The sequence below is a fragment of the Streptomyces sp. NBC_00016 genome (genome assembly GCF_045040885.1).
Classification (GTDB): Bacteria; Actinomycetota; Actinomycetes; order Streptomycetales; family Streptomycetaceae; genus Streptomyces; species Streptomyces coriariae.
The window spans coordinates 5888172-6349544 of the sequence record NZ_CP108304.1; the positions used below are offsets into that span (position 1 = coordinate 5888172).

At 71.1% G+C, this 461373-nt stretch carries 390 protein-coding genes, 7 tRNA genes, 3 rRNA genes, 1 other RNA gene, 2 pseudogenes and 1 riboswitch (1 of these 404 cut by a window edge); of the genes and pseudogenes, 219 read left to right on the forward strand and 184 right to left on the reverse strand.

The annotated features are described in order from the left end of the window. Positions 1 to 56: 56 nt before the first annotated feature. From OG933_RS26155 to OG933_RS26165, 3 genes are all read right to left on the reverse strand, one after another. Positions 57 to 1433 carry a coenzyme F420-0:L-glutamate ligase gene (locus OG933_RS26155; protein WP_362523870.1) on the reverse strand — a complete coding sequence of 459 codons (1377 nt, stop codon included), beginning with the start codon at positions 1431 to 1433 and terminating at the stop codon, positions 57 to 59. After that, positions 1430 to 2389: a 2-phospho-L-lactate transferase gene (gene cofD / locus OG933_RS26160; protein ID WP_362523872.1), complete on the reverse strand. Its 960-nt coding sequence runs from the start codon at positions 2387 to 2389 to the stop codon at positions 1430 to 1432. The genes OG933_RS26155 and cofD overlap by 4 nt, the downstream gene beginning before the upstream one ends. A gap of 120 nt (positions 2390 to 2509) precedes the next feature. Then, on the reverse strand, positions 2510 to 3055 hold the full coding sequence (locus OG933_RS26165; protein ID WP_362523874.1) for a cysteine dioxygenase family protein: 546 nt from the start codon (positions 3053 to 3055) through the stop codon (positions 2510 to 2512). Between the two features lie 734 nt (positions 3056 to 3789). Between OG933_RS26165 and OG933_RS26170 the strand changes: the two genes are divergently transcribed. From OG933_RS26170 to OG933_RS26180, 3 genes are all read left to right on the forward strand, one after another. Continuing rightward, positions 3790 to 4059 carry a WhiB family transcriptional regulator gene (locus tag OG933_RS26170; RefSeq protein ID WP_020128551.1) on the forward strand — a complete coding sequence of 90 codons (270 nt, stop codon included), beginning with the start codon at positions 3790 to 3792 and terminating at the stop codon, positions 4057 to 4059. Positions 4060 to 4267: 208 nt separating this feature from the next. Then, positions 4268 to 7981 carry a glycosyltransferase gene (locus OG933_RS26175; RefSeq protein ID WP_405629141.1) on the forward strand — a complete coding sequence of 1238 codons (3714 nt, stop codon included), beginning with the start codon at positions 4268 to 4270 and terminating at the stop codon, positions 7979 to 7981. Then, complete coding sequence (locus OG933_RS26180; protein WP_405629142.1) at positions 7978 to 9501, forward strand: DUF5719 family protein; 1524 nt, start codon at positions 7978 to 7980, stop codon at positions 9499 to 9501. Before OG933_RS26175 ends, OG933_RS26180 begins: the two co-directional genes overlap by 4 nt. A gap of 64 nt (positions 9502 to 9565) precedes the next feature. On the opposite strand, the gene OG933_RS26185 is transcribed toward OG933_RS26180, so the two are convergent. Further along, positions 9566 to 9946: a metallopeptidase family protein gene (locus tag OG933_RS26185; RefSeq protein ID WP_171397645.1), complete on the reverse strand. Its 381-nt coding sequence runs from the start codon at positions 9944 to 9946 to the stop codon at positions 9566 to 9568. Positions 9947 to 10309: 363 nt separating this feature from the next. On the opposite strand from OG933_RS26185, the gene OG933_RS26190 reads away from it, so the two are divergent. From OG933_RS26190 to OG933_RS26230, 9 genes and pseudogenes are all read left to right on the forward strand, one after another. Further along, positions 10310 to 10729, forward strand: a complete 420-nt coding sequence (locus tag OG933_RS26190; RefSeq protein ID WP_020128555.1) for a DUF3499 domain-containing protein — start codon at positions 10310 to 10312, stop codon at positions 10727 to 10729. Positions 10730 to 10975: 246 nt separating this feature from the next. Then, positions 10976 to 11983, forward strand: a pseudogene (locus OG933_RS26195) (L-lactate permease); the annotation flags it as partial. Positions 11984 to 12114: 131 nt separating this feature from the next. Then, positions 12115 to 13479 (forward strand): phosphomannomutase/phosphoglucomutase, encoded by a 1365-nt coding sequence (locus OG933_RS26200; RefSeq protein WP_405629144.1) that lies wholly within the window; start codon positions 12115 to 12117, stop codon positions 13477 to 13479. A 293-nt stretch (positions 13480 to 13772) separates the two neighbouring features. Then, positions 13773 to 13943 carry a Trm112 family protein gene (locus tag OG933_RS26205; RefSeq protein ID WP_079073636.1) on the forward strand — a complete coding sequence of 57 codons (171 nt, stop codon included), beginning with the start codon at positions 13773 to 13775 and terminating at the stop codon, positions 13941 to 13943. A gap of 173 nt (positions 13944 to 14116) precedes the next feature. After that, positions 14117 to 15250 carry an SIS domain-containing protein gene (locus tag OG933_RS26210; protein WP_362523882.1) on the forward strand — a complete coding sequence of 378 codons (1134 nt, stop codon included), beginning with the start codon at positions 14117 to 14119 and terminating at the stop codon, positions 15248 to 15250. Between the two features lie 159 nt (positions 15251 to 15409). Further along, positions 15410 to 16561, forward strand: coding sequence for a mannose-6-phosphate isomerase, class I (gene manA / locus OG933_RS26215; RefSeq protein ID WP_405629146.1), 1152 nt, complete (start codon positions 15410 to 15412; stop codon positions 16559 to 16561). 135 nt (positions 16562 to 16696) lie between these two features. Beyond that, positions 16697 to 17677: a cation diffusion facilitator family transporter gene (locus OG933_RS26220; RefSeq protein ID WP_405629147.1), complete on the forward strand. Its 981-nt coding sequence runs from the start codon at positions 16697 to 16699 to the stop codon at positions 17675 to 17677. A 349-nt stretch (positions 17678 to 18026) separates the two neighbouring features. Continuing rightward, positions 18027 to 19484 carry an adenosylhomocysteinase gene (ahcY, locus tag OG933_RS26225; RefSeq protein ID WP_405629149.1) on the forward strand — a complete coding sequence of 486 codons (1458 nt, stop codon included), beginning with the start codon at positions 18027 to 18029 and terminating at the stop codon, positions 19482 to 19484. Positions 19485 to 19677: 193 nt separating this feature from the next. After that, positions 19678 to 20292, forward strand: a complete 615-nt coding sequence (locus OG933_RS26230) for a hypothetical protein (protein WP_362523890.1) — start codon at positions 19678 to 19680, stop codon at positions 20290 to 20292. Between the two features lie 17 nt (positions 20293 to 20309). Here the strand turns inward: OG933_RS26230 and OG933_RS26235 are convergent, their stop codons facing one another. Beyond that, positions 20310 to 21374 carry an RDD family protein gene (locus tag OG933_RS26235; RefSeq protein ID WP_405629150.1) on the reverse strand — a complete coding sequence of 355 codons (1065 nt, stop codon included), beginning with the start codon at positions 21372 to 21374 and terminating at the stop codon, positions 20310 to 20312. Positions 21375 to 21504: 130 nt separating this feature from the next. Between OG933_RS26235 and OG933_RS26240 the strand changes: the two genes are divergently transcribed. The 4 genes from OG933_RS26240 (at position 21505) to rrf (ending at position 28266) form a co-directional block, all read left to right on the forward strand. Then, a complete protein-coding gene (locus tag OG933_RS26240; protein WP_362523892.1) occupies positions 21505 to 22512 on the forward strand; it encodes a stage II sporulation protein M in 1008 nt (335 codons plus the stop codon). A 575-nt stretch (positions 22513 to 23087) separates the two neighbouring features. Then, a 16S ribosomal RNA gene (locus OG933_RS26245) occupies positions 23088 to 24613 on the forward strand. A gap of 324 nt (positions 24614 to 24937) precedes the next feature. Further along, positions 24938 to 28059, forward strand: a 23S ribosomal RNA gene (locus OG933_RS26250). A 90-nt stretch (positions 28060 to 28149) separates the two neighbouring features. After that, a 5S ribosomal RNA gene (gene rrf / locus OG933_RS26255) occupies positions 28150 to 28266 on the forward strand. Together the 16S, 23S and 5S rRNA genes form the textbook arrangement of a ribosomal RNA operon. A 101-nt stretch (positions 28267 to 28367) precedes the next feature. Here rrf and OG933_RS26260 read toward each other — a convergent pair. The 5 genes from OG933_RS26260 to OG933_RS26280 are packed head-to-tail and all read right to left on the reverse strand — an operon-like array spanning position 28368 to position 34074. Beyond that, entirely contained in the window at positions 28368 to 29678 is a 1311-nt protein-coding gene (locus OG933_RS26260) for a DUF58 domain-containing protein (RefSeq protein ID WP_362522664.1), read from the reverse strand. Then, positions 29678 to 30667 carry a MoxR family ATPase gene (locus tag OG933_RS26265; protein ID WP_020133026.1) on the reverse strand — a complete coding sequence of 330 codons (990 nt, stop codon included), beginning with the start codon at positions 30665 to 30667 and terminating at the stop codon, positions 29678 to 29680. The genes OG933_RS26260 and OG933_RS26265 overlap by 1 nt, the downstream gene beginning before the upstream one ends. Further along, positions 30667 to 31863, reverse strand: a complete 1197-nt coding sequence (locus OG933_RS26270) for a DUF4350 domain-containing protein (protein WP_405629151.1) — start codon at positions 31861 to 31863, stop codon at positions 30667 to 30669. Before OG933_RS26270 ends, OG933_RS26265 begins: the two co-directional genes overlap by 1 nt. Then, on the reverse strand, positions 31860 to 32675 hold the full coding sequence (locus OG933_RS26275; RefSeq protein ID WP_405629152.1) for a DUF4129 domain-containing protein: 816 nt from the start codon (positions 32673 to 32675) through the stop codon (positions 31860 to 31862). Before OG933_RS26275 ends, OG933_RS26270 begins: the two co-directional genes overlap by 4 nt. Before the next feature lie 4 nt (positions 32676 to 32679). Then, complete coding sequence (locus OG933_RS26280; RefSeq protein WP_405629153.1) at positions 32680 to 34074, reverse strand: glycerophosphoryl diester phosphodiesterase membrane domain-containing protein; 1395 nt, start codon at positions 34072 to 34074, stop codon at positions 32680 to 32682. A 140-nt stretch (positions 34075 to 34214) separates the two neighbouring features. Here OG933_RS26280 and mtnA point away from each other — a divergent pair, with 140 nt between their 5' ends. Beyond that, complete coding sequence (gene mtnA / locus OG933_RS26285; protein ID WP_020133030.1) at positions 34215 to 35366, forward strand: S-methyl-5-thioribose-1-phosphate isomerase; 1152 nt, start codon at positions 34215 to 34217, stop codon at positions 35364 to 35366. Between the two features lie 94 nt (positions 35367 to 35460). On the opposite strand, the gene OG933_RS26290 is transcribed toward mtnA, so the two are convergent. Beyond that, positions 35461 to 36327 (reverse strand): GNAT family N-acetyltransferase, encoded by an 867-nt coding sequence (locus OG933_RS26290; protein WP_405629154.1) that lies wholly within the window; start codon positions 36325 to 36327, stop codon positions 35461 to 35463. Between the two features lie 610 nt (positions 36328 to 36937). Continuing rightward, a complete protein-coding gene (locus OG933_RS26295) occupies positions 36938 to 37597 on the reverse strand; it encodes an MSMEG_1061 family FMN-dependent PPOX-type flavoprotein (protein WP_405629155.1) in 660 nt (219 codons plus the stop codon). A 236-nt stretch (positions 37598 to 37833) separates the two neighbouring features. On the opposite strand from OG933_RS26295, the gene OG933_RS26300 reads away from it, so the two are divergent. Further along, on the forward strand, positions 37834 to 38040 hold the full coding sequence (locus OG933_RS26300; RefSeq protein WP_362270948.1) for a hypothetical protein: 207 nt from the start codon (positions 37834 to 37836) through the stop codon (positions 38038 to 38040). A gap of 35 nt (positions 38041 to 38075) precedes the next feature. On the opposite strand, the gene OG933_RS26305 is transcribed toward OG933_RS26300, so the two are convergent. The 3 genes from OG933_RS26305 to OG933_RS26315 all read right to left on the reverse strand — a co-directional run bounded on the left by OG933_RS26305 (position 38076) and on the right by OG933_RS26315 (position 39346). Then, on the reverse strand, positions 38076 to 38282 hold the full coding sequence (locus OG933_RS26305) for a hypothetical protein (RefSeq protein ID WP_362522658.1): 207 nt from the start codon (positions 38280 to 38282) through the stop codon (positions 38076 to 38078). A 62-nt stretch (positions 38283 to 38344) separates the two neighbouring features. Then, complete coding sequence (locus OG933_RS26310) at positions 38345 to 38578, reverse strand: hypothetical protein (RefSeq protein ID WP_142264615.1); 234 nt, start codon at positions 38576 to 38578, stop codon at positions 38345 to 38347. Between the two features lie 60 nt (positions 38579 to 38638). Beyond that, positions 38639 to 39346, reverse strand: coding sequence for a hypothetical protein (locus tag OG933_RS26315; protein ID WP_405629156.1), 708 nt, complete (start codon positions 39344 to 39346; stop codon positions 38639 to 38641). Between the two features lie 168 nt (positions 39347 to 39514). Here OG933_RS26315 and OG933_RS26320 point away from each other — a divergent pair, with 168 nt between their 5' ends. Next, a complete protein-coding gene (locus tag OG933_RS26320) occupies positions 39515 to 40075 on the forward strand; it encodes a potassium channel family protein (RefSeq protein ID WP_362522655.1) in 561 nt (186 codons plus the stop codon). A gap of 19 nt (positions 40076 to 40094) precedes the next feature. On the opposite strand, the gene OG933_RS26325 is transcribed toward OG933_RS26320, so the two are convergent. Next, complete coding sequence (locus tag OG933_RS26325; RefSeq protein ID WP_405629157.1) at positions 40095 to 40226, reverse strand: hypothetical protein; 132 nt, start codon at positions 40224 to 40226, stop codon at positions 40095 to 40097. A 409-nt stretch (positions 40227 to 40635) separates the two neighbouring features. On the opposite strand from OG933_RS26325, the gene mtrA reads away from it, so the two are divergent. The 6 genes from mtrA (at position 40636) to OG933_RS26355 (ending at position 48627) form a co-directional block, all read left to right on the forward strand. Next, on the forward strand, positions 40636 to 41325 hold the full coding sequence (gene mtrA, locus OG933_RS26330; protein WP_187281934.1) for a two-component system response regulator MtrA: 690 nt from the start codon (positions 40636 to 40638) through the stop codon (positions 41323 to 41325). Between the two features lies 1 nt (position 41326). Then, entirely contained in the window at positions 41327 to 43561 is a 2235-nt protein-coding gene (mtrB, locus tag OG933_RS26335) for an MtrAB system histidine kinase MtrB (protein WP_362522653.1), read from the forward strand. Next, a complete protein-coding gene (locus OG933_RS26340; RefSeq protein ID WP_405629159.1) occupies positions 43551 to 45395 on the forward strand; it encodes an LpqB family beta-propeller domain-containing protein in 1845 nt (614 codons plus the stop codon). Before mtrB ends, OG933_RS26340 begins: the two co-directional genes overlap by 11 nt. 337 nt (positions 45396 to 45732) lie before the next feature. Further along, positions 45733 to 46668: a ComF family protein gene (locus OG933_RS26345; protein WP_405629160.1), complete on the forward strand. Its 936-nt coding sequence runs from the start codon at positions 45733 to 45735 to the stop codon at positions 46666 to 46668. 313 nt (positions 46669 to 46981) lie between these two features. Continuing rightward, positions 46982 to 47674, forward strand: a complete 693-nt coding sequence (gene hpf / locus OG933_RS26350) for a ribosome hibernation-promoting factor, HPF/YfiA family (protein WP_054240279.1) — start codon at positions 46982 to 46984, stop codon at positions 47672 to 47674. Between the two features lie 206 nt (positions 47675 to 47880). Continuing rightward, positions 47881 to 48627 carry a response regulator transcription factor gene (locus tag OG933_RS26355; protein ID WP_020133042.1) on the forward strand — a complete coding sequence of 249 codons (747 nt, stop codon included), beginning with the start codon at positions 47881 to 47883 and terminating at the stop codon, positions 48625 to 48627. A gap of 119 nt (positions 48628 to 48746) precedes the next feature. On the opposite strand, the gene OG933_RS26360 is transcribed toward OG933_RS26355, so the two are convergent. Continuing rightward, positions 48747 to 49946: a DNA glycosylase AlkZ-like family protein gene (locus OG933_RS26360; RefSeq protein ID WP_362522650.1), complete on the reverse strand. Its 1200-nt coding sequence runs from the start codon at positions 49944 to 49946 to the stop codon at positions 48747 to 48749. 172 nt (positions 49947 to 50118) lie between these two features. Continuing rightward, on the reverse strand, positions 50119 to 50739 hold the full coding sequence (locus tag OG933_RS26365) for a GNAT family N-acetyltransferase (RefSeq protein WP_405629162.1): 621 nt from the start codon (positions 50737 to 50739) through the stop codon (positions 50119 to 50121). Between the two features lie 281 nt (positions 50740 to 51020). On the opposite strand from OG933_RS26365, the gene secA reads away from it, so the two are divergent. Beyond that, positions 51021 to 53867 carry a preprotein translocase subunit SecA gene (gene secA, locus OG933_RS26370; protein ID WP_362522648.1) on the forward strand — a complete coding sequence of 949 codons (2847 nt, stop codon included), beginning with the start codon at positions 51021 to 51023 and terminating at the stop codon, positions 53865 to 53867. Positions 53868 to 54045: 178 nt separating this feature from the next. On the opposite strand, the gene OG933_RS26375 is transcribed toward secA, so the two are convergent. Then, entirely contained in the window at positions 54046 to 54729 is a 684-nt protein-coding gene (locus tag OG933_RS26375; protein ID WP_405629165.1) for an Rv3235 family protein, read from the reverse strand. A 335-nt stretch (positions 54730 to 55064) separates the two neighbouring features. On the opposite strand from OG933_RS26375, the gene OG933_RS26380 reads away from it, so the two are divergent. After that, a complete protein-coding gene (locus OG933_RS26380; protein WP_405629166.1) occupies positions 55065 to 55580 on the forward strand; it encodes a DUF6912 family protein in 516 nt (171 codons plus the stop codon). Positions 55581 to 55830: 250 nt separating this feature from the next. Beyond that, entirely contained in the window at positions 55831 to 56502 is a 672-nt protein-coding gene (locus tag OG933_RS26385) for an HAD family hydrolase (protein WP_267022805.1), read from the forward strand. A gap of 110 nt (positions 56503 to 56612) precedes the next feature. Here OG933_RS26385 and OG933_RS26390 read toward each other — a convergent pair whose 3' ends face one another. After that, a complete protein-coding gene (locus OG933_RS26390; protein WP_267022806.1) occupies positions 56613 to 57179 on the reverse strand; it encodes a DJ-1/PfpI family protein in 567 nt (188 codons plus the stop codon). A 1029-nt stretch (positions 57180 to 58208) separates the two neighbouring features. Here OG933_RS26390 and OG933_RS26395 point away from each other — a divergent pair. Further along, the gene (locus OG933_RS26395) at positions 58209 to 63158 is read left to right on the forward strand and encodes an NAD-glutamate dehydrogenase (protein ID WP_362522645.1); all 4950 of its coding nucleotides are present in this window, start codon (positions 58209 to 58211) and stop codon (positions 63156 to 63158) included. 132 nt (positions 63159 to 63290) lie between these two features. Here the strand turns inward: OG933_RS26395 and OG933_RS26400 are convergent, their stop codons facing one another. Further along, positions 63291 to 64154 carry an ABC transporter ATP-binding protein gene (locus tag OG933_RS26400; protein ID WP_362522644.1) on the reverse strand — a complete coding sequence of 288 codons (864 nt, stop codon included), beginning with the start codon at positions 64152 to 64154 and terminating at the stop codon, positions 63291 to 63293. Further along, entirely contained in the window at positions 64147 to 65064 is a 918-nt protein-coding gene (locus OG933_RS26405; protein WP_020132368.1) for an ABC transporter permease, read from the reverse strand. Before OG933_RS26405 ends, OG933_RS26400 begins: the two co-directional genes overlap by 8 nt. 171 nt (positions 65065 to 65235) lie before the next feature. Here OG933_RS26405 and OG933_RS26410 point away from each other — a divergent pair, with 171 nt between their 5' ends. Together OG933_RS26410 and OG933_RS26415 are read left to right on the forward strand one after the other, a co-directional pair. After that, on the forward strand, positions 65236 to 65883 hold the full coding sequence (locus OG933_RS26410) for a TetR/AcrR family transcriptional regulator (protein WP_362270920.1): 648 nt from the start codon (positions 65236 to 65238) through the stop codon (positions 65881 to 65883). A 34-nt stretch (positions 65884 to 65917) separates the two neighbouring features. After that, complete coding sequence (locus OG933_RS26415; RefSeq protein WP_267022808.1) at positions 65918 to 66562, forward strand: response regulator transcription factor; 645 nt, start codon at positions 65918 to 65920, stop codon at positions 66560 to 66562. 110 nt (positions 66563 to 66672) lie between these two features. Here OG933_RS26415 and OG933_RS26420 read toward each other — a convergent pair whose 3' ends face one another. Next, the gene (locus tag OG933_RS26420) at positions 66673 to 67170 is read right to left on the reverse strand and encodes a MarR family winged helix-turn-helix transcriptional regulator (RefSeq protein ID WP_020132371.1); all 498 of its coding nucleotides are present in this window, start codon (positions 67168 to 67170) and stop codon (positions 66673 to 66675) included. 142 nt (positions 67171 to 67312) lie between these two features. Between OG933_RS26420 and OG933_RS26425 the strand changes: the two genes are divergently transcribed. Further along, on the forward strand, positions 67313 to 67726 hold the full coding sequence (locus OG933_RS26425) for an organic hydroperoxide resistance protein (RefSeq protein WP_020132372.1): 414 nt from the start codon (positions 67313 to 67315) through the stop codon (positions 67724 to 67726). Positions 67727 to 67748: 22 nt separating this feature from the next. On the opposite strand, the gene OG933_RS26430 is transcribed toward OG933_RS26425, so the two are convergent. The 9 genes from OG933_RS26430 to OG933_RS26470 form a co-directional block, all read right to left on the reverse strand. Further along, positions 67749 to 69308: a hypothetical protein gene (locus OG933_RS26430; protein ID WP_362522643.1), complete on the reverse strand. Its 1560-nt coding sequence runs from the start codon at positions 69306 to 69308 to the stop codon at positions 67749 to 67751. 222 nt (positions 69309 to 69530) lie between these two features. After that, a complete protein-coding gene (locus tag OG933_RS26435; protein WP_405633516.1) occupies positions 69531 to 70808 on the reverse strand; it encodes a hypothetical protein in 1278 nt (425 codons plus the stop codon). Positions 70809 to 70816: 8 nt separating this feature from the next. Continuing rightward, positions 70817 to 73039 (reverse strand): CDP-glycerol glycerophosphotransferase family protein, encoded by a 2223-nt coding sequence (locus tag OG933_RS26440; RefSeq protein ID WP_405629170.1) that lies wholly within the window; start codon positions 73037 to 73039, stop codon positions 70817 to 70819. Between the two features lie 8 nt (positions 73040 to 73047). Continuing rightward, positions 73048 to 75252, reverse strand: coding sequence for a CDP-glycerol glycerophosphotransferase family protein (locus tag OG933_RS26445; protein ID WP_405629171.1), 2205 nt, complete (start codon positions 75250 to 75252; stop codon positions 73048 to 73050). A 196-nt stretch (positions 75253 to 75448) separates the two neighbouring features. Continuing rightward, a complete protein-coding gene (locus OG933_RS26450) occupies positions 75449 to 77725 on the reverse strand; it encodes a CDP-glycerol glycerophosphotransferase family protein (protein ID WP_405629172.1) in 2277 nt (758 codons plus the stop codon). Between the two features lie 186 nt (positions 77726 to 77911). Then, on the reverse strand, positions 77912 to 78739 hold the full coding sequence (locus OG933_RS26455; protein WP_405633517.1) for a carbohydrate ABC transporter permease: 828 nt from the start codon (positions 78737 to 78739) through the stop codon (positions 77912 to 77914). Positions 78740 to 78804: 65 nt separating this feature from the next. Then, complete coding sequence (locus OG933_RS26460; protein ID WP_362522639.1) at positions 78805 to 80148, reverse strand: sugar ABC transporter permease; 1344 nt, start codon at positions 80146 to 80148, stop codon at positions 78805 to 78807. Between the two features lie 7 nt (positions 80149 to 80155). Then, positions 80156 to 81538, reverse strand: a complete 1383-nt coding sequence (locus OG933_RS26465) for an ABC transporter substrate-binding protein (protein WP_362522638.1) — start codon at positions 81536 to 81538, stop codon at positions 80156 to 80158. 287 nt (positions 81539 to 81825) lie between these two features. Continuing rightward, a complete protein-coding gene (locus tag OG933_RS26470; protein ID WP_405633518.1) occupies positions 81826 to 85515 on the reverse strand; it encodes an FHA domain-containing protein in 3690 nt (1229 codons plus the stop codon). A gap of 336 nt (positions 85516 to 85851) precedes the next feature. On the opposite strand from OG933_RS26470, the gene OG933_RS26475 reads away from it, so the two are divergent. The 4 genes from OG933_RS26475 (at position 85852) to OG933_RS26490 (ending at position 91407) form a co-directional block, all read left to right on the forward strand. Continuing rightward, positions 85852 to 87582, forward strand: a complete 1731-nt coding sequence (locus OG933_RS26475; protein ID WP_405629173.1) for a serine/threonine-protein kinase — start codon at positions 85852 to 85854, stop codon at positions 87580 to 87582. A gap of 144 nt (positions 87583 to 87726) precedes the next feature. Beyond that, on the forward strand, positions 87727 to 88980 hold the full coding sequence (locus OG933_RS26480) for a serine/threonine-protein kinase (protein WP_142264590.1): 1254 nt from the start codon (positions 87727 to 87729) through the stop codon (positions 88978 to 88980). Positions 88981 to 89181: 201 nt separating this feature from the next. Continuing rightward, positions 89182 to 90288: a peptide chain release factor 2 gene (gene prfB, locus OG933_RS26485; protein ID WP_054240261.1), complete on the forward strand. Its 1107-nt coding sequence runs from the start codon at positions 89182 to 89184 to the stop codon at positions 90286 to 90288. A 270-nt stretch (positions 90289 to 90558) separates the two neighbouring features. Then, entirely contained in the window at positions 90559 to 91407 is an 849-nt protein-coding gene (locus tag OG933_RS26490; RefSeq protein ID WP_362522635.1) for a hypothetical protein, read from the forward strand. Between the two features lie 87 nt (positions 91408 to 91494). Here OG933_RS26490 and OG933_RS26495 read toward each other — a convergent pair whose 3' ends face one another. After that, positions 91495 to 91689: a hypothetical protein gene (locus OG933_RS26495; RefSeq protein ID WP_327183361.1), complete on the reverse strand. Its 195-nt coding sequence runs from the start codon at positions 91687 to 91689 to the stop codon at positions 91495 to 91497. Between the two features lie 236 nt (positions 91690 to 91925). On the opposite strand from OG933_RS26495, the gene ftsE reads away from it, so the two are divergent. The 6 genes from ftsE to OG933_RS26525 all read left to right on the forward strand — a co-directional run bounded on the left by ftsE (position 91926) and on the right by OG933_RS26525 (position 96412). Continuing rightward, positions 91926 to 92615 carry a cell division ATP-binding protein FtsE gene (gene ftsE / locus OG933_RS26500; protein ID WP_020132390.1) on the forward strand — a complete coding sequence of 230 codons (690 nt, stop codon included), beginning with the start codon at positions 91926 to 91928 and terminating at the stop codon, positions 92613 to 92615. Positions 92616 to 92675: 60 nt separating this feature from the next. Further along, on the forward strand, positions 92676 to 93593 hold the full coding sequence (gene ftsX, locus OG933_RS26505) for a permease-like cell division protein FtsX (protein WP_020132391.1): 918 nt from the start codon (positions 92676 to 92678) through the stop codon (positions 93591 to 93593). Positions 93594 to 93660: 67 nt separating this feature from the next. Then, positions 93661 to 94839 carry a S41 family peptidase gene (locus OG933_RS26510; RefSeq protein WP_405629175.1) on the forward strand — a complete coding sequence of 393 codons (1179 nt, stop codon included), beginning with the start codon at positions 93661 to 93663 and terminating at the stop codon, positions 94837 to 94839. A 60-nt stretch (positions 94840 to 94899) separates the two neighbouring features. Next, positions 94900 to 95448 (forward strand): SsrA-binding protein SmpB, encoded by a 549-nt coding sequence (gene smpB, locus OG933_RS26515; protein ID WP_327183359.1) that lies wholly within the window; start codon positions 94900 to 94902, stop codon positions 95446 to 95448. A 133-nt stretch (positions 95449 to 95581) separates the two neighbouring features. After that, positions 95582 to 95968, forward strand: a transfer-messenger RNA (tmRNA) gene (gene ssrA / locus OG933_RS26520). Between the two features lie 81 nt (positions 95969 to 96049). Next, on the forward strand, positions 96050 to 96412 hold the full coding sequence (locus OG933_RS26525; RefSeq protein ID WP_362522632.1) for a hypothetical protein: 363 nt from the start codon (positions 96050 to 96052) through the stop codon (positions 96410 to 96412). On the opposite strand, the gene OG933_RS26530 is transcribed toward OG933_RS26525, so the two are convergent. Genes OG933_RS26530 through OG933_RS26550 form a run of 5 tightly spaced genes read right to left on the reverse strand, consistent with a single transcriptional unit; the run spans position 96399 to position 102818 of the window. Continuing rightward, entirely contained in the window at positions 96399 to 97415 is a 1017-nt protein-coding gene (locus tag OG933_RS26530; RefSeq protein ID WP_405629177.1) for a LacI family DNA-binding transcriptional regulator, read from the reverse strand. The genes OG933_RS26525 and OG933_RS26530 overlap by 14 nt on opposite strands. Further along, positions 97415 to 99685 (reverse strand): alpha-xylosidase, encoded by a 2271-nt coding sequence (gene yicI, locus OG933_RS26535; RefSeq protein WP_405629178.1) that lies wholly within the window; start codon positions 99683 to 99685, stop codon positions 97415 to 97417. Before yicI ends, OG933_RS26530 begins: the two co-directional genes overlap by 1 nt. 30 nt (positions 99686 to 99715) lie before the next feature. After that, positions 99716 to 100546, reverse strand: coding sequence for a carbohydrate ABC transporter permease (locus OG933_RS26540; protein ID WP_267022825.1), 831 nt, complete (start codon positions 100544 to 100546; stop codon positions 99716 to 99718). After that, positions 100543 to 101508, reverse strand: coding sequence for a carbohydrate ABC transporter permease (locus tag OG933_RS26545; RefSeq protein ID WP_405629180.1), 966 nt, complete (start codon positions 101506 to 101508; stop codon positions 100543 to 100545). The genes OG933_RS26540 and OG933_RS26545 overlap by 4 nt, the downstream gene beginning before the upstream one ends. Next, positions 101505 to 102818 (reverse strand): ABC transporter substrate-binding protein, encoded by a 1314-nt coding sequence (locus OG933_RS26550; protein ID WP_405629182.1) that lies wholly within the window; start codon positions 102816 to 102818, stop codon positions 101505 to 101507. The genes OG933_RS26545 and OG933_RS26550 overlap by 4 nt, the downstream gene beginning before the upstream one ends. Positions 102819 to 103519: 701 nt before the next feature. Between OG933_RS26550 and OG933_RS26555 the strand changes: the two genes are divergently transcribed. The 12 genes from OG933_RS26555 to OG933_RS26610 all read left to right on the forward strand — a co-directional run bounded on the left by OG933_RS26555 (position 103520) and on the right by OG933_RS26610 (position 120722). Next, a complete protein-coding gene (locus OG933_RS26555; RefSeq protein ID WP_405629183.1) occupies positions 103520 to 104341 on the forward strand; it encodes a hypothetical protein in 822 nt (273 codons plus the stop codon). A gap of 914 nt (positions 104342 to 105255) precedes the next feature. After that, positions 105256 to 107382, forward strand: a complete 2127-nt coding sequence (locus OG933_RS26560; RefSeq protein ID WP_405629184.1) for a bifunctional polysaccharide deacetylase/glycosyltransferase family 2 protein — start codon at positions 105256 to 105258, stop codon at positions 107380 to 107382. 185 nt (positions 107383 to 107567) lie between these two features. Beyond that, complete coding sequence (locus OG933_RS26565) at positions 107568 to 108731, forward strand: acyltransferase family protein (protein ID WP_405633520.1); 1164 nt, start codon at positions 107568 to 107570, stop codon at positions 108729 to 108731. Between the two features lie 479 nt (positions 108732 to 109210). Continuing rightward, positions 109211 to 110482: a metallophosphoesterase gene (locus OG933_RS26570; protein ID WP_405629185.1), complete on the forward strand. Its 1272-nt coding sequence runs from the start codon at positions 109211 to 109213 to the stop codon at positions 110480 to 110482. Between the two features lie 297 nt (positions 110483 to 110779). Further along, positions 110780 to 112174, forward strand: a complete 1395-nt coding sequence (locus OG933_RS26575) for a nitrate/nitrite transporter (RefSeq protein ID WP_327183349.1) — start codon at positions 110780 to 110782, stop codon at positions 112172 to 112174. A 99-nt stretch (positions 112175 to 112273) separates the two neighbouring features. Further along, positions 112274 to 113449: a uroporphyrinogen-III synthase gene (locus OG933_RS26580; protein WP_362522624.1), complete on the forward strand. Its 1176-nt coding sequence runs from the start codon at positions 112274 to 112276 to the stop codon at positions 113447 to 113449. Between the two features lie 193 nt (positions 113450 to 113642). Further along, entirely contained in the window at positions 113643 to 114218 is a 576-nt protein-coding gene (locus OG933_RS26585; RefSeq protein WP_362522623.1) for an ABATE domain-containing protein, read from the forward strand. Between the two features lie 335 nt (positions 114219 to 114553). Next, complete coding sequence (locus OG933_RS26590) at positions 114554 to 115075, forward strand: sigma-70 family RNA polymerase sigma factor (RefSeq protein ID WP_010039908.1); 522 nt, start codon at positions 114554 to 114556, stop codon at positions 115073 to 115075. A 50-nt stretch (positions 115076 to 115125) separates the two neighbouring features. Further along, a complete protein-coding gene (locus tag OG933_RS26595) occupies positions 115126 to 115908 on the forward strand; it encodes a zf-HC2 domain-containing protein (RefSeq protein ID WP_314223239.1) in 783 nt (260 codons plus the stop codon). Between the two features lie 64 nt (positions 115909 to 115972). Beyond that, positions 115973 to 118351 carry a HelD family protein gene (locus tag OG933_RS26600; protein ID WP_405629186.1) on the forward strand — a complete coding sequence of 793 codons (2379 nt, stop codon included), beginning with the start codon at positions 115973 to 115975 and terminating at the stop codon, positions 118349 to 118351. A gap of 352 nt (positions 118352 to 118703) precedes the next feature. Next, the gene (locus tag OG933_RS26605; RefSeq protein WP_362522621.1) at positions 118704 to 120122 is read left to right on the forward strand and encodes an NAD-dependent malic enzyme; all 1419 of its coding nucleotides are present in this window, start codon (positions 118704 to 118706) and stop codon (positions 120120 to 120122) included. A 318-nt stretch (positions 120123 to 120440) separates the two neighbouring features. After that, complete coding sequence (locus tag OG933_RS26610; protein WP_004000874.1) at positions 120441 to 120722, forward strand: HU family DNA-binding protein; 282 nt, start codon at positions 120441 to 120443, stop codon at positions 120720 to 120722. A gap of 228 nt (positions 120723 to 120950) precedes the next feature. Here the strand turns inward: OG933_RS26610 and murA are convergent, their stop codons facing one another. Continuing rightward, the gene (murA, locus tag OG933_RS26615) at positions 120951 to 122297 is read right to left on the reverse strand and encodes a UDP-N-acetylglucosamine 1-carboxyvinyltransferase (protein ID WP_362522620.1); all 1347 of its coding nucleotides are present in this window, start codon (positions 122295 to 122297) and stop codon (positions 120951 to 120953) included. A gap of 278 nt (positions 122298 to 122575) precedes the next feature. Between murA and OG933_RS26620 the strand changes: the two genes are divergently transcribed. The 11 genes from OG933_RS26620 to OG933_RS26670 all read left to right on the forward strand — a co-directional run bounded on the left by OG933_RS26620 (position 122576) and on the right by OG933_RS26670 (position 135269). After that, the gene (locus OG933_RS26620) at positions 122576 to 123148 is read left to right on the forward strand and encodes a YqgE/AlgH family protein (protein ID WP_057600444.1); all 573 of its coding nucleotides are present in this window, start codon (positions 122576 to 122578) and stop codon (positions 123146 to 123148) included. A gap of 42 nt (positions 123149 to 123190) precedes the next feature. Continuing rightward, the gene (locus OG933_RS26625; RefSeq protein ID WP_362270873.1) at positions 123191 to 123490 is read left to right on the forward strand and encodes a DUF3039 domain-containing protein; all 300 of its coding nucleotides are present in this window, start codon (positions 123191 to 123193) and stop codon (positions 123488 to 123490) included. Positions 123491 to 123747: 257 nt separating this feature from the next. Further along, positions 123748 to 125043 carry an extracellular solute-binding protein gene (locus OG933_RS26630; protein ID WP_405629187.1) on the forward strand — a complete coding sequence of 432 codons (1296 nt, stop codon included), beginning with the start codon at positions 123748 to 123750 and terminating at the stop codon, positions 125041 to 125043. A 28-nt stretch (positions 125044 to 125071) separates the two neighbouring features. After that, positions 125072 to 125995 (forward strand): carbohydrate ABC transporter permease, encoded by a 924-nt coding sequence (locus tag OG933_RS26635; RefSeq protein WP_405633521.1) that lies wholly within the window; start codon positions 125072 to 125074, stop codon positions 125993 to 125995. 11 nt (positions 125996 to 126006) lie between these two features. Further along, a complete protein-coding gene (locus OG933_RS26640) occupies positions 126007 to 126852 on the forward strand; it encodes a carbohydrate ABC transporter permease (RefSeq protein ID WP_405629188.1) in 846 nt (281 codons plus the stop codon). A gap of 1 nt (position 126853) precedes the next feature. Further along, entirely contained in the window at positions 126854 to 128494 is a 1641-nt protein-coding gene (locus OG933_RS26645) for a beta-N-acetylhexosaminidase (protein ID WP_405629189.1), read from the forward strand. Between the two features lie 237 nt (positions 128495 to 128731). Next, on the forward strand, positions 128732 to 129625 hold the full coding sequence (locus OG933_RS26650) for a xanthine dehydrogenase family protein subunit M (RefSeq protein ID WP_020132417.1): 894 nt from the start codon (positions 128732 to 128734) through the stop codon (positions 129623 to 129625). Beyond that, entirely contained in the window at positions 129622 to 131436 is a 1815-nt protein-coding gene (locus OG933_RS26655) for a 2Fe-2S iron-sulfur cluster-binding protein (protein ID WP_405629190.1), read from the forward strand. The genes OG933_RS26650 and OG933_RS26655 overlap by 4 nt, the downstream gene beginning before the upstream one ends. After that, positions 131433 to 133742, forward strand: a complete 2310-nt coding sequence (locus tag OG933_RS26660) for a molybdopterin cofactor-binding domain-containing protein (protein ID WP_362522614.1) — start codon at positions 131433 to 131435, stop codon at positions 133740 to 133742. Before OG933_RS26655 ends, OG933_RS26660 begins: the two co-directional genes overlap by 4 nt. Continuing rightward, complete coding sequence (locus OG933_RS26665) at positions 133739 to 133867, forward strand: hypothetical protein (RefSeq protein ID WP_267022841.1); 129 nt, start codon at positions 133739 to 133741, stop codon at positions 133865 to 133867. Before OG933_RS26660 ends, OG933_RS26665 begins: the two co-directional genes overlap by 4 nt. A gap of 181 nt (positions 133868 to 134048) precedes the next feature. Continuing rightward, positions 134049 to 135269 carry an SUKH-4 family immunity protein gene (locus tag OG933_RS26670; RefSeq protein ID WP_405629191.1) on the forward strand — a complete coding sequence of 407 codons (1221 nt, stop codon included), beginning with the start codon at positions 134049 to 134051 and terminating at the stop codon, positions 135267 to 135269. 33 nt (positions 135270 to 135302) lie between these two features. Here OG933_RS26670 and OG933_RS26675 read toward each other — a convergent pair whose 3' ends face one another. Beyond that, on the reverse strand, positions 135303 to 137684 hold the full coding sequence (locus tag OG933_RS26675; RefSeq protein ID WP_405633523.1) for a lamin tail domain-containing protein: 2382 nt from the start codon (positions 137682 to 137684) through the stop codon (positions 135303 to 135305). Positions 137685 to 138444: 760 nt separating this feature from the next. Here OG933_RS26675 and OG933_RS26680 point away from each other — a divergent pair. From OG933_RS26680 to OG933_RS26700, 5 genes are all read left to right on the forward strand, one after another. Then, complete coding sequence (locus OG933_RS26680) at positions 138445 to 138855, forward strand: hypothetical protein (protein ID WP_362522611.1); 411 nt, start codon at positions 138445 to 138447, stop codon at positions 138853 to 138855. A 539-nt stretch (positions 138856 to 139394) separates the two neighbouring features. Continuing rightward, the gene (locus OG933_RS26685; RefSeq protein WP_405633525.1) at positions 139395 to 139742 is read left to right on the forward strand and encodes a hypothetical protein; all 348 of its coding nucleotides are present in this window, start codon (positions 139395 to 139397) and stop codon (positions 139740 to 139742) included. Positions 139743 to 139751: 9 nt separating this feature from the next. Further along, positions 139752 to 141164 carry a caspase domain-containing protein gene (locus OG933_RS26690; RefSeq protein ID WP_405629193.1) on the forward strand — a complete coding sequence of 471 codons (1413 nt, stop codon included), beginning with the start codon at positions 139752 to 139754 and terminating at the stop codon, positions 141162 to 141164. 192 nt (positions 141165 to 141356) lie between these two features. After that, a complete protein-coding gene (locus tag OG933_RS26695) occupies positions 141357 to 141815 on the forward strand; it encodes a GntR family transcriptional regulator (RefSeq protein ID WP_405629195.1) in 459 nt (152 codons plus the stop codon). A 1-nt stretch (position 141816) separates the two neighbouring features. Then, complete coding sequence (locus OG933_RS26700) at positions 141817 to 142383, forward strand: HD domain-containing protein (RefSeq protein ID WP_405629196.1); 567 nt, start codon at positions 141817 to 141819, stop codon at positions 142381 to 142383. On the opposite strand, the gene OG933_RS26705 is transcribed toward OG933_RS26700, so the two are convergent. Both OG933_RS26705 and OG933_RS26710 read right to left on the reverse strand, forming a co-directional pair. Then, positions 142371 to 142844: an NUDIX domain-containing protein gene (locus OG933_RS26705; protein ID WP_405629198.1), complete on the reverse strand. Its 474-nt coding sequence runs from the start codon at positions 142842 to 142844 to the stop codon at positions 142371 to 142373. The two genes, OG933_RS26700 and OG933_RS26705, sit on opposite strands and share 13 nt — an antisense overlap. Before the next feature lie 2 nt (positions 142845 to 142846). Then, positions 142847 to 143614, reverse strand: a complete 768-nt coding sequence (locus tag OG933_RS26710; RefSeq protein WP_267019658.1) for an XRE family transcriptional regulator — start codon at positions 143612 to 143614, stop codon at positions 142847 to 142849. A 521-nt stretch (positions 143615 to 144135) separates the two neighbouring features. On the opposite strand from OG933_RS26710, the gene OG933_RS26715 reads away from it, so the two are divergent. The 15 genes from OG933_RS26715 (at position 144136) to OG933_RS26785 (ending at position 156304) form a co-directional block, all read left to right on the forward strand. Beyond that, positions 144136 to 144318, forward strand: a complete 183-nt coding sequence (locus OG933_RS26715) for a hypothetical protein (protein ID WP_405629199.1) — start codon at positions 144136 to 144138, stop codon at positions 144316 to 144318. Positions 144319 to 144399: 81 nt separating this feature from the next. Next, on the forward strand, positions 144400 to 144780 hold the full coding sequence (locus OG933_RS26720; RefSeq protein WP_267019660.1) for an RNase adapter RapZ: 381 nt from the start codon (positions 144400 to 144402) through the stop codon (positions 144778 to 144780). A 106-nt stretch (positions 144781 to 144886) separates the two neighbouring features. Continuing rightward, positions 144887 to 145177 (forward strand): hypothetical protein, encoded by a 291-nt coding sequence (locus OG933_RS26725; protein ID WP_405633527.1) that lies wholly within the window; start codon positions 144887 to 144889, stop codon positions 145175 to 145177. Continuing rightward, positions 145174 to 146292, forward strand: a complete 1119-nt coding sequence (locus OG933_RS26730; RefSeq protein WP_405629201.1) for a conjugal transfer protein — start codon at positions 145174 to 145176, stop codon at positions 146290 to 146292. The genes OG933_RS26725 and OG933_RS26730 overlap by 4 nt, the downstream gene beginning before the upstream one ends. Then, positions 146289 to 146906 (forward strand): GGDEF domain-containing protein, encoded by a 618-nt coding sequence (locus OG933_RS26735; protein ID WP_405629203.1) that lies wholly within the window; start codon positions 146289 to 146291, stop codon positions 146904 to 146906. The genes OG933_RS26730 and OG933_RS26735 overlap by 4 nt, the downstream gene beginning before the upstream one ends. Beyond that, on the forward strand, positions 146903 to 147241 hold the full coding sequence (locus OG933_RS26740) for an RRQRL motif-containing zinc-binding protein (RefSeq protein ID WP_405629205.1): 339 nt from the start codon (positions 146903 to 146905) through the stop codon (positions 147239 to 147241). Before OG933_RS26735 ends, OG933_RS26740 begins: the two co-directional genes overlap by 4 nt. Before the next feature lie 258 nt (positions 147242 to 147499). Then, complete coding sequence (locus OG933_RS26745; protein ID WP_405629206.1) at positions 147500 to 149728, forward strand: cell division protein FtsK; 2229 nt, start codon at positions 147500 to 147502, stop codon at positions 149726 to 149728. 139 nt (positions 149729 to 149867) lie between these two features. Next, on the forward strand, positions 149868 to 150143 hold the full coding sequence (locus tag OG933_RS26750) for a hypothetical protein (protein ID WP_405629207.1): 276 nt from the start codon (positions 149868 to 149870) through the stop codon (positions 150141 to 150143). Beyond that, positions 150140 to 150334 carry a hypothetical protein gene (locus OG933_RS26755; protein ID WP_200726460.1) on the forward strand — a complete coding sequence of 65 codons (195 nt, stop codon included), beginning with the start codon at positions 150140 to 150142 and terminating at the stop codon, positions 150332 to 150334. The genes OG933_RS26750 and OG933_RS26755 overlap by 4 nt, the downstream gene beginning before the upstream one ends. 15 nt (positions 150335 to 150349) lie before the next feature. Continuing rightward, entirely contained in the window at positions 150350 to 150814 is a 465-nt protein-coding gene (locus tag OG933_RS26760; RefSeq protein ID WP_405629209.1) for a hypothetical protein, read from the forward strand. A 123-nt stretch (positions 150815 to 150937) separates the two neighbouring features. Further along, positions 150938 to 151666, forward strand: coding sequence for a DNA methylase (locus OG933_RS26765; protein ID WP_405633528.1), 729 nt, complete (start codon positions 150938 to 150940; stop codon positions 151664 to 151666). Beyond that, a complete protein-coding gene (locus tag OG933_RS26770; protein WP_405629210.1) occupies positions 151663 to 152541 on the forward strand; it encodes a DNA primase in 879 nt (292 codons plus the stop codon). Before OG933_RS26765 ends, OG933_RS26770 begins: the two co-directional genes overlap by 4 nt. A gap of 328 nt (positions 152542 to 152869) precedes the next feature. Further along, positions 152870 to 154417: a YfjI family protein gene (locus OG933_RS26775; RefSeq protein ID WP_405633530.1), complete on the forward strand. Its 1548-nt coding sequence runs from the start codon at positions 152870 to 152872 to the stop codon at positions 154415 to 154417. 339 nt (positions 154418 to 154756) lie between these two features. Next, positions 154757 to 154984: an excisionase family DNA-binding protein gene (locus tag OG933_RS26780; protein ID WP_205070345.1), complete on the forward strand. Its 228-nt coding sequence runs from the start codon at positions 154757 to 154759 to the stop codon at positions 154982 to 154984. An 84-nt stretch (positions 154985 to 155068) separates the two neighbouring features. Beyond that, positions 155069 to 156304 (forward strand): tyrosine-type recombinase/integrase, encoded by a 1236-nt coding sequence (locus OG933_RS26785; RefSeq protein WP_405629212.1) that lies wholly within the window; start codon positions 155069 to 155071, stop codon positions 156302 to 156304. A 709-nt stretch (positions 156305 to 157013) separates the two neighbouring features. On the opposite strand, the gene OG933_RS26790 is transcribed toward OG933_RS26785, so the two are convergent. Further along, positions 157014 to 157085 (reverse strand) — tRNA-Cys (locus OG933_RS26790). 219 nt (positions 157086 to 157304) lie between these two features. Here OG933_RS26790 and OG933_RS26795 point away from each other — a divergent pair. From OG933_RS26795 to OG933_RS26820, 6 genes are all read left to right on the forward strand, one after another. Then, positions 157305 to 158810, forward strand: coding sequence for an MFS transporter (locus tag OG933_RS26795; RefSeq protein ID WP_362522610.1), 1506 nt, complete (start codon positions 157305 to 157307; stop codon positions 158808 to 158810). A 42-nt stretch (positions 158811 to 158852) separates the two neighbouring features. Continuing rightward, positions 158853 to 159050, forward strand: a complete 198-nt coding sequence (locus OG933_RS26800; RefSeq protein ID WP_142264566.1) for a hypothetical protein — start codon at positions 158853 to 158855, stop codon at positions 159048 to 159050. Beyond that, entirely contained in the window at positions 159050 to 159418 is a 369-nt protein-coding gene (locus OG933_RS26805) for a type II toxin-antitoxin system death-on-curing family toxin (protein ID WP_405629213.1), read from the forward strand. Before OG933_RS26800 ends, OG933_RS26805 begins: the two co-directional genes overlap by 1 nt. Positions 159419 to 159553: 135 nt before the next feature. Further along, entirely contained in the window at positions 159554 to 161356 is a 1803-nt protein-coding gene (locus tag OG933_RS26810) for a DEAD/DEAH box helicase (RefSeq protein ID WP_054240231.1), read from the forward strand. 327 nt (positions 161357 to 161683) lie between these two features. Then, positions 161684 to 162334 carry an IclR family transcriptional regulator gene (locus OG933_RS26815; protein WP_020132430.1) on the forward strand — a complete coding sequence of 217 codons (651 nt, stop codon included), beginning with the start codon at positions 161684 to 161686 and terminating at the stop codon, positions 162332 to 162334. Positions 162335 to 162496: 162 nt separating this feature from the next. Further along, a complete protein-coding gene (locus OG933_RS26820) occupies positions 162497 to 163288 on the forward strand; it encodes a PDZ domain-containing protein (protein WP_405629215.1) in 792 nt (263 codons plus the stop codon). A 128-nt stretch (positions 163289 to 163416) separates the two neighbouring features. Here OG933_RS26820 and OG933_RS26825 read toward each other — a convergent pair whose 3' ends face one another. Genes OG933_RS26825 through OG933_RS26845 form a run of 5 tightly spaced genes read right to left on the reverse strand, consistent with a single transcriptional unit; the run spans position 163417 to position 167659 of the window. After that, a complete protein-coding gene (locus tag OG933_RS26825; protein ID WP_405629216.1) occupies positions 163417 to 164385 on the reverse strand; it encodes a glycine betaine ABC transporter substrate-binding protein in 969 nt (322 codons plus the stop codon). Continuing rightward, complete coding sequence (locus OG933_RS26830) at positions 164382 to 165230, reverse strand: ABC transporter permease (RefSeq protein WP_362522606.1); 849 nt, start codon at positions 165228 to 165230, stop codon at positions 164382 to 164384. Before OG933_RS26830 ends, OG933_RS26825 begins: the two co-directional genes overlap by 4 nt. Next, entirely contained in the window at positions 165227 to 166477 is a 1251-nt protein-coding gene (locus tag OG933_RS26835) for a betaine/proline/choline family ABC transporter ATP-binding protein (RefSeq protein ID WP_362522605.1), read from the reverse strand. Before OG933_RS26835 ends, OG933_RS26830 begins: the two co-directional genes overlap by 4 nt. After that, on the reverse strand, positions 166470 to 167117 hold the full coding sequence (locus tag OG933_RS26840) for an ABC transporter permease (protein ID WP_020132437.1): 648 nt from the start codon (positions 167115 to 167117) through the stop codon (positions 166470 to 166472). The genes OG933_RS26835 and OG933_RS26840 overlap by 8 nt, the downstream gene beginning before the upstream one ends. 59 nt (positions 167118 to 167176) lie before the next feature. After that, the gene (locus tag OG933_RS26845) at positions 167177 to 167659 is read right to left on the reverse strand and encodes an Lrp/AsnC family transcriptional regulator (RefSeq protein ID WP_142264559.1); all 483 of its coding nucleotides are present in this window, start codon (positions 167657 to 167659) and stop codon (positions 167177 to 167179) included. 126 nt (positions 167660 to 167785) lie between these two features. Between OG933_RS26845 and hppD the strand changes: the two genes are divergently transcribed. Further along, positions 167786 to 168931, forward strand: a complete 1146-nt coding sequence (gene hppD / locus OG933_RS26850) for a 4-hydroxyphenylpyruvate dioxygenase (protein WP_054240222.1) — start codon at positions 167786 to 167788, stop codon at positions 168929 to 168931. Between the two features lie 68 nt (positions 168932 to 168999). Here the strand turns inward: hppD and OG933_RS26855 are convergent, their stop codons facing one another. Further along, the gene (locus OG933_RS26855) at positions 169000 to 170472 is read right to left on the reverse strand and encodes a tetratricopeptide repeat protein (protein WP_405629218.1); all 1473 of its coding nucleotides are present in this window, start codon (positions 170470 to 170472) and stop codon (positions 169000 to 169002) included. A gap of 98 nt (positions 170473 to 170570) precedes the next feature. Here OG933_RS26855 and OG933_RS26860 point away from each other — a divergent pair, with 98 nt between their 5' ends. Next, positions 170571 to 171941, forward strand: coding sequence for an FAD-binding oxidoreductase (locus OG933_RS26860; protein ID WP_405629220.1), 1371 nt, complete (start codon positions 170571 to 170573; stop codon positions 171939 to 171941). A 97-nt stretch (positions 171942 to 172038) separates the two neighbouring features. On the opposite strand, the gene OG933_RS26865 is transcribed toward OG933_RS26860, so the two are convergent. Beyond that, positions 172039 to 172515, reverse strand: coding sequence for an SsgA family sporulation/cell division regulator (locus OG933_RS26865; RefSeq protein ID WP_362522602.1), 477 nt, complete (start codon positions 172513 to 172515; stop codon positions 172039 to 172041). Between the two features lie 272 nt (positions 172516 to 172787). Between OG933_RS26865 and OG933_RS26870 the strand changes: the two genes are divergently transcribed. Together OG933_RS26870 and OG933_RS26875 are read left to right on the forward strand one after the other, a co-directional pair. Then, entirely contained in the window at positions 172788 to 174572 is a 1785-nt protein-coding gene (locus tag OG933_RS26870) for an RDD family protein (RefSeq protein WP_405629222.1), read from the forward strand. Positions 174573 to 174772: 200 nt separating this feature from the next. Then, positions 174773 to 175471 (forward strand): RDD family protein, encoded by a 699-nt coding sequence (locus tag OG933_RS26875; protein WP_405629224.1) that lies wholly within the window; start codon positions 174773 to 174775, stop codon positions 175469 to 175471. Positions 175472 to 175538: 67 nt separating this feature from the next. Here the strand turns inward: OG933_RS26875 and OG933_RS26880 are convergent, their stop codons facing one another. After that, positions 175539 to 175898, reverse strand: coding sequence for a hypothetical protein (locus tag OG933_RS26880; protein ID WP_020132196.1), 360 nt, complete (start codon positions 175896 to 175898; stop codon positions 175539 to 175541). Positions 175899 to 176266: 368 nt separating this feature from the next. On the opposite strand from OG933_RS26880, the gene OG933_RS26885 reads away from it, so the two are divergent. After that, positions 176267 to 178615, forward strand: coding sequence for an immune inhibitor A domain-containing protein (locus OG933_RS26885; RefSeq protein WP_362522598.1), 2349 nt, complete (start codon positions 176267 to 176269; stop codon positions 178613 to 178615). A 182-nt stretch (positions 178616 to 178797) separates the two neighbouring features. After that, positions 178798 to 179157 (forward strand): hypothetical protein, encoded by a 360-nt coding sequence (locus tag OG933_RS26890; protein WP_405629226.1) that lies wholly within the window; start codon positions 178798 to 178800, stop codon positions 179155 to 179157. 31 nt (positions 179158 to 179188) lie between these two features. On the opposite strand, the gene OG933_RS26895 is transcribed toward OG933_RS26890, so the two are convergent. From OG933_RS26895 to clpS, 4 genes are all read right to left on the reverse strand, one after another. After that, positions 179189 to 179611, reverse strand: coding sequence for a Mov34/MPN/PAD-1 family protein (locus OG933_RS26895; RefSeq protein WP_020132199.1), 423 nt, complete (start codon positions 179609 to 179611; stop codon positions 179189 to 179191). A gap of 144 nt (positions 179612 to 179755) precedes the next feature. Next, positions 179756 to 181189, reverse strand: a complete 1434-nt coding sequence (locus OG933_RS26900; protein ID WP_405629228.1) for an amino acid permease — start codon at positions 181187 to 181189, stop codon at positions 179756 to 179758. Positions 181190 to 181509: 320 nt separating this feature from the next. Further along, positions 181510 to 182118, reverse strand: coding sequence for a DUF2017 domain-containing protein (locus OG933_RS26905; protein WP_020132201.1), 609 nt, complete (start codon positions 182116 to 182118; stop codon positions 181510 to 181512). Between the two features lie 11 nt (positions 182119 to 182129). Continuing rightward, positions 182130 to 182447: an ATP-dependent Clp protease adapter ClpS gene (gene clpS, locus OG933_RS26910; RefSeq protein ID WP_362270825.1), complete on the reverse strand. Its 318-nt coding sequence runs from the start codon at positions 182445 to 182447 to the stop codon at positions 182130 to 182132. Positions 182448 to 182504: 57 nt separating this feature from the next. Here clpS and OG933_RS26915 point away from each other — a divergent pair, with 57 nt between their 5' ends. The 6 genes from OG933_RS26915 to OG933_RS26940 all read left to right on the forward strand — a co-directional run bounded on the left by OG933_RS26915 (position 182505) and on the right by OG933_RS26940 (position 187226). Next, positions 182505 to 183851 (forward strand): nicotinate phosphoribosyltransferase, encoded by a 1347-nt coding sequence (locus tag OG933_RS26915; protein ID WP_362522596.1) that lies wholly within the window; start codon positions 182505 to 182507, stop codon positions 183849 to 183851. 97 nt (positions 183852 to 183948) lie between these two features. Then, complete coding sequence (locus OG933_RS26920) at positions 183949 to 184533, forward strand: nicotinamidase (RefSeq protein ID WP_362522595.1); 585 nt, start codon at positions 183949 to 183951, stop codon at positions 184531 to 184533. A gap of 80 nt (positions 184534 to 184613) precedes the next feature. Next, complete coding sequence (locus OG933_RS26925) at positions 184614 to 185666, forward strand: LacI family DNA-binding transcriptional regulator (RefSeq protein WP_405629230.1); 1053 nt, start codon at positions 184614 to 184616, stop codon at positions 185664 to 185666. A gap of 92 nt (positions 185667 to 185758) precedes the next feature. Beyond that, positions 185759 to 185854 (forward strand): putative leader peptide, encoded by a 96-nt coding sequence (locus OG933_RS26930; RefSeq protein WP_020132206.1) that lies wholly within the window; start codon positions 185759 to 185761, stop codon positions 185852 to 185854. Positions 185855 to 185980: 126 nt separating this feature from the next. Further along, on the forward strand, positions 185981 to 186259 hold the full coding sequence (locus OG933_RS26935) for a MoaD/ThiS family protein (protein ID WP_362270817.1): 279 nt from the start codon (positions 185981 to 185983) through the stop codon (positions 186257 to 186259). A 16-nt stretch (positions 186260 to 186275) separates the two neighbouring features. Further along, entirely contained in the window at positions 186276 to 187226 is a 951-nt protein-coding gene (locus tag OG933_RS26940) for a PLP-dependent cysteine synthase family protein (RefSeq protein WP_020132208.1), read from the forward strand. A 4-nt stretch (positions 187227 to 187230) separates the two neighbouring features. On the opposite strand, the gene OG933_RS26945 is transcribed toward OG933_RS26940, so the two are convergent. After that, a complete protein-coding gene (locus OG933_RS26945; protein WP_362522592.1) occupies positions 187231 to 187713 on the reverse strand; it encodes a type II toxin-antitoxin system PemK/MazF family toxin in 483 nt (160 codons plus the stop codon). A 260-nt stretch (positions 187714 to 187973) separates the two neighbouring features. Here OG933_RS26945 and OG933_RS26950 point away from each other — a divergent pair, with 260 nt between their 5' ends. Next, positions 187974 to 188726 carry an MBL fold metallo-hydrolase gene (locus tag OG933_RS26950; protein ID WP_020132210.1) on the forward strand — a complete coding sequence of 251 codons (753 nt, stop codon included), beginning with the start codon at positions 187974 to 187976 and terminating at the stop codon, positions 188724 to 188726. Positions 188727 to 188806: 80 nt separating this feature from the next. Here OG933_RS26950 and OG933_RS26955 read toward each other — a convergent pair whose 3' ends face one another. Continuing rightward, complete coding sequence (locus tag OG933_RS26955; RefSeq protein ID WP_362522591.1) at positions 188807 to 190057, reverse strand: PTS transporter subunit EIIC; 1251 nt, start codon at positions 190055 to 190057, stop codon at positions 188807 to 188809. Between the two features lie 171 nt (positions 190058 to 190228). Then, positions 190229 to 191527: a PTS transporter subunit EIIC gene (locus OG933_RS26960; RefSeq protein WP_020132212.1), complete on the reverse strand. Its 1299-nt coding sequence runs from the start codon at positions 191525 to 191527 to the stop codon at positions 190229 to 190231. Between the two features lie 185 nt (positions 191528 to 191712). Between OG933_RS26960 and OG933_RS26965 the strand changes: the two genes are divergently transcribed. From OG933_RS26965 to rdgB, 4 genes are all read left to right on the forward strand, one after another. Then, positions 191713 to 191946: a glucose PTS transporter subunit EIIB gene (locus OG933_RS26965; RefSeq protein WP_020132213.1), complete on the forward strand. Its 234-nt coding sequence runs from the start codon at positions 191713 to 191715 to the stop codon at positions 191944 to 191946. A 95-nt stretch (positions 191947 to 192041) separates the two neighbouring features. Further along, complete coding sequence (rph, locus tag OG933_RS26970; RefSeq protein ID WP_020132214.1) at positions 192042 to 192779, forward strand: ribonuclease PH; 738 nt, start codon at positions 192042 to 192044, stop codon at positions 192777 to 192779. Positions 192780 to 192890: 111 nt separating this feature from the next. Continuing rightward, positions 192891 to 193307, forward strand: coding sequence for a hypothetical protein (locus OG933_RS26975; protein ID WP_362522590.1), 417 nt, complete (start codon positions 192891 to 192893; stop codon positions 193305 to 193307). 33 nt (positions 193308 to 193340) lie between these two features. After that, the gene (gene rdgB / locus OG933_RS26980) at positions 193341 to 193943 is read left to right on the forward strand and encodes an RdgB/HAM1 family non-canonical purine NTP pyrophosphatase (protein WP_405629233.1); all 603 of its coding nucleotides are present in this window, start codon (positions 193341 to 193343) and stop codon (positions 193941 to 193943) included. Between the two features lie 65 nt (positions 193944 to 194008). Here rdgB and OG933_RS26985 read toward each other — a convergent pair. Together OG933_RS26985 and bcp are read right to left on the reverse strand one after the other, a co-directional pair. Then, positions 194009 to 194091 (reverse strand) — tRNA-Leu (locus OG933_RS26985). A gap of 209 nt (positions 194092 to 194300) precedes the next feature. Beyond that, entirely contained in the window at positions 194301 to 194768 is a 468-nt protein-coding gene (gene bcp, locus OG933_RS26990; RefSeq protein WP_054240203.1) for a thioredoxin-dependent thiol peroxidase, read from the reverse strand. A gap of 94 nt (positions 194769 to 194862) precedes the next feature. Between bcp and OG933_RS26995 the strand changes: the two genes are divergently transcribed. From OG933_RS26995 to OG933_RS27005, 3 genes are all read left to right on the forward strand, one after another. After that, positions 194863 to 195192, forward strand: coding sequence for a DUF3618 domain-containing protein (locus tag OG933_RS26995; RefSeq protein WP_054240202.1), 330 nt, complete (start codon positions 194863 to 194865; stop codon positions 195190 to 195192). Positions 195193 to 195290: 98 nt separating this feature from the next. Then, the gene (locus OG933_RS27000) at positions 195291 to 195593 is read left to right on the forward strand and encodes a co-chaperone GroES (protein WP_372481747.1); all 303 of its coding nucleotides are present in this window, start codon (positions 195291 to 195293) and stop codon (positions 195591 to 195593) included. 63 nt (positions 195594 to 195656) lie between these two features. Further along, positions 195657 to 195732, forward strand: a riboswitch (guanidine-III (ykkC-III) riboswitch). Positions 195733 to 195776: 44 nt separating this feature from the next. Continuing rightward, complete coding sequence (locus OG933_RS27005) at positions 195777 to 196097, forward strand: multidrug efflux SMR transporter (protein ID WP_020132220.1); 321 nt, start codon at positions 195777 to 195779, stop codon at positions 196095 to 196097. A gap of 6 nt (positions 196098 to 196103) precedes the next feature. Here the strand turns inward: OG933_RS27005 and OG933_RS27010 are convergent, their stop codons facing one another. Next, positions 196104 to 198530, reverse strand: a complete 2427-nt coding sequence (locus OG933_RS27010; RefSeq protein WP_405629235.1) for a transglycosylase domain-containing protein — start codon at positions 198528 to 198530, stop codon at positions 196104 to 196106. 244 nt (positions 198531 to 198774) lie between these two features. On the opposite strand from OG933_RS27010, the gene OG933_RS27015 reads away from it, so the two are divergent. From OG933_RS27015 to OG933_RS27030, 4 genes are read left to right on the forward strand one after another with little or no spacing between them, the layout of a single operon-like run. After that, positions 198775 to 199575: an ABC-2 family transporter protein gene (locus OG933_RS27015; protein ID WP_362522587.1), complete on the forward strand. Its 801-nt coding sequence runs from the start codon at positions 198775 to 198777 to the stop codon at positions 199573 to 199575. Positions 199576 to 199624: 49 nt separating this feature from the next. Then, positions 199625 to 200389, forward strand: coding sequence for an ABC transporter permease (locus OG933_RS27020; protein ID WP_362522671.1), 765 nt, complete (start codon positions 199625 to 199627; stop codon positions 200387 to 200389). Between the two features lie 8 nt (positions 200390 to 200397). Next, positions 200398 to 201420, forward strand: a complete 1023-nt coding sequence (locus OG933_RS27025; RefSeq protein ID WP_362522586.1) for an ABC transporter ATP-binding protein — start codon at positions 200398 to 200400, stop codon at positions 201418 to 201420. Between the two features lie 9 nt (positions 201421 to 201429). Further along, positions 201430 to 202254 carry a DUF1707 domain-containing protein gene (locus OG933_RS27030; RefSeq protein ID WP_362522585.1) on the forward strand — a complete coding sequence of 275 codons (825 nt, stop codon included), beginning with the start codon at positions 201430 to 201432 and terminating at the stop codon, positions 202252 to 202254. A 51-nt stretch (positions 202255 to 202305) separates the two neighbouring features. Here the strand turns inward: OG933_RS27030 and OG933_RS27035 are convergent, their stop codons facing one another. Further along, a complete protein-coding gene (locus OG933_RS27035; protein ID WP_405629238.1) occupies positions 202306 to 203667 on the reverse strand; it encodes an SGNH/GDSL hydrolase family protein in 1362 nt (453 codons plus the stop codon). A gap of 214 nt (positions 203668 to 203881) precedes the next feature. Here OG933_RS27035 and OG933_RS27040 point away from each other — a divergent pair, with 214 nt between their 5' ends. Together OG933_RS27040 and OG933_RS27045 are read left to right on the forward strand one after the other, a co-directional pair. After that, complete coding sequence (locus tag OG933_RS27040) at positions 203882 to 205204, forward strand: DUF445 domain-containing protein (protein WP_383473593.1); 1323 nt, start codon at positions 203882 to 203884, stop codon at positions 205202 to 205204. Between the two features lie 63 nt (positions 205205 to 205267). Then, complete coding sequence (locus tag OG933_RS27045; protein ID WP_405629240.1) at positions 205268 to 206827, forward strand: MFS transporter; 1560 nt, start codon at positions 205268 to 205270, stop codon at positions 206825 to 206827. Positions 206828 to 206946: 119 nt separating this feature from the next. Here OG933_RS27045 and OG933_RS27050 read toward each other — a convergent pair whose 3' ends face one another. Both OG933_RS27050 and OG933_RS27055 read right to left on the reverse strand, forming a co-directional pair. Then, complete coding sequence (locus OG933_RS27050; protein WP_405629241.1) at positions 206947 to 208557, reverse strand: alginate lyase family protein; 1611 nt, start codon at positions 208555 to 208557, stop codon at positions 206947 to 206949. 85 nt (positions 208558 to 208642) lie between these two features. Next, entirely contained in the window at positions 208643 to 209092 is a 450-nt protein-coding gene (locus OG933_RS27055) for a hypothetical protein (RefSeq protein WP_362522580.1), read from the reverse strand. 245 nt (positions 209093 to 209337) lie between these two features. Here OG933_RS27055 and OG933_RS27060 point away from each other — a divergent pair, with 245 nt between their 5' ends. Continuing rightward, positions 209338 to 210312, forward strand: a complete 975-nt coding sequence (locus tag OG933_RS27060; protein WP_405629243.1) for a GlxA family transcriptional regulator — start codon at positions 209338 to 209340, stop codon at positions 210310 to 210312. 106 nt (positions 210313 to 210418) lie between these two features. Continuing rightward, positions 210419 to 211219, forward strand: coding sequence for a hypothetical protein (locus OG933_RS27065; protein WP_362522578.1), 801 nt, complete (start codon positions 210419 to 210421; stop codon positions 211217 to 211219). 129 nt (positions 211220 to 211348) lie between these two features. Here OG933_RS27065 and OG933_RS27070 read toward each other — a convergent pair whose 3' ends face one another. From OG933_RS27070 to OG933_RS27085, 4 genes are all read right to left on the reverse strand, one after another. Next, the gene (locus tag OG933_RS27070) at positions 211349 to 211651 is read right to left on the reverse strand and encodes a hypothetical protein (protein ID WP_405629245.1); all 303 of its coding nucleotides are present in this window, start codon (positions 211649 to 211651) and stop codon (positions 211349 to 211351) included. A gap of 181 nt (positions 211652 to 211832) precedes the next feature. Next, on the reverse strand, positions 211833 to 212942 hold the full coding sequence (locus OG933_RS27075) for a CU044_5270 family protein (RefSeq protein ID WP_405629246.1): 1110 nt from the start codon (positions 212940 to 212942) through the stop codon (positions 211833 to 211835). Then, positions 212939 to 213658, reverse strand: coding sequence for an RNA polymerase sigma factor (locus OG933_RS27080; RefSeq protein ID WP_405633532.1), 720 nt, complete (start codon positions 213656 to 213658; stop codon positions 212939 to 212941). The genes OG933_RS27075 and OG933_RS27080 overlap by 4 nt, the downstream gene beginning before the upstream one ends. A gap of 217 nt (positions 213659 to 213875) precedes the next feature. Beyond that, a complete protein-coding gene (locus OG933_RS27085; protein WP_362522575.1) occupies positions 213876 to 214598 on the reverse strand; it encodes an SDR family NAD(P)-dependent oxidoreductase in 723 nt (240 codons plus the stop codon). Positions 214599 to 214700: 102 nt separating this feature from the next. Between OG933_RS27085 and OG933_RS27090 the strand changes: the two genes are divergently transcribed. Both OG933_RS27090 and OG933_RS27095 read left to right on the forward strand, forming a co-directional pair. Next, complete coding sequence (locus OG933_RS27090) at positions 214701 to 215561, forward strand: helix-turn-helix transcriptional regulator (protein WP_405629248.1); 861 nt, start codon at positions 214701 to 214703, stop codon at positions 215559 to 215561. Positions 215562 to 215572: 11 nt separating this feature from the next. After that, positions 215573 to 215977, forward strand: coding sequence for a nuclear transport factor 2 family protein (locus OG933_RS27095; RefSeq protein ID WP_405629249.1), 405 nt, complete (start codon positions 215573 to 215575; stop codon positions 215975 to 215977). A gap of 106 nt (positions 215978 to 216083) precedes the next feature. On the opposite strand, the gene OG933_RS27100 is transcribed toward OG933_RS27095, so the two are convergent. From OG933_RS27100 to OG933_RS27110, 3 genes are read right to left on the reverse strand one after another with little or no spacing between them, the layout of a single operon-like run. Beyond that, positions 216084 to 216566, reverse strand: a complete 483-nt coding sequence (locus OG933_RS27100) for a hypothetical protein (RefSeq protein WP_405629250.1) — start codon at positions 216564 to 216566, stop codon at positions 216084 to 216086. A gap of 54 nt (positions 216567 to 216620) precedes the next feature. Then, positions 216621 to 216830: a DUF397 domain-containing protein gene (locus OG933_RS27105; RefSeq protein ID WP_405633533.1), complete on the reverse strand. Its 210-nt coding sequence runs from the start codon at positions 216828 to 216830 to the stop codon at positions 216621 to 216623. A 2-nt stretch (positions 216831 to 216832) separates the two neighbouring features. Then, positions 216833 to 217681 carry a helix-turn-helix domain-containing protein gene (locus tag OG933_RS27110; protein WP_405629252.1) on the reverse strand — a complete coding sequence of 283 codons (849 nt, stop codon included), beginning with the start codon at positions 217679 to 217681 and terminating at the stop codon, positions 216833 to 216835. 215 nt (positions 217682 to 217896) lie between these two features. Between OG933_RS27110 and OG933_RS27115 the strand changes: the two genes are divergently transcribed. Next, the gene (locus OG933_RS27115; RefSeq protein ID WP_405629253.1) at positions 217897 to 218541 is read left to right on the forward strand and encodes an ATP-binding protein; all 645 of its coding nucleotides are present in this window, start codon (positions 217897 to 217899) and stop codon (positions 218539 to 218541) included. Between the two features lie 212 nt (positions 218542 to 218753). Here OG933_RS27115 and OG933_RS27120 read toward each other — a convergent pair whose 3' ends face one another. From OG933_RS27120 to OG933_RS27140, 5 genes are all read right to left on the reverse strand, one after another. Next, on the reverse strand, positions 218754 to 220610 hold the full coding sequence (locus tag OG933_RS27120; RefSeq protein WP_362522562.1) for a DUF1998 domain-containing protein: 1857 nt from the start codon (positions 220608 to 220610) through the stop codon (positions 218754 to 218756). Then, on the reverse strand, positions 220607 to 223870 hold the full coding sequence (locus OG933_RS27125; protein ID WP_362522561.1) for a helicase-related protein: 3264 nt from the start codon (positions 223868 to 223870) through the stop codon (positions 220607 to 220609). The genes OG933_RS27120 and OG933_RS27125 overlap by 4 nt, the downstream gene beginning before the upstream one ends. Continuing rightward, positions 223867 to 225771, reverse strand: coding sequence for a UvrD-helicase domain-containing protein (locus tag OG933_RS27130; protein ID WP_405629255.1), 1905 nt, complete (start codon positions 225769 to 225771; stop codon positions 223867 to 223869). The genes OG933_RS27125 and OG933_RS27130 overlap by 4 nt, the downstream gene beginning before the upstream one ends. Further along, positions 225768 to 230522, reverse strand: a complete 4755-nt coding sequence (locus tag OG933_RS27135; protein ID WP_405629257.1) for a DEAD/DEAH box helicase — start codon at positions 230520 to 230522, stop codon at positions 225768 to 225770. The genes OG933_RS27130 and OG933_RS27135 overlap by 4 nt, the downstream gene beginning before the upstream one ends. A 194-nt stretch (positions 230523 to 230716) precedes the next feature. Continuing rightward, complete coding sequence (locus OG933_RS27140) at positions 230717 to 230884, reverse strand: hypothetical protein (RefSeq protein WP_362270768.1); 168 nt, start codon at positions 230882 to 230884, stop codon at positions 230717 to 230719. A 406-nt stretch (positions 230885 to 231290) separates the two neighbouring features. Here OG933_RS27140 and OG933_RS27145 point away from each other — a divergent pair, with 406 nt between their 5' ends. The 3 genes from OG933_RS27145 to OG933_RS27155 are packed head-to-tail and all read left to right on the forward strand — an operon-like array spanning position 231291 to position 235315. Further along, positions 231291 to 233426, forward strand: coding sequence for a helix-turn-helix transcriptional regulator (locus tag OG933_RS27145; protein WP_362522559.1), 2136 nt, complete (start codon positions 231291 to 231293; stop codon positions 233424 to 233426). Positions 233427 to 233429: 3 nt separating this feature from the next. Then, positions 233430 to 234425, forward strand: coding sequence for a hypothetical protein (locus tag OG933_RS27150; protein WP_362522558.1), 996 nt, complete (start codon positions 233430 to 233432; stop codon positions 234423 to 234425). Further along, on the forward strand, positions 234422 to 235315 hold the full coding sequence (locus tag OG933_RS27155; RefSeq protein ID WP_362522557.1) for a DUF6339 family protein: 894 nt from the start codon (positions 234422 to 234424) through the stop codon (positions 235313 to 235315). Before OG933_RS27150 ends, OG933_RS27155 begins: the two co-directional genes overlap by 4 nt. A 10-nt stretch (positions 235316 to 235325) precedes the next feature. Here OG933_RS27155 and OG933_RS27160 read toward each other — a convergent pair whose 3' ends face one another. The 5 genes from OG933_RS27160 to OG933_RS27180 all read right to left on the reverse strand — a co-directional run bounded on the left by OG933_RS27160 (position 235326) and on the right by OG933_RS27180 (position 241320). Next, complete coding sequence (locus OG933_RS27160; RefSeq protein WP_362522556.1) at positions 235326 to 236864, reverse strand: DNA cytosine methyltransferase; 1539 nt, start codon at positions 236862 to 236864, stop codon at positions 235326 to 235328. Positions 236865 to 236919: 55 nt separating this feature from the next. Beyond that, positions 236920 to 237876, reverse strand: coding sequence for a DNA cytosine methyltransferase (locus tag OG933_RS27165; protein WP_362522555.1), 957 nt, complete (start codon positions 237874 to 237876; stop codon positions 236920 to 236922). 13 nt (positions 237877 to 237889) lie between these two features. Next, a complete protein-coding gene (locus OG933_RS27170; protein ID WP_362522668.1) occupies positions 237890 to 238348 on the reverse strand; it encodes a very short patch repair endonuclease in 459 nt (152 codons plus the stop codon). Positions 238349 to 238521: 173 nt separating this feature from the next. Continuing rightward, entirely contained in the window at positions 238522 to 239550 is a 1029-nt protein-coding gene (locus tag OG933_RS27175; RefSeq protein ID WP_362522554.1) for an SEC-C domain-containing protein, read from the reverse strand. 294 nt (positions 239551 to 239844) lie between these two features. Further along, positions 239845 to 241320, reverse strand: a complete 1476-nt coding sequence (locus OG933_RS27180; RefSeq protein ID WP_362522553.1) for a beta-1,6-galactanase — start codon at positions 241318 to 241320, stop codon at positions 239845 to 239847. Positions 241321 to 241596: 276 nt separating this feature from the next. Here OG933_RS27180 and OG933_RS27185 point away from each other — a divergent pair, with 276 nt between their 5' ends. Continuing rightward, positions 241597 to 242436, forward strand: a complete 840-nt coding sequence (locus OG933_RS27185; RefSeq protein ID WP_405629260.1) for a class E sortase — start codon at positions 241597 to 241599, stop codon at positions 242434 to 242436. 93 nt (positions 242437 to 242529) lie between these two features. On the opposite strand, the pseudogene OG933_RS27190 reads toward OG933_RS27185, so the two are convergent. The 4 genes and pseudogenes from OG933_RS27190 to OG933_RS27205 all read right to left on the reverse strand — a co-directional run. Continuing rightward, positions 242530 to 243369, reverse strand: a pseudogene (locus OG933_RS27190) (DUF817 domain-containing protein); the annotation flags it as partial. Positions 243370 to 243454: 85 nt separating this feature from the next. After that, positions 243455 to 243838, reverse strand: a complete 384-nt coding sequence (locus tag OG933_RS27195) for a GntR family transcriptional regulator (RefSeq protein ID WP_362522551.1) — start codon at positions 243836 to 243838, stop codon at positions 243455 to 243457. Further along, entirely contained in the window at positions 243831 to 244586 is a 756-nt protein-coding gene (locus OG933_RS27200; RefSeq protein ID WP_142264503.1) for a hypothetical protein, read from the reverse strand. Before OG933_RS27200 ends, OG933_RS27195 begins: the two co-directional genes overlap by 8 nt. 204 nt (positions 244587 to 244790) lie before the next feature. Next, positions 244791 to 246308, reverse strand: a complete 1518-nt coding sequence (locus tag OG933_RS27205; RefSeq protein WP_405629262.1) for an MFS transporter — start codon at positions 246306 to 246308, stop codon at positions 244791 to 244793. Between the two features lie 68 nt (positions 246309 to 246376). Here OG933_RS27205 and OG933_RS27210 point away from each other — a divergent pair, with 68 nt between their 5' ends. From OG933_RS27210 to OG933_RS27225, 4 genes are all read left to right on the forward strand, one after another. Further along, positions 246377 to 246904: a helix-turn-helix domain-containing protein gene (locus tag OG933_RS27210; RefSeq protein ID WP_020132261.1), complete on the forward strand. Its 528-nt coding sequence runs from the start codon at positions 246377 to 246379 to the stop codon at positions 246902 to 246904. A gap of 134 nt (positions 246905 to 247038) precedes the next feature. Beyond that, positions 247039 to 247350, forward strand: coding sequence for a DUF6412 domain-containing protein (locus tag OG933_RS27215; RefSeq protein ID WP_020132262.1), 312 nt, complete (start codon positions 247039 to 247041; stop codon positions 247348 to 247350). Positions 247351 to 247445: 95 nt separating this feature from the next. Continuing rightward, positions 247446 to 248147 carry a YidC/Oxa1 family membrane protein insertase gene (locus OG933_RS27220; RefSeq protein ID WP_405629264.1) on the forward strand — a complete coding sequence of 234 codons (702 nt, stop codon included), beginning with the start codon at positions 247446 to 247448 and terminating at the stop codon, positions 248145 to 248147. A 133-nt stretch (positions 248148 to 248280) separates the two neighbouring features. Further along, positions 248281 to 249138 carry a fumarylacetoacetate hydrolase family protein gene (locus OG933_RS27225; RefSeq protein WP_362522547.1) on the forward strand — a complete coding sequence of 286 codons (858 nt, stop codon included), beginning with the start codon at positions 248281 to 248283 and terminating at the stop codon, positions 249136 to 249138. A gap of 145 nt (positions 249139 to 249283) precedes the next feature. Here the strand turns inward: OG933_RS27225 and OG933_RS27230 are convergent, their stop codons facing one another. Together OG933_RS27230 and OG933_RS27235 are read right to left on the reverse strand one after the other, a co-directional pair. Further along, positions 249284 to 249778 (reverse strand): heme-degrading domain-containing protein, encoded by a 495-nt coding sequence (locus tag OG933_RS27230; RefSeq protein WP_394640996.1) that lies wholly within the window; start codon positions 249776 to 249778, stop codon positions 249284 to 249286. Between the two features lie 14 nt (positions 249779 to 249792). Further along, a complete protein-coding gene (locus tag OG933_RS27235) occupies positions 249793 to 250938 on the reverse strand; it encodes a Gfo/Idh/MocA family oxidoreductase (protein ID WP_362522546.1) in 1146 nt (381 codons plus the stop codon). Between the two features lie 56 nt (positions 250939 to 250994). On the opposite strand from OG933_RS27235, the gene OG933_RS27240 reads away from it, so the two are divergent. From OG933_RS27240 to OG933_RS27265, 6 genes are all read left to right on the forward strand, one after another. Then, a complete protein-coding gene (locus tag OG933_RS27240) occupies positions 250995 to 252257 on the forward strand; it encodes an ROK family protein (protein WP_405629266.1) in 1263 nt (420 codons plus the stop codon). Between the two features lie 101 nt (positions 252258 to 252358). Next, positions 252359 to 253285, forward strand: a complete 927-nt coding sequence (locus tag OG933_RS27245) for a hypothetical protein (RefSeq protein WP_405633535.1) — start codon at positions 252359 to 252361, stop codon at positions 253283 to 253285. Between the two features lie 166 nt (positions 253286 to 253451). Beyond that, positions 253452 to 254231 carry an HAD-IIA family hydrolase gene (locus OG933_RS27250; protein ID WP_054240181.1) on the forward strand — a complete coding sequence of 260 codons (780 nt, stop codon included), beginning with the start codon at positions 253452 to 253454 and terminating at the stop codon, positions 254229 to 254231. 119 nt (positions 254232 to 254350) lie between these two features. Further along, on the forward strand, positions 254351 to 254977 hold the full coding sequence (locus tag OG933_RS27255; protein WP_405629267.1) for a hypothetical protein: 627 nt from the start codon (positions 254351 to 254353) through the stop codon (positions 254975 to 254977). A gap of 2 nt (positions 254978 to 254979) precedes the next feature. After that, the gene (locus OG933_RS27260; protein ID WP_362522544.1) at positions 254980 to 255639 is read left to right on the forward strand and encodes a class F sortase; all 660 of its coding nucleotides are present in this window, start codon (positions 254980 to 254982) and stop codon (positions 255637 to 255639) included. A gap of 265 nt (positions 255640 to 255904) precedes the next feature. Beyond that, on the forward strand, positions 255905 to 256675 hold the full coding sequence (locus OG933_RS27265; RefSeq protein ID WP_405629268.1) for an aminoglycoside phosphotransferase family protein: 771 nt from the start codon (positions 255905 to 255907) through the stop codon (positions 256673 to 256675). A gap of 79 nt (positions 256676 to 256754) precedes the next feature. On the opposite strand, the gene OG933_RS27270 is transcribed toward OG933_RS27265, so the two are convergent. Continuing rightward, positions 256755 to 256828, reverse strand: a tRNA-Lys gene (locus OG933_RS27270). A 194-nt stretch (positions 256829 to 257022) separates the two neighbouring features. Here OG933_RS27270 and OG933_RS27275 point away from each other — a divergent pair. The 5 genes from OG933_RS27275 to OG933_RS27295 all read left to right on the forward strand — a co-directional run bounded on the left by OG933_RS27275 (position 257023) and on the right by OG933_RS27295 (position 262795). Beyond that, complete coding sequence (locus OG933_RS27275; protein ID WP_362522542.1) at positions 257023 to 258444, forward strand: peptidoglycan-binding protein; 1422 nt, start codon at positions 257023 to 257025, stop codon at positions 258442 to 258444. A 149-nt stretch (positions 258445 to 258593) separates the two neighbouring features. Further along, positions 258594 to 259703, forward strand: a complete 1110-nt coding sequence (locus OG933_RS27280) for an SPFH domain-containing protein (RefSeq protein WP_405629269.1) — start codon at positions 258594 to 258596, stop codon at positions 259701 to 259703. A gap of 158 nt (positions 259704 to 259861) precedes the next feature. Continuing rightward, the gene (locus tag OG933_RS27285; protein ID WP_362522540.1) at positions 259862 to 260467 is read left to right on the forward strand and encodes a lytic polysaccharide monooxygenase; all 606 of its coding nucleotides are present in this window, start codon (positions 259862 to 259864) and stop codon (positions 260465 to 260467) included. An 89-nt stretch (positions 260468 to 260556) separates the two neighbouring features. Beyond that, on the forward strand, positions 260557 to 261018 hold the full coding sequence (locus OG933_RS27290) for a DUF3592 domain-containing protein (RefSeq protein WP_405629270.1): 462 nt from the start codon (positions 260557 to 260559) through the stop codon (positions 261016 to 261018). Positions 261019 to 261058: 40 nt separating this feature from the next. Next, complete coding sequence (locus OG933_RS27295) at positions 261059 to 262795, forward strand: AMP-binding protein (protein ID WP_405629272.1); 1737 nt, start codon at positions 261059 to 261061, stop codon at positions 262793 to 262795. Here OG933_RS27295 and OG933_RS27300 read toward each other — a convergent pair. The 6 genes from OG933_RS27300 to ehuB form a co-directional block, all read right to left on the reverse strand. Further along, positions 262761 to 262834: transfer RNA gene (locus OG933_RS27300), tRNA-Lys, on the reverse strand. The genes OG933_RS27295 and OG933_RS27300 overlap by 35 nt on opposite strands. A 113-nt stretch (positions 262835 to 262947) precedes the next feature. Beyond that, a complete protein-coding gene (locus tag OG933_RS27305; RefSeq protein WP_362522537.1) occupies positions 262948 to 263706 on the reverse strand; it encodes an IclR family transcriptional regulator C-terminal domain-containing protein in 759 nt (252 codons plus the stop codon). Positions 263707 to 263955: 249 nt separating this feature from the next. Continuing rightward, complete coding sequence (gene ehuA / locus OG933_RS27310; protein WP_200839698.1) at positions 263956 to 264780, reverse strand: ectoine/hydroxyectoine ABC transporter ATP-binding protein EhuA; 825 nt, start codon at positions 264778 to 264780, stop codon at positions 263956 to 263958. Further along, a complete protein-coding gene (gene ehuD / locus OG933_RS27315; RefSeq protein WP_020132278.1) occupies positions 264770 to 265417 on the reverse strand; it encodes an ectoine/hydroxyectoine ABC transporter permease subunit EhuD in 648 nt (215 codons plus the stop codon). The genes ehuA and ehuD overlap by 11 nt, the downstream gene beginning before the upstream one ends. After that, entirely contained in the window at positions 265414 to 266154 is a 741-nt protein-coding gene (ehuC, locus tag OG933_RS27320) for an ectoine/hydroxyectoine ABC transporter permease subunit EhuC (protein WP_405629274.1), read from the reverse strand. Before ehuC ends, ehuD begins: the two co-directional genes overlap by 4 nt. Beyond that, a complete protein-coding gene (gene ehuB, locus OG933_RS27325) occupies positions 266154 to 267077 on the reverse strand; it encodes an ectoine/hydroxyectoine ABC transporter substrate-binding protein EhuB (RefSeq protein WP_362522535.1) in 924 nt (307 codons plus the stop codon). Before ehuB ends, ehuC begins: the two co-directional genes overlap by 1 nt. 97 nt (positions 267078 to 267174) lie before the next feature. On the opposite strand from ehuB, the gene OG933_RS27330 reads away from it, so the two are divergent. Further along, positions 267175 to 267696: a DUF3830 family protein gene (locus OG933_RS27330; protein ID WP_054240171.1), complete on the forward strand. Its 522-nt coding sequence runs from the start codon at positions 267175 to 267177 to the stop codon at positions 267694 to 267696. Positions 267697 to 267725: 29 nt separating this feature from the next. Here OG933_RS27330 and OG933_RS27335 read toward each other — a convergent pair whose 3' ends face one another. Both OG933_RS27335 and OG933_RS27340 read right to left on the reverse strand, forming a co-directional pair. Further along, the gene (locus OG933_RS27335; RefSeq protein ID WP_405629275.1) at positions 267726 to 269099 is read right to left on the reverse strand and encodes an amidase; all 1374 of its coding nucleotides are present in this window, start codon (positions 269097 to 269099) and stop codon (positions 267726 to 267728) included. A gap of 23 nt (positions 269100 to 269122) precedes the next feature. Beyond that, positions 269123 to 270085: a D-2-hydroxyacid dehydrogenase gene (locus OG933_RS27340; protein WP_362522533.1), complete on the reverse strand. Its 963-nt coding sequence runs from the start codon at positions 270083 to 270085 to the stop codon at positions 269123 to 269125. 137 nt (positions 270086 to 270222) lie between these two features. On the opposite strand from OG933_RS27340, the gene OG933_RS27345 reads away from it, so the two are divergent. The 3 genes from OG933_RS27345 to OG933_RS27355 all read left to right on the forward strand — a co-directional run bounded on the left by OG933_RS27345 (position 270223) and on the right by OG933_RS27355 (position 273036). After that, entirely contained in the window at positions 270223 to 271071 is an 849-nt protein-coding gene (locus OG933_RS27345) for a decarboxylase (protein ID WP_362522532.1), read from the forward strand. After that, positions 271068 to 271799: an aspartate/glutamate racemase family protein gene (locus OG933_RS27350; protein WP_327183254.1), complete on the forward strand. Its 732-nt coding sequence runs from the start codon at positions 271068 to 271070 to the stop codon at positions 271797 to 271799. Before OG933_RS27345 ends, OG933_RS27350 begins: the two co-directional genes overlap by 4 nt. A 118-nt stretch (positions 271800 to 271917) precedes the next feature. Then, a complete protein-coding gene (locus OG933_RS27355; protein ID WP_362522530.1) occupies positions 271918 to 273036 on the forward strand; it encodes an LLM class flavin-dependent oxidoreductase in 1119 nt (372 codons plus the stop codon). On the opposite strand, the gene OG933_RS27360 is transcribed toward OG933_RS27355, so the two are convergent. Then, positions 273015 to 274850, reverse strand: a complete 1836-nt coding sequence (locus OG933_RS27360) for a putative bifunctional diguanylate cyclase/phosphodiesterase (RefSeq protein WP_405629277.1) — start codon at positions 274848 to 274850, stop codon at positions 273015 to 273017. The two genes, OG933_RS27355 and OG933_RS27360, sit on opposite strands and share 22 nt — an antisense overlap. 337 nt (positions 274851 to 275187) lie before the next feature. On the opposite strand from OG933_RS27360, the gene OG933_RS27365 reads away from it, so the two are divergent. Then, on the forward strand, positions 275188 to 276456 hold the full coding sequence (locus tag OG933_RS27365; protein ID WP_405629278.1) for a M6 family metalloprotease domain-containing protein: 1269 nt from the start codon (positions 275188 to 275190) through the stop codon (positions 276454 to 276456). A 186-nt stretch (positions 276457 to 276642) separates the two neighbouring features. Here OG933_RS27365 and OG933_RS27370 read toward each other — a convergent pair. The 7 genes from OG933_RS27370 to OG933_RS27400 form a co-directional block, all read right to left on the reverse strand. Continuing rightward, a tRNA-Lys gene (locus tag OG933_RS27370) sits at positions 276643 to 276716 on the reverse strand. Next, positions 276707 to 277294 carry a bifunctional DNA primase/polymerase gene (locus OG933_RS27375; RefSeq protein ID WP_405629280.1) on the reverse strand — a complete coding sequence of 196 codons (588 nt, stop codon included), beginning with the start codon at positions 277292 to 277294 and terminating at the stop codon, positions 276707 to 276709. Before OG933_RS27375 ends, OG933_RS27370 begins: the two co-directional genes overlap by 10 nt. Positions 277295 to 277433: 139 nt before the next feature. Then, positions 277434 to 277802: a hypothetical protein gene (locus OG933_RS27380; protein WP_020132289.1), complete on the reverse strand. Its 369-nt coding sequence runs from the start codon at positions 277800 to 277802 to the stop codon at positions 277434 to 277436. A 178-nt stretch (positions 277803 to 277980) separates the two neighbouring features. Then, complete coding sequence (locus OG933_RS27385) at positions 277981 to 279321, reverse strand: AAA family ATPase (protein ID WP_362270701.1); 1341 nt, start codon at positions 279319 to 279321, stop codon at positions 277981 to 277983. Further along, a complete protein-coding gene (locus tag OG933_RS27390; RefSeq protein WP_405629282.1) occupies positions 279318 to 280916 on the reverse strand; it encodes a hypothetical protein in 1599 nt (532 codons plus the stop codon). Before OG933_RS27390 ends, OG933_RS27385 begins: the two co-directional genes overlap by 4 nt. Beyond that, a complete protein-coding gene (locus OG933_RS27395) occupies positions 280907 to 282028 on the reverse strand; it encodes a hypothetical protein (RefSeq protein WP_362522526.1) in 1122 nt (373 codons plus the stop codon). The genes OG933_RS27390 and OG933_RS27395 overlap by 10 nt, the downstream gene beginning before the upstream one ends. Continuing rightward, positions 281979 to 282932: a phosphatase PAP2 family protein gene (locus OG933_RS27400; protein ID WP_020132293.1), complete on the reverse strand. Its 954-nt coding sequence runs from the start codon at positions 282930 to 282932 to the stop codon at positions 281979 to 281981. The genes OG933_RS27395 and OG933_RS27400 overlap by 50 nt, the downstream gene beginning before the upstream one ends. 223 nt (positions 282933 to 283155) lie before the next feature. On the opposite strand from OG933_RS27400, the gene OG933_RS27405 reads away from it, so the two are divergent. Next, the gene (locus tag OG933_RS27405) at positions 283156 to 283749 is read left to right on the forward strand and encodes a histidine phosphatase family protein (protein ID WP_362270694.1); all 594 of its coding nucleotides are present in this window, start codon (positions 283156 to 283158) and stop codon (positions 283747 to 283749) included. A gap of 74 nt (positions 283750 to 283823) precedes the next feature. Here OG933_RS27405 and OG933_RS27410 read toward each other — a convergent pair whose 3' ends face one another. Then, positions 283824 to 285281, reverse strand: a complete 1458-nt coding sequence (locus OG933_RS27410) for a hypothetical protein (protein ID WP_362522524.1) — start codon at positions 285279 to 285281, stop codon at positions 283824 to 283826. A 256-nt stretch (positions 285282 to 285537) separates the two neighbouring features. On the opposite strand from OG933_RS27410, the gene OG933_RS27415 reads away from it, so the two are divergent. Both OG933_RS27415 and OG933_RS27420 read left to right on the forward strand, forming a co-directional pair. After that, a complete protein-coding gene (locus OG933_RS27415) occupies positions 285538 to 285927 on the forward strand; it encodes a hypothetical protein (protein ID WP_267019751.1) in 390 nt (129 codons plus the stop codon). A gap of 325 nt (positions 285928 to 286252) precedes the next feature. Beyond that, positions 286253 to 287119: a fused MFS/spermidine synthase gene (locus OG933_RS27420; RefSeq protein ID WP_362522523.1), complete on the forward strand. Its 867-nt coding sequence runs from the start codon at positions 286253 to 286255 to the stop codon at positions 287117 to 287119. Positions 287120 to 287158: 39 nt separating this feature from the next. Here OG933_RS27420 and OG933_RS27425 read toward each other — a convergent pair whose 3' ends face one another. Then, on the reverse strand, positions 287159 to 287692 hold the full coding sequence (locus tag OG933_RS27425; protein ID WP_405629284.1) for a hypothetical protein: 534 nt from the start codon (positions 287690 to 287692) through the stop codon (positions 287159 to 287161). 154 nt (positions 287693 to 287846) lie between these two features. Here OG933_RS27425 and OG933_RS27430 point away from each other — a divergent pair, with 154 nt between their 5' ends. From OG933_RS27430 to OG933_RS27460, 7 genes are all read left to right on the forward strand, one after another. Further along, positions 287847 to 288566, forward strand: a complete 720-nt coding sequence (locus OG933_RS27430) for a response regulator transcription factor (RefSeq protein WP_200839695.1) — start codon at positions 287847 to 287849, stop codon at positions 288564 to 288566. Beyond that, positions 288563 to 289939 carry a HAMP domain-containing sensor histidine kinase gene (locus OG933_RS27435; protein WP_362522521.1) on the forward strand — a complete coding sequence of 459 codons (1377 nt, stop codon included), beginning with the start codon at positions 288563 to 288565 and terminating at the stop codon, positions 289937 to 289939. The genes OG933_RS27430 and OG933_RS27435 overlap by 4 nt, the downstream gene beginning before the upstream one ends. A gap of 163 nt (positions 289940 to 290102) precedes the next feature. Beyond that, on the forward strand, positions 290103 to 291569 hold the full coding sequence (locus tag OG933_RS27440; protein WP_405629285.1) for a cellulose binding domain-containing protein: 1467 nt from the start codon (positions 290103 to 290105) through the stop codon (positions 291567 to 291569). Positions 291570 to 291818: 249 nt separating this feature from the next. Further along, positions 291819 to 293135 carry an ABC transporter substrate-binding protein gene (locus OG933_RS27445; RefSeq protein WP_362522519.1) on the forward strand — a complete coding sequence of 439 codons (1317 nt, stop codon included), beginning with the start codon at positions 291819 to 291821 and terminating at the stop codon, positions 293133 to 293135. A gap of 33 nt (positions 293136 to 293168) precedes the next feature. Further along, a complete protein-coding gene (locus tag OG933_RS27450; RefSeq protein ID WP_362270678.1) occupies positions 293169 to 294149 on the forward strand; it encodes a sugar ABC transporter permease in 981 nt (326 codons plus the stop codon). Next, positions 294146 to 295030, forward strand: coding sequence for a carbohydrate ABC transporter permease (locus OG933_RS27455; RefSeq protein WP_362522518.1), 885 nt, complete (start codon positions 294146 to 294148; stop codon positions 295028 to 295030). The genes OG933_RS27450 and OG933_RS27455 overlap by 4 nt, the downstream gene beginning before the upstream one ends. A gap of 91 nt (positions 295031 to 295121) precedes the next feature. Then, positions 295122 to 296438 (forward strand): glycoside hydrolase family 36 protein, encoded by a 1317-nt coding sequence (locus OG933_RS27460; protein ID WP_362522665.1) that lies wholly within the window; start codon positions 295122 to 295124, stop codon positions 296436 to 296438. 160 nt (positions 296439 to 296598) lie between these two features. Here the strand turns inward: OG933_RS27460 and OG933_RS27465 are convergent, their stop codons facing one another. The 6 genes from OG933_RS27465 to OG933_RS27490 form a co-directional block, all read right to left on the reverse strand. Then, positions 296599 to 296958 (reverse strand): CU044_2847 family protein, encoded by a 360-nt coding sequence (locus OG933_RS27465; protein ID WP_405629288.1) that lies wholly within the window; start codon positions 296956 to 296958, stop codon positions 296599 to 296601. Positions 296959 to 296990: 32 nt separating this feature from the next. Continuing rightward, entirely contained in the window at positions 296991 to 300677 is a 3687-nt protein-coding gene (locus OG933_RS27470) for a trypsin-like peptidase domain-containing protein (protein WP_405629290.1), read from the reverse strand. A 176-nt stretch (positions 300678 to 300853) separates the two neighbouring features. Then, positions 300854 to 302284 carry a GH1 family beta-glucosidase gene (locus OG933_RS27475; RefSeq protein WP_362536597.1) on the reverse strand — a complete coding sequence of 477 codons (1431 nt, stop codon included), beginning with the start codon at positions 302282 to 302284 and terminating at the stop codon, positions 300854 to 300856. A gap of 153 nt (positions 302285 to 302437) precedes the next feature. Further along, positions 302438 to 303325, reverse strand: coding sequence for a carbohydrate ABC transporter permease (locus tag OG933_RS27480; RefSeq protein WP_142267851.1), 888 nt, complete (start codon positions 303323 to 303325; stop codon positions 302438 to 302440). A gap of 41 nt (positions 303326 to 303366) precedes the next feature. Further along, positions 303367 to 304377, reverse strand: a complete 1011-nt coding sequence (locus OG933_RS27485; RefSeq protein ID WP_362536606.1) for a sugar ABC transporter permease — start codon at positions 304375 to 304377, stop codon at positions 303367 to 303369. Between the two features lie 5 nt (positions 304378 to 304382). Further along, positions 304383 to 305711, reverse strand: coding sequence for an ABC transporter substrate-binding protein (locus OG933_RS27490; RefSeq protein ID WP_362536599.1), 1329 nt, complete (start codon positions 305709 to 305711; stop codon positions 304383 to 304385). A gap of 452 nt (positions 305712 to 306163) precedes the next feature. Between OG933_RS27490 and OG933_RS27495 the strand changes: the two genes are divergently transcribed. Beyond that, positions 306164 to 307219, forward strand: coding sequence for a LacI family DNA-binding transcriptional regulator (locus OG933_RS27495; protein ID WP_142264466.1), 1056 nt, complete (start codon positions 306164 to 306166; stop codon positions 307217 to 307219). Between the two features lie 12 nt (positions 307220 to 307231). Here the strand turns inward: OG933_RS27495 and OG933_RS27500 are convergent, their stop codons facing one another. The 5 genes from OG933_RS27500 to OG933_RS27520 all read right to left on the reverse strand — a co-directional run bounded on the left by OG933_RS27500 (position 307232) and on the right by OG933_RS27520 (position 310648). Continuing rightward, positions 307232 to 307744, reverse strand: a complete 513-nt coding sequence (locus OG933_RS27500) for a GNAT family N-acetyltransferase (RefSeq protein ID WP_405629293.1) — start codon at positions 307742 to 307744, stop codon at positions 307232 to 307234. 66 nt (positions 307745 to 307810) lie between these two features. After that, positions 307811 to 307883 (reverse strand) — tRNA-His (locus tag OG933_RS27505). 107 nt (positions 307884 to 307990) lie between these two features. Then, positions 307991 to 308593, reverse strand: coding sequence for an oligoribonuclease (gene orn / locus OG933_RS27510; RefSeq protein ID WP_142264464.1), 603 nt, complete (start codon positions 308591 to 308593; stop codon positions 307991 to 307993). A gap of 115 nt (positions 308594 to 308708) precedes the next feature. Continuing rightward, positions 308709 to 309941: a helix-turn-helix domain-containing protein gene (locus OG933_RS27515; protein WP_054240143.1), complete on the reverse strand. Its 1233-nt coding sequence runs from the start codon at positions 309939 to 309941 to the stop codon at positions 308709 to 308711. 377 nt (positions 309942 to 310318) lie between these two features. After that, positions 310319 to 310648, reverse strand: coding sequence for a hypothetical protein (locus OG933_RS27520; RefSeq protein ID WP_362525563.1), 330 nt, complete (start codon positions 310646 to 310648; stop codon positions 310319 to 310321). Positions 310649 to 311008: 360 nt separating this feature from the next. Between OG933_RS27520 and OG933_RS27525 the strand changes: the two genes are divergently transcribed. Together OG933_RS27525 and OG933_RS27530 are read left to right on the forward strand one after the other, a co-directional pair. Continuing rightward, positions 311009 to 311536, forward strand: coding sequence for a universal stress protein (locus OG933_RS27525; protein ID WP_057600310.1), 528 nt, complete (start codon positions 311009 to 311011; stop codon positions 311534 to 311536). A gap of 148 nt (positions 311537 to 311684) precedes the next feature. Then, positions 311685 to 312251, forward strand: coding sequence for a GPR1/FUN34/YaaH family transporter (locus OG933_RS27530; protein WP_020131790.1), 567 nt, complete (start codon positions 311685 to 311687; stop codon positions 312249 to 312251). A gap of 100 nt (positions 312252 to 312351) precedes the next feature. Here OG933_RS27530 and glmS read toward each other — a convergent pair whose 3' ends face one another. Together glmS and OG933_RS27540 are read right to left on the reverse strand one after the other, a co-directional pair. Then, positions 312352 to 314169 (reverse strand): glutamine--fructose-6-phosphate transaminase (isomerizing), encoded by a 1818-nt coding sequence (gene glmS / locus OG933_RS27535; RefSeq protein ID WP_171397451.1) that lies wholly within the window; start codon positions 314167 to 314169, stop codon positions 312352 to 312354. Between the two features lie 24 nt (positions 314170 to 314193). Continuing rightward, positions 314194 to 314451, reverse strand: coding sequence for a hypothetical protein (locus OG933_RS27540; RefSeq protein WP_020131788.1), 258 nt, complete (start codon positions 314449 to 314451; stop codon positions 314194 to 314196). 186 nt (positions 314452 to 314637) lie between these two features. On the opposite strand from OG933_RS27540, the gene OG933_RS27545 reads away from it, so the two are divergent. Continuing rightward, entirely contained in the window at positions 314638 to 316209 is a 1572-nt protein-coding gene (locus OG933_RS27545) for a purple acid phosphatase family protein (RefSeq protein WP_405629298.1), read from the forward strand. Positions 316210 to 316236: 27 nt separating this feature from the next. Here OG933_RS27545 and OG933_RS27550 read toward each other — a convergent pair whose 3' ends face one another. The 11 genes from OG933_RS27550 to OG933_RS27600 all read right to left on the reverse strand — a co-directional run bounded on the left by OG933_RS27550 (position 316237) and on the right by OG933_RS27600 (position 330562). After that, entirely contained in the window at positions 316237 to 317106 is an 870-nt protein-coding gene (locus OG933_RS27550) for a DUF4429 domain-containing protein (protein WP_020131786.1), read from the reverse strand. Between the two features lie 71 nt (positions 317107 to 317177). Beyond that, positions 317178 to 318947 carry an IucA/IucC family protein gene (locus tag OG933_RS27555; protein ID WP_405629300.1) on the reverse strand — a complete coding sequence of 590 codons (1770 nt, stop codon included), beginning with the start codon at positions 318945 to 318947 and terminating at the stop codon, positions 317178 to 317180. Beyond that, complete coding sequence (locus OG933_RS27560; RefSeq protein ID WP_405629302.1) at positions 318944 to 319498, reverse strand: GNAT family N-acetyltransferase; 555 nt, start codon at positions 319496 to 319498, stop codon at positions 318944 to 318946. The genes OG933_RS27555 and OG933_RS27560 overlap by 4 nt, the downstream gene beginning before the upstream one ends. Continuing rightward, positions 319495 to 320769: a SidA/IucD/PvdA family monooxygenase gene (locus tag OG933_RS27565; RefSeq protein WP_362525553.1), complete on the reverse strand. Its 1275-nt coding sequence runs from the start codon at positions 320767 to 320769 to the stop codon at positions 319495 to 319497. Before OG933_RS27565 ends, OG933_RS27560 begins: the two co-directional genes overlap by 4 nt. Then, positions 320753 to 322195, reverse strand: coding sequence for a lysine decarboxylase DesA (gene desA, locus OG933_RS27570; protein ID WP_362525550.1), 1443 nt, complete (start codon positions 322193 to 322195; stop codon positions 320753 to 320755). The genes OG933_RS27565 and desA overlap by 17 nt, the downstream gene beginning before the upstream one ends. A 177-nt stretch (positions 322196 to 322372) precedes the next feature. Then, positions 322373 to 323194 carry a siderophore-interacting protein gene (locus tag OG933_RS27575; RefSeq protein ID WP_362525547.1) on the reverse strand — a complete coding sequence of 274 codons (822 nt, stop codon included), beginning with the start codon at positions 323192 to 323194 and terminating at the stop codon, positions 322373 to 322375. Positions 323195 to 323303: 109 nt separating this feature from the next. Beyond that, positions 323304 to 324353 carry an ABC transporter substrate-binding protein gene (locus tag OG933_RS27580; RefSeq protein ID WP_405629306.1) on the reverse strand — a complete coding sequence of 350 codons (1050 nt, stop codon included), beginning with the start codon at positions 324351 to 324353 and terminating at the stop codon, positions 323304 to 323306. A gap of 418 nt (positions 324354 to 324771) precedes the next feature. Continuing rightward, positions 324772 to 325932, reverse strand: coding sequence for an acyl-CoA dehydrogenase family protein (locus OG933_RS27585; protein WP_362525542.1), 1161 nt, complete (start codon positions 325930 to 325932; stop codon positions 324772 to 324774). 6 nt (positions 325933 to 325938) lie between these two features. Beyond that, entirely contained in the window at positions 325939 to 326877 is a 939-nt protein-coding gene (locus OG933_RS27590; protein WP_362525586.1) for a hydroxymethylglutaryl-CoA lyase, read from the reverse strand. 8 nt (positions 326878 to 326885) lie between these two features. After that, positions 326886 to 328931, reverse strand: a complete 2046-nt coding sequence (locus tag OG933_RS27595; protein ID WP_405633538.1) for an acetyl/propionyl/methylcrotonyl-CoA carboxylase subunit alpha — start codon at positions 328929 to 328931, stop codon at positions 326886 to 326888. 14 nt (positions 328932 to 328945) lie between these two features. Beyond that, on the reverse strand, positions 328946 to 330562 hold the full coding sequence (locus tag OG933_RS27600) for a carboxyl transferase domain-containing protein (RefSeq protein ID WP_020131776.1): 1617 nt from the start codon (positions 330560 to 330562) through the stop codon (positions 328946 to 328948). A gap of 96 nt (positions 330563 to 330658) precedes the next feature. Between OG933_RS27600 and OG933_RS27605 the strand changes: the two genes are divergently transcribed. The 3 genes from OG933_RS27605 (at position 330659) to OG933_RS27615 (ending at position 333485) form a co-directional block, all read left to right on the forward strand. Continuing rightward, a complete protein-coding gene (locus OG933_RS27605; protein WP_054240128.1) occupies positions 330659 to 331252 on the forward strand; it encodes a TetR/AcrR family transcriptional regulator in 594 nt (197 codons plus the stop codon). A 166-nt stretch (positions 331253 to 331418) separates the two neighbouring features. After that, complete coding sequence (locus tag OG933_RS27610) at positions 331419 to 332576, forward strand: acyl-CoA dehydrogenase family protein (RefSeq protein ID WP_171397439.1); 1158 nt, start codon at positions 331419 to 331421, stop codon at positions 332574 to 332576. 36 nt (positions 332577 to 332612) lie between these two features. After that, the gene (locus OG933_RS27615; protein WP_362525538.1) at positions 332613 to 333485 is read left to right on the forward strand and encodes an acyl-CoA thioesterase II; all 873 of its coding nucleotides are present in this window, start codon (positions 332613 to 332615) and stop codon (positions 333483 to 333485) included. A 62-nt stretch (positions 333486 to 333547) separates the two neighbouring features. Here the strand turns inward: OG933_RS27615 and OG933_RS27620 are convergent, their stop codons facing one another. Beyond that, a complete protein-coding gene (locus tag OG933_RS27620) occupies positions 333548 to 334339 on the reverse strand; it encodes a phosphatase (RefSeq protein ID WP_405629311.1) in 792 nt (263 codons plus the stop codon). A gap of 66 nt (positions 334340 to 334405) precedes the next feature. Next, positions 334406 to 335884 carry a helix-turn-helix domain-containing protein gene (locus tag OG933_RS27625; protein WP_405629313.1) on the reverse strand — a complete coding sequence of 493 codons (1479 nt, stop codon included), beginning with the start codon at positions 335882 to 335884 and terminating at the stop codon, positions 334406 to 334408. 120 nt (positions 335885 to 336004) lie between these two features. Here OG933_RS27625 and OG933_RS27630 point away from each other — a divergent pair, with 120 nt between their 5' ends. From OG933_RS27630 to OG933_RS27645, 4 genes are all read left to right on the forward strand, one after another. Beyond that, positions 336005 to 337468: a sodium:solute symporter gene (locus OG933_RS27630; protein WP_405629315.1), complete on the forward strand. Its 1464-nt coding sequence runs from the start codon at positions 336005 to 336007 to the stop codon at positions 337466 to 337468. A gap of 66 nt (positions 337469 to 337534) precedes the next feature. Then, complete coding sequence (gene speB, locus OG933_RS27635) at positions 337535 to 338503, forward strand: agmatinase (protein WP_054240122.1); 969 nt, start codon at positions 337535 to 337537, stop codon at positions 338501 to 338503. Then, a complete protein-coding gene (locus OG933_RS27640; RefSeq protein ID WP_405629317.1) occupies positions 338500 to 340194 on the forward strand; it encodes a thiamine pyrophosphate-binding protein in 1695 nt (564 codons plus the stop codon). Before speB ends, OG933_RS27640 begins: the two co-directional genes overlap by 4 nt. A gap of 25 nt (positions 340195 to 340219) precedes the next feature. After that, positions 340220 to 340879, forward strand: coding sequence for a hypothetical protein (locus OG933_RS27645; RefSeq protein WP_405629319.1), 660 nt, complete (start codon positions 340220 to 340222; stop codon positions 340877 to 340879). Positions 340880 to 340882: 3 nt separating this feature from the next. Here the strand turns inward: OG933_RS27645 and OG933_RS27650 are convergent, their stop codons facing one another. From OG933_RS27650 to OG933_RS27660, 3 genes are all read right to left on the reverse strand, one after another. Further along, on the reverse strand, positions 340883 to 341236 hold the full coding sequence (locus OG933_RS27650; protein ID WP_405629321.1) for a peptidase inhibitor family I36 protein: 354 nt from the start codon (positions 341234 to 341236) through the stop codon (positions 340883 to 340885). Positions 341237 to 341471: 235 nt separating this feature from the next. Then, positions 341472 to 342275, reverse strand: a complete 804-nt coding sequence (locus OG933_RS27655; RefSeq protein WP_028807161.1) for an endonuclease I family protein — start codon at positions 342273 to 342275, stop codon at positions 341472 to 341474. A 210-nt stretch (positions 342276 to 342485) separates the two neighbouring features. Then, complete coding sequence (locus OG933_RS27660) at positions 342486 to 344825, reverse strand: glycosyltransferase family 39 protein (protein WP_405629323.1); 2340 nt, start codon at positions 344823 to 344825, stop codon at positions 342486 to 342488. Between the two features lie 193 nt (positions 344826 to 345018). Between OG933_RS27660 and OG933_RS27665 the strand changes: the two genes are divergently transcribed. The 6 genes from OG933_RS27665 (at position 345019) to OG933_RS27690 (ending at position 353147) form a co-directional block, all read left to right on the forward strand. Beyond that, positions 345019 to 345870 (forward strand): serine hydrolase, encoded by an 852-nt coding sequence (locus tag OG933_RS27665; RefSeq protein ID WP_405629324.1) that lies wholly within the window; start codon positions 345019 to 345021, stop codon positions 345868 to 345870. A 57-nt stretch (positions 345871 to 345927) separates the two neighbouring features. After that, positions 345928 to 346986: an esterase-like activity of phytase family protein gene (locus OG933_RS27670; protein ID WP_405629326.1), complete on the forward strand. Its 1059-nt coding sequence runs from the start codon at positions 345928 to 345930 to the stop codon at positions 346984 to 346986. A gap of 130 nt (positions 346987 to 347116) precedes the next feature. Further along, entirely contained in the window at positions 347117 to 350881 is a 3765-nt protein-coding gene (locus tag OG933_RS27675; RefSeq protein WP_405629327.1) for an ABC transporter ATP-binding protein, read from the forward strand. A gap of 114 nt (positions 350882 to 350995) precedes the next feature. Continuing rightward, a complete protein-coding gene (locus OG933_RS27680; protein WP_362525509.1) occupies positions 350996 to 351121 on the forward strand; it encodes a hypothetical protein in 126 nt (41 codons plus the stop codon). A gap of 138 nt (positions 351122 to 351259) precedes the next feature. Further along, complete coding sequence (locus tag OG933_RS27685) at positions 351260 to 351607, forward strand: hypothetical protein (RefSeq protein ID WP_362525582.1); 348 nt, start codon at positions 351260 to 351262, stop codon at positions 351605 to 351607. A 109-nt stretch (positions 351608 to 351716) separates the two neighbouring features. Then, on the forward strand, positions 351717 to 353147 hold the full coding sequence (locus OG933_RS27690) for a S28 family serine protease (protein WP_405629328.1): 1431 nt from the start codon (positions 351717 to 351719) through the stop codon (positions 353145 to 353147). 294 nt (positions 353148 to 353441) lie between these two features. On the opposite strand, the gene OG933_RS27695 is transcribed toward OG933_RS27690, so the two are convergent. Together OG933_RS27695 and OG933_RS27700 are read right to left on the reverse strand one after the other, a co-directional pair. Beyond that, positions 353442 to 355226 (reverse strand): glycoside hydrolase family 3 protein, encoded by a 1785-nt coding sequence (locus OG933_RS27695; RefSeq protein ID WP_405629330.1) that lies wholly within the window; start codon positions 355224 to 355226, stop codon positions 353442 to 353444. A 454-nt stretch (positions 355227 to 355680) separates the two neighbouring features. Then, positions 355681 to 356589: a LysR family transcriptional regulator gene (locus tag OG933_RS27700; RefSeq protein ID WP_362525500.1), complete on the reverse strand. Its 909-nt coding sequence runs from the start codon at positions 356587 to 356589 to the stop codon at positions 355681 to 355683. Between the two features lie 87 nt (positions 356590 to 356676). Between OG933_RS27700 and OG933_RS27705 the strand changes: the two genes are divergently transcribed. From OG933_RS27705 to OG933_RS27720, 4 genes are read left to right on the forward strand one after another with little or no spacing between them, the layout of a single operon-like run. After that, positions 356677 to 357801 (forward strand): EamA family transporter, encoded by a 1125-nt coding sequence (locus OG933_RS27705; protein WP_405629331.1) that lies wholly within the window; start codon positions 356677 to 356679, stop codon positions 357799 to 357801. A 5-nt stretch (positions 357802 to 357806) separates the two neighbouring features. Continuing rightward, the gene (gene aroA / locus OG933_RS27710) at positions 357807 to 359078 is read left to right on the forward strand and encodes a 3-phosphoshikimate 1-carboxyvinyltransferase (RefSeq protein WP_405629333.1); all 1272 of its coding nucleotides are present in this window, start codon (positions 357807 to 357809) and stop codon (positions 359076 to 359078) included. Next, the gene (locus OG933_RS27715; protein ID WP_362525494.1) at positions 359075 to 359707 is read left to right on the forward strand and encodes a GNAT family protein; all 633 of its coding nucleotides are present in this window, start codon (positions 359075 to 359077) and stop codon (positions 359705 to 359707) included. Before aroA ends, OG933_RS27715 begins: the two co-directional genes overlap by 4 nt. Continuing rightward, on the forward strand, positions 359704 to 360060 hold the full coding sequence (locus OG933_RS27720) for a hypothetical protein (protein WP_405629334.1): 357 nt from the start codon (positions 359704 to 359706) through the stop codon (positions 360058 to 360060). The genes OG933_RS27715 and OG933_RS27720 overlap by 4 nt, the downstream gene beginning before the upstream one ends. A gap of 99 nt (positions 360061 to 360159) precedes the next feature. Here OG933_RS27720 and OG933_RS27725 read toward each other — a convergent pair whose 3' ends face one another. Beyond that, positions 360160 to 361155: a LysR family transcriptional regulator gene (locus OG933_RS27725; RefSeq protein WP_405629335.1), complete on the reverse strand. Its 996-nt coding sequence runs from the start codon at positions 361153 to 361155 to the stop codon at positions 360160 to 360162. Positions 361156 to 361206: 51 nt separating this feature from the next. Between OG933_RS27725 and OG933_RS27730 the strand changes: the two genes are divergently transcribed. After that, positions 361207 to 361806 carry an alpha/beta hydrolase gene (locus OG933_RS27730; protein ID WP_362525488.1) on the forward strand — a complete coding sequence of 200 codons (600 nt, stop codon included), beginning with the start codon at positions 361207 to 361209 and terminating at the stop codon, positions 361804 to 361806. On the opposite strand, the gene OG933_RS27735 is transcribed toward OG933_RS27730, so the two are convergent. The 4 genes from OG933_RS27735 to OG933_RS27750 all read right to left on the reverse strand — a co-directional run bounded on the left by OG933_RS27735 (position 361793) and on the right by OG933_RS27750 (position 365739). Next, a complete protein-coding gene (locus OG933_RS27735; RefSeq protein ID WP_405629337.1) occupies positions 361793 to 363130 on the reverse strand; it encodes an MFS transporter in 1338 nt (445 codons plus the stop codon). The genes OG933_RS27730 and OG933_RS27735 overlap by 14 nt on opposite strands. A gap of 338 nt (positions 363131 to 363468) precedes the next feature. Next, the gene (locus OG933_RS27740; protein WP_362525483.1) at positions 363469 to 364257 is read right to left on the reverse strand and encodes a sugar phosphate isomerase/epimerase family protein; all 789 of its coding nucleotides are present in this window, start codon (positions 364255 to 364257) and stop codon (positions 363469 to 363471) included. A gap of 55 nt (positions 364258 to 364312) precedes the next feature. Then, complete coding sequence (locus OG933_RS27745) at positions 364313 to 364696, reverse strand: hypothetical protein (protein ID WP_405629339.1); 384 nt, start codon at positions 364694 to 364696, stop codon at positions 364313 to 364315. After that, positions 364693 to 365739 carry a LacI family DNA-binding transcriptional regulator gene (locus tag OG933_RS27750; RefSeq protein WP_054240106.1) on the reverse strand — a complete coding sequence of 349 codons (1047 nt, stop codon included), beginning with the start codon at positions 365737 to 365739 and terminating at the stop codon, positions 364693 to 364695. The genes OG933_RS27745 and OG933_RS27750 overlap by 4 nt, the downstream gene beginning before the upstream one ends. 276 nt (positions 365740 to 366015) lie before the next feature. Here OG933_RS27750 and OG933_RS27755 point away from each other — a divergent pair, with 276 nt between their 5' ends. The 3 genes from OG933_RS27755 to OG933_RS27765 are packed head-to-tail and all read left to right on the forward strand — an operon-like array spanning position 366016 to position 369154. Further along, positions 366016 to 367167 carry a Gfo/Idh/MocA family oxidoreductase gene (locus tag OG933_RS27755; protein ID WP_362525477.1) on the forward strand — a complete coding sequence of 384 codons (1152 nt, stop codon included), beginning with the start codon at positions 366016 to 366018 and terminating at the stop codon, positions 367165 to 367167. Next, positions 367164 to 368318 (forward strand): dihydrodipicolinate synthase family protein, encoded by a 1155-nt coding sequence (locus OG933_RS27760; protein WP_405629340.1) that lies wholly within the window; start codon positions 367164 to 367166, stop codon positions 368316 to 368318. Before OG933_RS27755 ends, OG933_RS27760 begins: the two co-directional genes overlap by 4 nt. 35 nt (positions 368319 to 368353) lie before the next feature. Then, positions 368354 to 369154 carry a sugar phosphate isomerase/epimerase family protein gene (locus OG933_RS27765; RefSeq protein ID WP_405633540.1) on the forward strand — a complete coding sequence of 267 codons (801 nt, stop codon included), beginning with the start codon at positions 368354 to 368356 and terminating at the stop codon, positions 369152 to 369154. 31 nt (positions 369155 to 369185) lie between these two features. On the opposite strand, the gene OG933_RS27770 is transcribed toward OG933_RS27765, so the two are convergent. Continuing rightward, the gene (locus tag OG933_RS27770) at positions 369186 to 369452 is read right to left on the reverse strand and encodes a hypothetical protein (protein ID WP_405629342.1); all 267 of its coding nucleotides are present in this window, start codon (positions 369450 to 369452) and stop codon (positions 369186 to 369188) included. Beyond that, the gene (locus OG933_RS27775; protein ID WP_405629343.1) at positions 369449 to 369727 is read right to left on the reverse strand and encodes a hypothetical protein; all 279 of its coding nucleotides are present in this window, start codon (positions 369725 to 369727) and stop codon (positions 369449 to 369451) included. The genes OG933_RS27770 and OG933_RS27775 overlap by 4 nt, the downstream gene beginning before the upstream one ends. A gap of 161 nt (positions 369728 to 369888) precedes the next feature. Here OG933_RS27775 and OG933_RS27780 point away from each other — a divergent pair, with 161 nt between their 5' ends. Next, a complete protein-coding gene (locus OG933_RS27780) occupies positions 369889 to 370170 on the forward strand; it encodes a GntR family transcriptional regulator (RefSeq protein WP_362525468.1) in 282 nt (93 codons plus the stop codon). Between the two features lie 92 nt (positions 370171 to 370262). On the opposite strand, the gene OG933_RS27785 is transcribed toward OG933_RS27780, so the two are convergent. The 6 genes from OG933_RS27785 to OG933_RS27810 all read right to left on the reverse strand — a co-directional run bounded on the left by OG933_RS27785 (position 370263) and on the right by OG933_RS27810 (position 377820). Then, positions 370263 to 371471 carry an esterase/lipase family protein gene (locus tag OG933_RS27785; protein WP_405629345.1) on the reverse strand — a complete coding sequence of 403 codons (1209 nt, stop codon included), beginning with the start codon at positions 371469 to 371471 and terminating at the stop codon, positions 370263 to 370265. 407 nt (positions 371472 to 371878) lie between these two features. After that, complete coding sequence (gene rbsD, locus OG933_RS27790) at positions 371879 to 372268, reverse strand: D-ribose pyranase (RefSeq protein WP_362525463.1); 390 nt, start codon at positions 372266 to 372268, stop codon at positions 371879 to 371881. After that, positions 372265 to 373167 (reverse strand): ribokinase, encoded by a 903-nt coding sequence (locus OG933_RS27795; RefSeq protein WP_405629347.1) that lies wholly within the window; start codon positions 373165 to 373167, stop codon positions 372265 to 372267. The genes rbsD and OG933_RS27795 overlap by 4 nt, the downstream gene beginning before the upstream one ends. 84 nt (positions 373168 to 373251) lie before the next feature. After that, positions 373252 to 375204 (reverse strand): substrate-binding domain-containing protein, encoded by a 1953-nt coding sequence (locus OG933_RS27800; protein WP_362525459.1) that lies wholly within the window; start codon positions 375202 to 375204, stop codon positions 373252 to 373254. Further along, positions 375194 to 376753, reverse strand: coding sequence for a sugar ABC transporter ATP-binding protein (locus tag OG933_RS27805; protein WP_405629349.1), 1560 nt, complete (start codon positions 376751 to 376753; stop codon positions 375194 to 375196). Before OG933_RS27805 ends, OG933_RS27800 begins: the two co-directional genes overlap by 11 nt. Next, positions 376750 to 377820, reverse strand: coding sequence for a LacI family DNA-binding transcriptional regulator (locus OG933_RS27810; protein WP_405629351.1), 1071 nt, complete (start codon positions 377818 to 377820; stop codon positions 376750 to 376752). The genes OG933_RS27805 and OG933_RS27810 overlap by 4 nt, the downstream gene beginning before the upstream one ends. Positions 377821 to 378029: 209 nt before the next feature. Here OG933_RS27810 and OG933_RS27815 point away from each other — a divergent pair, with 209 nt between their 5' ends. Beyond that, entirely contained in the window at positions 378030 to 380285 is a 2256-nt protein-coding gene (locus tag OG933_RS27815; RefSeq protein ID WP_405629353.1) for an ATP-dependent RecD-like DNA helicase, read from the forward strand. A gap of 241 nt (positions 380286 to 380526) precedes the next feature. Continuing rightward, positions 380527 to 381825: a citrate synthase gene (locus tag OG933_RS27820; protein ID WP_020131734.1), complete on the forward strand. Its 1299-nt coding sequence runs from the start codon at positions 380527 to 380529 to the stop codon at positions 381823 to 381825. 735 nt (positions 381826 to 382560) lie between these two features. On the opposite strand, the gene OG933_RS27825 is transcribed toward OG933_RS27820, so the two are convergent. From OG933_RS27825 to OG933_RS27835, 3 genes are all read right to left on the reverse strand, one after another. Next, entirely contained in the window at positions 382561 to 384804 is a 2244-nt protein-coding gene (locus tag OG933_RS27825) for a heavy metal translocating P-type ATPase (RefSeq protein ID WP_405629355.1), read from the reverse strand. Between the two features lie 111 nt (positions 384805 to 384915). Continuing rightward, positions 384916 to 385155 (reverse strand): heavy-metal-associated domain-containing protein, encoded by a 240-nt coding sequence (locus tag OG933_RS27830; protein ID WP_054240094.1) that lies wholly within the window; start codon positions 385153 to 385155, stop codon positions 384916 to 384918. Between the two features lie 153 nt (positions 385156 to 385308). Next, a complete protein-coding gene (locus OG933_RS27835; RefSeq protein ID WP_405629357.1) occupies positions 385309 to 385980 on the reverse strand; it encodes a TetR family transcriptional regulator in 672 nt (223 codons plus the stop codon). 141 nt (positions 385981 to 386121) lie between these two features. Here OG933_RS27835 and OG933_RS27840 point away from each other — a divergent pair, with 141 nt between their 5' ends. Beyond that, positions 386122 to 388380: an MMPL family transporter gene (locus tag OG933_RS27840; protein ID WP_405629358.1), complete on the forward strand. Its 2259-nt coding sequence runs from the start codon at positions 386122 to 386124 to the stop codon at positions 388378 to 388380. Between the two features lie 98 nt (positions 388381 to 388478). Then, complete coding sequence (locus tag OG933_RS27845; RefSeq protein WP_362525442.1) at positions 388479 to 389522, forward strand: zinc-dependent alcohol dehydrogenase family protein; 1044 nt, start codon at positions 388479 to 388481, stop codon at positions 389520 to 389522. On the opposite strand, the gene OG933_RS27850 is transcribed toward OG933_RS27845, so the two are convergent. The 4 genes from OG933_RS27850 to OG933_RS27865 all read right to left on the reverse strand — a co-directional run bounded on the left by OG933_RS27850 (position 389503) and on the right by OG933_RS27865 (position 392790). Next, positions 389503 to 390066: a GNAT family protein gene (locus tag OG933_RS27850; protein WP_362525440.1), complete on the reverse strand. Its 564-nt coding sequence runs from the start codon at positions 390064 to 390066 to the stop codon at positions 389503 to 389505. The genes OG933_RS27845 and OG933_RS27850 overlap by 20 nt on opposite strands. 58 nt (positions 390067 to 390124) lie before the next feature. Then, positions 390125 to 390325 carry an AlpA family transcriptional regulator gene (locus OG933_RS27855; RefSeq protein ID WP_020131726.1) on the reverse strand — a complete coding sequence of 67 codons (201 nt, stop codon included), beginning with the start codon at positions 390323 to 390325 and terminating at the stop codon, positions 390125 to 390127. A 435-nt stretch (positions 390326 to 390760) separates the two neighbouring features. Next, positions 390761 to 391594 carry a helix-turn-helix domain-containing protein gene (locus OG933_RS27860; RefSeq protein WP_362525577.1) on the reverse strand — a complete coding sequence of 278 codons (834 nt, stop codon included), beginning with the start codon at positions 391592 to 391594 and terminating at the stop codon, positions 390761 to 390763. A gap of 269 nt (positions 391595 to 391863) precedes the next feature. After that, complete coding sequence (locus OG933_RS27865; protein ID WP_405629361.1) at positions 391864 to 392790, reverse strand: sugar phosphate isomerase/epimerase family protein; 927 nt, start codon at positions 392788 to 392790, stop codon at positions 391864 to 391866. 188 nt (positions 392791 to 392978) lie between these two features. Here OG933_RS27865 and iolC point away from each other — a divergent pair, with 188 nt between their 5' ends. From iolC to mmsA, 5 genes are read left to right on the forward strand one after another with little or no spacing between them, the layout of a single operon-like run. Then, entirely contained in the window at positions 392979 to 393929 is a 951-nt protein-coding gene (gene iolC / locus OG933_RS27870; protein WP_405629362.1) for a 5-dehydro-2-deoxygluconokinase, read from the forward strand. Continuing rightward, on the forward strand, positions 393926 to 394810 hold the full coding sequence (locus tag OG933_RS27875; RefSeq protein WP_054240088.1) for a hypothetical protein: 885 nt from the start codon (positions 393926 to 393928) through the stop codon (positions 394808 to 394810). The genes iolC and OG933_RS27875 overlap by 4 nt, the downstream gene beginning before the upstream one ends. A gap of 7 nt (positions 394811 to 394817) precedes the next feature. Further along, positions 394818 to 395654, forward strand: coding sequence for a 5-deoxy-glucuronate isomerase (iolB, locus tag OG933_RS27880; protein WP_405629364.1), 837 nt, complete (start codon positions 394818 to 394820; stop codon positions 395652 to 395654). Continuing rightward, positions 395651 to 397543 carry a 3D-(3,5/4)-trihydroxycyclohexane-1,2-dione acylhydrolase (decyclizing) gene (gene iolD / locus OG933_RS27885; protein WP_362525431.1) on the forward strand — a complete coding sequence of 631 codons (1893 nt, stop codon included), beginning with the start codon at positions 395651 to 395653 and terminating at the stop codon, positions 397541 to 397543. The genes iolB and iolD overlap by 4 nt, the downstream gene beginning before the upstream one ends. 14 nt (positions 397544 to 397557) lie before the next feature. After that, entirely contained in the window at positions 397558 to 399060 is a 1503-nt protein-coding gene (mmsA, locus tag OG933_RS27890) for a CoA-acylating methylmalonate-semialdehyde dehydrogenase (RefSeq protein ID WP_057600240.1), read from the forward strand. Positions 399061 to 399109: 49 nt separating this feature from the next. Here the strand turns inward: mmsA and OG933_RS27895 are convergent, their stop codons facing one another. After that, positions 399110 to 399565, reverse strand: coding sequence for a hypothetical protein (locus OG933_RS27895; protein WP_405629366.1), 456 nt, complete (start codon positions 399563 to 399565; stop codon positions 399110 to 399112). 322 nt (positions 399566 to 399887) lie between these two features. Here OG933_RS27895 and OG933_RS27900 point away from each other — a divergent pair, with 322 nt between their 5' ends. From OG933_RS27900 to OG933_RS27920, 5 genes are all read left to right on the forward strand, one after another. Beyond that, a complete protein-coding gene (locus OG933_RS27900) occupies positions 399888 to 401294 on the forward strand; it encodes an APC family permease (protein ID WP_405629367.1) in 1407 nt (468 codons plus the stop codon). A gap of 108 nt (positions 401295 to 401402) precedes the next feature. Further along, a complete protein-coding gene (locus tag OG933_RS27905) occupies positions 401403 to 404048 on the forward strand; it encodes a CocE/NonD family hydrolase (RefSeq protein ID WP_362525424.1) in 2646 nt (881 codons plus the stop codon). Continuing rightward, positions 404045 to 404899 carry an ABC transporter permease gene (locus tag OG933_RS27910; protein ID WP_362525422.1) on the forward strand — a complete coding sequence of 285 codons (855 nt, stop codon included), beginning with the start codon at positions 404045 to 404047 and terminating at the stop codon, positions 404897 to 404899. The genes OG933_RS27905 and OG933_RS27910 overlap by 4 nt, the downstream gene beginning before the upstream one ends. Before the next feature lie 140 nt (positions 404900 to 405039). Continuing rightward, the gene (locus OG933_RS27915) at positions 405040 to 406590 is read left to right on the forward strand and encodes a von Willebrand factor type A domain-containing protein (RefSeq protein WP_405629369.1); all 1551 of its coding nucleotides are present in this window, start codon (positions 405040 to 405042) and stop codon (positions 406588 to 406590) included. A gap of 69 nt (positions 406591 to 406659) precedes the next feature. Then, positions 406660 to 408693 (forward strand): AMP-dependent synthetase/ligase, encoded by a 2034-nt coding sequence (locus tag OG933_RS27920; protein ID WP_405633542.1) that lies wholly within the window; start codon positions 406660 to 406662, stop codon positions 408691 to 408693. An 87-nt stretch (positions 408694 to 408780) separates the two neighbouring features. On the opposite strand, the gene OG933_RS27925 is transcribed toward OG933_RS27920, so the two are convergent. From OG933_RS27925 to OG933_RS27935, 3 genes are all read right to left on the reverse strand, one after another. Beyond that, the gene (locus OG933_RS27925; protein WP_327183171.1) at positions 408781 to 409188 is read right to left on the reverse strand and encodes a rodlin; all 408 of its coding nucleotides are present in this window, start codon (positions 409186 to 409188) and stop codon (positions 408781 to 408783) included. Positions 409189 to 409316: 128 nt separating this feature from the next. Beyond that, the gene (locus OG933_RS27930; RefSeq protein WP_362525571.1) at positions 409317 to 410360 is read right to left on the reverse strand and encodes an LCP family protein; all 1044 of its coding nucleotides are present in this window, start codon (positions 410358 to 410360) and stop codon (positions 409317 to 409319) included. 111 nt (positions 410361 to 410471) lie between these two features. After that, the gene (locus OG933_RS27935; RefSeq protein WP_362525418.1) at positions 410472 to 410882 is read right to left on the reverse strand and encodes a rodlin; all 411 of its coding nucleotides are present in this window, start codon (positions 410880 to 410882) and stop codon (positions 410472 to 410474) included. 229 nt (positions 410883 to 411111) lie between these two features. Here OG933_RS27935 and OG933_RS27940 point away from each other — a divergent pair, with 229 nt between their 5' ends. The 3 genes from OG933_RS27940 to OG933_RS27950 all read left to right on the forward strand — a co-directional run bounded on the left by OG933_RS27940 (position 411112) and on the right by OG933_RS27950 (position 413409). Further along, positions 411112 to 411522: a rodlin gene (locus tag OG933_RS27940; protein ID WP_362525415.1), complete on the forward strand. Its 411-nt coding sequence runs from the start codon at positions 411112 to 411114 to the stop codon at positions 411520 to 411522. Between the two features lie 305 nt (positions 411523 to 411827). Beyond that, positions 411828 to 412055, forward strand: coding sequence for a chaplin (locus OG933_RS27945; RefSeq protein ID WP_062648335.1), 228 nt, complete (start codon positions 411828 to 411830; stop codon positions 412053 to 412055). Between the two features lie 106 nt (positions 412056 to 412161). Then, positions 412162 to 413409 (forward strand): chaplin family protein, encoded by a 1248-nt coding sequence (locus OG933_RS27950; RefSeq protein WP_405629372.1) that lies wholly within the window; start codon positions 412162 to 412164, stop codon positions 413407 to 413409. A 52-nt stretch (positions 413410 to 413461) separates the two neighbouring features. On the opposite strand, the gene OG933_RS27955 is transcribed toward OG933_RS27950, so the two are convergent. Further along, positions 413462 to 414706 (reverse strand): FAD-dependent oxidoreductase, encoded by a 1245-nt coding sequence (locus OG933_RS27955; protein ID WP_405629373.1) that lies wholly within the window; start codon positions 414704 to 414706, stop codon positions 413462 to 413464. Continuing rightward, positions 414706 to 416049, reverse strand: a complete 1344-nt coding sequence (locus OG933_RS27960) for an ATP-grasp domain-containing protein (RefSeq protein ID WP_362525409.1) — start codon at positions 416047 to 416049, stop codon at positions 414706 to 414708. Before OG933_RS27960 ends, OG933_RS27955 begins: the two co-directional genes overlap by 1 nt. Before the next feature lie 162 nt (positions 416050 to 416211). On the opposite strand from OG933_RS27960, the gene OG933_RS27965 reads away from it, so the two are divergent. Then, a complete protein-coding gene (locus OG933_RS27965) occupies positions 416212 to 417645 on the forward strand; it encodes a glycosyl hydrolase (RefSeq protein WP_405629375.1) in 1434 nt (477 codons plus the stop codon). Positions 417646 to 417673: 28 nt separating this feature from the next. Here OG933_RS27965 and OG933_RS27970 read toward each other — a convergent pair whose 3' ends face one another. The 9 genes from OG933_RS27970 to OG933_RS28010 are packed head-to-tail and all read right to left on the reverse strand — an operon-like array spanning position 417674 to position 428120. Further along, positions 417674 to 418789 carry a GNAT family N-acetyltransferase gene (locus tag OG933_RS27970; protein WP_362525405.1) on the reverse strand — a complete coding sequence of 372 codons (1116 nt, stop codon included), beginning with the start codon at positions 418787 to 418789 and terminating at the stop codon, positions 417674 to 417676. After that, positions 418786 to 419436 (reverse strand): lipopolysaccharide biosynthesis protein, encoded by a 651-nt coding sequence (locus OG933_RS27975; RefSeq protein WP_362525403.1) that lies wholly within the window; start codon positions 419434 to 419436, stop codon positions 418786 to 418788. The genes OG933_RS27970 and OG933_RS27975 overlap by 4 nt, the downstream gene beginning before the upstream one ends. After that, complete coding sequence (locus tag OG933_RS27980) at positions 419433 to 420596, reverse strand: glycosyltransferase (RefSeq protein ID WP_362525401.1); 1164 nt, start codon at positions 420594 to 420596, stop codon at positions 419433 to 419435. The genes OG933_RS27975 and OG933_RS27980 overlap by 4 nt, the downstream gene beginning before the upstream one ends. Beyond that, entirely contained in the window at positions 420593 to 421333 is a 741-nt protein-coding gene (locus tag OG933_RS27985) for a polysaccharide deacetylase family protein (protein WP_362264304.1), read from the reverse strand. The genes OG933_RS27980 and OG933_RS27985 overlap by 4 nt, the downstream gene beginning before the upstream one ends. Further along, positions 421320 to 423056, reverse strand: coding sequence for a murein biosynthesis integral membrane protein MurJ (gene murJ / locus OG933_RS27990; protein WP_405629378.1), 1737 nt, complete (start codon positions 423054 to 423056; stop codon positions 421320 to 421322). Before murJ ends, OG933_RS27985 begins: the two co-directional genes overlap by 14 nt. Then, a complete protein-coding gene (locus tag OG933_RS27995; protein WP_362525397.1) occupies positions 423053 to 424363 on the reverse strand; it encodes an O-antigen ligase family protein in 1311 nt (436 codons plus the stop codon). The genes murJ and OG933_RS27995 overlap by 4 nt, the downstream gene beginning before the upstream one ends. 7 nt (positions 424364 to 424370) lie before the next feature. Beyond that, on the reverse strand, positions 424371 to 425786 hold the full coding sequence (locus tag OG933_RS28000) for an exopolysaccharide biosynthesis polyprenyl glycosylphosphotransferase (RefSeq protein ID WP_362525395.1): 1416 nt from the start codon (positions 425784 to 425786) through the stop codon (positions 424371 to 424373). Next, complete coding sequence (locus tag OG933_RS28005; protein WP_405629380.1) at positions 425783 to 426958, reverse strand: glycosyltransferase; 1176 nt, start codon at positions 426956 to 426958, stop codon at positions 425783 to 425785. Before OG933_RS28005 ends, OG933_RS28000 begins: the two co-directional genes overlap by 4 nt. A 49-nt stretch (positions 426959 to 427007) precedes the next feature. Next, positions 427008 to 428120 (reverse strand): DUF3344 domain-containing protein, encoded by a 1113-nt coding sequence (locus OG933_RS28010; protein WP_362525389.1) that lies wholly within the window; start codon positions 428118 to 428120, stop codon positions 427008 to 427010. A gap of 237 nt (positions 428121 to 428357) precedes the next feature. Here OG933_RS28010 and chpG point away from each other — a divergent pair, with 237 nt between their 5' ends. From chpG to OG933_RS28050, 8 genes are all read left to right on the forward strand, one after another. Continuing rightward, positions 428358 to 428597: a chaplin ChpG gene (chpG, locus tag OG933_RS28015; protein ID WP_020132935.1), complete on the forward strand. Its 240-nt coding sequence runs from the start codon at positions 428358 to 428360 to the stop codon at positions 428595 to 428597. Between the two features lie 286 nt (positions 428598 to 428883). Then, positions 428884 to 429786 (forward strand): hypothetical protein, encoded by a 903-nt coding sequence (locus OG933_RS28020; RefSeq protein ID WP_405629381.1) that lies wholly within the window; start codon positions 428884 to 428886, stop codon positions 429784 to 429786. Positions 429787 to 429961: 175 nt separating this feature from the next. Beyond that, positions 429962 to 430249, forward strand: a complete 288-nt coding sequence (locus tag OG933_RS28025; RefSeq protein ID WP_020132936.1) for a hypothetical protein — start codon at positions 429962 to 429964, stop codon at positions 430247 to 430249. Positions 430250 to 430418: 169 nt separating this feature from the next. After that, positions 430419 to 430919 carry a DUF5949 family protein gene (locus OG933_RS28030; RefSeq protein WP_405629383.1) on the forward strand — a complete coding sequence of 167 codons (501 nt, stop codon included), beginning with the start codon at positions 430419 to 430421 and terminating at the stop codon, positions 430917 to 430919. Beyond that, a complete protein-coding gene (locus OG933_RS28035) occupies positions 430919 to 431515 on the forward strand; it encodes a vitamin K epoxide reductase family protein (protein WP_362525380.1) in 597 nt (198 codons plus the stop codon). Before OG933_RS28030 ends, OG933_RS28035 begins: the two co-directional genes overlap by 1 nt. Positions 431516 to 431669: 154 nt before the next feature. Then, positions 431670 to 432191, forward strand: coding sequence for a hypothetical protein (locus OG933_RS28040; RefSeq protein WP_362525378.1), 522 nt, complete (start codon positions 431670 to 431672; stop codon positions 432189 to 432191). Positions 432192 to 432463: 272 nt separating this feature from the next. Continuing rightward, the gene (locus OG933_RS28045) at positions 432464 to 432946 is read left to right on the forward strand and encodes a tyrosinase family oxidase copper chaperone (protein ID WP_405629385.1); all 483 of its coding nucleotides are present in this window, start codon (positions 432464 to 432466) and stop codon (positions 432944 to 432946) included. Continuing rightward, positions 432930 to 433796 (forward strand): tyrosinase family protein, encoded by an 867-nt coding sequence (locus OG933_RS28050; protein WP_405629387.1) that lies wholly within the window; start codon positions 432930 to 432932, stop codon positions 433794 to 433796. Before OG933_RS28045 ends, OG933_RS28050 begins: the two co-directional genes overlap by 17 nt. A 138-nt stretch (positions 433797 to 433934) precedes the next feature. Here OG933_RS28050 and OG933_RS28055 read toward each other — a convergent pair whose 3' ends face one another. The 4 genes from OG933_RS28055 to OG933_RS28070 all read right to left on the reverse strand — a co-directional run bounded on the left by OG933_RS28055 (position 433935) and on the right by OG933_RS28070 (position 437669). After that, complete coding sequence (locus OG933_RS28055; protein WP_054240058.1) at positions 433935 to 434258, reverse strand: chaplin; 324 nt, start codon at positions 434256 to 434258, stop codon at positions 433935 to 433937. A gap of 140 nt (positions 434259 to 434398) precedes the next feature. After that, positions 434399 to 434677 (reverse strand): phosphopantetheine-binding protein, encoded by a 279-nt coding sequence (locus tag OG933_RS28060; protein ID WP_362525369.1) that lies wholly within the window; start codon positions 434675 to 434677, stop codon positions 434399 to 434401. Next, positions 434674 to 435801: an HAD-IIIC family phosphatase gene (locus tag OG933_RS28065; RefSeq protein WP_405629389.1), complete on the reverse strand. Its 1128-nt coding sequence runs from the start codon at positions 435799 to 435801 to the stop codon at positions 434674 to 434676. Before OG933_RS28065 ends, OG933_RS28060 begins: the two co-directional genes overlap by 4 nt. Continuing rightward, positions 435798 to 437669, reverse strand: a complete 1872-nt coding sequence (locus OG933_RS28070; protein WP_405629391.1) for a GNAT family N-acetyltransferase — start codon at positions 437667 to 437669, stop codon at positions 435798 to 435800. Before OG933_RS28070 ends, OG933_RS28065 begins: the two co-directional genes overlap by 4 nt. A 493-nt stretch (positions 437670 to 438162) precedes the next feature. Here OG933_RS28070 and OG933_RS28075 point away from each other — a divergent pair, with 493 nt between their 5' ends. Then, positions 438163 to 438543 carry an S-adenosylmethionine decarboxylase family protein gene (locus OG933_RS28075; protein ID WP_020132946.1) on the forward strand — a complete coding sequence of 127 codons (381 nt, stop codon included), beginning with the start codon at positions 438163 to 438165 and terminating at the stop codon, positions 438541 to 438543. 133 nt (positions 438544 to 438676) lie between these two features. On the opposite strand, the gene OG933_RS28080 is transcribed toward OG933_RS28075, so the two are convergent. Then, entirely contained in the window at positions 438677 to 439393 is a 717-nt protein-coding gene (locus OG933_RS28080; protein WP_405629392.1) for an alpha/beta fold hydrolase, read from the reverse strand. A 77-nt stretch (positions 439394 to 439470) separates the two neighbouring features. Here OG933_RS28080 and OG933_RS28085 point away from each other — a divergent pair, with 77 nt between their 5' ends. Together OG933_RS28085 and OG933_RS28090 are read left to right on the forward strand one after the other, a co-directional pair. Beyond that, entirely contained in the window at positions 439471 to 440295 is an 825-nt protein-coding gene (locus OG933_RS28085) for a 4'-phosphopantetheinyl transferase family protein (RefSeq protein WP_405629394.1), read from the forward strand. Positions 440296 to 440588: 293 nt separating this feature from the next. Beyond that, complete coding sequence (locus tag OG933_RS28090; RefSeq protein WP_405629396.1) at positions 440589 to 440867, forward strand: hypothetical protein; 279 nt, start codon at positions 440589 to 440591, stop codon at positions 440865 to 440867. A gap of 254 nt (positions 440868 to 441121) precedes the next feature. Here OG933_RS28090 and OG933_RS28095 read toward each other — a convergent pair. Continuing rightward, positions 441122 to 441194, reverse strand: a tRNA-Arg gene (locus tag OG933_RS28095). Between the two features lie 321 nt (positions 441195 to 441515). Between OG933_RS28095 and OG933_RS28100 the strand changes: the two genes are divergently transcribed. The 7 genes from OG933_RS28100 to OG933_RS28130 all read left to right on the forward strand — a co-directional run bounded on the left by OG933_RS28100 (position 441516) and on the right by OG933_RS28130 (position 450997). Continuing rightward, entirely contained in the window at positions 441516 to 443123 is a 1608-nt protein-coding gene (locus OG933_RS28100; protein WP_405629398.1) for a dynamin family protein, read from the forward strand. 3 nt (positions 443124 to 443126) lie between these two features. Then, positions 443127 to 445331 carry a YfjP family GTPase gene (locus tag OG933_RS28105; protein ID WP_405629399.1) on the forward strand — a complete coding sequence of 735 codons (2205 nt, stop codon included), beginning with the start codon at positions 443127 to 443129 and terminating at the stop codon, positions 445329 to 445331. Between the two features lie 339 nt (positions 445332 to 445670). Further along, positions 445671 to 446159, forward strand: a complete 489-nt coding sequence (locus tag OG933_RS28110; protein WP_405629401.1) for a single-stranded DNA-binding protein — start codon at positions 445671 to 445673, stop codon at positions 446157 to 446159. A gap of 345 nt (positions 446160 to 446504) precedes the next feature. Then, complete coding sequence (locus OG933_RS28115; protein WP_405629403.1) at positions 446505 to 447923, forward strand: TQXA domain-containing protein; 1419 nt, start codon at positions 446505 to 446507, stop codon at positions 447921 to 447923. A gap of 315 nt (positions 447924 to 448238) precedes the next feature. Then, positions 448239 to 449903 carry an energy-dependent translational throttle protein EttA gene (ettA, locus tag OG933_RS28120; protein ID WP_020127897.1) on the forward strand — a complete coding sequence of 555 codons (1665 nt, stop codon included), beginning with the start codon at positions 448239 to 448241 and terminating at the stop codon, positions 449901 to 449903. 6 nt (positions 449904 to 449909) lie between these two features. Further along, positions 449910 to 450320: a thioesterase family protein gene (locus tag OG933_RS28125; protein ID WP_362264346.1), complete on the forward strand. Its 411-nt coding sequence runs from the start codon at positions 449910 to 449912 to the stop codon at positions 450318 to 450320. Further along, a complete protein-coding gene (locus OG933_RS28130) occupies positions 450317 to 450997 on the forward strand; it encodes a hypothetical protein (protein ID WP_362525341.1) in 681 nt (226 codons plus the stop codon). Before OG933_RS28125 ends, OG933_RS28130 begins: the two co-directional genes overlap by 4 nt. Positions 450998 to 451104: 107 nt before the next feature. Here OG933_RS28130 and OG933_RS28135 read toward each other — a convergent pair whose 3' ends face one another. Beyond that, positions 451105 to 451518 carry a globin gene (locus OG933_RS28135; RefSeq protein ID WP_057600162.1) on the reverse strand — a complete coding sequence of 138 codons (414 nt, stop codon included), beginning with the start codon at positions 451516 to 451518 and terminating at the stop codon, positions 451105 to 451107. 100 nt (positions 451519 to 451618) lie between these two features. On the opposite strand from OG933_RS28135, the gene OG933_RS28140 reads away from it, so the two are divergent. After that, positions 451619 to 452647, forward strand: coding sequence for a methyltransferase domain-containing protein (locus tag OG933_RS28140; protein ID WP_362525337.1), 1029 nt, complete (start codon positions 451619 to 451621; stop codon positions 452645 to 452647). On the opposite strand, the gene OG933_RS28145 is transcribed toward OG933_RS28140, so the two are convergent. The 5 genes from OG933_RS28145 to OG933_RS28165 all read right to left on the reverse strand — a co-directional run. Beyond that, positions 452644 to 454386 (reverse strand): FHA domain-containing protein, encoded by a 1743-nt coding sequence (locus tag OG933_RS28145; RefSeq protein WP_405629405.1) that lies wholly within the window; start codon positions 454384 to 454386, stop codon positions 452644 to 452646. The two genes, OG933_RS28140 and OG933_RS28145, sit on opposite strands and share 4 nt — an antisense overlap. Positions 454387 to 454434: 48 nt before the next feature. Continuing rightward, positions 454435 to 455781: a VWA domain-containing protein gene (locus tag OG933_RS28150; RefSeq protein ID WP_362525332.1), complete on the reverse strand. Its 1347-nt coding sequence runs from the start codon at positions 455779 to 455781 to the stop codon at positions 454435 to 454437. Positions 455782 to 455931: 150 nt separating this feature from the next. Next, the gene (locus OG933_RS28155; RefSeq protein ID WP_362525329.1) at positions 455932 to 457431 is read right to left on the reverse strand and encodes a protein phosphatase 2C domain-containing protein; all 1500 of its coding nucleotides are present in this window, start codon (positions 457429 to 457431) and stop codon (positions 455932 to 455934) included. A gap of 3 nt (positions 457432 to 457434) precedes the next feature. Further along, positions 457435 to 460173, reverse strand: a complete 2739-nt coding sequence (locus tag OG933_RS28160; protein WP_405629407.1) for a tetratricopeptide repeat protein — start codon at positions 460171 to 460173, stop codon at positions 457435 to 457437. Between the two features lie 2 nt (positions 460174 to 460175). Then, on the reverse strand, positions 460176 to 461373 hold the 3' portion of the coding sequence (locus OG933_RS28165; protein ID WP_405629409.1) for a hypothetical protein. It continues 137 nt past the right edge of the window; only the last 1198 of its 1335 coding nucleotides appear in the window; its start codon lies beyond the right edge, outside the window; its stop codon occupies positions 460176 to 460178.

The following is a 461373-nucleotide window of genomic DNA, read 5'->3' on the forward strand; positions in this document are numbered from 1 at the left end:
GCGGATCACCGCCCGGCGCGGATCACCGCGCACCCCACCCCACCGAGCGGCACGCCTCACCGCACCTCGACAAAGTCCCCGACCTCGCGCTCGCCACGGGCCCGGGGCTCCTCCGCCGCGTGACCGACCGCCACCGCCCCCATCGGGTCCCAGTTCTCCGGCAGCTCCAGCACCTCCCGCACCACGTCCCGGCAGAACATCGTCGACGACACCCACGCGGACCCCAGCCGCTCCCCGGCCAGCGCGACCAGGAAGTTCTGTACGCCCGCCCCGGTGGCGACCACGAACATCTCCCGCTCGGCCGCGTCCCGCCGCGCGTCGCCGTAGGTGTGCGACCCGTCCATCACCAGACACGGCACCACCAGATAGGGCGCGTTGCGCAGGACGTCGCCCCGCCGCACCCGCTTGGCGACGGACTCCTCGGACTTCCCGTCCCGCCGCAGATCCGCGATCCACGCGTCCCGCATGGCGTCCAGCAGCCGAACCCTCGACTCCGCCGACTCCAGCAGCACGAACCGCCACGGCGTCGTGTGATGCGGCGCCGGCGCCGTGACAGCCGCCGCCACCGCCCGCCGTACCGCCCCGGGATCGACCGGTTCGTCGGTGAAGGACCGCACCGTCCGCCGCTGGGTGACCGCCAGCCGCACCGCCTCGGACGTCCCGAGCCGGAACATGTCGTCGCGGGCACCGCGCACCATGACCCGCGCCCCGGTGAGCCCACCCCCGTCCGCCCCGTCCGCCCCGGCGCCTCCGTCGGCTCGGGCGTTCTCGGTGTTCTCGGTGTTCTCGGCCACGACGACGTGACCCAGCCCCCGCACCACGGCCACGGGCAGCCCGGCGGCCTTCCCCTTCACGAGATCCCCGGCGCCGGCCAGCTCGTCCGCCGTGGCGACGACCGTCGCGCTCAGCGGATTGCCGTACGCGTCCGTGCCCCCGCGCAGGTCGTCCAGCACCCGCACCCCGGCGGCGCCGATCGCCACATCCGTCAGCCCGGCGCGCCAGGGCCGTCCGAAGGTGTCGGTGACGACGACCCCGACGTCCACACCGAGCGCGTCCCGCAGCCCCGCCCGGATCGCCCGCGCCGACGCGTCCGGGTCCTCGGGCAGCAACAGCACAGTCCCCGCAGGGGTGTTGGAGGCGTCGACACCGGCGGCGGCCATGATCAGCCCCTGCCGGTTCTCGACGATCCGCAGCGCCCCGCGCCGGGCCACGACCCGTACGGTCTCGGCGTCGATCGCGGCCTCCCGGTCGTCCGCCCGGACGATCCGCCCCTCCGCCTTGGAGACGATCTTCGAGGTGACGAGCAGGACGTCACCGTCGGCCAGGCCGGGCTCGGCGGCCGCGATCAGCTTCGCGAGGTCGTCCCCGGGCCGCACCTCGGGCAGCCCGTCCACGGCCCAGACCCGGTAACCGGTGTCGAAGGAACCGCTCATGCCCCGCGCACCTCCTCGGCCAGCGTCAGCGCCTCCCGGGCCATCCGCGCGGTCGCGTCGAGGTCGCTCATCATCAGCGGGACGGCCCGGCAGCGGATGCCGGCCGCCTCCACCCGCTCCACGGAGCCCGCGTCCACGGTGTCGACGAGCCAGCCGTCCAGGAGACCCGAGCCGTAGTGCTCGGCCACCGCCGCGGCCGTCGACTCCACGCCGACCGCCGCGAGCACCTTGTCGGCCATGCCGCGCACGGGCGCGTCCCCGACGATGGGGGACAGGCCCACCACCGGTACCCCGGCCTCGGCGATCGCCTCGCGGATGCCCGGCACGGCGAGGATCGTGCCGACCGAGACGATCGGGTTGGACGGCGGGAAGAGGATCACGTCCGCCGCCGCGATGGCCTCCAGCACCCCCGGCGCCGGCTTCGCCTGCTCGGCGCCGACCGGCACGACCGCCTCCGCCGGCACCGACGCCCGCAGCCGCACCCAGTACTCCTGGAAGTGCACGGCCTTGCGCTCGCCGTCCGCCTCGACCGCGACATGGGTCTCCACCCGGTCGTCGGTCATCGGGATGAGCCGGACGCCCGGCTGCCACCGGTCGCAGAGCGCCTCGGTCACGGCGCTGAGCGGGTACCCGGCGCCGATCATCTGCGTCCGCACGATGTGTGTGGCGAAGTCCCGGTCGCCCAGCCCGAACCACCCGGGCCCGGCGCCGTACGCGGCGAGCTCCTCCTTCAGGTGGAAGGTCTCGTCGGCCCGCCCCCAGCCCTGCTCCTCGTTGATGCCGCCGCCGAGCGTGTACATCACCGTGTCGAGGTCGGGACAGACCTTCAGCCCGAAGAGGTGGATGTCGTCGCCGGTGTTGCCGATGACCGTGATGTCCGCGTCCGGCACGGCCTGCTTCAGACCGCGCAGGAACCGGGCACCGCCGATGCCGCCTGCCAGAACCACAATGCGCATGAGGGCAAGTCTCGCAGGCGGCCACGACAGCCCGTCGGCCGGTTGTGGACAACCACCCGCCTGTGGATATCCCGTCCACCCGTACGTGCCGACGGCGGACGGCGTCCGCTCACGAGCGGATCACGAGCTGACGGCGTCCACCTGTTCGTACGGGTCGAGCGCCGCGCAGGCGATGGGGGACCTCCCGGCCGGGTGCAGCCGGGACCGGGGATGCATGGGCATGTCCGTCAGCCCCGGGAAGTACACGTGCAGGCTCACCGCGGGCTCCAGCGCGTCGTTGACGACCTCGTGCGCGTACCCCGGCGCGAACACCCGCTGCACGCCCGCCCCCAGTACCCGCTTGCCGCGCTCAGTGCGCTCGGTCAGCTCGCCGTCCAGGACGGTGAGCACACCGGAGGAGCCGCCGTGGTCGTGCAGCCCGCTGCCCTGGCCGGGCACCCAGGACAGCAGCCACACCTCGTAGCCGGGGCCGGTGCGCAGCCGGTGGTACCAGCGGGTCGTCGCGTCGTACCGGACCAGGTGCTCCCACTGGGCACGGTCCGCGGCGATCGATCGGGCCAGGCCGACGAACTCGGCGACGGTGGCCGGGTGCTCGCGCGGTGCCTGGAGGAGGTGCGGGACTTCGAGGATGTCGCCCGCGATCTGGAGGTCGCTGTCGCTGTTCATGGGATGCGGTGGTTCCTCGGCGGAAGAGGCGGAAGAGTGGGGGGCCTGCTGGGTGTCGCGTACCGTCCGCCCGGATCACGGGTGGAGCAGGAGCGCCCTGGTGTGGGCCGACGGGAAACAGCAGCCGAGTCGCGGTGGACTCAGGAGGAGCAGCCGGAGCGCGTTGGGCTCAACAGCTGGAACGACGACAACAGCTACAGCGAGCGCGGGCAGCACCGTGGGACCCGGCGGAGCCGGTCGAGGTGAGTGCCAAGTTCGCGAGCATGCCCATAAGGACAGCGGTTCACACCTTCACTGTCAACTCGACGCCCGGTATGTGGGACAGGGTTCACCTCATCCGGTCCATCTGCGAGGTGAAAGGTTTGTGCACACGTCCTTCGGGACACATGGCGCACAAGCCGGGCGCGCAAGCCTCGTGGCGATCCCGTGATCCGACTGTGATCTGGTTCGCTTCCGCGCGCGTGCCGCAACGGGATCGCACCTTTGGGCGTCCTTCCCCGTACAAGCGCTGTGCGGGGCCGGTGGCCCTCCGGGGCTACATCTGCTTGTCAAGGTTTATGGCGATTTGAACACTTACCGCATGGCCTTGGTTCCGCAGAGTGAATAAGGGGCCCAATAGCAGATCTCGGCTTGACTCGCCCGGAGCAGCACACTTGTAATTTCACTCGTGTCGTTCAGCCGATATCGGTAACGGCCAGGTCACGGGGACGCGAAAGACAGAGCGAGGGGCGCACATGACCGAGCTGGTGCAGCAACTGCTGGTCGACGTCGACGACGCGGACGAGGAACTCGGCTGGCAGGAGCGCGCGCTGTGCGCCCAGACCGATCCCGAGTCCTTCTTCCCCGAGAAGGGCGGCTCCACCCGCGAGGCGAAGAAGGTCTGCCTCGCCTGCGAGGTCCGCTCCGAATGCCTTGAGTACGCCCTCGCCAACGACGAGCGCTTCGGCATCTGGGGCGGCCTGTCCGAGCGGGAGCGCCGCCGGCTGAAGAAGGCGGCGGTCTGAGAATCGCCCGGTTCGACAGCACAAGGGCGTCACGACATCGCGGTACGCAGAGAAAAAGGGTCCGAACGGCCCGTCGCACGTGGGTTGTCCACAGGCGGCGGGCCGTCGTCCTGCCCAGCCGCTAGTGTGGGCGCTCGTCCGAGACACCCGGCCGCACCACACGGCGCAGGCGTCCACCGCAGTCCACCGAACCGGGGCCCGTACCTCGATGTCCGTGCACAGCCACACGGCAGCCCATCAAGACCGCGCTGCCACACCTGAGTTCCCGCGTCATGTAGTGACCGCGGTGATCGTCGCCCATGACGGTGCCCGCTGGCTGCCCGACGCGCTCGCCGGGCTGCTCGGCCAGGAGCGCCCCGTCCAGTCCGTCATGGCCGCCGACACCGGCAGCTCGGACGACTCCGCGCGCCTGGTCACCGAGGCCCTCGGCGACGACCGCGTCCTGCACCTAGCCCGGCGCACCGGGTTCGGCCAGGCAGTGGAGGAGGCCAACCGGACGGCCCCGGTCCTCACCCCCGAGGAACTGCCGTACCTGAAGCGCCCCAGCGGCTGGGACCCCGTCACGCGCACCTGGCGCGACGACACCTACGACCTGCCGGAGCTCCCGCACGGAGAGCCCGTCCAGTGGCTGTGGCTGCTGCACGACGACTGCGCCCCGGAACCGGACGCCCTGGCCGAACTGCTGCGCGTGGTCGACAACGAGCTCGAACTGGGCCGGGACGACGTCGCGGTCGTCGGCCCCAAGCTCCGCGGCTGGTACGACCGCCGCCAGCTCCTCGAGGTCGGCGTCACCATCGCCCACTCCGGCCGCCGCTGGACCGGCCTGGACCGCCGCGAACAGGACCAGGGCCAGCACGACCACGTCCGGTCCGTGCTGTCCGTGTCCACCGCCGGCATGCTGATCCGCCGCGACGTCTTCGAGCAGCTCGGCGGCTTCGACCGCCGCCTGCCCCTGATGCGCGACGACGTCGACCTGTGCTGGCGCGCGCAGGCCGCCGGCCACCGCGTCCTCATCGCCCCCGAGGCCGTCGTACGGCACGCCGAGGCCGCCTCCCGCGAGCGCCGCACCGTCGACTGCGCGGGCCGCACCAGCGCCTCCCCGCACAAGGTCGACAAGGCCGGCGCCGTCTACACCCTCCTCGTCAACAGCCGCACCGCCCTGCTGCCCTGGATCCTGGTGCGCCTGGTCGTCGGCACCCTGCTGCGGACCGTCGCCTACCTCGTCGGCAAGGTCCCCGGACAGGCCGTCGACGAGATCCGCGGCCTGCTGGGCACCCTGCTTCGACCCGAGCGGATCATCGCCGGGCGGCGCAGGCGCGGAAAGCCGGCGGTCGACAAGGATGAGCTGCGCCCCCTGTTCCCGCCACCCGGCGCGACAGTGCGGGCCACCGTCGAACAGGTCGCCGGCGACTTCTTCGGCTCCTCCGACCCCGACGCCGTGTCCGGCGCAGGCCGGCACGGCGGCGCCGTCGAGTCCGGACCCGGCGGCGACGACGCCGACTTCCTGGAGGTCGAGCAGTTCGCCCGCCTCAAGCGCATCGCGCGCAAGCCCGGCCCGGTGCTCTTCCTGATCCTGCTGCTCGTCTCGCTGGTCGCCTGCCGCAACCTCCTCGGCGGTGGCGCGCTCGCGGGCGGCGCCCTGCTGCCCGCCCCGGCCGACGCCTCCGAGCTGTGGTCGCGCTACCTCGACGCCTGGCATCCGATCGGCGCGGGCGGCACCCCGTCCGCCCCGCCCTATCTCGCGATCGTCGCGACGCTGGCCACCCTGCTGTTCGGCTCGACCGGACTCGCCCTCACCGTGCTGCTCGTCTGCTCGGTGCCGCTGGCCGGCCTCGCCGCCTACTTCGCCTCCCGGCCGCTCGTCGAGTCACGCCTCCTGCGCGCCTGGGCGGCCGTCGTCTACGCCTTCCTGCCCGCCGCCACCGGCGCCCTCGCCGGCGGCCGGGTCGGCACCGCGGTCCTGGCCGTCCTGCTGCCGCTCATCGCCCGCGCGGGCGTCGCCGCGAGCGGCCTGACGCACGCGTCCGGTGCCCGCGGCAGCTGGCGCGCCACCTGGGCGTACGCGCTGCTGCTGACGATCACCACCGCGTTCACGCCGATCGTCTGGCCCCTCGCGCTCGTCCTCGGCATCGCGGTCCTCGCCGTCCGCCGCCGCGAGATCACCGCCTACGGCCTGCGCTTCCTGGCCCAGCTGGGCACCCCCCTGCTGATCCTCGCGCCCTGGTCGCTGTCCCTGCTGCCGTTCGGCTTCTTCACCCAGGCCGGCGTCGACTACGGCGCGTCGACCGCCACCGCGCTCGACCTGCTCGGCGCCAGCCCCGGCGGCCCCGGCACCGTCGACGGCCTGATGCTCATCGGCATCGTGCTGGCCGCGCTGGCCGCGCTGCTGCGCTCCGAGCGCCACTTCGGCGTCTGGGCGGCCTGGGCGGTCGCCCTCGTGGGCCTCGTCTTCGCGATCCTGTCCAACAGCTCCACCTGGGCCGGGCCCGCCACCCTCGTCTACGGCATCGCCCTCCTCGCCGCCGCCGTCATCGGCGCCGACGGGGCACGCACGCGTGTCGCCGAGCAGAGCTTCGGCTGGCGCCAGCCGGTGGCCGCCCTCATCGCCTTCGCCTCGGCCGCCGGCCCGCTGCTGGTCGCCGCCGGCTGGATGATCGGCGGCGCCGACGGCCCCCTGGAGCGCCGCGACCCCGTACAGGTGCCCGCGTTCGTCGCCGAGGAGGCCGGCAACCGCGACCAGGCCCGCACCCTCGTCCTCGACAGCGACTCCGCCGCCCACGTCGCCTACATGCTGGTCCGCGGCTCCGGCGCCCGCCTCGGCGACGCCGAACTCGCCGCGGCCGACGGCGAGAACAAGCAGCTCGACAAGGTCGTCGCCAATCTCGTCGCCGGCTCCGGCGCCGACCAGGCCGACCAGCTCGGCAAGTTCGCCGTGGGCTACGTCCTCGTCCACAAGGGCGCGCCCCGCGACGTCACCCGCGTCCTGGACGCCACACCCGGCCTGAAGCGGCTCAGCCAGCAGAACGGCAGCGCCCTGTGGCGGATCGACCAGGAGGTCTCCCGCGCGGCCGTCGTCGCCGACTCCGGCAAGGGCACCGCGACCCCGGTCGCCGCCGGCCCCGTCGACATCCACACCACCGTCCCCGACGGCTCCGGCAGCCGCGTCCTGCGCCTGGCCGACACCGCCGCCGAAGGCTGGACGGCCACCCTCGACGGCAAGCCCCTCACTCCCACCACCGTCGACGGCTGGGCCCAGGGCTTCGAACTCCCGGCCACCGGCGGGAAGCTGGACGTCACCTACGACGACCCCTTCACCCACACCGCCTGGCTGTGGGCGCAGGGCTTCCTCGCTCTCGTCCTCGTCGTCCTCGCCCTTCCCGGCCGCCGCCGCGACGTCGACGACGACCTTCCCGAGGAGGAGCCGATCCCGGCCCAGGCGGTCGACGGCGAGGGCCGCCGCGCCCGCCGCCTGCGCGCCCAGGCCGAGGCCGAGGCCGAAGAGCCCGGCCACCAAGAGGAGTTCCCGTCGCCTCCGCAGGGGGAGACCCCGGTCGCGGTCCCCCCGCAGCAGTCGTACGACATGGGAGTCCCCGCGGACGGCCAGGGCGGGGACTGGGGCGGGGACCCGGCGAGCTACGCGAACGCCGAGTACGGCGGTTACGCGGGCGAGCAGTACCAGGGCACCCAGCAGTACCCGGCGGGCGGCTACGACCAGCAGGCCTACGACCCCTACCAGGCCGGCCAGTACGACCCGTACGCCTACGACGGCCAGGCCCAGCAGACGCCGTACGACCAGACCTACCCGCAGCAGCAGGGCTACGACCCGTCGGCCTACGACCAGGGCGGCTACGACCCCGCCTACGACCCGGACCGGCACCCCCACGGCAACGGCAGCGAGCGCCCCGACGGGAGCCAGCAGTGAACCGCACCACCCTGTCCCTGATCGCCGGCACGGCCGCGCTCGCCGCGGTCACCGGGTTCGCCACGCTCAACCAGCCGGACGCGGCCACCGCCGACACCGCGCAGGCGGCCGCCGAACTGCCCGTGGAGCGCACGAGCCTGCTCTGCCCCTCGCCCAGCACGTCCGACCTCGCCGACACGTCGTACACGTCCTTCACGCCCGTCACCATGGGCACGGACGGCGACGGCACGGCCGAACTCGTGGCAGCCACCGCGGAGTCGGCGGCCGCGACGACCGACAAGGCGACCGACAAGGCGAGCGACAAGGCGAGCGACAAGAAGAAGGCGACGAAGCCCGTCGTCACGCCCAAGGCACCCGGCACCCCGGCCGTCGGCGAGACCTCCGGCGGCGAGACGCCCGCGCTGCTCGGCACCGCCGAGGGGAAGTTCGCGCCCGGCTGGACCGTCCAACAGACCACCGAGGTCACCGCAGGCAGCGGCCGCGGCCTCCAGGGCGTCACCTGCACCGCGCCGGACACGGAGTTCTGGTTCCCGGGCGTCAGTACCGTCGCCGACCGCACGGACTACGTCCACCTCACCAATCCGGACGACTCCGCCGCCGTCGCCGACATCGAGCTCTACGGCAAGGACGGCGCCCTCCAGACCACGGTGGGGGAGGGCATCACGATCCCGGCGCACTCCAGCGAGCCGATCCTGCTGTCCACGCTCACCGGCGAGAAGCAGGAGGACCTCACCGTCCACGTCAACGTCCGCAGCGGCCGCGTGGGGGCCGCCGTCCAGGCCCTGGACGAGAAGCTCGGCGGGGACTGGCTGGCCGCCTCCACCGACCCGGCGGGCACCCAGGTCGTCCCGGGCATCCCCAAGGACGCCACGGCCGTCCGCCTCATCGCCTACGCGCCGGGTGACGCGGACGCCGACCTGAAAGTCCAACTCGCCTCCCCCTCGGGCCTGATCACCCCCGCCGGACACGAGACGCTGCACGTCAAGGCGGGCATGACGGCCTCGGTCGACCTGGGTGACGTCACGCGCGGGGAAGCGGGCTCGCTGGTCCTGACCCCGACGGACCAGTCGGTGCCCGTCGTCGCGGCCGTACGGGTCCTGCGCGGCAAGGGCGACCGGCAGGAGTCGGCGTTCATCACCGCCACCGCCCCGGTCGGCACGCGCGCGTCCGCCGCCGGCAACAGCGCCAAGGGCTCCACCCTCTCCCTGACCGCCCCCAAGGGCACCGCCAAGGTCAAGGTCACCGCGTCCGCGGGCAGCGGCGGCGGCACGGCCGCGTCCCGGACCTACACGGTCAAGGCCGGCACCACGCAGGAGGTCGAACTTCCCGTACCGGCCGGCCTGAAGGGCACCTACGCGCTGACCGTGGAACCCCTCACGGACACCCCGGTCTACGCCTCCCGCACCCTGACGGCCACCACGGAGGGCGTCCCGGGCTTCACGATCCAGACCCTGCCGGACGACCGCGGCACGGTGGCCGTCCCGGAGGCCGACGAGGACGTCGCGGTGCTGCAGCAGTAACCCGAAAGGGCTGTCGGGGTACCCCGGAAGAGGGGCGGGGGAGACGGGCCCGGGGCGACGGGGTTCAGTCCTCGCCGTAGCGCGGATCCACCGTCTCCGGAGTCAGCCCCAGCAGCTCCGCGACCTGCTCGACGACCACCTCGTGCACCAACGCGGCCCGCTCGTCGCGCCCCTTGGTGCGGATCTCGACCGGCCGCCGGTACACGACGACCCGCGCCCGCCCTCCCTCACGCGCGGGGATCGTCCCGCCCAGCGGTACCGCCTCGTCGTTCCACGGCTCCGGGGCCGCGTCCAGACGCGGCACCTCCAGCACCATGAAGTCGATGTCGGCGAGCTGCGGCCACCGCCGCTCCAGCCGTTCCACGGAGTCCTGCACAAGATCCGCGAACACATCGGCACGGCTGGCGGCCAACGGAACCTGGGGCGGCGCGATCGGCCCCCGCATGCCCCGGCCGTGGCGGTCGCGACGACGGGGTCCGGGGCCTGCGGCGGGGGGCGGTACGGGGCTGTCCATCACTACTGAAGCGTAGTCCCCGCCGCGACCCGGTGCCCGGCCCCACACGGCAGCCCGGCCGCCACCGGCCACCGTGCCCCGCATGTCGCGGGATGACCATTCCAGCCAAGGTTGGGCTCGATTCCGCATCTCTCCGAGACCGGCGAACTCATCGCAATTGATGCCGTTTGTGTCGAGTGGTGACCACGAGCCGAAGCCTTCGTGTGTTCAGGGACTGGTGTTCGCGCAGGTCAGCGGGGTATGACTGGAGAGGCGCGTGGGGCGTTTCACAACACGACACGGTGGAGTGACCTGGTGGAGAGTCGTCGCGGCCCGCTCAAGAGTGCGGTACCGTCCAACGTCGTGAGCCCTGTACGTCGCTGTTCGCGAACTGCCTGCGGCCGACCCGCCGTCGCGACGCTGACGTACGTCTACGCCGACTCGACCGCGGTCCTCGGCCCGCTCGCGACCTACGCCGAACCCCACTGCTACGACCTGTGCGCCGAGCATTCCGAGCGCCTCACCGCCCCGCGCGGCTGGGAGGTCGTCCGACTCCTCGACGGTTCGGCTCCCGCGCGCCCCAGTGGTGACGACCTGGAAGCGCTTGCCAACGCCGTCCGTGAGGCGGCCCGCCCGCAGGGACGCGCGGCCGGGGCCGGCGGCGGCCGCGCGATCGACCCGATGGAGGTCGCACGCCGCGGCCACCTGCGGGTGTTGCGCTCGCCGGACAACTGAGCCGGTTTCCTCCCCTCGTCCGCACGGACCGCCGCACACCCATTGACGCGCCGTTGTCGCGGACCCGACCATTCCGTTCAGCCGAAGAACGAGAAACCGCTTTCCGCATGACGGAACCGCGCCCGGAAACGTGACCGGCAGGACGGCCGGACGCGCCCGCCCTCGCGACCGCCGGTGTGACCGGAAGCGCGGGACCGCGAGAGCGACCGGAGAAGCGACCGGAAACGTGATCGGGGTCGGGGGACGGTGTACCGGACGACCGTCCACACGCGGCACTTCGACGTCCTGCGCCGCTCCTTCGGGCGCCTCTCCGACGACCCGCGCATCCAGGCCCTCGTCGTCGCCCAGTTCGCCGCCGCCAACTACGCCTCCGCGCAACTCGCCTACATCGGCGCCGCCTTGGCGGGCGCCGCGGCCCTGGCCGCCGTACCGCACACGCGCGTGCCCGCCCCCGAAGCGGTACGCGCGTCGGTACTGACGGGCACCCGCAGCGAGGAGTTGGACGAACGGGACCCGCGCGCCGAGGTCGTGCGCGCCTGCACCCCCTGCGCACTGATCGTCGTGATCTTCTCCGTGGCCCGGATCCCGGCGGTCAAGGACCGGCTCGCGCAGACCACCCGGGCCTACGACTGGCCCTTCCTCAACGTGGTGGACCCGGACGGGAATCCGGTCGGCGGCAACCTCTTCACCTGGCCGGTCGTCGCGACGGGCGGCACCCTCGTCCTGCTGGCCGGGATCGGCACCGCGGCCGTACTCGGCGTCCACGCGCGCGTGGCGCTCAGGGAATGGGCCGCGACGGTGCACGAGTTGAGGTACGCGATCCTCACGGTGACCTCCGTCCTGGCCCTCGCCTACGTCATGAACCTCTCCGGACAGGCCGCCACGATCGGCCACTTCGTGGCGGCGGCCGGCGCGGGCCTCGTCTTCCTCTCTCCGGTGCCGGGCTGGTTCGGCGTCGCCGTCTCCGGCTCGGACACCTCCGCCAACGCGCTCTTCGGCGCCCTCCAGGTCACTGCGGCCCGCGAGTCCGGTCTGTCCCCGGAGCTGCCGGCCGCCGCCAACAGCTCCGGCGGCGTCCTCGGCAAGATGATCTCGCCGCAGAACCTCACCATCGCCTGCGCCGCCGTCGGCCTCGCGGGCCGGGAGGGCGACCTGCTGCGCAAGGTGCTCCCGTGGAGCCTCGGACTGCTCCTGGTGATGTGCCTGATCGTGGTCGGGCAGAGCTCACCCGTGCTGGACTGGATGCTGCCGTAGCGGCCCCACCTCGGACGACGGCGGAGCATGGCGGCACGGTTACGTCTGTGGGTCCACTCGGCGGCCCCACCGCGGGCGGCGAACCGGCCCGGGTAGTTTGTGGTGACCTACAGACTCCAGGAAGGCTGGCCGTGGCTGCTGATCTGTCACAGATCGTGAAGGCGTACGACGTGCGCGGGGTGGTCCCGGACCAGTGGGACGATTCGCTGGCCGAGCTGTTCGGTGCGGCCTTCGCCCGGGTGACCGGCGCCGAGGCGATCGTCGTCGGCCACGACATGCGCCCCTCCTCGCCCGCCCTGACCGGCGCCTTCGCGCGCGGGGCGGCGGCCCTCGGCGTACACGTCACCGAGATCGGCCTCTGCTCGACGGACCAGCTGTACTACGCCTCGGGCGCACTCGACCTGCCCGGCGCCATGTTCACGGCCTCGCACAACCCGGCCCAGTACAACGGCATCAAGCTGTGCCGCGCGGGCGCCGCCCCGATCGGCCAGGACACGGGCCTGACGGAGATCCGCGAAACGGTGGAACGGTGGACGGACTCGGGCGCCCCCGCGCCGGCCCCGACCCCGGGAACCATCACCACCGCCGACACGTTGAAGGACTACGCGGCGCACCTGCGCGCACTCGTCGACCTGACCTCCGTCCGCCCCTTGAAGGTCGTGGTCGACGCGGGCAACGGCATGGGCGGCCACACCGTCCCCACGGTCTTCGACGGCCTGCCCCTGACGCTCGTCCCCATGTACTTCGAACTGGACGGCACCTTCCCGAACCACGAGGCCAACCCGCTGGACCCGGCGAATCTCGTGGACCTCCAAAAGCGCGTCCGCGAGGAGTCCGCCGACCTCGGCCTCGCCTTCGACGGCGACGCCGACCGCTGCTTCGTCGTCGACGAGCGGGGCGAGCCGGTTTCGCCGTCCGCGATCACGGCCCTGGTGGCCGCCCGCGAGCTGGCCCGCAACGGCGGCCAGGGCATGATCATCCACAACCTGATCACCTCGTGGAGCGTCCCGGAGGTGGTGAAGGAGAACGGCGGCACCCCCGTCCGCACCCGCGTCGGCCACTCCTTCATCAAGGCGGAGATGGCCCGCTCCGGCGCGATCTTCGGCGGCGAGCACTCCGCGCACTACTACTTCAAGGACTTCTGGAACGCCGACACGGGCATGCTGGCCGGCCTGCACGTCCTCGCGGCCCTCGGCGGCCAGGACGGCCCGCTCTCCTCCCTGGTCGCGGAGTACGACCGCTACACCGGCTCCGGCGAGATCAACTCCACGGTCGCCGACCAGGCCGACCGCATCGCCGCGATCAAGGCGGCCTACGGCGACCGCGAGGACGTCACCCTGGACGAACTCGACGGCTTGACCGTCACCTCCACCGACTGGTGGTTCAACGTCCGCCCCTCCAACACGGAGCCGCTCCTCCGCCTCAACGCGGAAGCGCGCGACGAAGCGACGATGGCCAAGATCCGCGACGAGGCACTGACCATCATCCGAGCCTGAAGGCCTCGCGGGCCTCGCGGGCGCCGCAGAGGTTCGAGGGGGCGGCACTCGGCAGGGGTGGCAAAGGGCAAAGGCGGGCGAAGTATCCAGAGGGTCGAAGGGGCGAAGCCCCTGGGGGGTGGGAACGGGCAAGGGCGTCGGGGGCGAACCCTCGACGCCCCCGACGCGCCGACCACCAGCCCCGTCCCACGCGCGCCCCCTCCCACCCCACCCCGTCCCGCCCAACCCCCACGCCCCCACCCCACCAGCGGTACCCTGACCAGGCACATCCGCACACCCCGAAGGGACACCCCATGCCGCTCGAAGCCGGCCTCCTGGAGATCCTCGCCTGCCCCGCCTGTCACTCCCCCCTGGAGGAGCAGGACACGGAGCTGATCTGCACGGGCCAGGACTGCGGCCTGGCATACCCCGTCCGGGACGGCATCCCCGTCCTCCTCGTCGACGAGGCCCGCCGCCCCGCGTAACGGCGCGCCGCGCGACCGCACCCCGCGCCGCCCCCGGCCCGCTGCCGTCCTCGGCCCGAGCACCCCGGCGCCCGGCCGCGCACGGTGCCGAGCACCACGCCTCCCGGGCGACGCCCCGCCATAACCCCGGCCCCGCAAACCGACGACGCCCCAGGCGATCGGAGACTGCCGACATGCTCGACGACTCGCTGCTCGACACGCCGGAGGCCCTGGCCGAGGCCGATCACCGGGCCCTCCTGCGCGGCGCGGCCGAAGCCGGCGCCCGCGTCCGCACCGCCGCCCGGTACGCGGCCGAGGCCGGCGTCCACGACCTCCAACCGGACGGCCGCCCCCGCGCGATCCTCATCGCGGGCCCCGGCGCGGCGGCCACCTGCGTCGCCGACCTCCTCGGTACGCTCGCCGGCGCCGCCTGCCCCGTCATCCGCCTGACACCCACCGGCGTCGCCCCCGCCGCAGGCGCCCTGCGCTGGGAACTCCCCGGCTGGGCGGGCTCCGTGGACCTTCTCCTCATCGCCACCCCCGACGGCAGCGAGCCCGGCCTCTCCCTCCTCGCCGAACAGGCCTACCGCCGCGGCTGCACGGTCGCCGCCGTGGCCCCCGCCGACTCCCCGCTCACCGAAGCGGCCGGCGCCGCCCACGGACTGTTCGTGCCGCTCGCGACCGCACCGTACGAACAGGACGAGGGAGTACCGGACGCGGCCTCCGCCCCCGGAATCCTCTGGGCCCTCCTGACCCCCCTCCTCGCCCTCCTCGACCGCGTCGCCCTGCTCTCCGCCACGCCCGAGGAGCTCGAACGGGTCGCCGACCGGCTCGACCAGGTCGCCGAACGCTGCGGCCCCGCCGTCGCGACCTACAGCAACCCGGCGAAGACCCTGGCCGGAGAACTCGCCGACTCCCTCCCGGTGATCTGGACCGAAGGCGCCTCGGCCGGCCCCGCGGGCCGCCGCTTCGCCGCCGCCCTCGCCGAACTCGCCGGCCGTCCCGCCCTGGTGGCCGAACTCCCCCAGGCCCTCGCCGAACACAACGCGATCCTCGCCGGCCCCCTCGCCGCCAGCGCCGACCCGGACGACTTCTTCCGCGACCGCGTCGAGGAAGCGCCCGCACTGCACGCGCGCGTGGTGCTGCTGCGCGACCGTCCGATCGGCGGCCTCACCGCCGCCTCGGCCGCCCGTGAACTGGCCCTCAGCCACGACACGCCGATCAGCGAACTCGAGCCCGAAGCAGGCGACGAACTCGTCACCCTCGCCGAACTGATCGCCACCACGGATTTCGCCGCCGTCTACCTGGCCCTCGCCTCAGGAGCCTGACCCGACCCCGACCGTCACCCAAGAAACACCGGACACAGACGGCGGACAGCAGCAGACGGCGGACGACAGACGGCTGACGACAGACAACAGACGGCTGACGACGCGCGACAAACGGCAGAAGACCGACAGACCGGCAGACCGGCAGGCAGAGAGAACCGCATGGACCGCCTCGACAACACCATCCGCCCCTACGCCTGGGGTTCCCCCACCGCGATCCCGCACCTGCTCGGCACCGAGCCGACCGGCGAACCGCAGGCCGAGATGTGGATGGGCGCCCACCCGGGCGCACCCTCACGCACCGACCGAGGCACCCTCGTCGAGATCATCGAGGCTGATCCGCAACAGGAACTCGGCGCGGCGACGGTCACCAAGTTCGGCCCCCGCCTCCCCTTCCTCCTCAAGATCCTCGCCGCCGGCGCCCCCCTCTCCCTCCAGGTCCACCCCGACCTGGAACAGGCCAAAGAGGGATACGAGGACGAGGAGCGCCGCGGCATCCCCGTCGACGCACCGCACCGCAACTACAAGGACGCCAACCACAAGCCCGAACTCATCTGCGCCCTCACCGAGTTCGACGGCCTGTGCGGCTTCCGCGCCCCCTCGCAGGCGGCCGACCTCCTGGACGGCCTCGGCGTCGACTCCCTCAAGCCGTACGTCGACCTCCTGCACGCCCAGCCCGAGGAAGCCGCCCTGCGCGAGGTCCTCACCGCGATCCTCACCGCCGACCGCGAGGAGATGGCCCACACCGTCGCCCAGGCAGCGGCCGCCTGCGACCGCCTCGGCGGCGACTACGCCCCCTACGCCGGCATCGCCCACCACTACCCCGGCGACCCCGGCGTCATCGCCGCGATGCTGCTGAACCACGTCCGACTCCAGCCGGGCGAGGCCCTGTTCCTCGGCGCCGGCATCCCGCACGCCTACCTCGACGGCCTCGGCGTCGAGATCATGGCCAACTCCGACAACGTCCTGCGCTGCGGCCTCACCCCCAAGCACGTCGACGTCCCCGAACTCCTGCGCATCGTCCGCTTCGAGTCCGCGGACCCCGGCGTCCTGCGCCCCGAAGCCGCCCCGGACGGCGAAGAGGTCTACGACACCCCCATCGACGAGTTCCGCCTGTCGCGCCACGTCCTCTCGCCGGGGGGCACCGCCCACGACCTCACCCTCCCCACCCCGCAGATCCTGCTCTGCACCGCGGGCACCGTCCGAGCGGGCGACCACGCGCTGACGCCCGGCACGTCTGTCTTCGTCCCCGCGGGGCACAAGGCCGAAGTGGCCGGGGCGGGTACGGTCTTCCGGGCCACGGTCGTCGTATGACTCCCGTCGTGACGACCTGACGCACCGCTGCCGAACAGGGCTGCAAGAATGGCCCCCCGGCAAAGGACGGGCAAAGCCGAAGTCGGCCCCGCCCTGTACGGCGTACGCACGTAGGCGAAGGGACAACGCGAAAACATGAGCGCGTCAGGCGGCACCAAGGCGATCGTGGCGGCACTGGGGGCCAACCTCGCGATCGCGGCATCGAAGTTCGTGGCGTTCGCGTTCAGCGGCTCGTCGTCGATGCTCGCCGAAGGCGTGCACTCGCTCGCCGACTCCGGCAACCAGGCCCTGCTCCTCGTGGGAGGCAAGAAGGCCCAGCGCGAGGCCACCCCGCAACACCCCTTCGGCTACGGCCGCGAGCGCTACATCTACGCCTTCCTCGTCTCCATCGTCCTCTTCTCGGTCGGCGGCATGTTCGCCATCTACGAGGGCTACGAGAAGATCAAGCACCCGCACCAGATCGAGCACTGGTACTGGCCCGTCGGAGTCCTCGTCTTCGCGATCATCGCCGAGGGCTTCTCCTTCCGCACGGCCATCAGGGAGTCCAACCCCCTGCGGGGCGAACACTCCTGGACGGAGTTCGTCCGCCGCGCCAAGGCCCCCGAACTCCCGGTCGTCCTCCTGGAGGACCTCGGCGCCCTCGTCGGCCTGATCCTCGCGCTCGGCGGCGTCGGCCTCGCGCTGCTCACCGACGACGGCGTCTGGGACGGCATCGGCACGCTCTGCATCGGCGTCCTCCTCGTCCTCATCGCGCTCGTTCTGGCCGCCGAGACCAAGTCCCTCCTGCTCGGCGAGGCCGCGACCGCCGAAGACGTCCGGAAGATCGAGGCGGCGGTCGTCGACGGCGAATCCGTCACCCACGTCATCCACATGCGCACCCTCCACCTCGGCCCCGAGGAACTCCTGGTCGCCGCCAAGATCGCCGTCCAGCACGACGACACGGCCTCCCAGGTCGCCACCGCCATCAACGCCGCCGAGGCCCGCATCCGCACCGCGGTCCCCATCGCCCGCGTCATCTACCTCGAGCCCGACATCTACAGCGAGGCCGAGGCCGCCAAGGGCTCCGACCGCGAGGCGACCCCGGGCGGCCCCGCCCAGCACCCCACCGAGCACTGACCCGCACCACCCCGGCAGGGCCCGCCCCACACCAGGCGGGCCCTGTCGCCGTTCCACCCCTCATCTCCTTCGGCCCACTCCATTTCCGATCGTGATCGGCTCGATCTGATCGGAGATGGACTGGGGCCGCCCCGCCACTCCGGTGTAGCTTGGAACGGAAGCCAGACGTCGCTGCTGATGGCGGTCGGGCGGTCCCACTGCGGACCGTCCGAGGGAGAGAGGGCCTCCGACGGACTGCGCTGCGCGCACGCGGGCATGCCCGTGCCCTTCATCGGGCACCCCTGTGTCCGCCGCCGCGCAGACCAGCCGTACCCACTCTCTCGACCAAAACCCCGAGGAGCAGCTCACCATGACGACTGTCGACAACCGACAGGACTTCAAGGTCGCCGATCTCTCCCTGGCCGCCTTCGGCCGCAAGGAGATCACCCTGGCCGAGCACGAGATGCCCGGCCTGATGGCGATCCGTAAGGAATTCGCCGCCACCCAGCCGCTGGCCGGCGCCCGGATCATGGGCTCGCTGCACATGACCGTGCAGACCGCCGTCCTGATCGAGACCCTGGTCGCCCTGGGCGCCGAGGTCCGCTGGGTGTCCTGCAACATCTTCTCCACCCAGGACCACGCGGCCGCCGCGGTCGCGGTGGGCCCGAACGGCACGCCCGACGACCCGCGGGGTGTTCCGGTCTTCGCCTGGAAGGGCGAGACGCTGGAGGAGTACTGGTGGTGCACGGAGCAGGCCCTGACCTGGCCGAACAGCCCCACCGGCGGCCCGAACATGATCCTCGACGACGGCGGTGACGCCACGCTCCTGGTCCACAAGGGCGTGGAGTACGAGAAGGCCGGCAAGGTCCCCCCGGCCGACACGGCCGACAACGACGAGCACCGGGTCGTCCTCGAGCTCCTGAACCGCACCATCACCGAGGGCTCCCGGAAGTGGACGCAGCTCGCGTCGGAGATCCGTGGTGTCACCGAGGAGACCACGACGGGTGTCCACCGCCTGTACGAGATGCACCGGGACGGCAGCCTGCTGTTCCCGGCGATCAACGTCAACGACGCGGTCACCAAGTCGAAGTTCGACAACAAGTACGGCTGCCGGCACTCCCTGATCGACGGCATCAACCGCGCCACCGATGTCCTGATCGGCGGCAAGACCGCGGTCGTCTTCGGTTACGGCGACGTCGGCAAGGGCTGCGCGGAGTCGCTGCGCGGGCAGGGTGCCCGGGTCATTGTGACCGAGATCGACCCGATCTGCGCGCTCCAGGCGGCGATGGACGGCTACCAGGTGACCACGCTCGACGAGGTCGTCGAGACGGCCGACATCTTCGTCACCACCACCGGCAACAAGGACATCATCATGGCCGCCGACATGGCCCGGATGAAGCACCAGGCGATCGTCGGGAACATCGGTCACTTCGACAACGAGATCGACATGGCCGGCCTGGCGAAGATCGAGGGCATCGTCAAGGACGAGGTCAAGCCGCAGGTCCACACCTGGAAGTTCCCCGACGGCAAGGTCCTCATCGTGCTGTCGGAGGGCCGCCTGCTGAACCTGGGCAACGCCACCGGTCACCCGTCGTTCGTGATGTCCAACTCCTTCGCGGACCAGACCCTGGCCCAGATCGAGCTGTTCACCAAGCCCGACGAGTACCCGGTCGACGTCTACGTGCTGCCCAAGCACCTCGACGAGAAGGTCGCCCGCCTCCACCTGGACGCACTCGGCGTCAAGCTGACCACCCTGCGTCCCGAGCAGGCCTCGTACATCGGTGTCGAGGTCGAGGGTCCCTACAAGTCGGACCACTACCGCTACTGAGTCCGCAACTCACCCGCTGAAAGCGCGTCCGTGCACTGACGCGCTTCTCAGCACCAGGTAGGTCCTCCGAGGCAGGCCCCCGCACCCCCGTGCCGGGGGCCTGCCCCTTCGGCCCACGGCCGGACCGGCCGTCAGCCTGCCTGGCCGACCCGTCGAGACGGACCCGACCGGCCCGTCACACCCCAGGACCCCGATGCCCCGCGGCCGATATTCGCTCCACGATCCGCACGATCACACCCCCCTCGCGCACGAGCACTTCCAATGCGCCCCCGGCCCCTCCGGCTGGCGCTACGTCTCTCAGCTGACCACCCCCACCGGCGAACACACCGGCTCCGTCGACCTCACCCTCGACGCTCTCGGCCGCCCCCTCCGCCTCGAACTCCACGCGAGCAGCTGGCAGGTCCGCGGCGCAGCCCTCGACGGCGTCACCTGGGTCCGTACCGACCCCACGGGCACTCAGGCCACGGAAGGCAATGTCCCCGCCCACGCCTTCACCGGCACATCCCCCGCATTCCTCATCGCCACCAGCCGGCTCCTACGCCTCACCCCCTCTTCCTCGGCAACCCGAGTACGCCTCGTGGCCTTCACCGATCCGGTCCTCGCCCCGCGCACCGTGGACCAGTCCTGGTCCTTGCTGGGAAGAGAAACACACGCCACTGACAACGGCCCACTGACCGTGGACGAATACCAGGTCACAGCCCTGGACACCGGCGAACAGCACGCGGTGCACATCGCCGGGGACGTCGTCCTCGCAGCCCCCGGCATCGAACTGGAAGACCTCGAAACACCCCCGTCGACCTTCGACTGAAGCCACCCCGGCCGGCGCTAGGCCGGCGGCGCGAACCCAGTGGCCGAGCCCTGCGACGGTTCGTCGGGCGACTTCTCCACAGGCGGCCCCCCGGGCCGTCCCTCATCCGCCGACGGAACCCCAGGAGCCCCGGCAGACGGCTGCCCCGCAGCAGGCCCGTACGCCACAGGCGGCCCGTACGGCGGCGCGTAAGGCACCGGCGGTGTCGGCGCGTACGGCGTGGACGGCCCGTATGGAGCGGGCGGTCCATACGGCGTGGGCGGTCCGTAGGCCCCCGGCGCACCGCCCGCACCTCCGGCCCCACCCTGACCCGCGGGCCATCCCGCCATCGGACCGCTCCCGAAGGCCCGCCGTGCCTCCCGGACCTGCCGCTCCTGCACCACCGCCGCCAGATAGGCGGCCGCCGGCACCCCTTGCGGTACCGGCGTCCCCGTACGCGCGGCGAGATCTCCGGCCAGCCGCTCCGCCATGGCCCAGCCGACCTGCGGATCCAGCTGGTTCATCCGCCCCAGGTACTGGCGGACCGCCAGCCACAACCCGTCCGGCACCGACGAAAGATCGACCGCCTGGAAACGACCCGCCAGCCAAGGCGGAGGCGGCGCCACGAAACCGGACCGCGCCACCGGCACCCGCTCCCGCACCACCAGCGTCCCGGCGAAGACATCCCCGAGCCGCCGCCCCCGCGCCGACACGAGCGAGGCGATACAGGCCACCACCCCGATCGTCAGCAGAATCTCCACGACACCGAGCGCGCCCCGCACCAACGCGTGCCGGAACCGGATCGGCCCACCGTCGTCCCGCACCACCCGCAGCCCACACGCCATCTTCCCGAGCGACCGCCCGTGGCTGAGCGTCTCCACCGCGATCGGCCCGCCCACCAGCAACAGCAGAAACGTCGCGATCGACAGCGCGATCTGAGCCGCCTCGTCCAGGGAGGCGGTCGCCGCCACCAGAGCGATGCTCACGACGACGTAGACCACGAAGGCCACGGTCAGGTCCAACAAGGTGGCCAACGCTCGGCTGGGCAGCCTGGCAGGCCGCAGCTCCAACGCCACGGCCTCACCCGTCACCAGCTCACTCACGCCCGTCGTCCCTTCCCTGGCCCGCCCCGAGAACGGCCAGTCTGCCAAGCTGAGGGCACATCGCGCCGCAGTACGACAAGCTGACATCCATCACCGGCCGCCGACGAACAGCCGAGGAGCAGGCACACCGATGGACCTCGACGTCTTCGTCTCCGCCCACCGAGCCGAATGGGACCGTCTCGACGCCCTCCTGCGCCGCCAGCGCAGTCTCACCGGCGCCGAGACCGACGAACTCGTCATCCTCTATCAGCGCACCGCCACCCACCTGTCCCTGATCCAGTCCAGCGCGCCCGACCCACAGCTCACCGGCCGGCTCACCCAACTCGTGGCACGCGCGCGTAGCGCGGTGACAGGAACCCGTCGCGCCTCTTGGCGCGACGTGACGCGCTTCCTCACGCAGGGCTTTCCCGCCGCGGTCTACAGGTCACGCCACTGGTGGGTGCCCACGGCGCTCCTGTCCACCGCCGTCGCCGTCCTCCTGGGCTGGTGGATCGGCACCCACCCCGAAGTCCAGTCCTCCATAGCGGCCCCCGACGAACTGCGCGAGCTCACCCGTCCCGGCGGCCTGTACGAGACGTACTACTCGAGCCACCAGGCCGCGGCGTTCGCCGCCCAGGTCTGGACGAACAACGCCCAGGCCGCCGCGATGTGCCTGGTCCTGGGCGTCTTCCTGGGGCTGCCGGTCCTGTGGATCCTCTTCCAGAACATGCTCAACCTCGGCATCGGGGCCGGCCTCATGTCCTCGGCGGGCCGGCTCGACACCTTCCTCGGCCTCGTCCTCCCGCATGGTCTGCTCGAGCTGACCGCGGTCTTCGTCGCGGCCGGCACCGGCCTCCGCCTGGGCTGGACGGTCATCGACCCGGGCCCACGCACCCGGCGCACCGCCCTCGCAGAAGAGGGCCGAGCCGCGGTCGGCATGGCGATCGGCCTCGCCCTGGTCCTCTTCGTCTCCGGCGCCATCGAAGGCTTCGTCACCCCATCGGGCCTACCGACATGGGCCCGCATCACCATCGGCATCACAGCCGAGCTGGCCTTCCTCGCATACGTCTACGTCCTGGGCGGCAGAGCCGCCCGGGCCGGGCAGACGGGCGACCTCGAGGCCGCCGAGCGCAGCGCCGAGGTGCCGACCGCCGCCTGATGTGCGGAGGGCCCCGCGGGCCTGCTAGTCTCCTCTTCGCCCTACAAAAGCCGTTGACACGGAGCGCGTGGGGAGGTAGATTCGAACAGTTGCCTGGAACTGGACAGAGTCCGGTCGGCAGCGGTTAGTATCTGTCAGCCTCGCGAATCGCTAGATTCCACCGAGGCACCCCCGATAAGTCGGAAAATGAATGGCCGGTCAGACCGGCCAAGAACTTCTGATAAAGTCGGAACCGCCGGAAAGGAAACCGCGAAACAAAAGCGGGAACCTGGAAAGCACCGAGGAAATCGGGTCGAGAAAAGATCTGATAGAGTCGGAAACGCAAGACCGAAGGGAAGCGCCCGGAGGAAAGCCTGAGAGAGTCTCTCGGGTGAGTACAAAGGAAGCGTCCGTTCCTTGAGAACTCAACAGCGTGCCAAAAATCAACGCCAGATATGTTGATACCCCGTCCCCGGCAGTGATAGCCGAGGATGAGGTTCCTTTGAAACAAAACACAGCGAGGACGCTGTGAACGGCCGGGCTTATTCCGCCTGGCTGTTCCGCTCTCGTGGTGTCGTCCCGATTACGGGAAAACATTCACGGAGAGTTTGATCCTGGCTCAGGACGAACGCTGGCGGCGTGCTTAACACATGCAAGTCGAACGATGAACCACTTCGGTGGGAATTAGTGGCGAACGGGTGAGTAACACGTGGGCAATCTGCCCTTCACTCTGGGACAAGCCCTGGAAACGGGGTCTAATACCGGATAATACTTCCACTCGCATGGGTGGGGGTTAAAAGCTCCGGCGGTGAAGGATGAGCCCGCGGCCTATCAGCTTGTTGGTGAGGTAATGGCTCACCAAGGCGACGACGGGTAGCCGGCCTGAGAGGGCGACCGGCCACACTGGGACTGAGACACGGCCCAGACTCCTACGGGAGGCAGCAGTGGGGAATATTGCACAATGGGCGAAAGCCTGATGCAGCGACGCCGCGTGAGGGATGACGGCCTTCGGGTTGTAAACCTCTTTCAGCAGGGAAGAAGCGAAAGTGACGGTACCTGCAGAAGAAGCGCCGGCTAACTACGTGCCAGCAGCCGCGGTAATACGTAGGGCGCAAGCGTTGTCCGGAATTATTGGGCGTAAAGAGCTCGTAGGCGGTCTGTCACGTCGGATGTGAAAGCCCGGGGCTTAACCCCGGGTCTGCATTCGATACGGGCAGACTAGAGTGTGGTAGGGGAGATCGGAATTCCTGGTGTAGCGGTGAAATGCGCAGATATCAGGAGGAACACCGGTGGCGAAGGCGGATCTCTGGGCCATTACTGACGCTGAGGAGCGAAAGCGTGGGGAGCGAACAGGATTAGATACCCTGGTAGTCCACGCCGTAAACGGTGGGAACTAGGTGTTGGCGACATTCCACGTCGTCGGTGCCGCAGCTAACGCATTAAGTTCCCCGCCTGGGGAGTACGGCCGCAAGGCTAAAACTCAAAGGAATTGACGGGGGCCCGCACAAGCAGCGGAGCATGTGGCTTAATTCGACGCAACGCGAAGAACCTTACCAAGGCTTGACATACACCGGAAACGTCTGGAGACAGGCGCCCCCTTGTGGTCGGTGTACAGGTGGTGCATGGCTGTCGTCAGCTCGTGTCGTGAGATGTTGGGTTAAGTCCCGCAACGAGCGCAACCCTTGTTCTGTGTTGCCAGCATGCCCTTCGGGGTGATGGGGACTCACAGGAGACTGCCGGGGTCAACTCGGAGGAAGGTGGGGACGACGTCAAGTCATCATGCCCCTTATGTCTTGGGCTGCACACGTGCTACAATGGCCGGTACAAAGAGCTGCGAAACCGTGAGGTGGAGCGAATCTCAAAAAGCCGGTCTCAGTTCGGATTGGGGTCTGCAACTCGACCCCATGAAGTCGGAGTTGCTAGTAATCGCAGATCAGCATTGCTGCGGTGAATACGTTCCCGGGCCTTGTACACACCGCCCGTCACGTCACGAAAGTCGGTAACACCCGAAGCCGGTGGCCCAACCCCTTGTGGGAGGGAGCTGTCGAAGGTGGGACTGGCGATTGGGACGAAGTCGTAACAAGGTAGCCGTACCGGAAGGTGCGGCTGGATCACCTCCTTTCTAAGGAGCACTTCTAAGCCTGTCCCTTCGGGGGCCGGTTCAGAGGCCAGTACATCGGCGTACGTCCGATGCTGGTTGCTCATGGGTGGAACGTTGATTATTCGGTCCGGTTCACGGGCCGGAGGCTGCAAGTACTGTCCGTAAGGGCGTGGAAAGCATGATCTCCGGACGCGACCGGGTCGGGCACGCTGTTGGGTATCTGAGGGTGCGAGCGTTTGCTCGTCCTTCTGATGCCGGCCCCAGTGCACTCGGATCCGTTAAGGGTTCGGGGTGATGGGTGGCTGGTCGTTGTTTGAGAACTGCACAGTGGACGCGAGCATCTGTGGCCAAGTTTTTAAGGGCGCACGGTGGATGCCTTGGCACCAGGAACCGATGAAGGACGTGGGAGGCCACGATAGTCCCCGGGGAGTCGTCAACCAGGCTTTGATCCGGGGGTTTCCGAATGGGGAAACCCGGCAGTCGTCATGGGCTGTCACCCGCTGCTGAACACATAGGCAGTGTGGAGGGAACGCGGGGAAGTGAAACATCTCAGTACCCGCAGGAAGAGAAAACAACCGTGATTCCGGGAGTAGTGGCGAGCGAAACCGGATGAGGCCAAACCGTATACGTGTGAGACCCGGCAGGGGTTGCGTGTACGGGGTTGTGGGATCTCTCTTTCACAGTCTGCCGGCTGTGAGACGAGTCAGAAACCGTTGATGTAGGCGAAGGACATGCGAAAGGTCCGGCGTAGAGGGTAAGACCCCCGTAGTCGAAACGTCAACGGCTCGTTTGAGAGACACCCAAGTAGCACGGGGCCCGAGAAATCCCGTGTGAATCTGGCGGGACCACCCGCTAAGCCTAAATATTCCCTGGTGACCGATAGCGGATAGTACCGTGAGGGAATGGTGAAAAGTACCGCGGGAGCGGAGTGAAATAGTACCTGAAACCGTGTGCCTACAAGCCGTGGGAGCGTCGCGCATTGAGTTTACTCAATGCGTCGTGACTGCGTGCCTTTTGAAGAATGAGCCTGCGAGTTTGCGGTGTGTTGCGAGGTTAACCCGAGTGGGGAAGCCGTAGCGAAAGCGAGTCCGAATAGGGCGTTTCAGTAGCACGCTCAAGACCCGAAGCGGAGTGATCTAGCCATGGGCAGGTTGAAGCGGAGGTAAGACTTCGTGGAGGACCGAACCCACCAGGGTTGAAAACCTGGGGGATGACCTGTGGTTAGGGGTGAAAGGCCAATCAAACTCCGTGATAGCTGGTTCTCCCCGAAATGCATTTAGGTGCAGCGTCGTGTGTTTCTTGCCGGAGGTAGAGCACTGGATAGGCGATGGGCCCTACCGGGTTACTGACCTTAGCCAAACTCCGAATGCCGGTAAGTGAGAGCGCGGCAGTGAGACTGTGGGGGATAAGCTCCATGGTCGAGAGGGAAACAGCCCAGAGCATCGACTAAGGCCCCTAAGCGTACGCTAAGTGGGAAAGGATGTGGAGTCGCACAGACAACCAGGAGGTTGGCTTAGAAGCAGCCACCCTTGAAAGAGTGCGTAATAGCTCACTGGTCTAGTGATTCCGCGCCGACAATGTAGCGGGGCTCAAGCGTACCGCCGAAGTCGTGTCATTCATACAATAGGGCCAACGCCTGTATGGATGGGTAGGGGAGCGTCGTGTGCCGGGTGAAGCAGCCGCGGAAGCGAGTTGTGGACGGTTCACGAGTGAGAATGCAGGCATGAGTAGCGATACACACGTGAGAAACGTGTGCGCCGATTGACTAAGGGTTCCTGGGTCAAGCTGATCTGCCCAGGGTAAGTCGGGACCTAAGGCGAGGCCGACAGGCGTAGTCGATGGATAACCGGTTGATATTCCGGTACCCGCTGTGAAGCGTCAAACATTGAACCAGGCGATGCTAAGTCCGTGAAGCCGTTCCGGACCCTTCGGGGAAAGGAAAGTGGTGGAGCCGACGAACCAGACTTGCAGTAGGTGAGTGATGGGGTGACGCAGGAAGGTAGTCCATCCCGGGCGGTGGTTGTCCCGGGGTAAGGGTGTAGGACGAACGGTAGGCAAATCCGCCGTTCACATAGTCTGAGACCTGATGCCGAGCCGATTGTGGCGAAGTGGATGATCCTATGCTGTCGAGAAAAGCCTCTAGCGAGTTTCATGGCGGCCCGTACCCTAAACCGACTCAGGTGGTCAGGTAGAGAATACCGAGGCGTTCGGGTGAACTATGGTTAAGGAACTCGGCAAAATGCCCCCGTAACTTCGGGAGAAGGGGGCCACGTCTGGTGAGAGCACTTGCTGCTCGAGCTGGGGGTGGCCGCAGAGACCAGCGAGAAGCGACTGTTTACTAAAAACACAGGTCCGTGCGAAGCCGTAAGGCGATGTATACGGACTGACGCCTGCCCGGTGCTGGAACGTTAAGGGGACCGGTTAGTCACTCTTCGGGGTGGCGAAGCTGAGAACTTAAGCGCCAGTAAACGGCGGTGGTAACTATAACCATCCTAAGGTAGCGAAATTCCTTGTCGGGTAAGTTCCGACCTGCACGAATGGCGTAACGACTTCTCGACTGTCTCAACCATAGGCCCGGTGAAATTGCACTACGAGTAAAGATGCTCGTTTCGCGCAGCAGGACGGAAAGACCCCGGGACCTTTACTACAGTTTGATATTGGTGTTCGGTTCGGCTTGTGTAGGATAGGTGGGAGACTTTGAAACGTGGACGCCAGTTCACGGTGAGTCGCCGTTGAAATACCACTCTGGTCGTGCTGGATGTCTAACCTGGGTCCGTGATCCGGATCAGGGACAGTGTCTGATGGGTAGTTTAACTGGGGCGGTTGCCTCCTAAAGAGTAACGGAGGCGCCCAAAGGTTCCCTCAGCCTGGTTGGCAATCAGGTGTTGAGTGTAAGTGCACAAGGGAGCTTGACTGTGAGACCGACGGGTCGAGCAGGGACGAAAGTCGGGACTAGTGATCCGGCGGTGGCTTGTGGAAGCGCCGTCGCTCAACGGATAAAAGGTACCCCGGGGATAACAGGCTGATCTTCCCCAAGAGTCCATATCGACGGGATGGTTTGGCACCTCGATGTCGGCTCGTCGCATCCTGGGGCTGGAGTCGGTCCCAAGGGTTGGGCTGTTCGCCCATTAAAGCGGTACGCGAGCTGGGTTTAGAACGTCGTGAGACAGTTCGGTCCCTATCCGCTGCGCGCGCAGGAATATTGAGAAGGGCTGTCCCTAGTACGAGAGGACCGGGACGGACGAACCTCTGGTGTGCCAGTTGTTCTGCCAAGGGCATGGCTGGTTGGCTACGTTCGGGAGGGATAACCGCTGAAAGCATCTAAGCGGGAAGCCTGCTTCGAGATGAGTATTCCCACCCCCTTGAGGGGTTAAGGCTCCCAGTAGACGACTGGGTTGATAGGCCGGATGTGGAAGCCCAGTAATGGGTGAAGCTGACTGGTACTAATAGGCCGAGGGCTTGTCCTCAGTTGCTCGCGTCCACTGTGTTGGTTCTGAAACCACGAACGGCCCCATGCCATGGTCACGGCATGGTGCGGCTGGACAGTTTCATAGTGTTTCGGTGGTCATAGCGTGAGGGAAACGCCCGGTTACATTCCGAACCCGGAAGCTAAGCCTTACAGCGCCGATGGTACTGCAGGGGGGACCCTGTGGGAGAGTAGGACACCGCCGAACAAATATTACGGGAAACCCCCGCACCTCACGGTGCGGGGGTTTTCTGCGTTTGGGGCATGATGTGTTTTGGCGGGCTCTCTTCCAAGAGAGCCCTTTTGTTTTTATAGGCGGCCCGCTGCCTTGAGTGCCAGGTAGGCGTCCGCGAGTGCGGGGGCCAGTTGGTCCGGCGTTGCGTCGACGACGGTGACGCCGTGCCGGCGGAGTTGGTCGGCTGTGCGATGACGTTCTGTCTGGGCCTGGGCTGCCGCCGCTGCCTCGTACACCGCCTCGGCGTTGCCGCGGGAAGCGGCCATTTGGGCGATGTGGGGGTCGGCGACCGATGCCACCAGGACCGTATGGCGCTGGGTGAGCTGTGGGAGGACGGGGAGGAGGCCCTCCTCGACCGGGGCGGCGTCCAGCGTGGTCATGAGGACGATGAGGGAGCGTCGGGGCGCCGTACGGAGGGCTGTGGCGGTGAGGCCACGGGCGTTCGTCTCGACGAGTTCGGGTTCGAGGGTGGCCATGGCGTTGACCAGGGACGGGAGGACGTCGCGCGCTGTTCGGCCCTGGACCAGGGCGCGTACTCGGCGGTCGTAGGCGAGGAGGTCGACTCGGTCGCCGGCGCGGGACGCGAGCGCGGCGAGAAGCAGTGCCGCGTCCATGGAGGAGTCGAGGCGGGGAGCATCGCCGACCCGGCCTGCAGAGGTGCGGCCGGTGTCCAGGACGAGGAGGATGTGGCGGTCGCGCTCGGGGCGCCAGGTGCGGACCGCGACCGAGGAGTGACGGGCTGTGGCGCGCCAGTCGATGGAGCGGGTGTCGTCGCCGGGAACGTATTCGCGCAGGCTGTCGAATTCCGTGCCTTCCCCGCGGGTGAGGACGCTGGTGCGGCCGTCCAGTTCGCGTAGGCGGGCCAGTTTCGACGGGAGGTGCTTGCGGCTGGTGAATGCAGGCAGGACGCGTACGGTCCAGGGGACCTTGTGGGTTCCTTGGCGGGAGAAGAGGCCGAGGGGGCCGTAGGAGCGGATCGTGATGCGGTCGGTCTGATGGTCGCCGCGGCGGGTGGGGTGCAGGCGGGTGGTGATGCGGCGGCGTTCGCCGGGCGGGACCGTCAGGTGGTGGCGGGATGCCTCCGTCTCGGTTCCTGGTTGCCAGCTGCTGGGGGGCCAGGCGTCGCGGAGGTGGGCGCGCAGGGGGCGGCGGGACGGGTTGGTGACGGTGAGGGTGATGTCCGCCGGGTCGCCGAGGCGGGCGGAGGTGTCGCCGGAGCGGGTCAGGCCCAGTCGGCGTACCGGGGCGGCCAGGGCGAAGTCGCAGGCGCAGGCCAGGGCCAGGGGGGCGTTGACGGCGAGGATGCCCGCCCAGCCGGCGTCCCAGATGCCGACGGGGAGGGAACCGAGAGCCGCGAGGAGTGCGGTGCGTCCGGTGAGCGCCATCAGCGGGGTACGGGGACGTGGGTGAGGATCGCGTTGATGACGGAGTCGGCCGTCACGCCTTCCATCTCGGCTTCCGGGCGGAGCTGCACGCGGTGGCGGAGGGTGGGGAGGGCGAGGGCTTTGACGTCGTCGGGGATGACGTAGTCGCGGCCGGTGAGCCAGGCCCATGCGCGTGCGGTGGCGAGGAGGGCGGTCGCGCCCCGGGGGGAGACGCCCAGGGTGAGGGACGGGGATTCCCGGGTGGCGCGGCAGATGTCGACCACGTAGGCCGTGATCTCGGGGGAGATCGTCGTCTTGGCGACGGCGGCGCGGGCCGCTTCGAGGTCGGCCGGTCCTGCGACGGGGCGTACGCCGGCGGCGTGCAGGTCGCGCGGGTTGAAGCCGTCGGCGTGGCGGGTGAGGACGTCGATCTCCTCCTGGCGGGAGGGGAGCGGGATCGTCAGTTTGAGGAGGAAGCGGTCCAGTTGGGCTTCGGGCAGGGGGTAGGTGCCCTCGTACTCGACGGGGTTCTGGGTCGCCGCTACCAGGAACGGGTCGGGGAGCAGGCGTGGGGTGCCGTCGACCGTGACCTGGCGTTCCTCCATGGCCTCGAGGAGGGAGGACTGGGTTTTCGGCGGGGTGCGGTTGATCTCGTCTGCGAGGAGGAGGTTGGTGAAGACCGGGCCGGGCTGGAAGGAGAACTCGGCGGTGCGGGTGTCGTAGACGAGGGAGCCGGTGATGTCGCTGGGCATGAGGTCGGGGGTGAACTGGACGCGCTTGGTGTCGAGTTCGAGTGCGGAGGCGAGGGCGCGGACGAGCAGGGTCTTGGCCACTCCGGGGACTCCTTCGAGGAGAACGTGTCCGCGGCAGAGGAGGGCGACGACAAGGCCTGTCACGGCGGGGTCCTGGCCGACCACGGCCTTGGAGATCTCGGCCCGCAGGGCCTCCAGGGAGGCGCGGGCGCGGCCCGGGTCCCCGGTGTTCCCGGCGTTGTCAGTGGTCGGGTCCATCATGGACGGCGTACCTCTCTTTCGAGGGCGTCGAGTTGGTCGGCGAGCGCGATCAGGGCCGCGTCGTCGCCCGGCGGTGGGCCGAAGAGGAGCGAGTGCAGGGACTGTCCGTCGCCGTGGAGGTGGGCGGACAGGGCGGGGACGAGTGCCTCGGGCGCGTGCGCCTGGGTGACGGCGACGCCCAGGAGGGGGGCGAGGCGGGTGCGGGTGGTGGAGCGAAGAGCGGCGGCCGCACGGTCGCGGGCGTTGGCTTTGCGGTAGAGGCGGGCGCGGCCTTCGACGGTTTCGGAGGCGCGGATCGCCACGGGGAGTTTCTCGGGCACGAGGGGGCCGAGTCGGCGTGCCCGCCAGAGGGCGGCGAGGGCTGCCGCGACGAACAGCTGGAGTGTGCCCCAGAGCCAGCCGCCGGGGAGCAGGTCGAAGAAGCTTTTTTCCTCGTCCTGGTCGATGGCTGAGGTGTCGGAGAGCGAGGGGAGGTACCAGACCAGATGGCCGCGGGAGCCGAGGAGTTGGAGGGCGAGCGAGGCGTTGCCCTCTTCGTCGAGGCGGTTGTTGTAGAGGATGTCGGGTGCGCCGAGGACCACGGTGTCGCCGTCGCCGGAGGTGTCCGGGATGCGCAGCAGGGTGGCCAGGCGTTCGCTGGGGTAGCACTTGTCGGCGTCGAGATGGCGGGTGGTGTAGCGGATGCCGCCGGTCTGCGCGGTGCCGGCGCGGCGGGCGGCGGGCAGCGCGCAGTCGGGGGAGAGCGCGGAGCCGCGGCTGTTGGCGGGGTCCGCGGTCACGCCGGGAGCGAGGGTTCCCACGGACCAGCCGCTGGGGGCGACGAGGACGGTGCGGCCGCCCGAGCCGGCGATCGCCGAGTGCAGGTCTTGCTGTTGACGTTCCGCCAGGAGGTCCGGGGCGGTGACGAGGAGCGTGGTGTCGGGGCGCGCCGCGGCGCGGGCCTCGGCCAGGGTGGTGACGACGCGGGTGGACACGCCGCGGTCGGCGAGGAGTTCGGCTGTCGCGCGGCTGCCGTAGGGGTCGGCGGAGCGTGGGTCGAGGGCGCCGTGGCGGGCGTCGGACTGCAGCGCGGCGAGCGTGACGGCCCCGGCCAGGAGCAGCACGAGCGCGAGCGTGACGCCTCGCGCGCGGGTCCACAGCCGCAGGGCGGTGGGCGAGGCCGAGGTGGACGGGAGCGTGGCCTCGGTCGTCATTCGGCGACTCCCCGGCGGGCGGTGTGGGCCGCGGTGTCGGTGCTGCTCGCCGTCAGCTGGGGCTTGGTGCGTTCCAGGTCGAGGTCGAGTTCGGCCATGCGCCCGTACGACTGCTGGGTGGCGCGGCGGCCGCCGTATGTCACGTCGTCGAAGTCGCGGGCGGCGGCGCGGAGTCGGTCCGTGTGGGCGGGCAGGGTGCGGCCGGCGTCGGCGGCGGCCTCGTCGGCCGTGCGGCCGGGGCGGGTGTCGAGGAGGGCGCGTTCCTCGAGGGAGCGGACGATGGCGCGCATGCGTTCCTGGACGGCCTGGTTCCAGTGGCCCTGGGCGGCGTGTGCCTCGGCGGCCGCGCGGTGTTCGGCGGCGCTGCGGGGACGGTCGTCGAAGAGGGCGGCGGTGGATGTGGGCCGGCGGCGCGGGGAGCCCAGGCGCCACCACAGGGCACCCACGACGGCCGCCATGGCCAGGATGACGACCAGCAGGCCGAGTGTCCCGCCGGGAGTGGCGGTCGAGGCGGTGTCGAACAGGTCGCCGATCCAGTCCCAGAGGGTGTCCAGGGCGCGTTGGAACAGGCTGGGGTCGTTCTGGTGGTACAGGTCCTTGGACAGTTCACGGCGGGCCGCCTCCCGCGCGGGGTCGCGCGGGACGGTGAGCGGCGGCTGGTCGTCCGAGCGGGCGGACAGGGACAGCACGGCTGCGTCCCCCGCCCGCAGCAGGGCTGCCACGGCCCTGTCGGCGACGCCGGGCAGCGGTGCCGCTACGGGCAGGGTGCCCGGGAGCGGTACCGCTGTGAGAACTCCCCCCGCCAGGCTCACCGCATCAACTCCCCGGGGTCGTGCCGGGGACGGAGGTGCCGTAGTCCTGGAGGCCCGCGGCGCGGGCCAGGTCGAGGTCGAGGGCCTCGCGGCGGATGCGCTGGTCGACGTAGAGGAGCACGGTGACGCCCGCCGAGATCGGGAAGGTGATCATGGAGCCGATGACCGAACCGATGCCGCTGATGATCAGGTAGGTCCAGCCGTAGTCGCTGCTCGCGTCGACCATGCCGCTGATGCCCCCGTCGCTCACGGCGGCACCGAGGAGGGCGAACGGGACGACGACGATCGTCGCGACGACGTTCGCGATGATCAGGGCGAGCACCTGGATGCCGAAGACCCGCCACCAGGAGCCGCGGGTGAGTTTCGCGGAACGGCCGAGCGCCTTCTTGATGCTCTGCTTCTCCAGCATCAGCGCGGGCGAGGCGAGGGAGAGGCGGATCAGCAGCCACAGCACCAGGACGATCGAACCGAGGATGCCGAAGGCCTTGAGGGCGGCCCCCGCGTCGGAGCTTCCGGCGGCGCTCACGAGGATGCCCGGCAGCAGGCATACGAGGACGATGGCGGCGGCGATGAGCATCAGCAGGAAGATCAGGCCGAACAGCTTGAGCACCTGGGAGCGGGCGTCGCGCCAGGCCTCGCCGAGGGTGACCGGTTTGCCGAGCACCGCCCGGCTGGTGACGGCGGTGAGCAGGGCGGTCGCCGTGATGGTGCCGATGAGGGTGATGACGAGGACGGGGCCGGAGGCGCGCATGGCGTCGCCCATGGCGTTGAGCTGCTCGTCGGCGGTGGCGCTCGGGTCGCCGAGCGCGTTCGTGTCCGTGGCGGAGTCCAGGATGAGGCCCTGCAACAGGACGACGAAGACCTGGGTGACGACGGCGACGGTCAGCGAGATGCCCAGGACCGTGCGCCAGTAGGTGCGCATCGTGGCGACGGCGCCGTCGAGGATCTCGCCCACGGCGAGCGGGCGCAGCGGGATCACGCCGGGCTTCGCCGCGGGCGGGGGGCCGCCCCAGCCGGCGCCCCAGCCGCCGGGAGCGCCGTAACCGCCGTAGCCGCCCTGTCCGGGGCCCGCGGGGCCGCCGGGGTATGCGCCGCCGGGTCCGGCGGGCGGGTAGGCGCCCCAGCCGGGTCCCGGCGGCGGAGGCGGTGGGGGCGGCGGGGTCTGGCCCGCGTCGCGGCCCGGGTTCGGGGCGCCTGCGGGCGCGGACCACTGGCCGGGGCCGGGCGGCGGCTGTTCCTTGGACCACTTCGTGCCGGGGCCCTGCGGGTTCGCGTCCGGCTGGTCCGCGGGCTGGGCACCGGCGGGGCGGTCCGTGGGCTCGGCGGGGTGGGACGCGCCGGGCTCCTGTCCGTCGGACGGGGCGGATCCGGGCGAGGCCCAGCCCGGAGAGTCTTTCATCGTCGCTCCTTCACGGTGCCCGTCCGCGGTCGCGGCGGCAGGTTGGGAGCCATCGTGCCATGGGGTGCTCATCGGTTGACCGGCCGCGGTATGGGCTGCACACCTTCAATTGTCCGCCGGATCGGGGGCAGACTGACCGCATGGCTGATCAGTACGCGCATTCCGGCGAGGACAAGCGGCCGGCCGAGATACCTGCGATCCGTTGGGAGGAGCTGCCGGAAGGTCCCGTGCTGGTCCTTCTCGACCAGACGAGACTGCCGGCAGAGGAAGTCGAACTGGTGTGTACGGACGCGTCCGCGCTGGTCGAGGCGATCCGGTCGCTGGCCGTGCGCGGGGCGCCGTTGCTCGGGATCGCCGGGGCGTACGGTGTCGCGCTCGCCGCCGCGCGCGGGTTCGACGTGGACGAGGCCGCGAACGCGCTCGCGGGCGCCCGCCCCACCGCGGTGAACCTGTCGGTCGGTGTGCGCCGGGCCCGGGCCGCGTACCGGACGGAACTCGCCGACGGCGGCGATCCGGCGCAGGGCGCGCAGGCCGCGCTGGCGGCCGCGCGGCAGCTCCACCGGGAGGACGCCGAGGCCAGCGTCCGGATGGCCGGGCACGGGCTGACGCTCCTCGACGAGCTGCTGCCGGGCGGCGGGCATCGTGTCCTCACGCACTGCAACACCGGCGCGCTGGTGTCGGGCGGGGAGGGGACGGCGTTCGCGGTGGCGCTCGCGGCGCACCGGGTGGGCCGGCTTCGCCGGTTGTGGGTGGACGAGACGCGTCCGCTGCTCCAGGGGGCCCGCCTCACGGCGTACGAAGCGGCCCGCAACGGCATGGCGTACACCTTGCTGACGGACAACGCGGCGGGCTCGCTGTTCGCGGCGGGGGAGGTGGACGCGGTGCTGATCGGGGCTGATCGCATCGCGGCCGACGGGTCGGTGGCGAACAAGGTGGGGAGCTACCCGCTCGCGGTGCTGGCGCGGTACCACCATGTGCCGTTCATCGTGGTGGCGCCGGTGACGACGGTGGACCTGGAGACGCCGGACGGGGCGTCCATCGAGGTGGAGCAGCGCCCCGGGTTCGAGGTGACGGAGGCCATGGCGGCCCAGGCGCCGGTGACGGGAGCGGGTGGCGGGATTCCGGTGGCGCCGCTGGGGACCCAGGCGTACAACCCCGCGTTCGACGTGACGCCGCCCGAGCTGGTGACGGCGATCGTCACGGAGGAGGGCGTGGCCTCGCCGGTGACGGCCGACGCGCTTGCGGAGCTGTGTGGCAGGGCGCGCCGGGGAGAGGCGGGGGCGGCTCTCTGATCGCCCGTCGATCACCCGTCGATCACCCTTCGGTCGGTCGTCGGTCACCTGTCGGTCGGCCGTCGGCCCGCCGACAGGTGAGCCGGGCCCGGGTCTATGAGCGGGCGGGCTGGTCGGCGATCAGGAGGGTGGTGCCCGCCGCGCGGAAGCCGAGGCGGGCGTAGATGCGGGCGACGGTCTCCTCCGCGTAGGCGAGGAAGATCGTCTCGACGCCGTGGGTGCGGGCGTGGGCGACCAGGCCCGCTGTCACGGCGGCGGCCAGTCCCTGGCGGCGGGCGGAGGGAAGGGTGCCGACGCCGCCGATCTCCGTGGCGGCGGTTGCCGGGTGGTAGTGGCCGGTGGCCAGGGGGGTGCCGTCCGGGGCGAGGGCGGCGACGAGGGTCTTGTGCCCGGCGCGGATCGTGACGCTCACCGCGGCCACCGTGCCGTCCACGGTGAGCGCCTCGGCCAGCCTCGACAGCTCCGCCCGGTCCGACGGGCCCGCCGTGAGGCCGGGCTGCGCCGTGGGGGGCTCCTTGGCGAAGGCCAGGCGCGGGAGGGCGAGGGCCGCGGGCAGGACGGGGTCGTCCGCGGTCAGCGCGCGCAGTGTCACGCCGTCCGGCAGGGGCTGCGGAGGCAGCGGGTGCTGGGGCGGCAGCACCATCAGCGGCCGTCGCAGCACCAGGAGGCCGGCGGCCTCGATCCGGGCCCGCAGCGCGGGTGCCGACTCGGCCAGCCATTCGAACGCCTCCGGCACACCGAGCTCACGCTGCCGGGCGCGCACCCGGGCGATGTCGGCGGCGCCCACGGGGGCCGCGCCGGTGGGCTGGGCGTGGCTCGGGCCGCCGTAGTACGGGGCGCCGGGCTCCTTCCGTACGAACAGGCGCAGGGGGCCGAAGTCCTCGGCGTCGGCGAACAGCAGGGGCACGGTGGCGTAGTACCGCTCGATGCGGTCACGCAGCGGGTCGCTCATGCGGCGCATCCCACCACCGGACGGGGTCGCGCCGCACGCAGATTTCCCGCGAGGACCGCTGTCGGCGCGGGCAGCGGCACTGGCAGCGGCGCCGGAGGGCGGGGGTGGGTAGTGACCGGCCCGTACGACCATCGTCACTGGCCGGTGACCCTGCCACCTGCCCCCTGCCCCCTGCCACCTGCCCCCTGCCACCTGCCCCCTGCCCCCTGCTCACCTGACTGTCCTTCACCGTCGTGAGAACGGGATGCTCCCGGCCTTCAACGGAGTCGACGAGCTTGGTCTCGCTACGGGGCAGGTTGATGTCTTCGGCGATGGCAGCCGTGAGAGCCGCTGAGAGGGCCCGCAGTGCCCGCTCGGCGGCATGGCCCCTTCGTTCTGTGCGAGCGCCTGTTCGGCGCCGCTCAGTTCCTTGACGCCCAGCCTGACCATGACCTTGGAGCCCAGACGCGGGCGTAGGTGGTGCCGCACGGCCGTCTCGTGGGCCCGGTAGCTCTTCGGCGCGGCATCCCGGTCGTACGTGTACAGCGACGCGCTCCACCTTGATGCCCTGGAGAGCTTGGGGCGTGCCGGGGGCCGGGGGTTCGGGCAGCTGGTGGTTCAGCGATCGCAGGGCGGTCCGTTACTCGTACCGGTACTTCAGCGAGTCCGCCTCCGCCTGCTCGATGTCGGCGATCGTCAGCTCCGGCAACCGCAGTTGGGCCAGCGTCACCTCGGCCGAGGCCGGCTGCGCGTCCGCCGACAGCCACTCCTCCGGCTTCCAGGCCCCGCTGCGCAGCAGCGACTTGGGGCAGTGCGGGTAGACCTCCTCGATCCCCACCACCAATGCACTGGCCGACGGTTTGCCCACGGCGGTCAGCTGCGACAGCAGCTCTGGGCGGGTGGAGACGCAGGCCCGGCCGTTCACTCTGAGCGTCGTGGTGCGCCCCGGAATGACGAACAGCAGCCCGGCCCGTCCGGTGGCGATGACGTTCTGCAGGGTGTCCAGACGCTTGTTGCCGGTCGCGTCCGGTATCGCCACCGTCCGTTCGTCCAGGACGGCGACGAACCCGGCGGGGCCGCCGCGCGGGGAGACGTCGCAGTTGCCCTCGGCATCCGCGCTGGCGACCAGGACCAGCGATGAGCAGCCGATCAACCGCCGGGTCTGCTCGGTGAGTTCGGTCATCTGTTTCCGCACGGCCGCGTCGCCGGGGAGTTCGTAGACCCGGCGCAACGCCTCCTGGTCGGGCACGGCGTCGAGGCGAAGCGAGTCGAAGGCACTGCCGGCAAGGTGGGTCGTCATGCCTCCGACCCTAGTGGGACCGACCTGCGATCGATCTTGGTCGGTGAGTGTGGGCGCCGAGGGCGGGATGCCGTACGCGTGCGCCTGCAGGCGCACCTTTTGCGGGGCGGAGTGGATCCGCCCTGTCGCCGTGCCTCAACCGTGCCCGGCAGGCCGGGGAGTCATGGGGAACCGTGATGTGTCAGCAGGGTCGGTTCGCCCAGTAGGACTCCACAACCGCACGGTAGCGTGACGCCATGGATGCCCCTCGGATCAAGGTGTACGGCTCAGCCACCGAAATCACCATTGCGGCCAACGCGGCCGGACTGCGGGACCTCGCGGAGCGGCTCACCGGTCTCGCTGATCCCGAGCTCCGAGACGGCTATCACGAACATCTCGACGGTGGCATCGATCTTGAGGACGGGTCGGTCAGCCTGATCCTGGAGCGGGACGACAAGGTGTAGAGCCGCGGTGGCCCGTTGAAGGCCGGCGCGATGCGTCAGCTGTTCGGCTCAGGGCGCCAGTGCTCAGGCCCGGCGCCACGCCAGTCGATCCAGGGCGCATCCCGCACCTCGGTCGGGTCGATCTCCAGCCCGGCGCGCCGGAGGAACTCCGCGACGTCGACGACGCTGTGCGCCACCCCGAGCATCTCGCCGTCCACGCGAACGCGACGGCCACCCGTGGGGGAGGGCGGATGCACGGTCACGCGGCTCGGTCCGGAAGCGTCCCCAGGGTCGTCCGGGAGGTGCGGGCCCGCGTTCCTGTATGTCATCCGGTCAGCCGCCGGCGTACATCGGCTGCCGAGTCGCCCAGGTGCCGCAGTTCCCGCCACGCTGAGGGGCTGGGACGCCGTTGCTGCCAATAAGGGTGGTAGAGCACCTGAGCAGACAGTCGACGCAGGCGCCGCCGCAGCTCGGTGCGACCGGGCCTGGCAGCGAGCTGCCGGTAGGTGGCGCTCCACTCCTGCTGTGCTTGGACGAGATCGTCGGGGAACGGTCGCATGACGAAATTCAATCATGTGTTCGATTTTCTGCGCCAGCCGACACCGCCGACGGCCGGGGTTCAGGCGGGCCGCTCGTCCTGGGACGGTTCCGGAGCGATGAGGGCGGCGGGGGCGAGTACCCAGAGCAGGGCTCGGCCGGTCAGTGGTGTGGTGGCGATCAAGGTCAGGTAGATCTCGGCGAGCGAACCGTCACCGGTGAAGACGTCGAGGTCTTCGGACAGCCGCGACAGCAGGTAGATGACGGCGTCCACGATGAGCCACGAGGCCAGGTTCGCGCCGATCCACCAGGCCCAGCGGCTGGTCACCTTGCGCAGGACGAGTGACTGGGACAGCCCGAGCAGGGGGCCGAGTGCCAGGCTCTGACTGGCGGCGAGGAGGTAGGCCGTCGACATGTCGTTGTCGGTGTCCTGGGCGCTGATCACCGCAGGCATGATGACCAGGAGCCAGGCCAGCAGGGCCGGGCCGATGTTGGCGGTGATCCACACCTTGCGGGGGATGGGCACCCGCTGTCGGACGACCAGCCATTGCAGAGCTCCCAGGACACCTCCGAACAGCGCGGCCCCCAGGGTGGCGACCAAGAGCGCGATCACGACGTGGTGGCTGGAGACTTCCAGGTGGAGGGCGTCGTCACCCAGCAGTGCCAGCAGGAAACCAGCGGTCAGGACGATGACGAAGGCGATCGTGTTGTACGCGATCCACTGCCAGTACAGGCGGGAGTCCCAGCCGCTCGGTGACGTCGTCGCACGGCGGGAGCCAGAAGCGGCCATCGCGTACTCCTCCGGTTTCGGCTGCCCTCCGGTGTGACGGCCCGCCATCCCGGTGACCACACGGTGCGCCGGGGTGCGCCTGCCGTCCGGTGTCCGGGGCGGCGGGAAGGCTGGCCCAGGAGCCGACGCGGCAGCGCGGGCCGCGGGATCGGGTGCATCGGGGGAAGCGTGGACGGAACACCGCGTAGGAGCCGCCGGGAGTCGAGGCGCGCCGTCGTACGTTCGCTGCTCAGCGCCGCCTTCCTCGTCGCTGTCTACTACCTGTTGCCGCTCGATTCGGCCTTCACCGCCGGTACGGTCCTCGGCCTTGTCGGCGGCATCGTCGCCGTGGCACTGCTCCTGTCCTGGCAGATCCGGAAGATCTCCCTGTCCCAGCGGCCCGAACTGCGGGCCGTGGAAGCCCTGGGGACGACGCTTCCGCTCTATCTGCTCTTGTTCGCGACGACGTACTTCCTGATGGATCACAGCGCGCCGGACAGCTTCAGCGAGCCGCTGTCGAGATCCGACGCGCTGTACTTCACCGTGACCGTGTTCAGCACGGTTGGTTTCGGCGACATCAGCCCGCGCAGCGAACCGGCCCGGCTGCTGGCCACGGGACAGATGACGATGAACCTGCTGCTGGTCGGCCTCGCGGTCCGGCTCCTGGTGTCGGCTGTCGAGCAGGGCAGAAGCCGCCAGGACGCCCCGGAAGCCGAGGGCCGGAGCGGCGGAACGCCGGGCGCACCATGACCGCTGTGGGCTGTTCCCTTCAGCTCCCGGCCTCGCTCCCGGCCTCGCTCCCGGCCTCGATCCCGGCCTCGCTCCCGGCCTCGCTCCCGGCCTCGGCCACCGCGATGGCGATGCCGAGCGCTGCGGTGAGGTTGCCCGCTGCCGTCATCACACGGGGACCGAGGTGTCGGATGCTGTGGACATGCTGAATGGCCTCCCTGTGGCGCCGACGACGCCGAGAGGGTGTGCGCGGCGGAGGCGGACGGAAACGGGCATCCGCGGGCGCCACGTCCTAGTTCAACCGTAGGAGCGTTACGGGCGGCGCGCGCGTGGGGGCTCCCTGCCCGGCTCACTCCGGCCACTCGGAGCCGTCGCCGTCGTCACGTGACGGCTGCGAGACGATTCCTCTGAGTCACGACGTCCGTGCGACGAGTCGCCGCGAGTCGCCTGTCCGGACCGCCTGACATCAGTGCTGACATCGACGTCGGAGGACCGGGGCAGACAGTGACCGCCCCGTACGACTATCGTCACTGGCCGGTGAGCCTTCTCACCTGCGCCGCCTTCACTGTTATGAGAATGGGATGATGTCGTTTATGAAGGGACGAGTCCTTGTCGTCGACGACGACACCGCACTGGCCGAGATGCTCGGCATTGTGCTGCGTGGTGAAGGTTTTGAGCCGTCTTTCGTGGCCGACGGTGACAAGGCGCTGGCCGCTTTCCGTGAGGCGAAGCCCGACCTGGTGCTGCTGGACCTGATGCTGCCCGGCCGGGACGGCATCGAGGTGTGCCGCCTGATCAGGGCGGAGTCCGGGGTGCCGATCGTGATGCTCACGGCGAAGAGCGACACCGTCGACGTCGTCGTCGGACTGGAGTCCGGCGCCGACGACTACATCGTGAAGCCGTTCAAGCCGAAGGAGCTGGTCGCCCGGATCCGGGCCCGGCTGCGGAGGTCCGAAGAGCCGGCGCCGGAACAGCTCGCCATCGGCGACCTCGTCATCGACGTGGCCGGTCACTCCGTGAAGCGGGAAGGCCAGTCGATCGCGCTGACGCCGCTGGAGTTCGACCTGCTGGTCGCGCTGGCACGCAAACCCTGGCAGGTGTTCACCCGCGAGGTCCTCCTCGAGCAGGTGTGGGGCTACCGGCACGCCGCCGACACCCGCCTGGTGAACGTGCACGTACAGCGGCTGCGCTCCAAGGTCGAGAAGGACCCCGAGCGGCCGGAGATCGTGGTGACCGTCCGTGGTGTCGGATACAAGGCAGGACCGAGCTGACATGTCCGGAGACAGTGCCGCTTCGGCCCCCGGTCGCTCCGGGGCCCGTCCGGAGCGGCCTGTCGGCCGTAGGACGCCGGGTTCACGCTTCGCACGCCTCCTCGAAGGGGGCCTGTTGCAGGGCGGGGTGCAGGGCAGCCCCGTCCTGAGGCTGCTGCTGCGCTGGGTGCGCAGGCCGCTGCTGCCCGTCATGCGGCTGTGGCGGCGCAACATCCAGCTCAAGGTCGTCGTCACGACACTGCTGATGTCGCTGGGCGTCGTCCTGCTGCTGGGCTTCGTCGTCATCGGCCAGGTGCGCAACGGGCTCCTGGACGCCAAGGTGAAGGCGTCCCAGAGCCAGGCCACCGGCGGATTCGCCGTGGCCAAGCAGAAGGCCGACGAGGCCGCCAGCGCGGCCGCCGCCGACGGGACGCCGGCCGACGGCGGCGCCTCGCAGAACGTCATCGAATGGATGAGCGAGCTCGTGCTGTCGCTGTCCAGTGGCGGCCAGGGCGCCTTCGACGTGGTCACCCTGCCCCCCGGCGACGTCAGCGGCGTCGCCCGCGGGCCGCGCGCCTCCGGCTTCGTCGACCCCGACAAGAGCGTCCCGGAGAAACTGCGCGAGCAGGTCTACAGCAGCACCGGTGCGGCCCAGAGCTACTCCCGGATCATCTACCTCAACGACAAGGAATCCCAGCCGGCCCTGGTCATCGGCAAGCAGGTCAACGACCCCAACGGCGATCCGTACGAGCTGTACTACCTCTTCCCGCTCACCCAGGAGGAGAAGTCGCTGAGCCTGGTCAAGGGGACGCTGGCGACCGCCGGGCTGTTCGTCGTCGTCCTCCTCGGGGCCATCGCCTGGCTCGTGGTGCGGCAGGTCGTCACGCCGGTGCGGATGGCCGCCGGGATCGCCGAGCGGCTCTCCGCCGGACGGCTCCAGGAACGGATGAAGGTCACCGGCGAGGACGACATCGCACGCCTCGGTGAGGCCTTCAACAAGATGGCCCAGAACCTCCAGCTGAAGATCCAGCAACTGGAGGACCTGTCGCGGATGCAGCGACGGTTCGTGTCCGACGTCTCGCACGAACTGCGGACGCCGCTGACGACCGTACGCATGGCCGCCGACGTCATCCACGACGCCCGGGTCGACTTCGACCCCATCACCGCGCGGTCCGCCGAACTGCTCGCCGACCAGCTCGACCGGTTCGAGACACTCCTCGCGGACCTGCTGGAGATCAGCCGCTTCGACGCCGGCGCCGCCGCCCTCGAAGCCGAGCCGATCGACCTCAGGGAGGTCGTCCGGCGGGTCGTCAGCGGGGCCGCGCCGCTCGCCGAACGCAAGGGGACGACCGTACGCGTCATCGGCGACCAGCAGCCCGTCGTCGCCGAGGCCGACGCCCGGCGGGTGGAGCGAGTGCTGCGCAACCTGGTGGTCAACGCCGTGGAACACGGCGAGGGCAAGGACGTCATCGTCAAGCTGGCCGCCGCGGGCGGGGCCGTCGCGATCGCCGTGCGCGACTACGGAGTCGGCCTCAAGCCCGGCGAGGCCACCCGTGTCTTCAGCCGGTTCTGGCGCGCCGACCCGGCACGCGCGCGTACCACCGGCGGTACCGGTCTGGGGCTGTCCATCGCCCTGGAGGACGCACGACTGCACGGCGGCTGGCTGCAGGCCTGGGGAGAGCCCGGCGGCGGCTCGCAGTTCCGGCTGACGCTGCCCAGGACCGCCGACGAACCGCTGCGGGGCTCGCCGATACCGCTCGAACCCAAGGACTCCCGCCGCAACCGGGGAGCCCTCGACGACGCCGGTCTGCCGCGCGGCGGCGGCCAGAAGAGCGCGACGGTGCCGGTACAGCCCGCCGGCGAACAGCTGTCGGCCGCACGGAGCCCGCTCACGCCCCGGATGGCCACCTCGGCCCCCACGGCCGACCCGACGGCGCTGCCCGGCAACGGCGCGCGCGTGGTGCCCCGCCCCGCCCCGGGCAGCGGCGGAGGCGGCGGCGGACGCGGGGAGGACGAGCCGCGGGCTGTGGGAGCAGCCGGGGCAGCCGGCACAGGTGGGGCCGCTGGGGAAGCCGGCGCAGGACGCGGCGAGAACCCGGAGCGGACGGAAGCGGCCGGTAGCGGGGGCGTGGCCGGCACCGGTGACGCGGCCGACACGGGTGACACGCGTGAAACGGCACTGAGGGGGACTTCGGACCGGCACAGAGCCGGAGCGGAGGGCTCGAACGAGCAAGGGGAGGCATTTCGTGGGCGCTGAGTGGCGCGAGGGGGGAACCCGGCGCACGCCGGGGCGCGCGGTGGCGTACGCCGCCTGTGGCGTCGTCCTGCTGGCCGGGTGCGCCTCGATGCCCGACAGCGGGGATCTGCGCGGCGTCGAATCCACACCGCGCCAGGACACCCAGGTACGGGTGTTCGCGATGCCGCCCCGGGACGACGCACAGCCACTGGAGATCGTCCAGGGCTTCCTCGAAGCGCTCACCAGCGACGACCCCGGCTACGCGACGGCGCGGCAGTACCTGACCGAGAAAGCCGCCCAGAAATGGGAGCCGGAACGGTCCACGACGGTCCTCACGGACGGGCCGGCGACCGATGCCGGGCCCACCGGGACCCGGGACGACGGTGACGACTACTCGTACACCCTCACCGGCACCCGGGTCGCCACCGTCGACGCACAGCAGTCGTACGCGCCCGCCTCGGGCGACTACGGCCAGGTGGTCCACCTCAGCCGCGACAAGAAGAACGGGCAGTGGCGCATCGACGCCCTCCCCCAGGGCGTCGTCATGGGCAAGTCGGACTTCCAGCGCAACTACGTGTCCGTCAACAAGTACTACTTCGCCTCCAACACCACGGCCGACGGCTCCGACGGTTCCCGACAGCCCATGGCCGTCGCCGACCCCGTCTACGTCCGTGAACGCGTCGATCCGGTGACACAGATGGTGCGCTCCGTGCTCACGGGCCCCACCAGCTGGCTCCGGCCCGTCGTCAGATCCAGCTTCCCCACCGGGACCGCGCTGCCCAAGGGCGTCACCGCACTGACCCCCGACGACCAGAACAAGCTCACCGTCCCGCTGAACGACAAGGCCGCCCACATCGGACAGGGCAAGTGCGACGAGATGGCGGCCCAGCTGCTGTTCTCCCTCCGCAGCCTGGCCCCCGCCGTCGACGAGATCGCGCTGCGCGCGGGCGGCACCCAACTGTGCTCCCTCACCGAGGAACGGGCCGCGGCCGTCGCCGCCCGCGGCTCCGAGACCAACCCCGGCTACCTGTACTTCATCGACGGCCAGCACCGCCTCGAACGGATGACGAGCGGCAGCGGCAACACCAAGGCCGACCCCGTGCCCGGAGCGCTCGGCGACGGCGCCAAGGCACTGCGCTCGGTGGCCGTGTCCCGCGACGAACACAGCGCCGCGGGAGTCGCCCTCGACGGCAAGGCGCTCTACGTCACCTCCACCGTCTCCGGCAGCTCCATCGGCGACCCCGTACTCCAGAGCAAGGGCAAGACGGAGACCGACCGGCTCACCACTCCCAGCTGGGACACCCAGGGCGACCTGTGGGTCGCCGACCGCGACCCCGCCGCGCCTCGGCTGCTCCTGCTGGAGAAGGGCGCCGGCCAGCCGCTGGAGGTGCTCACTCCGGGACTGGACGGCCGTATCAACGCCGTACGGGTGGCCGCCGACGGGGTACGGATCGCGCTCATCGTCGACAAGGGCGGCAAGCAGTCCCTGTTCATCGGCCGGATCGAACGAGGCCCGGGCAACGGCGAGCAGGCGTCCGTGTCGCTCCAGGAACTGCGCTCCGCGACACCGGAGTTGGAACAGGTCACGGCCATGTCGTGGGCCGGGGACAGCCGGCTCGTGGTCGTCGGGCGCGAGGCCGGCGGCGTGCAGCAGGTGCAGTACATGCAGTGCGACGGCTCGGTGCCCGAGGCGGGAACGCTTCCCGGCCTCACGGAGGTCACGAGCATCGCCGCCTCCGAGGACAGCGAGATCCCGCTCTTCGCGACCTCCAAGGAAGGGCTGCTGTGGCTGCCCGGCGGAAGCGGATGGCGGACGCTGAAGGAGACCGCCTCGGCTGCGTTCTACCCCGGGTGATCTTTGCCCCGCCCGGAGCGCGGAGCCCGGAGCGGGGGGAGCGGAGCATGGGGATCGGGGTTTGCGGCGGGGGTGCGGGGCGGCTCGGGCGGCTTGAGGCGGCTCGGGGTGTGTAACCCCGGGGGCCGGAGTGGGCCGGGGGTTCGGGGGGAACTTCTCGGATCCCTTCTCCCATTGGGGCCCGGGGTTTCTTGAGTGCTCTTTTCGGCTGCTCTCTTTTGGTGTTCCGATCGTTTCAGGTGCCTTCGGCCACCTTCCCAAGAGTTTTCCACAGGGGACCCCGGGCGGTTTTCCACAGGGGTGGCGGGCAGCTTCCGGCGTCGGCACAGTAGTGCACGTGGAAGGCGTTCGCAGGTGGTGGCAGGAACTCGCCGGCCTGGTGCTGCCCGCCGAGTGCGGGGGCTGCGGAAGTGCGCGTACGGTGCTCTGCCCGCCGTGTCGTGCGGCGCTGGGCGGGGCCGAGCCGTTCCGGGTCCGTCCGGTGCCGGAACCGCCAGGGCTGCCCGCCGTGCACGCGGCGGCCCGGTACGCGGACGAGGTACGGGCGACGCTGCTGGCCCACAAGGAACGCGGCGCGCTGGCACTGGCGCGACCGCTGGGCGCGGCGTTGGCGGGGGCTGTGCGGGCGGGGGTGGGGGAGGTGGGGTGGGGGGAGGGGGAGGGCCCCCAACCCCCCGGAGATCTGCTGCTCGTCCCCGTCCCCTCCACCCGGGCCGCGGTGCGGGCGCGTGGGCATGATCCGGCTCGGCGGATCGCGTTGGCGGCGGCCGGTGAGTTGCGGCGGGCGGGGGTGCCGGCGCGGGTGGCCGCGGTGCTGCGGCAGCGGCGGGCGGTGGCCGACCAGTCGGGGCTCGGCTCCCGGCAGCGGCTGGACAACCTGGTGGGCGCGCTGACGGTGGTGCCAGGAGGCGCGCGGGTGCTGTGCGGTGGGCCGGTGGTTCTCGTGGACGACGTGGTGACGACGGGCGCCTCGCTGGCGGAGGCCGCGCGGGCGGTGCGGGCGGTGCGGGTGGCTGCGGCGGCGCAGTGGGCGGGACAGGGGCAGAGTGGGCGGTGTGAGGAGGAGGCGAAGGGTGCGTTGTGTGGTGAAGGGGCGACGGCCGGGTACGTGGGTAGGACTCGGGAAGACAGTAGGAAGCTGGCAGGAGCGGAGGTGGCAGGCGTGGACGGGGTGTCGGTGAGAGCTCTGGACGACGCGGGCGGAGCCGGTGACGTGCTCTGCGCGGCCGTGGTCGCCGCGTCGCCTGACTCTTTCGAAATAAACCGGAACTGAGTGAGAACTTGCGTCGTTGCAGGTAATGAGAGGGCCAATTCGCCTGAACGGAGGTACGCCGCAGTAGAGGGTGACGACATCCGTCCGGGCGAGATATGTTCGGTTGTGAGGGAAAGCCGCAGGCCACACCTCTCATATCTGAATGCCGTGCTGCGGTTTTCGAAATCTTCCGCAGCACCTGGGGTGTAGATCTCGCCCATGGGGGAGGAGGAGGTGGAAGTCACCGAGTCCGAGGTTCCGGTGCTCACCGGAGCCTGGTGCAAAAGGGAGACGCTCCGCACCGAAGCGGAGTGATCCGGGAACGGAGTTCTGCGTGGACATCGTCGTCAAGGGCCGCAAGACCGAGGTGCCCGAGCGGTTCCGCAAGCACGTGGCCGACAAGCTGAATCTGGAGAAGATCCAGAAGCTCGACGGCAAGGTGATCAGCCTCGACGTGGAGGTGTCCAAGGAGCCCAACCCCCGACAGGCCGACCGGTGCGACCGAGTGGAGATCACACTCCGGTCCCGCGGCCCTGTGATCCGGGCGGAGGCGGCCGCCAGCGACCCGTACGCGGCGCTCGACCTGGCGGCGGAGAAGCTGGATGCCCAACTGCGCAAGCAGCACGACAAGCGTTACACGCGCCGCGGCGCCCGCAGGATCTCCGCGGCGGAGGTTTCCGACTACGTCCCCGGTGTGGCGACGCTCAACGGCAACGGCCGTCCCGTCCCCGCCGACGAGTCGGACAGCGTGCCGACCAAGCGGATCGGCTCGCTGGAGGTGCAGGGCGACGGCCCCCTCGTGGTGCGCGAGAAGACCCACGTCGCCGCTCCGATGACTCTCGACCAGGCCCTCTACGAGATGGAACTGGTCGGACACGACTTCTATCTGTTCGTCGACTCCGAGACCAAGCAGCCCAGCGTCGTCTACCGGCGTCACGCCTACGACTACGGCGTGATCTACCTCGACACCGACCCGATGGTTGCCCAGGCGCACTCGCCCGAGGCGGGCGGCGCGTTGGGCGGCTGACGCTGCCCGGTGACAGCTGAGCGGTGTGCCCCTGGAGCGCTGTGTGCGCCCCCAGGGGCACCCGTGTGCGACCCCTTCGGGCACCACTCTGTCACCGCGTTGTCGTCCGGGCATGGAATCATGGCCAGGGCGGCTCAACCGGTGGGCCGCTGCCTTGGGTTGGCGACGGCACAGGACCACGGCCACAGCCTTCAGGGGGAGGAACGATGGCGGACAGCTTCGGACCGATGCGGGACGACGATGCCGACGACGGCGTCGTCGGCATGGGCCCGGACGGGGGCACCTCACGCAAGGAGCCGATCAGAGTCCTTGTCGTGGACGACCACGCCCTGTTCCGCCGCGGACTGGAGATCGTGCTCGCGGCCGAGGAGGACATCCAGGTCGTCGGCGAGGCGGGTGACGGCGCCGAGGCCGTGGACAAGGCGGCCGACCTGCTGCCGGACATCGTGCTGATGGACGTACGGATGCCCAAGCGCGGCGGTATCGAGGCCTGCACCTCCATCAAGGAGGTGGCTCCGAGCGCGAAGATCATCATGCTGACGATCAGCGACGAGGAGGCCGACCTCTACGAGGCGATCAAGGCGGGCGCGACCGGCTATCTCCTCAAGGAGATCTCCACGGACGAGGTCGCCACCGCGATTCGCGCGGTCGCCGACGGGCAGTCACAGATCAGTCCCTCCATGGCGTCGAAGCTGCTCACCGAGTTCAAGTCGATGATCCAGCGGACCGACGAGCGTCGCCTCGTTCCCGCCCCCCGGCTGACGGACCGGGAGCTGGAGGTGCTCAAACTGGTCGCCACGGGAATGAACAACCGTGACATCGCCAAGGAGTTGTTCATCTCCGAGAACACCGTGAAGAACCATGTGCGCAACATCCTGGAGAAGCTTCAGCTGCACTCCAGGATGGAAGCGGTCGTCTACGCGATGCGGGAGAAGATTCTCGAGATCCGGTGAGCCGGATCGTCGGATCGCCGGACCGTCGGATGGCGGTGGGCCATTGAGCCGGGCCTGGGCCTGGGCCCGGCTCGGTTCGGTGCTGACGCAGCCCGGCTCGGACGCGGCGCGGGTCCGGGTCAGGCCAGTGCGCGGGTGAGTTCTCGGGCGAGGGGCTCGCGCAGGTCAGGGGCGTCCACACGCTCGACGCGTACGTCCGTGCAGTCCACCCAGGTCGCCGCCTCGAGCAGGGCCTGGGCCACCGCCGGGACCGCCTTCGGGCCGTCCAGAGTGACCTGCCTGGCGATCAGGGTGCGGCCCTCGCGCGCCGGGTCCACGCGGCCGACGAGCCGGCCGCCGGCCAGGACCGGCATCGCGAAGTAGCCGTGGATCCGCTTCGGCTTGGGGACGTAGGCCTCCAGCCGGTGGGTGAAGCCGAAGATCCGCTCGGTGCGCGCCCGCTCCCAGATCAGGGAGTCGAAGGGGGACAGGAGCGTGGTGCGGTGGCGGCCGCGCGGGGCCGTTTCCAGAGCCGCCGGGTCGGCCCAGGCGGGCTTGCCCCAGCCTTCGACCGTGACCGGTACCAGGCCCGAGTCGGCGATCACGGTGTCGACCTGCTCGCCCTTGAGACGGTGGTAGTCGGCGATGTCCGCGCGCGTGCCCACGCCGAGGGACTGGCCGGCCAGGCGGACGAGGCGGCGCAGGCACTCGGTGTCGTCCAGCTCGTCGTGCAGCAGGTCGGCGGGGACGGCGCGTTCGGCGAGGTCGTACACGCGCTTCCAGCCGCGGCGCTCGACGCAGACCACCTCGCCGTACATCAGCGCGCGTTCCACCGCGACCTTGGTGCCGGACCAGTCCCACCACTCGCTGGTCTTCTTCGCGCCGCCCAACTCGGTGGCGGTGAGGGGGCCTTCGGTGCGGAGCTGCTTGATGACCTGGTCGTACGTGCCGTCCGGGAGAGCGTGGTTCCAGTGCGGGCGGGCCCGGTAGGCGCGGCGGCGGAAGGCGAAGTGGGGCCATTCCTCGATGGGGAGGATGCAGGCGGCGTGGGACCAGTACTCGAAGGCGTGCGGTCGTGCCGCGGGCGTGCCCGCGGACTCGGGCTTCCAGTACGCGTCCTCGACCGTCTTGCGGCCTACCGCTCCCAGGCGGGCGTAGGGGATCAGCTCGTGGGAGCGGGCCAGGACCGAGATGGTGTCGAGCTGGACCGCGCCGAGGTGACGGAGGACGCCGCGGACTCCGGCCCTGCGGTCGGGTGTACCGAGGAAGCCCTGCGCGCGTAGGGCGATGCGGCGGGCTTCGTCTGCCGAGAGGGTGGTGTCGGGGCGCGGGGTCGTCATGGCTCGCACGATAGGGGGTGGGACTGACAGCGCGGGGTGAGCTGGGGGTTTGAGGGTTCGGGGTGGGAGCGAGGGCGGCTTCGCCGTGGGTTTCGCCCCCGCCGCCCCTACCCTTCCCGTCCCTGGGGGCTGCGCCCCCGGACCCCCGCTTTCGGCCTGGACGGCCTCGTCCTCAAACGCCGGACGGGCTGGTGGTGTCCCCGGACGCCCCGGGCGGGCCGGAGGGTGCCGGAACGTACGGTGCTGTCGAGGGCAGTCCCAGGTCCGACGGGAGCAGGGAGGCCAGCCAGCAGTCGCGGCGTACGCCCTTGTTGGCGATGGCCGAGCGGAGGGTGCCTTCCAGGGTGAAGCCGGCGTTCTCGGCGACCGTGCGGGAGGCGGTGTTGCCGATTTCGGCCCGCCATTCGAGGCGGTCGACGGGCAGGGTGGTGAAGGCCCAGCGGGCCGCGGTGAGGGTGGCCTCGGTGGTGTAGCCGTGGCCGCGGTGTTCCTTGGCCGCCCAGAAGCCGACCTCGGCCGTGCCGGGGGAGCGCATGGTGAGGCTGAGGACGCCGGTGAGGTCCCCGTCGGGGAGGAAGACGCCGAAGGTGAACATGGAGCCGCTCGCCCAGCCCTCCGGGGCGAGCAGTTCGGTGAAGCTTCGGGCGTGCTCGGGGAGGTAGGGGGAGGGGATCGTGGTCCAGCGCTGGATGTCGGGGTCCTGGGCGGCGGTGTACACGGCGTCGGTGTCCTGCGGGTCGAGGGGGCGCAGGACGAGGCGGGGGGTGGTGAGGGTGACGGGCTCGGGCTCCATCGGCCGATTCTGCGCGGGGTGTCCCGGCGGGCGCCATCTTTTTGCGGTGTGTGAGCGCGTGATCACAATTCGCGCAATTCGTCCGGCGGACGCGGCACCATCGGCGGGGCCCGGCCGTTGTCCCCTTTGAAGAAGATTTTGGAGCAGGTGCGCAGCAGTGTGTGGTCCTCGTCGCGGCAGGCCTCCCGGGGTGGCGGGGTCCTCGCATACGATGGCCGTTGCTCAGCAAGTCCACTGGAAACCGACCGTCCCAGGCCCGACCGGCAAGGAGACCAACCCCCGTGTCCGTCCTCTCGAAGATCATGCGTGCAGGCGAAGGCAAGATCCTGCGCAAGCTGCACCGCATCGCGGACCAGGTCAACTCCATCGAAGAGGACTTCGTCGACCTCTCCGACGCCGAGCTGCGGGCCCTCACCGATGAGTACAAGCAGCGGTACGCCGACGGTGAGAGCTTGGACGACCTGCTGCCCGAGGCGTTCGCCACTGTGCGCGAGGCCGCCAAGCGTGTCCTCGGTCAGCGTCACTACGACGTGCAGATCATGGGTGGTGCCGCCCTGCACCTCGGTTATGTGGCCGAGATGAAGACCGGTGAGGGCAAGACGCTCGTCGGCACGCTGCCCGCGTATCTGAACGCGCTGTCCGGCAAGGGCGTCCACCTGATCACGGTCAACGACTACCTGGCCGAGCGCGACTCCGAGATGATGGGTCGTGTCCACAAGTTCCTGGGCCTGGAAGTCGGCTGCATCCTCGCCAACATGACGCCGGCGCAGCGCCGTGAGATGTACGCGTGCGACATCACGTACGGCACGAACAACGAGTTCGGCTTCGACTACCTGCGCGACAACATGGCGTGGGCGCAGGACGAGCTGGTCCAGCGCGGCCACAACTTCGCCATTGTCGACGAGGTCGACTCCATCCTGGTCGACGAGGCGCGCACGCCGCTGATCATCTCGGGTCCGGCGGACCAGGCCACCAAGTGGTACGGCGACTTCGCGAAGCTGGTGACGCGCCTGAAGAGGGGCGAGGCCGGCAACCCGCTCAAGGGCATCGAGGAGACCGGCGACTACGAGGTCGACGAGAAGAAGCGCACGGTCGCCATTCACGAGGCCGGTGTCAGCAAGGTCGAGGACTGGCTGGGCATCGACAACCTCTACGAGTCGGTGAACACCCCTCTGGTGGGCTACCTGAACAACGCCATCAAGGCGAAGGAGCTCTTCAAGAAGGACAAGGACTACGTCGTCATGGACGGCGAAGTCATGATCGTCGACGAGCACACGGGCCGTATCCTCGCCGGCCGCCGGTACAACGAGGGCATGCACCAGGCGATCGAGGCGAAGGAAGGGGTGGACATCAAGGACGAGAACCAGACGCTCGCCACGATCACCCTTCAGAACTTCTTCCGCCTGTACAAGCGCCACGACCACAACGAGAAGGAACAGCCCGGTCTCTGCGGCATGACCGGTACGGCGATGACCGAGGCCGCCGAGTTCCACCAGATCTACAAGCTCGGCGTGGTCCCGATCCCGACGAACCGGCCGATGGTCCGTAAGGACCAGTCCGACCTGATCTACCGCACCGAGGTCGCGAAGTTCGAGGCGGTCGTCGACGACATCGCCGAGAAGCACGAGAAGGGCCAGCCGATCCTCGTCGGTACGACGTCGGTCGAGAAGTCCGAGTACCTGTCGCAGCAGCTCTCCAAGCGGGGTGTCCAGCACGAGGTGCTGAACGCCAAGCACCACGAGCGTGAGGCGTCGATCGTCGCCCAGGCCGGCCGCAAGGGTGCCGTGACGGTCGCCACCAACATGGCCGGCCGTGGTACCGACATCAAGCTCGGCGGCAACCCCGACGACCTCGCGGAGGCGGAGCTGCGTCAGCGTGGCCTCGACCCCGAGGAGCACATCGAGGAGTGGGCGGCCGCGCTGCCCGCCGCCCTGGAGAAGGCCGAGCAGGCGGTCAAGGCCGAGTTCAACGAGGTCAAGGAGCTGGGCGGCCTCTACGTGCTGGGTACCGAGCGGCACGAGTCGCGTCGTATCGACAACCAGCTGCGCGGTCGTTCCGGCCGTCAGGGCGACCCGGGCGAGTCCCGTTTCTACCTGTCGCTGGGTGACGACCTGATGCGGCTGTTCAAGGCGCAGATGGTCGAGCGCGTGATGTCGATGGCGAACGTGCCGGACGACGTGCCGATCGAGAACAAGATGGTCACGCGCGCGATCGCGTCCGCGCAGTCGCAGGTGGAGCAGCAGAACTTCGAGACGCGTAAGAACGTCCTGAAGTACGACGAGGTGCTCAACCGTCAGCGTGAGGTCATCTACGGTGAGCGGCGCCGGGTTCTGGAGGGCGAGGACCTCCAGGAGCAGATCCACCACTTCATGGACGACACGATCGACGCGTACGTCGGCGCGGAGACCGCCGAGGGCTTCCCGGAGGACTGGGACCTGGACCGGCTGTGGGGCGCCTTCAAGCAGCTCTATCCGGTGAAGGTCACCGTCGAGGAGCTGGAGGAGGCGGCCGGTGACCGGGCCGGTCTGACCGCCGAGTTCATCTCCGAGTCCATCAAGGACGACATCCGCGAGCAGTACGAGTCGCGGGAGTCGCAGCTCGGTTCCGAGATCATGCGTGAGCTGGAGCGGCGGGTCGTGCTGTCGGTCCTGGACCGCAAGTGGCGCGAGCACCTCTACGAGATGGACTACCTCCAGGAGGGCATCGGTCTGCGCGCGATGGCGCAGAAGGACCCGCTGGTCGAGTACCAGCGCGAGGGCTTCGACATGTTCTCCGCGATGATGGACGGCATCAAGGAGGAGTCCGTCGGCTACCTGTTCAACCTGGAGGTCCAGGTCGAGCAGCAGGTCGAGGAGGTCCCGGTGGCGGATGCCGCGCCGGTCGACATGGAGAAGCAGGACGTGGTGCCGGCGCAGGCGGGTTCGCGTCCGGAGATCCGGGCGAAGGGTCTGGACGCTCCGCAGCGTCGTCAGCTGCACTTCTCGGCTCCGACGGTGGACGGCGAGGGCGGCACGATCGAGGGCGACTTCGACAGTGACGAGGACGAGCCGGTGCGTTCGGAGGCCGATGGCCTCACGCGCGCGGAGCGTCGCAAGCAGGCGAAGGCCGGGCGGCGCCGGAAGAAGTAGGGCGCGTCTGCCTGCGGCGGGGCGCGCCGGCTGCCGGACCGGGACGTGTGATGCGTGACGGTGTGGCGTGACGTGTGTGCCGTATGACGTGACGACGCTGTGGGCTTCGTAGCGGCTTGAGGGCCGGGTCACCTTCGGGTGAGCCCGGCCCTTTGCTGTTGGGCGGTTCCGGGGTGGCTCAGTCGTCCTGGGGACGGGGCCTGCGGGTGCCGTCGAGTTCCACCGCGGTGCAGCGCCAGCGGTGGTCGGTGCCGAGTTCCAGGCGGAAGGCCATGGCCCGTAGGCGGTCGCCGGTACCGATGCGGGCGAAGGCCTCGATGGCGCCGGGGCGGGGGACGTAGTAGCCGATGTCGCGGACGACGGGGCGGGCGCCCCGGGTGGTGCGCAGGGGGCCGCGTTCGGCGAGGTGGGCCAGGTCGTCGTAGGCGTGGCCGAGGGTGTGCCGGAGCATGAAGTGCACGGGGCGCCGGCCGGTCAGGACCGCGAGGAGGCGGTCGGCGAAGAGGTCTGTGGGGCGAGGCTGGGAGACGGGGCGCCGGGGGGTCTGGGTCTGGGTCTGGGCGGGGGCGGTCGGGGAGCCGGTGGGGGCCTCGGTGGCCTTGGTGGGGGCGCCGGAACCGGGTCGGGGGGTCGGGTGGTGGTGGGTGAGCGACTGGGGGGTTGCGGGGCGGCCGTCGGTGGGGCGGGTGCGGGTGGGGGAGGTGGTGCCGGGGGGACCGGGTGGGCGGCCGCCGCCGGGTGCCGTACGGGGGGCGCCGCCGCTCGGGGTGCGGGGTGGGGCGCCCGCGGGGCGGCGGGTGTCGCGTCGGCCGGGAGGGCGGGCGCCGGGGTGGTGCTGCGTCCTCGTCATGACCTTGTTCATGGGTGTCCCCGTTCGGTGGGCTCGGCTCTACCGGTCGGTAACCTGCCGTTGTGGATCTTGTACGGGGTCGCGGTGCGTGACGGCAAGGAAGCGGAGAGTCCTCGGTGGAGAGGCGGGAGGTTCACCTATCAGGGGTGGTGGGGGGTGGCGGAAGCCCGGTGCTGCGGGGGCGGGCCGGGTGAGTGGCGTGGCTCGGGGTTGACGGTCGCGGGGGCGCGGGCAGGGGCCCGAAAGGGGACGGCCGCACGTATCCTGAAGGCCCTCGGGGAGACGCGGAACCGTCTTTGCCCTGGGGCACCGAGTCCGAGCCTGCGACCACGAAAGAGCGGCCAGCCATGCGCGTCTACGTCCCCCTGACCCTCCCCGGTCTCGCCGAGGCGCACAAGACGGGTGAGCTGGGGTCCGGGCCGCTCGTCGCGTACGCCGTCACGCCCGCGTTGCGCGAGTGGTACGTCTCCGACGACATCGAGGAGCTGGAGTACGCGGCGCTCAGCAGGGCCGCGCTCGCCTCGCTGCGGTTGCTCGCGGCGGATCCGGGCGCCCCGCGGCGCCGGGTCGTGGTCGCCGTCGACGTACCCGACCGCGCGGCCGCCGCGGACCCCGACCGGGGGCTCGATCCGGCGGCGCTGGGCGAGGTCCGGGTGACGGGTGCCGTGCCGCTGGCCAAGGTGGCCGCGGTGCACGTCGACGCCAGTGAGGCCGAGGCGGACGTGACCGCCGCGGCGGAGGCGGTCGTGGCGGCGGACGGCGGGGACGACGACGCGCAGTTCGTCGTCGACGGGGCCGAGGACCATGAGCTGTTGTGGTTCGCCAGGCAGGAGATCCCGACTCTGGTGGGGTCGGGCGACTGAGTTCGGGCGACTGGGTTCGGGCGGTCGGCTGCCGGGTTGCCGATCTGCGGGCGGGTCGATCTGCAGGCGGGCGGACCTTGGGGCATGCCGAGCTGTGGGCGTGCGGACCCAAGGGCGTGCCGCTGTGCCGCTGTGCAGGTGTGCCGGCCTGTCGAGCTGCCCCTGGCCGTGGGCGTGCCTGGTCCGGTGGGGTGGGGCGCCGCTTCGGTCGGTCACTTGATTGTCGGTGGTGGCGGGTACGTTTGCAGGTATGGGGAAGCAGGAAGCGGCGCACATCGTCTGGGACTGGAACGGGACGCTGTTCCACGACAACGACGCGATCATCGGGGCGACGAACGCGGCATTCGTCGAGCTGGGGCTGGAGCCGATCACGCTGGAGCGGTACCGGGCGCTGTACTGCGTTCCGGTGCCGAAGTTCTACGAGCGGCTGATGGGCAGGCTGCCCACCGATGCCGAGTGGGAGGTCATGGACGACGTCTTCCACCGGTACTACGCCGAGCACCGGGTGCGGTGCGGGCTCACCGAGGGTGCGGTGGAGCTGCTCGCGGGGTGGCGGTCGGCGGGGCACAGCCAGTCCCTGCTGAGCATGTACGTGCACGATGAACTCGTGCCGCTGGTCCGGGGGTTCGGGATCGAGCCGCACTTCGTACGGGTCGACGGGCGGACCGGGCCCTCCGGCGGCAGCAAGGCCGAGCACATGGTGCGGCACCTGGAGGCGCTGACCGGCGTGCAGGCGGCGCGCACGGTGGTGATCGGGGATGCCGCCGATGACGCGGTGGCCGCGTTGCATGTGGGCGCGCGGGCCGTCCTGTACACCGGCGGGTCGCACAGCCGGGCCAGCCTTGAGGTGGTGGGAGTGCCCGTGGTGGACACGCTGGGGGAGGCGGTGGAGGTCGCGGGGCGGTTGGCTGCGGCTGCGTAGGGGTTTGCGGGACGCCGGTGCGTCGAGCGTCGGATCGGTCGGATCGGGTGCGGCGTCGTGTGGCGTCCGGGGGTGTCCGGGGGCGCCGCACCCGTGCGGGTCGGGTCAGGTCACGTCACTGGTGCCTTCGTGCGTAGCACCTTCAGGAACTCGCGCATCCAGGCCGAGTGGTCCGGCCAGGCGCGGGCGGAGACCAGGGCGCCGTCGACCACGGCCTCGGCGTCCTGGAAGGTGGCGCCTGCCGACTGCATGTCGAGCTCCAGGGCCGGGTACGCCGTGACGCGTCGGCCGCGGAGGGCGTCGGCGGCCGCGGTGAGCAGGGGGCCGTGGCAGATCTGGGCGACGGGTTTGTCGGCGTCGAAGAACGACTTGAGGATCTTGCGGAGTTCGGGGTCGTTGCGGAGGTACTCGGGGGCCCGGCCGCCGGGGATGACGACGGCGGCGTACTGACCGGGGTCGACCTCGGAGAAGGCGAGGTCGGCGGGCCAGGTGTAGCCGGGCTTCTCGGTGTAGGTGTCGAAGCCGGGTTCGAAGTCGTGGACGACGAACTGGAGCTTTTTGCGGGCGGGGGCGGCGATGTGGACCTCGTAGCCTTCCTCGCGGAGGCGCTGGTAGGGGTAGAGGACTTCCAGGGATTCCGCTGCGTCGCCTGTGACGATGAGGATTTTCGCGGACATGGTGGGCGGCTCCTCTCGGGCGGGCGTTGCTCTGGGCAACGTGCCTCTTGGGGGTGGGCTTGCCAAGAGGGGGCGCTTTCAGCGTCCCGCGCGGTGGGGTCGGCGTCGACTTTTCTCGCCCCCGCCGCCCCTACCCGTCCCACCCCAGGGGCTCCGCCCCTTCCACCCCATCAGGGGCTCCGCCCCTGCGCCCCGGCGGGGACTGTGTCCCCTGCACCCCATCAGGGGCTCTGCCCCTGCGCCCCGGTGGGGACTGTGTCCCCTGCACCCCATCAGGGGATCGGCCCCTGCGCCCCGGTGGGGACTGTGTCCCCTGCACCCCATCAGGGGCTCTGCCCCTGCGCCCCGGTGGGGACTGTGTCCCCTGCACCCCATCAGGGGATCGGCCCCTGCGCCCCGGCGGGGCCTGCCTCCCCTGCACCCCACCGGGGCGGAGCCTCTGCATCCCACAAGGGGCTCCGCCCCCTACCCCCCAGGGCTCCGCCCTGTAACCCCACCGGGGCTCCGCCCCCTCGCCTCCCACCAGGCCTTCGCCCTCGCCTCCCGTCGGGGCTTCGGTCGTCCCCCTTCCCACGTCATCCCCCGTTTTGCCTCTGTGCAGATCGGCAAAGTTCTGGGTCGGGTTTTGTACACATACGGCTCATGACGGGAGGCCCGGGAGGGGCGATAGCCTTGGTGGCGTGATCAGCGCGATAGCTTGCGGGGGCACTGTTGCCTCCGCCCTGCGCCCGGTGTGTGCGGACCATCTCCGCAGCCGGGCGGCGGACGCTGGTCGGCGCGGGCGGGACGGGGCCGACAGGGCCCCCAGGACGCCGTGCACCCCCCGGATGCACCTGGCGCGGAGAGCAGCGTCACACCCGGGAGTGGTGTCGAGAATGGCCGATAACCCCCCGCTCATCTCACCTTGCGGCATAGCGTCGGAACAGACCGGAGACCCCGGGCCGTGGCGTCGAGCCGCAGGGGAAGAGACCGTACTTCACGTACTTCCTTCTACGTCACGCAACGGCGCGCGACAGGAGCCAGAGGACAATGCAGACCAAGCTGGACGAAGCCAAGGCCGAGCTGCTCGAGAGGGCGGCGCGGGTCGCTGAGAACAGCCCGGTCGGGGGGCATCTACCGACTGGGACGACGGGCGAGGGTGGCGGTACTCCGGGGACCCCGGACCACGCCTCCCTCCTCGCGTTCCTCCAGCGCTACTACCTGCACACCGCCCCGGAGGACCTCAACGGCCGAGACCCGGTCGACGTCTTCGGAGCCGCGCTCTCGCACTACCGGCTGGCCGAGAACCGGCCGCAGGGGACGGCCAACGTACGGGTCCACACGCCGACCGTCGAGGAGAACGGGTGGACGTGCAGCCACTCGGTCGTCGAGGTCGTGACCGACGACATGCCGTTCCTCGTCGACTCGGTCACCAACGAGCTGACCCGGCAGGGGCGGGGGATCCACCTCGTCATCCACCCGCAGGTCGTCGTGCGGCGCGATGTGGCCGGCAAGCTCATCGAGGTGCTCAGCACCCCGCCCGCCGCGGGGGAGCTGCCGCACGACGGGCATGTCGAGTCGTGGATCCACGTCGAGATCGACCGTGAGACCGACCGGGCCGACCTGAAGCAGATCACCGCCGACCTGGTGCGCGTCCTGTCCGACGTGCGGGAGGCCGTCGAGGACTGGGAGAAGATGCGGGACACCGCGCTGCGGGTCGCCGATCACCTCCGGGAGGAGCCCGTCCCCGGTGATCTGGCGCGGCCCGAGGTCGACGAGGCCCGTGAGCTGCTGCGCTGGCTGGCCGCCGACCACTTCACGTTCCTCGGCTACCGGGAGTACCAGCTGCGCGGGGACGACTCCCTCACCGCGGTTCCCGGGACCGGGCTCGGCATTCTGCGCTCCGACCCGCATCACGCCGACGCCGACAGCCACCCCGTCAGCCCCTCCTTCGAGCGGCTGCCCGCCGACGCCCGCGCCAAGGCGCGTGAGCACAAGCTGCTGGTGCTGACCAAGGCGAACAGCCGGGCCACCGTGCACCGGCCCTCCTACCTCGACTACGTCGGTGTGAAGAAGTTCGACAAGGACGGGAACGTCGTCGGGGAGCGGCGCTTCCTCGGGCTGTTCTCCTCCGCCGCCTACACCGAGTCCGTGGTGCGGGTGCCGGTCGTGCGGCGCAAGGTCGAGGCCGTGCTGAAGGGCGCCGGGTTCTCGCCCAACAGCCACGACGGGCGCGACCTGCTCCAGATCATGGAGACCTACCCGCGCGACGAGCTCTTCCAGACGCCGGTGGACGAACTCCGGTCCATCGTCACGTCCGTGCTGTATCTCCAGGAGCGGCGTCGGCTGCGGCTGTACCTGCGGCAGGACGAGTACGGGCGCTACTACTCGGCGATCGTCTACCTGCCTCGCGACCGGTACACCACGGGCGTGCGGCTGCGGATCATCGACATCCTCAAGGAGGAGCTGGGCGGGACGAACGTCGACTTCACCGCCTGGAACACCGAGTCGATCCTGTCCCGGCTGCACTTCGTCGTGCGGGTCCCGCAGGGCACCGAGCTGCCGGAGCTGTCCGACGCCGACAAGGAGCGCATCGAGGCGCGGCTGGTCGAGGCGGCGCGTTCCTGGGCGGACGCGTTCCAGGAGGCGCTCACGGCCGAGCTCGGCGAGGAGCGCGCCGCGGAGCTGCTGCGGCGCTACAACAACGCCTTCGCCGAGGGGTACAAGGCCGACCACAGCCCGCGTTCCGCCGTTGCCGACCTGTGCCATCTGGAGCGGCTCACCGAGGAGCGGAACTTCTCGCTCAGCCTGTACGAGCCGGTGGGTGCCGCGCCCGGCGAGCGTCGCTTCAAGATCTACCGCAAGGGTGACGCGATCTCCCTGTCGGCGGTGCTGCCGGTCCTGAACCGGCTGGGTGTCGAGGTCATCGACGAGCGGCCGTACGAACTGCGCTGCTCGGACCGCACCAACGCCTGGATCTACGACTTCGGTCTGCGGATCCCCAAGTCGCTGGCGGGTCCCGGGGGCGACCTCGGTGACGACGGGCGTGAGCGGTTCCAGGAGGCGTTCTCGGCGACCTGGACCGGCAAGGCGGAGAACGACGGGTTCAACGCGCTGGTGCTGGGCGCCGGGCTGCACTGGCGGCAGGCGATGGTGCTGCGCGCGTACGCCAAGTACCTGCGCCAGGCCGGGTCCACGTTCAGCCAGGACTACATGGAGGACACCCTCCGGACCAATGTCCACACCACCCGGCTGCTCGTTTCGCTGTTCGAGGCGCGGATGTCGCCGGACCGGCAGCGTGCCGGGCACGAGATCGTCGACGCGCTGCTCGAGGAGCTGGACGCCGCCCTCGACGAGGTGGCCTCGCTCGACGAGGACCGGATCCTGCGGTCCTTCCTCACGGTCATCAAGGCGACCCTGCGGACGAACTTCTTCCAGGAGCGCGCGGGCGGCGAGCCGCACGACTACGTGTCCATGAAGTTCGACCCGCAGGCCATCCCGGACCTGCCGGCGCCCCGGCCCGCGTTCGAGATCTGGGTGTACTCGCCGCAGGTGGAGGGCGTGCACCTGCGGTTCGGGAAGGTCGCGCGCGGTGGTCTGCGCTGGTCCGACCGGCGTGAGGACTTCCGTACCGAGGTGCTCGGCCTGGTGAAGGCACAGATGGTGAAGAACACCGTCATCGTGCCGGTCGGCGCCAAGGGCGGCTTCGTCGCCAAGCAGCTGCCCGACCCGGGCGTGGACCGTGACGCGTGGCTGGCCGAGGGCATCGCCAGCTACAAGACGTTCATCTCGGCGCTGCTCGACATCACCGACAACCTGGTCGGCGGGGAGGTCGTGCCGCCGGCCGACGTCGTGCGGCACGACGAGGACGACACCTACCTGGTGGTCGCCGCCGACAAGGGCACGGCGACGTTCTCCGACATCGCCAACCAGGTCGCGGAGTCGTACAACTTCTGGCTCGGCGACGCCTTCGCCTCCGGCGGCTCGGCCGGTTACGACCACAAGGGCATGGGCATCACCGCCCGCGGTGCCTGGGAGTCCGTGAAGCGGCACTTCCGGGAGCTGGGCGTGGACACCCAGGCCGAGGACTTCACGGTCGTCGGCGTCGGTGACATGTCCGGTGACGTGTTCGGCAACGGCATGCTGCTCAGCGAGCACATCCGGCTGATCGCCGCCTTCGACCACCGGCACATCTTCATCGACCCGAAGCCGGACGCGGCGACCTCCTACGCCGAGCGCCGCCGGCTGTTCGAGCTGCCCCGCTCCAGCTGGGCCGACTACAACGGCGACCTGATCTCCGCCGGCGGCGGTGTCTTCCCGCGGACGGCGAAGGCGATTCCGGTCAACGCCCACATCCGCGAGGCGCTGGGCATCGAGGCGGCCGTCACCAAGCTGACCCCGGCCGACCTGATGAAGGCGATCCTGCGGGCGCAGGTGGACCTGCTGTGGAACGGCGGCATCGGCACGTACGTGAAGTCCGGTGCGGAGTCGAACGCCGACGTCGGCGACAAGGCCAACGACCCGATCCGGGTGGACGGCGCCGACCTGCGCGTCAGGGTCGTCGGCGAGGGCGGCAACCTGGGCCTGACCCAGCTCGGCCGGATCGAGTTCGCGCTGCACGGCGGCAAGATCAACACGGATGCCATCGACAACAGCGCGGGCGTCGACACCTCCGACCACGAGGTGAACATCAAGATCCTGCTCAACGGTCTGGTCGGCGAGGGCGACATGACCGTCAAGCAGCGCAACAAGGTGCTCGCGGAGATGACCGACGAGGTCGGCGCTCTCGTCCTGCGCAACAACTACGCGCAGAACACGGCGATCGCCAACGCCCTCGCCCAGTCCAAGGACATGCTCCACGCCCAGCAGCGCTTCATGCGCCACCTGGTCAGGGAGAAGCACCTGGACCGGGCCCTGGAGTTCCTGCCCACCGACCGGCAGATCCGTGAGCGCCTCGGCGCCGGCCAGGGTCTGACCAGCCCGGAGACGGCCGTCCTGATGGCCTACACGAAGATCACGGTGTCGGACGAGCTGCTGCACACCTCGCTGCCCGACGACCCGTACCTGCGCGGCCTGCTGCACGCGTACTTCCCGACGGCGTTGCGCGAGCGGTTCCCCGAGGGCATCGACAGCCACCCGCTGCGCCGCGAGATCACCACGACCGTCCTGGTCAACGACACGGTCAACACCGGCGGTACGACGTATCTGCACCGGCTGCGGGAGGAGACCGGCGCTTCGCTGGAGGAGATCGTGCGGGCCCAGACCGCGGCCCGGGCGATCTTCCGCTCGGCGCCGGTGTGGGACGCGGTGGAGGAACTCGACAACCGGGTCGAGGCCGACGTCCAGACCCGTATCCGTCTGCACTCGCGGCGGCTCGTCGAGCGCGGTACGCGCTGGCTGCTGAACAACCGGCCGCAGCCGCTCCAGCTCGCCGAGACCGTCGAGTTCTTCGCCGAGCGCGTCGAGCAGGTGTGGTCGCAGCTGACGAAGCTGCTGCGGGGCGCGGACCTGGAGTGGTGGCAGCGGATCCACGACGAGCTGGCCGACGCCGGTGTCCCGGACGAGCTGGCCACCCGGGTGGCCGGGTTCTCCTCGGCCTTCCCGGCGCTGGACATCGTCTCGGTGGCCGACCGTATGGGGCGGGACCCGCTGGACGTCGCCGAGGTCTACTACGACCTCGCCGACCGTCTGCACATCGCCCAGCTCATGGACCGCATCATCGAGCTGCCGCGTGCCGACCGCTGGCAGTCCATGGCCCGCGCGTCCATCCGCGAGGACCTGTACGCGGCCCACGCGGCGCTGACGGCGGACGTGCTGGCCGTCGGCAACGGCACCTCGACGCCCGAGCAGCGTTTCAAGGCGTGGGACGAGAAGAACGCGGCGATCCTCGGTCGGGCGCGCACCACTCTGGAGGAGATCCAGAGCTCGGAGACGTTCGACCTGGCCAACCTGTCGGTGGCCATGCGCACGATGCGGACGCTGCTGCGGACGCACTCGTAGGAAACCGGGAAAACCCCGGAAACACGGGAAGCAGGGGAAGCAGGGGGTGCCCCCGAGCCGTCGTGGCTCGGGGGCACCCCCCGTTGCGTCCGGTGGGTCCGGTGCGGTGGGTCCGGTGCGTCCGCCGTTCCGTCAGGCGGGCTTCGGCTTCGGCTTGGGCTTCTTCTTGTCCCCGGTGAACGCCTCGTACGCTTCGAGGACCTCCTCGGTCGGGCCGTCCATGCGCAGTTCGCCGCGCTCCAGCCACAGCACCCGGTCGCAGGTCTCGCGGATCGCGGCATTGCTGTGGCTGACCAGGAAGACGGTTCCGGCGTGCGCGCGCATCTCCTGGATGCGCTCCGCCGAGCGCGCCTGGAACCGGGCGTCACCGGTCGACAGTGCCTCGTCGATGAGGAGTACGTCGTGGTCCTTGGCGGCGGCGATGGAGAAGCGCAGCCGGGAGCCCATGCCGGAGGAGTAGGTGCGCATCGGCAGCGAGATGAAGTCGCCCTTCTCGTTGATGCCGGAGAAGTCGACGATCTCCTGGTAGCGCTCCTTGATCTGCTCGCGCGTCATCCCCATGGCGAGCCCGCCCAGGTAGACGTTGCGTTCGCCGGTCAGGTCGCCCATCAGGGCCGCGTTGACGCCGAGGAGGGAGGGCTGGCCGTCGGTGTAGATCTTGCCGTTCTCCACCGGCTGGAGGCCGGCGATCCCCTTGAGCAGGGTCGACTTGCCGGAGCCGTTGGTGCCGATGAGGCCGATCGCCTCGCCCTTGTACGCGACGAAGGTGACGTTCTTGACGGCGTGCACCGTGCGCATGCCGGCGGCCTTCTGGGCCTGCCGGGGGCGCATGATGCGGTTGAGGGCCGCCGTCGCGCTGCCGCGGCCGCTGCCGGTGCCGTTGATCCGGTAGACGATGTCGACGCCGTCCGCGATGACGGTGGGGGCCCGCTCGTCGACGGGCTCGGTGAGCGCGGTGGGTGCGGTGGGCGCGGTGCGCGTTGCGTTCTCAGCCACGGCCGTACGTCTCCTCAGCCTTCCAGAAGTAGATGAAGCCGCCGACGCCGGCGAGCAGCGCCCAGCCGGTCGCGACCAGCCACACGTGGGGCGGCAGCTGGCTCGCGTGGAAGCTGTCGATCAGCGCGAAGCGCATCAGGTCGATGTAGACGGCGGCGGGGTTGGCCCGCAGCAGGTCGGCGACCCAGGTCGGCATGCCCTGGTGCTTCTCGAGCAGGTTGTCGATGCTCCACATCACGCCCGAGATGTACATCCAGGTGCGCAGGATGAACGGCATCAGCTGGGAGATGTCCGGGGTGTTCGCGCCGAGCCGGGCCAGGATCATCGAGACGCCGGCGTTGAAGACGAACTGGAGTGTCAGGGCCGGAAGGACGAGGACCCAGGACAGCGCCGGCGGCACGCCCACGGCGAACAGGATGATCAGCAGGGCGGCCATCGAGAACAGCAGCTGCTGGAGTTGCTGGAGGCAGAACGAGATCGGCAGGGCGGCCCGGGGGAAGTGCAGGGCCCGCACCAGTCCGATGCTGCCGCCGATGGCCCGGGTGCCCGCCATGATCGAGCTCTGCGTGAACGTCCAGACGAACACGCCCGTGACCAGGAACGGGATGAAGTCCGCCACGCCCTTCTTGGTCTCCAGCAGGACACCGAAGATGAAGTAGTAGACCGCCGCGTTCAGCAGCGGGGTCATCACCTGCCAGACCTGGCCCAGCTTCGCCTGGCTGTACTGGGCGGTGAGCTTGGCGGTGGCGAACGCGGTGATGAAGTGGCGGCGCGCCCAGAGCTGGCGGATGTACTCGGGCAGGGACGGGCGGGCGCCGCTGACCGTGAGGCCGTGACGGGCGGCCAGAGCCGCGAGGTCGCCGTGGGGGGCGGCCTGTGTCTGGGGCGGTGTGTGGAGGACCTGACTCACATCCGCTGCTTTCGCTCGGGGGAAGGGTGCGGGCGGCGGCGTTTCCGTGGCCGCTCGACGTTTCCTTACGCTTTTCTTTACGTTTTCTTACGTCGGGACGGGACCGTATCGTCGCAACGTGAGAGTAGGCCGATTCGTCGTCGGAACGCAACCGTCTCGTCGTAACGCCCTATGCTGGTCCGTATGACGACGAACGCGACGAACGCCGATGGACCCCAGGTGCGCCCGCGCCGCCGGGCCCCCGCGGGCGCGGCCGTGCTCCGCGAGGATGTGACGGAGGCCATCAGGGCCGCCGTGTTCGAGGAGCTCGCGACCGTCGGCTACGCGCGGATGTCCATCGAGGGGATCGCCCGGCGGGCCGGGGTGGGCAAGACCGCGGTGTACCGGCGCTGGCGCTCCAAGCTGCACCTGGTCCTCGACATCGTCTCGGTGATCGCCGTGCAGGGACTGCCGGCCCCGGAGACGGGCAGCCTGGAGGGCGACCTGCGCATGCTCTACGAGGTGAGCTCCCGGGCCCTGCGGCATCCGGTGGCCTCGCAGATCATCCCCGACCTCCAGGCCGAGGCGGCCCGCAACCCGGAGATCGCCGAGGCCCTGCAGAAGGCGCTGAAGCAGGGGCAGGAGGAGGTCGCCCTGAAGATCGTGGCGGCGGCGGAGCAGCGCGGCGAGGTCCGCGCGGGGCTGAACGAGGAGCTGGCGCTCGATCTGATCTCGGGTCCGCTTTACTGGCGTTCGGTGGTGATCCGCAGCCCGAAGCTGCCCAAGGGCTACCTGGGTGCGCTGGCTCGTGCGACCACCGAGGCGATCAAGGCGCTGTAAGGGGCGCGGACGCCGTGACGGGAGCCGAGGTGGCATGAGAATCGTGATGGCCGAGGACAACGCCCTGCTCAGGGAGGGCCTGGTCCTGCTGCTGACATCGGCCGGGCACGAGGTCGTGGCCGTCGTCGGCTCCGGCCCCGAGGTCCTGCCGGCGCTCCTGCGGCACCGGCCGGACGTGGCGGTGCTCGACGTGCGGATGCCGCCGGGCTTCCGCGACGAGGGGCTGCGGGCCGCGCTGGAGGCCCGCGAGAGGATTCCCGGCCTGCCGGTGCTGGTGCTCTCCCAGTACGTCGAGGAGTCCTATGCCGCCGAACTGCTGGGCGGGGGCGCGAGCGGGGTCGGCTATCTGCTGAAGGACCGCGTGGGCCGGGTGGACGAGTTCCTCGACGCCCTGGAGCGGGTCGCCTCCGGCGGTACGGCTCTCGACCCCGAGGTCGTCACGGAGCTGATGTCCCGCCGCCGCGACTCACCACTGGACTCGCTCACCCCGCGCGAGCGCGAGGTGCTGAAGCTCATGGCCGAGGGCCGCGACAACACCACCATCGCCGACACCCTCGTCATCACCGAACGGTCCGTCAGCAAACACATCGGCAACGTGTTCCTGAAGCTGAGCCTCCCCCCGAGCGACAGCGGCCACCGACGGGTGCTGGCGGTGCTGGCGTATCTGAACAACGCCTGACCCGGGTCGACGGGGAAACTCGGGGGACTCGGGGGACTCGGGGGATTCGGGAAACTCGGGGGATTCGCGAGCGGTCCGTCACCGGCATCGCGTCGTGGGGGCCCGGCCCGTCATCCGCGCTCCGGTTCCTCCTCCAGGGCCGCCGCGTCGAGGGCCGAGGTGAGCTGGTCGAGGTGCTCGCGCAGGTCCCGGATCTCGTCCAGGTCGAACCCGGTCGCCGAAACGATCCGGCGCGGCACCCGCAGGGCCCGCTCGCGCAGGGCCGTGCCCTCCTCGGTGAGCCGGATCTCCACCGAGCGCTCGTCGCGCGCGCTGCGCTCCCTGCGCACCAGGCCGGCCGATTCCAGCCGCTTGAGCAGCGGGGAGAGTGTGCCGGAGTCGAGGCGGAGGTGTTCGCCGAGCTTCTTGACGGGCAGTTCGCCGTGCTCCCACAGGACCAGCAGTACGAGGTACTGCGGGTAGGTCAGCCCGAGTTCCTTGAGGATCACGCGGTACACGCCGTTGAAGGCGCGCGAGGCGGCGTGCAGGGAGAAGCAGATCTGGCTGTCCAGACGGAGCCAGTTCTCCTCGGCGTTCTCCTGCGCTGCGGGTGTGGGCGTCGCGGTCATGCCTCCAGGGTAGCTCCAGCGAGCCATTTAGTTGTGCACAACTTAATTGTGTGCTCTACTTATCTCCGTGAGGCGGTCCGGACGCGAACAGCGCGAGGGCCGGCCACCCCCCGACACGACTTCCGAGAGGGATGGTTCATCCATGGACGCGCTCTACACCGCAGTCGCCACCGCCACCCACGGCCGCGACGGTCGCGCCGTCTCCTCCGACGGCAGGATCGACCTCCAGCTGGCCCCGCCGGTGGAGCTGGGCGGCAACGGTCAGGGCACCAACCCCGAGCAGCTCTTCGCCGCCGGTTACGCGGCCTGCTTCGGCAGCGCCCTCGGTCTCGTCGGACGCCAGGCGAAGGTCGACGTCACCGACGCCGCCGTGACCGCCGAGGTCGGCATAGGCAAGCAGGGCGAGGGCTTCGGCCTCAAGGTGACGCTGCGCGTCGAGCTGCCCGAGGGCCTGGACGAGGCGACCGGCCGCAAGCTGGTCGAGACCGCCCACCAGGTCTGCCCCTACTCCAACGCCACCCGCGGCAACATCGAGGTCGACCTCGTCATCGAGTAGTCCCCGGCCGCTTCCGGGCGGTTCAGCGGGTCCCGACCCGCGCCAGTACCTCCCCCGTCCGCCGGCTCCACGCCACCACCACGGCCTCCTCGGGCACCGGGTGCCAGCGCGTCAGCAGCAGCCAGCGGATGCGGTAGCGGTGGGCGATCCCCACCCGCTCGGCGCGGGTCGACCCGAGGGAGAGGTAGGTGCGGACGTCGTCGAGGCGCCGTAGCCGCTCCCGTTCGTCCAGGGCCGCGTCCGGCCAGGCCGGCGCGGCCAGGTTCGGCCCGTACCCGGCGATCGTGTGGACCGCGTAGTACCCGTCGGTGACCACCACCTCGCCGGGCCCGATGTGCCGCGCGGCCCAGTCGTACGCGGGCCAGCGCGGCGGCGGTTCGAAGCCGACCGGGTCCAGCGCGCGCGGCACGACCGCCCCCGCCTGCACCGTGAGGAAACCGAGGCAGGCCGCGCCCGTCGCGACCGCGCCCAGCACCCGCCGCCCCGCCCGCCAGGGCCGGGGCGCCGCCAGTTCCACGGCCAGGGCGAACTGGAGCGGCACCAGGGTGAGCCCGAGGATCCGCCCACAGGTGTAGTGGCCGCTGACGAAGCCGTACGCCACCACCAGGCACTCCAGGGCGAACATCAGCACCAGCGGGTCGCGCACCGAGCGGCGGCCCCGCGCCCACAGCGCCGGCACCCCCAGCAGCGCCAGCCAGAAGTGGCCCAGCGGATCGTCGTACAGCCGCCGGTGCATCGCGTCCACACTGTCGTTCCCGGCCAGCTCGAACACGTCGAAGTACGGCCAGAGAGCGGCCACCAGCAGCGCCGCGGCCCCCGCCACCGCCCACCGGGCGGCCACCGCGGCCCGCCACCCCCGCTGCCACCCCACGACGAAGGCCGCGCCCCCGGTCACCGCCGCGATCGCCGTGATCGGATGCACCAGCAGGATCACCCCGTACAGCGCGCCGAGGGTCACATATCCCGTGTAGCCGCGCAGCCCGCTCGGACCCACGTAGCGCACCCGGCGCGCGTCACGCGCGCGCGTGCCCGCCAGGGCCCACGCCCAGAAGGTGAGCCCGATGGCGAAGGTGGACGGGTAGCCGAGGTTGCCGGTCATCGACATCAGGCCCAGGTAGCCGCTCCACCAGGCCCGCTCGGTGCCCCACAGCAGCGTCATCGCCGCCAGTGCGAGCACCGGGGCCCACGGTCTCGGCGTCAGCACACGCGTGAAGCGGCCGATGCCGGTCAGCAGCACCAGCAGGTTCACCGGGCCGGCGACCCGCAGCACCGCCCAGCCCGTCAGCCCGCTCACCCGGGCGAACGCGCCCTCCGCCACCGCGTACGGCGAGTAGTAGGGGCTGCCCGCGCCCGGCAGGTCGCCCATCGGGTGCCGCGGGTTCAGCAGACGGTCCTTCAGGCGTTCGACCACCGCCGCGTGCTGGCCGGCGTCGCAGCACTGCGGCACCCGCCAGTACGCCAGCGACATCAGCAGCCAGAACAGGAAGCCGACGGTCTGGTACGGGGTCGGCCGCCAACCCCGCCCGCCGCGCAGCGCCGTCGCACCGAGCGTGGGCCGCCGGGTCTGGACCCCGGTGCTCAACGGACGGCACCGGACCGGAACGCACCGGATCGGGCCGCACCACATCCGGCCGCACCACATCCGGCCGCACCACATCCGGCCGCATCGCATCGGGCCGCGCCGGGGAGGGAGTCGAACAGGGAACCGGGCAGGGAGCGCGACAGCGCACCGTACCGGGGTCCGAGCTGGGCAAAGAGGGGCATTGGCCGTATCTTCCCGCCCGGTCAACAGCCTTGCCGAAAGTCACCTCAAGGAGTGAGTCCGATCGGCGCCTTCTTGGGCCGGCAGGGCCACCCGCCCCCGCAGCACGGGCTCGAGCAGCAGCGGCACCCCCAGCACCGGCAGCAGCCACGCGAGCACGATCAACCGGTCGCCCCAGATGCCGATGTCCGGGTGTCCGGCCTGGGTGAGGACCCCGGTGCAGGCGGCGCCGAGCACGAAGACGCCGAACGCCCGCCGCCGCCCCCGCGCCACCCCCCACGCCCCGGCCGCCAGCGCGGCCACGAACAGCGGCTCCCACAGCTGCCGGCGCAGCCACTCCACCCAGAAGTTCCCCTGGAGACGCAGGAACTCGGGCCAGACCTGCGTGCGGTCCGGCCGGTCGAAGTGGTGGGTCAGCAGATCCTGGAGGCTCTCCGACTCGGACGGATAGTGCAGCAGCCTCGCCAGTACCAGCGTCCCCAGCACCCCGAAACCACCCGCCACGGCCACCACGACCACCCCCCGCCCCGGCGGCCGCCCGCGCCGTCGGCGCCGTACGGCGATCAGCGCGCCCGCGCCCGCCAGACACAGCCCGAGGAACAGCGCCTGTGAGTGCTTGACGGTGAACAGGGCGGCCAGCGAACCGCCGACCAGCCACGCCCCCGCCCGCACCTCGTCGTCCAGTGCCAGCGCGCACCCCCACACCGCCGCCAGCGTCAGCGCCAGCATCAGGCCCTCGGTCATCGGGCGCATGGCGGTCGTCCCGCACGGCAGCACGTAGTACAGGGCCTGCCCGGTCAGACAGACAGAGGTCGGCGCGCGCCGGGTGCGCAGGATCAGGAACACCAGCACCCCGCCCGCCGCCGTCACCGCGACACCCGCCAGCCACACGCCCCAGGTCACGCCGAACAGGGTGATGAACGGCAGCAGGAACACCGGGTAGCCGGGCCGCGCCTCGAAGATCCGCATGAAGCGCTCCGGCATGAACGGCACGGTGTGCCCGCCGGTCTGTCCTGCCTCGAGCCGCGCGTCGACGGCGCGCCACTCCCGCTCGCGGCACTCGGCGGTGACCCGGCGGCCCGGGTCGGGATCGTCGAAGCGGAGCACGTCCACGCTCTGCCGGCGGGCCGCGATCGAGGCCTCGCCCGCGCAGGCGTAGGCGATGGTCACGGCCGCCGCCTCGCGCTTGCCCTCACCGCGCAGACTCAGTGCGTACGACAGGTAGTTCTTGCTGTCCGGGGTGTCCCGGCCGGTCACGTTCGCGAGCTGGAGCAGCGCGAACACGGCGACCAGGACCAGCACCCAGGTGCGCGGCCGCAGGGGAGGTGTCACGTCGACGCGAGCAGATCGCGGGCGCCGGCCGGTCCGGGAACCTTCGGGACGGCGGCGAGACCCTCGGGGAGCTCCTCGCCCAGCAGCAGCCGCCGGACGACCCGCTCGGCGGCCCGCCCGTCGTCGTAGGCGCAGAACCGCTCCCGGAAGCCCGCCCGCAGCCGCGCCGACGCCTCGTCGCGCCAGCTGCCGGAGGTCAGCAGCCAGGCCAGCTCCCGGTAGGTGCGCGAGACCTGGCCGGGCGCGTCGGCGGTGACGTCGAAGTAGGCGCCCCGGCTCGCCGTGTACGCGGCCCAGTCGTCGGCGTGGACGACGATCGGCCGGTCCAGGTTGGCGTAGTCGAACATCAGGGCCGAGTAGTCGGTGACCAGGACGTCGGAGGCGAGCATGACGTCCTCGACACGCGGCTCGTCCGTCGCGTCCACCAGCACCCCGCGCCGGTGCAGGTCGGCCAGGCCCGCCCCGCGCGCCGGACCGGTCGCCAGCGACGGGTGCAGCCGTACGACGAGGGTGTGCCCTTCGCCCAGGTCGGCGGCGAGCCGGGCCAGGTCGAGCCGGTCGACGTGCCCGCCCCGCACGTACTCGCGGCGGGTCGGCGCGTACAGCACGACCGTGTGACCGGCCGGGATCCCGAGCCGCGCGCGGACCGCGAGACCCGCCTGCGCACCGGCGTTCACCAGCACGTCGTTGCGCGGGCTCCCGGTCCGCACCGAGGTGAAGTGGCACGGGTAGGCCCGCTCCCACACCAGCTCGGAGTGCTGGTTGGCGACCAGGCTGTAGTCCCAGCGGTCGGCGCGGCGCAGCATCTGCGGCACGTCCACGCCGTACCGGGCGCCGGGCCGCTGGAGCAGGTCGGCCGCCATGTACTTCAACGGGGTGCCCTGGTGGGTGTGGATGTGGACGCTGCCCGGCCGTTTGGCCAGGGTGCCGGGCCAGTTGACGTTGTTGACGAAGAAGCCGGCCCGCGCGACGACCCGGCGGTAGGCGGGGGAGTCGAGCAGCACGTGCTCCACGCCCGCCGGGAGCCGCTCGGCCGTCTCCTCGTCGCGCACCACCCACACCCCGCGCAGCTGCGGTGCGATCTCCCGCGCCTTCTCGTAGACGGCTCCGGGATCGCCGAGCACGCCCCGGTGCGAGAACGCGGAGTACAGGACGAGGCGCGGGTCCACCGCGCGATGCCCGCGCAGGGCGCTCGGACCCCGGCGCAGCCGCCCGGCCGCGGCCCGGCCCGCCTGCCCGCCGCGCCGGGCGAACTCCCGGCCCGTCTGCCCGGCCCTCCGCTTGATCCGGTAGGCCGTGTATCCGCCCTCCAGGACCCGGAGTTCGGCGGGCACCGGCTCACCGGCGGGCCGGTGGCGGGCGAACAGCTCGGCCGTACGGCGGAAGAACTCGCCCTTGTCCGACGGCGGCAGCCGGTCCGGCTTGGCGAGGATGTCGAGACAGTGCTCGCCCATCTTGCGGTGCAGATACGGCCGCCAACTCGCCAGTGCGGGGCGGGAGTCGACGAAGGAGAAGACCCGCTCGTACTGGTCGTGGACGTCGAAGTGCTTACGGCTGGTGGTGGACAGGATGTTGCCCTGCCGCCGCTGGCGGTAGTTCAGGCAGATCCGGTCCAGCGTGGCGATCCGCTCCGCGCTGAGCATGACCGGGAACGTCCAGGGGGTGTCCTCGTAGTAGCCGGGCGGGAAGGAGAAGCCGTTCCTCTCGACGAACTCCCGCCGGTAGACCTTGTTCCACACGACCATCAACAGGTCGAGGATCTCCGGGTGTTCGACGGCCGTGAAGGTGCCGTCGCCCGTCTCCGCGAGGATGTGGGCCAGGGCGTTCCTGCGGGTGCCGCCCCACCAGTAGGTGCGCGCGTAGTCGAAGACCAGCACGTCCGGGTCGCCGGCCTCGTCGAGCCGGTCGGCCATCGCGCGCAGCGCGCCCGGGGTGAGGGTGTCGTCGCTGTCGAGGAAGAACAGGTAGTCGCCGCCCGCGAGCGGCATGCCGGCGTTGCGGGCGCGGCCGAGGCCGGCGTTCTCCGGCAGGTGCAGGACCCGGACACGGTCGTCGCGGGCCGCGTACTCGTCGAGGATCGCGCCGCAGCCGTCGGGCGAGCGGTCGTCGACGGCGATCACCTCGATGTCCCGGTACGACTGCTCCAGGACCGAGTCGAGACACTCGCGCAGGAAGCCCTGCACCTTGAAACAGGGGACGATGATGCTGAAGCGGGGCACTGCGGAGGTCAGCTCCTTACGAGGGTGGAGGCGGCGGGGGCCGGGACGCGCTCGGCGAGCGGCCGCACGGGCTCGATCGCCTCCGGCGGCTCGTCGAGCAGCACCCGGCGCACCACGCGCTCGGCGGCCCGGCCGTCGTCGAACTGGCAGAAACGGGACCGGAACGCGGCCCGGCGGGCGGCGGACCCGGAGTCCGCGTACGAGCCGTCGCGGAACACCCGGGCCAGCTCCTCGGGCGTGCCGGCGACCGGCCCCGGCGGGGCTTCCATCAGGTCGAAGTAGACGCCCCGGGTCTCCCGGTAGACGTCCCAGTCGTCGGCGTACACGACGATCGGACGGTCCAGGTTGGCGTAGTCGAACATGATCGACGAGTAGTCGGTGACCAGCGCGTCGGCGGCCAGACAGACCTCCTCGGAGGAGCGGTGACCGGTGACGTCGATGACCCGGCCGGTGCCGCGCCGGCCGCCCCCGTCGTAGAAGTAGTGCGCCCGCAGCAGCACGACCACGTCCTCGCCGGCCGCCTCGCAGAAGGCCTCCAGGTCCAGGCCCGGCTCGAAACCGGTGTGGTAGTCGCGGTGGGTGGGCGCGTACAGGACGGCCGTGCTGCCCTCCGGCACCCCCAGCTCCCGCCGGACCCGGGCCACGTCGGCCGCGGTCGCCGTGTAGAAGACGTCGTTGCGCGGATAGCCGTACTCCAGCTGCTCGTAGGAGCCCGGGAAGGCGCGCTCCCACATCTGGGTGGAGTGGGTGTTGGAGGAGAGGTTGTAGTCCCAGCGGTCCACGCGGCCCAGCAGCTTGGTGAAGGAGCCGGTCGCGGCGGCGACGACCGGGTACGTGGACTGGTCGACGCCCATCTTCTTGAGCGGGGTGCCGTGCTGGGTCTGCACATGCACACTGCCCTCGCGCTTGACCACGCCCTCCGCGAAGTTGGCGTTGTTGACCAGGTACTTGGCGCGGGCCAGGACCTCCCAGTAGCGGCGGCTGCCGATGACGGCGTGGTCGACGCCGTCCGGCATCGCGTGCGCCTGGTCGGCCTCGACGAGGAACACCGAGCGGATGTGCGGGGCGAGTTCGGCGGCCTTGGCGTGGATCGCGGCCGGGCTGCACGCGTAGCCGCGCCCCCAGTACGCGCAGTACACCGCCAGGTTCGGGTCGATACGGCGGCGCAGCCGGCGCCGGTAGAGCAGGCGGGTGCGCAGGCCCTGGGGACGCGGGAGGCGCTCGACGGCGCCCGCGGCCTTCCGGTTGGCGCCGCGCAGCGCGCGGAACGCGGTGTAGGCCCCCGCCGCCAGCAGCCGGTGCTGCACCCCCAGGCTGCCGCCCGGCCCGCGGAAACCGGCCGGGCGGTGGCGCCGGTACAGCCGGCCCGCGCGGCGGAAGAAGGCCCGGCGGCGGCGCCCGGTCAGCCGGGCCGGGTGCGCGGCCGTCTTCAGGACGGCCGCGAAGAGCTGCGCGAAGAGGGCATCCGACCGGTCCCCGGACAGCCCGAGTTCGGCCGCCCGGGTCAGCACCGCCTCGATCCGGTCCAGGAGCTCCGGATGGTGTGCGCCCGGCAGGTTCAGCCGGTTGCCCTGCCGCCGCAGCAGATGCCGTACGACGACCGAGCGCAGCACCGCGATCCGCTCGGCGTGCACGGTGACCAGGCCGCCGAAGCCGACATCCGTGAAGTGCCCGTCGGGGAAGGTGAGCCGGTGCTCGGCGACGAAGGAGCGCCGGTAGAGCGTGCCCCACGCGGGCAGCTGCACGCCGGTGACGTGCGGGGCCTCGGCGGGGGAGAAGGCGCCCTTGGGTGTCCCCGCCAGCAGCGGGGCGGCCGGGTTGGCCGGCTCGCCGTCCCACCACGGGGTGCGCTCGTGCTCGGTGTACAGCACGTCGACGTCGCCGGTCTCGGTCAGCCGGGCGTCCAGCGTCGCCAGGGCGCCCGGGGCGAGGACGTCGTCACCGTCGAGGAACAGCAGATACGCGCCGGTCGCCGCCCGCATCCCGGTGTTGCGCGCCCCGCTCAGCCCGGCGGACGGTGGCGAGTGCACCGGGGCCACCCGGGAGTCCCGCCGCGCGTATCCGGCGGCGAGGGCCGCGGCCGGGGTGCCGGGCGCGTCGCTGACCGGGATCAGCTCGAAGTCGCCGAAGGACTGGGCCAGGACGGAGTCCAGCGCCAGGGACAACCGGCCCGCGACCCCATGGGACGGGACGATGATGCTGAAGCGGGGCATGCTGCTCTTTCTCTGTCGTTGCGGCGGACGGTCCACAGCGGAGGGTCCGGGGCGGTCGGTCTGCGCGGTCGGGCTACGGCGGGGTTCTTCGGGCGGTACGGGCGGGCCGCCCGGCCGGCCGCCGGCTGGACGGCCGGATCGGGGTGGGCCGTGACGAGCCGGAGGGCATGGCAACTTTCCTGAGGGCGAACGGGGTTCAGCGTCGGTCGGTGACGGGGAGGACCGGGCCGGCGGGCGGCGGCACATGGGCGAGCGCCGGGCGCCCCGCGGGCATCGTCGCCGAGGCGGCGGCCGACGGCACCGGACGGCGCTCGGCGAGCGGCACGACCGGGGGCAGCCGCGTCTCGCCCAGCACCACCCGCCGTACGACGCGCTCGGCGGCGCGGCCGTCGTCGTACGGGCAGAACCGCTCACGGAACGCGGCCCGCAGCTGGGTGGAACGGGAGCCGCGCCAGTGACCGGTCGCGAAGATGTCGATCAGTTCGTCCTCGCTGCGGGCGACCGCGCCCGGCGGGCAGCCGCGCAGGTCGAAGTAGGTGCCGCGGGCCGCCTCGTAGGCCTCCCAGTCGTCGGCGTGGATCACGATCGGGCGGTCCAGGCCGGCGTAGTCGAACATGAGGGACGAGTAGTCGGTGACCAGGGCGTCCGAGGCCAGGCAGAGGGACTCCACGCTCGGGTGGTCGGTGACGTCGATGACGCCCGGCACCGGCCGGCCGGCCGGCGCCTCCTGCCAGTAGTGGGCGCGGGCCAGGATCACGAAGCGGGGCCCCAGTCTGCGCAGGACCCGCTCCAGGTCGAGGTGGGAGCGCTGGACGCGGCGGTAGTCGCGGTGGGTGGGCGCGTAGAGGACGGCGACCGTGTCGCGCGGGATGCCGAGGGACTCGCGCAGCCGGGCCACGTCCGCCGAGGTCGCCCGCTGGAAGACGTCGTTGCGGGGATAGCCGTACTCGAGGGTCTCGTAGCGCCCGGGGTAGACGCGCTCCCAGGTGAGGGTGGTGTGGCGGTTGGCCGACACGACGTAGTCCCACTTGTCGACGCCCCTCAGCAGCTCGGCGAAGTCCATGTCGCGGGCGGCCGCCGGGCGCTCCTGGAGGTCGAGGCCCATGTGCTTGAGGGGCGTGCCGTGCTGGGTCTGCACGAAGACCTGACCGGGGCGCTTGACCAGCCGGCGGTCGAAGTTGACGTTGTTCACCAGGTACTTGGAGCGGGCCAGCGCCGTCCAGTAGGCGGCCGTCCCGGGACGCACCTGGCGGGGGCCCGGCGGGACGGCCGACCGATGCTCGGGGCGGGCGATCCACGCCGTGCGCACCTGCGGCGCGAAGGTACGGAACGCGGCCTCCAGCGCGCCCGGGTTGCAGCTGTGCCCGCGGCCCCAGTACGCGGCGAACACGGCCCGGTCGGCGCGCAGCGGCAGCTTCAACTGGATGCGGTAGTGGGCCTGGAGGACGCCCGCCCGCAGCGCGCGGGCGAGTTTCGAGACGGCCTTGTGGGTGCGCCGGCGCACGGTCATGGACGCCTGGAGCACCCGGTAGGTGCGGTGCACGCCGAAGTGGACCAGCGTGTGGCGCAGCCGGGAGCGCAGCGGGACCGGGATGCCCGGGGTGCGGTAACGGCGGTAGTGGGCGCGGGCCCTGCGCAGGAACTCGGCGCGTGAACCGCGCGGGAGCCGGTCGCGCTTGGTGAAGACCGTCGAGAGGTGGTCGACCATGCGGCGGAACAACACCGGTCGCCAGTGCGCGAGTTCGGGCCGCTGCTCGACGAACGCGAAGACCCGGTCGTACTGCTCGAAGACGTCGAAGTGGCCCCGGCTGGTGGTGGACAGGATGTTGCCCCGGCGGCGCTGGCGGTAGTGCACGCAGACCCGGTCGAGCGTCGCGATCGACTCCGCGGCCATCAGCGCCGGGTACGTCCACGGGGTGTCCTCGTAGTAGCCGGACGGGAACGTCAGGCCCACGCCCTCGACGAACTCCCGCCGGTAGGCCTTGTTCCAGGCCACCATCAGCACCCTGAGCAGCCCCGGGCGGTCCTCGAGCCGGAAGGGCGCGGTGCCCTCCTCGCAGAGGTGCGCCGCGAACTGGTTGCGTACGGTCTCGCCCGACCAGTACGTGCTCGCGTAGTCGTAGACCAGGACGTCCGGCTCGTCCGTCTCCCTCACCCGGTCGGCGATCGCGCGCAGCGCGTCCGGGGTGAGCGTGTCGTCGGAGTCCAGGAACAGCAGGTAGTCGCCGGTCGCGCGCTCCAGCCCGGCGTTGCGGGCCTGCCCCAGGCCGACGTTCTCCGGCAGGTGCACGGCGCGCACGCGCGTGTCTCGGGCCGCGAACTCGTCGATGATCTCGCCGCAGGCGTCCGGCGAACGGTCGTCGACGACGATCAGTTCGAGATCGGCGAACGACTGGGACAGCACCGATTCGAGGCACTCGTGCAGGTACGCCTGAACCTTGTACGCGGGGACGATGACACTGAACCTGGGCACGGCACATCCATGGGTCGGCGCGGACGGAAGACAGGGCCTTGCCCGGGAACGGCCGATGGAGTGAATTGGTTACGGTTCGTACGGCATACGGGGGATTGCGGGTGAACGGAAAGGGGCGGGCCGATGACCCGGCCCGCCCCTGCCCCACCGGCCACTTGACCGGCTACTGACCGACTGCGCGCTCGGCTATTTGACCGCGCCCGCCATCACGCCGGACACGAACTGCCGCTGGAACGCGAAGAACACGGCCAGCGGGATCACCATCGAGATGAACGCGCCGGGCGCGAGCACGTCGATGTTGTTGCCGAACTGCCGTACCTGTGTCTGGAGCGCGACCGTGATCGGCTGGCTGTCGGCGTTGGTGAACACCAGCGCGACCAGCATGTCGTTCCACACCCACAGGAACTGGAAGATGCCCAGGGACGCGATCGCGGGGGCACCCAGCGGCATCACGACGCGGGCGAACAGCCGCAGTTCACCGGCTCCGTCGAGACGGGCCGCCTCCAGCAGCTCGCGGGGGATCTCCGCGAAGAAGTTCCGCAGCAGGAACACCGAGAAGGGCAGTCCGAACCCGACGTGGAACAGGATCACACCCAGGATGTTCCCGAACAGGCCGACCTTGCCGAAGAGTTCGGCGATCGGGATGAGCGCCACCTGCACGGGCACGACCAGCAGCCCCACGACGCCCAGGAACCACCAGTCCCGGCCCGGGAACTCCATCCACGCGAACGCGTAGCCCGCGAGCGCGCCGATGACGACGACCAGGACCGTCGCCGGCACCGTGATCAGCACGGTGTTGACCAGGGAGCCGGTGATGTCGCCGTTCTCCAGCAGCTTCTGGTAGCTGTCGAAGGTGAGTTGGGAGGGTTCGCCGAACACCTTCCACCAGCCGTCGGCGCTCATGTCCTCGGGGGAGCGGAGCGAGGAGATGAGCAGCCCGATGGTCGGCACCAGCCAGAACAGGCCGACGACGATCAGGAAGGCGCGCACCAGCCCGCCGTTGAGCTTCTTCATGACCCACTCGAGCCGCTTCTTCGTCCCCTTCGTCCCCGTCGTCTCCTTCGTCCCCGTCGGCGCCGTCACCGCCGCACCTCCCGCCTGAGCCGACGCACGTTGAACCACATCACCGGGATCACCAGCAGCAGCAGGAACACCGCGATGGCGCTGGCGATGCCGGGCTGGTCCTCGGAGAAGCCCTTGCGGTACAGCTCCAGGGCGAGCACGTTCGCGTCGTCCTGCGAGGAACCGGGGGCGATGATGAAGACCAGGTCGAAGACCTTCAGCACGTTGATCATCAGGGTGACGGCGACGACCGCGAGGACCGGCGCCAGCAGCGGGACGGTGACTCTGCGGAACACCTGCCACTCGTTGGCGCCGTCCACCCGGGCCGCTTCGAGCAGCTCTCGCGGAATCCCCGCCAGGCCGGCCGCGATCAGCACCATCGCGAAGCCCGCCCACATCCAGATGTACGAGCCGATGATGGCCGGCGTGACCAGCGACGGGCCGAGCCAGTCCAGACCGTTGTACGCCTCCTTGAAGTTGCTCGCGGGCAGCCGTAGTTGGGCGCCGTCGGCCTGGGCGGGAAGCGTGAAGGTGCCGTCGCCGGCCGCTTTCGTCGAGGCCACCACCCTGCCGTCCTTCACCGCCTCGATCTTCATTCCGGCGTAGCCCAGTTCGGACGGGTCGGGCGCGCCGAGGGTGCCGACGCCCTTGCCGCGGGTGAAGTCCTGCCAGGCGGTCCCGGTGATCTCCCCTTGTTCGGGCCGCGCCTTCACGGCCTTCTCCGCGCCGCCGGGCATCTGGTCGGGGGCCACACCGACCAGCGGAAGGGCGACCGGGACGCCGGTGCGGACCGGGGTCTTGGTGATGAAGCCGCCGTCCTGCGGTCGCAGCGGCGAGTCGCGGCCCGGGTGGGCCTTCGGGAACGCCGACGACTCGGCGAACGTGTCGTGGACGCCCACCCACACCGCGTTGGCGACGCCCTTGTCCGGGTCCTGGTCGTAGACCAGCCGGAAGATGATGCCGGCGGCGAGCATCGAGATCGCCATCGGCATGAAGACGACCAGCTTGAACGCGGTGCCCCAGCGCACCCGTTCGGTCAGCACCGCGAAGATGAGACCGAGCGCGGTCGCGACGGTGGGCGCGAACACCACCCAGATCACGTTGTTCTTGAGGGCGGTACGGATGCCCTCGTCCGTGAAGAGGGCCTTGTAGTTGTCGACGCCGGCGAAGCCGTCGCCGGACTGGTCGTAGAAACTGCGCACGACCGAGTACCCGATCGGGTAGACCACGAGCGCGCCGAGCAGCACCAGGGCGGGCAGCAGGAACAGCGCGGCCACGGTCCTTCGGGTGCCGGTCACACTCTTGCGCGAGCGAGGAGGGGCGGGGGCCCCGGGAGCCCCCGCCGCCGCGGGCGTCGCCATCTCCGCGTCAGTTCCCGTACGCCGCTGCCGCGTCCGACTCCAGTTTCGCCTGGATGCCGGCCACGTCCGTCGGGTTCTTCAGGAAGTCCTGGAGGTCCTTCCACTCGCCCTTGCCGGGGGTGCCGCCGAAGGCCTGCGGGGCCTGGTCGGACATGTCGAAGCGGAAGTCGTCGCCGGCCGCGATCAGCGCCTTGGCGATCGTCTGCTGGACCTCGTTCGGGTACACGGAGACATCGACGTTCTTGTTCGGCGAGAGATAGCCGCCGAGCTTCGCCTGGATCTCCGCCGCGTCCGGCGAGGCCAGGAAGGTCGCCAGCGCCTGCGCGCCCTTGGAGTCCTTCAGGATGACGGCCGCGTCACCGCCGGAGACCACCGGCGCGGTGTCGCCGACCTTCGGGAACGGGAACACCTTGGCGTCCGTGCCGACCTTCGACTTGGTGTCGGCGATGTTGACCTGGACGAAGTCACCCTCGTAGACCATGGCCGCCTTCGGCTGCTCGCCGCCGGTGAAGGTCTGGGTCACCGAGGCGGGGAACTCGGTCTGGAGCGCGCCGCTCGCGCCGCCCGCCACCCAGTCCTTCTTGCCCCAGACCTGGGCCAGGGTGGTCAGGGCCTCCTTCACGGAGGGGTCCGTCCACTTGATCTTGTGCTGGGCGAGCTGGTCGTACTTCTCCGGGCCCGCCTGGGAGAGGTAGACGTTCTCGAACCAGTCGGTGAGGGTCCAGCCGTCGGCACCGCCGATCGAGAAGGGGGTGACGCCGGAGTCGTACACCGTCTGCGCGGTGGTCAGCAGGTCCTTCCACGTCGCGGGGTCGGAGGCGCCCGCGTTCTCGAAGACCTTGGCGTTGTACCAGATCAGCGACTTGTTGGCGGCCTTGTAGTAGACGCCGTACTGCTTGTCGCCCACCTTGCCGATGTCCTGCCAGCCCTGCGAGTAGTTCTTCGCGAGCTCCGCCTGGGCCTCGGCGCCCAGCGGTTTGGCCCAGCCCTTGTCGGCGGCCTGTTTGATGGCGCCGGGCTGCGGCAGCATCGCGACGTCCGGCGGTGAGCCGCCCGCGATCTTCGAGCCGAGGAAGTTGATGATCGGGTCCTGGGCGGGCACGAAGGTGATCTTCGCGCCGGTGCGTTTCTCGAACTCGGCGAGGACCTTCTTGAAGTTCGCCTGTTCGGTGCCGGTCCATACGGCGGCCACTTCGAGCGTGGTGCCGTCGAGCTTGGGGAGGGTGAGGGTGCCGCCGGATTCCTTGCCTCCGGTGCTGCTTTCGCTTCCGCCGCTCTTGTCGTCGTCGCTGCCGCACGCCGTGAGCGAGAGCGCGAGCGCCCCCGCCAGGAGCGTGGCGGCCGCCTTCACGGTCCTGCGTGTCCGGATGGTGTTGCTCGTGCTGCGCATCACTGCCCCGTTCTTCGTCCTCGTCGACTCGTGAACGTTCGAGCGCTGTCCCGTGAGCACTGGTCTACGCCGGGTGCCTGGGCTCGGCAAGGGCGCCTGTGCTGTCGAGCGGGGGATCGTGACCGCGTCGTGATCGCAAGGTGCGCGATTTTCGATGCGGGGGCGGTGCGTGGCCCGGCGCGGGCGTGAACGGAACGGGTGGCCGGGAGCCACCGCCCCGGTCACCCGTTCCGGTCACCTGTTTCCTGACCCGCCCGGGCCGGCTTCTCCCCGGAGGGGGCCTCGCCTCACGCGCCCCCGGCGGGTGCGCCTCCGGACGGGCTGAGCTGCCGCGCGGCTCGCTCCAGGGCGCTGGCCAGCAGGGCCAGGTCCGTCGGGCCGTTGCCCAGTTCCCGTACCGGGCGACGGGCCGGGGGGTCGCCCATGCGCTGCCACTCCAGGGGGACCACCGTGGGGCGCAGCGTCGCCGTACGGGGGATGCGGCCCGTGACGCGGCCGCCCTGGAAGGGGGTGAGGCGGCCGTCCGCGCCCTTGAGCCGGCCGCGGCCCGGCGCCGGTTCGTCCGTGCCGGAACCCGGCGGGTCCAGAGTGATCCGAACGGTGGACAGCCGGGCCGGTTCCGACTCCGCCGTACGGCCCCCGGGGCCTGCCGCGGCCACCAGGTGCACGCCGAGCCGCTCGCCCTCGCGGGCCACCGCCTCCAGCGCGCGCATGACCGAGCCGGCGGCGGGCCGGCCCGGGGATCCGAGGGCGGGGGAGACGAGAGCGTCCAGGTCGTCGACGACCACCACCAGACGGGGCAGCGGGGGAGTCGCCTCGGCCCGCTGCCGGGCGGCCGCTCCCGGGCGCAGCCGCAGCGTGGTGCTGGGCGGGGCCTCGATGTCGGCGGCGCCGCCGGTGGAGCCGCCGCCGAGCCCGGCTCCCTGGGACGCGGCGTTCGGGGTGCGCTGCGGGACGATACGGCCGGACACCGCGCGCTGCGTGTGCCACTCCACGAAGCCGGAACGGCCCAGCAGTTCGGACCGCCGCTTCAGCTCGGCGCTCAGTGACTGTGCGAACTCCCGCATGCGGACCGGGTCGTTGGCGGTGAGGTGGGTGGTGACATGCGGTACGTCCGTACAGATCCGCAGGCCGTCGCCATGACCGCCGCCGCCCTTGCCGACCGTGTCGCGGCCGTCCAGCAGGATGATGCCCAGCCGGTCCGGCCGCTCGGCGGCGGCCAGCGAGGCCACGACCGCCCGCAGCAGCTCCGTACGCCCGCTGCCGGTCGGGCCCTCGATCAGCAGGTGCGGGCCCTCGGCGACCAGGTCCACGCCGACCGGTCCGCGCGGCCCCGCGCCGAGCACGGCCCACGCCCGTCCGCCGAGCGCCTCGGCGTCGTCGGCCGCGTCCGCCCAGCGGGCCATCAGCGAGGCGGGCGTGGCCCGGGCGAGGCCCAGCTTGTCCAGGAGCCGGGCCGACTGGGGCAGCGGAGCCGACACCCGGGTGGGCCGCTCGCCGCCGCCCGCGCCGTCCGGGCGCAGCGGCGCGAGGGCCCGCGCGAAGCGTTCGGCCCAGGCGAGGGAGACCGCGTCCACCGCGCCGACCGTGCCGGGTCCCACCGGGCCCGGCCGCTCCGTCTCCGCCCCGGCCGGCGCGACCCGCAGCAGCCGCAGCGCCGTCGCCACGTCCCCGCTGAGCAGCGCGACGGCTCCGCACGCGCGGAAGGTGGGCGCCGTCGCGCAGGCCGCTTCGTAGGTCTCGGTCACCGGAGAGGAAGGGGAGGCGGCGGGCGTCTCGGCCAGACAGACGACGTGTATCCCGGCGCGCGGTCCGGTCACCGCCAGCCGGGCCACCGCCTCGCGCAGGTCCGCGCCGCCGGGATCGCCGTCCACGACGACCACGGTGTACGGGCCGGGGAAGTCGCCGTCGTCGGTCTCGTCCGGCACGGCCCAGGAGGGGCGGCGGCCGGCGCCGCGGGGCGCGGGTACCTGGACCGCTCCCGTACCGCTCGCACCGCTCGGGCCGCCCGCACTGTCGGCCAGGTGGTCCTCCAGACGGCGCAGCAGCTCGTCGGCGCGGGCCGTGGCCTGGTCGCGGTCGTAGGCGAGCAGAAGACGGCAGTCCTGTCCGTGTCCCGGGCGCAGCTGCGGCAGCCAGCCCAGCCAGGACCACTCGGCGACGCGCTCCTCCTCGGAACGCGCGCGGTCCGTACTGATCAGGACGATTTCCAGGGCGTCGGGGGAGTGCAGCGCGGCAAGCTGCGCCAGCACCGCGCGCGCCAGCCCGGACAGCCGCGGGCGCGGCCCGGCCAGACCGAGCGCGCCGACCTCGCGCAGCCCCGTCGTCACCGGTACGGCGGGCAGCAGGCCCGAGCCGTCGGGCGCCGGCCGGTCGGCGGTGCCGAGCCGCACGGTGAGCGCCTCGGGGTGCCCCGGGCCGCGTTCCCACAGCCGGGGGCCGGGGCCCAGCGCCGTCAGCAGCAGCGCGGCCGGGTCCGGCCAGGTCTCGGGCGCGGGGGACACGACGGCCGACGGGTACGACTGCGCCGCGGCCTCTTCCTCCTCGTAGGTCCCGGGGGTGTCCGTGTCCTGCGTGTCGCCGCGACCTCCGGCCAGCCGGCGCGCCCACGCGGAGAGACCGCCGCGTTTGCGCACGCCCGGGGGCACGTCGGTGCCGCGCAGCGGGGTGCCCTTGCGGCGGGAGGCCGCGCGCGGATCGGTTTCGGGGGCGTCGTCGTAGGGGGACGCGGCCGGGGAAACGGACGAAGGGTGGGAGGGAGGGCGGGACGAAGGGCCGGACGGGGCGGCGGGGTCCGGAGCGGAGGCGGCGGGGCGGTGCGGGGTGCCCGCGTCCTCCGGCGCGCCGTGCGGTCCCCGGACGTCGTCGTACGGCCCCGTGAACGAGCCGAGGCCCGAGCGGCCGGCGTGGGTGGCCGAGGAACCTTCACCCGCTCCGGACACACCACCGGGAGCAGCCGCTCCGGGCGGGTTCCGGCGGGCGGGGTCCCCCGCGCGGGCCTCGCCGCCGCGCCGGCTCTCGATGCGCGGCGCCGTGCCCTGGCCGGGCACCGCCGGAGGCGCCGCGTGGGCTTCCGCGGCGCCGCGCGTCCGCCCGCCCCGGCCCTCCGGCGAGCCGTTCCAGTCCACCGTGCCGTAGGCGTGGCCGGTCGGGCCGGAGGGGCCTTCCCGGTCGCCCGCGCCGCCGCCCGCCGCACGCGTGTGTGCCGCGCCCGCGGCCGGACCGGGGCTCCCGCCGGACGGGCCCTCGCCCGCCGCCGGGTCCGTGCCCGCGCAGGGCACCCGGACATGGCCCTCGCCGTCCGGAGTGGTCGCCGCCCGGGGACCCGGGCCGCCGGGCGGGGCCAGGCGCAGAGCCGACTCGCCGACGCGCAGCAGGGCGCCGGGGGCGAGGCGGACGGGACGGTCCTGCACCCGGGCGCCGTCCAGGGTGGTGCCGTTGGTGGAGCCGAGGTCGGCGACCGTGACGCGGCCCTCGGGGGAGAGCGTCACCGTGCAGTGCAGGCGCGAGACGTCCGGGTCGTCGAGGGGTACGTCGGCGTCGGCGGAGCGGCCCACGCGGACCTGGCCGCCGTGCAGCAGATGGACCCCGCCCGCGTCGGGCCCGGCCACCACGTGCAGTCGGGCCGGGGCTTCGTCGACCTCGGGATGCGGTTCGGGGTCGGCCGGGGCGCCCAGGGACAGCACGGCGCCGTCGATCAGCGGCGGCTCGCCGAGCGTGCAGCGCTGGGTGTCGAGCCGCTCCACGCCCGCGTAGAGCACGACCGCCGCCGCGGAGGAGGCCGACGGGGCGCCCTCCCCGGAGACCGCCGCGGCCAGCGCGGACGCCACCGCGGCCAGAGCCGTGCCGGCGGGCGCCGTGACCAGCACGTCGCAGCTCGCGGTGCGGGCCCGCGCCTGGACTCCCCCCGCGCGAGCCGAGCCGGGCGCGGGGAAGGGCGGGGCCGTCGGGTCTACGACGGTCAGCCGGATCTGCATCGCCGTCAGCGGTCCCTTCTGCACGGGCGCGGACTTCCCCCCACCCCACACGAGCACAGCGGCCAGTACTGAAGGCATCCTCGCACCTGTCACTGACAACGCGCCCCACACCCGGGGACAAGTGATCTTGATTGGTCGGCTCTGCCCGCAAAAGTGCCTGACAACTGCGTCGCCGACGATCAGTTGAGATCGGTCACGTCCGCCCCCGGCAACCAGGAAGGCCGGGCCGAGCGTCTTTCCTTCGGACGAAGACGACAGCCCGGTGTCCGCACTGCGGCACTACAGTGGGTCGGAACACGGACAGGACAGGCAAGCAAGCAGCAGGGAGCGCGTGACGTGCGGCCAGTCGGCAGCAAGTACCTGCTCGAGGAGCCGCTCGGACGCGGCGCCACGGGCACCGTCTGGCGAGCGCGCCAGCGCGAGACCGCGGGCGCCGAGGCGGCCGTGGCCGGCCAGCCCGGGGAGACCGTCGCGATCAAGGTCCTCAAGGAGGAGCTCGCGAACGACCCCGACGTCGTGATGCGCTTCCTGCGCGAGCGTTCGGTGCTGCTGCGCCTGACCCACCCGAACATCGTCCGGGTCCGCGACCTGGTGGTCGAGGGCGATCTGCTGGCGCTGGTCATGGACCTCGTCGACGGCCCCGACCTGCACCGCTACCTGCGCGAGAACGGCCCCTTCACGCCCGTCGCCGCCGCTCTGCTCACCGCCCAGGTCGCCGACGCGCTCGCCGCCAGCCACGCCGACGGCGTCGTGCACCGCGACCTGAAGCCGGCCAACGTCCTGCTGATGCAGAACGGCGGGCAGATGCACCCGCTGCTCACCGACTTCGGCATCGCGCGCCTCGCCGACTCCCCGGGCCTGACCCGGACCAGCGAGTTCGTCGGCACGCCCGCGTACGTCGCGCCGGAGTCCGCCGAGGGCCGTCCGCAGACCTCGGCCGTGGACATCTACGGCGCCGGCATCCTGCTGTACGAGCTGGTCACCGGGCGGCCGCCGTTCTCCGGCGGCTCCGCCCTCGAGGTCCTGCACCAGCACCTGAACGCCGAGCCGCGCCGCCCGTCCACGGTCCCCGACCCGCTCTGGACGGTCATCGAGCGCTGTCTGCGCAAGAACCCCGACGACCGGCCGAGCGCCGAGAACCTCGCGCGCGGGCTGCGCATCGTCGCCGAGGGCATCGGGGTGCACGCGAACTCGATGCAGATCGCCGCCGCCGACGGCGTCGGCCACCTCCTCGCGCCCGATCCGACGCCCGCGACCGTGCCGGGCGGCGCCTACGACCCGAACGCCGCGACCAGCGTCCTGCCGCACACCGGCGGTCCCGCCGGCGCCGCCGACCCCACCGCCGTGCTGCCGCACACCGGCGGCCCCTCGGGCGCCGCCGATCCGACGGCCGTCCTGCCGCCGGTGCCGCCGCACCAGCAGGGCCAGCAGGGTCAGCAGGGTCAGCAGGGCCAGGAGCCGCATCCCTGGCAGTCCCAGATGCGAGCCGCCCGCGACCGCAACGAGCCGACGCAGGTCCAGCAGTACCTCGACCCCGGCGAGGACCCGCTGCGCCGCCGCCCCCAGCGGCAGGTCTCCCGCCAGCAGCAGCCGCAGCAGCCGTATCCGCAGCAGAACCAGCAGCAACAACGGCCTCAGCAGCAACAGCGACCTCAGCAGCGCCAGCAGCAGCCCCCCGGCTACGGCTACCAGGGGCAGCCGCAGCAGCAGTACGCGCCGCCGCAGCACCAGCAGCCGCAACACCAGCCCCAGCGGTACGCGCCGGCGCCCCAGCAGCAGCCGAGGCAGCGGCCGGAGCCGGAACCCCGGCAGCCGAGGGAGCCGCGGCAGCGCGGTGCCAACCCGATGAAGATCCCCGGGCTGGGCTGCCTGAAGGGCTGTCTGTTCACGATCGTCATCCTGTTCGTGGCCGGATGGCTGATCTGGGAGCTGAGCCCGCTCCAGGGCTGGATCGGCACCGGCAAGAACTACTGGCAGCTGATCAGCGGCTGGTTCAACGACGTCACCGGCTGGATCGGCGACCTGGCCGACTCGGGCGGCAGCGGCACGGGCGGCACGGGCAACTGAGGCACCGGCGAGCGCCACGGTCTCCGGTTCTGACCGTGAGCTTGTGTACTTGTCGACATCCGGCGGGTGATTTCCGTCTCCGCGGTGAAGGTTGGCTCCTCGGACGCGTACTTTGATGGGCAACACGCGTCTGTAGGAGCAGCCTTGGCACGGAAGATCGGCAGCCGGTACACCGCCCACCAGATCCTGGGACGGGGCAGCGCCGGCACGGTGTGGCTGGGCGACGGACCGGACGGGCCCGTCGCCGTCAAGCTGCTGCGCGAGGACCTCGCCTCCGACGAGGAGCTCGTGGGCCGCTTCGTGCAGGAGCGCACGGCCCTGCTCGGCCTGGAGCACCCGCACGTGGTCTCCGTACGGGACCTGGTGGTCGACGGCAACGACCTCGCCCTGGTCATGGACCTCGTCCGCGGCACGGACCTGCGCACCCGCCTCGAACGGGACCGACGGCTCGCGCCCGAGGCCGCCGTGGCGATCGTCGCGGACATCGCCGAGGGACTGGCCGCCGCGCACGCGGCCGGGATCGTCCACCGGGACGTGAAGCCCGAGAACATTTTGCTCGACATGCAGGGTCCGCTCGGCCCCGGTGGCTCGCACCGCGCGCTGCTGACCGACTTTGGCGTCGCGAAACTGATCGACACCCCCAAACGGACCCGCGCCACGAAGATCATCGGCACGCCGGACTATCTGGCGCCGGAGATCGTGGAGGGCCTGCCGCCGCGCGCCTCGGTGGACATCTACGCCCTGGCGACCGTGCTGTACGAGCTCCTCGCGGGCTTCACCCCGTTCGGCGGCGGCCACCCCGGCGCGGTGCTGCGCCGGCACGTCACGGAGTCCGTCGCCCCGCTCCCCGGCATCACGGACGAGCTGTGGCAGCTTCTCGTGCAGTGCCTGGCGAAGGCGCCGGCCTCCCGGCTGCGGGCGTCCGAACTGGCGGCGCGGCTGCGGGAGCAGCTGCCGACGCTGGCCGGGATGCCGCCGCTGGACGTCGACGAGCCGGACCCGGAGCAGGAGGAGGGGGAGGGCGAGCCGGCCGAGACCGCGCCCTCCGCGTCCTCGCCCGCGGCGCCCTCCGGGCGGGTGCGGCGCGGGTCGGTCCCGCTGGTGCCCGGCGCGAAGCCGGACTCCAACCGGGACACCCATACGTCGATGCGGGTGCCCGCGCCGGACGAGCTGGCGGGCGGGGCGCACGGCACGGCACGGGTGCCGAGGGCGGCGGGCGCGCCGCGGCCCGGCTCGGCACGGAACCGTTCCGCCACCCGGCGGCGGCGGATCACGCTGGGCGTGGCGGCGGTGGCGCTGGCCGCGGCGGCGGGCATCGGCACGTGGGCGGCCACCTCCGGTGACGACGCGGGGGCGACTCCGCAGGACACGAAGAACTCGGCGCCGGCGTCTCCCTGACCCTGGGGGGGCTGCCGCCCCCAGACCCCCGCTTCGGCCCTGAAGGGGCCTCGTCCTCAATCGCCGGACGGGCTGGGAAGCCCTGACCGGGGCTCGGCAGTCGGCGCCGGACGGGCTGGGATGTGCCGGCCGGGGCGGGGCGGTCTGGCTCGGCGGTCGAGGCCGGGCGGGCTCGGATGCCGGGTCCGTTAGGCTGGAGCCGTGGCAGTCGTCGATGTATCCGAAGAGCTCAAGTCCCTCTCCTCGACCATGGAGTCGATCGAGGCCGTTCTGGACCTCGACAAGCTGAGGGCAGATATCGCCGTGCTCGAGGAGCAGGCGGCCGCGCCGTCCCTGTGGGACAACCCGGACGAGGCGCAGAAGATCACCAGCAAGCTGTCCCACCTCCAGGCCGAGGTCAGGAAGGCGGACGCGCTGCGCAGCCGGATCGACGATCTCTCCGTGCTGTTCGAGATGGCCCAGGAGGAGGACGACCCGGACACCCTCGCCGAGGCCGAGTCCGAGCTCACCTCCGTTAAGAAGGCGCTGGACGAGATGGAGGTCCGTACGCTGCTCAGCGGCGAGTACGACTCCCGCGAGGCGCTCGTGAACATCCGTGCCGAGGCCGGTGGCGTCGACGCCGCCGACTTCGCGGAGAAGCTCCAGCGGATGTACCTGCGGTGGGCGGAGCAGCACGGCTACAAGACCGAGATCTACGAGACGTCGTACGCCGAAGAGGCCGGCATCAAGTCGACCACCTTCGCCGTGCAGATCCCGTACGCCTACGGCACCCTCTCCGTGGAGCAGGGCACGCACCGGCTCGTGCGGATCTCCCCCTTCGACAACCAGGGGCGTCGGCAGACCTCCTTCGCGGGTGTCGAGATCCTTCCCGTGGTGGAGACCACCGACCACATCGAGATCGACGAGTCCGAGCTGCGGGTGGACGTCTACCGGTCCTCCGGCCCCGGCGGCCAGGGCGTGAACACCACCGACTCCGCGGTGCGGCTCACCCACCTCCCCACCGGCATCGTCGTCTCCTGCCAGAACGAGCGGTCGCAGATCCAGAACAAGGCGTCCGCGATGAACGTCCTCCAGGCCAAGCTGCTCGACCGGCGCCGGCAGGAGGAGCAGGCCAAGATGGACGCGCTCAAGGGCGACGGCGGCAACTCCTGGGGCAACCAGATGCGTTCGTACGTCCTGCACCCGTACCAGATGGTCAAGGACCTGCGTACCGAGTTCGAGGTCGGTAACCCCGAGGCCGTGTTCAACGGTGAGATCGACGGGTTCCTGGAAGCCGGAATTCGCTGGCGCAAGCAGCAAGAGAAGTAACTTTGTCGACAAGGCAACCGCCCCTGAATCAGGGGCGGTTGCTTTTTACATCACATTCACAGCACCAACGACACGCAAAGCGCCCCGACTTGGACATTGCGTACGCAACGACCTTGACGATGCTTTGAAAAGTGGGGAAGGTGCAGTGTGGCATGCGTATCTCTGGGGCGCATGTGAACCGGGGGCTTCAGCTACAGCTCAGCTACCTCCGTCGATCACGGCCCCGGGCGCGGCCTCATCGACGATTCAGCTACTGGGGGTAGCAGCTATATGACCAAGAAGACGCGGATCCGGTTCGCGCGGATAGCCGCCGGCGCCGTGATCGCCGCGGGCGCCTCGCTGACGGTGGCCGGCGTCGCCTCGGCCGACGACGACGCTCTTGTCGACACGAGCACGATCGTCCCCATGGACGGCGAGGACGACTGCACCATCATCGTCACCCCGGAGTGCGAGACCGGCGGCACGAGCTCCACGGGCGGCGACTCCTCGACCGGTGGTGACTCTTCGACCGGCGGCGACTCCTCCACGGGCGGCGACTCCAGCACCGGCGGGACGGTCTCCATCGGCGGGACGGTCTCCATCGGCGGAACGTCCAGCACCGGCGGCGACTCCTCGACGGGTGGCTCCAGCACGACCGGTGGCAGCACCACCACGGGCGGTTCCACCACGACCGGTGGCAGCACCACCACCGGCGGTTCCACCACGACCGGTGGCAGCTCGACCACCGGCGGTTCCACCACGACCGGTGGCAGCTCGACCACGGGTGGCTCCACCACCGGCGGCAGCTCGACCACCGGCGGTTCGAGCACCACCGGCGGCGACGACTCCACCGGCGGCTCCGGCACCACCGGCGGTTCGAGCTCCACCGGCGGTGGCTCCACCGCCGGCGGCACCGACACCGACGGCACCTCCACCCAGGAGGAGGGCAGCTCCGCGCTGACCGACACCTCGGACTCCGCCGCCGACACCAGCGCGCAGGGTGGTGGCAAGGAGCTCGCCGAGACCGGTGCCGGTCAGACCAGCTTCCTGATCATCGGTGCCGCCACGATGATCGCGGGCGGCATCGGCTTCCGGGTGCTGCCGCGCCTCGCGGCCGGCCGTGGCGGAGCCGCTGCCTGACGTCAGGTGGTCGCGTCCGTACGTGACGTACACGCGAAGGGGCCCGGAGCGATCAGCTCCGGGCCCCTTTCCGTGCGTGTCCGGGGGTCACGCGCTCTGGTGGGCCAGCAGCGCCAGCGCTGCCACCAGCACCGCGAGCAGCGCGATCAGCGCCATCGGGTTCAGCCCCGCGAAGAAGTTGTCCTGTTGCTGCAGCCGCTCGCGGTTCGCGCGGCACACCGGGCACCGGCCCTCGCTCACGGGCGCGGCGCAGTTAGCGCACACCAGCCGGTCGTACGTCATGCGCTCGCCCTCCTTGCACCGGTTCCACGTACACAACGCTTCGGGGAACGGGAACGTTCCCCCTCCACTGTGCCAGGTTCCTCCGGGGGCCGCGCGGCCCACCCGGAGAGCGGGGGGCGTACAAAGTCCCGTACAAAAACGCACAAGCCCCACTCAACCCCTCGCGACGCCTGCGCCGCCCTCCCCGGTTCGCGTATGGTCACGCTCATCTACCCCCGGCGACCCGTGGTGCACCCGTGATCCGATTCGACAACGTCTCCAAGGTCTACCCCAAGCAGACCCGCCCCGCACTCAGGGATGTCTCCCTCGAGGTGGAGAAGGGCGAGTTCGTGTTCCTCGTGGGATCCTCCGGCTCCGGCAAGTCCACCTTCCTGCGGCTGGTCCTCCGCGAGGAGCGGACCAGCCACGGTCAGGTGCACGTCCTGGGCAAGGATCTCGCGCGCCTCTCCAACTGGAAGGTGCCGCAGATGCGCCGCCAGCTGGGGACGGTCTTCCAGGACTTCCGGCTGCTGCCGAACAAGACGGTGGCGGAGAACGTCGCCTTCGCGCAGGAGGTCATCGGGAAGTCGAAGGGCGAGATCCGCAAGTCCGTGCCGCAGGTGCTCGACCTCGTCGGGCTCGGCGGCAAGGAGGACCGGATGCCCGGTGAGCTGTCCGGCGGTGAACAGCAGCGCGTCGCCATCGCGCGCGCCTTCGTGAACCGGCCCAAGCTGCTGATCGCGGACGAGCCCACCGGCAACCTCGACCCGCAGACCTCCGTCGGCATCATGAAGCTGCTCGACCGGATCAACCGGACGGGCACGACCGTGCTGATGGCCACGCACGACCAGAACATCGTGGACCAGATGCGCAAGCGCGTCATCGAGCTGGAGCAGGGCCGTCTCGTCCGCGACCAGGCGCGCGGCGTCTACGGCTACCAGCACTGACCGCCCCCGCCATCGCCCCCGTTCTCGCGGACGTCCCCGGAAAGGCCTGAACAACTCGCCATGCGCGCCCAGTTCGTACTGTCGGAGATCGGTGTCGGTCTCCGCCGCAACCTGACGATGACCTTCGCCGTCGTCGTCTCCGTCGCCCTGTCCCTGGCGCTCTTCGGCGGGTCGCTCCTGATGAGCGACCAGGTCAGCACGATGAAGGGCTACTGGTACGACAAGGTCAACGTCTCGGTGTTCCTCTGCAACAAGAGCGACGCCGAGTCCGACCCGAACTGCGCCAAGGGCGCGGTCACCGCGGACCAGAAGAAGCAGATCAAGTCCGACCTCGACAAGATGGGGGTCGTCGAGAAGGTGACGTACGAGTCGCAGGACGACGCGTACAAGCACTACAAGGAGCAGTTCGGCGACTCCCCGCTGGCCAGCTCCCTCACGCCGGACCAGATGCAGGAGTCGTACCGCATCAAGCTGAAGGACCCGGAGAAGTACCAGGTCATCGCGACCGCCTTCGACGGGCGCGACGGCGTGCAGTCCGTGCAGGACCAGAAGGGCATCCTGGACAACCTCTTCGGGCTGCTCAACGGCATGAACTGGGCGGCGCGGGCGGTCATGGCGCTGATGCTCGTCGTGGCGCTGATGCTGATCGTCAACACCGTGCGCGTCTCGGCCTTCAGCCGGCGGCGTGAGACGGGGATCATGCGGCTCGTCGGCGCCTCCGGCTTCTACATCCAGGCGCCGTTCATCGCCGAGGCCGCGGTCGCCGGGCTGATCGGCGGCACGGTCGCCTGCGGATTCCTGGTGATCGCCCGGTACTTCATCATCGACAACGGCCTGGCCCTGTCCGAGAAGCTGAACCTGATCAACTTCATCGGCTGGGACGCCGTGCTGACGAAGCTCCCGCTCATCCTCGCCACGAGCCTGCTGATGCCCGCGTTGGCCGCGTTCTTCGCGCTGCGCAAGTACCTGAAGGTGTGACGCACGCCCCGCGGGCCGTACGGTCAACCGACCGTACGGCCCTTCGCGTTCCCCTAGACTCACCGCCATGTCAGGCCGTGACCTGTTCTGTCAGCCCCGCCGTTTCGGCCGCGGGGCCGCCCTGACATTGGTGTTCGCGAGCGTGCTCGTCGCCGGTGCCGCCACCGGATCCCTGCCGGGCGACCCCGCGCAGGGCGGGCGGGGCGCCTCGGGCGCCGCCCCCTCCCCGGCCCCCGCCGGCCACTCCGAGGACGTGACGCGGGCCGCCGAGGAGGCCGCCGCGGACGGCAAGTCCCCGATGGAGGCCGCCGAGCGCGCCGTCAGCCGCAGCGGGGACCGCTGGGCGGCCGTCTACTCCGAGGGCGAGTACGAGGAGTTCGAGGCGTCCCTCGACGGCCGGTACACCGGCGTCGGCCTGGAGGCGCGAGGCGACGGGGACGGCCGGATCGAGGTGACCAAGGTGCGGTCGGGATCGCCCGCGGCCGCCGCCGGGATCCGCGCGGGCGACCGGCTGCGCAGCGTGGACGGACGCTCCGTCGAAGGCCTCCCGGTCACCGACGTCGTCTCCTTACTCCGCGGTGACGCCACGCGCGCGACCGCCGGCAGCTCCGTCCGTCTCGGCCTGGAGCGCGGCACGCGCGCGTGGACCGAGAGCCTGCGCCGGGCGCTCCTGTCCACGGACTCCGTCACCGTCCACCGGCTTTCCGACGACACCACCGTCATCACCGTCGCCGCGTTCACCAAGGGCGTCGGTGACAGCGTGCGCAGCGCCGTCCGCCGGGCCCCGGCAGGGGCCGGGATCGTCCTCGATCTGCGCGGCAACTCCGGCGGCCTGGTCACCGAGGCCGTCTCCGCCGCCTCCGCCTTCCTCGACGGCGGCCTGGTCGCCACCTACGACGTCGACGGTGACCAGCGCGCCCTGCACGCCGAGGGCGGCGGCGACACCACCAGCCCCCTGGTCGCACTCGTCGACGGCGGCACGATGAGCGCCGCCGAGCTGCTCACCGGCGCCCTCCAGGACCGTGGCCGCGCGGTCGTCGTGGGCTCCCGTACCTTCGGCAAGGGCTCGGTCCAGATGCCGAGCCGGCTGCCCGACGGCTCCGTCGCCGAGCTGACCGTCGGCCACTACCGCACTCCCTCCGGTCACGGTGTCGACGGCCGGGGCATCACTCCCGACCTGGAGGCGGACGACGGGGCGCTGGAGCGGGCCGAGACCGTGCTGAGCGGCCTCGGGGACGCGCCCTGAGCGACCGCCGCGTAATCGGCTTTCCCTCAGTGGGCCTCCGGGTGCGAAACTGGCTGCACTATGAGCAAGGGAATGTACGTACCGAAGGAGTCCCAGCCGAAGCAGGGTGGGGCGGCCGCGTCCGGCAAGGTCAAGGACGGCAAGCGCAAGATCGTCGCGCAGAACAAGAAGGCCCGGCACGACTACGCGATCATCGATGTCTACGAGGCCGGTCTCGTCCTCACCGGCACCGAGGTGAAGTCGCTGCGCGAGGGGCGCGCCTCGCTGACCGACGCCTTCGTCCAGATCGAGGGGAACGAGGCGTGGCTGCACGCCGCGCACATCCCCGAGTACTTCCAGGGCAGCTGGACCAACCACTCCGCGCGCCGCAAGCGCAAGCTGCTCCTGCACCGCGAGGAGATCGACAAGCTGGCGGTGAAGTCCGAGGAGACGGGCCACACGATCGTGGCCCTCGCCGTCTACTTCAAGGACGGCCGGGCGAAGGCCGAGATCGCGCTGGCGCGCGGCAAGAAGGAGTACGACAAGCGGCAGACCCTGCGCGAGCAGCAGGACCGCCGGGAGACGGACCGGGTGATCGCGGCGGAGAAGCGCAGGCAGCGGCACGCGTAACCGCCGTCCGCGGGGTCGCCGGGAATACAGTGGCACCGTAGTGCGTTGGTCACGTACGATGGCACCTGTGCCTCACAGCAGGCGCGAACCCTCTCCGGAGGGGCCCTCTCCGGAGGGATTGAAAAATCAACATGGGGATGATCGGTTTCGACAGCGACTGTTGAAGCAGGGGAAGCGTGTCGAGGAAGCGGCAATGATCTCGTAAACCATATGTCGCAAAAAATAATCGCCAATACCAAGAGCGATTCCCAGTCCTACGCCCTCGCTGCCTAATAAGCAGTGATGTAGGACCCTAAAGGGTGTCAGCCCGGGAGTGTTCCCGGCCCGGATCCTGGCATAATCTAGGGAACTAAACCATCTGGCCCGGTCACGGGGTCGGATGGGAAATCAAACAGTGACTGGGCCCGTCGGCGACTTGTTCGCGTGATCACCGGGGCCGAGAAAATCACAGCGAACTGCACACGGAGAAGCCCTGATTCTGCACCGTTGGACGCGGGTTCGATTCCCGCCATCTCCACTCATCCCATGTGAACAAGAACCCCGTCGCTCCCGAGCGGCGGGGTTCTTGTCGTCGCACGTCGGACGAAGAGAGGGAGGCCCGGTGGACGAGCCGCCGCACATCACGCTCCTGGGCGAGTACCACGCGCACCCGCTCCGCAGAGGCTCCTACGACGACTTCGCCCCGGACGACCCCGCGGCCGCCCTCGGCCTGTCCGCCGCCCTGGTCGCCGACCTGTCCGCCTGGGCGACCGGCATCGACGCCGCCATGAACACCTGGCTGGCCGACCGTGACGACTTCCGCTGGGACGCCACGTTCCTGCGCCTGCACGAGGAGGGCGAGACGCTGGCCGAACGCCTCGCCCGGGAACTCGCCCCCGGTCGGACCGTGGGCTACGAAGGCGTCCAGGGCGTGTCCTGCGCGCTCCTGGGGACCCGCCTCGGCAACCCGGTCAGCGTGGACTGACCGTCCGCGGCGCCGTACTCGCCCGCAGGGTCAGCGCGGGCGGCAGCAGGGTCGCCCCGGGTACGGCCTCGCCGTCGAGCTTGCGCATCAGCAGCTCCACCGCACGCACACCCACCTCCGCCGACGGCAGCGCGACGGAGGTGACCGGCACCCGGAGCCCCGCGGCCAGCTCGTCCGGGCAGATCGCCGTGACCGACAGGTCGCCCGGCACCCGCAGCCCCAGCTGCTCGAACGCGTCGACGAGCGGCTCCAGGACCGCCTCGTTGTGGACCACCACCCCCGTCAGCGCGGGCTGCTCGCGCAGCAGCTGCTCCGCCACCCGGCGGGCCGCGGCCGGAGTCGCCTCACAGGGGTGGACGGTGGAGGCGAGCCCCGCCCGGTCGGCGGCCGCGGTGAACCCCTGGACCACGCGCTGCGCGAAGGCCGTCCCGCGCACGTACACCTCCGGCGGCGACCCGACCAGAGCGACCACCCGGTGCCCGAGCTGCGCCAGATGTTCCACGCACCGCTCGCCCGCCGCCCGGAAGTCGAGGTCGATGCAGGTCAGCCCGTCGGCCTCGAGCGGGAAACCGATCATCACGGACGGCCGGTCCAAGGAGCGCAGCAACGGCAGCCGGGGATCGTGGAGTTGGACGTCCATCAGGATCAGCGCGTCGACCAGGGCCGTGTCCGCGACCCTGCGCAGCCCCTCCTCGCCCTCCTCCTGGGTCAGCAGCAGCACGTCGTGGTCGTGCTGCCGGGCCGCCGTCACCACGGACACCGCGAACTGCATGACGACCGGGACATGGATGCCGGCCCGCAGCGGCACCACGAGCGCCAGCACGTTGGAGCGGCTGCTGGCCAGCGCCCGGGCGCCGGCGTGCGGGCGGTAGCCCAGCGTGCGGGCGGCCTCCTCGACCCGCCGCCGGGTCTCCTCGGAGATCGGGCGCTTGCCGCTCAGCGCGTACGACACCGTGCTGGGGGAGACCCCGGCGTGCCGCGCCACATCGGTGATCTTCACCATCAGGCCCGCTCCCGGTCGTCCGCGGTCTCCAGGGTCAGGAAGCCGGTGCCCGCCGCCGCGCGCGCGACCCGGTCCCCGGCCGCCAGCGCCCACGGCGCCGAGGGGTCGCTCGCGGACGCCCGCAGGGTGTCCCCCTCCCGTACGACGGTGAAGGTCACGTCCCCGACCCGTACCGTCACCTGGGCGCCGCGCTCCAGGCCGTAGGTGCGCAGGGTGACCCCGTCGGCGTGCGGGTAGTCCGGCCGGTCGGCGTGGGCGCCCACCGGGAGGACCGCGCCCGGCCGCACCAGCAGCGGCAGGCCGAGGAACCCGTGGCGTTCGCTCACCCAGCGCGGCCCGGTCACCGTCCGCCCGGTGAGGTAGTGGGTCCAGGTGCCCTCGGGGACGTAGTACGTCACATGCCCCGCGTCGCTGAACACCGGCGCGACCAGCAGGTCCGGGCCGAGCATGTACTGCCGTTCCAGGTGCGCGCAGCCGGGATCCGCCGGGAACTCCAGCACCATCGCCCGCATCATCGGCGTGCCCTCCTCGTGGGCGACGCGGGCGGCCTCGTACAGGTAGGGCATGAGCCGCAGCTTCAGCCGGGTGAAGTGCCGGGCCACGTCCACCGACTCCTCGTCGAACAGCCAGGGCACCCGGTACGAGGAACTGCCGTGCAGTCTGCTGTGCGAGGACAGCAGGCCGAAGGCCAGCCAGCGCTTGAACAGCGCCGGTGTCGGTGTGCCCTCGAAGCCGCCGATGTCGTGGCTCCAGAAGCCGAATCCGGACAGGCCCAGGGACAGCCCGCCGCGCAGCGACTCCGCCATCGACTCGTACGTCGCCTCGCAGTCACCGCCCCAGTGCACCGGGAACTGCTGGCTGCCGGTCGTCGCCGACCGCGCGAAGACGACCGCCTCCCCCTCGCCCCGGTGCTTGCGCAGCACGTCGAAGACGGTGCGGTTGTAGAGGTACGTGTAGTAGTTGTGCATCCGCTCCGGGTCCGAGCCGTCGGACCAGGTCACGTCGACCGGGACGCGCTCGCCGAAGTCGGTCTTGAAGCAGTCGACGCCCTGCGCGAGCAGCGCCTCCAGTTTGGCCGCGTACCAGTCGCGGGCGGCGGGGCTGGTGAAGTCCACGAGGGCCATGCCGGGCTGCCACAGGTCCCACTGCCAGACACTCCCGTCCGGCCGCCTCAGCAGATGGCCGAGCGCCCTGCCCTCGGCGAAGAGCGGCGACCGCTGGGCGATGTACGGGTTGATCCACACGCTGACGTGCAGGCCCTTCGCCTTCAGCCGGGCCAGCATGCCCTCCGGGTCGGGGAACACCCGTGGGTCCCAGGTGAAGTCGCACCAGTTGAACTCCCGCATCCAGAAGCAGTCGAAGTGGAAGACGGAGAGGGGGAGTTCGCGCTCGCGCATGCCCTCGATGAAGGAGGTCACCGTCTCCTCGTCGTAGGAGGTGGTGAACGACGTCGACAGCCACAGGCCGAACGACCAGGCGGGCGGGAGGGCGGGGCGGCCGGTGAGGGCGGTGTACTTGCGGAGGATGTCCTTCGGGGTGGGGCCGTGGATGACGTAGTACGTCAACTCCTGTGTCTCGGCGCTGAACTGGACCCGGGACACGGCCTCCGAGCCGACCTCGAAGGACACCTTGCCCGGGTGGTCGACGAAGACCCCGTAGCCCGCGTCCGTGAGGTAGAACGGCACGTTCTTGTAGGCCTGTTCGGTCGCCGTGCCGCCGTCGGCGTTCCAGATGTCGACGACCTGGCCGTTCTTGACCAGCGGGCCGAAGCGTTCGCCGAGGCCGTAGACGGAGGTCCCCACTCCCAGGTTGAGCTGCTCGCGCAGGTAGTGGCCGCCGGTGGCCGCGTCCCGCATGATGCCCATGCCCTTGGGGCCGCTGGAGGTGAGGGTGCGGCCATGGGCGAGGAACTCCACGTGCCAGGGGCCGGAACGGGCGACCTTCACGGAGAGCGCGCCGGAGGTCAGGGTCGCGTACGCGTCGTCGTAGGAGAGCAGGGGGGCGGGCTCCGCCTCGGTGAGGTCGAAGGCCGGCTCGCGGGGCCGCTCGCCCGTGAAGTGGGTGAGGGTGAGGCCGACGACGTCGGGCATCGGGGTGTGGGCGGTGATCGTCATGACCGGTCCCGTCATCAGGTCGCCGCGGCTGCGGATGGGCCGGGTCGGCGCGTGGATCTCCAGGACGCCGTCCGACTCGACGACGTCGAGGACCTCGGCCGGGTGGGCGGCCGTGACGCCCTCGCGCAGCAGCCAGTAACCGTCGGTGAACTTCATGGGTGGGGGGTCCTTACTGCTCGGTCCTCACTACTTCACGGCACCCACGGCGATACCGCGGGTGAGGGTCCGCTGGAAGACGAGGAAGAAGACGAGGGCCGGGAGTACACCGAGGAGGGCGGCCGCGTTGGTCATCGTGGCGTCCATCAGGCGCTGCCCCTGCAGGACACCGAGGGCCACCGACACGGTCTGGTTGTCGTTGGAGATCAGCATGACCAGCGGGAGCAGGAACTCGTTCCAGGTCCAGACGAAGAAGAAGACCAGCAGCACACCGAGGGTGGGCCGGCTGACGGGGACGACGATCCGCCACAGCACCTGCCACTTGTCGGCGCCGTCGATCCGGGCCGCCTCGATGATCTCGCGCGGGAACCGGCTCAGCACGGCGGAGAGCAGGTAGGTGCCGAAGGCCGCCTGGATCACCGTGAAGACGATGATCACGCTCAGCCGGGTGTCGTACAGGCCGGCCTGCTTGCTCAGGTAGTACACCGGGTAGACCAGCGCCTCCTGCGGAAGCATGTTGGCCAGCACGAAGAAGGCCAGGACCCAGGTGCGTCCCCTGATCCGCCCGATGCCGATCGCGTACGCGTTCAGCACCGACAGGACCACCGCCGCCACCGCCACCGAGCCGCTGATCAGGACCGAGTTCAGCAGCTTGCGGCTGTAGTCGACGCGCTCCCAGAAGTCCTTCAGACCGTCCAGGTACAGGCCGTCGGGCAGGCTCAACGGCCCGTTCCGCGCGTACTCCGCCGGGGACTTGACCGCGTTCAGGGCGACGACCAGAAACGGGACGATCATGAAGAGGGCGGCCAGGCAGAGGGCCAGGAGGACCGGGTAGCGGCGCAGGGCTCGTACGGCCTTCATGTCCGGAGTCCTTCCTCCGCGTCCTGCGCCCGGGTCTGCAGCCGCAGGCCGACCAGGGAGAGGGCGAGGATGATCACGGTGAGCACGGTGGAGATCGCGGCGCCGTAGCCGACCTGCGTCTTCTCGAAGAACGTGGCGAAGGAGAAGTAGGAGGGGACGTTCGTCGCGCCGCCGGGGCCGCCCTTCGTCAGGACGTACACCGCGCCGAACACCTTCAGCGCGGCGATCGTGCACCAGGTCAGGACGACGTAGATCTCCGGGCGGATCTGCGGCAGCGTGATGTGCGCGAAGCGGCGCCACCAGCCGGCGCCGTCCAGCTCGGCCGCCTCGTACAGCTGCGGGTCGACGCGTTCCAGTCCCGCCATGAAGACGACCAGCGGGAAGCCGAGCTGCACCCACACCATCACGCCCATGACGCTGTAGAGCGCGAGGTCGGGGTCGCCGAGCCAGTCCTGCCGCCAGGAGCCGAGACCGACGGCCTGGAGCAGCTCGTTGAGCGAGCCGTCGTCGGGCGCGAGGATCCAGCTCCAGACGATGCCGGCGACCGCGATCGGCAGCACCTGCGGGAGGTAGAAGCAGGCCCGCAGGACGGCCGCCGTCCGGCTGCCGAAGTGCTTGCCGACGTAGTCGAACAGGGCGGCGGCCAGGACCAGTCCGACGGCCGTGGGGAGCGCCGCCATCGCGACGACCATGAAGAGGCTGTGCCGGAAGCTCTCCCAGAACTCCGCGTCGTCCAGCAGCTCGCGGTAGTTGGCGAGCCCGGCCCACTCGGGGCTGCCCACGCCCTGCCAGTCGGTGAGGCTCACCCCGGTGTTCATCAGGAACGGCACGATGACGACGGCGAGGAAGGCGAGGGCGCCCGGGAGCAGGAACAGCGCGTAGGAATCGCGGGCCCGGCGCGGGTGAAGGGACCTGTCCTGCTTGCCGGTCACCCGCCCGCCGCGCTCGACGGTCACCGTCATGTCTTCGGTACGCCCTTGTCGTACGCCTCCTGCAACGCGTCCAGATAGCCGTCGGGCTTCTCGCTGCCGGTGATCAGCTTCTGGGTCTCGGAGACGAGGACGTCGTAGAAGCCGGGGACCGGCCAATCAGGGTAGAAGGCCAGGCCGTCGCGGCCGGACAGGGTGTTGAAGTTGGCGATGAGCTCCTTGGACTTCGGGTCGGTGATGGCGGCGGTGTCCGCCGCGACCGGGACGCCGCCCTTGTTGCCGAGCAGGTTCTGGATCTTCTTCGACATGGTGATGTCGATGAAGTCGTAGGCGAGCTCCTTGTTGTGGGCGCTCTTGGGGACGACCCACAGGTTGCCGCCGGAGCCCGGGGTGAGGTTCGAGCCGGGCCACAGGGTGGTGCCCCAGTCGAACGTCGCCTCGTCCTGGAAGCGGCCGTACCACCAGCTGCCGGAGAACAGGACCGGTGCCTTGCCCTGCAGGAAGGAGAGGCCCGCGTCCTCGGCCTTGGCGCTGGTGGAGCTCTTGCCGATGTAGCCCTTCTTCACCCAGTCGGCGAAGGTGTCGGCCGCGTACGTCCAGGCGGCGTCGTGGAAGTCGGTCTTCCCCTGGTACAGCTCGTAGGAGTCGACCCAGGAGCGGTCCGCCCTGGACAGGGCCAGCTGGTAGACGTACTGCTGGGCCGGGTACTCGGCGCCGGAGTTGGCGAGCGGGGTGATCTTGTGCTCGGCGAAGGTGTCCATCGCCGCGACCAGGTCGTCGAGCGTCTTCGGCTCGGCGAGCCGGTACTTCGCGAACAGGTCCTTGTTGAAGTAGACCATCGTGTACTCGGCGTAGTTGGGCACGCCGTACCACTTGCCGGAGCCCATCACGCCGTTCGTGTCGTACCGGCTGGTGGTGCGCACGCCCGGGCTGAGCAGCTTGTCCCAGCCGCGCTTCGTCACCTCGGCGGACAGGTCGGTGAGGAGCCCCTGCTTGGAGAGCAGGCCCGCCGTCGCGTTGCCCTTGTTGTACTCCATGAGGTCGGGCGCGTCGGAGGAGTTGAGGACCATCGGGGCGGTCTTCTGGATCTGGTCGAAGCTCTTCTCCTCGAACTCCACCTTCACGCCCGGGTGCTGGGCCTCGAACTCCTTGATCGCCGCTGTCCAGGCCGCGCCCATCGCGCTGTTCGGGGCCTCGTAGTGCCACAGCCGCAGGGTCTTGGCGTCGGAGGAGCCGCCGCCGTCCGAGCCGCCGCAGGAGGCCAGGAGCAGAGATCCGGCGAGGACCGCTGCCGTGCTCGCCGTTCCCCGTCGTGCCATCACACGCCTTCGTGCCGTCAACATCCTGTGCCTCCAGGGGAGTCGGATGGATCTGAGGGCGTCACGGTGCGTCCATCGAATCGATTCGATGGGTGACGTCGAAGCGCTTCGACGGGGGAAGTTATGTGGCTGCTGTGGTCACGTCAATGGGGCGCGTGGGGGAAACGGGCAATCCGGTGTTGGCGCCAGTGAACTTTCCGGCCATGCCTGGGATGGCTCTCCGCCGCCCTCTCGGCGCCGATCGTTTATATGTGTATGTCGCTTGTGTGATGAAACGGGCCGACCGCCTCGATCTGTGATGCGCATCGATGGATCACTTTCGTGATCGCGGTGATCGAGTGCGACCGCCGAGGCTTGACCAGGAGTGATTTTCAGCCATGGACAAGGGCGTGAATTCTGTCCATGTATGACACATCGCGAACACAGGGCCCAAGCCTGCGCTAGATTCGTAGACCTGAGCGCAATGGGATAAATGGGGCGCGAGAGCTGGGTGGGGGCCCGGTTCATCGGCGTGCGCTCAGGGTCGTCGGCGCACCCGGAACAGTTCCGTGGGGGGAAGTACGCACATGAAGAATTGGCGAGAAGACGCCCAACCGGAGTGGCCGGCGGTGGCATCGCCGACCCGGGATGTGCCGGTCGTGGGGCCGGGATCCCAGAGTCTGGCAGGGGTCGGGGGGCAGCCGCTGACGTCCATGGCGGGGGAAAGCGCCAGATACCGGTCGCTGATGGATGTACCGCGAGAAAGCGGTCTCCTGTCGGCCTCGAACATCTCGAACGGACTTTCCGAAAACGAACGGTCGAGCGACCTCCGGGACCCCTGGGGAGAGGAGCCCGGCGGCGCGGACGCGGAGACGAGCGACCCGGCCGAGGTGACCGTCCAGCTCGACCCCCTGAAGAAGGGGCGACCCGACGGTTCCGATGCCGCCTCCGACGTCCCGGTGTTCGTCGACGAGTCGGGCCGGCGCAGCCGTACGTTCCGCCGCATCGGCATCGTGGTGGGTACCGCCTGCGGGGCGTACGCCGTCGTCATCGTGGCCGCGCTGCTCTCGGGCAACGCGGGCGCGCCCTGGCTGCCGGTCCCCGTGCCGGGCCAGGCCGACGAGAAGCCGGCGGCCGGCAACGTGGACGGCACGTCGGCGCCCGACAGGTCCGCGAGCCCGCGCCACGGGGTTCCCGGCGGCACGGTTCCGGGCGGCTCGGGTGCCACCGCGACCGCGTCCGGCACGATGCCGGGCAAGCCGGGCGCGAGTACGGCGCCGGGTGCGTCGGGCAGCGCGGCTCCGTCGGGCAAGGCGTCCACGGCGGCGCGGCCCTCGGCGAGCGGGGCCGCCCGCCCCAGCACCGGCGCGACGGCCACGGGCTCCTCGGCGCCCGGCCCGAGCAGCCCGGTGGTCGCACCGCCGCCGCCGTCCACGCCACCGCCGGCGTCCTCGCCCGCCGCCTCTCCTTCCGCGTCCTCCGAGCCGTCCCCGGCCGGCGGGGCCTCCACCACGGTCGCCGACGGCCCGCCGGAACCGGTCCCGGCGGCATCGACCCCGGCAGCCTGAACGGGACCCGTGCGAGCCGTCGGCCGACCGGCCTCACGGACTCCCCCGGCCTCGGCGCACGGTGAACCCGCCGCCGGGCCCGGCTCCGGAGCGGCGGCCGACGAACACCACACCGCCGAACACCACACCGCCGACCCCCGCAGCGGCTGCGCCCGGGGCACCTGGGCAGGGGCTGGAGCCCTGGTGTCCGGGCCGGGACCGGGGCTCCGGTCACGCGGGCGGGGGGCGGCCGTCGTCGTTCCACCACGGCTCCACCACCGCGCCGGGACTCGGGCTCCCGCCTCCGGGACCGGCCCCGGGATCCGGACTCCGGTCCGCCCCTGGCCCGGATCGTCGGGCCCGCATCGCCGGGCCCCGCGCAACCGGCCCGGAAACAACCCGACCTGACGGTCCCGGAGCAACGGCCCCGGAGTAACGGCCCCGACGTGACAGTCCCGAACTGACAGCACCCGACCCGACGGCCCCGAACTGACAGCACCCGACCTGACGGTCCCGAACCGATAGCCCCGACCCGACAACCCGACCCGACGGCCCCGACGTGACGGGGCCCGGTACATGAAGTCCGCATTTGTCAGCGATGTCTTGACGCTCGCTCCTCGCCGCTTCAGCTCGCGGCGCGTACCTCGCCCGACCTCGTCCCCGGAGAACCACCTCTCATGGCACCACGTACCAGCCGCCGCTCGACCCGACGGTCAGCTGTCGGGCAGCCCGCGCACTCGTCCGGCGGCCACGCCGCGTCCGCTTCACCGTCGACGGGGGACGCGCCGGGAGGTGATTCGGCCGGCGGGCCGCGCGGCGGTGGGCGGCGGTCCGCCGGCCGGCGGTCCGGCCCGAGGCAGGGCCGGGGTCGTGCTCCGGGGCACGCGGCGGGCGGCTCCGCGCACGCCGCGCCGTCACCCGAACGCCGGCGTCTGGTGTCGCTCCGGCTGCGTCATCTGCTGCCGCTCGTCGTGCTCGTCGCGATGATGGCGATGCTGATGCTGCGCGGCTATGTGCACAGCGAGATCCTCGCCGACTACCGCATCCGCCCCGAGGCCGCCGCCGACAAGGTGCCGCAGAAGGTGCTCGACGGCGGCCCGGTCGTCGACACCCGGAACGGGCAGCAGACCAGCCTGGGCGTGCCGGACCACCGGATCGTGCTCACCTTCGACGACGGGCCCGACCCGAAGTGGACCCCCGAGGTCCTCGACGTCCTGAAGAAGCACCACGTGCACGCCGTCTTCTTCATCACCGGCACCATGGCCTCCCGCTACCCGGACCTGGTCCGGCGGATGGTGGACGAGGGCCACGAGATCGGGCTGCACACCTTCAACCACCCCGACCTCTCCTACCAGTCGAAGAAGCGCATCGACTGGGAGCTCACCCAGAACCAGCTGGCCCTGGCAGGCGCCGCGGGGATCCGGACCTCGCTCTTCCGGCCGCCCTACTCCTCCAGCACGGACGCCCTCGACAACGCCTCCTGGCCGGTCACGCAGTTCGTCGGCACCCGTGGCTACCTCACCGTCTTCACCACCGCCGACAGCGAGGACTGGCGCAGGCCCGGGGTCCGGGAGATCATCCGCAACTCCACCCCGCAGGGCGGCAAGGGCGCGATCGTCCTGATGCACGACTCCGGCGGCGACCGCCACCAGACGGTCCGGGCCCTCGACACCTACCTTCCCGAACTCCAGGGCAAGGGCTACACGTTCGAGAACCTCACCGAGGCCCTGGAGGCCCCGAGCGCGCACACCCCGGTCACCGGGCTCGACCTGTGGAAGGGCAAGGCCTGGGTCTTCCTGGTCGAGGCCTCGGACGACATCACCGCCGTCCTGGTCGTCGGCCTCGCCGTCATCGGCGTCCTGGTCTTCGCCCGCTTCGGGCTGATGCTCCTGCTCTCCGCGATCCACACCCGCCGTACCCGCCGCAAAGGCTTCGTCTGGGGGCCCGACGCGCCCGTCACCGAACCGGCCTCGGTGCTCGTCCCGGCCTACAACGAGGCCAAGTGCATCGAGAGCACGGTGCGTTCGCTGATGAAGAGCGAGCACCCGATCGAGATCGTCGTCATCGACGACGGCTCCAGCGACGGCACCGCCCGGATCGTCGAGGACCTGCACCTGCCCGGTGTCCGCGTCGTCCGGCAGCTCAACGCGGGCAAGCCCGCCGCCCTCAACCGGGGTATCGCCAACGCCCGGCACGACCTCATCGTGATGATGGACGGCGACACCGTCTTCGAGCCCTCCACGGTCCGTGAACTCGTCCAGCCCTTCGGCGACCCGAAGGTCGGCGCGGTCGCCGGCAACGCCAAGGTCGGCAACAAGGACACCCTGATCGGTGCCTGGCAGCACATCGAGTACGTGATGGGCTTCAACCTCGACCGCCGGATGTACGACGTCCTGCGCTGCATGCCCACCATTCCGGGGGCCGTGGGTGCGTTCCGGCGCAGCGCGCTCGACCGGGTCGGCGGCATGAGCGACGACACCCTCGCCGAGGACACCGACATCACCATGGCCATCCACCGGGACGGCTGGCACGTCGTCTACGCGGAGAAGGCGCGCGCCTGGACCGAGGCGCCCGAGTCCGTCCAGCAACTGTGGTCGCAGCGGTACCGCTGGTGCTACGGCACCATGCAGGCGATCTGGAAGCACCGCCGCGCCCTCGTCGAGAGCGGACCGTCGGGCCGCTTCGGCCGCGTCGGCCTCCCGCTCGTCTCCCTCTTCATGGTGGTCGCCCCGCTCCTCGCCCCGCTCATCGACCTCTTCCTCGTCTACGGCCTGCTCTTCGGCCCGACCGGCAAGACGATCGCGGCCTGGTTCGGCGTCCTCGCCGTCCAGGCGGGCTGCGCGGCGTACGCCTTCGTCCTGGACCGCGAGCGCCTCACCCCCCTCATCTCCCTCCCGCTCCAGCAACTCCTCTACCGCCAGCTGATGTACATCGTCCTGCTCCAGTCCTGGATCACCGCCCTCACCGGCGGCCGGCTGCGCTGGCAGAAACTCCGTCGCAAGGGCCAGGTGGCGGCCCCGCCCGGCGTGGCGGCGGCGACCGCGGACGGAGGAGCGGCCTGATGAGCACCCACCCGACGGACACCACGGCCGAGTTGCCCGAACTGCCCCACGCGTCGGCCCGGACCACCGTGTCGGAGCAGCAGGGCTCCGAGCAGCAGGGCTCAGAGCAGCAGGGTTCAGAACAGCAAGGTTCAGAACAGCAAGGTTCAGAACAGCAGGGCTCAGAGCAGCAGGGCGCCGAGAGGATGGGCGCCGAGAAGAAGGGTGCCGGGAAGAAGGGCGGTGGCCGGGACCGCTACTTCGACCTGCTCCGGGCCATCGCCCTCTTCCGGGTCGTCTTCTACCACCTGATGGGCTGGGCCTGGCTGCCCGTCGTCTTCCCCTCCATGGGCGTGATGTTCGCGCTCGCCGGCAACCTCATGGCCCGCTCGCTGGCCGCCCGTCCCGCGCTGGGAGTCGTACGAGGCCGGCTGCGCAGGCTGCTGCCCCCGCTGTGGCTGCTGGGCGCGGTCGGTGTGACGGGCATGCTGGTGGCGGGCTGGGGCCCGGACGAGGAGGGGCACCCCGGCTGGTGGTGGCTCCACCTCGCCTATTGGATCCTGCCGCTGAGCGACCCGCCGTACGGCGAGGCTCTGCCCGGTGTGCACGGGCTGATCAGCGACGGATGGGCCGGCGACCTGGGCGTACCCCTCTGGTACATCCGCGCCTACCTCTGGTTCGTGCTGCTCTCCCCGTTCCTGCTGCGTGCCCTGCGCCGGCTGCCCTGGCCGACGATCCTCGCGCCCGTCGCGCTGTCCGCCGCCCTGGAGTTCGGCGCGCTGTCGGTGCCGGGCTGGCGGCTGGAGGCCCAGCTCAGCGACTTCGGCACGTTCGGCGCGTGCTGGCTGCTGGGCATGGCGCACCAGGAGGGCGTGCTGCGTCGCCTGCCGCGTTACGTGGTGCCGTCCCTGGCGCCCGCAGTGGCGGGAATCGGCCTCTGGTACACCCTGACCCACGACCTCAGGGAGGGCCACGACCTGGACGACATGCCCTTCGCCCAGTCCCTGTGGTCCTTCGCCGCGGTGCTGCTGCTCCTGCACCTCAGCCCGTCCTGGTCCGAGTGGCCCGCCGGGCTGCGCCGCTGGGACCGGCTGATCACCCTGCTCAACTCCCGTGCCGTGACGATCTACCTGTGGCACAACGTCTGCATCGGGGTCGTGGAGGCCCTGTGGGACCGGCTGTGGGGTATCTCCTGGCTGGAGACGAACGCCTCCTGGGTCCTGGAGAGCCCGTGGCCGCAGCTGCCGGCCATCTGGCTGCTCACCGCGGCCTGTGTGATCTGCTTCGGCTGGGTGGAGGATCTGGCGGCCCGCCGCAGGCCACGCCTGTGGCCGGACGGCCGGGTCGGCGCCGGAACACACCGGTCCTGAACACACCGGTCCTGAACACCGGTTCTGAACACACCGGTCCTGAACGGCACCTTCGGCCCCCGAACCGGACCCCGTGTGCGCCTCCGTACGGCGCCGTACGCCGCCGTACGCCGTTCGCCCGGTTCGGGGTGCGGCCCTCCGAAGCCCTGGTGAGTATGGCCCGGTATGCCCGTCGATCGGACGGGTCGGAGCCCAGGGTTTCGGGATGGAGGAACGTGAGCAGGATGCGCCGGACCATCGTTGTGGCCATGACGGGAGTGCTGACCGCGGCGCTCTCGGTAGGGACGGCCCTCGCGGGGACCGCGTCCGACGGCGGAGGGCCGAAGCCGCCGGGGGCGAGCCCTCCGCCAGGGACCCCGCCCTACGGCGAAGGCCCGAAGCCGCCGGGGCCGACCGCTCCGCCACCAGGGACCGGTAACCCCAACGGTGAGGCATGGGCATGGACCCAGCTGACCAGCCGGGGTGCCCAGGTCCGCTATGTGACCACCGACACCTCCGGCACGTGCCCCTCCGTGCGGTACACCCTGGGCATCGTGCGGACCGCTTACCGGATGCGGCTGCTGAGCCGTCCCGCGCCGCCGCAGTTCCCCACCACGGTGTGCGAGGTGGTCGTGCCCCTCGGGGCCTACAACGCGGTGCTCGTGCAGACGACGATCGCCGCGGCCGTGCTGCACCCCGGGCTTGAGCTTCCCCTGCCGAACTGGACCGCGAACACCCGTCCCGGCACCATCGCCGTCATCGGCGACTCGGGGTGCCGCGTCACGACGGCGGGTCCCGATCAGGCCTGCGCCAACCACCAGACCGGCTGGCCGTTCCCGCAGATCGCGAACAGCGCGGCCAAGGTGACCCAACCGGACCTCGTGATCCATGTCGGCGACTACCTCTACCGTGACGACCCGGCTCAGGCCGACGACAAGGCGGCGAATCCGGGCTGCACGACCTCGGCGGACAGATTCACCTGGGCCTGTGTGGTCGCCGACTTCTTCAGGCCGGCGGAGAAACTGCTGGCCATGGCGCCGGTCGTGCTGACCCGGGGCAACCACGAGGACTGCCGCACCCCACCCGCGACGGGCGGCGCGGGGGCCGCGTGGTTCCGCTACCTCGCCGACGAACTCAGAGCCAACGGATCGTGCTCCTTCTACCCCGATCCGGTGGAGATCAGGGCAGGTGTCCTGCACCTCCTCAACGTGGACTCCTCGTTCGCCGACCCGGCCGACAGCGGAAGCCTCGCGCAGCAGGCGACCTACACCCGGCAGTTCGAATCCGTGAACCAGCTCGCGGCGCAGCAGACCGGCCACGACTACTTCGTCGTCACCCACAAGCCGGTGTGGATGGTGAGATCGGTCGGCCCACCGCTGGAGACGTTCACCCCGGTCCTCGAAAGGGCCGTCGCCGGGACGACCCTGGGGCGGCTGGCGGACAACATCCGCATGGTGGTCTCCGGCCATGCGCACCTCTACCAGATGATCGATTTCAACACCACGCGGCCACCGCAGGTGACGGTGGGCTTCTCCGGGGGAGCCCCCCTGGAGCAGGGGCCGAACGACGCCGGCGTGATCGGAAAGTCGGTCGGGACGCCGCTGCAGCCCGTGAATCACTCCGTCACCCAGGGAGGGGTCTTCGGGTACGCGGCCCTGAACCGTAACGCCGGGACCTGGGACCTCACCGCTCACGACCCGGCCGGTGCGGTCCGCGGTCAGACCTGCACGTTGAGCGGGAGCACCGCCAACAAGGAGTTCGTCTGCCACTGAAGGGCCCCGCGGGCCTCGACGGATGCGCCCCCACCCCCGGTCCGGCCGGGGGTGGGGGCGCTTCGGGTATGCGTGCGCGGCCGCCCCGCACGCCGCCTCACGCAACAGCGCCCCCGTCCCGGCCCGTACGCTCAGGCTCAGGCCACAACCTCTCACCGGCCCTCCGCGCAAGGTGAGAGCAACGTTCCTTTCCGGTCACCCACAGCCACAGCGTGGAAACGCGCCCTCCCTACCTTCGGGACTCATCACCGCTCATCCCCCCGAACCACCCCAGCCCCGGAGCACCGTGGAGGCGTCATGACAGCCCCGAGTACAGCCCCCGCATCCCCGCCCCCCACGAAGAAGGGGAGCCACTGGATCGAGGAGTGGGACCCGGAGAACGAGGCCTTCTGGAACGAGAAGGGCGAGAAGATCGCCCGCCGCAACCTCCTCTTCTCCGTCCTCTCGGAGCACATCGGGTTCTCGATCTGGACGATGTGGTCCGTGCTCGTGCTCTTCATGGGCCCGGAGTACGGCCTCACCCCGGCCGACAAGTTCCTGCTGACGTCGATGGTGACGCTGGTCGGGGCGGTCGTGCGGGTGCCCTACACCTTCGCCGTCGCGGTCTTCGGCGGCCGGAACTGGACGATCATCTCGGCCGGGCTGCTGCTGATCCCCACGATCGCCGCGTTCACCGTGATGGACCCGGGGACCTCGTTCAACACGTTCCTGCTGGTCGGTCTGCTCGCGGGCATCGGCGGCGGCAACTTCGCCTCCTCCATGACCAACATCAACGCCTTCTTCCCGCTCCGTAAGAAGGGGTGGGCGCTCGGGCTCAACGCGGGCGGCGGCAACATCGGCGTGCCGGTGATCCAGCTGATCGCCCTCGCCGTCATCGGCGCCAGCGGCGGGCCGCGCGTGCTGCTGGGGATCTACATCCCGCTCATCGTCATCGCCGCCACCCTCGCCGCGCTGTACATGGACAACCTGGCCTCGGTGAAGAACGACACGGGCGCGGCGATCGACTCCGCGAAGGACGTGCACACCTGGATCATGTCCTTCCTCTACGTCGGCACCTTCGGGTCGTTCATCGGCTACAGCTTCGCCTTCGGGCAGGTCCTGACGAACCAGTTCGGCCGGACGCCCCTGCAGGCGGCCTACCTCACCTTCATCGGCCCGCTGCTCGGCTCCCTCATCCGTCCCGTCGGCGGCTGGCTCGCCGACCGCTACGGCGGTGCCCGCATCACCCTGTACAACTACGTCGGCATGGCCGCCGCCACCGCCGTCCTGGTCTTCGCCAGCATGCAGAAGTCGCTGCCGCTCTTCGTCTCCGTCTTCGTGGTGCTGTTCGTGCTCAGCGGCCTCGGCAACGGGTCGACGTACAAGATGATCCCCGGCATCTTCCAGGCGAAGGCGGTGGCCAAGGGGCTGGAGGGCGAGGAGGCGGCCGCCTACGGCCGGCGTCTCTCCGGTGCGTCCATGGGACTGATCGGCGCGGTCGGCGCGCTCGGCGGTGTCGCGATCAACCTGGCCTTCCGGCAGTCCTTCCTGTCCTACGGTTCCGGGACCGGCGCTTTCGTCGCCTTCCTCGCCTTCTACGCGGCGTGCTTCGGGGTCACCTGGGCCGTATACCTTCGCCGCCCGTCCGGCAGGATCACGGCAGGAAGCACCGCTTCCGAGGCGAAGCAGCAGCTCAGCTACGCCGAGGTGTGACGTAACACCGGCGACACGTGGCCGAACCGAGCCTGTCACGCACCGTTGACAGGCTCGTCGGCATGTAGGTGCAAACGGGACCCGAGCGGGACGAGAGTTATGTACGAGCAACAGCAGCGATCCGATGCCGGCCCTCAGGGCGCCGTCGAGCACGGTCCCCTCGCGGGCTTCACCGTGGGCGTGACGGCCGCGCGCCGGGCCGAGGAGCTCAGCGCGCTGCTCCAGCGGCGTGGGGCGGCGGTGCTGCACGCGCCCGCCCTGCGGATCGTGCCGCTCGCCGACGACGGTGAGCTGCTCGCCGCCACGAAGGAGCTCATCGACCAGGTGCCGGACGTCGTGGTCGCCACCACGGCCATCGGCTTCCGCGGCTGGATCGAGGCCGCCGACGGCTGGGGGCTCGGCGAGCAGCTGCTCGACAAGCTGGGCGGCGTCGAGCTGCTGGCCCGCGGCCCCAAGGTCAAGGGTGCCGTGCGGGCCGCCGGGCTGACGGAGGACTGGTCGCCGTCCAGCGAGTCCATGGCCGAGGTGCTCGACCGGCTCCTGGAGGAGGGCGTCGACGGGCGCCGGGTCGCCGTCCAGCTGCACGGTGAGCCGCTGCCCGGGTTCGTGGAGTCGCTGAGGGTCGCGGGCGCCGAGGTCGTGGGGGTGCCCGTCTACCGGTGGATGCCGCCGGAGGACGTCTCGCCGCTCGACCGGCTCCTCGACGCGGCCGTCTCCCGCGGACTGGACGCGATCACCTTCACCTCCGCGCCCGCCGCCGCGTCCCTGCTGTCGCGCGCGGAGGAACGCGGCCTGCTGCCCGAGTTGCTCGCCGCCCTCGCCCACGATGTGCTGCCGGCCTGCGTCGGTCCGGTCACCGCGCTGCCGCTCCAGGGGCACGGCGTGGACACCGTCCAGCCGGAGCGGTTCCGGCTCGGGCCGCTCGTGCAGCTGCTGTGCCAGGAGCTGCCGTCGCGGGCCAGGGCGCTGCCGATCGCCGGGTACCGGGTGGAGATCCGGGGCCACGCGGTGCTGGTGGACGGGAGTCTGAAGCCGGTGCCACCGGCGGGGATGTCCTTGCTGAGGGCGCTGTCCCGGCGGCCGGGGTGGGTCGTGCCGCGCTCCGACCTGCTGCGGGCGTTGCCCGGCGCCGGGCGGGACGAGCATGCCGTCGAGACGGCGATGGCCCGGCTGCGGACGGCCCTCGGGGCGCCGAAGTTGATCCAGACGGTGGTGAAGCGGGGGTACCGGCTGGCGCTGGACCCGGCCGCGGACGCGAAGTACGCCGACGAGTAGGCGGGCTGTATCGGCACCGGAGCCGTTCCGGCCAGGAGCCGCGTCACCGGGGGCCGTCGCCCCCGGGCCTCCGCTTCGGCCCCGGAAGGGCCTGGTCCTCAATCGCCGGGCGGGCTGGTGATTGGCACCCGGCGCTGGCACTGTGAAGGGACGGATTCCCGAGCAGTGCCCCTCGGTTGGCGGTGACACGCGCATGGACGAGCTCCGGTTCGACGCCGGGCGGATCTGTCTCGACCTGCTCGCGACCGCGCATCCCCTCGAACGGCTCGACGCCGTCGTGCCGTTGTGTGCGTGGATCCGCGGCTGCGGACTCGTCCCGCCGGACACTCCGCTCACCCATGCCGACGCCTCCTGGCCGCCCGCCTTCCGCGAACTGCGTCGCAACACCGGACAGTTGGTGCACGGGTGGCTCAACCGGCACGAAGTCGGGTCGTACGACCTCGCCCTGGCCCGCGTCAACGACGCCGCCCGGGCCGTTCCCCCGGCCCCGCGTGCCGTGCGCGGCGAAGACGGTGGGCTCGTGCGCGAGTTGGCCGGACCGCCGGCGTGTGTCGCGCTGCTGGCCGCCGTGGCCCGGGACGCGGTGGAGCTGCTCACCGATCCCGTCGCCCGGGCGGGGCTGCGGCAGTGCGCGGGGGACAACTGCCCGATCGTCTATGTCGACATGTCCCGGGGGCGCCGGCGCCGGTGGTGTTCCAGTGAGGTCTGCGGGAACCGGGAGCGGGTGGCGCGGCACCGTCGGCGGGCGGCGCTCGCCTCACGGACGTAACTCCCGTGCCGGGTATGCGGCTTTCGTAGAGGCACCGCCGACCGACTGTCGAAGTGATTTCGATTACACGCCGTTTACCTGAGCCGCGCGCCGGGCAGTCAGCGCGATCTTGTCGATGTGGCGAAAACGTAAAGAAAAAGCGGTGGGAATGTGCCGCCATGTCCCCGCTCGTCATGACACCCCGAAGAAAAGTGTCTCCTCGGTTTGAACGCTCAACACCCCGCTTGCGTACCCGTCGTCGAGCGACCGACTGGGGGAACCCCCGGACACCGGAGGTGGGCGTGCGCAAGGATGCGGCCGTGGCCAATGAACGTGGATCGAGGGCCCGACATCGCATGTCCCAGCCCTCGGAACCTGACGAGGAGCTGATGCGTGCTCTGTATCGGGAGCATGCCGGACCCCTGCTTGCGTATGTCCTGCGCCTGGTTGCCGGAGACCGGCAGCGCGCCGAGGACGTCGTGCAGGAGACGCTCATCCGTGCCTGGAAGAACGCCGGTCAGCTCAATCGTGCGACCGGATCTGTACGCCCCTGGCTGGTGACGGTCGCACGCCGCATCGTCATCGACGGCCACCGCAGCCGGCAGGCCCGGCCGCAGGAGGTCGACCCGTCGCCGCTGGAGGTCATTCCTGCGGAGGACGAGATCGACAAGGCGCTGTGGCTGATGACGCTGTCCGACGCGCTCGACGACCTGACCCCGGCCCACCGGGAGGTGCTCGTCGAGACGTACTTCAAGGGGCGTACCGTCAACGAGGCGGCCGAGACGCTGGGGATACCCAGCGGCACCGTGCGCTCACGGGTCTTCTATGCCCTGCGGTCGATGAAGCTGGCTCTGGAGGAGCGGGGGGTGACGGCGTGATGAGCGTTTACGGGGGATTCGGAGCAGGTGGTTCGGGTATGTCTGGACCCATGCAGGGATCTACGGGATCTCCGAGCCCGAGCGAACACGAGACCGTCGGCGCCTACGCCCTCGGGATTCTCGACGACGCCGAAGCAACCGCTTTCGAGATGCATCTCGCCGGCTGCGAGTGGTGCGCCCAGCAGCTCGACGAGCTCGCCGGCATGGAACCCATGCTGGCCGCCCTCGCGGACCTGCCGGGCACCGGCACCCCCGCGATCGGCGAGTCCCTGTCCGCCCGTCCCAGCCCGCGGCTCGCGGAACGGCTGGTCGACGAGGTGTCGGAGCGCCGCGCGGTCAAGCGCCGCCGCTCGTTCTTCCTGGTGGCGGCCGCGGCCGCGCTGATCATCGGCGGCCCGCTCACCGTGCTGGCGGCGACCGGCGGCGACAGCGGCACCAAGGGCACCGAGGCGAGCTCCACCAAGTCGGCCAACGCGGCCAAGGACACCTTCGCGACGCTCAGCGACCGGGTCTCCGCGACCGACTCCGCCTCCAAGGTCTCCGCGACCGTCGCCATGGGCGAGAAGGCCTGGGGCACCGAGATCGGTGTCGAGCTCAAGAACGTCACGGGCCCGGAGAAGTGCTCGCTCATCGCCGTCGGCAAGAACGGCGAGCGCGAGACGGTCTCCTCCTGGTCGGTCCCGGAGTGGGGCTACGGCATCGCGAACGCCAAGACCGAGCAGGCCAAGAACCCGCTCTACGTCGTGGGCGGCGCCGCCTTCAAGACCAACGAGATCGACCACTTCGAGGTCATGACCTTCGACGGCAAGAAGCTCGTCCAGATCGACGCGTAACTTCCTAGACGGGGTCCCCTTCGCGTACGGTTGACGGCTGCCCAGCACGTCAGAAGGGGGCCCGGTGGCCGTTCAGGCACAGCAGGAAACCGCGGTCGGATCGGTTCGGCACACCGCGCCGGATTCGGTGCGGGACCGAGAGATCGGCATCGAACAGGAACACCTAGACCGGGTGTACCGGCGCCTCGAGGAGAAGATCCACGAGGCGGAGTTCCTGATGCACGACGCGGCCAAGCGAGGGCAGGTCGGCACGCCCGGCGCCCTCGCCGAGCGGGACGCCCAGGTGTTCCGCGCCGGCGTCCACCTCAACCGGCTCAACAACGAGTTCGAGGACTTCCTGTTCGGGCGGATCGACCTGCTCGCCGGGAAGGACGGCAAGAAGGGCCCCGACGGCGCCTACACCGCCGTCGAGCCCGCCGAGGGGGCCGTCCGCCCCGACAACACCGCCGACATCGCCGAAACGCTCCACATCGGCCGTATCGGAGTCCTCGACTCCGAATACGCCCCGCTGGTCATCGACTGGCGGGCACCGGCCGCGGCGCCGTTCTACCGGTCGACCCCGGTCGACCCGGGGCGCGTCGTACGGCGCCGGGTGATCCGCTCGAAGGGGCGTCGCGTCCTCGGCGTCGAGGACGACCTGATGCGTCCCGAGCTGAAGGCGGTCCTGGACGGCGGCGAACTGCCCGTCATCGGCGACGGCGCCCTCATGGCCGCCCTCGGACAGGCCCGCAGCCACACCATGCGCGACATCGTCGCCTCCATCCAGGCCGAGCAGGACCTGGTGATCCGCGCCCCCGCCGCCTCCGTGACCTACGTCGAGGGCGGGCCGGGCACCGGCAAGACCGCCGTCGCGCTGCACCGGGCCGCCTATCTGCTCTACCAGGACCGGCGCCGGTACGCGGGCGGCATCCTGATCGTCTCGCCCACGCCGCTGCTGGTGGCGTACACCGAGGGCGTGCTGCCCTCGCTCGGCGAGGAGGGCCAGGTCGCCATCCGCGCCATCGGCTCCCTGGTCGACGGCGCCGAGGCCACCCTGTACGACTCCCCGGCGGTGGCCCGCGCCAAGGGGTCGTACCGGATGCTCAAGGTGCTGCGGAAGGCGGCGCGCGGCGCGCTGGAGAGCGGCGGCCGGGCCGCTGCCCAGATGGCCTTCGGCGACCCCGACGAGGAGGCCGGCGAGACCCCCGCGCCCACCGGGACACCGACCCGGCTGCGGGTCGTCGCCTTCGGCCGCCGTCTGGAGCTGGAGGCCGCCGACCTGGACCGCGTCCGGCAGAGCGCCCTCAGCGGCACCGCCCCGGTGAACCTCCTGCGCCCCCGCGCCCGCAAACTGCTCCTGGACGCCCTGTGGGAGCGCTCCGGCGCGGCCGGCCGGCACAGCGACCCCGAGCTCGCCGCCGAGCTGCGCTCCTCCTTCGACGAGGACGTGACCACCGAGGACGCGTTCATCGCCTTCCTGGACGCCTGGTGGCCCGAGCTGACCCCGCAGGCCGTCCTCGCGGCCATGGCCGACGAACGCCGGCTCGGCCGCTGGGCCCGGCGCATCCTCAACCCCGGCGAGGTCCGCAAGGTCGCCCGCGCCCTCAAGCGGGACGGCCGCTCGGTGCACGACATCGCCATGCTCGACGAGCTCGAGGCGATCCTCGGCGCGCCGTTCCGCCCGAAGAAGCGGCGCGAGTACGACCCGCTGGACCAGCTCAGCGGCCTGGAGGAGCTGATGCCGGTGCGCGAGGAGACGCAGCGCGAGCGCGCCGAGCGGCTCGCCCAGGAGCGCACCGAGTACGCGCACGTGATCGTGGACGAGGCACAGGACCTCACCCCGATGCAGTGGCGCATGGTCGGCCGCCGCGGCCGGCACGCCACCTGGACGGTCGTCGGCGACCCGGCCCAGTCCTCCTGGTCCGACCCCGACGAGGCCGCCGAGGCCCGCGACGAGGCCCTCGGCACCCGCCCGCGCCGCCGCTTCCAGCTGACCGTGAACTACCGCAACCCGGCCGAGATCGCCGAGCTGGCCGCGAAGGTGCTGGCCCTGGCCATGCCCGGCGCCGAATCCCCGTCGGCGGTCAGGTCGACGGGGATCGTGCCGCGCTTCGAGGCCGTCACCGACACCCTGGGTGCCACCGTCCGCGCGGAGGCCGGGCGGCTTCTGGAGCGGGTCGACGGCACCGTCGGCGTCGTCGTCGCCATGAACCGCCGCGAGGAGGCGAGACGCTGGCTCGCCGGGCTGGGCGACCGGGTGGTGGCCCTCGGCAGCCTCGAGGCCAAGGGCCTGGAGTACGACGCCACGGTCGTCGTCTCACCGGCGGAGATCGCGGACGAGAGCCCGGCCGGCCTGCGGGTGCTGTACGTGGCCCTCACCCGGGCGACGCAGCAGCTCACGGTCGTCTCCGGGGACCGCGACGAGCCGGACGCGAACGGCGTCCCGGACCTTCTGAGGGACTGAACAGCTGACCGTTTCCTGTGAACCCCCCGGACGGGAATGGTCTTCGGCCATCCGTTTGTTAGCCTGGTCGTGACACCGGCTCGATCCAAGCCCCCGGGCCCAACCTTCGTCGCTACGAGCGACCACTTGCCGCGAGGCGAGCATGGCGGGCCGGTGTCGTGAACGCGAGAGAGGCCCACATCACCTGTGATGTGGGCCTCTCTCTTTGCCCCCTCGCGGCCCCCTCCCGGAGCCTCCAGCGACTTGATTGAGAACAAAACGATCGCAATCCGGGGCGGCTTTCATGTACTCGTCGGTAGGTGCGACGATCGGACGGCAAACCCGCGACCCAGCAGTGCAGAGGAAGTCGGCCATGGCAACGGCGCCCAGCGTCTCCTACTCGATCACGGTCCGTCTGGAGGTGCCCGCGAGCGGAACGGCGGTCTCCCAGATCACCACGGCCGTGGAGTCCCACGGAGGCTCGGTCACCGGCCTCGACGTCACCGCGTCCGGCCACGAGAAGCTCCGCATCGACGTCACCATCGCCGCCACCTCCACCGCCCACGCCGACGAGATCGTCGTGCAGCTGCGCGGCATCGAGGGCGTCACCCTCGGCAAGGTCTCCGACCGTACGTTCCTGATGCACCTCGGCGGCAAGATCGAGATGCAGTCGAAGCACCCCATCCGCAACCGTGACGACCTCTCGATGATCTACACGCCCGGCGTGGCCCGCGTCTGCATGGCGATCGCCGAGAACCCCGAGGACGCCCGCCGCCTCACCATCAAGCGCAACTCCGTTGCGGTCGTGACGGACGGCTCCGCCGTGCTGGGCCTCGGCAACATCGGCCCGAAGGCCGCGCTGCCGGTCATGGAGGGCAAGGCGGCCCTCTTCAAGCGGTTCGCCGGCATCGACGCCTGGCCGCTGTGCCTGGACACCCAGGACACCGACGCGATCGTCGAGATCGTCAAGGCCATCGCCCCCGGCTTCGCGGGCATCAACCTCGAGGACATCTCCGCCCCCCGCTGCTTCGAGATCGAGGCCCGACTGCGCGAGGCCCTCGACATCCCCGTCTTCCACGACGACCAGCACGGCACCGCGATCGTCGTCCTCGCCTCCCTCACGAACGCCCTGCGTGTCGTGAACAAGGGCATCGGCGACGTGCGGGTCGTCATGTCCGGCGCCGGCGCGGCCGGTACCGCCATCCTCAAGCTGCTGCTCGCGGCCGGCGTGAAGAACGCGGTCGTCGCCGACATCCACGGCGTCGTCCACGCGGACCGCGCGGACCTGGTCGACGCGGCCCCGGACTCGGCGCTGCGCTGGATCGCCGACAACACCAACCCCGAGGGCCTCACGGGCACCCTGAAGGAGGCCGTGCGCGGCGCGGACGTCTTCATCGGCGTCTCCGCCCCGAACGTCCTCGACGGCGACGACGTGGCCGCCATGGCCGACGACGCGATCGTGTTCGCGCTCGCGAATCCGGACCCCGAGGTCGACCCGGCGATCGCCCGCCAGACGGCCGCCGTCGTGGCCACCGGCCGCTCCGACTTCCCCAACCAGATCAACAACGTGCTGGTCTTCCCGGGCGTCTTCCGCGGCCTGCTGGACGCGCAGTCCCGCACCGTCAACACCGACATGATGCTCGCGGCCGCGAAGGCCCTCGCGGAAGTCGTGAGCGACGACGAGCTCAACCCGAACTACATCATCCCGAGCGTCTTCAACGACAAGGTCGCCGGCGCGGTCGCGGGTGCGGTGCGGGAGGCCGCGAAGGCTGCGGGAGTGTCAGCCTCGTAGGTCGGGGCATCCGAGTGGGCGGGGGCCGTCAAGATCCCCGTGGCGGTGGCTGTGAGGATCGCCACGGTGGCCCCCGCAACGGCGCGTCGCGGAACCTCGCGCCGCGGACGGCCCTCTAGGGTTGCGCCCGACCCAACCGCCCTTCGTGTGACTCCCAAGGGTTGTCTCACGGCTCCGAGCGGGTGCCGGATTGGCTTTCGCGCCGCTGGTAGGGGCAGGATGCGTCTCTGGGCGCGTGCACAACGACTTCGCTGTGCCCAACATGCGGCTCCGCCGCGTGGCACGCCGCAACGGCAAGAAGAACACGGGAGTAACAACATGAACCGCAGTGAGCTGGTGGCCGCGCTGGCCGACCGCGCCGAGGTGACCCGCAAGGACGCCGACGCAGTGCTGGCCGCGTTCGCCGAGGTCGTCGGCGACATCGTCTCCAAGGGCGACGAGAAGGTCACGATCCCCGGCTTCCTGACCTTCGAGCGCACCCACCGTGCCGCTCGCACCGCCCGCAACCCGCAGACCGGCGACCCGATCCAGATCCCGGCCGGCTACAGCGTCAAGGTCTCCGCGGGCTCGAAGCTCAAGGAAGCGGCAAAGGGCAAGTGACCTTGCCGTCTACGCCTCACCGGACGGTGTACGGCGCGTAGGCAACGTGATGGGGCGGCACCCGGTTTTCCGGGTGCCGCCCCATCGTTGTGCGCTCACACGTGGCCTCAGGCGCCGTCCGGGCCGGTTTCTGCCGGCCCGGACGGATGCGTACCGGCCCAGCGGGGCCGACCCCCGGACCCCCGGCCGGGAGAGAGGTCGTCCCGGGCCGGGGTGAGGCGGTGGGGGTCAGCCGAGTGCTTTGCCCGGCAGCTCGACCTTCGCACCCAGCTCCACGAGCTTCTCCATGAAGTTCTCGTAGCCGCGGTTGATGAGGTCGATGCCGTGGACCCGGGAGGTGCCCTGGGCCGCGAGGGCGGCGATCAGGTACGAGAAGCCGCCGCGGAGGTCGGGGATGACCAGGTCGGCGCCCTGGAGCTTGGTGGGGCCCGACACGACCGCCGAGTGCAGGAAGTTGCGCTGCCCGAAGCGGCAGTCGGAGCCGCCGAGGCACTCGCGGTACAGCTGGATGTGGGCGCCCATCTGGTTGAGCGCGGAGGTGAAGCCCAGGCGGGACTCGTAGACCGTCTCGTGGACGATCGAGAGGCCCGTGGCCTGCGTCAGGGCGACGACCAGCGGCTGCTGCCAGTCCGTCTGGAAACCGGGGTGGACGTCCGTCTCCAGCGCGATGGACTTCAGCTGGCCGCCGGGGTGCCAGAAGCGGATGCCCTCGTCGTCGATCTCGAAGGCGCCGCCCACCTTGCGGTAGGTGTTCAGGAACGTCATCATCGAGCGCTGCTGGGCGCCGCGGACGTAGATGTTGCCTTCGGTCGCCAGCGCCGCGGAAGCCCAGGAGGCGGCCTCCAGGCGGTCCGACAGGGCGGCGTGGTTGTAGCCGCCGAGCTGGTCGACACCGGTGATGCGGATCGTGCGGTCGGTGTCCATCGCGATGATGGCACCCATCTTCTGGAGCACGCAGATGAGATCCTCGATCTCCGGCTCCACCGCCGCGTTCGCGAGCTCGGTGACACCCTCCGCCAGGACGGCGGTCAGCAGCACCTGCTCGGTCGCGCCGACCGACGGGTACGGCAGCACGATCTTCGTGCCGCGCAGCCGCTGCGGGGCCTCCAGGTACTGGCCGTCCTCCCGCTTCTCGATCTTCGCGCCGAACTGCCGCAGCACGTCGAAGTGGAAGTCGATGGGCCGGCCGCCGATGTCGCAGCCGCCCAGGCCCGGGATGAACGCGTGGCCGAGGCGGTGCAGGAGCGGGCCGCAGAACAGGATCGGAATCCGGCTCGAACCCGCGTGGGCGTCGATGTCGGCGACGTTGGCGCTCTCCACGTAGGTCGGGTCGAGCACCAGCTCGCCCGGCTCCTCGCCCGGCCGGACCGTCACACCGTGCAGCTGGAGCAGGCCGCGGACGACCCGCACGTCACGGATGTCCGGAACGTTGCGCAGCCGACTCGGCTCACTGCCCAGCAGGGCGGCGACCATGGCCTTGGGTACGAGGTTCTTCGCACCGCGGACACGGATCTCGCCCTCGAGCGGGGTGCCGCCGTGGACAAGCAGTACGTCGTCAGAGCCGTTGACGGTCATGTATCTCGCGTTCCATGGATGGTGGATTGGGGCAAGGGCCGTTGGTGTCGGGGGCAGGGCCAGATGAGACAGAGTAATCGCCGTCGACCCCTGTCCCGTAAGCCCAGGGACCACCCAGGTACGTCATAGCTGTGTCACAACACGAACCGTTTCCCACCGGGCACATGGGGTCACCATCGCCCGCCGCGCGGGCCCGTGCGCCCGGACCGCGCCCGTGCGCGTCCCGTGTGCCCGCATTGCCTCCCCACTTCACGGGAAGATGCGGGATCATGTCTGGCATGACCGAGGTGTCCTCGCTCACGGGGCGGCTGCTCGTGGCAACGCCCGCCCTGGCGGACCCGAACTTCGACCGTGCGGTGGTGCTCCTTCTCGACCACGACGAGGAGGGCTCCCTCGGTGTCGTCCTCAACCGGCCCACACCGGTGGGCGTGAGCGACATCCTGGAGGGCTGGGCGGATCTCACCGGTGAACCCGGCGTCGTCTTCCAGGGCGGCCCGGTGTCCCTCGACTCGGCCCTCGGGATCGCCGTCATCCCCGGTGGCGCGGCCGTCGACGGCACCCCGCTCGGCTGGCGCCGGGTGCACGGCGCGATCGGCCTCGTCGACCTGGAGGCCCCGCCGGAGCTCCTGGCCTCGGCCCTCGGCTCCCTGCGGATCTTCGCCGGATACGCCGGCTGGGGCCCGGGCCAGCTGGAGGACGAGCTGGGCGAGGGTGCCTGGTACGTCGTGGAGTCCGAACCCGGCGACGTCTCCTCGCCGTCCCCCGAGAGACTCTGGCGCGAGGTGCTGCGCCGCCAGCGCAGCGAACTCGCGATGGTGGCGACGTATCCGGACGACGCTTCGCTCAACTGATGGGTGTGAGCTTCGGTACCCGGCTTCAGTACCCTTGGCGCCATGAGCACTCTTGAGCCTGAGACCCAGCCCCAGCGAGGCACTGGGACGGGGACCCTCGTAGAGCCGACGCCGCAGGTGTCGCACGGCGACGGGGACCACGAGCGCTACGCCCACTATGTCCAGAAGGACAAGATCATGGCGAGCGCCCTCGACGGGACGCCCGTCGTGGCGCTGTGCGGCAAGGTCTGGGTGCCCGGCCGCGACCCGAAGAAGTACCCCGTCTGCCCCATGTGCAAGGAGATCTTCGAGTCGATGGCCGGCGACGGTGACGACAAGGGCAAGGGCGGCGACAAGAAGTAGCCGCAGGGACTTGACGAGGCCCCCGGGGCGCGATGTGACGCGCCCCGGGGGCCTTCGTCGCGTCTGCCGGTCGGCGGGTGGTGCTTTTTGTCATCCTGTGTCGCCTTGTGCTGCCTATGTCGTTGCACGGGGTGCGTTCGGTGGTCACAGAGTGGTTGAGACCTCTTGTCGGCGTGTTCATGTAGTCCCTAGCCTCCGATGTGTTGTGCAGAGCGAAACAGTCATTGCATATGTTGCAACGCTCGGAGGATCGCGCCATGAAGCTCCCCACCCGACTGGCCGCACTCGCGGCCGCCGCCCTGGTCGTCGCCGCCTGCGCCCCCCAGACATCTGACAACTCCTCTTCCGACACGGACGGCAAGACGGGCACCCTGCGTGTCTGGCTGTTCCAGGAGGTCGGCAACAAGCCCAAGGAGCAGGTCGTCGACTCGGTCGTCGCCGCCTTCGAGAAGGCCCACGAGGGCGCGAAGGTCGACGTCGAGTACATCCCGATCGACACCCGTGCCCAGCGCGTCAAGGCCGCCTTCAACGACCCGAAGTCCGCTCCTGACGTCATGGAGTACGGCAACACCGACACGGCCGGCTACGTCCAGGACGGCGGACTCCTGGACGTCACCGAGGACTTCGGCGACTGGAGCGAGGCCAAGGCGACCGACCCCACCGCCAAGCAGTCCGTCACCGTCGACGGCAAGCTCTACGGCGCCCCCTTCTACGTCGGCGTGCGCGCCCTGTACTACCGCACGGACGTCTTCGAGGAACTCGGTCTGCGGGTCCCGAAGACCATGGCCGAGCTGGCGACCACCGCCCGGAAGATCCGCGCCGCGAAGCCCGAGCTGTACGGCCTGGTGGTCGGCGGCGCCTACACCTACGGCGCGATGCCCTTCGTGTGGGCCAACGGCGGTGAACTCGCCACCGGCAAGAGCGGCTCGTACGCCTCCGGCATCGACAGCGCGGCCGCCCGGAAGGGCATTACCGCGTACACGTCCCTGTTCTCCGACGACAACTGTCCCGCAGCCAAGTGCGCGGGCATGGGCGGCAACGACACCATCACCGCGTTCGCCGCGGGCAAGGCGGGCATGGCGATCGGCGGCGACTTCAGCCACACGGCCGTGGAGGCCGGCAAGGTGAAGGGCGAGTACGCCGTCGTACCGCTGCCGGGTGTGACGTCCGGCTCGATCGCCCCGGCCTTCGCGGGCGGCAACAACATCGGTGTGCTGAAGAGCACCTCGCACCGCACCCTCGCGGTCCAGCTGATGGAGGCCCTCGCCTCGAAGAGGACCCAGGCATCGCTGTTCGACGCGATGGGCTTCCTGCCCACGTTCACGGACGTCCGGGACCAGGCCGCCGCGAAGGAACCCTTCGTGAAGCCCTTCGTGCAGACCCTGGCCGCCGGGACCAAGTTCGTGCCGGCGTCGCCCGCGTGGTCGCAGATCGACTCCTCCCTGGTCCTGCCGACGATGTTCCAGGAGGTCGTCAGCGGCAAGAAGGACGTGGCCGCGGCCTCGGCGGAGGCGGCGAAGAAGATGGACGCAGCGTTCGGCAGCGTGGGCTGAACCGGTGACCGTGCCCGACACGGCGGTCGTGGAGAAGCGCACCACGCCCTCCACGCCGCCGGTACGAAGGAGGCGGAGCCGGGCCGGCCGGACCCCCTGGCTCTACCTCGCGCCCGCTCTCGTCGTCCTTGCCGCGCTGCTCGCCTACCCCGTCTACCAGCTCGGCCTGATCTCGCTCTTCCGCTACACCCAGGCCCAGGTCAGCGGTGGGGAGCCCACCGCCTTCCGGGGCTTCGGCAACTACGCGGACGTCTTCTCCGACGACCAGTTCTGGCAGGTGCTCTCGTCGACGGTCGTCTTCGCGGCGGCCTGCGTGGTCTCCACCCTCGCCGTCGGCTGCGCGCTCGCCGTGCTCCTCACGCGCGTGCGTGCCGTGCCGCGGCTCGCGCTGATGCTGGCCGCGATGGGCGCTTGGGCGACCCCCGCGGTCACCGGCTCCACGGTCTGGCTGTTCCTGTTCGACCCCGACTTCGGCCCGGTGAACCGGCTGCTGGGCCTCGGCGACCACTCGTGGACGTACGGCCGTCTCAGCGCCTTCTTCCTCGTCCTGCTCGAAGTGGTCTGGTGCTCCTTCCCGTTCGTGATGGTCACCGTCTACGCCGGGATCCGCTCCGTGCCGTCCGAGGTCCTGGAGGCGGCCGCCCTGGACGGTGCCTCGCAGTGGCGGATCTGGCGGTCCGTGCTGGCCCCGATGCTGCGGCCGATCCTCGTGGTCGTGACCATCCAGTCGGTCATCTGGGACTTCAAGGTCTTCACCCAGATCTACGTGATGACGAACGGGGGCGGCATCGCCGGGCAGAACCTCGTCCTGAACGTCTACGCCTACCAGCAGGCCTTCGCGTCCTCGCAGTACGGCCTCGGCTCGGCGATCGGCGTCGTGATGCTGCTGATCCTGCTCGCCGTCACGCTGGTGTACCTGCGGTTGCTGCGCCGACAGGGGGAGGAGCTGTGAAAGGAGGAAGCGTGCGTGCTGTGCGGGGCCTGGTGGCCCGTCCGTGGCGGTTCGCGGCCGAGGCCTGCGCGCTGCTGGTCGCGGTGGTCGTCGCCTTCCCGCTCTACTGGATGGTGCTGGGCGCCTTCAAACCGGCCGGGGAGATCCGTTCGAGCGAGCCACGGCCGTGGACGCTCGAACCCTCGCTGGATTCCTTCCGGCGCGTCTTCGGGCAGCAGGAATTCGGCCGCTACTTCCTCAACAGCCTTGTCGTGGCGGGCACGGTGGTGATCGCCTCCGGGGTGATCGCGTTTCTCGCCGCGACCGCCGTGACCCGATTCCGGTTCCGCTTCCGCACCACCCTGCTGATCATGTTCCTGGTGGCCCAGATGGTGCCCGTGGAGGCGCTGACGATCCCGTTGTTCTTCCTCATGCGGGACTTCGGCCAGTTGAACACCCTGGGGTCCCTGATCCTGCCTCACATCGCCTTCTCACTGCCCTTCGCGATCTGGATGCTGAGAGGATTCGTGAAAGCGGTTCCGGAGGCACTGGAGGAGGCCGCGTACCTCGACGGGGCGAGCCGCACGCGCTTTCTGTGGCAGATCCTTTTCCCGCTCGTCCTGCCGGGTCTGGTGGCCACGAGCGTGTTTTCCTTCATCTCCGCCTGGAACGACTTCCTGTTCGCCAAGTCCTTCATCATCAGCGACACCTCGCAGTCGACCCTGCCGATGGCCCTGCTGGTCTTCTACAAGCCGGACGACCCCGACTGGGGCGGTGTGATGGCGGGTTCCACGGTCATGACGATTCCGGTTCTGGTGTTCTTCGTACTCGTACAGCGACGGCTGGTCTCCGGACTGGGCGGAGCGGTAAAGGACTGATGTGTCTTCTGCAATCGACCTCGTCGACCTCGTCCCCGTGCCGCGTGCCGTCGACGGCCCCAAGCGCTGCGGTGTCGTCATCGACGAGCACACCACCGTGTGGGCCGCGCCCGGCACGGAGGGCACCGAACGCTGGCTGCGCGCCACCCTCGGCGCGGCCTTCGGTGTGCCCCTGCGGCCCGGTCCGCGGGACGTCCGCGACTCCGTGCGGCTGTGTCTGGACGACACGATGGAGCCGGAGGCGTACAAGCTGAGCGTCCTCGCCACGTGGGGCATCGAGATCCGCGGCGGAAGCCCGGCGGGCGTCTTCTGGGGCGCGCAGACGCTGCGACAGCTGCTCGGCCGGCACGCCTTCCGGCGCGCCCCGGTGCGGCCGGGGATCAGCTACGGCGTCCCGCACCAGATCATCGAGGACGCGCCCCGCTTCCGCTGGCGCGGCCTGATGCTCGACGTCGCCCGGCACTTCATGCCCAAGGACGGGGTTCTGCGCTACCTGGACCTGATGGCGGCGCACAAACTCAACGTCTTCCACTTCCATCTGACGGACGACCAGGGCTGGCGGATCGAGATCGAGAGGTATCCCCGGCTGACCGAGGTCGGTTCCTGGCGGGCGCGCACGAAATTCGGCCACCGGGCCTCGCCGCTGTGGGACGAGAAGCCGCACGGTGGCTTCTACACGCAGGACGACATCCGCGAGATCGTCGCCTACGCCGCCGAGCGGCATATCACCGTGGTCCCCGAAATCGACCTCCCCGGCCACTCGCAGGCGGCGATCGCCGCGTATCCGGAACTCGGCAACACCGACGTCCCCGACACGACCGCCCTCCCCGTGTGGGACACCTGGGGGATCAGTCCCCACGTACTCGCCCCCACCGACAACACCCTGCGCTTCTACGAGGGGGTCTTCGAGGAACTGCTGGAGCTGTTCCCCTCGGAGTTCATTCACGTCGGGGGTGACGAATGCCTCAAGGACGAGTGGAAGCGGTCGCCGGCCGCGCAGGCCCGTATCGGGGAACTCGGCCTCGCCGACGAGGACCAGCTCCAGTCCTGGTTCATCCGGCACTTCGACAAGTGGCTCTCCGCGCGCGGGCGTCGGCTGATCGGCTGGGACGAGATTCTGGAAGGCGGGCTCGCGGACGGGGCGGCCGTGTCGTCCTGGCGTGGTTACGCGGGCGGGATCGCCGCCGCGCGGGCCGGGCACGACGTCGTGATGTGTCCCGAGCAGCAGGTGTACCTGGACCACCGGCAGGACGGCGGGGCGGACGAGCCCGTGCCCATCGGGTTCGTGCGCACCCTGGAGGACGTCTACCGGTTCGAACCCGTTCCCGCGGAACTGACACCGAAGGAGGCGGGGCATGTGCTCGGCACGCAGGCCAACCTGTGGACCGAGGTGATGGAGGACTCCGCGCGCGTGGACTATCAGGCCTTCCCCCGGCTCGCCGCCTTCGCCGAGGTCGCCTGGAGCGCCCTGCCCGCCCCGAAGGAGCGGGACTTCGCCGACTTCGAGCGACGGATGCAGGCGCACTACGAGCGGCTCGACGCGCTGGGCGTCGGCTACCGCCCGCCGGCCGGCCCCCGGCCGTGGCAGCGGCGGCCGGGTGTCCTGGGGCGCCCGATCGACGGCCCGCCCCCGAACCGGTGATACCGCCCGTCCCGGATAAACCCCGGCACGGCCCCCGAAGGGTGGCAATTCACGCGCACCGGTGATGCCGTACGAAAACGGACCATCTACCCGGTGAGGTGGGCGAATGCCTCCTAGCGGACCCCCGCGTTCGGGTGTTGCGAAGATGTGCCAGAGTTGCCACGTCCGCCCTGTCAGCACGTACCGTACGGCAGCACAGGTGGGACCAGGTGGGGCAGCGGGAAGGGGCAGCCGGTTTTGACCACGCACGCACCGCAGGCGGGGCAGGCCGTCACGCTGCCCACGACGCTGGACGAGGCCGTGGCGGCGCTTGCCGCCATGCCCGCAGCCGTGCCCGTGGCCGGCGGCACCGACCTGATGGCCGCCGTCAACTCGGGGCAGCTCAGGCCCACCGGACTGGTAGGCCTCGGCCGCATCAGCGAGATCCGCGGCTGGCAGTACCAGGACGGCCACGCGCTGCTCGGCGCCGGACTCACCCACGCGCGCATGGGCCGCCCCGACTTCGCCGCCCTGATCCCGGCGCTCGCCGCGGCCGCGCGCGCCGCGGGCCCACCGCAGATCCGCAACGCGGGCACCCTCGGCGGCAACATCGCCTCGGCCGCTCCCACGGGCGACGCGCTGCCCGTGCTGGCCGCGCTGGAGGCGACCCTGATCATCGCGGGCCCGGGCGGAGCCCGCCGTGAGATGCCCGTGTCGCACCTGCTGGCCGGCATGGAGATGCTGCGCGGCGGCGAGCTCATCGGGTACGTGCGCGTGCCGCTGCTGCACGCGCCGCAGATCTTCCTGAAGGCGACCGGCCGCACCGGACCGGGCCGCGCGGTGGCCTCCGTGGCGCTGGTCCTCGACCCCGCCCGGCGTGGCGTCAGGTGCGCCGTCGGGGCCATAGCGCCGATGCCGCTGCGGCCGCTGGAGGCCGAGCAGTGGGTCGCCCGGCTCATCGACTGGGACAACAGCCGCACCATCGTCCCCGAGGCGCTGACCGCCTTCGGGGAGTACGTCGCCGCCGCCTGCATCCCCGACCCGGTGCCGGGCGTGGACGGCTCCGTACCGGAACTTCCGCCCGCCGTACTGCACCTGCGGCGCACCGTCGCCGCGCTGGCCCGACGAGCACTGGGGAGGGCGCTGTCGTGAGCGACGACCAGCACGGACCCGGACACGGACACGGACAGGAAGAGGGGCAGGGCCAGGGCGCGCCGCAGGGCGGCGGCCGCTGGGACCCGCTGCCCCAGGGGGACTACGACGACGGCGCGACCGCCTTCGTGAAGCTCCCCGAGGGCGGCATCGACGCCTTCCTGGCCGCCCGCGGCGACAGCCCGCTGGCCGCGCCGGGCCACGGGTACGTGCCGCCGCAGATAGCGGTGGCGCCCCCCACGGACGGCACCGGAACCTGGGCGGCCCCGGCGGGCGGCTCCGACTGGCCGCCTCCGCAGGACACCCCGCAGACGGTGGGCGACGACCGGTTCACGTACCACCCCGGCGCGACCGGCCAGTGGGCCTTCGAGGACACCTCCGGGTCGTCGGGCGCACCGCGGTCCGCGCCCGGCCACGACGTGACGGGCCAGTGGTCGATCCCCGTCGCGGGCGGCGACCTGCCCGACGAGTCGGGCGAGTTCACCTCCTCGTCGCTGGTCGAGCAGTGGGGCGGCTCGCCCCCGGCCACCCTGCCCGGCGGCGCGTCCGCGCCGTGGGCGACGGAACCGGCCGGCCCGACGGACCACGGCGTGCCGGACCAGGCGTGGGGGCAGCACCCCGACGAGGCCGGCACGGCCGCGCGGCCGGCGACGGACCTGACGGACCTGACGGACCCGTCTGCGTTCCGGCACGCGCCGGAGCACGGCCCGGTGGCCGTGGACCCCGAGCGGCACCACCCCGCCGCCGAGCACACCGGGCAGCACACGCACCCGACCGGGACGTTCGCCCCGGAAATCTCCGCCGAGGCGTACACGGTGGCCCCGAACAGGCCCCTGGAGGACGCCGGGCGAGACGCTCAGCGGGCCGCTGAGGCCGAGCGGACCGCCGAACCGGCCGGGGACGCCGGGCGCGCTCACGAGGCCGCGCACGAGCCCGCTGAGGCCGCGCACGGCCCCGCGGAGCCGCCCGCCGAACCCGGCGCCCCGCACGGAGCCGCACGCGGCCCGGCCGAGGCACCCGAGGACGGGTCCACCGCCGCGGACACCGCGCACGATCCCGAGGCGGACGCGGCCCCCGGCACCGCCGCCCCGCGGTCCACCGAGGACGCCGAGCCGGCCGGCTCCGACGGGCCCGCGGACGAGACGGACGACGCTCCGGCGCCGTTCCACGAGGAGCACCCCCTCGCCGGCTACGTGCTGCGCGTCAACGGCTCCGACCGCCCCGTCACCGACGCCTGGATCGGCGAGTCGCTGCTCTACGTCCTGCGCGAGCGGCTCGGCCTCGCGGGCGCCAAGGACGGCTGCTCGCAGGGCGAGTGCGGGGCCTGCAACGTCCAGGTCGACGGACGGCTCGTCGCCTCCTGCCTGGTCCCGGCCGTCACCACCGCCGGCAGCGAGATCCGCACCGTCGAGGGCCTGGCCGTCGACGGACAGCCCTCGGACGTGCAGCGGGCGCTCGCCAAGTGCGGTGCCGTGCAGTGCGGCTTCTGCGTGCCCGGCATGGCGATGACCGTGCACGACCTCCTGGAGGGCAACCCGGCCCCCACCGAACTGGAGGCCCGCCAGGCCCTGTGCGGCAACCTGTGCCGCTGCTCCGGCTACCGGGGCGTCCTGCGGGCCGTCCAGGACGTCGTCGCCGAACGCGAGGCGGTCGCCGCCGCCGACGCCGAGACGGACGGCGACGAGGCACGTATTCCGCACCAGGCGGGACCGGGCGCCGGAGGCGTCCACCCGTCGGCGTTCGAGAACCCTGCACAGCCCCACCCGCATGACCCGGCATACGGACAGGGCCAGGACGGAGGCCAGGCGTGAGCAACGAGACAGTCACCGCGACGACGCCCGTGGATCCCGCCCCGGCCTCCGAGCCGATCCCGCACGGCCTCGGCGCGTCCTTGCAGCCCGCCGACGCGCGCGCCAAGACGGAGGGCACCTTCCCGTACGCGGCCGACCTGTGGGCCGAGGGTCTGCTGTGGGCGGCCGTGCTGCGCTCGCCGCACCCGCACGCGCGCATCGTGTCCATCGACACGTCACACGCGCGTGAGATGCCCGGCGTCCGGGCCGTCGTCACCCACGAGGACGTCCCCGGCCGCGCCCTGCACGGCCGGGGCAAGGCCGACCGCCCGGTGTTCGCCTCCGACGTCGTACGCCACCACGGCGAGCCCATCGCGGCCGTCGCCGCCGACCACCCGGACACCGCGCGGATGGCCGCCGCGGCCGTCATCGTCGAGTACGAGGTGCTCGATCCGGTGATCGACCCCGAGCAGGCCTTCGAGGCGGAGGCGCTGCACCCCGACGGCAACCTGATCCGGCACATCCCGCTGCACCACGGCGACCCGTCCGCGGCCGGCGAGATCGTCGTCGAGGGCCAGTACCGCATCGGCCGCGCCGACCCCGCCCCGATCGGCGCCGAGGCCGGCCTCGCCGTGCCCCGTCCCGACGGCGGCGTGGAGCTCTACCTCGCTTCCACCGACCCGCACACCGACCGGGACACCGCCGCCGCCTGCTACGGCCTCGAACCCGAGCGCGTGAAGATCGTCGTCACCGGGGTGCCCGGCGCCACCGCCGACCGCGAGGACCAGGGCTTCCAGCTCCCGCTCGGGCTGCTCGCGCTGAAGACCGGCTGCCCGGTGAAACTCACGGCCACGCGCGAGGAGTCCTTCCTCGGCCACGCCCACAGACATCCGACGCTGCTGCGCTACCGCCACCACGCCGACGCCGACGGCCGGCTGGTGAAGGTCGAGGCGCAGATCCTGCTGGACGCGGGCGCGTACGCCGACACCTCCGCCGAGGCCCTGGCCGCCGCCGTCTCCTTCGCCTGCGGCCCCTACGTCGTCCCGAACGCCTTCATCGAGGGCTGGGCGGTCCGCACGAACAACCCGCCGTCGGGCCATGTGCGCGGCGAGGGCGCGATGCAGGTCTGCGCCGCCTACGAGGCGCAGATGGACAAGCTGGCGAAGAAGCTCGGCGTCGACCCGGCGGAGCTGCGGCTGCGCAACGCCATGGCGACCGGGGACGTCCTGCCGACCGGCCAGACGGTGACCTGCCCGGCCCCCGTGGCCGAACTCCTCCAGGCCGTCCAGGAATTCCCCCTCCCGGCACTCCCGAAGGACACGCCCGAGGAGGACTGGCTGCTGCCCGGCGGCCCCGAGGGCGCGGGCGAACCGGGCGCGGTGCGCCGCGGTGTCGGCTACGGCCTCGGCATGGTGCACATGCTGGGCGCGGAGGGTGCCGACGAGGTCTCCACGGCGACCGTGAAGGTCCAGGACGGTGTCGCGACGGTCCTGTGCGCGGCGGTGGAGACGGGCCAGGGCTTCACGACGCTGGCCCGCCAGATCGTCCAGGAGACGCTCGGCGTCGACGAGGTGCACGTGGCCCCCGTCGACACCGACCAGCCGCCCGCGGGCCCCGGCTGCCGGGGCCGCCACACGTGGGTCTCGGGCGGTGCGGTGGAGCGCGCGGCGAAGATGGTCCGCACGCAGTTGCTCCAGCCACTGGCGCACAAGTTCGGGATGTCCACGGAACTGCTCCAGATCACGGACGGCAAGATCACCTCGTACGACGGCGTCCTGTCGACGACCGTCTCGGAGGAGATGCACGGCAAGGAGCTGTGGGCGACGGCACAGTGCCGCCCGCATCCGACCGAGCCGCTGGACGCGGCCGGCCAGGGCGACGCCTTCGTCGGCCTCGCGTTCTGCGCGATCCGCGCGGTCGTGGACGTCGACATCGAGCTCGGCTCGGTCCGGGTCGTCGAACTGGCGGTGGCCCAGGACGTCGGCCGGATCCTCAACCCGGCGCAGCTCACCGCGCGCATCGAGGCCGGTGTGACGCAGGGCGTCGGCATCGCGCTCACCGAGAACCTCCGCACGCCGAGGGGCCTGATCCGCCACCCCGACCTCACCGGCTATGCGCTGCCCACGGCCCTGGACGCCCCGGACATCCGGATCGTCAAGCTGGTCGAGGAACGCGATGTGGTCGCCCCGTTCGGGGCGAAGGCCGCCAGCGCGGTCCCGGTGGTCACCTCGCCCGCCGCCATCGCCTCCGCCGTACGGGCCGCGACGGGCCGCCCGGTGAACCGGCTGCCGATAAGGCCCCAGGCGGCGGTCGTGACGGACCGGTGAGCGAGCCGGAGCCGGGTTCCCGGCAGTACGAACCCCCGCCGAGCGTGGGCAAACTGCTGGGCTGGATCGCGCTGTTCGTGGTGGCGGCGGTGGTCGTGGTGCTGGGCGGCGTGTACCTCACCTGAGGGGCGATCGGGTCGGGAAGGGAACTCGCGGGGCTCCGCCGACGTCTGTCAGTGCGGGACCGGTGTGCTGGGTGCTTGTCAGGGTGCAGGGCGCTGTCGCTGGTCAGAGCCGTTGTCAGTGGTGCCGCATAGGCTGCGGAGCAGTGGGACGGCGCACGCAACTTTCCGCACGGGGGACCCGATGGGCACGACCAGGACCACCACCGCCACGACGACGATCATCTTCACCGAGGCCGAGCTGTACCCGTACGTCACGCACGCGCCGACGCGCCGCTGGCTCACCGGCCCCGGTCTGCCCGCGACTCCGGGCGACGCCGGCCTGCTGACCTTCGAGGCGCTGCGCACGGACGGCCTGCGCACGGTCGGGGACTCCACGGGCGACCCCGACGGCCGCCTGGCGGCGGAGCTGCGCGACCGGCTGGTGATAGGCGGACTCCTGGGCGCCGACGGCCGGGAGACGGAGTCCGTCCTGCTCGACGGGATGACGGGCGAGATCTCCACGACGTACTTCCTGCACGACCGCCCCGACCTGATGGACCTCCGCCCGCTCGCGCCCTCCCTGGAGAAGCTGGTGCGCTTCGCGACGGCGGTGGACGAACTGGCGGCCCTGCGCGGCCAGTTCGCCTGCTACGCGAGCCGGCTCGGGCCGAAGGCGGTGGCGCAGGCGTCACGGCAGCTGCTGGCCGTCTTCGAGGAGGGCGCGAAGGACACGGGCGGCGCGTCCGGCCCCTTCTGGAAGCTGGCCGCGGTGATCCGCCCGCTGGCCCTGGTGGCGGGCCCGGGCACGGCGTCCGGCCTGGCCCTGGATCTGCCGGTCCGGCTCCTGGACGAGGAGTTCGGCTCCGGCGAGGTCGTCCGCTTCGAGGACGTCGACTGCCCGAGGGCGCTGACGCACGCCCCGACCCGCCGCTTCCTGCGCGAGGTGGGCCTGCCGGAACAGGTCGTCTGGTTCTCGCTGGAGACGGACATGCCGCTGCAGACCCTCGCCGAGTACTACGCGGACGACCGCGGCGGTGTCCTCACCGAGGAACTGCTGCCCGCGAACGCGGACCGGCTGATCCGCCTGGGCCATCTCCTCGAGGACACCAGCCTGGTCGTCGACGGCGCCACGGGCGCGGTGCTGAGCTGGAGCGAGACGGACCTCGGCCTGCGCCCGCTCAACGCCGACATCTCGACGCTGGCGTTCACCCTCTGGCTGATACGCCGTGAGCGGGCCCTGGACGCGGTGCACCGGCTGACCGAGGCCTACGACCAGCTCGCCGAGACGATGTCCCGCACCCTGGCCGCGGTCGACCCCGTCGCCTGCGACCCGACCCCGGTGCCGGCCGTCCCCACGGACGACGGCCGGCGGTACTGGCCGGGCGTCTTCGAGGACGAGGCGGGCGGGGGCCTGTACGCGTAGCCCCGCGCCCGCACCGGCCTTCCGGCTACGCGGTCAGCCCCTGCGGCACCGGCTGACGTCGATCCGTACGACCTGCGGGTCGTGATCGCTGGCCTGGTCGGCGAACTCGGCGTTGATGTGCACCACGTCGTAGTCGTAGTGCGTGACGGCCGGGCTCGTGAGGATGTGGTCCAGGGTCTGCGAGTTGCCGTCGTAGACGTAGGTGTACCGCTCGGCGGCCGGCAGGGTGGTGATCAGCGGCTTGAGCACCTTGCCGTCGGTGAGCGTGGTGACGGTCTGGGAGAACTCGTAGTCGTTGAGGTCGCCGAGCACCACGGTCTTGGCGTTCCGGTCCGCCGCGAGCAGGGACTTGACGAAGGTGTTCACCTCGGCCGCCTGCGCCTGGCGCTGGGTCTCGGAGCTGCGCGACGGCGGCTGGTAGCGGCCGTGCAGCGGCTGGTCGCCGCCCTTGGAGGTGAAGTGATTGGCGATCACGAAGACCGTCTCACCGTGGAAGACGAACTCGCCGACCAGCGGCTTGCGGCTGTTGTCCCAGGCGTCGGAGGCCGGGTCGATGCGCCCGGGGGAGGCGGTGAGCTTCGCGCCCTTCCTGGTCTTCACCACGCTGGTGGCCGTGACGGCGTCACCGCCGGCCCGGTCGGTGAAGGAGACCCGCTTGGGGTTGAAGAGGAAGACCTGACGGATGTTGCCGCCGGGCTCGCCGCCGTCCTGGTTGTCGGTGGGGGCGATGTAACGCCACTGGTAGCGGGGGCCGCCGGCGGCGCGGATGGCGTCGGTGAACCGCTTCAGGGTGGCCTCGGAGGTGACGGTGCCGTCGTTGGTGGCGCCGTTGTCGTCCTGGATCTCCTCCAGGGCGACGACATCGGGGGAGTTGAGGTTGACCGCGACACCGTGCGCGAGCCGGTCGATCTTCTCCTGGGCATCCAGCGCGTCCAGGTTCTCCACGTTGTACGTGGCGACCGCGAGCTCGTCGCCCTTCTGCCGCCGGGTCACCTCCGGCTTCAGCCCGTTGTCGACCAGGGTGCCGAGCTGCGTGGCCTGGACGTTGTAGCCGCCGTAGGTCGAGTAGTCGAGCGGTCCGGTGGTGGTGCCGGACAGTTCGTCGCCGACGTCGGCGGAGGGGAAGGAGGCGGTGGTGTCGAGCGACATGACCTCCAGCCGGCCGGTGTTCGGCTGGTCGTAGGAGGAGTAGAGCGTCCCGCCGCGGGTCGTGGCGTTCTCGTCCGGCTTGACGGTCACCCACAGCTCGCCGTACGCGTCGCTCGCGCCGACGACACGGGCGTCGGAGAACGCGACCCGCATCCCCTCCGCCGACTCGTAGAAGTCCTGGGCGTACACGGCCGGTTCGAGGGCCGACGACTCGATGCTGCCGCCACCGGCGGTGGGGATGTACGCGGCGGGGACGCTGGTGGCGTCCACGGTGACGGCGGCGGGCAGCGCGTTGCCGCTGGACAGCACGGTCGCGGTCGGAGCGGTGAGCTCGGTGACCGACTGGCTGGTGCTGCTCGGGTAGTACTCGCTGACCTTGCCGCTGACCAGCACGGAGTCGCCGACGCCGACGGTGGGTGTGGCGGACCCGGTGTACACGAACACGCCCTCGCTGGTGCGGGAGTCGGCGTCCGCGGCCGGATCCTGGATCCAGTACCCCTTGGACCCGGTGGTCCGCACCCCGGTGACGATGCCCGGCACCCGGGTGACGGTCTGCCCGGCGAGCGGGGAGAGCCGGGTGGTGCCCTGGATGTCGTGGACGCGGACGGTGCCGGGCGTGGTCGGATCGCCGCCGCCGTCCCCGCCGCCGTCCCCCGAACCGGGCGTCTGTCCGGCGGAGTTGACGGGTGAGGGGGTTCCGGCCGAAAGATCGGCGGCGTTGTCGTCGGTGTCGCCCAGGGCGGCGCCCCGCGCGACGGCGGCGGTGTTCGAGGCCCCGGTGGCCGGCCCGCTGCCCTCCCGTACGAGGGCGCTGCCGTAGCCGACCAGGTCGACGATCCGGCCGTCGGCGGCGCAGTCGGCGGCGGTCTTGCACGTCAGGGCGGTGGTGCCGGAGACGAGCGCGATGGTGCCGCTGGTGGCGCTCATGGCGACCGACCCGGTGGCGTCGGCGGTGGGCAGCGCGGTGCTCCCCCCGGTCCCGGCGGCCTCGGCGACGAGGAAGCGCCCGCCGGGGGCGACGGACCCGTTCAGCGCGGTCACCTGCCACAGCGAGGACGCCGACGGCGCACCCGGCAGGTACTGCACGCTGTACCCGGCCAGGTCATAGGCCGCCGACCCCGCGTTGCCCAGCTCGACGAAGTCCCGGGTCAGGGTGGCCCCCGAGTTGCCGCCACCGCCGTACACCTCGGAGATCACCGCGGTGGCGGACGGCGTCGCGTAGGCGGCGGGCAGCGAGGTGATGGCGAACGCGCTCGCCACACCCACGGATATGAGCGCGTAGGCGGCACGGCGGGGTCTGTTTCCTACGGGTCTGGACACGCTGGAGGTCTCCTCGTACGTCGTGTACGGCCGATGGCGGTGTGGGGGAGTCGGCTCAAGTTACGCGCGTAGAGAGGGGCTTGTTAAGGGGTCGTAGGTTAAATCGGGGGAACGGAAAGGTGAGTGTTGCCGGGGCGACGGGTGCGCCGGCGGATCGACGAGGCCGACCCATGCCGATGGATCCGGTGGTCCTATGGGAAGCGTTCCCTTCCGGTCGAACCGCCGTGGGAGTCCCCGCCGCTGGACATGGCCGACCGGGGAAACGGGCCCCTGACCAGGGCCGAAGAGAGTTGCCGGACAGCGCTCTCGGAGGCGCTCGCTGGTCTGCTGGACCGGCTTGATCTGCTGGCACCGAGCTCCGAGGCGGGGTGCCCTGCGGCACGACCTGCGAGAGCTCCGGACCGCGCTGGGGCGAACTCCGCTCGACATGCGGCACGTTCACGCGCTGATCAGGCGGGTGCAGGCCCAACTGGACCTGGCGGAAGCACCGGAGGAAGCACGGTTGGACGAGAGCTGAGGCGCACGGCCGAGAGCTGAGACGCACGGCCCAGAGGGCCGGGTCGCGGCCGTCGGTGACCCGCCCGGCGGCCGTCGACGGTCCGGAAGGGTACGGTGCGGCCGGCCACCCGCTCCCGTAGCACACACCCGAGGGGGCGAATAGGCTGGTCGTAGGGGGTCGGCATGGTTCGATCCGAGGGAGCCTTCCATGACGAAGAACAGAAAGGGCGCCTGGCGCGCGACGGGCATCGTCACCGCACTCGCCACGGCCGCCGCGATCGCCTCCGTCGCACCGGTTCAGGCCCAGTCCACCGCTCAACTGTCCGCGTGGGTCAGCGACGGCTGGGGCGGCGGCACCATCACCAGCCAGCCCGCCGGCATCAACTGCCACCAGACGGCGTGGGATCCGTACGAGGCCGACCCCGAACCGCAGCCCTACCCGACCGGCACCTGTACCGCGAGCTTCGAGGTCGGCACGACGGTCACCTTCACCGCCACCCCCGACTCGGGTTCCTACATCAACGACGGCCCCACACCGAACCCCGTCACCATCCGGACCGGCTACAACTTCACCTGGGTGATGTTCTGCCCGGACGGCGGCCTCTGCTCCGCAGGCTGACGACAGGCCGACGACAGGCCGACGACCGAGAGGGCGGCACCCCGAAGGAGTGCCGCCCTCTCGTTCTGCCTGGTCAGGCCAGTCAGAGGCCGTGGCGGGAATTGAACCCACGTACCTCGCTTTGCAGGTTTGTCGGTGCTGGTCAGGGCTTGATGCGGAGGGGTTCACCGGCGTTCATTCCCGTGTGGGCACTGCCCCACCAGGGCGGAGTGAACGGCCTCGAACGGTCGCGTACGGCGGTGAACGAGACGGAAAATGAGACGGGTGGGGCTCATGGCGGCGCGCTGCCCTGAGCCCCGTAGGTCAAGAGGCGGGAGTCGACAGGCACTTGGCCGTCTCTTGTCCGACTGTGAGTGCCCCCGGACGCCTCGCCCGAACTATCTTGCATGGCTACACATGCGGACAAATTTACATGGAAGGCATCTATGCATCTTAAATGCATAGATAAGACTTACCGTGTCATTGGGTGATCGTGTGGAGAAGTAGCTACCAATCGAGGTGGCGGGCCATAGCATTGCGGCATGGATGCGGCACGCAGCATGTACCTCAGGGCGGAATCGAGCAGCGGCGAGGAAAGCGAACCGCTCGCTTCTTTCTACAAGTGGCTCCTTCGAGATAGCGATGTTTCCGCAGCGACAGTAAGTCTGGTGCAGGGTGAGGCGCATCCGGGTGCCATGTCGGGTGGGCTAGAAACAGTACTTGCTGTGACTGAGCAAGTCGGCACCCTCGCCAGCCTGGTGCTTGCGTACCTAACCTGGCGCAGCAGTGGGCAAGGTGGTGATACATCTCTTCGCATCACGATTGAGAGAGACGGGGAAACGATGCAGATACAGAACCTTACGGACAGTCAACTCCGAGACGTCATAGAGCGATTTGGTCAGAGGTAGGCTAGTCGCGTGAGTAGCCTTCCAGATCCGGAGGGGTCTAGGGTCGTTTTGGTCGGATCGGCTGAATATCGCCATTTTGAAGATCTTCCAGCGGTTAGGAATAACCTCTCCGGGATAGCTGGGGCCCTAACTGATCCGAATATTTGCGGAATATCATCTAGTGTCCTGCGGGTGATTGAGCAGCCGAAGAGTCCGGCAGAAGTTCTCGATTTCACTTATGATGCGGCAGAAGGCTGCACGGACACGCTCATATTTTACTTTGCAGGTCACGGGTTAACGTCTCCACATAGTGACGATCTCCTGTTAGCAGTTCCTGATACTCACCCTCGCAGACCTCATTCCGCGATCCGATTCGATGACGTGCGCATGGCTATTCTCTCTGCCCGGAAGGCGCCGAGGAAGCTAATCATCCTGGATTGCTGCTTCAGTGGCAGGGCGATGGTTGGTTCAATGAATCATTCCGTCGATCTCGCCACACGTTCAGAGGTTGAAGGTAGCTACATTCTCACAGCAGCTGCGGAAACCAAGACGGCCTTGGCGCCACCCGGAGATCACTACACGGCATTCACCGGTGAATTTTTGTCCCTGCTTGATGAAGGTTGCGAGGATGCTCTGAGTAATCTGGATATGGGCACTTTGTACACCCATCTTTACGACCGATTGGCCGCTAAAGCGCGACCTCGTCCTCAGCAGCGAAATAGGAACGCTGGAGCAAGCATCGTACTTGCCAGGAACAGGTACATCCGGGCTAGCTCTGGCAACTCAACTGTCGACCTGGCTCGACTGGCGGACTATATAGAGGAGCAGAAGAAAGCAGGGATGGACCCGTTGAAGGTGCGGGCTGAGGTGCTGGCCGACCATCTTTCCTATCAAGCGCGAATGCGTAAAGGATTCTCCCTTGCCCACTCCTTCCCGGAATTCAGGGAAGAAGTGTGTGAGGCGCTGGTAGCGATGGGCGATCAGTCCGACTTCTCGCTCAGCGACAAGGCGGAGCTTCTGGGTATCCTGGCTCGCTTGAACTGGAAGTCAGATTTGATGAAAAGGGAGCTCCTTGAACTTGCTAAAGCGTCACATCCGTATGGAATGTTGAGCGATAGAGCAAAGGCTTGTAATCAACTTGCTGCGCTGCGGGAAAGGGATCTGGCTATTGAGGGGCACATGAGCATACTGATGGATTCGGAGATATCGCTTTCAGGGCGTTCGCTTCAAGCGCGTCACATGGCCCGGACCTTTCCGGAACAAAAGAACGTGGCGCTGCGGGTTATGTGGGCGGCGAGTCGGGATCAAAGCATCGACGCACTGAGGCGCATTTCGATCCTGCGCGACATTTGCGACTTGGATCCGAAATGCATTGATAAAGCGACACGCTTGATTGCAGAGATTAAAAACGGCTCGATCTCGAATGTGCAGAGAAAGAGGTAAGGGGATCTTTCTTTCTGGTTCCTGATACGCGCATGCCTGCACTTCGCGGACCGAGACGTGCAGAGTGCGGACGAGCCGGGGACCGAGAGAGCCCCGTCATGACTGGGTTGGCCGACCAGGGAGCGGCTGGTCGCATCTGGCATGGGAAGCTAGGGAGGGCATCGCAACAGTCGTTGGCGAAGAGGAGGCTACGTGCCGCAGGCCAGTCCGCGAGATACGTACTTGCAGGTCGCTGAAGCGGTGAAAGCCCAAATCGAGGCGGACCCCGAGATGACGGTGCTTCCGTCTGCCCCAGAACTCATGCGCGAACACAAGATCTCGCGTGGGGTCGCGCTCCGTGCCTTCGGCGCTCTCCAGAAAGACGGCGTTGCCGAACCCGTGCCAGGGGGGCGGTTCCGAGTCGTACGGGCCGGTGAGCCAGTCGACCGCCGGCCGTTGGAACAGCGGTTCGCGGACATCATTACGGATGAATACCTGGAAGCCGGGGCAGCGTTTCCGAGTGCGTCTGTCTTGGCCGAGCGGTTCGGAGTCTCACGTCCCACCGTGACCAAAGCTCTCGACAAGCTTGAGGCCGCTGGCGTACTGGCGAGCGAAGGGCAGGGCAGGGTGCGGACGGTCCGCACCGTGCCGAATCGAGAGGAGCGTTCGTAGCTTGTCGGAACTTACGGAATGGGCCTATCCCCTGGCTGAGTCCCTGCTGGCCGAGCCGCTGCCGCGTCGCTGGAAGCATTGCCTCGGAGTGGCCGAGCGGGCGCGCACCATCGCGCTCATCCTCGGGGAAGATGCCGAGTTGCTTGAAGCTGCGGCCGTGCTGCACGACATCGGCTACGCACCCGACCTCGCCAAGACCGGTTTCCACCCGCTCGACGGGGCCCGCTACCTTCGCGACATCGTGCACGCCGACGAGCGGGTTGTGAACCTGGTGGCTCACCATTCCTGTTCGTGGATGGAAGCAGAAGCCCGGGGGCTGCGCGAGGAACTTGAAGCCGAGTTTCCGCGCGAGCGCGCGCACCTCAATGACGCGCTGTGCTACTGCGACATGAACACGACCCCGGACGGGGTGCCCACCAATCCAGTGGACCGGATCAACGAGATTGCTGGCCGGTACGGGCCGGACAGCCTGATCGGGACGTTCATCCGCCGAGCTGAACCGGAGATCCTCGCGAGCACTTCACGCGTGCTCGAACGCGTCGCTGCCGAGAAGCGTCAGCCGACGTAAGGGGCCATGCGTGTCCGGTCCATCGCGTGCTCGATCCGGAGCCGCATGGTGGGGTGGACGTCTAGCTTCGACAGGTCCGATGGGGCGACCCATCGGACTTGAGTCGTCTCATTGCTCGTGCGCACCTCGCCCCCGACCGGACGCGCGCGGAAACAGATGCTGAACTGCTGCCGGACCTCGCCGTCGTCGTACTGCATCACGTGGCCGGGGTCGGTATAGATCCCGGCCATGTCGACGACTTCGGCCCTGATTCCGGTCTCCTCCCAGACCTCGCGGACCACGGTGTCACTGATGGACTCGCCGACGTCGTGGCCACCGCCGGGCAGTGCCCACCGGCCGTTGTCGGACCGCTGGATCATCAGCACCTGTCCCGCATCGTTCTGCACGAACGCAACGACGGACGGCACCACCGAGTTGGCCGGCGGGGCATCGGGGTCATGCAGGTAGTCAATGCGTCCCATGGTCAGGCTCCTGTGATGCTTGCGATGTCTTGATCTGTGATCGGCCGGGCATTGTCCCAGGTGTGTTCGAGGCTATTCGCGTACGTGTCGAACAGCCCGCCGCCGGGCAGACGGCGTAGATGCAGGACCGGGGCCATGTACGCGCCGATGCCATAGACGTGGGGGTTCACGAGCATCTCGTCATCGGACCGGTAGATGGAGTTGTAGAGCGTGGAATCATGCAGCCGGACCCCGATGTCGGGATGACTCTTCATGAGCGGGCGGTAGTGCAGTAGGGCGTTCCGAATCTTGCCGCCCATGATCCGATGTCCCTCGTCTAGGCCGCGCTGCTCGACTGCCGCACAGTCGGGGTCCCCGAGCAGGATGCGCACCCGGGCGCCTGCCTCAACCTTCGCCTTGGCGAGGTCGTGAAAAACCGGGTCCTCAGACAGGAAGAGCCCGGAGTAGACGAGCACGTCCACGTTCCGTTGGGCCCGCCCATAGATCTCTCGCCAGAGGCCGGACGGCACCGTGTGCCGATGCGGGTAGATCGTGACGATCTCAGCTTTCGTCAGGTCCGCCGCGCTCTCAACGGCCCGGTCGTCGTCCCACAGCGTTGTGACGTCTACCTTGAGCGCTGCGGCCGTCGCGTACTGGTGTCGCCGATACGGAACCTTCCCCTTCGTGATCCAGCGTTCGACGGTCTTCGGGTTGACGTCGATCTCTTCGGCCAGTGCCTGAACCGTCATGCCGCTGGCTAACAAAGCAGACCGCAAGCGCTCGTTGGACATCTGTACCCCCGGTGGGACGTCTAGGGACCTCTTGAAGGTACTCAGACGTCCTTGAGGTGTCCACGCGCGAGGTAACCAAGTCCCGTGACCTGGGGCGATTCTGATGGTGCGCCAAGAAGTCCAGGCGCAAAGCCCAGAGGTTCCGTCGCTGCACTTGACGGGACCCCATGCAGTACCTGTAAAACAGGTACTGCAACCACGTCCGGAGGAAAGCCCGAGGGGGCGAGTACGAAGGCAGCGTTCGTTCTTTGAGAACTCAACAGAGTGCTGACCCAGCCACCTGAACACGGGTGGTCGATGGGTGCGGGTCACCACCCCGACCGCCTATGTCGGGCCGGGTGACCTGCCCTGATCCGCGCTTCGGGGCGGCGACGGCATGTGTGATCCGGCTTCCGAAGAACCTTCAGCGGCTTAGCCGCTACATCCCCGGCCCGGCCGATCTCGGGTCTACGCCTCGAATGCGGGCCGGGGCACTCCCGCTGACCAGCGGGCGGCCACTCACACCCCAAGAGGAGAACCTCATGCGATTCCGTAACAGCGCCTCCGCCGCCGCCTCCGCCGACCGGAACAAGGACCGCACCAGCGGCGACCTGAAGCGTGAGTACGACCTGATCACCCGCGAGCGCGCCGGGGGCCACAACACGCTCAGCGCGATCAACGCGCAGAACGACATTGCTCGCGAGCTGGAGCGCCGGGGCCGCTGACCTGGAAGCCCCGATGGTCCCAGGCCGGGTTCGACTCCTGGCCGGGGCACGCATCGTCCGTCCTCTTCGCCTGGAGTCTGCATGAGCACCATCGAGATCGTCTCGTTCGGCTACCTGCACGACGCCCCGCCCGCCGCTCACCTCACGATCGATCTGCGGCACCACTTCCGTGACCCGCATGTCTCGCCGGCGCTGCGGTACATGACCGCGGACGACGAGCCGGTACGGACTGCGGTGCTGGGCACGCCCGGCATCACTGACCTGGTGGAGGCCACCGCCGTCGCGGTCGACGCGTTCGCGTCCGGCCCGAGCGCCGGGTCAGTGACCGTCGCCGACGGGTGCGCGGGCGGCCGACACCGGGCCCCGACGTTCGCCGACGCGCTCGCCGAGCGGCTGACGGCCGTCGGCTACCAGGTAAGCGTCCGTCACCGCGACCTGGACAAGGACGTCGTCCAGCGCTAGACGCCCCCCTCACTCATCACCCCATCGCGGGGCGGTCGCACTCCCGGACAGGACAGCCGACCGCCCCGCGCCATCCCGACGCATCAAGGAGAGACCCACCATGCGTATGCGCAACTTCGTCGCCGGCCAGGAAGCGCACGGCGACACCGAGTTCGCTGAACTGGCGCTCGGTATCGACATCGACCTGTTCCGGGGCCCGCTGGAGCCCGAGACGGACGATGAGCGTGCCGCCCGTGAGGACGCGGCCCGTGACATCCTCGCCGACCTGCGAGAGGAGGCGGCCAGCGGTGACGAGATCGCCGGTTGGGACGCCCTGTACGCCGACGCGCTGACCCACACGGTGCCGTTCCTGCGGGCCGCTCGCGGTCACCGCACCGAGGCGGGGGAGGCGGCATGAACGCGGACCGCAAGTCTCTGACCAGGGTTCAGATCGGCGTACTCACGGCCGCGTTTGTGCCCATGCTCGCCACGGGCGTGGTCGGGGGTATCGGCACCTACAGCAACATCGGCCACGCCTACGGCACGGGGACCGCGCTCGGTGCCCTCGGCGCCGGTGAGGGTGCCACGGCCGTGCTCGCCCTGGTCCTGCTGGGACTGACCATGCTGGGCCAGTCCTCACCCCGCGTCGTGCGGGCCGGGCTGTGGGCGTTGCCGGCCGCCGCCGCTGTCATGGGCGCCATGGCCGCGCCGGACCCGGGCCGCACGGTCGTCTACGCGCTGACCCCGATGGGCATGTCCGTGTCGGCTGAGGGCATGGCGTTCCTCGCCCGCCGGATTGTCGTGCACACCGACGGCCGCGACGCGGAGAACGAGCGGCGCACCGCCGACATCGTCCAGGCCCTCGCCTACCACCGCGCCCGCGCCGTCCACCACCCGAGCGATTGGGTCAAGAGGTGGTCGGAGCGCAAGTCGTGGCGCCTCGCCCGCAAAGTCGGGGTCGGGGACACGGCGTTGGGATCGAGGCTGCTCGACGTTCAGCGCGACCGGATCACCGGCGGCGCCGATGCTGCCCTCGCCTCGATGTTCGGCTCTGCGGTCCTCGATTCCTCCCCGGTCACAAATGCGGAGGAACTTACCGGAAGTAGTCGAGAAGGGTCTACCTCTGATCTGCCTGTATCGACCCCGCCGACGGTCGTCCTGACGCGGCTTGCGGTCCCCGACCCGGCGCCGGTTGACCTCGGCAAGTCGGGCACCGGCATGAAGCCGATGCCCGCCGTTGTCCCGGCGGTGAAGCTGGTCCCGATCGCCCCGGCCCCCGCCCGTTCGGTCCCGGCCGCGTCGACCGCCCCACGTCGTGCGACGGGCCGTGTCCCGGTCGCCGCCAAGTCGACCCGCACCCGACGCACTCCTGAACAGCTCATGGCGGAAGCGCGCAAGGCCGTGGCCGGTCTCCCGGACGCGGAGGTGACCGGGGAGGGCATCCGCCGGGCCCTGCGTACCTCGCCGGCGAACGCCCGCATGCTGCGTGACGCCCTGCTCGCCGAACGCGCCACCACGGCGGTGACGCCGTGAACACCCTCGCCGCGCTCTTACCGGCCCTGCCACCCGCCCTTGGATGGGCGATACACGCCCGGTGGCTGCACGGACGGCTGACCACGGCCCGCCGTGACCCGCTGACCGGACTGTGGACGCGGGATGCGTTCACTCGGCGGGCCCGCCGCCTGCTGCGCGACCCGCGCGCCGTGGTTGTGCTCGCGGACGTCGACCACTTCAAGCAGATCAACGACACCCACGGCCACGCCGCCGGTGACGTCCTGCTCGCCACAATCGCCACCCGCCTCACCCACGGCACCACGCCAGGCGGTGTCGTGGGACGGCTCGGTGGGGACGAATTCGCCGCCGTCGTCGTCGACCGCGACGGCACCATGGCCGACGGGCTGCACACTCTCTCCCGCGTCCTGGCCCGACCGCTCGACACCAACCCCGACGTGCACACCACGGTGTCCCTCGGATGGGTACGGGCCGTCGACCACCCGGGCGAGGCCCTGTCCGCGCTCCTGCGCCGCGCAGATGAGGCCATGTACGCGGCCAAGCGGTCCGGCCGGTCCGGTCCCCGCAGGGCCCGTCTGGGGCGCCTGCTGGGGTCGGTCGCCGGACGCCGTCCCGGACGACGCGGCGCCGCATGAGCACCCTGCCGGTCTACCGATGGCACCTCGCCCCGGACGGATACGCCACCCGCCGCCAACTCCGAGCGCGCAACCTGCGCCCCGGTGGTCAAGGCGTAGCAGCGCAGCTCGAACGGCCACGCCGCCGACGCGGTCCGCTGGTCGCCTACCTGTACCGGGTCGAGCTGGCCAAGCCGGTTCGGCCCATGACGCCCGCGAGGTGGGCGGCCCTGGAAAAGGCCAATGCCGCCCGCCGCGTGTGCCCCAAGTGCCGCCGCGACGCCGGATATGTAGTCCCGCCGTCCCTCGGCATGTGCGTGCCCTGCGCCTACCCCGAGGGACAGCGCGCCGCGTGATCTACAGGCTGTCGAGGAAGTTCAGGACGGCTTCCAGGATTCGCTTTTTGCGGCGGTGTGCCTTGCTGCAAAAGCGTCGCCTTCGCCACCGACTCTGTGGCTGCGGCACTGGCTGGCCGCACCACTTGCACGGCCGCGTCCTGGACTCGGATATGCCCATGCCACCCCCCGTAGCACCACGATCCGGCGGGGTCCGTCCGCCCACCTCCTACAGCGACGGACGGACCCTGCCTTTCCTCCCCTTGGAAGGGACGTTCAGTGAAGCACCCCGACGACGAGAACGAACTCTTCAACCGGCTCGAAGCCGACATGGCGGCCGACTCGCACGGCGAGGTGGTCGACCTGGACAAGGCCCGATCCGCCCGCGCAGAGTCGACAGACCCGGCCTCCCGACCCGGTGCCGACCGGTCGGCCGACTCCCGCCCGGGTGAGTCGGGTTCGGAGTCGGCCGACCCGACCGCGCGCGTGTCGGTCGACTCGCCGACGTTGAAGGCGGCCGGTCCGGGCTACCTCGGTCGGCTCGCCGCCGCGCAGCGCCGTCCGGTCGTCCCGGCGTGGCTGCGCTCCCTGGCGGAACTCAAGACAGCATCGGCATGGGTGGCCCGCCACTACGCCCACACGGCCGGGTACCACGCACTTCGCACCCCGGTCTACGCCGCGCGGCTCGCCTTTCAGGCCCCGACCGGCGCCGCCCGGTTCGTCGGAGGAACGATGCGGTGGGCAGCCGACCGCGAGGGCGAACCCGTCCGCCTCGCCGCCGTCCGCCGCGAGGACGCAGCCGAGTACCTCAAGCTGTCGCGGCAGCGTGACGGACGCGTGCGGCTGCGCACCCTGGTCACCGTGCTGGGGATGTTCATCGGACTTGGTACGGCGCTGGCCCTGTACGTGCTCGCCCCGGACTGGCTTCAGGCCGTGTCCGTGACCGCGCTCGTGATGGCGCTCGGGGCGGTCGGCCGCAAGGCGGACGCGCCGATCGTCCACCGGGCGGTGGAGCTGCCCAAGGCCACGAAACTCACCAGTGACATCGTGCTGCGGGCGCTCGGTGCGCTGGGCATTACGGCGATCAACCAGGCTCAGGCCAAGGGGCGGGACGGGTTCGAGTTCACGGCCCCGATCACCCGCGACGGCCCCGGTTGGCGGGCGCAGGGCAACCTGCCCTTCGGCGTGACGGTCGCGGACGTGATGGACCGTCGCGACCGGCTCGCCTCCGGTCTGCGCCGCCCGCTGGGCTGCGTGTGGCCGGAAGCGGCGTCGGAGGAGCACCCCGGGCACCTGGTGCTGTGGGTGGGCGACCAGGACATGAACAAGGCCAAGAAGCCGGCATGGCCGCTGGCCAAGGCCGGGACGGTCGACCTGTTCAAGCCGGTCGCGTTCGGCACCGACCAGCGCGGACGCTGGGTCGACATCACCCTGATGTTCATCGCCGGCATCATCGGCGCGATCCCGCGCATGGGCAAGACGTTCCTGCTGCGTCTGCTGCTGCTCATCGCCGCCCTGGACCCGCGGGCGGAACTACACACCTACGACATGAAGGGCACCGGCGACCTCGACCCGGTCGGCGACGCCGTCTCGCACCGGCACGCGGCCGGCGACGACGACGAGGCCATCGGCTACGCCCTCGCCGACTTCCGCGCCCTGCGCGAGGAACTGCGGCGCCGGGTCAAGGTCATCCGCTCCCTGCCCCGGGACATCTGCCCGGAGAACAAGGTGACCAGCGCACTCGCCGACAAGCGGTCTCTCGGTCTGCACCCGATCGTCGTGGGGGTGGATGAGTGCCAGGTGCTGTTCGAGCACCCCGAGCACGGCAAGGAGTTCGAGGAGATCGCCACCGACCTGGTCAAGCGCGGCCCCGCCACCGGAATCGTGCTGCTGCTGGCCACGCAGCGCCCGGACGCCAAGTCGCTGCCCACCGGCATCTCCGCCAACGCGGTGGCCCGCTGGTGCCTGAAGGTCATGGGCCAGACCGAGAACGACATGGTGCTGGGCACGTCCGCCTACAAGCGCGGCGTGCGGGCCACCATGTTCGCCTGGGGAGACAAGGGCATCCACTACTTCGTGGGCGAGGGTGCCGACGCCCGGATCGTCTCCTCCGTCTACGTCGACGGCCCCGGCGCCGACCTCATCGCGGCCCGCGCCCGCAAGGTCCGCGAGAAGTCGGGCCTGCTCACCGGCTACGCGGCCGGCGAGAGCGCGGAGGCGGTGACCGGGCCGTCCTACGACCTGCTCGCCGACATCCTCGCCGTCGTCCCCGCAGCGCAGGCCAAGGAGTGGTCCGAAACCGTGGTGGCCAGGCTCGCCGAACTGCGCCCGGACGTCTACGACGGATGGGAGCCCGACGCGCTCGCCGCCGCGCTCAAGCCGCACGGCATCGCCACCATCCAGGTCGGCCGCCGGGTGGACGGAAAGGTCGTCAACCGGCGCGGCATCGACCGCTCCCACATCACGACCGCGATTGCGGAGCGTGACGGAAAGCGGGACGCGGGCTGACCTTCGGGGTCGCTAACGATAGCGGCACGCCCCGCTAACGTTAGCGGCCCCGCTAGCACTGCAAACCTGCGTTGATCAGGCCGCTAGCGGATAGCGGCCCACCTGCGGAAACCCCCGAATCCCGCCCGGAGGGCCCCTCATGACCTCCATCCTCCTTGCTATCGCCTGCCTGCTCACCGTCACGCTCGGTTACGGCGGGCTGTGTGCGGCCTCGCCGTTCGGCGACTGCCGCAAGTGCCGTGGCATGGGCCACGCCCTCAAGACCGACCGCAAGGGACGGCTCAAGCGCGGCAAGGACTGCCGTCGCTGCAAGGCCACCGGCAAGCGCATACGCGTCGGCCGCTGGCTCTACAACCGCTGGGCGCGCATCTACCGCGCCGGCACCGACACCCCTCGCCCGGAAGGCTTCCGATGATCCTCAACATCTCCGCCGTCCTGCTCTTCGGCGCCGCCTCCGCATTCGCCGTCAAGACCAAGTCCGCCGGCGGCGGCGCCGCCCTGGTCCTGTTCCTGTTCGGGTTCTTCGCCGCCGGGACCGGCGCGTACGAGCCCATCCACAACGTCGTGCAGGCGTCCGCCGAAGCCCTCGCCGCACTCGGCAACTGAGAGGAGACAACGACCATGAACGAACCCACCCGCAACCCGGCCGCACGCGACACGGCGGCCGTGGAAGTCCACTACCCCACCCCGCTCGCGCCCGTTCACGCGGCGCCGCTCCTGCCGGTGCAGCCCGGGGCGATCCCGGCCGTGGCGAGCGTCGTCCTGCCGGACGGCCGCGTCGTCACCGGCTACGCCGTCAGCCCCACGCAGCCCGACCCGGTCGCCATCCGGCCGGTCGTGTCCCGCACGGCGGTGAACGTCGCTCTCGGAGGCGTCGGGTTCCTCGCCGTGTGCGGCGGACTGCTGCTGCTGACCACGTTCATCACCGCACTCACCGCGCTGATCACTCAGCTCATCGTCCTGGCGGCTGTGATCTTCGGCGGGTGGATCGCCGTGCAGATCTTCAGCACCCGCCCCACGGGCGGCGGCAACACCTTCCACATCCGCAAGGCGACGTTCAAGCGCAACCACTTCAACGGTCAGTAGCTATGCCCGTGGGCGGCAGCACTCCCGGACAAGGACAGCCCGCCGCCCACGGTCTCCGATCCCGACGTTGCAGAACAGGAGACCTACAGCATGACCGAACCACGTGCTTTCGGCGAGGGCCCCATGGTCCTGGCTACCCGATCGGGGCGAGTGCTGCCCCGGCCGCGTCTGTTGGATCTGTTCTCGTGCGCCGGCGGCGCCGGCAAGGGGTACGAGGACGCCGGGTTCGAGGTGGACGGATGCGATGTCGCCCACCGCCCGAACTACCCCTTCCCGTACCACCACGGCGACGCCCTCGCCTATCTCGCCGCCCTGATCGCGTCGGGCGAGATTCGCCGGTACGTGTTCGTCCATGCCTCGCCGCCGTGTCAGGGCAAGTGTGCTCTGACCGTGGGGACCAACCGGTCTCAAGGGTGGGGCGGCACGCACGAAGACCTCGTGGCCCCCACTCGTGATCTGCTCGAACAGACCGGCCTGCCGTACGTCATCGAGCAGCCCAACGGCCGCGCGGAGATCCGCAAAGACCTCACCCTGTGCGGTGAGATGTTCGGTCTCGGGGTGATCCGGCACCGCAACTTCGAGTTGGGCGGCTGGACCGCCGAGCAGCCGGCGCACGTCCCCCACCGTGGCCGGGTGCGCGGGTGGCGGCACGGCGAGTACTTCGACGGCCCGTACGTCGCCGCGTACGGCAATGGCGGCGGCAAGCCCACCGTTCCCGAACTCCAGACCGCCATGGGCATCACGTGGACCGACGTGCGCGAGGAACTCACCGAGGCCATCCCGCCCGCCTACACCGAGCACATCGGCCGCGCTTACCTCGCGGCGACCGAGACGCTGGGGGTGGCGGCATGAGCGTGACGCCCGAACCCCTGCACGTCGCCCTCGCCCTCGCGGCGGCCGGTGTCCCGGCGCTGCCGTTGCGGCAGGGCAAGGCGCCGTTCGGCAACTGCCGCATCTGCAAGGACAGTGCCTGCGGTGACCGGCCCAACATGAAAGCCGCGGGCCCTTGCCGATGCCCTGCGCCCTGCCACGGATGGGCCGCCGCCACCACCGACCCGCACGTCCTCACCTCGCCCGCATGGGCCCCGGCATGGCGCCACGCCGTGGCGGTCGCCTATCACCCCGGCGGGGCCGGGGTGACTGTGGTCGACCTGGACCACGCGGCGGCGGTCGCATGGGCCCGCGAGACCCTGCCAGCCACCCGCACCGTGCCGACGACACGGGGCGAGCACTGGATCTACCAGGGGGCCATGCGCTCGTCCAACGCGGTCCGGCCGGGCGTAGACGTCAAATCTCTTATGCAGTACGCCCGTTGGCTGGGGCCCGGGACCGGCCGCATGGTCGACCTGCCGGCGGCCGTGCGCGCCCTCGCGGTGAAGGAAGACACCACCCCCGCGCGCAGCGAGGTGGTCTATTCTCTCCCGGCACGCGCCACCTGGGACCGGACGGTCGCCACCGGGTGCCGCCACACCGAGCGCTACGTACGCACCGGCCTGGAACGCGGCCTCGCCCTCGTACGGGCCCGTATCGAATCCGGCGCCGGATCGCAGGCGTTCGGCGTCGCCCGGTTCCTCGCGGCCCAGCACGCTCGGTGCCCGGGTCCGTGCGGACTGACTGTGATCGGGGAGGAGATCGTGGCCGCCGCAGTCTCGGTCGGTGTCCCCGAGGCCTACGCCCGTCGCGCCGTCGCCAACGGCCTTGAGGCGGCCCCGGAGCGTGCCGCATGAACAATGCATCCCATAACCCCAAAAACAGTCGTCAGGGCGCCGTGCAGGGCCCGCTACGGCCGTCCGTGGGCGAACCGAAGGATGCCGCCCGTCAGGGCGTCCGAATCGCTGTTCGCTCTAACCCGGGCACAGTCACCGTCACCGGCATCCAACCGGGCCTTGAGATCCGGTGCGAGGGCGTGACGGTCGCGGACTGGCTCTGCGCATGTGGGCACCACGAACGCGCCCGGGGCCGTGCCGCCGTCATCGCCCTGCAAGCCCGCGTCATCGTCGGCATCTGCCCCCACACCACCACCGAAGGGAGGGCAGCCGCATGAACACACAGCCTGTGGACAACGCCGAACTATGGGCCGGACTGCCCACCCTGGAAGAACGGCCCGGCGAGGACGACACGGCGCCGGACGTGTGGGAGGACCCCATCCCTCTCACCGGCCGCCGCGAGCGTCCGCCGTTCCCCGCCCACGTCTTCCCCACCTGGCTGGGGGAGTTCGTGGCGGCCGTCGCGGAGGAGACACAGACCCCGGTCGACCTCGCCGGATCGATAGCCCTCGCCGTGCTCGCCACGGCCGCCGGCGGCCGCTCAGTCGTCCACGTACGCGGCAACTGGCGTGAACCCACCAACCTCTACACCGTGGTCGCGCTCCCGCCCGCCAACCGCAAGTCCGCCGTGTTCGCCCTGCTCACCAACCCCCTGTACGAGGCGGAGAAACAACTCAAAGCCGCGATGAAGCCCGTCATCGTCGAGGCGGAGGTGACCGCGAGGCTGGCCAAGGAAGCGGCCGACCGGGCCGCCGCCAAGGCAGCATCCGCCGACACGGAGAAGCGGGAACAGATGGTGGCCACGGCCGTCGGCCTCGCGCAAACCGCCGACACGCTCACCGTCCCCGCCGAACCGGTCCTGCTCGCCGACGACTCCACACCCGAGACCGTCACCTCACTCATGGCCGAACAGGGCGGCCGGCTGTCCGTGATGAGCGCTGAGGGCGGCATCTTCGACATCATCGCTGGACGCTACTCCGGGGCCCCCAATATGGAGGTCTTCCTGAAAGGGCATGCCGGGGACCGGCTGAGGGTCAACCGGCAGACCCGCCGCGAGTACATCGACGCCCCCGCCCTGTCCATCGGCCTCGCCGTCCAGCCCGACGTGCTGCGCGACATCGGCAAGGTGAAGGGGTTCGACGGACGCGGACTGCTGGCCCGCTTCCTGTACTCCCTGCCCCCGTCCACGGTCGGTGAGCGGAAGATCCTCACCGACCCCATCCCCGGACAGACCGCCGCCACCTACACCCAGCGCGTCGTCGACCTCACACTGTCTCTCGCAGGATGGACCGACCCCGCCCTCATACAGCTCAGCCCAGAAGCAGACACAGCCCTGATCGCCTATCAGAAGCGCATTGAGCCACAGCTCAAGGGGCGCGGTGGCAAGCTGGGCCACATCTCCAACTGGGCCGGAAAACTCGCCGGGGCGACCGCCCGCATGGCCGCGCTGCTGCACCTTGCCGAGCACGGCGGCAACGGCTACGCCCACCCGGTCACCGAACACACCATGGCCGCCGCGATCGAGCTGGGGGAGTACTACACCGCCCATGCCCTCGCCGTGTTCGACGTCATGGGTGCGGACCCGGTCCTGTCTCGGGCCCGCAGCGTGCTGGAGGCACTGAGGGACAACCGGTGGGAGGACGTCAGCCGACGGGACGTCTTCACCGCCCTGTCCCGCAGCGAGGTCCCGACCGTCGCCGACCTCGAACCCGCCCTCGCGCTGCTGGAAGACCACGGATACCTGCGGTCCTACCAACCCGAGCGCACCGGCAAGCGCGGACGTCCCCCGGCGCCCCGCCTCGCCGCCCACCCCAGCCTGAGGGACAGCGGCCGGTGACCACCGGCCGCGCCCCCAACCCCTCCCGCACAAACCGCAAAATCCGCAGAAAAGCCCGGACCCCTCGCTGACCTGCGGCGGGACCCTCGCCCGGCATCGGCGAGGGGCCTGCCGCACAATCCCGCGATATTCCGCAAAAAACCGAGCACCACCCCCGCGCTGGGACCGGCGACCGGCCGCCCCTGATTTTTGCGGAATATCGCGGGTTTCTGCGGAGCACTGCCCATCACCACCCGCACACCGCATCACCGCAGGTCAGAAACCATCCCCCGCTTTTCTGCGGATTTTGCGGTTTGTGCGGCGGCACTTGCCCATGAACTCAGCCCCACGGAGTGAGCCTTGGACGAACACGCCACCCTCCCCGCCCCCGCCGACGACGACGCGACCCTCGTACTCCTCAAGGTTGAAGAGGCTGCCCGCCGACTCCGCATCGGCCGGACGACATGCTTCGCGCTCATCCGCACCGGAGAGCTGGAGTCCGTCATGGTCGGCGGTCTCCGCAGGGTCCCGGTCGATGCGCCGGCCGCGTACGTGACCCGTCTCCGCACCGCCCACCGCGCCGCTTGACGACGCCCGGGGCGGCGGCACTCCCGGACAGGACAACCCGCCGCCCCGGTCCCCATCCCGACACCGAGAAGCAGGAGTCTGCCTGTGGCAGAAGAACAGAAGCGCACCCGACAGCCCAACGGCCGCAGCTCTATCTATTTGGGCAAAGACGGCAAGTGGCACGGCCGCGTCACGGTCGGCATCCGAGATGACGGCACGCCGGACCGCCGCCACGTCGAACGCAAGACCCGGGCCGAAGTGACGGACGCCGTACGTGAGCTGGAGAAGCAGCGCGATGCCAAGACCGTGCGGAAGCCGGGCAAGGTTTGGACCGTCAAGACGTGGCTGACGCACTGGATCGAGAACGTTGCGCCCCTCGCCGTCAACGACAACACCATGGTCGGGTACCGCGTCGCCGTGCGGAAGCACCTAATCCCGGGCTTGGGGGCTCACCGTCTCGACAGGCTCAAGCCCGAGCACATCGAGGTGTTCTACGCGAACATGCAGGCCAACGGCAGCAAGCCGGGCACCGCCCACCAGGTGCATCGCACTTTCCGAACCGCCCTCAATGAGGCCGTACGGCGAGGGCACCTCGGCAAGAACCCCGTTCAGTTGGCCAAGGCCCCGAAGACGGGGGAGTACGAGGTGGAGCCCTACAGCGTCCGCGAGGTACAGCGGTTGCTCAAGGCCGCTGACCAGCATCGCAACTCCGCACGGTGGGCCGTCGCCCTCGCCCTCGGACTGCGTCAAGGCGAGGTGTTGGGGCTGAAGTGGGAGGACGTGGACCTTGAGGGTGGGTTCCTCGTTGTCCGCCGTAGTCGCCACCGGCCGCAGTACGCCCACGGGTGCGCGGAGCCCTGCGGACGCAAGGCCGCCGGGTACTGCCCGGAGAGGCGCCGAACCAACCCGGAGTTGTCCACCACCAAGTCCCGTGCCGGCCGTCGTGCCGTCGGTCTCCCCGAACAGCTTGTTGACCTATTTCGGGTCCACCTTGAGGTCCAAGAAGAGGAACGAAAGGCAGCCGGGAAGCGCTGGGAAATGAACGGCTTGGTCTTCCCGGATGAGCACGGTCGCAGTCCGTCACACCGTCGGGACTGGGCTGAGTGGAAGGCTCTGTTGCGAGAGGCGGAGGTTCGGGATGGACGTCTGCACGACGCACGCCACACGGCTGCCACGGTCCTGCTCATCCTCGGTGTGCCCGAGCGTGCAGTCATGGGACTCATGGGGTGGTCGACCACCGCAATGGCAGCTCGATATCAGCACATGGTTGATGCGGTACGAGCTGACGTTGCGAGGCAGGTCGACGGGCTTATCTGGCAGTCAGAAGCCGACCGGCTGTAAGGGACAAGCTGGCTGACCTGTAAAACCGCAGGTGAGCTAGTCGGAATCCAAATAATAGATTCACCCAAACGGCCTAAGGGTCTTACCTCTTTGGAGGGACCCTCAGGGGCGGCTGTGCGTGCACGCACATCTATTCGTCCAGCTGAGAGGCGCAATACGCCCCACGGCGCTCCCGCATGTGCACGCACGCACATTGGGGACTCGTAATCGGGTTGGTTAAATCCTCGCAGCTGAGCGGGGGGCTATGAAAACGCCCAGGCGTCGCAAACCAACGGGTGCACACCCCCCGCTCAGCAATCCCCTGCACTGCAATGCGAGGAGGACGTATCCGTTGTCACACATCAGGCAGCCAATCGCAAACCTTGTGCCACGCGTTCGAGCCGTCTGGGGCCGCATGCTGCACGGCTGCTGGAGACTCAAGGCTGTAGGGGCGCGTCTGGACCGAGCTCTGCACCGACGCAGGCGGTTGCTCTCGGAGGAGGTGCTGAAGGGCGCCGCCCGTCAGCTGGGCTCAGTCTGCGTCGCCATCGTTTGGTGGTGGTGGACACACAGGTAGAACGTGTTGAAGCACACGCGCGACTGAGCGACCGTCTGCCAGCTGGTTACCAGGGCGTGTGCAGAGCAACTGAGACGGAAACTGAGACGGACGGCCAGAAGGACGGCACCCCTGGAGGGTGCCGCCCTTCTGTTTTCCCTGGTCACAAACCAGAGGCCGTGGCGGGAATTGAACCCACGTACCTCGCTTTGCAGGCGAGTCCCTAAGCCACTCGGGCACACGGCCAGGTCGGGAGTGGGGTGTTCGCCCCGTTCCGAACTTGGTAGGTCGACCGTACGGGTGGGGTGAGGAGGGGCTCAAGGGGGACGCGGGGGCTGCAATGGGACTGCCACACGCCGTTCATGAAACGGGAGTGCGGGGCGGTGGTCGTAGGACCATCGTCCCGGGCGCGGACCCGTCTTCCGACAGGGGTCAATGTCGGTTGTGGACCTTACGCTGGCCCTCATGGCTGCCCTCGAACCCCGCGACACCGGTGTCGCCGACGATGACCCGCCGTCCCGTCCCACCGCAGCTGCCGCCGTGGAGCGTGCCGCAGAGAGCGGCGATCCCGGCGGGACCGTTCTCGGGCGTTCCTACCGGGCCCTCACCATCGGGATCGTCTCCGTCGTGCTGCTCATCGCCTTCGAGGCGACCGCCGTGGGGACCGCGATGCCGGTGGCGGCGCGGGAGCTCGACGGGGTGGCGCTGTACGCGTTCGCGTTCTCCGGGTACTTCACCACCAGCCTGTTCGGGATGGTGTTCGCCGGGCAGTGGTCGGACCGGCGGGGGCCGCTCGGGGCGCTGGGCGGTGGCATCGCGGCCTTCGCGGCCGGGCTGCTCCTCTCCGGGAGCGCCGGGGGCATGTGGGTGTTCATCCTCGGGCGGGCCGTGCAGGGGCTCGGCGGAGGGCTGGTGATCGTCGCCCTGTACGTCGTCGTCGGACGGGCCTACCCGGAGCGGCTGCGGCCCGCGATCATGGCCGCGTTCGCCGCCTGCTGGGTCGTGCCGTCCGTGGTCGGGCCACTGGCCGCCGGTGCGGTGACCGAGCAGCTGGGGTGGCGGTGGGTCTTCCTCGGGATACCCGCCCTCGTGGTGCTTCCGCTGGCGCTCGCGCTGCCCCAGATACGGCGGCGGGCGGGCGGCCCCGTGGAGGGCATGGCCGCGGGCGCCTTCGACCGGCGGCGGATCCGGCTCGCCCTCGGGATCTCCCTCGGCGCCGGACTGCTCCAGTACGCCGCCCAGGACCTGCGGCCGGTCTCCCTCCTCCCCGGCGCCGCGGGCATCGCGCTGCTCGTGCCCGCCGTGCTCGGGCTGCTCCCGCGCGGCACCTGGCGGGCGGCCCGCGGGCTGCCGTCCGTCGTGCTGCTGCGCGGGGTGGCCGCGGGGTCCTTCATCGCCGCCGAGTCCTTCGTGCCGCTGATGCTCGTGACGGAGCGGGGCCTGAGCCCGACCCTCGCCGGGTTCTCGCTCGCGGCCGGCGGGGCGACCTGGGCGCTGGGGTCGTGGGTGCAGTCGCGGCCGTGGGCGGAGCCGTACCGGGAGCGGCTGATGGCGCTCGGGATGGTGCTGGCGGCTGCCGCCATCGCCACCGCGCCCAGTGTCCTGGTCCACTCCGTGCCCGTCTGGACCGTGGCCGTCGCCTGGGGCTTCGGGTGTCTGGGGATGGGGCTGGTGATCGCCGCCTCGAGCGTGCTGCTGCTGAAGCTGTCCGCCCCCGAGGAGGCCGGGGCCAACTCCGCCGCCCTCCAGATCTCGGACGGGCTGTCCAACGTGCTGCTGCTGTCCGCGGGAGGTGCCGCCTTCGCGGCGCTCGGCGGCGGGAGCGTGGCGCATACGGCGTCGGCCACGGCCACGGGCGCGGCGTCCGCCGGTTCGCACCCGGCCGCCTTCGCCGCCGTCTTCCTGCCGATGGCGGCCGTCGCGCTGTTCGGGGCCTGGGTGACGACGCGGCTGCGGGCGGAATCGCGATAGAACCAAGTGGTACCGGCCGGTACCGGCCGGTACCGTCGAGGCATGGCCGGACTGAACCTGCGCTTCACGGACGAGGAACTCGACGCCCTGCGTGAGCGCGCCCAGGCGGAGGGACGCAGCATGCAGGCCTTCGCGCACGACGCGGTGCTCAAGGCCGTGCACGAGCACGCGCGGCTCTTCGAGGAGGCCGCCGAGCACGTGCTGCGGGCCAGCGCCGAGTTGAACCGGAGGCTCGCCTGATGCATTACCTCACGCTGCCCGAACTGCTGAACCTCACCCGGCGGCTCGAGGCGGACGAGGTGCGCGACTACGGACTGCTGGACTCCGCCCTGGCCCGCCCCCGGTCGAGTGTGTTCGGGCAGGACGCCTACCCGGACGTGTGGCGGAAGGCCGCGGCGCTGATGGAGTCCCTGGCCCGCAACCACGCTCTCGTCGACGGCAACAAGCGCATCGCCTGGTACGCGACCTGGGTCTATCTGCACCTGGCCGGTCATCCGCTGGACGTGGACTTCGATGTGGACGAGGCCGAGCGGTTCGTGCTGGACGTGTGTCAGGGCGCCCTCGAGGTGCCCGGGATCGCGGCCCGGTTGCCGCGCTTCGCGCGCTGAGCCGCCGCCGCCCGTCCGCTGTGACCTGAGTCCCACCCGCGCACGACCCGGCCTTGTTCGCTCGTTGACGGCGCCGGGCCGCCGGTAGGGTGGCCCGGTTGTCATACACAGCCGAGAGCCCCGAACCCGGAGACCGTGACTACCACCGCCGCTTCCTCCACCTCCCACTCCCACCACCTGTCACCGGCCTTCCCGGGCCGAGCCCCCTGGGGCACCGCGAGCAAGCTGCGGGCCTGGCAGCAGGGGGCGATGGAGAAGTACCTCCAGGAGCAGCCGCGCGACTTCCTCGCCGTCGCCACACCCGGCGCCGGCAAGACGACCTTCGCGCTCACCCTCGCCTCCTGGCTGCTGCACCACCATGTCGTGCAGCAGGTGACCGTGGTCGCGCCGACCGAGCATCTGAAGAAGCAGTGGGCGGAGGCGGCCGCGCGGATAGGGATCCGGCTGGACCCCGAGTACAGCGCGGGCCCGCTCAGCAAGGACTACCACGGCGTCGCCGTGACGTACGCGGGCGTCGGCGTCCGTCCGATGCTGCACCGCAACCGGAGCGAACAGCGCAAGACCCTCGTCATCCTCGACGAGATCCACCACGCCGGTGACTCCAAGTCCTGGGGCGAGGCCTGTCTCGAGGCCTTCGAGCCCGCGACCCGTCGCCTCGCGCTCACCGGTACGCCGTTCCGCTCCGACACCAATCCCATCCCCTTCGTCACCTATGAAGAGGGCAACGACGGGATTCGGCGGTCGGCCGCCGACTACACCTACGGGTACGGCTCGGCGCTCGCCGACCAGGTCGTCCGGCCCGTCATCTTCCTCTCCTACAGCGGAAACATGCGCTGGCGGACCAAGGCGGGGGACGAGATCGCGGCGCGGCTCGGCGAGCCGATGACCAAGGACGCGATCAGTCAGGCCTGGCGTACGGCGCTGGACCCGCGCGGCGAGTGGATGCCGAGCGTGCTGCGCGCCGCCGACCAGCGGCTCACCGAGGTCAGGAAGGCCATCCCGGACGCCGGTGCGCTCGTCATCGCCTCCGACCAGGAGTCGGCGCGCGCCTACGCCAAACTGATCCGGGAGATCACCGGGACGAAGGCGACGCTCGTCCTGTCCGACGACACCGGCGCGTCCAGCCGCATCGACGACTTCAGCGGCAGCAACGACCGCTGGATGGTCGCGGTGCGGATGGTGTCGGAAGGTGTCGACGTGCCCCGGCTCGCGGTCGGGGTGTACGCGACGACCATCTCCACGCCCCTCTTCTTCGCCCAGGCCGTCGGGCGCTTCGTGCGGTCCCGGCGGCGCGGCGAGACCGCCTCCGTCTTCCTCCCGACCGTGCCCGATCTGCTCACCTTCGCCAACGAGATGGAGGTCGAGCGCGACCACGCCCTCGACAAGCCCAAGAAGGAGGGCGAGGAGGATCCGTACGCCGAGTCCGAGCAGGAGATGGACGAGGCGAACAAGGAGCAGGACGAGGACACCGGCGAGCAGGAGCAGTTCGCCTTCGAGGCGCTGGAGTCCGAGGCCGTCTTCGACCGGGTGATGTACAACGGCGCCGAGTTCGGCATGCAGGCCCACCCGGGAAGCGAGGAGGAGCAGGACTACCTCGGCATCCCGGGGCTGCTGGAGCCCGACCAGGTGCAGATGCTGCTCCAGAAGCGCCAGGCCAAGCAGATCGCGCACAGCAAGAAGCGGCCGGACTCCGAGGCCGATCTGCTGGAACTGCCGGCCGAGCGGCGGCCGGTCGTCTCGCACAAGGAGCTGATGGAGCTGCGCAAGCAGCTCAACACGATGGTCGGGGCGTACGTCCACCAGAGCGGCAAGCCGCACGGTGTGATCCACACCGAGCTGCGGCGGGTCTGCGGCGGGCCGCCGAGCGCGGAGGCGACGGCGGGGCAGCTGCGGCAGCGCATCGCCAAGGTGCAGGAGTGGGCGACCCGGATGAAGTGAGGCCTCGTCCGGGCCCCCGGTCCCTGACGGGGGCGCGAGCCACGACGTCACGCTCCGTACGTATCGGGATAAATGCAAGTAGTCCATACCGGCCACTGACCGGATTCTGGACGGAGCCTTCCGCTCAGCGAACCTGCTTCGCTACTGTCCCGCTACGCACACGCCCCGTGGCAGCGCCGCCGCGGAGCGCAGCCGTGAAGCGACTGGGCCCGGACACGCCGGGCCCATCTGTCGATCGGCGGCCTCTGACGCGCGTCACTGACGGGACTCGGTGACGCATCCGCCGCGACGGAGGTTGCCGACCTCACCACTTAAGGAGTGGGCGTCGTGACCGCGGAGACCTCCCAGACGCTCGATCGAGGACTGAAGGTCCTCAAACTGCTGGCCGATACCGACCACGGGCTGACCGTCACCGAACTTTCCAACAAACTGGGCGTCAACCGGACCGTTGTGTACCGGTTGCTCGCCACACTGGAGCAGCACGCACTCGTACGGCGTGACCTGGGCGGGCGAGCCAGGGTCGGCCTCGGGGTGCTGAGGCTCGGCCGCCAGGTGCATCCGCTGGTACGGGAGGCCGCGCTGCCCGCGCTGCGGTCGCTGGCCGAGGACATAGGCGCGACCGCGCATCTGACCCTGGTGGACGGGACGGAGGCGCTTGCCGTCGCCGTCGTCGAGCCGACCTGGACGGACTACCACGTGGCGTACCGGGCCGGGTTCCGGCATCCGCTGGACCGAGGCGCCGCCGGCCGGGCGATCCTCTTCGCGCGGCAGAACCCGGCGCGGCCGGCCGACGAACCCGGCTACACGCTGACGCACGGGGAGCTGGAGGCCGGCGCGAGCGGGGCCGCGGCTCCGCTGCTGGGCGTGACCGGCGTCGAGGGCAGTGTGGGCGTGGTGATGCTGGCCGACGCGGTGCCCGAGCGGGTGGGGCCCCGGGTCGTGGACGCTGCGCGGGAGGTGGCGGAGGCACTGCGCTGACGCACCACGCCTGCGCACCACGCCTGCGCACCGTGCCGCCGGTGTGGGCGAGGCGTCGGGAGGTGCGCGGGGAGGGCGGGGAGCAGCCGGAGCAGGGGCTCGCGGCCGGCCGGACGACATCCAGCCGCGAGCCGGAACTCGTCGTCACGTTAGATTGACCTCGTGCTCTCACGCCTCTCACGCCCCAAGGCCCTCACCGTCTGCGCACTGCCGCTCGTGGCGCTGCTCGCGACGGCCGCGTTCGCGCCGCTGCCGTTCTCGGTGGCGCAGCCGGGCATGACGGCGAACGTCCTCGGCGAGAACAAGGGCACCCCGGTCATCACGATCACCGGCGCGCCCGTCCGGGACACGAGCGGGCAGCTGCGGATGACGACGATCGAGGCGACCAACCCCGACACGGAGGTCAGCCTCTCCGACGTCGTCGACGGCTGGTTCCGCACCGACCAGGCGATCATGCCGCGCGACTCCGTCTACCCCAGCGGGGAGAGCACCAAGGAGATCGAGCAGCACAACACCGAGCAGATGCGGCAGTCCCAGGACGCCGCGACCGAGGCCGCGCTGAAGTACCTCGACCGCAGCGACGACGGCATCAAGGTCACCCTGAAGCTGTCCGACGTGGGCGGCCCCAGCGCCGGGCTGCTGTTCTCGCTCGGCATCGTCGACAAACTCGACGGCGACGGCAGCGGCGGCGACCTGACCGGCGGCCGCACGATCGCCGGCACCGGAACCATCGAGGCCGACGGTACGGTCGGCGCGGTCGGCGGCGTGGCACTGAAGACGCAGGCCGCCCGGCGGGACGGGGCGACGGTGTTCCTGGTGCCGAAGGCCGAGTGCGCCGACGCCAAGTCCGAGCTGCCGAAGGGGCTTCGGCTGATCCCGGTCACCACCTTGAAGGGCACGGTGAGCGCACTGACCGCCCTGGAGAAGGGCAAGGGCTCGGTCCCGAGCTGTTAGCGGTCCGCTACCAGGCGACGGCCGGGTTGTTCGCCCCGGGCGCCGCGGCGGACCTCTTTGCAACGGCTCCTTTGGAAGTCGACCGGCGGAGTTCGCCCCGACTTCACGAACCCCGACTTCACGAACCCCTACTTCACGAACCCCTCCTTCTTCATCCAGTCCAGGGCCACCTGGTGGGGATCCTCCCCGTCGACGTCCACCTTGGCGTTCAGGTCCTGGGCCACCGTGTTGTCCAGCTTCTTCGTCACCGGGTCGATGACCTTCGCGATCGCCGGCCACTTCTTCAGCGCCTCGGAGTTGATCACGGGGGCCGCGTTGTAGTTGGGGAAGAACTTCTTGTCGTCGGCCATCACCACCAGGTTCATGGACTTGATGCGCCCGTCGGTGGTGAACACCTCCCCGTAGGTGCAGGTCCCCTTCTGGACCTGGGTGTAGATGATCCCGGTGTCCATCTGCGTGATCCGCGACGCGGAGACGGCCATGCCGTACGCCTTCTCCATGCCGGGCAGCCCGTCCGCGCGGTTGGCGAACTCGCTCTCCACGCAGAGCGTCACGGCCTTCGGGTCGGACTTCGACAGCGCGGCCACCTGCGACAGCGTCCTGGTGCGGTACTTCTTGAAGTTGGCCTGGTTCATGGCCAGCGCGTACGTGTTGTTCAGCCTCGACGGAGGCAGCCAGGTCACGCCGTTCTTCAGGTCGGCGTCGTGCACGGCCTGCCACTGCTGCTGCGGGTCGGTGATGGGCTCGCTGTTGCCCTGGTAGGTGATCCAGGCGGTGCCCGTGTACTCGTACATGGCGTCGGCGTCGCCGTTCCTGACCGCCTCGCGCGAGCCGATGGAGCCCTGGATGCCGGTGCGGTCCAGGACGTCCGCGCCGGCCGCCTGGAAGGCGATGCCCATCATCGCGCCGAGGATGAGGTTCTCGGTGAACGACTTGGACGTCACGGTGAGATCGGCGCCCTTGAGCGGCTCGCCCTGGCCGATCGACCCGGGCGAGACGTCGTCGACCATGGGGGAGCCGCTGGTGAGCCCGCACCCGGCCGGCCCACAGGTCAGTGCCACCAGCACCCCGGCGATCACCGGGCGGGAGCGCTTCACGAGTCCACCTCCAACCCCCGCGGCCGCAGCAGCACTTCGGCCAGTGAGGCCAGCCAGTCGACGAGCAGTGCCAGCGAGACGGTGAGGATCGAGCCCAGCACCAGCACCGGCATGCGCTGGTTGGTGATGCCGGTGGTGATCAGCACGCCCAGGCCGCCGCCCCCGCCGAAGGTCGCCAGGGTCGCCGTGCCGACGTTGAGGACGAGGGCCGTCCGCACGCCGGCCAGGATCAGCGGGACGGCCAGCGGCAGCTCGACCTTGCGGAGCACGCCCAGCGCGGACATCCCGATGCCGCGGGCCGCCTCCAGCAGCGTCGGGTCGTTCGACTTCAGGCCCGCGATGGTGTTCGCGAGCACCGGCAGGATCGCGTAGGCGATGATGCCGATCAGGGCGGCTTTCGTGCCCGTACCCAGCCAGATCACCAGCAGGGCGAGCAGACCGATGGCGGGCGTCGCCTGCCCCATGTTGGCGACGGCCATCGCGAACGGTGTCGCTCTGCGCAGCGAACCCCGGGTCAGCAGGATGCCGAGCGGGATCGCGATGATCAGCACGAAGAAGGTGGAGATCACCGTGAGCTGCACCTGCTGCCACAGCGCCTTCGACACCTGCCCGTTCGACAGCGCGTTCTCCGAGATCGGGTCCAGGTCCGCCTGCTGGAACCACAGCCAGGTCGCGAGCAGCAGGGCGACGAGGAAGGCGGGCAGGAAGGTCAGTTTCTGCCAGGTGAGGCGACGGCGGGGCGGCGCCGGTGGGGTCCTGGTCTCCTGCAGCCCGTCCTCGGCCTCGTCCTGCGGCCCGGGAGTCCCGTCCGGGCCGGCGTTCTCGTGCAGGTCGGGGGTGCTCACGCTTTCGCCTCCCCGCCCGGGCCCTCCTGTTCCGCGTGCGTCTGCGCGGCCCGGGCCTCCTCCAGCTCGTGTTGGGCCTCCAGCGCCTCCAGCCGGTCGGCCTCCAGCAGCTCGTGCACGGAGTTCAGCAGCGTCTCCATGTCGACGACCCCGGTGTACTCGCCCCGCCGCCCGGTGACCGCGACCCGCCCGGTGTTGTCGGTCAGCACCGCCTCCAGCGCGTCCCGCAGGGTGGCGTCCTTCGTCACCGTGTCGCTGACCAGGGTTCCGGCCCGTGCCAGCGAGCCCCTGGCCCGCATCAGGTCCCCGCGGCGCAGCCACTTGTAGGGGCGTCTGCGCTGGTCGAGGAGCAGGATCTCGTTCGTACCGCTGGAGCGGAGCTTGTTGAAGATGGTCTGGAGCGGGTCGTCGACGGTCACCGTCGGGTAGTCGGTGATCTCCACGTCCCGTACCCGGCTCAGGTTGAGCCGCTTCAGCGCCGCCCCCGCCCCCACGAACCCGGACACGAAGTCGTCCGCCGGGTTGGTGAGGATCGCCTCCGGGGTGTCGAACTGGGCGATGTGCGAGCGTTCGCGCAGCACCGCGATCCGGTCGCCCAGCTTGATCGCCTCGTCGAAGTCGTGGGTGACGAACACGATCGTCTTGTGCAGCTCGTGCTGGAGCCGGATCAGCTCGTCCTGGAGGTGGTCGCGGGTGATCGGGTCGACCGCGCCGAACGGCTCGTCCATCAGCAGGACGGGCGGATCCGCCGCCAACGCCCGCGCCACACCGACCCGTTGCTGCTGCCCGCCGGACAGCTGGCGCGGATAGCGGCCGTGGAACTCGCCGGGGTCGAGCCCGACCAGGTCGAGCATCTCCTCCACCCGGTCCCGGATCCGGCCCTTCGGCCAGCCGATCATCTTCGGCACGAGCGCGATGTTCTGCGCGACCGTCATGTGCGGGAAGAGCCCGGACGACTGGATCGCGTACCCGACCTTGCGGCGCAGCTTCACCGGGTCGATGTCGGTGACGTCCTCGCCATTGATCCGGATCCGGCCGCCGCTCGGCTCGATCAGCCGGTTGATCATCTTCAGTGTGGTCGACTTCCCGCAGCCCGACGGGCCGACGAAGATGACGGTCTCGCCCGCCTTGATCTCCATGGTGACGTTGTCGACCGCGGGGTTGGGGTTGCCCGGATAGCGCTTGGTGAGGTTCACCAGCTCGATCGTCGCCCCGTGGGCGCCGCCCTCGGACTCGGTCTCAGACACGGATCCCCCTGGGAATCGTCAGCCGTCCGATGAGGACGTACGCGGCGTCGAACAGCAGGGCCAGGACGATGATGCCGAGCGTGCCCGCCAGGACCTGGTTGAGCGCGTTCTTGCTGCCGAGCGAGGCGATGCCGCGGAAGATCTCGTTGCCCAGGCCGGGCCCGGAGGCGTACGCGGCGATGGCCGCGATGCCCATCAGCATCTGTGTCGAGACCCGGATCCCGGTCAGGATCGGCGGCCAGGCCAGCGGCAGCTCGACCCGCAGCAGCCGCATCGCCGAGGACATCCCGATGCCCTTGGCCGCGTCCACGAGCGTGGGATCGACGCCGCGCAGCCCCACGATCGCGTTGCGTACCACCGGCAGCAGTCCGTACAGGGTCAGCGCGATCACCGTCGGCGGTACGCCGAGCCCCACGAGCGGGATCAGCAGACCGATCATCGCGAGCGACGGGACGGTCAGGATCGCCGAGGTGCCGAGGGTGGCGAGGTTGCCCGCCCAGCCGCTGCGGTAGGTGACGACCCCGATCACGACGCCGATCGCGGTCGCCATGAGCATGCACTGGAAGACGAGGCTGGCCTGCTGGTAGGCGTCGGTGAGCAACTGCTGGTGACGGTTGCCCAGGTACTCCCAGAAGCTCACACGCCCTCACCGCCCCATGTCGACCGGACCCGGACCAGCTCCGGGTCAGGTCCGCTGGGTCAGGGCCTGTCCCGGTCGTCCTCGGCCGCCTGCTCCACCAGCGGGATGATCCGCAGCGGAACGGGGTTCTCCATCACGATCGCGGTGGAGGCCCGGACAATGCCATCAAAACCGACGACCAGGTCGATCACCCGCTGGAGATCGGCGTTGGAACGGGCCACCAGCCGGCACAGCATGTCCCCGCTGCCGGTCGTGGTGTGCAGCTCCAGCACCTCCGGCACGGTCCCCAAGTGGGCCCGTACGTCGGCTCCTTGCCCCTGCCGGATCTGAAGCGTGGCGAACGCCGTGACCGGATAGCCGAGCGCCGCCGGATCGACCTCGGGGCCGAATCCCCGGATGACTCCATTCGACTGAAGCCGGTCGAGCCGTGCCTGCACCGTCCCCCGGGCCACTCCCAGCCGCCGGGACATCTCCAACACCCCCAGGCGCGGTTCCCGGGCCAGCAGCACGATGATCCGGCCGTCCAGTCGGTCGATCGCCATACCCGCCCGCCTCCGAGATGGTCACCCTGTACAGAAAGCCGGTCGAAACCGCCGTACTGCTGAACACATTGCCCAGCGATGAAGCGAACTATTGCGCACCTTGCTGCCCGGCGCGAGGCTTCGGCTATGACGCAGACCACACACCACACTCCCGACACCGCCCGGCAGGCCGACCCCTTCCCGGTCAAGGGAATGGACGCGGTCGTCTTCGCCGTGGGCAACGCCAAACAGGCGGCGCACTACTACTCCACCGCCTTCGGCATGAAGCTGGTCGCCTACTCCGGACCGGAGACCGGCAGCCGCGAGACCGCCTCGTACGTGCTCACCAACGGCTCGGCGCGCTTCGTCCTGACCTCCGTCATCAAGGCCGCCACCAGCCACGGCCACTTCCTCGAGCGGCACGTGGCCGAGCACGGCGACGGCGTCGTCGACCTGGCCATCGAGGTCCCCGACGCGCGGGCCGCGTACGCCTACGCGATCGAGCACGGCGCCCGCTCGGTCGCCGAGCCGTACGAACTGAAGGACGAGCACGGCACCGTCGTCCTCGCCGCGATAGCCACCTACGGCGAGACCCGCCACACCCTCGTCGACCGCTCCGGCTACGACGGCCCCTACCTCCCCGGCTTCGCCGCCGCCGAGCCGATCGTCGAACCGCCCGCCCACCGCACCTTCCAGGCGATCGACCACTGCGTCGGCAACGTCGAACTCGGCCGGATGAACGAGTGGGTCGGCTTCTACAACAAGGTCATGGGCTTCACGAACATGAAGGAGTTCGTGGGCGACGACATCGCCACCGAGTACAGCGCCCTGATGTCCAAGGTCGTCGCGGACGGCACGCTCAAGGTCAAGTTCCCGATCAACGAGCCCGCCATCGCCAAGAAGAAGTCCCAGATCGACGAGTACCTGGAGTTCTACGGCGGCGCCGGCGTCCAGCACATCGCGCTCAACACCAACGACATCGTGCAGACGGTACGGACGATGCGGGCGGCCGGGGTCCGGTTCCTCGACACCCCCGACTCCTACTACGACACCCTCGGCGAGTGGGTCGGCGACACCCGCGTCCCCGTCGAGACCCTGCGCGAGCTGAAGATCCTCGCCGACCGCGACGAGGACGGCTATCTGCTCCAGATCTTCACCAAGCCGGTCCAGGACAAGCCGACCGTCTTCTTCGAGATCATCGAACGGCACGGCTCGATGGGCTTCGGCAAGGGCAACTTCAAGGCCCTGTTCGAGGCGATCGAGCGCGAGCAGGAGAAGCGCGGCAACCTGTAACGCTCTGACTGCGCGTGACGGCGCTGATCACCCGCGACGCGTCGATCGGGAGGGCGGCGGTGCGAGCCCTACTCGGGCAGCTCGGCCGGGGCCGGTTCGCCGCCCAGCCGGGCCACCGCCGCCCGGGCCACCGGGCCGAGCAGCGGCGAGAAGTACGGGTTGATCCGCAAGGCCTCCTGGAGGTGCCGCCGGGCCGGCCCCGGCATCTCCAGCTCCCGCTCGATCATGCCCCGGTGGTACATGTACGGCGCGCTGTGCACGGCGCCCCCGTGCACCCGGTCGGTGGCGATCATGGCGAACTTCAGCGCCTCCTTGTCGTCCCCGGCCCGGTGCAGCGCCCAGCCCAGCGCGTCCGCGACGGCGATCCCCGGCTGCAGGCGCCACTCGGCCCGCAGCCGCCGTACCGCCGAGGCCGGATCCCCGTGGTCGGCCTCGAACCGGCCGAGCACCAGCTGCCCGTCCACCCCGCCCGTCGCGTCCTGCCGCACCCGGGCCCGCAGCAGGTCGTACTGCACGCGCGCCGCCTGCGTGAGCCCCAGCGACTCGTACAGCTCGCCCAGTTCCAGCGCGTAACCCGGCGACGGCTGCTTGGCGAGCGCCACATGGTAGGCGTTCAACGCCTCCGAGGTCCGCCCCAGGGCCGCCAGCGCCCGCCCCTGCCCGGCCTGCGCGGCCCGCTGGTCGGGGTCGATCCTGACCGCCTCCTGGAAGTGCCGCAGGGCGTCCGCCCGCTCACCGCGCTCCCAGGCCAGCTGCCCCGCCCGCTCCAGCCAGGCCGCCTGCTCGGCGGGGGAGGAGGCACCGGCCGCCGCGTCGGCCAGCGCGGCCTGCGCGTCCTCACGCCAGCCCCGGTCCCAGTAGACGCCCGCCGCCCGGGCCCGCACGGCAGGACCGGAGTGCAGCGCCGTCAGGGAGTCGAGGGCCTTGCGGGCCTTCTTGTGGTCGCCGAGCCCGGTGTACGCGTCGATCAGCTGCGGATACGTCGTCCAGCGCTTCGGCGCCAGCCTGCGCGCGGCCTCGCCGAAGGACAGGGCCGCCCGGAAGTCACGGCGCGCGTTCGACAGCGCCGCCAGACCGTCGAGGGCCTCGGCGTTGGCCTTCGGGCGCACCTTCAGCGAGGTCCGCAGCGCCTGCTCGGCCTTCGGGTACAGGGCGGCGGCGTCGGCGGTGCGCCGGCCCTGCTCGAGGTAGGCCGTGCCGAGCACCGCCCAGGACCGCGCGTCCCGTGGATGCGCCCGCACCCGGCTCTCGCGCTCGTCGATCAGCACCGCCAGATCCGGCAACGCGGCCGGCACCCCCGCACGGACCGCCGTGCCCGCCTGCGCCCCCGGAGCCGCCGCGGGCGCCCGACGCACCGCGGGCTGCCCACCGGGCAGGCACAGCAGCACCCCGCCGCCCAGCGCGAGACACCCCACGAGCGAGCCGACGAGCAGCCGCCGGCGCAACCGGGAAACCGTGCCGGTGGCCGCGGGAGCCGCGTCGCCCGCGGCGGCCTCTTCGGGGGCGGTGCGCTCTTCGGCGGCGCGCTCTGCGTTCTCCATGGCGCTCACTGTGCGTCAGTACGACGACCGTATGACGTCAGCCGAAGGGTCGGGCGGACGGGGTTCACACCGATGGCCCCGGGTGCGAACCTGTGATCATGAGCCGTCACCTCGTCGACCGTCTGCTCGTCGGCCTGCCCCCCGAGGCCGTCCTCACCGACCCGGACATCACGGGCGCCTACGCCAACGACATGGCCAGTTTCTGCCCGGCCGGCCTCCCCGCCGCGGTGGTGCTGCCGCGCACCGTCGAAGAGGTCCAGCACGTCATGCGCACGGCGACCGAGCTGCGCGTCCCGGTCGTCCCGCAGGGCGCCCGCACCGGACTGTCCGGGGCCGCCAACGCCTCCGAGGGCTGCGTCGTCCTCTCCCTGACGAAGATGGACCGGATCATCGAGATCAACCCGGTCGACCGGATCGCCGTCGTCGAACCGGGCGTCGTCAACGCCGCGCTCTCCCGCGCGGTCAACGAACACGGCCTCTACTACCCGCCCGACCCCTCCAGCTGGGAGATGTGCACGATCGGCGGCAACATCGGCACCGCGTCGGGCGGGCTGTGCTGCGTCAAGTACGGGGTGACGGCCGAGTACGTCCTCGGCCTGGACGTCGTGCTCGCCGACGGCCGGCTGATGACCACCGGCCGCCGCACGGCGAAGGGCGTCGCCGGATACGACCTCACCCGCCTGTTCGTGGGCTCGGAGGGCTCGCTGGGCATCGTCGTCCGGGCAATCCTCGCCCTCAGGCCGCAGCCGCCGCGGCAACTGGTGCTGGCGGCCGAGTTCGCGTCCGGGGCCGCCGCCTGCGACGCGGTGTGCCGGATCATGGCCGGCGGACACGTCCCGTCCCTCCTCGAACTCATGGACCGTACGACGGTCAGAGCCGTCAACGAGCTGGCCCACATGGGGCTCCCGGAGACCACCGAGGCCCTGCTGCTGGCCGCCTTCGACACCCCCGACCCGGCCGCCGACCTCGCCGCCGTCGGCGCGCTGTGCGAGGCGGCAGGCTCCACCCAGGTGGTCCCCGCCGACGACTTCGCCGAGTCCGAACTCCTGCTCCAGGCACGGCGGTCGTCGCTCGTCGCCCTGGAGGCCGTCAAGGGCACGACGATGATCGACGACGTGTGCGTGCCCCGGTCCAGGCTCGGCGAGATGCTCGAGGGCGTCGAGCGCATCGCGGAGAAGCACCGGCTGACCATCGGGGTCGTCGCCCACGCGGGCGACGGCAACACCCACCCCACGGTCTGCTTCGACGCGGCGGACCCCGACGAGTGCCGGCGCGCCCGCGACTCCTTCGACGAGATCATGGGCCTCGGCCTGGAACTCGGCGGCACCATCACCGGCGAGCACGGCGTGGGCGTGCTGAAGAAGGAGTGGCTGGCACGCGAGATCGGCCCGGTGGGCGTGGAGATGCAGCGGGCGGTCAAGGCGGCCTTCGACCCGCTGGGCATCCTCAACCCCGGCAAACTGTTCTGACACCGCCGAGACTGCGACCGCGACCGCGACTGCGACTGCGACTGCGACTGCGACCGCGACCGGGACCGGGACTGTGACCGGGACCCGGGGCCGCGCCTCACTCCCCGTCCACGGACTCGTCCGACGGCCACGGGTCGCACAGCCACAGGTCGTCCGCGGGAGTCGGGGCGAGCAGCTCGGCCAGACCGTCGTCGATGCCGAGCTGCTCACCCTCGGCCCCCGGCGGCACCACCCGCAGCGTCCGCTCCAGCCAGGCCGACACCTGCGCCGCGGGCGCCTCGAGAAGCGCGTCCCCGTCGGGCGAACTCAGCGCCATCAGCACGACGCTGCGCCCCTCCACCTTCGTCGGCCACACCCGCACGTCCCCGTGCCCGCACGGCCGGAACACGCCCTCCACGAGCAGTTCACGGGCGAACGTCCAGTCGACCGGGTGCTCGGAGTTGATGTGGAAGGCGACGTGGACGGCGAACGGGTCGTCGCTGCGGTAGGCCAGCCGGGCCGGGACCGGGATGCTGCGCTCCGGCGACAGGATCAGCTTGAGCTCCAGTTCGCGTTCCACCACGGTGTGACGCATGTCGGTTCCCCTCTCGAGACGGACCTCGCGCGGACCCGCGGTGGGCCCGTACGAGTGGAGAGCGGCCCGGCCCGGAACCATTACGCGGGTTCGGAGAACTTTTTTCGGCGGGTTCCGGCCCCGGGCTTCGGCGGGCGTTCCGAACGTGTGAAGAGAGTGCACGGGGTTGCCCGGAAAGGGGCGGGTCCGACAGGACTGGCAGTGGGGCTTGCGTCGGTCTGATAGATGTGGAGCCCCCCATCCCACCCCCGAGCAGATACGGGACGACGGACATGAGCGCCCCAACCCCGGCACCCGGCGACGACAGGCCCCGCGAGGGGTACTACCCGGACCCGTCCATCCCTGGATACGTCCGGTACTGGAACGGTGCCTCCTGGGTACCGGGCACCAGTCGGCCGGCGCCCTCCGACGGCCGCCCGCTCACGCCCCCGTCCGGCTCGCCGCCGGCCTCCGTGGAGGAGACCGGCCCGCACTTCTTCGACGAGGACCCGGCACCCGCGGACCCGTACGGAGGCCGTCCCGAGCCCGCCTCCGCGTGGGGCGCCGACCGCGCCCACCAGTCCGGCTTCGGCGGCGACCAGGACCGCCGGGTCTCCTGGGGCGCCCCGCAGGGCGCCGACCCGAGGGTGCCCTCGCCCGCCCCGGCGCAGCCCGAGGGCCTGTCCACGAGCACGGACGGCACGTCGACGATCCCACCCGCGGAACCGGAGGAGGGTGCCGGCGCCGGGGACGTGGTCTCCGGGGGCACGTTCGTCTTCCGCCGGCCGACGGCGGGCGGCGGCGCCGCCCCCGCGTCCGGTACCTCCGGCCCCCCGGGGCTCGTCCCCGACGAGGGCACGGTCACCTTCCGCGCGCCGGCCCCGCGCACGGGCCACCAGGACGGCGCGTCCGGCGCGCAGCCGGCGGGCACGCCCGGCCCGGCGGGCAACGCGCCCGCGTTCCCCGCCGCCGCCCAGGGCCCCGGCCCCGCGTCGGCCCCCGGGATCCCTGGAGCCCCCGCGACCCCTGGGTCCGGCGCCCCCGCCCCAGCCTCCCCGGCTGCTTCCGCCGCCTTCGGCGCGCAGGGTCCGGTCGGGGCGCCGGCCGGTCCCGGCGCCGTCCCCGCCCAGCCCGGTTTCGGAGCGGGCAAGGCGGCCGCCGAGCGTGCGGCGGCGGATCAGCCCCCGGGCGTCCCGGCCCCGCAAGGCCCGGCCCGCGTCGCGGCCGCCGCACCGGTGCCCGCCCCCGCTCCTGCCCCAGCCCCAGCCGCTGCCCCCGCGCCCGTTCCGGCTCCGGCTCCGCAGGGCCCCGCGGGGTTCCCGGCCGCGCAGCCCGGCGCCCAGGCGCCCGCGTCCGCCCCCGTCCCCGTCCCCGTCCCCGGCACCCAGCAGGGCGCTCCGAGCGTGCCCCAGCAAGCCGGCGGCCCTCAGGCGCAGCCCCCGCAGGGCGCCGTGCCGATGGCCGCCGGTCCCGGCGGCGGGCAGTCCTCGTGGGCGCAGCAGGTGCACCAGCTCGCGGGAGCCGAGGACGGGCCCGTCGCGCCCTGGAAGCCGCCCGTCGACGACATCTTCCAGGCGGCCGCCCGGCGGGCGTCCGAGGCCCGTCCCGCGGGCCTCGGCAAGCGGCTGGCCGCCCGGCTCGTGGACACGCTCGTCGTCGCGGCCGTCACCGCGGCCGCCGCCGTGCCGCTGGGAGTGAAGGCCCTCGACCATGTGACCGCGAAGGTCGACGCCGCCAAGCTCACCGGAGAGACCGTCACCGTCTGGCTGCTCGACGGCACGACGTCGGTGTACCTCGGGATCGTCCTCGCCGTGCTGCTGGTCTTCGGGATCGTGTACGAAGCCGTGCCGACCGCGAAGTGGGGCCGCACGCTGGGCAAGAAGCTGTTCGGTCTGCAGGTGCGGGACATCGAGGGCGGCGAACCCCCGTCCTTCCGGGCGGCGTTGAGCCGCTGGCTCGTCTACAGCGTGCCCGGTCTGCTCGTGGTCGGTGTGGTGGGCGTCGTATGGGGCCTGTTCGACAGGCCGTGGCGCCAGTGCTGGCACGACAAGGCGGCGCACACGTTCGTCGCCGGCTGACCCCCACCCTGTACCCCGCAGCCCCGCAGCCCCGCAGCCCCGCAGCCCCGTAGGCCCGCACCCGCGTGCCTCCGCAGCCCGGCACTCCGCCCCCCCCCCGGGTACGCCCGCACCCGCGTGCCTCCGCAGCCCGGCACTCCGTCCCCCGGACGGCCGCTCGCCGGATGCGGAGTCCGCGGGTTCGCGGTCGACTCGGGGGCATGACCACCGAACCGCCCCCCGGCTCCGGCGGCGGCGAGCCGCCGGAGGACGACCCGTTCAGGAAGCGGCCCCCGCAGCAGGAGCCCCCGCAGCCTCCGTACGGTCAGCCCCCCTCCGGTGCGGGGCAGGGCTCGCCGTACGACGCGCCGCACGATCCGTACGGCAGTGGGCCGGGTCAGCCCCCGCCCTACGGTGGCGGTCCGCAGGGCGGCGACCCCTACGGCGGCTACCCGGCCGACCCGCTCTCCGGGATGCCCCCGCTCGCCGACAGCGGCAAGCGCACGCTGGCCCGGATCATCGACATGATCCTCGTCTTCATCGTGGTGTCCCTGCTGGCCTGGGCCTTCGGGGTCGCGCAGTACACGGTGGACGCGGACGACATCGAGTTCGGCAAGACCTTCGGGCGGGAACTCCTCGCCGCGATCCTGTACGTCGCGTACGACACGATCCTGACCGCCAAGTCGGGCCAGACGCTGGGCAAGAAGTGGCTCGGCATGCGGGTGGCCAACCTCGACAACGGCTCCACGCCCTCCGCGCAGACCTCGCTGATCCGCGCCCTGGTGCTGTGGGTGCCGTTCGCGTTCTGCTGCGCCTGTGTGTGGACGGCGATCTGCGGCGGCTGGAGCTACTTCGACAAGCCCTACAAGCAGGGTCTGCACGACAAGGCGGCCAAGACGGTGGTGGTCAGCACGCGGTGAGCCGGCCGCGCGCAGGACGGAGGGCCCGCACCACGAGGTGCGGGCCCTCCGTCCTGCGCGCTGTGTGTCAGGGGGCCGTGGGCTCCCGGACGGGCTCGGATGCGGAGGCGACCGAAGCCCGGACCGACGCGTGCACGGGGGCGCGCGCGGGAACGGTGACGGGCTCGGGCCGGCTCGCGGGCACGCTCGCCGTGGAGCGGGCCGCGGGTCGGATCACGGAACGGGTCGTGGAGCGGGCCACGGGGGCCCTGGACGGCTTCGGCACCGGCACCGTCATGGCGACGAGCACGCCGAGCGCGACCGCGGCGACGACGACGACCGCGATGCCGGGGCCCGAACTCGTCTGTGACAGCAGCAGCATGGCGAGCGTCGAGCAGATGACGGTGCAGGAACCGTACGTGAGCTGTGCGACAGTCGGACGAGGCATGGCAATCGGTGTCCTCGGAAGCGGGGGCGGTCTCGACTCTATTCGGCTGCATGCCCGAGCGGAACGAACGGTAAGCGTGACCTAACCCACGGTGCCGGTGCACAGGGGGCGCACGGAGTCATGGCGTCCATCAAGTGGACTGTCCTGCGCGCCTGTCGAGGCCTCCGCCACGTTACAGTCGCATGTCCGCAATGCGAACACACGCTCCCAATAATGCAGTTGACTTGTTCAAGTCAAGGTCTGTCTTTTCTCGTAAACCAGTAGTCAAATGGCGTCACTTGACTACACGCGTATAACAGCGCGCGGACCTTCCTTGACAGGGATCCCCCCTTTCCGCGCGTCCGGACGCGTGCGTGGGAGGACATCAAGTGACCAGTAGATCCTGGACGTTCAGGACGGCCGCCACGGTCGTCGCCCTTGCGGCGGCCTCGGCGACGTTCTCGACGTTCGCCGTGGCACAGGCCGCCGACAACACCTCGGCGAAGGCCCCGGCGGTGGACCGGCAGGACCCGCAGCCGGCCAAGGCCAAGGAGCACGACTTCGACGGCCCGCTCAGCAAGACCCAGGAGGCGCAGCGCGAGGAGGCCATCGAGCAGGTCATATCCGGCGAGGCATCGGTCAAGAACCGGGACGGCTCGAAGGTCGTCCAGCTCAAGAGCCGCAAGGGCGACAGCAAGTACGTCGAGCTCGGCCGCGAGAAGACCGACAAGATCTTCACGATCCTCGTCGAGTTCGGCGACCAGGTCGACAGCCGCTACGGCGGCACGGCCGGCCCGCTGCACAACCAGATAGCCGCGCCGGACCGCAGCAAGGACAACTCCACCGCCTGGCAGGCGGACTACAACCAGAAGCACTTCCAGGAGCTGTACTTCGGCACCGGCAAGAACACCGAGTCGCTGAAGAAGTACTACGAGAAGCAGTCCTCGGGCCGCTACTCGGTCGACGGCGAGGTGACCGACTGGGTCAAGGTCCCCTACAACGAGGCCCGGTACGGCTCCAACAACGCCTCCACCGGCGCCTGGTACGCGGTCCAGGACGGCGTCAACGCCTGGGTGGCCGAGCGTGAGGCGGCCGGCGCCACCGCCGCCGAGATCAAGGCGGAGCTGGCCGAGTTCGACCAGTGGGACCGCTACGACTACGACGGCGACGGCGACTTCAACGAGTCGGACGGCTACATCGACCACTTCCAGATCGTGCACGCCGGTGAGGACGAGTCCGCGGGCGGCGGCGCCCAGGGCGAGGACGCCATCTGGGCACACCGCTGGTACGCCTTCGGCACCGACGCCGGCTCCACCGGCCCGGACACCAACAAGCTCGGCGGCGCCCAGGTCGGCGACACCGGCATCTGGGTCGGCGACTACACCATCCAGCCGGAGAACGGCGGACTCGGCGTCTACGCGCACGAGTACGGCCACGACCTCGGCCTGCCGGACGAGTACGACACCTCCGGCGGCGGCGAGAACTCCACCGGCTTCTGGACGCTGATGTCGTCCGGTTCCTGGCTCGGCACCGGCAAGGAGGCCATCGGCAACCTTCCCGGCGACATGAACGCCTGGGACAAGCTCCAGCTGGGCTGGCTGGACTACGACGTGGCCAAGGCGGGCGTGAAGTCCACCCACACCCTCGGCGTCGCGGAGTACAACACCAAGAACGCCCAGGCCCTCGTGGTCCAGTTGCCGGAGAAGGAGGTCACCACCGAGGTGGTCGCCCCGGCCGAGGGCGCCACGCAGTGGTGGAGCGGCAGCGGCGACGACCTGCGCAACACCCTGACCCGCGCGGTCGACCTGACCGGCAGGACGTCGGCCTCGCTGTCCCTGGACGGCTGGTGGGACATCGAGCAGGACTACGACTACCTGTACACCGAGGTCTCCACCGACGGCGCCAACTGGACGCCGGTCGACGGCACCCTGGCCGACGGCAGCGCCGTCCCGCGCGACGGCAGCGGCAAGCCCGCCCTCACCGGCACGGTCGACGCCTACCAGAAGCTGACCTTCCCGCTGAACGCCTACGCGGGCCAGAAGATCAGCCTCCGCTTCCGGTACGCCACCGACGGCGGCGTGGCCCAGAAGGGCTTCGCGGCCGACGAGATCAAGGTGACGGCGGACGGCGCCACGCTGTTCTCCGACAACGCCGAGACCGCGGACGCGGCGTGGACGGCGACCGGCTTCTCCCGGATCGGCGCGTCCATCACGGACGACTACGCCCAGTACTACATCGCCGAGAACCGCCAGTACGTGTCGTACGACAAGACCCTCAAGGTCGGCCCGTACAACTTCGGCTTCTCGACGACCCGGCCCGACTGGGTGGAGCACTACGCCTACCAGAACGGTCTGCTGATCTGGAAGTGGGACACCTCGCAGGCGGACGACAACACCAGCCAGCACCCGGGTGAGGGCCTGATCCTTCCGGTCGACTCGCACCCGACCGCGCTGAAGTGGGCCGACGGCTCCGTGATGAACGCCCGTCTGCAGAGCTTCGACTCGCCCTTCAGCCAGTACCGGACGGACGCGATCACGCTGCACAGGGCGGACGTCGCGGTCAAGATCAAGTCGCGTCCGGGTGTCCCGGTCTTCGACGACGGCAAGTCCACGTACTACGACGCGACGACCCCGCTCGCGGGCGTCAAGGTCACTGACACCAACACCTCGATCAAGATCGTCAACGAGCCGCTCAGCGGTTCCACGATCAAGGTGAAGGTCGGTCCGTCGACCAAGTAGTCGATGTTTTAGCAGGTCAGAAGCGTATCGGCGGCAACCCCTCTGGCGGGTTGCCGCCGATCGTGTTTAGGTGCCTCCTGTGCCCTTCTTATTGACACCTGCATCGACACCGACATCGACAGCGACCTCGGCGCCGGCCCCGGCGACGACCTCGATACCGACGCGCACGGGGGTGTGACCGCATGGCCGCAGGAGGCTTCTGCAAGCTGCCCGACGGCATGGTGGTGGTGGCGTTGAACCTGCCCAGCCCCACCGCCCGAGAGGGCCTGCCGGGCCCCTCCACGGACGTCCGCGTGCTGGTCCACGCCCAGAACCGGGCCCGAGCCCTGACCAGGCTCCGCAACCTGGGCCTGCGGGCCGTCTACCTGCGCGGCAACGCGGAGCCGCCCACCCCGGACGAGGTCACGGCGGTGCTCCACCACCCGGACGGCCTGATCTGGCGCACGGCCCCCGGCAACGGTGTCCCGATCGGCGTCGTGGCCGTCCCGGAGCTGTGGCGCCCCATCCGCTCGCTGCTGCGGGGCACGGCGGCGGCTGCCTAGGCGCGGGCGCCACCGGAACGCGGTGCGCGCCTCAGTACGCCTCGACGACCCGTACGTCCTCCTCCGTGACCACCGCGTCCACGATGCGGAACGAGCGGAACTGGAACTCGCCCCCGCCGTCCGTGTCCGCCGTCGACACCAGCACGTAGTGCGCGCCCGGCTCGTTCGCGTACGAGATGTCCGTGCGGGACGGGTACGCCTCCGTGGCGGTGTGGGAGTGGTAGATGATCACCGGATCCTCGTCGCGGTCGTCCAGCTCGCGGTAGAGCTTGAACAGGTCGCCCGAGTCGAACTCGTAGAACGTGGGCGACATGGCCGCGTTCAGCATCGGGATGAAACGTTCCGGGCGGTCCGTGCCCGCCGGACCCGCGACCACGCCGCACGCCTCGTCGGGGTGGTCCTTGCGCGCGTGGGCGACGATCTGGTCGTGCAGGGCCTGGGTGATGGTCAGCATGGTCGCCAGGATAAGCAAAGGGGCCGTTCCGTACCGAGGAGTGGTACGGAACGGCCCACATCGCGGACGTCCTGAGCGGCTGCCGCAGGGGGCGCCACGAGTGCTCCCTGCGGCCGGACGTCCCGGGGATGGTCGACGGGTCGGTCAGCCGACCTTCTCGAACTCCGGCTCGCGCCGTTCGGTGATCGCCGGGTTGCGGCCCTTCAGGACCGCCCAGCCGATACCGAGCGCGACCGCCCAGCCCGCCATCACGTAGAGGCAGACCCGGGAGTCGGCGTCGTACGCGATCAGGCCGGTGACGAAGAGCAGGAAGGCGATGGCCACCCAGCTGAACGCCGAGCCGCCCGGGGCCGGGAAGGACGAGGCGGGCAGCCGGCCCGCGACGACCGCGCGGCGGTAGAGGACGTGGCTGATCAGGATCATCAGCCAGGTCCAGATGCCGGCCGCGGTGGCCACCGAGGTGACGTAGCCGAAGGCCTTCTCGGGGACGACGTAGTTCAGGATCACGCCGATGCCCATGAACAGCACCGAGACCGTGATGCCGAAGGCGGGGGTCTTCGTCGACGACAGCTTGCGGAAGACCGCGGGGGCCTCGCCGCTGTCGGCCAGGTTCCGCAGCATCCGGCCCGTGGAGTACATGCCCGAGTTGCAGGAGGACAGGGCCGCCGTCAGCACGACGAAGTTCACGATGCCGGCGCCCGCCGGGATGCCGATCTTCGCGAACGCCTCGACGAACGGGCTCACGCCCGGCGCGAACTCCGTCCACTTCACGACGCAGAGGATGACCGTGAGCGCGCCGACGTAGAACAGCGCGATACGCCACGGCAGGGTGTTGATCGCCTTCGGCAGGGTCTTCTCCGGGTCCTGCGACTCGCCCGCCGTGACACCGACCAGCTCGACCGCGAGGTAGGCGAACATGACGCCCTGGAGGGTCATCAGGGACGAGCCGACGCCCTTGGGGAAGAAGCCGTCGAAGGCCCACAGGTTGGAGACCGCGGCCGTGTCGCCGGCGCTGCTGAAGCCGAAGGTGAGGACGCCCAGGCCGATGACGATCATGCCGATCAGCGCGGTGACCTTCACCATCGAGAACCAGAACTCCAGCTCACCGAAGAGCTTCACGGAGATCAGGTTGACCCCGAACAGGATCACCAGGAAGACCAGTGCGGTCACCCACTGGGGGACGGCCGGGAACCAGTAGTTGACGTAGATCGCGGCGGCCGTCAGCTCGGCCATGCCGGTCACGACCCACATCAGCCAGTACGTCCAGCCGGTGAAGTAGCCGAAGAACGGGCCGAGGAACTCGCGCGAGTACTCCGCGAAGGAACCCGAGACCGGGCGGTAGAGCAGCAGCTCGCCCAGCGCCCGCATGATGAAGAAGATGATCCCGCCCGCGAGGGCGTACATCAGGATGAGGCTGGGACCGGCCTTGGCGATGTTCGCCCCGGCCCCCAGGAAGAGCCCGACGCCGATGGCGCCGCCGATCGCGATCATCTGGACCTGGCGGCTGCCGAGTCCGCGCTCGTACCCCTCTTCGGGAGTGTCAGTGACAGCGGTGTCAGTGACCTTCTCAGAGGTCATGTGTGGTGCGCCTTTCTCCATGCCGAACCGGGCCTCTCGTCGGCCTCGGATCGGGTTTCGATCCCCCCGGATTGATGGAGCGATGCCTGGCCGGCGATCAACCGGCTCGGTGGCGCACCCGGCCGAACATGCGGGTGGTGTTCGCCGGGCGGTCGTGAAGATTTATCACGCCCGCAATATTGATCGCCCGGGTGGGCTGTGGCGCACGACACAAGAAGAAGCGGATGAACGAGACACAAAGAGGACACTCCCGGCCGTCGCGTTGACGCGATCGTTATCCGGATTTGAGCGTCCTCTGAGCGAACAAAAAAGCGAAGGAATCAGGGCAGAAGAGTCGTCACGAGGGTCTCCTGGAGCCCGCCCAGCCACAGGTACGCCATCACCATCGGCTTGCGCGGGTCCTCGTCCGGCAGCCGGTAGAGGAGATCGGTGTCGTCCTCGTCGGTGATCTCCAGGCGGGAGCCGATCGCGAGGCGCAGGTCGTTCAGCGCGCGGAGCCACTGCTGGGACTCCTGCGGCGTCAGCTTCAGCACCGCCCCGCCCGCGCCGGCCGCCTCGGAGGCCAGCTCGTCCAGCGAGCGGACCACCGTGAGGGCGTTCTCGCGCTTGCCGGCCCGCAGGTCGTTCTCGGTGTAGCGGCGGAACTCGGCGGAGTGCGCCTTCTGCTCGCCCGCCCGCTCGGGCCCCGGGGTGCCCTCCGGGTCGGTGTAGGCGTCCGGGAAGAGGCGGCGCAGCACCGGGTCGGCGGGAGGCTCGCTCGGCCCGTCGGCGAAGAGCTCGGCGAGCGGGTCGTCGGGGGCGTCCTCGGCCGGGCCGGGGCCGATGAGCTCCAGGAGCTGCACGGCCAGCGACCGGATGATGGAGATCTCGACGTCGTCGAGTGCGACGGCCGCGCCGCCGCCGGGGAGCGGTTCGAAGTGTCCAGGCATAGGAGGGGAGGCTACTTCCGGTCCTGCTGGAGGGTGGCCCACAGGCCGTATCCGTGCATCGCCTGCACGTCGCGTTCCATCTCCTCGCGCGAACCGCTGGAGACGACGGCGCGGCCCTTGTGGTGGACGTCCATCATGAGCTTGGTGGCCTTGTCCTTGCTGTACCCGAAGTACGACTGGAAGACGTACGTCACGTAGCTCATGAGGTTGACCGGGTCGTTGTGCACGATCGTGACCCAGGGGACGTCCGGCTCGGGTACGGCGAAGACCTCCTCCGCCGACTCGGTGCGTTCGATCTCAAGGGGAGCGGGTGACGTCACGTCGTCCATGCTGCCACGCGGCAGGGAAATCGTCACACCGACGAAAAGGGAGTAGCATCCATTGCCATGAACACAGCGGACCTTGGGCTGCCGGTGGATGTTCCGTCGACGGCGCTCTTCACGGACCAGTACGAACTGACGATGCTCCAGGCAGCCCTGAAAGCGGGCACGGCCGAACGACGCAGCGTGTTCGAGGTCTTCACCCGGCGGCTGCCGGAGGGCCGGCGCTACGGCGTCGTCGCGGGCACCGGGCGGGTCCTGGACGCCGTCGAGAACCTCCGGTTCGACGCGGACGTCCTCGGCTTCCTGCGCGAGCGGAACATCGTCGACGACGAGACCCTGGAATGGCTCGCCGGATACCGCTTCTCGGGTGACATCTGGGGCTACCCGGAGGGCGAGGTCTACTTCCCGGGCTCGCCGATCATGCGCGTCGAGGGCTCCTTCGCCGAGTGCGTGCTCCTCGAGACCGTGATCCTCTCCATCCTCAACCACGACTCCGCGATCGCGGCCGCCGCCTCCCGGATGTCCTCCGCCGCGGGCGAGCGCCCCCTGATCGAGATGGGTGCCCGCCGCACCCACGAACTGGCCGCGGTCGCCGCCTCCCGCGCCGCCTACATCGGCGGCTTCGCCAGCACCTCCGACCTGGCCGCCGGCTTCCGCTACGGCATCCCCACCGTGGGCACCAGCGCCCACGCCTTCACCCTCCTGCACGACACCGAGCGGGACGCCTTCCAGGCCCAGGTCGACTCGCTCGGCCGGGGCACCACCCTGCTCGTGGACACGTACGACGTCGCCGAGGCCGTCCGGACGGCCGTCGACGTCGCCGGACCCGAGCTCGGCGCGGTCCGCATCGACTCCGGCGACCTGCTCCTCGTGGCCCACCGGGTGCGCCAGCAGCTCGACGAGCTCGGCGCGACGAACACCCGGATCGTGGTCACCTCCGACCTCGACGAGTACGCCATCGCCTCACTGGCCGCGTCCCCCGTCGACGCGTACGGCGTCGGCACCCAGCTGGTGACCGGATCCGGGCATCCGACCTGCTCGATGGTCTACAAGCTGGTCGCCCGCGCCGGATCCGCCGACCCGCAGGCACCGCTGGTGCCGGTGGCGAAGAAGTCCTCCGGCGGCAAGACCTCCATCGGCGGCCGCAAGTGGGCGGCGCGCCGGCCCGACGCGCACGGGGTGGCCGAGGCCGAGGCCGTCGGCACCGGCGACGTCCCCGCCGCACTGGCCGACCACCAGCTGCTCGTCGAGCTGGTCAAGGGCGGCGAGGTCGTCGGTCGCGAGCCCCTGGACACCGTCCGCGACCGCCACATCGCGGCCCGCGCCGGCCTGCCCCTCTCCGCGACCCAGCTGTCGCGCGGGGAACCCGTCATTCCCACGGAGTATGTACAGGGCCTGTCGGGTAACTAGGGCGTGTACCCGGCGCACACCGGGCGACGCCCCCTCCCGCGGGGCCGACAAAGTCTCTAGGCTCAATTACTTCACCCTCAGTCGAAGGACACCGACCATGCGCCGCGCCTTGATCGTCGTAGACGTGCAGAACGACTTCTGCGAGGGAGGCAGCCTCGCGGTGACCGGCGGCGCCGACGTGGCCGCCGCCATCACCGAGCTGATCGGGCAGGCACCCGCCGGTTACCGGCATGTGGTGGCCACCCGCGACCACCACATCGCGCCCGGCGGCCACTTCGCCGACAACCCCGACTACGTGCACTCCTGGCCCGCGCACTGCGTGGCGGGCACGGAGGGCGTCGGCTTCCACCCCAACTTCGCGCCCGCCGTCGCCTCCGGCGCCATCGACGCCGTCTTCGACAAGGGCGCCTACGCGGCCGCGTACAGCGGCTTCGAGGGCGCCGACGAGAACGGCGCCACGCTGGGCGACTGGCTGCGGGACCGCCAGATCGACGAGGTGGACGTCGTCGGCATCGCCACCGACCACTGCGTACGCGCCACCGCCCTGGACGCGGCCCGCGAGGGCTTCCGCACCCAGGTCCTGCTGGACCTCACCGCCGGCGTGGCCAAGGAGAGCACCGACCGGGCCCTGGAGGAACTGCGCGCGGCCGGCGTGGAACTGACGGGCAAGCCGGTCGTCTAGGGCAGGCCCTGGTCCCGGCGCCGCCCCCGCCCGACGGTTACCGTTTCCGCAAGGTGCACGCACAACTCACCCCAACGGAGATGGTGTTGACGCAACGCTCGCACGTACGGCGGCCCACGCTCGAAGACGTCGCCCGGCAGTCGGGAGTCTCGAAGTCGACCGTGTCCCGGGTGATCAACGGGGAGGCCCGGGTCCGGGCGGAGGTCGTCGACCGGGTCCGCCGGGTGATCTCCGAGCTGGGATACGTCCCCAACCAGGCGGCCCGGCAACTCGTCACCCACCGCACGAACGCCGTCGCCGTGGTCGCCGCCCAGCCCGAGAACCGGCTCTTCATCGACCCCTTCTTCGACCTCCTGCTGCGCGGCATCCGCCGCGAACTCGCACTCCACGGCGCCCAGGCCGTCCTGCTGTTCCTGGAGGAACCCGACGACTACGCGCGCGTGGCCGACTACCTCGGCGGCGGCCATGTCGACGGCGCGATCCTGTTCTCCCTGCGCCCCGGCGACCGGCTGGCCGAGATCATCGACCGGCTCGGCCTCCCGGCCGTGTTCGGCGGCCGCCCGCTGCTGCGCGACGGCGACCCCGTGCGGCCCGGCCAGGCCCACGTCGACGGCGACAACCGCGGCGGCGCCCGGCTGGCCGTCCAGCACCTGGTCGCCCTCGGCCGGCGGCGGATCGCGACCGTCACCGGGCCCTACGACCAGGAGAACTCCGCCGCGGACCGGCTGGCCGGGTACCGGGACGTGCTGCGCGACGCCGGCGCGCCGCCCCTGGTCGAGCGGGCCGACTACACCCGGCAGGGCGGCGCCGACGCCATGGCCGCGCTGCTGGACCGCCACCCCGGCCTCGACGCCGTGTTCGTCGCCTCCGACCTCATGGCGTCCGGCGCCCTGCAGACCCTGCGGGAGCGCGGGCGCAGGGTCCCCGAGGACGTGGCCGTCGTCGGCTTCGACGACCTCACCTCCATCGCCGAGACGACCGACCCGCCCCTCACCACCGTCCACCAGGACATCGAGGAGATGGGCCGGCTGATGGCCCGGCTGCTGATGGCCCGGGAACACACCCCGGACGGGTCGCCGGACGGGCCGTCCGTGATCGTCCCCACCCGCCTGGTGCGCCGTGCGTCGGCCTAGCGGCACGGTGACATCTCACTCCCCGGCCCCATACCGTCCGCGATGTGGGATCACATTCCAGGAGCCGGACCGGGAATCGATACGATGAGCCCATGGTTCTGAACGACGTGAGCGAGAAGACGCCGGGCGCACTGCTCGTGGCGCGGCTGCACGTCGACCTGTGCAGGCTCGCCAGCGCCATCTGTTGACGCACCACCCGCCGCCGTACGGCCGTGAGCCGACGGGGGCATGCCCGCGCGAGCGCAGCCGAGCGTGGGGGAGCCACACACGCACGAACCCGCGCCGCCCACACCTTCCGACAGGAGCCCTGAACCATGGCCATCGAGGTCCGCATCCCCACCATCCTCCGCCAGTACACCGACGGTCAGAAGGCGGTGGAGGGCACCGGTGACACCCTCGCCGACCTGTTCACCGACCTCGAGACCCGGCACACGGGCATCCGGGCCCGCATCGTGGACGACGGAAAGCTGCGCCGCTTCGTCAACGTGTACCTGAACGACGAGGACGTCCGCTTCGTCGACGGCATCGACACCAAGCTGACCGACGGCGACACCGTGACCATCCTGCCGGCCGTGGCCGGCGGCATGGCCTGATCGGCCGCCGGACCCCATGCGTTACGACTCCCCGCTGGCCGCGGTGGGCAACACCCCTCTGGTGCGCCTGCCGCGGCTCTCGCCGTCCGCCGACGTCCGCATCTGGGCGAAGCTCGAGGACCGCAACCCCACCGGCTCGGTCAAGGACCGCCCCGCCCTGCACATGGTCGAGCAGGCCGAGAAGGACGGCCGCCTCACCCCCGGCTGCACCATCCTGGAACCGACGAGCGGCAACACCGGCATCTCCCTCGCCATGGCGGCCAAGCTCAAGGGCTACCGCATGGTCTGCGTCATGCCCGAGAACACCTCGCAGGAACGCCGGGACCTGCTCGGCATGTGGGGCGCCGAGATCATCTCCTCCCCGGCCGCGGGCGGCTCCAACACCGCGGTCCGGGTCGCCAAGGAGCTCTCCGCCGAGCACCCCGACTGGGTGATGCTCTACCAGTACGGCAACCCCGACAACGCGGGCGCGCACTACGCCACCACCGGCCCCGAGATCCTCGCCGACCTCCCGTCCATCACCCACTTCGTCGCCGGCCTCGGCACGACGGGGACGCTGATGGGCGTCGGCCGGTTCCTCCGCGAGAACAAGCCGGACGTGAAGATCGTCGCCGCCGAGCCGCGCTACGACGACCTGGTCTACGGCCTGCGCAACCTCGACGAGGGCTTCGTACCCGAGCTGTACGACGCCTCCGTCCTCACCACCCGCTTCTCGGTCGGCTCGGCGGACGCCGTGACCCGCACCCGCGAACTCCTCCAGCAGGAGGGCATCTTCGCGGGCGTCTCCACGGGCGCGGCCCTGCACGCGGCGATCGGCGTCGGAAGGAAGGCGCTGAAGGCGGGGGAGAGCGCCGACATCGCGTTCGTCGTCGCGGACGGCGGCTGGAAGTACCTGTCCACGGGCGTCTACACCGCGGCCACCACGGAGGAAGCGATCGAGACCCTCCAGGGCCAGCTCTGGGCGTAGGGTTTCAGGTAGCCAGGTGACGGACCTGGTCCCACAGGACCGGGTCCACCACACCCACCCTGCGCCGGAAGTCGCTCACCCGGATCTGGCGCAGCTCGTCCGTCTCCAGGAAACTCGGCCGCCCCTGCGCGTCCCCCACGGCACCCGGCGGCAGCGGGATCACCCCGGCCCGCTCGTCGTGGTACTTGCTGGTGATCTTCGCGACGGTGGCGCGGTCACCGCGCACCATGAGCACCAGACACGGCCGGTCCTTCACCCCGGGGCCGTCCTCGAACGGCACGTCCGCCCACCAGATCTCCGCCGGCTGGGGACGGCCGGCGAAGCCGTGGCCCCGGGTCGACCGGCCCGAAGGCCGCCCCGTCGTCCGGCCCGGCGGCCGGGTCCCGCGCCGCTTCGGCCTGCGGCCCCGCCCCCAGCCGTCCACGAGCGTCGCGACCAGCGCGAGCAGTATCACCGCCGCGAGCGCGAGCCACCAGGACGTGTCCATACGACGACGTTACCGGCGTGCGAGCGCCGCCGCGCGCCCCGTCACCACTTCCCGTGCCCCCGGTCCAGCCGAACCGGTGACACCACAGGTGAGTTCGCCCACAACGGCCCCTGGCGGAGGAGCGACCCGGGGTTTTGCGCCTTACGCTCGACGCACCGCACGACCCCCGTCGCCCCATTTAACGATCATTCGTTCCACGATCCGTCCCCCGGACCTCACCCGGTACTTCTCGGTTTCCCGCCAGCGGAGGTTTCGCCTTCATGAAGCTCACCGTCGTCGGCTGCTCGGGGTCGTTCCCGTCCGCGGAATCGGCCTGCTCGAGCTACCTCCTCGAGGCCGACGGCTTTCGGCTGCTTCTCGACATGGGCAACGGCGCCCTGGGCGAGTTGCAGCGCCACTGCGGTCTCTACGACCTCGACGCGATCTTCCTGAGCCATCTGCACGCCGACCACTGCATCGACATGTGCGCCTACTTCGTCGCGCGCTACTACCGGCACGACGGCGGCCGCTGCGACCCCATCCCGGTCTACGGCCCGGAGGGCACGGAGCACCGCCTGACCACGGCCTACGCCGACACGCCGTCGGCCTCCTCCATGAGCGAGGTCTTCGACTTCCACACGGTCAAGCCGTCCACCTTCGACATCGGCCCGTTCACCGTGCACACCGAACGCGTGGCCCACCCGGTGGAGGCCTACGGCATCCGCGTCGAACACGGTGGCAGGTCGCTGACCTACTCCGGCGACACCGGCGTCAGCCCCGCGCTGGAGGACCTCGCCCGCGACACCGACCTCTTCCTGTGCGAGGCCGCCTTCACGCACGGCAAGGAGAACATCCCCGACCTGCACCTCAACGGCCGCGAAGCCGGCGAGACGGCGAGCAGGGCGGGCGCGAGGAAGCTCGTACTGACCCACATCCCGCCGTGGACCGACCCCCGGGTCAACCTGGCGGACGCCCGCGCGGTGTTCGACGGCCCGGTGGAACTGGCCGCGCCACGGCTGACGTACGAGATCTAGAGCCGACGCACGCAGAAGGCCCCCGGAGCGGTTCAGGGCTCCGGGGGCCTTCGCATGTCCTGCGCGGGCGCGCTGCGTACCTACGCCTTGGTGAGGTCCTCGAGCTCCTCCTCGGGCTCACGGCCCGGGGTGGGGAGGTTGAACTTCGTGATGGCGAAGCGGAAGACGACGTAGTAGACCGCGCCGAACACCAGGCCGATCGGGATGATCAGCCAGGGCTTGGTGGCCAGGTTCCAGTTCAGCGCGTAGTCGATGAAGCCCGCGGAGAAGGTGAAGCCGGCGTGGACGCCCAGGGCCCAGGTGATCGCCATGGACAGGGCCGTCAGCACCGCGTGGATCGCGTACAGCAGCGGCGCGATGAACATGAACGAGAACTCGATGGGCTCGGTGACACCGGTCACGAAGGAGGTCAGCGCGAGCGAGATCATCATGCCCAGCACGGCCTTGCGGCGCTCGGGGCGGGCGGTGTGCGCGATGGCCAGGGCGGCGGCCGGCAGACCGAACATCATGATCGGGAAGAAGCCGGACATGAACTGGCCGGCGGTCGGGTCACCGGCGAAGAAGCGGGTGAGGTCGCCGTGCACGACGGCACCGGTGGCGTCCTTGAAGTCGCCGATCTGGAACCAGGCGACGGAGTTCACGAACTGGTGCATGCCGACCGGGATCAGCGCGCGGTTGATCAGACCGAACAGGCCCGCGCCGAACGCGCCCAGACCCGTCATCCACTCGCCGAAGTCCGATATGACCTCACCGATCGGCTCCCAGACCAGGCCGAAGAAGACACCTACGAGCGTGCCGACGAACGCCATGATGATCGGCACCAGACGGCGGCCGTTGAAGAAGCCGAGCCAGTCCACCAGCTTCGTGCGGTGGAACCGCTGCCAGACCACCGCGCCGAGCAGACCCATCACGATGCCGCCGAGGACACCGGGGTTGTTGTAGGTCGCGGCTATGTCCGCACCCGCCTGGACCTTGGCCTCGGAGACCGGGAACGCCTTCAGGACGTTGGCGTAGACCAGGAAGCCGACCAGCGCGGCCAGCGCGGTGGAGCCGTCCGACTTCTTGGCGAAGCCGATCGCGACACCGATACAGAAGAGCATCGGGAGGTTGTCGAAGATGGCACCGCCGGCCGTGGCGAAGACCGCCGTGACCTTGTCGGGCAGGTGCAGCTTCTCCTGGACGTCCGACTGTCCGAGCCGCAGCAGCAGGCCCGCCGCCGGCAGCACGGCGATCGGGAGCTGAAGGCTGCGGCCGACCTTCTGCAGCCCCTGCAGAAGGCCGGATCCCCATCTCTTCTGTGGGGCCGCCGTGGGCGCGGTGGCGGTGCTCATAGACTTCCTCCATCGGGTGGTGGTCTACACCACTCAGTGGTGTAGACCATGTTGTAGCACGATGAAGGTGGCATAAGGAACCCACGATTCTCGTAATCGTGGTATTACGCTCGGCTACGTCCGACGGCCCTCCGGCCGAGCCCCGGGCCGCGCCCCCGAACCGGCCCCCGGCTACGCCTTCGTGACGTCCTCCCGCTCCTCCTCCGGCTCCCGCCCGGGAGTCTTCAGATCGAACTTCGTGATCGCGAAACGGAAGATCGCGTAGTAGACGACCGCGAAGCACAGCCCGATCGGGATGATCGCCCAGGGCCGCGTCGCCAGATTCCAGTTGATGACGTAGTCGATGAGCCCGGCGGAGAAACTGAAACCGTCGTGCACACCCAGCCCCCACGTCACCGCCATCGACGCCCCCGTCAGCACCGCGTGCACCGCGTACAGCAACGGCGCGACGAACAGGAACGAGTACTCGATCGGCTCGGTGATGCCGGTCACGAACGACGTCAGCGCCACGGACAGCATCAGACCGCCGACCTCCTTGCGGCGGGACGGCCTCGCGCAGTGCGTGATCGCCAGCGCCGCCGCGGGCAGCGCGAACATCATGATCGGGAAGAAGCCCGACGTGAACTGCCCCGCATCCGGGTCGCCCTGAAGGAACATGTTGATGTCGCCGTGCACCACCGTGCCGTCCGGCTTCGTGAAACTGCCGAACTGGAACCAGATGGGCACGTTCAGGAACTGGTGCAGACCGATCACCAGCAACGCCCGGTTCGCGACACCGAAGATGCCCGCGCCCCATGCGTCCAGCCCGTCCAGCCAGTCGCTGAAACTCTCCAGGGCGTCACCGATCGGCGGCCAGACCCACAGACACAGCGCGGCGAACGCGATCGCCACGAACGCCATGATGATCGGCACCAGACGGCGGCCGTTGAAGAAGCCCAGCCAGTCCACCAGCTTCGTGCGGTGGTAGCGCTGCCAGAAGTAGGCCGTCAGCAGCCCCATGACGATCCCGCCGAAGACCCCCGGATTCTGGTACGCGAAGGCCCCCACCGTGTTGTCGGTCGCCTGGCACCCGATGTTCGGGATCACCTTCGAACCCGGCCCGCAGTCCTCCGGGAACTGCCGCAGCACGTTGTAGTAGACGAGGAAGCCCGCCACCGCCGCCAACGCCGTCGAACCGTCCGCCTTCTTCGCCATGCCGATGGCCACGCCGACGCAGAACAGCAGCGGCAGCCCGAGGGAGCTGTCGAGCAGTGCCGCGCCCGCCCCCGCCATCACCTTCGCCACGTCCGTCCAGCCGAGCCCGTCGTCCCCGAACATGTCAGGCTGGCCGAACCTGTTGAGGATGCCCGCGGCCGGCAGCACCGCGATCGGCAGCTGAAGACTGCGCCCCATCTTCTGCAGGCCCTGGAACGCGGTGTGCCAGCGTCGGCGGGCCGGGCTGATCTCGGTCTCGGCGCTCTCGGCACTCATCGTTTGGCGACCGCCTGTCAGGTGGTGTAGACCAGCTACGGACGATTGGGTTGCTGGGACGTCATCGCTGACGTCATCCTTCGGCACACCCGGCACAATCGCTCGCGAAGTTGGGCCAACTGTGGGTTACTGCGACAAAGCGGTTCACATCGCGGTTCGCATCAGGGAATTCAGGGAGACGGAACATGGCCACCAAGGCTGAGAAGATCGTCGCCGGACTCGGCGGCCTCGACAACATCGAAGAGATCGAAGGCTGCATCACCCGGCTGCGCACCGAGGTCAACGACGCCTCACTCGTCGACGAAGCCGCCCTGAAGGCCGCCGGCGCCCACGGCGTCGTCAAGATGGGCACCGCGATCCAGGTCGTCATCGGCACCGACGCCGACCCGATCGCCGCGGAGATCGAAGACATGATGTGAGCCTTCGCGCTCACACCTGAGGGCTCACCGCCGAAGGGGCTCCTCCCACCACCGTGGGAGGAGCCCCTTCCGCAGGTACGGCTAGGCTCAGCGCCATGTCTCGAATCGACGGCCGCACCCCCGAACAGCTCCGCCCCGTCACCATCGAACGTGGCTGGAGCAAGCACGCCGAGGGCTCCGTCCTCGTCTCCTTCGGCGACACGAAGGTCTTCTGCACCGCCTCCGTCACCGAAGGCGTCCCCCGCTGGCGCAAGGGCAGCGGCGAGGGCTGGGTCACCGCGGAGTACTCCATGCTCCCCCGGGCCACCAACACCCGCGGCGACCGCGAGTCCGTCCGCGGCAAGATCGGCGGCCGCACCCACGAGATCTCCCGCCTCATCGGCCGCTCACTGCGCGCGGTGATCGACTACAAGGCGCTCGGCGAGAACACCATCGTCCTCGACTGCGACGTCCTGCAGGCCGACGGCGGCACCCGCACGGCGGCCATCACCGGCGCGTACGTCGCGCTGGCGGACGCCATCACCTGGGCCCAGGGCAAGAAGCTCATCAAGGCCGGCCGCCAGCCCCTCACCGGCACGGTGAGCGCGGTCTCGGTCGGCATCGTCGCAGGAGTCCCGCTCCTCGACCTCCGCTACGAGGAGGACGTCCGCGCCGAGACCGACATGAACGTCGTCTGCACCGGCGACGGCCGCTTCGTCGAGGTCCAGGGCACCGCCGAGGCCGAGCCGTTCGCCCGCGAGGAACTCAACTCCCTGCTGGACCTGGCCGTTCTGGGCTGCACGGAACTGACTGTCCTGCAGCGCGCGGCACTTGATACGGTCCTCGAAAAGTAAAGGGAACACCAAGAGGAGCGGCGGGCGCGAGCAACCGGCACGCCCGCCGACGCGTCTTGGCCAGTACACCAACGGGGGCCTCCTGGGCCTGGCAAGGGGAGGAACACACTGATGTCCACGGCCGCGAGCCGACGCCCGAAGCGGCGTCGCCGATCCGTCATAGCCGCCACCACGGCGGCCGTCGCCCTCACCGTGGGACTGACGGCGACCGGCTGCGACGCAGTCAACAAGGCCCTGGACTGCGTCCAGACCGCCGACTCCATCGCCGACAGCGTCACCGACCTCCAGCAGGCCGTGGAGAACGCCGCGAACGACCCCACACAGACGGAGGAGTCGCTGACCTCCATCGAGAACAACCTCGACAAGATCGGCGACAAGACGGACAACACCGACGTCAACAAGGCGGTCGACGACCTCCAGACGGCCGTCGCCAATGTCCGCACCGCCGTCGAGAACGGCGACAACACTCCCGACCTCAGCCCCGTCACCGACGCCGCGGGCGAACTGACGAAGGTCTGCACCCCGTAGGAGACGCCGGGCGGAACTGGGGATACTGGGCGCATGACCCGCCTGATCCTCGCCACCCGCAACGCCGGAAAGATCACCGAACTGAGGTCGATCCTCGCCGACGCAGGCCTGCCCCACGACCTCGTCGGCGCGGACGCCTACCCCGACATCCCCGACGTCAGGGAAACCGGCGTCACCTTCGCCGAGAACGCGCTCCTGAAGGCCCACGCCCTCGCGCGGGCGACGGGGTTCCCGGCCGTCGCCGACGACTCGGGCCTCTGTGTCGACGTCCTGAACGGCGCCCCGGGCATCTTCTCCGCCCGCTGGGCCGGCAAGCACGGCGACGACCGGGCCAACCTGGACCTGCTCCTGGCCCAGCTCTCGGACATCGCCGAGGAACACCGGGGTGCCCACTTCGCCTGCGCGGCGGCCCTGGCCCTCCCGGACGGCACGGAACGCGTCGTCGAGGGCCGCCTCACCGGCACCCTCCGCCACACCCCGACCGGCACCAACGGCTTCGGCTACGACCCGATCCTCCAGCCGGACAGCGAGACGCGCACCTGCGCGGAACTGACGCCGGCGGAAAAGAACGCGATCAGCCACCGCGGCAAGGCGTTCCGGGGGCTGGTGCCGGTGGTGCGGGAGTTGCTGGGCTGAGGGCTACCCACCAGCAAGGTCCGGATTGCGGAAGTCGCGCGCCGGACCTTGCCGGTGAAGGTAAGTGCGGCCTGAGGGATTCGAACCCTCACGGGATTTCTCCCATCGCGCCCTAAACGCGAGGCGTCTGCCGTTCCGCCAAGGCCGCCGGCCGCCCGTCGTCGAGCGACGGGTGCCTGCAAGTGTACGGGGATCCGCAGCTGTCCGGCGAGCGGCGCTCCCTCTTTCGGTCGGCACCACGTCTCTGTCGGCGCATGGCAGTTGGGGCCCAGGCAGCGGCAGGACAGTCGCGCACGGAACGTGAAGCGGCCCGTGCCGGGGGTTCCGACGCGGGCCGCTTGCCGGCGGTGAGGGGGCTCAGATGCCCAGGTCCTTGATGATCTTGGCTACGTGGCCGGTGGCCCGGACGTTGTACAGGGCTCGCTCGACCTTGCCGGTCTCGTCGACCACGATGGTGGAGCGGATGACGCCCATGTACGTCTTGCCGTAGTTCTTCTTCTCGCCGTACGCCGCGTAGGCCTCGGTGACGGTCTTCTCGGGGTCGGCCAGCAGGGTGACCTTCAGGGACTCCTTGTCGCGGAACTTGCCCAGCTTCTCGGGGCTGTCGGGGGAGATGCCGATGACGTCGTACCCGGCGCCGGTCAGCAGTTCCAGGTTGTCCGTGAAGTCGCAGGCCTGCTTCGTGCAGCCGGGGGTAAGCGCGGCCGGGTAGAAGTAGACGATGACCTTGCGGCCCTTGTGGTCCGACAGGGACACCTGGTTGCCGTCGGCGTCGGGGAGGGTGAAGGCGGGGGCCACGTCCCCGGGCTGGAGTCGCTCGCTCATCGGGCCAGCGTAACCGGGGGTCCTGACAGTGCGACGGCGGGCAGAGCTGACAGACTGTCCAGAACAAGACACAGCTGACTTCGGAGGCCTTACCGTGGCGGAGACGTCGGACACCAGAACCCCGGCGCAGATCGAGGCGGACATCAGGGCCCGCCGCGAGGTGCTGGCGGAGACGCTGGACGAGATCGGGGTGCGGGTGCATCCGAAGACCATCGTCGGGGACGCCAAGGCCAAGGTCGTCGCCAACGTCGATCACACGCTCGGGAAGGCCTACGTCCAGGTCAACCGTGCCGTGAGCGAGGTACGGGCGCAGTTCGTGAACGAGGAGGGCGCGCCCCGGCTGGAGCGGGTCGTGCCGGTGGCGCTCGTGGTCGTCGGCGTGGTGGGGCTGCTCGCGTTCGGCGGACGGCGCCGCAAGGGCTGATCCCCTGCGCTCCTCGCGCATCCGCGCGGGGTAGGTTCAGTGGTGTGAGCGCCAAGAGAGACGACCTGAGTACCACGCACGACAAGCTGCCCATCCGGATGCTGCACGACCGTGTGCTCGTGAAGCAGGAGACCGGTGAGGGCGAGCGGCGTTCGGGTGGCGGCATTCTGATTCCCGCCACCGCGGCCGTCGGTCGTCGGCTGGCGTGGGCCCAGGTCGTCGCCGTGGGGCAGAACGTGCGGACCGTGGAGCCGGGGGACCGGGTGCTGTACGACCCCGAGGACCGCGCGGAGGTCGAGGTGCGGGGCGTCGCGTACGTGCTGATGCGGGAGCGCGACCTGCATGCCGTGGCGGCCGACCGGTTCGAGGGCTCGGAGGACTCGACCGGCCTGTACCTCTGACCGGCCGGTACCTCTGATGTAGTCGGCAAAAAGGGCTGGTGACCATGGTCACCAGCCCTTTTGTCGTTTCTTTGCTACGTTTGGAAGGAGCCCGACGAGACGCGCCGTACCGGGATGCCGCAGGAAAAGACGACGCATCGCTGTGTCAGTGCGTGAACGCTCGCGTCTCGGAGGTGTCTGCCCATGGCCTGGGTTCTGCTCGTCGTCGCCGGTCTGCTGGAAGTCGGCTGGTCGATCGGGATGAAGTACACGGACGGGTTCACGCGGCTCGTCCCGAGTCTGTTCACCGGCGCCGGCATCGTGGCCAGCATGCTGCTGCTGTCGTACGCCGCCCGTTCCCTCCCCATCGGTACCGCCTATGGCGTGTGGGTCGGGATCGGGGCGGCGGGGGCCGCGGTGGTCGGCATGGTGGTGCTGGGGGAGCCGGCGACCGCTGCCCGGATCTTCTTCGTGTGTCTGCTGCTGGTCGCCGTGGTGGGGCTGAAGGCGACCAGCGGTCACTGAGGGACGTCAGTCCCAGCCGGTGGCTGTCAGCTGGGGGCCGGTCGTCGTGCCCACCGTGTTGCCGGTGTCACCGGTCGTGCCGTCGGAGGTACCGGTGGACGTGTTGCCTCCGGTGGTGCCGGAGCTGGTGCCCGAGGTCGTTCCGCTGGTCGTCGTGCCGCCGTCGGTGGTGCCGGTCGATGTGCTGCCGGTGGTCGTGCCGCCCTCGGTGGTGCTCCCGGAGGTGGTGCTTCCGGTGGTGCCGCCGGTGGTCGTGCCGCCGTTCGTCTGGCCCTGGGTCTGGCCCTGCGTCTGGCCCTTGGTGGCGTCGGCGTCCGGCGAGCTGCCGTCGGACTCCTCGTCGCTGGGCTCGTCCTCGGAGGGCGGGGCCGAGGGGTAGGCGGACTGCTCGCCGCCCTCCTGGATCTGGAGGTTGAAGTCCGTGGCCGGTTCACCCTTCAGGGCGTTCTTGGTGAACTGGGCCCAGATCTCGGTGGGCGCGCCGCCGCCGTTGATGCGGGGCAGACCCATCGCGCCCTTGAGGGACTTGTGGGCGGCGGTCTGCGGGTCCTGGCCCATGACCGCGACCACCGTGGCGAGGTCGGGGGTGTAGCCGGCGAACCAGGCCGCGGTGTCCTCCTCGGCGGTGCCGGTCTTGCCCGCGGCGGGCCGGTCGGCGGCGAGGGCCGCGGTCGCGGTGCCGTTCTGGACGACGCTGCGCAGGACCGAGGTGGTGGTGTCGGCGGCCTCGCGGCTGACGACCTGGGAGGACTTCTGCTCGGGCAGGTCCACCACGTCGGAGCCGTCCTTGGTGACCTTCTCGATCAGGGTGTACGTGCCGTGCTTGCCGTGGTTGGCGAGGGTGGCGTAGGCCTCCGCCATGTCCAGGACGCTGGCGTTGGCCGTGCCGAGGGCGATGGAGGGGTAGGGCTGGAGGTCGGGGGTGTCGGTGGGCAGGCCGAGCGCGATCGCGGTCTGCTTGACCTTCGCGGGGCCGACGTCGACGGCCATCTGCGCGTACACCGAGTTCACCGACTTGTCGGTGGCGGTGCGCACGTCGATGTTGCCGTAGTTGACGTAGTCCTCGTTCTCGGGGGCGTAGGTGCCGCCGGACCAGCCCTGGATGGGGCGCTTGTTGGTGCCGTCGTAGATCGTGTTGGGGGTGATCTGGCGGCCGTCCTGGGTCTCGGAGTCGTTCTCGACGGCCGAGGTGAAGACGAACGGCTTGAAGGTGGAGCCGACCTGGAAGTCCTGGCGGGTGGCGTTGTTGGTGTACTGCTTGACGTAGTCGATGCCGCCGTACAGGGCGAGGACCTTGCCGGTCTTGGGTTCGACGGCGGCGCCGCCCGCGCGGACGTAGGTGTCGACCTTGCGGTTCTTCTTGTCGAGCTTCTTCATCAGCTTGTCGTTGACCGCGTCGACGAAGGCGTTCTGCTTCTTCTTGTCGATGGTGGTGGTGATGCGGTAGCCGCCGGCGTCGAGTTCGTCCTGGGTGACGATCTTGTTCTCGCGCAGGTAGTCCTTGATCGCGTTGACGAGGTAGCCGCGCTGTCCGGACATGCCGGTGTCGGCGCCCGAGGTCTCCTTGACCGCGGGGAACTTCATGCCGGTGCGCGCGGACTGACTGAGCCAGCCCTTGGTGACCATGCCGTCGAGGACGTAGTTCCAGCGGGCCTCGGCGGCGGCCTTGTTCTCGGGGTGGGCGATGATGTCGTACTCGCTGGGCGCGTTGACCAGGGCGGCGAGGTAGGCGCCCTGGGCGGGGGTGAGCTTGGCGGCCTCGACGCCGAAGTAGGCCTTGGCGGCGGCCTGCATGCCGTAGGCGTTGCGGCCGAAGTAGCTGGTGTTGAGGTAGCCCTCTAGGATCTCGTCCTTGGAGGTCTCGCGGTCCAGCTTGATGGAGATGAAGAACTCCTTCACCTTGCGGGTGACGGTCTGTTCCTGCGCGAGGTAGTAGTTCTTCACGTACTGCTGGGTGATCGTGGAGCCGGACTGCTTGCCCTTGCCGGTGGCGGTGTTCCAGCCGGCCCGGAGCATCGCCTTGGGGTCGATGGCGGACTCGGTGTAGAAGTCGCGGTCCTCGGCGGCGAGGACGGCGTGCTGGGCGTCCTTGGAGATCTGGGCGAGGTCGACGTTCTCGCGGTTGACGGTGCCGTCGCGGGCGATCTCGGTGCCGTCGGCGTAGAGATAGACGTTGGACTGCTTGGTGGCGAGCGCGTTGGCCGGCGGGATCTTGACCATGGAGTAGCCGAGGAAGAAGAGTCCGGCGAGCACGAGGACGCCGAGGACGAACGTGCCGAGCACCATCCGCCAGGTGGGCAGGAGCCGGCGCAGTCCGGTCCGCTTGGGTCGCTTCATCTTCTTGCCTTCCTCGCCACTTCCTCCGTCACCCGCCTCGGGGGCTCCGGGTGCCGAGCCCTCGGTGGGCTGCTGCGGCTGTGGCTCGTCACTCATGTGTTGCTGGACTCCTGTTTCGCGTCGTACGTTCCCGTACGCCTCTTAAGCCTCGTAACGCCTTCCGCGTCCCCTGTTGAAGACTCTCGCACCAAGCGTTCCGTTCCCGACAATCGGCGCGCGTTCGGTCACACGTCGTGCCCGGAAAACGCGTGGCACGCGGCGGGAGCGGCGCACTAGGCTCCTGCGCTTCGGTGTCGAAGAGGACACCAAGGGTGACAAGCGGGCGAGGAGGACGGTTGCCTTGGGATCGGCGCGGTTGTACGCGACCGTCGCGGCGGGGGGTTTCAGAAGGTACGCGACCTATCGGGTGGCCACGGCCGCGGGGGTGTTCACCAATACCGTTTTCGGCCTGATCCTCGTCTACACATATCTGGCGTTGTGGGACGAGCGGCCGCACCTGGGGGGCTATGACCAGGCGCAGGCGGTCACCTATGTGTGGCTGGGGCAGGCGCTGTTCGCGACGCTCGCGATCCAGGGCGGCGGTTTCGAGACCGAGTTGATGGAGCGGATCCGTACGGGTGAGGTCGCCATCGACCTGTACCGGCCGGCCGATCTCCAGGCGTGGTGGCTGGCGGGTGATCTGGGGCGGGCGTTGTTCCAGCTGCTGGGCCGCGGGGTGCTGCCTTTCGTCTTCGGGGCGTTGTTCTTTCCGACGGCGTTGCCCCACGATCCGGTGATCTGGTCGGCCTTCGCGATGACGATCGTGCTGGCGATGGTGGTCAGTTTCGGGATCCGGTTCCTGGTGGCGTTGAGCGGGTTCTGGTTGATGGACGGTACGGGTGCGGTGCAGGTGCTGATGGTCACCGGGATGTTCTTCTCGGGGATGGCGCTGCCGCTCAACGCGTTTCCTCAGCCGCTGGGTGACATCGTGACGCTGCTGCCGTGGTCGGCGTTGTTGCAGATGCCCGCGGACGTGCTGATGGGGCGGACGGATCCGCTGTTCGCGTTCGTCTTCCAGGCGGGTTGGGCGGTGGTGCTGCTGGCGGTGGGCCGGCTGGTGCAGGGGGCGGCGACGCGGCGGGTGGTGGTGCAGGGTGGGTGAGGGCGGCCGGCTGGCGGAGGGGTTGCGGGCCTATCGGCTGATCGCCGGGATGTGGATCCGTTCGACGCTGGCCTACCGGGTGTCGTTCGTGCTGACCGTGGTCGGTGGTCTGCTGGTGACCGGGCTGGACTTTGTCGCGATCTTGCTGATGTTCTCGCAGGTGGATGTGCTCGGCGGTTACACGCTGCCGGAGGTCGCGTTTCTGTACGGGTTGTCGGCGACCTCGTTCGGGCTCGCCGACCTGTCGATCGGTTCGGCGGGCCGGCTGGGTTCGCGGGTGCGGGACGGCACGCTCGACACGTTGCTGGTGCGGCCCGCGCCGGTGCTGGCCCAGGTCGCCGCGGACCGGTTCGCGCTGCGTCGGGTGGCCCGGCTGATCCAGGGCACGCTGGTGCTGGGCTACGCGTGGGTGGCGCTGGACGTCGACTGGACGCCGGTGAAGGTGGCGCTGGTGCCGATGATGCTGGTGTGCGGCGGGTTGATCTTCGCGGCGGTGTTCGTGGCGGGCGCGGCGTTCCAGTTCGTGGCGCAGGACGCGTCCGAGGTGCAGGCCGCGTTCACGTACGGCGGTCAGACGCTGTTGCAGTATCCGCCGACCGTGTTCGGTACGGAGCTGGTGCGTGGGGTGACGTTCGTGCTGCCGCTGGCGTTCGTCAACTGGGTTCCGGCGGCGTACGTGTTGGGGCGGCCGTATCCGCTGGGGCTGCCGGAGTGGGCGGCGTTCGCTCCGCCGCTGGTGGCGGTGGCGTGCTGTGCGGTGGCGGGGTCGGCGTGGCGGGCGGGGCTGCGGACGTATCGGAGTACGGGGAGTTGAGGAGAGCCGTGTCTGAGGGTGCGACGGTGTCGCAGAGCGCGTTCATCGAGGTGGACCGGGTCGAGAAGGTCTTCGACGTGCGCAGGAGGACCGGCTTTCTGCAACGGGAGCTGCGGCGGGTGCGGGCGGTGGACGCGATCTCGTTCACCGTGGCGCGCGGTGAGATGGTCGGTTACATCGGGCCGAACGGGGCGGGGAAGTCGACGACGATCAAGATGCTGACGGGGATCCTGACGCCGAGCGGGGGCCGGCTGCGGGTCGCCGGGATCGACCCGTCCCGTGAGCGGACGCGGCTGGCGCATCGCATAGGGGTGGTGTTCGGGCAGCGTACGACGCTGTGGTGGGACCTTCCGCTGATCGACTCCTACCGGCTGATGCATCGCATGTACCGGATCCCGGACGGCCGTTACCGGGAGAACCTCGACCGGCTGGTGGAACTCCTCGACCTGTCGGCGCTGTTGGAGGTGCCGGTGCGTCAGCTGTCGCTCGGCCAGCGGATGCGCGGGGACATCGCGGCGGCGCTGCTGCACGATCCCGAGGTGCTCTATCTGGACGAGCCGACGATCGGTCTGGACGTGGTCTCCAAGGCGCGGGTGCGGGAGTTCCTGCGCGAGCTGAACACCGAGCGCGGCACGACGGTCCTGCTCACCACGCACGACCTCCAGGACATCGAGCAGCTCTGCTCGCGGGTGATGGTCATCGACCACGGTCGTCTGGTCTACGACGGTGCGCTGGCCGGGCTGCACGAGGCGGGGGAGAGCGAGCGGACGCTGGTGGTGGACCTGGAGCGGGAGCTGCCACCGGTCGAGGTGGGGGAGGCGGCGCGGGTGGTGAAGGTGGACGGGCCGAGGCAGTGGCTGGCGTTCCCGGCGTCGGAGTCGGCGGCTCCGCTCGTCGCCCGGATCGCGGCGGAGTATCCGCTGGTGGACCTGTCGGTGCGGGAGCCGGACATCGAGGCCGTGATCGCCAGGATGTACCAGGACCGGGAGACCCCGAGGGAGACCGTAGTGCCGGCGCCCGGGAACTCGTAGGCTGCCGATATGACCGACGACGCAGCCCCGGGCCTGCCGGATCTCCGTGCCTCCGACGCCGATCGCGAGCGGGTCGCCGAGGTCCTGCGGGACGCCCTCGCGGAGGGCCGGCTCGACATGACGGAGTTCGAGGAACGGCTGGAGGAGACGTACAAGGCGCGCACGTACGGGGAGTTGGCGCCGATCACCCGGGATCTGCCGGTCGCCGGGGTCACGCCGCCCGTCGTGTCGCTGCACAAGGAGCCGATCGAGGAGGGGAGTTGGGCCGGGCGGATCGTGGGCGGCGAGGGTTCGTCGGCCTGGGCGGTGGCCGTGATGTCCGGCTTCCAGCGCAGGGGCCGCTGGACGGCGCCCCGGCGGTTCAACTGCTTCGCCTTCTGGGGCGGCGGGGACATCGATCTGCGTGAGGCGAACTTCGCCGCCGGTGAGATCGAGATCAACTGTGTCGCGATCATGGGCGGGGTGCAGATCACGGTGCCGCCGGGGGTCGAGGTCGTGGTCCGCGGGATCGGTGTGATGGGCGGCTTCGACCAGCGGGAGACCGGTGTTCCCGGTGACCCGGGCGCGCCGCGGGTGGTCGTCGGCGGGTTCGCCTTCTGGGGCGGGGTCGGCATCGAGCGCAAGAAGACGCGGGCCGCCCGCCGGCAGGAGAAGCTGGACCGCAAGGCGGCGAAGCGCGAGCTGCAGTCGTCGTCCCGGGACGACGAGGGGGAGACCCACCGCCGGATACTGGAGGACCACAAGGACCTCCTGCACGGGCACGGCCTCGGCCGGGGCCACGGCGCGGCGTCCGGGCCCCGGGACGAACAGCGCGAGCGCCGCTACGAGGACTGAGCCCGTCCCGGGATCTGCTCGCTCTGAGCCCCGCGTGGGGCTCGGCGGTTGTCACAGCCGGGCGGGTGCCGCTCCCGCCAGTTTCGCCAGGTCGACGGTCTCCGCCATCTTGCGGTAGCCCCGGTCGCTGGGGTGGAGATGGTCGCCCGAGTCGTACTCCGGGCGCAGGCTGCGCGGGTCGTACGGGTCGCGCAGCGCACGGTCGAGGTCGACGACCGTGTCGAACACCCCGTCCGCCCGGATCGCCTGGTTGACGCGTTGCCGTACGTCCTCGCGGCCGTCGTTGTAGCCGCGGTGGCCACGGAACGGCATGAGGGTGGTGCCGACGACCCTGATGCCGTGGGCGTGGGCGCGGTCGACGAGGGTGCGCAGGCCGTCCACGACGGTCTGCGGGTCGGCGAGCCCCGGGTCGCGCAGGATGTCGTTGATGCCGAGGTCGATGACGACGACCTTGACGTCGGTGCGGCCGAGGACGTCCCGTTCGAAGCGGTTGACGGCGGCGGCGCCGCGGCGGGAGTCGTCGGCGAGGACCCGGTTGCCGCTGATGCCCTCGTTGACGACGCCGTAGCGGGGCGCGTCCCCGTCGGTGGCGACGCTCGCCCGCAGCCGGTCGGCGAGGACGTCGGGCCAGCGGCGGTTCGCGCCCGCGGTGGAGGTGACGCCGTCGGTGATGGAGTCGCCGAGGGCGACGAGCGTGCCGTCGGCCTCGTTGCTGAGCACGTCGAGGGCGGTCAGGTAGCGCCAGTGGTCGCCGGCCCCGGTGAACGCGGCGCCGCTGACGTCCTCGGTGGACTCGCCCTCGGCGACGTAGTTGGTCTGCCGGGCGTGCGGGTGGTAGGTGACGGGCCCGGCGGAGGTGGGCGAGTAGGTGCTGACCAGGACGTCGGAGTCGTGCGGGACGACGACGGTGACGGCGTCGCTGACCGTCTGCCCGCCGGCCGGGACGACGACGGTGGTGGCGCCGCCGAAGGTGAGCCGGCGCAGCGTGTCCGGGACCGCAGCCGCGCTCCCGCCGCCGGCCGCGACGGCGAGGGTGGCGTGTGTCACGGTGAGCGGGTCGGTGCCGTAGAGGTTGGACAGCGTGACGCGGGCACTCGTTCCGCCGACGCTGGTGTGTACGACGTTGCGGACCGTGCGGCCGGCCATGCCGTCGGTCTCGGTGCCGGGTTCGCCGCTGACCGGGGAGGCCGCCCAGGTGCCGACCCAGACGCCCGTCGAGATGGGGGCGGCGCTGCCGGGGCCGGGTGCCGCGGCGCGGGTGACGGCCCGGGGGTCGAGTCCGGGACCGTGGTCGGAGGCGGCGGAGACGTATATGGCGGCGGACAGGCCCACGACAAGGGCGATGATCGCCGACAGGAGGGCGCCGTGTCTTGTGGGGGACACCCCCACACCCCCAACGCGTGGCCTGGTCATGCTGGGGGTTCTCCTCGGTGAAGGGAGCGGCGCGGCTCCGGGTCATGCAGTCATGCGTGGATGCGTGCATGCGGTGATGCGTTCACGCAGGAGTTCGCCGTTGAGCTCCCCACCTGAGAGACGCCGGGAACTCTTGTTCCGTTCCAGGAGTCGGTCAAGCAGGGACAATATCTGCGTGCGGGACACGGGTGGCACGGGACGTCGACCGGAACGGATGGAACGGATGGATCGTACGGAAGCGGAGCGGCCGGCCGGCACCAGGGCGGCGCGCACGATGACCGTCTTCAGCGCCGCCGACGAGGAGAAGCGGCGCGGGGTGCGCCGGATGAAGCTGACCGCGGCCGGGCTGCTGCTGTTCGTGGCCGTGGTGTACGTGCTCGCCGAGTGGGCCTCCCATCGGGGCGCGGGCCCCTGGGCGGGCTATGTGGCGGCCGCCGCGGAGGCGGGCATGGTCGGTGCGCTCGCCGACTGGTTCGCGGTCACGGCGCTCTTCCGCCACCCGCTCGGCCTGCCTATCCCGCACACCGCGATCATCCCGAACAAGAAGGACCAACTGGGTGTCTCGCTGGGTGAGTTCGTCGGGGAGAACTTCCTCTCCGAGGACGTCGTACGGCAGCGGCTGCGCGCGGTCGGCATCGGCACCCGGCTGGGCGCCTGGCTGGCCGAACCGGAGCACGCCGACCGGGTGACGGCCGAGCTGGCGACGGCGCTGCGCGGCGCGCTCACGGTGCTGCGCGACTCGGATGTGCAGGCGGTGGTGGGGGAGGCCATCACGCGTCGTGCGGACGCGCAGGAGATCGCGCCGGGCATAGGGAAGATGCTGGAGAAGGTCGTCGCGGACGGCGGTCACCGGCGGGCCGTGGACCTGGTGGTGACCCGGGCGTACGACTGGCTGGTGCTGCACGGCGACTCGGTGATGGGCGCGGTGGAGGGCGGTGCGCCCGGCTGGACCCCCCGTTTCGTCGACAAGCGGATCGGTGAGCGCGTCTACAAGGAGCTGCTGCGGTTCTGCGGGGAGATGCGGGACATGCCGTCCCATCCGGCCCGGGGCGCCCTCGACCGGTTCCTCACCGACTTCGCCTCCGACCTCCAGTCCGACACGGACACCCGGGCGCGGGTGGAGCGGCTCAAGGGCGAGGTGCTGGGCCGGGGCGAGGTGCAGGACCTGATCGCGTCCGCCTGGACCGCCGTGCGCTCCATGATCGTCGCGGCGGCGGAGGACGAGCGCAGTGAGCTGCGGCTGCGGGTGCGGGCCTCGCTGCTGTCCCTGGGGGCCCGGATGGCCACCGAGCGCAAGGTCCAGGAGAAGGTGGACAGCTGGGTCGAGGGTGCGGCGGTGCACGTGGTGACGACGTACCGGAAGGAGATCACCTCCCTGATCACCGACACGGTCGCGGGCTGGGACGCGGAGCACACGACCCGCAAGATCGAGGCCAACATCGGCCGCGACCTTCAGTTCATCCGGATCAACGGCACGGTGGTGGGCTCCCTGGCCGGGTTGCTGATCTACACGGTGGCGCGCGCGCTCGGGGCGTGAATCGGCCGGTCGCGGGAACCTGATCCGTGCCGCCCGATGGGGAGCGTGCCGAGGAGGGAGCCCATGACCAGCGCAGACGCCGCCGTGCCGGCCGAGAAAGACCGTACGATCACCACCGACATCCCCGCCCGCCTCGACCGGCTGCCCTGGTCGCGCTGGCACTGGACCATCGTCTTCGGACTCGGCACCGTGTGGATCCTGGACGGCCTGGAGGTCACGGTCGTCGGGAACATCGCGAGCCGGCTGTCGGAGCCGGGAAGCGGCCTGCCGATCACCTCCGGGCAGGTCACCGGTATCGCGGCCGCGCTGTATGTGGCGGGCGCCTGTATCGGCGCCCTGTTCTGGGGCCGGCTGACCGACAAGTGGGGCCGCAAGAAGCTGTTCATGATCACCCTCGCGGTGTATCTGGCGGCCACCGCCCTGACCGCGATCTCCTTCGACACCTGGTGGTTCCTGCTCTTCCGGTTCCTCACCGGTTTCGGCATCGGCGGCGAGTACGCGGCCATCAACTCCGCGATCGACGAGCTGATCCCCGCGCAGTACCGGGGCCGCGTCGACCTGATCATCAACGGCAGCTTCTGGCTGGGCGCGGTCGCCGGTTCGCTGCTGTCGATCGTCGCGCTGAACACGGACATCTTCGCGGCGGACGTGGGCTGGCGGCTGACGTTCGCGCTGGGCGCCGTCCTCGCCCTGGTGATCCTGCTCGTACGGCGGCACGTCCCGGAGAGCCCGCGCTGGCTGCTGATCCACGGCCGGGACCGGGAGGCCGAGGAGATCGTCACCTCGATCGAACGGCAGATCGAGGAGGAGAACGGGGAGCGGCTGCCCCGGGCCGAGGGCGAGCTCACCATCCACCAGCGCCGCGGCGTCTCCTTCGTCGAGATCGCCCGTACGGTGTTCTCCTCCTACCGGCGCCGCGCGGTCCTCGGCTTCTCCCTCTTCATCGGGCAGGCCTTCCTCTACAACGCGATCACCTTCGGCTTCGGCGCGATCCTGACCAAGTTCTTCGACGTGCCGAGCGGCAACACCGGCTACTACTTCGCCGTCATCGCCATCGGCAACTTCTGCGGTCCGCTGCTGCTGGGCAAGCTGTTCGACACGGTGGGCCGACGGGTGATGATCTCCTCGACGTATCTGCTCTCCGGTGTGCTGCTGTTCGGCACGGCCTGGCTGTTCGACCAGGGCTCGCTGACCGCGACGACGATGACGGCCTGCTGGTGCGCGGTGCTGTTCTTCGCGTCGGCGGGCGCGTCGAGTGCCTATCTGACGGTGTCCGAGGTCTTCCCGATGGAGACCCGCGCGATGTCCATCGCCTTCTTCTACGCCCTCGGCACCGCGGCCGGCGGTATCAGCGGCCCCCTGCTGTTCGCCGAGCTCACCGACACGGGCAAGGTCGGCGACACGGTCCTCGCCTTCTGCATCGGCGCGACGCTGATGTGCGCGGCGGGTCTGGTGGCGGTGTTCCTCGCGGTCAAGGCCGAGCGACGCTCCCTGGAGGACATCGCCCGGCCGCTGACGGCGGCGACGAAGGCACGCGAGTCGACGACTCCGGGCGGGCCGACGACGGGCGGGCCGACTCCGGGCGGGCCGACTCCGGGCGGGCCGCGGAAGGCCACTGCCTGAGGGTGCGGTCGCTCCGGCGGTCGCTCCGGTGGCCGCCCCACGCGGCCACCCCACGCGGGTGCTCTTAGCCCCTCCTGCCTCTCCTGCCTCTCCTGCCTCTCCTGCCTCTCCTGCCTCTCCTACTCGGCCCCGCCCGCGGCCCTGCCTTCGGCGCCGTCCCTGGTCCGGCCCCTTCGGCGCAGCAACAGCAGGCCGCCGGCCAGGGCGGTGAGGCCGGTGGCCGCGGTCCACGCGACGAGGTCGGTGGAGCCGGTGGAGGCGAGGCCGCCGCCGCTCTTCGCGGCGGCGGCCTCCGTCCCGGTCGGCGCCGCCGAGGCGGAGGGCGCGGCCGATCCGCCCGATGCGGCGGCGCCCGATCCCGCGGCGCCGGACGCGGACGGGGAGGGGGAGGGGGAGTCCACCGAGGGGGACGGACCGGTCGAGGAGCCGCCCGCAGTCGTCGTCGACCTGTCCCGGGTGAACGCCAGCGTCCCGAAGCCGAGTTGGTCGTAGCCGCCGCTGTTGGGCCCGTAGTCCCCGCCGCCGCCCTCGGGTCCCGCCTTGGCGGCGATGCGGGTGAGGTAGGGCGCGGACAGCCCCCGGCGCTTGGTGTAGTGGCTGGCGATCATCGCCCAGATCGGCCGGGTCATCGCCGGGTCGACGCCGGCCGCGCCGGAGGCGGTCTCGCTGCCCGACCAGCCGCCCACGGCACCCTTGGCCCGGGTGTTGGCCGTGTAGGCGACATCGCCGCCGAGGCTCCACTTCGCCACGTACTGCGCGCCCTTGAGGAAACGGTTGTCGTCGTAGCCGTAGAGGTCGATGCCCTGGTTCCAGGCCATCTCGCAGAAGGTGCCCATGAGGCCGACGCCGAGCAGCGCGTGCCCCTGGTCGCGGCCCGCCTCCAGCCACTCGGCGAGACCGTCGTCGTGCACCACGGGGATGGCCTTCCTGACGGCACCGAGCCCGGAGCCGCTCTTGAAGTACTCGACGGCCTGTTCCACCCTGGCGCCGTCGTCGCAGAAGATGCCGGTGGCGAGGACGCAGGCCATCGCGGTGAGGTCCCAGTTGGGCCAGTAGTTGGTGATCACGGCGCCGTTGTGCCCGACGAGGAAGCTCTCGCTGAGCGGCGAGAAGACGGTGGTCAGCATCTTCTGGAAGCGTTCGAGTTCGAAGCCGGCGTGGTCGCGGACGAGTTCGGCGGCGTTGGCGGCCTGGTAGCCGTACAGCCCGGCCGCGAGGAACCGGTCGGCCGAGCCCGCGAGCGAAGTGAGCTTCGCCGACCAGGCGTTGAGGATCGCGACGGCGGTGTCGGCGTACGCGCTCTCACCCGTGACGTGGAACCGCAGGCCGTTCTGGTACGCGGCGTGGAGATCGTTGTAGAGGATCGTGTAGTTCTGCGGCGAGCCCGAACCCCGGTACACGGTCGCCTGCGGGTTGGCCGTCCAGCCGCTCTGCGCATGCCTGTTGGCGGTGAGCCGGGCGTATCCGGCGGTCCAGGGCGCGGCGCCGGCCTTCACCTTGGCGGCCATACGGGCCAGGTCGGCGCCGGTGTGCAGCAGGCCCGGGTGCGCGTATCCGACGGCGGTGGCGGGGGCCGCGGGGAGGGCCGCGGCCACACCGACGGCTCCGGCCGCCGTGCCCGCGGCCTTCAGCAGGCCGCGGCGGCTGATCCGATGGCTGCCGGTCTCGTAGCGGTCGATCCGGCCGCGGTGGGTCTGTCCGGGGCGGGTCGGGTGCGGTTGCAGATGCATGCCGGGGAGACGGACTGGGGGCCGCGCCGATAACGAAAACCTGGCCGGCGGAGGGCGCGGCGGGCGGCAGGCGGTGGGCCCGGGGTCAGGCGCCCGTCGTCGACCCCGGGCGGACGATCATCAGGATCGTCACGGTCGCCCACAGGAGGTTGAACACCCCGGTGAACATGGCGAGTCGAACCGTGGTCTCCCGCGCCCCCGTGCCCTCGACGAGCACCTCCTGCCGGGGCAGCACGAGGACCAGCAGCACACCCGCGGCCAGCACGGTCAGCACGATCGACGCGATCAGCCAGGGGTCGCCCATCACGCCCATCGCGCCCGCCGTGGCGAACCCGAACACGGGGACGGCGAGACCGACGGCCGCGTACACCTGGCAGATGCGGTGCAGCAGCCGTACGGTCTCGCTCGCGCGGGCGTCGTCGGGCGCGGCCAGGGCGCGGCGCGCGGCGGGCGGGAACATGCTGGCGGCGACGGTGACGGGCCCGATCGCGACGATCGCGGCGAGGACGTGCACGGCGAGGAGGAACTTGGTCACGCACCGACGCTAGGCGGAGCGCGCGTCCCACAGAAGCGGCGGAAATGCCAGAGGGCGACGGATTCTAGCCAGGGGAGGGCGGTGGCCGTCGGCCACCAAGGGCCGAGGTCGGCGGCTGCCTGCAACCACGACCACGACCACGACCACGACTACAACCGTCACCGTCACTGCCACGGCCACCGTCACCTCCACCGCAGCCAGGGGGTCGAGGTGGCCGTAATCCGTCGTACACCTACGCTTTTGCCATGCATACCGTCGTCGTACTGGTCCTGGACGGGGTCGTCCCGTTCGACCTGTCCGCCCCGATCGACGCCTTCGGCTGGCCGCGGCTGCCCGACGGGCGCCCGGCGTACCGGGTCAGGGTCTGCTCGCCGTCCCCCACCGGGGAGGTGAGCGCGGGGGCGTTCACCGTGCGGGCGCCGTACGGGCTCGAGGCGCTGGCCGAGGCGGACACGATCATCCTGCCCGGGGTGGCGGACCCGCCGGACGAGCTGCCGATCGGCGTCGCGGAGGCCCTGCGGGACGCGGCGGCGGGTGGCACCCGGATCGCCTCGGTCTGCGTCGGCGCGTTCCTGTTCGCCGCGACGGGCCTGCTGGACGGACTGCGCGCGACGACGCACTGGATGGCGGCGCGGGAGCTGGCCGAGCGCTACCCGAAGGTGACGGTCGACCCGAACGTCCTCTACGTCGACAACGGCCAGTTCCTCACCTCGGCGGGCGCCGCCGCGGCCCTCGACATGTGCCTGCACATGATCCGCGGCGACTACGGTTCGGCGGTCGCCGCGCAGGCGGCCCGGATGTCGGTCATGCCGCTCGAACGGGAGGGCGGCCAGGCCCAGTTCATCGTCCACGACCTGCCACCCGCGCCCGCCGGGGCGACCCTCGAACCCGTGCTGGCCTGGCTGGAGGACAACTGCGGCCGGGAGGTGACCCTGGAGCAGATCGCCGGTCGGGCCGGCATGAGCACCCGCACCCTCAACCGCCGCTTCCGCGAACAGACCGGCACGACACCGCTGCGCTGGTTGCACCGGGCGCGGGTGCGGCGCGCGCAGTACCTGCTGGAGTCGACGGCGTACCCGGTGGAACGCATCGCCACCCAGGCGGGTTTCGGCTCCCCGACGGCCTTCCGCGAACGCTTCCGCAAGGTGGTCGGCACCAGCCCCCAGGGGTATCGGCGGGCGTTCCGGTCGGGGGAAGGGCGCGGGGGAGACGGGCGGTGACGGGCGGTGAGGGGCGGTGACCCGAGAAGTGAAGATCGTATAAGGTGACGCGCCGTGGCGCGCGCAAACGCGTGAACCGTGGAACGTACTCGGGGGAGACCTGCACGTGAACACCGGCAGCCCGGGCCGCTCCGGCGCGCTCCGCATCCTGCCCAACCCGCTTGCCGTCGCCTCGGCACTGGCCGAACCCTCCCGCGCCGACCGGGTGGACGACCCCACGGTGCGCGTCCTGGCCTGGGCCCGGACGGCGGTGGGGCTCGCCGCGACGGTGTGGCTGCTGGTGGCGTACCCGCTGCGGGAGGGACGCGAGAAGTTCGTCATGGACAAGCTGGAGGACCTGCTGATCGGCTGCGGGATCACCTTCGGCACGGCCTTCGTCGCCGTGACGGCGTTCATCGCCACGGCCCGCTCGCCGCTCGGCCGGGTGTACGCGCGTCGCCTGCTGGGCCCGCTGCTGACCGTGTTCGCGATCGCGCTCGGTGCCGCGGTGTGCTGGTTCCTGGTCCGGCTGCTGAAGGGCGAGATCATCACGCTGTCCGACTTCGGCTACCACGGCATTCTCTTCAGCATCCTGCTGATCGTGGTGTTCTTCCTCGGCACCCTCGCCTGCGCCGCCGCGCTGCTCCTCGCGATCCCCGTGACCGTGCTGGCCCTGGTGTACGCCTTCAACTCCTGCTTCCGCCTCGGCGACGTCCACGACCTGCTGCCGGCGCTGATCTCCCCGCTGCTGGTCTGGTCGCTCTTCGGCCTGGGTCTGTTGGACGACCCCGAGGTGGCCGCCCCACCTCTCGTCCTCTACGGCTTCCTGGTGGGCGGCCCGCTGTCGGTGACGCTGCTGTCGGTGTGGGAGGTATGGCGCCTGCGCCGACGGCACGGGGTGACGCTGCGGTCGGCACTGGGCCGGTAGGTTCCCCGGCCCGCGCGCCCGGTTGGTTCCCCGGCCCCGCGCGGCCGGTAGGTTCCCCGGCCCGCGCGCCCCTTGCTCGTCCCGGCCGGTCGGCGACCCTTGCTCGTGCCGCCGGCCGGCGCCCCTGCCTCAGCCTCGCCGGTCGGCGACGGCCCACGACGCGAGCGCGACCGCGCCGGCCACGCCGAACACCGACGGCCAGGCGCCGACCTTCTTCGCCAGCGGATGCGACCCCGCGAAGGCGGCGACGTACGCGACGGTCAGCGCCCCCGCCGCCTTTCCGCCCGCCTGCTGCCGCCACTGCTGCGCGGCCGCGGCCCCCGCGACGGCGAGGACGGCCCCGCCCAGCGGCCGCTTCCTCGTCCACCGGGCCACGCCGTACCCGCCGATCAGCCCGCCCGCCGCGATCACCGCACTGGGAACCTTCGCCATGTCTGCCCGCCCGTCCTCTCGTCCGTTCTGTCTGCCGCGAGGCTAACGCGCAGTCGGAACGGGCATGGGGCGTGGGGTGGGCCACGGGGCGGGCACCACGGGGTGGGCCACGGGGCGGAGTGCGGCCCCGGGTCCCGGGTCGCGGGTCCCGGGTCGCGGGAGTGGAGTGCGGAAGAGTCGGCTAGCTCCGTCCCGCCCGGCGCCGCTCACCCGCCTCCTGCCCGCTCTTGTCGACGACGGCCCGCTCCAGCACCGCACTGGTGTCGTAGACCGTCCCCGCCTCGGCCCGCTCGGTGTCCCGGCTGAAGACGGTGCGTACGCCGAGGTATTCGAGCGTGCCGGGATCGAAGATCCACTCGGTGCGGGTGCCGTGCCGGGTGTCCTCCCGGGCGATGGCGATACCGTGCCGGCCGACGGCGTCCACCGCGTCGGCCACCTCGGTCACACCGGGGATCCGGGCGGTGGCCTTGTAGAACGCGGCAGCGGTCGCGGACGGCATGATCTGCTCGCCGATGAGATCGCCGATCCGGCCGAAGACCTCCTGATCCTTGTCCTCCCCCTCCTCGACCCGGGTATCGGCGTAGAGCAGCTTCAGCAGGGCGTCGGGATCGGTGGGCAGCGAGGCGAGCCAGGCGTAGGTGGGCCGGTCGAACCCGGCCGGTACCGCGGCGTCCTCCGGATCCGTACCGTCCGGCACACCGACCTCGATCGGCCAATCCTGCCCGTACTCGCGGATCAACCCGACGTCGGTCACGGGCCCCTGCCGCTGCGAGAACCACACCTGCCGCTCGTGCATCTTCCCGAGCACGACGGGCCCGTCGAAGACGCCCTCGTTCCCGGCGCCCCTGCTGCGCACGTACACGAACTGACCGTCGCCCACGGGCTCGACGTCCGTCCGCAGGGCGACCGCGGCGATACGGTCGAGGGTCACGACGGCGCCACGGCTTCCGCCCCCGCTCGCCGAACTGCTCGCACCGGGCCGGGCCGCCGTACCACCGTCGCCCCGCCCCGCACCCAACCCGACGGTGAGCCCGGCGGCCAACGCGACGGCGACGGCGACGGATCCGGCGACGAGAGCGGGACGCGGAAGCCGCGGGCGGGGCCGCACCGGCGCATCGGCGTGGTTTCTCTCCTGGTCGCGGTCGATGAGCTGCATCAGAACGTCCTTGTGATGGGAGCGACGCCCGGGAGACAGCACCTGCCGCTCGACGGGACCGGCCGGCAACAGCCGCCGCAGTTCGTCGAGTTCCGCGCGCTCCTCCTGCTCGGACCCGGCGGGAGTGGCGTTCATCGGGCTTCCTCCTGAATGGGCAGGACCGCGAACGCGGTCTCACTCCCTACCTCTCCGCGACGGGAGCGGGGTTCCGTACGCCGTCCCGTACGTCGTTCGGTACGTCCTTCGGTACGCCGTTCTGTACGTCGCTCCGTACGCCCGGACTGCCGCGTCTCCCGCTCGTCGATCTCACGCTCGACGATCTCCCGAAGCCGGGCACGAGCCCGGGACAACCGGGACCGAACGGTTCCGACGGGCACGCCGAGCGCCTCCGCGGCCTGCGCGTAGTCGAGCCCGCCCCACACGCACAGGGCGATGACCTCCCGCTCGTGCCGCCGCAACCGCCCGAGTACCCGCCGTACTTCGGCGAGCCGACGGGCGTCGTCGATCCGCCCGACGACGTCCTCGGCGAAGTCACCGACGGCGTCGTCGCCTCCGCTACCGGCTCCGGCCTCGGCCCGCCGCGCGAGAAAGGCGAGCCGACGGCGAAGACTCCGGTCGGCGTTGCGCGCCTTGTTGGTGGCGATCCCGAACAGCCAGGGCCGCAACGACCCGCCCTCGGCCTCCACCGCCCCGCGCCCCCGCCAGGCGGCGAGGAACGTCTCCGACATGACCTCCTCGGCGACGGACCAGTCCCCGGTCAGCCGGAGGGCGTGGTGGTACACGGCCGCCGCGTACAACTCGTAGAGCTCGGCGAACGCCGCCCGCTCCCCACCCCGCACCCGCGCCCGCAGACGCCCGTCGTCGTCCCGCCCGTCGTCGTCCCGCCCGTCGTCGTCACGGCCATCACCGTCACGGCCATCACCGTCACGGGCATCACCGTCACGGCTCTCGCCATCGCCATCGTCATCGTCATCGCCATCGTTGGAACTCACACCCCTACCTCTCCGGCCCGTGGGAGACAGTTCCAGTGCCGTGGATCACACTCCGCCGAACCGGGGAAGGTGTGGGCTACCAGGGCAGTGTCCCCGCCGCGTCGAAATACCCGCCGGTCGGCCCGTCGGGACCCACCTGCGCCATCCGGACGATGATCTCGGCGCCCTCCTCGACGCTCTGGACGCCGGTGTTCCCGTTGAGGTCGGTCTTGGTGAAGCCGGGCTCCACCGCGTTGATCCGCATGGCCGGGAACGCCTTCGCGTACTGCACGGTGATCATGTTGACCGTGGTCTTCGAGGCTGGGTAGGCGACGCCCGGATAGGCGTACGCCGGGGTGCCCGCGTCGGTGACGCGGCTCAGGGAGGCCAGACCGCTGCTGACGTTGACGACGACCGGCGCGGCGGAGCGCCGCAGCAACGGCAGGAACGCGTGGGTGACCCGCACGATGCCGAAGACGTTCGTCTCGAACACCTGGCGCATGTGCTCGGCGGTGACCTCCGCGGCACCGACGATGCCGTTGTCGGCGCCCCGGCTCTCGATGCCCGCGTTGTTGATCAGTACGTCCAGGCCGCCGTCGGCCTCGATGGTCTCGGCCGCGGCCTCGACGGAGTCGTCGTCGGTGACGTCGAGCCGGACCCACCGCGCGCCCAGCCGTTCGGCGGCCCGCCGCCCGCGCTCGGCGTCGCGGCTGCCGACGTGGACGATGTGCCCCGCGGCGACGAGCCGACGAGCGGTCTCGAACCCGAGCCCCTTGTTGCCCCCGGTGACGAGTGTCGTGGTCCTGTTCGTTGTGGTCATGGCTCCAGGCTGCGGCCGAGGGCGGGGGAGCAGCCAGGAGCCCCGTCTTCCTGGGACTGCCGGTACCAGGAAGACCCGGCCGGGCCGGTGCACAGTGGAGACATGGCGAGCACGGACTTCGGACGTACGGTACGACGGTGGCGGGACCGGGTCGCGCCGGAGGCGGCGGGACTGCCCTCGGGCGGCCACCGGCGCGCCCCCGGACTGCGCCGCGAGGAACTGGCGATGCTGGCGGGCATCTCGGTCGACTACGTCACCCGCCTCGAACAGGGCCGGGCGGAGAACCCGTCGGAGCAGGTCGTCGAGGCCCTCGGACGGGCGCTGCGCGTCTCCCCGGCCGAACGCGAGCACCTGTTCCACACCGCGGGCCTCGTACCGCCCGGCCGGGGCACGGTCCCGGCGTACATCGCGCCGAGCGTCCACCGGATGCTGGACCGTCTGACGGGCACACCGGTGGCGGTCTCGGACGCGTCCTGGACGCTGCTCCTCACCAACCCGCTCTACACGGCCCTCATGGGCGAACGGCACGGCCGCGAACGCAACGGCGCCTGGCGCGCGTTCCTCGGCTCGGGCGGCCGCGTCCGCCACACACCGGAGTCCCGCCGGGCCCTGGAGGCCGCGGTCACCGCCGACCTGCGCACGGCGGCGAGCCGCTACCCGGCGGACCGGCGTCTACGTCAACTCATCGCGGATCTCAAAGCGAACAGCGCCCGCTTCGCCGAACTCTGGGACTCCGGGGCCGTCGGCCACCACGAGGCCTCCCGCAAGACGATCGACCACCCCCAGGTGGGCCCCCTCACCCTGGACTGCGACGTCCTCACCGTCGCCGGCACCGACCTCCGCATCATGATCTACACCGCCGAACCGGGCACACAGGACGCGGACCGCCTGGAACTCCTGGCGGTACTGGGCCCCCAGCCGCTCACGACCAAGGACGAGGTGTCCCGAGAACCCCACCGGTAGGGTCGCCCGACATGAGAGCAGAGTCACCGACGCAGACCGTGCAACGCCTGTTCCCGCTGCTGGCCGAGGGGAAGAGCGCGGATGCGGCGGCACTGTTCGCCGACTCGGTGTTATTCTCCATCCCGCATCCGCCGGGCATCCCATGGGTACCGCAGGTCGACTCGGCGGACGGCATGCGGACGTTCTTCGAACTGCTTCAGACCCATGTGCGGGCCAAGGAGTTCGACCTCCGCCAGATCATCGCCGAGGGCGACGACGTCGTCCTCATCGGCCGCATGGTCTCCGAGGTCAAGAAGACGGGCCGGGACATCGACACCGCCTTCGCCCTGCACACCACGGTCCAGCACGGGCGGATCACCCGCTACCACCTCTACGAGGACACCTACGCCGTCGCCGAGGCCTACTTCGACGAGTGACCGCAGGGCCCGCAGTGACCGCACGGCGGGCGGCTTCTCCGTTCATCGTTCATCCGGGTGGTGTGGCGGCGGGGGTGCCGTCGGTCGACGAAGCCGACCGACGCACTCACGCCGAGGCAGCTCCGACGGCGCTGCCCCAGACGCGCAAGGGCACGCGCTCGCGCTCGCCTGCGGTCTGTCCCGAGTGGTCGTGCGCCTCGACCAGTTCCGACCAGGGGACGACGCCTGGCTCTCTGTCGGTCAGGAACCTCTCGACCACCTGTCCGAGATCGTCCGAAAGCACGTAGGCGCCGCCGAACGGCAACACATCCGGGGTCACCGAGCCGGTCGAGCACCGGAGCTGCCCGGCCTGCTCGTCGTGCCACACATAGAACGTCGCCGCCCCCGGAAAGCCCAGCTCGCGGATGCGATCCCGGATGGCTGCGGCGGTCCGTTCGAAGGCGGCCACCACCTCGGAGACGGACAACGACAGCCGCTTTTCGTCCCCCGCCCCCAGCGACCAGGTGTTGGCCGCCCACTCCGTCCGCCGGTCACCGGGCTCCAGCACCAAGGGCTCGTCCGCGACCTCGGCAATCCACGTCAACAGCACCGCAGCAGCATCCCCGTCCCCGCAGAGCGCAAGTGCACGTCCGTGCTCGTCGGATCAGCTCCCGGCGTCATGCTTCACGGCACGGATGAAGGAGAACCAGGCCCCGCTCCGTACGGCGATCTCGGGCCCTTCAGCCCTCTTCGAATCGCGCACCAGCGCGCCGTCATCCATCAACGCGCACTCGACGCACTCGCCTCCCGCCCCATTGCTGTACGACGACGTGAACCACGCCGGACGGCTCTTCCTGGTACCGGTCGCTGCCATGCTCACGTCGCGTATCCCTTCAATACCGTCTCGATCAACCGGACCGAACGCTGAGGACTCAGAGCCGCGGCTCGCAATCCGTCGAACGCTCGGGTGTACTCACGAACATGATGCTCGCCCTCCAAGTAGACGGCATCGGTGATTCCGTCGCGGTAGACGATGTCGGGGTCTTCCGGCGCGGGGAACCCCAGCATGGTGAATGAGCCGGTGGCCGGATAGGTGCCGGAGTCGAAGGGGAGGACTTGGAGCGTGACGGCGGGCAACTGGGCTACCTCGAGGACGTGTTCGACCTGTTCCCGCATCAGCGCACGGTCCCCGATGACATTGCGCAGCGCACCCTCGTTCACGATGAACCAGGCTTCGGGAGCGTCCGACCGTCTGAGCATGCCTTGACGTTCCATTCGCACCCGTACGGCCCGGTCGATGTCCTCGGCGGACATCTGAGCACTGGTCTTGTGCAGCTCGGAGGTGTACGCGCGGGTCTGCATGAGGCCGGGCAACAACTCGCACTGGTACTGCCGGAAGGTCGACGCCTCCTGCTCCAGGCCGATGTAGATGTTGAACCACTCCGGAACACCCGCCCCGTGGACCTGCCACCAGCCGCGCATCTTGGCCTGCCGGGCAAGTGACTTGAGGAACTCGCGCAGTTCGTCGCTGGTGCCGTAGAACCGACAGAGGGCGTCGATGTCCGACGGTTGGACCCGGCCGCTGCCCGTTTCCATGCGGTTGACCTTGGAACCGCTCCAGTCGAGACCGGCGCCGACCTGGGCGCAGGTGAGTGTCGACTGTTCCCGGAGCTTCTTCAGCTCGATCGAGAGACGGCGACGGCGTGCCGTCGGTGATCCGGCCATATCAACCCCGTTTTGGATAGCGGACGTTCAGTCTCGGGCCAAGGGGCTCGCCTGCCAATCACTCGGAAGTGGGATTCTCGCTGTGCACATTGCACGAAGGGATTCGCCGGCCGCACTCTGAGGCAACGCAACTCATCGTGATCCCCCGTGACGCTGTGTTTCTCCATGGGGTTTCACCTGCGACGAAAGGGCCTCTCATGGGTCAGGAGGCGTGCATGACACGCAAGCCGTGGGACCTTGCCTTCACCGCCGAGCCGACGGAGGTGGCCGCCCTGCGCCGGATCATGCGGCTGCATCTGGGCATCTGGGGCCTACCGGAAGTCGTCGACGACGCCCAGCTCTGCATGAGCGAGCTCGTGTCCAACGTCATCACCCACGTCGGCCCCGGAACTCCGGCCACGCTCGCGGTGTCGATGAACGGGGTGCATCTGCGTATCGAGATCCACGATCCCGATACGCGCGCTCTGCCCACCCTTCTCGACGCGAACGTCGGCGCGGAGGGAGGGCGAGGCATGGCGCTGGTCGACGCGGTCGCCGCTCGCTGGGGCGTCCAGCTTCGCCTCGACCGGAAGGTCACGTGGTGTGAGCTGGCAACGGGGCTCGCCTCGCCGAACGGGCATACGGAAGGCCCGGGGGTGAGGCGGGCCGAGGCCTTGCTGGCGTGCTACTCGGGTGCGAAACCGCTTCTGCGGCCCGGCCCGGGAAGAGTGGGGAGAGCCGCGGCCGAGGAATCGGTGATCACAGTCATCACGGACTTCCTTCACTGGCTGCGTGCGCACGGCTGCGACGTGGACGAAGCCTTGGATCGTGCACAGACTCGCTACGACGCCGAACTGGGCAGTTGCGGCGACGGGGTCTGACGCATGTCGGGTGCCTGACCCACCCGATACTCCCGCCCTGGTCCGGCAAGCCTGGATCAGGGCGCCAAGCCACTGCTCGCTGCGCCCCTACGTGCACGGCTGCAGAGGCAGGGACCGGAACCGTAGCGTCAGCTACCGTGTCCGTCCCCGCCCCTGTGGAGACCTGTGTGGCCGGGAGCGCCGTCTGTCGGTGTCCCCTCGGCCCGTCGGCGTCACTGCTCCAGTACGTCGGCGAAGAAGCCGAGTCGAGGATCTTCCGGGGTGCCGACAAGCAGCGCTCGGTCCAACAGGATGTTGTTGTGCTCGCAGCTCGTTTCCGGGAGCATCACGCAGGCGTGGCAGGCGGCCATGTTCGTGCCACCGGTGCCGGACACGCCGCTCTCCATGCAGAGAGGGTCGGAGGAGCACCACTCTGCACGGCGGACGGCCGAGCGGACCGTGTGGTCCAGCAGGTGCGGTTCGCCCTGTGCGACCAGGCCGCCGAGACTGCCCGCCGAGTCGCTCGTCGCCGTGTAGATCAGGATCCCGGCCATGTCTTCGTCCGCGTAGAGACGCTCGCGAAGGGCCGCCGCCGGGTAACCCGCCTCCAGACTCCACTCGTTGATGAGCGCATGGGCCAGCGTGTGGAGCAGCACCATGCGGGGGGAGGCGGGGGACCGGACGGCCTGGTGGCGGTCGCCCGCCCTCTCCTCCAACAGCCGCTGATGGGCCGTGCGCAGACGTTCCGCGCGGGCCGCCACGCCGACTGTCCGCTCCCAGGAGCCGAGCCGTTCCTCGTCCAGACGGAGGAACACGCCCTCGCCATGGACCACCATGGCCGGGAGCCACGGCAGAGGACCGCCGGCGAGCGGCATCTCCTTCGTCTCGGTGGACGAGTCGGGGTCGGCGAGCCGGGTGAAGGCCTTCAGCGCACGCACCTCGCGGAGCCGCTTGACCAGCATCGGGTCGGTGACGCCGAGCGGCCTCAGCACGGCCGTGTCGCCCTTCGGGGGCTCGCAGAGGAACTGCTCGTCGCGGGTGTGCTCGCTCTCCTCGTTGCCGGCGCGGAGACGCTCGTACTCCTTGTTGCGCAGAGCGCGATAGCGGTGGTCGAAGGTGGGAGCTGTGTCGCCGTCGGGGTCCTCCTCGCGCTCCGCGTCCAGGAGCGTCATCACCACTTCCAACGGGATGGACGCCTTGCCCTTGAGGACGGCCTTCAGGTACCCCGCCACCTCACTGCGGTCGGCGCACTCGCGCAGCGCGTCCCAGTGGTCGGCGAGCGGGTCGGAACGGCCGTCGCTCCACGGCGGGATGGACAGCGCCGACTTCAACACCGGCTGCCACACGCTGGAAGAGCCGCGTTGGAGGGTGCGCAGGGGCAGCCCGCACGTCTCCCTGGCCGAATCGCCCAGCCAAGGGCGAGCGCCCTGACACCTGAGTCCGAGGTTCTTGAGTGCCTCCTTGCGGAAGGAGCCCTCCATCGAGACCTCGGGCTTCGGGGCGCAGTCGCAGGAGACGACGATCGAGCGGAGCGAGGACGTGCGACCGGACGAACGCAGCCTGAGCTTCCCGCCGCACCGCCCGGCGGTGGTCCCCGGTTCGGTGGACCGGTGGACCCAGTGCCAGTACGGGAACTCGTCGAGGTGCCCGGCCTCGCAGGCGACGACGAACCGGGAGGGGACCAGGTCGACCTCGCAGGTGCCGCAGACGCTGCGCCCCTCCGGCGGGTTGAAGTCGCGGTGTCGCTGGAGTTCGGTGCACTCCGGGCAGGAGTGCATCTGGGGGAACCGCCGGACCCGCATGCCGTCCTTGCTGTCGTCGCCGGACGCGGGGGGCAGCCGGAAGTAACCGACGCCGAGAAGGCGGGCCAGCCGCCGTTCGTAGACCCGGGGCGCTTCGTCCGCCCGCCAGCTCTTCTCCGCGTCGTCCAGACCCGAGACGACGAAGGACTCCTGGTCGACCGCGATGAGGGAGCCGACTCCGTAGGTGGTGATGGCCTGGGCGCGGCGCACCGAGCCCCGCCGGGGCAGGTTGTGGGCCGGCGCGCCGCTCTGGCCCGTACGGCGGCGGCGGGCGGGGGGCGGGGTCATCGGTTTCCCTCCATGAACAGGGCGGACTCGGCGTCGACGTCGCGCAGGCTCCACAGCGTGGGCCATGCCTCGCGGTCCTCGGTCTCGTCGTCGTACGACTTCAGGATCGACGGGGAGCGATTGCCTCGCTGAGGTTCGAAGAGCAGGCCGCTGTGGTACTCGGCCTCTTCGCACCACCAGTCCACGAACTCGTCGAATGCCAGGGACACGGCGGCGGTCTCCTTGCTGTCGACCGCTCCGACCCGGTCGAGGACGATGCGCTTCAGCTCGTTCCTGAGCGCGTCCTCGTACGACTCGACCTTGGCGGCACCGTCGTTGGGGCGGGCGGCCGGGATCAGGATGCGGGCCAGAGCCACGATCACCGCGTGCAGGCCCCGGTCGCGGGCGCGCGCGGAGAACGGGGTGACCGAAGTCGATTCGACCTCCCGATAGAGAGCCGAGTGGAAGTGCTGGAAGCTCTCGTAGTGCGAACGGTCGCGGGACCGAGCGGAGTTGAGCATGACCGCCACCAAACCCGGGTGCGCGCGACCGACGCGGCTGGTGGCCTGGATGTACTCCGCGGTGGTCTGAGGCTGGCCCATCACGGCCATGAGACCGAGGCGGTCGACGTCCACGCCGACCGCGATCATGTTGGTGGCGAGCATGACATCCACGACGTCCTCGTCGGGGTAACGCTTCTCGATGCGCTTGAGGCGGGTCGGGATTTCGCTCGCGTCGACACGGCTCGTCAGCTCCGAGTAGTTGGGGATCGGTCGGACCTCCTTCCCCTCGCGCTCGGCGAGCAGCTCCAGATACGCCACCACGTCGTCGTGGACCTGCAGCTCCGCGGCCGAGAGCAGCCGTAGGCTGTTGAAATAGCCCACGAGGCTCCAGTACGTGTCCTTCACCCTGTCGTCCTCGGTGTCCGCGTGCATCGCCCGGTGCAACAGGGTGGCGTACGTGCGGATCAGCAGCGTGGACTGACTGGTGCCGGGGGCCAGGAGGCCGACGTAGCGGCGACTGGCCTTCTCCTCGCGAGGGGTCTCCACAGCGAACCACGAGTCGCGCGAGTCCAGGCCGGCGGGCGGGAACTGGCGTACGCCACGGGCGAAGAGGTGCTTGCCCTGGTTCGCGGCGCGGCGGATCGTCGCGGTGGAGGCGATGACCTTGGGCTTGTCGGCGAGGGCGTCCACGGCCGTCTCGTAGAGGCCGGTCAGAGTTCCCAACGGTCCTGAGATCAGGTGCAGTTCGTCCTGGACGATCAACTCCGGCGGCGGAGTGGGGTCGTTCGTGTCGTCCCGGTTGAACAGCGCCGCGGTGGCCGGGCGCCACGGCATCGACGCGAACTTGTCGACGGTGGCGATCACCAGTGTCGGTCGGGCGGCGTACACCGCCTCGTCGATCAGGTGGACGGGCAGGCCGTCGGCGAAGTCGCAGTCCTCCCCGGGGCAGCGGACGAACATCCGGCCGGCCTCGACGTCGGCGTCGTAGTCCCGCGCGTCGAGCCGCTCGCCGCACCACGGACAGGCGTGCAACTGGACAGGGTTCTCCGTGGCGAGGCGCTTGCCGAGGTCCCGCCGCAGTTCGTCGAGCTTCTCGTCGGCTTTGGCCAGCGTGTTGGGGGTGGCCGAACGGCCCACCCACATGCCGACGGAGAACTCCTCTGCTCCCAACTCCGTCGTGCGACGGCGTAGTTGCTCCATCGCACAGAGAAGGATCGCCGCGCGCTCGAACTGCTGAAGGGTGAGCAGTCGCAGCGTGTACCGCATGATGACCGTGACCCCGCCGCCGGCCGCTCCCTTGCGGATGCGGCGCAGGAACGACGTGAGTGCGATCAGGCCGAGATAGGCCTCGGTCTTGCCACCACCGGTGGGGAACCAGAGCAGGTCGGAGAGCTCACGGTCGTCGTGTCCGGGGTCGTCGACGCCTGCCAGACAGAGCAGTACGAACGCGATCTGGAACGGGCGCCAGCGCCCCTTGGCCAGGTCGGGCGTGCCGACCCGTCCCTTCCGCACCCAGTCGCTGCGGGCACGCTGGTCGGCCATGGCACGGTTGGCCAGGCGGAACGCCCGCATCACGTCGGGCTTGGTCCGCAGGAGCTCGATGCCCTCACGGATGCGTCCGAGGGCCTCGTGGCAGGCCGTCACCTGGTTCCGTGCGGCCTCCTCGTGGTGAGTGCCGGTCAGGGCCTCGGCTTCGTCCCGCTTGCGGTCGATCCACCGCTCGTACCCCGAGGCGAGATTCTCCAGCGCGGCCAGGATCTCGGCGTCGGGCTTCTCCGCCAGCCCCAGCATGGACAGTGCCGAGCTGTCGATCTCCGGGTTGGAGTCCGTGAGCAGCACTTCCACGGACGGTACGAACTGGCTGCGCACCTCGGGGACGCCGCCCTCGATCGTGTCGGTCACCCCGATGGGCGGCGGCGTCCAGTCCCATTCCGCCGAGCAGCCGTGCCCGACGGCGAAGGTCGGCGCGTGCCGGTGCAGCAGCCGGCTCGTTGCGATCTCCGGGTCGTGGGAGGTCGTCCTGGCGGAGCGTTCGACGAACGCGGTGGAGCCGTTGGCGGCGCGGACCCGGAGACCACACTGGAAAAGGGAGAACGCGTCCTTCAGGTCGTACTTGCCGACCTGTTCCGCGTTGATCAGGGTCACCGTGACGCTCACCGTTCCCGACCGCGGATCGGGGCGACGGACGATCGCGTGCAGGTCGAGCTTCCTGTCGGTGTGCAGCCGGGCCCGTACGCCGCTGCCCGACACGGTGACGTCGATCGTGTGGTCCGGGAGGTCGAGTTCCTCCCGCTGCCAGTGCTCCCGCTGGGCGGACAAGGTGCGGGCCTCTGCCCTGCGTGCTTCGACCGGCCTGCCGTCCGCGTCGGTCGGACGGTACGCGGCGGCGCGCGTCGAGACCGTGATCGTCCCGCTTATGGTCGGATCGACCGCGAAGGTCAGACCCATGGACGAGGGCCGACGGTCTCCGGGCCGCCCCGGATCCCGCTCCGCACCGGACTCCTCCACGCTGTCGCGGGTGAGCACCGGCGTGGCGTCCAGGCCGTCCTGTTCGGCGGCCTCGTCCTTCCGCGCCTCCGCCTCGCCCTTGTCCGCCGAACCCGGGTACAGCACTCCGGTCGGGTAGCGGTCGATGGGCGTGTCCTGGGTGAGAATCTCGTCCCGGTCGTCCTTCTCTGCGTCCTCGGCGGGGCCGAGGAGTTCACGCCGGAGCCCCACGAGGAGGTCTTCGTCCCGCACGCGGTAGTGCTCGGCGTGCCCGTCCGCCCCGTTCGTCACGTGTTCTGCTCCTCGTCGTTGTCCGTCCACCGGTACCGTCCGACGCCGGTGATCCTGGGGGCGATCCACACGCCCCGGTCGCCGAGGCCGGCGTTGGCGCCGGCCGCGGTGCTGCCCGTCACGGTCTCCATGGTGTCGATCCGCAGGCCGTGGATCTCGGCGGGCCAAGAAGGCGTCCACGTCCTGTTCACTTTCTGCACCCGGAACAGGTCCTCGCGGAACCGCCGCGAGGCCTCCCCGATCTCCCGTCCTTCGTGCAGCAGGGCGTAGGGCGGGCTCTGCGACTCGCCCATGGGCATGTCGTGCCGCTTGCGCAGCACAACGGCGTGCCCGGGCTCGACCCGCTCCAACAGGTACGTCTGGACGCCACCTGCGTCCCCCTCGGCGCCCGGCGGGTCGTTCCGATCCACGTCGCCCGCCTCGGCGACGATGCCGAATCGCTTGTACGCCCGCCAGCCGCCGAGGTAACGCCGGCCGTCGCGCCGCTTGCCCGTCCGCCCGAAGTGCGGCAGCTCCGGGGGCTTCACGTGGTAGAGGTCCTGTCGGGCACGGGTCATCGCCACGTAGAGGGCACGCGCCTCGGCGGGCAGGTCCAGGTCGTCCGTGTACCGTCGGTCGAGTTCCTCGACGCCGGGAGGGGTCAGGAGGATCACCCGGTCGAACTCCAGTCCCTTGGCACGGTGGACGGTCGAGACGACGATCCGGGCGGTCTCGGGGTCGGCCGCCTCGTCGGGGAATCTGCCACGCGCGACCGCGTGCCGCAGTCGGTCGAGGTCGAGCACACCCCGCGCGGACCTGCGGGCCACCCGCCGCAGGACGGTCCACAGCGTCGACGCGTCCGGCTCGAACGGCAGGGGGATCTCGGCGAGTATGGTCCGGAACCGGTCCTCGGTGAGACCGGTCGCGTCTGCACGACGCAGCAACTCGCCCACCCAGTAAGGAACGGGACGGTCTTCGAGCGGACGTCTCAGCCGGTGCTCGACGCCGTGCGCGTGCAGCAGTTCGGAGACCACGAGAGCCTCCCTGTTGTCGCGGGTGAGGACGGCGCAGGTGTCGGAGAGGTTCCGCAACCCGTCCAGGGTGAAGTCGTCGGTGAGGTCGCCCATCCCGTTCGCCGGGTCCAGGAGCAGGTCGCGCAGCTCGTCGTAGAGCGCGCCGGCCTCGTCCCGCTCGGCGAGCCGCTGGAGACGCGGGCCGTACGCCAGTGCCACCCGGGCCTCGTCGGTCGTGGCCCGGAAGTTGCCGGTGAGCTCCAGCTCCACCAGGTCGTCGGGGTAGGAGACGCGCAACCAGTCGAAGAACCGGCCGGTCTCGTCGAGCCGTTCGTCCGGGTCGGCGATCTGGAACCCGTACACGGACTGGGCCATGTCCCCGACGACCGTGAAACCGCAGCTGTCCCGGTAGCGGTCGAGCACCGTCTCCACCAGCTCGCGACGCACGCCCAGCAGGTCCTGCACCTCGTCCACGACGACATGGGAGGGCGGATCGGAGTCGCCGATCTCCAGCGCTCCCTGCTCCACCGCGTCCACCGCCGCCGCGATCCGTTCGTCGAAGCTCGTGCCTTCCCATTCCCCGTCCGGATGGGCCCGGTCGAGCACTCCGTACGCCCAGGCGTCGAAGGTCTGCGCCCGGACCCGGCGGGCCCGCTCGCCGTGTCGGGCGAGCCGCTCGCGCAGTTCGCGGGCGGCTGCCCGGGAGAAGGTCAGGACCAGGATCTCGGTGGCCTTCAACGCCTCCTCCGGGTCCTCGTGACCGCACAGCGCGTCCAGCCGACGCACCAGGGTGTGCGTCTTGCCGGCCCCGGCTCCCGCCGTCACCAACACCCTTGCGTTCCAAGGCTGCTCGACAACCTCCCGCTGCTCGTCGGTGAGCGGGGGGCTGTCCAGATAGGCGTCGGTCACTTACGGCTCCAGAGGTGCTCGAACTGGGTGAACGCGAGCTGGGTGTCGAAGTTGGCGATGTTGTCGCTGACGTTGAGGATCAGGCAGGTGGGCTTGCCACCGTTCTTCGGGCCGCGCAGACCGCGACCGATCATCTGCTGGTAGACGTTGGTGCTGTAGACCGGGCGCGCCACTACCACGACACGGGTGGCCGGGGCGTCGAATCCCTGCGTCAGCACTCCGTAGTTGGTGAGCACGCGGATGCGCCCCTCGCGGAAGTCGTCGATGCGCCTACGGCGGTCCTGCATGCTGCTGGTCGCGTCGACGGCTGCGGAGGGCACGTCCCGGTCGTTCAGCAGAGCGGCCAGCGAGTTGGCGTGGTCGACGGAGGTCGCGAACAGCAGGGTCGGCCAGCCCTCGGGCAGACCGGCCACCTCCTCGACGATACGGAGGCTGCGCGCGTGGTCCTCCACCAGGCGCTGCTCGGCCGAGCGGGAGAGCATGGCCATGCGGTCCGCCTGGACCTTCTCGTCACTGGTCAGCTCGATGCTGCCGCCCTCCAGGGTGCGGTGCTCGACCTGAGCGAGCATGCCCCACTCCTGGAGGTCCCGGTAAGGGTCGCCCGAGGGGAAGACGCCTTCGTCCAGACGTCGTCGGCCGAAGCGGCCCACCAGACGGCTGGTCTCCTCCTCGTTGTTGTTGCGGAACGGGGTGGCGGTCAGGCCGAGCAGATGCCGTCGGGTCTCGTACTGCGTGAGCCCCAACTTCGCCAGGATGGTGGTGTATCGGGGTGAGATCGCGGTGTGCGCCTCGTCCACGATCACCAAGGAGGCCTGCCGCAGCCACTCGTAGGCGTCGCCGTCCAGGCACCGCTCCAGCTTGGCGTCGGTGGCCACCACCAGATGCGGGTGCCCCTGGACGTCACCGGCCTCGTTGCCTCCCCAGAGCCGGCTGATGGTGAGCGGGCGTTCCGCACCCACCTTGCCCCATACGAACTTCCAGCTCTGCACAGCCTGCTCGCACAGCTCTTCGGTCTGCGCGATCCACAACAGCGGCCCCTCCAGTTCGCCCACCCGCTTCACCCAGCGGATCACGGCCTCGGCGGTGACCCGGGTCTTGCCCGCGCCGGTGGGAAGGGAGAGCATGGCCCGCTGCGGCGCCAGTCGGTCGAGCAGGGTGGTGATGTTGCGGACCAGATCCTCCTGGTAGTCGTGGAGCGCGGGGAAGTCCCGCGGCCCGTCGACAGTCTCGGAGGCGGGCGGGGACGGCGTGCGGGAGCCTGCGAAGGTCATCGGCAGCCCGAGTCCGGACACGAACGAGATCGCCGCGGCAGAACCCCCGTATCCCACAGGCGCGTTGGGGAAGCGCACCTGGATATCACGGGCATGGTGGTGCAGCACCCTGTCGCCGCGCGCGTTGAATGCCATCTGCGCGACCCGGTGCGCGGACGGCTCTGTACCTCCGGTCGCCTCCGCCTCGGCGTCCAGGAGACCGTCCGGCAGCCCCGAACGGAGAGCCTCGGTGCCGATCAGCAGCTCGATCTTGGTGACCACGTCCGTCGCATCGCGCACGGCCTTCACCGCGGCCTGGGCCGCGCTGTCCCGGGCCATCTGCTCCTCACGCTCCAGAACCGTCCGGCAGCCGCTCGCGCCCAGTCCGAGTTCCAGCTCGCGGTCGATCAGACGGAGCATCGGCTCCCGCTCCAGGGGGACCAGGACCTTGACCGTGGTCCCCTGGCGGACCGCGTCCAGGGCGCGGGACTTGGTGCCGTTGTCCGTCCGGGTCACCTCCTCCAACTCCGTGCACCGCTGCACCAGACTGCCGCGCTGGGCGCTGCCGAGCCGCTGGCGCAGCGCGGGGTACAGCTCGACGAGCGGGATCGGTTCGCCTTCCGGGACCTCGCGGGTCTCACGGGTGATCGCCCCCTTGTAGGACTTCATGCCCCACTGCTCGATCATCAGCTCGGCGTCGGCCGCGGTCCCCACGAGCAGCGCGGGGAGCTGCTCCGCGCGCAGGGCACGGTACTCGGCCGTGCCGACGGCGACGACGATCTCGTCGTCCGGACGGGTGCTCCAGGTTTCTCCGATCCGGCAACGGGTCAGGGAGTCCTCAGGGAAGGACGCACCCAGTCGGGTGAGCATCACGTACGTGTTGCCGACGAATTTGTCGTCCTCGCTGCGGGTCAGTTCCAGCAGGAGCGGTGCCCAGCGCTCGGCCGGCACGTCGTCGACCGTGGTGGGCAGCCGAAGCTTTCGGGCCTTCTCGGGGGACAGGTCGGCCACCGGCAGGACGTCGCGGTAGGAAGCCAGCTGAGGTCCGACCGCCTCGGCCAGCGGCTTGACGCCTTGGGAGGTGAGGACGGTGCCGTGCTTCCTGAGCATCCAGCGGATCGGCGACTCGACGGCCTGACGGGTGTTCGACTGTGCGCCGATCTGTCGCGTCCAGTTGTCCACCACGGCGTCGTCCGGCAGGGCCTTGAGGAAGGCGGCGCGGGACTCTTCCGACAGCGACGGGAACAGGTGCAGCGGTCCGCCGATGGGCGCTCCCTCCACCTTCAGCCGGTTCAGGGTGGGCCGGGGGGCGCGCTTGTCCAGCCCGTGCAGGTAGGTGGCGTGGACCGCCTCCCGATACTCCTCGAACCAGGCCTCGCCCTCGGGCCGCGTCGTCGTGGGTCGTTCCCTCGGGCCTACCTGGCGGAAGACGGCGAGGTCGTCTGAATGGAAGCGCATGTCGACGGCGACTCGCGGGTCACGTTCGGCGCTCACCACGGAGCCCGGCAGCATGCAGTCGCGCAGCGGACGGAATCTCCCGTCGGCCGTACGCACCCGCAAGGTCCGGGGGACATCCGGTACGTGCTGAAGCACGGTGTCGATCAGCCGGTGCCCGCCGGCCTGACGGAAGAGGTTCCAGAAGTGCTCCCAGTCGGCGTCTCCGTAGCCGTCGAGGCCTCGGTCGAGGACACTGACGAAACGACCCTCCACATCGGCCTCTCGGATGCCGAGCGTGTCGAGGGCGGAGGCGAGTTCGGGGTCCTCGGAGATCTCGGGCGCCACGTACACCAAGGACTCGCGGGGCCCGTCGTCGTCGGCGCGGCGGAACACCTGACCGGGGACGGGCGGCACCAGGCCGTGCTCCTCGGTGAGCACGACCCGCGCCTTGCGCGCCTCGTCGACGTACGGCGAACCCGTCCGGACCATGTCCGCGAGGATGCGGACGGCGGTCGCGGAAGCCACCGCGGAGCCCTCCGGGACCAAATCCTCCAGCCACTCGCGGACGCTGGACCGCTCGTGCTCGGCCGCGTCGAGAACGTGCTGGACCTTTCCCGAACGGAGAATGTTGACCTCCGCCGAGGGATGCAGCCAGTTCGACGGTCGACCGGGCGTCTCGTGCCACATCCGTGCCCACGTCGTGTAGCGGTCCTTGTCGAGGCGCGGAGGAATCCGCAGTTCGGTCGGTACGCGCAGCACGCCCTCCTGATCGGGGAGCGAGGGCCGGCGGGCCGCCCGCTGCCAGATCTCCTGAGTCAGGAAGTCGTCGGCCCAGCTGATCGATTCCTTCGTACGCCCGGGCAGGAGCGGGAGGTACGCGGCGGGGTCCTCGGCCGGCGACAGGCCCGGCAGGGAGTCGACCACCAGCGCTGCGGAGACCCTGATCATCTCCTCGTTGAACGCGGAGGAGTCCAGCAGGTTCTGCCGGTCCTCGTTGGTCTTCCACGCGCCGTTGAGGATGCCGCTCAACGACATCTCGTACTTGGTGGGGAAGAAGGACCAGAAGCGGCCACGCCCCCGGGACCGACTGATGTAGAGCCCGCTGTCCGTGTCCTTCTCGAATGCCGGTACCGCCCATGCGAGTTCGAGATCGAGGCGGTCGTGCAGCTCGCCGGCATCGGCGCGGGCCGCCCGGCCGGGCTCGTGCGTGGTGGTGAAGACCCGCCACCGGGTTTCGTGGGGCGACCTGTTCGTTCTTTCCTCCCGCACCGTGTGCAGGTTCCCGTCCCGCTCGGTCGTGAGCACGCGATGGGCCGGAGGAAGCGTCCTGCGGTCCTCCAGCACCACCCGCGCCACATGCGGGGAGAGGAGCTGGAACCCGAGCGGGAACTCCTCGCGGCTCGCCCCGGCGGAGGTCTTTCCCCCGTGCATGTCCAGCGCCAACCTGCCGGCTGCCCCGGGGAGCAACGGCAACCGTACGACGGTGGTGGCCCAGCCGAGCAGCTCGTCGAGCACGGGGTCCGCCGCCCGCTCGGCATCCGCGTCGAGCGGGCGGGCCATCCGGAGCACCGGCGCCTCGAACCGGTCGCCCAGCCGTTCCCGCACACCGGGAACCGAGCGGATCTGTTCGCGCGCCCATTCGCGATCGAACCCGAATGCCCCGGAGGTACTGAAGAACTGGGGGGCGTCGGTGACCACCAGAACGGACTTGACCCCTACACCGAAGCGACCGATCTGGCCACCCCTTTTACGGGACATGCTCATACGGAGAATGGTTTCGGCCCCGTCGGCCGTCACGGGTGACCCCTCGTTGGCGCAGTAGAGGTGGGTGGCGGTGAGAACCACATGAGTGGTACCGCCGGGCTCGTCAGCGATTTCGTCGGCGGCGTTCTGGACGAGCTCGAAAAGCTGTCGATCTCCGTACCCGCCCTGGGTGATTCGTCGCTCACCGTTGGCGTGCTCGGGAATCAGGCCGGGGTCGACCTCGTACGTCTGGAGAACGCGAGATGACTGTTCCAGAACGGTGGCGATGACCGGCGATACCGGCGACGAGGGCTCGAACATTGCTTCTTCACGACTCCTGCGGTGGGCGGGATGACGAAACAAGGAAAGGCAGAGAGCGGAAACAGCGACACAAATATGCCCTGAAGTGCATAGATTGGAATGTCCGACCGAGCTGCCAGTCGGGCTCCGGAGGGTCTTTCCAGGGATTTTAGCGGTCGACCTTCAGGGGTTTCGGTGAATCTTCGAAAGAGGCGTCAGGTCTCGTCGAGATCCGCTGGAGTAAGCCCGGAAGAATTGAGTATCTGCTTCTTCCGGGCATCGTCGCCCGCTAATAACTTCCGGAGTTCGAGGCAGTGGATCTCGCGCCCAGAAAAAGGTTCGACATCGTACGGGGGATCGGTCTCCCCGGAAGGCTGCTCCATGGCGTTCCGTTTCCTCCTGTTTCGTTTTCGGGCCCCCGTTGCGACGAGAACTCCGAGTGAATTTTGAGATGAAGGCATGGCTGTGCCGTCTGTAGCTCAAATATTCCTGAGCCAGGAGGTGGAACCGCCTTCAACGACCTTAGCAGGGTTCACTCTTCCGGGCTAAGGGATTTGGTGAACCGATTTCTGGAGGTCGGTATTCCGTATTTCGCAAACGTTCGCGACAGGGAAGCTGAATTCCGGCTGCCGCACCTTGAGTCGGTAGATTCCGATCAAATGGGACATCTGGATGTTCAGGAGTCCGAGTCAGCCTCGTCAAGCGTTTGTTGACGAGCGGATGCGTGTCAAATTAGCCTGTCCGGAGCCGTGGACACAACGGCGGAAGCACAAGGAGTTGGGGAGGCACATGGAGGCCGGCGAGGAGTTCGGGCCCTGGCTGGCCCGTCAGCTTGCGATCTCGAACATGAGCCAGACGGAGCTGGCGAGGGAACTGAATATGACCCGGGCTGCGGTCTCCGCCTGGGTCACCAAGCGTTCCGTGCCGCGTCCCTCCGTCATGGTGCAGATCGCCGAGGCACTCGGCACCGACCTCGGCACGGTCCACACGCGCACCGCTGACACCCAGGCCGGTCTACCCGTCACCTGGTACCACCGACCTGGCTACCGGGACGGCGGGCGCGACGGCGGAAACGCGGCGGCCTTCGCCTTCGACGCCGACGTTCAGGTGCTCGCGCGCGAGACCTGCCAGAACAGCCTCGACGAGCGGATCGTGAAGAACGGTCGCCCGGTACGCGTGCGATACACCATCCACGAACTCACCGGCGGGAAACTGGAGGCCTTCCGTGCTGCGCTCCTCTGGGACGAGCTCCAGCCCCACTATTCGGCCGTCTCCGAGTCGTCCGCAGATCAGAAGGTCGGCCGGGTCGTGGACGCCGGGGTGCGCGACATGTTCGAGAAGGGTCGTCTGATCCTTTTGCGGGTCGACGACTACAACGCCTCCGGCCTCACCGGGGACGACTACGACGACGGCAAGTTCGCGGCCGTCGTCCGCCGACAGCTCGAGAGCCTCAAGTCCGGTTCCGGAGCCGGTGGCTCGTACGGTCTCGGCAAGGCCACGCTCTGGGCGACCAGCGCGTTGGGCCTGGTGCTGATCAACTCCACCCTCTCCGTCCCGCACGAGGGACGCACCGAGCGTCGTGTCATCGGGCGGTTGGAACTGCCATGGCGTTCCGTCGGCGGCACGGCGTACGCAGGCCCCGCCTGGCTCGGACGTCCCGACCCCGAGACGCCCAACGCCGAGGTCGTACGGTCCTGGTGGGCCGACAAGGAGACGGTCGAACGCCTCCACCTCACCCGCGACAGCGACGAGCCCGGCACCTCCTTCCTCATCGTCGGCGCCCACGACGTGGCGAGCCTCGACCCGGCCAAGGACTCCTCCGCCGAGACCGAGGGCGACGACGATGGCACCCGTGACATCAAGAACATGCACAAACGCCTGGTCGAGGCGCTGGGTCGCGATTTCTGGGCGGCCATGACCGGAGGCGGCGCCCGGCTCCCGCTGCTGGAGACTTCGGTGCGCACCCTACGCAACGGCGAGGTCGTCGTGGAGGAGCAGCAGGTCGACCCCATGGAGGACGAGCCCTCCCGCACCCGGGCCCTACGAGCTTTCTACGAGGGCACGACCGTGGATCGGCTCACCGAGTCCGGTCAGGTTGCGCTCCGTACCGTCCCGTTCAAGCTTCCGCTGGCCGGTGGCCGGCACGGCACCCTCGGTGTCCACCAGGGCGTGCTCCTGGTGACGGAGGGCGAGGACAGGGACGGGACCTCGAACCAGGTCCACTCCCTGCGCGGCAACCGGATGACCATCAAGAAGTCGTCCGTCCACGGTCTGCCGTTGGGCGTCACGGCCTTCCAGGCGGTGCTGCTGGTGGGGCACGCGGCGGGGGATTCGGCGCCCTTCGCGGAGGAGGCCGAGGAGTTTCTGCGGGCCGCCGAGCCGCCCGAGCACGACCGATGGGGCCAAACCGAGGAGTTGACGCTCCGCTGGTCCCACAGCGCCCACCATCGGATCGCCCGGCTCACCACGGACGTCAACTCCGCGGTCAAGGAACTCGTCGTCCGTCCCAAGCGCCCCGGATCGCAGGAGAACACCAAGCTCCGCAAGAAACTCACCGTCCCGCGCAAGTCGACGCCGGTCAAGCGTCCCACGGGTTCGGGCCTGCCGGAACTCTCCGAACTGGACGCCACGATCGGGGAGAAGAGTGAGTGGCGCATCACCGCGGAGGTGAAACTGCCGCGCGCCGACGAACTGCCCGCCATGACCCCGATGGTCCTTCTCGACGTCCGCTCCGGTGGGCGGCCACGGCTCGACTGGGCCGAGCTCGTCGCGGTGGAGGGCTGCGAGGTCCGGGACGGCGTCCTCCACTTCACGCCTGGTGTCCGTCGGGCCGTCTTCAGCGGCGCCACCGATCCCACCAGTCATCCGGTACGCACCGAACTGACGCGACTCGTACTCGAACTCCGTGCCGGTTCAGGGGAGTGAGGCATGAAGTTCTATCCGTACAAGAGGCTCAACCGTCCCGTCACGCTGAGGGTGACCTCGGTCTCCCTGAAGCTGCCCGACGGTTCGCGTGACCGTCTGGACACCTCGTCCTTCTCGACCCCCAAGCGCACCGTCGCCCTGGGCGTCGCCCAGCACGAGGACTGGGTGACGGCCCGGATCGCCCTGTCCGCCACCCTGCCACCCGGGGCCACGGATGCCGACGCCCCGTGGAGCGAGGTGCGTGTGCTCGCGGTACTCACCGACGGTGACACCAACGTGCGTACCTCCGTGGACCTCACGCAGGACGGCCCGGACAGCAAGGAGTGGTCCGGGACGATCGACGTACGCCGTGACGACCACGCGGGCCGCGCCTCCCTCGCGGTCCACGCCGTGGCCACCGTCGATGACATCCCTGGCAGGGCGATCACCGAGACGGACGTCGACTGGAAGATCGACACCACGGCCGAGGAGCCGCTCGAAGGCCTGGCCCTGGACGTGAAACAGACGGGTTTCTCCAAGAGCGCCCGTGAATGGCTCCGCCCGTACGCCGACGTGCCCTGGATCGTCGACGCCTCAGGCCGGCTTCCCCTGGTGATGATCAACACCGACGTGGAGGGGTTCTCGGACCTTCTCGGCGGTGAAACCGGTGGGATGGAGAACAAGGTTCACGAGTTGTTGCTGTCCCAGATGGCCACGGACGTGTGGACGGCCGTCTTCCACAGCGCGATCGGCGATCTGGAGGTCGAACCCGACGGATCGCCGGTCTTCCCCACCGACTGGAGGGGAGAGGTGCTGCGGGACATGCTTCCCGACGTGGTACCCGGCTTCCGTCCCGAGGACGCCCTTCGCCAGGTCCAGCGCCGACGGACCGGGGACGCGGGATGGGTCGAACTCCAGACCCGCATCCACTACGCCGCCGTACGTCGAGCGGGAGCGCGCCAGTCGCTCACCAATATGCTGCGCGCGCTCCAACGGAACAACCGGGAGGACCTGCCGTGAACGACCGGTATCAGCACCTCGAACCGCAGCACATCCCCGAGCGGCTCGGTCTGCTCTCCGCCACGGCCGCCGACCCCTTCCTGACCGAGGATCTCCTTCGGGGGATCCAGGGGCATGGCGGGGTCGACCTGGCGAAGGTCGTCGAGCCGTTGTCCGAGGACGATCCCCGCTGGAAGGTGGAACCGCTGCGGGAGCTGATCGAGGACGCGCCTTACAAGGGCAGGGAGAACCGGACCGCGGCCGACGCATGGCTGGCTCCCCGACTTCATGCCGCGCTCCGTATCAATCGGCGGGAGGCAGCCGACCAGCGGATCTGGAATCACCTGGCGCTGGGCGTGGCCCCGGACTACGTGGCATGGCGGCACATGGGCGCACCCACGGCAAAGAGTCCCGAGCCTCGCATCAGCGCGGCCCGGTTCAAGGGCGTCGCCGATCGTCAGTGTTTCTCACGTCTGTGGTGGGCGGCCGAACTGTTCCGCAACGGTGCGGACTACTCGCCGGTGGAGGCCGCCTGCTCCAACCAGGACCTGATCCACACCGTCCTGCGCGTGTCCCTCATCGACCACCGGCCCACGGCTCAGGCGCTGGTCCGAGTCCTCCAGAAGGGGATCGCCACCACCGGCCGGGAGATCAACGGCCTGATGGCCGCGGTCAACACCGCCGGTGCCACCCTCGTCTACGACGCCATGGTCGAGGACGAGCCGCGAGACCCCGACGATCTGCGGCACTGGATCGCCGAGGCCGAGAACGCCCCGCCGGTGGACCGTCACGAACTGCCGATCGGCCCCGACGAGGAGCCCGTGCCCGAGGAGTCGATCGAGAGGCTGACCGCGTACTTCGCGGAGCTCTTCGAGACGGCCCCTGTCAGAGGACGGACGCTCCAGGTCTGATCGGGACGGGTCACCCACCGATGAGCGGGTGGCCCTCCAGGTCCGTCCGTCGGCGGACCGGCGTCGGTTCGGCCGGCGGACGCCAGTTCTCCAGGTCCGTCACGGCCCGCTCCAGCCGGGCGCGGGCCTCCTCGTCGCCCGAGGCCGGCTCCAGCACGTGTCGCAGCACGTGCAGCGCCAGCCTGGGTGGTACCGCGTTGCCGATCTGCTGGGACCGGTCCCGCCCCTGCCAGGGATAGGTGACCGGGAACGTCTGGAGCACCCCCGCCTCTGCCAGGTCGAAGCGGTCGAACTCGGCGAGGTCGGTGTCCGTGCCCTTGTGTACGAGCCGGTTCCGGGACACCTTGCCGGTGATCGTCGAGGACGGGACGTCGTGATCGCGGCGCCCGCGCGCGCCCGGGTCGCCCCCTGTGCCGTAGTTCGACACGACGGTGAAGGCCGGGCGGTCGGGAAGTTCCGGCGCGATGCCCCTGGCCTTCTTCAACGCCGTCTCCATGGACACCCAGGGGTCCTTGGCCGTACCGCCGGGGCCCTTGTCGTCGGCGTCCCAGAAGAGCGCGTCGCCACGGTCCGCACCTCGGGCGCCGGAGGGGACCCCGCCCGGCCGGTAGCGCTCGTGGGTCTCCACGACCTCCGGGACGTCGACCTCCCCGAGCCTCGCCATGAGCACCGCGCGCCTACGGGTCTGCGGGACCCCGAACGCCTCGGTGTGCATCATCTGGGTCCGGGCACGGTAGCCCAGGGTCGCGAGCACCTCGGCGTACCTTTCCCACACCGGCAGCACGGCCGGCACCTGCTCCAGCACGACGGCCTCGTAGGGATCGAGTCCCGGACGTCGGCTCCGTTCGATCACCCACCACAGGGGTTGCAGGACGAGCCCCGTGCGTTCGTCGCCCAACTCCTCGAGCCGAGCCCGACATTCGTCGAGAACCTCATCGAGGGAGGTGAGGCCGGCGAGGAGGTCCCGGAGGGCGGTGTCCTTCAGCGCGAGCCCTCGCGGCGCCTCCAGCGTCTTCAACGCGGCCTTGATCTCCCCGTCCGAGCAGTCGTGTCCGAGGAGGGACTCCCTGACAGCCTTGCGGGCGACCGAACGGGCGGCCTCCGCCGCCCGCTTCTCCGTCTTGACCACGTCGGCCTCGACCGCCTTGCGTCGAAGCTCCTCGGAGATCCCGCGCCAGACCCGGAAGATCTCCCGCCAGGGCGTCGTCTCCTCGCGCACCACGTCGTGCAATCGCCCTATGTACGCCAGCACCTCGTCGAGCGCCCTGCGCCCCGCGCCGTGCCCGGCGACCGTGAAGGTCTGGCAGGGCGGGCCGCCGGTCAGGACCTGGGCGCGCGGGAAGAGGGCGGCCCGGTAAGCACGCACGTCACCGGCGAACGTGTCCATCCCCGCCGCCGCACGCGTCTCGCAGGCGTTGTCGTCCCATTCGATGCCGGTGACCCGATGTCCCAGGACCTCCGCCGCCACATCCAGCCCTCCTGGGCCCGCGAACAGGTCCAGGATGCGGAAAACCGCAGGTGAGGATGGTGTATGCGTGACGTGGCTCATGTGCGAGAAGTGTAGCCGGCGATCGGGTGGTGTCACGACCGAGGGATCGGACCGATCAGGAGGACCTCAGCGCCGCCGCGATCGCCCCGCCGAGCGCCCTGCCGACCGGAGGTGGCGTGGCATGGCCGATCTGCCGGTACCGCGCCGTCTTCTGGCCGGTGATCCGCCACTCCGGGGGAAACGCCTGGACGATGGCCGCCTGGTCCACTGTGATCTTCGGCATCAGAGCCACGTCGTCCGAGCGTGGCCACACGTAGTCCGGCCCCGGCACCTCATCGGCGAACGCGTTCCCGTTGATCCCCATCCGTGCCCAGGCACGCTTCGTGCCGGTCGGGCCGACATCGGCACCGCCCCGGTTGTCCGAGCCGCCGACCAGCGTCGGCGCCACGGCGCCCGCCTGGTCCGCCCAGGCGTCGGCGTCCGCCCAGCCTCGCGCCGCCATGGACTTCCGCAGCGCCTCGCCGACCGGGACATGCGTTTCGACCGTCGGCCTCGGCGGGGTGAAGGCGTCGAACCAGGGCTCCTTGAGCGCCACCAGGACGCCCTGCTCCCGGTCCTGAGGCACGCCGAAGTCCGCTGCGTTCAGCACGAACCAGCGCAACCGGTAGCCAAGGTGTGCGAGTTCCTCCGAGACGAACCGGCGCACCTCCTCGTACGCGGGGGAGTGCACGAGCGCCGGCAGATTCTCCAGGAGCAGTGCGCGCGGCTGGATGCCGTGGACGAGGTACACCGCGGCCCGGAGGAGATGCAGCTCGGGCTCGCTGTCCGAACGTCCCACGGCGGCGGAGGACTTCACCCGCGGCAGACCGGCCGAGAGCAGGTCGACGTCCAGACTCTCCCGGTGTTCGTCCGGAACGAAGTCGATCAGATCCTCGTGGACGACGTTCCAGTGAGGTCGGTTGGCCAGGAGCGTCTCGCACGCCTGCTGCTTGTCGTCGAGGAGCAGTGCCGGCGTGAAGCCCGCGCTCTCCAGACCCGACGCCAACCCGCCCGCGCCGGAACAGACGTCCACGCAAGTCAGTCTTTCAGTCAACCGTCTTTCCCCCTCGGCTCGTTCGCCGATTATCCCCCTGTGCCTCCCGCCTGGGGATGGCACTTTCCCGCATCTCGCGTCTCTTGCGGTCGACCGTGACGCGCACCACGTCGACGGCCTCTTCCGGCGGTGTGTGCTCCCAGAACCTCAACACCGTCCACCCCTGGGCGGTGAGATGCTCGGTCGTCTCGCGGTCCCGTGCCATGTTCCGCTCCAGTTTGGTCCGCCACCACTCCGCGTTGGCCTTCGGCTGCGTGGCGTGCTGCGGACAGCCGTGCCAGAAGCAGCCGTCGATGAGGACCGCCACCTTCGCCCTGGGGAACGCCACGTCGATCCGTCGCCGTGGCATGCCGGGGACGGGGTACTCCACGCGGTACCGCATGCCGGTTGCGTGCAGGAGTCGTCGTACGGCCAGCTCGACACCGGTGTCCTTGCTCGCCTGCCTGCTCATGCGGGCCGAGACGCCGGGAGAGGAGGGCGTCAAGCTGTTCACTGTCGTCATGCCTCACGAATGCATGTGGTCACGGTTGTTGATCGCCATGGACAGGGACTCCCGACACCGGCTTGCCGCGTGTGCGCGCGTTACGGGCCGAGAGTCCCAGGAGCGCCGCCACGGCGCCGGTCTCAAGCCCTCGAAGTCCCGTGACACGCTTCATAACTGTTCCCCGACCCGCACCAACACCCAGCCCCCCGCTCCGGCGGCCACCCCGCTGCCCGGCCCCGGGCCGCCAGTGTCGTGGCGTACTGGGGGAGCAGGTCCGTGTCGGCCGGGGATGTGCCCTCCGAGGCTGCGAAGGCCTCGTAGGACGGGACTGTGCCGGTGACGATGCCGAGGTTGGCCGTGCCCGAGGCGGCCAGTTCGGTCAGGGACGCCTCTATGCCGGCCAGGTGCTCGCCGTGGGAGGGGTACTCCTCCGACAGGGACGGGTACGCGGCGATCAGCTCCGCCAGTTCGTCCGCCGGCCAGTGGAGGACGGCGACCGGGAACGGGCGGGACAGTTCCTCCCGGTACGCGCCCAGCTCCGCGCGGAGGCGGGAGATCTCCGCTTCCAGTTCCGCCGGGTTGTCCGAGCCCAGGGACCAGACGCGCTTGGGGTCGTGGAGCTCGTCCAGGGAGACGGGCAGCGAGTGGAGGGTGTCCGCCAGCAGGTCCCACTCGTCGTGCGCCGCGCCCAGCATCCGGCGTACCCGGTGGCGGCCGAAGAGCAGCGGGTGGGCGGCGTGCGGGGGTTCCGGCACGTCCGCCAGGAGCAGGGTCACCCCCTCCGTGAACGTCTTCTGCGCCGCCTCCAGCTCGTCGTGGGCTTCCAGCGACTCCGCGACGATCACCCAGGGGGCCGGGTCGCGGGGGGCCGCGGCCCGGATGCCGTCGATGATGGCCCGGGCCTCGGCCTCGTGGCCGTACTCCCACAGGTTGGCGGCCTTCAGGGCGCGGACCAGGTGGGGGGCTTCCAGGTTCTCCGGGCCCTCCGAGGAGGACAGGAGACGGTCGTACAAGGTCGTCGCGGCGGGGCGGTCGCCGGCCAGTTCCAGGTGGGCCGCGGCCTGCAGCAGCAGGGCTTCCGCGTCCTCGGGATACAGGCCGGCGGTCCGCTCCAGGCGTGCCGCTTCGGCGGTGTGGTCGACGTTCTCGGCAGGCGTGTCGGGGCGCATGGTTGACACCGTAGCGCCGCCCGGTGACGAAAGAGAGATATCTGCTGGCCAGAGGCGCAGATCAGCTCCCCGAGTCGGTCGGGAACCGCAGGGCGTTCGTTGTCGATCAGGCAGCGCCCTGCACAGCATCAGGCCGGGCCCGGCCCGGCCCGGCTGCACCAGGCCGTGCCCACAGCAGCACCGGGCCGTGCCCGGCTGCACCAAGCCGTGCCGGGCAGCGCCGGGCAGCACCAGGCAGTACCCGGCGGCGCCCGGCCCTGTCCGGCCGTGTCCGGTCGTCCCCGGTCCCCGTACCTAGATCGTCACCCCGTCCACCTGAAGCGTCTGCACCGCGCCCGCCGCGAACGGCACGCTGATCGTCTTGCCGCTCAGGTAGGTGTCCGAGCGGGCCGTGTAGAGGTCGCCCGAGCCGCTCGTCACGGTGTTCCAGCGGGGGACCAGGCCCGACGAGCCGCCCGTCACCGTCGTGAAGCGGGAGAGGTCGAAGGTCAGGGTCTGGGCGGAGGACGAGGTGTTCGCCGCGACGATCACCAGGCGCTTCGCCGTCTTGTCGATCGCCGCCGCCGCGTAGCTCACGCCCGTGTCGAGGATCGTCATGCCGGGGCGGATGTGCCGGCTGAACTGGGCCATCACGTAGTACTTCGTGGTGACCGCGCCCGCCGCCAGGGTGCTCGCGTCGTACGCGATCATCGCCCAGTTCGTCGACGGGTCCATGACCTGCCAGTAGACCCAGGCCGTCGGGTGCAGCCAGCGGAAGTCGTAGAGCAGGTTGCTCGCCATCGACAGGCCGGTGCCGTCGTTGTCGCCCGTTTCCGAGTTCCACAACGCCTTGCCGGCCGTGGTCACCACGTCGGTGTAGAGCAGGTCGCGGCGGCCGCCCGAGCCCTGGTAGCCGTGCACGTTGACCCGGTTCACGTACCCCTTCGTCGTCGACGAGAAGGAGTTCCACGTGGTGCGGGCGAGGTCGTAGCTCGTCTCGTCCGACGCCGAGATCTTCGTCGCGGTCAGGCCGCGCTTGTCCAACTCGCTGCGCATGTAGGGGAGTACGGCCGACTGGACGGTCGCGTCCATGTGGCAGCCCTCCTGCGTGCCGGTCGCGGTCCACCAGGACGACGACGGCTCGTTGAAGGGGTCGACCGTCGCGAAGTTCACGCCCCAGTTCGACTTCGCGTACAGCGCGACCGCCGCCAGGTGGGAGGCGTGCTGGCGGTAGTTCCAGGTCTGGAGGTTGTTGCCGCCGCCCGAGGCGCCGGAGGGGTTGTGGTTCGAGCACATCCACCACATGGGGGAGTTGGCGAAGAGCTCGGTCGTCGCGCCGCGCGACACCGCCTTCTGGAGCATCGCGCGCTGGGCCGCGTCCGCCGTCCAGTCCCAGGCCGAGGAGGTGGGGTCCTCGTTGTTCCAGTCCTGCCAGTAGCCCTCGATCTGCTTGAAACCGGGGATGTTGGCGGAGGCCACCATGCCGGCGCCGCTGACCGTGTTCCAGCTGCACGCGCCCAGGTTGTAGCGGGCGATGTTGAGGCCGAGACCGGGGAGGGTCTTGCCGTTGTAGGACACCGACTTGGTGGTGAAGAAGATGTCGGCGAAGTCGTCCCGGGCGCCGAAGACGTTCGCCCACCAGGCGAGGGAGGTTCCCCAGCCCTCCCAGGTTCCGTACGTCGTCGACGGGTTGACGGAAATCGTCGCGTCGGCGTGGGCGGTGCCCGTCGCGAGGGCGCTCCCGAAGAGCGCGCCGCCCGTGGCCGCCAGCAGTGTCCTGCGTCGGATCATGACTTCTCCGCTTCGATCACGTGGAGCAATCGGCTCGTTCCGATCGACTCCCGGGTGTCCCTGCCGGCGGCGATCGGGTGCGTGAGGCACTGGAGGCTCAGTGCGTCACGAAGCATCGGGCGCGGTCCGTGGTGTTGTCGAGAGTTATGACAGCCCTTTCTCAAACCTGTGGAGAAAGGGCGGGCAAGGGGTTCGAGGGGACGAACGGGTGGGGTGGGAACGGGCCGTGTATGTACGGGTCTGGAGACCTTGTCCCCCTCCCCCTATGGTGCCCGCGTGCGGATTCCCCTCGGAGAGCGGAGTTCCTTCGTGCAGCGGATCCCCCTTGTGCAGCACAGCACCCGGCGGCGGCGCGCCCGCTACCGGCGGGTGCTCTGGAGCGGTGCCGAAGTCCTCGTCACCGCCGGGGTGTTGGTGCTGCTCCTCGTCGCGCATCAGCTGTGGTGGACCAACCGGGAGGCCAAGGACGGCGCCGAGCGGAGGGTGGAGGCGCTGGAGCGGGAGTGGGGGGCCGTCACGGGTACCGGTGACCCCGGCGGTACCGGCGGCGGCGAACCGGGGACCGGCACCGCCACCGGCGACGCGGCCGGGGGTGCGTCCTCGGCATCCGGCGGCGGCACCGGGCAGGGCGGGACGAACGCGTCGTCCGTCGAGCCGCGCTCCTCCCAGGCCTACGCCGTGCTCCGCATCCCGCGGCTCGGTCTCCGCGTCCCCGTCGCCGAGGGCACCAGCAAGCAGAACGTGCTCAACAAGGGGTACGCCGGCCACTACGCCGGCACCGAACAGCCGGGTCAGGAAGGCAACTTCGCGGCCGCCGGGCACCGCAACACCCACGGCGAACCCTTCCGGTATCTCAACCGCCTCAGGAAGGGCGACACGGTGGAGGTGGCGACCCGGAACGCGACCTACACCTACCTCGTCGACAAGATCCTGCCGCAGACCTCACCCCGTGACTCGGGCGTCATCCGGCCCGTGCCCCGTTCCCTCACCGAGCCCGCCTACGGCTACGACGCCCCCGGCCGCTACCTCACCCTCACCACCTGCACGCCCGAGTACACCTCCCGGTACCGCCTGGTCGTCTGGGGCAGGCTCGTCGCGACCCTGCCCCGGGACTAGCGCGCCGTCGCGCCGCCCGGTCCCGCAGATGACGAAGGTGACGCTGATCAGCAGGGCCCAGGAGACCCACTTGGACGCGGACACGGGTTCCCAGCCGTGGAGCTGGTACGGGTATCGCCAGGCCCCGAGGTACGTGGCGATGTTCTCCGCCAGCCAGAGGAAGAAGCCGATCAGCGCGAAGGCCAACGCGAGGGGCATCCGGTGCCGGCGCTCGACGACCGTGTAGTGCACCCAGGTTCCCGTGGTCGCGGCCAGCAGCAGGGTGCCGAGGGGCAGCCGCAGGTCAGGCAGCCAGTGATGGGTCAGGAAGTTGAGGTACAGCAACACGGCCAGCGCGGCGGTGGCGCGGGCGCGGTAGCCGGTGACGGCCAGGTCGAGCAGCCGCCGGGCCCGGCAGACATAGCTGCCGACGGCCGCGTACATGAAGCCTCCGTACAGCGGCACCCCGGCGATCTTCGCCAGTCCCGGCTCGGGGTAACTCCACGACCCGACCCGCACCTTGACCATCTCGAAGGCGAGCCCCAGCACATGGCAGGCGGCGACCACCGCGACCTCCCGCCGGGTCTCCCAGCCGAGCAGGAAACCGACGGCGGTCAGCAGCACACCGTAGGCGAGCAGCAGGTCGTAGCGGGTCACCGGCAGGGACGGGAGCAGTGTCGAGACGGCCATGCCGCCGAGCAGCGCGACCGCGAACGCGCAGCAGTGCGCCTGGAGCCGGCCGAAGCTCACCAACTGCCGGGCCCACGTTTCTGCACGCTGCCTGATCCCGTGCGCGGTCGTCGCGCCCGTGGCTGTTCCGGGCGTGGCCGCCGCGTCTGGGGCTGCTCCGTCTGCTGCGGGTGCCGCGCCCGTGGTCGCTCCGCCCGTGGTCGCTCCGTGCGTGGTCGCTCCGTGCGTGGTCGCTCCGTGCGTGGTCGTCCTGTGCATGGTCATGTAGAGCGGTGTGGCGGGGGCGGCGGTTGCGCAACGCGTCGCGGGTCTCCGCCCGCGGCATCGCGGCCCCGGTTGCCGCCCCCGCCTACGACCCTTCCTCCAGAGCCTCTCGTACGGCGGTCAGGACGGCCTCGGTGTCCGCGCCGAGGGCACGGGCGGAGGAGGTGAAGTCGCGGGCCAGAGTGGCGAGTTGGTCCGGGTCGGGACGGGCCGGCTCGGACGGGGGCGCCGCCACCCGGGTGCCCGCGCCCCGACGGGTGCGGATCAGCTCGGCGGTCTCCAGCTCGCGGTAGGCGCGGGCCACGGTTCCCGGTGCCAGACCCAGGTCGGAGGCCAGCTGGCGCACGGTCGGCAGCCGTTCGCCCTCCGTCAGCCGGCCGGTGACGATCAGGGCGGCGAGCTGGGCGCGGATCTGCTCGAACGGCGGCACCTGGCTCGTGGTGTCGACGCGGACCGCGGGTTCACTCATCGCCGACGGCCCGGGGGATCACGATGGTGAACAGGCACCAGCCCAGCGAGAACAGGCTGAGCAGGCCCAGGGGGTAGATCACCAGGGCGGTGACGTTTCCCAGCATGCCGGCGCAGGTCGTGCGGGACAGCACCCTGCCGATCATGCCGAGGACGAGCAGCAGCTGGCTGGAGACCAGCAGTCCCCAGGCCGCGGTGATCGCCCACGAGCGGTCGTGGCGCTGCTGGTTCTCGCCCGGGCGGTGGGCGATGCGGCGCAGGGCCCACACGCAGGCGGCGGTGCCGAGGGCGAGGGAGGCGAGGATCGGGGTGGCGTAGAAGATGCCGGGCCAGGGGCCGAGGGGTCTGGTCACGCCCCGGCACGTCACGGTGACGGCCCGGCCCGCCCGGCCCATGGTGTCGGGAGAGGCCGCGGCGGCCCCGATCGCCAGGAGGACGACGAGGCACGCCGTCTGGAAGAGCAGCAGGGGAGCCATCCGGGGCGGTACGTGGTCGCGGACCCGGCGCGGGGCGAGGCTGGCGGTGCGGACCGCTTCGAGGGGGGCGGGGGTGAGGGAGTCGCCGAGCAGCACGCCACCGACCGCGCACAGTCCGAACGCGGTGACCGCGCTGAGGAAGGTCATGGCACCGTCGTCGCTGTCCCGTACCGCCAGTTGCTGTGCGACGACGGCACCGAGGGTCAGCCCGGCCCAGCGGGCGCAGAGGTCGGCACGGGCGAGCAGTCGCTCAGGTGGAACGGTGTCCAGCATGTCGGGTCCCCCGGTGAGTACTTGTATCAAGTGGTGAGTACAAGATGCCGGGAGCCGGATCTTGTGTCAATCAGTTGATACAAGTAGCGCCGAGGGTGACCTGTGACCTGTGACCCGTGACCCGTGACCCGTGACCTGTGACAGGTGACAGGTGACAGGTGACAGGTGACAGGTCCGTCAGTTCTGCCCGTTCCGCGGGATCCGTCAGTTCCGCCCCCGGGAGGCCGAACCCGACGTGGCCAGGCCCCTCGCCCCGGCCGCCGCGCGCGCCATGCCCAGGGCCCCCAGCACGCCCACGGCCCCGAGGATCGCCAGTCCCGCCGACACCGTCATCGCCACGTCCGTCCCGTGGGCGAGCCCGCCGCCCGTTCCGGTGGCGATGGCGATGGTCAGGGCCACGCCGGCGCACGAGCCGACGTAGCGCAGTGTCTGCTGCGCGCCCGATCCCATCGCCGCGCGCGCCGCCGGTACCGACTCGACCGCCAGCAGGGGCAGCGCCGCGTTCAGGAGGCCGCTGCCGATACCGGCGAGGACGAGACCCGGCAGCATCCGGTGCCAGGAGCCCGCGTGCACCGCGCCGAGCATGGTCAGGACACCCGCCGCGTGCAGGGCGAAGCCGAGGGCGAGCTGGACCCGGGTCGGGACGCGGCCGGCCAGCCGGCGGGCCTGGAGGGCGACCACGAAGGACAGGCCGGACCAGAGGAGGAACAGCCAGGCGGTGGCCATCGGGGACATGCCCAGCGACTTCTGGAGCACCGTCGGCAGGAAGCTGAACAGGCCGATCACCGCGAGGCCGGTCACCAGTCCGCCGGTGGAGGAGGCCAGGAAGGCCGGTTTGCGGAGCAGGGAGAGGTCGATCATCGGGGTGGTCACCCTGCGTTCGATGACCACGAAGAGCCCCAGCAGGGCCACCGACGCCAGGAGCAGCAGTCCCACCGGCGCCCGCAGCCAGCCGTCGCGGCCCAGCGTCAGGGCCGCGATCAGGGCGACGGTCGCCGCGCCGAAGGCCGCCGCGCCGGGCAGGTCCGGACGGCCGCCGCGCGGTGAGCGGGACTCCGTCAGTACGCGCGGCGCGACGGCGGCGACCAGCAGGGTCGCGGCGCCGAGCAGGACGTAGACCAGGCGCCAGCCGGGCAGCGCACCGCTGAGCACCGGGCTCGCGGCGATGCCCGCGCTGACGAACGCGCCCCACACCCCGGTGGCGTGCAGCCGGCCGCGCGGCGTGGGGAAGGCGTGCACCAGCAGGCCCAGGCTGCTCGCCAGCAGTGCCGCGCTGGCCGCGCCCTGCGCGACCCGGGCCAGGGTGAACTGCCAGGTCGTCGTCGCCAGTGCGCCGAGCAGGGTGGTGAGGGCGAGGGCCAGGGTGCCCGATACGAAGAGCCGGCGGCGGCCGTGGTCGTCGGCCAGGCTGCCGGCCACCAGCAGCACCGCGGCCAGACCGAGCGGGGTGCCGTTGAGCAGCCAGGCCTGGGCGGAGGGCGCCGTGTGGAGCGCGGCGGCGGTGTCCACGAGCGTGACCGCCGGCGCGGTGTATGTCATCAGGGCGAGGGCGGTGGCCGCGCTGGTCACGGCCAGGGTGGCGCGGGCGCGGACCGGCGCCACCGGCTCGGCCACCGGCTCCGCGGTGCGGACGGAGGCGGGAGCGGGAGCCGTGGAGGGGACGGAGGCGGGGGCAGAGGCGGGCTCGGCCCGCGCTTCAGTTCGTTCAATGAACCTACTCATGCCTCCGTACGCTAGCACCCTAGGTTCGGTCATTGAACCAACCGGGGTAAATGGCTACAGTGGGCGTTATGGCACTCGGCAAGGACTACGCGACACAGGAGTGCTCGATCGCTCGGGCGCTGGAGGTCGTCGGCGAGCGCTGGACGCTCCTCGTCGTCCGCGACGCGCTCTACGGAGTCCGGCGCTACAACGACTTCCTCGTCCACCTCGGCATCCCGCGCGCCGTCCTGGCCGCCCGCCTCCAGGCGCTGACCGCCGAAGGCATCCTCGAGAAGCGCCGCTACCAGGAGTCCCCGCCGCGTGACGAGTACGTCGTCACCGACCGCGCCATCGCCCTGTGGCCGACACTGCGTTCGCTCGGCCGCTGGGGCCGCGAGCACTTCGGCGAGGCCCAGCTGCGGATCTTCCGGCACGCGGACTGCGGTACCGAACTCGGCCCGTACGGCGAATGTCCCACCTGCGGAACTGTCGTACCGGTCCCGGACGTCCTCATGGTGCCGGGGCCGGGGCTCGACCCCGATCCGGCGGATCCGGTCAGCCGGGCGCTGCTGAAGCCGAAAAGGCTGCTGGAGCCGATCGAGGCCGGTCAGGTATAACCGACATCAGACACACAGACAGAGACCAGAGCCCAAGAGTGCCGTAGAGCCTCGTAGAGCGCCAAAGGGCGCCCAAGGGCACCGAAGAGCGCCGGACAGCGCCGGACAGCGCCGGGGAGAGGAGGGGGAAGAGAGTGATCCGTAGTCGGTTCGTCCCGCGTCCCGCCCTCGTCCTGTTCCTCCTCTTCCTGGACGTCGTGCTCCTCGACGCCGGCAGCCTCTCCGCCGCCGTCGCGCTCGCCGCGACCGCCGCGGCCGGCTCCGCCCTGGCCGTCTGCACCCTCGTCGCCGCGCGCAGCGCTCCCGCCGTCCCGCCCACCCGGGTGCGTACGGCCATCAGGGACCGGGCCCGCCGTACGGCCTTCCTGCCGCAACGCGACCCCGACGCCTCCGGCCGCCGCCGCCCCAGGGCACCCGGCCACGCCCTCCCGACGACCGTCGCGTAGGGCCGCTCTCCACCTTTCACGTGGGTGACCCGCGCGGGTCGTCATGCCGTCATCCCGTTTCCCGGCACGACGAGACCCCCGGAGGGCTCCCACTCATGTCCCTTTTCGCCAGCCTGGTCGAGCGGCTCGCCGACCTGCTCGACCCCCTGTTCGGCGCCACCGCGGCGGCCGCCGCGATCGTCCTGTTCACCGCACTCGTACGACTCCTCGTGCACCCCTTGTCCCGCGCGGCCGCCCGCGGCCAGAAGGCCCGTACGGCGTTGCAGCCGAGGATCGCCGAACTGCGCAGGAAGCACGCCAAGAACCCCGAGAAACTCCAGCGGGCGGTGCTGAAACTGCACACCGAGGAGAAGGTGTCGCCGCTGTCCGGACTGCTGCCCAGCCTCTGCCAGATACCGGCCTTCTTCCTGCTCTACCACCTCTTCTCCAGCTCCTCGATCGGCGGCGAGGACAACGGCCTGCTCGGTCATCAGCTGTTCGCCGCGCCCCTCGGCGACCGCTGGGCGGACGCGCTGGCAGGCGGCGGGGTGTTCGGCGCGGCCGGACTGGTCTACCTCGGGCTGTTCGCCGTCGTCGCGGCCGTCGCCTCCTTCAACTTCGTCCGGGCGAAGCGGGTGCCGCTGCCCCAGGTCGGCGGCGGTGAGGAGCTGCCCGGGGTCGGCACGATCGCCAAGGTCATGCCGTTCCTGTCCTTCTTCACCCTGGTCACCGTGGCCGTCGTACCGCTGGCCGCCGCGCTGTACGTGATCACGAGCACGACGTGGAGCGCGCTCGAGCGGGCGGTTCTGTACAGGTGAGGGTCCTGAGCGGGTGACGGTCCAGTCCGTGAACGGGGGCTTGCGGACCGAATCGCGAGCTTGGAGGATCGACCAGTCCTCCGATGGCTGCACCCATCGGACGGGTGCCCCGCGATCGAGGGAGATAGTGACCATGAAGCTGCTGCGAGTCGGTACGGCGGGAACGGAGCGGCCCGCGCTGCTCGACCCGGAGGGGGCCCTGCGGGACCTCTCCGGGGTCGTCCCGGACATCGACGGGGCGCTGCTCGCCGACGACGAGGCGCTCGGCCGGGTCCGGGAGGCCGCCGAGTCCGGGGAGCTGCCGGTGCTGGACGCGACCGGGCTGCGGATCGGGCCGCCGCTGGCCCGGATCGGCAAGATCGTGTGCATCGGGCTGAACTACCACGACCACGCCCGGGAGATCGGGGTCGAGCCGCCCGCCGAGCCCGTCGTCTTCTTCAAGGCGGCGGACACGGTCGTGGGGCCCTACGACACCGTCCTCGTGCCGCGCCGGTCCCTCAAGACCGACTGGGAGGTGGAGCTGGCGGTCGTCATCGGCCGCACGGCCCGCTACCTGGAGTCGGCGCAGGACGGGCTCGCGCATGTCGCGGGATACGCCGTCGCGCACGACGTGTCGGAGCGGGAGTTCCAGATCGAGCGGGGCGGGACCTGGGACAAGGGGAAGAACTGCGAGACGTTCAATCCGCTGGGCCCGTGGCTGGTGACGGCCGACGAGGTCGCCGACCCGCAGGACCTCTCCCTGAAGCTCTGGGTCAACGGGGAGTTGAAGCAGGACGGGACCACGGGTGAGCAGATCTTCCCGGTGGGGGAGGTCGTCCGGTACGTCAGCCAGTTCATGACGCTGTACCCGGGGGACGTCATCAACACCGGGACGCCCGCCGGGGTCGCCCTGGGCGAGCCGGAGCCCAAGCCGTACCTGCGGGCCGGGGACGTGGTGGAACTGGAGATCGCCGGGCTCGGACGCCAGCGCCAGGAGTTCAAGGACGCGTAAGCGCTCCCGCTGGGGCGCGGGGAACTGGGGTCGGTTGTCGGCTGCGGGCCGGTCCGTGGCTGGTCGCGCAGTTCCCCGCGCCCGTTCGGTCTCAGTTCCCCGCGCGCCTTCGGGCGCGGTTCACCCGCGCCCCTTCGGGCGGGGTTCAGCCCAGGTACTTCTCCAGGAACTGTTCCAGCACCTCGACCACGAACCGGTGGTCCTCCAGCTGGGGCAGGCCCGACACCGTCACGGCGCCGATGATGCCGACGCCCTCCACGTTGACGGGGAAGGAGCCGCCGTGCGCCGCGTACTCGTCGGGGTCGAGGCGGGAGGAGTCCTCGAACGTCGTGCCCTTGGCGCGGAAGCGGGAGCCCACCAGGTAGGAGGAGGCGCCGAAGCGTTCCACCACCCGGCGCTTGCGGGCGATCCAGGCGTCGTTGTCGGGCGTCGAACCGGGCAGGGCCGCGTGGAAGAGCTGCTGGCCGGCCCGGTGGATGTCGACGGCGACCGGCGCCTGGCGCTCGCGGGCCAGCTCCACCAGCAGTGAGCCGAGCTCCCACGCGTCGTCGTTCGTGAACTGGCGGAAGATCAGCCGGCGTTCCTGGGCCTGGAGCTCCTCCAGGGTCGGGGTGATCTCCGGGGTGAACTTCGGGGTCATCTGGTGGGTTCCCATTACAGCGTCACCGCCACCTTGTCTCGTGCCGAACGGCGGGCCGCCTCCAGTACGTCCAGGGCGGCGGCCGCCTCGGCGGCGGTCACCGGATTGGGTCCGCCGTCGATCAGTGCCCTGGCCACCGCAGCGTAGTAGGCCGGGTAGTCGCCGGGGAGGGTCTGTTCGGGTCGTCCGCCGCCGGTCAGCGGGGACTCCCCGGCGCCGACGCGGCCCCACAGCTCCGCCGGCTCGGTGCCCCAGCCGGGGGTGCCGTCCGGCCGCGCGCCCTCCCGCAGGGCCGCCTCCTGCGGATCCAGGCCGTACTTCACATAGCCCGCCTTCGAGCCCAGCGCCCGGAAACGCGGGCCGAGCTGGGACGTCGTCGCCGAGGCGTAGAGGTGGGAGCGGACGCCGCTCGCGTGCGTCAGGGCGATGAAGGTGTCGTCGTCGGTCTCCGCGCCGGGCCGGCGGACGTCCGCCTCGGCGTAGACGGAGACCACCGGGCCGAACAGCACCAGCGCCTGATCGACGAGGTGACTGCCGAGGTCGTAGAGGAGACCTCCGATCTCTGCGGGGTCGCCGGACTCCCGCCAGCCGCCCTTCGGCAGCGGCCGCCACCGCTCGAAGCGGGACTCGAAGCGCCATACGTCGCCCAGTTCGCCTTCGGCGAGCAGCTTGCGGAGGGTCAGGAAGTCGTTGTCCCAGCGGCGGTTCTGGAAGACGGAGAGCAGCAGGCCGCGCTCCTCGGCGAGGGCGGCCAGCTCGCGCGCCTCGGCCGCGGTACCGGCGACCGGCTTGTCGACGACGACCGGCAGCCCGGCCTTCAGCGCGGCGGTCGCGAGCGGGACGTGCGTCTTGTTCGGGGACGCGATGACGACCAGGTCCAGCTCGTCGGCCCGGGCGAGGAGGTCGTCGGGGGTGGCGGCGACGCGTACGTCCGGGAACTCGGCGCGGGCCTGTTCCTGCCGCTCGGGGTTCGAGGTGACCACCGTGTCGAGGGCGAGGCCCTCGGTCGCGGCGATCAGCGGGGCGTGGAACACGGAGCCCGCGAGGCCGTAGCCGATCAGGCCCACGCGGAGCGGGGCGACGGCCGGGTGGGTGCCGGATCCGGTGCCGGTGTCGAGGCCTGTTTCGGAGCCGGTGTCGTCAGTCGTGCGTCCATTCATGCCAACCACTTTGGCAACGCTGTTGCCAAAGTGCAAGCGCGAGGGACAATGGCAGGGTGAAGAGGACGAACGACGGAGGCGACACGGACCGCCCGCCGGAGTCCGGGGCGGAGCCCGCGACGGGGTCCGGCGCGGGGTCCGCATGGGGACTCCCGCCGGACCATGAGCCGGGTCCGGAAACCGACCGCGCGCCGGAGCGTCCGGCGGATGCCGTGACGCGCCGGGCCGCGGGCGTGAACCTGCTGGCCCTGCGCAGCCACAACGCCGCGCTCGTGCTCGACCTGCTGCGCACAGCCGGGCCCGAGGGCATCAGCCGGCTGGAGCTCGCCGAACGCGCCGGTCTCACCCCACAGGCGGTCAGCAAGATCACCGCCCGGCTGCGGGAGGAGGGACTGGCGACGGACGCCGGCCGGCGCGCGTCCACCGGCGGCAAGCCGCGCACGGTCCTGCGGCTGGTCCCCGAGGCCGGTCACGCGGTCGGCGTCCACCTCGACCGGGACGAACTGAGGGTGGTGCTGGTCGACCTCGACGGACGAGTGGTGGGCGAGCGGCGCGCCCCGCTGTCCCTGGGCGCGGGGGCGGAGGCGGTCCTGGAAGCGCTGCTCGGCGAGGTGACGGAGGTCCTGTCGGAGGCCCTCGGGAGCGGCGCCCTCTCGGCTCCGCTCGGCGTCGGGGTGGCGCTCCCGGGTCCGCTCGATCATACGCGCGGGGTGCTGCACCGGGTCACGGGCTTTCCCGAGTGGGACGGTTTCCCGTTGCGGGACGTGCTGGCGGCCCGGCTCGGCGTGCCGGTGGTGGTCGACAAGGACACCAACGCCGCCGCGCTCGGCCTCGCCGTCGGCGGCGAACGCGGCTCCTTCGCCTGTCTGTACCTCGGGACGGGCCTCGGCGCCGGTCTGGTGATCGGCGGGACCGTGCACCGGGGGGCGCGCACCGGCGCGGGGGAGTTCGGACACCAGGTCATCCAGCTGGACGGGCCGCCCTGCCCCTGCGGCAACCGGGGCTGCGTCGAGGCGCTGTGCCTCGCGGCCATCGGCCGGGGGGACCTGGCCGAGGCGGCGCGGGTGCTCGGCGAGGGCGCCGCGAACCTGGCCGGCCTGCTCGACATCGACGCCGTCCTGCTCGGCGGGCGCACCATCATGGCCGCACCGGAGCCCTTCGTCCGGGGGGTCGCCGTCGTCCTCGACGCCCATGCGCGCCGCGAGGGCTCACGCGAGGGCGCCGTACCGGTACGCCTCGCTCCCGGCGGACCCCGAGCCGTCGCGGAGGGCGCGGCACAGCTGCTGCTGGGTCCGGTGTTCGGACGGCGGGACGGCTGAGCTGACCGATCGGAGCCGCCTCCGCCGAATGAGGGGATTCGTACGGTCGTACGGTGTGCCGTTCCTGCTCGGGGCGTTCCCTCGTGCAGGCTCACGTGTTCATGCGACTGTGCCCGCCTGTCTCCCTCTGCCTCGCCGTGGCCGCCGCCCTCCTCCCCGCGCCCGCCCAGGCGGTGGCCGGCCCGAGTTGCGCCGGTCCCGACGGCACGGACTTCCCCCTCACCACCCGGCTGCACGGGGGCCCGGACTCCTACCGGGCCGGGGGTGGTTACGGCATCTGGTATCTCGACCTCACCAACACCACCCGCCTCACCTGCGACGGGATCCACCCGGTCGTCGTCCTGGTCGACACCGGGCGCACCCTGAAGCCGTCCCAGGCACGCCTGGAGTTCTACGCCGACGGACAACCGCACCCGGTCCACTTCGAACCCACCGACGAGGACGAACTGGTCGGAGCCTTCACCGACGGGCCCACCGGCGGCCCCACCGCCGGAGAGGCCGACGGGCGGGCCGACGGTGTCGGCGGCTTTCGCGGTTTCACCGTGGGCCCCGGCCGGACCCTCACCGTCAAGCTGCGCCTCGCCCTCACCTCGGACACCGCGCCCAACGACATCACCGCCAACGCGGCGGTCGTCCAGCGGCACGGTGACGACGGCGACTGGATCGGACAGTCGAACGACTACCGCTTCGCCGTCGAGGCCGGCTCCGGCCCCGGCACCGCTCCTGACGCCGACGCCGACCCTGACCCCGATGCCGACCCCGACACCGCCCCCGGCCTGGACCCGGCCGCCCCCACCCCCGCTCCGACTCACGCCCCCACCGCCACCGCCACCGCGACCTCCTCCGCCACTCCCGCACCGGACGCCTCCGCCGCGGACACCGGCCGGCTCTCCCTCGCCGACGAGGCCGAGGAACTCGCCCGCACCGGCCTCAGCTCACCCGCCGTCCTCGTCGGCGCCACCGCCTGTCTTCTCGCCGCCGGGACGGCCCTGCTGCTGGCCCGCCGGCTGGCCCGGCGGCGCCGTTGAAGCGCGGCCGCATCCCAGCCGGTGGACGCCTCACCACCGGCCATTCCCTCAAGATCGGGCCTGTGCTTAGGCTGGGGCGCACGCGGTAACCGCGTGCTGGCGCAGCACCGCGTACAGGCGCGGCCACCGCGTACTCGCGTTCGCGTACGGCAGGGAGATCCCGCACATGGCAGACCGCAAGCCCATCGAGTCGTGGCTCACCGACATGGACGGTGTGCTCATCCACGAGGGCGTACCGATCCCCGGCGCCGACGCCTTCCTCAAGAAGCTCCGCGATTCGGGCAAGCCGTTCCTGGTCCTGACCAACAACTCGATCTACACCCCGCGCGACCTGCACGCCCGGCTGCGCCGCATGGGCCTGGACGTGCCGATCGAGAACATCTGGACCTCCGCGCTGGCCACCGCCCAGTTCCTGGACGACCAGCGGCCCGAGGGCACGGCGTACGTCATCGGCGAGGCCGGTCTGACCACGGCTCTGCACGACATCGGGTACATCCTCACCGACCACGAACCCGACTACGTCGTCCTCGGCGAGACCCGCACCTACTCGTTCGAGGCGATGACGAAGGCCGTCCGGCTCATCAACGACGGCGCCCGTTTCATCTGCACCAACCCGGACGAGACCGGCCCCTCCGCCGAGGGCGCGCTGCCGGCCACCGGAGCCGTCGCCGCGCTGATCACCAAGGCGACCGGCAAGCACCCGTACTTCGCGGGCAAGCCGAACCCGCTGATGATGCGCACCGGTCTGAACGCCATCGGCGCCCACTCCGAGAACAGCGCGATGATCGGCGACCGCATGGACACCGACGTCCTCGCGGGCATGGAGGCCGGCATGCAGACATTTCTGGTGCTCACCGGGCTGACCCGGCCCGAGCAGGTCGAGAACTTCCCGTACCGCCCGTCGAAGGTCGTGGACTCGATCGCGGATCTCGTCGACCGCATCTGAAACCCGCAGCTCCGAAACCCGTAACACGGTGTGAGCCACCCGTACGGAGCAGTGATGTCCCGCCCGGGGATGCGCGCCGGGTCCCGGCGGGGGAGTCTCCATCTAGCTGGAGGTTCACGATGGGTTCTCTGAAAATCACTCTCTGTGCGGGTGTCGCGGCCGTCGCCGCGGTGCTCATCCCGACGGCGTACGCCTCGGGCGAAGGCAGCGGGGACAGAGGCGGCAGCGTCTCGATCACACCGTCCACGCCCGCACCCGGCGCCGAGATCACTCTGACGGTCAGCGGCTGCGGCGGCCGAACGGCGACCGCGGCCTCGACCGCCTTCGTCGCGGACGCGCAGCTCGCCGGCGCGGGCGGCACGCTCGTCGGCGACACCCGGGTCCGCTCCTCGATCGGGGCGGGCACCTACGACGTACAGATCACCTGCGTCGACTTCAAGGTGAAGGGCCGTGTCAAGGTCGTCGCCCCGTCCGCCGACTCCTCGCGGACGTCGGAGCCGTCGGGGTCGTCGGACTTCGGGTCGTCGGAGCCGTACGGGCCGTCCACGCCCGCCTCTCCCGTCGCCCCGGTGCACGCCGGCGGCGGCGGTACCGCCGCCCTCGCCCCGCTCGCCGCCGCCGACGAGGCCCAGGCGGAGGGCCATGGTCCCGGTACCGCGCAGGCGGTCGTCGGGCTGGTGCTCGCGGGTGTCGCCGCGGCCGCCGTCGTCTTCCGCGGGGTGCACCGGAGACGCAGGACGGATTGAGCATGTCCGACCGCGAACGCTCTTCCGGCCGCTTCCTCACCGGCCTGGCCTGGGTGGTACTGCTGCTCGGGCTGTGGCTGTGGGGGCGCGAGGTGACCGACGTACGGCACGGCACATCCGCCCCGGCCACCGGTGACATGGCCGCGGTGGGTCGCCCGCCGGATGCCGAACTGCCGCCCGCCGCGAAGCCGTTGGGGCAGGCGCTGCCGCAACGCATCGACATCCCCGACCTGGGCGTGCAGGCGCCGGTCGTCGCCCGCGGGCTGGACACCGACGGGGGCATCGACCCGCCGCCCTTCGACCAGGCGGGCGTCGTCGGCTGGTACGCCGCCGGCGCGAAACCCGGTGCCCGGGGCACGGCCCTGCTGGTCGGGCACGTCGACACCGAGACCAGGCCCGCCGTCTTCTACAAGCTCAGCACGCTCAAGGCCGGCGAGACGGTACGGGTGGTCCGCGACGACGGGAAGGTCGCCGAGTTCACCGTCGACGACGTCGAGGTGGTCCAGCGCGACCGCTTCGACGCCCGCCAGGCCTACGGCCCCCGGCAGCCGGACCGCGCCGAACTGCGCCTGATCACCTGCGGCGGCACCTTCGACCGGGTGAGCCGCAGCTACACGGCGAACGTGATCGTGTCGGCGTATCTGACGGGCACGGGCGTCTGATCCGACGTCACCTGGCCCGGTCGACGGCCCGCTCCCCCGAAACCGCCGACCGGGCAGGTCCTCGACCGCGCGCGCCCGGGCTGCGGGAGTAGCCCGGCGACCGGCGCGGGAGGCTGTGGGGTTCCTCTACCCCGTGGACGGCGGTGACGACCGCTTTCCGGCACTCTCGTGGGAGTCACGGGTCCCATGTCAGGTGCTCACAAGGGGAGTTCCGGGACAGACGGGTCAATTCCGTTCTCCCGAGTTGCTGGGTAGCGTGTGGCGAGTGTCGGGTGAGGAAGTGATGCAGGACGGTGCCCATCGCCGGGTGGTGCGGATCGGGGACACCGTCCGCAGGCCCGTCCAGCCGTGGACGCCCACCATCCACGCGTTGCTGTCGCACCTGGAGAAGGTGGGCTTTGCCGGTGCGCCGCGACCGCTGGGAATCGACGACAAGGGGCGTGAGGTCCTCACCTACATCGAGGGTGAGTCCGGACCTCACGGTTGGGCCAAGGTCGTGGACGGCCAGGGCCTGAGGAACTTCGCCCTGCTGTTGCGCGACTGTCACGATGCCTGCGAGGGCTTCTCTCCTCCGCCGGGCGCGACCTGGGCCATGGGCGCGGGCAGCCCGCGCGACGACGAGGTCGTCTGCCATGGAGACTTCGGTCCCTGGAACGTCGTCTGGCAGGGTGACCGGCCCGTGGGAATCATCGACTGGGACTTCGCCCGCCCGGCACCACGCCTGCACGACGTGGCCTACGCGCTGGAGTACGTCGCCCCGTTCCGCGACGATGCCGAGTGCCTGCGCTGGTTGCGCTACCCGGCACCGCCCGACCGCCGTCTGCGGCTGGAGCAGTTCTGCGGTGCGTACGGCCTCGACTCGACCGTGGGCGTCGTCGACGCCGTCATCGCCGGGCAGCGGGCCAATGCCGACCTTGTGCGCCGCCTGGCCGAGCAGGGCCACGAGCCCCAGGCCACCTGGGCCGCCGACGGGCTCCTGACCGAACTCGACCGCCGCATCGCCTGGAGCAAGGCCCACCGCCATCTGGTCGAGTAGCCGATTCGCCGGTCACGGCCCGTACTGGTGCGCATACGAACGAAGGCCCCTCGCTTTCGCGAGGGGCCTTCGGTGTCTGTGCGCCGCCAGGGACTCGAACCCCGGACCCGCTGATTAAGAGTCAGCTGCTCTAACCAACTGAGCTAGCGGCGCCTGCTGACGGGATAACTCTACAGGACCTCGGGGGGTGCCCCGGACCACCCGGCCGCCGGTCCGCCGCGGCACTGGGCCGGGCGGGTGTCGCGTACATCATTCGGACCGTCAGCATGCGCGTCGGGAAGACAGTTGAGAAACTGGCGAACGTGCACAGTCGCGGACATTTCCAGCTGGAGTGTGAGGGGAATCGCATGGGCTCTCCGGTATTCGAGGAATTCGATCCCGAGAGCGACTGCGAGTGTCCCGGATGCGTATCCCGGCGGCGGGTGGGGTCGAATTCCCCGCCTGCCCGGTTCGGCGGTCACCCGGCCGCCCATCGTGTCGTGGTCGTCGCCACGGCGACGGCCGCGGCGCTCGGCGCCGCCCACGCGGTGCCCGCCCTCGCGGCCCCGCAGACCTCCGACCGGCCCGGCGTACCCGCAGGTGACGAGCCCGAGACCCCGCAGGGCGGCAAGGCGCCGCTGCACGGCCCGGCCGGGCAGCCGGCCCGGCCGGGGGGACTGGCGGGACCGGTGAAAACGCCCCCGACGACCCGGGCGGACATCATCAGACGGGCCAAGGAATGGGTTTCGGCAGAGGTCCCGTACAGCATGAGCAGCTACTGGTACGACGGTTACCGGCAGGACTGCTCCGGCTTCGTGTCCAAGGCCTGGAACCTGCCCGGCAACGAGTGGACGGGCAGTCTCCACCAGTACGGGACACGGATTACCAAGGAGGAGCTCCAGCCCGGCGACATTCTGCTGTTCCACAATCCGTCCGACCCCGAGAAAGGCTCGCACGTCGTCATTTTCGGCGGCTGGACGGACTACACGCACAGCTACTACCTCGTCTACGAGCAGACCCGCCCGACCACGCGCCGGCAGACCACTCCCTACGCCTACTGGAGCAATTCCGACCGCTACGTGCCCTACCGCTACAAGGGCCTCACGGCGGTCGCTCCCGGCGTCGGGGAGCAGGTCGGCTTGAGCACCGGCGGCGGGAACAGGCCCGGCGCCGGGGGTACCGCGACGACGATGCCGTTCCCGGGGCGGGCGGCCTTCGGACCGGGTGCGAACAACCCGTACGTCACCCGGCTCGGCCGGCTCCTCGTCGAGCGCGGCGGCGCACGTTTCTACGCCTCGGGCCCGGGCCCGAGGTGGTCGGCGTCCGACGGCTGGGCCACCGTGGCCTTCCAACAGGCCCAGGGCTGGCGCGGCGCCGACGCCGACGGCATCCCCGGCCCGAGCACCTGGGCCCTGCTGATCTCCGGCCGGGGCAGGGACATCGCCCCCGGACAGCCCCCGACGACCGGCATCGGCCAGGGCTCCGGCTCGGGTGGCGGGATCGGCGGGTATCCCGCGACCGGGGCGGCCGGCGCGCCCGCGTCCCCACGCGTCCCCGCGTACCCCGGCCGGGGCATGTTCCGGCCGGGCGCGCAGAACGCGTACGTCACGCAGCTGGGGAGGCGGCTGGTGAAGAAGGGGTTCGGCAAGTACTACACGACGGGGCCCGGACCGCACTGGGGCGAGGCGGACCGGCGAGGGGTCGAGGCCTTCCAGCGCGCCCAGGGCTGGCGGGGCGGCGCGGCGGACGGCTACCCGGGCCCGGAGACCTGGCGGCGGCTCTTCTCGTAGCCCGGCGCGGGCGCCGCACGCCACCCGCTCGGGACTGCCGGGGCCCGCTCACTTTCCTGATCCCTCTCTGATCCCTCTCTGATCCCTCTCTGATCCCTTGATCCATCTCACTGTCATGGCGTATCTGGCGCGGAGGCTGGAGGCACGCAATGAACACGACCACTTCACCGACACCCGAGTCCGAGGGACCGTCCAGACCCACTCGGCTCATCCAGAACGAGGTGACCACCGAGATCCCCGTCCATCTGCTGTTCCGGGACGAGCCCGAACCGCGGCCCGTGCCGCTCGGCGCGGCCGTGGTGGGCAGCCGGGCGGGCACCGGCGAGCAGCCGCGACTGCGCCGGCCGACGCCGGCCAAGCCCCGCCCGGTGGCGCAGGTCGACCCGGACCTGGTGGAACGGCCGGCCCGGGTGCTGCCCGGCGCGGCGGGCGTGTTCGCCGGCATGTGCGGGGCGGCCGGCTGTGTGGCCGCCTCCTGGTGGGCCGGGGTGCTGCCGTCGCACGCGGCGCAGGTGCTGCGGCTGCCGGAGTTCGCGGGCGCCGGGCTCGGTCCGGCGCAGTGGGCGGCGTACGCGGGGGCGGGCGCCCTGGGGCTGTTCGGCTTCGGCGGTCTGGCCCGCGGGCGGACCGGACGGGCCTGGGTGCTCGGTCTGTTCGGCCGCTACCGGGGGACCGTGCGGCGCACCGGCCTGCTGTGGGTCAACCCGCTGCTGCTGCGCCGCCGGGTGGACGTACGGCTGCGGCACTGGCGCAGCGAGCCGCTGCCCGCCGCCGACGGCAGCGGGGTCGCGCTGCGGGTGGTGACGCTCGTGGTGTGGCGGGTGCGGGACACCGCGCGGGCCACGCTCGGCGTGGAGGACCACGAGACGTATCTGCGCGAGTGCGTCGAGGCGGCCCTGGCCCGGATCCCGGTGGAGACGCCGGGCGCGGGACGCGGTTCGGTGGAGGCGGCGGGGGAGGTGCTGACCCGGCGGGTCGCGCAGGACGCGGGCGCGATCGGACTGGAGGTGTTCTCGGTGCGGCCGCTGCGGATCGAGTACGCCCCCGAGGTCGCCGCCGCGATGCACCGCCGCCGGATCGCCGCGCTCGACGCCCAGCACCGGGCGAGCGTGCTGACCTCGGTCGTGGACTCGGTGGAGGACACGGTGACCCGGCTGACCATGCGCGGACTCGTGGAACTCGACGACTACGAACGCAAGGCGCTGGTGAAGGACCTGACCGTCGCCTTCTGCTCGGGGCGCGGGGAACAGGGGCCGTGACGGGCGGCCTTGACGCGGGCGGCCGTGACGGGGGCCGGACACGTCTTTGATATGGACACAGCCAAGAAACGGCAATAATCTCGAACTTGGTCTAGACCTGCACGCATGAGCTCACTGAACTCCTCACCGAACTCCCCACGTTCTCCAGGAGCGGCAGCATGCGCAAAAAGACCAAGTGGTACGCCGCCGCGCTCGGACTCACCACGGCGGGAGCCTTCGTGCTCACCGCCGGGGGTGCGAGCGGCCACGGCTACACCGACCTCCCCATCAGCCGGCAGAAGCTCTGCCAGAACGGCTCCGTTCCCAACTGCGGTGACATCCAGTGGGAGCCGCAGAGCGTCGAGGGCCCGAAGGGCTTCCCGGCGTCCGGCGCGGCCGACGGAAGGATCTGCTCCGCGAACAACACCCGCTTCGCCCAGCTCGACAGCCCGAAGACCCCCTCGGGCGCGGCGTGGCCGGCCACCAAGGTGACCGGCGGTCAGAGCTACACCTTCCGGTGGCAGTTCACCGCCATGCACGCCACGACCGACTTCAAGTACTACGTCACCAAGCAGGGCTGGAACCAGAACCACAACCTGGCCCGCTCCGACCTCAACCTCACCCCGTTCCTGACCGTGCCCTACGGCGGTCAGCGGCCCCCGTCCACCCTCTCGCACAGCGGCACGCTGCCGTCCGGGCTCAGCGGACGTCACGTGATCGTCGCGGTGTGGACGGTCGCCGACACGACCAACGCGTTCTACGCCTGCTCCGACGTCACGTTCTGAGCATGGCTTGAGCTCCCCCGGGTCCGCGCGCGGGTACGTTCCCTGCACGCTGGCACGACCAGGCCGGCGCCTGGACCCCGGGGGAGCTCATGGAAGCCTTCTTCTACCTCGTGCCGTCGATCATGATCGCCGGCCTGCTGTTCGGCGTGTTCGGGCTGGTCCGTCGCTCCCGGCGGGTCGCCCGGGCCTGGAACGGCGGCCTCACCGCGCAGGCGCGCTGTCTGCGGTCGTACACGACGACCAGCGGCGGCGGCGACACCATGGTCAGCACGACCCTGCACCACGTCTACGAGTTCACCACCCGCGAGGGCCGGGCCGTCCGCTTCGAGGAGGCGCACGGCCCGGGGACGACGATCGAGGGCGACATCGTCACCGTCCACTACGCGGCCGACCACCCCGAGGAGGCCACGGCCAAGGCGCCCGCCCGCGGCAGACTGCTCGCCGAGTCGGGCTGTCTGCTGCTCTTCCTCGGCGTGGCCATCGCCTTCTGCGTCTTCTTCATGGTCACCGCCCACTGGATGTTCGCCGAGGCCGACGACTTCATGCCGTAGCCCTCCACATCTGACGGTGCGTCAACTACCGTGCGCCGCCATGGAGTCCGTCGCCGAACTCGTAGCGGCCCGGTGGGGCGACCACCGTCCCGGGCTGTGGTGCCAGAACCCCGGGATCCCAGAGGACACCGGGAACCCAGAGGACACCGGGAGTACCGGGAGCGCCGGGAGTACCGTCCTGACCCACCATCAGGTCGCCGCCGGTGCCGCCGCCCGTGCGGCGCTGATGGCCGACCTGCTGCCGTCGGGCGGTCCGCCCCATGTCGGGGTCCTGCTGGACAACACCCCGGAGTTCCCGCTCTGGCTGTCGGCCGCCGCCCTCGCCGGCGCGGCCGTCGCCGGGATCAACCCCACCCGGCGGGGGCCCGAACTGGCCCGGGACATCCTGCACACCGAGTGCGGGCTGCTGATCACCGAGCACACCCACCTCCCCCTTCTCAGGGGCCTCGACCTGCCCGGGGTCCGCCTGCTGATCACCGGCACCCCGGAGTACGACGACCTGCTCGCCCCGTACGCGGACGCCCGCCCCGACGCCTCCCGGGCCGGCCCCGCGGACCGGCTCCTCCTCTACTTCACCTCCGGCTCGACCGGCGCGCCCAAGGCCGCGATCTGCACCCAGGGCCGGCTGGCCGCCGCGGGGCGCTCGCTGGCCGGACAGTTCTCCGTGCGGCGGGACGACGTGCACTACGTCTGCATGCCGATGTTCCACGGCAACGCGGTGATCGCCGACTGGGCGCCCGCGCTGGCGGCCGGGGCCGGGGTGGCGCTGCGGCGGCGGTTCTCGGCGTCCGGGTTCCTGGCGGACGTACGGCGCTACCGGGCGACGTACTTCACCTACGTGGGCCGGGCTATCCAGTACGTCCTGGCCACCGAGCCGCGCCCGGACGACCGGGACCACACCCTGCGGATCGGTTTCGGCACCGAGGCGGGGGCGGTGGACGCGGCGGCCTTCGAGCGACGGTTCGGGGTGCGGCTGGTGGAGGGGTACGGCTCCTCGGAGGGCGGGGCGGCCGTGCAGTGGTCGCCGGGGACTCCGGCGGGGGCGGTCGGGCGGGCGGCGCCCGGTCTCGTCGTCCTCGACCGGGAGACCCGTGCCGAGTGTCCGCCGGCCGTTCTCGACCCGGCAGGTCGGCTGCTGAACGGCGAAGAGGCGATCGGCGAGCTGGTCAACCGGGGCCCCAACCCCTTCGAGGGCTACTGGCGCAACCCGTCGGCCGAGGCGGAGCGGCGCCGGACCGACGGGGAGTACTGGACCGGCGACCTCTTCTACCGCGACCGCGACGGCTTTCTCTACTTCGCGGGCCGCACCGACGACCGGCTCCGCGTCGACAGCGAGAACCTGGCCGCCGCGATGATCGAGAACATCCTCGCCCGGTACGAGGGGGCGGCCGCCGTGGCCGTCTACGCGGTGCCGGATCCGGTGACCGGGGACCAGGTGATGGCGGCGCTGGCCGGGTCCTTCGATCCGCTCGGTTTCGCCGAGTTCCTGCTCGCCCAGCCCGATCTGGGGACGAAGATGGCGCCCCGGTTCGTACGGGTCCTGGAGCGGATGCCCGTCACCGCCACGAACAAGATCCACCGGGCGCTGCTGCGGCGGGAGGGGGTCCGGTGCGCCGATCCGGTGTGGTGGCGGCCGCCGGGCAGGGCGACGTACCGACGGCTGACGACGGCAGACGTCGAAAGCATGGGGACCGGGGGGAACGCCGAAGGGCCCCTCGTGTCCACGAGAGGCCCTTCATCGGTGCGCCGCCAGGGACTCGAACCCCGGACCCGCTGATTAAGAGTCAGCTGCTCTAACCAACTGAGCTAGCGGCGCATGACTCCCGTCCTCCGCCTTCGGCGGCTGACGACGGATAAAATACTACCCGGTCCGCGGGGGTGCTCCGGACCATGCCGGGAGCACCCGTCGGGCCACGGGTCGGACGGGCGTCAGATCGCGAGCGACAGCAGTACCGGTGCCGCGTTCCTGTTCAGGGTCTCGGCGGCCTGGCGGAGCCGGTGGGCGTGCTCGACGGGCAGGGAGAGGGCGAGACAGCCCGCCATGGAGCCGGCGGTGATCGGGACGGCCGCGCAGACCGTGCCGATCGCGTACTCCTGGAGGTCGAGCGTCGGGACGGTGGGCGGCTGGGCCTCCAGGCGGGAGAGCAGCAGCTTGTCGCTGGTGATGGTGCGCGAGGTGAGCCGGGCCATCTTGTGCCGGGAGAGGTGGTCGCGCCGGCCGTTGTGGTCGAGCTGGCCCAGCAGGCTCTTGCCGAGCGCGGTGGCGTGCGCGGAGGAGCGGAAGTCGACCCACTCGTTGACGGACGGTGTGGCCGGGCCGTCGGCGTACTGGGTGATCGTGACCTCGCCGTCGACGTACCGGCTGATGTAGACGGCGGCGCCGACGGAGTCACGGAGCCGGTCGAGGGTGTGCTGGAGCTGGTCGCGCAGGGCCTGCTCGCGATGGTGCGCGGAGCCCAGGCGGGTCAGGGCGTCGCCCGTGACGTACGCCCCGTCGGCGATCTGCTCGACGTAGCCCTCGCGGCGCAGCATGCGCAGGAGCGCGGTCAGCCGCTCCGGGGTGAGTCCGGTCTGACGGGCGAGTTCGTCGTCGGTGACACCGGTGGAGTGCCGCGCCACCGTCTCCAGGACGCGCAACGCTTCCTGGGCCGAGTGGTACGGCACGGTCGGCTCGTGCTTCAGCGCCACGGTTTCCCCCCTGGTCGCCTCATGGCCGTGATCCCTGATCCTGGCAGCGAATCACCCTCCACGATATCCGGCAACGGGCTCGTGGGGAGGGGTGTTGAGGGGATTACCCCCTTGCGGCAAGGGGATTGCTCCAGTGGCATATGCCAGCAGCATGCTTGGGTCCGGGCGTGGGGATTACACGCACCAGGTGATTCGGGTTGCCGGGGGAGAGGGAGGGGCGCCACTCGGGGTGGCGCCCGCCCCTGAGCCTCACAGCACGGCGCTGAGGAACTCCCGCGTCCGCTCCTGTTCCGGTTCGCTGAAGATCTTCTCCGGCGGGCCCGACTCGATGACACGACCCGAGTCGAACATCAGGACCTGGTCCGAGATGTCCCGGGCGAAGCTCATCTCGTGGGTCACGCAGAGCATCGTGATGTCGGTGGTGCGGGCGATGTCCCGCAGTACGTCCAGGACGCCGACCACCAGCTCCGGGTCCAGCGCGGAGGTCACCTCGTCCAGCAGGAGGACCTGCGGTCGCATCGCCAGCGCCCGGGCGATCGCCACCCGCTGCTGCTGGCCGCCGGACAACTGGGTCGGGTACTTGTCGATGTGCTCCGTCAGGCCCACCAGTTCGAGCAGGTCGCGGGCCCGCTGCTCGGCCTCGTCCTTGGACAGGCCGAGGACGGTGACCGGAGCCTCGGTGATGTTGCGCAGCACCTTCATGTTCGGGAAGAGATTGAACTGCTGGAAGACCATCCCGATGTTCTTGCGGACCTCGCGGATGTGCTTCTCGCCGGCCCGGACCAGCTTCCCGTTCCGCTCCTCGTGGGTCAGGTAGTCGCCGCCCACCCTGATCGTGCCCTCGTCGGGCTCGGTCAGGGTCATCAGCAGCCGCAGGATCGTCGTCTTGCCGGATCCCGACGGGCCGATCAGCGTGACGTGCTTGCCGGAGTCGACGGAGAAGTCGAGCCGGTCGAGGACGGTGTTGTCGCCGAAGCGCTTGGTGACCTTGTCGAACCGGATCAGTTCACTGCCGTCCACCGGCGGATTGGCGAGGAGTTCGGTGTTCTCTGCGGGATTGGTGTCAGCGGACAAGGCGTCGCTCCAGGGCTCGGATCAGGAGGGAGGCGGGGTAGGCGATGACGATGAAGGCCACGCCCACGACGGTGAGCGCCTCGGTGGTGAAGGTCTCGTTGCTGAAGGCCTGGGCCTCGCCGAGCATGTCGAAGGCCCCGATGGTCGCGATCATCGGGGAGTCCTTGAGCATGGCGACGACGTAGTTGCCCAGTGGCGGGACGACGCGGCGGATCGCCTGCGGAAGGATCACCGCCCGCCAGGTGCGCCCCTTGGACAGGCTCAGCGCCGTGGCCGCCTCCCACTGACCGGCCGGGACGCCGTCGATGCCCGCGCGGTAGACCTCCGCGGTGTAGGTGGAGTAGTGCAGTCCGAGGCCGACGATGCCGGTGGTGAGCGGCGACATCGACGGGCCGAAGTTGGGGACCACGTAGAAGAGGAAGAAGAGCTGCACCAGCAGCGGAGTGTTGCGGATGAACTCCGTGACGGCCACGACCGGCCAGCGCACCCAGGCCTGCGCGGACCGCTGTGCCAGCGCCCACACCAGACCCAGCGCGAAGGCGATCAGGGTGCCGATGGCCAGGGCTTGCAGGGTGACGAGCACGCCGTCCCAGAACCGCGGCATGAAGTCGTCCACGACGTTCCAGTCCCAGCTCATCCCATACCTCCCGCGGACTGCGAACCGGCCTGCAGGCTTTCGCCGCGGGCGCCGAGTTTCCTGGTCGTCCCGCCGTTCTTCGCCGGCAGTTGCCCGATGCCGGCCTTCGCCCTGCGCTCCAGCAGCCGCATACCGCGGGTGATGAGGAAGGCGAGAACGAAGTAGAGGACCAGCAGCAGGGTGTAGACCGGGGTGGTCTCGTTGGTGCCCAGCCGGAGCAGATTGCCGGCGAACGTCATGTCGGCCACGGTGATGACCGACACCAGGGCGGTGCCCTTCAGCAGCTCGATCAGCAGGTTGTTGAACGGCGGCACCATCTCGGGCCACGCCTGGGGCAGTTCGATCAGGCGCAGCCGCTGCAGGCGGGTGAAGTTGAGCGCGATGCCCGCTTCCTTCTGAGCCGGCGTGACGGCGGCCAGCGAACCGCGCACGATCTCGGAGCCGTAGGCGCCGTAGGTCAGGCCGAGCGCGCTGACGCCGGCCCACATGGGTACCAACTGCCAGCCGAAGAGGGGCAGCGCGAAGAACATCCAGAACATCAGCACCAGCGCCGACATGCCACGGAAGACCTCGAAGTAGGCCCCGGCGAGGAAGCGGACGATCCAGAACTGCGACCCGCGGGCGAGACCGATGCCGAACGAGATGGCGGCGCCGAGGGCCGCGGAGAGCACCGTCACCTGGACCGTGACCCAGAACCCCGGCAGGAACCAGGTGGTGAAGAACTCGGAAGTCATCATCAGCCGCACAGCTCCTTCGCCGTGAGGTCCGTCATGTCGGCCTTGGCGAAGCCGAAGGGGCCGACGATCCGCAGGAGTTCCCTGTAGTCGTCCTGCTTGAGCTTCAGCAGCTCCTTGTTGAACGCGTCCCGGAAGTTCTTCTCGGACTGCCGGAAGGCGAATCCGCCCGCGCCGTAGGCGGGCTTGCCGTCGACCACGGGCTGGAACGGCTCGGTGGCCGACACGCGTCCGGAACCCGCCACCGCCGACTTGACCGTGATGCGGGTGCCCGCGAAGGCGTCCACCCGGCCCTGCGCCACCGCGTCGAGCCCGGCCACCTGGTCCGGCAGGACCAGCACATCGGCGATGCCCGCGGCCTTGGCGTAGTCGATCTGGGCGTAGGCCTTGCCGGAGGCCAGCTTGAGGCCCTTCTTCTTGACGTCCTCGTACGTCTTGATGCCGTGCGGATTGCCCTTCTTGACGATGAAGGCGTCCAGCATCAGGTAGTCCGGGTCGGCGAACAGCACCTGTTCGCACCGCAGGGGATTGATGTACATCCCGGCCGACACCACATCGAACTGCCGGGCCTTCAGCCCGGGTATGAGGGCACCGAAGTCCACCGGCACCGGCTTGACCTCGTCGATGCCGAGCTTCTTGAAGATCACTTCCGCGATCGCGGGTGCTTCTCCGGTGGCCTGCCCGTCGTCTCCGACATAGCCGAAGGGCGGTTCACTGGCGATGCCGATCTTCACGGATCCCTGATCCCGCAAGGTGTCCAGGAGGCTGCCTCCCAGCACCTTTCCGTCTCCCGGGACGCGGCTGCAGCCGACCACCCCGAGACCCCCCGCCGCGCTCAGCGCCGCTCCGGCGAGCAGCGAGCGGCGGCTGAGTCTTCCGTGGCGGCCGTTGTCGGTTCCTGATCGATGTGCGTGTGGTCGAGCCATAGGCGCGCCGCTACCCGACTTCATACGAGTTACACGGGTCGCTTTCGGCCCCGGTCGTCACCGAGGCCGCCTTGACCGCGGGTGGACCATGGAACGCATGGCTGACCGATACATCGAAGTCTCGCTGGTCAAGCGCGGAATCACCGCCACGGCGCAGCTGCTCGACGATCGTGCGCCGATCACCTGCGCGGCCGTCTGGGATTCCCTTCCGCTCGCCGGAGACGTCTACCACGCCAAATATGCACGTAACGAGATCTATGCCCTTTTCCCGCCTTTCGCGACATCCGAACCACCGCTGGAGAACCCGACCGTCACTCCCATCCCTGGAGATCTCTGCTATTTCTCCTTCGCGGGAGCGGAACTCGGCACCCGGGCCTACGGCTACGACCGCGAGGTCCGGCCCGGCACCACGGTCGTCGACCTGGCCCTCTTCTACGAACGCAACAACCTGCTCCTCAACGGCGACGTCGGCTGGGTCCCCGGCATCGTCTGGGGGCGGATCGTGGAAGGCCTGGAGGAGATGGCGGAAGGGTGCAACGACCTGTGGCGAACGGGCGCGGCGGGAGAGACGCTGCGGTTCCGGCGCTCCGGCCCGCCCGGGGGCGCCCCTGCCGGGTGAGGGGCCGGGGTGAGGGTGAGGGGCGCGGGCTACGACCACCCGCGCAACGCGTGACCCGCCCGTAGCACCAGGTCGTCCCGGTGGCGGGCGGCCACGATCTGCAACCCCACCGGCAGCCCGTCGCCGTCCGTGCCCACCGGGACGGTGGCCGCGGGCTGCTGGGTGAGGTTGAAGGGGTAGGTGAAGGGCGTCCACCCCGTCCAGCGCCGATGCCCCGACCCGGCCGGCACCTCGACTCCCGCCTCGAACGCCGTGATCGGCAGCGTCGGGGTGAGGAGCAGGTCGTAGGTGTCGTGGAAACGGCCCATGCGGCGGCCCAGTTCCATCCGGACGTCCACCGCGGACAGATGGTCGAGGGCGGAGTACCGCGCGCCCTCGGCGCAGATCTCGCGCAGCCCCGGGTCGAGCGCCCCCCGCCGGTCCGCCCGCAGCCGTCGGGTCACCTGGGCCGCCCCGGCGAACCACAGGGTGTGGAAGGCGTCCACCGGGTCGGTGAAGTCCGGGTCGGCCTCCTCCACGTACGCGCCGAGCTCCGCCAGCCGCTCCACGGCCCGCCGCACCGCCGCCGCGACCCCCGGCCGTACCGCGACCTGTCCGCCGAGCGACGGCGAGTACGCCACCCGCAGTCCGCGCACGCCCCGGTCGAGCCCCGCCCGGAACGACCCGTCCGGCGGCCCCAGCGCCGACCAGTCCCGTGAGTCCGGCACGCCGATCACGTCGAGCAGCAGCGCCGCGTCCGCCGCGTCCCGGGTCATCGGACCCACGTGCGCCAGCGTGCCGAACGCGCTCGCCGGGTACAACGGCACGCGGCCGTACGTCGGTTTCAGCGCGAAGATCCCGCAGAACGCGGCCGGGATCCGGACGCTGCCCCCGCCGTCGGTCCCCAGCGACAGCGGCCCCGCGCCGAGCGCCACCGCGGCCGCGCTCCCGCCGCTGGAACCGCCCGCCGTGCGCGACGGGTCGTGCGGGTTGCGGGTCACACCGGTCAGCGGGGAGTCCGTCACCCCCTTCCAGCCGTACTCGGGGGTGGTCGTCTTGCCGACGAAGACCGCGCCGGACTCGCGCAGCCGGGCGACGGCAGGGGCGTCCTCGTCCCAGGAGCCTGACGCGTCGACGGACTTCGAGCCCCGCAGGGTCGGATGGCCCTTCAGCAGCAGGATGTCCTTGACCGTCACCGGCACCCCGTCGACCGGCCCGGCCGGCTCCCCGCGCCGCCACCGCTCCCGAGAGGCTTCCGCCTGCGCCAGCGCCTCGTCGGCGAGGATCCTTACGAACGCGTTCACCTCCGGCTGGATCCGCTCCGCCCGGTCCAGGGCCGCGCGGGTCGCCTCCACGGGGCTGAACCCGCCCTTGCGGTAACCGTCGAGGAGTTCGGTCGCCGTGAGTGTGGTGAGGTCGGTCATGCACCCTCCCGAAGCCGGGGACGTCAGTGTCCGGGCACGTATCCGCGCTGCTTGTCGACCACGTTCCTCAGCGGTCGGCCCGCCGCCCACCGCTCGAACAACTCCACGAACTGCGCGCCGAGTTCGTCCCGCCAGCCGACCGTGTCTCCGCTCATGTGGGGCGAGATCAGCAGCCCCGGGACGTGCCACAACGGGCTGTCGGCGGGGAGGGGTTCGGTGGTGAGGACGTCCAGGGCGGCGCCCGCGATCCACCGCCGCTCCAGGGCCCGCACCAGCGCGTCCTCGACGACCAGCGGTCCACGGCCGACGTTCACGAAGCGGGCGGAGGGCTGCATCACGCCGAACCGCCGGGTGTCGAACATGCCGTGCGTCTGCTCGGTGAGCGGGGCGGCCGCGATCACCCAGTCGGCGCGGGCGAGGAGCCGGTCCAGGTCCTGGGGGCCGTGGATGCCGGTGCGCGGGACGCGGCCGACGACGGCCGTGGTCATGCCGAGCGCCTTCAGGGTGCGGGCGATCGCCCGTCCGATCGGCCCCGACCCGACCACGACGGCCCGGGTCCCGGAGACCCGTCCGCCCTCCCGGTGCCGCCACTCGCCCCGCTGCTGAAGCTCCCAGCTCCGCGGCAGATCCTTCGCCATCGCCAGGACCAGCGCGGCGACGTACTCGGCGATCGGCTCGTCGAAGATCCCGCGAGCGTTCGTCACCACCGTGTCCGAGGCGGCCAGCTCGGGGCAGAGCAGGTGGTCCACGCCGGCGCTCGCCGTGTGCACCCAGCCCGGCCGCGGCCCCTCGCCGGGCCAGGCGGCGCGCACCGCGTGCGAGGTGAAGTCCCAGACCAGCAGGACGTCCGCCCCGGGCAGCCGCGCGGCGAGGGATGCCTCGTCGGTGTGCAGCACCCGGGCCCGCCCGGTGAGGCGCCCGAGCCGGGGCAGGGGATCGCTGTCCAGCACGAGAACCGTGGGCAGAGCTGCGGGGACGACGGCCATCCGATGCCCCCTCCGTCCGTGACCAAGTGCCTGACGTGCGCGGATTGACCACGTTCGCACCCGAACCTACCGTCGTCAACACGGCCGTTCGTACGGCTCGTTGCGCATCCTGTCTCCCGGTGAGGGCGGTGCCCGCAATGGACGTCACCTTTCTCGGCGGCCCCCGCGCGCAGCGCGGCCTCGGGGTCGTCGCTCCCTTCGACTTCGCGCTGGATCGCGAGCTGTGGCGCTGGACGCCGGACGACGTCTCGCTCCACCTGACGCGCACGCCGTACGTCCCCGTCGAGGTCAGCCTGGACCTCGCCCGCCGGGTGAGCGAGCACGAGACCCTCAGGGACGCCGTCCGCACTCTCATCGCGGTCGCCCCCGAGACCGTGGCCTATGCCTGTACCTCGGGCAGCTTCGTCGGCGGGCTCGCGGGGGAGCGGGCGATGTGCGAGGCGATGACCAGGGCCGGTGCGACACCGTCCGTGACCACCTCGGGCGCGCTGATCGAGGCCCTGACGGAGCTGGGCGCCCGCCGGGTGGCCCTGGTGACGCCGTACACGGAGTCGGTGACGCGCTCGCTCGAGGAGTACGTGGCCGAGGCGGGCGGCACGGTCACCGGACGCGCGTTCATGGGCCTGACCCGGCACATCTGGAAGGTTCCGTACCGGGAGGTGGTGGAGATGGCCCACCGGGCGGTGCCCGCGCCCGCCACCGCCGACGTGCTGTTCATCTCCTGCACCAACCTGCCGACCTACGACGTCATCCCCCAACTGGAGGCAGAACTGCGGATACCGGTGATCTCGGCCAACCAGGTGACCATGTGGGCGGCGCTGCGCCGACTGGGTACCCGAGCGGTGGGACCGTATCAAGCGCTGCTGGACACTTCGGCACGCGTGTGGCCCCCCGGGCTGCCGGACACCCGGGTACCGCGGGAACTTCCCGTGCCGCAGGAACCCCCGGTCCTGCCGGACGACGAGCAGCAGGAAGGCTGGACATGACCGCACTCGGTTTCCTCTATCCGGGCCACTCGGCCGAGGACGACTACCCCCGTATCGAGCAGCTCCTGGGCAGTGACATCCGGTTGGACCTGGTCCACACGGACATCGGCGAGGACGCGCACAGGGTCGACGCGCTGCGCGAGATGGGCGCGCCGCACCGGCTGGCGAAGGGCGTCGAGCAGTTGCGGCTGGCCGGCGCCGAGGCGGTCGTGTGGGCCTGCACCAGCGGCGGCTTCGTGCACGGCTGGGAGGGCGCCCAGGAGCAGGTGCGCGCCCTGGCCACGACCGCCGGGATGCCGGCCTCCTCCACCTCCTTCGCCTTCGTGCACGCGGCCCGGGAGGTCGGCGCCGGGCGGGTCGCCGTCGGGGCGACGTACCCGGACGACGTGGCGGCGCTGTTCGCCGGGTTCCTGCGGGCGGGCGGAGTGGAGGTGACCGGCGTCCACAGCGCCGGGATCGTCACGGCGGCCGAGGTCGGCACCTGGGGCGAGGCGGAGGTGTTCGCCCTCGCGCGGGCGGCCGACGCGCCCGATGCCGGGGCGATCCTGCTGCCCGACACCGCCCTGCACACGGCCGCGTTCCTCCCCGCCCTGGAGAAGGAGTTCGGCAAGCCCGTCCTCACCGCCAACCAGGTCACGGTCTGGGAGGCCCTGCGCCTCACCGACCGCCGGGTGAACGCCCCGGGCCTGGGCGTCCTGTTCACCCGGGAGCCGATCGTGCAGGTGTGACCGGTCGGTCGCACCGGTCGGTCGCACCGGTCGGTCCGGCAGGCCGGCCGGGAATAAACGGGGACACCCTCCTGTTATCCGCCGAGGACAGTGCACGGTCGACAACAGGAGGACCCCCGTGGCGGCGGACGAGACGGTGAGCGATGTGACGGAGGCGGACGAGATCCGAGGGGTGGCCCAGGGCAGCGCACCGGTGCCGCTCTCCGTGCTGGACCTGGTCACCGTCGGCTCAGGTCGCACCGCCACCGACGCCCTGCGCACCAGCGTCGACCTCGCGCGGTTCACCGAGTCGCGCGGTTTCCACCGCTACTGGGTCGCCGAGCACCACTCGATGCCGGGCGTCGCCTCCTCCTCGCCCGCGGTGATCCTCGCCCACCTCGCCGCCCACACCGACCGCATCCGGCTCGGCTCGGGCGGCGTGATGCTGCCCAACCACGCACCCCTCGTCATCGCCGAGCAGTTCGGCACCCTGGAGGCGCTGGCCCCCCGCCGCATCGACCTCGGCCTCGGCCGCGCCCCGGGCACCGACGGCGCCACCGCCGCCGCCCTGCGCCGCACCGCCACCCTGCACGAAGGCGCCGACGACTTCCCCGAGCAGCTCGCCGAGCTCACCCGTTTCCTGGACGACGACTTTCCCGACGGCCACCGCTACCGCCGTATCCACGCGATCCCCGGCCCGGTCCAGGGCACGTCCCCCGGCGGGGTGCAGTCGCCGCACCGGCCGCCCGTCTGGCTGCTCGGCTCCTCCGGCTTCAGCGCCCGGCTGGCCGGTGTGCTCGGTCTGCCCTTCGCCTTCGCGCACCACTTCTCGGCGCAGAACACCGTCCCGGCCCTCGACCTGTACCGGGAGTCCTTCCGGCCGTCCGAGGTGCTCGCCGAGCCGTACGCGCTGATCGGCGTCTCCGTGCTCGCCGTCGACGACGAGCGCGAGGCCCGCCGTCAGGTCCTGGCCACCGGCCTCAACATGATCCGGCTGCGCGGCGGCCGCCCCGGCCTGTTCCCCTCCCCCGAGGAGGCGGAGGCGCACGAATTCAGTCCGCTGGAGCGGGAGTTCGTCGACTCCTGGGGCGCGAACATCATCCATGGCACGGCCGACGAGGTCCGCTCCGGCCTCGACGACCTCCACAAGCGCACGGGTGCCGACGAGTTGATGCTCACCAGTCACGCCCACCGCGGTGAGCTGCGCCTGCGCTCCTACGAACTCGTCGCGGACGCCTACGGGTTGCCGACGGCGTAGGTCTCGGTCCCCATCAGCTCGGAGATACGATCCGGCGACACCGGACGGGAGTACAGCCACCCCTGTCCGGTGTCGCAGCCGATGCTGCGCAGCCGGGTCGCCTGCGCGGAGGTCTCCACGCACTCGGCGGTGACGGTCAGTCCCAGCCGGTGGGCGAGGTCGATCATCGCCTCGACGACGACCTGGTCGGCCGGGTTCGGCGGGGAGCCCGCGCCCTCGTACTGGAAGCCGCGGACGAAGGACCCGTCGAGCTTCAGCACCGACACCGGCAGCCGGCTCAGGTAGGCGAGGTTGGAGTAACCGGTGCCGAAGTCGTCGATGGCGATGCCGACGCCCATGTCGCTGAGGGCCTGGAGCGCCTGGAGCGGCCGCCCGGCCGAGCCCATCACGGCCGACTCGGTGAGTTCCAGCTGGAGCAGGTGCGGCGCGAGCCCGGTCTCGGCGAGGATCTCCGCCACATCCGCCACCAGGTCGGAGTCCCACACCTGACGCACCGCCACATTGACGCTGACGAACAGCGGCGGATCGTCCGGATTGTCCAGCTGCCACTGGCGTGCCTGGCGGCAGGCGGTGGCCAGAACCCATCGGCCGAGCGGCACGATCGAACCGTCCTCCTCGGCCAGTGCGACGAACCGATTCGGCGACAGCAGCCCGAACCGGGGGTGATCCCAGCGCACCAGCGCCTCCACACCGCGCAGCCGGCCGTCCGACATGCCGACCAGCGGCTGGTAGTCGAGGCGGAACTCGCCGCGCTCGATGGCCGGACGGAGCGTGGAGGCCAGCGCCTGCCGGGTCATCAGATGGGCGTTGCGCTCGGGGTCGAACAGTGTCCAGCGGTCCTTGCCGTCCACCTTCGCCCAGTACAGGGTCGTGTCGGCGGCCTGCATCAGACCGGTCGCCGTGGTGCCGGCCGCGTGCCGCTCCACCACCCCGATCGAAGCGGAGACGTTCAGCCGGTGCCCGGCCAGGTCGAAGGGGGCCTGGAGCGCCTTGAGCACGGACTCGGCGAGGTCGGCCAGCTGCTCGGTGCCGGTGGAGTCCTCGACCAGCAGGGCGAATTCGTCGCCGCCCAGCCGGGCCACCAGCGGCACGCTCGGCCGGGTCTGCCCGGCCTGCTCGGCGCTCTCCGTCAGCCGTTCGGCGACGGCGGCCAGCAGCAGGTCGCCGACCCGGTGACCGAGGGTGTCGTTGACGGCCTTGAAGCCGTCCAGGTCCAGGTAGCACAGGCCGATCCGGCCGGTCCCGCTCTGCTCGTACGCCTCCGCCTCCAGCGCCGCGGACACCCGCTCGAAGAACAGGGTCCGGTTGGGCAGCCGGGTGACCGGGTCGTGCATCTGGAGATGCCGCAGTCTCGCCTGGAGGTCACGGTGAGCGCTCACGTCGGCGACCGACAGCAGTACGTCGGGCATGTCCGCGTCGAGCGGGGACACGGTGACCTGCGCCCACAGCGAGCGCCCGTCGGGCTGCTTCAGGCGCCGGGTGCAGCGCAGTCTCGCCTGCCGGCCGCGCAGCACCTCGCGATAGGCGTGCCAGGTGCGCGCGTCGGAGGTCAGGTCCAGCAGGTCGGAGGCGACCCGCCCGACCAGGCCCGCGCTCCCGCCGCCGAGCAGCGCGCCGAGCGCGTCGTTGGCGTCGACGATGCGACCCTCGCCGTCGACCACGGCCATGGCGAGGGGTGCCGCCGCGAAGACGGAACGGTAGGCCGGTGGTCGGTTGACCAGGAGCCCGCTTTCCGTACTGTCGATGTCACTCTCTGTGACGGCTGACCGGTCGAGGTCTGCCGCGGGCGTCGGCCCTTCGGACGTTCCGCTCACCGCTCGCTCCCGCAGTGCACTCGATCGCTGTCCGTGCAGGAAAGTCTGCCGATCATAGAGGCTGCCCCCGGACCCGCGCAGCCACTGCCCAGTGTCCCCGAACAACCGGCCTTTCTGACAGATCGTTTCTGCCCGCACCTGGCCCGGTTCTGTGGGGGGACGACCGCTTGTGACGTTCCGTGAGAATTCCGGGGGTGTCGAGGTGATGCCCGCTTTCTGCCTCCTCACTCGTCTGGGGCAGACAAACAGGGCGTAGTACGACAATTTCACACAGGCTGGGTGGCGGTGTCCTGTGAACCGCCTTCCGGAGGTCTCTGTGCCGCGACTGCCGCGACGTGTGCGACTGCTTCCGCGCCCCCGACTGCGCAGTACGGCGGCCGTGTTCACCACCCTCTCGGCGCTGATCGCGAACTCGCTCGTCGGCGGCCCCTCGGTCGCCGAGCCCTTCTCGCCCGCCCCGTGCGCCCTGACCCGCACCGCGGCCCACCACTCGGAGGGCGTGGACACCTGGAACGGCGCCTACCCCCGGCCGGCCCGTTCCCTCGACGCGGTGATGGTCTTCCTGTCCTTCCCGGACCGGTTCCCGACGACCTCCCCCGACGAACTGGCCGCCGACCACTTCCCGGCCACCAGCCGCTTCTTCCGGCAGGCGTCCTACGGGAAGTTCGCCCTGCGCGCGCATCCGCTGAAGCGCTGGATCAGCATGCCGAAGCCGTCCACCGCGTACGCCATACAGCGCGACTGGGACGCCGACAGCCGGGCCACCTACCTGCACGACGCGCTGGCCGCCGCCGACCCCCACGTGGACTTCTCCCGCTACGACGTCGTCTACTTCGTGGCCGACCCGGACGCGCCGGGCGTCGACTCGGACGCCACGAAGGTCGTCAACCTGGACACCCCGCTGAACGCCGACGGCGCGGACATCCGCCGGGTCGTCACCGTCTTCGAGCAGCATCCCCCGGACCGTCTCGTCCTCGCCCACGAGACCGGCCACGTCTTCGACCTGCCCGACCTCTACCACCGCCCCGTCGACGGCAAGGGCGACTGGGACACCTACGTCGGCGACTGGGACCTGATGGGCAGCCAGTTCGGCCTCGCCCCGGACCTCTTCGCCTGGCACAAGTGGAAACTGGGCTGGCTGGACGAGCGCCAGGTGGTGTGCGTACGGGGGCCGGGTCCGACCCGGCTGACCCTGGAACCGCTGAGCGCCGGGCCGGGCGTGCAGGTCGCCGGCGCCTCCGGGGCGCCGTCCTTCGGGCTCGGCAACGGGCCCAAGCTGGCCGTGGTGCGCACCGGCCCCGACAGCGCGCTCGCCTTCGAGGCGCGCGGCCCGGCGGGCAACGACCGGGCGGCCTGCCGCACCGGCATCCTCGTCTACCGCGTCAGCAGCGGCGCCCGGTCCGGCCGGGGCCCGGTCGAGGTGATCGACGCCCACCCGCGCACCGAGGCCTGCTGGGAGGACTCGGTCTACCCGCCCCTCGCGGACGCCCCGGTCGCCCTCGGCGAGAGCTTCACGGTGCCGGGCAACGGCGTACGGGTGGACGTGGAGGGGCGCACGGTGTCGGGGGAGTGGACGGTGAAGATCACACCGGGGACGAAGCTGTGACCCCTCCTGCGGCGTCCCGGACGTGACCCGTTTCGGACACGCGAAAGGCCCCTCGCTCTCGCGAGGGGCCTTTGCCGGAGGGGGTATGGGTGGCGTAGCCCCCACAGTGCGCGGCGCAGCCGCGCAGGAATGACGACGGCGGGGCTGGTTCGCGCTTTCTGCGAACAAGCCCCGCCGTCGATGTCGTGCGCCGCCAGGGACTCGAACCCCGGACCCGCTGATTAAGAGTCAGCTGCTCTAACCAACTGAGCTAGCGGCGCCTGCTGACGTCGTAGACCTTAGCATCCTGGTCCTGGGGAGGAGAAATCGAAATCCGCACGGCCGAACGGGCCGCCCGGACGGCCGCCCACAGCAGGATCTCCGGGCCGGGCAGCCACGGATGACGGGTGTCCGGGGCGACCATCCAGCGCGTCGACGCGCCGTCCCCGGCGGGGGTGAGCGCGGGCACGGTCACCGCGTCGCCCGTGCCGTGACACAGCAGCGGCAGCACCGTCGCGGTACGGCCGTCCCGGCGGCCTTCGGCGCTCCACTCCTCCCACTCCAGCAGTGAGGGCAGTCGCTGGGCCGTGCCCGGCGCCGCGAACAGCAGCGTCCGCCCGCGGAACGCGGCCACCGGCCCGGAGCCCGGCCCCTCGCCCCACAGCCGGTCGAGCATCAGCCGCCCGAACATCGCGGGCGCGCTGACGATGTCGAACGCCGAGCCGCAGGGCAGCACCACCGGGGCCTGCGGCCGCTCCTCCCAGAAGGCGAGCGTGCTGCGCGGATATGTCCCGGCGGAGGCCAGCCAGGCGGCGCCGTCCGGGGTGACGCCGATGGGTTCGTCGCATGCGCTGCTCATACCCCCAGGTCTACCGGGGGTGAGCGGACGAATTCACAGGGTTGCGGGAAACCGGGACGGGAGGGGACGAGGAGGAGTATCTTGCCCGCCCGGCATATGCCAGGCGGGCAGGGCGGACGCGGCGCGGCGGGCGCGGCGCTCAGACGGGGTCGGCGTGCCCCCGACCCTCGGTGTCGCCCCGCAGCAGATCCCGGCCGAACTCGACCATCTTCTTCGCGTAGTCCTCGGTCCACTCGGCCCGTTCGCCGATGTCCGCCGGCGTCAGCCGGTCGAAGCGGCGCGGATCGGCGAGCTGCGCGGCGGCCATGGCCTGGAACTCCACCGCCCGGTCGGCGGCCGCCCGGAACGCGAGCGTCAGTTCCGTCGCCCGCGCGAGCAACGCGGCCGGATCGTCTATCGACTCCAGGTCGAAGAAGTGCTCCGGATCACCGGCCGCCTCGGCGGGCTCGAAGAGCAGGGGCGCGGGGCGAAGCCGCGGTTCGTTCCGACGCGGCGTGGGCTCCGCCATGTCTTCTCCTCCTCGTACGGTTCGGATGGCTCCACGGGTGGACAGCACCGGTGGAGTGGACCACCCTCCATTGTCCCCCGGTCGCGCAAGAGGCCCTCGGCCCCGCAGTCTCAAGGCTCCCGGCCACCCCGATGTTCCCGCCGGGTCACGGCCTCGGGCCCGCGGTACTCCCGCCCGCTCAAGGTCTCCAGGGCACCCGGTGTTCCGCGAGGTGCGCCAGTACCGCGTGGTTCGCCTCCCAGCCGTCCGGGAACTTCACGAGGGTTCCCAGCTGGACCGGTTCCGTCGACGGGTAGGCGTCCAGGAGGTCGCCCACGCCTGCCCGGCACACCACCACGCACGCGTGCCGGTGGCGGGAGGCCAGGACGCACAGGCGGCCCGTCTCCAGGTGGAAGGCGGTGGCGTCGGGGCGGCCGGAGAGCGGGTGGAGGATCACCGTGACGTCGAACTCCATGCCCTGGAGCCGGTTCGCCGTGTCCACGGTCACGTCCGCGACGCCCAGCTCCGCCAGTGCCGCCCGCACCGCCGCTGCCTGGTCGCGATGGGCGGTGCCGACCGCGACCCGGTCGGCGGTCAGCGGGGTCGGGTCGGGGGAGAGCTCCGAGGTGGCCGCGCCGCCCCGGTCCAGCAGCCGCCGGACGACCGTCGCGACGGCCCGCACCGCCTCCGGGTCGGTCCGGGGCGTGTGCCGGGCGGGCAGCTCCAGCAGGCCCCAGCCCGACTCCGCCGCCTCGTCGATCACCCGGTCGGTGCCGGAGCCGTCCGGCGGCACCGCGAAGGACAGCCGCCGGTCGCCGTGCCCGGTGCCGCTGCGGAACGGGGTGTACGGGTAGAACGCGTCGGAGACCAGGGGCGCCGCCGACGCCGGAAGCCGCCAGGACACCGGCAGCCGGTGCTGCGGCAGCTCGGGGTTGTGGGCGAGCAGGGTGCTCACCGCCGAGGCCGACGGATCGTAGGACAGACCCGCCCACTGCTCGCCGCCCACGATCGAGAACGGGTCCAGCTGCCCCGGGTCGCCCACGAACAGCGCCCGCTCGAACAGCCCGGCCACGGCCAGCAGCCCGTCCGACCGCATCTGGTACGCCTCGTCCACGATGGCGTGCCGCCACGGCTCGTCGACCTTCACATGCGCCCACTTGGCGGCGGTGGAGATCACCACCGGCAGTCCCGCCAGCTCCGCCGCCTTCGCCGACTTCCGTACGTTCGGCAGCTCGTCGAGCACCTTGTCGTACGGGTCGGCGTCGCTGCTGTGCAGCCGGCCCACCGGCAGCTCGGGGTTCTTCACCGCGAGCCGTACGACCAGGTCGTCGACCTGTGCGTTGGTCTGCGCGACCACCATCAACGGCCGCCCCGCGTCGGCCAGTTCCAGCGCCGCACGGACGACGAGCGTGGACTTGCCGGCGCCGGGCGGGGAGTCGACGACCACCCCGCGCGCGGTGCCGTGCAGTGTGTCGCGCAGGATCGCGTCGGTGGCGCGGGTGGCGGCGGTACCGGGGTCGAAGGCGGCCTCGGTGGTCACAGCACATCCTCCTGGGTGACGGAATCGGGGACCTCGGGCGCCTGCTCGCCCGGCGGACCGCCGTGCGTCCACGGCGTGTCCTCCGGATCGGGCAGCTTCGCGCCGCCGCGCTGCTCGTGTTCGAAGAGCGTGAAGCAGAGCCGGTCGCCCTTCTCGGGCACGGACCCCACCTCGGGCTCCTTGCCGCGGCCCATCTTGTCGACGATCCGGAGCACCAGCAGGCCGTCCTCCTCCTCGCCGTCCCGCCCCACGAACTCGGCCGCCTGCGGCTTCCCGCCCAGCGACCGGAACACCTTCGCCCGCTCACCGAGGTGCGGCCGGTCGTCCGTCCGTACGGTGACCAGCGGGCGCGGGCTCGGCCGCTTGCTCTCGCTGTACGCCATGACCACGTCGACGACCTCGCCCGCGAACGCCTCCCCGGCCAGCCGCCGTCCCGCCATCACCAGCGGGTCGTCGAGCGCCTCCTGCGCCTCCAGCCGGGCCTGTTCGCGCTCGCGGGTGGCGAGCTTGTTGGCGGCGGTGACCGCGTCGTCGCGGCGCGGCTGCGGGGGCTCACCGGCGACGACCCGGTCGCGGTGGCCGGTGAACGACCAGCGGTCGCGCGTCCACCGCTCCTCGACGTGCGCGCCCTCCGGCAGCACCCGCAGCAGGTCCAGGCCCTCCCACACCTTGTTCCAGGTGGGCAGCGTCCGGCTCTTCACCAGCTCGCGGATCTCCTGCTCGGCGGCGGTGAGGGCGCCCAGCCGGTCGTCGGCCTGGAGACCGTCCTCGGCGGCGGCCAGGGCGGTACGCGCGCGGTCGTAGCGCTCGATGGCCGGGGCGAGCAGTTTGTTGTCGAACGCCGGGTCGGTCGCCGGACCGGCCGGCGGGCACCGCAGCTGTCCGGCGGCGTCCCGCGCGAGTTCCGCGCGCAGCGCCGCCTGCGCGCCCGTCTCACCCGGCGTCGGGGCGATCCAGGCGAGCTGTGCCCCCAGGTGCTGGTCCTCCAGGCTGGACTGCCCGGTCGCCCAGTGCCGGCCCAGGACCTCCGTCATCGCCGTCAGCAGCGAGGAGCCGGGCACCCGGGACCGCTCCCCGAAGTGGGTCAGCCACCGCCCGAGCAGCGGCACGCGCGCAGGCGCGGGATACGGCGTCTCCGGGTCCTGTTCCGCCGTCCGCCGGAAGCGCATGGAGCGGCCCAGGAGGCGCACGAAGTCGACGCCCGCGCGGCTCGGGACGATCAGCTGGGGCGCGTCGGCGCAGAGCTCGACCTCGACCTTGACGCGTTTGCCGGTCTCCGGGTCGGTCTCGCTGCGCTCGGCGGTCTCGACGACGTCGGCGTAGGAGTCGAGGTACGGCAGGACGACGTCGGCCAGTTCGGCGAGGAACGCGAACCTCAGCTCGCGGTCGCGGGGTTGCGCCACGACGAGCAGCCGCGGCGCCTCCCGGTCGGTGCCGACCAGCGCGCCCAGCGGGGCACCGGCCTCACCGGCGGTGGTCAGCGGCACGAAGACCAGCGGCCGCTCGGACAGGTGCCGGTGCCGGACGGTGGCGGTGGGCTGGGCGCGGCCGGTGGTGACGGCCTCGAGGCGGGCGAGGGTGGTGATCAGTGACACATCGTCCCCAGGGCCTCGGTGCGGAGCCGTGCGGCCCGGCGCAGGGCGGCCACCGCGGGATCCCGCGGATCGCCGCTCTCGCCGCGCGCCGCCGCCAGGACGCCCTCGACGGTCGTCAGCCCGCCCAGTTCGGCCCGCACGGAACGGCCCAGGGAGGTGACCGCGCCGGCCGCGCGGGACCGCTCACGGCAGTGGAACGCCAGCTCGCAGGCGGCCAGGCACTCGGGCGCGTACGCCGCCGGGACCGCCTCGACGGCCGCCGTGAGCTGCTCGGCGGGCAGCTCGGGGGAGAAGCAGGTGCCCTCGGGGAGGGCGTCGGCGATGTCCTCGATGCGGGTGAGGCGGGCCAGCTGGCGGCTGGTGACCGCGCGCTGCTTGCGCACGTCCACGGCGGAGGCGGTGGGCAGGTTGGAGAAGTCCTTGGGGCAGACCAGGAGCACCCGGTGGCGCACGCGCGGGGCCGGGTCGAGGCGGGCGGCGACCGCTTCGAGGGCGAGCACGTACACGGCGGCCTGCCGGGCGGCCGCACCGACCTTCGCCGGGTCCGCCGAGCCGTCCAGCATCGGGAAGGACTTGATCTCCACGACCGTCCAGCTGCCGTCCGGGTGCACCACCACGGCGTCCGGCTCCAGGAAGGCGGGGGAGCCCGCGACGTCGAGCGCGATCATCGGATGGTCCAGGAGCGTCCAGGTGCCGGTCGCCCCGGTGGCCTCGCGCAGCGCCAGCGAGGTGCGCGCGGTGCGGCCCTCGGGGCCGATCGCGGACAGGTCGGGCAGCGCCGCGCCGACGGGCGGCGCGGCGCCGGGATCCAGCCGCTCGTGCACCAGCCGCAGCAGTTCCGCGCCGCCGTCCGCCTTCACCTTCGCCTCGAACGCGTTGCCGCGGGTCAGGGCGAACTGGGACTGCCCGAAGGCCGAGGGCGAGCCCAGCGCGTCCGCCAGCGTCGCCTTGTCCACCCCGGCTCCGTCGAGGATCGCGCGCCGCTCGCAGCCCGGGTTCGCCGCCAGCGCCGCGAGGGCACGGGCGTCCAGCGCCTTGGCCGGAACGTCGGGGCCGCGCAGCTCAGCGAGCCGCTGCCGGAGCGCCGTCCCCCGCGTCCGAGGGGGTGGCACCCGGCTCGGCTCCGGGGCCGAACCGTGACTCGCGCTGCCGTGGAATTCGCTCACCCGTCGAAGTCTGGCATCCGCCACTGACAATCGAGGCCGATGCGGTCGGAGAGGCCGCCGCGACCAGGGGGACACGGGCCGCGAACCACACCCGGGCACGGTCCGCGCCGCGCATCACCAACGGCGTCAGCAGCAGCCCGACGCCCATCACGGCCGCACCCGCGACCGCGTCGAGGAAGTAGTGGTTGGCGGTGCCCATCACCACGAGCGTCGTCACCAGCGGGTAGACGACGCCGGCGGTCTTCGCCGTACGCGTGCCGCCGTGCCGCCACAGCATGACGCCGCACCACAGGGCCCAGCCGACGTGCAGACTCGGCATCGCCGCGTACTGGTTGGTCATGCCGCCCATGCCGCGCGGCGCGCTCGCCTCGCCGCCCCACCAGCCGTACGAGCTGTACTGGGCCATGGTGTCCACGAAGCCGTGGCCGGCCGACAGCAGCCGGGGCGGGCAGGTGGGCATCAGTGTGAAGCCGATGAGACCCATGAACGTGGACGTCATCAGCCAGGTGCGGGCCGCCCGGTAGAGCTGGGTCCGGGACCGGAACAGCCAGACCAGGATCACCGGCGTCACCACGTAGTGCAGTGACGCGTACCAGAAGTCGGCCGGTACGCCGATCCACGCCTCGGTCCTGAACAGCCGGTTCAGCGGATGCTCGGCGTTGATGTGCAGGAACTTCTCGACGCGCAGGATCGCCAGGCCGTGGTCGACGGCGGTGGTCACATCGCCCCGCGCGAGCAGCCGGCCCGCGGAGTAGCAGGCGTACACCAGCAGGAGCAGGGGCAGCTCGGTCCACCAGCGCAGCCGTGTCCGCGGGGCCGCCTCGGTGCCTGGTGTCTCGGTCTGCGGCATCCGATTGCCTCCCCCTTCGTGTCGCTGTCTCGTCGCTGGTGTGCCAGTGGCTCGGGACGGGCCACTTTACGGCGCGTGCGCGCGCCCTTCGTGGGCCCCCCGGCTCTCAAAGACGCTGAGATCGCCCACCGGGTTGCCCCTGTTCAGGGTGAGCGATGATGGAAGGGCTCCGCCCCTGGTTTCTTCCCTGATCCCGCTCAGGGTCTCCCCGGAAAGGTCCCCCATGGCACCGCGCATCCTGCTGGCCCGGCACGGACAGACGGAGTGGTCGCTGTCCGGCAAGCACACCGGCAGGACCGATGTGCCTCTCCTGGAGGAGGGCCGCCGCGGCGCCAAGCTGCTCGGCGAGCGGCTGCACCGGGCCCCGTACGACGGCCTGACGGACGTGGAGATACGCACCAGCCCGCTGGCACGCGCGCGTGAGACGTGCGAGCTCGCCGGCTTCGGTGGGCGGGCCACCACCTGGGACACCCTGATGGAGTGGCACTACGGCGCCTACGAGGGCATGACCCCCGCCGAGATCCAGGCCGTCCGGCCCGGCTGGCTCATCTGGCGCGACGGCGTCCCCGAGGGGGAGACGCTCGCCGAGGTGACCGCCCGCGCGGACGAGGCCGTCGCCTGGGCCCGCTCGGCGGACCGGGACGTGCTGGTCTTCGCCCACGGGCACATTCTCCGTTCCATCGGGGCGCGCTGGTTGGGTCTGCCGCTGGACTTCGCGGCCCGGATCCGGCTGAACCCGACGTCACTGTCGGTCCTGGGCTGGGCCTACGGCGAACCGGCGATCGAGAGCTGGAACGACCTCGGGCACCTCGGGTAACCGCGGGCACCTCCGGTGATCGCGGGTGGTCGCAGGCGGTAGCGGTGACCGCGGGCGGCTTCGGGGTCCGGGTCTCACACCATCCGCGGTGTCGAGGCGTGCCGCTCCAGGAACGTGGACACGCCCCCCGCCCGCCGGTGCGGCAGCAGCACTCTGGCCGTACCCGCGAGCATCGTCTGGATCCGGGAGGACTGGACCTGGTCCAGCAGGTCCAGGACCCGCATCCCGGCCACCGCCGCCTCGTCGGGAAGGCCCCCGCGCGCGAGGTCGTCCGCCAGTTCGGCCGTGTACAGCGCGATGTTCCGGGAGAAGTGCGGGTCCTGGAGGTCCGCCGCCCGCTTCGCGTGCCGGGCCGCGCGGGGCCAGTCGCCCAGCGTCGACCAGCACTGCGCCTCGAGCCCCTCGAGCTCGGCCTCGCCGTAGAAGCTCATCCACTCGGGGTCGCTGTCGCAGGGACCGCGGTCGTACAGGGCCTGCGCGCGGACGAGGGCCTGTTCGCAGCCGGTGCGGTCGGCGAGCCCCGCCCAGCCGCCCGCCTCGCGCAGCGCCAGCAGCGACATCAGGCGGGGTGAGCCCAGGGGGCGGGCGACGCGCTGGGCGGCCTGGGCGGCACGGACGGCCTCGCGGGGCCGGCCCGCGTCCCGCGCCAGGAACGCCGTGTTGCAGAAGGCGTGCGCCTCCAGCCCCTGGTCCCCGGTCACCCGGGCGGTCGCCAGCGCCTCCGCGTAGTGCGAGCGCGCGTCGTCGAACCGGCCCGAGTCGTGTGCCAGCCAGCCCACCGAGATGGCGAGCTCACCGGCGCCCGAGTGGAGCCGGTCGGCGGTCGTCTGCCGGGTCGTCCCGGCGTCCAGCAGCGCGTAGGCAGCGCGTAGCGGGGCGGCCGCGCGCCGGTAGAGGCCGTCGGCCCCGTGCCGGTCGTCCAGCAGCCGGATCCTGCGGACCGCTTCTTCGAGAGCGCCGGCCTCGCTCGCTCCCGCGCGGCGCACGGGACGGGCCGTCGACGCGTCGTGGGCGAGCCCGAGGGGGCCCAGCGTGGCGGCGGCCATCGTGGCACCTCCGCCGGTCATGAATGCGCGACGCAGCACGTCGCTCTCCTCGTGGTCGTGGTACTTGTCGTACGGGTCCTGCGTGTCATACGGCTGGTGCGCCCCACCCGTCTCAGCCGTGTTCCGCTCGTCACTGGTAGTGCGCTCCGGTCTTGTGGTGTGCGCGCAGGGCTCGTCCTCAGGGGTGCGCGCCCCCCGTCCGCGCACGGACGCGCGGGACGCGAACCCCAGATCGGTGAGCGTGCGGCCGGGAAACATGTGCAGGAACACCCGCTCGTACGCGTAGTTGGGGCAGCGGATCTCGCCCGCCTCGACGCGCCCGATGTAGCGCGCGTCACAGCTGACGCACTCGCCGATCTCCCGCGCGGCCCGCCGCACGAGTGCGGCGAACTCGGCGGGTGAGCGATGTCCGCGCAGGTGGCGGAAGGCGAGGTTGGGCCGTGCCGGCCGGTCGGGCCGAGGTGGGGTCACCGTTGACGACGCCATGGCCGGGTCCTCTCGTGCGAACCGTCGAACCATGCCGGAATAGGGATGAGTTGTCCGTGTGGCACCCTTGTTCCCGGCGGGCAAGAACGTACCTGCTGTGGTCGGGCCGCCATGCGGTGTTTGGCTACAAACCGGATATCTCATCCGCGATCTGCCATGAACTGCCATCCTTTGCGGCGGACTTCCGCCGTAGCCCTTGACGCCGTGAGGCGTTGAACCTTGTGGACTACAGGCGGGCTGCGCGGTGGAGGCCGGGATGGAGACCAGCCAGAGCAACGTTCCTTCTATGACATCGGTGGCGGCGTGCGACCTGGTGACGGTGCCGACCCGTCAGGGGTTGGAGGCGGTCGACATCCTGCGAAGGGGGTCGACGGGAGACGGGGTGGGGCCCGTCCTGCACGACGACGGCGACGACACGCTCGGCTTCGTGGTGCCAGCCGGGACGGCGGCGGCCTGGGACATGCCGGGCAGTACCTGTACGAAGACCGACGGCAGGGGGCTGCGACTCGCCCCCGAGTCGCCGGTCCAGGGCTCGGACTGGCTGGTGCCCCCCGGTGAGGCCGACCTCGCGACGGATCCGGCGGTGCTGCGGCGGGCGTTGGGTGAGGCGGCCCGGCTGATCGAGGCGGCGGACAGCTGCCGGTGAGGACGCCTCCGATGTGACCGGCGAGGCACCCGGCTGCGCGTGGGCCCGCGAGCGCACGCGCGCGTGTCCGAGCTCCGTGACCGCTCGTCCGGCTCCTGCTCGTCCGCTCGTCCGGCCCGTGCTCGTCTGCTTGTCCGGCCTGTGCTCGTCCGCTCGTCCGGGCTGTGTCCGCCTGCTTTCCGGCCCGTGCTCGTCCGCTCGTCCGGCCCGTGCTCGCCTGTTGGTGCGGCCCGTTCACGGTCGCCGTCCGGCTCTGACCGGCCGCTGTTCGGTCGCTGTTCGGTCGGGCGCGCGGGGAGCGTCCGCGGCCTGCGAAAATGCTGTCATGGCAAAGTCCAGGAACACCCGGCGCGAGCGGGACGCCGACGCCGTCGTCGAGCCCGTCGACGGCGGGCTCGCCCAGCTCGTACCCGACCGGGACCGGGCGCGGGCCTGGACGCTGCTCATCGACGGAGCCCCCCAGTCGCACGTCGACCTCGACGACCCCACCCACCTCTCCTTCGAGTACCAGCGGCGCCTCGGACATGTCATCGACCTCGTGGCACCGCCCGGCAAGCCCCTGCACGTCGTGCATCTCGGCGGCGGCGCGTTCACCCTCGCCCGGTACGTCGCCGCCACCCGCCCCCGCTCCACCCAGCAGGTCGTCGAACGGGACGCGGCCCTCGTCCAACTGGTCCGCCGGGAGCTGCCGCTGGACCCGGGGGCGCGTATCAGGGTGAGGTCGGTCGACGCACGCGAAGGACTCGCCAAGGTGCCCGACGGGTGGGCGGATCTCGTCCTGGCCGACGTGTTCAGCGGCGCCCGGACCCCCGCCCACCTCACCTCGACCGAGTTCCTCGACGAGGTCCGCAGGGCGCTCAAGCCCGGCGGGGCCTACGCCGCCAACCTCGCCGACGGCCCCCCGCTCGCGCACCTGCGCGGCCAGATCGCCACGGCCGCCGCCCGGTTCGCGGAACTCGCGCTGGTCGCGGACCCGACCGTGCTGCGCGGCAAACGGTTCGGCAACGCCGTGCTCGTCGCCTCCGACCTGGCGCTGCCCACCGCCGAACTGACCCGCAGGGCCGCCTCCGACCCCCACCCCGGCCGGGTCGAGCACGGCAGGGCGCTCACCGACTTCACCGGCGGCGCGGTACCGGTCGTGGACGCGTCGGCGGTGGCCTCACCGGCCCCGCCGCCCTCGGTCTTCCGCTAGGACGTGTCCGGGCCGGCCCGTCGCCCGGAGCTTGGGCCGTCAGTACGTGCCCACCTCCACCCGGGGCGGCCCGTCGTGCCAGGTGCAGAACACCGACACCCGGTCCGCGCCGGAGCTGAACTCCACCCGGATCCACGACTCCGTCTTCCACACCTGCATCGACCAGCCCGCGCCCGGCGTCGCCGAGACCAGCGACGCGGAGACCTTGCCCAGGTCGAAGACGACCAGCCCGCCGTCGGTGTCGTAGCTCTTGACCGTGCCCTGGGAGGTGCCCCGGGGTGTTCCGGAGGCGCTGGGGGAGGGACCGGCGGTCGACGCCGTCCGGGAGGGAGAGGGGGACGCCGGGGTCCGGCTCGGGGTCGGGGACGGGCTCCGCGACGCGGACGGGCCGCTCGTCGGCGAGGGCGGCGGCTTCGACTCCTGCGTGATCGTGTCGCCCGCGGTGAGCGGCAGGGCGCGCGGCGGGTCGTAGGCCGTGCCCGCCATCACCGTGTGGACACCCCACCACGACAGCGTGACCGCCGCGCCCGTGGCGAGCGACCAGGCCAGTACGTGTACGAGTCCTCTGCGCATCGCGGGCCATCTTGCCCCACGCGCCTCACCCGTGTCGCACGGATGTGCGCGGCCGTTCCCTCGGCCGCGCACGGTCGCCTCACCGGTCGTCCACAGGGGCGGAGTTGTCCACAGGCCCGAATGACCCTCGCCCGCATGGCGTAGGTTGCGGCGCATGGCAAGTGTGCTCGTGGTCGAGGACGACCAGTTCGTACGCTCGGCGCTCATCCGGCAGCTGACCGACGCCTCGCACCTCGTGCGCAGCGTCGGTACGGCACTGGAGGCGCTGCGCGAGGTCGCCCATTTCCGCTTCGACGTGGTCATCCTCGACCTCGGTCTGCCCGATCTGGACGGCTCCGAGGCCCTGAAGATGCTGCGCGGCATCACGGACGTGCCGGTCATCATCGCCACCGCGCGTGACGACGAGACGGAGATCGTCCGGCTGTTGAACGCGGGCGCGGACGACTACCTGACCAAGCCGTTCTCGGTGGAGCACCTGTCGGCGCGGATGGCGGCCGTGCTGCGGCGGGCCCGGTCCGGTGCCGCGGAGCCCTCGCCCTCCAGCGTCATCCGGGTCGGCGGTCTGACCGTCGACCCGCTGCGCCGCCAGGCCGAACTGGACGGCGTACGGCTCGACCTCACCCGCCGTGAGTTCGACCTGCTGGCCTTTCTCGCGGGCCGGCCTGGGGTCGTGGTCCCGCGCCGGGAACTGCTGGCCGAGGTGTGGCAGCAGTCCTACGGCGACGACCAGACCATCGACGTCCATCTGTCCTGGCTGCGCCGCAAGCTGGGCGAGACGGCGGCGCGGCCGCGCTATCTGCACACCCTGCGGGGTGTCGGCGTGAAGCTGGAGCCGCCCGTCTGCGACTCCGGGGGGACGGGACCGATCCGATGAGATGGGCACTGGTCAAGGTCTGTCTGGCGGTCACCACGATGGTCGTGGTCGCCTTCGCCGTCCCGCTCGGTCTCGTCATCAAGGAGATGGCCCGCGACCGCGCGTTCTCCAACGCCGAGCGGGAGGCCGCGGTCGTGGTCCCGGCACTGTCCATCACGACCGACCGCGACCAGTTGGAGCGGGTCGTCGCCTCGGCGGGCTCGGACGACGGCATGGCGGTGCACCTGCCGGCGAGCGACGGCCGGGCCGCCGTCGACCTCGGCCGGCAGCGCGCCGCGGACGCGGACATCGCGGCCGTACGGAAGCTGGGCCGCGCCTCCACGACCGAGGTCGCGGGGGGTTCCGCTCTGCTCCAGCCGGTCGCGCTGAGCCTGGGGACCGTGGTGATCGAGGTGTACGTCCCCGAGTCCGAGGTGAGCAACGGCGTCGGCACGGCCTGGGCGGTGCTGGCGGCGGTCGGGGCCGCGCTGGTCGTCGGCTCGGTCGCCGTCGCCGACCGGCTGGGCGTACGGATGGTGCAGCCGGCCAGGCGACTGGTCGAGGGGGCGCACGAGCTGGGGGAGGGCAAGCTCGGGGCGAGAGTGCCCGAGGAGGGGCCGAACGAACTGCGGCTCGCGGCGGTGGCGTTCAACTCGATGGCGGATCAGGTGGTCCAACTGCTGGCCAACGAGCGGGAGCTGGCGGCGGATCTGTCCCACCGGCTGCGGACCCCGCTGACCGTGCTGCGGCTCAACGCGGCCTCCCTGGGCGGCTCTCCGGCCGCCGAGCAGACGAGGACCGCCGTCGCCCAGCTGGAGCGCGAGGTGGACACGATCATCCGGACGGCGCGCGAGGCGAAGCCGCAGACGGCGGCCGCCGGTCCGGGCGCGGGCTGTGACGCGGCGGAGGTGGTCCGGGAGCGGATGGCGTTCTGGTCGGCGCTCGCGGAGGACGAGGGCCGCAAGGTGCGCACGGCCGGTGTGGACCGCCCGGTCCGCATACCCGTGGCCCGTACCGATCTCGCCGCCGCCCTGGACGCGCTGCTCGGCAACGTGTTCCGGCACACCCCGGAGGGCACGGCCTTCGCGGTCGACGTCCACAACGGCGAGGACGCGGTGATCGTCCTCGTCTCGGACGCGGGCCCGGGCATCGCCGACCCCGAGGCGGCGATGGCGCGCGGCCGGGGCTCGGGCACCGCGGGCTCGACCGGCCTCGGCCTGGACATCGTCCGCCGGCTCGCCGAGTCGACGGGCGGTGACGTCCGCATCGGCTCCTCGGTACTGGGCGGCACCGAGGTGCGGCTCTGGATCCAGCTGGACGGGCGGGAGCCGGTGCGCAGGGGCCACCGGGGGGCTGTCCGCAGACGGCGGCGGGCGCTCGTCGGCCGTTTCTGAGGGGCGAAGTGGTCTCGACCTTTAACCGCCCCCGATGTGTTCCTTAAGCGCTCCCTAAGAACCTCAACGGCCGTCCTTGTCAGGCGTTTTGCCCGGTTCGGGATCGCTAGCGTGCTGCCGCACCCCCCTCGGGATCCCCGTGAGCAGTGAAGGCAGGCACGTGATGAGCACGCATCGGCGCAGGATCAGTGGCAGGAACAAGATGATCGGCGGTGCGGTCGCCGCGGCCGTGGTGGGCGGCGGGGCCGTGCTGCTCGGCGGTACGGCGCAGGCGGCCGGGATCGGGGCCGCCTACACCAGGACCAGCGACTGGTCGACGGGATACACCGCGCAGTACGTCGTGACGAACAACAGCGGTCGGGTGAAGGCGGACTGGAAGCTCGAGTTCGAGCTGCCGGCCGGAGCGAAACTGAGCTCCCTGTGGAACGGCGAGTCCACCGTCAGCGGGCAGCACGTCACCGTCTCGCCGCCGAAGTGGGACACCGACGGGCTCGCCGTCGGGGAGTCCGTCACCGTCGGCTTCGTCGTCAACGGCAGTGCGGATCCGGCCGGTTGTCTGGTCGACGGCGCCCAGTGTTCCGCCGACGACGGCGCCACGCCCGAGCCGAGTGGCAGGCCGACCCAGAGCGCGAGTCCCACCACGGCCCCGAGCCCGACCGCCACCTCCTCGGCCTCCTCTCCGGCGACCACCTCTCCCGCCCCGAGCACCAGCGCGAGCACCGGTACCGGCACCACCGCCTCCGCCGGGTTCGCCCCCTACGTCGACACCTCCCTGTACCCCGCCTTCGACCTCCTGGCGAGCGTGAGCGCGACCGGGGTGAAGGACTACAACCTGGCGTTCGTCACCGACGGCGGTGGCTGCACGCCCAAGTGGGGTGGGGTGACCGACCTCGCGAGCGACGGTGTGGCCGCCCAGATCGGGGCGCTGCGGGCCAAGGGCGGTGACGTCCGGGTCTCCTTCGGCGGCGCCTCCGGCTCCGAGCTGGCGACGACCTGCTCGTCGGCGGACGCGCTGGCGGCGGCGTACGGAAAGGCGGTGGACGCCTATCAACTGACCAAAGTGGACTTCGACATCGAGGGCGGCGCGCTGCCCGACACGGCGGCCAACACCCGCCGCGCCCAGGCGATCGCGAAGCTCCAGCAGCAGCACCCGGATCTGAACGTGTCGTTCACCCTGCCCGTGATGCCCGAGGGGCTGACGCAGGACGGGGTGAACCTGCTGGCCGGCGCCAAGTCCGCCGGCGTCGGGATCGACACCGTCAACATCATGGCGATGGACTACGGGCCGGCGTACAGCGGCGACATGGGGACCTACGCCGAGCAGGCCGCCACCGCCACCCAGGCGCAGGTCAAGAGCGTCCTCGGGCTCAGCGACAGCGCGGCCTGGAAGGCGGTCGGGGTCACCCCGATGATCGGTGTGAACGACGTCACGTCCGAGATCTTCAAGGTCGACGACGCCACCCAGCTCGTCGCCTTCGCCAAGGTCAAGGGGCTCGGCCCGCTGTCGATGTGGTCGGCCACCCGGGACAAGCAGTGCGCGGGCGGGGCCAAGAACTACGCGGACGCGACCTGCAGTTCGATCGTCCAGGCCGACTCCGCGTTCTCGAAGGCGTTCGCCGCCTACAAGTGATCAATTCCCGCACGTGACCCATGCCTGGAAGTGATCAATTAAATGATCAAGAGGGGGAGCGGGAATTGATCATGTAAGTGATCAAGGTGTGTCGATTACGTTTCGACAAATGAAGCCAGCGGCTCTTGACGCATGACCGGACATACGGCTGTTATTGCGCCACCCCGTGTTCGGTCAAGTTGATTTCTGGTCGATTGCGACCGGCTTTCAGCCACACTCTGTGGCCGAACCTCGCGTCAGGAGCCGCTCATGCACCACCTCTCCCCCTCCGGCCGCCTCGCTCTCCCCTCCCCGAGCCGTCGTACCCTCCTGCGCGGTATGGGCGGCGCGGCCGTGCTCGGCGCCGGTATACCCCTGCTCTCCGCCTGCGGCGGCAGCGGCACCGCGGCCGACCCGAAGACCGTCACCCTCGGCTCCAACGCCTCCGACGCCGTCCCGAAGAAGGCCTTCGCGGAGATCTACGCGGCCTTCAAGAAGCAGTCCGGGATCACGGTCGACGTGAACACCAAGGACCACAACACGTTCCAGGAGCAGATCAACTCCTACCTCCAGGGCACCCCGGACGACGTGTTCAACTGGTTCGCCGGCTACCGCATGCAGTTCTTCGCGGCCAAGAAGCTCGCCACCCCGATCGACGAGGTCTGGGACAAGATCGGCGGCAACTTCCCCGACGCCATGAAGGCGCTCAGCAAGGGCGCGGACGGCAAGTACTACTTCGTGCCGCTGTACACGTACCCGTGGGCGCTGTTCTACCGGAAGAGCGTCTTCCAGCAGCACGGCTACACCGTCCCCACCACCTGGGACCAGCTCGTCGCCCTGTGCAAGCAGATGAAGAAGGACGGGCTCGTCCCCATAGCCTTCGGCGACAAGGACGCCTGGCCCGCGCTCGGCACCTTCGACCAGATCAACTTCCGCACCAACGGCTACGACTTCCATGTCGAGCTGATGGCGGGCAAGGCCTCCTGGACCGACGCGAAGGTCCGCAAGACCTTCGACCACTGGGCCGAGATCCTCCCCTACCACCAGGACGGCGCCGTCGGCCGCACCTGGCAGGACGCCGCCCAGACCCTCGTCTCCAAGAAGGCCGGCATGTATCTGCTGGGTACCTTCGTGGCGCAGCAGTTCACCAACCAGGCCGACGCCGACGACCTCGACTTCTTCGCCTTCCCGGAGATCGACCCGGCCTACGGCCAGGACACCGTCGAGGCGCCCACCGACGGTTTCATGCTCTCCAAGGCCCCGAAGAGCAAGGCGTCCGCCGTCAAGCTCCTGGAGTACCTCGGCACCCCGGAGGCCGAGGCGATCTACCTCAAGGCCGACCCGAGCGTCGTCGCCGCCTCCTCCAAGGCCGACACCTCCTCGTACACCGCCCTGCAGAAGAAGGCGTACGCGATGATCAGCGGCGCCAAGCACCTCACGCAGTTCATGGACCGTGACAGCCGGCCCGACTTCACCTCCACGGTGATGCAGCCCGCGCTCCAGAAGTTCGTCCGCGACCCCAAGGGGATCGACAGCCTGCTGACGTCGATCGAGCGTCAGAAGAAGACGATCTTCGCGTCCGGCTGAGCCGCGTCGCCCGAGGCGGATGAGCACCGACACATGAGCTCCGAAACGACCACGAAGATCCCGGAGGCGGCCGCCGAGCCGCCTCCGGGCACCGCGACCCCGAAGAAGCGCGCTCCGCAGGGCCACCGGCGCCTGCTGACCCGCCGCGACCGGCTCACGCTCGGCCTGATGGCCGGCGTGCCGACGATCCTGCACGTGGCCCTCGTCTGGGTCACCGCCCTGGCCTCCGTCGCCCTCGCCTTCACCACCTGGGACGGCATCGGCTTCGACTCGATCAAGTGGGTGGGGCTGGACAACTTCAGGGAGCTGTTCAGCAACAACCCGCAGTTCTGGCCCGCCGTCCAGCACAACGTCATCTGGTTCGTCGTGCTCATCCTGATCCCGACCCCGTTCGGGCTCTTCCTGGCGGTCCAGCTGGACAAGAGGATCCGGTTCAGCCGGGTCTACCAGACGGCCTTCTTCCTGCCGGTCGTGGTCTCCATGGCCGTCATCGGCTTCGTCTGGCAGCTGGTCTACAACCCGGACACGGGCCTGATCAACAGCCTGATCGGCGCCAACGAGCCGGGCCACTACATCGACTGGATCGGCGACCCGGACCTCAACCTCTGGGCCATCCTCATCGCCGCCTCCTGGCGGCACGCCGGCTACATGATGATCCTCTACCTGGCCGGTCTGAAGAGCGTCGACCCGGCCCTGCGCGAGGCGTCCGCACTGGACGGCGCGAACGAGTGGCAGACGTTCAAGAACGTCATCTTCCCGACCCTGCGGCCCACGAACACCGTCGTCCTCGTCGTCACGATCATCGAGGCCCTGCGCGCCTTCGACCTGGTCTTCGTCTTCAACAAGGGCGCCCAGGGGACCGAACTGCTGTCGATCCTGGTCACCAACAACATCATCGGCGAGTCCAGCCGCATCGGATACGGATCGGCGATCGCCGTCGTCCTGCTGGTGATCTCCCTCGCCGTGATCATCCCGTACCTGATCGCGACCTTCCGGAAGGAGCGGCGAGCATGAGCGCGACCCTCGCGTCCAAGCAGCGCACCCCCGTCCGCCCCGCCCGGATCCTGCTGCACACGTTCCTCGTCGTGACGTCCCTGGCCTGGCTGGCGCCCCTGCTGTGGGCCCTGTTCGCGGCCCTGCGCCCCTACGCGGAGACCAGCGAGAAGGGCTATGTCTCCTGGCCCGACAAACTGAGCCTCGACAACTTCACCGACGCGTTCCAGCAGTCGGACATGCTGCACTACTTCGGGAACACGCTGCTGATCGCGGTCCCGGCCGTGCTCCTGACCCTCTTCCTGTCGTCGTGCGTGGCGTTCTACGTCAGCCGCTTCGACTTCCGGGTCAACCTGTTCCTGCTCCTGGTGTTCACGGCCGGCAACCTGCTCCCGCAGCAGGTGATCATCACCCCGCTGTACCGCCTGTACCTCCTGGTCGACCTGCCGGGCATCACGGTCAGCGGCAAGCTCTACGACTCCGCGCTCGGCCTGGTCCTGATCCACGTGGCGTTCCAGTCCGGCTTCTGCGCCTTCGTGCTGAGCAACTACATGCGCTCGCTGCCGCACGAGCTGACCGAGGCCGCGCTGGTCGACGGCGCGTCCGTGTGGCGGCTGTACTGGCAGATCGTGCTGCCGCTGTGCAAGCCCGCGATGGCGGCCCTGGCGACCCTGCTCTCCATCTGGATCTACAACGACTTCTTCTGGGCGATCGTGCTGATCTCCACCGGTGAGAACATGCCGATCACCTCGGCCCTGAACAACCTCTCCGGCCAGTACTTCACCGACCCCAACCTGGTCGCCGCGGGCGCCCTGCTGACCGCGATCCCCACGCTGATCGTGTACTTCACGCTCCAGCGCCAGTTCGTCAGCGGCCTGACCCTGGGCGCCAACAAGGGCTGACGCCCGCCCCCTCCGTCCGGGCGCGCCCCACCCGGCGCGCTCCCTCCTCCGCGCGCCCCACCCCGCGCCCCTCCCCGTGAGAGAGAACCCCGTGCACCACCCCTTCACCCCGGTGGCCGCCGTCCCCGTGGACCCGCGTCGAGCCCGCGTCCACGAGGAGGGCTGGCAGTCCTGGAGCCCGAGCGGCGCCTATGCGCTGCGCGACACCCCGTACCGCCCGACGAACGACAACTGGGCGACGGTCTGCTACCGCCCCGGGGCCACCGTCCCCGCGGGAACCTTCCAGGGGGAGGGGCTGCTGGCCCTCGACCCCGGCGACGGCTCACCGGTACGGCTGTGGGCGGCGCCGGACCCGGTGCGGGAGGTGCCGTCCATCCGCCTCACCCGGGCCGGATCCGTGGCGGAGATCAGCGCCGACGGCCCGGTGAAGGAGTACACGGGCACCGGCATCCAGGCGCTCCTGTCCGACTGGGCCGCCGGGCTCGGCCTCCCGGCCCCCCGCCCCGCGCCGACCGTCTGGTGCTCCTGGTACGAGTACTTCACCAACGTCACCGAGGACGACATCCACGAGAACCTCCGCGCGATGGACACCCTCGACCTGCCCGTCGACGTCGTCCAGATCGACGACGGCTACCAGCGCGCCCTCGGCGACTGGCTCGTCCTCTCGGGCCGCTTCCGCTCCCGTTCCGGCATCGCCGACGCCATCCGCGCCCGGGGCCGCCGCGCGGGCATCTGGACGGCACCCTTCCTGGTCGACCCGAGCAGCGAACTGGCCGCCCGGCACCCCGACTGGCTGGTCCGCTCCGCCGACGGCGGCTTCGCGCACGCCGGCCACAACTGGGGCCACGACCTGCGGGTCCTCGACACCACCCACCCCGAGGCGGCGGCCTACCTGACGGACGTCTTCCGGACGCTGCGCGCCGAGGGCTACGACTACTTCAAGGTCGACTTCCTGTACGCGGGCGCGCTGGACGGTGTACGGCACGACGACACCGTGGACGCGCTGACGGCGTACCGCTCGGGCGTCGAGCTGATCCGCGCGGCGATCGGCCCGGACGCGTACCTCCTGGGCTGCGGCGCGCCGATCCTGCCCTCCCTCGGACTCTTCGACGCGATGCGGGTCAGCCCCGACACGGCCCCGCACCGGCGTCCCGAGGCCGACGACTACAGCCAGCCCGGCCAGGACCCGGCCGAGTTCACCGGCGTCGGCCGCCAGTGGCAGCACGGCCGGCTCTGGACCAACGACCCGGACTGCCTGATGGCCCGCCCGGCGGTGGAGACCCGCGAGCGGTGGGCCGCGCACGTGGAGGCGACCGGCGGCCTGATGGCATCCAGCGACCGGCTGCTGTCGCTCGACATCTGGGGCGTGGACACCACCCGCCGGCTGCTGTCGGGAGACGACCGATGACGCGTCGCGCGCGGTGACGCCGACCACCGGGTGACGCCGACACCCCGGTACGGCCCGCGTCCCGCCGAACGGGGTCGCGATCGGGCGGGAGCCGCGGGAGCCGGTCGGCTGCCCGCCCGACCCGGGGCAGGGCCCGTCCGGCAGGGGGAGCAGGGGGCGGTCAATCGGGCGGGGCGGGGGCTGTCGGCCGGGGCTCCTGCGAGCCGTCGTTCTCCCAGGTCAGCCTGACGTTCAGATGGCCTTCGGCGCTCGTCTTCGCGATGATGGCGCCGGCCTCCGCGGTCAGCTTCACACCGAACTCGACCTCGATCGTGCCCGGCCGGACGTCCATCGCGCGGAACTGGCCGAGCACGTCCGAAGCGGCCTGGCGGACATTGCCGAGCGCGGAGCTCAGCGAGGTGCCGGCCGACTCGACGAGGCCGCCCGTCCGGGAGACCGGGCTGATGGACGGGCCGTCCGGCGGCACCTCCACGATCACCTCGCCGCCGCTGTCCAGCCTCCACCGCACCAGCTCGGTCATGCAGTCTCCTCGTTCGTCGTGGGATGGCACTTTCAGGGGCAGAGGGCGCCCTGATAGGCGCCGGGAGGCACCAGGTCCCGGGTCGCCTCGTCGTGGTTCGGTTCGCCGAGCAGGGCGCAGAGTCCCGACAGGGTGAGCTTCCGCCCGGCGGACGGTGGCTCGGCCTTGGCGGCGGCCAGCCGGCGCAGGGGCGCCGGCTCGCCCGGACGGTCGAGCACGATGCCCAGCGTGCTGCCGTCCACCAGGGCGAGCGGGGCGCGGTCGCCGCTGCCCAACGGCCATATCCAGCCCCCCGAGTAGTTGAACCGTCCCGTCTCCTTGCCGTTCGACAGCGAACGGACGGACACCCGCTGGGCCAGGGTGGCTCCCTCGATCGGATCCAGCTGAATCCCGGTGGCGGAGGGGGTGCTCCCGGTCAGGGAGCCCCACTGCTGGGCCAGGGTGGAGACCCACGCCGTGGTGCCCGTCGCGTCCAGCGCGAGCGTGCCGAAGTCGCCGCTTTCGACGAGCCGGGGTATGCGCGAGACGACCTTGCCGGTGTCGGTGGACCAGGCGACCAGACCGCGGGTGCCGGTGCCGGGTTCCCGCACGAGGGCGGCGACCCTGCGCCCGTCGAGGCTCATCGTCACGGTGTCGAGGGTGGTCGGGTCGGCGACCAACTGGTGCCGGGTCACGGTGTCCCGGCCGAGGTCCACCCACGACAACGACAGGTCGGCTCGTGCCTTGACATCGTCGGCCAGCACCTCGGAGACCGTCGCGGTGGCGCCTGCGGGGCCCAGCCACAGCTCGGTGACCATGCTCGGCCACGGCAGCTTCGCCTGCCGGAGCAGCCGGCCGGTGTGCAGGTCGAACAGGTACAGGGTGTTGTGCAGTCCGCTCTGGAGGGTCGGCAGCAGACTGTCCGAGACGACCATGCCCAGCACCCGGTCCGTCGGGTCGACGCTCATGGTCACGTGGCCGATCGCGGGGATCTGCGCGACCTCCCGGGCGGAGACGACCTTGTGCTCCACCGTGTCGTAGACGACCAGACAGGACGTGATGCCGAGCAGATCCGGGACGCAGGTGGCGTATCCGTCCGGGTCGATCTTCGGCAGGCCGTTCTCGTCGACCGGGTCGTCGACGTCCAGTTCGCCGGGAGCGAGCCCGACGGACTGCCGGAACACCACGTACCGTCCGCTGCGGCTGATCACGGGTGAACCGGCGTGGTCGTTCGGGCCGAACAGCGAGGACAGCGACTCCTGCGCCACCCCCTCGCCGGAAAGGCGCCACACCGCGATGCGGCTCGACGCGTCCGTGGTGACCAGGGTCCCGCCGTCGGCGCTCGCCATCTGCGTCAGATCCTCGTTCTCCACCCGGGAGCTGCTCTCCAGAGCCTTGGCGCCCGAGTCGGCTGTCGGGGTCGGATCGCCCGACGGGCCGGTCGGGGTCGCGGCGGAACGGCTCGGTTCGGCCGTGGACAGGTCCTGGGCGACGTCGTGGTGCGGCAGCAGTCTGTCGGCCACGTCGTAGGCGCCCGGCTTCGCCGCGTCGAGCCCGACCGAGGAGTCGGTCCGGTACGCGCGCATCGCCAGTTGCACCGCCCCGTAGGAATCGGCCTGTTTCAGCTGCCGCGCCTTCACGGCCAGATCGCGCGCGAGGGATTCGGCCACCTGTCCGCTGCGGTGCTGGTAGACGGCCGTGACGATGACGAGGGCCACCGCCAGCACCCCGGCGATGCCCGAGACCAGCCACCGCCGGCGCCGCCGGCTCGCCCCGATGAAGGTGTGCTCCCGCGCGCTGAGATGCTCGCCGTGGGTGACCGCCCAGCGCCGGGCGTCCCGCAGATCGGCGCCGGACAGCAGGCGGCCGGGCGACTTCCGGCTCGACCAGATGTCGATGCGCTGCCGCAGACCGTCCTGCCAGACCCGGAAGTCGCGAAACCGCTCGGTCAGTTCACGCAGCCGGTCCCACTGCGTCAGCAGCGAGTCGTGCGCCAACTCGACGCCGGGCACCGGCTCCTGGCCCGCGAGACCGGCGTTGACCTCGTGCAGCACCAGCAGTCTCGTGGTGGCGAGACGCTGCGCGACGGCCCACTGCGCGTCGTCGCACTCGTCACGCAGGGCCGTGCTGCGCACGGTCAGTTCATCGCGGTGCAGCGGACGGGCCAGTTGCACCAGCAGCCGCTCGGCGGTGGCCCGGGTCCCGGGATCCAGTCCCGACCAGACCCGGTCCGCGTAGCCCGCCAGCGCCCGGGAGACCCCGCCCACCTCCGCGTAGGCCTCGTGGGTCAGCAGGCCCGCCGAACGTCGCTCCCACAACTCGGCGAGGGTGAACTCCAGCAACGGCAACGGGTTCGGTGTCCGCTTCAGATCCTCCAGGATCCGCTCGACGAGCCCGTCGGCGAACTCGACCGTGCCCAGCCGCCGCAGCGGCCCGGTCATCACCTGCCGCAGTTCCGCCCGGGTCATCTCGCCCACGGTGACCGGCAGCCAGCGCCGCGCGAGCTCGGCGGCGGGCCGGTCGCTCAGGACGGCGCCGAGGAAGGCGTCCCTGAGATTGACCAGCACGGACAGCCGGGACCCGCCGGTGAGGCAGGCGCCCAGCGCCCCGGCGAACGCGGCCCGGTCGTCCACGGGCCGGCCGAAGACCTCCTCGAACTGATCGACGCAGATCAGCATGCGCTCGCCCCCGCGGCGCTCCAGCACCGCGGCCACCACATCGGCCATGGCACCCCCGGCCAGCCTCGCGGCGAGCCCCTCCACGGACACCAGCCGGGCCGAGGCCTCCCGGTCCGGCTCCAGCAGCGTGTCCAGCGCGAAGGCCAGGGCGTTCAGCGGCGTACCGGCGTCGGAGGGACGGAGCGTCACCACCACCAGCCGCTCCTGCCGGGCCCGCAGCCGGGGGACCACACCGGCGTGCCACAGGGAGGACTTGCCGGCCCCGGAGCCGCCGATGACGCAGATCACCGGTACGCCGTCACCGATCCGGTCGACGATCTGCGCGGCCAAATCGTCGCGCCCGTAGAACAGTTCGGCGTCCTGCTCGGTGAACGCGCGCAGCGCCCGGAACGGCGACCGCTGCTCGATCACCCCCGTCAGCTCCGGCCAGGCCGCCAGCAACGTGTCCACCGGCATCATGTAGCCGATCTTCGACCCGGCGCCGGAGACCTTGTAGCCCACCATGCCCACGACGGCATCGGCGTCGGGGCTCCACACGGGCGTCCCGGAGAAGCCGGGCGCGAGCACCGCCTGCCGGGCGGGATCGCTCTCGATCTCCACCCAGCCCGTCGCGACCGGCCCCCCTTCCCGGCCGTACACCCAGGTGCCCAGCTCCAGGCCGCGCGGGAAACCCACCATCACCAGCAGGCCGTTCAGACCGCCGCGCCGTCTGCGCAGCACGAGCGGCCGGGCGCCGTCCGGTGCCGGGTCGAGCAGCCGCAGACCGGCGACGTCCGTGCCCCGGCCTGGGACGGGCGAGTGCCACGCGACGACCTCGGCGGCGCGGCGCAGACCCGGCGCCAGTAACGGGAAGTCGACGGTGACCGACGAGCCGACCGGCGGCGCCTGTCCGGGGGCCGTCGCGGACGCCTGCGCGGGCGGGAGCCCCAGTGCGTCGGTCACGACGTGCGCGGCGGTCAGTACCTGCGCCGGACCCGCCAGGAAACCGGCCCCCACCAGAAAGTCCCCGCGCCAGACCCGGACCAGCGCCGCCTCCAACGGGACACGCTCCCCCGCGCTCATGTCGCTCCTCCCCGTACGCCCCTGCCGACGCGCCGACACCTCCGGCGACAGGAGGTCGTGGGCGCAACGAGCGTGCCACAGATCCCGCCGACCCGGACGGAAAGTGGACAGCAGCGATCAACGGCGAAGGGCGCGGCGGGCCCCCAGCCCGCCGCGCCCTCTCCCCGCTCCCCGGGTCAGTTGGTCTCGGTCGGCGCCAGGGTGCCCGTGCGGGCCGCCTGGCTGTACCACAGCGCGCTCGACTTCGGCGTGCGGGTCAGCGTCGCGTAGTCCACGTACACCGCGCCGAACCGCTTCTCGTAGCCGTACGCCCACTCGAAGTTGTCCAGGAGGGACCAGAGGTAGTAGCCCCGCACGTCCGCGCCGTCCGCGATCGCCCGCCGGACCGCCGCGAGGTGGCCGTGCAGGTAGGCGATGCGCTCCGGGTCGTGGACGCGGCCGTCCGAGTCGGGCTTGTCGTCGTAGGCCGCGCCGTTCTCCGTGATGTAGAGGGGCAGGCCCGGCGCCTCCGCCGTGTAGCGCATGATCAGCTCGTGCAGGCCGGTCGGGTCGATGGACCAGCCCATCTCCGTGCGGTCGCCGGGCGTCAGGTGGAAGGCCACGTCGTCCGCGCCGGGCCACGGCGAGTGGTCGCTCGCACCGTGACCGTCCGAACGGGGACCCTGCACCGACGCGTCCGCCGCCGAGACCAGCGTGGGCGTGTAGTAGTTCAGGCCCAGCGCGTCCAACGGCTGGTGGATGGCGCGCAGATCGCCCTCGTGGACGTACGACCAGTCCGTCAGCGACGAGGTCGCCGCCAGCAGCGTCTCCGGGTAGGCGCCCCGCAGGATCGGGCCGTGGAAGACGCCGTTGGCCAGGTCGTCGATCTTCTGCACCGCGGCCAGGTCCGCCGGGTCGCCCGGGGAGAGCGGGCGCACCACCGAGGAGTTGAGGCTGATCGCCACCGAGTTGCGGGCCGGCATGGCCGCGCGCAGCGCCGACGTGCCCAGCCCGTGCGCCAGGTTCAGGTGGTGCGCCGCCTTCAGCGACGCCACCGGTTCGGTACGGCCCGGCGCGTGCACCCCGGACGCGTAGCCCAGGAACGCGCTGCACCACGGCTCGTTCAGCGTGATCCAGTTCTCCACGCGGTCGCCGAGCGCCTCGCCGACGATCTGCGCGTACTCCGCGAACCGGAACGCCGTGTCCCGCTCCGGCCAGCCGCCCGCGTCCTCCAGCTCCTGGGGGAGGTCCCAGTGGTAGAGGGTGACGGCCGGCTTGATGCCCTTCGCCAGTAGCTCGTCCACCAGGCGGCGGTAGAAGTCCAGGCCCACCTGCACCGCGGGGCCGCGCCCGGTCGGCTGGACCCGGGACCAGGAGATGGAGAAGCGGTACGTGGACAGGCCCAGCTCCGCCATCAGCGCCACGTCGTCGCGGTAGCGGTGGTAGTGGTCGACAGCGATGTCACCGGTTTCGCCACCGGCCGTCTTGCCCGGCGTATGGCTGAAGGTGTCCCAGATCGAGGGGGTACGGCCGCCCTCGCGCACCGCCCCCTCGATCTGGTACGCGGAGGTCGCGGCACCCCAGAGGAAGGCGGGCGGAAAGGTCACCGGAGTAATGGGCTCAGGCATGGAAGCGCTCCCATGGGTGGTCGTCGAGACCGACGAGGTCGGGGGGGAAGTGGTGCGGAGGGGGCCGGGGCGGCGGTGACCCGGCCCCCGTGAAGTCACGGACGGACGGACGGGAGGGCGTCGTAAGGTGTCGCACGGAGTCGCGACGCGTCCTCAGCCCTTCACGGCGCCCTGCATGATGCCGCCCACGATCTGCTTGCCGAAGATCGCGAAGACCAGCAGCAGCGGCAGCGTGCCCAGCAGCGCGCCCGCCATGATCAGGGACTGGTCCGGGGTGTACCCGCGGCCGAGGCCCGCGACCGCGACCTGCACGGTCGGGTTGCCGGTCTGGCTCAGCACCAGGAACGGCCACAGGAAGTCGTTCCACGTCTGCACGAACATCAGCATGCCGAGCACCGCCATCGCCGGGCGCGCCGCGGGGAACACCACGTGCCACACCACGCGCCAGCTGCTCGCGCCGTCCACCCGGGCCGCCTCGATGATCTCGTCGGGCAGCGCCTGGATGAGGTACTGCCGCATGAAGAACACCCCGAACGCGCTCACCAGCGACGGCAGGATCACCGCCTGGAGCTGGTCCGTCCACTCCAGCTTGGCGACCATCATGTACAGCGGGATGATGCTCAGCTGCGGCGGCACCATCATCGTGCCGATCACGATCAGCATCAGCGCGCCCCGGCCCCGGAACCGGAGTTTGGCGAAGGCGAACCCGGCGATCGTCGACAGGAAGACGATCGTCGCCGCCGAAGTCCCCGCCACGATCGTCGTGTTGACGAACGCCTTGCCCAGGTTCGCGTCGTTCCAGGCCACGTCCAGGTTGTGGAAGAGGTTGGAGCCGAACACGAACGGCGGCGGGTTCTGCGCCAGCCGGTTGTTGTCGCGGGACGCCGCGATCGCCGTCCACACCAGGGGGAACAGCGAAACGATGGTGAACACGCCCAGGATGATGTAGGCGATCGGTCCGCCGTGCATCTGCCCGCCGGCCCGCGCGGACTTCGGCCGGCGCACCTTCCGGGCCGTCGGCACGGCGTCCTCGGGTTCCACGGACTTCGCGGTCGTTGTCGTCGTCGTCACGGCCGGTACTCCTAACTACTGGCGCGCAGCCGGCGCGAGATGACGTAGTTGACGATGCCGATCACGATCAGGATCAGGAACATCGTCCAGGCGATCGCCGAGGCCCGTCCCAGGTGCTGGTTCACCCAGCCCTGCTCGTACAGGTACAGGCCCAGCGTCTGGAACTGGTGCTCCGCGCCGCCCGACGCGCCCTTGTTGGCGTCGAACAGCAGCGGTTCGCCGAAGACCTGACTGGCGCCGATCGTCGAGACGACGACCGTGAACAGGATCGTCGGCCGCAGCGACGGCAGCGTCACGTGCAGGAACTGCTTCCAGCGGCTGGCGCCGTCCAGCGCCGCCGACTCGTACAGGTCCTGCGGGATCGCCTGCATCGCGGCCAGGTAGATCAGCGCGTTGTAGCCGGTCCACCGCCAGATGACGATCGACGAGACGGCGATCTGCGACGGCCACTTGTCGTTCTGCCAGTCGACCGCGTCGATCCCGACGAAGTGCAGCGCCCAGTTGATCATGCCGTAGTCGCGCCCGAAGAGCAGCACGAAGACCAGCGAGGCGGCCGCGATCGAGGTCGCGTACGGCGCGAGCATCGCGACCCGGTAGAAGGTCGAGGCGCGCAGCTTGTAGTTGAGGATGTGGGCGAGGCCCATCGCCATCAGCAGCTGCGGAACGGTCGAGATGATCCCGATCGTCAGGGTGTTCTTCGCCGCGTTCCAGAAGAAGTCGTCGTCGAAGATGCGCGTGTAGTTGCGCATCCCCACCCACTCCATGTCGGTGGGCGCGGTCATCTCCACCTGGTGCAGCGACGCCCAGCCCGTGTAGATCAGCGGGAACAGGCCGAACGCGAGGAACAGCAGGAAGAACGGCGAGACGAAGGCGTACGGGCTCCAGCGCTTGTCCCGCTGCCAGCGGCGGGAGAGCCGGGCCCGATGCCGCTGCTCCGCCTCCGTGGGGACGGCGGCCGGGCGGCCCGGGGCCGCGCCCCCCTCCTTGGTGGGGGGCGCGGCGGTGTCGTGGCGGGTGGCCATTCGGGTCACTTGTCCAGGTTGTTGTCGATGGTCTTGGTGGCCGTCTTCCAGGCCTCCGCCGCCGACTTGCCCTTCGTCACGAGGATGACGCCGTTGTCGGTCAGGCCCTGCTGGATGATCTGGTCCTTCGGGCCGATCACCTGCACCGGCGCGGTCTTGGCGGCCTCGGAGAAGACCGTGCCGATCGGCGAGTCACCGGTCATGTCGTTCTTCGCACCGGTGACCTCGGCCATCGTGTACGCGCTCGGCGTGCTGGGGAAGGACCCCTGCACCTTGAAGAGCTTCGCCTGCTGCTCGGGCGCGGTCAGCCAGGTGATGAACGCCTCGGCCTCCTTCACGTGCTTGCCGCTCTTCGGCACACCCAGGAAGGAGCCGCCCCAGTTGCCGGACTTGGGCGCGACGGCCACGTCCCACTTGCCGGCGTCCTCGGCCTTCGCCTTGCCCTTGATGGTGCCGAGCATCCACGGCGGGCAGGCGATGGTGGCGAACTTGCTGTTGGCGATCGTGGTGTCCCAGGCCGGCTGGAACTGCGTCTGGGCCTGGACCAGGCCGTCCTCGGCGGCCTTCGCGGTCAGGTCGAACGCGGCCTTCACCGCCGGGTTCGTCTTGTAGATGATCTCGCCGGAGGAGTCGTAGAACTTCTCCTTCTCACTGCTGAGAATGGCGTTGATCAGCCCGCCGGGGGAGTCCATGAAGAAGGTGCCCGCCTTGGCCTTCTTCTTGTACTGCTCGCCGGTGGCGACGAACTTGTTCCAGTCACCGGCCCACAGCTTGCCGACCTCGGTGCGGTCGGTGGGCAGACCGGCCGCCTCGAAGAGGTCCTTGCGGTAGCAGAGGGCCATCGGGCCGACGTCGGTACCGAGAGCGATCGTCTGGCCGTCCTTGGTGGTGCCCTGCGACCACTTCCAGTCCAGCCACTTGCTCTTGTCGACGCCCGAGACCTTCGACATGTCCTCGAACTTGGCCGCCTGGGTGGCGACGACCTCGGCTATGTTGCCCACTTCGATGGCCTGGATGTCCATCAGGCCACTGTTGGTGGTGAGGTGGTTGACGAGCGCCGGGTAGTAGTTCTCGTTCCGCTCCGTGACGTTCTCGGCGATCTTGATGTCGGGGTGGAGCTTCTCGTACTCGGCGTAGAGACCGGCCTCCTTGAAGCCCATCGTGCCGAACAGACCCAGCGTGATCGTCGTCTTGCCCTTGCCGCTGCCCGACGACGAGCCGTCGGAAGCGTCGTCGTTGCCGTCGTCGGCACAGCCGGCCAGCAGCCCGGCGCCCAGCGACGCTACGGCCGCGAGGACCACCACCCGGCGGGTGGTTCGGGTACGTGCTCGCATTGCGTCCTCCTGTTGCCCTGACGTGCCGACCCCCCGGCCAACTGCATTGTTGGGCCCGTTAGTTACTCGCTGCGGCTCGGGCGGGGAACGTGCGGGATGTGTATGTGTCAGGTACCGTGGGAGCGCTCCCACAGGTGATGTGTTGAAGAGTCGTCGGTTCGGGCGGGGGTGTCAAGGGTGGGAGCGCGGAGAGATGCGTTCAGTTATCTGCCTGTTAGCTAACTCGCGGGGACAGCGCTTTCCGGCCGCGAGCGGCAACGGACGAGCCGTCCGGTGGCGGGGAGTTGGGTGCGCCGGGCGTCCTGAACCGAGGCCCGTCCGGCGTACGGATGCGGGGCCCCCGTGGGGCCGAAGCGGGTCCCCGGGGACGGCGGCCGTCGGCGAAGATGGGCTGAACGGACGGGGCTGTTAGATTCCAGGCCAGCGTGAACGACGGCGGGAAGGCGGGGCCCATGGCAAGCCACGGAGCGCGGAGCCGGAGCGGAGGGCGGCCGACTCTCGAAGAGGTGGCCGCACGCGCCGGTGTCGGCCGCGGCACGGTCTCCCGGGTGATCAACGGCTCGCCGAGAGTCAGTGACGCGACCCGCGCGGCCGTCGAGGCGGCCGTCGCCGAGCTCGGCTACGTCCCCAACACCGCGGCCCGTGCCCTGGCCGCCAACCGCACGGACGCGATCGCGCTGGTGGTCCCCGAGCCGGAGACCCGCTTCTTCGCCGAGCCGTACTTCTCGGACATGCTGCGCGGCGTGGGCGCGGAGCTCTCCGACACCGAGATGCAGCTGCTGCTGATCTTCGCGGGTAGCGATCGCGAACGACGCCGGCTCGCCCAGTACCTGGCGGCGCACCGTGTCGACGGGGTTCTCCTGGTCTCGGTCCACGCCGACGACCCGCTGCCCGATCTGCTGGCCCAGCTGGAGATCCCGGCGGTGATCAGCGGCCCGCGCTCCGCCGCGGAGACCCTCCCGTCCGTGGACTCCGACAACTACGGCGGCGCCCGCTCGGCGGTGGAACACCTGCTGTCCCGGGGCCGCACCCACATCGCCCACATCACGGGCCGCCTGGACGTCTACGGCGCCCAGCGGCGCGTCGACGGCTACCGGGACGCCCTGCGCGACGCGGGGTACCCGCCGGACGAGGGTCTGATCGCGCCGGGCGACTTCACCGAGGAGGGCGGACACCGCGCGATGGGGGAACTCCTCGCCCGCAACCCCTCCCTCGACGCGGTCTTCGCGGGCTCCGACGTCATGGCGGCCGGCGCCCGCCGGGCACTGCGCGAGGCGGGCCGCCGGCTCCCGGAGGACGTGGCGATGGTCGGCTACGACGACTCGGCGATCGCCCGGCACATGGACCCGCCGCTGACGAGCGTCCGCCAGCCCATCGAGGAGATGGGCCGCAGGATGCTGGACCTGCTCCTCACGGAGATCGCGGACCGCCGTCCCGCGGTGTCGCGGGGCCTGGAGCGACGCCAGGTCGTACTGGCGACGGAACTGGTGGGGCGCTCCTCCTCCTGAGCGGGGCACGGTTCACGGCCCGACGACCAGCCGCCACCGCACCTCGCCGTCCTGCCGCTCCGCGGTGGCCGACAGCCCGGCGGCACGGGCCACGGCCGCGGACGCGTGGTGGTCGGGGTGGATGTGGGCGACGATCGTGCGCACGCCCTGAGCCCGTAGCCGGCCGACGAGTCCCACGGCCGCCTCGGAGGCGAGGCCGCGGCCCTGCCAGGGGGTGCCGACGACCCAGGCGATCTCGGCGTGGTCCCGCCCGGTCACGGTGGCCTGCAGGATCCCGGCCGGCCGGTCGGCGTCCCGCACCCGCAGCACCCAGTTGCACCAGGAGACGGAGGGGTCCGGCGAACCGGCGACGAGCCGTTCGTAGCGGACGCGCAGGGCTTCGGGTGTGCTGGGGGCGCCGCCGATGAAGGTGTGCAGCGCGGGATCGCCCAGGACGACCGCCATCTCCGCCGCGTGGTCGACGCGCAGCGGGACGAGGTCGAGCCGGGCGGTCGCGAACGGCTCGGCAGGGACGCTCGGGCGCATGACCCCTCCCGGGAAACACATCAGCCGGTGACCTCCCTTGCGGGAAGTCACCGGCTGATGACTCAGGGTGAGTGACGGGACTTGAACCCGCGGCATCCTGGACCACAACCAGGTGCTCTACCAGCTGAGCTACACCCACCACGCCCGGCAGTTGGATTCTGCGGTCTCCCGCGGTTCTCCCTACCGGCCGAGAAAAAGTGTACAGGGTCCGAGGGGGTGCTCGTGCACGCCTTTTACGGGGCCCTGTCAGCTGCTGGGCAGCACGTGCTTCGCGGCGATGGTCCTGGCGGTGTCGGAGTCCGGCCCGGGCTGCGGCACGAAGACCGCCTCGCGGTAGTAGCGCAGTTCCGCGATGGATTCGCGGATGTCGGCGAGGGCGCGGTGGTTGCCGTTCTTCGGGGGGCTGTTGAAGTACGCCCGCGGGTACCAGCGCCGGGCGAGCTCCTTGATCGACGACACGTCGACGATCCGGTAGTGGAGGTAGCCCTCGAGGGAGGTCATGTCCCGCGCCAGGAAGCCGCGGTCCGTGCCGACGGAGTTGCCGCACAGCGGCGCCTTGCCCGGCTCCTTCACGTGCTCCCGTACATAGGCCAGCACCTGGGCCTCGGCCTCGGCGAGGGTCGTCCCGCCCGCCAGCTCGTCGAGCAGCCCGGACGCGGTGTGCATCTCGCGCACCACCTCCGGCATCGTCTCCAGCGCCCGGGCCGGCGGGCGGATGACGATGTCGACACCGTCGCCGAGCACGTTCAGCTCGGAGTCGGTGACGAGGGCGGCAACCTCGATGAGAGCGTCGTCCGACAGCGAGAGGCCGGTCATCTCGCAGTCGATCCAGACCATGCGATCGTTCATGCGACCACCCTAAAGCTGACGTCGGCTTTTGAGGTGCCCCGCGTGGACGCTCTCGTACCCGGGCGTCGGCCGGGCCGGTGGGCCCGGCCGACGCCCGCGAGGTTCCGTCATCCGCTCAGGTACCGCTGCGCTGCCCCGGCAGACTCGCCCGCGAGGTCGCGTACGCGTCCCGCGCGTGCTCGGACGGCAGGGTCGCCGACGAGCCCATCGCACCGGCCGTCGCCGAGGCCGTACGCCGCAGCTGCGGCGGTACCGGTCCCGGAGCGTCCGGGTGCAGCGCCTGCGGCGCCGGCGGCGGCGACGGTTCGTTGTCCGTCTGCCGTTCGCCCTGGGGCCTGCGGGCCCGGTAGGCCGCCCGGTACGCCGCCGGGGACGAGCCGAGCTGCCGGCGGAAGTGGCCGCGCAGGGCCACCGGCGAACGGAAGCCGCAGCGCCCCGCGACCTCGTCCACCGAGTAGTCCGACGTCTCCAGCAGGCGCTGCGCCTGGAGCACCCGCTGGGTGATCAGCCACTGGAGCGGTGCGCTGCCGGTCAGGGACCGGAAGCGGCGGTCGAACGTGCGGCGGCTCATATAGGCGCGTGCCGCCAGCGTCTCCACGTCGAACTGCTCGTGGAGATGCTCCAGCGCCCAGGCGACGACCTCGGCGAGCGGGTCGGCGCCGATCTCCTCAGGTAAAGACCGGTCGAGGTAGCGCTCCTGGCCGCCCGACCGGCGTGGTGGGACGACCAGCCGCCGGGCCAGCGCGCCCGCGGCCTCGTTACCGTGATCCGTCCGCACGATGTGCAGACAGAGATCGATTCCGGCCGCCGTCCCCGCCGACGTCAGCACATCGCCGTCGTCGACGAACAGTTCGCGCGGATCCACGTGTACCGACGGATAGCGCTTGGCCAGCGTCGGCGCGTACATCCAGTGGGTGGTGGCCGGGCGGCCGTCCAGCAGACCCGCGGCGGCCAGCACGAACGCGCCGGTGCACAGGCCCACGATGCGGGCACCCTCCTCATGCGCCCGGCGCAGCGCGTCGAGCGCATCCTCCGGTGGCGGCGAGGTGATCGAACGCCAGGCCGGCACGACGACCGTGCCCGCCCGTGCGATCGCCTCCAGGCCGTGTGGCGCGGTGAGTTCCAGGCCCCCTGTGGTCCGCAGCGGGCCTTCTTCGCCACCGCACACCAGCAAGCGGTAGCGCGGTACGCCGGCGTCCTGGCGGTCAATCCCGAACACCGACAGTGGAATGGAACTCTCGAAAATGGGGCCGCCGCTGAACAGCAGCACCGCGACGATCTCCTTGCGGCGTCGCCCGGAGAGTTTCCGGGCCGCGGCTTCCGGCGCGGCAGTGGAGTCGTGGCTCATCCTGCTAAGCCCCCCTCGGTGGTCGCGGCTCCTCGGTTGTGTCGCTCCTGCACGTTTCCCCTCGGTCCTGCACGAGTCCCCCGCCGTAGACAGTCAAGATCGAATCTAACGTGTCGCACAATGCCGGCGTGGCCAGTTCGCCACCCGGCAGATTGTCGACATGGCAACTTGGCGTGAAGCATTCGATCACGAAGCGTTGCACTCGTGGGCCGTGCAGGGAAGTGCGCCTCGGTGCGGTGGCCAATCCCCGTAGGGTGCGCAGGGCCCCTGAGGCCCTTTCCGTGCAGGTGGAACGGGGGGTGGGGGGTGGTTGGGGCAAGGGATGCGCCATCACCGGAAGTTGGCTGAAAAGAAGCGGGTCCGTGCGTGAAAACCGGTCAACCGACCGGTGAGTTTCCCCCAGAGTGACGACCGCCACGGTGTGACCCCGTTCCGGTGCGCTGATGGCGCCCCCGGGGGTGCGCCTGTGGCGCGGGCTCCTCGTCGAGCAACCGGGCCGCGCACCGCTCGGACCGGCGCAGCAGCACCCGGCAGACGGCCGTGACGGCGGCGAGGCCGAGGGCGGTGCCGGTGGCGCCGGCCAGCGAGGTGCCGTACCAGAGGAGGACCACCGGGACCAGGAAGCAGCTGAAGGCCGCCCAGCGGATCAGGTCGGTCGACCGGTCGTCGCCGGGCCGGGGCTCGGGGGTGGCGCGGGGCGAGGGCACGGGGCGGGCTCCTTCCTGGGGCGGCGGTACGAGGGGCGGGGTGCGGCGGCGGTCGGACGGAGGCGGAGGGACGGCGGTGCACGGGGTTCAACGCCTGTTCGAGCGGTCGGTCACTGTCGGCGGCGGTCCCGCGTCAGTGAATCCTGTGCAAACCGCCTGTACGGGGCAGCAACCATTGCGTTACGGGCGTCCGCTCGTGCATGCTCCCTGGAACCCCCACCGGGGGCGTGCGGGAACTGGGCCTCGGAGGCGTGCCGCCGTACCCTTGGGGGTATGGGGTTGGGAAGATGATTCCCGGACAGCTCCGTCGCTCACACCGCCGCGTCCCACCCGTATAAGGATCAATACGCCGAGACAGCCATGGCCGGTCACGAATTCTTCGAACCCGCGGACCGCAAGCGGCCCGTCGCCGACCCTACGGCGGCCGAGCCCCAGGCGGCGGAAGACGCACGCCACTCCTGCGATCCAGCCTTCAAGCACGGCGTGGTCGTCGGCTTCGACGGCTCCACGTCCAGTGAACGCGCGCTCGCGTACGCCATCGGCATGGCCCACCGCTCCGGCTCCGGCCTGATCATCGTCCATGTCGCCAACCGGCTGCCCACCACGGTGTGGGCCGGCTGCGAGCCGCCCGTCTTCGTCGACGTGCCGGACCACCGCACCGAGGTGCTCGGTCTGGAGCTCGCCTGTGCGGAGTACCTCGCCGAGGTGCCCTGGATCCTGGTCGAGCGCGGCGGCGACATCTGCCACGAACTCGAAGAGGTGGGGCGGGAGTACGAGGCCGACGCGATCGTCGTCGGCTCGACCCACGGGATCGTCGGCCGGATCTTCGGCTCGGTCGCGGGGCGGCTCGCCAAGCGGGCCAAGCGCCCCGTCGTTGTCATTCCGTAACTCGCCGTTCTCCCAGGTGAGATGAGATCTGGGTACGCCCGTCCCCCCTTGCCGCGCAGCATAAATCTACTGGCGCGTAGGGGTGTTTGTGCCTTTGTGAAGGGCATATACCGCTCACACAACTGCACATGCATGAAGGGAGCCCGCCGTGGACAACGACGTCTCTGCGGGAAGCAGCACCACCACGATCGCCGGCCGACTCGCCCTGGGTGTCACCCTGTTGGCCTTCGGGCTCGGGTACACCGACCTCATCGACGGCGTGACGGCTGCGGACGCCGTATCCATCGCCCACTACGTCGGCGGCGTCGCACTGTTCGTCGCCGGCCTGCTCGCACTCCGCGACCGCGACGCGGCCGCCGGCACCGCCTACACCGTCCTCGGCGCCTTCTGGTTCACCTGGGCGGTCTCCGCCGGTACCCAGGTCTCCGACAACGCCGCAGGGCTCTTCCTGCTCCTGTTCGCCCTCGTGGCGCTCTCCCTGACCCTCGCCGGTGGCGACCAACTCGGCCAGGGCACCTACGGGTTGTTCTGCGTCGGGCTGGTGCTGATGGCCGTCGCCCGGTTCGCCGACAGCGACGGGCTCACCAAGGTCGGCGGCTGGTTCGCCGTCGCGGCGGGCGCGGTGGCCTGGTACGCGGCGACCGCGGCGCTGGCCCACTGGCCCACGGCAGTTCCGCGACGCGCTGCCCGCCCCGGCGTGACGGCCACGGGCTGATCGGCAGCCGGCGCCGGGGAGTTGGGCGTCCCCGGCAGGAGAACGGCCCCCCACGCGCGGGTGGCGCGCGTGGGGGGCCGTTCTGTGCGAGCGGGGAGGACTACTCCACCGTCACCGACTTCGCCAGGTTGCGCGGCTTGTCGATGTCGCGGCCGAGCGCCTTCGCCGTGTAGTAGGCGAGGAGCTGGAGCGGGATGCCCATCAGGATCGGGTCGAGTTCGTCCTCGTTCTTGGGGACGATGACCGTCTGGTCGGCCTTCTCCTGCTCCCGGTGGGCGACCGCGATGATCTTTCCGCTGCGGGCCTTGATCTCCTCCAGCGCGGCGCGGTTCTTCTCCAGCAGGTCGTCGTCGGGGACGATCGCGACCGTCGGGAGCGCGGGCTCGATGAGGGCCAGCGGACCGTGCTTGAGCTCGGAGGCCGGGTAGGCCTCGGCGTGGATGTACGAGACCTCCTTGAGCTTCAGCGAGGCCTCACGGGCGACCGGGTAGCCCCGGACGCGGCCGATGAAGAGCATCGAGCGGGCCTCGGCGAGCGTCTCGGCCAGCTTCTCGATCTCCGCCTCCTGCTCCATGATCTCGGCGATCTGCGCGGGCAGCTTGCGCAGGCCCTCGATGATCCGCTTGCCGTCGCGCACGGAGAGGTCGCGGGTGCGGCCCAGGTGCAGGGCGAGCAGCGCGAAGGCGACCGTGGTGTTGGTGAAGCACTTCGTCGAGACGACGCAGACCTCGGGGCCCGCGTGCACGTACACGCCGCCGTCCGCCTCGCGGGCGATCGCCGAGCCGACCACGTTGACCACGCCCAGCACCCGGGCGCCCTTGCGCTTCAGCTCCTGGACGGCCGCCAGCACGTCGTACGTCTCACCGGACTGCGAGACGGCGATGTACAGGGTGTCGGGGTCCACGACCGCGTTGCGGTAGCGGAACTCGGAGGCGGGCTCGGCGTCCGCGGGGATGCGGGCGAGCTCCTCGATCATCTGGGCGCCGATCATGCCCGCGTGGTACGAGGTGCCGCAGCCGAGGATCTTCACCCGGCGGATCTGGCGCGCCTCGCGGGCGTCCAGGTTGAGGCCGCCGAGGTGCACGGTGGAGAAGCGGTCGTCGATGCGGCCGCGCAGCACGCGGTCCACGGCGTCGGCCTGCTCGTGGATCTCCTTGTGCATGTAGGTGTCGTGGCCGCCCATGTCGTAGGAGGCGGCCTCCCACTCGACGGTGGTCGGCTCGGCCGTGGTGCGGGTGCCCTCGGTCGTGTAGGTGCGGAAGTCGTCGGCCTTCAGGGTGGCCATCTCGCCGTCGTCGAGGGTGACGATCTGGCGGGTGTGGGCGACCAGTGCGGCGATGTCCGAGGCGACGAACATCTCCTTCTCGCCGATGCCGAGGACGACCGGGGAGCCGTTGCGGGCGACGACGATCCGGTCGTTGAAGTCGGCGTGCATCACGGCGATGCCGTAGGTGCCCTCGACCACCCGCAGCGCCTCGCGGACCTTGTCCTCGAGCTTCTCGGCCTGGGCGCGGGCGACGAGGTGGACGAGGACCTCGGTGTCCGTCTCGGAGAGGAACTCGACGCCGTCGGCCTCGAGCTTCTTGCGCAGGTCGGAGGCGTTGTCGATGATGCCGTTGTGGACGACGGCGACCTTGAGGTCGGCCGACATGTGCGGGTGGGCGTTCACGTCGGAGGGGGCGCCGTGGGTGGCCCAGCGGGTGTGGGCGATGCCGGTGGTGCCCTTGAAGCGCGCCGGGACCTTGGCCTCCAGGTCGCGGACCCGGCCCTTGGCCTTGACCATCTTCAGGCCGGCCGTCTTCGGCGAGGTGACGACGATGCCCGCCGAGTCGTAGCCGCGGTACTCGAGCCGCTGAAGGCCTTCGAGCAGCAGCGGGGCCACGTCACGCCTGCCGATGTATCCGACGATTCCGCACATATATAGGTATCCCCAAGCTTTCGATCACCCGTAGACGATGCGCCGCAGTTGCCTGAGCGTGAGCTCGGGCGGCGCCACCGCACGGTATTTCAGGTCCGCCTCGACCCGTTCGAAGATCTCCGCGTTGACCAGGCCCTGGGCCTGGAGCTCGCGGTGGCGGCGACGGACGTAGTTCTCGGTCGTCTCGTCGAAGTAGGCGAGCACGTCCTGGATCACCCGTAGCGCCTCGCCCCGCTGGAGGGGCGTGGAGCGCGTCAGGTGATCAACGAGTTCGTCGTGCACCCGGTAGATCCTGGGGTACGCGAGCCGGTTTCGCAAGAATCGTGCCCGATTTCGGGCAGGCACCTGTTAAGGAGCCTTGGGAGAACATTGAATGTGTTATGAGCCGCTGTTCGCGCACCGTCCATATGGCGTCTTGCGGCCCGTCGCCCGAGGCGACCATTTTCAGACGTCATGGACACTCCTCGCATGGGCGTACCCGAGCAGCTCGCCGACCGCATGAGCATGGCCGAGCAGCACGAGTACCTGCGCGCCAAGTTCTCCCGGCGCACGATGATCAGAGGCGGCGCCGTCACTCTGGGCGCCGTCACGGGTGGCGCGTTCGTGACCGGCGCCACGGCACAGGCGGCCGTGCCGACGCAGACCCCGAAGGCCACGCCGGCCGCCGAGCACGTCGACGGCGCCCTCGTCGCTCCCTTCGGGCGCCACCTCGCCTACGGCAAGGACCCGCGCACCGAGATCACGGTCTCCTGGCAGGTCCCGGTCGCGGTGAAGAAGCCCTTCATCCGGATCGGCGCCCACCCCTGGGACCTCTCCCGCAAGATCGAGGCCGAGGTGCGCACCCTCCACACCCCGGCCGGTGTCGGCGCCAGCGGCGACCACACCCAGTACTACCTGCACGCGGAACTCACCCACCTCAAGCCCGGCAGGACGTACTACTACGGCGTCGGTCACGCGGGCTTCGACCCGGCCGCCGCCCACCTCCTCGGCACCCTCGGCACCTTCACCACCGCCCCCGACCACAAGGCGCCGTTCACCTTCACCGCCTTCGGCGACGAGGGCGTCGGCTACCACGGACTCGCCAACAACAGCCTCCTCCTCGGCCAGAACCCGGCCTTCCACCTGCACGCCGGCGACATCGCCTACGCCGACCCGGCCGGTCAGGGCAAGTCCGCCGACACCGGCTTCGACTCCCGCGTCTGGGACCAGTTCCTCGCCCAGACCGAGTCCGTCGCCAAGTCCGTCCCGTGGATGCCGGCCTACGGCAACCACGACATGGAGGCCTGGTACTCGCCCAACGGCTACGGCGGCGAGGAGGCCCGCTGGAACCTGCCGGACAACGGCCCCGACGCGAAGAACCTCCCGGGCGTCTACACCTTCGTCTACGGCAACACGGCGGTCATCTCGCTCGACGCCAACGACATCTCCTTCGAGATCCCGGCCAACCTCGGCATCTCGGGCGGCACCCAGACCAAGTGGCTGGAGACGCAGCTCAAGAAGTACCGGGCGTCGAAGGACGTCGACTTCGTCGTGATCTTCTTCCACCACTGCGCGTACTGCACCTCCACCGCGCACGCCTCGGAGGGGGGCGTGCGCCAGGAGTGGGTGCCGCTGTTCGAGAAGTACACGGTGGACCTGGTCATCAACGGCCACAACCACCAGTACGAGCGCACCGACGTCCTCAAGAAGGGCGCCGTCACCAAGAAGCTCCCGATCGGCGGCACGGCGTACCCCGAGACCGACGGTGTCGTGTACGTCACGGCGGGCGCGGCCGGCCGCAGCCTGTACGCCTTCAGCGCCCCGCTCTCCTACGAGGGCCACGAGAACGAGGTCGACTCCGTCGCGTCCTTCATCAACACCAAGGACGGCAAGGTGAACGAGACCGTCACCTGGTCGCGCGTGCGCTACCTCGACTACTCGTTCCTGCGGGTGGACGTGACCCCGGCCGCGAAGGGCCGCACGGCCACACTGACCGTGCGCGGCATCGCCGAGACCGGTGACCAGGTCGACCACTTCACGGTGGCCCGCAAGGCGAAGTAACCCCGTTCGCAGGCGGTCCTCCTCGCGCTACAGGCGCCTGAGGACCGCCTGCTTGGCCATCGCGAACTCCTCGTCCGTCAGGACGCCGTCCCGGCGCAGCTCGCCGAGTTCGCGCAGCCGGCGCAGCAGCGCGTCGTGGTCGTCCCCGCCGGCGGAGTCCGCCTCGCGCTGCGCGGGTACGGACTCCCGGGGTCCGGCCGCCGGGTGGGGCAGCCTGGCCTGCACGGCCGCCGCGACGAGCGCCATCAGCGGGTCCTTCCTGAAGCCCCACAGCTCCACGGCGTTGGGGTCGTACTTGGCCGGTGCCTTCGTCGGCGCGTGACGCAGCCGGAAGCGCAGACAGCCGTTCTCGAGGCCGACCGCGGGCTGCCACTCCACCGCCTCGATCTCCGCGATGCCGATACTGCGCGCGCCGGCGGAGGCCTTGGACTCCTCGGTCTTCCAGTTCCACTCCAGGCGCACCCGCTCACCGTCGAAGCCCGCCGTGCCGTCCCCGGCGGAGGCGGACAGGGGCACCGACGGGCCGGGCAGCAGATACGCGTCCACCGGGTCGGTCGGCACCTCGTCGAGGAGCAGTGCCTGGCGCACCTCGTCCACGAGGTACTCGGCGACCCCGTACCGGTCGGATTCGACGAGCAGCTGGTACGGATCGTGCGGCTCGGTCAGCCGTCCGCCGGTCGCCTGGAGCAGGGGATCGGCGCCGTCCCGCAGCCGTAGCCGCAGCCGCCCGGTCTTCTTTCCCTGCTCGAACGACAGCCCGGCCAACGCGCCCAGGGGGACGATCAGTTCACCCAGTTCCCTGCGGAGCGGGCTGACGTTCTTGTCCCGGCCCGGGGTCAGCCGCAGGGCATCGCCGTCGAAGACCCAGGTGCCGTCCTTCTGGATGATTTCCGCCATGGTGAGGATTCTTCCAAACATGGCGACGGGCGCCCCCGAGGACCGTACTCGGGGGCGCCCGTCTGCCCGGATCAGAACCCCGCGACGGGATTCTTCAGGGTTCCGATCAGCTGGAGGGCGCCCGACGGGTCCGCCAGGTCCACCATCTGCTTGTTGTTGCGCAGCTGGAGACGGTTGAGGCAGGACAGGGCGAACTCGGGGGCGAACATGTCGTACTGGCGGAACCTGTCGGCCAGTTCGGGGTTCGCCTCCTGGTAGGCGCGGGTGACCTCGGCGACCGTGCGCCAGAAGTCGTCCTCCTCGAGGATCCCCTCGGTGGCGAGGCCGGCCGCGAGGAAGCGGAAGAAGCAGTCGAAGACGTCCGTGAAGATGGACAGCAGCTTCTTGTCCTCGGGCACCTCGACGCGGATGCGCCGGACCTCGGGCGGCAGCACCGCGTCCGGGTCCATGACCGCGATCTCCTCGGCGATGTCCTTGTAGATCGCCCGCTGCACCGCCCCGTCCTTCAGGACCAGGATCGTGTTCTCGCCGTGCGGCATGAACACCAGGTCGTAGGCGTAGAAGCTGTGCAGGAGCGGGGTGTAGTACGCCTGGAGGTAGCCGCGCAGCCACTGCGTCGGCGTCAGGCCCGACTGCTCGATCAGCGCGCCGGCCACCGACCTGCCCTCGTGGTCCACATGGACCAGGGAGGCCATGGTCGCGAGCGACTCGCCGTCCCGCAGCGTCGGCACCGGGCTCTCCCGCCACAGCGCGGCCAGCATCTTGCGATACGGCGAATAGCGGTCCGTGGCGGCCTCGTACTCCAGGTGCCGGTAGCCGACGGCCGCCCGCTCCCGGATGATCGACAGGCCCGTCGAGCGCAGCACCGGGTCGTTGTCGATGAGCTGGGCCAGCCAGTCGTTGATGGCCGGGGTCGCCTCCATGTAGGCGGCCGAGAGCCCGCGCATGAAGCCCATGTTGAGGACGGACAGGGCCGTCTTCACATAGTGCTTCTCGGGGTGCGAGGAGTTGAAGAACGTCCGGATGGACTGCTGCGCCAGGTACTCGTCGTCGCCCTCGCCCAGGCAGACCAGGTTCCCGCGGGCGATCTCGGCGGCGAAGGTGACGGTGAGCTTGTTCCACCACTGCCAGGGGTGGACGGGGATGAGGAGGTAGTCGTCCGGGTCCCGGTCCTGCTCGCGCAGGACGGCGTCGAACCGCTCGACCGTCTTCTCGCCCAGTTCCTCCCGCACGAACGACTCGTAGTCGATCCCCACGCCCGCCGTGAACGCGGCCCGCGAGCGGTGCGCGGCCAGCCACACCAGCCGGACCGGGTTCGCCGTCTCCGGGGCGTACGACAGGTACTCGTGGATGCCGAAGCCGAGCCGCCCGTTGTTGGCGACGAAGCAGGGGTGGCCCTCGGTCATCCCGGTCTCGATGGCCTGGAAGCCGCTCCTGACCAGCTCCGCCGAGGTGATCCGCGATTTGGTCAGTTTGTAGCAGGTGCCGGAGAGGGTGGAGGAGATCTCCTCCAGGTAGACCGGCAGGATCTCCTCGCTCAGGCCCAGCGTCTTCTTCAGCTCGATGAAGAAGTCCAGCGCGGTGACCGGGAGTTCGGCCTCGTCGCGGGTGCGGGTGATCGAGTCGGCGTCCACCTGCCAGTGGTCGAGGGCGTGGCGGACGGCGGTGAAGCGGTAGTAGGTCAGCCCGTCGTCGCTGCGGACGACGAAGCGGCCGTCCTTCTCCTCGGGGGTGATCAGGCGCTCGTGCGCGAACTCCGCGAGGGCTTTGCGGACGAGCAGACGGTTGGCCTTCTCCCAGCGCTCGGGGGAGAGGTGGGCGACGGCGTCGGCGAGGCTCATGCCCGCACCCCCGTCGCCGCGACGAACTGCTCGCGGGTGCAGAAGCTCAGCAACGCCTGCTTCTCCGGCTTCTGGATCTCCCGCTCGGGCACGAACCCGACGGCCTCGTTGAGGGCGTGTACGGCCGTGTTGGAGACGTCCGGCTCGACGACGACCCGGGAGGTAGCCGGGTCGTCGAAGAGGCGCGCCATCACGGTGGTGATCACGGCCCGCGTGAACCCGTGCACGGGTCGGTCGGTGGGGGCGACCAGGAAGTGCATGCCGACGTCGCCGGGCCGCGGCTCGTACAGGCCGACCAGCTCACGGTGGGCCGGGTCGTAGTACTCCATCAGGAACGCGGGTTCGCCGTCGTGCAGGCCGATGAGGGCGTGGCTGTGCTCGTCGGCCGCGATGTCCATGTAGGCGCGCTCGACGTCCACCGGTTTCGCGTTCTGCATCATCCAGTACGCGGCTTTGGGGTGCGTGACCCAGCCGTGCAGCAGCTCGGCGTCCTCGACGGGGTCGAGCGGGCGCAGGGTGAGACGGCCGACGGCGGCCGTGGTCGTGCTCATACGGCGAACTCCTGGAACGCGATGGTCTTCTCGACCGGGTAGTACTCGCTGCCGAGCAGGTCACGGATGATCGAGCTGTTGCGGTACGCCCCCATGCCGAGGTCGGGGGAGGTGATGCTGTGGGTGTGCGCGCCCGCGTTCTGCAGGAACACGCCCCGGCCCGTGGTGTCGATGGAGTAGTTGCGGGCGACGTCGAAGTTGCCGTGGGAGTCGTAGCGCAGTCTGTCCCGGACGGGCGCGAGGAACTCCGGCTCGGTGTACTTGTAGCCGGTGGCCAGGACCAGCCCCTGGGAGCTCAGCTCGAAGTCCTTCTCCTGCTCGTCCTGGCGGAAGGCGAGGGTGTAGGTGCCGTCGGCGTAACGCGCGCTCGTCAGCGAGGAGTTGGTGAGCAGTCGGGTGGGCACCGGGCCGCCGAGGTTCTTCTGGTAGAGCAGGTCGAAGATCTCGTTGATGAGATCGCCGTCGATGCCCTTGAAGAGGTTCTTCTGCTCGGCCGTCAGGCGGTAGCGGGTCTGCTCCGGCAGCTCGCGGAAGTAGTCGATGTACTCCGGGGAGGTCATCTCCAGCGTGAGCTTGGTGTACTCCAGCGGGAAGAAGCGCGGGGAGCGGGTGACCCAGTTCAGCCGGTAGCCGTGGACGTCGATCTCGCTGAGCAGGTCGTAGTAGATCTCGGCGGCCGACTGTCCGGAGCCGACCAGCGTGATCGACTCCTTCTTCTGGAGTTCCGCCTTGTGCCGCAGATAGCGGGAGTTGTGCAGGAAGTCGCCACCCAGGTCCGCGCAGGCCTCGGGGATGTGCGGGGGCGTGCCGGTGCCGAGGACCAGGTGACGGCCGCGGTACCGCTCGCCGGCGGTGGTCCGCACGACGTACACGTCGTCCTCGTACGTCACTTCCGCGACCGTCGTCGAGAAGCGCACGCTGCTCAGCTTGTTCGCGGCCCAGCGGCAGTAGTCGTCGTACTCGACCCGCAGCGGGTAGAAGTTCTCGCGGATGTAGAACGAGTACAGCCGGCCCTTCTCCTTCAGGTAGTTGAGGAAGGAGTACGGCGAGGTCGGGTCGGCCAGGGTGACCAGGTCCGACATGAACGGCGTCTGGAGGTGGGCGCCGTCGAGGAACATGCCGGCGTGCCACTCGAAGTCCGGCTTGGACTCCAGGAAGACGCCGTCGAGTGTGTCGATGGGCTCGGTGAGGCAGGCGAGGCCGAGGTTGAAGGGGCCGAGCCCGATCCCCACGAAGTCATAGGTGTGGCTGGCTTCAGGAAGCGCGGTCAAGGGACTCTCCCAGGTACTGCTCGGCGTGGCCGGCGATCAGGTCGAGGACGGCGGCGATGTCGTCGGTCGTCGTCTCGGGGTTCAGCAGGGTGAACTTCAGGTAGTGGCGGGCGCCGACCTTCGTGCCCGCGACCACCGCGTCACCGGACGCGAACAGGGCCTTGCGGGCGTAGAGGTTGGCGCGGTCGATCTCGGCCGGGTCGGTGACGGCGGCGGGGATGTAGCGGAAGACGAGGGTGGAGAGCGACGGCCGGACGACGACGTCGAAGCGCGGGTCGGCGGCCAGCAGGTGCCAGCCCTCGACGGTCAGGTCGCAGACCTCGTCGAAGAGCTGCCCGATGCCGTCGGCGCCCATGGTCCGCAGGGTCATCCACAGTTTGAGCGCGTCGAAGCGGCGCGTGGTCTGCAGGGACTTGTCCACCTGGTTGGGGATGCGCTCCTGCACCATGCGGCGCGGGTTGAGGTACTCGGCGTGATAGGTGGCGTGGCGGAGCGTGGCCGCGTCGCGGACCAGTACGGCCGACGAACTCACCGGCTGGAAGAAGGACTTGTGGTAGTCCACGGTGACGGAGTCGGCACGCTCGATGCCGTCGATCCGGTCCCGGTACTTCACGGAGGCCAGCAGACCGCAGCCGTAGGCCGCGTCGACGTGCATCCAGGTCTCGTACCGGTCGCACAGCTCGGCTATCCCGGGCAGCGGGTCGATGGAGCCGAAGTCGGTGGTGCCGGCGGTGGCGACCACGGCCATGGGCGTCAGGCCGGCGTCCTTGCACCGCTCCAGCTCGCGGGCGAGCGCGACGGTCTGCATCCGCTTTTCGTTGTCGACCGGGATGGACACCACCGCGTCGGGTCCGAGGCCCAGCAGTTTCGCGGACTTCTTCACGCTGAAGTGGCTGACCTCGGAGGCGAAGATGCGCAGGTCGGCGAGGGACTCCGCTTTGGCCTCCTCGCGGGCGAGCAGCAGCGCCTGGAGGTTGGACGCGGTCCCGCCGGAGGTGAACACGCCGTCGGCGGCCGGGCCGAGGCCGATCCGGGCCGTCGTCCAGTCGATCAGTTTGCGCTCGATGAGGGTGCCGCCGGCCGACTGGTCCCAGGTGTCGAGGGAGGAGTTGACGGCCGACAGGACCGCCTCGCCCAGCACGGCGGGGATGACCACCGGGCAGTTGAGGTGGGCGAGGTAGCGGGGGTGGTGGAAGTAGATCGCGTCGCGGAGGTAGACCTCCTCCAGCTCGTCCAGGACGGCCGTGGTGTCGTGCAGCGGCTTGTCCAGGTCGATCCCGTCGATGCGGGGCGCGAGGGCGTCGACCGAGACGCCGGTGAACGGACGGTCGGTGGCGGCGATTTTGGCGGCCACCCGCTCTACTCCTTCGGTCACGGAGCGGCGGTACTCCTCCGCGGTCGTGTCATTGAGCAGGTGCGAGCGCATGGTGGAGGTCCTCCGGGGGGTGGGGACGAGGTCTGCTGCGGGACGGGCTCGGGGACGGAGCCTCTGGTTCAACTTAGGTGAGCCTAACCTAAGCGTGGCGAGGGAAACCCTGCCTCTGCCGTGACTGTGATCACGTCGATGCCCCCGCGCAACTGCCTGCGGGGGCACGGGTGGTGGCTACTCCGACGCCCGGAGCTGTTCCTCGTTCATGCCCTGGCGCCAGTATCCGACGAAGGTGATGCGGCGCCGGTCGATCCCGCGTTCCCGGACGAAGTGGCGGCGCAACGCCTTCACGCACCCCGACTCGCCCGCGATCCAGACGTACGGGTGCTCGGCGGCCGGGAGCCGGGCCTCCCGGAGGGCGTCCACGGAACTCTCCCCGACCACCCAGGTGATCTCGGCGTCCGCCGCGGTCGCCAACTGCCGCACGTTCCCGACGTCGTGCGCCTCCAGCCAGACCCGGACGCGCTGTCCGGCCGGCAGGGACTCCAGGATCGACGCGACGGCCGGCAGGGCGCTCTCGTCACCCCACAGCACGATCAGGTCGGTGTCGCCGGGCGGCCGGAACCGGATCGCCCGGTTGTCGGCCAGGGCCGGGCCCAGCAGGACGACCCGGTCCCCGGCACCGGCATCCGAGGCCCACGCGGAGGCGGGCCCGGCCGGGGTGTGCAGCACGAAGTCGATGTCGATCTCGATGGTGCGCCCGAGCGCGTCCCGGCGAAGGGCCCGGAGCGTGTACGACCGCATCACCGCCCGCACGTCGTCCGGCAGTTCACGCCACGCCTGCCACCAGCCGTCCCCGAGCTCGAAGGGCACCTGCGGCTCGCTCTGACCCGGCTGAGGCAGGAACAGTGACAGCGACTGGTCGTGCCCGTCGGAGAAGAAGTGCTCGAGATCCTGCCCGGTGAACGTGACCCGGACGAGCGACGACCCGACCCGCCGGGCCCGCACGACCTGAAGCGAGAAGAACCGGAATGGCGCGACAACGGCGGTGGTCACGGGGTGCTCCTGGAAACGTAGGAGGAGATTGCCTACCTAGGGGCGCGGGGAACTGCGCGACCGGCCACAGCCGGACCCGCAGCTCACCCACGACATGAAGTCAGCCTTCTCAGGCAACCTTCTTCGCGTTCTCGAGCGCCTCGGCGAGGTTCTCCAGCAGCGGCACGCACTTCGCGTAGGAGAGAATCGGCTCCGGCGACCGCGCGATGACCTGACCGGCCTTCACCGCGGGCAGCTTCTTCCAGGTCGCCTCGGCGATGTCGGCAGGCTGGATGGTCGAGGAGCGGTCGTCCATCATGATGATGTCGGCCGCGTACTTGTCGACGTTCTCCCAGCTCAGCGACTCGTACCAGCCGCCACCCTCCGCCTTCGCGCTCTCCGGCGGCTCGACGAAGTTCACGCCGAGGGCCTTGAAGTACTCCAGGTCGATGGAGAGGTTGGTGCCGGAGACGTAGAAGAGCGCCTCGCTCGCGGAACCGGCCAGCACCTTGATCTCGGGCTTGGCCTTGGCGGCGGCGCGCAGCCGGGCGGCCGCGTCCTCGAACTTCTTCTTGGCGTCAATGGCCGCGGCCGCCGTCATGTCGGCGCCGAGCGACTCGGCCAGCTCCCACATGCGCTGGAGCGGAGCGGTCAGCTGACGGTCGTAGACGGAGATGCCGACGCTCGGGGCGAGCTTGGCGATCTTGTCCTTGGAGGCCTCGGGGACGTACCAGAGGGTGCCGGCGTTGTCGAACATCGTGGAGATGAGCACCTCGGGCGCGAGGGCCGCGTACTTCTCGACGTTGAACTCGTCCCAGACGTTGCCGAGGACCGTCACCTTGGTGACGTCCATGTCGCCGGCCTGGACGTCGGCCTTGCCCGCGGCGGTCTTGGTCGGGCCGAAGACGCCCTTGACCTGGATGCCGTAGTCGTACAGGGCGGCGCCGACGCCGGTGAAGGCGACGATGTTCGCGGGGATCTTGTCGAGCTTCACCGTGGTGCCGCGGTCGTCCTTGAAGGTCCAGGGACCGGACTTGGCCGAGGTGCTCGCCGACGACTCGGAGCCACTGCTGCTCGCGTCGTCGTCCCCGCAGGCGGCGAGGGCGGCACCGAGGCCCAGTGCGCCACCGACGGCGAGGATGCCACGGCGGGTGGGACGAGCGGCTCTGGCGTTGGGCATGTCTCTGGCTACTTTCGGACGGGGCGGATCACCCGAGGACGGTTCGAACGTAGGTTAGCCTAACCTCAGCTCATGTCCAGAGGGTGGTTCGGGGTTGCGGAACGCCCGCCTCGACGCATGCCCGTTTTCTGTACTCGTCCTGTGGATCAATGGTGTACGGGGTGTCAGGGGACTGAAACGGGCCTGGAGTTGCCGCTCGCTCCGAGGATGTGAAGCGCGGTCGGGCGGCCTCGGGGCATGCCGAGGAGGCCGCGGCACCCGCCCGGAGTGAGCGGTGCGGCGACCTCCTGTGGGCATCGGCTCGGCGGTGTCAGGTCGACTTCCGGCCATCGCGCGAACGCGCCCCCGACGGCCCTCGACGGCCGCCGCGACCCGGCGTGGCCCAGCGCGCCGCCTCGCGCCCTGGGCCCCCGGGGGCTCAGCCGGGCAGCCCCAACTCGCGCGCGATCAGCATTCGTTGCACCTCACTCGTGCCCTCCCCGATCTCCAGGATCTTGGAGTCGCGCCACATCCGGGCCACCGGGTACTCGTTCATGAAGCCGTAGCCGCCGTGCACCTGGGTGGCGTCGCGGGCGTTGTCGACGGCGATCGTCGACGAGTAGAGCTTGGCGACGGCTGCCTCCTTCTTGAAGGGCTCGCCGGCCACCAGCCGCGAGGCCGCGTCCCGCCAGGCGAGGCGGGCCGTGTGGGCCTTCATCTCCATGTCGGCGATCTTGAACTGGATGGCCTGGTTGGCGCCGATCGGACGGCCGAACGCGTGCCGTTCCTTCGCGTACTTCACCGACTCGTCCACACAGCCCTGCGCGAGACCGGTCGCCAGCGCCGCGATGGCGATACGCCCCTCGTCGAGGATCCGCAGGAACTGCGCGTACCCGCGGCCCTCCTCGCCCAGCAGGTTCGCGGCCGGGACACGCACATCGGAGAAGGACAGCTCACGGGTGTCGGAGGCGTTCCAGCCGACCTTCGAGTACGGGCTCGCGACCGTGAAGCCCGGCGTGCCGGACGGGACGATGATCGCCGAGATCAGCGGCCGGCCGTCCGGCCCCCGGCCGGTCACCGCCGTGACCGTGACCAGCCCCGTGATGTCCGTGCCCGAGTTGGTGATGAAGCACTTGGTGCCGTTGATCACCCACTCGTCCGTCTCGGGGTCGAGCCGGGCCGTCGTACGTGTCGCGCCCGCGTCGGAGCCGCCGTCCGGCTCGGTCAGCCCGAAGGCGCCGAGCATCTCGCCGGAGCACAGCCGCGGCAGCCACTCCCGCTTCTGCTCCGGCGTACCGAAGAGATGGATCGGCATGGCGCCCAGCGAGACGCCCGCCTCCAGGGTGATCGCCACGGACGAGTCGACGCGCGCGAGTTCCTCCAGCACGATGCCGAGCGCGAGGTAGTCGCCGCCCATGCCGCCGTGCTCCTCGGGGAACGGCAGCCCGAACAGGCCCATGCGGCCCATCTCACGGACGATCTCGTACGGGAACTCGTGCCGCTCGTAGAAGTCACCGATCTTGGGCGCGACCACGTCGTGCGCGAACTCCTCGACGGTGCGGCGGAGTTCTTCCAGTTCGGGGGAGAGACGGTGGTCCATTTCGGGTCACTGCTCCTTGTGGGGCTGTGTCGTTGTGCCGCCGAGTGCTCGGACGGTGCGGGAAGGGCTGGGTCGGCCCAGTCGGCCGGCCATCCACTCGCTCGTGGCGACGAGACGGCCGAGATCCACCCCCGTGTCGATGCCGAGGCCACGCAGCATCCACACAAGGTCTTCGGTGGCGAGATTGCCGGTGGCGGACTTGGCGTACGGGCAGCCGCCGAGTCCGCCCGCCGAGGAGTCGACGGTGGTGACGCCGTGCTGGAGCGCGGCGAGGGTGTTGGCGAGCGCCTGGCCGTACGTGTCGTGGAAGTGCACGCCCAGCGCGCCCGTGGGCACGCCCCCTTCGTTCAGCGCGGTCAGCAGGGCCCGGACGTGACCCGGGGTGGCCACGCCGATCGTGTCGCCCAGACTCAGCTCGTCGCAGCCCAGGTCGAGCAGGGCCCGGCAGACCCGGACGACATGGTCCACCGGGACCGCGCCCTCCCAGGGATCGCCGAAGCACATGGAGAGGTAGCCGCGCACATGCACGTCCCGCGCCTTGGCCCGGGCCACCACCGGCTCGGACATCGCCAGCACCTCGTCCACCGAGCGGTTGAGGTTGGCCTTGGCGAAGGACTCCGTGGCGCTGGCGAAGACGGCGACCCGACGGGCGCCCAGGGAGAGGGCCCGGTCCAGGCCGCGCTCGTTCGGCACGAGGACCGGAAGCTCCACCCCGAGGTCGCGCACCAGCGGGAACAGCTCCTCGGCGTCGGCGAGTTGGGGCACCCAATCGGGGTGGACGAAGCTGGTGGCCTCGATGGTGGTGAGGCCCGCGTCGGCGAGACGGTGGACGAACTCCGCCTTGACGGCCGTCGGAACGGCCGACTTCTCGTTCTGGAGGCCGTCGCGCGGGCCCACCTCGTGGATGCGCACCCGCGCGGGCAGGCCCTCGGCCGGTACGGCCATGGGAAGCGTCACTGGTCCTCCTGTGCCTCTGCCGGTGCCTCCGGCGGTGTTTCTGCCGGGGCGATGACGGCCAGCACCTGGTCCATGGCGACCGTCGTGCCCGGCGTCACGTCCAGTTCGGCGACCGTGCCGGCGTGCGGGGCGGAGATGACGTGCTCCATCTTCATCGCCTCGACGACCAGCAGGCTCTGGCCCGCGGTCACCTCGTCGCCGACGGCGACCTTCACCACGGTGACCGTGCCGGGCATGGGCGCGGTGAGCGAGTCGGCGCCCGCGTGAGCCCCTCGGGACAGGGAGTCGGCGACCGGATCGTGATCGCGCACATTCCAGGCGTCGCCGTCCCGGCCGAGCCAGGTGCCGTCCGGCAGCGCGGCGAAGGACCGGGCGACGCCGTCGAGCCGGCAGGTGAACCGGGGATCCCCTCCCGGCGTCGGCAGGGGGCCCCCGGCGCCCCGCAGCGGGGTGTCCGCCCCGTCCGGCAGCACCTCGGCGGTGCCGTCCGCCGTGCCGCGCACGCGGACGGTCACCGGGTCGTGCCCCGGCACGTGCAGGTGGTGTGCCGTCCAGGCGGGCTCGCCGCCCAGCCGCCAGCCGTCCGCGACGGCGAAGGGGTCCACCCAGCCCGGGCCGGGCGCGGGGGAGAGCGCGGCCTGGCGCAGCAGCGCCGCCGCCGCGTAGACGTCCTGCGGCACGTCGGCCGCGACGAGCGTCGCGGCCTCCCGCTCCACCAGACCCGTGTCCAGCTCGCCGGCCACCACCGCCGGATGGGCCAGCAGCCGCCGCAGGAACCCGGCGTTGGTCTGCACGCCCAGCGTGACCGTCCCGGCGAGGGCCGCCCGGAGCCGGCGCAGCGCGGTCTCCCGGTCCGGGCCGTAGGCGATCACCTTGGACAGCATCGGGTCGTAGAGGCTGCCGACCTCGGTGCCCTCGCTGAGCCCGGAGTCGGTGCGTACGCCGTCGCCCTGGGGTTCGCGCAGCCGGAGCACCGTCCCGCCGGAGGGCAGGAACCCGCGCGCGGGGTCCTCGGCGCAGATCCGTGCCTCGACCGCGTGCCCGGTCAGCCGGACGTCGTCCTGGCCGAAGGATAGCGGCTCACCGGCGGCCACCCGCAGCTGCCACTCCACCAGGTCCACACCGGTGACCAGTTCGGTGACCGGGTGCTCCACCTGGAGCCGGGTGTTCATCTCCATGAAGTAGTACGAGGACGGGTCGTTGCCCGGCACGATGAACTCCACCGTGCCCGCGCCCCGGTAGCCGCACGACCGCGCCGCCTGGACCGCCGCCTCGCCCATCGCCGCGCGGGTCTTCTCGTCCAGCAGGACCGAGGGCGCCTCCTCGATGATCTTCTGGTGCCGGCGCTGGAGGGAGCACTCGCGCTCGCCCAGGTGCACCACGTTCCCGTGGCCGTCGGCCAGCACCTGGATCTCGATGTGCCGGGGCCGGTCCACCCACCGCTCGACGAGGAGCGTGTCGTCCCCGAAGGAGGCACGGGCCTCGCGGCGGGCGGCGGCGATCTCCTCGTCCAGCACGGCCAGGTCCCGGACCAGGCGCATGCCCTTGCCGCCGCCGCCGGCCGACGGCTTGAGCAGCACGGGGGTGCCGATCTCACGGGCCGCGTCGGCGAGTTCGGCGTCGGTGAGTCCGCTGCCGCTGGACCCGGGCACCACCGGCACCCCGGCCGCCTGCACGGTCTCCTTGGCCCGGATCTTGTCGCCCATCAGGGAGATGGCGTCCGCGGACGGTCCGATGAAGACCAGCCCGGCGTCGGCGCAGGCGCGCGCGAAGCCGGCGTTCTCCGCGAGGAAGCCGTAGCCGGGGTGCACCGCCTGCGCGCCGGTGCGGGCGGCCGCCGCGAGCAGCCGCTCCACCGACAGATAGCTCTCGGCCGCCGGCGCCGGACCGATGCGTACGGCGGTGTCGGCCTCCCGGACGTGCCGGGCGTCCGCGTCGGCGTCGGAGAAGACGGCCGCCGAGCGCACGCCCAGCGCGCGCAGGGTGCGGATGACGCGGACGGCGATCTCGCCCCGGTTGGCCACAAGCACGGTGTCGAACATCATTGCTCCCCTCCTCACATCCGGAAGACGCCGAACTGGGGGTCACCCAGTGGCGCATGGGCACAGGCGGTCAGGGCGAGGCCCAGCACCTGCCGGGTCTCCAGCGGGTCGATGACGCCGTCGTCCCAGAGGCGGGCGGTGGCGTAGTAGGCGTTGCCCTGCCGCTCGTACTGCTGCCGGACCGGCGCCTTGAAGGCCTCTTCCTCGTCCGCGGGCCACTCCTGGCCCCGCGCCTCGAGCTGGTCCCGTTTGACGGTCGCGAGGACGGAGGCGGCCTGCTCACCGCCCATGACGGAGATCTTGGCGCCCGGCCACATCCACAGGAAGCGGGGCGAGTAGGCCCGGCCGCACATGGAGTAGTTCCCGGCGCCGTACGACCCGCCGACGACGACCGTCAGCTTCGGCACGCGCGTGCACGCCACGGCCGTCACCATCTTGGCGCCGTGCTTGGCGATGCCGCCGGCCTCGTAGTCCCGGCCGACCATGAACCCGGAGATGTTCTGGAGGAACACCAGCGGGATCCCGCGCTGGTCGCACAGCTCGATGAAGTGGGCGCCCTTCTGGGCGGACTCGGAGAACAGGATGCCGTTGTTGGCGACGATGCCGACCGGGTGGCCGTGGATCCGGGCGAAGCCGGTGACCAGGGTCTGCCCGAACTCGGACTTGAACTCCGCGAAGCGGGAGCCGTCGACCACGCGCGCGATGACCTCGCGCGCGTCGTAGGGGGTGCGGGAGTCGACGGGCACCGCGCCGTACAGCCCGTAGGGGTCGACCTTGGGTTCGACGGAGGGCCGCACCTCCCAGGGCAGGGGCCCGCGCGCGGGGAGTGTGCCGACGATGTTGCGGACGATGCGCAGCGCGTGCGCGTCGTCCTCCGCGAGGTGGTCGGTCACGCCGGACACCCGCGCGTGCACCTCGCCGCCGCCCAGCTCCTCCGCGGTGACGACCTCGCCGGTGGCGGCCTTCACCAGCGGGGGCCCGCCCAGGAAGATCGTGCCCTGGCCGCGGACGATGACGGCCTCGTCGCTCATGGCCGGGACGTAGGCCCCGCCGGCCGTGCACGAGCCCAGCACCGCGGCGATCTGCGGGATCCCGGCCCCGGACATCCGGGCCTGGTTGTAGAAGATCCGCCCGAAGTGCTCCCGGTCCGGGAACACCTCGTCCTGCATGGGCAGGAAGGCCCCGCCCGAGTCCACGAGATACAGACAGGGCAGCCGGTTCTCGAGGGCCACCTCCTGGGCCCGCAGATGCTTCTTCACCGTCATCGGGTAGTACGTGCCGCCCTTGACGGTGGCGTCGTTGGCGACGATCACGCACGCGCGCCCGCCGACCCGCCCGATCCCGGCGATGACCCCGGCCGCCGGGGCCTGCCCCTCGTACATGCCGTCGGCGGCGAGGGGGGCGAGCTCCAGGAAGGGCGAACCCGGGTCCAGGAGGGTGTCGACCCGGTCCCGGGGCAGCAGCTTCCCGCGCGCGGTATGGCGTGCCCTCGCCTTCTCCCCACCCCCCAGCCGGGCCGCGGCCAGCTTGCCGCGCAGCTCGTCGACGAGTGCGCGGTGCGCCGCCTCGTTGGCCCGCCAGGCCTCCGACGCGGGGTCTGCCGCGCTCGTCAGCTCCGGTGCCTGCTCCATCCTTGCGGTCCCCTCACCCAGTGATCGACTGTTAATGAGCGTTAACCATTTCCTTCAGGTTAACGACCGCTAACCTCCCTGTCTAGAATTGCCTTCATGGCCACGAGAACCGACGCCCCCACCCGTCGCGAGCAGATCCTCAGGGAGGCCGCGCGGCTGTTCGCCGAGCGCGGGTTCCACGGCGTGGGGGTGGACGAGATAGGCGCCGCCGTCGGCATCAGCGGGCCGGGGCTCTACCGGCACTTCCCGGGCAAGGACGCGATGCTCGCCGAGCTGCTGGTCGGCATCAGCGGCCGGCTGCTGACCGGAGCGAAGCTGCGCCTGGCGGAGGCCGACGGCGTATCGCCCGAGGCGTTCCTCGACTCGCTCGTCGAGGGCCATATCGACTTCGCCCTCGACGACCGTCCTCTGATCACCCTGCACGACCGTGAGCTGGACCGCCTCCGTGACAGCGACCGCAAGCTGGTCCGCCAGCTCCAGCGGCAGTACGTCGAACTGTGGGTGGAGGCCCTGCGTGCCGTGTATCCGGGCCTCGCCGAGCCGACCGCCCGTTCCGCGGTGCACTCCGTCTTCGGCCTGCTGAACTCCACCCCGCACCTCGGCCGACCGGGTTCCCTGCCGGGCCGCGCGGCCACCGCGGCCCTCCTGCACCGGATGGCGCGGGGGGCCTTCGCGGCGGCAGTGGAGTGACGAGCGTTACCCCCGCCCCACCCTGGACGCTCTTCGTACTCGCCGGTACGGTTGTTCTCTGAGCAAGCGCTTAGCCATGGGGTCGCAGCCATCAATGGAGCACCCCGACGGCGAGCAACCACATCCGCGAGAGCGGCGCCGGCTTAGGCGCAGAGAGGGGCCGGCGGTGCGCCGCACGGTGTTCAACGAGGATCACGAGGCGTTCCGGGAGACCCTCCGGGCGTTCATCGAGGCCGAGGTCGTTCCCGTCTACGACGAGTGGTTCGCGGCCGGCCAGGCGCCGCGCGACTTCTACTACAAGCTCGCCGAGCTCGGCGTCTTCGGCATCCGCGTCGACGAGGAGTACGGCGGCGCCGGCATCGACTCGTACAAGTTCGAGGCCGTGCTGTACGAGGAGACCGCCCGCGCGGGTGTCTCCTTCGGCGGCTCCGGTGTGCACGTGCTGCTCGGTCTGCCCTACCTCAAGCTGCTCGCCACCGACGAGCAGAAGAAGCGCTTCCTGCCGAAGTTCGTCTCCGGCGAGGAGATGTGGGCGATCGCGATGACCGAGCCGGGCACCGGCTCCGACCTCGCGGGCATGAAGAGCACCGCCAAGCTCTCCGAGGACGGCACGCACTACGTCCTCAACGGCTCCAAGACCTTCATCACCGGTGGCGTGCACGCCGACCGCATGATCGTCTGCGCCCGTACCTCCGCGCCCACCGCCGAGGACCGCCGCCACGGCATCTCCCTCTTCGTGGTGGACACCAAGGCCGAGGGCTACTCGGTCGGCCGCAAGCTGGACAAGCTCGGCCTGAAGACCTCCGACACCGCCGAGCTGGCGTTCGTCGACGTCAAGGTGCCCGTAGAGGACCTGCTCGGCGAGGAGAACAAGGGCTTCTACTACCTCGGCCACAACCTCGCCTCCGAGCGCTGGGGCATCGCCTACGGCGCGTACGCGCAGGCCAAGGCCGCCGTCCGGTTCGCCAAGCAGTACGTGCAGGAGCGCGTGGTCTTCGGCAAGCCGGTCGCGCACTTCCAGAACACCAAGTTCGAGCTGGCCGCCTGCCAGGCCGAGGTGGACGCGGCCGAGGCCGTCGCCGACCGCGCCACGGAGGCCCTGGACGCGGGCGAGCTGACCCCGGCCGAGGCCGCCAGCGCCAAGCTGTTCTGCACCGAGGTCGCCCACCGGGTGATCGACCGCTGCCTCCAGCTGCACGGCGGCTACGGCTTCATGAACGAGTACCCGATCGCCCGCCTGTACGCGGACAACCGCGTCAACCGCATCTACGGCGGCACCAGCGAGATCATGAAGTCGATCATCGCGAAGGACATGGGTCTGTAAGCAGCCCGCAACTACGGGCCGCTACAACTAGACGCCATGAGCCAGGCACTACAGGATCTCCTCGATCTGCTCGACATCGAGCAGATCGAGGAGAACATCTTCCGCGGCCGGTCCCGGTCCGCCGTCGTCCCGCGCGTCTTCGGCGGGCAGGTGGCGGCGCAGGCACTGGTCGCCGCCGGGCGGACGGTCCCCGAGGACCGGCTCGCCCACTCCCTGCACGCGTACTTCCTGCGCATGGGCGACCCGGGCGCGCCCATCGTCTACACGGTCGACCGGATGAACGACGGCCGGTCCTTCACCGCGCGCCGCGTCGTCGCCGTCCAGCACGGACAGCCGATCTTCGCGCTGTCCGCCTCCTTCCAGCGCCACGAGGAGGGCTTCGACCACCAGACCCCCATGCCGCCCGCCCCGGACCCGGCCACGCTGCCGACCTCCGAGGAACGGCTGCGCGGCTACGCCCACCTCGATCCCGAGGTCGTCGAGAGGTTTCTGGAGGCCCGCGAGGCGGTCGATCTGCGCTATGTCGACGAGCCGCCGTACGGCCGGTTCGGCGCGCCGCGCGAGCCGCACTCCCAGGTCTGGTTCCGCGCCAACGGCAAGCTGGCCGACGACCCGCTCCTGCACGTCGTCCTCGCCACCTACGTCTCCGACATGACGCTCCTCGACTCGGTCCTGCTCGCGCACGGGCGCGGCGGCTGGGCGGTCGGTGACGTGGTGGGGGCGTCCCTGGACCACGCGATGTGGTTCCACCGCCCGTTCCGCGCCGACGAGTGGCTCCTCTACGACCAGGAGTCGCCCTCCGCGCACGGCGGCCGGGGCCTCGGCCAGGCCCGCATCTACACCCAGGACGGGCGGCTCGCCGTCTCGGTGATCCAGGAGGGTGTGGTCCGCGCCCCCCGGGGCGACTGAGCACCCGGCGCCGCACCCGCGCGTGCGGCGCCCCGGGGATCGCTCCCCGGCCGGACCAGGCCCTAGTCGGTCAGTCCCGCCTCCGCCAGCAGGTACGCCGTCATCACGTCGTAGTGGCGCGGGCTGACGACGTGGTCGTCGAGGGGGACCGCCACCTGGACGGTGCCCTCCGACTCGGCGATGAACAGCGCCGGGTCGTTGCAGTCGGCGTAACCGACGGAGTCGACGCCGTGCTGCCCGGCGTAGCCCGCCCAGCCGTGGTCGGCGACGACCAGGTCGGGCAGCGGCCGGCCGTCGCGTTCGAGCGCGGTGAGGATGGCCTTCATCGGCTCGCCCGAGTGGGTGTGCCAGAGCGTGGCGCCGTGTTCGAGGACCGCCACGTCGGCCAGCTGCCAGACGTACCCCTCGTCCGTCTGGAGCCCCTCCGGGATGACGACGATCTCGCAGCCGGCCGCGCGCAGGGCGGCGGCGGTGGCCCGGTGCACGTCGAGGAGACCACCGGGGTGGCCGGTGGCGAAGAGGACCCGCTGGCGTCCCTCGGCCGCCTTGCGCAGCCGGGCCGCGAGCCGGTCCAGGCCGTCGACCGTCAGCTCGGGGTCGATGGTGTCCTGGCCGTAGCGGTACTCGGGATCGTCGTTCACGCCGACCCGCTCGGCCATCACCGCGAGCACGTCCTGCTCGTCGGTCCAGCGGTCGCCGAGTTCCAGGCCGAGCCAGAAGTTGCGGACACCGTTGGCGAGCTGGCGGTAGTGGGAGAGGTTGTTCTCGCGGGGCGTGGCGACGTCCCCGGCGATACGGGTTCTGACGAGGTGGTCGACGAGTTCGGCGCGGCTGGGCGTCCCGGGTATCGGCATGGTTTCCATTGTGAGGCAGCGGGCGGTGCGCGTCTGTGCTGTTCCGGACGCTGGGACACGCGTCACTCACTGTTGTTTCAGGGCGAACCACAGCTCCATCCGGACGTCCGGATCGTCCAGGTCGGTCCCCAACAGGGCCGCGCAGCGGGCGATCCGCTGCCGCACGGTGTTGCGGTGCACGGACAGCGCCACCGCCGTACGGTCCCAACTGCCGTGCAGGGAGAGCCAGGTGCGCAGCGTCTCGAGCAGCGCGGCGCTCGCTGCGCCCGCCCGGATCGGGGCGAGGAGCGCCCGGGCGTGGGCCCGGGCCTCGTCGTCGGGCACCAGGTCCCGCAGTCCGGCCCCGGAGCCGTGCCGGACGAGCGCCGTGCGGGTGGCGCGCGCCCGGGCCAGCGCGCGGGCCGCCTGCGCGTCGGCGGCCGGCCAGTCGGCGGGGGCCGCGTCCGCGCTGACGCCGAGGGCCCAGCCCGGCTGCGGCTGCGGCGGGCCGTCGGCCGGGACGAGGACCCGTACGACGTCGTGCGCGAGGTCGACCAGCGGTGATCCGAGGCCGGCGCCCAGCGCGGAGGCCGCCACCGGGTCGACGGCCTGCGCGTCTGGACGGGCGTGCACGACGAACCACCGCTCGCCCCCCAGCAGCGGGGCCACCTCGGCGGGCGCGGCCCCCAGCAGCAGCCGCACGAGCGCCGACGAGCGGGCGGCCCCCGAGCCGCTCTGGTGTTCGCCGGTGAGGAGCGAGAGCAGGACGGCGGCGACGGAGGCGATGGTGTGGTCCCCGGGGTCCCGCCGGGGGGCCGCCACCCCGAGCACGAACCCGCGGCCGGCCCCGAGCGCGTAGGCGGCGAGCTGGGTCCCGTCGGGGGCGGTGTCGCTGGCGGTGACGGAGGCGCGGGAGAGGAGGAGGCGGGCGAGCCCGGCGAGGGGGGCGTCCGCGGACGTCCGCCCCGCCCCCGCGATCTCCGTCCCCTCCGGCCCGTACAGCACCGCGCGCCCCCCGACCCGCTGGGCGAGCTGCCGCAGGACGGACGGGACCGGGTCCGGGCGGGAAGCGGCGGCCGCGAGGCTCTGCTGGGCCTCGGTCACCCGGCGCAGCTCGGCGGTGCGGGCCCGTTCCATCAGCTGCCAGACCGCGCGGGCCACGGCCGAGAACGTCGTCTGCGGCGGCACCTCCAGGAGCGGCAGCTCGTACGCCTCGCAGGCGGCGACCAGCGCCCTCGGTACGGTGTCGTGCACCGGCGCGACCCCGAACCCGAGCGCCGCGCCGCCCGCGGCGACGATCCGCGAGACGTAGTCGTCGAAGTATGTTCCCGACCCGGCCGCCTCCGGGATGTGCACGCCCGCCGTCAGCAGCAGCTCGCCGCCCAGCAGGTACGGGTACGGGTCGGCCATCTCCGAGGTGTGTGCCCCGTGCAGCACGGTGCCGGGATCGGCGGGCCCGGCGATCTGCCGCAGGGCGAGGTCCTCGCGGGCCAGCAGGGCGGCGAGCGGGACCGATGGGGTGGGTGGTACGGCGGGGGCCACGGGAGGTACAGCGGGCTCCGGCACTATGGACGTTCCCTCCACTGGGCACGGATCGAGTGGATGAAACGTACACTTCCAGGGCACTTTTCGGCCACCTAGGGTCAACTCCCGAACCACCTCAGCCATCGAGAAGGGTGGGCCCCCATGGCCGTCGACTACACCGTGATCGCCGTCTATCTGGCCGGCATGCTGGCCATGGGCTGGTGGGGCATGCGCCGCGCCCGCTCGAAGAGCGAGTTCCTCGTCGCCGGGCGCCGCCTCGGGCCCGTCATGTACTCCGGCACCATGGCGGCGATCGTCCTCGGCGGCGCGTCCACCATCGGTGGCGTGGGTCTGGGATACCAGTACGGGCTGTCCGGCGCCTGGATGGTGTTCACCATCGGCCTGGGGCTGCTCGCCCTCTCCGTCTTCTTCTCGGCCCGGATCGCCCGCCTCAAGGTCTACACGGTCTCCGAGATGCTGGACCTGCGCTACGGCGGCCGGGCCGGTGTGATCTCGGGCGTGGTCATGTGGGCGTACACCCTGATGCTCGCCGTGACGTCGACCATCGCCTACGCCACCATCTTCGACGTCCTCTTCGACATGAACAGGACCGTCGCGATCGTCCTCGGCGGCTCGATCGTCGTCGCGTACTCGACGCTCGGCGGCATGTGGTCGATCACCCTCACCGACATGGTGCAGTTCGTGGTGAAGACGATCGGCGTGCTCCTGCTGCTGCTGCCGATCGCGGTGGTCAGGGCGGGCGGCTTCGGCGAGATGAGGGCGATGCTGCCGACCGGCTACTTCGACCCGCTGGGCATCGGCGGCGAGACCATCTTCACCTACGTGCTGATCTACACGTTCGGCATGCTCATCGGCCAGGACATCTGGCAGCGCGTGTTCACCGCCCGCGGCGACCGGACGGCGAAGTGGGGCGGCACGGTCGCGGGCACCTACTGCCTCGTGTACGCCCTCGCCGGCGCCGTCATCGGCACCGCGGCCAAGGTGCTCTACCCGAACCTCGCCTCCGCCGACGCCGCCTTCGCGACGATCGTCAAGGACGAACTCCCGGTCGGCGTGCGGGGACTGGTGCTGGCCGCCGCGCTCGCCGCGGTGATGTCGACCTCGTCCGGCGCGCTGATCGCCTGCGCGACCGTCGCCAACAACGACATCTGGTCCCGGCTGCGGGGCGTCGCCGGCGCCGACGGCGAGGAGCGCGACGAGGTCAGGGGCAACCGCCTGTTCATCCTCCTGATGGGCGTCGCGGTGATCGTCACGGCGATCGCCCTGAACAACGTCGTCGAGGCGCTGACGGTGGCGTACAACCTGCTCGTCGGCGGACTGCTGGTGCCCATCCTCGGCGGACTGCTCTGGAAGCGCGGCACGGTCCAGGGCGCCCTCGCCTCCGTCGTGGCCGGCGGCGTCGCGGTGATCGGCCTGATGGCCGGCTACGGCATCCTCGCCAACGAGCCGGTCTACTACGGCCTCCTCGCCTCCCTGGCCGCCTACCTCGCCGTGTCCCTGGCGACCCCGGCCACCGACCCCGCCGTACTGGCCGCCTGGCGCGAGCGACTGGCCGGACGGACCCCCGAGACGGCCGGAACCTCCCCCGTCCCGGTGTCCCGGTAGACGTCCCAGTACAGTCGTACGAGTAGTAGTACATACGCGACGAAGCGTAAGAAAGAGAGCATTTCCATGAGTGGCAACGAGACGCCCCGCGGCCCCGTCGACTCCTCCCGCGTCCCGCGGTACGCCGGCCCCGCGACCTTCGCCCGGCTGCCCCGCCTCGACGAGGTCGGCCGCGCCGACGTCGCCGTGGTGGGCGTGCCGTTCGACTCGGGCGTCTCGTACCGGCCGGGCGCCCGCTTCGGCGGCAACGCGATCCGCGAGGCGTCCCGGCTGCTGCGGCCGTACAACCCGGCGCAGGACGCGTCCCCCTTCGCCCTCGCCCAGGTGGCGGACGGCGGCGACATCGCGGTGAACCCGTTCAACATCCACGAGGCCGTGGAGACGATCGAGGCGGCGGCCGACGACCTGCTCGGCACCGGAGCCCGCCTGATGACCCTGGGCGGCGACCACACCATCGCGCTGCCGCTGCTGCGCTCGGTCGCGAAGAAGCACGGACCCGTGGCCCTGCTCCACTTCGACGCGCACCTCGACACCTGGGACACGTACTTCGGTGCGGAGTACACCCACGGCACGCCGTTCCGCCGGGCCGTGGAGGAGGGCATCCTCGACACCGAGGCCCTCTCCCACGTCGGCACCCGCGGCCCGCTGTACGGCAAGCAGGACCTGACCGACGACGAGAAGCTCGGCTTCGGCATCGTCACCTCGGCGGACGTGTACCGGCGCGGTGCCGACGAGGTCGCCGACCAGCTGCGGCAGCGCATCGGCGACCGCCCCCTCTACATCTCCATCGACATCGACTGCCTCGACCCGGCGCACGCCCCCGGCACCGGGACCCCGGAGGCGGGCGGCATGACCTCGCGCGAACTCCTGGAGATCCTGCGCGGCCTGGCCTCGTGCAACCTGGTCTCGGCGGACGTCGTCGAGGTGGCCCCCGCGTACGATCACGCGGAGATCACGTCGGTGGCCGCGTCCCACACGGCGTACGAACTGACCACGATCATGTCCCGACAGATTGCCGAGGCTCGCGCGAAGTGACTCACGACCACGACCTGGTGCTCCGGCCGACTCAGGCGCAGATCGACGCTGCTCTGAACCCTCCCGCCGGCCGCTCGGGCGGAGACCTGGTCGTGGAGACCCTGGCCGGGCTCGGCGCGACCACCGTCTTCGGGCTGCCCGGCCAGCACGCGCTCGGCATGTTCGACGCGCTGCGCCGCTCCTCGCTGCGGTACATCGGCCTGCGGGTGGAGAACAACGCGGGGTTCGCGGCGGACGCGTACGGCCGGATCACCGGCGAGGCGGCCCCGCTGCTGCTGTCGACGGGTCCGGGCGCGCTGACCTCGCTCGCGGCGCTCCAGGAGGCGGCGGCCGCCTCGGCACCGGTGCTGGCGATCAGCAGTCAGATCCCGACCGCCGGCCTGGGCGGCGGCCGCCACGGCTATCTGCACGAACTGCCCGACCAGGCGGCCTCGTTCCGTGGCGTGGTGAAGTCGGTCCACACCGTCCGCACCCAGTCGCAGATCCCGTCCGCGATCGAGGCGGCCTGGAAGTCCGCGCTGAGCGTGCCGCACGGCCCGGTGTGGGTGGAGATCCCGCAGGACGTGCTCCTCGGCCAGACGCGGATCCCGGTGGTCACCGGCGGCGACGCCTTCCCCGAAGAGCTGCCGCCGCGCCCCGAACTGACCGCCGTGGCGGCCGACCTGCTGTCGAAGGCGGCCCGCCCGGCGATCATCGCGGGCGGCGGAGTCGTACGGTCGGACGCCTCGGGCAAGCTGAAGCAGCTGGCGGAGGCCTTGCAGGCCCCGGTGGTCACCACGCCCGGCGGCAAGGGCGCCTTCCCCTGGACGCACCCCCTCTCGCTCCAGTCCTGGATCGAGGACCGGCACACCACGGACTTCCTCGAGGACGCGGACGTACTGCTGGTCGTCGGCTCCGGGCTCGGCGAACTCTCCTCCAACTACCACACGTTCAAGCCGCGGGGCCGGGTCGTCCAGATCGAGGCGGACCTGGGGAAGCTGGAGTCGAACCATCCGGCGCTCGGCATCCACGCGGACGCGCGACTGGCGTTGCAGGCGCTGCTCGAGACGGTGGAGCCGGTGGCGGAGCGGGCCCGGCCGGAGGCCGCCGAGCGCGTCCGCGAGGTCCTCACGAAGGTCGCCGAGCGCCTCGCCGCCCAGGAACTCACCCTGGAGCAGGAGGTGTTGGCGTCGGTCCGCAAGGCGCTCCCGGCCGACTCCCCGTCCTTCTGGGACATGACCATCCTCGCCTACTGGGCCTGGTCGGCCTTCGACGCGAAGGGCCCCAACCACATGCACTCGGCCCAGGGCGCGGGCGGCCTGGGCTACGGCTTCCCGGCGGCGCTGGGCGCGGCGGCGGCCGACCCGACCCGCCCGGTGCTGGCGGTGTCGGGGGACGGCGGCGCCCTGTACTCGATCGCGGAGCTGGCGACGGCCCGGCAGTACGACCTGAACGTCACCTGGCTGATCGTCGACGACGGCGGTTACGGCATCCTGCGCGAGTACATGACCGACGCCTTCGGCGAGCCCACGGCCACCGAACTGACCCGGCCGGACTACGTGGCCCTGGCGGAGTCCTTCGGGGTACCGGGGGTGCGGACGTCTGCGCAGACCCTGGAGGCGGACCTGGCGAAGGCCTTGTCCACGCCCGGCCCCTCGGTGGTCCTCCTCCCGGCGGTGCTGCGGATGTTCGCGCCCACGCACCTGTCCTAGGCAAGGCCGTTGATACGGTCCCGCCATGTCTGAAGCACACGGATCACCCGGCCCCGTCACCGCCGACGACGTGCAGGAGGCGGTCCGGTCGGCGGTGGCCGCCCTGCGCGGGGCCGATGCGGCCGACTGGGACGCCAAGGCCGGTTCCCTGGACTGGAGTTGCTGGGAGACCGTCGAGCATCTGGCCGACGACCTGTTCGCCTACGCCGCCCAACTGGGCCCTCGGGGCGGGCCGTCGGACACCGAGGTGCCCTTCGTGTGGCGCGCGGAGCGGCCCGGCGCGCCGGCGAACGTCGTCTTCGCCGACCGGACGGCCGGGGCGGCCGGACTCGCGCAGGTGCTGGAGGCCTGCGGGGCGCTGCTGACCGCCATGGTGCGGACGACGCCGGCGGGCGTCAGGGCGCACCACGTCTTCGGCGTCTCCGACCCCGAGGGGTTCGCCGCCATGGGGGTCGTCGAGACGCTGGTGCATCTGCACGACGTCGCCGAGGGGCTCGGTCTCCGGTGGGAGCCGGACGCCGGACTGTGCGACCGGGTGCTGGCGAGGCTCTTCCCGGACGCCCCGGCCGGCACCGACCGGTGGCCCACCCTGCTGTGGGCCACCGGCCGGGGAGAGCTCCCGGGGCAGGCGCGTCTCACCCGGTGGCGTTGGTACGGCGCTCCCCGCGGCGAGGGCGAGCGGTAGGGCTCAGCAGGCGCCCGGGCCCACCGCGTCGATCCGGCCTCCGAAGTCGCCCAGGTAGCGGGTGCGGTAGTCGGCGTTGAAGACGTTCCGCTTCTCCACCGGGCCCCAGTTGATGAAACAGGCGCGGGTACTGGAGACGAAGGAACCCACGTGGTCGTGGAGGGCGGGCGGCATGTCGCGGTAGCCGCTGCGGGCGGTCCACTCCCAGCTGCTGCCGCGGAAGTTCTCGCCGCTGTAGAAACAGATCGATCCGTCGGGACAGGACGGCGCCGCGGCCGCCGCCGAGGCGCTCTGGACAGGCAGGGTGAGGGCGGTCAGGGCGAGAGCGGCGGCGAAGGACCAGGCGCGAAGCTTCATGAACGTCTCCGGGAAGGGAGTCGGGATCGCTCCCGGCGGATCTGCCGAGGCGCCCCCAGCCTCGCGTCCGGGCCGGCCGACATGCCCGGGACGAAGATCCGACTTCACCGGTGTGAGGGAACTAGTCGTTCCATCACACCGACTCCTCCGGCGTGCGTGCCCCGGCACGCGGAGAGGGGCTGAACCTCCCTGTCGGCACGGGAAGTTCAGCCCCTCCACGGTCGCGCCGCGGGTCCTACCAGATCGCCTCGACCCACTCCGGGTGGTCGATGAACGGGTTGCGGTTGTGCTGGTAGGTGTCGTAGATGACCTGGTTGCGCTTCTCCTCGAAGGCGCTCGGCGGGTCCGCCTCGTTCCACGCCTTGAGGACGGAGAGCTTGCCCATGTAGGGGTTGCTGCCGTTGCCCACCTTCTCGTTGGGCTCCAGGTTGGCGAAGCCGTCGTCACCCTCGTAGCGCACGGCCATGTAGAGGATCATGCGGGCCACGTCGCCCCGGTCCGCGGCGCGCGGCGCGAAGGAGTCGGAGTCGACGGTGCTGCCGCCGCCGTTGGTGACCGCGCTGCCGCCGTTGTCGAAGTCCAGGTTGCCGCGGATGCTGTTGACCTGGACGTCCGCGGGACGCAGGTGGTGCAGGTCCGTGCCCGGACCGGTCACCTCGCCGAAGTCGCCGTGGGACTTGGCCCAGGTGTGCTCGCGGTTCCAGTCGCCGACGTCACCGCCGTTGAGGGACTTGGCTCGCGAGACACCGCTGTACAGCAGGATGACGTTGCTGCTGTTGTTCGGGTCCTGGTCGGTGGCCTTCAGAGCGTCCCAGACCGCGGAGTACGAGATCTTCGTCTGGCTGCTGATGATCGTGTGCAGCGAGGACTTCAGGCTCGTACCCGTCTTGCCGACCGCGTTCTTGTAGTACGTCGCGTCGTAGGCCGTCGTGGTCGCCGCGGCGGGGGTCGCGGTGAGCGCGGGCGCGGTGAGACCGACCAGGACGGCAGTGGTGGCAAGCGCCACCGACTTCCATCGGCGTATGCGTGTCGCCAGCATGTGGGGTGTCCGATCTACGCGGGTTGATTGGAGGCGGCAATCGGGAGAGTGACATGCACATGCGGTCATGGCAATGAATCTGACATGTCCATCAGGTGACGGGAACCGGCAAATTGCCCCTTGTCTACGCGAGTTGAACGCGCTTTCTTACGACGAAACGGCCCCCGACGGTGAAGTCGGGGGCCGCTGCGGACCGTTGGGCCGTGCGGGTCAGCTCACGTCCGAGGCGTCCAGCCGGTAGACCGTCGACTGGTTGCTCTGCGACGAGGTGTCCGTACCCGAGGCGTCCGAGCCGGAGGTCGCCGAGCCGGACGCGGACGCGGACGCGGAACCGGAGCCGGACGCGGAACCCGAGCCGGACGCGGAGCTCGACGTCGAGCTGTAGGCGCTCTCCGGCACCGCCGTGCCGTTCTTCTGCACCCAGGCGGTGATCTCCTGGTTCAGGCTGCTGTTGCCGCCCATACCGCCGCCGCCGAGCTGGATGTAGTGCAGCTCGCCCTTCTTCACCAGTTCCTTGAGCTTGGCGAGGGTCATCGCCTGGTCGCTGCCGGTGAAGCCCCACATGGAGATGACGGGCTTGCCGCTGCTGAGGATCATCTGGCCCGCGCTCTGCGAGTTGGAGACCGCGATCAGCCAGGTGGCGCCGTCCTGGTGCTTCTCCAGGTACGAGATGAGCTCGCTGTCGGCGCCGCCCTGGGCGCCGCCGCCCATACCGCCGCCGCCACCGGTACCGCCGCCGGGGCCACCACCGGTGCCGCCGCCCGGAGCCGTGCCGCTCTCGCCGCCGCCCTGGCCGCCGCTCGGCGCGCCGCTGGGTGCGCCGCCGCCCTGCGGGAGTTCGCCGTTGCCGCCGCCCGGCGTCATCTGGCCATTGCCGCCGCCGGGGAACTCGCCGCCCGCCTGGCCGCCCTGCTGGGTGCCGCCGGGCGCCTGGCCGCCGGGGCCGCCGTTGCCGCCGCCGAAGCCGCCCCGGCCACCGCCGCCGCCGGGACCGCCCATGCCGCCACCGGTGGACGGACCCGCGGTCGGGTTGGTGCCGCCCATCATGCCGCTGGAAGAACCGAAGGCCGGCGAGGCGGCGTACGCCGTCGGACCGGCGAGGGCCGCCACGATCGCCGCGGCGACGGACGCGCCGAGCAGCCGGGCCCTGACGCCGGAGCTCGCGGAGCGCAGTACGAACAGGCCCACGATCGCGAGGACCATGACCACACCGACGACCGGCCACAGCCAGGTGTTCCAGCCGGTGGCGCGCCGCAGCAGCACGATCGCCCAGACGCCGGTGACCGCGAGCCCCGCGGGCAGCACCCACGACCAGCGGGCGTCACCGCCGCGCAGGGCACGCCACAGCATGACCCCGCCACCACCGCACAACGCCGCGATGCCCGGGGCGAGCGCGGTCGTGTAGTAGGGGTGCATGGTGCCCTCGGCCATGGCGAAGGTCAGGTAGTGCAGCACCAGCCAGCCGCCCCACAGCACCAGCGCGGCGCGGGTGGGGTCGGTGCGCGGGGCCCGGCCGCGCAGCACCAGGCCGGCGACGAGCGCGATGCCCGCGAAGGGGATCAGCCAGGAGATCTGGCCGCCGAGGACGTCGTTGAACATCCGGCCGATGCCCGCGGTCCCGGCGAAGGATCCGCCGCCTCCGCCGCCCCCGCCGTTGCCCTCGCCGCCGAGGACCCGGCCCAGGCCGTTGTAGCCCATGATCAGGTCCCAGGCGCTGCCGTCGGTCGAACCGCCGATGTACGGCCGGTCGTCGGCGGGCACCAGGGACACCGCCGTCGCCCACCAGAAGCTGGCGACGGCCAGTGCCACGGCGGCCAGCGCCAGGTTCACGGCCCTCTTCCTCCAGCCCAGCCGCGACGCGTACAGGTACACGGCGAAGACGGCCGGCAGGGCGATGTAGCCCTGGAGCATCTTGGTGTTGAAGGCGAGCCCGAAGCAGACCGCGGAGCCGAGGAGCGGCAGCAGCCGGTCGTCGCGGGTGGCGCGCAGGGCGAGGGCCGCGCCGGCCACCATCAGCAGGACGAGGACGGTGTCCGGGTTGTTGTCGCGGTTGATGGCGACGGTGATCGGCGTCAGCGCGAGCACGAGGGCCGCGACGGCGGCGGCCGCGTGCCCGAAGACCCGCTTCACCGAGGAGTGCAGGATCCAGATCGTGCCCAGCGCCGCCGCGACCTCCGGCAGCATCATCTGCCAGGTGCCGAACCCGAGGATCCGGCAGGACAGACCCATGATCATGAGCGCGAACGGCGGCTTGTCGACGGTGATGAAGTTCCCGGCGTCCAGCGAGCCGAAGAACCACGCCTTCCAGCTCTGCGTACCGCTGTAGATCGCGGAGCTGTAGAAGCTGTTGAGGCTCGACCCGGACAGGTTCCAGGAGTACAGCACGCCCGCCAGGATCATGATCGCGATCAGCGCGGGCAGCGACCAGCGCGGCGCCCTGTCCGGCGGGGGCGCCGCGGGGGCCGTCTCGGAGGTCGTCGGCGGTGACCGGTCCGGGGACACGGCAGGGGGCACGGTCGGGTGGGGGAGTGGATCGGTGGCAGATGTCACCCTGCGCATGCTGTACGGCCGTTGTGGGTGGTCGCTGTGGCCGAGCTGGCCGCCGCCTGTGAGAACGCACAGGCCGCGGTAACGCGTTGCCCAGGCTTTCCCCAACACCCGAGGTGACGCACGCAACCTTCGCGACGCACACAACCTCGGCGATGCGTACAACCTTTCGTACGAACTTGTGTGTCAACAGGTCATGACTCACCGGACACGAAGAAGCAGAAGACTGCTCGGCGCCGGGCTCACCGCCGGCGTCCTCATAACCGGGGTGGCGGCCGCCGCGCCCGCCGCGGCCGCCACCCCCACCGTGAGCTGTACGTCGGCCAAGGCCGGGCTCGCGGCCAAGCTGAAGAAGGACATCACCGCCGCACTGGCGAACCGCAAGGGCACGGTCGCCGTCGGCCTTTACGACCGCACCACCAACACCACCTGCACCCTGCGCGCCTCCACCGCCTTCGACTCGGCCAGCGTCGTCAAGGTCACCGTCCTGTCCGCGCTGCTGTGGGACGCGCAGAAGACCGGCCGGGCGCTGACCAGCCGTGAGAAGACCCTCGCCACGGCCATGATCACCAAGTCGGACAACGCCTCCACCTCCACCCTGTGGAAGCAGCTCGGCACGACGAAGATCAAGAACTTCCTGACGGCCGCGAAGATGACGCAGACCAAGCCGGGCGCGAACGGCTACTGGGGCCTGACCCAGATCACCGTCACCGACCAGCAGAAGCTGCTGAAGCTGCTGACCGCCAAGAACACGGTCCTGACCGACGCCTCGCGCGCCTACGTCAACACGCTGATGGGCAAGGTCGTCTCCGCGCAGCGCTGGGGCACCCCCTACGGGAGGCCGGCCGGGGTCAGCTGGCACGTCAAGAACGGGTGGCTGTCGCGCGCCACGCACGGCTGGCGGGTGCACAGCGTCGGCACCTTCAAGGGCGGCGGCCACGACTACGTCATGACCGTCCTCACCCACGGCAACAGCACCATGAACTACGGCATCACGACCATTCAGGGCGTCGCCAAGGTCATCCACAAGGACCTGGCCGCCTCCTGAACGAGCCTTTACGCGGTGTCCCACCGCACGTCACCGACCCGGCCTACGGTGACGCCCATGCGCCTGCGAACCGTACTCGCCACCCTCACCGCCGGCCTGGCGGCGGCCACCACTCTCACCGCCGCCGGGCCCGCGAACGCCCACCCGGCCACCGGCACAGCCACGCACGCCGTCGCCAACACGGCCACGGGCAAAGCCTGTTCACCGGCCGTCTCACTCGACGGCTTCTCCGACGCCCTCGACAAGACGACCTTCGACGGCACCTTCGTCGGCAACTTCTCCGCGCTCGCCCTGGACCGGGACGGCTCCCTCGCGGCCCTCTCCGACCGCTCCTCGCTCTTCGGCCTGGACGCGAAGACCCTCGCCCCGGAGTCGGTCGTCCCGCTCGCCGACGAGAGCGGCGCCGCACTCGACAGCGAGGGTCTCGCCATCGACGGTGACGGCACCCGTCTGATCACCTCCGAGACCGAGCCGTCCATCCGCCGCTACAGCCGCGACGGCAGGATCCTCGACCGCCTCCCGGTCCCGTCCTCGCTCCTCGTCGCCCCGGCCGGCCGCGCCACGTCCAACCAGACCTTCGAGGGCCTGACGCTGCTGCCCGGCGGACGGACCCTCCTCGCGTCGATGGAGTACGCGATCTCCGGCGACAGCGCGGGCATCGTCCGTTTCCAGACCTGGCGGCGGCAGCACGGCGGGTTCGCGCTCTCGGCCCAGTACGCCTACCGCGCCGACTCCGGCCTCGGTGTCCCCGAGGTCCAGGCCCTGCCCGACGGCCGGCTCCTCGTCCTGGAGCGCGGCTTCACCACCGGCGTCGGCAACACGGTCCGCCTCTACCTGGCCGACCCCCGCCACGCCACGGACACCGGCGGCATCCCGGACCTCACCGGCCAGGGCGGCGTGCGCCTGGTGAACAAGACGCTCCTCGCCGACATCGTGAACTGCCCGTCACAGGGAGCGACCGCCAAGCAGCCCCAGCCGAACCCGCTGCTCGACAACATCGAGGGCATGGTGATCACCGGCCGCGCCAAGGGCCGCCTGGAGGTGCTCCTGGTCAGCGACGACAACCAGAACGCGGCCCAGACGACCCGCTTCTACCGGCTGCGCGTACGCGTCTGACGACGTCCGGCCGCCGCTGACCGGCTGTGACCGTACGTCCCCGATTGTTGCGGAGGGATGAAATCCGCTTCCTTCGGCGTTGGTGCCTTCCGGCAGACCAGGACGACTGGGACGACAGGAAGGCGCCGGCGTGGCAGTGCAGCAGGGGGAGCAGCAGCGAGGCTGGGCGCGCAGACTGGCCGGGTACGCCTGGCGCCACCCGACGAACGTCGTGCTCGCGCTCGGCTCCTCGCTCGCCGGCATGGCCGTCCTGGCACTGGTCCCGCTGGTCACCAAGGTGATCATCGACGATGTGATCGGTGACCACAGCCGGGACATGGGCCCCTGGGCCGGAGCCCTGATCGCCGCCGCCGTCCTCGTCTACGTCCTCACCTACGTCCGCCGCTACTACGGCGGACGCCTCGCCCTCGACGTCCAGCACGACCTGCGGACCGAGATGTTCGAGACGATCACCCGCCTCGACGGCCGGCGCCAGGACGAGCTGTCCACCGGCCAGGTCGTGGGCCGCGCCACCAGCGACCTCCAGCTCATCCAGGGTCTGCTCTTCATGCTCCCGATGACGATCGGGAACCTGCTCCTCTTCCTGATCTCCCTGGTCGTCATGGCCTGGCTGTCCCTCCCGCTCACCCTGGTCGCCCTCGCCGTGGCACCCGCCCTCGCGTACATCGCCAGGCGCAGCCGTACCAAGCTCCACCCCGCCACCTGGTACGCCCAGGCCCAGGCGGCGGGCGTCGCGGGCGTGGTCGACGGAGCCGTCAGCGGTGTCCGGGTCGTGAAGGGCTTCGGCCAGGAGGACCAGGAGACCGGCAAACTGCGCGAGGTGGGCCGCCGGCTCTTCGCCGGCCGGCTGCGCACGATCCGCCTGAACTCGGCCTACACCCCCGCCCTCCAGGCCGTCCCCGCCCTCGGCCAGGTCGCCATGCTGGCGCTCGGCGGCTGGCTGGCCGTGCGCGGCCACATCACCCTCGGCACCTTCGTCGCGTTCTCCACCTACCTCGCCCAGCTCGTCGGCCCGGTACGGATGCTCGCCGTGGTCCTCACCGTCGGCCAGCAGGCCCGCGCGGGCACCGAACGCGTCCTGGAGCTGATCGACACCGAACCGTCGATGAAGGACGGCACCAAGGCACTGCCCGCGGACGCCCCCGCCACCGTCGAGTTCGACGACGTGACCTTCGGCTACGACCCCGGCCGGCCGGTCCTCGACGGCCTCACCTTCGAGATCCGCCCCGGCGAGACCCTCGCGGTGGTGGGCTCCTCCGGCTCCGGCAAGTCCACCGTCTCCCTCCTGCTGCCCCGCTTCTACGACGTCGGCAGGGGTGCCGTCCTCATCGGCGGCCACGACGTCCGCGAGCTCACCCTCGACTCGCTGCGGGCCGCGATCGGCCTGGTCCCCGAGGACTCCTTCCTCTTCTCCGACACCGTCCGCGCCAACATCGCGTACGGCCGTCCCGAGGCCACCCAGGAGCAGATCGAGGCGGCCGCCCGCGCCGCCCAGGCCGACCGGTTCATCGCCGAGCTGCCCCACGGCTACGACACGACGGTCGGCGAGCACGGCCTCACCCTCTCCGGCGGCCAGCGCCAGCGGGTCGCGCTCGCCCGGGCGATCCTCACCGACCCGCGCCTGCTGGTCCTCGACGACGCGACCTCCGCCGTGGACGCGGCGGTCGAGCACGAGATCCACGAGGCGCTGAAACAGGTCATGCGGGGCCGCACGACCCTGCTCATCGCGCACCGCCGCTCCACCCTCAACCTCGCCGACCGCATCGCCGTCCTGGACGCCGGCCGCCTCGCCGACCTCGGCACCCACGAGGAGCTCCAGGAACGCTCCGCGCTCTACCGCCGGCTGCTCACCGACCCCGACGAGCTCGGCGGGGTCTCGCCCGGCCACGCCCAGCCCTCCCCCACTCTCGACTTCGCTCGAGAGGGGGGATCCCCATCGCCCGGCGAGGACACCTCCGTCCGCGACGAACTGGACGCCGAGTTCGACGCCGAGCGCGGGGTGACCCCCCGGCTGTGGACCGGCGACCGGGAGCCGAAGGACACCGCCCTCTCCGGGATGCCGGCCACCCCCGAGCTGCTCGCCCAGATCGAGGCGCTGCCGCCGCTCGTCGACACCCCCGACGTCGACGAGCGGCAGGCGGTCCGGCCGGAGGCGTCCTACGGCCTGCGCAGGCTGCTGCGCGGCTTCGGCGCGCCCCTTCTCGTCAGCCTCGCTCTGGTCGCCGTCGACGCCGGGACGAGCCTGCTGCTGCCGGTGATGATCCGGCACGGCATCGACCAGGGCGTGACCCGGGCGGCGCTGGGGGCCGTCTGGGCGGCCTCGCTGCTCGCGCTGCTCTCCGTACTGGTGCAGTGGGTCGCGCAGACCGGTGAGATCCGGATGACCGGCCGCACCGGCGAACGCGTCCTCTACACCCTCCGGCTGAAGATCTTCGCCCAGCTCCAGCGGCTCGGACTCGACTACTACGAGCGGGAACTGACCGGCCGCATCATGACGAGGATGACGACGGACGTCGACGCCCTCTCCACCTTCCTGCAGACCGGCCTGGTCACGGCCTTCGTCGCGATCGTCACCTTCTTCGGCATCATGGGCGCCCTGCTGGTCATCGACATACAGCTCGCGCTGGTCGTCTTCGCGACGCTCCCGCCCCTGGTCGTCGCCACGTACTTCTTCCGCCGGGCGAGCGTGAAGGCGTACGAGCTGGCCCGCGAGCGGGTGTCGACGGTCAACGCCGACCTCCAGGAGTCGGTGTCCGGGCTCCGGATCGTGCAGGCCTTCGGGCGCGAGCGGGACGGCGCGGCACGGTTCGCGGAGCGCAGCGACAGCTACCGCCAGGCGCGCATCCGGGGCCAGTGGCTGATCTCGATCTACTTCCCGTTCGTGCAGCTGCTGTCGTCGGTCGCGGCGGCGGCGGTGCTGATCGCGGGCGCCGGCCGGGTGGACGCGGCGACCCTCACCACCGGTGCGCTGGTCGCGTACCTCCTCTACATCGACCTGTTCTTCGCCCCCGTCCAGCAGCTCTCCCAGGTCTTCGACGGCTACCAGCAGGCGACCGTCTCCCTGGGCCGGATCCAGGAGCTGCTCCGGGAGCCGACCTCCACGAAGTCCGCCGACGAGCCGGAGGAGGTCCTCTCGCTGCGCGGCGAGATCGCCTTCGAGGACGTGCACTTCCAGTACGGCTCCGCCGACGAGCCCGAAGAGGCCCTGACCGGCATCGAGCTGCGCATCCCGGCCGGCCAGACCGTCGCCTTCGTCGGCGAGACCGGCGCGGGCAAGTCGACCCTGGTCAAGCTGGTGGCCCGCTTCTACGACCCCACCGGCGGCCGGGTCACCGTCGACGGCACCGACCTGCGCGCCCTCGATCTCACCTCGTACCGCCACCGGCTGGGCGTCGTCCCGCAGGAGGCGTATCTCTTCCCCGGCACCGTCCGCGACGCCATCGCCTACGGACGGCCCGACGCCACCGACGCCGAGGTGGAGGCGGCGGCCAGGTCGGTCGGCGCGCACGAGAGGATCGCCACCCTCGACGGCGGCTACCTCCACGAGGTCGCCGAGCGCGGCCGCAACCTCTCCGCCGGCCAGCGCCAGCTGATCGCGCTGGCCCGCGCCGAACTCGTCGACCCGGACGTCCTGCTCCTCGACGAGGCGACGGCCGCCCTCGACCTGGCCACGGAAGCCCAGGTCAACCAGGCCACGGACCGCCTCACCGGCCGCCGCACCACACTGGTCGTGGCCCACCGCCTGACCACCGCCGCCCGAGCGGACCGCGTCGTGGTGATGGATCACGGCCGGGTCGTCGAGGACGGCACCCATGACGCCCTCCTGGCCCTGGACGGCAGGTACGCCCGCCTCTGGCGCACCTTCGTCGGCGAGGACGAGCCCGCGGCGGTGTGAGGCGCCGCTCTGGTGGCCGGGTGGCCTTGGCGGCGGGTCGGCGCGCCGGACGGAGTCCGGCCGTCGTCCCGAAGCCCGGGAGGCCCGCCAGGGCCGAGCGGTGTGAGGGCGACAGTGGGAGGTTCAGCCCACGGCCGGGTCGTCGAGGACGGGACCCATGACGCCCTCCTGGCCCTGGACGGCAGGTACGCCCGCCTCTGGCGCACCTTCGTCGGCGAGGACGAGCCCGCGGCGGTGTGAGGGCAACCATTCGGCGTGTGTCGTGCGTCCGTACATCAGTACGGCGATCGTGAGTACGGCGGACGTGGGAGGGGCGGGTCTGTGGGCACAGGTGCGAGGAGCGTGGCGGTCCGGCGGCTGGTGCTCGGGCTGGTCGTGATGATCGTGTCGGCGCTGCTCGCCGTCGTCGCGCCGGGCAGCGCCCATGCCGCTACCTCCGCCGGGTCCTGCCCGGGCCGCAAGGTGCGGACCCTTCCCTTCTCCACCGGCTCCGTGCTGGTCTACAAGGGCAGCGGCTACGTCTGTGCCGTCACCGTCCAGAAGAACCCCGGCACCAAGCGGCTGATCTCGGTGAGCGTGCAGGCGCGCGGCCATGTCGCCGTGTCGAAGTCGCGGAAGGACACGCGCAGTTCCCCGCCGGCCAGGGTCTACGCCGGGCACCGGTGTGTGCGGGTGACGGGCGCGGTGGCCGGCGGTTCGTACCGCTCGGGCTGGATTCTCTGCTGAGCCGACCCGCGACGTGACGGCGCGGTACGTCAATCCCCTCTGGTGTGACGGGTGTTGCTCCGATAGCTTCCGGCGACGCACATCTGTCTCACAGGGAGGGTGCACGCGCATGCGCAAGGCGCTCAGATGGCTGCTGGCGCTCACGGTGCTCATAGGCACCTTGAGCACGGTGGCCACGGCAGGGGCGGCCACCGCCGCCGAGCCCAAGGCCACCGCCGGCACGGACATCAAGGACCGGCTCCTCGCCGTACCCGGTATGAGCCTGGTCGAGGAGAAGCCGTACCCCGGCTACCGCTACTTCGTCCTGAACTACACCCAGCCGGTGGACCACCGGCACCCCGCCAAGGGCACGTTCCAGCAGCGGATCACCGTGCTGCACAAGGACACCGCGCGCCCCACGGTCTTCTACACCGGCGGCTACAACGTCTCCACCACCCCCAGCCGCCGCGAGCCCACCCAGATCGTGGACGGCAACCAGGTCTCCATGGAGTACCGCTTCTTCACGCCTTCCCGCCCCGACCCGGCCGACTGGTCCAAGCTGGACATCTGGCAGGCGGCGAGCGACCAGCACCGCATCTTCAAGGCGCTGAAGAAGATCTACACCAAGAACTGGATCTCCACGGGCGGCTCCAAGGGCGGCATGACGGCGACGTACTACGAGCGCTTCTACCCCAAGGACATGGACGGCGTGGTGGCCTACGTGGCCCCGAACGACGTCGTCAACGACGAGGACTCCGCCTACGACCGCTTCTTCGCGGGCGTCGGCACCAAGGAGTGCCGCGACCGTCTGAACGCCGTACAGCGCGAGGCGCTGGTGCGCCGTGAGCCGCTGGAGAAGAAGTACGCGGACTACGCGGCGGCGGAGGGCTTCACCTTCACCACCATCGGCAGCCTGGACCGCGCCTACGAGGCCGTCGTACTCGACTACGTCTGGGGCTTCTGGCAGTACAGCCTGCTGTCCGACTGCGAGTCGATCCCGGCCGACGCGGCCACGGCGACGGACGACGAGATCTGGACGTCCATCGACGCGATCTCGGGCTTCTCGTTCTACACGGACCAGGGCCTGACCCCGTACACCCCGTACTACTACCAGGCGGGCACCCAACTGGGCTCCCCCACCATCCACTTCCCGTCCATCGAGAAGAAGTACATCCGCTACGGCTACCAGCCCCCGCGGAACTTCGTCCCGCGTGACATCACCATGAGGTTCCAGCCGTCGGCGATGCGCGACGTCGACACCTGGGTGAAGCACAACGCCCATCAGATGCTCTTCGTCTACGGCCAGAACGACCCGTGGGGCGCGGAACGCTTCCGGCTCGGCAAGGGCGCGAAGGACAGCTATGTCCTCACGGCCCCCGGCCTGAACCACGGCGCGAACGTCGCCGGTCTGGTCGCCGACCAGAAGGCGCTGGCCACGGCCCGGATCCTGGCCTGGGCGGGCGTCGCGCCGACCGCCGTCTCGCAGGCCCGGCCGCTGGCGAAGTTCGACGCGAAGCTGGACGTCCGGGACGTGGAGCGGGAGCCCGCGCTGCGTCCGTGACACCCACCGACTCGCCGCGCACAGCGGCCCCGACGGCCGGCCGGCTCACATACCGGTCGGCCGTCGTGCCGTTCACCGGTGGTGCGCAGTCCCGCCCCATCCCTCGAGCTGTGTAGCCGACCCGCGCGCCCTCTCCCGGGCGGCGACCACGTTGGAGACGGTCCGCATGGACACGGGGGCCGATCGGGTTCTCGGGGCAGCCGGCATCAGCCGTTCACGCCGGCCGGGCGCACGCAGGCCGCGCGGGAGGCTTTGCGCGTGGTGCGGGGGACACGCCCGGCGGTCGGCGTACGCCTAGTACGTCAGGCCGTGCCCGATCGGATACAGCACCTGCGTCGGATCGTCCGCCCGCCGCACGGGCACCGGCAGCTTCCCGCGCGGCCCGACCACCCCGGCGATCACCCGGGCGGCGGCCCGCAGTTCGACGTCGGTCCAGCAGTAGGCGGCCAAGCAGGCGCGAACGAAGGGGAGTTGGGCCACGTCGTACGGGTTGCGGACGGCCACCGCCACCACCGGCCGTCCGGTCGCCGCCAGTTGCCGCACCAGCGTCCGCTGTGCGTCGGCCGCCGTGACGTTGTAGGTCGCGACCACCACGGCGTCCGCCCCGCCCGCGGCCGTCACCGCCCCGGCGATCGTCTCGGCCGACGGGGCCATGCCCGTGGCCAGGGCCGTCGCCCTGAACCCCAGTGCGGTGAGGGCGCCGGCCAGGACACCGGTGGGCGGGCCCGTGGTGCCGGTGGGGGAGGCCGGGTCGGCACCGACCACCAGGAGCCGGGGGTGGGTCCGGGGCGAGAGCGGCAGCAGCGGTCCCTCGTTGACCAGCAGCGTCGTGGTCCGCTCGGCGATCCGGTCGGCCGCGGCGAGGTGCTCCGGCGCCCCGACCGTCCGCCCCGCGTCGGCCGGGCTGACGTACGGCTCGTCGAACAGACCCAGCCGTGCCTTCAGCCGCAGGATCCGCAGGACCGACGCGTCGAGCCGCCGCTCCGCGAGCTCCCCGTCCTGGACGGCCTTCAGGACGGCGTTCCAGGCCACGTCCAGGTCCGGCGGGTTGAGGAGCTGGTCGACACCGGCCTTCAGCGCGAGCACCGGCACCCGGTCGTCGCCGTACTTGGTGCGCACGCCCGCCATGTCGAGGGCGTCGGTGACCACGACCCCGTCGTAGCCGAGCCTCTCGCGCAGGATGCCGGTGACGATCGGACGGGAGAGGGTGGCGGGGTCCCCGGAGGCATCCAGGGCGGGGACCAGGATGTGCGCGGTCATGAGGGAGTCGACGCCGGCCGCGATCGCCGCCCGGAAGGGCACCGCGTCCAGCGTCTCCCACTCCTCGCGCGAATGGGTGATGACGGGGAAGCCGGTGTGGCTGTCGACGGCGGTGTCGCCGTGCCCGGGGAAGTGCTTGGCGGTCGCCGCCACTCCCGCCGCCCGGTAGCCCTCGGCCTCCGCCGCGACCAGGGCGGCCACCGCCGCCGGGTCGGCGCCGAAGGAACGGACGCCGATGACCGGATTGGCCGGGTTCACGTTGACGTCGGCGACGGGGGAGTAGTTCTGCCGGATGCCCATCGCCCGCAGCTCACGGCCGGCGAGGCGGCCGAGGGTACGGGCGTCGGCGCGGCTGCCCCCGGCACCGATCGCCATGGCGCCCGGGAAGAGCGAGGCGGGGCGGCCCACCCGGCAGACGGCACCGTGCTCCTGGTCGGTGGAGATCAGCACCGGCAGGCCGCGCGGCTGTTGGAGGGAGGCCCGCTGGATACCGTCGGAGAGGTCCGCGATCTGTTGCGGGTCCCGGGTGTTGTGCGCCCAGGCGAAGTAGATGATCCCGCCGAGCCGGTAGCGGGCGAGCAGCTCGGCGGCCGTGCGTACGCCGAGTTCGCCGAGGTTGGCGTCGACGTCGGCCTGGTCGGGCGCGGTCGCCGAGTGGCCGTACACCCGCGAGACGAAGAGCTGGCCGACCTTCTCCTCCAGGGTCATACGGGCGAGGAGTTCGTCGGGACGACGGTCGTCCGCGTGCGCCGGACCGCCGGCGGCGAGGGCGGCGGTGACGCCCGCGCCGGCGGCGAGGACGGTGCGTCTGGAGGGCATGTGCGCTCCTTCCGGTGGGGGGCCGGTGGCGCACGCTACCCGCGGAAGGCGCCGTCATCGGCGCATTGGAGGGGGGCGCGCCGATGACGGCTCGGCCGCCGGGCCGCGGGTGCGGCGGAGAGGGTGGGTCAGCGATCGCAGCCAGCAGCGAGGGCCGACACCGCACCGAGGTGACTCGTCCGACAGCTTGGAAGTTGGACGAGTGGAGTTCGAGCAGGGTTCCCGGTCGCACCCCGTTTCACGGAAGTCGGTACGGGCGCGGCAGGAGGGACCGATGGGACGGCCGCCCGAGCCGGGACCGTTGCCGCCGGACCGTCGGGGGCGGGACCGTCCGGCGGGTGGTTGCCGGGCGCCGACGGTCCGGTGCGTGGTCACGCCGGGTACGACCATGCGGCTCGGGCGCCGGTGCGCGGAGCCGGGGCCGATGACCCGTGGGCCGGTGGGCCCGCGTTGGTCAGTGCGCCGACGCCCTTGGCCACTCCTCCCGCAGTACCCGTACCGCCTCCGCGATCGCCGGACGCCGGGCCGCCCCCGTGCGCCACAGTGCGTACAGCCGGCGTACGGGCGTCGGGTCGAGCGGGACCTCCACGACGCCGGCCGGCAGCGGGCCGCGCCCGAGGCGGGGGATGAGCGCGACTCCGAGACCGGCGGCCACCAGGGCGACGAGGGTCGGATTCTCCTCGGCCGTGTGGACGAGGTCGGGCTCGTGCCCCGCCGCCCGCAGCGTGCGCACCAGCCAGTCGTGACAGACCCGGCCCGGCGGCTGGCAGATCCACCGCTCGCCGCCCAGCTCCTCCCGCCGTACGCCCGTCCGCCCCGCGAAGGGGTGCGCCTCGGGCACCAGCAGATCGCACGCGTCGTCGCCGATCACCGCGTGCTCGACACCCGCCGGGGCGGGCAGCGGCACGATGTCCCAGTCGTGCGCGACGGCGAGGTCGACGGCCCCCTTCGCCACCAGGTCCACGGACAGGTGCGGGTCGACCTCGGTGAGCCGGGCGTCCAGGGCCGGGTGCCGACGGGCCAGGTCGGCGAGGACGGACGGCAGCAGTCCGCGCGCCGCCGAGGCGAACGCGGCGATGGTCAGCCGCCCGGCCGGCACCCCGCGCCGCTCCTCGAGCCCGGTCTCGGCCCGCTCGACGATCGCCAGCAACTCCTTCGCCGTGGCGGCGAGTTGAAGCGCCTCGTCGGTGAGCCGGATGCCGCGCCCCGCCCGTTCCAGCAGGACCGTCCGGGTCTCCCGTTCCAGCTTGGTGATCTGCTGGGAGACCGCCGACGGGGTGTAGCCGAGGGCGGCGGCCGCGGCGCCCACGGTGCCGTGGACGGAGACGGCGTGCAGGGCGCGCAGTCGCTGGAGATCGAGCACCGTGGGTCCAATCGGTAGCGTTCCTTCATCCCACCATGCAGCAATCATCGCTGGTGCTTCACGGTCCGGGCGGATGATCCTCGGCGCATGCGCCCCACTCACCTCGCCCTCGCCGTCCTCGTCGCCGCCGTCTGGGGTGTGAACTTCACCGTCGTCGAGATCGGCCTCGGTCACTTCCCGCCGCTGCTCTTCTCGGCCCTGCGTTTCCTGGTGGCGGCACTGCCCGCGGTGTTCTTCGTGGGCCGCCCGAAGGTGGCCTGGAAGTGGATCGTGGCGGTGGGTCTGGTGCTGGGGGTGGCGAAGTTCGGGCTGCTGTTCGTCGGCATGGACGCGGGCATGCCGGCCGGCCTGTCGTCGCTGGTCCTCCAGATCCAGTCGGTGTTCACGGCCGTCATCGCGTTCGCGGTGCTCGGCGAACGCCCGACCCGGGTCCGGCTGCTGGGCATGGCCGTGGCCCTCGCCGGGATCGGGGTGGCCGCGGCCGACGAGGGCGCCTCCGGTTCGCTCGGCGCGTTCGCGCTGGTCATCGCGGCGGCGGCCTGCTGGGGCGCGTCGAACGTCCTCACCCGCAAGGCCTCCCCGCCGGACCCGCTGAACTTCATGGTGTGGGTGAGCACGGTCCCGGTGCTGCCCCTGCTCGCCCTCTCCCTGCTGACCGAGGGCCCGTCGCGGGACCTGGCCGCGCTGCGCGCGCTGGACTGGCAGGGTGCCGGCACGCTCGGCTATGTCGCCTGGGTCACCACGGTCTTCGGCTTCGGCGCCTGGGGCTGGCTGCTGCACCGACACCCGGCGTCCACGGTGGCCCCCTTCTCCCTCCTGGTCCCGGTCTTCGGCATGACGTCGGCCGCCCTGTTCCTCGGCGAGCCGGTGAGCGGCCTGCGCTGGTGCGCGGCGGCGCTGCTGGTGGGCGGGGTGGCACTCACCTCGCTCGCACCGGCCGCCCCGTCTGCCGTCCCGTCTGCCGTCCCGTCTGCCGTCCCGTCTGCCGTCCCGTCTGCCGTCCCACCGGCTGCCCCATCGGCTGTGCAACCTGCCGCTCAACCCGCCGACCAGGCCCCTGCTCAACCTGTTGCTCAACCCGCCGACCATGCCCATGCCCAACCCGCCGACCAGCCCGCTGTTCCACCTGTTGTTCAACCGGAGGAAACCGCCTGGACCTCCGTCCATCCCGTGGACGTACCGGCGCCGGAGCGGACCGGCGCGGGATCATGAGGGGCATGGCCCTCGTCGACATCCCCGGTTCCAAGTCCCTCACCGCCCGCGCCCTGTTCCTGGCGGCGGCAGCCGACGGCGTCACCACCCTCCAGCGCCCCCTTCGTTCCGACGACACCGAGGGGTTCGCCGAGGGCCTGACCCGGCTCGGCTACCGGGTAGGACGGACGCCGGACGCCTGGCAGGTCGACGGCCGCCCGCAGGGCCCGGCGCTCGCCGAGGCCGACGTCTACTGCCGGGACGGCGCGACCACGGCACGCTTCCTGCCGACCCTCGTCGCCGCCGGCCACGGCACGTACCGCTTCGACGCCTCCCCGCAGATGCGCCGCCGCCCCCTCCTCCCGCTCACCCGCGCCCTGCGCGACCTGGGCGTGGACCTGCGGCACGAGGAGGCGGAGGGCCACCACCCGCTGACCGTGCGGGCGTCCGGCGTCGAGGGCGGGGACGTGGTGCTGGACGCCGGCCAGTCCTCCCAGTACCTGACCGCCCTCCTCCTGCTCGGCCCGCTCACCCGCACCGGCCTGCGCATCACGGTCACCGACCTGGTCTCGGTGCCGTACGTCGAGATCACGATCGCGATGATGCGGGCGTTCGGGGTGGAGGTGGGGCGCGAGGGGAACACGTACGTCGTCCCGCCGGGCGGCTACCGGGCCACGACCTACGCGATCGAACCCGACGCCTCCACCGCGAGCTACTTCTTCGCGGCTGCCGCGCTGACCGGCGGCGAGGTGACCGTGCCGGGCCTCGGCGAGCGCGCGCTCCAGGGTGACCTGGGATTCGTGGACGTACTGCGGCGGATGGGCGCCCGGGTGGACGTCGGCGCGGACCGTACGACCGTGTCCGGTACCGGTGAACTCCACGGCGTCACGGTCAATATGCGGGACATCTCCGACACCATGCCGACCCTCGCCGCGATCGCCCCCTTCGCCTCCGGGCCCGTACGCATCGAGGACGTGGCGAACACGCGGGTGAAGGAGTGCGACCGCCTGGAGGCGTGCGCGGAGAACCTCCGGCGGCTGGGCGCCGAGGTGGCGACCGGCCCCGACTGGATCGAGATCAGGCCCGGCGCGGCCGGTTCTCGTGCGGGCGGTTCCCTCACGGGCGCCGACATCAAGACCTACGGCGACCACCGCATCGTCATGTCCTTCGCGGTGGCCGGACTGCGCGTCCCCGGAATCTCGTTCGACGACCCCGGCTGTGTCCGCAAGACTTTCCCCGGATTCCACGAGGCGTTCGCGGAACTGGCGAAGGTACTGCGGAAGGACAGCGACGGGTGAGTTTCAAGCTGGAGGGACCGGTCCTCGAAGGCGCGCTGGTGCGCCTGGAGCCGCTGGAGCAACGGCACACGGCCGAGCTGGCGGTGGCGGCGGAGGAGAACCGGCAGACGTACGACTTCACCTGGGTGCCGAGGGCGCACGAGGTCGGTGACTACGTCGACGCCCAGCTCGCCCGCGCGGCGACCGGCAGACTCGCGCCCTACGCCCAGATCTCCCTCGCCTCCGGCCGGGCGGTCGGCGCGACCTCGTACTGGGAACCGCGTTCCTGGCGGAGCGACGAGCAACTGGACGCCGTCGAGGTCGGTTTCACCTGGCTGGCCGGTTCCGCCCAGGGCACCGGCATCAACGCCGAGGCCAAGCTCCTCCTCTTCCGGCACGCCTTCACGCAGTGGGGCGTGTCCCGGGTGGACCTGAAGACGGACGCCCGCAACACCCGCTCCCGCGCCGCCATCGCGAGCGTCGGCGCCCGCTTCGAGGGCGTCCTGCGCAACTGGTCCCGCTCCTGGGCGCCGGGGGAGGACGACCGCCTGCGCGACTCCGCGATCTTCTCCATCACGGCGGAGGAATGGCCCCGGTGCGAGCGGCGGCTGGTGGAACGGGTGGCGGGATTCCCGTCGCGCGCGCGGTGAGCGCCGCCAGGAACGCGGCACGGCGGTTCGTCCGGCCCGGGGAGGTGCTGTCCTCGGCCCTGGAAACCGTCGTCACGGCCGGCAGCGTGCTCCTCTGGTACGCCCTCGCCATGCTCCTGTACCTGGAGAACCAGGCGCGGGAGCCCTGGGACCCGGACCTTCCCCGTCAAGGCCCCCTCCTCCTGCTGGCCTCCGTGGCCGGTGCGTCGCTGCTGCTCAGCCGGGCGCTGCGCGCCCTGCCGGCCGGCCGCACCGGTCGGCTGGGCGGCGTCCTCGACCGGGTGGCCCTGGCCCGGGGGGCCGCGGTGGCCGTGATCTGGGTGACGCTGGTCGTCATCGCCGTCGTCACCTGACACAAGACCCCGGGACCTGGCACAAGACCCTCGGGACCTGGCACAAGACCCCCGGGACCTGGCACAAGACCCCCGGGACCTGGCACAAGACCCCCGGGGTCATGCCGGTGGGCGGGCGGCAGCCTTACGCAGTTCCTCCCGCACCGCCGCGACCACCGGATCCCGCTCCGCCCCGGCCCGTACGGCGACGAAGACGTTCCGGGACGGCGGCTCGCCGTGCGCCGGGCGCAGCACCAGTTCCCGGTGGGTGTACAGCGACCGCACCAGCCGGGGCACCAGCGCCACCCCCTGCCCGGCCTCGACCAGACCCGCCAGTGCGGCCCAGTCGTTCACGTCGTGCCGGATGTCGGGCGTGAACCCGGCCGCCGCGCACACCGAACGGGTCACCGCCCCGCAGCAGCTGAGGGCGTTGCCGACGATCCAGACGTCCGTGGCCAGCTCCCGCAACGGCACCTCGGCGCGCTCCGCGAGGGGGTGGTCGGGCGGGAGGGCGAGGTCCAGGACGTCCGTCAGCAGGTCCTCGCGGGTGTAACGCCGGTCGGTGTGCGGGGGAGCGGCCGCGAAGTCGACGGCGACGGCCACGTCGACCTGCCCGCCGTCGAGCGCGGTGAACAGATCCGGCGGCTCCGCCTCCACGACGTCCACGCGCAGATGCGGAAGCCGGTTGCGCAACGCCCGCAGCGCGGCCGGCAGCAGCCCCAGGATGCCGCTGGAGAAACAGCCGACGGTGACCGAGCCCCGCCCGCCCTCCCCGTACGCCGCCAGGTCGGCGCGGGCCCGCTCCAGTTGGGCGGCGATGACCTCGGCGTGCGCGAGCAGGACCCGGGCCTGACCGGTGAGGCGTACGCCTCTGCCGTCCCGTTCCGTGAGCGGCACGCCCAGCTCACGGGCGAGGGCGGCGAGCTGCTGGGAGACCGCCGAGGGCGTGAGATGCAGGGCCTCGGCCGTCCGCGCGAGGCTGCCCCGGCGCTCCAGCTCGCGCAGGACGGTCAGGCGGCGCAGGTCGACGGAGAAGGCCGCGTCCAGAGGCCGGCCCGGCGGCTGACTCGCGGGCCGGCTCGACGGCTGGATTAAGGGCTGGCTTACGGGTTCCACCGGAAAAGATTAACTGGACCTTGCGTGACGGGATCGGAAATCATCGGACCCATGACCACGCGCTCCTGTCTCATCCTCCACGGCTGGCAGAACCACCGTCCCGAGGACCATTGGCAGCACTGGCTCGCGGACCGACTCACCGAGCTCGGCCACGAGGTCGTCCACCCGCAGCTGCCCGACCCGGACGACCCCGACCTGGAGGTGTGGCTGACCGAGCTCGCCCGCCACCTCGACGGGCTCGCCGCCGGCTCCGAGCGGGTGGTCGTCGCCCACAGCCTCTCGGTCCTCCTCTGGCTGCACGCCGTCGCCCGCGACCTGCCGGGACTCGCGGGCGTCGACCGGGTGCTGCTGGTGGCTCCGCCGTCCGGCTCGGTCCTCGCGCGGTATCCGGAGGTCGAGGGGTTCCGGCTCACCGGGAACCTCCTCGGGCGGCTCGACGGCCGCCCGCTCCCGCACCCCACCCGGCTCGTCGCCGGGGACGACGATCCCTACCTCCCGGAAGGCCTGCAGGCGGCCTACGGCGACTTGCTGGGCCTGACCGCCGAACTCCTCCCGGGCGCCGCCCACCTCGACCTGGACGCCGGTTACGGCTCCTGGCCGTCGGTGCTGGAGTGGTGCCTGGACGGGGAGGCGAAGCTCAGGGTGCGGTAGCGGGCGGCGCGGCGGCCGGCGGTGCCGTGACCGGTGGGGTGACCGGTGGCGTGGCGGGCGTGAGGGCCTGCGGCCCCGGGGCCTGCGGATCGGCGCCGGCCGCGCGGCCGCCCCGCAGCTCCTCGGTCGTCGTCCCCACCGCGGTGACCGCCGCCAGGCACAGCAGGCCGCCGGTGATCAGCGCGGTCGTGCCCGAGGTCCAGCCGGCCACCACACCGCCGCGCAGGTTGCCGAGGTTGGGCCCCGCCTGGCCGACGATCGCCTCGGCCGCCGTCACCCGGCCCAGCAGGGCGTCCGGGGTGCGGGTCTGCACGATCGTGGCCCGGGACAGCACCGCCACCGAGTCCGCGGCACCGGCCACCGCCAGCATCCCCAGGCCCGCCCAGGCGCTGGTCGTCAGGCCGAAGAGGGCGAGGGCCGTGCCCCAGACGCCCGCGGAGCAGAGCATCACCGGGCCGGGGCGGGCGAGCCGGGTGACCGGTCCGGAGAGGGCGGTCGCCGCCACCCCTCCCACGGCGAGCGCGGACAGGAACAGACCGAGCGTGCGCGGGTCGCCGCCGAAGCGTTCCTCGTTGACGAGCGGGAACAGACTGGCCGGCATCGCCAGCACGGTGGCGGCCAGGTCGACCAGCAGCGCGCCGCGCACCGCCCGGTGACCGGTCAGGAAGCGCAGGCCGTCCAGCACGCCCTGGACACCGGGGCGGGACTTCTCGCCCTCGGGCGGCAGCGCGGGCAGTCCGTAGGCGCCGTAGAAGGCCATGCCGAAGGTGAGGGCGTCCACCAGGTAGCAGACGCCGACGCCCCACCAGCCGAGCACGACACCGGCGACGGCCGGGCCGAGCAGCATCATCGCCTGGCCGGTGACCTGGTTCAGGGCGAGACCGGCGGCCACCTGGTCCTTGGGCAGCAGCCGGGGCAGGAACACGCCCGCCGCGGGCGCGCCGATCGCCCCGAACGACGACTGCACCGCCACCAGGGCCAGCACGACGGCCACCGGCACCTGCCCGGTGAAGCCCTGCACGGCCAGCAGGACGGAACAGACCGCCGAGCCGACGGTGCTCAGGAGATACGCGCGCCGCCGGTCGGCCCGGTCCACCCAGGCACCCGCGAACAGCCCGACGCCGATCATCGGCAGCGCCTGCGCCAGCCCGACCGCACCGCTCCAGACCGAGCTGTGGGTCGTGTCCCAGACCTGGTACATGACGGTGACCATGGTCATGAAGCTGCCGAGCGTGGACACCGTGCGCCCGATCAGCAGCCGCCGGAAGACGGGAGAGGAACGCAGAGGACGAACGTCGACCAGGGCCCTGGACAGAAGACTCATGACACGACGACGGCGCCGCACGCCGCTGGCTGCTGATACACGGCGCGGAGGCTAACCCGCACCCCACCCGAGGTGCCACTCGATTACCCGGCCCCACACGCCCTGCGGGGCGCCGGGCCGACTGCCGACCTCGCCGCCAGACCGTACGCACGCCGGATCCGCGCACCTGCCGGACGGCCGGGCCGCAGGTCTTGCTCGGCGCCAGGCCACAGGCCGGGCCGTACGTCCCGCCGGATGTGGGCCGGACACGGGCCGCGCACCCTGCCCGACGCCCGGCGCACGCCTTGCCGGGGATCAGCCCGAACGCCCTGCCGGGCCTCAGCCCGAACGCCTCGTTCTCACGCGGAGTCGTTCAGCAGGCGGGCGAGATGTTCGCGCCCGGCGTTCAGCAGTCCGGGCAGTGGCTCGGCGTTCTCGTACCAGCGCCGCTCGTACTCCCAGCACAGCCATCCGTCCCAGCCGTGCCGGGTCAGGACCTCGACGCAGTCGGCGAGCGGCAGCACCCCGGCGCCGAGGGCCAGCGGGGTGCTGTCCTCGGCCGAGGCGATGTCCTTGACCTGCACGTATCCGAGGTACGGCGAGAGCGCCGCGTAGGTCTCCTGCGGCTGCTCGCCGCCCAGCCAGGTGTGCATGACGTCCCACAGCGCACCGACCTGCCGATGCCCGACCAGGCCGAGCACACGGATGGCGTCCGCGCCGGTGCGGTGCGAGTCGTGGGTCTCCAGCAGGATGCGTACGCCGAGGTCGGCGGCGTACTCGGCGGCCGTGCCGAGCCGCCGGGCGGCGATGGCGTCGGCGTGCTCGTCCTCGCCGCCGGGAAAGACCCGGACGAAGGGCGCCCCGAGGTCGTGGGCGAGGTCGACGAGCCTGCGGATCTCCTCGATCACGAGCTCGTCGTCGCCCGGCGCGGCGACCCGCGGGTAGCCCGCGAGCCCCAGGATCTCGACGCCCGCCGCCTTGAACGCGGCGGCGGCGTCGGACCGTTCGTCCGGACTCAGCCCCGGATGAACCGGTTCCTCCGGATGGGCGCGCAGCTCCACGCCGTGATACCCGTGCGCGACCGCGAGCCGCAGCACCTCGGGCAGGGGAACACCGGGAACACCGAGGGTGGAGAAGGCGAGCTTCATGGTCACCACTGTCACCCCGGTACGGGGTTCGGGTCCAGTGGAGGCCGCCGACGCCTCACCCGGGGGCACAGGCGCGGAACCGGCGCAGCAGCTCCCGTCCGGCCGTGCTCTCCGCTTCGAAGTCCTGGTGCCGCTGCTCCTGCGTGACGTCGCGCCCCCAGAGCCGGGCTCCGTTGCACCGGAAGCAGAACGCGATCTCGAAGAGCGGCTCGGGGTCGGTGTCGTCGTAGGCGCGGATGCCCCAGCCGGGGAGGAAGCAGCGGTATTTCGGGCTGTCCGGGAGCTCGCCGACCAGGCGCAGGAGCTGCCGTACCTCCTCCCCTGCCCAGACCTCGACGACGTCACCGGCCAGATCCCGCGAGGTGAGGTGCCTGGCGGGATCGCCGATCCGGACGACCTCGATCAGCTCGGTCCGGTCGTGCGCGAGGGGCAGCCTCACTCCCGCGGCGCTCCGGAGGACCCCCGCACCATCAACTCGCCCCGTACCGTGGCGATCCCGCCGGGCGGCGGTTCCTCGCGGCCCATGGCGATGCGTCCCGCCCGCGCCCCCGCCTCGGCCAGCGGCAGCCGTACCGTCGTGAGGGAGGGCACCACGTCGATGCTGAAGGGGAGGTCGTCGAAGCCGGCGACCGAGACGTCGTCCGGGATCCGCAGACCGGAGTCGCGCAGCGCCGCGCAGGCGCCCAGGGCGACGGAGTCGTTGGCGGCGACGACCGCCGTCAGGGAGGGGTCCCGGCGCAGCAGTTCCAGCGTCGCCTCGTAGCCGGCCCGGCGGTCGTACCGTCCGTGCACGGTCCAGCGGGGGTCCTCCTCGATGCCGGCCGCGGCCAGCGCCGCCCGGTGGCCCTCCAGCCGGTGCCGGGTGGTCGTCCGCTCCTCCGGGCCCGCGATGTAGCCGAGCCGCCGGTGCCCGAGCCCGATCAGATGCTCGGTCAGTTCCCGCCCGCCCCCGCGGTTGTCGAAGGTCAGCGCGATCGCCGCGGTCTCCGGGGCCGGCGGTCGACCGCACAGCACGATCCGTGTCCCGGCCTCGCCGAGTCGGCGCAGTTTCGCCGCCACCGCCGCCGCGTGCGGCTCGTTCTCCATGGCTCCGCCGGTCAGCACCACGGCCGCGGCCCGCTGCCGCTGAAGGAGCGTCAGGTAGGTCAGCTCGCGCTCCGGCGAGCCCCCGGTGTTGCAGACCACCGCGAGCCGTTCGCCGCCGGCCCGCCCGCCCGGTCCCCCGATCTCCGACTGGATCGCACTCGCCATGATCCCGAAGAAGGGGTCCGCGATGTCGTTCACCAGAATGCCGACCAGGTCGGACGTCGCCGCGGCGAGTGCGCTCGCCGGCCCGTTCAGTACGTAGTCCAGCTCGTCGACCGCCCGCAGCACCCGCTCCCTGGTGGTAGCGGCGACGGGGTAGTTCCCGTTCAGCACGCGCGACACCGTCGCGGGCGAGACCTGCGCGCGGGCCGCCACGTCCGCCAGGGTCACCGTCATTTCGTCTGTCCTCCGGTCACGCATCTCGTCGTACGTCGTCGTACGCCCTGGTAGACAGCTGCCTCGAGGGCTTGGTTCCGGGCGTGTCGAGCAGACCTTACGGCCCAGGACCCCCGCTGTTCGCCCCCTCGAACAACTCGAGATGGACACGGTCTTGTCCGGACCGCTGGTCAGAGGCTAGCTTCTCCTTGTATAGAAAGCGCTTGCTGTCACGCTGATCAGGAAGAGGCGTACGCGGCGCGCACAACCGCGTACTACGCCTACGAAGGGACCGACGTGACACGCAAGACGGTGCGTATCGCCATGAACGGCGTGACGGGGCGCATGGGCTACCGCCAGCACCTCGTCCGCTCCATCCTGGCCCTGCGCGAGCAGGGCGGGCTCGACCTCGGCGACGGCACCGTGCTGTGGCCGGAACCGATCCTCGTCGGCCGCCGCGAGCACGCCCTGCGGGCGCTCGCCGAGCGGCACGGCCTGGAGCACGTCTCGACGGACGTCGACGAGGTCCTCGCCGACCCCACCGTCGACATCTACTTCGACGCCCAGGTCACCTCCGCGCGCGAGGAGGCCATCAAGAAGGCGATCGCCGCCGGCAAGCACATCTACACCGAGAAGCCGACGGCCACCGGCCTCGACGGCGCCCTCGAACTCGCCCGCCTCGCCACCGCCGCGGGCATCAAGCACGGCGTCGTCCAGGACAAGCTGTTCCTGCCGGGTCTGCTGAAGCTCAAGCGCCTCATCGACGGCGGCTTCTTCGGCCGGATCCTCTCCATCCGCGGCGAGTTCGGCTACTGGGTCTTCGAGGGCGACTGGCAGGCCGCCCAGCGACCGTCCTGGAACTACCGCGCCGAGGACGGCGGCGGCATCGTCGTCGACATGTTCCCGCACTGGGAGTACGTCCTGCACGAGCTGTTCGGCCGGGTGAAGTCCGTCCAGGCCATCGCCACCACCCACATCCCGCAGCGCTGGGACGAGAACGGCAAGCCCTACGACGCCACGGCCGACGACGCCGCCTACGGCATCTTCGAACTCGACGGCGGCGCCATCGCCCAGATCAACTCCTCCTGGGCGGTCCGGGTCAACCGCGACGAGCTCGTGGAGTTCCAGGTCGACGGCACGGAGGGCTCGGCGGTCGCCGGTCTGCGCAACTGCCGTGTCCAGCACCGCAGCGCGACCCCCAAGCCCGTCTGGAACCCGGACATCCCCGCCACCGAGGTCTTCCGCGACCAGTGGCAGGAGGTCCCCGACAACGGCGAGTTCGACAACGGCTTCAAGGCCCAGTGGGAGTTGTTCCTCAAGCACGTCTACGCCGACGCCCCCTACCACTGGGACCTGCTGGCCGGCGCCCGTGGCGTCCAGCTCGCCGAACTGGGCCTGAAGTCCTCCTCGCAGGGCCTGCGTCTGGACGTCCCGGAGGTCACGCTGTGACGATCCAGCTTCCCGGCGCCGACGGGGCCCTGCGGACCTACGAGCCCCGCACCGAGCCCCTCGCGCTCACCACCGGGGCGCCCTTCACCTCCCGTACGGTCTTCTCGGCGGCGCACGTCGTCGCGGACCCGTTCGCGGACACCACGCCCGACTCGCCCGCCGCGATCGACTGGGACGCCACCCTCGCCTTCCGCCGCCATCTGTGGTCCCACGGGCTCGGCGTCGCCGAGGCGATGGACACCGCCCAGCGCGGCATGGGCCTGGACTGGGCGGGCGCGGCCGAGCTGATCCGCCGGTCCGCCGCAGAGGCGAAGTCCGTGGGCGGTCTCATCGCCTGCGGCGTCGGCACCGACCAGCTCACCGGCCCGGCGGACCTCGCCGAGGTCCGCGCGGCCTACGAGGAGCAGCTCGCCCTCGTCGAGGCCTCCGGCGCCCGGGCCATCCTGATGGCGTCCCGTGCCCTCGCGGCGGCCGCGGCGGGCCCCGAGGACTACCTCGACGTCTACGGTCACCTCCTGCGCCAGTCCTCGGAGCCGGTGGTCCTGCACTGGCTGGGCCCGATGTTCGACCCGGCGCTGGAGGGCTACTGGGGCTCGTCGGACCTGGACGCGGCGACGGACACCTTCCTGGAGGTCGTCGCCGCCCACCCCGACAAGGTCGAGGGCATCAAGGTCTCGCTGCTGGACGCCGGGCGGGAGATCGACATCCGCCGCAGGCTGCCGCAGGGCGTGCGCTGCTACACGGGCGACGACTTCAACTACCCCGAGCTGATCGCGGGCGACGAGAAGGGCTTCAGCCACGCCCTCCTCGGCATCTTCGACCCGCTGGGCCCGCTGGCGGCGGAGGCGGTCCGGGTCCTCGACACGGGGAACACGGCCGGCTTCCGCGAACTCCTCGACCCCACCGTCGAGTTGTCCCGCCACCTGTTCCGGACCCCCACCCGCTTCTACAAGACGGGCGTGGTGTTCCTGGCCTGGCTGGCCGGCCACCAGTCGCACTTCACGATGGTCGGCGGCCTCCAGTCGGCCCGTTCCCTCCCGCACTTCGCCCGCGCCTACGAACTCGCCGACGGCCTGGGCCTGTTCCCCGACCCCAAGCTGGCCGAGGAACGGATGAAGAACCTGCTCGCCCTGTACGGAGTGACCCAGTGAGCAACCCGGATCTGTCCCGCTTCTCCATCAACCAGATGACGGTGAAGCACCTGTCGATGCCCGAACTGGCGGACGCCTGCCGGGAGTCGGGCGTGACCAACGTCGGCCTGTGGCGCGAGCCGGTGCAGACGTACGGCGTGGAGCGGACCGCGAAGCTGGTCCGCGACGCGGGTCTGACGGTGACGACACTGTGCCGCGGCGGCTTCTTCACGGCGCTCGACCCGGACGAACGGGCCGCCGCCCTGGCCGACAACCGCCGGGCGATCGACGAGGCGGCGACCCTCGGTACCGAGGTGCTGGTCCTTGTCTCCGGCGGTCTGCCCGCCGGCTCCAAGGACCTGCACGGCGCCCGCGAGCGCATCGCCGACGCCCTGTCCGTCCTCGGCCCCTACGCCGAGGACCACGGGGTGAAACTGGCCATCGAGCCCCTGCACCCCATGTACGCCGCCGACCGCTGCGTGGTCTCCACCCTCACCCAGGCCCTGGACCTCGCGGAACGCTTCCCCGCCCACCAGGTCGGCGTCACCGTCGACACGTACCACATCTGGTGGGACGACCAGGCCCCCGCCCAGATCGCCCGGGCGGGCGCGGGCGGCCGTATCCACACCTTCCAGCTCGCCGACTGGACGACCCCCCTCCCGGAGGGTGTCCTCAACGGCCGCGGCCAGATCGGCGACGGCGCGATCGACATGCGCGAGTGGCTGGGACACGTGACGGCGGCCGGATACACCGGCGCGATCGAGGTCGAACTGTTCAACGACGCCCTGTGGGCGAGGGACGGCAGGGAGGTGCTCGCCGAGACCGCGGAACGCTTCGTGACGCACACGGCGGACTGACGGCACCATGCCCTGCGGGTCGGCGGACCCGCTACGTCAGCCGCTCCCTGTCCGCCGCCATGATGCCGACGCATTCCTCGAGCGCCGCGTGCAACGACGGTACGAAGGCGGCGAGTTCGGCGTCCGACGATCTGCCGCCGTCCAGCACGGCCCCGACGACCGTCACCAGGACGGCGGCGGCCTTCAGCGCGTGCGTGTCGGCCAGTTCCTCCAGGATTCCGCCGGGACGCGCGACCACGAACGCCTCCTTCCCGGTGGCGGGGTCGACGCCGAGGCTGCGGAACCGCCTGGCGCTCACGCGGCGGCCTCCGCCGGGACGTAGCCCTGGCCCAGGGTGGCCAGGACCGCCGCCCGCCGCCGTTCCCGCTGGAAGTGCCTGCGGTCCAGGGCGTCCCGTTCCCGTTCCCAGGCGGCGAGGTACGGCCTGACCAGGGGCGGACCGTCGGCGAGGGTCACGTCGGCGGGCCGCTCCGCGCGGACGGCCGGGAAGGGGGGCGGGGTCCGGTCGGGGGCGCGGTGCGCTCCGCGAGGCGGCAGGAAAAGGCTCAGGATCGCGGCCAGTAGGCTGCGCATAGGTCGACTCCAGTTCAGTCGGCTCAGCCCCGGCACGGAAGCTTGCACCTTCCCGCCGGGGCGCTTTTCGTTGGGCGATCTCATCGTATCGCCTTGTATCGCTTCGTAGCGAGACGTATCCCAAAGTGTGGGTAATACTCCCGTTGCCTAGCGTCGACTCCATGAACCCCGACGCTGAGATCGATCACGGAGCGCCGCTGACCCCGTACCGGCAGCTGGCCGAGATTCTGCGGGCGCAGATTCAACGCGGCGACTGGCAACCCGGGCGGATGCTGCCGAGCGAAGCTCAGCTTGTGCAGAAGTACGGGATCGCGCGGACGACCGTGCGGCGAGGGCTCGGCCTGCTGGCGGACGAAAGCTGGGTGTACGCCGTTCCGCAGCGCGGGTGGTTCGTCTCCGACCCCCTGCCGCCCGCCCCCGAGACGCCCGCGCCGCCTGCTTAGCGCCGCCGGATCGGGAAGCGACGGAGGGGCCGCCCTCCGTCAGGTGTGAGCGGAGGGCGGCCCCGGTGGTGCCTGGGCGTGACGCGGCGGGTCTAGTCGGGCAGCCGGTCCAGCAGCCAGGTGCACAGTTCCTCGGTGATCCCGGTGTGCGGCGTGGTCGTCGACGAAAGAATGAAGTCGTCCAACTCGCTCTCGTCCGGGGACAGGCTGTCGACCTTCGCGTACAGGTCGGCCTGCTTCTCGACGTCCCGGATCGCGACCGCGCTCACCGACGGCACGAAGCAGACCTCCTCGTGCCGCAGGTCCACCGTGCCGCCGAGCTTCTTCAGGGTGTCGGCGAGGATCTTGTAGGTGTGCAGGGTGCCGCCGGGTGCGCCGTCCAGCTCGGGGAAGCCGCTGGTGGTGATGGTCTTGTCGGCCTTGGGGAGCCGCCGGTTGAGATAGGCGACCGTCACGTCGTCGCCCTGGGCCTGGGTGTAGAAGGTGGTGCCGGGGTAGATCCCGTCCACCCGCAGGGCGACCTCACCGGGCTTCACCTCGGGCAGGCCGATTCCGTCACCGCGGCCGTTGGCGATGCCGATCAGACGGGGGATCCGCGGCCAGCCGCCGAGCCGCTCCAGGGCGGCCAGGAACTCCGTGCGCTCCGGGGCGACCCCGATCTTGCCGGTGTCCTTGTCGTAGTGGCGCCACAGCATCTGACGCGCCGCCGGGCTGTTCATCTGCTTCGCGAAGTCGTTCGGGAAGGGGATGAAGTACGAGAACGCCTGTACACCGACCGGGATGGACGCGCCGCGGTGCGGGCTGTCGTAGGAGAAGTACAGGGCGACCTGGTGGTCCATGCGCTGCGTCTCGAGCTTGGCCAGCGCGTAACGGGTGACGATGCCGCCCATGCTGAACCCGCCGACGGCCAGCCGGGTGTTGCCGAGCTGCTCCGCGCGGGTCCGCATGATGGCGGCCGTGACCGTCTCCGCGTTCTCCAGGATGGACGCGCTGCGCTCGTCGAAGCCGAGCAGGATCACGTCCCGGCCGCGTCGGCGCAGTTCGCTGATGAACGGGAACTCGCCGCCCTCCAGCCCCTGGTAGAGCTTGTCGAGCTCGCTGCGGCCGAGGTTGAAACCGTCGGCCATGATCACGGGACGGCGGATGCCGCCGCTGTTGCCCTCGCCCGGGAACACCCAGGCGAAGCCGTTCGGCAAGGGCCATTCCTCGTGTTCGGGAACGTCGATCGAGGCGGCGGACCGGGCGGCCGGTGAGGCACCGAGGGTGAAAGTGCCGACGTTGGGCTCGGCGGTTTCCGACATGGTCGTCTCCTTGTGGGAGGAGTGGGGAACGACCACATCATGGGGGGCGATTTTCCCGAATCACCCGTTTGACCTGCGCGGTTCATTCCAAGTGATGCAATGCGCCCGCGAGGTGTTTGATGCGCCTGGCATGTGCCATTGGCTTGTTTCGTTCGCTCGGTGTTCGCTCCGGCATATGCGCCGAACGGCCCGTCAGAAATTTCCCGGAAGCCGTGCAACCCTTCCGCACCTCCGCGTGTCGTACGTGGCATCAGGGCTTCTGGAGGGGGATCCGGGGGGATCGCGGGGGTTCTGGTACGGAGGGGAAAAGCCGAGGGGGCCCGGTCGACGGACCGGACCCCCTCGAGGCTTTTCAGCCGCGGTCGGCGGGCCGTATCAACAGGCCGCACCGGCGGGCCTGATCGGGCTCAGAAGAACACCCCGCACCTGAGCAGGACGTTCGCATACGGCCGCGCCTCGCCCGTGCGCACCACCAGCCGCGCCCCCGCCGACAGCCTCTTCAGCTCCTCGTGCGGGACCAGGGCCAGCCCGGGAAAGTGCCCGTCCAGCAGCCCGGCCGCCGCCGGATTCGCCTCGCGGACCTCGCTCGCCGCCGTGGCGCCCTCCACGACCAGCTCGGCGAGCAGCCCGTCGACCACCTCCGCGAACGACGGCACCCCCGCCAGGAACGCGAGGTCGACCACCCGCGGCCCGTCCGGTATCGGCATACCGGCGTCACACACCAGCACCCCGTCCCCGTGCCCCAACTCGGCCAGCGCCCCGGCCAGATGACGGTTGAGGATCCCGGCCTTCTTCACAGGGCCTCGACTTCCTGAGCTGTGGGGAACGACTCCTGCGCGCCCCGCCGGGTCACGGCGGCCGCCCCGACCCGCGCCGCGTAGGCCGCCGCCTCGGCCAGGCCGTGACCCGTGCCCAGCCGCCAGGCCAGCGCCGCCGTGAAGGAGTCGCCCGCGCCCGTCGTGTCCACCGCCGCCACCTTCACCGACGGTACCCGGGAGACGCCGTCCGCCGACGCCACCAGCGCACCCTCCCCGCCCAGCGTCACGACCACCGACTTCGGCCCCTTCGCGAGCAGCAGCCGCGCCCAGTCCTCGGGCTCCTCGCTCCCGTCCGCCTCGCCGAGGATCACCTTCGCCTCGTGCTCGTTGACGATCAGCGGGTCGCAGGCCGCCAGCACCTCGGCGGGCAACGGGCGCGGGGGTGACGGGTTCAGCACGAAGCGGCTGCCCGGCGCCAGGTTCCGCACGACCTCCCCGACCGTCTCCAGCGGGATCTCCAGCTGGGCCGACACCACCCGGGAGGCGTGGCAGAGGCCGGCGGCCGCGCGGACGTCCGCCGGGGTCAGCCGCCCGTTCGCCCCCGGTGACACCACGATGCTGTTGTCGCCCGACGGGTCCACGGTGATCAGCGCGACGCCCGTGGGCGCCCCGCCCACCAGGACGCCGGCCGTGTCGACCCCGGCCGCCCGCTGCGAGTCGAGCAGCAGCCGCCCGTACGCGTCGTCGCCGACCCGGGCCAGCAGGGCCGTACGGGCCCCGAGCCGGGCGGCCGCGACGGCCTGGTTCGCGCCCTTGCCGCCGGGGTGGACCGCCAGGTCCGAACCGAGCACCGTCTCACCGGCGGCGGGCCTGCGCTCGACGTCGATCACCAGGTCGGCGTTGGCCGACCCTACGACCAGAAGGTCGTAGTCGTACATGAAGTGACTCCCCTGATACGTGACTCGGGGCGGACGGTCCCCGGAGGTGTTCCCCCGGGTGACCGTCCGCCCGCTCGCCGAATGTCAGCCGCTGAAGCCGGCCACGTTCTCCTTCGTGACCACCTTCACCGGCACCTTCACCGTCTTCTCGACCTTCTTGCCCTGGAGTGCCTTCAGCGCGTTGTCCACCGCGATCCTGCCCAGCTGGGACGGCTGCTGCGCCACGGACGCGTACAGCGTGCCGTTCTTGACGGCCGTCAGCCCGTCCGGGGTGCCGTCGAAGCCGACGACCTGGACCGACTTGCCGGCCTTGGAGCCCAGCGCCTTGATCGCGCCGAGCGCCATCTCGTCGTTGGCGGCGATGACGCCCTGGACGTCCGGGTGCGCCTGGAGCAGGTTCGACATCACGTCGAGGCCCTTGGTGCGGTCGAAGTCGGCCGGCTGCTGGGCCAGCACCTGGATGCCGGGGTAGGCCTTCAGCCCCTTGGCGAAACCTTCCGCCCGTTCCCGCGCCGCGGAGGTGCCCGCCTGGCCCTGGAGGATCACGATCTTGCCGGTGCCGCCCAGCTTCTCGGCGACCGTCTTGGCCGCCAGCTCACCGCCGGCCACGTTGTCGGAGGCGACCAGCGCGTCCACCGTGGCCTTGTTGACGCCCCGGTCGACCGCGATCACCGGGATCTTCGCCTTGTCGGCGGCCTTCACCGAGTTGCTCGCCGCGTCCGAGTCCACCGGATTGACGATGATCGAGTCGAGGCCGGAACTGGTGAAGTTCTGGAGCTGGTTGGCCTGCTGCGAGGCGTCGTTCTGCGCGTCGGTGACCGTCAGGTCCACACCCAGCTTCTTCGCCTCGGCCTTCGCACCCGACTGGATCTGCACGAAGAACGGGTTGTTGAGCGTGGACAGCGCCAGGCCGACCTTCGGGTTCGCGCTCGACGAGTTGCCGCCGTGCAGGAAGGAGGTCGCGCCGACGATCGCCACGGTGACCACGGCCGCGAGCCCGTACGTCGCCGCCTGCCGGCCCTTGCTGCCGCCGCTGCCCGTCCCGGCCGCCATCGGGGTCGCCCCCGCCTTGCGGCGCACGGTGTCGAGGAGCACCGCCAGCGCGATGACGACACCGATGACGACCTGCTGCCAGAAGGCGGAGACGGACAGCAGGTTCAGACCGTTCCTCAGCACCGCCAGGATCAGCGCGCCGATCAGGGTGCCCGAGGCCTTGCCCGTACCACCCGCGAGGGAGGCGCCGCCGATGACCACCGCGGCGATCGCGTCCAGCTCGTAACCGTCGGCGGCCTGCGGCTGCGCGGAGGACAGCCGGGAGGCGAGCACGACGCCCGCCGCGGCCGCGAACACGCCGGACAGCGCGTAGATCGCGAGCTTCTGCTTCTTCACCCGCAGGCCGGAGAGGCGTGCCGCCTCCTCGTTGCCGCCGATGGCGTACATCGAACGGCCGATGTACGTCCGGCCGAGCACGAACGCGGCGATCAGCCCCATCACGACCATCACGAGCACCGGCACCGGCAGCCAGCCGCCGAGCGTGTCACCGAGGTGCGAGACCGAGTCGGGGAAGGCGATCGGCGAGCCCTCGGAGATCACCAGCGACAGACCGCGAGCGACCGACAGCATCGCGAGCGTCGCGATGAACGGCGGCAGCTTGCCGTAGGCGATGAGGAAACCGTTCACCAGGCCGGCCGCGATACCGGTCGCGACGGCCAGGACCACCGCGAGCACCACCGGCACGCCGTGCTGCGTGGCGCTCCAGGCCAGCACGGTGGCCGACAGGGCCGCCACCGAGCCGACCGACAGGTCGATGCCCGCCGAGACGATCACGAAGGTCACGCCGAAGGCGAGAATGGCGGTCACGGCCGCCTGGACACCCACGTTGAGCAGGTTGTCCGTGGTCAGGAAGTCACCCGACAGCGCCGACATGGCGATGACGAGGACGATCAGCGCGGTCAGCGCGCCGTTGTCGAGGAGCAGACGGCGGACCGCCGCGGCGCCCCCGGCGCCCGTCCCGCTCTTGAGCGTCTCAGCGGCCACGGCCGGCCTCCAGTTCTTCGGTTTCGTCGTTTTCGTGGTCTTCGTGGTCTTCGTCGTGAAGGGCGGTGCTGACGGCGAGCGCCATGACCGAGTCCTGGGTCGCCTCGTCCGCCGACAGCTCGCCGGCGATCCGGCCCTGGGCCATCACCAGCACCCGGTCGCTCATACCGAGCACCTCGGGCAGATCGCTGGAGATCATCAGGACGGCGGCACCGGCGGCCGTCAGCTCGTTGATGAGCTGGTAGATCTCGACCTTCGCGCCGACGTCGATCCCGCGCGTCGGCTCGTCGAGGATCAGCACCTTGGTGTCGGCCAGCAGCCATTTGCCGATGACGACCTTCTGCTGGTTGCCGCCGGAGAGCGTGCGCACCTGCTGGCCGAGGCCCGCCATCCGCACGCCCAGCTGCCCCGCGATCCGCGCCGCCGCCTCGTGCTGGCTCTTCAGGTCCACCAGCCCGCCACGGGTCGCGGCCCGCATGGTGACGAGCCCGAGGTTCTCCTCGACCGACTGGTCGAGCACCAGCCCCTGGCCCTTGCGGTCCTCGGGCACGAGCCCGATCCCGGCCGCCATCGCGGCGTTCACGTCGTACCGGGGGAGGTGCGCGCCGCCGACCCGGACGGCTCCGCGGTCGTACGGGTCCGCTCCGAAGACGGCGCGTACGACCTCGGTACGGCCGGCGCCGACGAGCCCGGCGACACCGACGACCTCACCGGCGTGCACCTCGAAGCTGACGTCGTGGAAGACGCCGTCCCGCGTGAGTCCCTCGACGGACAGCAGCGCGGCGCCCGTCTCGGCGCGCTCCCTGGGGTACTGCTGCTCGATGGAGCGGCCCACCATGAGCCGTACGAGTTCGTCCTCGGGCGTGGTGGCCGGGACCTGCCCGACGCTCCTGCCGTCCCGGATGACCGTGACCCGGTCGCCGAGGGCGGCGATCTCCTCGAGGTGGTGCGTGATGAACACGATGCCGACGCCGTCCTCGCGCAGCCTGCGCACGATGGCGAAGAGCTTCTCGACCTCCTCGGAGGTCAGCACGGCGGTCGGCTCGTCCATGATCAGCACGCGCGCGTTCAGGCTGAGCGCCTTGGCGATCTCGACCATCTGCAGGCGGGCGATGCCGAGTTCCCGCACGCGCGTGCGGGGCGAGACGTTCACCCCCACCCGCTCCAGCAGGGCGGCCGCCTCGGTCTCCATCCGCTTCCGGTCGATCATCCCGAAGCGGCGCGGCTGCCGTCCCAGGAAGATGTTCTCGGCGACGGTGAGATCGGGAACGAGGTTGAACTCCTGGTAGATGGTGGCGATCCCGAGGCGCTCGGAGTCCTGCGCGCCATGGATGCGGACCTCCTCGCCGTCGGCCAGGATCCGCCCGGCGTCGGGCCGGTAGGCACCGGAGAGCATCTTGATGAGGGTGCTCTTGCCCGCGCCGTTCTCACCGAGCAGCACATGCACCTCGCCCCGGCGCAGGTCGAAGTCGACGCTGTCGAGCGCGACCACACCGGGGAAGGTCTTGCGTATGCCTTCGATGCGCAGCAACTCGTCCGCGTTGCTCACGTCTGGCTCCTGTTCATTGCGGGGGACGGCTCCACAGAGGCGGGGAACTCCTCGGGAGCGGGCGGCTCTTGAGGGGCCGGCTCGCCGCACGAACGGCGGACGACGAGCCGGGCCGGGAGGGTGACGGACTGCGGGGGCCGTCCCTCGATGCGGTCGACGAGCGCGCGCACGGCGGCCCGTCCCAGTTCGCCCGTCGGCTGGGCGATCGCGGTGATCGGCGGGTCGGTGTGCACGAACCAGCGGATGTCGTCGAACGCGGCCAGCGCGATGTCCTGCGGAACCCGCAGCCCACGCGCGCGTACGGCGTCCAGGGCGCCCAGTGCCATGAGGTTGTCGGCGGCGAACACGACCTCGGGCGGTTCGGGCAGGTCGAGGAAGCCCTCGGTGACCCGCCGGCCGCTCTCGGCCTGGAAGTCGCCCTGACCCGTGTAGGCGTCCAGGAGGGGGAGCCCGTACTCGGCCATGGCGGCCCGGAAGGCCTCGACGCGCTCGCTGCCGGTGGTGGTGGCGGCGGGGCCCGCGATGATGGCGAGCCTGCGGTGCCCCAGCCCGTGCAGATGCGCGACGAGGTCCCGCACGGCCGCGCGGCCGTCCGACCGCACCACCGGCACGTCGACGCCCGGGATCCACCGGTCGACGAACACCATCGGCGTCCCCGCGCGCGCGGCGCCGAGGATCAGCGGCGAGCCGCCGTCGGTCGGGGAGACGAGGAGACCGTCGATCCGGCGGTCCAGCAGGGTCCGTACGTGGTGATCCTGGAGGTCGGGCCGCTCGTCGGCGTTGCCGATGATGACGCTGTAGCCGAGCGCGCGGGCCTCCTCTTCGACGGAGCGGGCCAGCTCGGTGAAGTACGGGTTGAGCACGTCGCTGATGACCAGGCCCAGGGTGCGGGTCTGGTCGGTGCGCAGCGACCGGGCGACGGCGTTCGGGCGGTAGCCCAGCGCCTCGACGGCGGCCAGCACACGCGTGCGTGCGTCCTCGCTGACCGACGGATGGTCGTTCAGGACGCGCGACACCGTGGCGACGGAGACCCCCGCCTCGGCCGCGACGTCCTTGATGCTCGCCATCGCCGCCCCACCTCCTTGTGGACTCGGTTCATGAACGTCGAGGTCGTGGAATCGATTACATCGACGTGTAGGAAGGATTGGAATCGATTACACGGGGGTTAATCAAGCCCTCGACCGCATCCCGAGACCGGATCGTGATGAACGACGCCCGGCGGGCGGCCGACGGTCGCCCCCCGGGGCCTGTCGGTGGCGGGCGGTAACGTCGGATCATGACCGAACAGGCGGGGGCCGCCCAAGCGGGAGAGCGGCGTACGGCCACGCTGGAAGGCGTGCTCGAGCGCATCACGTACGCGAACGAGGAGAACGGCTACACGGTCGCCCGTGTCGACACCGGCAGAGGCGGCGGCGACCTCCTCACGGTCGTCGGCGCGCTGCTCGGCGCCCAGGTCGGCGAGTCCCTGCGCATGGAGGGCCGCTGGGGCTCCCACCCGCAGTACGGCAAGCAGTTCACCGTCGAGAACTACACGACCGTCCTGCCCGCCACGGTCCAGGGCATCCGCCGCTACCTCGGCTCAGGACTGGTCAAGGGCATCGGCCCGGTCTTCGCCGACCGCATCACCCAGCACTTCGGCATGGACACCCTGCGGATCATCGAGGAGGAGCCGAAGCGGCTCATCGAGGTGCCCGGCCTCGGCCCGAAACGCACGAAGAAGATCGCCGACGCCTGGGAGGAGCAGAAGGCGATCAAGGAGGTCATGCTCTTCCTCCAGACCGTCGAGGTGTCCACCTCCATCGCGGTGCGCATCTACAAGAAGTACGGCGACGCCTCCATCTCGGTCGTGAAGAACCAGCCCTACCGGCTCGCCGCGGACGTCTGGGGCATCGGGTTCCTCACCGCCGACAAGATCGCCCAGTCCGTCGGCATCCCGCACGACAGCCCGGAGCGCGTCAAGGCGGGCCTCCAGTACGCCCTGTCCCAGGCCACCGACCAGGGCCACTGCTACCTCCCCGAGGAGCGGCTGATCGCCGACGCGGTGAAGCTGCTCCAGGTCGACACCGGCCTGGTCATCGAGTGCCTCGCCGAACTCGCGGCGCCGCCGGAGGAGGGCGAGGACCCCGGAGTCGTACGGGAGAAGGTCCCGGCGCCCGACGGGGGAGAACCGGTCACCGCCGTCTATCTGGTCCCCTTCCACCGCGCCGAGCTCTCCCTCTCCGCACAGCTGTTGCGCCTGCTGCGCACCGAGGAGGACCGGATGCCGGCCTTCCGTGACGTGGCCTGGGACAAGGCGCTGGCCTGGCTGAAGTCCCGTACCGAGGCCGCACTCGCACCCGAGCAGGAGGCGGCCGTCAGGCTCGCGCTGACCGAGAAGGTCGCCGTGCTCACCGGCGGCCCCGGCTGCGGCAAGTCCTTCACCGTCCGCTCGATCGTGGAGCTGGCCCGCGCCAGGAAGGCCAAGGTCGTGCTGGCCGCGCCCACCGGCCGCGCCGCCAAGCGCCTGGCCGAGCTGACCGGCGCCGAGGCCTCCACCGTCCACCGCCTGCTGGAGCTCAAGCCCGGTGGCGACGCGGCCTACGACCGGGACCGGCCGCTGGACGCGGACCTGGTGGTAATCGACGAGGCGTCGATGCTGGATCTGCTCCTCGCCAACAAACTGGTCAAGGCCGTACCCCCGGGCGCGCACCTGCTCTTCGTGGGGGACGTCGACCAGTTGCCCAGCGTCGGCGCGGGCGAGGTGCTGCGCGATCTGCTGGCCGACGGCAGCCCGGTGCCCGCCGTGCGCCTCACGCGCGTGTTCCGCCAGGCCCAGCAGTCCGGCGTGGTGACCAACGCGCACCGGATCAACGCCGGACAGCACCCGGTCACCGACGGCATGAGGGACTTCTTCCTCTTCGTCGAGGACGACACGGAGGAGGCCGGCCGCCTCACGGTGGACGTGGCCGCCCGGCGCATCCCGGCGAAGTTCGGCCTGGACCCGCGCCGGGACGTGCAGGTGCTCGCGCCCATGCACCGGGGCCCGGCCGGCGCGGGCGCCCTCAACGGCCTGCTCCAGCAGGCCGTCACCCCCGGTCGCCCCGACGTGCCCGAGAAGCGGTTCGGCGGCCGGGTCTTCCGCGTCGGCGACAAGGTCACCCAGATCCGCAACAATTACGACAAGGGGAAGAACGGTGTCTTCAACGGCACCGTGGGCGTGGTGACCTCGCTCGATCCGGTCGACCAGCGCCTCACGGTGCTGACCGACGAGGACGAGGAGGTTCCGTACGAGTTCGACGAACTGGACGAACTGGCCCACGCGTACGCGGTCACCATTCACCGTTCACAGGGAAGTGAATATCCCGCCGTGGTGATCCCCGTCACCACGGGAGCATGGATGATGCTTCAACGGAACCTCTTGTATACGGCCGTGACGCGCGCCAAGAAGCTGGTCGTCCTCGTCGGCTCCCGCAAAGCGATCGGTCAGGCGGTGCGCACGGTGTCGGCGGGCCGTCGCTGCACGGCCCTGGACCACCGGCTGGCGGGCCGTTGACGGCCGGTTCGTGCGGGATCGTCGGAACATCACAAAAAATGATCGATCAAATGAGTCGTGAAGGTCACAGAGCACTTCCCCAAGCGTGACGAAGGCGGCAGGATGAGCTGGTTGGCGGCACTGAGTGCCGCCGATAAGCCCAATGGTCGACCCCGAGTGCACTCTCGTGCGCCAAATGGGGGATGGTTAGAGACAGTCAGGGCAACCTCGAAGAAGAGGCACAACGTCGGTGAGGGATGACGTGAGCGAGCACACCAACAACGCTGTAGTACTGCGGTTCGGCGATGGCGAGTACACCTACCCGGTGATCGACAGCACCGTCGGCGACAAGGGCTTCGACATCGGGAAGCTTCGCGCCCAGACCGGTCTGGTGACCCTGGACAGCGGCTACGGCAACACCGCCGCCTATAAATCCGCCATCACCTACCTCGACGGCGAGCAGGGCATCCTCCGGTACCGCGGCTACCCGATCGAGCAGCTGGCCGAGCGGTCGACCTTCCTCGAGGTCGCGTACCTGTTGATCAACGGCGAACTGCCGACCGTCGACGAGCTGTCCGTCTTCAAGAGCGACATCACCCAGCACACGCTGCTGCACGAGGACGTCAAGAACTTCTACCGCGGCTTCCCCCGCGACGCCCACCCGATGGCCATGCTGTCGTCGGTGGTCTCCGCGCTGTCCACGTTCTACCAGGACAGCCACAACCCGTTCGACGAGAAGCAGCGCAACCTCTCCACCATCCGGCTGCTCGCCAAGCTTCCGACGATCGCGGCGTACGCCTACAAGAAGTCGATCGGTCACCCGTTCGTCTACCCGCGCAACGACCTCGGCTACGTCGAGAACTTCCTGCGCATGACGTTCTCGGTGCCGGCGCAGGAGTACGAGCTCGACCCGGTCGTCGTCTCCGCGCTCGACAAGCTGCTGATCCTGCACGCGGACCACGAGCAGAACTGCTCGACGTCCACGGTCCGCCTCGTCGGCTCCTCGCAGGCGAACATGTTCGCCTCGATCTCGGCCGGCATCTCCGCGCTGTGGGGCCCGCTGCACGGCGGCGCCAACCAGTCCGTGCTGGAGATGCTCGAGGGCATCCAGGCCAACGGCGGCGACGTCGACTCCTTCATCCGCAAGGTGAAGAACAAGGAGGACGGCGTCCGCCTGATGGGCTTCGGCCACCGGGTGTACAAGTCCTTCGACCCGCGCGCGAAGATCATCAAGGCTGCGGCGCACGACGTCCTCTCGGCCCTCGGCAAGTCCGACGAGCTGCTGGACATCGCGCTGAAGCTGGAGGAGCACGCGCTCTCCGACGACTACTTCGTCTCGCGCAACCTCTACCCGAACGTCGACTTCTACACCGGCCTGATCTACCGGGCCATGGGCTTCCCGACCGAGATGTTCACGGTCCTGTTCGCCCTGGGCCGCCTCCCGGGCTGGATCGCCCAGTGGCACGAGATGATCAAGGAGCCCGGCTCCCGCATCGGCCGCCCGCGCCAGATCTACACGGGTGTCGTCGAGCGCGACTTCGTCCCTGTCGAGGAGCGCTGACACCTGCCGGTGGGGGCGCCGCTTGATCGGGTGCCCCGTCACTGGTGAATTTCCTGACTGCCCGGGACCGATGTCCCGGGCAGTGGTGTGTGCGGCCCCGGTGGTCTTGCGTCCCGGCAGTGGTCGTCGACGGGCTCGTGCGCGGTGGTGGCCGGCTGCACGCTGTCCGGCGGTCGTGTGCGCAGGGCATACGGAAGGCGCCCCGGCGCCAGTCCCCCCACGGGCCGACGACCAGGGCGCCTTCCCATGTCCCGGTGCGGATTCCCCCCACGGGATCCGGCCGGGCGTTGTGAGAACAGCGCCTGAATTCGCTGTTTGTAACCATCTTCGGTTGTCGTGCCTGCGGTTGAGCAGAACGAGCAGAACTCGTCCCACCACCGCCGTGTGCGATCTGCCGGGACAGCGCACGCTGGGAGGGCCGCTCAAAGCTTCCCGGTGTGCGTGCCCCGGCAACGCATCTCTGAGGAAGTCCCCCAAGACATCCTCAGACGTCAGGTCGCGCCCCCCAAGACGCTTCCTGACATCGTCAACTTAGACCTTCGAACCCCTTCGATGGTTACGTTCACATCACTGTGATCTGTGTCTCTTGCATATGTCCGTTAGATGCGCAAGAGACCGGATACGGCGATCGAGGCCCAAGCGTAAGGATGATGCGCGAGCCTTGTGAAGAGCTTATGTGAGGCTCGCGCAGGACTCCAGGGGTCTCCCTGATCGGCAACGTCCTACTCGGCGGTATTACTTGAAGGCGCGCAGCCGCAGGCTGTTCGTCACGACGAACACCGACGAGAACGCCATCGCCGCCCCCGCGATCATCGGGTTCAGCAGCCCGGCGGCGGCCAGCGGCAGCGCGGCCACGTTGTACCCGAAGGCCCACACCAGGTTGCCCTTGATCGTCGCCAGGGTCCGCCGGGACAGCCGGATGGCGTCCGCGGCCACCCGCAGATCCCCCCGCACCAGCGTCAGATCGCTCGCCTCGATCGCCGCGTCCGTGCCCGTCCCCATGGCCAGCCCCAGATCGGCGGTGGCGAGCGCGGCCGCGTCGTTGACACCGTCCCCGACCATGGCGACGACCCGCCCCTCGTCCTGCAGCCGCCGTACGACGTCGACCTTGTCCTCGGGCAGCACCTCGGCGATCACCCGGTCGATCCCGACCGCTTCCGCGACCGCCTCCGCGACCGCCCGGTTGTCCCCGGTCAGCAGCACCGGGGTGAGCCCCAGCGCCCGCAGCTGCCGTACCGCCTCGGCGCTGGTCTCCTTGACCGCGTCCGCGACCGCGAGCACCCCGCGCGCCACGCCGTCCCACCCCACGACGACGGCCGTACGGCCGCCCCGCTCGGCCTCCTCCTTCGCCCGGGCCACCTCGTCCGGAACCGTCTCGAAGAGGCGCCCCACGGCCACCTCGTGGCCCTCCACCCGCCCGCGCACCCCACGCCCGGGCACGTTCTCGAACCGCTCGGCCGCCGGCAGCTCCCCGGCCCTCTCCTCGGCGCCCGCCGCCACCGCCCGGGCGACCGGGTGCTCGGAGGCGTGCTCCAGCGCGCCCGCGAGCCGCAGCAGCTGCCGCTCGTCGGTGCCGTCGACGACGTGCACGTCCTGAAGGGTCATCCGGCCGGTGGTGACGGTCCCGGTCTTGTCCAGTACGACGGTGTCGACGCGGCGCGTGGACTCCAGGACCTCCGGGCCCTTGATGAGGATGCCGAGCTGGGCGCCGCGCCCGGTGCCCACCATGAGCGCGGTCGGCGTGGCGAGCCCGAGCGCGCACGGGCAGGCGATGATCAGGACCGCGACGGCCGCCGTGAACGCGGCGACCGTGTCACCCGTCGCGCCGAGCCAGCCGCCGAAGGTGGCGAGCGCGATCAGCAGCACCACCGGTACGAAGACCCCGGAGATCCGGTCGGCCAGCCGCTGCACCTCGGCCTTGCCGGTCTGTGCGGCCTCGACCAGCTGCGCCATGCGCGCGAGCCGGGTGTCCGCGCCGATCCGGCCGGCCTCGACGACCAGCCGGCCGCCGGCGTTCACGGTCGCGCCGGTGACGGCGTCGCCGGGCCCGACGTCCACCGGGACCGACTCCCCGGTCAGCATCGAGGCGTCCACGGCGGAGGTGCCCTCCACGACCGTCCCGTCGGTGGCGACCTTCTCCCCGGGCCGTACGACGAACCGGTCCCCGACGGCCAGCAGGTCGACCGGGATCCGCACTTCCCTTCCCTCCCGCAGCACGGCCACGTCCTTCGCGCCCAGCTCCATGAGCGCCCGCAGCGCCGCCCCCGCGCGCCGCTTGGAGCGGGCCTCCAGGTAGCGGCCGAGCAGGATGAAGGCGGTGACGCCGGCGGCGACCTCGAGATAGATCGTGGAGGCGCCGTCCGTACGGGAGACGGTGAGTTCGAAGGGGTGCCGCATGCCGGGCATGCCCGCGTCGCCGAAGAACAGCGCCCACAGCGACCAGCCGAGCGCGGCCAGCGTGCCGACCGAGACCAGCGTGTCCATGGTGGCCGCGCCGTGCCGCAGGTTCGTCCAGGCGGCCCGGTGCAGCGGGCCGCCGCCCCAGACGACCACGGGCGCGGCGAGCGTCAGTGAGAGCCACTGCCAGTTGTCGAACTGGAGCGACGGGACCATCGCGAGCAGGACGACGGGCGCGGCGAGCAGCACGGAGACGAGGAGCCGGTGCCGCAGGTCCGCGAGCTCGGGGTCCTGGGGGATGTCCTCCTGGACCGGCTCCGGGGCGGGCACGGGTTCCTCGGCCGTGTACCCGGTCTTCACCACGGTCGCGATCAGGTCGGCGACCTCGGTTCCGGCCGGATAGCTGACCTTGGCCTTCTCCGTGGCGTAGTTGACCGTCGCGACGACGCCGTCCATGCGGTTGAGTTTCTTCTCGACGCGGGCCGCGCAGGAGGCGCAGGTCATCCCGCCGATGAGCAGTTCGACCTCGGCGGTCGGCGCGGGCGGTTCGGCTATCGGCGTTTCCGTGGTGGTGCTGGTCATGTCCGTGCTCCAGGAAGCGGACCGGGCCGTACAGAACCAGTATCAGCTGGTCGGCACGGCCCGGTGGGTGGAGGAGGGGTGTCGAGGAGAGGTGCTTGGGGTGCGGGTGCCTCAGGCCTGGCCGACCAGCTCGAAGCCCGCCTCGTCGACGGCGGCGCGTACGGCCTCCTCGTCGAGCGCGGCGGCGGAGACGACCGTGACCTCGCCGGTCGAGGCGACGGCCTTCACCGAGGTGACACCGGCGAGCTCGGAGAGCTCGCCGGAGACGGCGCCCTCGCAGTGGCCGCAGCTCATGCCGCTCACCTTGTAGACGGTGGTGACGGAGCCCGTGGTGTCGGTTTGAGCGGTCATGTCGTTCTCCTCGTGGAGGCAGGTGGGGCGGGCGGGGCCGCGAGAGGTCTCCCGTCAATTGAGACTATACCCCTAGGGGGTATGAATCAAAGAACGGGACCCGCCGCGCGGAGGGTGTGCGCATGCTTCCGGCAGAGCAGGCGGGTACCCGGACTACCGGGCCGCAGTGGCCCCGGCGCCGCTGCCCTCGACCCGGCCCAGCCGGTCGCCCACCAGCGGCTCCAGGTAGCGGATCAGTACGTGCTTCAGCTCCTGCACATACGCGTCGCGCTCGGCGCCCTCGTGGCCCAGGACCAGCTCCAGGCCCGCCTTGTACAGCCCCAGGCACATGTGCGCCGTGCGGGTGAGGTCGGTGGGCGCCGAGTCCGGCAGCAGGGAGGAGAGCAGGCCCTCGATACGGGCGAGCAGGGTGGCGTGCAGCGCGTCGTGCTCCTCGGCGATGTGCCCGGGGATGTCGGGCCCGTGCATGAGGGCGAAGAACACCGGATGGTCGCAGTTGAAGGCGATGAACCGGTCCACGGCCGCATCGACGGCCTCCTCCAGCGGGGTCGCGGGGTCGACCGGGGCGAGCGCCTCGCCGAAGGTGTCGCGCATCTCGTGCATCAGGCGGTCGCCCAGCTCGATCGCGATCGCTTCCTTGTTCGGGAAGAACTGATAGAGCGTGCCCGGTGAGACACCGGCCTCGCGGGCGATGGCGTTGGTGCTGGCGGCGGTGTAGCCGGTCGTGCAGAAGACGCTGGCCGCGGCCTCGAGCAGCTGTGCGATACGCCGCTCGCCGCGCGCCTGGCGCCGGCGCGGCTGTTCCTTCTCCTGGCTCTCGGCCACGCGTTTTCCCCAGCTTTCCCGGACCCGATTGACAAACGCGAGTGGTCGCTCGCATTCTGGGATCAGAAACGCGAGCGCTCTCTCGTGTTTGCCATTTTACGGCTTGCACGACTGCTTGCAGGGTGAAGGGGACACCGCACGATGACCGAAGTCAACAGCCCACCCCGTCCCGGAGGCTGGACCCGCTTCGTGACCGCCCGGCCCAGGCTGTCGCTGCTCGCGGCCCTGGTGCTCACCGTGCTCGCGGTGCTGGCCGGCAGTGGGGTCGCCGAGCGGTTGGGCAGCGGCGGCTGGGAGGATCCGGGCGCGCAGTCCACGTACGCGACCAAGGCCCTGGAGCGCGAGTTCCCCGGCTCCCAGCCCAACCTTCTGCTGCTGGTCGACGCGGGCCGGGCCTCCGTGGACGACCCGGCGGTCGTCGCCGAGGCGAACCGGCTCACCGCGAGCCTGGCCGCCGAGAAGGGCATCGTCGGCGTCGGCTCCTACTGGCAGGCCGACGCGGGAGCGGCCTCCGCCCTGCGCGCGCAGGACGGCCACGAAGCGCTGATAGCCGCCCGCATCACGGGCGACGAGAAGGCGATGGGGGAGACCCTCGACCGCATCGCCCCCGCCCTGCGCGGCACGCACGGGCCGGTGGAGGTGAAGATCGGCGGCGGCGTCGCCGTGCGGCACGAGATGCAGACCATCATCCAGGAGGACCTGACCCGCGCCGAGATGATCGCCCTGCCGATCACCCTGGTGCTGCTGGTGATGGTCTTCGGCAGCGCGATCGCCGCCCTGCTGCCGCTCGGCATCGGCATCGTCGCGATCCTCGGCACCAACGCCGTCCTCAGCGGCCTCACGCGGTTCACCGACGTCTCGATCTTCGCGATGAACCTCACCACGGCCCTGGGGCTCGGCCTCGCCATCGACTACGCCCTGTTCATCGTCCGCCGCTTCCGCGAGGAACTCGCCGCCGGCGCCGACCCGTCGACGGCCATCGGCACCACCCTGCGCACGGCCGGGCGCACGGTCCTGTTCTCCGCGCTCACGGTCGCGGTGTCCCTGGCGGCGATGCTCCTCTTCCCCCAGTACTTCCTGCGCTCCTTCGCCTACGCCGGCATGGCCGTGGTCCTGCTGGCCGCCGCGGCCGCCCTGATCCTGCTCCCGGCGGCGCTGATCCTGCTGGGCGACCGGGTCAACTCCCTCGATCTGCGCCGCCTGTTCCGGCGGGGCCGGCCCGCGCCGGCGCCCGGCGACGAGGGCGGGAGGGCCTGGGCCCGCACGGCGAGCCTGGTCATGCGCCGCGCCCCCTTCTTCGCGCTGGCCACCACGGCCGTCCTCGTCCTCCTCGGACTGCCTTTCCTCGGCGTGAAGTTCGGCACGGCCGACGACCGCCAGCTGCCCTCCTCGGCCGAGTCCCACGTCGTGCAGCAGCACATCAGGGACGGCTTCCCGGGCAGTCCCGGCGGCGGCCTCGAGGTCCTCGCCGAGGGCAGGGCGACCCAGGCCCAGTACGCCGCCTACAAGGAGCGCGTCGCCGCGCTGCCGGAAGTGGCCCGGGTGGACGGCCCGTTGGTGAACGGCGACTCGGCGTACTTCACGGTGCTGCCCAAGGGCGAGGCCGTCGACGACGCGGCCCAGGACCTGGTGGGTGAGCTGCGCGCCACATCCGCACCCTTCGACACCGCCGTGACCGGCACGGCGGCCGTCCTGGTCGACTCCAAGCACGCGATCGGCGCCCAACTGCCCTGGGCGGTCGCCTTCATCGCCATAGTCACCCTGCTCCTGGTCTTCCTGCTGACCGGCAGCGTGCTGATCCCGCTCCAGGCGGTGCTGCTCAACGCGCTCAGCCTGACGGCGATGTTCGGCGCGGTGGTCTGGGTCTTCCAGGACGGCCACCTCTCCGGCCTGCTCGGCTTCACCAGCCCCGGATCCATCGAGACCACCCTCCCGGTCCTGATGTTCTGCGTGGCCTTCGGCCTCTCGATGGACTACGGCGTGTTCCTGCTCTCCCGCATCAAGGAGGAGTACGACCGCACCGGCGACCACGAAGGGGCGGTCGCTCTGGGCCTGCGGCGCACCGGCGGCCTGATCACGGCGGCGGCGGTCATCCTGGCGGTGGTGATGGTCGCGATCGGCACCTCGCGGGTCACCAACACCAAGATGCTCGGCCTGGGGATCGCCCTGGCGGTCCTGATGGACGCGATGGTGGTGCGCAGCCTCCTGGTCCCGGCCATCATGCGCCTCACCGGCAGGGCCACCTGGTGGGCACCGGCACCGCTGCGCAGGTTCCACCAGCGGTTCGGGCTGAGCGAGGGGGAGCCGGCCCGGCAGGCACCGGCCGCCGCGCCGGAACCGGCGCCGGACGAATCCGCGCCCGACGGGCCCGGGCGGGACAAGGTCGACGCGCACGGTTAGCGTTCGCGGAGATCCATGGTGGACGGAGGTCCGCGGGTCACCGTGGGTCTCCGCGGGGCACCGCCGGTCTCCGCGGGCGAAGGCGAGGGTGAGGGCACATGCGGGCTGTGGTGTTCGAGCGGTACGGGGAGCCGGCCGAGGTACGTGAACTGGCCGACCCCCGACCGGCCCCGCACGGAGTCACCGTGCGCGTCGAGGCCACCGGCCTGTGCCGCAGCGACTGGCACGGCTGGATGGGCCACGACCCGGACATCACCCTGCCGCACGTGCCCGGGCATGAACTCGCCGGTGTCGTACAGGAGGTCGGTGCCCGGGTCACCGGGTGGCGGGCGGGCGACCGGGTCACCGTCCCCTTCGTGTGCGGCTGCGGCAGCTGCCCGTCCTGCGCGGCCGGCGACCACCAGGTGTGCGAGCGGCAGACCCAGCCAGGCTTCACGCACTGGGGCTCCTTCGCCCAGTACGTGGCCCTGGAGCACGCCGACGTGAACCTGGTCGCGATCCCCGACGGCCTGTCGTACGCCACCGCCGCCTCCCTCGGCTGCCGGTTCGCCACGGCGTTCCGGGCGGTGGTGCAGCAGGGCCGGGTCGCGGCGGGGGAGTGGGTGGCGGTGCACGGCTGCGGAGGCGTGGGCCTCTCGGCGGTGATGATCGCGGCGGCGAGCGGGGCACGGGTGGTGGCGGTGGACGTGTCCCCGAAGGCCCTGGACCTGGCGCGGAAGTTCGGCGCGGCGGAGTGCCTGGACGCGCGGGGGGTGCCGGACACGGCGGAGGCGGTCCGTGAGCTGACCGGGGGCGGCGCCCACCTCTCCCTCGACGCGCTCGGTTCCCCCGCCACCTGCGCCGCCTCGGTGAACGGGCTGCGCCGCCGCGGCCGGCACGTCCAGGTCGGCCTGCTCCCCTCGGCGGACGGCACGACCCCGGTCCCGCTGGCCCGTGCCATCGCCCTGGAACTGGAGATCCTGGGCAGCCACGGCATGGCCGCGCACACCTATCCGGAGATGCTTGAGCTGGTCCGTGCGGGGGTGTTGCGCCCCGATCTGCTGGTGACGTCGACGATCACACTGGACGAGACCCCGGCCGCCCTGTCTGCGCTGGGCAGCGCCCCGGGCGCCGGGGTGACGGTCATCGATCCGTGGGCCTGAGCGCGGCCCACTCCCGGTCCAGGATCGCCATGAGCACCTCGTCCACCCACACCCCGTTGCGCAGCGCGGCCTCCCGCCGCACTCCCTCGACCACGAACCCGACCTTCTCGTAGACGCGCCGGGCCCGTTCGTTGTCGCCGTACAGCTCCAGCTGGACGCGGTGCAGGCCCAGTTGCTCGAATCCGTGGCCGACGATGAGCCGGGTCGCCTCGGTACCGAACCCGCGGTCGCGGCCCCGGGCTCCGATCAGCGTGCGGAAGGTGCAGCTGCGGGCGTCCGGATCCCACTCGTGCAGCACGACCTCGCCGACCAGTTCGCCGGTGTCGCGGTCGGTGACGGCGAGGTCCAGCCGGTCGGGCTGCTCGGCGCGGGAGCCGTACCAGGAACGCACCCGCTCGCGGGTGAGGTCGCTGTTCGGCGGGAAGGTGAAGCGGACGACCTCGGGGTCGCCGATGATCTCCCACATGGTGTCGGCGTCGGCCTCGGTGAAGGGCCGCAGCACGGTCTTCGGGCCGGAGAGCAGGGGCTTGACGGAGAAGTTCACCCGCAGCACTGTGCCCCACGCGTCCGTGAGGCACAGCAGGTTTTCTCTCCGCCGAGGGTCAGTCCAGAGCGCGTCCCCGGTTGCCCGGCCGGGAGGCGACCCAGGCACGCACGGTGTCGGCGTACCAGAAGGGCTTGCCGCCCTCCACGTGGTCGGGCTGGGGCAGCAGTCCGTGCTTGCGGTAGGACCGTACGGTGTCCGGCTGCACCTTGATGTGCGCCGCGATCTCCTTGTAGGACCAGAGCCTTCGGTCGGTCATGAGTTGCACCTCCCTGCGCGCGCGGGGGTCGGCGGCCGGGAGGCCGCCCGGGGGAGCCCGGCACTGCGCTGGCGATCACCAAGCCTGTGCCCGGTGAACGACACCCGGTGACCGTGAGGAAGCGGCTGTTGACCTCGTGTGACACAAGGCCCGCGTACACGCGACATGTGTGACATAAAAGAGGAGTTTGTGACACAGGTGAAGCAGAGAAGTGTGCGGGGCTCATGGGAGGGGCGTGTTGACAACTGCCCCGAGGTCGCCGACAGGAGGCGGGCCGGGCCCGCTGCGACAGGCCCGACCCGTTCCCGCTCCCCGCCATCCCCCCGGAACGACCAGAACGACCGAAGAGTCCGGAGTGCTCGAAGCACCGGAAGGCTCGAAGCACCCGGAACGGCCGGAAATCGCCGGATCAACTGGCAGACCCCCAGCCTGTATTCAGCCAATGCGGCGGGTCTTGGAAAAATGCGCACCCGGTCCGGACCAATCGTCCGGGCGGGTCGGCAGGACCAGGCTCGTCGCCTCCCCGCTCAGCCGGTCCGCGGCCGGCGACACCTGCGCCGGAAGCCGCCTGGCCTGCGCGAACTCCCTCGGCGTGTATCCCGTCATCGCCTTGAACTCGCCGCTGAGATGGGCCTGGTCGTAGAAGCCGCAGAGGGCGGCGGTCTCTGCCGCGCTCTGCCCCTGCGCCAGCAGCCGACGGGCCCGTTGCAGCCGCAGCACCCGGGCCGCCGCCTTGGGGCCGAGCCCGATCTGCTCACGGAAACGGTTCTCCAGGTGCCGTACGCTCCAGCCGACCTCCTCGGCCAGCCGGGGCACCGGTATCGCGCCGCTCGTCCGCACCAACAGCGACCAGGCCCGCGCCACCCGCTCCGAACTCGGCGTACCGGCCTCCCGCCACCGGGTGAGAACTTCGTCCAGCAGCCCGAACCGGTCCGCCCAGCCGGGTAACGCGGCCAGCGCGGCGGCGAGTTCACCGAGCGGCGACCCCAGGGAGTGCGGCAGCTCGTCGGGGTCGACGGTGCGGTTGACGAGCTCGTGCTGGGGCGTGCCGAAGAGGGTGAACGCGGCCCAGGGCGTCATGAGCACCTCGATGCCCGAGAACCGCCCGCCGTGCTCCCCGACGGCGGGCGTGGTCGTGGGCCCGCAGTACACGGACACGAGCGTGTCCGGCGTCCGCCCCGCCCGCGAGATCCGCACCGGCTGCTCGAACCCCAGCAGCAGGGTCGAGGCCCCGATGGGCGTCTCGAGCCGCCGCCGCGGCCGGTTCATGGCGAGCCGGATCCCGCGGTAGCTCATCACTCCGGGCCGCAGCCGTGGATGGGGCGAGCCCATGGCGAACTCCCAGGAGCCACTCGGCCCTTCACCCGACCGGACGTGTACTGCCCTCGCCGCCATGGGCACTCATGCTAGAAGCGGCAACCGCAGCCCACCTAGGGGCGCGGGGCTGTATCCATATGCGGCTCCGCCGCGTGGGCGCGACAAGCCCCACACAACCCGCACGCGCACGGGCACAGAGCCCGGCACCCCGGTGGGCGCGTCTACGCCCCGCACGACCTCAAAAACGCCCGCGTACGTTGCGCGATGGGCAGCGGAGCGTCCGGCTCGCACGGATACATGTCCTGCTCGACGATCGCGAACAGATCGACGTCCAGCTTCTGCGCGGCCTCCAGCACCGGCCCCAGCGCGGGCACACCGGTGGGCGGCTCGCACATCACGCCCCGCGCGACGGCCGGCCCGAAGGGCACCTGGTTGGCCCGCACGTCCGCCAGGATCTCCGGGTCGACCTGCTTGAGGTGCAGGTATCCGATCCGCTCGCCGTAGGTCTCGATCAGCTTGACGCTGTCGCCGCCGCAGTACGCGTAGTGCCCGGTGTCCAGGCACAGCGACACCAGGCCGGAGTCGGTGCCGTCCAGGAAGCGGACCACGTTCTCCTCGCTGTCGATGTGGGTGTCGGCGTGCGGGTGGACGACGATCTGCAGGCCGTACCGCTCCCGCACCTCCTTGCCGAGCCGCTCGGTCAGCGAGGTGAGGTTGCGCCACTGCTCGGGTGTGAGGGTGTCCGGCTCCAGTACCTCGCCGGTTTTGTCGTCCCGCCAGAAGGACGGGATGACGACCAGGTGCTTCGCGCCCATCGCCTGGGCGAGCACCGCGTTGTCCGCGACGTGGGCCCAGGTCTTCTCCCAGACGGCCTCGCCGTGGTGCAGGCCGGTGAAGACCGTGCCCGCCGACACCTTCAGGCCACGCTTGGCCGTCTCCTCGGTGAGGAGTGCGGGATCGGTCGGCAGGTACCCGTAGGGGCCGAGCTCGATCCATTCGTAGCCGGACTGCGCGACCTCGTCGAGGAAGCGCTGCCAGGGGACCTGGGCGGGATCGTCCGGGAACCAGACGCCCCAGCTGTCGGGGGCGGATCCGACACGGATGCGGGAAACACCGGAAACTGGTGACTGAGGTGACAACGACGTCATGGGCGTCAGCGTGCTGTCTCACCGAAGGGGGTGTCAAGGGCTGGTCCGAATGTCTGGACAAAACATTGACAGGGCCCGCCGCGCGGGGCTAGAAAGCCGTGAGAGCCGATACGGGACGTGTGTCGGGGACGTCCACGAGCGGCGCCTCGGGGCCGAGTCGACGAACGAACCGATGTGAAGGGAACTCGATGGCGTACGACCTGATCACCATGGGGCGGATTGGGGTGGACCTCTATCCGCTACAGACGGGCGTCCCACTCCCGCAGGTCACGTCCTTCGGGAAGTTCCTGGGGGGATCGGCGACCAACGTCGCGGTCGCCGCAGCCCGCCTCGGCCGCGAGACGGCGGTGATCTCCCGTACCGGTGACGACCCCTTCGGCACCTATCTGCACGAGGCCCTGCGCGGCTTCGGCGTCGACGACCGCTGGGTCACCGCCGTGCCCGGACTGCCGACGCCCGTCACCTTCTGCGAGGTCTTCCCGCCGGACGACTTCCCGCTGTACTTCTACCGGCAGCCCAAGGCGCCGGACCTGGAGATCGACGCCCACGAACTCGACCTCGACGCCGTCCGTGAGACCCGCATCTTCTGGGTCACCGGCACCGGCCTGAGCGAGGAACCCAGCCGTACGGCGACCCTCGCCGCCCTGGCCCACCGGGCCAGGGCCGGCACCACGGTCTTCGACCTCGACTGGCGCCCGATGTTCTGGAGCCACCCCGACACGGCCCGCCCGTTCTACGTCGAGGCCCTCAAGCACACCACCGTCGCCGTGGGCAACCTCGACGAGGTGGAGGTCGCCACCGGAGTGCGCGAACCCCGGGCCGCGGCCCAGGCGCTGCTGGACGCCGGTGTCGAACTCGCGGTGGTCAAGCAGGGCCCCAAGGGTGTCCTGGCCGTCAACAGCAAGGGCGAGTCCGCCGAGGTCCCGCCGCTCCCGGTGAGCGTCCTGAACGGCCTCGGGGCCGGTGACGCCTTCGGCGGCTCCCTCTGCCACGGTCTGCTCGCGGGCTGGGACCTGGAGAAGATCATGCGTCACGCCAACGCCGCGGGCGCCATCGTCGCCTCCCGGCTGGAGTGCTCCTCCGCGATGCCGACACCGGACGAAGTGGAAGCCGCGCTCAAGGCGGGGGCCGTCCTGTGACGACCGTGGACATCTCCGAACTCGTCCGCCTGCGCACGCAGCACCCCGAGGCCATCGCCGAGGCGGCCGCCCGCCGCCCGCGCAGACCGCTGCTGGGCGACTCCGGCCGCCTGATGATCGTCGCCGCCGACCATCCGGCCCGTGGCGCGCTCGGCGTCGGCGGCGACCGGCTGGCCATGGCCAACCGGGCCGGGCTGCTCGAGCGCCTGTGCCTGGCCCTCTCCCGGCCCGGCGTCGACGGCGTCCTCGCGACCGCCGACATCCTGGACGATCTCCTCCTCCTCGGCGCCCTCGACGGCAAGGTCGTCATGGGCTCGCTGAACCGCGGCGGCCTCCAGGGATCCGTCTTCGAGCTGGACGACCGCTTCACCGGCCACCGCCCCGAGGACATCGAGCGGCTGAACTTCGACGCGGGCAAGCTGCTCGTGCGCATCGACTACGACGACCCGGGCTCGCTCACCACCCTGGAGTCCACGGCCCGCGCCATCGACGACATGGCCGCCCGTGAGCTCCCCCTCTTCGTCGAGCCGTTCATCAGCCGCCGCACCCCGGACGGCAAGGTGGGCAACGATCTCTCCGCCGAGGCCGTCACCAAGTCGATCGCCATCGCCTCGGGCCTGGGCGGCACCTCGGCCTACACCTGGCTGAAGCTCCCGGTCACCGACAACCCCGACGACATGGCCGAGGTCATGCAGACGTCCACACTGCCCGCCGTCCTGCTGGGCGGCGAGGTCGGCGAGGACCAGGACGGCGCCTACGAGAAGTGGCGCGGGGCGCTCCAGCTCCCCACCGTCCGGGGCCTGGTGGTCGGCCGCTCGCTGCTCTACCCGGCGGACGGGGATGTCGCCGCCGCCGTGGACACCGCCGTAGGACTGCTGTGAGGGCCGCATGACACACACAGAGCCGCACCACGACCTGTACCTTCCGCACGGCACCACGGCCGGCGCCGACTACACGCTCGACATCGATCCGAAACGAGCCGGCTGGGGTTACTGCAGTCTGCGGATCGTCGAGCTGGAGCCGGGTGGCACGCACCTCTTCAGCACGGGTGACAGTGAGTGGATCGTGCTTCCGCTGAAAGGCGGATGTACCGTGCAAACAGCCGGTGATGAGTTCCAACTCCTGGGCAGGGAGAGCGTTTTCGCGTCGGTAACCGACTTCGCGTACGTTCCCCGTGACGCCCGGGTCCAGATCGCCTCCGGCGCGGGAGGCCGCTTCGCCCTGGCAGGAGCGAAGTGCGAGCGACAACTCCCCGCCCGCTACGGCCCCGCGCCGGAGGTCCCCGTCGAAGAGCGCGGCAGCGGCAACTGCGCCCGTCTGGTGCGCAACTTCGCCTCCGCCGACGCCTTCGACTGCGACAAGCTGATCGCCGTCGAGGTGATCACCCCGGGCGGCAACTGGTCCTCGTACCCGCCGCACAAGCACGACGAGCACCGGCCGGGCGAGGAGGCCGAACTCGAGGAGATCTACTACTTCGAGATCGACGGCCCGAACGGGTTCGGCTATCAGCGCGTATCCCCTTCACGCGAGGGCGGATCCGACGTCCTCGCCGAGGTCCGCTCCGGCGACGCCGTGCTCGTCCCCGACGGCTGGCACGGCCCGGCCATCGCCCAGCCCGGCCACGCCATGTACTACCTGAACGTCATGGCGGGACCGGGCGAGACACGGGAGTGGCGGATCTGCTTCCACCCGGACCACGTAGAGAGCACAGGGGGTTACCGATGACGGCGCAGACCTCGACGACGAGGCTGACGGTCGCCCAGGCACTCGTCCGCTTCCTCGCCGCCCAGTACACGGAGCGCGACGGCGTACGGCAGCGGCTGATCGGCGCGACCTGGGGCATCTTCGGCCACGGCAACGTCGCCGGCCTCGGCCAGGCGCTGGTCGAGTACGGCGACGACATGCCGTTCCACCAGGGCCGCAACGAGCAGTCGATGGTCCACGCGGCCGTCGGCTACGCCCGCCAGTCGAACCGCCTGTCCACCCACGCGGTGACGACGTCGATCGGCCCCGGCGCGACCAACCTGGTCACCGGCGCCGCCCTGGCGACCGTCAACCACCTTCCGGTCCTGCTGCTGCCCGGCGACATCTTCGCCACCCGCGTCGCCGACCCGGTGCTCCAGCAGCTCGAGGTCCCCTACGCGGGCGACGTGTCGGTCAACGACACGCTGCGCCCCGTGTCGAGGTACTTCGACCGCGTCACCCGCCCCGAGGCCCTGATCCCGGCGGCCCTCCAGGCGATGCGCGTCCTCACCGACCCGGTGGAGACGGGCGCGGTCACCCTCGCGCTGCCCCAGGACGTCCAGGCCGAGGCCTACGACTGGCCCGACGAGTTCTTCGCCGAGCGCACCTGGGTCGTACGCCGTCCGGGCGCCGACCCGACCGAACTCGCGGAGGCGGTCCGCGCGATCCGTGCCGCCCGCCGCCCGCTGATCGTCGCCGGCGGCGGGGTCCACCACAGCCGCGCCGAGGAGGCGCTCGCCGAGTTCGCCGAGGCCACCGGCATTCCGGTCGCCTCCACCCAGGCCGGCAAGGGCTCGCTGCGCTACGACCACCCCCAGGACGTGGGCGGCGTGGGCCACACCGGCACGGCGACGGCGGACGAACTCGCCCGCACCGCCGACCTGGTGATCGGCGTGGGCACCCGGTACACGGACTTCACCACCGCCTCCAACACCCTGTTCGCCGCAGACGGCGTCCGCTTCCTCAACCTCAACATCGCGCCCTACGACGGCCACAAGCTCGCCGGTCTGCCGCTCGTGGCCGACGCCCGCAGCGGCCTCGGCGAGCTGACCGCGGCCCTCCAGACACACGCCCACCGGGTCACGGACGCCTATGTCACCGAGTACTCGGAGGACAAGGAGCGCTGGGAGCAGCGCGTCGACGCCTGCTACGAGGCCGAGGAGCCGGACGTACGGCCGACCCAGCCGCAGGTGCTCGGCGCCCTGGACGCCCTCGCCGACGAGTCGGACGTGATCATCAACGCGGCCGGTTCACTCCCCGGTGACCTGCACAAACTGTGGCGGGCGCGCTCCCGGGACCAGTACCACCTGGAGTACGGCTACTCCTGCATGGGGTACGAGATCCCGGCCGCGATCGGCGTGAAGCTGGCCGCTCCCGAGCGCAACGTCTGGGCACTGGTCGGCGACGGCACCTATCTGATGATGCCGACGGAGATCGTGACGGCCGTGCAGGAGGGGATCGCGATCAAGCTCCTGCTCGTGCAGAACCACGGCTACGCCTCGATCGGCGGTCTGTCGGAGTCGGTGGGCGGCGAGCGGTTCGGCACCGCGTACCGCTACACCGCGGACGACGGCACCTTCACCGGGGCCCCGCTGCCCGTCGACCTGGCCGCCAACGTGGCCAGCCTCGGTATGCGCGTGCTGCGCGCGAAGACCGTCCGCGAACTGCGCGAGGCCCTCGCCGAGGCGCGCCGCGCCGACACTCCCACATGTGTCTACGTCGAGACGGAAACGGCCGACACTGTGTCGGGCCCGCCGCCCGCGCAGGCCTGGTGGGATGTACCTGTGGCCGAGACCGCGACCCGATCGTCCGCGGTGAAGGCACGTGAGCTGTACGAACGGCACGTCTCCACCCGTCGCCGCCATCTGTGAAGGAGTACTCGGTCATGACGAAGATCGTCAACCACTGGATCGGCGGCAAGACCGTCGAAGGCGCGTCGGGTACGTACGGGCCGGTCACCGACCCGGCGACCGGCGCCGTCACCACCAAGGTCGCGTTCGCGACCGTCGACGAGGTCGACGCCGCGGTCGCCGCCGCCAAGGACGCCTACGCCACCTGGGGTACCTCGTCCCTCGCCAAGCGCACCACGATCCTGTTCAAGTTCCGGGCGCTGCTGGACGCGCACCGGGACGAGATCGCGGAGCTGATCACGGCCGAGCACGGCAAGGTGCACTCGGACGCGCTGGGCGAGGTCGCGCGCGGCCTGGAGATCGTGGACCTGGCGTGCGGCATCACCGTGCAGCTGAAGGGCGAGCTGTCCACCGAGGTGGCCTCCCGGGTCGACGTGTCGTCGATCCGCCAGCCGCTGGGTGTGGTCGCGGGCATCACGCCGTTCAACTTCCCGGCGATGGTCCCGATGTGGATGTTCCCGATCGCCATCGCGACCGGCAACACCTTCGTGCTGAAGCCGTCGGAGAAGGACCCGTCGGCGTCCCTGAAGCTCGCCGAGCTGCTGGCCGAGGCCGGGCTGCCGGACGGCGTCTTCAACGTCGTCAACGGTGACAAGGTCGCGGTCGACCGCCTCCTGGAGCACCCGGACGTGAAGGCCGTGTCCTTCGTCGGCTCGACGCCGATCGCCCGGTACATCCACACCACCGCCGCCGCGAACCACAAGCGGGTCCAGGCGCTGGGCGGCGCGAAGAACCACATGCTGGTTCTCCCGGACGCCGACCTCGACGCGGCGGCCGACGCGGCCGTCTCGGCGGCCTACGGCTCGGCGGGCGAGCGCTGCATGGCGATCTCCGCGGTCGTGGCGGTCGGCGCGATCGGCGACGAGCTGGTGCAGAAGATCCGCGAGCGCGCCGAGAAGATCAAGATCGGTCCCGGCAACGACCCCACCTCCGAGATGGGCCCGCTCATCACGAAGGTGCACCGCGACAAGGTGGCGTCCTACGTCACGGGCGCGGCGGCCGAGGGCGCGGAGGTCGTCCTGGACGGCTCCGGCTACACGGTCGAGGGCTTCGAGGACGGTCACTGGATCGGCATCTCGCTGCTGGACAAGGTCCCGACGACCGCGAAGGCCTACCAGGACGAGATCTTCGGCCCGGTGCTGTGCGTGCTGCGCGTGGACACGTACGACGAGGGTGTGGCCCTGATCAACAGCTCGCCGTTCGGCAACGGCACGGCGATCTTCACCCGGGACGGCGGCGCGGCCCGTCGCTTCCAGCTGGAGATCGAGGCCGGCATGGTCGGCGTGAACGTCCCGATCCCGGTCCCCGTCGGCTACCACAGCTTCGGTGGCTGGAAGGACTCGCTCTTCGGCGACCACCACATCTACGGCAACGACGGCACCCACTTCTACACCCGCGGCAAGGTCGTCACGACCCGCTGGCCGGACCCGGCCGACGGCCCCGGCGGCGTGGACCTGGGCTTCCCCCGCAACCACTGAGGCCCGAACGCGCCCTGTCCCCTCTCGCGAGGGGCAGGGCGCGGTCGTGTCACTGTGCGGCGCCGGCTTCCTTGATCGCCTCGGTGAGGTCGCCGGTCTGCGCGGCCGGCGGCGCCTTCACCTCGGCCGTGGCGCCGAACCTCTCGAAGTCCATGGTGACCTTCATGGTGCCGATCTCCTGGATCATGCGTACCGGCAGGTCCTTGGCTCCGACCCAGACATCCGTGGTGATCGAGGTCGCGCCGCCGGTGAGCGAGCCGAAGAGGTTGTCCTCGTTGCCGTAGGCCTCCTTGTACTTGCCCATGCCCTCGACGTTGTCGGCGTACGTCAGGCCCTTCATGGACGCCGACGGGCTGCCGCCGCTGCTGCCGCTGAGCGCCTGCGCGCCCTGCCGACCGAAGACGGCCGAGCCGTCGATCTTCATCCACTCCTTGCCCTCGAGCGGTCCCGAGGCCTGTGGGTCGACGTCGTAACGGCCGCGTACTTCAGCTTCATGAGTCCCCACCCTGTGCTTCGTCTGTGATCCCCGAACCCTGGAGGGACGCACTGACACGTCCGTATCCCGAACGTCCGCACGTTTTTTTGGCGCCCGCCCTGCGGTTCCCGCAGGTCCCGAGGGGGCGGAACGGTCCGCCCGTAACTGCCAAATCCGTGACTACGAAGGGCCATCGGCAACGGATTCCGTAGGTGAACACCTATTGACGCACCGGTTTCCGTCGGGATTCCATGCAGCCGCCGGGAGCGGACGAACGACGTACGACCAAAGCCGCCGGAGGCGATAGCGCTCCCGCCTCACCCCCGCCGCACGAGTCGATCGGAATCGCCGCATGACCGACACGCTCCGCCCTGTCGAGGCCGCCCTCCCCCAGGTGCCCGACAGTCCCCAGAAGCTCAAGCGCTCCATCGGAGTCGTCGGCGGCACCCTCCTCACCCTCTCCTGCGTCACCCCCGCCTCCACCCTCTTCGTCGTCGTCCCGGACCTCTTCGGCTCGCTCGGCACCGCGACCGCCCTCACGATCGCGATCGGCTCGCTGCTCTGTATCGCCGTGGCGTTCTGCTACTCGGAGCTGGGCACCCTCATCCCCAGCGCGGGCGGCGAGTACGCCATGGTGTCGACCCTGGCCGGGCGGCTCGCCGGCTGGCTGGTCTTCGTTCTCTCCCTGCTCGTCGTCATGATCGTCCCGCCGGTGATCGCGATGGGCACGGCCGACTACCTGGCCCCCCTCGTCCACCTCGACCCCTCGCTCGCGGGCGCCGCCGTCATGCTGCTCGCCACCCTCGCCGGCCTGCTCGACCTGCGCGCCAACGCCTGGATCACCGGCGTCTTCCTGGTCCTGGAGGTCATCGCGGCGGCCGTCGTCGCGGTGCTGGGCTTCGCCCACGGCCACCGCGGCGCGGGCAGCCTCGTCTCGATGCAGGTCGCCGGCGCCGACGGCCACACCGACACCGTCACCGCCATGCTGGTCGTCTCCGGCCTCGCCATCGCCCTCTTCGTCACCCAGGGCTTCTCGACCGCCGTCTACCTCTCCGAGGAGCTGGAGAACCCGCGCCGCAACGTCGCCCGCACGGTCCTCGCCACCCTCGCCATCTCCTCCGTGATCATCCTGGTCCCGGTCGTCGCCATCACCTTCGGCGCCTCCGACCTCACCGAGCTGACCGGCGGCGACATCGGCGCCATGGTCACCGCCTGGTCCAACTCGGCCGTCGGCACCTTCGTCAGCCTCTGCGTGGCGCTCGCGATCATCAACGCCGGCATCGTGATGGTCATCCAGAACTCCCGCGTCCTGTTCGCCTCCGCCCGCGACAAGGCCTGGCCCCGGCCGGTCAACGACCTCTTCGCCAAGCTCGGCCGGTTCGGCTCCCCCTGGGTCGCCACCCTCGCCGTCGGCGTCCCCGGCGCGCTGCTCTGCTTCGTGAACCTGGACACCCTGTACGGCGTCACCGGCGTCTCCGTGACCGGCATGTACCTGCTCGTCGCGGTCGCCGCGCTGCTCTCCCGCCGCGGCCGGCACAAGGACACCCACGCCTGGCGCATGCCCCTGTGGCCGGTGCTGCCGGTCCTGCTGATCGTCGTACTCGGCTACATCCTCACCCAGCAGGAGACGGCCTACCTCGTGTGGACCGGCGGCATCACCGCCGCCGCCACCCTCTACTGGGCCTTCTACCTCCGCCCCCACCGCGACACCCGCTGGCTGGTGTCGATCCCGGAGGACGCCCAGGACACACCGGTCTGAGTACCGCGTCTGGTGTAGGGCGCGACGGCTCCGTACGCCGCCGGGATGGCGACGAGTTCGGTCTCCGGTCGACAACTCCACGACAGGTTGACCCCGTACGGTTGAAGCATGGATCTTCGACTGCCCGGTCTGCGAGGACCACGGCGGCCGCGACGGATCGTCTCCGCCGTGGCCGCCGTGGTCGTACTCGCCGGTGCCGGTACCTGGACGGCCGTCGCCTCCGACGACGACACGCCCGCGGTGCGCCACACCGACCGGGTCATGGCGGTGGACGGCGTGAAGCTGGACACCTCCTACTTCACCTCCGGCGCCGCCGGCCGCCGCCCCGCCGTCCTCCTCGGGCACGGCTTCGGCGGCAGCAAGGACGACGTACGTCAGCAGGCCGAGAAGCTGGCCCGCGACGGATACGCGGTGCTCACGTGGTCGGCGCGCGGCTTCGGCAAGTCCACCGGCAAGATCGGGCTGAACGACCCGAAGGGCGAGGTCGCCGACGTCTCCCGACTGATCGACTGGCTCGCGAAACAGCCCCAGGTGCAGCTCGACAAGACAGGCGACCCCCGGGTGGGCGTGGCCGGCGCCTCCTACGGCGGCGCGATCTCCCTGCTCGCCGCCGGCCACGACGACCGCGTCGACGCCATCGCCCCCGCGATCACCTACTGGAACCTCGCGGACGCCCTGTTCCCCGACGGCGTGTTCAAGAAGCTGTGGGCCGGCATCTTCTTCAACACGGGCGGCGGCTCCGCCCGCTTCGAACCCGCCCTGGCCGCGATGTACGACCGCGTCGCCGAGTCCGGCACCCCCGACACCGCCGCCCGCGAGCTCCTCGAACAGCGCTCGCCGTCCGCCGTCGCCGACCGCATCAAGGTCCCCACGCTGCTCATCCAGGGCCAGACCGACTCCCTCTTCACGCTCGCCCAGTCCGACGCGGCCGAGAAGGCGATCCGCGCCAACGGCGCCCCCGTCGACGTCGACTGGATCGCGGGCGGCCACGACGGCGGCGACATGGAGGGCGATCGCGTCCAGACACGCGTGCGTGCCTGGTTCGACCGCTACCTCAAGGACGACAAGGCCGCCGACACCGGCCCCGCCTTCCGCGTCACCCGCACCGGAGGCGTCGACTCCACCGACGGCGCCGCCCAGCTCAGGGGCGCGAGCGCGGACAGCTACCCCGGCCTGGAGAACGGCGAGCGCGCGTTCCCCCTGACCGGCCGCCGCGAGGAGCAGTCCTTCGCCAACCCGCCGGGCGCCAGCCCGCCCGCCGTCTCGGCCCTGCCGGGACTCGGCGGCGGAGGCCTCTCCCAGCTCTCCTCCCTCGGCGTCGGCGTCTCCCTCGACTTCCCCGGCCAGTACGCCGCCTTCGACTCCGCCCCGGTCACCGGCGACCTGCGGGTCACCGGTTCCCCGACGGTCACCGTCCACGTGAAGTCGACGTCCGACACCGCCGTCCTCTTCGCCAAGGTCTACGACGTCAGCGGCAGCGGCAGCCAGGTGCTGCCCTCCCAGCTCGTCACCCCGGTCCGCGTCGAGGGCGCCAAGGCCGGCAAGGACGTCACGATCACGCTCCCGGCGATCGACCACAAGGTCGAGGAGGGCCACCGGCTGCGCCTGGTCCTCGCCTCCACCGACCTCGGCTACGCCTCCCCGATGACCCCGGCGACGTACACCGTCTCGATGAAGGGCGACCTGAAGGTCCCGACCGCCCCCGCCGTGACGACCGCGGCCGCCCCGCTCCCGTCCTGGGTCTGGTGGCTGCCCCTCGCGGGCGCGGCGATCGCGCTCGCCCTGCTGCTGACGGCCCGCCGCCGCACCGCGGGCCCCGCCCCCGACCCCGCGCTCGCCGAGGTCCCGCTCCAGATCACCGACCTGAGCAAGAAGTACGCGAACGGCGACCGCTACAGCGTCCGCGACCTGTCGTTCCGTGTCGAGAAGGGCCAGGTCCTCGGTCTCCTCGGCCCGAACGGCGCGGGCAAGACGACGACCCTGCGCATGCTGATGGGTCTGATCAGCCCCGACGGCGGCGAGATCCGGGTCTTCGGCCACGCCATCCGCCCGGGCGCGCCCGTCCTCTCCCGAGTCGGCTCCTTCGTCGAGGGCGCCGGCTTCCTCCCGCACCTGTCCGGCCGGGAGAACCTGGAGCTGTACTGGCAGGCCACCGGCCGCCCCGCCGGGGACGCCCACCTGGCGGAGGCCCTGGAGATCGCCGGCCTCGGCGACGCCCTCGCCCGCGCCGTACGCACCTACTCGCAGGGCATGCGGCAGCGTCTCGCCATCGCCCAGGCCATGCTCGGCCTCCCGGACCTGCTCATCCTCGACGAGCCGACCAACGGCCTCGACCCGCCGCAGATCCGCGAGATGCGCGAGGTGATGATCCGGTACGCGGCGGCCGGCCGCACGGTCATCGTCTCCAGCCACCTCCTGTCCGAGGTCGAGCAGTCCTGCACGCACCTCGTGGTCATGGACCGGGGCCGGCTGGTCCAGGCGGGACCGGTCGCCGAGATCGTCGGCTCCGGCGACACGCTCCTCGTGGGCACCGCCACCCCCGTGGAGGAGCCGGTCGTGGAGAAGATCGCCGCGCTGCCGGGGGTGGCCTCCGCGGTCCCCGCCGCCGAGGGCCTGCTGGTCCGGCTGGACGCCGACGGCAGCGCCCAGCGCCTGGTCGCCGAACTCGTCCGGCTCGACGTGCCCGTCCAGGCCGTCGGCCCGCACCGCCGCCTGGAGGACGCCTTCCTCACCCTGATCGGAGGTTCCGCATGAGCACGCTCACCGAGGTCGCCTCCGGCTACCAGGCGGGCCGCACGCTGCCGCTGCGCGTCGAGCTGGTCCGCCAGCTCAAGCGCCGCCGCACGCTGGTCATGGGCGGCATCCTCGCTGCCCTGCCGTTCGTCCTGCTCATCGCCTTCGCGATCGGCGGCGAGCCCGGCGGCCGCAACAACCAGGTGACCCTGATGGACACCGCGACGGCGTCCGGCGCCAACTTCGCCGCCGTCAACCTGTTCGTGTCCGCGGGCTTCCTCCTGGTCATCCCGGTCGCCCTGTTCTGCGGGGACACGGTCGCCTCGGAGGCCGGCTGGTCCTCGCTGCGCTACCTCCTGGCCGCCCCCGTGCCCCGGGCCCGCCTGCTGTGGTCCAAGCTCGTCGTCGGCCTCGGCCTCAGCCTGGCCGCGATGGTCCTGCTGCCCGTCGTCGCCCTCGCCGTCGGCTCCGCGGCCTACGGCTGGGGCCCCCTGGAGCTGCCCACGGGCGGCGCGCTCGACTCCGGCACGGCGGCCCAGCGGCTGGTGATCGTGGTCGGGTACGTCTTCGTCTCCCAACTGGTCACCGCCGGGCTCGCGTTCTGGCTCTCGACGAAGACCGACGCCCCGCTCGGCGCGGTCGGCGGCGCGGTCGGCCTGACCATCGTCGGCAACGTCCTGGACGCCGTCACCGCCCTCGGCGACTGGCGCGACTTCCTGCCCGCGCACTGGCAGTTCGCCTGGGCCGACGCCGTCCAGCCCACCCCCGAGTGGTCCGGCATGATCCAGGGCACCGCCGTCTCCGTGACCTACGCCCTGGTCCTGTTCGCCCTGGCCTTCCGGGGTTTCGCCCGCAAGGACGTGGTGTCCTAGGTCACCGGAGGGTCACCCACCGGTCTCGAAGACCCGCCCTCGTGCCCGGTTCGAGACGGATCCGCAACACCCCGTGTCGCACGTTCCGGCCCCCTGTCCCGTCACAGTCACAGACGTCGACGGACACAGGGGGCACGCACATGAAGGCACACCGGACACACCGGACACACCGGATACCACGACTGTTCGCCACCGCGGCGGCCACCGCACTGCTGCTCACCGGCTGCAGCGCGGACGGCTCCGACAGCGGCGGGGCCTCGGACGGAGCGGCCCGCGGCAGCGAGGCCTTCCCCGCGCCGAACGCACCCCGCGGGGACACGGACGGGAACACGGACAGGAACGCGGACAAGGAGGCGGACGAGGACGGCAGGACGGCCGCCCCCGACCACCTCTCCACCTTCGCCCTCGACGTCGACACCGCGTCGTACGGCTACGCCCGCCGCACCCTCACCGAGGGACAGCGCCCGGACCCCTCGACGATCCGCCCCGAGGAGTTCGTCAACAGCTTCCGCCAGGACTACGAACGCCCCGACGGCAACGGTTTCTCGGTCACCGTCGACGGCGCCCGCACCGGCGTCGACGACTGGTCCCTGGTCCGCGTGGGCCTCGCCACCCGCACGGCCGAGCAGCAGGGCGAACGCCCGCCCGCCGCCCTCACCTTCGTCATCGACGTCTCCGGCTCGATGGCCGAACCGGGCCGTCTGGACCTGGCCAGGTCAGCCCTCGGCACGATGACCGACCGCCTCCGCGACGACGACTCCGTCGCCCTCGTCACCTTCAGCGGCGAGGCCGAGACCGTCCTTCCGATGACCCGCCTCGGCGACCACCGCGACCGCGTCCACCAGGCCATCGGCGGCCTGGAACCCACCGACTCCACCAACCTCGGCGCCGGTGTCGAGACCGGCTACGCCACCGCCGTCGAGGGCCTGCGCGAGGGCGCCACGAACCGGGTCGTCCTGGTCTCCGACGCCCTCGCCAACACCGGGGACACGGACGCCGACTCCATCCTGGAACGCATCTCCACCGCCCGCCGCGAACACGGCATCACCCTCTTCGGCGTCGGTGTCGGCAGCGACTACGGCGACGCCCTGATGGAACGCCTCGCCGACAAGGGCGACGGCCACACCACCTACGTCTCGACCGAGGACGAGGCCCGCGAGGTCTTCTCCACCGACCTCCCGCGGAACATCGACCTGACCGCCCGCGACGCCAAGGCCCAGGTCGCCTTCGACCCCGAGACCGTCGCCGAGTTCCGCCTCATCGGCTACGACGACCGCCGGGTCGCCGACGACGACTTCCGCGACGACCGCGTCGACGGCGGCGAGGTCGGCCCCGGCCACACCGTCACCGCCCTCTACGCGGTACGCACCGAGCCCGGCGCCGACGGCCGTCTCGCCACCGCCACCGTGCGCTGGCTCGACCCCGACACCCGCACCCCGCACGAGAACTCCGGCCGCCTGGAGACCGGCGCCCTGCACGACCGGCTCACCGACGCACCCGTCCGCTTCCAGGTCACGGCGACCGCCGCCTACTTCGCCGAGGCCCTGCGCCGACCTGAGAGCCCCCTGCCGGACGCCCCCAGCCTGGGCGAACTCCGGGAAACCGCCGAAAGGTTGGCGAACAAGACCGAGGACAAGGACGTCCGCGGCCTCGCCGACGCGATCGACGACGCAAGCCGTCTCGACCTCTAGTGCAGAACCTTACGCGTGAGTAAGTTACTCACCCGGCACATGCAGCCGCACCGCGACCGGGGAGCCGTCATGGGCGTACGCAAGGATCTGAAGCGGGCGCGGAAGCGCACCGACCTGGCCTCCCGCACCCGGGTCGACCTGCTCAGGGACGACACCGGCACCGTACGGGAGGCCCGCACCGCGCCCCTGGTGGCGCCGCCCACCACGGGCAGCACGGCCGACCTCCCCTTCACCAACGCGGCCGAAGCCCCCGAGGCGGTGGTGCTGCGCCGCCGGAGGCCCGTCGGCTGGCACCCGGTCACCGCCGCCGCGTTCGCCGCCGAGGTCACCGCGACGGCCAAGGGCCTGATCGCGCACGGCCTCGCGCAGGGCGGCCGGGTCGCCGTGATGTCCCGCACCCGCTACGAGTGGACCCTCCTGGACTTCGCGATCTGGGCGGCCGGCGGCCAGACCGTCCCCATCTACGCCACCTCGTCGGCCGAGCAGGTCGACTGGATCGTCCGGGACTCGGGCGCCACCCTGATCGTCGTCGAGAACGCCGACAACGCCCGTACGGCGACGACCGGCACGGCACACCACCCGCTGCCCCCGCGCATCCTCGAACTCGACGCGGGCGCGGTAGCCGAACTGCACGCCCTCGGCCGCGACCTCCCCGACGAGGAGGTGACCGCGCGCCGAGCCGCCCTCACCCCCGGCACCACCGCGACCCTCTGCTACACCTCCGGCACCACCGGCCGCCCCAAGGGCTGTGTCCTCACCCACGCCAACCTGCACGCCGAGGCCGCCAACACCCTCGAACTGCTCCACCCGATCTTCAAGGAGGTCACCGGCCAGACCGCCTCCACCCTCCTCTTCCTCCCGCTCGCCCACATCATGGGCCGCACCCTGCAGATCGCCTGTCTGATGGCCCGCATCGAGACCGGCCACTTCCCGAGCGTCAAACCCGACGAACTCCGTCCCGCTCTCAAGGAGTTCCGCCCCACCTTCCTGGTCGGCGTCCCCTATCTCTTCGAGCGCATCCACGACACCGGCCGCGCCACCGCCGAGAAGATCGGCCGCGGCGCTTCCTTCGACCGCGCCGAACGCATCGCCGTACGTTTCGCCCAGGCCTACCTCGACAAGTTCCTGAACGAAGGCGCAGGCGCAGGCGAGGGCGAAAGCGGAGACGGACGCGAAAGCGGAGACGGACACGGCGGCGGAGACAACGACGGGGGCAAGGGGAAGGCCAAAGAGAAGGTCAAGGGGAAGGCCAAGGGCCCCGGGCCGGGCCTCTACGCCGCCTGGGCCCTCTACGACCTGCTGGTCTACCGCCGCATCCGCAAGGAGCTCGGCGGCCGCATGCGCTACGCCATCAGCGGCGGCTCCCCCCTCGACCGCACCCTCAGCCTCTTCTTCTACGCGGCCGGCATCATCGTCTACGAGGGCTACGGCCTGACCGAGACCACCGCCGCCGCCACCCTCGTCCCGCCCCTGAAACCCCGGCCCGGTACCGTCGGCCGGCCCGTTCCCGGCACGGCCGTCCGGATCGCCGACGACGGCGAGATCCTCATCGAGGGCGGAGTGGTCTTCGACTCCTACTGGAACAACCCGGCGGCCACCGCCGAGGTCCGCACCGACGGCTGGTTCGCCACCGGCGACCTCGGTTCCCTCGACGACGACGGCTACCTCACCATCACCGGGCGCAAGAAGGACATCCTGGTCACCTCCGGCGGCAAGAACGTCTCCCCGGCCGTCCTGGAGGACCGGCTGCGCAGCCGCACCCCGGTCGGCCAGTGCCTGGTCGTCGGCGACAACCGCCCGTTCGTCGCCGCCCTCGTCACCCTCGACCCCGACGCGATCGCCCACTGGCTGACCGTACGCGGGCTCCCCGCCGACACCCCGCTCCCCGAGGTACTGCGCGATCCCCGCCTGCGCGCGGACGTCCAAAGGGCCGTCGACTACGCCAACGAGGCCGTCTCCCGGGCTGAGTCGATCCGCGCCTTCACCCTGGTCGAGGGCGAGTTCAACGAGACCAACGGACTGCTCACCCCGTCCCTGAAGGTCAAACGGCACGCGGTGACGGCCAGATACGCCGACGAGATCGAGCACCTGTACCGCAAGTGAGACCGCGGGACGTCCGCGGGTGAACACACGAAACGGCGGGCCACCGGAGAACCGGTGACCCGCCGCAGCGGTACGTCAGGCCGTTGCTCAGCCGTTGCCCGCGCCGTTGCCGGCCAGGACCGAGATGTCGTCCAGGATGTGCGACAGCGGCTCGTCGCCCTTGGCCTGGGTGCTGTTCTCGACGCACTGCTGGTTCTGCGGGGAGGACAGGACGTTGATGTCCTGGACGTTGATCGGGACAGCGCCGACGAGCCCCTGCAGCCCCAACTTGGCAGGCAGGCCGATGCACGGCTTGTTCAGCGAACCCTGGACCAGCGAGAGCTGCGGGCTCTGGTCGCCGAAGGTGGCCGAGTTGCCGAACTCCGACGACGCGCCGTTGCCGCTGGCGGACGTGGTGCCGCTGTCGTCACCGATGGCGAGGGCCTGAGGGGCGCTCAGCCCGGCGAGACCGGCGGCGGAGGCGGCGAGGGCCGCGGTCGCCCACAGCTTCTTCATGTTCGTTCCCTTCGAAAACGCGGACTCCGGGGGAGGAGCTGCGTGATCAACAACGGCCCGAACCCGCCCGGGGTTGCGCGCTGTGCCCCGATCGGCCCAGCGCATCGCGCACGACAACCGTGCGCCCCTCAGTGACACGCGTACGCGCTCCCTCGCACCGGAACCGCCTTGCCGAGGATGTCCGGTGGGTCCTTCGGCTTCGGCTCCGCATTCCGCTCGACCAGTGGCCGGTCGTCGCGGACCTTCGTGAACAGTGTGTCCGCCTCCTTCGCGTCCCAGGCCAGCGCCGCGCCGATGCCCAGGCGGGCCGGGGCGAACCCGGCGATCGGCACGGTCGTGAACTCCGTCGCCGAGTCCGGCAGCCGGTGCAGGGCGGCCGCCAGTTCGATGAGCTCGCCGGCCGAGAAGCCCTGCCGCCGGGACCCGAGCAGCATCTCCGCCAGACGCGTCATGCGCCTCGGGTGGGTGAGCAGCTTCCGCTCTCTCAGCTCGTGCCACGCCTGGACGAGGAAGCGTTGCTGACGCTGGATCCGGCCGAGGTCGGCGCTGCCGTCGACATGGCGTGAACGGACGTACTGCAACGCCTGTCCGCCGCCGAGCCGGTGCTTGCCGGGCTTGAGGTCGAGCCTGGTCGCCGAGTCCTTCAGCCGCCGAGGCGTGCACACCTCGACGCCCCCGACCTCGTCCACGCTGTTCATGAAGCGCCGGAAGTCCACCTGGAGGAACCGGTCGATGTTCAGCTTGGCCATCGACTCCACGGTCCGGATCATGAGTTCCGGACCGCCCTCCTGGTAGGCGGCGTTGAGCTTCGCCGGATGCGGCGGGCGTTCCCTGGCGCCGGGCTTCTCCCGGTACGGCGGGATCTCCGCGGCGGAGTCGCGGGGCATGCCGATCACGCTGACCCGGTCCCGGTGGGCCGAGACGTGGATCAGCATCAGGACGTCCGAGCAGCCACAGGGTTTTCCGCCGGCGTGGAACGTCTGCTTCTGGTGGGCGGTGAGGGTGTCCCGTTCGTCGGTGCCCATCAGCAGGATGTTGAGCCCGCGCGGGGCGGGTGCCCGGCCGGGGAGTCCGGGCAGTGAGGGGAGGGCGGAACTGCCGAGCAGCGCGCCCGTGGCGGCCAGGACGATTCCGGGAATCGCCAGGCGGCGTGGCCAAAGGTTTCTCTTCATCGTCACGCGCCGCACGCTAGGACAGCGGGCCGCCGATGATCAGGCGGCCCGCTGTCCGGGCGGAGAATCCACCCAGGGGCTCAGGAAATGAACCCGTTCACCACGTCGGACTCAGCGGTTGGCGGCACCGTTGCCCGAGAGCGCGGAGATGTCGTCCAGGATGTGCGACAGTGCCTCGTCGCCCTTGGCCTGGGTGCTGTTCTCGACGCACTGCTGGTTCTGCGGGGAGGACAGGACGTTGATGTCTTGGACGTTGATCGGGACAGCGCCGAGGAGACCCTGTGCGCCGATCTTGGCAGGCAGGCCGATGCAGGGCTTGTTGAAAGAGCCCTGGATGAGCGCCATCTGGGGGCTCATGTTGCCGAAGGTGGCCGAGTTGCCGAACGACTGGCTGGCGCCGTTGCCGCTGGCGGACGTGGTGCCGCTGTCGTTGCCGATGGCGAGCGCCGGGGCCGCCGCGGCCGCGGAGACGCCGGCGACGGAGGCGGCGACCGCTGCGACAGCCAGTACCTTCTTGATCACTTGTAAGTCCCTTCGTGAGAAACCCCGTCCACCGGAGCATTCTGATTAACGCCGCCGGCCCTGTTTGGTTGTCTCCCTTCACTCCGATGGGCTATTGGAGGGAAATCTGGTCGTCGGGTCGGAAAAACCGATCGGGTGAACGGCCGCAACCAAACCCGGCGCATCCGGTTGGTTCGGGGGCAGGCACATGGTCCTGGCTCCGCGTCAGGGCAGGGAAAGGAATAGCGAAATGCTCAAGAAGGCAATGGCCGCGGCGGCGGTCGCCGCTTCCGTCGTCGGCATGTCCGCGGCGGTCGCCCCTCAGGCGCTTGCCATCGGGGACGACGCCGGCACCACCTCCGCCAGTGGCAACGGCGCGCACGAGGCGTTCGGCAACTCGGTGACCAAGGGCGACCTGAGCCCGCAGGCCACGCTGGTCCAGAGCTCGCTGAACAAGCTGTGCGTCGGTCTCCCCCTCAAGGTGGGCGTGCAGAGCATCGCCGGCGCTGTCCCGATCGACGTCCAGGACATCAACGTCCTGGCGTCCCCGCAGGACCAGCAGTGCGCCGAGAACAGCACCCAGGCCAAGGGTGACGAGCCGCTGTCGCACATCCTGGACGACATCTCCGCGCTCTCGGGCAACGGCGTGGCCAACCACTGACGTCCCCGGCACTGCCCGCCGGGCGGCCCGTTCCGTTCCCGGCGGGCCGTCCGGTCGGAGCATTTCTCTTCCCGCTGATGTCCTGCCATTTTCTTCACGATTCAGGCGAATCGTTTCCTCTCCAGTGGGCCTTTCGTGTTAATTACCCGAAGGCGTTCGAGTGAATTCCCGTGCGACGCGCGTTCGTTAGTTTCTTCGGCTGTCTATCTCTCGTTTGCAGCTTGCGGGTCATGGTGCGAGCCGTTCCAGTTGCGCTCGCTCGGTTTCGACCGTCATCTGGGCATGACCGCAGAGAAGGGAAAGTCATGAAGAAGAGCGCTGCTGTTGTCGCGGGTCTGATCCTGGCCCTCGGCGGGGCTGCCCCCGCCTTCGCCGACGCCGGTGCCAACGGTGCGGCCATCGGCTCGCCGGGTGTCCTGTCGGGCAACGTCGTCCAGGTTCCGATCCACATCCCGATCAACGTGTGCGGCAACTCGATCAACATCATCGCCGCGTTGAACCCGGCTGGCGGCAACGTCTGCATCAACGACTGACAACGCGACACGCCAGCCGTACGGCTGGATCGAGGCCGGCCCCGGACGACACACCTGTGGTCCAGGGCCGGCTTTTCCCACTTCTACCAGCAGGAAGACAACGAGATTGCGACAGACCCTGAGCAGGGGAATGGTCGCGGCCGCCGCCGCGACGGGCATTCTGTCCCTGTGCGCGGGCGGCAACGCCCTCGCCGACTCAACAGCCCAAGGAGCCGCCAAGGGTTCGCCCGGGGTGCTGTCGGGCAACGCCGTCCAGGCCCCGCTGCACATCCCGGTGAACGTCTGCGGCAACTCGGTCGACGTCATCGCCGCGCTCAACCCGGTGTTCGGCAACTCCTGTGCCAACCTCTCGGACGCGCAAGGACATCGCTCACACGGCGTACCGCCCGGTGACGGCGAGTCCCGCGACGGCGATTCCGGTTACGGGGATTCCGGTTATGGGGGTTCCGAGCACGACGACTCCGGCTACGGCGACTCCGGTTACGGCGATTCGGGCTACGGCGACTCCGGTTACGGGGGTTCCGAGCACGACGACTCCGGCTACGGCGACTCCGGTCACGGGGATTCCGGCTACGGCGACTCCGGGCACGACGACTCCGGTTACGGCGACTCCGGTTACGGGGGTTCCGGGCACGAGGACCATGGTCCCGGGGACGACTGCGGTGGCTACGGCGACACCTGCGGCGGTGGCGGTCACACGACCCCGCCTCCCGGAGGTGGTCACACGACGCCGCCGGGTGGGGGTCACACGACTCCGCCTCCGTACGGTGGTGGCAGTACTCCGCCCGGTGGGGGTCACTCCACTCCGCCTCCGTACGGTGGTGGCAGTACTCCGCCCGGTGGGGGTCACACGACTCCGCCTCCGCACGGTGGTGGCAGTACTCCGCCCGGCGGGGGCCACTCCACCCCGCCTCCGCACGGCGGCGGCAGCACTCCGCCCGGCGGGGGCCACTCCACCCCGCCTCCGCACGGCGGCGGCAGCACTCCGCCCGGCGGGGGCCACTCCACCCCGCCTCCGCACGGTGGTCACTCGACCCCGCCTCCGCACGGCGGCCATTCCACGCCGCCTCCGCACGGCGGTCACTCGACCCCGCCTCCGCACGGCGGTCACTCGACCCCGCCTCCGCACGGCGGTCACTCCACCCCGCCCCCGCACGGTGGTGGCGGCGGTCAGCCTCCGCACGGCGGGCACGCCACGCCTCCGGAGGGTGGTGGGGAGCACAGTTCGCCGCCGCAGCTGTCGCACACCGGCAGTGACCGCGCCGCTCTGCTGGCCGCCTCCGGCGTCAGCGCGGCGCTCATCGCGGGCGGCGCCGTCCTGTACCGGCGAGGCCGAGCCGCGTCCCGTAGGTGAGAGCAGCGGGTGCCGGGCGCCCTCGCGCCCGGCACCCGCGGCCCCATCCGGCTCAACGCCGTACGGGCTCCGCCGCCCCGTGCCGGCCCGGTGCCGGGATCGCCCCGCTCGGCACACCCAGGTGCAGTCGGCGCCGCACGCCCCGGACGAGGGTTCCCGCCGTGAAGCTCGCGCCGTACACGAAGCGCATCGCCGGGCCGAAGCCGGCCGCCGTCACCAGTCCGGCCAGGAACAGGCCGGGGTGGGACGACTCGAAGTCCCGGCCCACCTCGGGGGAGCCGTCGGACACCGCGGCCAGCGCCCCGCGCAGTTCGCCGGAGAGCAGTCCGAGCCGGTCACGGGTCGCCTTGAAGCCGGTGGCCGCGATCACGTGCTCGGTCTCGAAGGACTCCCCTCCGGCCACCTCGAGCCGTACCCCGCCCGGTACCGCTCGCGCCGACGTCACCTCGTGGTCGAGACGTACCCGCACGGAGCTCTCCACCCGGTCCCGCACCCACCAGGCGCCGGCCGGCCCGAGCGCCGTCGCCGCGATGCGAGCCCGGGTCGGTTCCGGGAGTCGGCGGTAGATGCCGGGGCGTTCGGCGTAGAACCAGTTGCGCCAGCCGCAGCCGAGCCCGCTCTGCGGGGAGCGGACCGACTGCCACCAGGGGCGCTCCCACGGCGCCGGCAGATCGTTCCAGCGCAGCCGGTCGGCACGGGCCAACACCCTTACCCGCGAGCCCTGTTCGGCGAGCAGGGCGGCCGTCTCCAGAGCCGCCTGGCCGCCGCCGATCACCGTGACGTCCCGGTCGCGGAAGCGGTCGAGGTCACCGTGGTGGCTGCTGTGCGAGACCAGGTCGGGGGAGAGCCCGCGCAGGGCGGCCGGGATCTCGACGAACGGCATGACGCCCACGGCGAGCGCGACCGTCCGGGCCCGCACGGTCTCACCGTCCGCGGTGACCGCCTCGAAGCCGCCCGGCCGGGGCACGATCCGGGTCACCGTGCGCTCGTCGACCTCGGGGACGGCGTTGCGGGCGAACCACAGCCCGTACCGGGCGAACATCTCCGCCGGGATCGGCTCCCCGTGCCGGGCCGTCACGCCCTGGGTCGCGCAGTACGCGTCGAGCCGCCAGCGGGCCGCGGGGTCGGAGAGGTTGGAGGCCCACGGCTCGGACTTCAGGAACATCCCGCCCGGCATGTTGTCGCGCCAGGAGGCCATCGGCCGGCCGAAGACGCGCAGCTTGAGCCCGGCGGCCGCGGCGTGCGCCGCGATGGACAGGCCGTACGGGCCCGCGCCCACCACCAGCAGGTCGTACATCAGCAGCTGCTCGCTTTCTCGTCGTCGGTCGGTGCCGCCGGGGCGGGCGCGGTCGGGGCCGGTGCGCCCGGCGGCGGTTCGGTCAGGACCGTCAGGGACGGGGTGGGGGGCGTCGCCTGGCGGACCACGCGGGGCCGGACCCCGGCCGCGCCCGAGGCACCGGCCCGGCGCAGCCGGTCGAGCAGCCGACGGGCGACATGGGCGCCCCACAGGCCCCACATGGCCCGGCCGGGAGCCGTGTCGTCGCCCGCGTGCCAGGCCAGCTCACGGCCGCGGCGGGCCGGTCGCAGCGCGGCCAGCGGCGCGTAGTTCTCCACGACGAACGCCCGGCCCGGCTGCGGCACCCCGGCCGGCAGCGGACGGTGGGTCAGATCGAGGTGCTGGGCGCGGACGACGTCGAGTCCGGCGCCGTCGGCGAAGAGCCGGAACTGGGCGCCGGGGCGCGGGTTGAAGTCGAGCAGGTGGTAGTCGCCCGTCGCGCCGCAGCGGCGGAAGTCGAGGTCGAAGATGCCCCGGTAGCCGAGTTCGTCGGTGAGCCGCTGGGCCAGCGTCCGCACCTGCGGGTTCTCGGTCCACTCGCCCACCGCCGTGAGCCCCGCGCCGCGGGGCCAGGCGCACAGTTTGCGGCCGGGGCCGCCACCGCCGACCGCGCCGGAGCGGTCGGCGTATCCGTGGAAGAACCAGTCGCGGTCCGGGCCCGGCGGCAGGAAGGCCTGGAGCAGCAGTTGGCTGCCGGCCTCGGGGGTGCGCAGGTACAGGTCGCGCGCCTCCTGGGTGGAGCGCACCACGACCGTGCTGCGCAGCCCCGAATCGCCGGGCAGCAGCCAGGGCCGGCTCCACTTCGCCACCACCGGCAGACCGAGCCGCCAGGCGGCGGAGGCGGCCTGCGTCGCGCTGTCCGGGATCACGGTGAGCGGGTGCGGCACGTCCGCCGCCGCGCACAGCCTGGTCAGTTCCGCCTTGTCGGCGACCCGTTCGGGCACCGAGCCGGGCTGTTGCGGCAGCAGGTAGGCGGGCGCCAGCTCCTCGCGCAGGCGGCTCACCGCGACCGCGCCGGCGTCGTCCATCGGGATCAGCACGGCGGGCCGCTCGATGCGGGCGGCCACCCGCAGCAGCGTGGCGGCGATGTCGGCGAGGGTGGCGCCGGGCGGCGGCGGGGGATGCAACTGGCGTACGAAACGGGACTTGCGTACGGGACTTCCCGTGGAGTCGGCGACCACGTGCACGTCGATTCCGGCTCTGCCGAGAGAGCGCACGGCACCCAGCGTTCCGTGGTGAAAGGGATTCCGGTCGATCCGCAGAAGAACGGCGGGGACGCGGGTGTCGAGCAGCGACTCGGGCATGTGATTCCGGGTCCTTCGGTTCAGTTCACCGGTATGGGCGATCGAGACACTCGAAAGCCGTAACGGCGGTGGCGTAATTCCTTTTCGTGTGACTTTCATATGACTGAGTGTCAGTAACGCGCGGTTCTTGCGCGTTACGTGAGAGCGGAGAAAGGAGCAGGCATGGCTCCACAGCAGCGTCGCGCGCGGTCCCGACGGCTGGCCGTCGTCGCGGCAGCGGTCGCGGCGTCGGCCGCCCTGGCGTCCGGACCTGGATTCGCCGCGGGCGCGGGGGTGGTGCGGGTCGCTGATCCTCCCGCTCCCACCCCGACCGTCCCGACGGCCGCGGCGACCCTCCCCGCACCCGCCGAGCCCGGCCCGGTCGTACCCGTCCCGGGCGCGACACCGGCGGCACCGGTGACCCCCGAGGTGCCGGTGACCCCCGAGGTGCCGGTGACCCCCGAGGTGCCGGTGATCCCCGAGACGCCGGTGATCCCCGAGACGCCGGTGATCCCCGAGACGCCGGTGGCTCCGGCGGAGACCGTCACGCCGTCCGCCCCGGCCGTCCCGCCCGCGAAGAGCGCCCCCGCCTTCGGCGCCTACCTCGACTACGGCGCCCGGGGCGTGGCCCGGATGGCCCAGCTCAGCGAGTGGCTGGACGGCGCGGAGCTGCGCGTCGGCCACACCTACCTGCCGGGCGACCTGTGGCACAACATCGAAGGTCCGCCCGGCTTCCTCGACGTGTGGGCGGACTGGAGGCTGGAGAAGGACGACCGCATGCTCGTCCTCAACGTGCCCATGATGGAGCGCAACGAGGAGGGGGTGTCCGACGAGGAGGTGCGCGGGCTCCTGCGGCAGGGTGCGGCCGGGGAGTTCGATCACCACTTCAGGGCTCTCGCCGAGCGGCTGGTCGCGCTGAAGGTGCCGGACACGGTGATCGTGCTCGGCTGGGAGATGAACGGCATCACGTACACCCATCGGTGCGGGCCGGACCCGGAGGCCTGGAAGAAGTACTGGAACAGGATCGTCTCCACCATGCGCTCGGTGCCGGGCCAGAAATTCAGGTTCGACTTCACGCCGACCCGCGGCAAGGACGCCGTTCCGTGGACCGAGTGCTATCCGGGGGACGACACGGTCGACATCCTCGGAATGGACTCCTACGACCAGCCGACCGGCCTGTCCTTCGACGAGCAGGTGAAAGAACCCTACGGGCTCCAGGCGCACGTGGACTTCGCCAAAAGCCATGGCAAGCCCATTTCCTATCCCGAATGGGGACTCTTCCGCAACGGTGACAACGCCGAATACATGCGGCGCATGCTCGCCTGGATGGACGAGCACAAACCGCTGTACAACACGGTGACGGACTACTGCCCGCACGGTGTGTGGCAGTGCGGGCAGAACCCGCAGGCGTCCGCCGTCTACCGCTCGTTGATGTCCGGCCGCACCGACGAGCCGAGCACGCCACCGACGAGTCCGGCGCCCTCGACGGATCCCACGACCGAGCCTCCCGTGGAACCCACGGCGAACTGCACTCCGATGGACCTGGGCGACTGGGTCGAGTACTGGATCGGCGGCAAGCTGTGCTTCCGGCTGGACTGGTGGTCGGACGACGACTGAATCGCGGTGCGGTGGCGGCAGGCCCGCGTCAGGACCTGCCGCCACCGTCACGCTCCCTCCGCTGCTCCAGCCGGAGCAGCAACTCCTTGCCCCGCCGTCGCGCGGCCACGTCGCACACGACCGCCGACAGCAGCGGCGCGGTACGCCGGCGGGCCAGCAGCAGCCGCTGGTTGACGACCGGTTCGGGACGCCAGTGGTGCTTGTAGGGCTCGTTGCCGCGCAGCAGGCTGAGCGCGGCGCGGCCCCCGCTGCGGGAGTGCTCGGCACACGCGTCGAGCAGCATCACCGCCACGTCCGCCTTGCGTTCGCGCAGCCGGGGATGGGCGCCGTAGAGGTAGCCACCGGCCAGCCGTCGCGACAGCAGGGTCAGATCGACGGCCACCACGTCGTCGTCGAGCCGGAACTCGGTGACCACCGCGTCCCCGGAGCGCACCATCGGCCCGACCGAACGCACCAGGTGCTCGCAGAACCGTGCCCGCAGGTGCTCGCCCGTCACCTTCCGGCCCTGCCACTGCAACTGGTGCAGTTCCAGCAGTCGGCGCAGCGCCGAGTCGACCTCCTCCGGGCACACGACCTGACGCTCGACGCCCAGCGCGGTCAGCTTGCGCAGCTTGGCGCGCACCCGCTGGGCCTTCGCCGACGGCAGCCGCGCCACCAGCTCGTCCATGGGCACGGCGGGCAGCTCCAGGCACACCGAGTCGCTCACCCGCCGCCGGGGGCCGCGCCACCGCTCGTAGACCTGCTCCACCGCGCCGCCCGGCCGCACCTCGCGGAAGTCGATCAGCGCGGTGCGGGCGGCCGCCGCCAGGCCCTCGGTGAGCGCGGCGACGGCATGCTCGCCCTGTTCGTCGTCGACGAGGACGTCCCCGTAGTCGGAGATCGCCCCGCCGAGCGGCACGAGCGCCGGCAGCGGTCGGCGTACGGCCATCAGCGGCGCCACGGCGACGAGTTCGGCGCCGTCGCGGACCAGCAGCAGACGGAGCCGGCCGCGCCTGCCGTACGACAGCCACCACGAGTGGAGCCAGGCATGACTCTGGAACGGGGTGGCACTCGCGCACCGCTGGTACAGCCGGCCCCAGGCGGGGGCCAGGGCGGCGAAGGCCTGCTCGTCGGTGACGAGTTCGGTGGTGAACGTCGGCTTCACAGCGCTCCGTGGGCGTCGGCGGCGAAGGCCGGGCCGGGGACGGCGGCGGGGCGCGCGGCCTCGTCGTCCTCCCGGCCCCGCTTCGGCCGCACCAGCAGCAGCAGCCCGCCGAGCAGACCGCCCGCGCTCGCCCCCACCAGACCCGTCACCGCCGGCGACACCGAGGAGGGGCCGGTCGGCCGGACCGCGCGGGCGAACTGCTGGAGCTCGACGTTGGTGGCGGCCTTGGAACTCTTGGCGTGCTGGGTCAGCGAGCGGGAGACCGCGTTGGCCATGTCGGCGGCCAGGTCGGCCCGCGAGGAGGTCGCCGTGATCGAGACCATCGGCGCGTCCGGCGAGGTCGCCGTCTGCACGCTCTGCTGGAGCGTCTTCACCGGCACGCCGGCCCACACCTGTGCGTCCCCGAGCACCGCCAGCTGCGCGGCGACCCGGCCGTAGGCCTGCGCGAAGCCGAGCGCGGACGCCGGGTCGGACTTCTCGGTGGGGACGGCGACGACATAGGCGGTGGCCGTGTACGCGGGCGGCTTGAGGACGCCGTACGTGCCGCCGAGCAGCCCGCCGGCGACAGCGCCGACCGCGAGCAGGGACCAGGGCGGGAGCGCCTTGGCGCGGCGCAGGGCGGCGGGGCGGCGGGGGTTCTCGGTCATGGGGAACTGACTCCCTGGGGTGTCGGGGTGGCGGGGGAGAGCAGGGGCGGTCCGGAAACGGTGGCCGCGTACACGTCCATGAGCTGGGCGGCACTGCGGGTGATGTCGTAGTGGCGGGCGGCTTCGGAGGCGGTGCGCGGGCCGGGGGGCTGCGCGCGTGCCTCGGTCAGCGCGCGGACGAACGCCTCGGTGCCGCCGGTCACCCGGCGGGCGCCCCTCGCGCGGGCGGGCAGCTGCTCGATCGCGGGGCAGGAGGCGTAGAGCACGGGCAGGCCGCAGGCCAGCGCCTCGACGACGGCCAGACCGAAGGTCTCCTCGGGGGAGGGGGAGACGAACAGGTCCATGGCGCAGGTGAGGGAGGGCAGGTCGGGGCCGGGGGTGCCGTCGGGGACGCAGGGGCGTTCGCCGGTGAACAGGACCCGGTCGGCGACCCCCGCCTCGTGCGCGGTGCGGCGCAGCACGTTCTCCTCGGGACCGCCGCCGACCAGCAACAGCCAGTGGTCGGCGGGGAGCCGGGCGAGGGCGTGGATGAGGACGTCGAAGCGTTTGCCCGCCGTGAGCCGTCCGACGCCGCCGACGACATAGGCGTGGTCGGGCAGGCCGAGGCGGCGCCGGGTGTGCCGGCGGGCGTCCGGGTCGAAGCGGAAGCGGGCCAGGTCGATGCCGTTGGGGACGACCTCGATCCGGGGGGCGGGAACCCCCCAGCCGCGCAGACGGTCGGCGACCGTGGGGGAGACGGCGACCGTGGTGCGGCCCAGCCGCTCGCTGGCCAGGTAGAGCGCGCGGACCCCGGAGGTCAGTTTCCGCCCCTCCATCTGCGAGTCGCCCAGGGAGTGTTCGGTGGCGACGACCGCGCGGACCCCGGCGAGCCGCGCGGCCAGCCGGCCGTACACGCAGGCACGGTAGAGGTGGGTGTGGACGAGGTCGTAGCCGCCGGAGCGGATGATCCGGACCAGGCGGGGCAGCGCGGCCAGGTCGCGGTTGCCGGCCATGCCGAGGTGGACGACCCGGACCCCGTCGCTCGCCAGCCCGTCGGCCACCGTCCCCGGGTTCGTCAGCGTCACCACCTCGCACTCGACCGGCAGGTGCCGCAGCAGCAGCCGCAGTTGCTGCTCGGCCCCGCCGACGCCGAGCCCCGTGATGATGTGCAGTGCCTTCACCGCAGCCCCTCGACGGGCTGCCGGCGCAACCGGTGCAGCCGGTACTTCAAGTGCATGCGGAGGAAGTTGTCGCTCTGCCCGATGTGCAGGCGGGGAAGGGCGTGGAGCCCGTTCAGCGAGCCGGGGTCGATCGCGCAGGCGTAGCCGTAACCGGCTTCGCGCACGGCGTCCATGGCGCGCTGGTCGATCGTCCCGTACGGGTAGCAGAAGCCGTCGACCTCGGTGCCGAGCAACGCGGTGAGGGCCGCGCGGCTCTCGACGGTCTCCGCCTTGAGGGTGAGGTCGTCGGCCTTGGTCAGATCGACGTGGGTGAGGCCGTGCGAGCCGATCTCGACGCCCTCGTAGGCCGCGCGGCAGATGCCGTCGGCGGTCAGCAGCGGCTTGCGCGGGCCCAGCGGGTCCCAGGCGTTGTCGCCGCCGAGCCGGCCGGGCAGCACGAACAGGGTGGCCGTGCAGCGGTGGCGGCGCAGCACGGGCAGCGCCTCGGTGAGGAAGTCGGCGTACCCGTCGTCGAAGGTGAGGCCGACCAGGTTGCGGCCCTCGCCCCGGGCGCGGGCGGCGAGCAGTTTCGCCATGGAGACGCCGCGCAGCCCGCGCCGGCGCAGCCACATCAGCTGCTTCTCCAGCCGCTCGGGGGTGACGGTGATGCGGTACGGATCCTCGGAGCAGTCCCCCACGGAGTGGTACATCGCCACCCACGGGACGGGAGTGCGTCTGCTGTTGTCAGGAGCGGACATGGGAGAACCTTCGGGTCGCGGAACGTACGGAACGGAGTGCGGAGGCGATGCCCTGGGAGCCCAGGGCACGGCCGAGCAGCAGGAAGACGACGGTCACGGTGAGCCCCCCGGCGGCCAGGCCGGACAGGGGGTCGGTGAACCGCCCGGCGGCGAAGGACCCCGCCAGGGTGGCCACCAGGGCCGCCCGCACCGGGCGGCTCAGTTCGCGCAGCACGCCCCGGACCTCGACCGGAACGCTGCGCGGACCCATCCCGGCCAGCAGGACGAGGGCGGTGACGGTGATGCCGATCGCGTTGGCGGCGGCGATCCCGTACACGCCCCAGGTGCCGACGCTGAGCGCGCCGATCCAGGACGTCACGACGATCCCGCAGGCCATCGCGCCGACCGGGTACCAGGAGCCTCGGCCGGCCGAGAAGTACGAGCGGACCAGCACGCCCACCAGGGTCTGGCCGAGCAGACCGAGCGCGTATACCCGCATCACGCCCGCCGTCGCCGCCGTGTCCTTCGCGGTGAACGCGCCCCGCTGGAAGAGGACCTCGATGATCTGCGGCGAGCAGGCCAGCACGGCGGCCGTGCCCAGCAGCACGACACACGCGGCCAGCGCCAGATCCCGCTCCACCCGGGAGCGGGCCCGCTCGGTGTCCCCCTCGGCCAGCGCCCGCGCGACCACCGGGAAGGTGACCGTGCACACCATCACCGACAGGATCATCGGCATCTGCGCGACCTTCTGCGCGTAGTTCAGGTGCGAGATCGCCCCGGCCGGCAGCTGCGAGGCGAGGAAGCGCTCGATGAGGACCTGGGACTGCCGGCACAGGGCGAACAGGAGCACGGTCGTGAGGAGCAGGGTGTCGAGGGGCCGGGCCTCCTCCTGCGCGGAGGCCTCCTCGGCCGGCCCGCGCTTCCTCAGCCGACGCAGCAGGGAGGGCAGCTGGACGAGGACCATCAGCAGCCCGCCGACCGCGACCCCGGCCGCCGCCGAGCGCACCCCCCAACGCCCGCCGAGCACGAACATCCCGGTGATGATGCCGACGTTGTAGGCGACGTAGATCGCCGCGGGAGCTCCGTACCGCCGGTGCGCGCGCAGGGCGGCGCTGCAGTACCCGGCGAGCCCGAAGCTCACCACGCAGGTGGCGGTGAGCCGGGTGCAGTCGACGGCGAGCGCGGGATCGGGCAGGCCCGGGGCGAGGACCTCGACCAACTGCGGTGCCAGACCGATGAACAGGGCGCCCACCGCGACGAAGGCCAGCGACAGGCGGGGCAGCGTGCCGGCCACCAGGGCGCGGACCGGGTCGCCGGGGGCGCCCTGGGAGCGGCGGGCCAGCGCCATGCTGAACGCCGGGATCAGGGCGAACGCGAGCCCGTCCTCGATGAGCAGCGTGGCCGCGAACTCGGGCACGGTCCACGCCACGAGGAAGGCGTCGGTGTCGCTGCCCGCCCCGAACAGCCGGGCCAGCGCCTGGTCCCGCACCAGCCCGAGCAGGGCCCCGGCGACCGAGAGGACGGCGGTGACGAGCGTGGCCTTGGCGAGGAACCGACGGGAGGCCGGGGGGAGTTCGCCGCCCTCCTGCCCGCCGCTCTCCAGCCTGTCGCCCTCCTTCTCGTCGGCCGCCGCCGCCGCGTCGGCGGCCGCGTCGGCCGTCTCCCCGGACCGGGCGGCGGACCGCGCCGACGGCACGGAGGCGGGACCGCCCGTGCGAGGCGTCCGGGGAGGGGTGACCGTCATCGGGCGAGCGCCTCCTCGCGGCCGCCGGCGCCGACCAGCGCCCACCAGGCCACGGCCCCGAAGACGACGGCGGTCAGCACGGTCGAGGGACCGCCGATGTCGGCGTACGTGAAGTCCACGAGCTGCCAGATCAGCAGGCCGCAGGCGACGAGCGCACAGTCGAGGCCGGGTCCGGAGCGCCGGACCCGGAACCATCCGCGCAGCCCGCAGGCCAGCATCGCCAGCCAGCCGCCCGCGAGGGCGAGCAGCCCGATCAGGCCCTGCTCGCTGAGGACCAACAGGTACATGTTGTGCGGGGAGAGCAGCGGCTGCTTGACGAACCCGCCGCCCGCCCCGTCGGTGTCGCTGCCCGAGGACAGCGCGAGCGAGGCGTGGCCGTCGCGGTGCTCGGGGAAGCCCTTCATCCCGACGCCGGTCAGCGGCTGGTCGCGCCACATGCCGACCGCGGCCGCCCACATCGTGTACCGGTCGGTCACCGACTGGTCGGGCGCGTCCCTGACCTGCGTGATGCTGTTGACGCGCTCCTGGAGCATCGCCGAGCCGACCCCGAAGCCGCCCACCAGGATCACCCCGGCCGCGGCCGTCACCGCGCCCACCTTCAGCGCCCGCCGCGGCCCGGCGAGCGCCAGCTGGATCGCGCAGGTCAGCACGGTCGCGATCCACGCGCCCCGGCTGAAGGAGAGCGCGAGCGGCACCAGCAGCGCGAGCGCCGAGCAGGCGGCGATCACCCGCTGCCGTACCGGGGTCCGGCCGAGTGCCAGCCCGACGGCACAGATCAGGCCGAACGCCACGACGGTCGCCATGCCCATCACGTCCTGCGGCCCGAAGGTGCCGACCGCCCGGATGTTCTCGCCCTGGTAGGAGGCGCCGGTCCCGGTGACGAACTGGTGGACGCCGACCGCCCCCTGCCACCCCGCGAGCCCGACGAACGACCAGGCCAGCACCCGGAAGTCGGCCCGGTCGCGGACGAGGAGAACGACGGCCGCCGGGACGAGCACGAAGATCTGGAGGTAGCGGCCCAGACCGGAGAGCCCCGCCCCCGGCGAGGACGCGCCCATCGCGGCGAGCGCGAGCCCGACCACCGGCAGTCCGAGCACCAGGGCGGCCCTACGGGACAGCGGGCGCCGCCGCTGCCGCAGCAGCCGGACCGCGCAGAACAGCACGACCAGCGCGGACAGCGCGTCGGCCGGTCCGGCGCCGCCTTCGCCGCCGGGGCCGATCGGCAGGCCGAGCAGGGCGACCACGGCGACCACGGGCAGGACCGGTGACAGCGTCCGGGCGCGGGGCAGGGGCAGGGCGAGGGTCATCGGCGATTCAGCTCCCGGTCGGTCGCACGAGGGCGGCCGCGGTGCGCAGCAGGATGCAGATGTCCTGCCACAGCGACCAGTTGTCGATGTACGCGTTGTCGAAGCGGGCCCGGTCCTCGATCGAGGTGTCGCCGCGCAGCCCCTGGACCTGGGCGAGGCCGGTGATACCGGTCTGCATCCGGTGGCGGGCCGCGTAGCCGGGGTAGGTCTGGCTGAACTGACCGACGAAGTAGGGGCGTTCGGGGCGCGGGCCGACCAGGCTCATGTCGCCGCACAGGACGTTCCACAGCTGGAGCAGCTCGTCCAGCGAGGTCTGGCGCAGGAAGCGGCAGAAGCGGCTCATCTCCCGCTCGCCGGCCACGCTCCACCGGGTCGCGGCCTCGTGCTCGTCGACCGGGCGGTGGGTGCGGAACTTCAGCAGCGTGAAGGGCCGGCCGTCCTTGCCGATGCGCTCCTGCCGGAAGACGACCCCGGGCCCGTCGGTCAGCCGCAGCACCAGCGCGCACACCGCCAGTAGCGGGCTCAGCAGCAGGAGCAGCGCCCCGGAGACCGCGATGTCCAGCAGCCGCTTGCCGAGGCTGCCCCGGCGCCGGCCGCCCATGTCGAGACGCCGGCAGGAGAACCCGGCGAGCTGTTCGCGGCTCGCGTAGGAGGGGGCGTCGGCGTCGACCTCCCACACCGCGCAGCCCGACTCGGCGAGCGCCCGCAGCAGCGGGCCCTGCACGGTGCGTACGGCGGGGTGGACGCACAGCACGTCCCGGACGCCGTTCTGGATGAGGGCCCGCTGCACCTCCTGACCCGTGGTCAGCACGGGCAGTCCGTCGGCGCCGTCCGGCCGTTCGGCCACGATGCCCACCGGCTGGACCCCGGACCTGGGGTGCCGCAGCACGGCGGCGGCCACCCGCTGCGCGGTCGCGGCGGGGCCGATGACGAGCGCGGCGTGCGGACGGCGCAGCAGCGCCCGGCGGTGCCGCAGATGCACCAGCGCGCGGCCCGCGCAGCCGGCCGCGGCCTGCGCCGCGCACCCGAGGACCAGCGTGCGGACCGACAGCGCGTGGGCCGGGTTCCACGCCGCGACGAGCGTGCCCAGCGCCAGCCAGGCCACCGCGATCCGACCGCAGACGGTGGGCAGTTCGTCCAGTACCCCCACCACCGGACGTGGTCGCTGCGGGCGCAGCAATATGGTCGCCGCCACCAGCACGGCCACCAGCAGGGGGCGGCGCTGCGCCCCGGTCAGTGCCAGCGCGCCCACGAACGTGGCGAGGCCGTCGGTGAACAGCAGCGGCAGCGGCGACGCGGGGCGAGCCGGGGGCCGCCGGGTGGGGAACCGGAATCCCGCTCCGCTCTCCCGTCGCGGAATGACCGAGACGGGCGAGTACCCGGGCTGCGCGCCGGGAGAGGGGACGGTGCTTTCCGCAGTCACGAGTGGATGGACTCCCTGCACTCGGTGGGCGCGACGCGCGCCCCTTGGGTGGTCGTGAGCAGTTCGCGGTACACGCCCGCGACCGCCCCGGCCGTGCGCCGCACGTCGTGCGTGGTCAGGACGTGCCGGCGTCCCTGCTGGCCGAGCGACTCGCGCAGCAGCGGGTCGAGCAGCAGTCCGGCGACGGCACCGGCCAGCGCCGCCGGGTCTTCGGCGGGGACCAGACAGCGGGGCGCGAGCGCGGCCGGCAGGCTCTCCCGGGCGCCGTCCACGTCGGTCACCACCACGGGCCGCCCGCAGGCCAGCGCCTCCAGCGGGGCCAGTGCCATGCCCTCCCAGCGCGAGGGCAGCACGACCAGGTCGGCGGCCTGGTACCAGGGCACGGCATCGGCGACGGCCCCGGCGAACAGCACCGACTCCGGCGCACGCGGCCGGAGCCGCTCCCCGTCCGGGCCGTCGCCGACCAGGACCAGCCGGGCGCCGGGCACCTTCCGTGCGATGTGCTCCCACGCCGTCAGCAGGACGTCCTGCCCCTTCTGCCGGCACAGCCGCCCCACGCACACCACCAGAGGTGCGCCCGGGTCGAGTTCGGGCAGGAGCAGGGCCCGTACGGTGTCGACGGAGGCCGGGTGGAAGCGCTCGGGATCGATGCCGTTGGGGATGACGCTGACCTGCCCGCCGATCCGGGCGCGCAGGCCGGTGGTGCGTTCCGCCTCGCTCACACACACCAGCCGGTCCGCCCAACGGGCGCCGAACCGCTCCCACTTGAGTGCCAGGGCCGCGGTGGTCCCGCCCACCGCCTCGAAGGACCAGGCGTGCGGCTGGAACACGGTCGGGATCCGCCCGCGTACCGCGAGCCGCCCGGCCAGTCCGGCCTTCGCGCTGTGCGCGTGCACCAGGTCGGGGCGTACCTCGGCGAGCAGGCGTACGAGCCGTCGTACTTCACCGGGGAGCGAGGGACCCGGCGACCGGCTCGCCGCCCAGTGCCGCACGTCCGCGCCCAGGGACCGCAGGTCCCCGGCGAGCCGGCCGGCCGGGCAGGCCACGGTGACGTGCAGTCCGTCCGCGAGCTGGGCCCGCGTCAGATCCGTCACGACCCGGGCGACCCCGCCGTCCACGGGCTGGGTGAGATGCAGGACCCGGGGTCTGGCTTCGGGTTCTGGCTGGTGCATTGCGCGGTTTCCTCGCTCACGGTGGCGCTCGGGACGGGCGGGAACGCGCCTACTGCTTCTTCCGTGTGTCGACGGCGACGAAGAGCGCCCCGGCCCACGCCGCGTCCCGGTGGGAAACGAGCCGGACGGCCAGCTGGTCACCGCCGCGCCGCAAACCGTCGCTCAGATCGAACACGTCGGAGTCGTAGCCGAGGGTGTTGACGTACGCCGGTACACGCGCCGTCGGAGCCTCCCCCGGCTCGCTGATCGTGGAGTTCAACACATCGTCAGATGGGTTGACCGCGTCCGTGAGCGGGACGGCCGGTCGGCCACCGGTCGAGAACATGAGCGAATCACCCGTTCGGCCGCGGTCGCCGTCGTACGCGACGAGCCCCGCCCTGCCGCCCGCGCCCTGCGGGATGGCGAGCCCGCGCAGCCGGATCTCCTTGCCCGCGGGGGAGTCGAGGGTGTCGAAGCCGTCCCAGACGGACAGGTCGCGCAGCGGCTCCGTCGGGTTCTCGTACGCCACGACCAGCGTCCAGCCGCCCCACGCGCCGGCCGCCGAACGGCCCATGGCCACGTTGATCTGGGCGACCGTGTACAGGCCCTGACCGCTCGCGCGCACCAGCGCGGTGACGTCCGCGGAGGCCTGGAAGGCGTCGGCGCCCTGGGCCACCCGGTGGCCGACGACCGTGTCCGCGAGCACCGCCTTGTACTCCCCGCCGGGCTCGGCGATCAGCACCCGCCCGTTGTCCTTCGGCGGCTTCTGCTCGCCGACGCGCAGGTTGCCGCCCCAGTACAGCCGCGCGTACGACACCCGTGCGCCCTGCGGGAGTCGGACCTCGGCGCGGGAGGAGTTGTAGGTGTTCGGGTCGCGGTCCACGTCGACGTAGAACATGTCGAAGGCGTTGTTGACGGCCGCCCCGCCCCGGCGCACGGCGGGACAGGCGGGCGCCGCCTTGCCCGTGGGCGTGGTGGTGGTGCGGCAGCTGATGGCCGCGTTGGCCGCGCGGACGATCCCGCCGTGCTGAGTCGCGTGGTAGCGCTGTGTGAAGGCGAGTTGCTGTGCCTCCGCGGCGGGCGGCGCGCCGGCCGCCCGGGCGCCGCCGGGTGCCCAGAGGGCGGTGAGGGCGAGAACGCCGACTGTTGCGCGGCGTAGCAGCGGACCCAGGGAATTACGCATGACCGGCGGTGCCCTTTCGTGCGATTTGCTTGCTATAGGCGTGCGTCGGATGGGGCGCAACTCTAACTGCTGTCCGGATTAATCCGCAGAAACCGGACAAGTGTGTCGGAATGGTGAAGCCGAGGTCCGGTGACATCACTCGTTCGGCGGCACAACCCCCGCGAGTCCCGCGCGTTGACTTCAGCGCCGGGCATCCCCGCCCGGGTGTTTGTGTCAAAACCCAAGGAGCATCTCTCCATGTCGCGTATCGCGAAGGGCCTGGTCCTGACCTCCGTTGCCGCCGCGGCCGTCGCCGGCGCCTCCGGCATCGCCGCCGCCGACAGTGGCGCGAACGGCGTCGCCGAGCACTCCCCGGGCGTGCTGTCGGGCAACGTCGTCCAGGTTCCCGTGCACATCCCGGTCAACGTCTGTGGCAACACGATCAACGTGATCGGCCTGCTGAACCCGGCGTTCGGCAACACCTGCATCAACGACTGACGTCTCTCTTCTTCCTTTTCGAGGTCACGACACGTCGTTCGCCGAACGGCCGCCCTCCCGCCAGGAGGGCGGCCGTTCGCGTTGGCGAGGGGGTCGCCGACGGCCTTGCCCCGAATGGGGGGACACCGTCCCGACACGCTCGGTGAACCTTGACATGCCCTCTCACCAGGGGTGATGCGAGTGAGCTGGAAGAACGGCCGTCACGCAAAGCGATCGAGCTGTTGCGGAGGGCGACGGTCGTTTGCACGGTGGGGATGAGACCCGACGCAATCGAAAGGATTTCCCCATGCGTGGTCTGCCCGTACGGCGTATTGCTTCCACCGCACTTTGCGCCACCCTCGTCCTCGGCATCGCCGGACCCGCCGCGATGGCGGCCGATGGAGCCGCTGCCCGTGAGCGCAACGCCGCGGCGTCGAATACGCCCGTCGCCGGCACCGACGCGCTGCTCGCCCAGGCCCAGGGCCTCGGCGAGCTCGGCACTGTCATCACCCCGGTAGCCAACCTCCTCAACACCGTCCTCAAGGCCGACGACGGCCAGCTCACCGCCGACCAGGCGACCGAGCTCGGCGACGCCGTCAAGGCCGCCGTCGCCAAGATCACGGCGACGACCCCGACGACCCCGGCCACTCCGGCGACTCCGGCCACCCCGGCGACTCCGGCCGACCCCGAGGCGGAGCCGGCCGACCCGGCCGCCGAGGTCCCGGCGAAGCCCGAGGTCCCGGCCGACCCGGCCGCCGAGGTCCCGGCCAAGCCCGAGGTCCCGGCCGATCCCGCTGCCGCGGTCCCGGCCAAGCCCGAGGTGCCCGCCGACCCGGTCGTCGTGCTGCCGGCCAAGCCCGCGGTGCCCGCGGACTCGGCTGTCGTGCTGCCGGCCAAGCCCGCGGTGCCCGCCGACGCGGCCGCCGCTCTGCCGGCCAAGCTGGTACTCAGCAAGGGTGGTGACGACGCCAAGGCGAAGGCCGCCGCCGACCCGGTGGCCGACGCCGTCGCCGCGCTGGACAAGGCGGTCGCCGCTCTTCTCGCGGCCGCGACGTCCCTCGACGTCAGCCAGGTCGCCCCGGCGGTGACCGGGGTGGTGTCCGGCCTGCTCGACCTGCTCAGCGCGACGCTGGCCGGCGCCGGTCTGACCCTGCCGACCCTGCCCGTCGAGGCACCGGCCGCGGCCGCGCCGGCGCTGCCCACCAGCTGACGGTCGCTCCCTGATTTCCGCACCCCGGCATTCCGCCGGGGTGCGGAAATTTTCTGTGTACACGGTTTCCGCTCTCGGCGGGGCTCGTTAGGCACGACGTCAGAATTTCCCTGGTGACTCGAGTAGCCGATTCGCCAAGTGGCCGAGTCGCCGGGTCGCCGAAGAAAGGAATCCGATGAAGTCCCTGAAGGCTGCCGCTGTCGTTGCCGGATCCATGGTCCTCGCCGGTGCCGCCGCGCCCGCGTTCGCGACCCCCGCCGACCTCACGCCCACCAGCCTCAACGGTGCCGTGGACACCCTCACCAGGGGGCCCATCAACCTGGAGGACGCGATGCCCGTCCAGCACCAGTCGGACGCGCTCGACACCGAGAACAAGGACTCCGTGCTCAGCACCGTCAAGGGCGCGACGGGCGCCCTCAACAACCACAACGCCCTCCTCGGCGGGCTGCCGCTGCAGGGCTGAGTCGCCTTTCCCGAGAGGGCCGGTCCCGTCACCGACGGGACCGGCCCTCGGCGCTGTTCGAGGCGGGTCGAGCGGCGCGTCCCTCGTTCGTGTGGAGCAACGGACCGGCGTCCTCCGGTCGGGTGAGAACAGGCCCGAACGCCCCCCTGCGCGTCGATAGGGTCGCGCGGTGACCTCAATCCCGAGCGCAACCCGCCCCTTCCGCGTGGCCGACCTTGGCACCCTCGTCGTGATGCCGTGGAGCGGCGAGGCTCCCGACGGCAGCGACATGCCCTACCTCCTTGCCTACTCCCTCGGTGACACCGCGGAAGGCCCCGAGGGGACCGCCGTCGCCGTCGCGCGTCTGCTCACCGACAACGGCATGCCCGTCGGCGGGGACGTCGTCGACGGCACCGAGCGGCCCGGCCTGCCGTTCACCCTGCTCGTCCAGTCCGGTGCGGCCGTCCTGAACATGCCGGGCCTCAACGCCCAGTGCCTCCCGCCGCGGGAGTGGCTCGCGGCCGTCGAGCAGCGCGGCTACGCCTACCTCGTCCTCACCACCCGCGCCTGGCCGGAGGCCGTGCCCGGCCGGGCCGTCACACCCGACCAACTGGCCGCGTTCGCGGGCGCCCACGAGACCCTGACGGCCGCCGCGCACATCGTCCTGCCCGCTCGCAGTCTGCGCGGCTGATGCGCCGGCCGCACCCGGCGCCCGCGGGCGGCGGCCGCGCGTACGCCCTGCTGCTCGTCCTCACCGGTGCGGCCGGGCTGCTGGCCGCCTGGGTCATCACCCTCGACAAGTTCAAGCTGCTGGAGGACCCCGGCTTCACCCCCGGGTGCAGCCTCAACCCGGTCGTCTCCTGCGGCAGCGTCATGACGAGCGACCAGGCCTCGGCGTTCGGGTTCCCCAATCCGATGCTGGGCCTGGTCGCCTACGGGATCGTCGTGTGCGTCGGCGTGAGCCTGCTGGCCGGTGCCGCCTTCCCGCGCTGGTACTGGCTGACCTTCACCGGCGGCTGCCTCTTCGGCGTCGGGTTCGTGTCCTGGTTGCAGTTCGAGTCCCTGTACCGGATCAACGCGTTGTGTCTGTGGTGCTGTCTGGCCTGGGTCGCCACGATCCTCATGTTCTGGTACGCCGTCGCGTTCGACGTGCGCCACGCGTTCCTGCCGGCCCCGGCCGGAGTGCGGAACTTCCTCGCCGAATTCACCTGGGTGCTGCCGCTGCTGCACATCGGGGTGATCGGCATGCTGATCCTGACCCGATGGTGGGATTTCTGGACGAGCTGACCATCACCCCGTCGTACCGATGTGCCCTTAGCTCTATATGGCATGAGCACCATTACGGCACTCGGGGGAATTGTGAACTGATGTCGTTTTCCGGCTCGTTACCCGGTACGGACGCAACGCCCCCCGAACCCCTCCGAAAGGGCCCGTACCCGAGATGAAGTCGACCACCCGAGGAACCCTCGCCGCAGTCATCACGTGTGTGGCGGCCGCAGCCGGTGCCGCCGCCTCCGTGACCCCCGCCGCCGCGATCGGCACGGTGCCCGTTCCCGTACCGCTCGACGGCGTCGAGAAGTCCCTCAACGTGGAACTGCCCACGATCGGCGGCGAGATCCCCCTGCCGACGCCCGGTGCGCCCGAGGGACCGCGTTTCGTCGAGGGCCGGCTCATCCCGGAGCGGGTCGTTCCGCAGCTGCCCGTCGCCGCGGGGCTGCCCGGTGCGGGGCTGCGCGCGCCCCTGCCGGAGGTCCTGGGGAGCGACTTCAACCACCTCGGCCTCGACGCCCCCGCCTCCGATCTGCGCACGCTGAGCCCGGGCCTGACCCTGGACGCTCCGCTGACCGCGCCCAACCCCGACCGTTTCGGCCTGCCGGACCTCCAGCTGCCCCGGGCGGGAGTGATCAGCCCGGTCCTCCAGGCGGTGCCCGGCGCGGACCTCGGTGTGGGCGAGGGTCTCTAGCCCCTTCGGCGGACGAACCGCATCGAACCACGGGCCCGGACGCCGTCGTCCGGGCCCGTCGCCGTGTCCGGATCCGCGCCCCCGGCGGATCGTTCGGGCGCCGGGCGGTGACCAGGAGGGCCGTCGGGCGGTTACTCCCATGGAAACGCTGCGGAAAGCCGCTGCAGAAACCCGCTATTCAGACCCGCTGCAGAAACCCGTTACAGAAACCCGCTACGGACAGCCGGACCGGATCAGCGAACCGGTCCGGTGCACCGGACGAGGAGCACACCATGGTCGTCAGCGTCGACGGAGTACCCGTGACCGCAGTGCCGGTGGTCACGGGCAGACCCGGCGCGGCGCGCGGCGCACGGCGACGGGACCTGCTGCGAGGGTTGCTCGGCGCCGCCGCGGCCCTCGCGATCGTCCCCGTCGTCACCGCCTCCCGGCCCTCGCGCCCGGTGGAGGCCGGCCCCACGGACTCCTTCGACGAGACCTACCGGGGCCGGCACATCCAGGGCGTCCGCGCCTCGACGGGAACCGCGGCCGCGGCGGAGGTCCGGTGGGACATCACGGTCGACGGCCGCCCCCTGCACCTCATGCGCCGCGCCGACGGCACCTGGCTGAGCATGGTCGACCACTACAGCTCGTACGCCACCCCGCTGGAGGCGGCCCGTGCCGCCGTGGACGGACTCGGCCCGGGGGAGCGGCTGCGCGCGGCGGATCCAGTACACCGACACCCGCACATGGGGGGAGACCATGGCCTACACCCGTAAGGACGTCAGCACACTCACCGGCGCCGAACGACGGCGCTTCGTGAAGGCGCTGCTGGAGATCAAACGGAAGGGCGAGTACGACGAGTTCGTCCGCATGCACATCGACTACTACGTGTCCGACGGCGACGGAGGCCTGCGGACGGCCCACATGGCGCCCTCGTTCCTGCCCTGGCACCGCAGGTTCCTGCTGGACCTCGAGCAGGCACTGCGCCGGGTCGACTCCTCGGTGACGGTGCCCTACTGGGACTGGACGCGCGACCGCACCGCGACCGCCGCGCCCTGGACCAAGGATCTCCTCGGCGGCAACGGACGGCGCTCCGACCACCAGGTGACGACCGGGCCGTTCGCCTACGCAACCGGCGACTGGACCATCAAGGAGAACGTGACCGACGGGGAGTTCCTCACCCGGGACCTGGGCCGCGCCGCCGGCCCGATCGACCTGCCCACCGGGAGCGACGTGGACCGCGCGCTCCAGGACCCCGTCTACGACACCGAGCCCTGGGACTCGACGGTCACCCGGGGCTTCCGCAACAAGCTGGAGGGCTGGGGCACCGGCTCGGGCAGCGCCGCCTGGCGCAACCACAACCGGGTGCACCGATGGGTCGGCGGGGTCATGCTCGGCGGCGCGTCGGTCAACGACCCCGTCTTCTGGCTGCACCACGCCTTCGTCGACCTGCTGTGGACCCGCTGGCAGAGCAGGCACCGCGAACACCGCTACCTGCCCGCCGAACCACCGGGGCCGACCAGCCGCCAGTACCGCCGGGTCGTCGCCCGGCAGCAGAAGCTGCCCCCGTGGGACGTGACCCCGGACCAGTTGGAGGACGCTTCCCGGATCTACCGGTACGCCTGAGCGGGTCGCGGTGAGCCCGTCGCGGTGAACCGCCCGCGGACAGGGGGAGAGCCCCGGCGCTCGAGGTGCCGGGGCTCTCCTGGTGGTACGTACGCGGGGTACGACCGGGGTGTACGTCCGGGACGTACGGGGTGAAGCTCAGCCGCCGTAGCCGCCGCCGTGCTTGTCGTCGTGCTTGTCACCGTGCTTGTCGTGGTGCTTGTCGCCACCCTTGTCGTGGTCGCTGACGTTGGCGCAGGTGTTGCCGAAGGCCGGGTTCAGCAGGCCGATGATGCTGATGCTGTTGCCGCAGACGTTGACCGGGATGTTGACCGGAACCTGGACGACGTTGCCCGACAGGACACCCGGCGAACCCACGGCCGCGCCCTGCGCACCCGCGTCCGCCATGGCCAGGCCGGCTCCGCTGACCACCACGGCGCTGGTGCCGAGGGCAACAGCGGCCACCTTCGCGATGCGAGACATCACGTTCTCCTTAGGGAATCGGTTCGTGCGGTGGCAGGGGGCGCCGCCGCACTCCCCGTTCAACGCCGACACCGTGAGCGGGTCACGGTGCGTTCGGACGGATCACCCTTTTTGAACAGGACGGTCGTACAGTCGGGTGGCTAGTGCGACTGGAGATGCGTCACGACGAAGTCGGTCAGGGTGGCGATCGACTGGAGGCTGTCCAGGCTCAGATCCAGCGCGGCCACGTCGACGCCGTAGCGCTTGTCGACCGTGCCCAGCAGGGTCACGCCGGCCAGCGAGGTGAGACCGATCTCCGGACCGAACAGATCGGTGTCGGCGGGGAGTTCCGCGACCACCGCCTCGTCCAGACGGGCCGCCTCCGCGATCAGCGAACGGAGCTCCCGTTCCACCGCGGCCCGCTCTTGGATGTCCGTCACGCTTCGGTGTCCTCTCGGTCGGATACGTGCAGCCACACGGGTGACCCGGGCAGGTCGCCCTGAAGTGTCCTGCCCAGGACCGCCGAATCCGCGGCGGCGGCAGGGGCGGTGGTGCTGGTGCTGGTGCTGGTGGCGGTGGCGTCCGTGCGGCGCAGGCCCGCCTGGCGGAGCAGGATGCGCATCTCCAGGTTGGCGTCCGTCGGGCGCAGGGTCACCCGGAACTCCTCGGCGCCGGCCTCGCGGGCCCGCTCCATCAGCCGGAACAGGAAGGCCGCCGCAGCGCCCCGGCCGGCCACCCGGCAGGAGAGCGCGAGCAGTGGGACGGACCAGGTGGCGGGGGCGCCGCCGTCGGCGCGCCGCGTGCGGTCGACGAGAGCGGCGCCGATGATGCCGTACTCGCCGAAACGGTCCGTCATGCGGGCGGTGTAGAGCTCATGTCCGTCCGAGGAGGCCAGCTCGCGCAGGCGGTCGGGGGTGAGCCCGGAGGAGTTCAGCCGGTGGGTCCGGGCGGCGAGCTCCAGCGCGCGCGGGATCTCGTCGGCCGTGGCCGCGCCGACGGTGAGGCGCATGTCGCACCAGCGCAGGAACTCCTCGCGCGAGCCCTCGAAGCGTTCGCCCTCGGCCCTGCGGGTCTCCTCCGTGCGGTAGCGGCGCACGCGTTCGCGGGACTCGGCGGTGACCTCCCGGCCCTCGAACGCGGCCAGCAGCGCGGGCACGTCCTCGGGCGCGAGGGTGCGCACGCCCGGCAGCAGGGCCTCGACCTCGGCGCGCTCGTAGGGGGAGTCGTCGACCAGGACCAGGGCCTCCACCGCGATGCCGAGGTCCTTCGCGATCCTGCGCAGCGACTCGCTCTTGTCCTGCCAGGACACCTGCGGGGCCAGGAAGCGCGCCCGCACCTGCGGCACGGCGTCCAGCCGGTCGAGCACCGAGGGCGCGCTGCGGCTCGCGATGCTGCTGAGCACACCGCGGGCCGCCAGGGCGTCGATCGCGGCGAGCGCCGCGGGGCGGGGCGTGGGCAGGTCGTCGGTGGCCGACTCGACGGCGATCTCGTCCCACAGGGTGCCGTCGAGATCCCACACGACGCACTTGACGCCGTCGGGATCGAAGCCGTCCGTGACGCTCATCGGGCGCTGTCTCCCTCCGGTTCGCCCTCGGGGAGGAACAGTTTCATCGACAGGCTGGTGGGGTCGAAGCCGAACTTGCGGTACACCGTGCGCATCGGGACGTTGCCCACGTGCACCCGGCCGACGACCTCGGTGATGCCGCCGGCCAGGCAGAACTCCAGGCCGGCGGTGAGGAGGAGCTCGGCGACGTCGCTGCGGTTGTCCACCGGGGACACCGCCAGGGAACGGAAGTTGGCGTAGCGGTCGCCGGTCATCGCGTTCTGGTTGATGCTCACCCAGCACCAGCCGACGGGCTCCTCGTCCGGGCCGTGGGCGACGATCATGCCCGCCTTCGACTTCTCCATGGCACGGCCGAGGCGGGACGCCCACCGCGCGGGGTCGTCGATGGCGTCCTCGCCGAAGGAGACACGGGCGATCTCGGCCTCGAACCTCCCGATGGCCGGCAGATCACGCTCGTCGGCCTGGCGAGTGACGTACGGCCGGGCCCGCTCGGCGAGGGCGGCGCGGTCCTGCTCGGCCGGCGGACGCCAGCCGTAGGTACGTCCGACGGGCGCGGCCGGCGCCGGAGCCGATGCCGATGCCGGAGGCGGTGCCGGAGTCGGCGTGGGGGCTGCCTGCTGGACGGGAGCTTGGACGGGGGTCTGGGCGGGGACCTGGGCGGGGACCTGGACCGGGGCCGGAGGCTGCTCGGCCGGGGGCTGCTCGGCCGGGGGCGCCGGATCCTCCGCCGGGACCAGGCGGCCGGGGCGGAAGGGGCCCTTGCCGCAGTTCGGGCAGCCCTCCTCACGCAGGGCGGCGACCGCGGTCCAGCGGGCGCCCGGCCCGACGCGGAGCCGGGCGTCGCACGCCACGCACGTGTACTCGCGCTGCCGGGTCCGCTTGTCGCCCGTGTACAGGGGACCGCTGAACTCGCCCGCGTGGGAGGGAGCCGTCGAGGTGGTGGTGAGCAGGTGCTGGAAGAAGCCGACACCGCCGAGGATGCCGCTGCCCTCGTACTCGTTGAAGTTGCGGACGAAACCGTTGGTGACCAGGCCCAGCCCCATGATCTCCCGCTGTACCTCCAGCATCTCGTCCGGGCTCTTGCCGCCGAACGAGAAGAAGACGCTGTGCGAGGGGCCGGGCCGCAGCCCCTCCACGGCGCGGGAGAGGAAGAGGCGGGCGCCTTCGGCGGTGTACGGCGGGTCCGTCATGGCCACGTCGTGCTGCTCGTGGAGCTCGGCGGGCAGCGGCAGGCGCAGGTCGTGCTGGACGGTCTCGACACGGGTGCCGAGACCGGCCGACACCTTCTGGATGTAGTCGAGGATCTCCGGGGAGATGTCCACGACGGTCACCCGCTCGACGATCGGAGCGCCGAGCACGTCGCCCACCACGGCGACGGCGAGGGACACCAGGTCGTCGTCGCCGATCAGCAGCAGGGAGCCGCCGGGCAGCGCGCCCGCCGTGAGGAGCGCGAGCACCCGGCGCACCTTGGTCTCGGCCGTGCAGTGCGACTGGTCGATCGCCATGTCCGCGGCGGGACCCGACTCCATGAGGGCACGCAGCCGCCGTACGGCTTCGTCCAGGACGTCGGGGATCACGAGCTCGCGCCCGTCACAGGTGGTGCACGTGGCGTCGAGGGTCAGGTCCATGCCGAGCTGGGCGACGAGGTCCAGACCGGCCTCGGTCAGCCGGGACGGACGCTGTGTGGTGACGAATCCCCGGCGGCGCAGTTCGTTCCCCAGGGCGGCCACGATCGGGACGGGCAGCCCGGTCGCGCGGCTGAGGTCCTTCGTGGACGCGGGCGCCAGACGGCGCAGCGCACGCAGGACGGACCGGACTCCGGGCGGGCCCTCCTGGAGCCGGACGGCTTCCGCAACTTCCGTGAGCACGGAATCCGCGGTGGTGCTCCGAGGGTGCCGACGCGCGTTCGTCACAATGCTGCTCCAGGCAAGCTGATTGATGGATTCCGGGACTATCGAGTATACGGGCTGGTACGCAGGCCTCCGGACCCGCTCGGACGGTCGGGAATCGGCGGGGAATCGATGCGGAATTCGAGTGGTATTAGGGTGGGGTTCTCGGGAATCCCGTGACGGTTGTGCATGTTCCGAATGGAATTCTGTTCGCTGCGCTGCCGTGACGTTCAAGGGAGAGATTGGAAAAGGGTTCCCGGAACGGGCGCGTTGGGTTTTCGGGTGAATTCTCCGGACCCCCTGCCCTCCCCTTGACGCGGTGCGCGCGCGAGCCCTGGAGCGCCCCGGATGCTACGCTAGGTACCATCGAGCGCCGCTTACCGGCCTCGCAACCTTCCCCTTTGGCCGCGCGGACCAGCGCAGATCTATGTGAAAGGAGACGGGGGCAGCGGTTCGTCACCCCCGGTTCCCCATGACCAACTCCGCCAACCTCGCCACCGAGGGTATAAACGTCGACGATCTGTGCTCTTATGCCGTCGATGTATGGGTGAGCGATCACAGCATCCTGACCGACGAGGAGCGCCTTCTCCAGGTGCTGCGCACGGCCGCCGAAAAGGGAAACGCAACGGTTCTCGGCGAGGCGTCGCACGTTTTCCCGAACGGTGCCGTCACCGCGATTCTCCTGCTTTCCGCATCGCACCTGAGCATTCACACCTGGCCCGAATTCAGCCTGGCCAACGTCGACCTGCTCGCCTATGGCCGACTCAACGGCGAGCGGATGATGCAGAGCGTGGAGGTCGGCCTTTCGCCGACGCGGATCAACGTGACGCGCATGCTGCGCGCGGTGCACTGACCTGCTTCGACGGGTCCGGCGGCTTCGGCGGCTTCGACGGGTTCGACGAGTTCGACTCGTTCATCTGATCCGATCGGATCGACCGGCTCGACCGGTTCACCGAACTGCATTCCGGCCTGCTCGGCCGTAGGTCTCACAGCCACCCCGACAGCGACTCGACGAAAGCGTCGAACCGGTCCCGGTGGATCGCGTGCGGTGCGTCGGGCACCGTACGCACCTCGAAACCGCGCAGCACCAGTTCCGCCCGCATCTCCGCGCTGACGAGCATGCTCGGGTCCGAGGTCTGGACGAGAGAGGGCACCAGAGCCTTCTCCGGCGTGTGGTCGATGTGCCGGTGGGAGGAGAGCGCGAGCGCCGTTCTCTCGTCCCAGCGCTCGAGGGCCTGCTGCTCGGCCGCGGCCCGCTTCTCGAGTCGCTCGTCCGGTTCCCCGTTGCGCGGCGGGCGGGAGAGGGCGGCCAGAGCGCGGGACGAGCGCTTGAAGAGCGTGAAGAGGGCCGGATCCAGGGACCCGTGGGCCCCGGTGAGTTGCCAGGCCGGTTCCGAGTAGACGGCGCGGGCCGGTTGCAACTCCGCCACCGCGAGGGCCAGGGCCAGCGCGCCCAGCGAATGGCCCAGCGCCACTTCCGGGGCGTGCGGCAGCGTTTCGAGGAGATCCTCAGCGAAGAGCCGGGGCTCGTACTCCCCGCGCGCGCTGACGCCGTGCCCGCGCAGGTCCACGGCGAGGACGCGGTAGCCCCGTCCGGTCAGAACCGGGATCAGTTCGTGCCACGTGCGGTGGTCGGACATGATGCCGTGGACGAGGACGGCGACGCGCTCGCCCGTTCCCCACTCCTGTGTGTGCAGTCGCATGCGGCTGCCCCTCGTGTGGTGTGGTGTGAGCAGGAGTGTAGTGGCGCGGGCTGATCATCGAACCAGGACGAGGCGCTGTGACAGGACACCCGGTGCAGGTGTGGTGGGCCCGTCTGGAGGACGCCCGGACGGGCCTGCGGGCGCTCCTCGATCCCGTGGAACGTGTCCGGTACGAGTCGACCGTCGACCCCGCGGGCAGGGGACGGTTCCTCGTCGGCTGCGCCCTCAGTCGTCTGGTCCTCGGCGAACTGCTCGGGCTGCCCCCGGCGGACGTCCCCCTGCGCCGCGTGTGTCCACGCTGCGGCGGGCCACACGGCAAGGTCCACCTGGCACTACCGCCGGACGGCCCTGCGGCCACTCCTCCGGGCACCCCTGCGGCCACCCCTCCGGCCTACGACCACTCCGTCGCCTTCTCCGTCACCCACAGCGGTGCGCTCGTCGGGGTGGCTGTCTGCCGGGACGGTGAGGTGGGTCTCGACGTCGAGGAGTCCCACGCCGACATGGACGTCGACTCCGCCGCCCGCGTCGCCCTGTCCGACGCGGAACTCGCCGCGCTGTACGCCCGCCCGACAGCCGAACGGCAGCCCGCCTTCCTGCGCACCTGGACGCGCAAGGAAGCCGTGCTCAAGGCGCTTGGCGTGGGGCTGGGGGTGCCGCTGCGCGAGCTGGAGGTATCCGGCCCCGAACAACCACCGGCCGTCCTCGCCTGGCCCGCCCGACTCGCCACCCGGCCCCACATGACGAGCATGGCGGACATGGTCGTCGACGGCACGCATCCCGCAGCGGTGGCTGTGGCGGTCGCCGGGGCGGGGGCGGGGGATGGGGGTGGGCAAGGGGAGGCCGGCGGGGTGCGGGTCACCGTGCACGACGGCTCGGGGACCCTGGCCGCGTACGGCCGTTGACCACTCTGCATCCCGGGTGCAGTTGGGTGCCAACGGAACAGCTCTGGCACCGGGCAGGCCTCCAATGCCTCCTCCGGCCGGTCGGCCCGGCCCCACCAGTCATGCCGACCGGTACACCTCCACAGCGACCGGCAGGCCGCCCGTCGGCCGTCGTCCTCCCGCCTGGACAGTACGAGGCCACCAGATTCCATGGGCAGGCCGCGGTCAGGACGGGCAGGGGCGCCGCCCCGAGAGGCGCTGTCACAGGGCGCGGCTACGTTGCGCGCATGACTGATATGACTGACACAGCTGCCATGACTGACAGGGATCCGCTCGTGCCGGCGCTCACCGGGATGCTCGTCGATGTCGTGTGGTGGCTGGAGAGCTGCGGGGACGAGGAGGTGGATCCCGATTCCGCGGTGAAGATCATGGAGAGCGTCGGCGGGGAACTGCTGCGCCTGCCCTCCGGCCAACGCGAGCGGCTCTTGCGGGTGCTCGGGGACTTGGCCGAAGCGGAGCAAGACCCTGCGAGGCGCGACTTCCTGAAGGGATTTCCCTTCGCCATCGGCATGGTCGAGGACCAGGAGAGCTGAGGACGCGGCCGGCTGACCTGAAACGGTGCCTGGAGGCTGCCGGGGAGCTGCCCGAGCCGGCCTGCGGAGACCGAGGCTTCGCGCCAAGAATTTCGACACGTATTCGACAGGGCCCCCCGCGAAAACCCGGTGACAGCCGGACAGCCCCGGGCCCTCCCCTTGATCGTCGGGGGAGCGTCCAGGGGCTGTGTCGTGTCGCGCGAAACATGCTCCGAACAGCAAAAATGCCCTCCCAAAGGGAGGGCGGAGACTTGCGCCCCCGGCAGGACTCGAACCTGCGGCCAAGCGCTTAGAAGGCGCCTGCTCTATCCACTGAGCTACGGGGGCCGGGTGTGGTGGCCTCGTACGTGCTGCCCGGGTGTGGGCTGATCCGTGACGTTGCCGGGGACAAGGATAGGGCTCCCGGTTCCTTGTCCCGGTTGCTTCGCCTCCGTGGCTCAATGTGGAGGTTCGGTGAAGCGGTCCTGATAATCGCAGGCAGGTGCGAATCGTGCATCGCTTTTCGCGTCCCGGGCCACGGGTGTTGTGCACTCGTTATGCCTGCGCTGTGCCTCTGTCCCAGTCGCACCTTCCGTCCCTTGTGTCCTATCGGCGCGCAGACATGCCTATATGCTTCATAAATCCCCTAAAATTGGGCATTCTTCGCATGTGGTGACCTTGGACGTACGGCCTCAGCTGCTCGACGCACTTTCCGCCCTGCGCGACCGTGTCGCCGCCGCACGCTTCCCGCTTCCCCTGGCGGGGGCCCCCCGCGCGCGTGCCAACCGCGACGAACTGCTCGCCCAGCTCGACGACTATCTGGTGCCCCGGCTCAAGCAGCCCGACGCGCCGATGCTCGTCGTCGTGGGCGGCTCCACCGGCGCAGGCAAGTCGACCCTCGTCAACTCCCTGGTGGGCCAGCGCGTCAGCGAGGCGGGCGTCTTGCGGCCGACGACACGGACTCCGGTCCTCGTATGCCATCCGGAGGACCATCACTGGTTCAGCGGCATGCGGGTACTGCCGCGGCTCACGCGCGTGTGGGCGCCCCATCAGGAGTCCGCGGACGATCTGCTGCTGCCCGGCGAGGACGGCAGACACGTGTTGCGGATCGAGACCGCAGACACCCTCCCACCGGGCCTCGCCCTCCTGGACGCACCCGACATCGACTCCCTCGTGGCCGACAACCGCGTGCTCGCCGCCGAACTGATCTGTGCGGCCGACATCTGGGTGATGGTCACGACCGCCGCCCGATACGCCGACGCCGTGCCCTGGCACCTGCTCCGTACCGCCAAGGAGTACGACGCCATGCTCGTGACGGTCCTCGACCGCGTACCCCATCAGGTGGTCTCCGAGGTGTCCCGGCAGTACGGCGCGCTGCTCACCAAGGCCGGGCTGGGCGACGTACCGCGCTTCACGGTGCCCGAACTGCCCGAGTCCGCGTGGGGCGGCGGGCTCCTCCCGGCCACCGCCGTGGCGCCGCTGCGGAACTGGCTCGTCCACCACGTCCAGGACCCCGGCTCCCGCCGCCATGCCCTGGCCCGTACGGCCCAGGGCGTCCTCGACTCCCTCAAGGCCCGGATGCCCGAACTGGCGGGTGCCGCCGCCTCGCAGTACGCCGCGGCGCTGCGCCTCACCTCGGCCGTCGACACGGCGTACGACACCGAGTACACGCGCGTGCGGGGCCGTCTGCAGAGCGGTGCCGTGCTCGCCGGCGACGCGCTCAAGCGCTGGCGGGCCTTCCCGCTGGACTGCACCGCCGGTGAACTCCTCGACGCCCTGGTGGAGAGCCTCGGCGCCCTCCTGCTGTGCGCCGTCACCGCCGCCGACGAACGCGTCGACGATGCCTGGCGGCGCGAACCGGCCTCGGACGCACCGGAGCTGACGGACCGGGACGCCTCGCCGGAGAGCACCGAGCACCGGATCGGCCTGGCCGTACGGCGCTGGCGGCGCGAGCTCGAGGAGTACGCCGAGGACGAGGTCCGCGGCCTCGAACGCGGTGTCGCGCCCGATCCGGAGTCGGTCGCCGCCCTCGTCGCCACCGCCCTGCTGGGCGGCCGCAGGGCGCGTTCGGCCGGAGAGGGGCTCGCCGAACGGATCGGCGCGCACGGGGCGCTGCGGCTGCGCGACCGCGCCGGACGGCTGCTCACCGAACACCTCGACCGTGTGCTGCACACCGAGCGCGAACTGCGCCTCGCGCCCCTCGACGGGCTCGAAGTCCACCCCGAACCCCAGGCCGAACTCATCGCCGCGCTGTCCGTACTTCAGAAGGAGAGGTGACCGGTGACCGCCGTCACTGACCAGGACCACACGGACAACGACCACATGGACAACGACCACACGGACCACGATCAGACCGACAGCGGCCGGATCGACAACGACCACAAGAACAGCAAGAGCAGTAAGAGCAGCAAGAGCAGCAGCTCGGGGACGGGGGATAACCCGGAAGCCGGGGAGCGGGAGCAGGTGCGGGCGCAGGACCGCGTGGGTGCTGAGGACGGCGGTACGGCGGAGAGATCCGTGAAGGTGCCCGCGAAGCTGCCCGTGAGGAATTCCGCGAAGGAACCCCGCGGGCAGGAGGCGGCCGTCCACGCGCGCGTGTCCGACGCCGACGGGATCACCGCCCCTCGCACGGCCGCCGGCACCGGTCCGCACGCGCCCTCCCGCAGGGAACCCCGCTCGGAGCCCGGTACGGAGCCCGGTACGGAACTGGGCACGGATCCGGGTGCGGACGCGGGTGCCGAACCGGGTGCCGAACCCAATACGGACTCCGCCGAGGCCTGGGACGACGGGCTCATCGCCCGCCGCGTGAGCGAGGCCTCCGCCGCCGAGCAGGCCGCCGTCATGGAGACCCGGATCGGCGGTGGCGGCGGGAGCAGCCTGCCGTCGACCCCGCTCACTTACGACGCCCCCCTGCGGTCCCGGCTCGACGCGCTGCGTGAACTCGTGGGGCTCTCCCGCACCCGGCTCGACAGCCGGACCCTCGCCGAGGCCGGCCGGGTGCTCGACGAGGCGGCGGCCCGGCGCAGGCTCTCCGGGCAGCACACCGTCGTCGCCATCGCGGGCGCCACCGGGAGCGGCAAGTCGCAGCTGTTCAACGCCCTCGCCGGAGTGAACATCTCGGAGACGGGCGTACGCCGCCCGACCACCTCCGCACCCATCGCGTGCAGTTGGAGCGACGGCGCGTCGACCCTCATCGACCGGCTGGGCATCCCGGGCCGGCTCCGCAGACGGCCGGTGCAGAGTCAGGACGCCGAGGCGCAGCTGCGCGGGCTCGTCCTGATCGACCTGCCCGACCACGACTCGGCGGCCGTGCAGCACCGCGAGCAGGTCGACCGCGTTCTGGCGCTCGTCGACGCCGTCATCTGGGTCGTCGACCCCGAGAAGTACGCCGACGCGATCCTCCACGAGCGCTACCTGCGGCCCATGGCGGGCCACGCGGAGATCATGTTCATCGTCCTCAACCAGGTCGACCGGCTGCCCGGCGAGGCCGCCGAGCTGGTCCTGGACGACCTGCGACGCCTGCTCGACGAGGACGGCGTCGCCCTCGGCGAGTACGGCGAACCGGGCGCCACTGTGCTCGCCCTGTCCGCACTCACCGGTGACGGCATCGGAGAACTGCGCGAGGTGCTCGGCCAGTTCGTCACGGAACGCGGCGCCGCGGCACGGCGGATCGCCGCCGATGTGGACGCCGCCGCGTGGCGGCTGCGGCCCGTCTACGCCACCGGACGACGCACCGGGCTCAGCGAGGAGGCGCGGGACGAGTTCGCGGACCGCCTGGCGGACGCCGTGGGCGCCACCGCCGCGGGTGAGGCCGCCGAACGCGCCTGGCTGCGCAACGCGGGCCGGGCGTGCGGGACGCCGTGGCTGCGGCTGTGGCGGTGGCAGCAGGACCGGCGCGACCCTCCCACCGGACGGTTGCCGCTGCGTGCCCCGGCCGACGAGGAGGCCACGGCACGGCAACGCGTCGAGCAGGCGGTGCGCACGGTGTCCGAGCGGGCCTCGGCGGGGCTGCCCATGCCGTGGGCGCAGGCCGTGCGGGAGGCGGCCGTACGCGGGGCCAACGGGCTGCCCGAGGCGCTGGACCAGCTGGCGGCGCGGGCCGGGCTGCCGCCGGGGCGGCCGCCGCGGCCGGGCTGGTGGCCGGTGGCCGTGCTGGCGCAGGCGTGCATGACCCTGCTCCAGGTGGTCGGTGGGCTGTGGCTGCTCGGACAGATCGTCGGGGTGCTGGCGCCGAACCTCGGGGTTCCGGTGCTGCTGATGGTGACCGGCATCATCGGCGGCCCGCTCGTCGAGTGGAGCTGCCGACTGGCGGCACGGGGGCCGGCCCGGCGGTACGGGCAGGACGCGGAGCGCCGGTTGCGGGAGGCGGCGGCCGGGTGCGGCCGGGCCCGTGTACTGGATCCCGTCGCCGCGGAACTGCTGCGGTACCGGGAGGTCCGGGAGCAGTACGGGCAGGTCACGGGGGTGGGGGCCGCAGCTCGGTGAGGGGCCGTGGGTGATCCGTGGCGGTGATCCACGAGGGGTGATCCGCGACGGGTGATCCACAAGAGGCGATCCGAGTTGGGTGATCCACAGTGCGAGGCGCGTGGATCACTCGTCCGAGTGGTGGAGTTTTCCACAGGCGCTGGGTGGTCCACAGCGCTCGGCGGGCCCGGTCCGACGGAGGCAGTCTGGCTTCGCGGCGATCGCGACGGATGCGGTCGCCGAGAGGGCGGTGACGGTACGCGGCGAAGGGCCGCGGCTGTCACGGCGGACGCAGCCGTGCGGGACGGGCCCGTACGTGTATCCGGGCGGAGCGACCGTCCGGGCGAGGAGGGGTTCACGATGAACGAGACGATGGTCTGCGCGGTCGGCAACGTGGCGACGCAGCCGGTCTACCGGGACCTGGCGGCGGGGGCGTCGGCGAGGTTCCGGCTGGCGGTGACCTCGCGCTACTGGGACCGCGAGAAGGGCACCTGGACCGACGGGCACACCAACTTCTTCACGGTGTGGGCCAATCGGCAACTGGCCACCAACGCGGCCGCCTCGCTGAACGTCGGCGACCCGGTGATGGTGCAGGGCAGGCTGAGGGTGCGTACGGAGTCGCGCGAGGGCCAGCAGAGCCGGACGTCGGCGGACATCGACGCCGTGGCGATCGGCCACGACATCTCGCGGGGCACCTCCGCCTTCCGGCGGTCGGGCCGACCCGAGCCGATGGCCGTCGGCGCACCGGCGCGGCCCGAGCCCGACTGGGAGACACCGGCCGCCGATGCCACCGAGCCGGAGCCCGACACCCCGCAGGGCCGGCGGCGCGAGCCGGTGGCGGTGACATGAGCTGAGGGCAGGACGGGTGGTGCGGCGCGGTGCGGGAGGGAGCGGGACGCGATGTCATGCGACGGAGTGGTGACGGACCGTCAACGCGCGTGCCGCGTCGACGCCGACCGAACTGTGGCTTATCGGCGCATGCGGTTCGAGCAACCAAGTTGATTTGTCGATAAGTCGGAACTCTGGACGATCTTGGGGATAACGATTCCGAGTCGGATCGGCGATCCGATGAGATGACCGGGAAGCGCACTGCGCGACGTCTCTAGGATGCCGGACGTGGCTCACGGGGCTTCTGATTCTGCTGGTGGGACCCGTACCCCCCACATCAACGGGTCCTGCTCGAAGGGGAATTGTGTGATTTGTTCGTTCTCCGCGCCGCTCGCACGCGGGCGAGGGGCGGTCCGCCTCGCCGCGGCGGCGTTGGCATCCGGCCTCCTCGCCGTCGGTGCGATCGCCGGCGCGGGCACGGCCGCCGCCGCCGAGGTGACGCAGAGTCAGGGCGGGGCCACCGCGACGATAGGCGGCCTCAAGACCTACGGCGCCGCGGTGATCCACGCCGACGGCGGCGACCAGGAGGTCTCGGCAGGCCTGTTCGAGATGTCCGTCGAGGGCGGCGGCACCTTGCAGACCTACTGCGTCGACCTCTACAACCCCACGCAGAAGGACGCCAAGTACCAGGAGACGCCCTGGAGCGGCACCTCGCTGGGCGCCAACAAGGACGCGGGCCGCATCCGTTGGATCCTTCAGCACTCCTACCCCCAGGTGAACGACCTGGCCTCGCTCGCGGACAAGGCCGGCATCGACGGCGGTCTCACCGAACAGGACGCTGCCACCGGCACCCAGGTGGCCATCTGGCGCTATTCGGACGGCGCGGACGTCGACGCCGTCGACGTGCAGGCCGAGCGGCTCGCGGACTACCTCCAGAAGGCCGCCCGCACCGTGGCGGAGCCCGAGGCGTCGCTGACCCTCGAGGCGCCCGCCGTCTCCGGTCACCCCGGCGAACTCCTCGGCCCGGTGACCGTGCACACCAACGCGGGCGGTGTGACGGTGACGCCTCCGCTGGACGCCGCCACCAGCGGCGTACGGATCGTCGGCAAGGACGGCAAGGTGGTCACGTCGGTGACGGACGGCAGCCAGCTGTTCTTCGACGTACCGGCCGACTCGGCCGACGGCTCGGCCGAGCTGACCGTCCAGGCCTCGACCACCGTCCCCGTCGGCCGCGCCTTCACCTCCGAGAGCCGCAGCCAGACCCAGATCCTGGCCGGCTCCAGCGAGTCGACGGTGTCGGCGACGGCGAGCGCGACCTGGGCGAAGCAGGGCGCCATACCGGCACTGTCCGCGGCGAAGAACTGCGCGAAGACCGGAGTGGACATCACGGCCGTCAACCAGGGCGACCAGGTCTTCACCTTCGAGCTGATGGAGACCGAGTACACCATCCCGGCCGGTGCGTCCCGGACGGTGACGATCCCGCTCCAGGAGGACCAGGCCTACGCCTTCACGATCAACGGCCCGCAAGGCGTCGAGAGCCGCTTCACCGGCGTCCTGGACTGCGAGACCCAGGCCGACGAGACCGCCGGCCTGACCACCCAGACCCTCAGCGAGCCGAGCCCGGCCACCGTGGGCGGCACCTCCACCACCGACGACACCAACCTCGCCGCGACGGGCGGCACCAGCGCCACCCCGCTGATCGCCGGCACCGCCATCGGCCTGGTGGTCATCGGCGGAGCGGCCCTCCTGCTCGTGGGCCGCAAGGAGAACGAGACCCGCCACTGAGCGGAGTCGGCGGGCGGGGGCAGCGACAGAGGCAGGACAGGGGCAGGGGCATCGAGGGCACTGGTCGGAGATACCCCATCCGACCTGACGCCGTGCCACGACGACGGCCCGCCCTGGGCCAGGGGCCGTCCCGGGTTCCCCGAGGTCGCTCGTCGGCGACCGACAGTGACAGGTCGGCCACGGCCGTCTACGACGAAAGCCCAGCTCACAGCCCCCCGGCCGAATGGGTTAACACCCGGGGCTGGACCTCAGGCAAGATGGGGTGTATCTGCCCACCTGCCCACTGCCAGATCTCAAGCTGCCGGACGGTTTCTCTTGGCTGAGTACATCTACACCATGCGCAAGACGCGCAAGGCACACGGCGACAAGGTCATCCTTGACGACGTAACGCTGAGCTTCCTGCCCGGCGCGAAGATCGGTGTGGTCGGGCCTAACGGTGCCGGTAAGTCCACCGTTCTGAAGATCATGGCGGGGCTCGAGCAGCCCTCCAACGGAGACGCGTTCCTGTCGCCCGGGTACAGCGTCGGGATGCTGCTCCAGGAGCCGCCGCTCGACGAGTCCAAGACCGTTCTGGAGAACGTGCAGGACGGCGCGGCCGAGGTCATGGGCAAGCTCAAGCGCTTCAACGAGGTCGCCGAGCTGATGGCGACCGACTACTCCGACGCGCTGCTGGACGAGATGGGCAAGCTCCAGGAGGACCTGGACCACGCCAACGCGTGGGACCTGGACACCCAGCTGGAGCAGGCCATGGACGCCCTGGGCTGCCCGCCCGGCGACTGGCCCGTCACCAACCTCTCCGGTGGTGAGCGCCGCCGTGTCGCGCTGTGCAAGCTGCTGCTCGAGGCCCCCGACCTGCTGCTGCTCGACGAGCCCACCAACCACCTGGACGCCGAGTCCGTGCAGTGGCTGGAGCAGCACCTCGCGAAGTACCCCGGCACCGTCGTCGCCGTCACCCACGACCGGTACTTCCTCGACAACGTCGCCGAGTGGATCCTGGAGCTCGACCGCGGTCGCGCCCACCCCTACGAGGGCAACTACTCCACCTACCTCGACACCAAGGCGAGCCGCCTCAAGGTCGAGGGGCAGAAGGACGCCAAGCGTGCCAAGCGTCTCAAGGAAGAGCTCGAGTGGGTGCGGTCCAACGCCAAGGGGCGTCAGGCCAAGTCCAAGGCGCGTCTCGCCCGGTACGAGGAGATGGCGGCCGAGGCGGACAAGATGCGGAAGCTGGACTTCGAGGAGATCCAGATCCCGCCGGGCCCGCGCCTGGGCTCCATCGTCGTCGAGGTCAACAACCTCTCCAAGGCCTTCGGCGAGAAGGTGCTCATCGACGACCTCAGCTTCACGCTGCCGCGTAACGGCATCGTCGGGATCATCGGCCCGAACGGCGCCGGCAAGACCACCCTCTTCAAGATGATCCAGGGACTCGAGGAGCCGGACTCCGGTTCCATCAAGGTCGGCGACACCGTCAAGATCTCGTACGTCGACCAGAGCCGCGAGAACATCGACCCGAAGAAGTCGCTGTGGGCCGTGGTCTCCGACGAGCTCGACTACATCAACGTCGGGCAGGTGGAGATGCCGTCCCGCGCGTACGTCTCCGCGTTCGGCTTCAAGGGCCCCGACCAGCAGAAGCCGGCCGGTGTGCTCTCCGGTGGTGAGCGCAACCGCCTCAACCTCGCGCTCACCCTCAAGCAGGGCGGCAACCTGCTCCTCCTCGACGAGCCGACGAACGACCTCGACGTCGAGACGCTGTCCTCCCTCGAGAACGCGCTGCTGGAGTTCCCGGGTGCGGCCGTGGTCGTCTCCCACGACCGGTGGTTCCTCGACCGGGTCGCCACGCACATCCTCGCCTACGAGGGCGAGTCCAAGTGGTTCTGGTTCGAGGGCAACTTCGAGTCGTACGAGAAGAACAAGATCGAGCGGCTGGGAGCGGACGCCGCTCGTCCGCACCGCGCCACCTACAAGAAGCTGACCCGGGGCTGATCGATCTTGCGGCACATCTACCGCTGCCCACTGCGCTGGGCGGACATGGACGCGTACGGCCACGTCAACAACGTGGTGTTCCTCCGCTATCTGGAGGAAGCCCGTATCGACTTCCTGTTCCGCCCGGAGAAGGACTTCAAGCAGGGGTCCGTGGTGGCCCGCCACGAGATCGACTACAAGCGGCAGCTCGTCCACCGGCACTCCCCGGTCGACATCGAACTGTGGATCACCCAGATCAGGGCGGCGTCCTTCACCATCACCTACGAGGTGAAGGACGGCGACCAGATCTATGTCACCGCCTCCACGGTGATCGTGCCGTTCGATTTCGAGGCGCAGCGGCCGCGCCGGCTCACCGCCGAGGAGCGTGACTTCCTCGCGGAGTACCGGGACGACGACGAGGAGGCCGTCGCCGCATGACGGTGCTCCACCTCGCCGACGAGGGGGAGGCGGCGGATGTCGCGGCCTTCCTCTCCCGGCTGCTCCACTACGACCGTGGAGCGGCGGTCCGGCTCCAGGCGGCCGGCACCGCGCTGGCCGTCTTCGGCCGGCCGCCCTCCTTCGAGGTGCTCGCGATCCGTGCGGTCCGGCTGGCCAAGCCGTACGAGAACGGCCTCGACGTCACGCTGGACGTGACCGTGTCGGCGGGGGAGCTGCTGGAGGCCGTCGACGAGAGTGCCGCGACGGCCGCCGTTCCCGCGGCCGTCACCGGGCCGCCGTGGGCCGGTGTGCTGCCGCCGCGCGGTGGCTGGCGGCCCGAGGCGGGGCTGCCCGCCGCGGACGCGCTGCGTGCGATGGTCGGTGCGGCCGTCGCCGAATTCCGTTCCCGTACCGAGGAGTTGACGGCCGAGCTGCGGACGCGGGCCGAACTCGACCGGATCGGGCGGGAGATCTGGTCCCGGACGGTCGGGGACACCGGACTTCCCGTACGCGCCGTGCACGCGGCCCAGTCGCTCGGATTCCTTCGGCCCTCCACGGGTTCGGAGGAGCTGAGACTGGTCTCCTTCGGCGCGTGGCTGCGGTTGCGCACCCCGTACGGGTCGATCGCCGTACGGCGGGCGGGGCGGCTGGGGATGCTCGACATCAGCGTGCGCTGACGCGCGCCGTCCGCGGCGCCAGGTCCCCCGCCTCGTTCCCGGTTCGTTCGGCCCCGTCATGCCCCCGGTGCGTCCCCGGTGCGTCCCCCGTCGCACCCCGGCGCGGTCTACTCCGGGGTGTTCACCATCGACGCCGCCGCGTACGTCAGGTAGTTCCACAGGGTGTGTTCGTGCTCCTCGGACAGACCGAGTTCGTCGACCGCGACCCGCATGTGCTTCAGCCAGGCGTCGTGCGCGGCCCGGTCCACGACGAAGGGGGCGTGCCGCATGCGCAGACGCGGGTGGCCGCGGTGCTCGCTGTAGGTCGTCGGACCGCCCCAGTACTGCATGAGGAACAGCGCGAAACGCTCCTCGGCCGGACCCAGGTCCTCCTCCGGGTACATGGGCCGCAGGATCGGGTCCTCGGCGACTCCCTCGTAGAAACGGTGGACCAGCCGGCGGAAGGTCTCCTCCCCACCGACCTGCTCGTAGAAGGTCTGCTCCTGAAGCGTGCCGCGCCGAATCTCTTTCACGCCTCCCATGGTCTCAGACCGGGAGACGGAGGACTTGAGGCTTAGGACCGCCCCCTGCGGTCACTCCCAGCGGCTCGCTTCCCGGGGCCGCGCGCCGCACAGTGGAGTCATGAGCGCGGACGCACTCGACAAGGAGCTGGCAGATCTCGCCGCATCGGCACGGGCGGTGTTGCTGCGCGAGATCGAGGCGAGCGGGGCCTTCGGCGCCGATCCGCGCTGGGCCGAGGCCTTCGCGGCGGTCCCGCGCCACCTCTTCGTGCCGTACTACTACGTCGGCGGTGTAGGCGGCTATGAACGGCGCTGGGGCGGCAGCCCCGACCCGCGCACCCGGGAGCGCTGGGTGCGGGGCGCGTACGAGGACGTCCCACTGGCCACCAGGCTGCGCGACGGCGTACTGCTCTCCTCCAGCAGCCAGCCCTCGCTGATGGCGTTGATGCTGGCCGAGCTGCGGGTCGCGGACGGCGACCGGGTCCTGGAGATCGGCGCGGGCACCGGCTACAACGCGGCGCTGCTGTCGTACCGGCTCGGCGACGGGAACGTCACCACCGTCGACCTGGACCCGGAGATCACCGAGTCCGCCCGCCGGCACCTCGACGACGCCGGGTACCGGCCGACCGTCGTCACCGGGGACGGGGCGCGCGGGGTACCCGAACGCGCTCCCTTCGACCGGATCATCGCGACCTGCACGCTGGCGTCGGTCCCGCGCGCCTGGCTCACCCAGTGCGCCCCCGGAGCCCTGATCCTGGCGCCGCTGGGCACCGGGCTGATCGCGCTGACCGTGCGGGACGCCGGACACGCCGAGGGCCACTTCCTGGAGACTCCGGCCTACTTCGTGCCGTTGCGCGGGTCGGAGCGGCCGGAGCCGGAGCAGGTGGCACTCGCCGGAGTCCCGCACCGGGCCAGGGAGAGCGACACGTTCCGCTTCCTGCTGGCCCTGACCCGGGGCACCCTCGACCCGCAGGAGGCGTCCGTCCTGTGGGAGCGCGAGGGCATGCCGGGGCGGGAGCGGTACGGCATCACGGTCGGCGCCGAGCACGCGTGGGCGTGGCTCGACGAACCGGAGGGGCCGTACGCGTGGCCCCTGCCGGGTTCGACGGGTACGACGGATACGTCGGGGCCGGGCCTCGTCGAGGCCTAGCCGCGGCGGATCGTGAGTGTCGTCCAGGCGCCGACGTGCACCTGGTCGCCGTCCTGGAGCGGCACCGGGACGAACGGCTGGATCGGTTCCTCCGAGCCGTTGACCGTGGTGCCGTTCGTCGAGTTCTGGTCGACGACGGCCCAGCTGCCGTCCGGCTGCTGGACCAGCACCGCGTGCTGGTGCGAGACGCCCGGGTCCTCCGGCGGCACCGACAGGTCCAGGTCGGGGGTCTCCCCGGTGGAGTGGCGACGGCGGCCGATGGTGAACTGGTTGCCGGTGAGCATGCGCTGCTGCTCGGGCGAGTACGCGGGCAGGTTGAGCCCCGCGGCCTCGGGGCCCGAGCGGTGCATCATCGCCATGAAGTACGCGCGGTCCGGGCCGATGGTCACCGACCAGGTCGCCGGCTGCTGCTGGTAGGCGGGGCCGGGCGGGGGCGGTGCCTGGTTGGTGCCGGGCTGCGGGTAGCCGTAGCCACCGCCGCCCTGAGCCGGGCCGGGGCCACCGGGCGCGCCCTGACCGGGGCCGGTGTGCGACGGCGGGGAGATCACCCAGTCGTCGTCGGCGCCGCCGAAGGGCCGGCCGCCGGGCTGCTGCGGACGACCGGTCTCCGGCGGGAAGCCGGACGGGGCCGTCGGGCCGGACGGCTGGAAGGCCTGCGGAGCCCCGGGGCCGCCCTGGTTCCCGGGACCGCCCTGGTTCCTGGGGTCGTGCTGGTTCCTGGGGTCGTGCTGGCCGCCACCGAAGCCGCCCTGGCCCGGTATGCCGGGACCGGCCGTGGGCGTGGGCCCGGGCGGCGGCGGAACGGGTCGCGAGGGGTCGGCGCCGAAGGCGGACGGGCCGCCGGGGCCGGGCGGACCCGGAGGACGGCCGCCGGGGCCGCCGGGCTCGCGCCCGAAGGGATCGCCGCCGGGACCGCCGGGCTCGCGCCCGAAGGGATCGGAGGCCTGTCCGCTCTGCTCACGTCGGTAGGGGTCCGAGGGCGGACCCGAAGGTTCACGCCCGAAGGGATCGCCGGGCGGGCCGGGAGGACGGCCGCCGGGGCCGGACGGCTCGCGCCTGAAGGGGTCGCCGCCCTGGCCGGAGGGGTCGCCCCTGAAGGGGTCGCCGCCCTGGCCGGAGGGGTCGCGTCCGAAGGCGCCCGGAGGCGGACCGCCGGCGGGACCGCCCGGACCACCCTGGCCGCCGGGCCTGCCCTGACCGCCCGGGCCCGCGGGCTCGCCGCCGAACGGCGGGAGCGGCTCGGCGGGACGGTTCATCTGGGACGGGCGGGAGCTCTGGTACTCGAACGAGTCACTGCCCCCGTAGGAGGGAGGCGGCGGCTGGAAATGCCCGCCGGGGCCACCAGGACCGCCGGGGCCACCAGGACCGCCGGGACCGCCCTGACCCGGACCGCCCGGACCCGCGCCGGGGCTCGGCGCCGGTGGGCGTGGGGCGGCCGGGGTGTAGGAGGTGGCCGTGTTGGTCAGGAAGTTCCACCGGCACTCCTCGCAGAACGGCGCACCGCCCTCACGGGGCGTACGGCACTGCGGGCAGAGCTCCGGCTCGTGGTCCGGTACGGAGGACAGGTGCCGTCCGCCGGGCTGGCCGCCCTGACCCTGGCCGGGCGGCGGGAAGCCGTAGCCGCCGGCGGTCGGGGGCGGTGGGGGAGGGGGCGGAGGTACGGCACCGGCCATGCGGTGACCGCAGACCTCGCACCAGTCGTCGGAACCCGACTGGTGTCCGTTCGGGCAGGTCGGCATGTCGGCGCGTCCCCCTCTCTCGTTCGGTGTCCCTAAAGCGCGTTCAGGTCACTTCTTTACACGAACAGTCTTTGTGGACCGGGTCTCGAGCGTCATCTCGTCGGCGTCCGTGACCTTCGCCTTCAGTCGCACAGTACCTGTCGTGGCATCGACCACGTCCACCACCTTCGCAAGCAGTTTCGCAGTATCACCGTTCCCCGAGGCGCTCGCGAGCTGAACCGCCCGGCCCAGTTTGGCCGTTGCTCCATCCATATCGCCCGCTTTGCGAAGGTCGAGCCCTTGCTGGATGACCTGTGCAAGTTCGGCCTGCCCCGTGTAGTGCGCGACCTGAGGGTTGATCGACGTGGAGGCGGACATGTCGTCGGTCCACACGGCCCGCACGAGACCCTGCGCGCCGAGGTTCTGGACCGTGCCGTCCGTCTGCGGAATGACGAGGGAGACCCGGGCGGCGAGCATCTCCTGGCCGACGTTCGCGGCCGGGACCTCGACGCACACGTGGTAGTCGCGGGACTCGTCGCCCCAGGAACCTGTGGGGTAGTCGCCCGCGCGCGGGCCCGCCTCCGTACGGCGTTCGGTCAGCTCCTCGACCGTCGGCGCGACCTGCTTGACGAACTTGATGGCGGTGCCGACCGGGGTCCACAGGCGCAGCGCGACGTCCGCGACCTCCTTGCCCATCGCCGTCTCCATCATCTGCGTGAAGTCGGCGGCGAGGCCGGCCGGGTCGGCGACGATGTCGGCGGTGCCGAGCAGGGCGGAGGCGATCCCTGTGACTTCTTTCACTTCCCAGTCGGTGCCCACGCCGCGGGCGTCACAGGTGAAACGGCCGGCGCAGTCGTCGAGGGCGGCCTTGAGGTCCTGCGGCGACTCGTGCTCGTTGCGGCCGTCGGTGAGCAGGATGCCGTGCCGGATGGCGACGTCCGCCGTCGACAGCAGCCGGTCGGCCAGTCGCAGCCAGGTGCCGATCGCCGTGCCGCCGCCCGCGCTCAGCCGGCGCAGCGCCTGCTTGGCCTGCTCGCGGGTGGTCGCGTCGGCGACCGCGAGCCGGCCCCCGCCCGGATAGACCTCCTTGGCGACATGGGTGCCGCCGATCACCGAGAAGTGCACGCCGTCGCGCAGGGTGTCGATGGCGGCGGCGGTGGCGTCGCGGGCGTTGCGCATCTTGGTCGGCGGGTAGTCCATCGAGCCGGAACAGTCCACCATGATCGCCACGGCGGCGGACGGGCCCTGGCTCGGCGAGTACAGATGCGGGGCGGCTGCCGCGCTGCCCACCGTGCCGCCGCCGGTCGCGGTCACCGTGACGATCGCGTTGACCTCGCGGCCACCCTCCGGCAGGTACTCGTTCTGGTAGACGTCCACCGAGAACTGCGGCACGTTCGACTTCGAGAAATTGGCCATGCCTACTCAAATCCCCCTCGGAAACCCCACGTTCGCGGGGCGATGTCTGAATACGGACCGGTCCCCACCGGTCCGTACGCGTGCTTCCCCGTGCTTCCCGTGTTTCCCCGTGTTTTTCCGGTGTTCTCCGGTGTTTCCCTGTTTGCGGCCTCAGGCCGATCCTGCCCCCTGCGCGGGGGCGGGGAACGGCACGACGGCCACTGTTACGTTGTCGTGGCCCCCGCCGTCCAGGGCGTGGCCGACCAGGACGCGTGCGCTGTGCAGCGGCCGGGCGGAGGCGTCCGGCGGGAGGACCTCGGCCATTTCCTCGGCCGCCTCCGCGTAGTTCCACAGACCGTCCGTGCACACCACCACCACACCGGGCCGGTCCGGCTTGAAGGAGGCGGTGTGCGGCTCCAGTTCGTAGGCGTCGGCGCCGAGCCAGCCGGTGATCGCGTGGGCGCGCTCGTCGGCGTAGGCCTCCGCCTCGCTCATCAGGCCCGCGGCGACCATCTGCGCGGCCCACGAGTCGTCCTCGGTGAGCCGGGCCGGGGGTGAACTGCGGTCCGCCGGGACCCAGTAGGCGCGGCTGTCGCCGACCCAGCCGACGACGAGCAGCCCGGGTGTGACGATCGATCCCACGAGGGTGCAGGCCGGGGCGTTCTGGTGCGGGGCGTGCTCACGGGCCGTGGCCGGCTCGTCGGCCAGCGCGTTGACCGCGTACGAGGCGGCGACGATCGCCTCGTGCATGGCCTGCTGCGGGTGCGTGCCCTGCGGCAGGGCGGCGAGCAGCGACTCCCTTGCCGTCTTCGACGCGGCGAGGGAGGCGTCGTCGGGGCGGGTCGCGGAGGACACGCCGTCGCAGACGATCGCCACGAGCGCGGGCGAGCCGTCGGGCAGGGCGGTGCGGCCGAGGCCGAAGGCGTCCTCGTTGCGGTGGTGGCGCAGACCGCGGTCGCTGACCGCGGCCAAGGGCCCCGACTCCAGCTCCATGTGGTCGCGTTCGCGCGGCTGGGCGTGCCCGCAGTTCTCGCAGTACCCGTCGTCGTCGACCCGGCCCGCCCGGCAGGCCACGCACACCTGGGCGGTCTCGGCCACCACGGCGGCCTCGGCGGCCACCCGGGGGTCCGGCGCCTGAAGGGCGTACTCGTCGGGCTCCGAGGGCCGGTCGAACCGGACACCCGAGACACCGGCGCCTCCGGTGGCACCGGAGTCCCCGGAAGCGGGGGAGGCGGCGGGAGCCGACGGCACCGGCGCTCCGGGACCCTGCGGGGGACCTTGCGGCGCTCCGGGACCCTGCGGCACCGACGCTCCGGACGCATGCGGTACCGGCGCACCGGAACCCGGCGGCACCGGTGCTCCCGAGGCCGACTGTGGCGGCAGTGCCGCAGCGGCGACACCGTGGAAGCCGGCACCGTTCGCCCTCGCGCCGATCGGGCCGGTACCCGGCACGGCCGTACCGCTCACCGTCGGGCCCGTCGGCCCTGCCGCCGCCTGCGCGGGAGCCGGCTGGGCCGAGCCGTTCATCGTGAGGGTCGGATGGTCGTCCGGGCGCGGCGGTACGGCGGACAGGTCGTATCCGCACGCGCCGCAGAAACGGTCACCCGCGTCGAGCGGCTCCGCGCAGCTCGGACACGTCGGCAGGGCGGCCTGCCGGGGCATCTGGGACATCAACTACACCCACGTCCGGGGGCGGTAACGATTGGCACGTTCCACCAGGTCGATCCTTTCCTCGCCGCCGGTCGCCAGCCGGGCCAGCGTGCGGTACGAGCGCTCCAGGCCGAAGCGCAGCCCCCGCTCGTCCAGTTCGCTGCCGAGCAGCACCGGTGCGGTCGAGCCCGCGCCCCGGCCACCGGAGAGTATCCAGTCGAGGGCACAGCCGAGGACTTCCACGGACAACTGCTCGCGCCGCGTCGGGTCCAGACCGTACGCGTCCAGCGCCTCGACCTGGGCCGCGGCTGCGGTGAGGTCCTCCAGGAAGGGTACGTCGGAGGCGAGGGCGGTCCGCTCCCGGAGCCGGGCCCGCACGGCCGCCACCCGGGCCGCCGTGTAGTGGATGGAGGACTCCGGCACCGATTCCAGCGTCCGTACGGCGCTGCGGCGGTCCCCGGCCGCGAGCTGTACGCGGGCCAGGCCGAACGCGGAGCTCACATAGCTCGGGTCGGTCGACCACACCAGGCGGTAGTACTCGGCGGCGTTGTCCAGCTGTCCCAGCACCTCGGCGCACAGGCCGAGCGCCAGCTTGGGCGTGGGCTCGCCGGGGAAGGCGTCGTAGATCGCGTCGAAGGCGAGCGCGGCACCCTCGTGGTCGCCGGTGACCAGCGAGGTCACGCCCCGGTACCAGACCACCCGCCAGTCGTCGGGCCGTTCGCCCTCCAGTTTCTGGAGGGACATGAGGGCGGCCTGGTGGTCGCCGTTCTCCAGCCAGGCGCGGATCTGCCGCAGCCGGGTCTCGACCGAGGGTGCCGGCGCGGCCGCGAGTGCCGTGATCAGCTCGGCCGGCGCGGACGCCAGCAGGCCGGCCAGGAAACCCGCGTTGGGGTCGGTGGCGTCGACGTGCGGAACGGGCAGCGCGAGCGCGGCGGCGGGCGCGGGGACGGTCTTCACGAGGCCGGGGGCGGCAGCGCTCGGGGCGACGGTGCTTCCGGCGCCGGCGCCGGCACCGGCGCTACCGGCTCCGGGCGACGCGACACCGCCGGCACCCGGCAGCCCGGAGCCGCCGACGAAGGCGGGAGCGGCGCCGGACAGTGCGGAAGCCGCGCCGGCGAAGGCGGGAGCGGCGCCCGGCAGGGCCGGCGCGGTGCCGCCGGGTGCCGCGGTCCCGTTGCCCGGGCCGCGGGTGAGGGCCGGCGCGGAGGCCGAACCACCGAACAGACGCGACGACTTGACGGCGACCCGCGCCCCCAGCCGCGACACCTCGCCGGTCGGCTTCGGGAACAGCTCGGTGTCCGTGACCTTGACCTCCGGCCCGAACAGGGTCGACAGCGCGGGCCGCGCCCGGCCGCTCTGCAGCGAGACGACCTCGCGCAGCACGCCCGTCAGCTGCTCCGCCATCTCCTGCGCGGAGGCGAACCTGCGGGCCGGGTCGGGGTCGGTGGCGCGGACCAGCAGCCGGTAGAACGACTCGTACTGGCGGAAGACCTCGATGTTGTCGGGATCGGGCAGCGAGTCGACGAAGACGGTCGTGTAGCCCTGGAAGTCGAAGGTCAGGACGGCGAGCGTACGGCCCACCGTGTACAGGTCGGAGGCGACCGACGGCCCGACCTCCGCGACCTCCGGACCCTGGTAGCCGACCGTGCCGTAGATGGCCGACTCGTCGTCGTCCATTCTCCGGACCGCGCCCATGTCGATCAGCTTGAGCTGGTCCTCGGTCTGGATCGCGTTGTCGACCTTGAAGTCGCAGTACAGCAGGTTGCGGCTGTGCAGATGGCCGAGTGCCTCGAGCGCCTCGATGCCGTACGCGCAGGCCTGCTCCACGGGGAGCGGATCCCGCTTGCCCTGCGGGGTGCGGCGGTCGTTGGCGATCTCCTTGAGGGACTTGCCGCCGACGTACTCCATGACGATGTAGCCGTCGAGCGAGCCGGTGCGCTGGTCGAGGTGTTCGACGAAGTTGTAGATCCGCACGATGTTGGCGTGCTCGATCTCGGCGAGGAAGCGCCGCTCCGAGATCGCCGCGGCCATCGCGTCCTGGTCACCGGTGTCCAGGAGGCCCTTGAGCACCACCCACCGGTCGGAGACCGCGCGGTCGACCGCCAGGTAGACCCAGCCGAGCCCGCCGTGCGCCAGACAGCCCACGACCTCGTACTGGCCGTGCACGACGTCGCCGGCCTTCAGCTTCGGCACGAAGGAGTACGGGTGGCCGCACTTGGTGCAGAAGCCCTCCGTGCGTCCCTCCCGCTCGCCGCGCGAACGGCCCACCGGGGCACCGCAGTCGGAGCGCGAGCAGAACCGCTTGCGCTCCGGCACCTCGGGGTTCTCCTGCACCATCCCGCGCGGGTCGGGCCGCGGCACCTGCGGCACCGTGACCAGGCCGGCGCCCAGCCGGGCCCGCCCGGAGGAGCCGGCCGTCGAGCCGGAGCTGCGCACCGACACCGAACGGCCCGTCGACTTGCCCGAGAGCGACCGGGACAGCCGTCCGGACACCGAGCGGCGCGACTTCGACGACTGCGACGACGTACGGGTGCTGCGGGCGCTGCGCCCGCTGGACCGTGAACTGGCGCTGCCCGCCGAGCCCTTGCCGCCCCCGGTCACCCCGGTCGGCGGTGAGCCGATCAGCCCTCCCCCGGAGGAGGACCCCCCGGACGAGACGACCGGGGCCAGACCGCAGGTGTCGCAGTACAGCTCGCCGCCGCCCACATCCTCGTACGACCCCTCGCAGCCCGGCCGCTGACACGCCTGCCCTGCCTGACTCATGGCTACTGCTCCCCCCTACGGTCCTGAGGTCCGCCCTGCTCCGGCACGCGCGGTGCCGTGAGCAGTTCGGCGGCCGCCTGCTGGTAGCGCAGGACGGCCTGTCCGGCCACGCGCAGATCACAGGGCGCGCTCCACAGCATGCGGCGCGCCGCGTCGTAGCGCTCGATGAGGAACGGGTCCTCGGCGAGCCCGTGCCGGGCGACCTTCGCCTTGTACGCGTCGAGACGGCCGCGCAGCTCCGCGCGGACCGCCAGTGGCTGGGTGACCGCGGTCAACGACTCGCGGGCACGCAGCAGTTCGTCCTCCGCCTTCTGCTCCAGGGACTCCAGGAGCGGGGACAGGCGGTGCCACTGGGCGTGCCTGCGGTATTCGGCGGCCGTCGCGAGCTGCTCCTGCAGCACGGTCGGCGGGCCGCTGACCACCGGCACCTCCGTCGCGGCGATCTTCGCGAGCACCTCGCCGCGCGCGGTCCGCGCCTCGGCGAGCGTCCGGTCGGCCCGGCTGAGGATGTCCCGCAGCTTCACCAGCCGCTGCTCGGCGTCCTGGCGGACCGTCAGTACGGCGTCGATCTCCCGGCGCACGTCCTCCAGGGCGCGTGCCTCACGGTCGTACACCGTGGTGTCCGGACGGCCGCCGCCCGGCGCCGAACTGCCCTGCGCGCGTACCCAGAAGGCGAGCGGGTCCGACACCACCTGCTCGCGCAGCGAGGTCAGGGTGTGGGTGATGCGCTCCAGGTCGTCGCCCGCCGGATGCTCGCCCGGGCGGACGCCGACGGAGTGGGCGAGCCGACGGGTGCGCTGGAGCTCCGCGGCCAGTAAATCTATCCGGGCGGGCAGCGCCGACCACACCGCGTCGGCGGTCACGACCATGTCGAGCGAGGACGCGTACAGCTCGTTCATCCGGTCGACGAGGGTGGTGAGGGAGAAGCTGTGGCTGAGCCGGCCGGCGCCGTGCAGCGTGGGCGCGTTGGCGGTGGCGGCCGTACCGGCGGCCGAGCCGGCCACCGTGACCGACTCGCCGCGCAGCAGCTCCGTCAGCTCCGCCAGGTCCTCGCGGCTGGACCAGCGGCGGCGCGAGCGGATGTCACGGGCGCCGCGCAGCGCGTCCGTGTACGCGTCGAAGTACGTCCACAGCAGCGTGATCGACGCCTCCGCGGACGCCCAGCGCTCCTTGGTGACACCGGTGAGTTCGGCGCCTTCG

Bases quoted from the DNA above. Each gene is read 5' to 3' on its own strand.
- OG933_RS26155 (WP_362523870.1), bottom strand. From the start codon at position 1,433: ATGAGCGGTTCCTTCGACACCGGTTACCGGGTCTGGGCCGTGGACGGG.
- cofD (WP_362523872.1), bottom strand. From the start codon at position 2,389: ATGCGCATTGTGGTTCTGGCAGGCGGCATCGGCGGTGCCCGGTTCCTG.
- OG933_RS26165 (WP_362523874.1), bottom strand. From the start codon at position 3,055: ATGAACAGCGACAGCGACCTCCAGATCGCGGGCGACATCCTCGAAGTC.
- OG933_RS26170 (WP_020128551.1), top strand. From the start codon at position 3,790: ATGACCGAGCTGGTGCAGCAACTGCTGGTCGACGTCGACGACGCGGAC.
- OG933_RS26175 (WP_405629141.1), top strand. From the start codon at position 4,268: ATGTCCGTGCACAGCCACACGGCAGCCCATCAAGACCGCGCTGCCACA.
- OG933_RS26185 (WP_171397645.1), bottom strand. From the start codon at position 9,946: ATGCGGGGGCCGATCGCGCCGCCCCAGGTTCCGTTGGCCGCCAGCCGT.
- OG933_RS26205 (WP_079073636.1), top strand. From the start codon at position 13,773: ATGCCGCTCGAAGCCGGCCTCCTGGAGATCCTCGCCTGCCCCGCCTGT.
- OG933_RS26210 (WP_362523882.1), top strand. From the start codon at position 14,117: ATGCTCGACGACTCGCTGCTCGACACGCCGGAGGCCCTGGCCGAGGCC.
- manA (WP_405629146.1), top strand. From the start codon at position 15,410: ATGGACCGCCTCGACAACACCATCCGCCCCTACGCCTGGGGTTCCCCC.
- OG933_RS26220 (WP_405629147.1), top strand. From the start codon at position 16,697: ATGAGCGCGTCAGGCGGCACCAAGGCGATCGTGGCGGCACTGGGGGCC.
- ahcY (WP_405629149.1), top strand. From the start codon at position 18,027: ATGACGACTGTCGACAACCGACAGGACTTCAAGGTCGCCGATCTCTCC.
- OG933_RS26230 (WP_362523890.1), top strand. From the start codon at position 19,678: ATGCCCCGCGGCCGATATTCGCTCCACGATCCGCACGATCACACCCCC.
- OG933_RS26240 (WP_362523892.1), top strand. From the start codon at position 21,505: ATGGACCTCGACGTCTTCGTCTCCGCCCACCGAGCCGAATGGGACCGT.
- OG933_RS26260 (WP_362522664.1), bottom strand. From the start codon at position 29,678: ATGGCGCTCACCGGACGCACCGCACTCCTCGCGGCTCTCGGTTCCCTC.
- OG933_RS26265 (WP_020133026.1), bottom strand. From the start codon at position 30,667: ATGGACCCGACCACTGACAACGCCGGGAACACCGGGGACCCGGGCCGC.
- OG933_RS26270 (WP_405629151.1), bottom strand. From the start codon at position 31,863: ATGACGACCGAGGCCACGCTCCCGTCCACCTCGGCCTCGCCCACCGCC.
- OG933_RS26280 (WP_405629153.1), bottom strand. From the start codon at position 34,074: ATGAAAGACTCTCCGGGCTGGGCCTCGCCCGGATCCGCCCCGTCCGAC.
- mtnA (WP_020133030.1), top strand. From the start codon at position 34,215: ATGGCTGATCAGTACGCGCATTCCGGCGAGGACAAGCGGCCGGCCGAG.
- OG933_RS26290 (WP_405629154.1), bottom strand. From the start codon at position 36,327: ATGCGCCGCATGAGCGACCCGCTGCGTGACCGCATCGAGCGGTACTAC.
- OG933_RS26295 (WP_405629155.1), bottom strand. From the start codon at position 37,597: ATGACGACCCACCTTGCCGGCAGTGCCTTCGACTCGCTTCGCCTCGAC.
- OG933_RS26300 (WP_362270948.1), top strand. From the start codon at position 37,834: ATGGATGCCCCTCGGATCAAGGTGTACGGCTCAGCCACCGAAATCACC.
- OG933_RS26310 (WP_142264615.1), bottom strand. From the start codon at position 38,578: ATGCGACCGTTCCCCGACGATCTCGTCCAAGCACAGCAGGAGTGGAGC.
- OG933_RS26315 (WP_405629156.1), bottom strand. From the start codon at position 39,346: ATGGCCGCTTCTGGCTCCCGCCGTGCGACGACGTCACCGAGCGGCTGG.
- mtrA (WP_187281934.1), top strand. From the start codon at position 40,636: ATGATGTCGTTTATGAAGGGACGAGTCCTTGTCGTCGACGACGACACC.
- mtrB (WP_362522653.1), top strand. From the start codon at position 41,327: ATGTCCGGAGACAGTGCCGCTTCGGCCCCCGGTCGCTCCGGGGCCCGT.
- OG933_RS26355 (WP_020133042.1), top strand. From the start codon at position 47,881: ATGGCGGACAGCTTCGGACCGATGCGGGACGACGATGCCGACGACGGC.
- OG933_RS26360 (WP_362522650.1), bottom strand. From the start codon at position 49,946: ATGACGACCCCGCGCCCCGACACCACCCTCTCGGCAGACGAAGCCCGC.
- OG933_RS26365 (WP_405629162.1), bottom strand. From the start codon at position 50,739: ATGGAGCCCGAGCCCGTCACCCTCACCACCCCCCGCCTCGTCCTGCGC.
- OG933_RS26375 (WP_405629165.1), bottom strand. From the start codon at position 54,729: ATGAACAAGGTCATGACGAGGACGCAGCACCACCCCGGCGCCCGCCCT.
- OG933_RS26380 (WP_405629166.1), top strand. From the start codon at position 55,065: ATGCGCGTCTACGTCCCCCTGACCCTCCCCGGTCTCGCCGAGGCGCAC.
- OG933_RS26385 (WP_267022805.1), top strand. From the start codon at position 55,831: ATGGGGAAGCAGGAAGCGGCGCACATCGTCTGGGACTGGAACGGGACG.
- OG933_RS26390 (WP_267022806.1), bottom strand. From the start codon at position 57,179: ATGTCCGCGAAAATCCTCATCGTCACAGGCGACGCAGCGGAATCCCTG.
- OG933_RS26395 (WP_362522645.1), top strand. From the start codon at position 58,209: ATGCAGACCAAGCTGGACGAAGCCAAGGCCGAGCTGCTCGAGAGGGCG.
- OG933_RS26410 (WP_362270920.1), top strand. From the start codon at position 65,236: ATGCTGGTCCGTATGACGACGAACGCGACGAACGCCGATGGACCCCAG.
- OG933_RS26415 (WP_267022808.1), top strand. From the start codon at position 65,918: ATGAGAATCGTGATGGCCGAGGACAACGCCCTGCTCAGGGAGGGCCTG.
- OG933_RS26420 (WP_020132371.1), bottom strand. From the start codon at position 67,170: ATGACCGCGACGCCCACACCCGCAGCGCAGGAGAACGCCGAGGAGAAC.
- OG933_RS26425 (WP_020132372.1), top strand. From the start codon at position 67,313: ATGGACGCGCTCTACACCGCAGTCGCCACCGCCACCCACGGCCGCGAC.
- OG933_RS26445 (WP_405629171.1), bottom strand. From the start codon at position 75,252: ATGCCCCGCTTCAGCATCATCGTCCCGTCCCATGGGGTCGCGGGCCGG.
- OG933_RS26455 (WP_405633517.1), bottom strand. From the start codon at position 78,739: ATGAAGAAGCTCAACGGCGGGCTGGTGCGCGCCTTCCTGATCGTCGTC.
- OG933_RS26460 (WP_362522639.1), bottom strand. From the start codon at position 80,148: ATGGCGACGCCCGCGGCGGCGGGGGCTCCCGGGGCCCCCGCCCCTCCT.
- OG933_RS26465 (WP_362522638.1), bottom strand. From the start codon at position 81,538: ATGCGCAGCACGAGCAACACCATCCGGACACGCAGGACCGTGAAGGCG.
- OG933_RS26470 (WP_405633518.1), bottom strand. From the start codon at position 85,515: ATGCAGATCCGGCTGACCGTCGTAGACCCGACGGCCCCGCCCTTCCCC.
- OG933_RS26490 (WP_362522635.1), top strand. From the start codon at position 90,559: ATGACCAAGAAGACGCGGATCCGGTTCGCGCGGATAGCCGCCGGCGCC.
- OG933_RS26495 (WP_327183361.1), bottom strand. From the start codon at position 91,689: ATGACGTACGACCGGCTGGTGTGCGCTAACTGCGCCGCGCCCGTGAGC.
- ftsX (WP_020132391.1), top strand. From the start codon at position 92,676: ATGCGCGCCCAGTTCGTACTGTCGGAGATCGGTGTCGGTCTCCGCCGC.
- OG933_RS26510 (WP_405629175.1), top strand. From the start codon at position 93,661: ATGTCAGGCCGTGACCTGTTCTGTCAGCCCCGCCGTTTCGGCCGCGGG.
- smpB (WP_327183359.1), top strand. From the start codon at position 94,900: ATGAGCAAGGGAATGTACGTACCGAAGGAGTCCCAGCCGAAGCAGGGT.
- OG933_RS26530 (WP_405629177.1), bottom strand. From the start codon at position 97,415: ATGGTGAAGATCACCGATGTGGCGCGGCACGCCGGGGTCTCCCCCAGC.
- yicI (WP_405629178.1), bottom strand. From the start codon at position 99,685: ATGAAGTTCACCGACGGTTACTGGCTGCTGCGCGAGGGCGTCACGGCC.
- OG933_RS26540 (WP_267022825.1), bottom strand. From the start codon at position 100,546: ATGAAGGCCGTACGAGCCCTGCGCCGCTACCCGGTCCTCCTGGCCCTC.
- OG933_RS26545 (WP_405629180.1), bottom strand. From the start codon at position 101,508: ATGACGGTGACCGTCGAGCGCGGCGGGCGGGTGACCGGCAAGCAGGAC.
- OG933_RS26550 (WP_405629182.1), bottom strand. From the start codon at position 102,818: ATGTTGACGGCACGAAGGCGTGTGATGGCACGACGGGGAACGGCGAGC.
- OG933_RS26555 (WP_405629183.1), top strand. From the start codon at position 103,520: ATGGATGTACCGCGAGAAAGCGGTCTCCTGTCGGCCTCGAACATCTCG.
- OG933_RS26565 (WP_405633520.1), top strand. From the start codon at position 107,568: ATGGGCGCCGAGAAGAAGGGTGCCGGGAAGAAGGGCGGTGGCCGGGAC.
- OG933_RS26575 (WP_327183349.1), top strand. From the start codon at position 110,780: ATGACAGCCCCGAGTACAGCCCCCGCATCCCCGCCCCCCACGAAGAAG.
- OG933_RS26580 (WP_362522624.1), top strand. From the start codon at position 112,274: ATGTACGAGCAACAGCAGCGATCCGATGCCGGCCCTCAGGGCGCCGTC.
- OG933_RS26585 (WP_362522623.1), top strand. From the start codon at position 113,643: ATGGACGAGCTCCGGTTCGACGCCGGGCGGATCTGTCTCGACCTGCTC.
- OG933_RS26590 (WP_010039908.1), top strand. From the start codon at position 114,554: ATGTCCCAGCCCTCGGAACCTGACGAGGAGCTGATGCGTGCTCTGTAT.
- OG933_RS26595 (WP_314223239.1), top strand. From the start codon at position 115,126: ATGCAGGGATCTACGGGATCTCCGAGCCCGAGCGAACACGAGACCGTC.
- OG933_RS26605 (WP_362522621.1), top strand. From the start codon at position 118,704: ATGGCAACGGCGCCCAGCGTCTCCTACTCGATCACGGTCCGTCTGGAG.
- OG933_RS26610 (WP_004000874.1), top strand. From the start codon at position 120,441: ATGAACCGCAGTGAGCTGGTGGCCGCGCTGGCCGACCGCGCCGAGGTG.
- murA (WP_362522620.1), bottom strand. From the start codon at position 122,297: ATGACCGTCAACGGCTCTGACGACGTACTGCTTGTCCACGGCGGCACC.
- OG933_RS26620 (WP_057600444.1), top strand. From the start codon at position 122,576: ATGACCGAGGTGTCCTCGCTCACGGGGCGGCTGCTCGTGGCAACGCCC.
- OG933_RS26625 (WP_362270873.1), top strand. From the start codon at position 123,191: ATGAGCACTCTTGAGCCTGAGACCCAGCCCCAGCGAGGCACTGGGACG.
- OG933_RS26630 (WP_405629187.1), top strand. From the start codon at position 123,748: ATGAAGCTCCCCACCCGACTGGCCGCACTCGCGGCCGCCGCCCTGGTC.
- OG933_RS26670 (WP_405629191.1), top strand. From the start codon at position 134,049: ATGGGCACGACCAGGACCACCACCGCCACGACGACGATCATCTTCACC.
- OG933_RS26680 (WP_362522611.1), top strand. From the start codon at position 138,445: ATGACGAAGAACAGAAAGGGCGCCTGGCGCGCGACGGGCATCGTCACC.
- OG933_RS26685 (WP_405633525.1), top strand. From the start codon at position 139,395: ATGTACCTCAGGGCGGAATCGAGCAGCGGCGAGGAAAGCGAACCGCTC.
- OG933_RS26705 (WP_405629198.1), bottom strand. From the start codon at position 142,844: ATGGGACGCATTGACTACCTGCATGACCCCGATGCCCCGCCGGCCAAC.
- OG933_RS26710 (WP_267019658.1), bottom strand. From the start codon at position 143,614: ATGTCCAACGAGCGCTTGCGGTCTGCTTTGTTAGCCAGCGGCATGACG.
- OG933_RS26715 (WP_405629199.1), top strand. From the start codon at position 144,136: ATGCGATTCCGTAACAGCGCCTCCGCCGCCGCCTCCGCCGACCGGAAC.
- OG933_RS26720 (WP_267019660.1), top strand. From the start codon at position 144,400: ATGAGCACCATCGAGATCGTCTCGTTCGGCTACCTGCACGACGCCCCG.
- OG933_RS26725 (WP_405633527.1), top strand. From the start codon at position 144,887: ATGCGCAACTTCGTCGCCGGCCAGGAAGCGCACGGCGACACCGAGTTC.
- OG933_RS26730 (WP_405629201.1), top strand. From the start codon at position 145,174: ATGAACGCGGACCGCAAGTCTCTGACCAGGGTTCAGATCGGCGTACTC.
- OG933_RS26740 (WP_405629205.1), top strand. From the start codon at position 146,903: ATGAGCACCCTGCCGGTCTACCGATGGCACCTCGCCCCGGACGGATAC.
- OG933_RS26750 (WP_405629207.1), top strand. From the start codon at position 149,868: ATGACCTCCATCCTCCTTGCTATCGCCTGCCTGCTCACCGTCACGCTC.
- OG933_RS26755 (WP_200726460.1), top strand. From the start codon at position 150,140: ATGATCCTCAACATCTCCGCCGTCCTGCTCTTCGGCGCCGCCTCCGCA.
- OG933_RS26760 (WP_405629209.1), top strand. From the start codon at position 150,350: ATGAACGAACCCACCCGCAACCCGGCCGCACGCGACACGGCGGCCGTG.
- OG933_RS26765 (WP_405633528.1), top strand. From the start codon at position 150,938: ATGGTCCTGGCTACCCGATCGGGGCGAGTGCTGCCCCGGCCGCGTCTG.
- OG933_RS26770 (WP_405629210.1), top strand. From the start codon at position 151,663: ATGAGCGTGACGCCCGAACCCCTGCACGTCGCCCTCGCCCTCGCGGCG.
- OG933_RS26795 (WP_362522610.1), top strand. From the start codon at position 157,305: ATGGCTGCCCTCGAACCCCGCGACACCGGTGTCGCCGACGATGACCCG.
- OG933_RS26800 (WP_142264566.1), top strand. From the start codon at position 158,853: ATGGCCGGACTGAACCTGCGCTTCACGGACGAGGAACTCGACGCCCTG.
- OG933_RS26805 (WP_405629213.1), top strand. From the start codon at position 159,050: ATGCATTACCTCACGCTGCCCGAACTGCTGAACCTCACCCGGCGGCTC.
- OG933_RS26845 (WP_142264559.1), bottom strand. From the start codon at position 167,659: ATGGCGATCGACCGACTGGACGGCCGGATCATCGTGCTGCTGGCCCGG.
- hppD (WP_054240222.1), top strand. From the start codon at position 167,786: ATGACGCAGACCACACACCACACTCCCGACACCGCCCGGCAGGCCGAC.
- OG933_RS26855 (WP_405629218.1), bottom strand. From the start codon at position 170,472: ATGGAGAACGCAGAGCGCGCCGCCGAAGAGCGCACCGCCCCCGAAGAG.
- OG933_RS26860 (WP_405629220.1), top strand. From the start codon at position 170,571: ATGAGCCGTCACCTCGTCGACCGTCTGCTCGTCGGCCTGCCCCCCGAG.
- OG933_RS26865 (WP_362522602.1), bottom strand. From the start codon at position 172,515: ATGCGTCACACCGTGGTGGAACGCGAACTGGAGCTCAAGCTGATCCTG.
- OG933_RS26870 (WP_405629222.1), top strand. From the start codon at position 172,788: ATGAGCGCCCCAACCCCGGCACCCGGCGACGACAGGCCCCGCGAGGGG.
- OG933_RS26875 (WP_405629224.1), top strand. From the start codon at position 174,773: ATGACCACCGAACCGCCCCCCGGCTCCGGCGGCGGCGAGCCGCCGGAG.
- OG933_RS26880 (WP_020132196.1), bottom strand. From the start codon at position 175,898: ATGCCTCGTCCGACTGTCGCACAGCTCACGTACGGTTCCTGCACCGTC.
- OG933_RS26890 (WP_405629226.1), top strand. From the start codon at position 178,798: ATGGCCGCAGGAGGCTTCTGCAAGCTGCCCGACGGCATGGTGGTGGTG.
- OG933_RS26895 (WP_020132199.1), bottom strand. From the start codon at position 179,611: ATGCTGACCATCACCCAGGCCCTGCACGACCAGATCGTCGCCCACGCG.
- OG933_RS26900 (WP_405629228.1), bottom strand. From the start codon at position 181,189: ATGACCTCTGAGAAGGTCACTGACACCGCTGTCACTGACACTCCCGAA.
- OG933_RS26905 (WP_020132201.1), bottom strand. From the start codon at position 182,118: ATGCCTGGACACTTCGAACCGCTCCCCGGCGGCGGCGCGGCCGTCGCA.
- clpS (WP_362270825.1), bottom strand. From the start codon at position 182,447: ATGGACGACGTGACGTCACCCGCTCCCCTTGAGATCGAACGCACCGAG.
- OG933_RS26915 (WP_362522596.1), top strand. From the start codon at position 182,505: ATGAACACAGCGGACCTTGGGCTGCCGGTGGATGTTCCGTCGACGGCG.
- OG933_RS26920 (WP_362522595.1), top strand. From the start codon at position 183,949: ATGCGCCGCGCCTTGATCGTCGTAGACGTGCAGAACGACTTCTGCGAG.
- OG933_RS26925 (WP_405629230.1), top strand. From the start codon at position 184,614: ATGGTGTTGACGCAACGCTCGCACGTACGGCGGCCCACGCTCGAAGAC.
- OG933_RS26930 (WP_020132206.1), top strand. From the start codon at position 185,759: ATGGTTCTGAACGACGTGAGCGAGAAGACGCCGGGCGCACTGCTCGTG.
- OG933_RS26935 (WP_362270817.1), top strand. From the start codon at position 185,981: ATGGCCATCGAGGTCCGCATCCCCACCATCCTCCGCCAGTACACCGAC.
- OG933_RS26940 (WP_020132208.1), top strand. From the start codon at position 186,276: ATGCGTTACGACTCCCCGCTGGCCGCGGTGGGCAACACCCCTCTGGTG.
- OG933_RS26945 (WP_362522592.1), bottom strand. From the start codon at position 187,713: ATGGACACGTCCTGGTGGCTCGCGCTCGCGGCGGTGATACTGCTCGCG.
- OG933_RS26950 (WP_020132210.1), top strand. From the start codon at position 187,974: ATGAAGCTCACCGTCGTCGGCTGCTCGGGGTCGTTCCCGTCCGCGGAA.
- OG933_RS26955 (WP_362522591.1), bottom strand. From the start codon at position 190,057: ATGAGCACCGCCACCGCGCCCACGGCGGCCCCACAGAAGAGATGGGGA.
- OG933_RS26960 (WP_020132212.1), bottom strand. From the start codon at position 191,527: ATGAGTGCCGAGAGCGCCGAGACCGAGATCAGCCCGGCCCGCCGACGC.
- OG933_RS26965 (WP_020132213.1), top strand. From the start codon at position 191,713: ATGGCCACCAAGGCTGAGAAGATCGTCGCCGGACTCGGCGGCCTCGAC.
- rph (WP_020132214.1), top strand. From the start codon at position 192,042: ATGTCTCGAATCGACGGCCGCACCCCCGAACAGCTCCGCCCCGTCACC.
- OG933_RS26975 (WP_362522590.1), top strand. From the start codon at position 192,891: ATGTCCACGGCCGCGAGCCGACGCCCGAAGCGGCGTCGCCGATCCGTC.
- rdgB (WP_405629233.1), top strand. From the start codon at position 193,341: ATGACCCGCCTGATCCTCGCCACCCGCAACGCCGGAAAGATCACCGAA.
- bcp (WP_054240203.1), bottom strand. From the start codon at position 194,768: ATGAGCGAGCGACTCCAGCCCGGGGACGTGGCCCCCGCCTTCACCCTC.
- OG933_RS27000 (WP_372481747.1), top strand. From the start codon at position 195,291: ATGCTGCACGACCGTGTGCTCGTGAAGCAGGAGACCGGTGAGGGCGAG.
- OG933_RS27005 (WP_020132220.1), top strand. From the start codon at position 195,777: ATGGCCTGGGTTCTGCTCGTCGTCGCCGGTCTGCTGGAAGTCGGCTGG.
- OG933_RS27010 (WP_405629235.1), bottom strand. From the start codon at position 198,530: ATGAGTGACGAGCCACAGCCGCAGCAGCCCACCGAGGGCTCGGCACCC.
- OG933_RS27020 (WP_362522671.1), top strand. From the start codon at position 199,625: ATGTGGATCCGTTCGACGCTGGCCTACCGGGTGTCGTTCGTGCTGACC.
- OG933_RS27030 (WP_362522585.1), top strand. From the start codon at position 201,430: ATGACCGACGACGCAGCCCCGGGCCTGCCGGATCTCCGTGCCTCCGAC.
- OG933_RS27035 (WP_405629238.1), bottom strand. From the start codon at position 203,667: ATGACCAGGCCACGCGTTGGGGGTGTGGGGGTGTCCCCCACAAGACAC.
- OG933_RS27040 (WP_383473593.1), top strand. From the start codon at position 203,882: ATGGAACGGATGGATCGTACGGAAGCGGAGCGGCCGGCCGGCACCAGG.
- OG933_RS27045 (WP_405629240.1), top strand. From the start codon at position 205,268: ATGACCAGCGCAGACGCCGCCGTGCCGGCCGAGAAAGACCGTACGATC.
- OG933_RS27050 (WP_405629241.1), bottom strand. From the start codon at position 208,557: ATGCATCTGCAACCGCACCCGACCCGCCCCGGACAGACCCACCGCGGC.
- OG933_RS27060 (WP_405629243.1), top strand. From the start codon at position 209,338: ATGCATACCGTCGTCGTACTGGTCCTGGACGGGGTCGTCCCGTTCGAC.
- OG933_RS27070 (WP_405629245.1), bottom strand. From the start codon at position 211,651: ATGGCGAAGGTTCCCAGTGCGGTGATCGCGGCGGGCGGGCTGATCGGC.
- OG933_RS27075 (WP_405629246.1), bottom strand. From the start codon at position 212,942: ATGAACGCCACTCCCGCCGGGTCCGAGCAGGAGGAGCGCGCGGAACTC.
- OG933_RS27085 (WP_362522575.1), bottom strand. From the start codon at position 214,598: ATGACCACAACGAACAGGACCACGACACTCGTCACCGGGGGCAACAAG.
- OG933_RS27090 (WP_405629248.1), top strand. From the start codon at position 214,701: ATGGCGAGCACGGACTTCGGACGTACGGTACGACGGTGGCGGGACCGG.
- OG933_RS27095 (WP_405629249.1), top strand. From the start codon at position 215,573: ATGAGAGCAGAGTCACCGACGCAGACCGTGCAACGCCTGTTCCCGCTG.
- OG933_RS27105 (WP_405633533.1), bottom strand. From the start codon at position 216,830: ATGGCAGCGACCGGTACCAGGAAGAGCCGTCCGGCGTGGTTCACGTCG.
- OG933_RS27110 (WP_405629252.1), bottom strand. From the start codon at position 217,681: ATGGCCGGATCACCGACGGCACGCCGTCGCCGTCTCTCGATCGAGCTG.
- OG933_RS27115 (WP_405629253.1), top strand. From the start codon at position 217,897: ATGACACGCAAGCCGTGGGACCTTGCCTTCACCGCCGAGCCGACGGAG.
- OG933_RS27120 (WP_362522562.1), bottom strand. From the start codon at position 220,610: ATGACCCCGCCCCCCGCCCGCCGCCGCCGTACGGGCCAGAGCGGCGCG.
- OG933_RS27135 (WP_405629257.1), bottom strand. From the start codon at position 230,522: ATGTTCGAGCCCTCGTCGCCGGTATCGCCGGTCATCGCCACCGTTCTG.
- OG933_RS27140 (WP_362270768.1), bottom strand. From the start codon at position 230,884: ATGGAGCAGCCTTCCGGGGAGACCGATCCCCCGTACGATGTCGAACCT.
- OG933_RS27145 (WP_362522559.1), top strand. From the start codon at position 231,291: ATGGAGGCCGGCGAGGAGTTCGGGCCCTGGCTGGCCCGTCAGCTTGCG.
- OG933_RS27150 (WP_362522558.1), top strand. From the start codon at position 233,430: ATGAAGTTCTATCCGTACAAGAGGCTCAACCGTCCCGTCACGCTGAGG.
- OG933_RS27160 (WP_362522556.1), bottom strand. From the start codon at position 236,864: ATGAGCCACGTCACGCATACACCATCCTCACCTGCGGTTTTCCGCATC.
- OG933_RS27170 (WP_362522668.1), bottom strand. From the start codon at position 238,348: ATGAGCAGGCAGGCGAGCAAGGACACCGGTGTCGAGCTGGCCGTACGA.
- OG933_RS27175 (WP_362522554.1), bottom strand. From the start codon at position 239,550: ATGCGCCCCGACACGCCTGCCGAGAACGTCGACCACACCGCCGAAGCG.
- OG933_RS27180 (WP_362522553.1), bottom strand. From the start codon at position 241,320: ATGATCCGACGCAGGACACTGCTGGCGGCCACGGGCGGCGCGCTCTTC.
- OG933_RS27195 (WP_362522551.1), bottom strand. From the start codon at position 243,838: ATGAGTGAACCCGCGGTCCGCGTCGACACCACGAGCCAGGTGCCGCCG.
- OG933_RS27200 (WP_142264503.1), bottom strand. From the start codon at position 244,586: ATGCTGGACACCGTTCCACCTGAGCGACTGCTCGCCCGTGCCGACCTC.
- OG933_RS27205 (WP_405629262.1), bottom strand. From the start codon at position 246,308: ATGAGTAGGTTCATTGAACGAACTGAAGCGCGGGCCGAGCCCGCCTCT.
- OG933_RS27210 (WP_020132261.1), top strand. From the start codon at position 246,377: ATGGCACTCGGCAAGGACTACGCGACACAGGAGTGCTCGATCGCTCGG.
- OG933_RS27220 (WP_405629264.1), top strand. From the start codon at position 247,446: ATGTCCCTTTTCGCCAGCCTGGTCGAGCGGCTCGCCGACCTGCTCGAC.
- OG933_RS27225 (WP_362522547.1), top strand. From the start codon at position 248,281: ATGAAGCTGCTGCGAGTCGGTACGGCGGGAACGGAGCGGCCCGCGCTG.
- OG933_RS27230 (WP_394640996.1), bottom strand. From the start codon at position 249,778: ATGACCCCGAAGTTCACCCCGGAGATCACCCCGACCCTGGAGGAGCTC.
- OG933_RS27235 (WP_362522546.1), bottom strand. From the start codon at position 250,938: ATGAATGGACGCACGACTGACGACACCGGCTCCGAAACAGGCCTCGAC.
- OG933_RS27245 (WP_405633535.1), top strand. From the start codon at position 252,359: ATGCGACTGTGCCCGCCTGTCTCCCTCTGCCTCGCCGTGGCCGCCGCC.
- OG933_RS27250 (WP_054240181.1), top strand. From the start codon at position 253,452: ATGGCAGACCGCAAGCCCATCGAGTCGTGGCTCACCGACATGGACGGT.
- OG933_RS27255 (WP_405629267.1), top strand. From the start codon at position 254,351: ATGGGTTCTCTGAAAATCACTCTCTGTGCGGGTGTCGCGGCCGTCGCC.
- OG933_RS27260 (WP_362522544.1), top strand. From the start codon at position 254,980: ATGTCCGACCGCGAACGCTCTTCCGGCCGCTTCCTCACCGGCCTGGCC.
- OG933_RS27275 (WP_362522542.1), top strand. From the start codon at position 257,023: ATGGGCTCTCCGGTATTCGAGGAATTCGATCCCGAGAGCGACTGCGAG.
- OG933_RS27280 (WP_405629269.1), top strand. From the start codon at position 258,594: ATGAACACGACCACTTCACCGACACCCGAGTCCGAGGGACCGTCCAGA.
- OG933_RS27285 (WP_362522540.1), top strand. From the start codon at position 259,862: ATGCGCAAAAAGACCAAGTGGTACGCCGCCGCGCTCGGACTCACCACG.
- OG933_RS27290 (WP_405629270.1), top strand. From the start codon at position 260,557: ATGGAAGCCTTCTTCTACCTCGTGCCGTCGATCATGATCGCCGGCCTG.
- OG933_RS27295 (WP_405629272.1), top strand. From the start codon at position 261,059: ATGGAGTCCGTCGCCGAACTCGTAGCGGCCCGGTGGGGCGACCACCGT.
- ehuD (WP_020132278.1), bottom strand. From the start codon at position 265,417: ATGAGCTGGGACTGGAACGTCGTGGACGACTTCATGCCGCGGTTCTGG.
- ehuC (WP_405629274.1), bottom strand. From the start codon at position 266,154: ATGATGACTTCCGAGTTCTTCACCACCTGGTTCCTGCCGGGGTTCTGG.
- ehuB (WP_362522535.1), bottom strand. From the start codon at position 267,077: ATGGCTCGACCACACGCACATCGATCAGGAACCGACAACGGCCGCCAC.
- OG933_RS27330 (WP_054240171.1), top strand. From the start codon at position 267,175: ATGGCTGACCGATACATCGAAGTCTCGCTGGTCAAGCGCGGAATCACC.
- OG933_RS27335 (WP_405629275.1), bottom strand. From the start codon at position 269,099: ATGACCGACCTCACCACACTCACGGCGACCGAACTCCTCGACGGTTAC.
- OG933_RS27340 (WP_362522533.1), bottom strand. From the start codon at position 270,085: ATGGCCGTCGTCCCCGCAGCTCTGCCCACGGTTCTCGTGCTGGACAGC.
- OG933_RS27345 (WP_362522532.1), top strand. From the start codon at position 270,223: ATGGACGTCACCTTTCTCGGCGGCCCCCGCGCGCAGCGCGGCCTCGGG.
- OG933_RS27350 (WP_327183254.1), top strand. From the start codon at position 271,068: ATGACCGCACTCGGTTTCCTCTATCCGGGCCACTCGGCCGAGGACGAC.
- OG933_RS27375 (WP_405629280.1), bottom strand. From the start codon at position 277,294: ATGAGCAGCGCATGCGACGAACCCATCGGCGTCACCCCGGACGGCGCC.
- OG933_RS27380 (WP_020132289.1), bottom strand. From the start codon at position 277,802: ATGGCGGAGCCCACGCCGCGTCGGAACGAACCGCGGCTTCGCCCCGCG.
- OG933_RS27400 (WP_020132293.1), bottom strand. From the start codon at position 282,932: ATGCCGCAGACCGAGACACCAGGCACCGAGGCGGCCCCGCGGACACGG.
- OG933_RS27405 (WP_362270694.1), top strand. From the start codon at position 283,156: ATGGCACCGCGCATCCTGCTGGCCCGGCACGGACAGACGGAGTGGTCG.
- OG933_RS27410 (WP_362522524.1), bottom strand. From the start codon at position 285,281: ATGGCGTCGTCAACGGTGACCCCACCTCGGCCCGACCGGCCGGCACGG.
- OG933_RS27415 (WP_267019751.1), top strand. From the start codon at position 285,538: ATGGAGACCAGCCAGAGCAACGTTCCTTCTATGACATCGGTGGCGGCG.
- OG933_RS27420 (WP_362522523.1), top strand. From the start codon at position 286,253: ATGGCAAAGTCCAGGAACACCCGGCGCGAGCGGGACGCCGACGCCGTC.
- OG933_RS27425 (WP_405629284.1), bottom strand. From the start codon at position 287,692: ATGCGCAGAGGACTCGTACACGTACTGGCCTGGTCGCTCGCCACGGGC.
- OG933_RS27430 (WP_200839695.1), top strand. From the start codon at position 287,847: ATGGCAAGTGTGCTCGTGGTCGAGGACGACCAGTTCGTACGCTCGGCG.
- OG933_RS27435 (WP_362522521.1), top strand. From the start codon at position 288,563: ATGAGATGGGCACTGGTCAAGGTCTGTCTGGCGGTCACCACGATGGTC.
- OG933_RS27440 (WP_405629285.1), top strand. From the start codon at position 290,103: ATGAGCACGCATCGGCGCAGGATCAGTGGCAGGAACAAGATGATCGGC.
- OG933_RS27445 (WP_362522519.1), top strand. From the start codon at position 291,819: ATGCACCACCTCTCCCCCTCCGGCCGCCTCGCTCTCCCCTCCCCGAGC.
- OG933_RS27450 (WP_362270678.1), top strand. From the start codon at position 293,169: ATGAGCTCCGAAACGACCACGAAGATCCCGGAGGCGGCCGCCGAGCCG.
- OG933_RS27455 (WP_362522518.1), top strand. From the start codon at position 294,146: ATGAGCGCGACCCTCGCGTCCAAGCAGCGCACCCCCGTCCGCCCCGCC.
- OG933_RS27465 (WP_405629288.1), bottom strand. From the start codon at position 296,958: ATGACCGAGCTGGTGCGGTGGAGGCTGGACAGCGGCGGCGAGGTGATC.
- OG933_RS27470 (WP_405629290.1), bottom strand. From the start codon at position 300,677: ATGAGCGCGGGGGAGCGTGTCCCGTTGGAGGCGGCGCTGGTCCGGGTC.
- OG933_RS27475 (WP_362536597.1), bottom strand. From the start codon at position 302,284: ATGCCTGAGCCCATTACTCCGGTGACCTTTCCGCCCGCCTTCCTCTGG.
- OG933_RS27485 (WP_362536606.1), bottom strand. From the start codon at position 304,377: ATGGCCACCCGCCACGACACCGCCGCGCCCCCCACCAAGGAGGGGGGC.
- OG933_RS27490 (WP_362536599.1), bottom strand. From the start codon at position 305,711: ATGCGAGCACGTACCCGAACCACCCGCCGGGTGGTGGTCCTCGCGGCC.
- OG933_RS27495 (WP_142264466.1), top strand. From the start codon at position 306,164: ATGGCAAGCCACGGAGCGCGGAGCCGGAGCGGAGGGCGGCCGACTCTC.
- OG933_RS27500 (WP_405629293.1), bottom strand. From the start codon at position 307,744: ATGCGCCCGAGCGTCCCTGCCGAGCCGTTCGCGACCGCCCGGCTCGAC.
- orn (WP_142264464.1), bottom strand. From the start codon at position 308,593: ATGAACGATCGCATGGTCTGGATCGACTGCGAGATGACCGGCCTCTCG.
- OG933_RS27515 (WP_054240143.1), bottom strand. From the start codon at position 309,941: ATGAGCCACGACTCCACTGCCGCGCCGGAAGCCGCGGCCCGGAAACTC.
- OG933_RS27525 (WP_057600310.1), top strand. From the start codon at position 311,009: ATGGCCGGTCACGAATTCTTCGAACCCGCGGACCGCAAGCGGCCCGTC.
- glmS (WP_171397451.1), bottom strand. From the start codon at position 314,169: ATGTGCGGAATCGTCGGATACATCGGCAGGCGTGACGTGGCCCCGCTG.
- OG933_RS27545 (WP_405629298.1), top strand. From the start codon at position 314,638: ATGGGCGTACCCGAGCAGCTCGCCGACCGCATGAGCATGGCCGAGCAG.
- OG933_RS27550 (WP_020131786.1), bottom strand. From the start codon at position 317,106: ATGGCGGAAATCATCCAGAAGGACGGCACCTGGGTCTTCGACGGCGAT.
- OG933_RS27555 (WP_405629300.1), bottom strand. From the start codon at position 318,947: ATGAGCCTCGCCGACGCCGTCGCCCACCTCTCCCCCGAGCGCTGGGAG.
- OG933_RS27560 (WP_405629302.1), bottom strand. From the start codon at position 319,498: ATGAGCACGACCACGGCCGCCGTCGGCCGTCTCACCCTGCGCCCGCTC.
- desA (WP_362525550.1), bottom strand. From the start codon at position 322,195: ATGCGCTCGCACCTGCTCAATGACACGACCGCGGAGGAGTACCGCCGC.
- OG933_RS27580 (WP_405629306.1), bottom strand. From the start codon at position 324,353: ATGCCCAACGCCAGAGCCGCTCGTCCCACCCGCCGTGGCATCCTCGCC.
- OG933_RS27585 (WP_362525542.1), bottom strand. From the start codon at position 325,932: ATGGACCACCGTCTCTCCCCCGAACTGGAAGAACTCCGCCGCACCGTC.
- OG933_RS27590 (WP_362525586.1), bottom strand. From the start codon at position 326,877: ATGGCCGTACCGGCCGAGGGCCTGCCCGCGCGGGTGCGCATCCACGAG.
- OG933_RS27595 (WP_405633538.1), bottom strand. From the start codon at position 328,931: ATGTTCGACACCGTGCTTGTGGCCAACCGGGGCGAGATCGCCGTCCGC.
- OG933_RS27600 (WP_020131776.1), bottom strand. From the start codon at position 330,562: ATGGAGCAGGCACCGGAGCTGACGAGCGCGGCAGACCCCGCGTCGGAG.
- OG933_RS27605 (WP_054240128.1), top strand. From the start codon at position 330,659: ATGGCCACGAGAACCGACGCCCCCACCCGTCGCGAGCAGATCCTCAGG.
- OG933_RS27615 (WP_362525538.1), top strand. From the start codon at position 332,613: ATGAGCCAGGCACTACAGGATCTCCTCGATCTGCTCGACATCGAGCAG.
- OG933_RS27620 (WP_405629311.1), bottom strand. From the start codon at position 334,339: ATGCCGATACCCGGGACGCCCAGCCGCGCCGAACTCGTCGACCACCTC.
- OG933_RS27630 (WP_405629315.1), top strand. From the start codon at position 336,005: ATGGCCGTCGACTACACCGTGATCGCCGTCTATCTGGCCGGCATGCTG.
- speB (WP_054240122.1), top strand. From the start codon at position 337,535: ATGAGTGGCAACGAGACGCCCCGCGGCCCCGTCGACTCCTCCCGCGTC.
- OG933_RS27645 (WP_405629319.1), top strand. From the start codon at position 340,220: ATGTCTGAAGCACACGGATCACCCGGCCCCGTCACCGCCGACGACGTG.
- OG933_RS27650 (WP_405629321.1), bottom strand. From the start codon at position 341,236: ATGAAGCTTCGCGCCTGGTCCTTCGCCGCCGCTCTCGCCCTGACCGCC.
- OG933_RS27655 (WP_028807161.1), bottom strand. From the start codon at position 342,275: ATGCTGGCGACACGCATACGCCGATGGAAGTCGGTGGCGCTTGCCACC.
- OG933_RS27665 (WP_405629324.1), top strand. From the start codon at position 345,019: ATGACTCACCGGACACGAAGAAGCAGAAGACTGCTCGGCGCCGGGCTC.
- OG933_RS27670 (WP_405629326.1), top strand. From the start codon at position 345,928: ATGCGCCTGCGAACCGTACTCGCCACCCTCACCGCCGGCCTGGCGGCG.
- OG933_RS27685 (WP_362525582.1), top strand. From the start codon at position 351,260: ATGATCGTGTCGGCGCTGCTCGCCGTCGTCGCGCCGGGCAGCGCCCAT.
- OG933_RS27690 (WP_405629328.1), top strand. From the start codon at position 351,717: ATGCGCAAGGCGCTCAGATGGCTGCTGGCGCTCACGGTGCTCATAGGC.
- OG933_RS27695 (WP_405629330.1), bottom strand. From the start codon at position 355,226: ATGCCCTCCAGACGCACCGTCCTCGCCGCCGGCGCGGGCGTCACCGCC.
- OG933_RS27705 (WP_405629331.1), top strand. From the start codon at position 356,677: ATGCGCCCCACTCACCTCGCCCTCGCCGTCCTCGTCGCCGCCGTCTGG.
- aroA (WP_405629333.1), top strand. From the start codon at position 357,807: ATGGCCCTCGTCGACATCCCCGGTTCCAAGTCCCTCACCGCCCGCGCC.
- OG933_RS27730 (WP_362525488.1), top strand. From the start codon at position 361,207: ATGACCACGCGCTCCTGTCTCATCCTCCACGGCTGGCAGAACCACCGT.
- OG933_RS27735 (WP_405629337.1), bottom strand. From the start codon at position 363,130: ATGAGTCTTCTGTCCAGGGCCCTGGTCGACGTTCGTCCTCTGCGTTCC.
- OG933_RS27740 (WP_362525483.1), bottom strand. From the start codon at position 364,257: ATGAAGCTCGCCTTCTCCACCCTCGGTGTTCCCGGTGTTCCCCTGCCC.
- OG933_RS27750 (WP_054240106.1), bottom strand. From the start codon at position 365,739: ATGACGGTGACCCTGGCGGACGTGGCGGCCCGCGCGCAGGTCTCGCCC.
- OG933_RS27765 (WP_405633540.1), top strand. From the start codon at position 368,354: ATGACGGTGAAGCACCTGTCGATGCCCGAACTGGCGGACGCCTGCCGG.
- OG933_RS27775 (WP_405629343.1), bottom strand. From the start codon at position 369,727: ATGCGCAGCCTACTGGCCGCGATCCTGAGCCTTTTCCTGCCGCCTCGC.
- OG933_RS27780 (WP_362525468.1), top strand. From the start codon at position 369,889: ATGAACCCCGACGCTGAGATCGATCACGGAGCGCCGCTGACCCCGTAC.
- OG933_RS27785 (WP_405629345.1), bottom strand. From the start codon at position 371,471: ATGTCGGAAACCGCCGAGCCCAACGTCGGCACTTTCACCCTCGGTGCC.
- OG933_RS27795 (WP_405629347.1), bottom strand. From the start codon at position 373,167: ATGTACGACTACGACCTTCTGGTCGTAGGGTCGGCCAACGCCGACCTG.
- OG933_RS27810 (WP_405629351.1), bottom strand. From the start codon at position 377,820: ATGGCGAGCATCAAGGACGTCGCGGCCGAGGCGGGGGTCTCCGTCGCC.
- OG933_RS27815 (WP_405629353.1), top strand. From the start codon at position 378,030: ATGACCGAACAGGCGGGGGCCGCCCAAGCGGGAGAGCGGCGTACGGCC.
- OG933_RS27825 (WP_405629355.1), bottom strand. From the start codon at position 384,804: ATGACCAGCACCACCACGGAAACGCCGATAGCCGAACCGCCCGCGCCG.
- OG933_RS27830 (WP_054240094.1), bottom strand. From the start codon at position 385,155: ATGACCGCTCAAACCGACACCACGGGCTCCGTCACCACCGTCTACAAG.
- OG933_RS27840 (WP_405629358.1), top strand. From the start codon at position 386,122: ATGACCGAAGTCAACAGCCCACCCCGTCCCGGAGGCTGGACCCGCTTC.
- OG933_RS27845 (WP_362525442.1), top strand. From the start codon at position 388,479: ATGCGGGCTGTGGTGTTCGAGCGGTACGGGGAGCCGGCCGAGGTACGT.
- OG933_RS27855 (WP_020131726.1), bottom strand. From the start codon at position 390,325: ATGACCGACCGAAGGCTCTGGTCCTACAAGGAGATCGCGGCGCACATC.
- OG933_RS27860 (WP_362525577.1), bottom strand. From the start codon at position 391,594: ATGAACCGGCCGCGGCGGCGGCTCGAGACGCCCATCGGGGCCTCGACC.
- OG933_RS27865 (WP_405629361.1), bottom strand. From the start codon at position 392,790: ATGACGTCGTTGTCACCTCAGTCACCAGTTTCCGGTGTTTCCCGCATC.
- iolC (WP_405629362.1), top strand. From the start codon at position 392,979: ATGGCGTACGACCTGATCACCATGGGGCGGATTGGGGTGGACCTCTAT.
- iolB (WP_405629364.1), top strand. From the start codon at position 394,818: ATGACACACACAGAGCCGCACCACGACCTGTACCTTCCGCACGGCACC.
- iolD (WP_362525431.1), top strand. From the start codon at position 395,651: ATGACGGCGCAGACCTCGACGACGAGGCTGACGGTCGCCCAGGCACTC.
- mmsA (WP_057600240.1), top strand. From the start codon at position 397,558: ATGACGAAGATCGTCAACCACTGGATCGGCGGCAAGACCGTCGAAGGC.
- OG933_RS27900 (WP_405629367.1), top strand. From the start codon at position 399,888: ATGACCGACACGCTCCGCCCTGTCGAGGCCGCCCTCCCCCAGGTGCCC.
- OG933_RS27905 (WP_362525424.1), top strand. From the start codon at position 401,403: ATGGATCTTCGACTGCCCGGTCTGCGAGGACCACGGCGGCCGCGACGG.
- OG933_RS27910 (WP_362525422.1), top strand. From the start codon at position 404,045: ATGAGCACGCTCACCGAGGTCGCCTCCGGCTACCAGGCGGGCCGCACG.
- OG933_RS27915 (WP_405629369.1), top strand. From the start codon at position 405,040: ATGAAGGCACACCGGACACACCGGACACACCGGATACCACGACTGTTC.
- OG933_RS27920 (WP_405633542.1), top strand. From the start codon at position 406,660: ATGGGCGTACGCAAGGATCTGAAGCGGGCGCGGAAGCGCACCGACCTG.
- OG933_RS27925 (WP_327183171.1), bottom strand. From the start codon at position 409,188: ATGAAGAAGCTGTGGGCGACCGCGGCCCTCGCCGCCTCCGCCGCCGGT.
- OG933_RS27930 (WP_362525571.1), bottom strand. From the start codon at position 410,360: ATGAAGAGAAACCTTTGGCCACGCCGCCTGGCGATTCCCGGAATCGTC.
- OG933_RS27940 (WP_362525415.1), top strand. From the start codon at position 411,112: ATGCTCAAGAAGGCAATGGCCGCGGCGGCGGTCGCCGCTTCCGTCGTC.
- OG933_RS27945 (WP_062648335.1), top strand. From the start codon at position 411,828: ATGAAGAAGAGCGCTGCTGTTGTCGCGGGTCTGATCCTGGCCCTCGGC.
- OG933_RS27955 (WP_405629373.1), bottom strand. From the start codon at position 414,706: ATGTACGACCTGCTGGTGGTGGGCGCGGGCCCGTACGGCCTGTCCATC.
- OG933_RS27960 (WP_362525409.1), bottom strand. From the start codon at position 416,049: ATGCCCGAGTCGCTGCTCGACACCCGCGTCCCCGCCGTTCTTCTGCGG.
- OG933_RS27965 (WP_405629375.1), top strand. From the start codon at position 416,212: ATGGCTCCACAGCAGCGTCGCGCGCGGTCCCGACGGCTGGCCGTCGTC.
- OG933_RS27975 (WP_362525403.1), bottom strand. From the start codon at position 419,436: ATGACCGAGAACCCCCGCCGCCCCGCCGCCCTGCGCCGCGCCAAGGCG.
- OG933_RS27985 (WP_362264304.1), bottom strand. From the start codon at position 421,333: ATGTCCGCTCCTGACAACAGCAGACGCACTCCCGTCCCGTGGGTGGCG.
- murJ (WP_405629378.1), bottom strand. From the start codon at position 423,056: ATGACGGTCACCCCTCCCCGGACGCCTCGCACGGGCGGTCCCGCCTCC.
- OG933_RS27995 (WP_362525397.1), bottom strand. From the start codon at position 424,363: ATGACCCTCGCCCTGCCCCTGCCCCGCGCCCGGACGCTGTCACCGGTC.
- OG933_RS28005 (WP_405629380.1), bottom strand. From the start codon at position 426,958: ATGCACCAGCCAGAACCCGAAGCCAGACCCCGGGTCCTGCATCTCACC.
- OG933_RS28010 (WP_362525389.1), bottom strand. From the start codon at position 428,120: ATGCGTAATTCCCTGGGTCCGCTGCTACGCCGCGCAACAGTCGGCGTT.
- chpG (WP_020132935.1), top strand. From the start codon at position 428,358: ATGTCGCGTATCGCGAAGGGCCTGGTCCTGACCTCCGTTGCCGCCGCG.
- OG933_RS28020 (WP_405629381.1), top strand. From the start codon at position 428,884: ATGCGTGGTCTGCCCGTACGGCGTATTGCTTCCACCGCACTTTGCGCC.
- OG933_RS28025 (WP_020132936.1), top strand. From the start codon at position 429,962: ATGAAGTCCCTGAAGGCTGCCGCTGTCGTTGCCGGATCCATGGTCCTC.
- OG933_RS28035 (WP_362525380.1), top strand. From the start codon at position 430,919: ATGCGCCGGCCGCACCCGGCGCCCGCGGGCGGCGGCCGCGCGTACGCC.
- OG933_RS28040 (WP_362525378.1), top strand. From the start codon at position 431,670: ATGAAGTCGACCACCCGAGGAACCCTCGCCGCAGTCATCACGTGTGTG.
- OG933_RS28045 (WP_405629385.1), top strand. From the start codon at position 432,464: ATGGTCGTCAGCGTCGACGGAGTACCCGTGACCGCAGTGCCGGTGGTC.
- OG933_RS28050 (WP_405629387.1), top strand. From the start codon at position 432,930: ATGGCCTACACCCGTAAGGACGTCAGCACACTCACCGGCGCCGAACGA.
- OG933_RS28055 (WP_054240058.1), bottom strand. From the start codon at position 434,258: ATGTCTCGCATCGCGAAGGTGGCCGCTGTTGCCCTCGGCACCAGCGCC.
- OG933_RS28065 (WP_405629389.1), bottom strand. From the start codon at position 435,801: ATGAGCGTCACGGACGGCTTCGATCCCGACGGCGTCAAGTGCGTCGTG.
- OG933_RS28075 (WP_020132946.1), top strand. From the start codon at position 438,163: ATGACCAACTCCGCCAACCTCGCCACCGAGGGTATAAACGTCGACGAT.
- OG933_RS28080 (WP_405629392.1), bottom strand. From the start codon at position 439,393: ATGCGACTGCACACACAGGAGTGGGGAACGGGCGAGCGCGTCGCCGTC.
- OG933_RS28090 (WP_405629396.1), top strand. From the start codon at position 440,589: ATGACTGACAGGGATCCGCTCGTGCCGGCGCTCACCGGGATGCTCGTC.
- OG933_RS28110 (WP_405629401.1), top strand. From the start codon at position 445,671: ATGAACGAGACGATGGTCTGCGCGGTCGGCAACGTGGCGACGCAGCCG.
- OG933_RS28130 (WP_362525341.1), top strand. From the start codon at position 450,317: ATGACGGTGCTCCACCTCGCCGACGAGGGGGAGGCGGCGGATGTCGCG.
- OG933_RS28135 (WP_057600162.1), bottom strand. From the start codon at position 451,518: ATGGGAGGCGTGAAAGAGATTCGGCGCGGCACGCTTCAGGAGCAGACC.
- OG933_RS28140 (WP_362525337.1), top strand. From the start codon at position 451,619: ATGAGCGCGGACGCACTCGACAAGGAGCTGGCAGATCTCGCCGCATCG.
- OG933_RS28145 (WP_405629405.1), bottom strand. From the start codon at position 454,386: ATGCCGACCTGCCCGAACGGACACCAGTCGGGTTCCGACGACTGGTGC.
- OG933_RS28150 (WP_362525332.1), bottom strand. From the start codon at position 455,781: ATGGCCAATTTCTCGAAGTCGAACGTGCCGCAGTTCTCGGTGGACGTC.
- OG933_RS28155 (WP_362525329.1), bottom strand. From the start codon at position 457,431: ATGTCCCAGATGCCCCGGCAGGCCGCCCTGCCGACGTGTCCGAGCTGC.
- OG933_RS28160 (WP_405629407.1), bottom strand. From the start codon at position 460,173: ATGAGTCAGGCAGGGCAGGCGTGTCAGCGGCCGGGCTGCGAGGGGTCG.